General features: G+C 70.2%; 334 protein-coding genes (1 of these 334 running past the window's edge). 171 read left to right on the top strand and 163 right to left on the bottom strand.

Annotated elements, in window-relative coordinates:
* Window positions 1–41: 41 nt before the first annotated feature.
* Window positions 42–197 carry a hypothetical protein gene (locus G6O69_RS24525; RefSeq protein WP_172305939.1) on the top strand — a complete coding sequence of 52 codons (156 nt, stop codon included), beginning with the start codon at window positions 42–44 and terminating at the stop codon, window positions 195–197.
* Window positions 198–266: 69 nt separating this feature from the next.
* Here G6O69_RS24525 and G6O69_RS24520 read toward each other — a convergent pair whose 3' ends face one another.
* The 4 genes from G6O69_RS24520 to G6O69_RS24505 are packed head-to-tail and all read right to left on the bottom strand — an operon-like array spanning window position 267 to window position 5133.
* Window positions 267–2159, bottom strand: a complete 1893-nt coding sequence (locus G6O69_RS24520) for a DUF3604 domain-containing protein (RefSeq protein WP_172305938.1) — start codon at window positions 2157–2159, stop codon at window positions 267–269.
* A gap of 23 nt (window positions 2160–2182) precedes the next feature.
* The gene (locus tag G6O69_RS24515) at window positions 2183–3298 is read right to left on the bottom strand and encodes a HupE/UreJ family protein (RefSeq protein WP_172305937.1); all 1116 of its coding nucleotides are present in this window, start codon (window positions 3296–3298) and stop codon (window positions 2183–2185) included.
* A 59-nt stretch (window positions 3299–3357) separates the two neighbouring features.
* Window positions 3358–4182 carry a peptidylprolyl isomerase gene (locus G6O69_RS24510; protein ID WP_172305936.1) on the bottom strand — a complete coding sequence of 275 codons (825 nt, stop codon included), beginning with the start codon at window positions 4180–4182 and terminating at the stop codon, window positions 3358–3360.
* 57 nt (window positions 4183–4239) lie between these two features.
* On the bottom strand, window positions 4240–5133 hold the full coding sequence (locus G6O69_RS24505) for a fibro-slime domain-containing protein (protein WP_172305935.1): 894 nt from the start codon (window positions 5131–5133) through the stop codon (window positions 4240–4242).
* Window positions 5134–5244: 111 nt separating this feature from the next.
* Here G6O69_RS24505 and G6O69_RS24500 point away from each other — a divergent pair, with 111 nt between their 5' ends.
* Window positions 5245–7380: a hypothetical protein gene (locus G6O69_RS24500; RefSeq protein ID WP_172305934.1), complete on the top strand. Its 2136-nt coding sequence runs from the start codon at window positions 5245–5247 to the stop codon at window positions 7378–7380.
* A gap of 875 nt (window positions 7381–8255) precedes the next feature.
* On the opposite strand, the gene G6O69_RS24495 is transcribed toward G6O69_RS24500, so the two are convergent.
* The 4 genes from G6O69_RS24495 to G6O69_RS24480 form a co-directional block, all read right to left on the bottom strand.
* The gene (locus G6O69_RS24495) at window positions 8256–8708 is read right to left on the bottom strand and encodes an immunity 26/phosphotriesterase HocA family protein (RefSeq protein WP_172305933.1); all 453 of its coding nucleotides are present in this window, start codon (window positions 8706–8708) and stop codon (window positions 8256–8258) included.
* Between the two features lie 312 nt (window positions 8709–9020).
* Window positions 9021–15680, bottom strand: a complete 6660-nt coding sequence (locus G6O69_RS24490) for an RHS repeat-associated core domain-containing protein (RefSeq protein WP_176397060.1) — start codon at window positions 15678–15680, stop codon at window positions 9021–9023.
* A 263-nt stretch (window positions 15681–15943) separates the two neighbouring features.
* A complete protein-coding gene (locus G6O69_RS24485; RefSeq protein ID WP_172305931.1) occupies window positions 15944–17236 on the bottom strand; it encodes a lycopene cyclase family protein in 1293 nt (430 codons plus the stop codon).
* Window positions 17233–17400: a hypothetical protein gene (locus G6O69_RS24480; protein WP_176397059.1), complete on the bottom strand. Its 168-nt coding sequence runs from the start codon at window positions 17398–17400 to the stop codon at window positions 17233–17235. Before G6O69_RS24480 ends, G6O69_RS24485 begins: the two co-directional genes overlap by 4 nt.
* On the opposite strand from G6O69_RS24480, the gene G6O69_RS24475 reads away from it, so the two are divergent.
* The 3 genes from G6O69_RS24475 (at window position 17399) to G6O69_RS24465 (ending at window position 22183) form a co-directional block, all read left to right on the top strand.
* Window positions 17399–19213: a choice-of-anchor I family protein gene (locus G6O69_RS24475; protein WP_172305930.1), complete on the top strand. Its 1815-nt coding sequence runs from the start codon at window positions 17399–17401 to the stop codon at window positions 19211–19213. The two genes, G6O69_RS24480 and G6O69_RS24475, sit on opposite strands and share 2 nt — an antisense overlap.
* A gap of 64 nt (window positions 19214–19277) precedes the next feature.
* Complete coding sequence (locus tag G6O69_RS24470; RefSeq protein WP_172305929.1) at window positions 19278–21020, top strand: hypothetical protein; 1743 nt, start codon at window positions 19278–19280, stop codon at window positions 21018–21020.
* A gap of 113 nt (window positions 21021–21133) precedes the next feature.
* The gene (locus tag G6O69_RS24465; RefSeq protein WP_172305928.1) at window positions 21134–22183 is read left to right on the top strand and encodes a prolipoprotein diacylglyceryl transferase; all 1050 of its coding nucleotides are present in this window, start codon (window positions 21134–21136) and stop codon (window positions 22181–22183) included.
* A gap of 157 nt (window positions 22184–22340) precedes the next feature.
* Here the strand turns inward: G6O69_RS24465 and G6O69_RS24460 are convergent, their stop codons facing one another.
* The 3 genes from G6O69_RS24460 to G6O69_RS24450 all read right to left on the bottom strand — a co-directional run bounded on the left by G6O69_RS24460 (window position 22341) and on the right by G6O69_RS24450 (window position 25122).
* Complete coding sequence (locus G6O69_RS24460) at window positions 22341–22961, bottom strand: hypothetical protein (protein ID WP_255215865.1); 621 nt, start codon at window positions 22959–22961, stop codon at window positions 22341–22343.
* A 117-nt stretch (window positions 22962–23078) separates the two neighbouring features.
* Entirely contained in the window at window positions 23079–24233 is a 1155-nt protein-coding gene (locus G6O69_RS24455; RefSeq protein WP_172305927.1) for a hypothetical protein, read from the bottom strand.
* Window positions 24234–24357: 124 nt separating this feature from the next.
* Complete coding sequence (locus G6O69_RS24450) at window positions 24358–25122, bottom strand: lysophospholipid acyltransferase family protein (RefSeq protein ID WP_172305926.1); 765 nt, start codon at window positions 25120–25122, stop codon at window positions 24358–24360.
* A 164-nt stretch (window positions 25123–25286) separates the two neighbouring features.
* Between G6O69_RS24450 and G6O69_RS24445 the strand changes: the two genes are divergently transcribed.
* Genes G6O69_RS24445 through G6O69_RS24435 form a run of 3 tightly spaced genes read left to right on the top strand, consistent with a single transcriptional unit; the run spans window position 25287 to window position 27497 of the window.
* Window positions 25287–26606, top strand: coding sequence for a cytochrome P450 (locus G6O69_RS24445; protein ID WP_172305925.1), 1320 nt, complete (start codon window positions 25287–25289; stop codon window positions 26604–26606).
* A gap of 2 nt (window positions 26607–26608) precedes the next feature.
* Window positions 26609–27025 carry a hypothetical protein gene (locus G6O69_RS24440; RefSeq protein WP_172305924.1) on the top strand — a complete coding sequence of 139 codons (417 nt, stop codon included), beginning with the start codon at window positions 26609–26611 and terminating at the stop codon, window positions 27023–27025.
* 55 nt (window positions 27026–27080) lie between these two features.
* Window positions 27081–27497: a hypothetical protein gene (locus G6O69_RS24435; RefSeq protein ID WP_172305923.1), complete on the top strand. Its 417-nt coding sequence runs from the start codon at window positions 27081–27083 to the stop codon at window positions 27495–27497.
* Between the two features lie 95 nt (window positions 27498–27592).
* Here G6O69_RS24435 and G6O69_RS24430 read toward each other — a convergent pair whose 3' ends face one another.
* Entirely contained in the window at window positions 27593–29035 is a 1443-nt protein-coding gene (locus G6O69_RS24430; protein ID WP_172305922.1) for an AarF/ABC1/UbiB kinase family protein, read from the bottom strand.
* 106 nt (window positions 29036–29141) lie between these two features.
* Between G6O69_RS24430 and G6O69_RS24425 the strand changes: the two genes are divergently transcribed.
* Window positions 29142–30791 carry a ferritin-like domain-containing protein gene (locus tag G6O69_RS24425; RefSeq protein ID WP_172305921.1) on the top strand — a complete coding sequence of 550 codons (1650 nt, stop codon included), beginning with the start codon at window positions 29142–29144 and terminating at the stop codon, window positions 30789–30791.
* Between the two features lie 55 nt (window positions 30792–30846).
* Here the strand turns inward: G6O69_RS24425 and G6O69_RS24420 are convergent, their stop codons facing one another.
* Entirely contained in the window at window positions 30847–32484 is a 1638-nt protein-coding gene (locus G6O69_RS24420) for an AraC family transcriptional regulator (protein WP_172305920.1), read from the bottom strand.
* 1227 nt (window positions 32485–33711) lie between these two features.
* On the opposite strand from G6O69_RS24420, the gene G6O69_RS24415 reads away from it, so the two are divergent.
* From G6O69_RS24415 to G6O69_RS24380, 8 genes are all read left to right on the top strand, one after another.
* A complete protein-coding gene (locus G6O69_RS24415) occupies window positions 33712–34335 on the top strand; it encodes a hypothetical protein (RefSeq protein ID WP_172305919.1) in 624 nt (207 codons plus the stop codon).
* Between the two features lie 82 nt (window positions 34336–34417).
* Window positions 34418–35035: a hypothetical protein gene (locus tag G6O69_RS24410; RefSeq protein WP_172305918.1), complete on the top strand. Its 618-nt coding sequence runs from the start codon at window positions 34418–34420 to the stop codon at window positions 35033–35035.
* An 80-nt stretch (window positions 35036–35115) separates the two neighbouring features.
* Window positions 35116–38031 (top strand): hypothetical protein, encoded by a 2916-nt coding sequence (locus G6O69_RS24405; RefSeq protein WP_217909903.1) that lies wholly within the window; start codon window positions 35116–35118, stop codon window positions 38029–38031.
* The gene (locus tag G6O69_RS24400; protein WP_217909902.1) at window positions 38028–38678 is read left to right on the top strand and encodes a tail fiber protein; all 651 of its coding nucleotides are present in this window, start codon (window positions 38028–38030) and stop codon (window positions 38676–38678) included. The genes G6O69_RS24405 and G6O69_RS24400 overlap by 4 nt, the downstream gene beginning before the upstream one ends.
* Window positions 38679–38707: 29 nt before the next feature.
* A complete protein-coding gene (locus tag G6O69_RS24395; protein ID WP_172305917.1) occupies window positions 38708–40117 on the top strand; it encodes a hypothetical protein in 1410 nt (469 codons plus the stop codon).
* A gap of 25 nt (window positions 40118–40142) precedes the next feature.
* Window positions 40143–42431, top strand: coding sequence for a glycosyltransferase family 2 protein (locus tag G6O69_RS24390; protein WP_172305916.1), 2289 nt, complete (start codon window positions 40143–40145; stop codon window positions 42429–42431).
* A gap of 140 nt (window positions 42432–42571) precedes the next feature.
* Window positions 42572–43456: a trypsin-like serine protease gene (locus G6O69_RS24385; RefSeq protein ID WP_172305915.1), complete on the top strand. Its 885-nt coding sequence runs from the start codon at window positions 42572–42574 to the stop codon at window positions 43454–43456.
* Entirely contained in the window at window positions 43453–44079 is a 627-nt protein-coding gene (locus G6O69_RS24380; RefSeq protein ID WP_172305914.1) for a glycoside hydrolase domain-containing protein, read from the top strand. The genes G6O69_RS24385 and G6O69_RS24380 overlap by 4 nt, the downstream gene beginning before the upstream one ends.
* 75 nt (window positions 44080–44154) lie before the next feature.
* On the opposite strand, the gene G6O69_RS24375 is transcribed toward G6O69_RS24380, so the two are convergent.
* Both G6O69_RS24375 and G6O69_RS24370 read right to left on the bottom strand, forming a co-directional pair.
* Entirely contained in the window at window positions 44155–45324 is a 1170-nt protein-coding gene (locus G6O69_RS24375; RefSeq protein ID WP_172305913.1) for an ABC transporter permease, read from the bottom strand.
* Window positions 45324–46193: an ABC transporter ATP-binding protein gene (locus G6O69_RS24370; protein WP_172305912.1), complete on the bottom strand. Its 870-nt coding sequence runs from the start codon at window positions 46191–46193 to the stop codon at window positions 45324–45326. Before G6O69_RS24370 ends, G6O69_RS24375 begins: the two co-directional genes overlap by 1 nt.
* Window positions 46194–46291: 98 nt before the next feature.
* On the opposite strand from G6O69_RS24370, the gene G6O69_RS24365 reads away from it, so the two are divergent.
* Window positions 46292–48424, top strand: a complete 2133-nt coding sequence (locus G6O69_RS24365; protein ID WP_172305911.1) for a M13 family metallopeptidase — start codon at window positions 46292–46294, stop codon at window positions 48422–48424.
* A gap of 116 nt (window positions 48425–48540) precedes the next feature.
* On the opposite strand, the gene G6O69_RS24360 is transcribed toward G6O69_RS24365, so the two are convergent.
* From G6O69_RS24360 to G6O69_RS24350, 3 genes are read right to left on the bottom strand one after another with little or no spacing between them, the layout of a single operon-like run.
* Window positions 48541–50037 (bottom strand): efflux transporter outer membrane subunit, encoded by a 1497-nt coding sequence (locus G6O69_RS24360; RefSeq protein ID WP_172305910.1) that lies wholly within the window; start codon window positions 50035–50037, stop codon window positions 48541–48543.
* Window positions 50030–53215: a multidrug efflux RND transporter permease subunit gene (locus G6O69_RS24355; RefSeq protein ID WP_172305909.1), complete on the bottom strand. Its 3186-nt coding sequence runs from the start codon at window positions 53213–53215 to the stop codon at window positions 50030–50032. Before G6O69_RS24355 ends, G6O69_RS24360 begins: the two co-directional genes overlap by 8 nt.
* A gap of 3 nt (window positions 53216–53218) precedes the next feature.
* A complete protein-coding gene (locus G6O69_RS24350; RefSeq protein ID WP_176397058.1) occupies window positions 53219–54559 on the bottom strand; it encodes an efflux RND transporter periplasmic adaptor subunit in 1341 nt (446 codons plus the stop codon).
* A 48-nt stretch (window positions 54560–54607) separates the two neighbouring features.
* On the opposite strand from G6O69_RS24350, the gene G6O69_RS24345 reads away from it, so the two are divergent.
* Complete coding sequence (locus tag G6O69_RS24345) at window positions 54608–55351, top strand: TetR family transcriptional regulator (RefSeq protein WP_176397057.1); 744 nt, start codon at window positions 54608–54610, stop codon at window positions 55349–55351.
* On the opposite strand, the gene G6O69_RS24340 is transcribed toward G6O69_RS24345, so the two are convergent.
* The 6 genes from G6O69_RS24340 to G6O69_RS24315 all read right to left on the bottom strand — a co-directional run bounded on the left by G6O69_RS24340 (window position 55323) and on the right by G6O69_RS24315 (window position 60364).
* Complete coding sequence (locus G6O69_RS24340; protein ID WP_172301966.1) at window positions 55323–55946, bottom strand: IS630 family transposase; 624 nt, start codon at window positions 55944–55946, stop codon at window positions 55323–55325. The genes G6O69_RS24345 and G6O69_RS24340 overlap by 29 nt on opposite strands.
* Window positions 55894–56277 (bottom strand): hypothetical protein, encoded by a 384-nt coding sequence (locus tag G6O69_RS24335; protein ID WP_172301967.1) that lies wholly within the window; start codon window positions 56275–56277, stop codon window positions 55894–55896. Before G6O69_RS24335 ends, G6O69_RS24340 begins: the two co-directional genes overlap by 53 nt.
* Window positions 56278–56487: 210 nt before the next feature.
* Entirely contained in the window at window positions 56488–57066 is a 579-nt protein-coding gene (locus tag G6O69_RS24330) for a hypothetical protein (protein WP_172305906.1), read from the bottom strand.
* A 29-nt stretch (window positions 57067–57095) separates the two neighbouring features.
* Window positions 57096–58223, bottom strand: coding sequence for a GNAT family N-acetyltransferase (locus G6O69_RS24325; protein WP_172305905.1), 1128 nt, complete (start codon window positions 58221–58223; stop codon window positions 57096–57098).
* A complete protein-coding gene (locus G6O69_RS24320; RefSeq protein ID WP_172305904.1) occupies window positions 58220–59473 on the bottom strand; it encodes a glycosyltransferase family 4 protein in 1254 nt (417 codons plus the stop codon). Before G6O69_RS24320 ends, G6O69_RS24325 begins: the two co-directional genes overlap by 4 nt.
* A 21-nt stretch (window positions 59474–59494) precedes the next feature.
* The gene (locus G6O69_RS24315) at window positions 59495–60364 is read right to left on the bottom strand and encodes an XrtA system polysaccharide deacetylase (RefSeq protein ID WP_172305903.1); all 870 of its coding nucleotides are present in this window, start codon (window positions 60362–60364) and stop codon (window positions 59495–59497) included.
* Between the two features lie 58 nt (window positions 60365–60422).
* Between G6O69_RS24315 and G6O69_RS24310 the strand changes: the two genes are divergently transcribed.
* A complete protein-coding gene (locus tag G6O69_RS24310; protein WP_172305902.1) occupies window positions 60423–61577 on the top strand; it encodes an acyl-CoA dehydrogenase family protein in 1155 nt (384 codons plus the stop codon).
* A gap of 27 nt (window positions 61578–61604) precedes the next feature.
* Here G6O69_RS24310 and G6O69_RS24305 read toward each other — a convergent pair whose 3' ends face one another.
* From G6O69_RS24305 to G6O69_RS24275, 7 genes are all read right to left on the bottom strand, one after another.
* Complete coding sequence (locus tag G6O69_RS24305) at window positions 61605–63203, bottom strand: IS1182 family transposase (RefSeq protein WP_172302564.1); 1599 nt, start codon at window positions 63201–63203, stop codon at window positions 61605–61607.
* 241 nt (window positions 63204–63444) lie between these two features.
* Window positions 63445–64701 (bottom strand): cytochrome P450, encoded by a 1257-nt coding sequence (locus G6O69_RS24300; protein WP_172305901.1) that lies wholly within the window; start codon window positions 64699–64701, stop codon window positions 63445–63447.
* A gap of 17 nt (window positions 64702–64718) precedes the next feature.
* On the bottom strand, window positions 64719–65042 hold the full coding sequence (locus G6O69_RS24295; protein ID WP_172305900.1) for a 2Fe-2S iron-sulfur cluster-binding protein: 324 nt from the start codon (window positions 65040–65042) through the stop codon (window positions 64719–64721).
* 166 nt (window positions 65043–65208) lie between these two features.
* A complete protein-coding gene (locus G6O69_RS24290) occupies window positions 65209–66456 on the bottom strand; it encodes an FAD-dependent oxidoreductase (protein ID WP_172305899.1) in 1248 nt (415 codons plus the stop codon).
* Window positions 66453–66935: a MarR family transcriptional regulator gene (locus G6O69_RS24285; RefSeq protein WP_172305898.1), complete on the bottom strand. Its 483-nt coding sequence runs from the start codon at window positions 66933–66935 to the stop codon at window positions 66453–66455. The genes G6O69_RS24290 and G6O69_RS24285 overlap by 4 nt, the downstream gene beginning before the upstream one ends.
* Window positions 66936–67071: 136 nt before the next feature.
* Window positions 67072–68214, bottom strand: coding sequence for a hypothetical protein (locus G6O69_RS24280; protein WP_172305897.1), 1143 nt, complete (start codon window positions 68212–68214; stop codon window positions 67072–67074).
* 229 nt (window positions 68215–68443) lie between these two features.
* Window positions 68444–70501 carry a hypothetical protein gene (locus G6O69_RS24275; protein WP_176397056.1) on the bottom strand — a complete coding sequence of 686 codons (2058 nt, stop codon included), beginning with the start codon at window positions 70499–70501 and terminating at the stop codon, window positions 68444–68446.
* A 214-nt stretch (window positions 70502–70715) separates the two neighbouring features.
* Between G6O69_RS24275 and G6O69_RS24270 the strand changes: the two genes are divergently transcribed.
* The 8 genes from G6O69_RS24270 to G6O69_RS24235 all read left to right on the top strand — a co-directional run bounded on the left by G6O69_RS24270 (window position 70716) and on the right by G6O69_RS24235 (window position 79213).
* Entirely contained in the window at window positions 70716–71267 is a 552-nt protein-coding gene (locus tag G6O69_RS24270) for a hypothetical protein (RefSeq protein ID WP_172305895.1), read from the top strand.
* A gap of 239 nt (window positions 71268–71506) precedes the next feature.
* Entirely contained in the window at window positions 71507–72586 is a 1080-nt protein-coding gene (locus G6O69_RS41675; protein WP_172305894.1) for an MBL fold metallo-hydrolase, read from the top strand.
* Between the two features lie 36 nt (window positions 72587–72622).
* Window positions 72623–73063 carry a YeeE/YedE family protein gene (locus G6O69_RS24260; protein WP_172305893.1) on the top strand — a complete coding sequence of 147 codons (441 nt, stop codon included), beginning with the start codon at window positions 72623–72625 and terminating at the stop codon, window positions 73061–73063.
* Window positions 73060–73533 carry a YeeE/YedE family protein gene (locus tag G6O69_RS24255; protein WP_217909901.1) on the top strand — a complete coding sequence of 158 codons (474 nt, stop codon included), beginning with the start codon at window positions 73060–73062 and terminating at the stop codon, window positions 73531–73533. The genes G6O69_RS24260 and G6O69_RS24255 overlap by 4 nt, the downstream gene beginning before the upstream one ends.
* Window positions 73534–73695: 162 nt before the next feature.
* Window positions 73696–74253 carry a hypothetical protein gene (locus G6O69_RS24250; protein ID WP_172305892.1) on the top strand — a complete coding sequence of 186 codons (558 nt, stop codon included), beginning with the start codon at window positions 73696–73698 and terminating at the stop codon, window positions 74251–74253.
* 125 nt (window positions 74254–74378) lie between these two features.
* On the top strand, window positions 74379–78377 hold the full coding sequence (locus G6O69_RS24245; RefSeq protein WP_172305891.1) for a DEAD/DEAH box helicase: 3999 nt from the start codon (window positions 74379–74381) through the stop codon (window positions 78375–78377).
* An 18-nt stretch (window positions 78378–78395) separates the two neighbouring features.
* Window positions 78396–79001, top strand: a complete 606-nt coding sequence (locus G6O69_RS24240; protein WP_172305890.1) for a cob(I)yrinic acid a,c-diamide adenosyltransferase — start codon at window positions 78396–78398, stop codon at window positions 78999–79001.
* Window positions 78998–79213, top strand: a complete 216-nt coding sequence (locus G6O69_RS24235) for a hypothetical protein (protein ID WP_172305889.1) — start codon at window positions 78998–79000, stop codon at window positions 79211–79213. Before G6O69_RS24240 ends, G6O69_RS24235 begins: the two co-directional genes overlap by 4 nt.
* A gap of 32 nt (window positions 79214–79245) precedes the next feature.
* On the opposite strand, the gene G6O69_RS24230 is transcribed toward G6O69_RS24235, so the two are convergent.
* Complete coding sequence (locus tag G6O69_RS24230; protein ID WP_172305888.1) at window positions 79246–80151, bottom strand: 1,4-dihydroxy-6-naphthoate synthase; 906 nt, start codon at window positions 80149–80151, stop codon at window positions 79246–79248.
* Between the two features lie 252 nt (window positions 80152–80403).
* Window positions 80404–81045 (bottom strand): futalosine hydrolase, encoded by a 642-nt coding sequence (gene mqnB / locus G6O69_RS24225; RefSeq protein WP_172305887.1) that lies wholly within the window; start codon window positions 81043–81045, stop codon window positions 80404–80406.
* Between the two features lie 61 nt (window positions 81046–81106).
* Here mqnB and G6O69_RS42335 point away from each other — a divergent pair, with 61 nt between their 5' ends.
* Both G6O69_RS42335 and G6O69_RS24215 read left to right on the top strand, forming a co-directional pair.
* On the top strand, window positions 81107–82600 hold the full coding sequence (locus G6O69_RS42335; protein WP_172305886.1) for an NAD(P)/FAD-dependent oxidoreductase: 1494 nt from the start codon (window positions 81107–81109) through the stop codon (window positions 82598–82600).
* A 140-nt stretch (window positions 82601–82740) separates the two neighbouring features.
* Window positions 82741–83124, top strand: a complete 384-nt coding sequence (locus tag G6O69_RS24215) for a hypothetical protein (RefSeq protein ID WP_172305885.1) — start codon at window positions 82741–82743, stop codon at window positions 83122–83124.
* A 121-nt stretch (window positions 83125–83245) separates the two neighbouring features.
* On the opposite strand, the gene G6O69_RS24210 is transcribed toward G6O69_RS24215, so the two are convergent.
* A complete protein-coding gene (locus G6O69_RS24210; RefSeq protein WP_172305884.1) occupies window positions 83246–84397 on the bottom strand; it encodes a hypothetical protein in 1152 nt (383 codons plus the stop codon).
* Between G6O69_RS24210 and G6O69_RS24205 the strand changes: the two genes are divergently transcribed.
* The gene (locus G6O69_RS24205; RefSeq protein WP_172305883.1) at window positions 84396–85673 is read left to right on the top strand and encodes a hypothetical protein; all 1278 of its coding nucleotides are present in this window, start codon (window positions 84396–84398) and stop codon (window positions 85671–85673) included. The two genes, G6O69_RS24210 and G6O69_RS24205, sit on opposite strands and share 2 nt — an antisense overlap.
* Window positions 85674–85790: 117 nt before the next feature.
* On the opposite strand, the gene G6O69_RS24200 is transcribed toward G6O69_RS24205, so the two are convergent.
* On the bottom strand, window positions 85791–86468 hold the full coding sequence (locus G6O69_RS24200; protein WP_217909900.1) for a hypothetical protein: 678 nt from the start codon (window positions 86466–86468) through the stop codon (window positions 85791–85793).
* Window positions 86469–87028: 560 nt separating this feature from the next.
* Entirely contained in the window at window positions 87029–87808 is a 780-nt protein-coding gene (locus tag G6O69_RS24195; RefSeq protein WP_172305881.1) for an enoyl-CoA hydratase/isomerase family protein, read from the bottom strand.
* A gap of 209 nt (window positions 87809–88017) precedes the next feature.
* Between G6O69_RS24195 and G6O69_RS24190 the strand changes: the two genes are divergently transcribed.
* Window positions 88018–88908, top strand: a complete 891-nt coding sequence (locus G6O69_RS24190; RefSeq protein WP_172305880.1) for an AraC family transcriptional regulator — start codon at window positions 88018–88020, stop codon at window positions 88906–88908.
* Between the two features lie 157 nt (window positions 88909–89065).
* Here the strand turns inward: G6O69_RS24190 and G6O69_RS24185 are convergent, their stop codons facing one another.
* Window positions 89066–89752 (bottom strand): class I SAM-dependent methyltransferase, encoded by a 687-nt coding sequence (locus G6O69_RS24185; RefSeq protein ID WP_172305879.1) that lies wholly within the window; start codon window positions 89750–89752, stop codon window positions 89066–89068.
* 109 nt (window positions 89753–89861) lie between these two features.
* Here G6O69_RS24185 and G6O69_RS24180 point away from each other — a divergent pair, with 109 nt between their 5' ends.
* Window positions 89862–90704, top strand: coding sequence for an AraC family transcriptional regulator (locus G6O69_RS24180; RefSeq protein WP_172305878.1), 843 nt, complete (start codon window positions 89862–89864; stop codon window positions 90702–90704).
* Here G6O69_RS24180 and G6O69_RS24175 read toward each other — a convergent pair.
* The 4 genes from G6O69_RS24175 to G6O69_RS24160 form a co-directional block, all read right to left on the bottom strand.
* Window positions 90701–91825 (bottom strand): NADPH:quinone oxidoreductase family protein, encoded by a 1125-nt coding sequence (locus tag G6O69_RS24175; protein ID WP_172305877.1) that lies wholly within the window; start codon window positions 91823–91825, stop codon window positions 90701–90703. The genes G6O69_RS24180 and G6O69_RS24175 overlap by 4 nt on opposite strands.
* Window positions 91826–91853: 28 nt before the next feature.
* On the bottom strand, window positions 91854–93602 hold the full coding sequence (locus tag G6O69_RS24170) for an ATP-binding protein (protein ID WP_172305876.1): 1749 nt from the start codon (window positions 93600–93602) through the stop codon (window positions 91854–91856).
* A 5-nt stretch (window positions 93603–93607) separates the two neighbouring features.
* A complete protein-coding gene (locus G6O69_RS24165; RefSeq protein WP_172305875.1) occupies window positions 93608–94225 on the bottom strand; it encodes a hypothetical protein in 618 nt (205 codons plus the stop codon).
* A 107-nt stretch (window positions 94226–94332) separates the two neighbouring features.
* A complete protein-coding gene (locus G6O69_RS24160) occupies window positions 94333–96003 on the bottom strand; it encodes a hypothetical protein (protein ID WP_176397052.1) in 1671 nt (556 codons plus the stop codon).
* Window positions 96004–96123: 120 nt separating this feature from the next.
* On the opposite strand from G6O69_RS24160, the gene G6O69_RS42330 reads away from it, so the two are divergent.
* Window positions 96124–96504, top strand: coding sequence for a response regulator (locus tag G6O69_RS42330; RefSeq protein ID WP_172305873.1), 381 nt, complete (start codon window positions 96124–96126; stop codon window positions 96502–96504).
* An 18-nt stretch (window positions 96505–96522) separates the two neighbouring features.
* Here G6O69_RS42330 and G6O69_RS24150 read toward each other — a convergent pair whose 3' ends face one another.
* Window positions 96523–98205, bottom strand: coding sequence for a right-handed parallel beta-helix repeat-containing protein (locus G6O69_RS24150; protein ID WP_172305872.1), 1683 nt, complete (start codon window positions 98203–98205; stop codon window positions 96523–96525).
* Window positions 98206–98212: 7 nt separating this feature from the next.
* Entirely contained in the window at window positions 98213–98962 is a 750-nt protein-coding gene (locus tag G6O69_RS24145; RefSeq protein WP_172305871.1) for an NTP transferase domain-containing protein, read from the bottom strand.
* A 119-nt stretch (window positions 98963–99081) separates the two neighbouring features.
* On the opposite strand from G6O69_RS24145, the gene G6O69_RS24140 reads away from it, so the two are divergent.
* Entirely contained in the window at window positions 99082–99546 is a 465-nt protein-coding gene (locus tag G6O69_RS24140) for a DUF962 domain-containing protein (protein WP_217909899.1), read from the top strand.
* Here the strand turns inward: G6O69_RS24140 and G6O69_RS24135 are convergent.
* Complete coding sequence (locus G6O69_RS24135; RefSeq protein WP_172305869.1) at window positions 99527–100150, bottom strand: NTP transferase domain-containing protein; 624 nt, start codon at window positions 100148–100150, stop codon at window positions 99527–99529. The genes G6O69_RS24140 and G6O69_RS24135 overlap by 20 nt on opposite strands.
* Window positions 100151–100208: 58 nt before the next feature.
* On the opposite strand from G6O69_RS24135, the gene G6O69_RS24130 reads away from it, so the two are divergent.
* From G6O69_RS24130 to G6O69_RS24120, 3 genes are read left to right on the top strand one after another with little or no spacing between them, the layout of a single operon-like run.
* Complete coding sequence (locus G6O69_RS24130) at window positions 100209–100592, top strand: hypothetical protein (RefSeq protein ID WP_172305868.1); 384 nt, start codon at window positions 100209–100211, stop codon at window positions 100590–100592.
* Window positions 100592–101641 carry a hypothetical protein gene (locus G6O69_RS24125; RefSeq protein ID WP_176397051.1) on the top strand — a complete coding sequence of 350 codons (1050 nt, stop codon included), beginning with the start codon at window positions 100592–100594 and terminating at the stop codon, window positions 101639–101641. Before G6O69_RS24130 ends, G6O69_RS24125 begins: the two co-directional genes overlap by 1 nt.
* Window positions 101642–101680: 39 nt before the next feature.
* Complete coding sequence (locus G6O69_RS24120) at window positions 101681–104944, top strand: serine/threonine-protein kinase (RefSeq protein ID WP_172305866.1); 3264 nt, start codon at window positions 101681–101683, stop codon at window positions 104942–104944.
* Window positions 104945–105012: 68 nt separating this feature from the next.
* Here the strand turns inward: G6O69_RS24120 and G6O69_RS24115 are convergent, their stop codons facing one another.
* Window positions 105013–105636 carry an IS630 family transposase gene (locus tag G6O69_RS24115; protein ID WP_172304574.1) on the bottom strand — a complete coding sequence of 208 codons (624 nt, stop codon included), beginning with the start codon at window positions 105634–105636 and terminating at the stop codon, window positions 105013–105015.
* A complete protein-coding gene (locus G6O69_RS24110; RefSeq protein WP_172304573.1) occupies window positions 105584–105967 on the bottom strand; it encodes a helix-turn-helix domain-containing protein in 384 nt (127 codons plus the stop codon). Before G6O69_RS24110 ends, G6O69_RS24115 begins: the two co-directional genes overlap by 53 nt.
* An 85-nt stretch (window positions 105968–106052) precedes the next feature.
* Between G6O69_RS24110 and G6O69_RS24105 the strand changes: the two genes are divergently transcribed.
* On the top strand, window positions 106053–109178 hold the full coding sequence (locus G6O69_RS24105; protein WP_172305865.1) for a hypothetical protein: 3126 nt from the start codon (window positions 106053–106055) through the stop codon (window positions 109176–109178).
* Complete coding sequence (locus tag G6O69_RS24100; RefSeq protein ID WP_172305864.1) at window positions 109162–111213, top strand: DUF4388 domain-containing protein; 2052 nt, start codon at window positions 109162–109164, stop codon at window positions 111211–111213. The genes G6O69_RS24105 and G6O69_RS24100 overlap by 17 nt, the downstream gene beginning before the upstream one ends.
* 187 nt (window positions 111214–111400) lie before the next feature.
* Here G6O69_RS24100 and G6O69_RS41670 read toward each other — a convergent pair whose 3' ends face one another.
* Window positions 111401–112714 (bottom strand): hypothetical protein, encoded by a 1314-nt coding sequence (locus G6O69_RS41670; RefSeq protein ID WP_172305863.1) that lies wholly within the window; start codon window positions 112712–112714, stop codon window positions 111401–111403.
* 516 nt (window positions 112715–113230) lie between these two features.
* On the opposite strand from G6O69_RS41670, the gene G6O69_RS24090 reads away from it, so the two are divergent.
* Window positions 113231–113554: a hypothetical protein gene (locus G6O69_RS24090; RefSeq protein WP_172305862.1), complete on the top strand. Its 324-nt coding sequence runs from the start codon at window positions 113231–113233 to the stop codon at window positions 113552–113554.
* 109 nt (window positions 113555–113663) lie between these two features.
* Here G6O69_RS24090 and G6O69_RS24085 read toward each other — a convergent pair whose 3' ends face one another.
* Entirely contained in the window at window positions 113664–115973 is a 2310-nt protein-coding gene (locus G6O69_RS24085) for a S46 family peptidase (protein ID WP_172305861.1), read from the bottom strand.
* Between the two features lie 87 nt (window positions 115974–116060).
* Here G6O69_RS24085 and G6O69_RS24080 point away from each other — a divergent pair, with 87 nt between their 5' ends.
* The 4 genes from G6O69_RS24080 to G6O69_RS24065 all read left to right on the top strand — a co-directional run bounded on the left by G6O69_RS24080 (window position 116061) and on the right by G6O69_RS24065 (window position 121117).
* Window positions 116061–117110 carry a diacylglycerol kinase family protein gene (locus G6O69_RS24080; RefSeq protein WP_172305860.1) on the top strand — a complete coding sequence of 350 codons (1050 nt, stop codon included), beginning with the start codon at window positions 116061–116063 and terminating at the stop codon, window positions 117108–117110.
* On the top strand, window positions 117107–118258 hold the full coding sequence (locus G6O69_RS24075; RefSeq protein ID WP_172305859.1) for a DUF3829 domain-containing protein: 1152 nt from the start codon (window positions 117107–117109) through the stop codon (window positions 118256–118258). The genes G6O69_RS24080 and G6O69_RS24075 overlap by 4 nt, the downstream gene beginning before the upstream one ends.
* A 112-nt stretch (window positions 118259–118370) precedes the next feature.
* Window positions 118371–119147, top strand: coding sequence for a sterol desaturase family protein (locus G6O69_RS24070; RefSeq protein ID WP_172305858.1), 777 nt, complete (start codon window positions 118371–118373; stop codon window positions 119145–119147).
* Between the two features lie 230 nt (window positions 119148–119377).
* A complete protein-coding gene (locus G6O69_RS24065) occupies window positions 119378–121117 on the top strand; it encodes a Rieske 2Fe-2S domain-containing protein (protein WP_172305857.1) in 1740 nt (579 codons plus the stop codon).
* A gap of 43 nt (window positions 121118–121160) precedes the next feature.
* Here the strand turns inward: G6O69_RS24065 and G6O69_RS24060 are convergent, their stop codons facing one another.
* Together G6O69_RS24060 and G6O69_RS24055 are read right to left on the bottom strand one after the other, a co-directional pair.
* On the bottom strand, window positions 121161–121919 hold the full coding sequence (locus G6O69_RS24060) for a hypothetical protein (RefSeq protein ID WP_176397050.1): 759 nt from the start codon (window positions 121917–121919) through the stop codon (window positions 121161–121163).
* A 24-nt stretch (window positions 121920–121943) separates the two neighbouring features.
* Window positions 121944–122663: a hypothetical protein gene (locus G6O69_RS24055; protein WP_172305856.1), complete on the bottom strand. Its 720-nt coding sequence runs from the start codon at window positions 122661–122663 to the stop codon at window positions 121944–121946.
* A 181-nt stretch (window positions 122664–122844) separates the two neighbouring features.
* Here G6O69_RS24055 and G6O69_RS24050 point away from each other — a divergent pair, with 181 nt between their 5' ends.
* Window positions 122845–124821 carry a right-handed parallel beta-helix repeat-containing protein gene (locus G6O69_RS24050; protein ID WP_172305855.1) on the top strand — a complete coding sequence of 659 codons (1977 nt, stop codon included), beginning with the start codon at window positions 122845–122847 and terminating at the stop codon, window positions 124819–124821.
* Between the two features lie 17 nt (window positions 124822–124838).
* Here G6O69_RS24050 and G6O69_RS24045 read toward each other — a convergent pair whose 3' ends face one another.
* Window positions 124839–125564, bottom strand: a complete 726-nt coding sequence (locus G6O69_RS24045) for a CPBP family intramembrane glutamic endopeptidase (protein WP_172305854.1) — start codon at window positions 125562–125564, stop codon at window positions 124839–124841.
* 64 nt (window positions 125565–125628) lie between these two features.
* On the opposite strand from G6O69_RS24045, the gene G6O69_RS24040 reads away from it, so the two are divergent.
* Window positions 125629–126228: a TetR/AcrR family transcriptional regulator gene (locus G6O69_RS24040; protein ID WP_217909898.1), complete on the top strand. Its 600-nt coding sequence runs from the start codon at window positions 125629–125631 to the stop codon at window positions 126226–126228.
* Between the two features lie 233 nt (window positions 126229–126461).
* Here G6O69_RS24040 and G6O69_RS24035 read toward each other — a convergent pair whose 3' ends face one another.
* The 6 genes from G6O69_RS24035 to G6O69_RS24010 all read right to left on the bottom strand — a co-directional run bounded on the left by G6O69_RS24035 (window position 126462) and on the right by G6O69_RS24010 (window position 131770).
* Window positions 126462–126953, bottom strand: coding sequence for a hypothetical protein (locus tag G6O69_RS24035; RefSeq protein ID WP_172305852.1), 492 nt, complete (start codon window positions 126951–126953; stop codon window positions 126462–126464).
* A gap of 128 nt (window positions 126954–127081) precedes the next feature.
* Window positions 127082–128059 (bottom strand): pseudouridine synthase, encoded by a 978-nt coding sequence (locus tag G6O69_RS24030; protein ID WP_172305851.1) that lies wholly within the window; start codon window positions 128057–128059, stop codon window positions 127082–127084.
* 91 nt (window positions 128060–128150) lie between these two features.
* Window positions 128151–129125: a hypothetical protein gene (locus G6O69_RS24025; RefSeq protein WP_172305850.1), complete on the bottom strand. Its 975-nt coding sequence runs from the start codon at window positions 129123–129125 to the stop codon at window positions 128151–128153.
* Window positions 129122–129835 (bottom strand): hypothetical protein, encoded by a 714-nt coding sequence (locus G6O69_RS24020; protein ID WP_172305849.1) that lies wholly within the window; start codon window positions 129833–129835, stop codon window positions 129122–129124. Before G6O69_RS24020 ends, G6O69_RS24025 begins: the two co-directional genes overlap by 4 nt.
* Before the next feature lie 94 nt (window positions 129836–129929).
* Window positions 129930–131210 (bottom strand): hypothetical protein, encoded by a 1281-nt coding sequence (locus G6O69_RS24015; protein WP_172305848.1) that lies wholly within the window; start codon window positions 131208–131210, stop codon window positions 129930–129932.
* Window positions 131207–131770 carry a hypothetical protein gene (locus G6O69_RS24010; protein WP_172305847.1) on the bottom strand — a complete coding sequence of 188 codons (564 nt, stop codon included), beginning with the start codon at window positions 131768–131770 and terminating at the stop codon, window positions 131207–131209. The genes G6O69_RS24015 and G6O69_RS24010 overlap by 4 nt, the downstream gene beginning before the upstream one ends.
* A gap of 228 nt (window positions 131771–131998) precedes the next feature.
* On the opposite strand from G6O69_RS24010, the gene G6O69_RS24005 reads away from it, so the two are divergent.
* From G6O69_RS24005 to G6O69_RS23960, 10 genes are all read left to right on the top strand, one after another.
* On the top strand, window positions 131999–132451 hold the full coding sequence (locus G6O69_RS24005; RefSeq protein WP_172305846.1) for a J domain-containing protein: 453 nt from the start codon (window positions 131999–132001) through the stop codon (window positions 132449–132451).
* Between the two features lie 138 nt (window positions 132452–132589).
* Window positions 132590–135229 carry an MMPL family transporter gene (locus tag G6O69_RS24000; RefSeq protein WP_172305845.1) on the top strand — a complete coding sequence of 880 codons (2640 nt, stop codon included), beginning with the start codon at window positions 132590–132592 and terminating at the stop codon, window positions 135227–135229.
* A gap of 186 nt (window positions 135230–135415) precedes the next feature.
* A complete protein-coding gene (locus tag G6O69_RS23995; protein ID WP_172305844.1) occupies window positions 135416–135922 on the top strand; it encodes a hypothetical protein in 507 nt (168 codons plus the stop codon).
* Window positions 135923–136025: 103 nt separating this feature from the next.
* Window positions 136026–137666 (top strand): 1-acyl-sn-glycerol-3-phosphate acyltransferase, encoded by a 1641-nt coding sequence (locus tag G6O69_RS23990; RefSeq protein ID WP_172305843.1) that lies wholly within the window; start codon window positions 136026–136028, stop codon window positions 137664–137666.
* Complete coding sequence (locus G6O69_RS23985) at window positions 137656–138723, top strand: NAD(P)H-dependent glycerol-3-phosphate dehydrogenase (RefSeq protein WP_172305842.1); 1068 nt, start codon at window positions 137656–137658, stop codon at window positions 138721–138723. Before G6O69_RS23990 ends, G6O69_RS23985 begins: the two co-directional genes overlap by 11 nt.
* 110 nt (window positions 138724–138833) lie before the next feature.
* Window positions 138834–141932: a serine/threonine-protein kinase gene (locus G6O69_RS23980; RefSeq protein WP_172305841.1), complete on the top strand. Its 3099-nt coding sequence runs from the start codon at window positions 138834–138836 to the stop codon at window positions 141930–141932.
* A gap of 238 nt (window positions 141933–142170) precedes the next feature.
* Window positions 142171–142554 (top strand): helix-turn-helix domain-containing protein, encoded by a 384-nt coding sequence (locus G6O69_RS23975; protein WP_172304573.1) that lies wholly within the window; start codon window positions 142171–142173, stop codon window positions 142552–142554.
* Window positions 142502–143125, top strand: a complete 624-nt coding sequence (locus tag G6O69_RS23970) for an IS630 family transposase (RefSeq protein ID WP_172304574.1) — start codon at window positions 142502–142504, stop codon at window positions 143123–143125. The genes G6O69_RS23975 and G6O69_RS23970 overlap by 53 nt, the downstream gene beginning before the upstream one ends.
* An 829-nt stretch (window positions 143126–143954) precedes the next feature.
* Complete coding sequence (locus G6O69_RS23965) at window positions 143955–144599, top strand: hypothetical protein (protein ID WP_172305840.1); 645 nt, start codon at window positions 143955–143957, stop codon at window positions 144597–144599.
* Between the two features lie 2 nt (window positions 144600–144601).
* On the top strand, window positions 144602–145504 hold the full coding sequence (locus G6O69_RS23960) for a hypothetical protein (protein WP_172305839.1): 903 nt from the start codon (window positions 144602–144604) through the stop codon (window positions 145502–145504).
* 37 nt (window positions 145505–145541) lie between these two features.
* Here G6O69_RS23960 and G6O69_RS23955 read toward each other — a convergent pair whose 3' ends face one another.
* Genes G6O69_RS23955 through G6O69_RS23945 form a run of 3 tightly spaced genes read right to left on the bottom strand, consistent with a single transcriptional unit; the run spans window position 145542 to window position 149445 of the window.
* On the bottom strand, window positions 145542–147431 hold the full coding sequence (locus tag G6O69_RS23955; RefSeq protein ID WP_172305838.1) for a neutral/alkaline non-lysosomal ceramidase N-terminal domain-containing protein: 1890 nt from the start codon (window positions 147429–147431) through the stop codon (window positions 145542–145544).
* Window positions 147432–147448: 17 nt separating this feature from the next.
* The gene (locus G6O69_RS23950) at window positions 147449–147967 is read right to left on the bottom strand and encodes a methylated-DNA--[protein]-cysteine S-methyltransferase (RefSeq protein WP_172305837.1); all 519 of its coding nucleotides are present in this window, start codon (window positions 147965–147967) and stop codon (window positions 147449–147451) included.
* Window positions 147964–149445, bottom strand: coding sequence for an AlkA N-terminal domain-containing protein (locus G6O69_RS23945; RefSeq protein WP_346017079.1), 1482 nt, complete (start codon window positions 149443–149445; stop codon window positions 147964–147966). The genes G6O69_RS23950 and G6O69_RS23945 overlap by 4 nt, the downstream gene beginning before the upstream one ends.
* Before the next feature lie 232 nt (window positions 149446–149677).
* On the opposite strand from G6O69_RS23945, the gene G6O69_RS23940 reads away from it, so the two are divergent.
* Window positions 149678–151147, top strand: coding sequence for an FAD-binding protein (locus G6O69_RS23940; RefSeq protein ID WP_172305835.1), 1470 nt, complete (start codon window positions 149678–149680; stop codon window positions 151145–151147).
* 92 nt (window positions 151148–151239) lie between these two features.
* Here the strand turns inward: G6O69_RS23940 and G6O69_RS23935 are convergent, their stop codons facing one another.
* Window positions 151240–151434: a YjzC family protein gene (locus G6O69_RS23935; RefSeq protein ID WP_172305834.1), complete on the bottom strand. Its 195-nt coding sequence runs from the start codon at window positions 151432–151434 to the stop codon at window positions 151240–151242.
* Between the two features lie 95 nt (window positions 151435–151529).
* Here G6O69_RS23935 and G6O69_RS23930 point away from each other — a divergent pair, with 95 nt between their 5' ends.
* Entirely contained in the window at window positions 151530–151883 is a 354-nt protein-coding gene (locus G6O69_RS23930) for a hypothetical protein (RefSeq protein ID WP_176397049.1), read from the top strand.
* Here G6O69_RS23930 and G6O69_RS23925 read toward each other — a convergent pair.
* Entirely contained in the window at window positions 151860–152933 is a 1074-nt protein-coding gene (locus tag G6O69_RS23925) for a HEAT repeat domain-containing protein (protein ID WP_172305832.1), read from the bottom strand. The genes G6O69_RS23930 and G6O69_RS23925 overlap by 24 nt on opposite strands.
* Window positions 152930–154090 (bottom strand): AAA family ATPase, encoded by a 1161-nt coding sequence (locus G6O69_RS23920; RefSeq protein WP_172305831.1) that lies wholly within the window; start codon window positions 154088–154090, stop codon window positions 152930–152932. Before G6O69_RS23920 ends, G6O69_RS23925 begins: the two co-directional genes overlap by 4 nt.
* A gap of 112 nt (window positions 154091–154202) precedes the next feature.
* On the opposite strand from G6O69_RS23920, the gene G6O69_RS23915 reads away from it, so the two are divergent.
* A complete protein-coding gene (locus G6O69_RS23915; protein ID WP_172305830.1) occupies window positions 154203–154916 on the top strand; it encodes a PspA/IM30 family protein in 714 nt (237 codons plus the stop codon).
* Window positions 154917–154922: 6 nt separating this feature from the next.
* Window positions 154923–156572 (top strand): hypothetical protein, encoded by a 1650-nt coding sequence (locus tag G6O69_RS23910; protein ID WP_172305829.1) that lies wholly within the window; start codon window positions 154923–154925, stop codon window positions 156570–156572.
* A 55-nt stretch (window positions 156573–156627) separates the two neighbouring features.
* Here G6O69_RS23910 and G6O69_RS23905 read toward each other — a convergent pair whose 3' ends face one another.
* From G6O69_RS23905 to G6O69_RS23875, 7 genes are all read right to left on the bottom strand, one after another.
* Window positions 156628–157149 (bottom strand): hypothetical protein, encoded by a 522-nt coding sequence (locus G6O69_RS23905; protein WP_172305828.1) that lies wholly within the window; start codon window positions 157147–157149, stop codon window positions 156628–156630.
* A gap of 44 nt (window positions 157150–157193) precedes the next feature.
* A complete protein-coding gene (locus tag G6O69_RS23900; protein ID WP_172305827.1) occupies window positions 157194–159176 on the bottom strand; it encodes a methyl-accepting chemotaxis protein in 1983 nt (660 codons plus the stop codon).
* A gap of 231 nt (window positions 159177–159407) precedes the next feature.
* Window positions 159408–160871, bottom strand: a complete 1464-nt coding sequence (locus G6O69_RS23895; protein ID WP_172305826.1) for a coniferyl aldehyde dehydrogenase — start codon at window positions 160869–160871, stop codon at window positions 159408–159410.
* 101 nt (window positions 160872–160972) lie between these two features.
* Window positions 160973–162340 carry a hypothetical protein gene (locus tag G6O69_RS23890; protein ID WP_172305825.1) on the bottom strand — a complete coding sequence of 456 codons (1368 nt, stop codon included), beginning with the start codon at window positions 162338–162340 and terminating at the stop codon, window positions 160973–160975.
* Between the two features lie 15 nt (window positions 162341–162355).
* Window positions 162356–162982, bottom strand: coding sequence for a hypothetical protein (locus tag G6O69_RS23885; protein ID WP_176397048.1), 627 nt, complete (start codon window positions 162980–162982; stop codon window positions 162356–162358).
* 139 nt (window positions 162983–163121) lie between these two features.
* On the bottom strand, window positions 163122–163817 hold the full coding sequence (locus tag G6O69_RS23880; RefSeq protein ID WP_172305823.1) for a sigma-70 family RNA polymerase sigma factor: 696 nt from the start codon (window positions 163815–163817) through the stop codon (window positions 163122–163124).
* Window positions 163818–163821: 4 nt separating this feature from the next.
* A complete protein-coding gene (locus G6O69_RS23875) occupies window positions 163822–164127 on the bottom strand; it encodes a PilZ domain-containing protein (protein ID WP_172305822.1) in 306 nt (101 codons plus the stop codon).
* Between the two features lie 202 nt (window positions 164128–164329).
* Between G6O69_RS23875 and G6O69_RS23870 the strand changes: the two genes are divergently transcribed.
* From G6O69_RS23870 to G6O69_RS23860, 3 genes are all read left to right on the top strand, one after another.
* Window positions 164330–164881, top strand: coding sequence for a hypothetical protein (locus tag G6O69_RS23870; RefSeq protein ID WP_172305821.1), 552 nt, complete (start codon window positions 164330–164332; stop codon window positions 164879–164881).
* Between the two features lie 15 nt (window positions 164882–164896).
* The gene (locus G6O69_RS23865) at window positions 164897–165811 is read left to right on the top strand and encodes a DNA-formamidopyrimidine glycosylase family protein (RefSeq protein ID WP_172305820.1); all 915 of its coding nucleotides are present in this window, start codon (window positions 164897–164899) and stop codon (window positions 165809–165811) included.
* Between the two features lie 100 nt (window positions 165812–165911).
* Complete coding sequence (locus G6O69_RS23860) at window positions 165912–166523, top strand: hypothetical protein (RefSeq protein WP_172305819.1); 612 nt, start codon at window positions 165912–165914, stop codon at window positions 166521–166523.
* Window positions 166524–166527: 4 nt separating this feature from the next.
* Here the strand turns inward: G6O69_RS23860 and G6O69_RS23855 are convergent, their stop codons facing one another.
* Window positions 166528–167475, bottom strand: a complete 948-nt coding sequence (locus G6O69_RS23855; RefSeq protein WP_176397047.1) for a phosphatase domain-containing protein — start codon at window positions 167473–167475, stop codon at window positions 166528–166530.
* Window positions 167476–167597: 122 nt separating this feature from the next.
* Here G6O69_RS23855 and G6O69_RS23850 point away from each other — a divergent pair, with 122 nt between their 5' ends.
* The 4 genes from G6O69_RS23850 to G6O69_RS23835 all read left to right on the top strand — a co-directional run bounded on the left by G6O69_RS23850 (window position 167598) and on the right by G6O69_RS23835 (window position 181583).
* Window positions 167598–169406, top strand: coding sequence for a fatty acyl-AMP ligase (locus G6O69_RS23850; RefSeq protein ID WP_172305817.1), 1809 nt, complete (start codon window positions 167598–167600; stop codon window positions 169404–169406).
* Window positions 169407–169482: 76 nt separating this feature from the next.
* On the top strand, window positions 169483–172386 hold the full coding sequence (locus G6O69_RS23845) for a hypothetical protein (protein ID WP_172305816.1): 2904 nt from the start codon (window positions 169483–169485) through the stop codon (window positions 172384–172386).
* Complete coding sequence (locus G6O69_RS23840) at window positions 172383–175787, top strand: UvrD-helicase domain-containing protein (protein WP_172305815.1); 3405 nt, start codon at window positions 172383–172385, stop codon at window positions 175785–175787. The genes G6O69_RS23845 and G6O69_RS23840 overlap by 4 nt, the downstream gene beginning before the upstream one ends.
* Before the next feature lie 12 nt (window positions 175788–175799).
* A complete protein-coding gene (locus G6O69_RS23835) occupies window positions 175800–181583 on the top strand; it encodes an AAA domain-containing protein (protein WP_172305814.1) in 5784 nt (1927 codons plus the stop codon).
* Window positions 181584–181595: 12 nt separating this feature from the next.
* On the opposite strand, the gene G6O69_RS23830 is transcribed toward G6O69_RS23835, so the two are convergent.
* The gene (locus G6O69_RS23830; protein WP_172308316.1) at window positions 181596–181994 is read right to left on the bottom strand and encodes a cyanoglobin; all 399 of its coding nucleotides are present in this window, start codon (window positions 181992–181994) and stop codon (window positions 181596–181598) included.
* Between the two features lie 318 nt (window positions 181995–182312).
* On the opposite strand from G6O69_RS23830, the gene selD reads away from it, so the two are divergent.
* The 4 genes from selD to G6O69_RS23810 all read left to right on the top strand — a co-directional run bounded on the left by selD (window position 182313) and on the right by G6O69_RS23810 (window position 187919).
* A complete protein-coding gene (gene selD / locus G6O69_RS23825) occupies window positions 182313–183356 on the top strand; it encodes a selenide, water dikinase SelD (protein ID WP_172308315.1) in 1044 nt (347 codons plus the stop codon).
* 52 nt (window positions 183357–183408) lie between these two features.
* The gene (locus G6O69_RS23820) at window positions 183409–183900 is read left to right on the top strand and encodes an acyl-CoA thioesterase (RefSeq protein ID WP_172305813.1); all 492 of its coding nucleotides are present in this window, start codon (window positions 183409–183411) and stop codon (window positions 183898–183900) included.
* A 148-nt stretch (window positions 183901–184048) separates the two neighbouring features.
* A complete protein-coding gene (locus tag G6O69_RS23815; protein ID WP_172305812.1) occupies window positions 184049–187441 on the top strand; it encodes an error-prone DNA polymerase in 3393 nt (1130 codons plus the stop codon).
* Between the two features lie 139 nt (window positions 187442–187580).
* Entirely contained in the window at window positions 187581–187919 is a 339-nt protein-coding gene (locus G6O69_RS23810; protein ID WP_172305811.1) for a hypothetical protein, read from the top strand.
* 64 nt (window positions 187920–187983) lie between these two features.
* Here the strand turns inward: G6O69_RS23810 and G6O69_RS23805 are convergent, their stop codons facing one another.
* A complete protein-coding gene (locus tag G6O69_RS23805; RefSeq protein WP_172305810.1) occupies window positions 187984–188763 on the bottom strand; it encodes a hypothetical protein in 780 nt (259 codons plus the stop codon).
* Between the two features lie 43 nt (window positions 188764–188806).
* Between G6O69_RS23805 and G6O69_RS23800 the strand changes: the two genes are divergently transcribed.
* From G6O69_RS23800 to G6O69_RS23780, 5 genes are all read left to right on the top strand, one after another.
* The gene (locus G6O69_RS23800; protein ID WP_176397046.1) at window positions 188807–189556 is read left to right on the top strand and encodes a histidine phosphatase family protein; all 750 of its coding nucleotides are present in this window, start codon (window positions 188807–188809) and stop codon (window positions 189554–189556) included.
* Entirely contained in the window at window positions 189553–191460 is a 1908-nt protein-coding gene (locus tag G6O69_RS23795) for a DUF885 domain-containing protein (protein WP_172305808.1), read from the top strand. The genes G6O69_RS23800 and G6O69_RS23795 overlap by 4 nt, the downstream gene beginning before the upstream one ends.
* 592 nt (window positions 191461–192052) lie before the next feature.
* Complete coding sequence (locus tag G6O69_RS23790; protein ID WP_172305807.1) at window positions 192053–193291, top strand: hypothetical protein; 1239 nt, start codon at window positions 192053–192055, stop codon at window positions 193289–193291.
* A gap of 17 nt (window positions 193292–193308) precedes the next feature.
* Entirely contained in the window at window positions 193309–194550 is a 1242-nt protein-coding gene (locus G6O69_RS23785; RefSeq protein WP_172305806.1) for a hypothetical protein, read from the top strand.
* Window positions 194551–194562: 12 nt separating this feature from the next.
* Window positions 194563–195861 (top strand): hypothetical protein, encoded by a 1299-nt coding sequence (locus G6O69_RS23780; RefSeq protein ID WP_172305805.1) that lies wholly within the window; start codon window positions 194563–194565, stop codon window positions 195859–195861.
* Between the two features lie 172 nt (window positions 195862–196033).
* On the opposite strand, the gene hypF is transcribed toward G6O69_RS23780, so the two are convergent.
* The 7 genes from hypF to G6O69_RS23745 all read right to left on the bottom strand — a co-directional run bounded on the left by hypF (window position 196034) and on the right by G6O69_RS23745 (window position 205062).
* Window positions 196034–198385: a carbamoyltransferase HypF gene (gene hypF / locus G6O69_RS23775; protein WP_172305804.1), complete on the bottom strand. Its 2352-nt coding sequence runs from the start codon at window positions 198383–198385 to the stop codon at window positions 196034–196036.
* Window positions 198375–199601 (bottom strand): hypothetical protein, encoded by a 1227-nt coding sequence (locus G6O69_RS23770; protein ID WP_172305803.1) that lies wholly within the window; start codon window positions 199599–199601, stop codon window positions 198375–198377. Before G6O69_RS23770 ends, hypF begins: the two co-directional genes overlap by 11 nt.
* Window positions 199598–200512: a NifU family protein gene (locus G6O69_RS40505; protein WP_172305802.1), complete on the bottom strand. Its 915-nt coding sequence runs from the start codon at window positions 200510–200512 to the stop codon at window positions 199598–199600. Before G6O69_RS40505 ends, G6O69_RS23770 begins: the two co-directional genes overlap by 4 nt.
* A gap of 46 nt (window positions 200513–200558) precedes the next feature.
* Complete coding sequence (locus G6O69_RS23760; RefSeq protein WP_172305801.1) at window positions 200559–201605, bottom strand: hypothetical protein; 1047 nt, start codon at window positions 201603–201605, stop codon at window positions 200559–200561.
* 22 nt (window positions 201606–201627) lie between these two features.
* Window positions 201628–202419: a hydrogenase maturation protease gene (locus G6O69_RS23755; protein ID WP_172305800.1), complete on the bottom strand. Its 792-nt coding sequence runs from the start codon at window positions 202417–202419 to the stop codon at window positions 201628–201630.
* A gap of 72 nt (window positions 202420–202491) precedes the next feature.
* On the bottom strand, window positions 202492–204087 hold the full coding sequence (locus G6O69_RS23750) for a nickel-dependent hydrogenase large subunit (RefSeq protein ID WP_172305799.1): 1596 nt from the start codon (window positions 204085–204087) through the stop codon (window positions 202492–202494).
* 12 nt (window positions 204088–204099) lie between these two features.
* The gene (locus tag G6O69_RS23745; RefSeq protein ID WP_172305798.1) at window positions 204100–205062 is read right to left on the bottom strand and encodes a hydrogenase; all 963 of its coding nucleotides are present in this window, start codon (window positions 205060–205062) and stop codon (window positions 204100–204102) included.
* Window positions 205063–205393: 331 nt separating this feature from the next.
* On the opposite strand from G6O69_RS23745, the gene G6O69_RS23740 reads away from it, so the two are divergent.
* From G6O69_RS23740 to hypB, 6 genes are read left to right on the top strand one after another with little or no spacing between them, the layout of a single operon-like run.
* Window positions 205394–207433, top strand: coding sequence for a DUF1641 domain-containing protein (locus G6O69_RS23740; protein ID WP_176397045.1), 2040 nt, complete (start codon window positions 205394–205396; stop codon window positions 207431–207433).
* A gap of 31 nt (window positions 207434–207464) precedes the next feature.
* Window positions 207465–207788: a HypC/HybG/HupF family hydrogenase formation chaperone gene (locus G6O69_RS23735; protein WP_172305796.1), complete on the top strand. Its 324-nt coding sequence runs from the start codon at window positions 207465–207467 to the stop codon at window positions 207786–207788.
* Window positions 207785–208930: a hydrogenase formation protein HypD gene (gene hypD / locus G6O69_RS23730; RefSeq protein ID WP_172305795.1), complete on the top strand. Its 1146-nt coding sequence runs from the start codon at window positions 207785–207787 to the stop codon at window positions 208928–208930. The genes G6O69_RS23735 and hypD overlap by 4 nt, the downstream gene beginning before the upstream one ends.
* The gene (hypE, locus tag G6O69_RS23725; protein ID WP_172305794.1) at window positions 208930–210012 is read left to right on the top strand and encodes a hydrogenase expression/formation protein HypE; all 1083 of its coding nucleotides are present in this window, start codon (window positions 208930–208932) and stop codon (window positions 210010–210012) included. The genes hypD and hypE overlap by 1 nt, the downstream gene beginning before the upstream one ends.
* Entirely contained in the window at window positions 210012–210344 is a 333-nt protein-coding gene (locus G6O69_RS23720; RefSeq protein WP_172305793.1) for a hydrogenase maturation nickel metallochaperone HypA, read from the top strand. Before hypE ends, G6O69_RS23720 begins: the two co-directional genes overlap by 1 nt.
* Window position 210345: 1 nt before the next feature.
* Complete coding sequence (gene hypB, locus G6O69_RS23715) at window positions 210346–211245, top strand: hydrogenase nickel incorporation protein HypB (RefSeq protein WP_172305792.1); 900 nt, start codon at window positions 210346–210348, stop codon at window positions 211243–211245.
* Between the two features lie 7 nt (window positions 211246–211252).
* Here hypB and G6O69_RS23710 read toward each other — a convergent pair whose 3' ends face one another.
* The 5 genes from G6O69_RS23710 to G6O69_RS23690 all read right to left on the bottom strand — a co-directional run bounded on the left by G6O69_RS23710 (window position 211253) and on the right by G6O69_RS23690 (window position 217180).
* Window positions 211253–212050, bottom strand: a complete 798-nt coding sequence (locus G6O69_RS23710; RefSeq protein ID WP_172305791.1) for a hypothetical protein — start codon at window positions 212048–212050, stop codon at window positions 211253–211255.
* A gap of 440 nt (window positions 212051–212490) precedes the next feature.
* Entirely contained in the window at window positions 212491–213039 is a 549-nt protein-coding gene (locus tag G6O69_RS23705; protein ID WP_172305790.1) for a DUF1697 domain-containing protein, read from the bottom strand.
* Window positions 213040–213051: 12 nt separating this feature from the next.
* A complete protein-coding gene (locus G6O69_RS23700; protein ID WP_172305789.1) occupies window positions 213052–214071 on the bottom strand; it encodes an HTTM domain-containing protein in 1020 nt (339 codons plus the stop codon).
* On the bottom strand, window positions 214068–214850 hold the full coding sequence (locus G6O69_RS23695; RefSeq protein WP_172305788.1) for a hypothetical protein: 783 nt from the start codon (window positions 214848–214850) through the stop codon (window positions 214068–214070). Before G6O69_RS23695 ends, G6O69_RS23700 begins: the two co-directional genes overlap by 4 nt.
* On the bottom strand, window positions 214847–217180 hold the full coding sequence (locus G6O69_RS23690; protein ID WP_172305787.1) for a hypothetical protein: 2334 nt from the start codon (window positions 217178–217180) through the stop codon (window positions 214847–214849). The genes G6O69_RS23695 and G6O69_RS23690 overlap by 4 nt, the downstream gene beginning before the upstream one ends.
* A 311-nt stretch (window positions 217181–217491) precedes the next feature.
* Between G6O69_RS23690 and G6O69_RS23685 the strand changes: the two genes are divergently transcribed.
* Complete coding sequence (locus G6O69_RS23685) at window positions 217492–218049, top strand: SRPBCC family protein (protein WP_172305786.1); 558 nt, start codon at window positions 217492–217494, stop codon at window positions 218047–218049.
* On the opposite strand, the gene G6O69_RS23680 is transcribed toward G6O69_RS23685, so the two are convergent.
* Window positions 218046–218198, bottom strand: coding sequence for a hypothetical protein (locus tag G6O69_RS23680; protein ID WP_176396660.1), 153 nt, complete (start codon window positions 218196–218198; stop codon window positions 218046–218048). The genes G6O69_RS23685 and G6O69_RS23680 overlap by 4 nt on opposite strands.
* 63 nt (window positions 218199–218261) lie before the next feature.
* Here G6O69_RS23680 and dacB (G6O69_RS23675) point away from each other — a divergent pair, with 63 nt between their 5' ends.
* Together dacB (G6O69_RS23675) and G6O69_RS23670 are read left to right on the top strand one after the other, a co-directional pair.
* Window positions 218262–219848, top strand: coding sequence for a D-alanyl-D-alanine carboxypeptidase/D-alanyl-D-alanine-endopeptidase (gene dacB / locus G6O69_RS23675; RefSeq protein ID WP_172305785.1), 1587 nt, complete (start codon window positions 218262–218264; stop codon window positions 219846–219848).
* A 320-nt stretch (window positions 219849–220168) separates the two neighbouring features.
* Window positions 220169–220351, top strand: coding sequence for a hypothetical protein (locus G6O69_RS23670; RefSeq protein WP_176397044.1), 183 nt, complete (start codon window positions 220169–220171; stop codon window positions 220349–220351).
* Between the two features lie 92 nt (window positions 220352–220443).
* Here G6O69_RS23670 and G6O69_RS23665 read toward each other — a convergent pair whose 3' ends face one another.
* Window positions 220444–222021: a right-handed parallel beta-helix repeat-containing protein gene (locus G6O69_RS23665; RefSeq protein WP_172305783.1), complete on the bottom strand. Its 1578-nt coding sequence runs from the start codon at window positions 222019–222021 to the stop codon at window positions 220444–220446.
* 167 nt (window positions 222022–222188) lie between these two features.
* On the opposite strand from G6O69_RS23665, the gene G6O69_RS23660 reads away from it, so the two are divergent.
* The 3 genes from G6O69_RS23660 (at window position 222189) to G6O69_RS23650 (ending at window position 227362) form a co-directional block, all read left to right on the top strand.
* Window positions 222189–223247 carry a hypothetical protein gene (locus G6O69_RS23660; protein WP_172305782.1) on the top strand — a complete coding sequence of 353 codons (1059 nt, stop codon included), beginning with the start codon at window positions 222189–222191 and terminating at the stop codon, window positions 223245–223247.
* A gap of 188 nt (window positions 223248–223435) precedes the next feature.
* The gene (gene tssI, locus G6O69_RS23655) at window positions 223436–225670 is read left to right on the top strand and encodes a type VI secretion system tip protein TssI/VgrG (RefSeq protein WP_172305781.1); all 2235 of its coding nucleotides are present in this window, start codon (window positions 223436–223438) and stop codon (window positions 225668–225670) included.
* A gap of 348 nt (window positions 225671–226018) precedes the next feature.
* Complete coding sequence (locus G6O69_RS23650) at window positions 226019–227362, top strand: IS701 family transposase (RefSeq protein ID WP_172305780.1); 1344 nt, start codon at window positions 226019–226021, stop codon at window positions 227360–227362.
* Between the two features lie 84 nt (window positions 227363–227446).
* Here G6O69_RS23650 and G6O69_RS23645 read toward each other — a convergent pair whose 3' ends face one another.
* Together G6O69_RS23645 and G6O69_RS23640 are read right to left on the bottom strand one after the other, a co-directional pair.
* Window positions 227447–229045, bottom strand: coding sequence for an IS1182 family transposase (locus tag G6O69_RS23645; RefSeq protein ID WP_172302564.1), 1599 nt, complete (start codon window positions 229043–229045; stop codon window positions 227447–227449).
* A 102-nt stretch (window positions 229046–229147) separates the two neighbouring features.
* Entirely contained in the window at window positions 229148–233458 is a 4311-nt protein-coding gene (locus G6O69_RS23640) for a VIT domain-containing protein (protein ID WP_172305779.1), read from the bottom strand.
* A 134-nt stretch (window positions 233459–233592) separates the two neighbouring features.
* On the opposite strand from G6O69_RS23640, the gene G6O69_RS23635 reads away from it, so the two are divergent.
* A complete protein-coding gene (locus G6O69_RS23635; protein ID WP_172305778.1) occupies window positions 233593–234555 on the top strand; it encodes a tRNA threonylcarbamoyladenosine dehydratase in 963 nt (320 codons plus the stop codon).
* Here the strand turns inward: G6O69_RS23635 and G6O69_RS23630 are convergent.
* Complete coding sequence (locus G6O69_RS23630) at window positions 234473–235225, bottom strand: TetR/AcrR family transcriptional regulator (protein ID WP_172305777.1); 753 nt, start codon at window positions 235223–235225, stop codon at window positions 234473–234475. The two genes, G6O69_RS23635 and G6O69_RS23630, sit on opposite strands and share 83 nt — an antisense overlap.
* A gap of 47 nt (window positions 235226–235272) precedes the next feature.
* On the opposite strand from G6O69_RS23630, the gene G6O69_RS23625 reads away from it, so the two are divergent.
* Complete coding sequence (locus G6O69_RS23625; protein ID WP_217909897.1) at window positions 235273–235797, top strand: DUF4188 domain-containing protein; 525 nt, start codon at window positions 235273–235275, stop codon at window positions 235795–235797.
* Between the two features lie 23 nt (window positions 235798–235820).
* Here the strand turns inward: G6O69_RS23625 and G6O69_RS23620 are convergent, their stop codons facing one another.
* Window positions 235821–236879: a hypothetical protein gene (locus G6O69_RS23620; RefSeq protein WP_176397043.1), complete on the bottom strand. Its 1059-nt coding sequence runs from the start codon at window positions 236877–236879 to the stop codon at window positions 235821–235823.
* Window positions 236880–236958: 79 nt separating this feature from the next.
* Between G6O69_RS23620 and G6O69_RS23615 the strand changes: the two genes are divergently transcribed.
* Both G6O69_RS23615 and G6O69_RS23610 read left to right on the top strand, forming a co-directional pair.
* The gene (locus G6O69_RS23615) at window positions 236959–237819 is read left to right on the top strand and encodes a hypothetical protein (protein ID WP_172305774.1); all 861 of its coding nucleotides are present in this window, start codon (window positions 236959–236961) and stop codon (window positions 237817–237819) included.
* A gap of 405 nt (window positions 237820–238224) precedes the next feature.
* Entirely contained in the window at window positions 238225–238638 is a 414-nt protein-coding gene (locus G6O69_RS23610; RefSeq protein WP_172305773.1) for an STAS/SEC14 domain-containing protein, read from the top strand.
* A 117-nt stretch (window positions 238639–238755) separates the two neighbouring features.
* Here the strand turns inward: G6O69_RS23610 and G6O69_RS23605 are convergent, their stop codons facing one another.
* Window positions 238756–239175: a VOC family protein gene (locus G6O69_RS23605; RefSeq protein ID WP_172305772.1), complete on the bottom strand. Its 420-nt coding sequence runs from the start codon at window positions 239173–239175 to the stop codon at window positions 238756–238758.
* A 115-nt stretch (window positions 239176–239290) separates the two neighbouring features.
* Between G6O69_RS23605 and G6O69_RS23600 the strand changes: the two genes are divergently transcribed.
* The 3 genes from G6O69_RS23600 (at window position 239291) to G6O69_RS23590 (ending at window position 243662) form a co-directional block, all read left to right on the top strand.
* Window positions 239291–242026, top strand: a complete 2736-nt coding sequence (locus tag G6O69_RS23600; protein WP_172305771.1) for a serine/threonine-protein kinase — start codon at window positions 239291–239293, stop codon at window positions 242024–242026.
* A gap of 87 nt (window positions 242027–242113) precedes the next feature.
* Window positions 242114–242401, top strand: coding sequence for a hypothetical protein (locus tag G6O69_RS23595; protein ID WP_172305770.1), 288 nt, complete (start codon window positions 242114–242116; stop codon window positions 242399–242401).
* Window positions 242402–242873: 472 nt separating this feature from the next.
* On the top strand, window positions 242874–243662 hold the full coding sequence (locus G6O69_RS23590) for a tetratricopeptide repeat protein (protein ID WP_172305769.1): 789 nt from the start codon (window positions 242874–242876) through the stop codon (window positions 243660–243662).
* Window positions 243663–243735: 73 nt separating this feature from the next.
* On the opposite strand, the gene G6O69_RS23585 is transcribed toward G6O69_RS23590, so the two are convergent.
* Together G6O69_RS23585 and G6O69_RS23580 are read right to left on the bottom strand one after the other, a co-directional pair.
* The gene (locus G6O69_RS23585) at window positions 243736–245175 is read right to left on the bottom strand and encodes an ABC transporter permease (protein WP_172305768.1); all 1440 of its coding nucleotides are present in this window, start codon (window positions 245173–245175) and stop codon (window positions 243736–243738) included.
* Window positions 245176–245202: 27 nt separating this feature from the next.
* Window positions 245203–247140, bottom strand: a complete 1938-nt coding sequence (locus G6O69_RS23580; RefSeq protein ID WP_172305767.1) for an ABC transporter permease — start codon at window positions 247138–247140, stop codon at window positions 245203–245205.
* A gap of 341 nt (window positions 247141–247481) precedes the next feature.
* Between G6O69_RS23580 and G6O69_RS23575 the strand changes: the two genes are divergently transcribed.
* The 3 genes from G6O69_RS23575 to G6O69_RS23565 all read left to right on the top strand — a co-directional run bounded on the left by G6O69_RS23575 (window position 247482) and on the right by G6O69_RS23565 (window position 250416).
* A complete protein-coding gene (locus G6O69_RS23575; RefSeq protein ID WP_172305766.1) occupies window positions 247482–248399 on the top strand; it encodes a hypothetical protein in 918 nt (305 codons plus the stop codon).
* A 199-nt stretch (window positions 248400–248598) separates the two neighbouring features.
* Entirely contained in the window at window positions 248599–249645 is a 1047-nt protein-coding gene (locus G6O69_RS39445; protein WP_217909896.1) for a hypothetical protein, read from the top strand.
* A gap of 12 nt (window positions 249646–249657) precedes the next feature.
* Window positions 249658–250416, top strand: a complete 759-nt coding sequence (locus G6O69_RS23565; protein WP_172305765.1) for a hypothetical protein — start codon at window positions 249658–249660, stop codon at window positions 250414–250416.
* A gap of 83 nt (window positions 250417–250499) precedes the next feature.
* Here the strand turns inward: G6O69_RS23565 and G6O69_RS23560 are convergent, their stop codons facing one another.
* A complete protein-coding gene (locus G6O69_RS23560; protein ID WP_172305764.1) occupies window positions 250500–250730 on the bottom strand; it encodes a twin-arginine translocase TatA/TatE family subunit in 231 nt (76 codons plus the stop codon).
* Window positions 250731–250906: 176 nt separating this feature from the next.
* On the opposite strand from G6O69_RS23560, the gene G6O69_RS23555 reads away from it, so the two are divergent.
* The 5 genes from G6O69_RS23555 (at window position 250907) to G6O69_RS23535 (ending at window position 257683) form a co-directional block, all read left to right on the top strand.
* Window positions 250907–252994, top strand: a complete 2088-nt coding sequence (locus G6O69_RS23555; RefSeq protein ID WP_172305763.1) for a transglycosylase SLT domain-containing protein — start codon at window positions 250907–250909, stop codon at window positions 252992–252994.
* A gap of 3 nt (window positions 252995–252997) precedes the next feature.
* Window positions 252998–254284 (top strand): gephyrin-like molybdotransferase Glp, encoded by a 1287-nt coding sequence (glp, locus tag G6O69_RS23550; RefSeq protein ID WP_172305762.1) that lies wholly within the window; start codon window positions 252998–253000, stop codon window positions 254282–254284.
* An 8-nt stretch (window positions 254285–254292) separates the two neighbouring features.
* On the top strand, window positions 254293–255450 hold the full coding sequence (locus G6O69_RS23545) for a pseudouridine synthase (protein WP_172305761.1): 1158 nt from the start codon (window positions 254293–254295) through the stop codon (window positions 255448–255450).
* Between the two features lie 11 nt (window positions 255451–255461).
* The gene (locus G6O69_RS23540) at window positions 255462–256229 is read left to right on the top strand and encodes a protein phosphatase 2C domain-containing protein (protein ID WP_172305760.1); all 768 of its coding nucleotides are present in this window, start codon (window positions 255462–255464) and stop codon (window positions 256227–256229) included.
* Window positions 256230–256294: 65 nt separating this feature from the next.
* The gene (locus tag G6O69_RS23535) at window positions 256295–257683 is read left to right on the top strand and encodes a leucyl aminopeptidase family protein (protein WP_172305759.1); all 1389 of its coding nucleotides are present in this window, start codon (window positions 256295–256297) and stop codon (window positions 257681–257683) included.
* On the opposite strand, the gene G6O69_RS23530 is transcribed toward G6O69_RS23535, so the two are convergent.
* On the bottom strand, window positions 257668–258927 hold the full coding sequence (locus G6O69_RS23530; protein WP_172305758.1) for a hypothetical protein: 1260 nt from the start codon (window positions 258925–258927) through the stop codon (window positions 257668–257670). The two genes, G6O69_RS23535 and G6O69_RS23530, sit on opposite strands and share 16 nt — an antisense overlap.
* Window positions 258928–259034: 107 nt before the next feature.
* On the opposite strand from G6O69_RS23530, the gene G6O69_RS23525 reads away from it, so the two are divergent.
* From G6O69_RS23525 to G6O69_RS23500, 6 genes are all read left to right on the top strand, one after another.
* Window positions 259035–260522 (top strand): DUF4041 domain-containing protein, encoded by a 1488-nt coding sequence (locus tag G6O69_RS23525; protein WP_172305757.1) that lies wholly within the window; start codon window positions 259035–259037, stop codon window positions 260520–260522.
* A 130-nt stretch (window positions 260523–260652) separates the two neighbouring features.
* Window positions 260653–264588, top strand: a complete 3936-nt coding sequence (locus G6O69_RS23520; RefSeq protein ID WP_172305756.1) for a VCBS repeat-containing protein — start codon at window positions 260653–260655, stop codon at window positions 264586–264588.
* Window positions 264589–264771: 183 nt separating this feature from the next.
* Window positions 264772–265626, top strand: coding sequence for a universal stress protein (locus G6O69_RS23515; RefSeq protein ID WP_172305755.1), 855 nt, complete (start codon window positions 264772–264774; stop codon window positions 265624–265626).
* A 9-nt stretch (window positions 265627–265635) separates the two neighbouring features.
* Complete coding sequence (locus G6O69_RS23510) at window positions 265636–268383, top strand: cation-transporting P-type ATPase (RefSeq protein ID WP_172308314.1); 2748 nt, start codon at window positions 265636–265638, stop codon at window positions 268381–268383.
* A 35-nt stretch (window positions 268384–268418) separates the two neighbouring features.
* On the top strand, window positions 268419–269501 hold the full coding sequence (locus G6O69_RS23505; protein ID WP_172305754.1) for a DUF2169 domain-containing protein: 1083 nt from the start codon (window positions 268419–268421) through the stop codon (window positions 269499–269501).
* Window positions 269498–270499: a hypothetical protein gene (locus G6O69_RS23500; RefSeq protein WP_172305753.1), complete on the top strand. Its 1002-nt coding sequence runs from the start codon at window positions 269498–269500 to the stop codon at window positions 270497–270499. Before G6O69_RS23505 ends, G6O69_RS23500 begins: the two co-directional genes overlap by 4 nt.
* 42 nt (window positions 270500–270541) lie before the next feature.
* On the opposite strand, the gene G6O69_RS23495 is transcribed toward G6O69_RS23500, so the two are convergent.
* Complete coding sequence (locus tag G6O69_RS23495) at window positions 270542–271435, bottom strand: hypothetical protein (protein WP_172305752.1); 894 nt, start codon at window positions 271433–271435, stop codon at window positions 270542–270544.
* Entirely contained in the window at window positions 271432–272517 is a 1086-nt protein-coding gene (locus G6O69_RS23490; protein ID WP_172305751.1) for a DUF4150 domain-containing protein, read from the bottom strand. Before G6O69_RS23490 ends, G6O69_RS23495 begins: the two co-directional genes overlap by 4 nt.
* An 82-nt stretch (window positions 272518–272599) precedes the next feature.
* Here G6O69_RS23490 and G6O69_RS23485 point away from each other — a divergent pair, with 82 nt between their 5' ends.
* On the top strand, window positions 272600–273967 hold the full coding sequence (locus G6O69_RS23485; RefSeq protein WP_172305750.1) for a TrpB-like pyridoxal phosphate-dependent enzyme: 1368 nt from the start codon (window positions 272600–272602) through the stop codon (window positions 273965–273967).
* Between the two features lie 34 nt (window positions 273968–274001).
* Here G6O69_RS23485 and G6O69_RS23480 read toward each other — a convergent pair whose 3' ends face one another.
* Window positions 274002–274667 (bottom strand): hypothetical protein, encoded by a 666-nt coding sequence (locus G6O69_RS23480; protein WP_176397042.1) that lies wholly within the window; start codon window positions 274665–274667, stop codon window positions 274002–274004.
* A gap of 115 nt (window positions 274668–274782) precedes the next feature.
* On the opposite strand from G6O69_RS23480, the gene G6O69_RS23475 reads away from it, so the two are divergent.
* Window positions 274783–275802, top strand: a complete 1020-nt coding sequence (locus G6O69_RS23475; RefSeq protein ID WP_172305749.1) for a DUF2804 domain-containing protein — start codon at window positions 274783–274785, stop codon at window positions 275800–275802.
* 16 nt (window positions 275803–275818) lie between these two features.
* Here the strand turns inward: G6O69_RS23475 and G6O69_RS23470 are convergent, their stop codons facing one another.
* Window positions 275819–276391 (bottom strand): tRNA-(ms[2]io[6]A)-hydroxylase, encoded by a 573-nt coding sequence (locus G6O69_RS23470; protein WP_172305748.1) that lies wholly within the window; start codon window positions 276389–276391, stop codon window positions 275819–275821.
* 135 nt (window positions 276392–276526) lie between these two features.
* Here G6O69_RS23470 and G6O69_RS23465 point away from each other — a divergent pair, with 135 nt between their 5' ends.
* Window positions 276527–277696: an LCP family protein gene (locus G6O69_RS23465; RefSeq protein ID WP_172305747.1), complete on the top strand. Its 1170-nt coding sequence runs from the start codon at window positions 276527–276529 to the stop codon at window positions 277694–277696.
* A 61-nt stretch (window positions 277697–277757) separates the two neighbouring features.
* Here G6O69_RS23465 and G6O69_RS23460 read toward each other — a convergent pair whose 3' ends face one another.
* Window positions 277758–279245, bottom strand: coding sequence for a lamin tail domain-containing protein (locus G6O69_RS23460; protein ID WP_172305746.1), 1488 nt, complete (start codon window positions 279243–279245; stop codon window positions 277758–277760).
* A gap of 121 nt (window positions 279246–279366) precedes the next feature.
* On the opposite strand from G6O69_RS23460, the gene G6O69_RS41665 reads away from it, so the two are divergent.
* The 4 genes from G6O69_RS41665 (at window position 279367) to G6O69_RS23440 (ending at window position 283935) form a co-directional block, all read left to right on the top strand.
* Window positions 279367–280734 (top strand): hypothetical protein, encoded by a 1368-nt coding sequence (locus tag G6O69_RS41665; RefSeq protein ID WP_172305745.1) that lies wholly within the window; start codon window positions 279367–279369, stop codon window positions 280732–280734.
* Window positions 280731–282293 carry a DUF4215 domain-containing protein gene (locus G6O69_RS23450; RefSeq protein WP_172305744.1) on the top strand — a complete coding sequence of 521 codons (1563 nt, stop codon included), beginning with the start codon at window positions 280731–280733 and terminating at the stop codon, window positions 282291–282293. Before G6O69_RS41665 ends, G6O69_RS23450 begins: the two co-directional genes overlap by 4 nt.
* A gap of 2 nt (window positions 282294–282295) precedes the next feature.
* Window positions 282296–283414, top strand: coding sequence for an OmpA family protein (locus G6O69_RS23445; protein ID WP_172305743.1), 1119 nt, complete (start codon window positions 282296–282298; stop codon window positions 283412–283414).
* Between the two features lie 89 nt (window positions 283415–283503).
* Window positions 283504–283935 (top strand): TerB family tellurite resistance protein, encoded by a 432-nt coding sequence (locus G6O69_RS23440; RefSeq protein WP_172305742.1) that lies wholly within the window; start codon window positions 283504–283506, stop codon window positions 283933–283935.
* 108 nt (window positions 283936–284043) lie between these two features.
* On the opposite strand, the gene G6O69_RS23435 is transcribed toward G6O69_RS23440, so the two are convergent.
* The 3 genes from G6O69_RS23435 to G6O69_RS42325 all read right to left on the bottom strand — a co-directional run bounded on the left by G6O69_RS23435 (window position 284044) and on the right by G6O69_RS42325 (window position 288573).
* Entirely contained in the window at window positions 284044–285198 is a 1155-nt protein-coding gene (locus G6O69_RS23435; RefSeq protein WP_172305741.1) for a hypothetical protein, read from the bottom strand.
* A gap of 117 nt (window positions 285199–285315) precedes the next feature.
* Window positions 285316–286491: a sialate O-acetylesterase gene (locus G6O69_RS23430; RefSeq protein WP_172305740.1), complete on the bottom strand. Its 1176-nt coding sequence runs from the start codon at window positions 286489–286491 to the stop codon at window positions 285316–285318.
* 255 nt (window positions 286492–286746) lie between these two features.
* On the bottom strand, window positions 286747–288573 hold the full coding sequence (locus G6O69_RS42325) for a lysyl oxidase family protein (RefSeq protein WP_217909895.1): 1827 nt from the start codon (window positions 288571–288573) through the stop codon (window positions 286747–286749).
* A gap of 58 nt (window positions 288574–288631) precedes the next feature.
* Between G6O69_RS42325 and G6O69_RS23420 the strand changes: the two genes are divergently transcribed.
* The 3 genes from G6O69_RS23420 to G6O69_RS23410 all read left to right on the top strand — a co-directional run bounded on the left by G6O69_RS23420 (window position 288632) and on the right by G6O69_RS23410 (window position 290834).
* Entirely contained in the window at window positions 288632–289714 is a 1083-nt protein-coding gene (locus tag G6O69_RS23420) for a hypothetical protein (protein ID WP_172305739.1), read from the top strand.
* A 237-nt stretch (window positions 289715–289951) separates the two neighbouring features.
* Window positions 289952–290509: a DNA-directed RNA polymerase subunit omega gene (gene rpoZ / locus G6O69_RS39435; protein WP_172305738.1), complete on the top strand. Its 558-nt coding sequence runs from the start codon at window positions 289952–289954 to the stop codon at window positions 290507–290509.
* Window positions 290493–290834 (top strand): hypothetical protein, encoded by a 342-nt coding sequence (locus tag G6O69_RS23410; RefSeq protein WP_172305737.1) that lies wholly within the window; start codon window positions 290493–290495, stop codon window positions 290832–290834. The genes rpoZ and G6O69_RS23410 overlap by 17 nt, the downstream gene beginning before the upstream one ends.
* Window positions 290835–290932: 98 nt before the next feature.
* On the opposite strand, the gene G6O69_RS23405 is transcribed toward G6O69_RS23410, so the two are convergent.
* Window positions 290933–291607 (bottom strand): hypothetical protein, encoded by a 675-nt coding sequence (locus G6O69_RS23405; protein WP_172305736.1) that lies wholly within the window; start codon window positions 291605–291607, stop codon window positions 290933–290935.
* Between the two features lie 266 nt (window positions 291608–291873).
* Window positions 291874–293079, bottom strand: coding sequence for a guanine deaminase (locus tag G6O69_RS23400; protein ID WP_172305735.1), 1206 nt, complete (start codon window positions 293077–293079; stop codon window positions 291874–291876).
* Window positions 293080–293232: 153 nt separating this feature from the next.
* On the opposite strand from G6O69_RS23400, the gene G6O69_RS42320 reads away from it, so the two are divergent.
* Both G6O69_RS42320 and G6O69_RS23390 read left to right on the top strand, forming a co-directional pair.
* Window positions 293233–295197 carry a response regulator gene (locus G6O69_RS42320; RefSeq protein WP_172305734.1) on the top strand — a complete coding sequence of 655 codons (1965 nt, stop codon included), beginning with the start codon at window positions 293233–293235 and terminating at the stop codon, window positions 295195–295197.
* Between the two features lie 34 nt (window positions 295198–295231).
* Window positions 295232–295885, top strand: coding sequence for an RNA polymerase sigma factor (locus G6O69_RS23390; protein WP_172305733.1), 654 nt, complete (start codon window positions 295232–295234; stop codon window positions 295883–295885).
* Between the two features lie 75 nt (window positions 295886–295960).
* On the opposite strand, the gene G6O69_RS23385 is transcribed toward G6O69_RS23390, so the two are convergent.
* Entirely contained in the window at window positions 295961–296290 is a 330-nt protein-coding gene (locus tag G6O69_RS23385; protein WP_172305732.1) for a hypothetical protein, read from the bottom strand.
* Between the two features lie 37 nt (window positions 296291–296327).
* Entirely contained in the window at window positions 296328–299267 is a 2940-nt protein-coding gene (locus G6O69_RS23380) for a serine/threonine-protein kinase (RefSeq protein ID WP_172305731.1), read from the bottom strand.
* Between the two features lie 245 nt (window positions 299268–299512).
* Between G6O69_RS23380 and G6O69_RS23375 the strand changes: the two genes are divergently transcribed.
* Both G6O69_RS23375 and G6O69_RS23370 read left to right on the top strand, forming a co-directional pair.
* Window positions 299513–300430: a radical SAM protein gene (locus G6O69_RS23375; RefSeq protein ID WP_172305730.1), complete on the top strand. Its 918-nt coding sequence runs from the start codon at window positions 299513–299515 to the stop codon at window positions 300428–300430.
* A gap of 80 nt (window positions 300431–300510) precedes the next feature.
* Window positions 300511–303102 carry a DUF5916 domain-containing protein gene (locus G6O69_RS23370; RefSeq protein WP_172305729.1) on the top strand — a complete coding sequence of 864 codons (2592 nt, stop codon included), beginning with the start codon at window positions 300511–300513 and terminating at the stop codon, window positions 303100–303102.
* A gap of 13 nt (window positions 303103–303115) precedes the next feature.
* On the opposite strand, the gene cobA is transcribed toward G6O69_RS23370, so the two are convergent.
* A complete protein-coding gene (gene cobA, locus G6O69_RS23365; RefSeq protein ID WP_172305728.1) occupies window positions 303116–304690 on the bottom strand; it encodes a uroporphyrinogen-III C-methyltransferase in 1575 nt (524 codons plus the stop codon).
* A 161-nt stretch (window positions 304691–304851) separates the two neighbouring features.
* Between cobA and mnmG the strand changes: the two genes are divergently transcribed.
* On the top strand, window positions 304852–306666 hold the full coding sequence (gene mnmG, locus G6O69_RS23360; protein WP_346017078.1) for a tRNA uridine-5-carboxymethylaminomethyl(34) synthesis enzyme MnmG: 1815 nt from the start codon (window positions 304852–304854) through the stop codon (window positions 306664–306666).
* A 31-nt stretch (window positions 306667–306697) separates the two neighbouring features.
* Here the strand turns inward: mnmG and G6O69_RS40485 are convergent, their stop codons facing one another.
* Window positions 306698–307228, bottom strand: coding sequence for a PilZ domain-containing protein (locus G6O69_RS40485; protein WP_255215858.1), 531 nt, complete (start codon window positions 307226–307228; stop codon window positions 306698–306700).
* Between the two features lie 177 nt (window positions 307229–307405).
* Between G6O69_RS40485 and G6O69_RS23350 the strand changes: the two genes are divergently transcribed.
* Genes G6O69_RS23350 through G6O69_RS23325 form a run of 6 tightly spaced genes read left to right on the top strand, consistent with a single transcriptional unit; the run spans window position 307406 to window position 316282 of the window.
* Window positions 307406–309301 (top strand): GNAT family N-acetyltransferase, encoded by a 1896-nt coding sequence (locus G6O69_RS23350; RefSeq protein WP_172305726.1) that lies wholly within the window; start codon window positions 307406–307408, stop codon window positions 309299–309301.
* Window positions 309302–309342: 41 nt separating this feature from the next.
* Window positions 309343–309825: a hypothetical protein gene (locus G6O69_RS23345; RefSeq protein WP_172305725.1), complete on the top strand. Its 483-nt coding sequence runs from the start codon at window positions 309343–309345 to the stop codon at window positions 309823–309825.
* Between the two features lie 4 nt (window positions 309826–309829).
* Window positions 309830–310237: an NADH-quinone oxidoreductase subunit K gene (locus G6O69_RS23340; RefSeq protein ID WP_172305724.1), complete on the top strand. Its 408-nt coding sequence runs from the start codon at window positions 309830–309832 to the stop codon at window positions 310235–310237.
* Window positions 310234–312549: a hypothetical protein gene (locus G6O69_RS23335; RefSeq protein WP_172305723.1), complete on the top strand. Its 2316-nt coding sequence runs from the start codon at window positions 310234–310236 to the stop codon at window positions 312547–312549. Before G6O69_RS23340 ends, G6O69_RS23335 begins: the two co-directional genes overlap by 4 nt.
* Window positions 312546–314288, top strand: coding sequence for a proton-conducting transporter membrane subunit (locus G6O69_RS23330; protein ID WP_172305722.1), 1743 nt, complete (start codon window positions 312546–312548; stop codon window positions 314286–314288). The genes G6O69_RS23335 and G6O69_RS23330 overlap by 4 nt, the downstream gene beginning before the upstream one ends.
* Complete coding sequence (locus tag G6O69_RS23325) at window positions 314285–316282, top strand: proton-conducting transporter membrane subunit (RefSeq protein ID WP_172305721.1); 1998 nt, start codon at window positions 314285–314287, stop codon at window positions 316280–316282. Before G6O69_RS23330 ends, G6O69_RS23325 begins: the two co-directional genes overlap by 4 nt.
* A 140-nt stretch (window positions 316283–316422) precedes the next feature.
* On the opposite strand, the gene G6O69_RS23320 is transcribed toward G6O69_RS23325, so the two are convergent.
* The 4 genes from G6O69_RS23320 to G6O69_RS23305 all read right to left on the bottom strand — a co-directional run bounded on the left by G6O69_RS23320 (window position 316423) and on the right by G6O69_RS23305 (window position 320282).
* Window positions 316423–317361 (bottom strand): oxidoreductase, encoded by a 939-nt coding sequence (locus G6O69_RS23320; protein WP_172305720.1) that lies wholly within the window; start codon window positions 317359–317361, stop codon window positions 316423–316425.
* A 137-nt stretch (window positions 317362–317498) separates the two neighbouring features.
* On the bottom strand, window positions 317499–319223 hold the full coding sequence (locus tag G6O69_RS23315) for a DUF2330 domain-containing protein (RefSeq protein ID WP_172305719.1): 1725 nt from the start codon (window positions 319221–319223) through the stop codon (window positions 317499–317501).
* Between the two features lie 131 nt (window positions 319224–319354).
* Entirely contained in the window at window positions 319355–319522 is a 168-nt protein-coding gene (locus G6O69_RS23310) for a hypothetical protein (protein ID WP_172305718.1), read from the bottom strand.
* Between the two features lie 127 nt (window positions 319523–319649).
* Window positions 319650–320282 carry a class I SAM-dependent methyltransferase gene (locus G6O69_RS23305; RefSeq protein WP_172305717.1) on the bottom strand — a complete coding sequence of 211 codons (633 nt, stop codon included), beginning with the start codon at window positions 320280–320282 and terminating at the stop codon, window positions 319650–319652.
* On the opposite strand from G6O69_RS23305, the gene G6O69_RS23300 reads away from it, so the two are divergent.
* The gene (locus G6O69_RS23300; protein ID WP_176397040.1) at window positions 320281–321174 is read left to right on the top strand and encodes a DUF2515 family protein; all 894 of its coding nucleotides are present in this window, start codon (window positions 320281–320283) and stop codon (window positions 321172–321174) included. The two genes, G6O69_RS23305 and G6O69_RS23300, sit on opposite strands and share 2 nt — an antisense overlap.
* A gap of 67 nt (window positions 321175–321241) precedes the next feature.
* Here the strand turns inward: G6O69_RS23300 and G6O69_RS23295 are convergent, their stop codons facing one another.
* Window positions 321242–322243, bottom strand: a complete 1002-nt coding sequence (locus G6O69_RS23295) for a serine/threonine-protein kinase (protein ID WP_172305715.1) — start codon at window positions 322241–322243, stop codon at window positions 321242–321244.
* Window positions 322244–322368: 125 nt separating this feature from the next.
* Between G6O69_RS23295 and G6O69_RS23290 the strand changes: the two genes are divergently transcribed.
* Both G6O69_RS23290 and G6O69_RS23285 read left to right on the top strand, forming a co-directional pair.
* A complete protein-coding gene (locus tag G6O69_RS23290) occupies window positions 322369–322983 on the top strand; it encodes a hypothetical protein (RefSeq protein WP_176397039.1) in 615 nt (204 codons plus the stop codon).
* A complete protein-coding gene (locus G6O69_RS23285) occupies window positions 322980–323681 on the top strand; it encodes a hypothetical protein (RefSeq protein WP_172305713.1) in 702 nt (233 codons plus the stop codon). The genes G6O69_RS23290 and G6O69_RS23285 overlap by 4 nt, the downstream gene beginning before the upstream one ends.
* 81 nt (window positions 323682–323762) lie before the next feature.
* Here the strand turns inward: G6O69_RS23285 and G6O69_RS23280 are convergent, their stop codons facing one another.
* The 4 genes from G6O69_RS23280 to G6O69_RS23265 all read right to left on the bottom strand — a co-directional run bounded on the left by G6O69_RS23280 (window position 323763) and on the right by G6O69_RS23265 (window position 327083).
* Complete coding sequence (locus tag G6O69_RS23280) at window positions 323763–324338, bottom strand: biopolymer transporter ExbD (protein WP_172305712.1); 576 nt, start codon at window positions 324336–324338, stop codon at window positions 323763–323765.
* A gap of 82 nt (window positions 324339–324420) precedes the next feature.
* Entirely contained in the window at window positions 324421–325827 is a 1407-nt protein-coding gene (locus G6O69_RS23275; protein WP_172305711.1) for an ATP-binding protein, read from the bottom strand.
* A complete protein-coding gene (locus G6O69_RS23270; protein ID WP_172305710.1) occupies window positions 325824–326498 on the bottom strand; it encodes a response regulator transcription factor in 675 nt (224 codons plus the stop codon). Before G6O69_RS23270 ends, G6O69_RS23275 begins: the two co-directional genes overlap by 4 nt.
* A gap of 60 nt (window positions 326499–326558) precedes the next feature.
* The gene (locus G6O69_RS23265; protein ID WP_172305709.1) at window positions 326559–327083 is read right to left on the bottom strand and encodes a periplasmic heavy metal sensor; all 525 of its coding nucleotides are present in this window, start codon (window positions 327081–327083) and stop codon (window positions 326559–326561) included.
* A gap of 146 nt (window positions 327084–327229) precedes the next feature.
* Here G6O69_RS23265 and G6O69_RS23260 point away from each other — a divergent pair, with 146 nt between their 5' ends.
* A complete protein-coding gene (locus G6O69_RS23260; RefSeq protein ID WP_172305708.1) occupies window positions 327230–327949 on the top strand; it encodes a GAF domain-containing protein in 720 nt (239 codons plus the stop codon).
* 156 nt (window positions 327950–328105) lie between these two features.
* Window positions 328106–329686: an oligopeptide:H+ symporter gene (locus G6O69_RS23255; RefSeq protein ID WP_172305707.1), complete on the top strand. Its 1581-nt coding sequence runs from the start codon at window positions 328106–328108 to the stop codon at window positions 329684–329686.
* Between the two features lie 30 nt (window positions 329687–329716).
* On the opposite strand, the gene G6O69_RS23250 is transcribed toward G6O69_RS23255, so the two are convergent.
* From G6O69_RS23250 to G6O69_RS23230, 5 genes are all read right to left on the bottom strand, one after another.
* Window positions 329717–330589: a hypothetical protein gene (locus tag G6O69_RS23250; protein ID WP_172305706.1), complete on the bottom strand. Its 873-nt coding sequence runs from the start codon at window positions 330587–330589 to the stop codon at window positions 329717–329719.
* Window positions 330579–331187: an RNA polymerase sigma factor gene (locus tag G6O69_RS23245; RefSeq protein WP_172305705.1), complete on the bottom strand. Its 609-nt coding sequence runs from the start codon at window positions 331185–331187 to the stop codon at window positions 330579–330581. Before G6O69_RS23245 ends, G6O69_RS23250 begins: the two co-directional genes overlap by 11 nt.
* A gap of 130 nt (window positions 331188–331317) precedes the next feature.
* A complete protein-coding gene (locus tag G6O69_RS23240) occupies window positions 331318–331611 on the bottom strand; it encodes a zf-TFIIB domain-containing protein (protein WP_172305704.1) in 294 nt (97 codons plus the stop codon).
* Window positions 331612–331689: 78 nt separating this feature from the next.
* Window positions 331690–333741 (bottom strand): zinc-ribbon domain-containing protein, encoded by a 2052-nt coding sequence (locus tag G6O69_RS23235; protein ID WP_172305703.1) that lies wholly within the window; start codon window positions 333739–333741, stop codon window positions 331690–331692.
* Window positions 333742–334007: 266 nt separating this feature from the next.
* Window positions 334008–334211, bottom strand: coding sequence for a zinc ribbon domain-containing protein (locus G6O69_RS23230; protein ID WP_172305702.1), 204 nt, complete (start codon window positions 334209–334211; stop codon window positions 334008–334010).
* An 87-nt stretch (window positions 334212–334298) separates the two neighbouring features.
* On the opposite strand from G6O69_RS23230, the gene G6O69_RS23225 reads away from it, so the two are divergent.
* The 6 genes from G6O69_RS23225 to G6O69_RS23200 all read left to right on the top strand — a co-directional run bounded on the left by G6O69_RS23225 (window position 334299) and on the right by G6O69_RS23200 (window position 341103).
* Complete coding sequence (locus G6O69_RS23225; RefSeq protein ID WP_172305701.1) at window positions 334299–335027, top strand: response regulator transcription factor; 729 nt, start codon at window positions 334299–334301, stop codon at window positions 335025–335027.
* 84 nt (window positions 335028–335111) lie between these two features.
* The gene (locus tag G6O69_RS23220; RefSeq protein WP_172305700.1) at window positions 335112–337031 is read left to right on the top strand and encodes a HAMP domain-containing sensor histidine kinase; all 1920 of its coding nucleotides are present in this window, start codon (window positions 335112–335114) and stop codon (window positions 337029–337031) included.
* A 7-nt stretch (window positions 337032–337038) separates the two neighbouring features.
* Window positions 337039–337713 carry an orotate phosphoribosyltransferase gene (gene pyrE, locus G6O69_RS23215; protein ID WP_172305699.1) on the top strand — a complete coding sequence of 225 codons (675 nt, stop codon included), beginning with the start codon at window positions 337039–337041 and terminating at the stop codon, window positions 337711–337713.
* Window positions 337710–338243, top strand: a complete 534-nt coding sequence (locus G6O69_RS23210) for a hypothetical protein (protein WP_172305698.1) — start codon at window positions 337710–337712, stop codon at window positions 338241–338243. The genes pyrE and G6O69_RS23210 overlap by 4 nt, the downstream gene beginning before the upstream one ends.
* Before the next feature lie 141 nt (window positions 338244–338384).
* Window positions 338385–339377, top strand: coding sequence for a fibro-slime domain-containing protein (locus G6O69_RS23205; RefSeq protein WP_172305697.1), 993 nt, complete (start codon window positions 338385–338387; stop codon window positions 339375–339377).
* Between the two features lie 76 nt (window positions 339378–339453).
* Complete coding sequence (locus G6O69_RS23200; RefSeq protein ID WP_172305696.1) at window positions 339454–341103, top strand: DEAD/DEAH box helicase; 1650 nt, start codon at window positions 339454–339456, stop codon at window positions 341101–341103.
* An 18-nt stretch (window positions 341104–341121) separates the two neighbouring features.
* On the opposite strand, the gene G6O69_RS23195 is transcribed toward G6O69_RS23200, so the two are convergent.
* The gene (locus G6O69_RS23195) at window positions 341122–341721 is read right to left on the bottom strand and encodes a hypothetical protein (protein ID WP_172305695.1); all 600 of its coding nucleotides are present in this window, start codon (window positions 341719–341721) and stop codon (window positions 341122–341124) included.
* A gap of 8 nt (window positions 341722–341729) precedes the next feature.
* Window positions 341730–342854: a hypothetical protein gene (locus G6O69_RS23190; RefSeq protein ID WP_172305694.1), complete on the bottom strand. Its 1125-nt coding sequence runs from the start codon at window positions 342852–342854 to the stop codon at window positions 341730–341732.
* A 65-nt stretch (window positions 342855–342919) separates the two neighbouring features.
* Here G6O69_RS23190 and G6O69_RS23185 point away from each other — a divergent pair, with 65 nt between their 5' ends.
* The 4 genes from G6O69_RS23185 (at window position 342920) to G6O69_RS23170 (ending at window position 347274) form a co-directional block, all read left to right on the top strand.
* Window positions 342920–344683, top strand: a complete 1764-nt coding sequence (locus tag G6O69_RS23185) for a serine/threonine-protein kinase (protein WP_172305693.1) — start codon at window positions 342920–342922, stop codon at window positions 344681–344683.
* Window positions 344684–344911: 228 nt separating this feature from the next.
* A complete protein-coding gene (locus tag G6O69_RS23180) occupies window positions 344912–345925 on the top strand; it encodes a poly-gamma-glutamate hydrolase family protein (protein ID WP_172305692.1) in 1014 nt (337 codons plus the stop codon).
* A 152-nt stretch (window positions 345926–346077) separates the two neighbouring features.
* Window positions 346078–346602: a periplasmic heavy metal sensor gene (locus G6O69_RS23175; RefSeq protein WP_172305691.1), complete on the top strand. Its 525-nt coding sequence runs from the start codon at window positions 346078–346080 to the stop codon at window positions 346600–346602.
* A 228-nt stretch (window positions 346603–346830) separates the two neighbouring features.
* Complete coding sequence (locus G6O69_RS23170; RefSeq protein WP_172305690.1) at window positions 346831–347274, top strand: hypothetical protein; 444 nt, start codon at window positions 346831–346833, stop codon at window positions 347272–347274.
* Between the two features lie 79 nt (window positions 347275–347353).
* Here the strand turns inward: G6O69_RS23170 and G6O69_RS23165 are convergent, their stop codons facing one another.
* Window positions 347354–349450 (bottom strand): hypothetical protein, encoded by a 2097-nt coding sequence (locus G6O69_RS23165; protein WP_172305689.1) that lies wholly within the window; start codon window positions 349448–349450, stop codon window positions 347354–347356.
* 203 nt (window positions 349451–349653) lie between these two features.
* Between G6O69_RS23165 and G6O69_RS23160 the strand changes: the two genes are divergently transcribed.
* Window positions 349654–349830, top strand: a complete 177-nt coding sequence (locus tag G6O69_RS23160; RefSeq protein WP_172305688.1) for a hypothetical protein — start codon at window positions 349654–349656, stop codon at window positions 349828–349830.
* An 82-nt stretch (window positions 349831–349912) separates the two neighbouring features.
* On the opposite strand, the gene G6O69_RS23155 is transcribed toward G6O69_RS23160, so the two are convergent.
* Window positions 349913–350821, bottom strand: a complete 909-nt coding sequence (locus G6O69_RS23155; protein WP_217909894.1) for a phosphoribosylformylglycinamidine synthase subunit PurQ — start codon at window positions 350819–350821, stop codon at window positions 349913–349915.
* Complete coding sequence (locus G6O69_RS23150) at window positions 350778–353783, bottom strand: AIR synthase-related protein (RefSeq protein ID WP_172305686.1); 3006 nt, start codon at window positions 353781–353783, stop codon at window positions 350778–350780. Before G6O69_RS23150 ends, G6O69_RS23155 begins: the two co-directional genes overlap by 44 nt.
* Window positions 353784–354183: 400 nt before the next feature.
* Here G6O69_RS23150 and G6O69_RS23145 point away from each other — a divergent pair, with 400 nt between their 5' ends.
* The 3 genes from G6O69_RS23145 (at window position 354184) to G6O69_RS23135 (ending at window position 355884) form a co-directional block, all read left to right on the top strand.
* Window positions 354184–354780 (top strand): hypothetical protein, encoded by a 597-nt coding sequence (locus G6O69_RS23145; protein ID WP_172305685.1) that lies wholly within the window; start codon window positions 354184–354186, stop codon window positions 354778–354780.
* A gap of 343 nt (window positions 354781–355123) precedes the next feature.
* Window positions 355124–355306, top strand: a complete 183-nt coding sequence (locus tag G6O69_RS23140; protein ID WP_172305684.1) for a DUF1328 domain-containing protein — start codon at window positions 355124–355126, stop codon at window positions 355304–355306.
* Between the two features lie 71 nt (window positions 355307–355377).
* The gene (locus G6O69_RS23135) at window positions 355378–355884 is read left to right on the top strand and encodes a hypothetical protein (RefSeq protein WP_172305683.1); all 507 of its coding nucleotides are present in this window, start codon (window positions 355378–355380) and stop codon (window positions 355882–355884) included.
* A 135-nt stretch (window positions 355885–356019) separates the two neighbouring features.
* Here the strand turns inward: G6O69_RS23135 and aceA are convergent, their stop codons facing one another.
* Both aceA and aceB read right to left on the bottom strand, forming a co-directional pair.
* A complete protein-coding gene (gene aceA, locus G6O69_RS23130) occupies window positions 356020–357300 on the bottom strand; it encodes an isocitrate lyase (protein ID WP_172305682.1) in 1281 nt (426 codons plus the stop codon).
* A 43-nt stretch (window positions 357301–357343) separates the two neighbouring features.
* The gene (gene aceB / locus G6O69_RS23125) at window positions 357344–358939 is read right to left on the bottom strand and encodes a malate synthase A (RefSeq protein WP_172305681.1); all 1596 of its coding nucleotides are present in this window, start codon (window positions 358937–358939) and stop codon (window positions 357344–357346) included.
* A gap of 131 nt (window positions 358940–359070) precedes the next feature.
* Here aceB and G6O69_RS42315 point away from each other — a divergent pair, with 131 nt between their 5' ends.
* Entirely contained in the window at window positions 359071–360528 is a 1458-nt protein-coding gene (locus tag G6O69_RS42315; RefSeq protein WP_172305680.1) for a helix-turn-helix transcriptional regulator, read from the top strand.
* Window positions 360529–360538: 10 nt separating this feature from the next.
* On the opposite strand, the gene G6O69_RS42310 is transcribed toward G6O69_RS42315, so the two are convergent.
* From G6O69_RS42310 to G6O69_RS23105, 3 genes are all read right to left on the bottom strand, one after another.
* Complete coding sequence (locus G6O69_RS42310) at window positions 360539–362140, bottom strand: M23 family metallopeptidase (protein WP_172305679.1); 1602 nt, start codon at window positions 362138–362140, stop codon at window positions 360539–360541.
* A 113-nt stretch (window positions 362141–362253) separates the two neighbouring features.
* Window positions 362254–366012, bottom strand: a complete 3759-nt coding sequence (locus G6O69_RS23110) for a hypothetical protein (RefSeq protein WP_172305678.1) — start codon at window positions 366010–366012, stop codon at window positions 362254–362256.
* Window positions 366012–366155: a hypothetical protein gene (locus tag G6O69_RS23105; protein ID WP_176397038.1), complete on the bottom strand. Its 144-nt coding sequence runs from the start codon at window positions 366153–366155 to the stop codon at window positions 366012–366014. The genes G6O69_RS23110 and G6O69_RS23105 overlap by 1 nt, the downstream gene beginning before the upstream one ends.
* 309 nt (window positions 366156–366464) lie before the next feature.
* Between G6O69_RS23105 and G6O69_RS23100 the strand changes: the two genes are divergently transcribed.
* Window positions 366465–367397, top strand: a complete 933-nt coding sequence (locus tag G6O69_RS23100) for a hypothetical protein (RefSeq protein WP_172305677.1) — start codon at window positions 366465–366467, stop codon at window positions 367395–367397.
* A 100-nt stretch (window positions 367398–367497) separates the two neighbouring features.
* On the opposite strand, the gene G6O69_RS23095 is transcribed toward G6O69_RS23100, so the two are convergent.
* From G6O69_RS23095 to recN, 11 genes are all read right to left on the bottom strand, one after another.
* Window positions 367498–367950 (bottom strand): hypothetical protein, encoded by a 453-nt coding sequence (locus G6O69_RS23095; protein ID WP_172305676.1) that lies wholly within the window; start codon window positions 367948–367950, stop codon window positions 367498–367500.
* 671 nt (window positions 367951–368621) lie between these two features.
* Complete coding sequence (locus G6O69_RS23090) at window positions 368622–369623, bottom strand: NAD-dependent epimerase/dehydratase family protein (RefSeq protein WP_172305675.1); 1002 nt, start codon at window positions 369621–369623, stop codon at window positions 368622–368624.
* A gap of 20 nt (window positions 369624–369643) precedes the next feature.
* Entirely contained in the window at window positions 369644–371356 is a 1713-nt protein-coding gene (locus tag G6O69_RS23085) for a fatty acid CoA ligase family protein (RefSeq protein WP_346017077.1), read from the bottom strand.
* Window positions 371353–372291 carry an alpha/beta fold hydrolase gene (locus tag G6O69_RS23080; protein WP_217909893.1) on the bottom strand — a complete coding sequence of 313 codons (939 nt, stop codon included), beginning with the start codon at window positions 372289–372291 and terminating at the stop codon, window positions 371353–371355. Before G6O69_RS23080 ends, G6O69_RS23085 begins: the two co-directional genes overlap by 4 nt.
* Window positions 372288–373367 carry a 3-oxoacyl-ACP synthase III gene (locus G6O69_RS23075; RefSeq protein WP_172305674.1) on the bottom strand — a complete coding sequence of 360 codons (1080 nt, stop codon included), beginning with the start codon at window positions 373365–373367 and terminating at the stop codon, window positions 372288–372290. Before G6O69_RS23075 ends, G6O69_RS23080 begins: the two co-directional genes overlap by 4 nt.
* Complete coding sequence (locus tag G6O69_RS23070; protein WP_172305673.1) at window positions 373364–380440, bottom strand: type I polyketide synthase; 7077 nt, start codon at window positions 380438–380440, stop codon at window positions 373364–373366. The genes G6O69_RS23075 and G6O69_RS23070 overlap by 4 nt, the downstream gene beginning before the upstream one ends.
* Window positions 380441–380446: 6 nt before the next feature.
* Window positions 380447–387364 (bottom strand): type I polyketide synthase, encoded by a 6918-nt coding sequence (locus G6O69_RS23065; RefSeq protein WP_217909892.1) that lies wholly within the window; start codon window positions 387362–387364, stop codon window positions 380447–380449.
* A complete protein-coding gene (locus G6O69_RS23060) occupies window positions 387361–389016 on the bottom strand; it encodes a PfaD family polyunsaturated fatty acid/polyketide biosynthesis protein (protein WP_172305672.1) in 1656 nt (551 codons plus the stop codon). The genes G6O69_RS23065 and G6O69_RS23060 overlap by 4 nt, the downstream gene beginning before the upstream one ends.
* A gap of 384 nt (window positions 389017–389400) precedes the next feature.
* Window positions 389401–391212: an ATP-binding protein gene (locus G6O69_RS23055; RefSeq protein ID WP_172305671.1), complete on the bottom strand. Its 1812-nt coding sequence runs from the start codon at window positions 391210–391212 to the stop codon at window positions 389401–389403.
* A complete protein-coding gene (locus G6O69_RS23050) occupies window positions 391209–392321 on the bottom strand; it encodes an ion transporter (RefSeq protein WP_172305670.1) in 1113 nt (370 codons plus the stop codon). The genes G6O69_RS23055 and G6O69_RS23050 overlap by 4 nt, the downstream gene beginning before the upstream one ends.
* Window positions 392322–392400: 79 nt before the next feature.
* Window positions 392401–394443, bottom strand: coding sequence for a DNA repair protein RecN (gene recN, locus G6O69_RS23045; RefSeq protein WP_172305669.1), 2043 nt, complete (start codon window positions 394441–394443; stop codon window positions 392401–392403).
* Window positions 394444–394708: 265 nt separating this feature from the next.
* Between recN and G6O69_RS23040 the strand changes: the two genes are divergently transcribed.
* Both G6O69_RS23040 and G6O69_RS23035 read left to right on the top strand, forming a co-directional pair.
* On the top strand, window positions 394709–395398 hold the full coding sequence (locus G6O69_RS23040; RefSeq protein ID WP_172305668.1) for a hypothetical protein: 690 nt from the start codon (window positions 394709–394711) through the stop codon (window positions 395396–395398).
* Window positions 395399–395401: 3 nt separating this feature from the next.
* Window positions 395402–397006 carry a protein kinase gene (locus G6O69_RS23035; protein ID WP_172305667.1) on the top strand — a complete coding sequence of 535 codons (1605 nt, stop codon included), beginning with the start codon at window positions 395402–395404 and terminating at the stop codon, window positions 397004–397006.
* 3 nt (window positions 397007–397009) lie between these two features.
* On the opposite strand, the gene G6O69_RS23030 is transcribed toward G6O69_RS23035, so the two are convergent.
* Together G6O69_RS23030 and G6O69_RS23025 are read right to left on the bottom strand one after the other, a co-directional pair.
* A complete protein-coding gene (locus tag G6O69_RS23030) occupies window positions 397010–397960 on the bottom strand; it encodes an NAD(+)/NADH kinase (protein WP_172305666.1) in 951 nt (316 codons plus the stop codon).
* A 45-nt stretch (window positions 397961–398005) separates the two neighbouring features.
* On the bottom strand, window positions 398006–399001 hold the full coding sequence (locus G6O69_RS23025) for a response regulator (protein ID WP_172305665.1): 996 nt from the start codon (window positions 398999–399001) through the stop codon (window positions 398006–398008).
* Window positions 399002–399315: 314 nt separating this feature from the next.
* On the opposite strand from G6O69_RS23025, the gene rplM reads away from it, so the two are divergent.
* On the top strand, window positions 399316–399744 hold the full coding sequence (rplM, locus tag G6O69_RS23020; protein WP_172305664.1) for a 50S ribosomal protein L13: 429 nt from the start codon (window positions 399316–399318) through the stop codon (window positions 399742–399744).
* A gap of 10 nt (window positions 399745–399754) precedes the next feature.
* Window positions 399755–400138, top strand: coding sequence for a 30S ribosomal protein S9 (gene rpsI / locus G6O69_RS23015; RefSeq protein ID WP_172305663.1), 384 nt, complete (start codon window positions 399755–399757; stop codon window positions 400136–400138).
* A 326-nt stretch (window positions 400139–400464) separates the two neighbouring features.
* On the opposite strand, the gene G6O69_RS23010 is transcribed toward rpsI, so the two are convergent.
* Both G6O69_RS23010 and G6O69_RS23005 read right to left on the bottom strand, forming a co-directional pair.
* The gene (locus G6O69_RS23010; RefSeq protein ID WP_172305662.1) at window positions 400465–401652 is read right to left on the bottom strand and encodes a cytochrome c peroxidase; all 1188 of its coding nucleotides are present in this window, start codon (window positions 401650–401652) and stop codon (window positions 400465–400467) included.
* A 59-nt stretch (window positions 401653–401711) separates the two neighbouring features.
* The gene (locus tag G6O69_RS23005; protein WP_172305661.1) at window positions 401712–403619 is read right to left on the bottom strand and encodes a PDZ domain-containing protein; all 1908 of its coding nucleotides are present in this window, start codon (window positions 403617–403619) and stop codon (window positions 401712–401714) included.
* 69 nt (window positions 403620–403688) lie between these two features.
* Here G6O69_RS23005 and G6O69_RS23000 point away from each other — a divergent pair, with 69 nt between their 5' ends.
* Both G6O69_RS23000 and G6O69_RS22995 read left to right on the top strand, forming a co-directional pair.
* Window positions 403689–406157 (top strand): serine/threonine-protein kinase, encoded by a 2469-nt coding sequence (locus tag G6O69_RS23000; RefSeq protein ID WP_172305660.1) that lies wholly within the window; start codon window positions 403689–403691, stop codon window positions 406155–406157.
* 75 nt (window positions 406158–406232) lie between these two features.
* On the top strand, window positions 406233–408545 hold the full coding sequence (locus tag G6O69_RS22995; RefSeq protein ID WP_172305659.1) for a hypothetical protein: 2313 nt from the start codon (window positions 406233–406235) through the stop codon (window positions 408543–408545).
* Window positions 408546–408726: 181 nt separating this feature from the next.
* Here G6O69_RS22995 and G6O69_RS22990 read toward each other — a convergent pair whose 3' ends face one another.
* A complete protein-coding gene (locus tag G6O69_RS22990; RefSeq protein ID WP_172305658.1) occupies window positions 408727–409899 on the bottom strand; it encodes a hypothetical protein in 1173 nt (390 codons plus the stop codon).
* A gap of 115 nt (window positions 409900–410014) precedes the next feature.
* On the opposite strand from G6O69_RS22990, the gene G6O69_RS22985 reads away from it, so the two are divergent.
* The 3 genes from G6O69_RS22985 to G6O69_RS22975 all read left to right on the top strand — a co-directional run bounded on the left by G6O69_RS22985 (window position 410015) and on the right by G6O69_RS22975 (window position 413976).
* Window positions 410015–410227 (top strand): hypothetical protein, encoded by a 213-nt coding sequence (locus G6O69_RS22985; RefSeq protein ID WP_172305657.1) that lies wholly within the window; start codon window positions 410015–410017, stop codon window positions 410225–410227.
* Between the two features lie 403 nt (window positions 410228–410630).
* Window positions 410631–411248, top strand: coding sequence for an RNA polymerase sigma factor (locus G6O69_RS22980; protein WP_172305656.1), 618 nt, complete (start codon window positions 410631–410633; stop codon window positions 411246–411248).
* 610 nt (window positions 411249–411858) lie between these two features.
* Window positions 411859–413976 carry a S8/S53 family peptidase gene (locus tag G6O69_RS22975; RefSeq protein WP_172305655.1) on the top strand — a complete coding sequence of 706 codons (2118 nt, stop codon included), beginning with the start codon at window positions 411859–411861 and terminating at the stop codon, window positions 413974–413976.
* A 49-nt stretch (window positions 413977–414025) separates the two neighbouring features.
* On the opposite strand, the gene G6O69_RS22970 is transcribed toward G6O69_RS22975, so the two are convergent.
* The 4 genes from G6O69_RS22970 to serS all read right to left on the bottom strand — a co-directional run bounded on the left by G6O69_RS22970 (window position 414026) and on the right by serS (window position 420065).
* Window positions 414026–417586, bottom strand: a complete 3561-nt coding sequence (locus tag G6O69_RS22970) for a serine/threonine-protein kinase (RefSeq protein ID WP_172305654.1) — start codon at window positions 417584–417586, stop codon at window positions 414026–414028.
* Between the two features lie 119 nt (window positions 417587–417705).
* A complete protein-coding gene (locus G6O69_RS22965; RefSeq protein WP_172305653.1) occupies window positions 417706–417915 on the bottom strand; it encodes a hypothetical protein in 210 nt (69 codons plus the stop codon).
* A 60-nt stretch (window positions 417916–417975) separates the two neighbouring features.
* A complete protein-coding gene (locus G6O69_RS22960) occupies window positions 417976–418665 on the bottom strand; it encodes a glycerophosphodiester phosphodiesterase (protein WP_172305652.1) in 690 nt (229 codons plus the stop codon).
* Complete coding sequence (gene serS, locus G6O69_RS22955; RefSeq protein ID WP_346017076.1) at window positions 418662–420065, bottom strand: serine--tRNA ligase; 1404 nt, start codon at window positions 420063–420065, stop codon at window positions 418662–418664. The genes G6O69_RS22960 and serS overlap by 4 nt, the downstream gene beginning before the upstream one ends.
* A gap of 127 nt (window positions 420066–420192) precedes the next feature.
* Between serS and dacB (G6O69_RS22950) the strand changes: the two genes are divergently transcribed.
* Both dacB (G6O69_RS22950) and G6O69_RS22945 read left to right on the top strand, forming a co-directional pair.
* A complete protein-coding gene (gene dacB / locus G6O69_RS22950) occupies window positions 420193–421830 on the top strand; it encodes a D-alanyl-D-alanine carboxypeptidase/D-alanyl-D-alanine-endopeptidase (protein WP_172305651.1) in 1638 nt (545 codons plus the stop codon).
* Between the two features lie 118 nt (window positions 421831–421948).
* Window positions 421949–422884 carry an exopolyphosphatase gene (locus G6O69_RS22945; RefSeq protein ID WP_172305650.1) on the top strand — a complete coding sequence of 312 codons (936 nt, stop codon included), beginning with the start codon at window positions 421949–421951 and terminating at the stop codon, window positions 422882–422884.
* Here the strand turns inward: G6O69_RS22945 and G6O69_RS22940 are convergent.
* On the bottom strand, window positions 422868–424325 hold the full coding sequence (locus G6O69_RS22940) for an MFS transporter (protein ID WP_172305649.1): 1458 nt from the start codon (window positions 424323–424325) through the stop codon (window positions 422868–422870). The genes G6O69_RS22945 and G6O69_RS22940 overlap by 17 nt on opposite strands.
* 110 nt (window positions 424326–424435) lie before the next feature.
* Here G6O69_RS22940 and G6O69_RS22935 point away from each other — a divergent pair, with 110 nt between their 5' ends.
* Entirely contained in the window at window positions 424436–425962 is a 1527-nt protein-coding gene (locus tag G6O69_RS22935; RefSeq protein WP_172305648.1) for an FAD-dependent monooxygenase, read from the top strand.
* A gap of 88 nt (window positions 425963–426050) precedes the next feature.
* Here the strand turns inward: G6O69_RS22935 and G6O69_RS22930 are convergent, their stop codons facing one another.
* From G6O69_RS22930 to G6O69_RS22920, 3 genes are read right to left on the bottom strand one after another with little or no spacing between them, the layout of a single operon-like run.
* On the bottom strand, window positions 426051–427889 hold the full coding sequence (locus tag G6O69_RS22930; protein WP_172305647.1) for a hypothetical protein: 1839 nt from the start codon (window positions 427887–427889) through the stop codon (window positions 426051–426053).
* 58 nt (window positions 427890–427947) lie between these two features.
* Entirely contained in the window at window positions 427948–428982 is a 1035-nt protein-coding gene (locus G6O69_RS22925) for a hypothetical protein (RefSeq protein ID WP_172305646.1), read from the bottom strand.
* On the bottom strand, window positions 428969–430204 hold the full coding sequence (locus G6O69_RS22920) for a hydroxymethylglutaryl-CoA synthase family protein (RefSeq protein ID WP_172305645.1): 1236 nt from the start codon (window positions 430202–430204) through the stop codon (window positions 428969–428971). The genes G6O69_RS22925 and G6O69_RS22920 overlap by 14 nt, the downstream gene beginning before the upstream one ends.
* Window positions 430205–430551: 347 nt before the next feature.
* Here G6O69_RS22920 and G6O69_RS22915 point away from each other — a divergent pair, with 347 nt between their 5' ends.
* Together G6O69_RS22915 and G6O69_RS22910 are read left to right on the top strand one after the other, a co-directional pair.
* On the top strand, window positions 430552–430797 hold the full coding sequence (locus G6O69_RS22915) for an acyl carrier protein (protein WP_172305644.1): 246 nt from the start codon (window positions 430552–430554) through the stop codon (window positions 430795–430797).
* The gene (locus tag G6O69_RS22910; RefSeq protein WP_172305643.1) at window positions 430794–431549 is read left to right on the top strand and encodes an enoyl-CoA hydratase-related protein; all 756 of its coding nucleotides are present in this window, start codon (window positions 430794–430796) and stop codon (window positions 431547–431549) included. Before G6O69_RS22915 ends, G6O69_RS22910 begins: the two co-directional genes overlap by 4 nt.
* Here G6O69_RS22910 and G6O69_RS22905 read toward each other — a convergent pair.
* Complete coding sequence (locus G6O69_RS22905; protein WP_172305642.1) at window positions 431508–446033, bottom strand: SDR family NAD(P)-dependent oxidoreductase; 14526 nt, start codon at window positions 446031–446033, stop codon at window positions 431508–431510. The two genes, G6O69_RS22910 and G6O69_RS22905, sit on opposite strands and share 42 nt — an antisense overlap.
* Window positions 446034–446288: 255 nt before the next feature.
* Between G6O69_RS22905 and G6O69_RS22900 the strand changes: the two genes are divergently transcribed.
* Complete coding sequence (locus G6O69_RS22900; RefSeq protein WP_172305641.1) at window positions 446289–448046, top strand: AarF/ABC1/UbiB kinase family protein; 1758 nt, start codon at window positions 446289–446291, stop codon at window positions 448044–448046.
* A 30-nt stretch (window positions 448047–448076) separates the two neighbouring features.
* Here the strand turns inward: G6O69_RS22900 and G6O69_RS22895 are convergent, their stop codons facing one another.
* Window positions 448077–448847 carry an alpha/beta fold hydrolase gene (locus G6O69_RS22895; protein WP_255216490.1) on the bottom strand — a complete coding sequence of 257 codons (771 nt, stop codon included), beginning with the start codon at window positions 448845–448847 and terminating at the stop codon, window positions 448077–448079.
* 70 nt (window positions 448848–448917) lie between these two features.
* On the opposite strand from G6O69_RS22895, the gene G6O69_RS22890 reads away from it, so the two are divergent.
* A complete protein-coding gene (locus G6O69_RS22890) occupies window positions 448918–449385 on the top strand; it encodes a hypothetical protein (RefSeq protein ID WP_172305639.1) in 468 nt (155 codons plus the stop codon).
* On the top strand, window positions 449382–450185 hold the full coding sequence (locus tag G6O69_RS22885) for an MBL fold metallo-hydrolase (RefSeq protein WP_172305638.1): 804 nt from the start codon (window positions 449382–449384) through the stop codon (window positions 450183–450185). Before G6O69_RS22890 ends, G6O69_RS22885 begins: the two co-directional genes overlap by 4 nt.
* On the opposite strand, the gene G6O69_RS22880 is transcribed toward G6O69_RS22885, so the two are convergent.
* Genes G6O69_RS22880 through fabD form a run of 3 tightly spaced genes read right to left on the bottom strand, consistent with a single transcriptional unit; the run spans window position 450131 to window position 454613 of the window.
* Window positions 450131–451639, bottom strand: a complete 1509-nt coding sequence (locus tag G6O69_RS22880; protein ID WP_172305637.1) for an FAD-dependent monooxygenase — start codon at window positions 451637–451639, stop codon at window positions 450131–450133. The two genes, G6O69_RS22885 and G6O69_RS22880, sit on opposite strands and share 55 nt — an antisense overlap.
* Window positions 451636–452649: a Pnap_2097 family protein gene (locus G6O69_RS22875; RefSeq protein WP_172305636.1), complete on the bottom strand. Its 1014-nt coding sequence runs from the start codon at window positions 452647–452649 to the stop codon at window positions 451636–451638. Before G6O69_RS22875 ends, G6O69_RS22880 begins: the two co-directional genes overlap by 4 nt.
* Complete coding sequence (gene fabD, locus G6O69_RS22870; protein ID WP_255215857.1) at window positions 452646–454613, bottom strand: ACP S-malonyltransferase; 1968 nt, start codon at window positions 454611–454613, stop codon at window positions 452646–452648. The genes G6O69_RS22875 and fabD overlap by 4 nt, the downstream gene beginning before the upstream one ends.
* 123 nt (window positions 454614–454736) lie before the next feature.
* Between fabD and G6O69_RS22865 the strand changes: the two genes are divergently transcribed.
* Both G6O69_RS22865 and G6O69_RS22860 read left to right on the top strand, forming a co-directional pair.
* Window positions 454737–455561 carry an SDR family NAD(P)-dependent oxidoreductase gene (locus G6O69_RS22865; protein ID WP_172305634.1) on the top strand — a complete coding sequence of 275 codons (825 nt, stop codon included), beginning with the start codon at window positions 454737–454739 and terminating at the stop codon, window positions 455559–455561.
* Window positions 455562–455785: 224 nt separating this feature from the next.
* A protein-coding gene (locus G6O69_RS22860) for an SDR family NAD(P)-dependent oxidoreductase (RefSeq protein WP_172305633.1) crosses the window boundary here: on the top strand, window positions 455786–461373 show its beginning. The gene runs 12913 nt beyond the window's last position; 5588 of the gene's 18501 nt are visible here — the first part of the coding sequence; its start codon is at window positions 455786–455788; its stop codon lies off the right edge, out of view.

Below are 461373 nucleotides of genomic sequence, written 5' to 3'. Positions count from 1 at the left end.
TGCGAACCGCCGAGGACGAGGGAGACAGGAGAGACAAGATCATGTTCATCACCATTGCAGCCGCCATCACCGTCGCATCCGCCACCATCTTGCCTGCAGCCGCAGAAGTGGTCCGGATCGTCGAGGAGCGCAACAACCCCATTCGCCAGCTCGCGGTGCCCACCCGCCGCAGCCAGGTCGAGGGCAAAAAGCGCTAGCGATGCGCTAAATAGCAAGCGAGCCCGCGCTCTCCTCGAGGAGGCGCGGGCTCTTCAATTGGTTGCGGCTCAAAACCACACGGGGCTGGTCCAGGCGCGCTCCTGGATCAGCTCCGGCGCCGTCTCGCAGGCGGTCGGAAGCTCCTCGCCCGCCGCCTCGAGGGCGTTGCAGTCGCGGGTGCTCCAGCGGCAAGACGGGACCTCGACCACGCGGGCGTAATACCAGGCCCGCTCGCTGGGATCGAAGTCGGGGTCGCGCCACACGGCGCAAAGCGAGCTCGATCCGCTGCCGCTGCGCTCGCAGGTCTGGGTGTCCACGCTCGCGTCGCCGACCTCGCCGGCGACATCGAAGACCTCGATGTGCTGCTCGCCCTCGGCGTCGATCCAGCCCTTGATGATCTGCGCGCGCTCGAGGTCGGCGCCGGGCGTGGTCTCGGTGCCAGGATCCTTGAGCGCCGAGACCACGAACACCGGAGCGTCTGCACCGGCCGGGGCCTCGGGCAGGTCGCCGCCCATGGGCACGCCCCCGGCGTAGCCCGCCTCGACCAGGTCCGCCTGCCCGCACATGTCCTCGGGATAGTCCCAGCCGCCAAAGAAGCGCACGGCCATGCGCGGGCCAGAGGTGCCGTAGGTCTCGCGCCGACGCATCGCGTCGAAGATCGCGTTGCGGCTGTTTTCTTCGGCCCACACGGCGATCAGCCCGCCCGGAGAGTTTTGCGGGCCGCCCGGCGCGGCGCCGGTGAGCCTGGCCTGCGGACCGCCTTCGACGCTGCCAAAGTGCCCCGCGAAGCGGTCCTCGGCCACGGCCCCGGGGGTGCCGTTGTGGGTGTCGGTGCTGGCCATCAGCCCGAGCTTGTAGGGGTTCACGCCCAGGCGCGCCTCCTCCTCCAGGCCGGCGAGCAGGATCCCGCGCACGAAGTCGACCCGAGACACGCAGCCGCCGTTGACCATCCCCTGGCTGCCGGTTCCATCGAGGCAGTCTTCAAACTCGCCGGTGCGCAGCTTCTCGAAGTCGCACAGCTCGTCGGGCTCGCCCAAGATCCCCGACAGGCCGTTCATGCACTCGCTGTCGCCCTTGTGTTGGAAGACCTCGATCAGCGGCTCGAGCTCGGCGCGCAGGCCCGCGAGCTCGACCTGGTCGCCCTCGGGATACTCGACCACGAACATGTTGCCGTTGGACCAGTTCGAGTTGTGCGGGATCGCCAGCACGTCACAGCCGCGCAGGCCGTCGATGCAGTCGCGCTTCAGCGCTCGCCACAGCCCCCAGAAGTCGGGCTCCTCGAAGTGCGAGCTCGGCAGCGCCGGGACCGTGGCGTTGCGAAAGATGACGTTGCGGTGGAGGTTGGACAGGGCCTTGGCCCCGGACCACTCGTAGCCGACGAAGCTGGTGAAGCTGCACGCGGCGCTGCGATCGTAGGCTTCTTCGGCGGCCTGCTGGGTCCGCCCCCAGGCGTCGTCGAGGTAGCTCGGGCAGTCGGCGCTGTCACAGATCGTGCTCGGTCGGTTGGGTGATGACGAGCCGAGCAGCAGGCCCCACTGGACCATCACGGCGACGTCGCCCTCGCGCATGCCCACGCACAGCTCGCTGTCGTAGGCCGAGGAGCTGGGATCCACGCAGGCCGCGACCTCGCCGAGGTACTCGCCGTGATCGGTGACCGCGGCGAAGTCGAGGGGGCGATCGATCTGGAGGCTCTGCACGCCGCCCTGATCGTCGGGGATGTCCACGGCCGCCCCGCGGGCGAAGTCGTAGGCGGCGAAGGGATCGACGCGGACCTCGTTGACGTAGGCGTCGAAGGAGTAGCTGGTGTGAACGTGGAGGTCGCCGAAGTAGACGTTGCGCAGCTCGTTGTGGTCGCTGCAGGCCTCGCGCGCGTCGGCGAAGGGATCGGGCTCGGCCTCGGGCCGACACGCCGCGAGGGCGAGCAGGGCCGCGAGGGCGGGGGTGATGGGACGCGCGCGCATGGCCCCAGTGTGCCCAAGCTCGCTCACGACCAAAAGCCGAGCACCCGCTCGAAGGTCCACGCCGAGGCCAGGGCGCCCATGGCCCAGACCAGGGCGATTTTGGCCCCGAGCGCCAATTTCTCGGTCTGGTGGGCCCCAAAGAGCGCATCTGCGAGGCGGCGCAGGCCAAAAAAGCCTGCGATCAGCGCGGCGACCACGGCGAGCTGACCGAGCTCGACGCCGAGGTTGAAGGCCAGCAAGGCCGCGGGCAGCTGCGTGGCGGGCAGGCCGATCTCGGCCAGGGCCCCCGCGAAGCCAAAGCCGTGGAGCAGGCCGAAGCCAAAGGCCACCAGCCAGGGGAAGCGCCACGTCCAGGTCTCGCGCGGACAGGTCTCGCGCGCGGCCTGGGGGTCGCGCGCGGCCTGGGCGAGCTCGCGGGCGAGGAGCAGGATCGACAGGGCGATGACGGCCTCCACGGGCGGGCTCGGCAAGGTCCACAGCCCGAGGGTCGAGGCCGCCAGGGTCATGCTGTGGGCGAGGGTGAAGGCGGTCACCGTCCACAGCAGCGGCGCCCAGCGGCCCCGACCAGCCCCCGCGCGGGATCCCGTCGAAGACGAACGCGCGCCGACGAGGAGCACCAAGCCGAGCACGAAGAGCAGGTGGTCGAAGCCCAGCAAGATGTGTTCGACGCCCACGCCCAGGTAGCGCGCGAAGACCCCCTGAGCGGGGGCCGCGTCCTCGCCAAGCTCGAGGCTCGGCGCGTCGGGGCCGAGCACGGTGGTCAGCGCGGTCCCGTCGGCGAAGCGCAGATCGACGACGACGTCGACCGGGTGGCGCTCGAGGCCCTCGACCCCCAGGGCGCCGACGAGGCCGCGCGCGCCGCAGTCGAGGACGAAGCGCTCGTTCACGGCTCGCGCGTCCTGGTCACCGCGCGCCTCGAGGCCGCAGTGCTCGGGCACCAACGGACGCAGCTCGCCCGCGGCGATCGGGCCGGCGCTCGACAGGCGGGGGGCGACCAGGCGCAGGTCGAAGCGGCCCCCGGCACCGGGGCGCTCGACCACGCGCAAGATCGCGGGGCGAAACTCGTGGGCGCGCGCGTCTTGGCCCAAGCCGAGGGCGACCGCCACGGCGGCGAGCAAGGGCAGCAACAGGGCGAGCAAGGCGCGTGCGCCAGGGCGCCAACGCGTGGACCCGGCGAACCTGGGTGACTCGAAGGCCCTCACGCGTCCTCCGGCAAGACCAGCTCATAGCGCGCGCGCAGCTCGTCCATGCCCGCAGCCACGGCCTGCTCGCGAGCGTCACGCAACAGCCCCCCGCGGGCCTGGGAGCGGACCTCGTCGACCGTCGCCAGCCGCCCGGACAGGCGATCATCGATGTGGACCAGGTGCCAGCCGTAGATCGAGCGCAGCCGATGCCAGCGCCCGTCGTCCTCGAGCGCGAGCAGGGCCTCGCCAAAGCCGGGCCCAAACTGGCGCTCGAGCTCCGCGGTGGACTTGGCCGCGATCACCTGACCGAGCGCGAAGGCCTCGCCCAGCGTGGCCGGATCGGCGCCCTCGGCCAGGGCCTGCTCGTACTCGGCGAGCTTGGCCTCGGGGACCACCCGCGAGGAGCTGCGCACGAACACGTGGGTGAACGCGGCCCGCGGGCCACGCTCGAAGCGCTCGGCGTGCGCGGCGATCCACGCCTCGAGCGCGGCGTCGTCGGGCTCGGGCAGCTCGCTGCGCTCCTCCAGCCAAAAGCGCATCTTCTGGACGAGGCGGCGGCGGACGATCGGGTCGCCGCGGTCGAGGCCCAGAGCTCGCGCCTCGCGATAGAGAATCTCGGTGTCGGCCCAGGCACGCAGCGCCGCGTCACGCTCCTCGTCCGTGGGCGGGTGTCCCAAGCGGCGGGACTCGGCCGCCTCGATCCGCGCGAGGGTCGACTCGCCGACCACCACGCGCTCGCCCTGCCCCGCCTCGGGGTCGACCAGGCGATAGAGGCCGAAGATCGCCAGGCCGAGCAGCCCGAAGTGGATCAGGGGTTCACGAGCCAGCGCGCGCAACACTCGGCGATGATCCGCGCTCTTCGTGCGCAGATCAACGCCCTCGCGCGCGAGCTCGCGTCAGCCGATCTCGGGGATCGTGAAGCAGGCGATCGAGGTGTCGATGCGGAAATTCGACTGGCTCGTGTGCCGCTCGGCGAAGAAGAAGTCGAGGCTGTAGGTCTCGCCGACCTCGATGCCCAAGGTCGCGGCCATCGCGTCCATGTCGATCTGCCCGCTGAGCTCGCCGTGGACCCCGCCCAGATCGATGCCGAGCTTGCCGTTGACGAAGGTGAAGAGGTCGTCGTCGCCGGTGAACTCGAACACCTCGCCGCCCTCGTAGGTGAACGCGCCGTGGAGCTCGAGGGTGAAGTGGTAGTTGTGGGTGTTGAACTCGTTGCCGAAGCCCTGATCGTCGATCGGAAAGAACTCCGAGTTGGCGTAGGTGTAGCTCCCGTCCATGTTGTCGGTCAGCGGGATCTCGATCTCGAAGGCCTGATTGACGCCCTCGACGTCGTGGTACCACTGGTCGAAGTTCTCCTTGCCGGTGGTCGTCGGCGTGTCCGGATCGCCGGCGTAGACGGGCTTGTCGTCGGCCCCGAGATCGACCGCGACGATGCCCGGGTCGACGCCCGAGAAGGTCTCGAAGTCCGGGTGCGAAGCCTGGAAGTCGCGGACCGTGGCGATCAAGGTCGAGCCGCAGTCCTCCTCGCCCGTCTCCGCGCTCCCGCCATCGGCCATGTCGAGGCCGCTACCGATGTCGAGCTTGATCCCTCCGGTGGTCGAGCTCGCCTCGTCCCCGTCTTCACTCTCGTCTTCTTCGCTCGCCGAGTCGCCCTCGTCGACGTCGGCGAGGGAGCTGATGCCTTCATCGGTCTCGGGCTCGTCGCCCGAGCAGGCCGTGGAGAGGGCGAGGCCGAGCGCGAGGGTGAGCGCCGGCACGGCGTGGCGCTTGGATGGCGATTGGGAATCCATGAACACAGTTTGCCAGAGCCCGAGGTGCCCCGCAGACGCTCTACAATTGTGTTTGCGAGCTCACAGCATGTCACGAGGAACCTTCACGAATCGGCCCTGTCTGGGCCCCTCGTGCGCCCGCATCCCCTGCTGCTCACCGCGTCGCTCCTCGCCCTCCCCCTGCTCGCCTGGTCGCAGGCCTGGGGATCCGGAGGACGATCGGGTAACGCGCAGCAGGAGCATTACGAGATCGACATTTACCCGGGGATCGAGCGCACTGATCTTCAGGTCACGCGCAGCTTCTCCAACCCCGGACTGGGCCAGGCCACCCTCGAGATCGATCTCCACCTCCCCTGCGAGGCTTCGCTGTCCGAGCTGCGCGTCCTCGACGGCTCGGGCGCCTGGATCGACGCCCAGATCCTCGAGCCACGCGACGCCGACCTTCGCTGGCAAGGCCACCTCGCGGACGCGGCCGCCCGCGGGCCGGGCGAGTCGCAGACCAACGGCGACACCGCCGTGTTACTCAGCCGCGACAGCAGCTGCGAGGCGACCCTCGAGCTCTACCCGATCCCCCCGCTCCAGACCCGGACCCTGTCCTACCGCCTGAGCTTCGAGCCAGACTACGACGACGGCAGCTACAGCGTCGCGCTCCCGCGCTTTCAGGACATCGGCGAGGCCGCCGAGCTGAAGGTCCACCAGGGCGTCGAGCCTGGCCTGTCCGTGGCCGTGAACGACTTGTCTCTCGGTGCCCGCGCGCAGCTCGAGCTCGACGGCCGCGACCCGACGAGCTTGACCATGGTCGCCAGCGATCCCCTGCGCGGCCTCGCCCGAGCCGCCGACCTCGACCTCGCCAGCCTCGGCGCCGCGTCCTCCTCGCGGCGCCTCGTCGCCGCCAACCTCGACCTCCCGCGGACCCTCGCGACCTTGCCCCCCGTGCGCCGCGTGACGGTGATCGTCGACGCCTCGCGCTCGCTCGAGGGCTACGAGCGCAAGGCGCTGACCACCGCGGCCGCGGCCTACCTCGAGCGCCTCGGCGCGGAGCAGCCCGAGGCCAAGGCCGAGATCCTGCTCGTCGATCGAGAGGTTCGCCCTTTCTACTACGGCTACGTTCCAGCCAGCTGGGCCGCCGACGCCCTCCTCGACCTCGAGTTCGAGGCGCAAAACGGCTCGGAGCTCGGCGCGGCCCTCGACGCCGCCCGAGCGCTGATGGCCGCCGATCGCGTCCAGGGGCCCACGCAAGCCAAGGGCGGCCTGGCCCCCGTCGACTGGGTCTTGCTGCTCTCGGACTTCGAGCTGCGCGCGGACTTCGAACTCGAGGATCAGCGGCGCGCCGCGGATGCCTCCGCGGTGCACATGCACGTCGCCCGGGTCACCGACGACGACGGTGCCCTCGGTTTCTCGCCGGACACCCTCTCCGAAACCTGGACCGCCATGGCCCACGAAAGCGGCGGCATGGGCTGGCGCCTCGATCCCAGCGACGCCGATCCCGAGCTCGTGGGCAGCGAGTGGCTGGCGCCCCGCCGGGTCTGGGGCCTCGAGTTCGTGCGCGAGGACGCCGACGCCCACCGAGAGCGCATCCCCCTGGCCGAGGCCGCCCTCGCGGGTACGCGGACCCACTGGGGGGAGGTGCTCGACGAGGCCCCGCAGAGCACCCGCGCGCTGTTCAGCGGCGCGGTCTGGGGCCAGACACGCAGCTGGGTCACCGCCCCTGATCTCGACTATGGGCTCGGCGTCGCCGCGACCGCGGCCATGGAGCTCGACGACTACGCCCTGAGCACGGAGGAGCGCGAGGCCCTGGCCATCCACGCCCAGGTCGTCTCGCGCTTCACCAGCGCCTTCGCCCTCGCTGCCTTCGCGGGCCCGCCTGCGCCCCCCTCTGGACCGAAGACCGTCACCTCGCGCACGGGGAGGGGCGGATCGGGCGGCTGCAGCATGGGCTTTGGCGCCCGCTGTGGCGGTGTACGCATGCGCCTGCCCACCCTCGAAGAGGGCCTCGCCGCGGCCATCGCCGCCTGCCCCGACGCCCCCGCGGGCGAGCTCCACTTCGAGGTCCACGCGCCCGAGATCCTCGCCGTCGACAGCCTCGACCGCTGCCTCGAGGAGGCGCTGTGGGCCGTCGATCTACGCGACTACGATCCCGTCCAGGACGGCCTCGTGGTCCTGCGCCACGGCGGCGGCGCGGCGGCAGCCCGAGACGGCGCCGCGAGCTTGAGCGCCGAGGTCGTCGCCGCTGAGCGCCGCTCCGAGCTGCTCGCCAAGCTGAAGTGAGCGCTCCGGGAGTTGTCGACGACACGACCAGCTGCGTCGGTGGGGTCTTGCATCGTGGCTCCGGAAGCCGAGGGAGCCCTACTCTTTTTGTGTTTTCATTTTCATAATTTGATCAAGCGTCAGCTTTCCTCATGACAAGTCACCTCCATTTGCATGATCTCGTGTTGCGATATCCTTGCATCTCGATCAGGGGCGCGAGGGATGCGTACGCGCCAGCGCTTGTCAGTCGTCAGTTGGCGAGTTGATCTCGGCGAGCGTGATCGTGGCCGAGAAGACAGTGATCCGCGCGCGCGTCACCGGTGAGATCCGCTATGCCGAGCACTTCGGGACCAACGCGGGTCACGGCCTGCGCGCAGGGTAGGTTAATATGGTGGAGTGTACTGCCGGGTTAGATGCTATGTGGTGAGCGAATTCAGTGTTTTCGCCGGGGGTTGCATGGAACTGAGTCATTGATGACGTCATGTTTTTCACCTATCGTAAGGCGTGAAGTCGGTAGGGGTGTGTCCTGGTCCGTTTAGATCTGCGAGCGCTTCCTGTTCTCGTTTGACTGGACTTCCGTCAACTCGAGTTCTTCCTATGTTGCGCCCTCGGACTTTGCCTTCGAGTGCCGACCCGACTTTTTTTCCGCCAGGAGTTTTTATCAGCTTCTCGGGGCGTTGTCCGCCACCTGCGAGTATTTGGCACCCTTGCTCCTCGAGCTTTTCGGCCTCCGAGCGAATCTTCGCGTTGTGGAGCGCGTTGGGATCCGTCTTGGGCCCGCACTTCTTCCCTTTATATCGTGGCGATCACCATGCGCCTGCCGCGGTGGGACGTTGAACTGGCGCACGATCCCCGCGCCGCGGGCTCGGGTGCTGTCGTGAGGTTAGACAGGGGAGTCATGTCAAGATCCTTGTAAGTTGAAACTCAACAGCTCCGAACCCCATCAGGGATGCGCTTATATGAGAAGCAGCCTCTTCTATATTCACCTCTGACTCCTCGATGCAGTGAAGATTGTCATCGTACCATGAAATCCATGCCCTGCCTGAATCATGATCGATCCTAGACATGGAAGGAAGTGGCCAATCTTTCATCTCAAAATTTTCAAGCGATCCAACTGCGGGCCAATCCCCCTGAAGGATGCCAAGGTCACCGAACCTACATGCAAGGATTGAGTTTTCTGGACGTACAGTCTGTAGGTCAATTTCCTCAACACCTGACACCCGAGGTCCAAAAAAGTATCCGAAGGCACGGCCCTTTTGATCTGCCCGTGTGAGTATACCCCATGCGAAACCATAGTCTTGCAAAGGGACCATGAAAACCATTCCAGGGGAAAGTTTTGCCTTCTTCATATCCTTGTCTTCCTCCCGAAGATAAAAATTATATTTCGTCGGGGGTCGGATACCTGACCCACTCACCTTCTTTCGCTTTTCGCTCTGCGTCCCACCCTGATTTTAGATCTAGTATTGAAAGTAAGCTTGGGTCACGGTCAACTAAATGACCAATTCCAACGACTGCATATTGAGAGGGGTTGTCATCGTGCATCCCTCCGCATAAGAAGCACCAGTCACCATCACCCCTGGATACAAGAAGGACAGGGCTGTCGTGTTGCAGTATGTGTATGCATGCATATGCCTTGGCGTGATAATTGATGCCTTTGTTCGTCATTTTGAGCCGGTCCACTCTTCAGGTGTCTTTGCACCCTTTGATCGGTTGCATGTTCGACATGATATTTCGATATTGTCAGCTCCCGATTCCCCTCCACGAGACCATGGCACGACATGGTCGTATTCCTTTGAGTTCGGAGAGCCTGAGCGTTCTTTTACAGGTTTTCCGCAATAGGTGCAACGTTTGACTCCGTCGGGTCCTGTTGCTGCGCGATCAACTTCGCGCTTCGTTGCCGCACTGGGGCGCCTCGAACGTGAGGGCTTCTTACGCTTGACGGACCCCGCGATCAAGATCTCCCCGCCGTCCTCCGCCAGCTCCCGCACCGCCTTGCGCTGCCCCGCCCGCTGGATCCCCCAGCGCAGCGCGCCGCCCACCATCTCGACGTCTCCCGAGAGGAAAAACATCGCCAGCTCCACCGACACGACCACGTGCGTCGGCGGGTCTTGCATCGTGGCGATCACGCGCGCGCCTGCCTCCTGTGAGACCTCCAGCCGACGCCGCTCTTGCGAGGGGTTCTCCGGCCGGACCATGGCGTCCGTGAAGCCCTGGAGTGGCGGGGCGTTGAGTTGGCGCACGATCCCTGCGCCGCGGGCTCGGGCGCTGTCGTGGAGCTGCTGGATCTGCGCTGCGCTCGGGCCGATGTCGCCGGCTTGCTGATCCGCCCGCGCGCTCGCGCTGCCGCCTCCGCCGATGTCGCCTTGTTGGGCTTGGCCGCTGCCGGCGACGCCCTCGGCGGTGCGCGTGCCGACTACCGGCACGGTCATCTCGAAGCCGAAGTCTTGGGGCTCGCTGTCGCTGCTGCTCTCGGGATCGGTGGACGCGGCCGTGGGCATGAAGCCCGAGGGATCCGTGCGCGCCAGCGGTTGGTTGAGGACGTAGGCGTAGCGGTTCCAGCCGCTGCTGCTCAGCGGATCCACCACGAAGGGATCTGCGGAGGCCATCCGGCCCAGGTGCGGGTCGTACATGCGGCCGCGCATGTGCAGCAGGCCGCTGTCCGACTGGGCTTCGTGGCCGGTGTAGCCGCGGTTGATCGGGCTGAGCGCGGCGAATTCTTCGGGCAGGGTCCAGTCTTCGGGGTCGCGGGCCTTGCCCCATAGGTCGTAGGACTGGCGGTGCTCGAGCACGCCCAGCTCGGAGCTCAGGGCGTCCGTCGAGCCGAGGTGATCCACGTGGATGTAGTGGGTGTCGCGCGAGGCTTCGAGATCGCTGTGGGTGTCGACGACGTCGGCGATCAGCCGCTCGGGGCCGGGGATGTAGTAGTGGTGCTCGGTGGTCTCGGGGGTGCGCTGGCGCTGGTAGAGATCCGTGACGTAGATGGTCTCGCGGGGGCCGTCCTGGGCTTCGGCGTAGCGGTAGACCCGGGTCTGATCGGCGTCGTACTCGAGCTCGGTGAGCAGGTTGTTTTCGAGGAGCTGCGCCGGGGCGTCGAAGGCGGTGTAGGTGATCTTCAGGGTCTCGCCGGGGGCTTCGCGGGCGAGGAGGTTGCCCTTGGGGTCCCAGGTGTGGGTGCGGCCGTCGGCGTAGGTGAGGCGTCCGTTGGCGTCGTAGTCGTAGGCGCCGCGATCGCTGGCGAAGGCGAGGTTGCCGAGGGCGTCGTAGGCGAAGTGGCGGACGTGCTCGCTGCCGGACTTGGTGGTGGTCGTCTGGATCGGGCGGTGGAGGTCGTCGTAGCTGAAGACTTCGGATTGGGCGCCGAGCAGGTCTTGGCGGCGCAGCAAGGTGCCGTCGGGGTTCCAGTCGTAGCGCAGATCCTGGAGGTCTCCGCCGAGCAGGGAGTGGGTCTGGATCTGCTCGACGAAGCCGCGCAGGGGGTCGTAGCTGCGGGTGGTCTGGGCGCCGTTGCCGAGGCGCTCTGTGCTGATCTGGCCGGCTTGGGTGAGGGACTCGAGGGTCCACAGCGGGGCGTCGTCGGAGCCGCGGCGGACTTCGACGAGGTCGCCGCTTTGGGCGTGGAGGTTGCGGATCCAAAACGGCTCGCTGAGCTCGTTTTCGGGGTAGTGGATCTCGGTGAGGCGGTCGTGCTGGTCGTAGGCGAAGCGCAGGGTGAAGGGCTCGCCGGCGATGACCTTGGTGAGGGCGCTGAGGCGGCCGTGGGGGTCGTAGTCGTAGAGGTCTTCGTGGCCGCTGGGGCTTTGGGTGTGGGCGAGGGCGCCGATGAAGGTGGTGTCCCAGGTCCAGGTGGTCTGGCCGTCGGGGTCGTCGCGGGTGATGAGGCGACCGAGGCCGTCGTGGGTGAAGGTGGTGAGCTGGTCGTTGGCGTCGAGGATGGCCGCGAGCTCGCCGTGGCCGTTGTAGGCGTAGCTGCGCGGGCCTTCGCTGGGGTCGTGGCTGTGGGTGAGGCGGCCGAGGTCGTCGTAGGCGAAGGACTTGATGGTGGGTGGGGCTTCGCCGGCGGGGAGGTCGAAGCCTTTGTGGGGCTCGATGCAGTTGGGGCGGACTTGGGTGAGCTGCTCGAAGCTCGAGTAGTCGAAGCACAGGCGCTCTTCGTCGGGGGAGCCGAGGGCGCGGACGCTCTCGACGAGGCGCAGGGCGCCGTCGTAGCGCAGGCGGGAGGCCGTGCCGCCGAGGTCGTGGTGGAGGACTTCGTGGCCGGCGTAGTCCCAGCGCTCTTCGCTGAGGTCTGGGAGGAGGTGGCGGACGAGGCGGTCGTCGTGGTCGTAGAAGTAGCGTTCGTAGCCGTCTGGGAGGGTGCCGACGAGGGTGGGGAGAGATTGGGCGATGTGGTGGCCGGCTTGGTCGTAGCGGCTGTGGGTGACGCGTTCGAGGCCGTCGGCGAAGAGGGCTCGTTCGTGGACGATGCGGCCGAGGCGGTCGAGGGCGAGGCTTCGGTGGCCGTGGCCTTTTGTGGTTTGGCGGAGCTCGAGGACGGGGGCGTCGGGGTCTTGGTCCGAAAGCGCCGCGTAGCTGAAGGTGATGTCGTCGCCGCGGGGGTCGTCGCCGGCGAAGTGGCGCAGGGCGGTGACGTGGCCGAGGCCGTCGTAGTTGGCGACGAGGCGCAGGTTGTTTGGGTCGCGGGTCTCGGTGAGTACGCCAAGGCCGGGGTGCCAGCGGAGCTTCGTCTGGTGGCCGAGGGCGTTGGTGGTGGAGATGGGGAAGACGCCGTGGTCGTCGAACTTTGTGGTGTCCGTGCGGACGATGCCGTTGCCATCGATGGCGGCGCGGGTGACTTCGTTGCCGTGGGCGTCGTAGGCGTAGCCGGTGACGAGGCGCAGCTCGGCGTCGTTTGGTTGGGTCTCGTGGTGGAGCAGCGCGCCGGTCTCGGGGTCGTAGGCGGCGATGGACTCGCGCGTGCGGACGGGGAGGCCCGGCTGCTCGAAGCTCAGGATGGTCTTCGTGGGCAGGCCCAGGAGCCAGGTCTCGGCGTCGTTTTGGTAGCTGGTCTGGGTGCGGTAGGTGAAGGTCTCGCTGCCGGTGGAGGTCGTGCGCGTCCAGTGGGTGGGGTTGCCGAAGTCGTCGAGGTCGAAGACGGTGTGGACCTCGCGGGTGATGCGGTGGTCTTCGTCGAGCTCCGTGAGCGCGCAGAAGTCTTCTTCGCAGGCGTCGAGTTCGTAGCGGCTGGCGAGCGTCTGGGCGGCGTAAGGGAGGTAGCTTCCCGAGTCGATGGTGTGTGTTTTGAAGCTGTGGCTGGTGACGCGGACGACGTGGCGGCCGGTCTCGGGGGCTCGGCGGTCCTCCATGACCTGCCAGGGCATGCCCGCGAAGGGGAAGGCGTGCAGGTCGTCGTCGTAGCTGGGGTCGAAGCGGACGAGTCGGCGGTAGATGGGGAGCGCGTCTCGCCACTCGGTGGTCTCGTGGAAGCGAAAGCCCAGGCTGCGCTGGGCCTCGCGGTCTCGCCGGGCGGTGCCGTAGCGGTGCGTGAAGGTCTGGGGGGCGTCGCTGATGCCCGAGTCGACGCGGTGGGCCTCGACGAGCAGCCGGGGGCAGCGGTCGCAACGGGCGGGGTAGAGGCAGTTCGGACTATCGAGCTCGGCGTCGGCGTAGTCCTCGGGGGCGTCGATGTCGGCGCTCGCGCGGTAGTCGACCTCGATGCGCGCGCCCAGGCCGTTGGTGATGGTCTTCAGCCGGTCGGGGACTTCGCCGGCGTGGGTGCGCAGCTGCCAGCTGCTGCCCAGGAACACGCCGGGGTCGTGCAGGCCGTCGCCGTCGAGGTCGAAGGCGCCCACGCTGTGGACGTTGGATGCGAACTCTTGAACCGGGCTGTGAAAGACCTCGGGGTGCTCGTGCAGGACGCCTTGGCTGTCGAGATTGAAGATCGACCAGTTCCAGGTGTCGTCGTTGGGATCGCTGACGGGGGAGAGCAGATCCAGGCGGCCATCGGCGTCGTAGTCGAGCACGCCCGCGGCCAGGAAGCGGCGAAAGCCGCCCCTGCCCGGCTCGGGGCTGAGCAGCAGCCAGCCGCCGTCGACGAAGCCTGCGCCGGTGTTGCGCCACAGGCGGATCCCGCCTTGCTCCGCCCAGGGTGGATCGAAGACGACGATCGTCTGCATGAGCACGCCGAGGTCTTCGGCCGTGTCGCCGGAGAGCAGCTCATAGCGGAGGATGTCCGAGAGGCCGTCGCCGTCGATGTCGAGGATCTTGTCGAGGCCGAAGCCTTGCATCGAGCGGGGGAAGTCCTCGTCGAGGTAGGCGTCGTTGTAGTGGGCGGTGAGGCTGGGGCGCCAGCGCTGCGCGAGGTCTGGCGGGAGGCCGGTGTCCTCGAGCGAGACGCTCCAGTCGCCGGGGCTCAGGCGCAGGGCGTGGTAGTTGGACCACTTGGATGAAGGGATCCAGGCGCCGAGCTGCACATCCCAGGTGGGGATTACCAGCAGTGAGGCGAGGCCATCGCCGTCGTGGTCGAGGACGAGGAGCTTGTCGTAGACGGAGCAGGGCTCGCCGGTGTCGACGACCTGCTCCGAGATGAACCCTTCAGTGGGGAGGTTGGGAGTGAAGTGCCAGGTGCCAGTGCCGAGCTCGGGCTCGTCGAGGGCGTTTGGGAGCGGGTCGCCAGCGCAAAAGAGCAGGTCTCCGAGGCCATCGCCGGTCTGGTCGTGAGCGGTGAACTGCCAAATTGGGGAGACGCCAGGGTCGAACTCGACTTGCTCGACGCCGCCTTCGGGGCGCGCGAGGGCGAGGTAGAAGGCGCTGCCGGCTGGCGGGGCGCCGCCGAAGTAGTTGATGGAATCGCCGAGGCCGACGGCGTCGTCGCGGCCGTCGCCGTCGATGTCGGCCGCGAAGAGCGGCGGCGTGGCCGGGGCGAGGTCGTCGTAGCTGGGGCCGGCGAGCAGGCCCGAGATGGGGTCTTCGTGGACGAGGTAGTGACCCAAGCCGAGGCATTGCGCGAGGTCGTCGTCGCGGGTGCTGCACGGGGCGACGGCCGTGTCGGCGTTGGGCTGAGAGGTCCAAAGCTCCCAGCCGCGGCCTTCGGGCGCGGGAGTGTTGGACTGGCCGACGGCGAGCAGGAAGTCGCTGCGGCCGTCGCCGTTGGCGTCGAGGATGGTCTGGGCGAGGACGCGGGGAGCGAGGGTGTTGGGCGTGTCGGACCAGATGCTGGCGAGGTAGGGCCAGGCGTATTCGATGGCGAAGTTCGTCTGCTGGGGGACGGTGTCGAAGTCGAGGGAGCCGGCGGTCCACGCGAAGGTGGTGTCTGGCCGGCAGACGCCTTGCGCGTCGCACTGACGGACGGCGTGGAGGAGGCTGCGGCCCGTGATGGAGGGGGTGTCGTAATCGAGTTCGTAGCGGTGAACGAGCTCGCCCTCGGCGAAGGTGCTCAGGGCCGCGAGGCGCTTGGTCTGGCGCTGCGGCGCGCCGAGGCGCCAGCCCTGGGCCGGGTCTGGGCGGTCTTCCCACTCGAGGCGGACGTGGCGGGTGAAGGCGTGGAGCGTGGTGTGGCCGCCGTACTCGAGGCTGGTCAGCCAGCGCTCGACGTCGGCCTCGCCGTCTTCGAGGAGCTCGGTCTCGTTCGTGTAGTTGAGGGCGTAGACGTTGCCGAAGCGGTCGCGGCGCTCGGCCAGAGACCAGCTGGCGAGGCCGCGGGGGTGCAAGGCGACGGCGTCCCGACGGCAGCCGTAGAGGTCGATGGTGCCGTCACTGCGCCGGACCTCGAAGGCGAGGCCGCCGTGGCAAGACTGCTTGCTGCCCTCGGCGTGGGCGATGGCGCGGACAGACGAGAGGTCATCGCGCTTGGGCCGGTAGCGGGCGCCGGGCTGGAGGTGCTCGCCCTCGACGAGGCGCAGGCGCTGCCCATCGAGGCAGAGCGCGTCCTCGTCATCGAGGTGGACACCGCGAAAGTAGCCGTCATCAGCGAGCGTCCGCGGACAGCGGTCGATGGCCGACGCCCCAGAGAGCGCCCAGCCAACGCCGAGCCCACCGTCCCCGCGCTGGCTGTCGTACTCGAGAGACAGCGCCGGCGCGAAGCCGCGAGCAGCCGGCGGAAGCGCGAGCGGAACGCTGTAGCGCGCAGCTCCACGGTCATCGACGACAAAGGTCCCGGGCAGCGTCCCAACAGGCGCGGAAGTGGTGAGCTGGGGCGCGCTCTCAGCCAGGGGCCCCGCGAGGGTCAGGCGTTGGACAAAGCTCCCCGCCAGCGACGTCGCACCAACCCGCGGCGGCAGCACGAGCACCACCACAAGACCGAGGAGCGCGAGCAGCGAGTTTTGACGGGCTCGACTCGACTTCACGTCCTGCACGGTCCAAGCATCGCCGATCTATCTCAGGAGATCAGCGCCAAACTCGACTCCACGAGAAGCGGGCACCAGTCTACGTACGCGGCCGCTTCGGCCTCCATTGCACGCATCATCGCGTCGCCCCTCGAACTCATGTAGCCGTCGATGAAGACGGCTCCTACAGCGGGGCGAAATTGAAGACCCCTCGTCCGCGAGCAAGGAGGCCTCCCCAACACGAACGGAGTCCTGGCAGACAGGCAAGTCGGAGGCGCGCCGCCCTAACCGCGTAGACCCCTGAAGCCCGCGAGCAGCCGCCGGCCCTCGCTGCCCACGAGGGCCGCGCCCAGGCGACGCTGGATCGACCAGGGCGCGGCGCTGAAGTAGCGCAGCATCGTCCCCATGAGCGCGGGCGTGCTCGCGCTGGCGCTCACGAACTCGCGCCAGCGCTCGTCGCCGAGGGCGAAGAACTCGGCGAAGAAACGATCGATCCCCGGGCGATCGAGGCGCGCGAGCACGTCCATGCCGAAGGTGTACAGGCGCCAGGCTCGAACCCGCTCGTCCGGCCAGATCGACCGCCAGATCCGCTGGCTGGGCGCCCCCGGCCCAGCCCACGCGCCGACCTCTTCGGCGATGCGTTCGGCCACCGGGGCGCGGCGGCGCAGGGCGGCGGTCAGCATGTAGCCAGTGGCGGGGTGGACCATGGCTGCGGCGCCACCAAAGGCCAAGGTCAGCTGGTCCCCCCGGGGCAGCGGGCCGCCCATGGGGATCACGCAGCGCTCGACGGCCAACGGGGCGCCGCCGCGCAGCGCCTGATCCACGCCCTGCTGAGCCAGGCGCCGGCGCAGGCGATCTTCCAGAGGCTCGAGCCAGTCCCCGGGCCGACGCCCCTGTGGCGGGCGAGCGACCAGCACGGTCTCCTCGACGAAGAGCCGGTCTTCGGCCACCGGCAGGGCGTAGAGGAAGGTCGGCGGCAGCGCGTCTTCGCCCGCCTCGTGGGCCTCGTCGGTCACGGCCCGCCAATCCATGAAGCCCATGGTCCGTCCGCCCGCGAAGGCCTCGGGCAAGGCGTCGATGGCCCATAGCTCGCCCCAGGCGACCTGGTAGCCAGGCGCTGGACCATCCTCGAGGGCGACGAAGGGCGAGCCGTGTCCGGTGGCGTCGACGACCAGCTTGGCGCGCTCGAGTTCGCCGCTCTCGAGGCGCAGGGCCGCGCCCTCGTCGTCATGCTCGATGGCCGCCAGGCGCCCGGCGAGGATCCGCGCGCCCGCCTCGCGGCAGCGCCCCAGCCACGCGCGCTGGAGGGCGTCGCCGTCGAGCAGCCCGTAGCCGCGATCGAGCAGGCGCGGGCCGGCCTCGAGCTCGACCAGGGCGCGCTCCCAGCGATGCCCAAAGAAGTCCGCGACACCCAGAGACTCGGCGTCGTCGCGCCACAGGCCGTAGTTCGGCACCCAGCTGTGCTCGGGCTCCGGGTCGAGCAGGCCCACGCGTAGCCCGCGAGCGCAGCAAGCCTCGGCCAGGCCCAGACCCGCCGGGCCTGCGCCCACGATCCACAGGTCGAGCCCCTCGCTCACCGCGCGAGCTTGGCGCGAGCTGCCCTCACTGTCCAGCCACAGCGCTGAAGTGACGCAATACCGAAGTTCACCGCCACGCCACGGAGAAGTCGCCAGCCCGCCACGGGGTTCACCGAAACCACCGCCGCCGGCCCAGCAGCCCGGCCCACGGACGAGCTTCCCATGACCCGACTCCCCTCGACGACCCCGACCTTCTTGCTCCCCCTACTCCTCGCCCTGCCCCTCGCGGCCTGCAGCGACGACGGCGTCGCCAGCGACGACGAGGCCGCCACCGAGGAGAGCGGGAGCGAGAGCGGCGACACCGACGACGACATCGGCTCGACGAGCACCGACTCGAGCGCCGAGACCGAGACCGAGTCGAGCACCGAGACCGACGCCGACTCGAGCGAGTCCGAATCCGGCTCCGAGTCCGAGTCCGGCTCCGAGACCGACGCCGAATCCGAGACCGACGCCGAGACCACCGGCGGTCTCGAGCCCGCGCTCAGCGGCCTCGAGCTCATCGGCCGCTACGAGACCGGCGCGTTCGACGAGGGCGCCGCCGAGATCACCGCCTACGACCCCGGCAGCCAGCAGCTCTTCGTGGTCAACGGCGCGTCGGCGAGCGTCGACGTCTACGACCTCTCCGACCCCGCCAACATCGCGCTGCTCGACAGCATCGACGTCACGCCCTACGGCGCCACCGCCAACAGCGTCGACGTCTACGATGGCCTGGTCGCCGCCGCCGTCGAGGCCGAGGATCCCCAGGCCGCCGGCGCGGTCGTGTTCTTCGACGCCGCCGATCTCAGCTACGTCAACGATCTCCAGGTCGGCGCCATGCCGGACATGGTCACCTTCAGCCCCGACGGGACCAAGCTCGCGCTGGCCTGCGAGGGCGAGCCCGACGACGACTACCTCCTCGACCCCGAGGGCACGGTCGCGCTCGTCGACGTCAGCGGGGACGTGGCCGCGCTCGGCGACGCCGACGTCGTCCTCGTCGACTTCTCCGCCTACACCCTCGCCAACCTCGATCCCCAGGTCCGCGTCACCGGCCCGGGCTCGAGCGTGGCCCAGGACCTCGAGCCCGAGTACGTGGCGATCTCCGCCGACTCGAGCACGGCGTGGGTCACCCTACAGGAGAACAACGCCATGGCGATCATCGATCTCGACGCCGCCACGGTGCTCGAGATCGTCGCCCTCGGGCTCAAGAACCACTCTCTCGCCGGTAACGGCCTCGACCCCAGCGACCAGGACGAGGCCGTGGCCATCGCCCCCTGGCCGGTGTTCGGCATGTATCAGCCCGACGCCGTGGCGGCGTTCTCGGTCGACGGCCAGCCCTACCTCGTGACCGCCAACGAGGGCGACGCTCGCGGCTACGACGCCCTCGACGAGGAGGTCCGGGTCAAGAACCTCGACCTCGATCCCCTGGCCTTCCCCGACGCCGCCGCGCTCCAGGAGGACGAGCAACTCGGGCGCCTCCAGGTCAGCTCGCTCAGCGGCGACCTCGACGACGACGGCGACTACGATCAGCTGCATGCCTTTGGCGCGCGCTCGTTTTCGGTGTGGTCCGCCGGCGGGAGCTTGATCTGGGACAGCGGGGATCAGCTCGAACAGATCACCGCCGAGGCGCTCCCCGAGCACTTCAACGCCGACAACGACGACAACGACGCCTTCGACAGCCGCAGCGACGCCAAGGGCCCCGAGCCCGAGGGCGCGACCGTTGCCGAGCTGTGGGGCAAGCCCTACGCCTTCGTGGGCCTCGAGCGCGTCGGCGGTGTGGTCGTCTACGATCTCAGCGTGCCCGCGCAGCCGAGCTTCGTCCTCTACGAGCACTCGACCCGGGACTGGGAGGGCGACCCGGAGGCGGGCAGCGCCGGCGACCTCGGCCCCGAGGGCGTCGAGGTCGTGTCCGCCGAGCACAGCCCGATCGGCGAGCCGCTGCTGATCGTCGCCAACGAGGTCAGCGGATCCATCGCCATCTTCCAGATCCTGGCGGAGTAGCCCCTCGCGCTGCGCCCGCTGCGTGCTTGCGCAGGCGGGCGCGGCGGGCGAGAGTCGAGGGACGATGCACGGCCCCAAGCGCAAGTCCGCCGCAGCGCTCGTGCTGCTCGCGGCGTCGGCCTGCGGACCCAGCCCCCAGCCGTCGCCGACCCGCACGTCTGCGAGCCAGGCCCAGGCCGCGAGCGCCAACACCAACGCCAACACCAACGCCGACGCCAACGCCAACGTTGACGGGAGCCCCGGGCAGCCGGCCGCCTTCGACCCCCTGGCCCACGCCCGCGCGACCATCGGCCGGCTCGACAACCTCGAGGCCCCGATCCCCCCGCAGTGCTACACGAAGACCGAGGGCCGGGCGAACCCCTGCTGGACCTGCCACACGGTCTCGCGCTTCCCCAACAGCATGAACGACTGGGACCTCCAGGGCTCCTACGACTTCTCGGACGAGGGCAGGCAAAACCACTGGACCAACCTGTTCGCCGATCACCGGGCCGAGATCGCCGCGATCACCGACGAGGAGATCCTCGCGTGGATCCGCGAGGACAACTACGAGCCGCTGCGGGCGGCCCTCGCCGCGCTCCCCGAGGCCGACTACCACGGCTACCGCCCGGACCTCGACTTCGCCGCCGGCTTCGACGATCGCGGCTTCGCCCGCGACGGCAGCGGCTGGCGGGCGTTCCGCTACAAGCCCTTCCCCGGGGCCTTCTGGCCGACCAACGGCAGCAGCGACGACGTGCTGATCCGCCTGCCGGCGCGCTACCGCGAGAACGCCGAGGGCCAGCCCTCGCAGGCGATCTACGCCTTCAACCTCGAGATCATCGCGGCCAGCATGGGCGCCAACCCGCTGGTCCTCGACGACGCGATCCGCTGGCAGATCGAGCCCGTCGACGAGGCCGCGGTCGGCCTCGACCTCGACGGTGACGGCGCTCTGAACACCAAGGGGATCACCGAGCTCGCCGGCCTGCCCTCGCACTACGTCGGCGGCGCGAACAAGCACCGGGTCCGCCGCCGCCTCTACCCCGAGGGCACGGAATTTCTGCACTCGGTCCGCTACGTCGACCCCGACGATCCCTCGGGCATCGCCCGGCGCATGAAGGAGCTGCGCTACAGCGCCAAGTTCCGCGAGCTCAGCGACGAACGCATCCGCGCCGCCTACCTGCGCGAGGACGAGGAGAAGTCCGAGGGCGCCCTGCCCCGCTTTGGCGGCAACCCGATCTCCGGCATGCGCAACGCCTTTGGCTGGCAGCTCCAGGGCTTCATCGAGGACGCCGAGGGCCGCCTGCGTGTCCAGACCGAGGAGGAGCACTACACCTGCATGGGCTGCCACTCGAACCTGGGCGTGACCGCGAATCAGAGCTTCGCCTACCCGCGCAAGCTCCCCGGCTCGGCGGGCTGGGGCTACCAGGATCTGCGCGGCATGCCCGACGTCCCGCAGATCGGGCACAGCCGCGGCGAGGTCGAGGTCGTGCTCGAGCGGGCCCTGGCCGGCGACGAGTTTCGGGCCAACACCGAGATGATCGCCCGCTTCTTCGACGAGTCCGGCGCCCTCGACCGCGAGGCCCTCGCCGCCGCCCCCGATCTCGCGGCCATGCTCATGCCCTCGCGCGCCCGCGCCCTGGCCCTCGCCAAGGCCTACCTGGTGGTCGTCCGCGAGCAGAGCTTCGCCCTCGGCCGCGACGTGGTCCTCGCGCCCTCCGGTAACGTCCACGAGCGCGTCGACGATGCCTCCACTGGGCTGTCCGAGGCCGACCTCGTCTACACGGACGGCATGCTCCAGCTCGACTGGGCCGCGGCCTCGAGTGCCCCGTGAGCTCGCGCGCGCATCGCCACCAACCGACGCCCACGCTGCTAGCCTCCCTCTGAGCCCCTCCTGGGCCCGCCGCTGGACGGATCCGGCGCTTTCCGCTACCCCACGCCTGCACCATGTTCCCCGATCCTTTTCACATTGGACCGCTGCGCATCGCCCCCTACGGCATCATGGTCGCCCTCGGCCTGCTCGCCGCCATCGTCCTCGGGGGTCGGGAGAACCAGCGCATCAAGCTCATGGCTCCCGAGCTCTGGGAGAAGGTCGCGCTGTGGACCGTCCTCTGGGGCCTGATCGTCTCGCGCCTCTTCTACGTGTTCACCGAGCTCGACCGCTTCCTCGAGGGGCCGCTGTGGAAGATCTTTGCGATCTGGGAGGGCGGCCTGGTGTTCTACGGCGGCCCGATCGGCGCCGTGCTCTACCTGTGCTGGCACTTCGTCATCCGCCGGCACCCGCCCATGGAGCAGCCGCGCGGCAGCAAGCGCAAGGCCATCGAGATCTCGATGCGCGAGGGCTGGACGCGGATGCTCCGCTTCTTCGACCTCGGCGCGCCCTTACTGGCCCTGGCCCACGCCTTCGGGCGGATCGGCTGCCTGTTCGCGGGCTGCTGCTACGGCGCCGCGCACGAGGGCCCGCTGGCCCTGCACTACCCGGAGAACAGCCCCGCCTACGCCGGCGGCATCGGCCGCTACCCCATCCCGGTGCTCGAGTCGGGCATCGAGTTCACGATCTTCGCCTGGCTGTTCTTCCACGTCCGGCTCAAGAAGCGCTTCCACGGCCAGGTCATGCTCCAGTACGTGATGCTGTACCCGGCGGCGCGCTTCGTGCTCGAGATGTTCCGCGGCGACGCGATCCGCGGCTACGTGTTCCGCCTCGAGACCCCCGGCCTCAACGAGGCCCTCGGCCTCGACCCCAACATCCCGGTGATGATGACCACCAGCCAGTTCATCTCGCTGATCGTCGTCACCCTGTCCGCCGTGCTGATCATCGTCGGCAAGCGCGTCAGGGCCGAGGGCATGGTTCAGGAGACCGTGTGGTGGGAGGACGAGGACGAGGACGACGAGGATGAGGACGGCGAGTACGAGGACGGCGAGTACGAGGACGAGGACGACGACGACGACGACGAGGACGCGCAGGAGGCCGAGGCCGAGCGTCCCAGCCCGAGCTGATCGACCTCGAAGCCCCAACAAAAAGAGCGTCACCGCTTGTCCGGTGACGCTCTTTTTCGTTGGGGCTTTTTCTCTAGGTGGATCGCTTGCTCGGCAAAGATCCGCAGCGCACGCGCTCTCCCATCACGCACATGGTGAGTTCGCGCGAAGCTCAGACTTAGAATTTATAGGCGAAGCCCACACCACCGCGGAAAGAGAAGCCCGCGCCCGTGTTGTCGCCGTCGGTCCACACGTTCCAGCCCACGAACCCGGGCTCGAAGTACACCACCCAGTGCTCCTCGATGTAGAGCCGCACCGCCGGGCCAAAGGTCTGGGCGAACTGGAAGAAGTAGGGCGAGAAGTGGAAGTCGTTGTGGACGACCGGGGAGAAGGTCAGCGCGAGGTTCGACCACGGGTCGATCTCGTAGCCGAGCTCGAAGCCGCCGCGGCCCCAGACCTCGCGGTAGAAGTCGCGATCGTCATAGTGGTAAGCCGCCCCACGCCCGTGAAAGCTCACCGCGGGACCGATGTTCAGGCCCATGTAGAGCCCGCTGAGCTGACCGATCCGCCCCGTATTCGGCAGGTGGAAGCGCCAGTTGAAGGCGGGGATGAAGGCGTCGGGGTTGAAGGCCCCGTTGAGGCTCATGCCGATCTCGTGAACGGTGTTGGTCTGGCCTGGCTGCAAGCTCGCGGGGGGGTTCGCCACGCTCGCCTGGCCGGCCTGGGCCGTCGAAGAGAAGCAAGTCAACGTCGCCGCAAAGGCGAGCGAGAGGAATAGGGGGAGCCTTCGAACTCGCATCGCCGTCTATGTAGCAGCTTCTTTGACCGATGCTCACGGGGAGGCCCGCGGCGAGGCCCTCCCCGGCCCACACAGGGCGAGGCGACGTGCGATTGCGCCCAGCGTCGGGGCTTGGAATTAAAAGCGAAAGCCGCCCGTGACGAACACGCCGCCATCGCGCCGCGGCGCGACCACGAGGCCGGGCTGATGTCGACGCAGCGCTTTCGCGGTGGTCTTGGGCACCCGGTGGGTGTTGAGCAGCAGGCCAAAGGTGATCGTCGAGACCGCGGCGATCGGGGCGACGATCAGCATCATCGCCGAGCCGACGGAGGCATAGACGTCGGCCTTGTTGCAAACCTCCGTGACCTCCGCGTTGGTCACGGCGCCGGAATCGTCGGGGCTGGGCTCGGCCCGGGCCAGCGCACACAAGTCCCCCTTCGAGTTGGGATCGATGTCGTTGCTCGGCTTCTGATCCGTCAGGCTCTCCTCCGCCGCCGTGATCAGCTCCTCATGGACCGAGCCGTTTGCGCGAACCGCCATCCCAAAGCCCAAACCAACGCCGATCGAAGCCAAGAACACCCCACCGCTGACGCCGACGCCCGCCAGCTTCCAGCGCGGGATCGGGCGCTCCATCTTTCCCCAGGCCAGGCGGGTGTCCTGCGTCGCGCTCAGCTCCCCATGAGCCAGCGAATCGTCGCCGGCGGACGCGAAGCCCTGACCATACTCGATGCGCGCCCCGTCCAGCGTGAGCACGAGCTCGCGGGTCAGCGGATCGCCCTCGTTCGAGGTCACGTGGACCAGGTGCGGGCCGAGGTAGAGCGAGACCTCGTCGCCCATGATCGCGTTGCCGTCGACATAGATCCCACACGCGACCTTGCAGTCGACCGCGAGGGTGGCCTGGCCGAGGGCCTCGAGGGCCGCGAGCCTGCGCTCGTAGAAGTCGCCGAGCGTGGGCCCGAAGCGCTCGATGGGCAGCGGCGCGATGCCGATCCCGAAGATTGCGTCGTCCATGACCCGGCCGGCCGCGCCCTCGTCTCCCTGGGTGAGGTAGAGGCGCGCGAGGCTGAGCTGGGCGAAGGCCCGCTGCTCGTGGCCCTTCGTATCGATGGCGAGCTCCATCGGGAAGCGCTCGACCCCCTCGACCGCCTGCTCGAGGCGATCGATGGTCGCGGCGCTGGTGCTGCGCTTGGCTTGCTCCGCGGCCGCCTCGAGCTCATCGACGGCCTCGGCGTAGCCCGCAGGGGGCTCGGCGAAGGCGAGCAGGCTCGAGAGCATCAGCTGGGATATCGACATCGGTCCTCGCGATATCACTCGACACACGCCCGAACCAAGCGTTCATCGAGCTCGACTCGGTGACATCTATGAGGCGTCGACCTACCCACGCGACTCCACCCGGAGCGGCGGACAGGCCCAACACTCAAGGCAGGCCCGCGGCCACCGTCTCGCGCTGCGCCTCGAGCCAGGCGTCGAAGTCTTCATCCGGGCCCGGAGACTCGACCGCCGGGTGGACGCGAATGCCCATGTGTACGTTGGCCTGAAAGGGCAGCCCGCCGTAGGCGAAGAGCTTCGATCCCCCCCACATCGAGACGGGTAGCACCAGACAGGGTCCGGTGGTGTCGAGCAGCGCCTTGACCCCACCGTGCTTCCAGGCCTTTGGTTTGCCGTCCTTGGCCCGGGTGCCCTCGGGGAAGATCGCCACGCTCCAGCGCTCGCGCTTGGCCTGGCGACCGAGGCGCTCGATCTCGGCGATGGCCTCGCGCGGGTGCTTGCGGTCGATGATCGCCGAGCCGCTGGCCTGGAGCAGGTAGGAGACGCTCGGCCAGCCGCGGCCGAGCTCGCGCTTGGCCACGTAGCGCGGCTGGATCGCCCGCAAGGTCGTGCTCAGCACCGGGACATCGGAGAAGCCCTGGTGGTTGGCGAGGACCACGTAGCGCTCGCGGCTGCTGACGTGCTCGAGGCCGTGGACCTCGAGGCTCGCTCCGGTCAGGCGCAGCGACATCCACATGAGGTCCGCGAGCACGTGGCCGGCGTCCATCAGGTCCTCGCGGCTGCCCTTGGCGCCGATCACCCGCAGCGGGACCTCGAAGCCGAGCATGGCCGACGCCAGGCTCACGCTCGCGGGCACCGAACGCACCCAGTCGATCAGCTTCGCGTTGTTCGAGTTCTCGAGTCGACTGGCCACGGTGAGACCAGGGTAACACCGCGCTCGCGCCGACTTCGAGCCAACTTCGAGCCGGTCGAGCCGGCCAACTCTGCGCTACGCGAGCGCGACCCTTGACCCTCACTGCCGCCCTCGTTACGCGCATCAATCGCCGCCGGCTTCTCGTATCATTCGGGTCAATCGTCATGCTCCGCGACGCCGCACAAGCTCCCACCCTCCCCGGCAAGCTGCCGCTGTTTGGACACCTGCCCGCGCTCGCCCGCGACACCCTCGGGGTGCTGCGCAAGGCCCAGCACGAGATCGGGCCGGTGTTTTGGTACAACGCCGGCTTCCGCGACGCGCCCACGCTGATGGTCCTGGGCGAGGAGGGCTTCTCGGTGCTGCGGACCAAGCGGGCCGACTCCTCGCACATGGCCGACTTCGACCTCTTCCTCGGCGGCTCCATGCTGACCCTGGACGGCGCCCCGCACCGCCGCGTGCGTGGCGTGAGCGGCCCGGCCTTCACCCCCGCCGGGCTCGGCCGCGCCCAGGTCGGCGAGATCATCACCCAGACCGTCGAGCGTCGCCTCGACACCTGGCGCCCGCGCGCTCAGATCGACGTCGTGGGCGAGGCCAAGGTCATCGCCCTCGAGGTCATCTTTCGGGTCATGGGCGTCGAGGTCCGCGACCTCCCCGACTGGTCGCGCTGGTACGGCGAGTACACCCTGGGCGCGATCAGGCTGCCCTTCGAATTCCCCGGCTCACCGCGCTGGCGAGGCGGGCGGGCGCGGGCCTGGCTCGAGGAGCGCATCCGCGAGATCGTCAATCAAGCCCGGGCCAAGGACGACCGCGACAGCATCGTGGGCGCCATGGTCCACGGCCACGACGAGGGGGGCATCGGCCTGTCCGAGCGCGAGCTGATCGACAACCTGCTGATCCTCGGCTTCGCCGGCCACGAGACCACGGCCTCGACCATGGCCTGGTCCATGCTCTACCTCGCCCAATACCCCGAGTACTGGGATCGGCTGTGCGAGGAGGCCACGGCCATGGACGAGGTCCCCAACGACTACACCCAGCTGGCCGAGCGCGCGCCCCTGGCCGCCGGCGTGTTCCGGGAGAGCCTGCGCCTGTACCCCCCGGTGTCCACGGACACCCGCCACATCAACGCCGAGCTCGAGCTCGAGCGCAGCGGCTACCGCGTCCCCGCCAACACCATCGTCGGCACCAGCTTGATGCTGCTCTCCCGCGACCCCAACCACTACGAGGACCCCGAGCGCTGGCTCCCCGAGCGCTGGCTCGGCCTCGAGCGCAAACCCACGGTCGTGGAGAACTGCCAATTTGGTGGCGGCGCCCACTTTTGTCTCGGCTATCACATGGCCCTGCTCGAGGGGACGCTCTTCTTGGTCCACGCCGCTCGGCGCCTCGCTGCCTGGGGGCTGCGGCCCAGGCCCCAAGGCCCGATCCCCAAGCCCAAGTTCGTGCCCCTCACCCAACCTCCCCGCAAAGTGAAGCTCGGCCTGGCCTGACGATGGCACCCCTCACCAGGCTCACCTCACCCTGCCTCCTCGCCCTGTTGGTGGCCAGCGTGGCTTGCCACAGGCAGGACACCGCGCCCGCGCAGGCCGCCCCCCCTGAGACCGCGGCCGAGCCCGCCGGAGCACAGACCGGTGACCCTACCCAGACCGAGGACGTCTGGGTGGAGAGCGAGGGCGAGGGCGTCCTGGCGACCAAGGAAGACTGCGTCCGGCTGGGCGAAATTTTCGCCGTGTTGTTCATCGAGGAGGCCGAGCGCGATGAATACCCCCTGGCGCACGAGATCCTCGTGGACGCCGCTGCTGTGGGCAAAGAGGAGCTCATCCAGGCGTGCCAAGCCAATCCTCCGCCCAAGGCGGCCATGGAGTGCGCGTTCTCTGCGCGGAGCATGGTCGAGCTGGAGCGGTGCTGAACCCGAGTGAAATTGGGCCTAGCTTGACCCTCGGTGTCCAGGTACCTTCCGTGACATGCGCGTTTTCACCAAGTCCCTTCCCCTCTGCCTCCTCGCCCTGACGCTGGTCGCTCCGGCCTGCGACAAGCAGGAAGACAAGGCCGAGGACAAGAAGGAAGAGAAGACCGAAGAGAAGGCCGACGCCAAGAAGGAAGGCGTCTCCGTGCAAGCCGGCGGCACCAAGGTCGAGGCTGGCCCCGATGGCGCCAAGGTCGACACCGAGGGCGCCAAGGTCGAGGCCTCGGCGCACGGCGCCATGGTCGAGGCCAAGGACGGCGAGGGCAACGAGGCCAAGGCCGGGCCCGCGGGCACCGAGGCCAAGTCCGCCGACGGCGCGTCGGTGGTCACCGACGAGCACGGGAACGTCAACGTCAAGACCCCCGACGGCACGACCGTCGACGTCAACGCTGGCAACGTGAAGATCGGGCAGTAGCCCAAGCCCATCGCCACAATCACCAAAGTAGACGCGGCCGGCCGAGGGAGACTCGCCGGCCGCGTCTCGTATTTGTTCGCTGCCCGCGGCCGCGCTCAGCCGACACCGAGCGCCTCGCCGGCGCCGACGTGCTCCTCGCCCGCCGCGATCGCGGCCGTGAGCACGGCTCGCCAGTCGGCCTCGGCCTCCAGGCTCGCGAGCAGCGAGTTCATGCCAAAGAGGATCCGGCTGAGCAGCACCAGGCCGCGGCGCTTGGGCTCGCGCCAGCCGATCCGCAGCAGGTTCTTGGCCACGGTCATCTTGATCTCGAAGGTCAGCTCCGACAGCCGCGTGGTGTAGTCGCGGGTGTAGCGGTAGGGCTGGGGGGCGAGGACCGGCTCGAAGCAGTAGAGCACGAAGCGCTCGATGATCTCGCGCAGCGGCTCGGAGCAATCTTCGGGGAACTCGAGGCCTGCGGCGAGCGCTCGCCACAGCGCCGGCCCGCGGTCGCCCGAGAGGATCGCCGTGATCACCCCACGGAAGGCCGCGCGGGCGTCCTCGTCGAAGGTCTGCACGCAGCCGAAGTCGAGGAAGACCACGCGATCCTCCCCGGGGAACAAGAAGTTCCCGGGGTGTGGGTCGGCGTTGAACATGCCGTGCACGAGCAGCGAGCGGAACACGAAGCCGAACAGCACCTCGCCCACGGCGTCGCGGCGCGCCGCGTCGGGCTCGTGCGCGGGCGTGAGCGCGTCGAGGCTCTGGCCATGCATGTAGGCGGTGATCAGCGCCCGCTCCGTGCTCAGCTCGCGGTGGACCGCGGGGATCAGCACGCGCGGGTCCCCGGCCCAGCGCGCCGAGAAGGCGGCCATGTTCTCGGCCTCGATGCGATAGTCGCACTCCTCGGCGATGCGCCCGAGGAAGTCCTCGATCATCACCTTGCCCTCGACGTTGGGCAGCAGCTTGAACATGGTCCGGGCGATGCCGCCGGCGTTGGCGAGGTCGCTGCGCACGGCCTCGGCGATGCCGGGGTATTGGACCTTCACGGCGACCTCGCGGCCGATCCCCCCCTGCCCCGCCCCGTCTGCGGCCGAGGATTCGGCCCAAGTCTCGGCCCAAGATTCGGCCCAAGATTCAGTGAGCGTCGCCCGATAGACCTGGCCGATCGAAGCCGCCGCGATCGGCTCGCGCTCGATGCTCGCGAACACCTCGTCGAGAGGGCGGCCGAGGGCAGCCTCGAGCGTGGGCGCCATCTCCTCCCAGGCCAGCGGCTCGGCGCTGACCTGAAGGCGCGAGAGCAGCTCGGCGTAGACCGCCTGGGCTTGGGGCGGGACGAGCCCGTCCATGAACGAGAGGATCTGCCCGACCTTCATGGGCAGGCCCTTCATCTGCGCCATGGTCTCGAACAGCTGCTCGGCCGTGCGCCGGTGCAGCGTCATCATCGCCTCCTCCTTGCCCGCGCGCAGGCGCTTGCCCGCGAGGCCGACGGCCGTACCACCGAGGCGAGCCGCGAGGCCGCCGAGCTTGGCCAGCCGCCCTGCGCGACCCGTCTTGATGCCCATGGCCGAACTATCCCACCGTCTTCGCCGGAGTCGACCGCCCCAACGGCGTTTGCTGGCGCCCCCAGGTCTCGAGCCCTCGGCCATGGAATTTGTGTAACCTGGAGACATGCGCACGAGTGTCACCGAGCTTCGCGTCCTGCGGATGGCCCTGCTGGCGGCCCTGGGCTTCGATCTAGCAGCCTGCGCCGACGACTCGTCCAGCGACGACGAGGGCAGCAGCGGGAGCGGACCCGAGACCAGCGGAGAGGGCGAGAGCGCCGAGTCGGAGTCCGGATCGACCGGGAGCGACGCCGAGTCCGGCTCCGCCGAGTCCGACTCCGAGTCCAGCTCGACCGACTCCGCCGACACCGAGACCGACTCGACCGACACCGGCGTCGATCCCTACACCTGCGAAGATCCCCAGCCGATCTTGCAAGCTGGCACCGAGCTCCCCAGCGGCTTCGTGACCTGCGCCGACGGCTTCGTCCACCGCGTCGAGGCGGTCGAGTGCGCCGCCCCGCAGCCCGCCGACGACGAGACCTGCGACGGCGTCGTGGATGCCATCTGTCAGACCGGTGACGACTGTACGGCGCAAGGCTACGCCGCCTGCAAGCAGGACATGTGGGGGCAGTGCACCTGCCAGTACGGCTGCGCTAGCGACGATGACTGCGACGCCGGGGAGATCTGCGCGTGCGCGGGCGTGTTCGACGATCAGCCCAGCTGCATCCCGGCGGACTGCACCGCCGACGCCGAGTGTGGCCAGGGTCTTTGCGGGCTGAGCAAGTACGAGGGCTGCTGCGACAACAGCTACCACCTCGCCTGCGCCGCGCCCGACGAGGCCTGCCACACCAACGCGGACTGCGGCGCGGGCTCGTGCCTGGAAGACGTCCCTGAGCCCATCGTCGACTACCAGTGCTCGGAGAGCGAGGGCGCGTGGACCTGCGGCCCGCCCGGGTGGTGCGGCTGCGACTGCGGGCGCCCGCTGATGATCGACGGACAGCCGCGGGTCGCCGGGCCCTCGCGCCGCGCCGACGCCAGCTGGATGGCGGTGGGGATCGAGCCCGAGCTGCGCGAGCTCGACGCGAGCCTCCGCGCCCAGCTGGCCGCGCGCTGGGCCGAGATCGGCCGCTTCGAGCACGCCTCCGTGGCCTCCTTTGCCCGCTTCGCCGCCCAGCTCCAGGCCCTCGGCGCCCCACCGGCGCTGCTGCGCGAGACCGCCGCGGCCATGGCCGACGAGGTCGAGCACGCCAAGCTGGCCTTCGCCCTGGCCGCGGCCTACGCCGGCGCGCCCGTGGGCCCGGGACGCCTCGACCTGCGTGGGGCCGGCGTGAGCGCGCGAGCCCAGCTCGTCGCGGCGCAGATCGTCGACGCGCTGATCGTCGAGGCCTGCGTGGGCGAGACCCTCGCGGCCCTCGAGGCCCTCGAGGCCGCGCGCTGGGCAGAAGATCCGAGCGTTCGCGCGATCCTGACGCGCATCGCCGACGACGAGCTGCGCCACGCTCGACTCGGCTGGCGAGCCCTGGCGTGGCTGCTCGAGCGCGGCGGAGACCAGCTGCGAACCGCCGCCAGCCGGACCTTCACCCTGACCATGGCCAAGATGCGCGCCGAGCCCGAAGCGCCCCCAGCCGAGCGCGCCTCGAGCCTCCTCGCCCACGGCCACCTCGACGCGGCGCTGCGCCAGCAGGTGCGCGCGCGCGGGCTCGCCGAGGTCGTCGCCCCTGCCGCCCGCGCGGCGCTCTCTCCCAGCACGAAGATCCGCGCCGCGTCGCTCGCCTGAGCGCTCGCCCATGAGGCGCTCGAGGATGAGGACTCGAGCGCCGCGAGGATCCCCCCTATTGCGCGATGCTGTTCCGGTACTCTCGCGGGCACATGTTGACGAAGCGTCGAAAGGTCTTCTCGAAGTGGCTGAGATCGCCAAATCCAGTCTCGCTGGCGATGTCCGTAATCCGACGTGGGTGACCGGTGTGCGTGAGTAGCCGCTTGGCCTTCTCGATGCGCAGCCGAGCGAGCAAGGTCTTGAACTTGATGCCCACGGATGACTTGAACAGGTAAGAGAGGTGCGAGTTGCTGAGGTGGGCGCGCTTGCCCAGTATGTTCAGGGTAACCCGCTCCTGGTAGTGCTCGCACATATAGATCAGCGCGCGCTGCAGCCCCTCGTGGAGCCCCTCGAAGCGCGCGTAGTCGCGCTCGGCCATGACCGCGATCCACTCGTCGAGGTCGTTGAAGCTCGGTGGCGCAGACCGCCGGTCCCCGTCCCCCTCCCCGTCTTCGTCTCCGTCTTCGTCCGCCTCCTCGATGAGCAGCTTGCCCGCGTGGCGCTCGACATCGGTGAGGCCGAGCGGGTTGCTCTCGCTCATGACGGCGAGCTGCAAGATCACGCGCTCGAGCTCGAGGACGTTCCCCGGCCAGGTGTAGGCGGTGAGCAGCGTCGAGAGCTCGTCGCTGCAACTTCGGAGAGGGGCGCCCCGCTTCGAGTGCGCCTCGTGGTGCTCATGCAGCACGTGACGGGCGATGTCGACGATGTCGCAGCTGCGACTGCGCAGCGGCGGGATGACGATCTCGAGCACGTCGAGGACCGTGAGCAGCGTGGGCGAGAACTTGCCCTCGCGGTACAGATGGGTGAGGTCCTGGGTGGTAGAGGCGATCAACCGAAGGTTGGCCGTGCCGGAGGTGAGCGGCGAGCCAAACAGCGCAGGCAAGCCAGACATCAGCGCGCGCTGCGTGGCCGGTGTGAGCTCGTCCACCCCGCACAAGAACAGGGTCGCCTGCGCCTCGGCGAGTCGCTCGAGCTTCTCGGCGATGTCCTCGGGACCGAGCGCCGCGCAATTGAGGATCAAGAAGTCCCCCTCGCTAGTGGAGGATCCGCAGTGCAATGCGACAGCGGCGGTCAACACTTCGGTGCCGAACTCGCCGCGGATCACGACCGGCAGCTCGGTCTCGCAGGCCCGCTCGACTTGGTGTTCGACGGCACGCAGCGAGGGGCTGAGCCCGATGAAGGTCTGGGTCACGCCCAGCGTCTCCCGCGACCATCGCCGGACCTCATGACGCTGGATGAGCAGGCCGAGGTCGTCGGCAAAGGCCCGGCAGCGCTCGGCGCTTCGCTTTTTATCGAGCTCCCATCCCCAGCGCACACACAGCTCGCCCATGGGCTGCGCTGCGTAGGTGATCTTCATGCGTGTCTCTCGCGTGTCGCGTTTGAGGTATCGAGCGCCCCCGTCGAGCTCGAGCGTGTCCACGAGCAAGTAGGTCCCGTCTTCGCAACGTTGACAGTGCAAGTCTCCGCGCTCGTCGAGGAGCAGGCTCACAGACTCGGCCTCACACGAGGCGCCGAACTCCCGCAGCACAGAGGCCAAGAGGGACTGGAGGTCGAAGGTCGAGCAGTAGGCCCTACGAGATACGCTCCATCCAGGCGCGCTCGTGCCCCCGCCCCCCCCGGCCATCAACACGTGGCTCTTGCGGTGTATCGACATGGGTCGACCTCGGATCAACCTATCGGAGTCCATTGCGTCAGCTCTCGAAATTTCATCGGGCAAATCCGGGCCACTCGTGGCTGGCATGCCGATGAAGATCTGAATTATAGCGAAACCGCCGGCCCAAACCTGGGGCATGGGGCGCGAGTATGGGCATCTTCGCCATATATGAAGCGGCATCTTTCGCCACGGCACAACCATAGTATCAAACTCATAATCGAGGAAGACGAAATCCACAGCGCTCGAGCCATCCGAGCACGTCCAAACCTCGGACCCGCCGCAGCCCTCGACGCACCCCATCTTCAATTCACAGAATGTCTTGGGCATGGCTCACGCCGCTTCGTCCGGGTTGAAGTCGGGCGATCTCGAGACGAGCGGGCCACCGCGGCACAGATCTAGTGTGCGCGGCAGAGGACTTGAAGGGCCCCAGGCTTGGAGCACCGGCCGCTGACTTCGTTGCTCGTCAGTCATTTGTGCCCGACAAACTCCCTCCTCGCGCCTCGTCAGCAACCGGCGGTCAGGCGCCTGGGACCCTTCAAGTCCTCTGCCGCGCACACTAGATCTGTGATCGGTTTGAAGGCGCGCCGTCAGGTGCGTCTGGGCGGTTCCGTGGCGAGGAGCGAGGCCGAAGCTGTGGTGGACCCACTGCGAGCGCCGAGCGACAACGACCACGGGGCCGCCAAGATGTGCCTGGCGGTGCGAATTCAAACCGGTCGCCGCTCTAGAGCACCGCGCCGCTCCCGTGCATTTTGATGTTGTCCCAGCAGTCAGTGTCACCAGGTTCGAGCGTGGGTGACATGTTTCCCTCACCGAACCATATCCAACCCAACCGATATACACATCTGCACGTGTTTCCCTAAATTTACAAAGACAGATCTCACCGACAATACGACGATTCAATTCACCATCCTAAAAGGCTGGCCCTCCCAGCCCACCCCTACCGCAGATCAATATCAAATATACATAATTAGAGTGCAAGGCATCCAACAACCAACCCGAGGGTCTGCCCCCACCCTGCGCTGGCCTCGCGGACTCGTACACGAGGCGAGCATCTCCAGAAAAATCCACGATCGACAATCAGAGCTTAAACATGACAACGGCTAAACACTCCAGCGATATATCAAGGCAAATCACAGCATTCACCAATCGCGACGTCTTCGCGCGTGTTATCTGGGGTTCATCGCTCGTCACGAGACCCCGGCTCCGCGGACCAAGGCAAGATCACGCATGGAAACTCGACTCAACTTCATCAACAGGTCCGAGGACGGAAACAAGAGCGAGATCGTCATCTTTCAGAAGAACGTCGCTACGAACCTCGAGGAGTTGGACATTGCATGGAAGGTGATTCGCTACTGCGGCCGTGGCTGCAACCACCCCTTCCTCTATCCCCTGGACTTCGAGATCAGCACCAGCGACGACTACGGAAACTACTCTCCCCGGATCCCGGCGAAGGATGGACAGCACTTCACGGTGCTCTCCACCCCCATCGGAGGACGGATGCTGCGACGCGGGCCGGCGGCGAACTCCTCGGTGAGGGACATCGAGGTCACGAACGGCTTGCCGCGAGGGGCGATCAACGTCAACATCTTCCGCGGTGGCAAGATATTGGCGCGCAAGACCGCGGTAGTGCCCGGACAGAAGGCCGTATTTCAATTCCAGCCTACGATCTGGGTCGGTGTGGTCTCGCAGGTGAGGGAGGGGCAGTCGCTGAACTCGGCGGTGATCAGCGACGTGAACACGGAGTTCTCGCTGCTCGGCATCGCGAGCGCGGACATCGTGATGACTGGCGGAGGCTGTGGGACCAGCGCCAAGCGCTACGAATTCGAACTCGAGAACATCGTTCCCTTCTGAGCGAAGGGGGGGAGGCGCCACCCTCGATTTGGCGTGCAGACCGGCAGTGCGGTGCGCTGCGATATCGACAAGGAAAGAGAACGTGGACATTCAGCTCAACTTCATCAATCACTCGAACGACGCCAACAACTCGGAGATCGTCATCTTTCAGAAGAACGTCGCGACGAACTTCGACGAGCTCGCCGTAGCCTGGAAGGTGATCCGCTACTGCGGCCTGGGTGACAACCACCCCTTCACCTATCCCATGACCATGTACGTCTCGGCCAGCGACAGCTATGGGAACTACACTCCGCGGCTGGAGGCAGAGAACGGCCAGCTCTTCAAGATGTCGCTCACCGCCTCCGGCGACACGCTCGGGCAGGCGGGCGCGAGCACGAGCGCGAGCGAGGTGCAGCTCCTCAACGATCTGCCGCGCGGGGCGATCACCGCCAACATCTACAAGGACGGGCGGCTGCTCGCGACCAAGACCTCGATCGCGCCGCAGCAAAAGGCGGTGTTCCAGTTCAAGCCCACGATCTGGATCGGCGTGGTCTCTCAGGTCACCGAGGGCCAGGTGATGAACTCGGCGATCATGTCGGCGGTGAACACCGAGCTCTCGCTGCTCGGCATCGCGAGCGCGGACATCGTGCTCACGGGCGGCGGCCCGGGCCGGCAGTCCAAGCCCTTCGAGTTCAACCTCGAGAACGTCATCATGGCCTGAACGTCGTCGGCGGTGCCCGCCCCCGCGCCGGGGGTGGGCGCCGCCCCCACTTTCCCTCGCCGCGGTGCTCGGAGGTCGTCATGAACGAAATGGTCAAAAGGATCTGGACTGCCCTCGACGGCGCCCTGATCTTCGAAATCACCATCAGCCGCGATCCGAGCGAATCGAGGCCCTCCGTGGTCGAGATCACCTGCACCTCGAGTCCGCTTTGCAAGCCGCAGCTCGTCACGGTCCAGGGCCTACGGCCCACGCCGTTCAACGTGCGCTTCACCTCCGGCTGCTACGCCTCCGGGCATTTTCAGCAAAAGAGCGGCCTGAACATCAACGGCGTCGACAACACGGGGATCTTCGCCGACATGCACTTCGGCATCAACGGCCTCTACGACAGGACCCACTTCGAGGGGATGATGGTCGTATGCCCCAGCCGCCGGGGTCACGAGCCGGTCTGGCCGCCGCCGCCCGACGAGCCCACGGACTCGGAGATCCCCGCGCTGCGTGATCCAACGGAGCCCGGCAGCCCGATCCCGATCGTCTCGAGCGAACCCGGCGAGCTCTTCACCTACGTCTACGTGCGACGCTGGCCGCGAGTCAGCGAGGAAGCGCTCGCGTACGCCTTCATCGAATACCGCGAGAGCAGCCCGCCAGCGAGCGGCTTCTACCAGGACCTGGTCGTGGCCAGCAGCGTGGGTCGGCGTCCCGCCGAGGCCCTCGCGCTCGCCTTCATCGACGGCGCCCCGCCCTACGCCGGCGTGTTCGTCTCGAGCATGGGGGAGCTCAGCGGACCGGTGCGCGACTTCGCTACGCTCGCGGATCGAGTACGACGCTCACCCTCGGGATCGGAGCGCCGGCTCGCGCAGCTCGAGCCGCTCCTCACCGAGCTGTTCGCTCGCTACGACGACGCGCCGGCCTATCTCGAGAGCGCCAGCTACCGCGCCGAGCTCGATCGGATCTGGCAGAGCTACTTCGCGCTGGTCGTGATCCTCGGCTACGACGAGTCGCTGCTCATCGACCTCGTCGAGACGCTGTGGCTGGCCCACCTGATCCAGCGATCCCTGACGACGAACGCCGAGGGCGAGCTGGTCGTCAGCGAGCTGAGCCCCGAACAGCTCGTCGAGCTCGCCAACGCCACGATCATCCTCCCGCGCGAGGTCTTCCCGCTGCCGCCGGCGGAGGGCGGCCAGGCCTCGGCGTCCCGCGCGGGCGAGCGCGGGTGGATCGAGCCCTACGCCATCGGCGACCTGCAGATGGTCCGTCAGCGGCTGCGACGCTATGCCGCCGGCGAGATCGCCCGCGTCGAGAACGTGATGCGAGGCGAGCGACGCGAGAGCTCTCGCCGCCAAACCCACCGCCAGGTCGAGCTCCGCGAGCAGCGAGGTGACGAGGAGCAGGTCGTCGAGAACGAGGATGGCGACGAGCGCTCGAGCCTGCTCGAAGAGACGCTCAGGACCCTGGGCGAGCGCTCGCAAACCAACGAGTACAACGACTTCAATGCCAACTACGGCCCGCCGACGCAGGGCACGTTCAACGGCAGCTGGACGCGGACGGAGACGGCGTTGAAGCCGGAGTTGGAAGATATCACCCGCTTCGCCCGCGAAGTCCTCAACAAGACCGTCAGCCGCATCAGTCGCCGCGTCGGCGTCGTTCGGACGAGCAGCACGATGAGCCAGGTCGAGGAGGTCGCGTCCAGCGTGATCGACAACAGCACCGGCGACACCAACCTGCGCGCCGTCTTTCGCTGGCTCGACAAGGTCTACGAGGCCTACGTCGTCAATTACGGGAACCGGCTGATGATGGAATTCTTCGTCCGCCACCCGGCCACACGAACGATCGCTCAGGAGGCCGCGCTGGCTGGGCGGTGGATGGTCCGCCCGCCGCCGCCGCCGGAGCTCGGCATATTCTCCTTCGAGGACATCGATCGCAGCAACTACGCCAGGCTCTGCGCCCGCTACGGGGTCACCGAGCTCGAGCCGCCGCCGCTCACGGAGAAATTCGTGACGGCGACGCTCAGCGCCGGCCAGCATCAGCTGATCGTCGTGCCTGCCGGCTACCGCACCGTCGAGGCGAGCGTGAGCGTGGTGACGACGCCTCCGGGCCAGGCGCCGCCGCAGGTCATGGTCGGGCTGCAGACCTTCGACGCGAACGGAGCCCAAGCCTCGCTGAAGCCCTACGGCGACGACTCGACGCTCCCCGTCTCCGTCGCCGGCGTCGAGCCCAGCCTCTCGCCGCCTTCGGAGCTCCAGGCCCAAGTCAACGTCGAGGTCCGCTGCGAGCCCTCGGCGCGGACGATGGACGAGTGGCGCATCGCCACCTACGGGGCCGTCATCAAGGCCTATCACGCGCAGGCGGAGCGCTACTTCGACACCGCCGGGGTCGACGAGCGCGTCGCTCCCCGCTCCCCCCTCGCCAACCGCCAGCTCGAGCAGCGCGAACTCAAGGACGCGTGCATGGGCCTCCTGCTCGAGCGCGCCATGGCCCTGACCGGCGTCGGCGCGCCCGGACCCTCGACGCCCTCCTCTGCGCCCCGAGGACCGGACACGAGCTCGCCTCCGGCCTACGTCGTCGACGAGCCGCGCTATCTACAGTTCCTCGATCAGGCCCTCGAGTGGAGCGAGATGGCCTACCACTTCCACGTCAGCCCGCGCCTGGTCCGCGACCCGCATGGGCGGGCGGCCACGACCGCCGAGGATGATCCGCTCTTCACCAGCTTCCTGCAGGCGGAGCAGGCCCGAGTCCTGGTGCCCGTGAGCCCCGATCGGGTCATGGCCTTTCTCTACTTTTTTTCCGCCGGGATGATCTGGGACAGCGGTGATCGAAGGGTCCCCGCCCTCGACGACGAAGTCGCCCTGATCAACGATCTCAAACACAGGGCCCTCGAGGGCGAGGTCGAGCGCCGCGTCGGCCCGAGCTGGGAGATCGTCGTGCCGACCTCCATGCAGATCCTCGACGAGGACGCGGCGGTGCTCCCTCGTCTCGCCGCACCACTGGAGGACCTGTGATCGGCGAGAACCCGTGGCGACTCGGCTTCGTCCCACCGGGCTGGGGCGAGGTGCCCGTTGGCGCGCTGATGGCCTTCGCCGGCACCCTCGGCCCGCCCAACCCGGAGACGGCCAGTCCGCCCTGGCAGGCCAGCAGCCCTCCGGGCGACGAGGCCGGTCACGTGACCGAGAACCTCGAGGCCTGGGGCTGGATGCTCTGCGACGGGCGCGAGCTGAGCACCCAGCAGTACCCGGAGCTCTTCGCCGTGCTCGGCCACATCTACGGCGGCTCGGGAGGCAGCTTCTGCATCCCCGACTACCGCGGCAGCTTCTGGCGGGGGGTCGACGCGGGCGCCAGCGTCGACCCGGACATCGGCGAGCGGACGGCGGCACCCGGCGGGACGCAAGAGGGCGTGGGCTCGCAGCAGCCATGCGCGCTGCAGACTCACGAGCACACCTACATCACGGCGCCCACGACCGCCTCGCCCGCGGGCGACGACACCGTGGCAGCGGTCTCCGGCAGCAACGCGTGGACCGGAACGCCGACCAGCGATCAGAAGTCGCCGCCGGGGGTCGTCCTGGTCAGCGACCACGAGACTCGCCCCTCGAACATCTATGTCAACTACATCATCAAGTTCACCATGGGCCTTCGGTCCGTGGGCTGGTGATCGCTGAGACCAATTTTAGGAGAGATCCAATGCCGTACACCAACGTCCAATTCATCGCCTTCACCATCGACACCGCGCCGCTCGAGAACAAGGACGGCAGCTCGACCTACCTGGGCCTGCAGGACCCCCAACAGGACATCCAGGCGCGCTGCGAGCTGATGGCTCGCGCGATGCAGACCGCCTTGGACAACCTACCGACGAGCTCACCGCCGGAGGCGCCGGGCACCACGCTGAAGGTGTTCTTGGCCCCGGAGTTCTTCTTTCGCGGCTCGACGGGCGCCTACGAGATGGACGACGTCCAGTACGCGATCGCCCAGGTCCAGGCGCTGGCCGCCGACGCGCAGTGGCAAGACTGGGTGTTCGGCTTCGGCTCCATCCTCGGTCACTCCTCGCCGCACCTCGACACGCCGCCCTACGACATCGACCCCAACGCCGACAAGGAGGTCTACAACTTCACGCTGATCCAAGACGGCGGACCCGGCTCGAGCGGGGACCAGGGGGCGCGCGTGGTCATGAAGGAGCTGATGTCGGGCGTCGACTTCATCGCCGACAAGGCCACCGGCGAGGGCATGCTGCTGGCCAACGTCGACCACATGGAGCCCGCCGGCGCCGGCTCGGCCCGGCAGGAGCAGCAGGTCGTCAACTACGACGGCGCCGGGATCTTCGACCTCGCGGGCATCACCTGGGGCGTGGAGATCTGCCTCGATCACTCGGAGGACGTGAGCCGACTGAAGCAGTCGCCACAGGTCTACCCGGGTTCGCCCGAGGTCCAGCTCCAGCTCGTCCCTTCCTGCGGCATGGACATCCAAAAGGACAGCGTGATCACGATGAGCGGGGGCTACGTGTTCAACTGCGACGGACAAAGCGGAGGCAGCTCGGCGCTGGCGAAGGTCGCCGACGTGGACCCGGTCGACCTCGACGACATCAACAGCAGCTCGAGTCACCCCGTCGACGACGCGGACATCGTCCTCGGCGACGTGTCGCCGCCGCAGATCGTGCCGATCGCCGACCTCTACCAAGACGGAGCCGGGGAGGTCGTCATCTATCCCAGCCAGGTGCTGCCGGCGGCGGCCACGGTCGAGGGCTCGCTGCTTCAGCTGCATTGGCCGGCGAGCAAGGACTACCGCTTCGACTTCGATCTGATCTACGACGCCAACGGCGAGTACCAGACCTTGCTGTGCGCGCCGGTGAGCGGGAAGACCAACTTCTACGGCAACAAGTACTTCCTGCCCCTCGACATGGTGACCTGGTCGAAGGACGCGATCGCTCGCAAGAGCAAGACCCCCGACGTCGAGATCGCCGTCAAGCTGGTCGCGGGCACGGGCGGCTACGACTACGGCGTGTGGTGCAAGATCGAGGTCCCGGACTTCAACTTCGAGGGCGTGGCCTTCGAGTTCAACGACAGCGCCACAGACCCCCCGCCCCAGACGATCTGGTAGGCCGACGAGCAACGAGGAACGTCCGATGTCACTTCGCTCCGCCAGGGTCCTCGTCGGCGTGCACGCGAGCTCGGGCTCGTCGGCGGCGAACGAGACGCTGCTGGCGCTGCACGAGGTCACGGCGGCGCCCTTCGAGGCGACTCTGCTGATTGATCTGCCGCCCGACGAGGGGCCGGCCCTCGCTGGCGTGGCTGGGCCGAGGCGACTCGCTATCGCGCCTCCCGGTGGGGCGCCGGCAGCCTTCAACCACCTCGTCACCCAGCCCGCCGAGGTCTACGTCTTCCTCGAGGAAGGCGCGCGACCAACCCCGGGCTGGCTCACCCGGCTGCTGCGCGGGCTCGACGAGGACCCGAGCAACGGCCTCGCGGGGCCGTCCACAAACCGCTGCTGGAACGAGCAGCGCGCAGTCTCGAGCCGCGGTGCAGGAGCGCAAGAGCTCGAGCTCCAGGCCGAGTCTCTAGCCCGGCGCTTCGGCGACGCCACACGCTCGATGGCGCCGCTCCACAGCCTCTCGGACTTTTGCCTGGCGGTGCGCCGGGAGGTCGTCGCGGCGATCGGAGCGGCGGACACGGCCTACGGGCGCGGGCCCTGCTGGGAAATGGACTACGCCGCGCGGGCGGCGAGGGCCGGTTTTCGCAGCGTCTGGGTGCAGGCCGCCTTCGTGCATCGCAGCCCGCCGCCGGCCTCGCGCCTGGCCGCGGAGCGCGGGCTCTTCGACACCAACAAGGGGCTCTATCAGGATCGCTTCTGCGGCAAGCGGGCGACGCCCGCCGGCCGGGAGGCGCCCTACCACGAGCACTGCCGCGGGGAGGACTGCGCCGACTTCGCCCCGCTCGCCTCACTGCGCCTCCGCCTGCCCTTGCCAGCGCCCGCGAAGATCGAGACGGTTCGTGGCGAGCAGCCGCTGGTCAGCTGCGTCATGCCCACCCGCGGTCGGCCCGAGTTCGTCACCCAGTCGCTGGTCTACTTCCGCCGTCAAGACTACCCGCACCGCGAGCTGATCATCGTCCACGAGGATGACGCCGACCTCCCCGCGGGGATCGACGGCCCGAGGGTGCGAACGCTGGCGACCGACGAGCGCAGCATCGGCGGCAAGCGCAACGCCGGGGCCGAGCTCGCGCGCGGCGAGCTGATCGCTCACTGGGACGACGACGACTGGTACGGGGATCAGCGCCTCAGCCGGCAAGCGGCGCCGATCCTCAGCGGCGCGGCGGACATGAGCGGGCTCAACGACATGCTCTTCATGGTCATCCGCGACGCGGAATTTTGGTCTGTGACTCGCGCACTCTTTCGCAACCTCTTCCTCGAGAACGTCGCCGGGGGCACACTGATGTTCCGTCGCGAGCTCTGGGAGCGCGCCGGCCCCTACCCCTCGACCTCGATGCGCGAGGACGCGGAGTTCATGGCCGGGGCGATGAGCGCGGGCGCGCGCCTGTGTCGCCTGGGCGGCCGCGAGCTGTGCGTCTACGTCCGCCACGGGCACAACACCTGGCGCTTTCGTGAAGGCTACTACCTGCAACGCTCGGGCTGGTCGCGGGTGGCCGAGCCCGAGTTCCTGGCCCGTGATCGCGACTTCTACCTCGCCCGCGCGACGCGAGCGAAGGCGCCGAAGCTGCGCTCGGCGGAGCCGCTGGTCAGCTGCATCATGCCGACGGCCGATCGTCGGAGCTTCGTGCCGCGGGCGATCCGTCAATTTCTGGCCCAGAGCCACCGCGAGCGCGAGCTGCTGGTGATCGACGACGGCCGCGACTGCGTCGCCGACCTGATCCCCAAGCACGAGGCGATCCGCTACGAGCGCCTCGATCACCGCCTGACCCTCGGCGAGAAGCGCAACATCGCCTGCGAGCTCGCTCGCGGCGAGCTCATCGCCCACTGGGACGACGACGACTGGATGGCGCCGCAGTGGCTCGAGTCCCAGGTCGCCACGCTGCGCGAGCAGGGCGCGGAGCTCTGCGGCCTCGATCAGCTCTACTTCTACTCCCCGGGGACACGTCAGGCCTGGCGCTACGTCTACCGCGGCCTCGAGCCCTGGGTCTGTGGTGGCACGCTCTGCTACACCCGCGAGCTGTGGCAGCGGATCCGCTTCCCGCGGATCAACGTGGGCGAGGACAACGCCTTCGTGTGGAGCCGGCAGCCAAAGCGACTCGCGGTCAACGGGCGTAGTGACCTCTACGTGGCGATGGTCCACTCGGCCAACACCAGCCCCAAGGTCGTCGACGGCCGGAGCTGGACCAGCGTCCCGACCGCGCAGGTGGAGCGGCTGATGCTCTCGCCGGCGGTGGCCGCGACGCGAGCGCGTCGGGTGGGACCGTGATCCGCGACGAAGCGCGGACGAGGTCACGGGTCCCTTCGGCGAGCTTCGGAGACTACCCTCGATGGATCAGACCTTCGCCCGAGCAATCGACACAATCACTTGCTAAGTCTGTCGACACAATGAGGACATGAGGAGGAAGCATGCGATTCAGCAGCAGCGAGAAGAGTAGTGCGGACGCGGCCTTCACCGCGCTGCCGAGTAGTCAGCGCGAAAACATGCAGCAGAGCTCGGTGAGGCTCACGAACGGGACCTTCACCGGCTCGGGCGTGCTGGTGCTCGACTCCGACGGCGCACCGGGGATCCTGACCGCCAAGCACAATCTGTGGGTCAAGGGCGACATTCCTGAGCCGGGAGAGTGGGACTCGAACCAGGTCGAGCGCCTGAGCGCAGACTTCCTGACCAACCTCGACGTCGGCTATGGGCCTTTCAATGGCGCGAATCCGACTTCGACCCAGCGCCTGAGCGAGAGCAGCGCCGACATCGAGTTTCGCGCTGGCTACGGCAGCTGGGACTACGATCTCATGCTCATCACCTTCAAGACAAGCTCACTGCTTTGCGACTACATCAGGGCGAGCCCGCTCAACCGGATCGCCTATGACAAGAAGGACAGCGCCTTTTACAATCAGGGGAAGGCGGGAACCAAGGTCTACGTGACCGGCTTCGGGAATCAGGAGAATCAGCAGGGTAGTTCGCCCTCGCTCGATCACCCCTTTCAGGTCCGCGACTCCACGGTGAGTTCGCTCGTCGAGGGGGTCGAGCGCAACCCCGCGCCCCCACCGAAGAACTACAACAACGACGTGCTGATCATCGCCGCCTCCAACGTCTCGAGCACCGCCCCCGGAGACTCGGGCGGGCCCGTGTTCACGGTCTACAAAAACCAGGTCAAGCTGCTCGGAGCCACGCTCGGGGCCAATTTTTATACCGACAAGCTCGACCCCGAGGACAACGACAACATCGACAACAACGCCGCGACCTATATCTGGTACAGCGGCCAATCCTTCCTGGCAAGCGAGTATCAATCATGACGACACCAAACCTAATCAACGCTCCAACTCCGGATCTAACCCAGGGCTTCGACCGCTTCGGCCCCGTCTCCGCGCAGATGGCCAAGTCCGCCGTCAGCGAGGGCTACGCCTTCGTGGTCCGCTACGTCAACAACCTGAGCACACAGGAGATCGCCGATATCCTCGGCGCCGGGCTCGCGCTGATGCTGGTCCAGCAGGCGCCCTCGGCCTATGCCTCCTCCAGCGCCGGAAGCAGCGACGGTCAGGAGGCGGCCCGCCTCGCGCAGAGCCTCGCCGTCCCCCCGGGCATGTGCATCTTCGTCGACGTCGAAAACACCGCCAACAACACCAAGGCCGAGGTCACGAGCTATCTGCGAGGTTGGAGTTCGGCGGTCAGCGAGACCGGCTATGTGCCCGGCATCTACGTCGGTACGACGATGTTCACGGCGCAGGAGCTCTACGAAGACTTCGGCTTCGAGCACTATTGGAAGGCCGGCTCGCCAGCGAACACGCCCTTCGTCTACAAGCGCGGCTACCAGCTCTACCAGGTCGGCTCGGGACAGATCGCCGGCTTCGACGTGGACTTCGACCTCGCGCAGACCGACCTGCTAGGTGGCAGGTTGATGTGGCTGACCAGCGGCTGACGCCGCAGCCGACGAGGACGACAACTGGCTCGGCTGATAGGAAATCTCGTCAGGTGCGGGGAAAAATACAGACTCTCAGAGCTCACGGACGATCCGCGAACCCAGGGCCATGCACAGCGCGCCCAGGCCGAGCAGCGCCAGGCAGGGCCCCGCGACCTCCACGAGCCCAGCCCCGCGCCAGACCGCGCCCTCGATCGCCCGCAGCCCCCACGCGACCGGGCTCGCCCAGGCGACCGCCTGCAGCCAGGGGGGCATCATGAAGAGCGGCAGCATGCCCCCGCCGAGCATCGCCATGGCCATGAGGATTGCCCAGGCCATGCCCGCCGCCGAGGCCGTCTTGCGACCGATGGCCGCGAGCAGGGTCATCACGCCGACGAAGCCGAGGCTCGTGCAGCCCAGGGCCATGGTCAGCAGGCCCCAACTCTGCGGTCGCACGCCAAAGCCGAGCACGGCCACGGCCATGAGCACCACCTGCATGGCGGTGATCGCCAGCAGGCAGGCCAGGCCCTTGCCGGCGAGGATCTCGTAGCGGCGCAGGGGGGCCACGGCCAGGCGCTGCAGGGTCCCGCGCAGGCGCTCGTTGACCAGGCTCAGGGCGAAGGTCGCCGCGCAGGCGAGCACGGCCCAGATGATCCCCTGAGGGAAGGTCACCGCGTAGGGGCTGGGCGGGCGCGCGTGGCTCGGGTCGCCCGCAGCGGCGCCCTCGGGCCCCGCCAGGACCTCGCGCGAGAGGGTCAGCGGGGCCGCTCGTCCGCCGCTTCGCCAGGCCGCGAGCTCGACCGCGGACTCGAGCAGCTCGGCCTCGCTGGCCCGGCGCGGATCCACGACCACGCGCACGCCGAGGCCCTCGCTGGTGTCGCTGGTATCGTCGCTGGCCGCATGGACCTGGACGTAGGCCGGCGCCGCGCCCTCGCGGACCGCCTCGCGGGCCTCGGCCAGCGTCCGCGCCTCGAGGCGAACCCGCGGGTGCGCGTCGAGGGCCTCGGCCAGCGCCTCGCTGCGGGCGTCTGCGCGCTCGTCGACGAAGCCCACGACCATCGCGCCCTGGCTCCCCTCCCCCTGGCCCCCCTCCCCCTGGCCCCCGCTCTCGCCGCCCGTCAGCGCGCCAAAGCCCGGGCCGAGGGCGCCAAAGAAGCAGGCCAGGATCAGCGGCCACGCGAAGGTCAAGAACAGCGCCCCGCGGTCCCGCGCGAGCAGGCGCAGATCCTTGACCGCCAGCGCCCAGATCGCCCGCAGTCCAGCCATCAGTCGCGCAGGCTCCTGCCGGTGAGCTCGAGGAAGACGCGCTCGAGATCGGGGCGCTCGACGTAGAAGCTCAGCGGCGCCGGGCGACCCGCGGCCTCGAGCTCGGCGCACAGCGCGGCCAGGCTGGCGGCGGGGGTCGACGTGGCCACGCGCCGCGGGTCGGTCTCGTCGGCGAGCTCGACCACCAAGGTGGGCGCGCCGGCGTGGGCCTCGAGCAGCGCGGGGGTGCGGTCGATAGCCAGCAGCCGCCCGTGATCGAGGACGCCCACGCGATCGCACAGGCGCTGGGCCTCCTCCATGTAGTGCGTGGTGTAGAGCACCGTCACGCCGCGCTCGCGCAAGCTCGCGACCTTGTCGAGCAGCAGGTTGCGCGACTGGGGATCGACGCCCACCGTGGGCTCGTCGAGGAGCAGCAGCTCGGGCTGATGGACCAGGGCCGCGGCCAGGTTCAGGCGCCGCGCCATGCCACCCGAGTAGGTCTTGGCGCGCTCGTCTCGGCGATCCTGGAGGCCCACGAAGTCCAGGGCCCAGTCGACGCGCTCGGCGAGCTCGGCCCCGGCCAGGCCGTAGAGCCCCGCGAAGAAGCGCAGGTTCTCCGCCCCAGTGAGCTGGTCGTAGATCGCCAGGGACTGCGGCGCCAAGCCCACCTTTCGGCGCACGCTCGGCGTCGTCGGCGACCCCCACTCGCCCAGGCGGACCTCGCCGCCGTCGGCCGCGAGCAAGCCCACGGCCAGCGAGCACAGCGTGGTCTTGCCGGCGCCGTTGGGCCCGAGCAGGCCAAAGATCTCACCGCGCTCGAGGGTCAGCGTCACCCCATCCAGGGCGACGCGCTCCCCGTAGCGTTTGCGCAGATCCCGGAGCTCGAGCACGGCGCAGATGATAGTCGAGGACCCGCGCCCTGAAAGCCCAGCGCGCCCGGTCGTGACGGGTTTCACCGCGGGCGCCCAGCTGGCATGGTGGCGCCCACATGGCCCGACCTTCGCTTCGCCTCCTCCCGCTGTGTTCACTCGCTTTGCTGTCGATCGCGGCCTGCAAGCGCGATCGAGACGCTCAGTCCCCTGGCGGCGCGGGCGAAGCTCCCAGCGCCGGCGTCGACGAGCTGGTCTCGTCCATGGACACGAGCGCCGACCCCTGCGTCGACTTCTATCAGTACGCCTGCGGCGGCTGGCTGGCCCAAAACCCCCGCCCCGCCGACAAGTCACGCTACGGGCGCAGCTTCAACACCGTCCAGGACCGCAACGAGGCGATCCTCCGCGAGCTGCTCGAGCAGGCCGCCGAGGACTCCGCCGCGGGAGAGGCCGAGCCGACCACGCAAAAGCTCGGCGACTACTACCGCGCCTGCACCGACATGGCGGCCCGCGACGCCGCCGGCCTCGGCCCCGTCGAGGCGCTGCTCGCCAAGATCGACGGCGTCGCCGACAAGGCCCAGCTGATGACCGTGCTCGGGGAGCTCCACGCCGGCCCCTGGGGTCGCGTGGGCTGGCTGGGCATGGCCGCGGATCCGCCCCTGTTCGGGATCGGCGTCGACGCGGACTACAAGGAGGCCCCCGATCGCTACATGGCGATCGCCACGCAGTCCGGCCTCGGGCTGCCCAGCCGCGACATGTACCTCCCGCCCGAGGGCGAGGCCGGCGAGGGCGGGCGGGCGCTGCTCGCCGCCTATGAGGCCCACATTGCCAAGATGCTCGTCCTCGGCGGCGCCGACGAGGCCGCCGCCGTCCAGCAGGCCAAGGCCGTGCTGGCGATCGAGACCGAGCTGGCGCGCGCGTCCATGACCCCCGTGGCGCTGCGCGACGACGAGGCCAACTATCACAAGGAGGGCTTCGAGGGCCTGAAGACCCGGGCCCAGGGCCTCGACTGGGCGGCCTACTTCGCCGCCGCCGGCCTGCCTCAGACCGCCGAGCTCAACATCCGCACGCCCGAGTTCTTCACGGCCATGGCCGCGCTGGTCCAGGCCAAGCCGCTGCCCGAGCTCCAGGCCTACCTGCGCTGGATGCTGCTCCACGCCGCCGCCCCCGACCTCGACAGCCGCTTCGACGCCCTCAACTTCGAGCTCGTGCAGCTCGTCACCGGCGTCGAGGCTCAAGAGCCGCTCGAGCGCCGCTGCACCGACGGCCTGATGTTCGCATTCCCCGACCTGATCGGCCCGCGCTATGTCGAGCGCGCCTTCCCGGGGGAGAGCAAGGCGATCGCCGACGACATGGTCAACCGGATCAACGCCGCGATGGAGGCCAGCTTCCCCACGCTGGCGTGGATGGACGACACCACCCGGGGCCGCGCCGCCGACAAGATCGCCAAGATGACCCGCAAGATCGGCTACCCCGACAGCTGGCGCGACTACGCCGAGGTCACGATCACCCCGGACGTCCACTACGCCAACGTCCTCGCCGAGAAGTCCGAGGTCGCCCGCCGCGACGCCGCCAAGATCGGCCAGCCCGTCGACCGCAGCGAGTGGCACATGCCCACGCCCCTGGTCAACGCCTACTACAACCCGACAAACAACGAGATCGTGTTCCCGGCCGGCATCCTCCAGCCGCCCTTCTTCGACGCCGACGCGCCCATGGTCATGAACTTCGGCGGCATCGGGGCCGTCGCCGGCCACGAGCTGACCCACGGCTTCGACGACGAGGGCCGCAAGTACGACGCCTCCGGCAAGCTGACCCAGTGGTGGTCGCCGGCGGTCTCCGAGGCCTTCGAGGAGCGCGTGGCCTGCGTGGTCGACCAGTACTCGAGCTATGAGATCGCCCCGCAAAAGCCGCTCAACGGCGAGCTGACCGCGGGCGAGAACATCGCCGACATCGGCGGCGTGAAGGAGGCCTACGTCGCCTACCACCAGTGGGCCGCCGAGCAGGGTGAGGCCGCGGCGACGCCGGTGGCCGAGGGCATGACCAACGACCAGGTGTTCTTCGTGGCCTGGGCGCAAAATTGGTGCATGCAGATCGCCGAGCCCGAGGCCGAGCGCCGGCGGCTGATCGATCCCCACTCCCCCGGCAAGTTCCGCGCCGTCGGGCCGCTGGTCGACCTCCCCGCCTTCGCCGAGGCCTTCACCTGCGAGGTCGGCACGCCGATGAACCCCGCGGATCGCTGCGAGATCTGGTGAGCGCGTCGGCGCCTCGCTGAGCCCGGCCAACAAAAGAGAAGCGGCGCGACCCCGACCGGGGCGTGCCGCTTCTTCGTTGCTCGACTCGCGCTGCTTGGCTCGCGCGCCGGGCAGGCTCAGCGCCGCGGCTTGGACTCGGGCAGCTCCTCGCCGTCGGGCATCGGCGCGGTGCTCTCGACCCCGCCGCCGACGACCTCGAAGAGCGAGACCGCGAGCAGGGCCTTGCTCAGGCGCACGTCCATCAGCGACTGCTCGGCGGCGAAGCGCTCGCGCTCGGCGTCGAGGACCTCGAGGTAGTCGGACACGCCGGCGTCGAAGCGCTGGTTGGCCAGGCTGACCCGGGCGCTCTGGACCTCGAGCAGCGCCTCTTGCGAGACGAGCTCGTCCTCGACCGTCGGCCAGGACACGAGCACGTCGGCGACCTCGCGGAAGGCCGACTGGATCGCCGCCTCGTAGCTGGCCACCGCGGCCTCCTGAGAGATCTTGGCCGCCTGGAGGTCCGCCCGCTTGCCGCCCCAGTTGAACAGCGGCTGGACGATATTCGGCGCGACGAAGCTCCACGCCAGGGTCCCCGGCTGGAACAGGCCGAGCAGCGCCGAGGAGGCCGTGCTCATGCTCCCGCTCAGCGAGATCTGCGGGAAGAAGGCCGCCCGCGCGGCGCCGATGTCCGCGTGCGTGGCGATCAGCCGGTGCTCGGCCGCGCGGATGTCCGGGCGGTTGTTGAGCAGGTCCGAGGGCATGCCCGCGGGCACCGTGGACATCACCATGGCCTCGAGGTCCGGGCCCGAGGGCGCGAGCGGCTCGACGGGCTCGCCGACGAGCATGACCAGGGCGTTGTGGGTCTGGGCCGTGGCGCGCTCGAGCTGAGCCAAGCTGACCTCGGCGGTGACCACCAGGGCCTCGACCTGGCGCAGCTCGAGCTCCGTCGACAACCCGGCGTCGACCTTGGCCGAGACGATCTCGGCGGCCTCGATCCGCGCGTCGAGGGCCTCCTGCGCCAGCTTGCGGCGCTCGGCGTAGACCCGCTCTTGCAGCGCCGTGCCGGCGACGTCGGCGATCAACGCGATCCGTGCCGCCCGCCAGTCCTCGGCCGCGGCCACGGTCTGCTCGATGGCGGCGTTTCGCTGGTAGCGAATCCGACCGAAGAGATCGAGCTGCCAGGACACGGCCGGGCCGATGTCGAAGCGGTTGACCGTATAGGACTCGCCAAAGGGCGAGGTCGAGGCCGGGACGTGGGTGTTGCTGTAGGACGCCTCGAGGGTGAAGCTCGGCCCGAAGGCGCTCCGGGCCAGGCGCAGCTGGACGCGGGCCTGCTCGACGCTCAGCGCCGTCGAACGCAGCTGGCGGTTGTTCTCGAGCGCGCGGTCGATCAGCTCCTGAAGCGTCGGATCCGTGAACACGGCCCGCCAGTCCGGCAGCGCCTCGCCCTCGGCCGCGGCCGTGGGCAGGCTCGAGGGATCCTCGCCCTCGCGACGTTCGAGGCTGGGGAAGCCGTCGGAGACCGGGGCCTCCGGCCGCTCGTAGACCGGCGCCAGGCAGCCCGAGAGCGCCGTGGAGATCAGCAAGGGGGCCAGCGCGGCCGCCCGCTGGGGCACGTGGCGAAGCCTAAGCATTGGGGTCCTCCGGCCGCGCTGCGACGGCGGCTTCATGCTCCTGCTCCTGCGCGGGCACGGTCGGGGCGGATGCGCCCGACACGGCGGCCGCCGGCGCGGGATCGAGATCCCGCGCCGGGAACCACCTCCGAATGACCACGTAGAAGACCGGAACCAAAAACACGGCGAGGAAGCTGCCGACCACCATACCGCCGAACACCGCGGTGCCGATGGCGCGCTGGCTGGCCGAGCCCGCCCCGCTGGCGATGACCAGGGGGACCACGCCCAAGGAGAAGGCCAGCGAGGTCATGACGATCGGGCGAAAGCGCAGGCGCGCCGCCTCGAGCACCGCCGCGACCAGCTTCATGCCCTGCTCTTGCATCTCCTTGGCGAACTCGACGATCAGGATCGCGTTCTTCGCCGAGAGACCGATGACCGCGATCAGCCCGACCTTGAAGTAGACGTCGTCGGGCAGCCCGCGCAGCTGGGTGGCCAACACCGTACCGAGCACGCCGAGGGGGACCACCAGCAGCACCGCCGTGGGGATCGCCCAGCCCTCGTAGAGCGCGGCCAGGCACAGGAAGACCACGAGCAGCGACAGCCCAAAGAGCGCCGGCGCCTGGTTGCTCGAGGTCGCCTCCTGGTAGGACTGACCCGTCCACTCGAAGTCGAAGCCCTTGGGCAGCTCGGCCGCGAGCCGCTCCATCTCGGCCATGCCCTCACCGGTGCTGCGCCCTGGGCGGACGCTGCCGGCGATCTTCATGGCCGGGTAGCCGTTGTAGCGGGTCAGCTGGATCGGGCCGGTGCCCCACTCCACGCGGCTGATCTCGGCCAGCGAGACCAGGTCGCCGGCGTCGTTGCGCACATAGAGCTCGGCCAGATCCTCGGGCTGCATGCGCGCCGCGGCGTCGGCCTGGACGATGACCTGCTGCTGACGACCGGCGCGGGGGAAGTCGTTGACGTAGGACGAGCCCACGGCGATCCCCAGGGTCTGGCCGATCGCGCTGAAGGACACGCCGAGCGCGGCCGCCTTCTCGCGGTCGATGTAGAGCTCGATCTGCGAGGCGTCCTCGAGGCCCTCGGGGCGCACGCCCGCGAGGATCTCCGACTGCGCCGCGGCCCCGAGCAGCTGGTTGCGCGCGGCGAGCAGCGCCTCGTGGCCCTGTCCGCCGCGATCCTCGAGGCGGAAGGAGAAGCCGGTGGCCGTGCCCAGCTCGCGGATCGGCGGCGGGTTGACGGCCAGCGTCCAGGCGTCGCGGATGCTCTGGAAGCGACCGTTGAGCTGGCCGACGATGTCCGTCGCCTCGAGCTCGCGCTCGTCCCAGTCGTCGAGCATGGCGAAGGCCATGGCCGCGTTTTGACCGCGGCCGACGTGGCTGAAGCCCTGGACCGTGAGGAAGTCGCGCACGCCCTCCTGCTCGTCGAGCTTGCCCTCGATGTCCTCGACGACCGCGGCCGTGCGGTTGCTCGAGGCGCCCGCCGGCAGCTGCACGAGGGTCATCACGGTGCCCTGGTCCTCCTCGGGCAGGAAGCTGCCGGGCAGCTTCATGTAGGTCCAGCCCGCGAGGGCCGAGAGCCCGAGGAAGAACACCATCGACAGGCCCGTGCGCCGGACGAAGCGCCCGGTCACGCCCACGTAGCCCGAGGTCGTGTGGTTCACGCCCTTGTCGAACCACTGGAAGATCTTGGCCTTTTGCTTGCCGGGCTCGTGCGGCTTGAGCAAGGTCGCGCACAGCGCTGGGGTCAGCGAGAGCGCGAGCAAGGCGCTAAACAGGATCGAGCTCGCCATCGTGACCGTGAACTGCCGGTAGATGACGCCCACGGCCCCGCCGAACAGGCCCATGGGCAAGAACACGACCACGAGCACCACCGTGATGCCGACGATCGCGCCCTGGATCTGCGACATCGCCTTGCGCGTGGCCTCGCGCGGGCCGAGGTGCTCCTCGGCCATGATCCGCTCGACGTTCTCGACCACGACGATCGCGTCGTCGACGAGGATGCCGATGGCCAGGACCATGCCGAACATGGTCAGCACGTTGATCGAGTAGCCGAAGGCGTAGAGCACCGTCAGCGAGCCGAGCAGCGCGACCGGCACGACGATGGTCGGGATCAGCGTGGCGCGCAGGTTCTGGAGGAACACGAACATTACGATGAACACCAGGATCATCGCCTCGACCAGGGTGTGCAGCACCGACTCGATCGAGATGTCGATGAAGGTCGAGCTGTCGAAGGGCAGCACGACCTCGATGCCCTCGGGGAAGCTCTCGGACAACTCGTCGAGCCGGGTCTTGACCGCCTCGGCCGTGGCCAGGGCGTTGCCCGTGGGCGAGAGCCGGATCGCGATCGCCGCCGAGGGCTTGCCGTTGGTCCGCGCCGCGGTCGAGTAGCTCTGGCCGCCGAGCTCGACCCGGGCGACGTCGCCCAGGTGGACCAGCGAGCCGTCCGCGTTGGCCTGGACGACGATGTTCTCGAAGTCCTCGATCGACTTGAGCTGACCGTCGACCGTGATGTTCGCGTAGATCTGCTGGGTGGGGGTCGACGGCTTGTCGCCGATCGTACCCGCCGAGACCGTGACGTTTTGGGCCTGGATGGCCGCGGCGACGTCGGCCGCCGTGAGGTCGTGGCTGACGAGCTCGCGCGGCTCCAGCCACACGCGCATGGCGTGCTCGGTGCCGAACACCAGGGCCTCACCCACGCCGGGGACGCGGCGCAGCTCGTTGGCGATGTTGCGGTTGATGTAGTCGCCGAGCTCGACGGAGCTGTAATTCTCGGAGACCAGCGAGGCGATCAGCAAAAACGAGCTCGACGAGCGCGTGACCTGGACGCCCTGCTGCTTGACCGCGGAGGGCAACCTGGCCTCGACGCGCTTGATCAGGTTCTGGACGTCGACCGTCGCCATCTGCGGGTCGGTGCCCGGCTGGAAGGAGACGGTGATCTGCGCCTGCCCAGCTTGGCTCTGGGACTCCATGTAGAGCAGGTTCTCGGCGCTGTTGAGCTCCTGCTCGATCACGCTCGTCACCGACTCGTCGATGAGCTCGGCCGTCGCGCCGGGCCACACCGCGCTGATCACCACAGCGGGGGGCGCCACCGAGGGGTACTGCGCGACGGGTAAGTTTTGGAGCGCGAGGATCCCCGCCAGCGCGATGAAGAGCGCGACGACCCAGGCGAAGACCGGACGGTCGGTGAAAAACAGTGACATCGACTAGCGGCCTCCCTTGGCCTCGGTGGACGCCTTTGCGTCTTGCTTGGCGCCAGCGGCTTGCTTGGCCTGCTCGGCCTGCTCGGCATCGCCCTGCTCGGCATCGGCCTGCTCGCCCTGCTCGGCATCGGCCTGCTCGCCCTGCTCGGCCTCGTCGCTCGCCGAGTCCGTCCCCGGCTTGCTGGTGTCGGCCTGCGCGACCTCGGTGGGCGCGGCCTCGCCCTTGGGCTGCCAGGCGACGGTGTTCACGTCGGCGCCGGGACGGATGCTCTGGAAGCCATCGACGACGACCAGCTCTCCGTCCTCCACGCCGCTGTTGACGACCCACTGGTTGCCCATGCTGCGGCTGACCTCGACCGCCCGGCGCTCGGCCTTGCCCGCGTTGACCACGTAGACCGAGGAGCCCGCGGCGTCGCGCTGCACGGCCTGCTGCGGCAAGGTCACCGCCTGCTCGGTGGTCGCCCCGCCGACCCGCGCGCGCACGTACATGCCGGGCAGCAGCTCCTGATCGGGGTTGGGGACCGTGGCCCGCAGCAAGGTGTTGCCGGTCTTGGGCTCCACCGTCACGTCGGTGAACAAGAGCGTGCCGACGTGCGGGTAGGTCCAGCCGTCGCTCTCGAAGATCGTGATCTCGGCCTGCTCGCCCGTGGCGTGCACGGAGCCCTTGGTCTGAGCCTCACGCAGCGAGCGGATCTGCGTCACCGGCACGGTGAGGTTCACGTACACGGGGTCGAGCTGGACGATGGTCGCCAGCGAGGTGTGCTCCGTGGCCGTGACCAGCGCGCCCTCGGTGACCAGGGTCCGACCGATGCGCCCGGAGATCGGCGCGCGGACGGTCGCATAGTCGAGGTCGAGCTTCGCGGTCTTCACCGCCGCCTGCGCGACCTCGAGTGCAGCCTCTGACTGGGCCACCGCAGCGACAGCATCATCATAGGTCTGACCGCTCACCGCCTTGGTGCCCACCAGCGGCTCGAGGCGCGCAGCGGTCAGCTTGGCGATCTCGAGGTTGGCCTCGGCGACGCCGACCTGGGCGCGCGCCTGGGCCAGGGCGGCCTTCATGGGAGCAGGGTCGATGCGAAACAGCACCTCACCCTTCTCGACCATGTCGCCCTCCTCGAACACGCGCTCGAGGATCACGCCGGTCACGCGCGCGCGGACCTCTGCGGTGCGCGAGGCCTCGATGCGTCCGCGAAGCTCGCTTTCGACCGGGACCTCGGTCGAGGACGCGGTGATCACGCCCACCTCGGGGGTGGACGCGGGTGCCGCAGCAGATTCTGGCGTGCTGCACGCAGACAGTGCGAGCAGCGCGGTCAGAGAGAGGAAAGCTCGAAATGATTCATTCATGAATGAATAAATCCGGGTATACTCCACATCTGGCTTGGGGGCCAGCCCATGGCGCGCCGAACACCTGAAGAAACGCAACAGACCCGAGAGAAGCTACTGGACGCAGCCCTCGAAGTGTTTTGGGAGGAAGGCGTCGCACGGCCCAGCCTCACCAAGGTCGCCGAGCGCGCAGGCATGACCCGCGGCGCAATCTACGGTCACTTCAAGAACAAAGCAGACGTCTTCAACGCGATCTGCGACCGGATCTTCTTCCCCACCGACATGCTCGAGCAGCTGCGCGAGGAGGGAGCCGAGGACCCCCTGGGCACGCTCCAGGAGTGGGTGACCACGGTGCTGCGCAGGCGCTTCGCCGACCCCCAGCAGCGCATGTTCATGGACATCATCTTCTTGCGCTGCGAGGCCATCGGCAACGACGACGTCCGCGAGCGTCTGCGCCAAAACGCCCAGCAGCTGCGCCTGCACGAGCGCGAGCTGATGCAGCGGGCCATCGCCAGCGGCCAGCTGCCCGCCGACCTCAACCTCGACCTCGCTACCTTGGCCCTGGGCGCGCTGCTCAGCGGGCTGCTGCGCTCGCTCTCCTTGCTGCCCCCGGCCGTCGACGCGCCCGGCCCGTGGATCGAGCAGCTCGGCAAGGCGGCCACCGACCTGCTGCACTCCGAGGCCCTGCGCAAGCGACCCGGCGAGACGCCCTGCGAGGCGCTCTTCCCCGAGTTCTACGCCCTCGAGCCGAGCGAGCCGAGCGACCCTAGTGTACGGATCAGAATCACGGAAGGCGATATCCACAGTACTTGAGCCAGCCGAGTGCGTCCGAGGCTCGGATCCGACGCAGGGACCTACGCATCGCCTTCTTGAGCTCGCTGACGGTTGTGGGCATCGCTCGGCGTATCCAAGCTTTGACCTTCGCCCAAGCGGCCTCGATCGGGTTGAAGTCGGGACTGTACCGGGGCAAGCGGACGACCTTCGCACCCCTCTCGAGCACCGCAGCCACGACCTCTGCATTCTTGTGCATGTTGATGTTATCCCAGCAAACGATGTCGCCCGGCTCGAGCGTGGGGGCCAGGCGCTGTCGGACGAAGCGCAGAAAGTCAGCGGTCTTGACCCCGCCATCGGTCGTCATCAAGGCGCTGATGCCGTCGACGCGTAAGGCCGCGATCATCGAGACGTGGCGACCGCGGGAATAGGGCTCGTGCGGTCCGTAGAGCGGCTCGCCGCGTGGGGACCAGCCCCGGCGCGGACCAATCCCTGGATGCGTGCCCGATTCGTCCACGAAGACGAGACGTCCGATGTCGAGTCGCCGCTGTCGCAACCGAAACTGGGCGCGCTCCTCGGCGACGTCAGGTCGGTCCCGCTGGGGAGCGTAGGGAGTTTTTTTTGAAGCTGAGGCCAAGTTGGTGAAGCGCCCGGAGGATCGTCGAGCGATGGACCCGGTTCTTGGGAAATCGTCGATTGAAGCGCGCCGAGAGGTGGTAGGAGCCGAGGTAGGGGTCCTTCTCCATCTCGCCACGAATCCACAGGAGGTGGCGCTCCTTCAACTTGGGCGTCCGGCCAGGTGGACTCTTCGGCACCAAGCTCTCGCCTTGGCGCAGCTTCCGCGAGATGCGTTCGACGGTGGTGACCGAGACGGAGAAGCGCTCGGCGATGAGGGGCTGACTTTCTTCGCCAGCTTCGATGGCTTCGGCGATCCGGGTGCGGAGGTCGACGGAGATTGGCGTCGTCACCCGGCCAGTAGATCACCATGGGGACTCGATGTCGATCACCCTTCCGGTCCTCTGGATCGTACACTAGCGAGGCGGGCGACGAAAGCGACGAGCGTGACGCCTCGCAGCTCGAGACCAGCCCGCTCGCCGTCTCCGAGTGAGCGACGCCCAAACGAAGACGAGCAGCACCCGCGCGCTGCTCGTCTTCGCTGACCGCTGACGGCCCGCGGCCTACTTCTTGACGACGTACTTCACGTTCTTGAGCACCAGCCAGTTGATCGTCCGGTGATCGACCAGCCGGTAGCGGTGCTTGCCGGGCGCCTCGAGATCGATGACCTGGCTGCGACCCATCTTGGCCTCGGTCTGGACCAGGTAGCCGATCAACGTGCGGACCTGGCCGCTGACGCCCTTCTTGACCGCCGCCTTGATCCTCTTGGTCAGGACCTTGGGATCCGGGTCGCTGCCGAGTTCGTCGACGGCCCCGAGGATCTCGTCGACCACTTCCTTCTCTTTGGCCTGCTTGTTGAAGTTGACCGTGAAGATCGAGTCGCCCGCGCCCTCGAGCACCTCGCACAGCGCCGTGCGGCTGAGCGTGACGGTGTCGTTGAACTGCCCGGAGGAGTACATGCCCTCCTCGATGATCCGGTTGGTGACCGTGATCCCGAAGCCGCGCTCGTTCTCGAGGGCGATCTTGCCGTCGAGGACCTCCTTGACCTTGTAGTACTGGGTCTCGGACAGATAATCCCCAGCCTTCAGCTTGGAGACATCGGTGCGAATCGGGGACTTCGAGTCACTCTTGGTGCTGGCCATGGAGGCGCCACGGTAGCACTTTGGCGTTGCTAGAGAACATCGACGTCGCCCCAGCCGAGCTGCCAAGCCCCGGGATCATCGAGCTGCGCTTGGCTGATCCCCGCGAGCACCCGGCCGCCAAAGTGGAGTTCCTGTGGAAAGAGGCGCTCGGGCAGGGGCAGGTAGCCGTGCCGCAGCAGCCACGGGCGCGTTGGCGAGGCCGGGCCGGCCATCGCCGACATGAAGTTCGCCCCCTGGATCCGCGCCCGGGTCTCGAGGCCACGCAGCAGCGCCGAGGCGGCCCCAGGCACGTCGAGATCGACGAGCAGGTCCATCACGAAGGCGACCTTGCCCTCGGGGCGCTCGCTCAGGGCGAGCACGGCGTAGCCGACCACCTCGCCGTCGGCGACCACCTGCAGGCGCAGATAGTCGGACTCGGGGCGCTCGTCGTAGCGCCAGCGCAAGAACGCGGCGTCGCGAATCACCCAGATGCGATGCTGGTCACGGCAGCGCTGCCACAGCGCGTCGGCCCAAGCTCCAAAGCTGCCAAAGGGCAGGACGTCGAGGCTCGGGCCGCCGCGCAAGCGGGTGCGCAGGGCCTGGGCGGCGGCGTCGAGGGCCGCGGGGGCCTCGAGCGCCGACCTCGACACCGGGCCGAGGAGCGACTCGAGCACCGGCACCCCGAGCTTGGCCGCCAGCGGAGCGCCCAGATCCAGCGCCTTGATCAACACCGGCGCGGGCATGATCACCGACCACCCCAGGCGACGGGCGAAGCCGCCGACGGAGTTGGCGTTGGGGAAGCCGTAGACGAAGTCGAAGCCGCGCTCGACCATGGCCGCGTAGCAGGCCGAGGCGCTCGACGAGAAGATGCCCTGGCGGCCGTAGTCGGGGTCCGTCATCGTGTCGAGGGAGAGCGCAGCCAGGCGCGGCTGGCCGTGCACCCACAGCCGCCGAGGCGAGACCGCGTACTGACCGACGAGGCGCCCGCCTCCGGCCCAGACCAGCTCGATCACCTGGGGGCCGACTGGGTTTTGGGCGAACTCCCAGCGCCAGTGCGCCGCGGGGTCGCGCTCGGCCATCGGCTTTTTGAACACCCGCTCGAAGAGGGCGACGATCTCGGTCTCGTCGCCGGCCTGGTAGTCGCGGATCGTCCAGCTTCGTTCGCTCGCCTCACTCACGTCGTCCAGGGTCGCCCACGACGGGCGCCGCTGTCGATCGCCTCGGCGTAGACCGCCCAGATCCGCCGCAGATGCGTGGCGAAGCCGAACGCCTCGACGAAGCGGCGGCGCCCCGCCTCCCCCAGCGCGACTCGGCGGTCGGCGTCGGCGATCAGCGGCGCCAGGGCCCTCGCCAGGGCCCCCGCGTCGGCGGCTGGCACCAAGGCCCCCGTGCGGCCGTCGAGCACCGCCTCGGCGATCCCCCCCACGTCGCTGGCGACCACCGGCAGCCCGGCGCGCATGGCCTCGAGGATGCTGATCGGGAAGCCCTCGCGGCGCGTGGGCAGCACGAAGATCTGGGCCTGGGCGAGGCGCTCGGGCACGTCGTCGCGGGCGCCCAGCAGGCGCACCCGCTCCCCCAGCCCGGCCGCCGCCACGGCCGCCTCGACCTCGGACTGCATCGGCCCGTCGCCGATCAGCTCGCAGGTCCAGGCCTGCTCGCGCAGCTCGGCCAGCGCGGCGATCAAGGTGAGCGGATCCTTGGGCTCCTGGAGCCGGGCGACGGCGATGATCTTCGGCGGCGCGCGCTGGGGATCCGCGAGTTGCTGCTCGCCGCCGCGCTCGGGCAGGGCGTTGTGGACCACCCGCAGCTTGTCCGCGGGCACGACCCGGTGCTCGAGGGCGATGGCGCGATCGTAGTTGGATACGGCGATCACCGCGGCAGACAGGGGCGCGAGGCTGCGCTCGGCCAGCCAGGCGACCCGCTGCCACGGCTCGAGGGCGCCCGGGGTGAGCAGCCAGCCGTGGGCGGTGACGACCACCGGCACGCCCATGGCCCGCGCGACCACCCGCCCCACCCAGCCGGCCTTGGTCGAATGTGTACTGACCAGATCCGGCGCGAAGGCACGCAGGGCCGCGCGCAGCTCGGCGAGCACGCGCAGGTCGGCCCTGGGATCGATCTCGCGGATCAGGCTCGGGAGCGGCCAGACCGGCACCCCGACGGCGCGCAGCTGGTCGATGAAGGCCCCCCGCCCGCCCACGAACACCGCGACGACGTGGCCGGCGGCCATCAGCCCACGGGCGAGCTCGAACACGTGGACCTGAGCCCCGCCGATCATGTCGCTGCGGGTGATCACCAGGGCGATCCGCCGCGGCGGATCCAGGCTCGGGTCGCGCTCACGAGCGGCCTCGGAGCCAGCACCAAAACCAGGGTCGAAGCCGCTCACGCCGCGAGCAGGCTGACGACCGGACTCGGCGCTGTCAACGTCCACGGAGCTCTCCACCGCGGGCTCTCAGCCCGCGTGCGCCCAGCTGGGACGCGCGGCCGTCTTTGGCTGGCGCGCGGCACTGTCTGCCCAGGCACCCATGGGTCCCCACTCGAAGGCGCCGAGCAGACGATCGAGGCGCTCGAGGGTCGCGCCAAGGTTGTTGTAGTGGCGAAAGCGCTTGACCGCCGGCAAGGGCATGCGCGGCTGATCCGGGTCGAACTCCCAGGGGTGCGCGTAGAAGATCGCCGGGCGACCGGCGGCGTTGCAGCGCTGGATCAGCGCCTGGCTCAGCGCGTAGGGATAGAGCCGAAAGTAGCCGCCCCCGGTGCAGGGCATGCGCCTGCCCCCGAGCTCGACCACGGACATCGGCAGCTCGAGCAGGCCCTCGTCGAGCCAAAAAGGATCGACGGGCGCGTCGGCGATGCCGTACTCCGGGTGCGCGCCAAAGGGGAAGATCGACGAGTCCCAGGTGATCTGGTGGCGACGCAGCACGGGGATCGCCCACAGGGTCTCGCGCGTGAGCGAGAACGAGGGCGCGCGGTAGCCCACGACCGGGGCCGGGCTGAGCTCGCGCAGGATGGCGAGGGCGCGGCCGAGGTCGGCGTCGAAGCTGGCGGGGTCGAGCTGACCGAGGCGGTTGTGGCCGTAGCCGTGGCAGGCAACCTCGTGACCGGCGTTGGCTAGGGTGCGGATCAAATCCGGGGCCCGCTCGGCCACCCAGCCGAGCACGAAGAAGGTGGCCACGACCCCGCGCCGCTCGAAGAGCTCGAGCAGCTTCTCGGTGCTCCGCTCGACCCTCGACTCGCAGGCATCCCAAGCCGCGCGAGGGATCAGCTCATCGAAATTCGACACGCAAAACCAGTCCTCGAGATCGATGCTCAGGAGGTTGCGCACCCCTCGATGGTAGCCCGAAGCAGCCACCCGGGCCAAAGCGATCGGATAACGTGAATCCATGACCACCAGGCGCCGCGCTCACCCCGGCTGGAGCGAAGACCACGAGATCCTGCGCGCGAGCATCCGCGCCTTCGTCGAGCGCGAGCTCGGCCCCCACGTCGACGCCTGGGAGGAAGCCGGCGAATTCCCCCGCGCGCTCTACCGCAAGGCCGGCGACCACGGCCTGCTCGGCCTGGGCTTCCCCGAGGACTTTGGTGGCACGCCCGCGGACAGCTTCACCAAGCTGATCATCGCCGAGGAGCTGTGCCGACCCGGCGCCGGCGGCCTGGTCGCGGGCCTGATGAGCCACGGCATCGGCCTGCCTCCCCTGCTCGCCCTCGGCTCGCCGCAGCTCCAGGCCAAGGTCGCCCCGGGCGTGCTTCGTGGCGAGCAGGTCTGCGCCCTGGCGATCACCGAGCCGTCCGGGGGCTCCGACGTCGCCAACCTCCAGACCCGGGCCCGGCGCGAGGGCGACCACTACATCGTCGACGGCAGCAAGACCTTCATCACCTCGGGCATGCGCGCCGACTGGATCACCACCGCCGTGCGCACCGGCGAGCCGGGCATGCAGGGCATCTCGCTGCTGGCGATCCCCGGCGACGCCCCCGGCCTGAGCCGGACCAAGCTCGACAAGATGGGCTGGTGGTGCTCGGACACGGCCACGCTCTACTTCGACGCCTGCAAGGTCCCCGCCGAGAACCTGATCGGCCCGGAGAACGCCGGCTTCATGGGCATCATGGTCAACTTCAACGGCGAGCGGATGATGCTCGCGGCCATGGCCCTGAGCCTCTCGCGGGTCTGCTTCGAAGAGGCCCTGGCCTGGGCCCAGCAGCGCCAGACCTTCGGCAAGCCGCTCGTGCGTCACCAGGTCGTGCGCCACAAGCTCGTCGACATGGCCACGGCGATCCGCGCCGTCGAGTGCGTCCTCGACGACCTCGCCTGGCGCATCGACAAAGGCGAGCAGCCGATCGCCGAGGTCTGCATGGCCAAGAACCTCGCTACCCAGTGCGTCGAGCTTTGCGCCAAGGAGGGCGTGCAGATCCTCGGCGGCGCCGGCTTCACGCGCGGGACCAAGTGCGAGCGAATCTACCGCGAGACCAAGGTCCTGAGCATCGGCGGCGGCGCCGAGGAGATCATGAAAGAGCTGGCCGCGCGCCAGCTCGGGCTGCTCTAGAGCGGCGACCAGTTTGAATTCGGTGAGCTACGCCGCATTTGCCAGCTTCGGGCACTCCAGCTCATGCTGGATGACCTGCAGATTGACGAGCACTGCCGCTCGCGTGGAGTCGTACTCATTCTTGCGCATGCCGAGGTAGCGAGCTCGGTTGCCTTGGCGCTGGCCGACATGAGCGAGCGTATGCTCGACGACGACGCGCTGTCGCAGTCGCGCGCGTCCGCGCGGTGCTCGTTGGAGGACCCGTAGTTTCGCTTGCAACGGCTCGTTGGCGGCGATTCGGAGGCCTCGGCCCCGGTCCGAGGTCGTGCACTTGGGCTTGAGCTCGCAGGCGTTGCAGACATCAGCCTCGAAGCGGGCGCTCTCGCCGAGGAGCATGGGTTGGGTCTGTCCCCCTGGGCAGGTCACCGTCTGGCTGGCGAAGTCGAGGCTGAAGTCGGTCTTGGCGAATTTGTCGCCGTTGGACTGCCGCCATGGCTTGCAGATGACCTCGACGCCGCTGGCCACGAGTTCGGGGACGTCCGAGCTCTCGATGTAGCCCCGGTCGAAGTGCAGGCTCGCGAGTTCGAGGCCCAGATGTTCGACTCGGTCGACGAGCGTGGGGAGGCTGTCTTTCTCCGGCTGGTTCGCCGGAGCCACCGTCACAGCGAGGATGAGCTTGGTGTGAAGACTGACGACGACGTGGCGCTTGTATCCGTTGAAGGACTTCGTCTTGGTCTTGCGACCGTGACGCATGTCGGGGTCCTCGACGGACACACGCCGGTCTTTCGCCACGCCCCGCTTGATGCGCTGGCCTCCACGGTCGGGGTCGGGCTCGAGATCCTGTCCACGTAGCTGCTCGAGTAGCGCGAGCTGGTCTTGCAACGGAGGCTTGCTGCTCTCGCTCGACAGGTTCGTCTCGACCCACTGTTCGAGCGTCTCAATCTGTCCGAGCAAACGGTTCAACGCCGCGCTCTTGGCCGCAGGGTTGGACCAGTCGATATCGAGCGCCTTCTTGATGCTCGGCTCCGCGAGCAGCGGGATGCCGAGCTCGTCGACAAGCAGCTCCGCCGGTCGAGCGCGTAGCTCGGCGACGCACAGCACGACCTTCCACGCCGCGTGAGCGAGGAGGTTGAAGGTGTCCTCGACCCGACCCGCACCTCGAAGCGGGCTCGAGTCCACGGCGACGTCGAGCTTCTTGGGCAGCTTCTTGAAGTCGAAGGCGCCAGTTCGCTTGGCGAGCTCCCGAGTGCGCTCGAGCAGCTTGCGGTCCATGTCGTGAGCGATGAGCCGCTCGCGGAAGTTGAACAGCGAGCCCTGGGAAAACGGCGGGTCATCGCAACCAAGGCAGCCGAGGACCAGCTGCCATCGAGCATCACAGGCGGCGAGTTCGACGGCCTCCGAGTCCGACGCGTTGGAGTAGCCCTGAAGCAGTAGGGCCATGGCGAGCAGTGCGGGCGGCATCGGGTTCTTCCCGGCTCCGGTGTCGCGGTACATCTGCTCGAGTTCGGCTTGGAAGTCGTCGTCGAACAGCTCGAGCCGGTGGTCACACAGGAAGCCAAACAGCTTGCGCTTCTTGCCGACGCGCTTGCGGATGCGGGCTTCGCGGGGAGACAGAGTGACGGGAGGGTTCCAGCGGGGGAGCGTCATGCGTGGCCTCGTGCGAGGCCTACGGGATCACGACCGCCAGACGTTGTCGAACCGCGCCGCTAAGCGATCGGAATCTATTAACAATTCAAACTGATCGCCGCTCTAGGAGCCCGTGGTGAAACCCAACGCGGCTCCTGGCGCCAGGATTTTCGTCGAGGGCGCGAAGCCAAAACGCCGCTGTACCGGGCGTACTGCAATTTTTGGCGACAAAGCCCTCGGCGAAAAGACCAAGCGAGGGCTCCTAGAAGCTCTGAGCGTCGGCGTTCCCCCAGCGCAGCTGGAGCTCGCGCACGGTGTTGACCGGCCCGCAAGCGAACACCGGCTTGGTGTCAGGCGCGATCTCGAACTCGGGGATCCGCCGCAGCCACTCCTCGAGGAAGATCTTCAGCTCGGCCTTGGCCAGGTAGGAGCCCGGGCAGCGGTGCGGCCCGTTGCCAAAGGCCGCGTAGTGAGCCGCGGGCCGCTCGCGCTCGAAGTCGACGGCCAGCGGATCCCCGACCTGGCGCTCGTCGAGGCCGTAGAGGTGATTGGGCACCAGGACCTGCTCACCAGCCTTGAAGCACAGGCCGCCAAACTCCATGTCGCGGGTGATCAGCCGCGCGGTGTTGACCAACCCGTGGCGGCGGATCAGCTCCTCGACCGCGTTGGGGATCAGCGCCGGCTCGGCGATCAGCTTGTGGCGGTGCTCGGGGTTGAGAGCCAAGAAGCGGGCGACGAAGCCGAGCATCGAGGCGACCGTGTCCAGGCCGCCGGCGAGCACCACGTTGCTCAGGCCCTCGGCTTCCTCCATCGTGATCGGCCGGCCGTCGATCTCGGCGTGGACGATCTTGCTGAGCAGGTCCTTGCCCGGCGCCTGGGCGCGCTCGCGCAGGTGCCCGCCCAGGTAGGCGATGATCGCCGCGTGGGCCTCGAACTGCGCCTGCATGCTCGTCGGCCGGATCATCTCCTCGGCCAGCTCGAGCAGGCGCGGGCGATCGGCCTCGGGCAGCTCGACGAAGCGCAGGAAGATGACCACGGGCAAGACCTTGGCGAAGTCGCCGACGAACTCGCAGCCGCCCCTGGGCAGGAGCGCGTCGATGATCCCGATCATCGTCTCGCGGATCCCCAGCTCGAGGCCCTTGACCGCGCGCAGCGAGAGCGCCGGCGAGATCAGCGTGCGAAAGGGGGTGTGCTGCGGGGGATCCATGCTGATCAGGTTGCCCATGGGATCAGCGTCCGGCATCTGAACCACCATGCGGCGGTGCGAGAAGCCCTCGTGATCGAGCTGGATCGCCTTGATGTCCTCGGCCCGGGTCACCACCCAGTGGCCGCCGTTGCGCGGCGTCCAGAAGATATCGGGCGCGCTGTCCTGGATCGACTTCCAGGCGCGGTGAAGGTCGTCTTCGATCCCCGGCGGGCGCAGGTAGTCGAAGTCGACGACGCGCTCGCTCGGGACGTGGGCCGGGACCTCGGCGAGGCCCGTGGCGAAGCTCGGGGTTTCGGTGCTTGGCGTGTCCATGGTGCGGCTCCCCTCCCCTAGCCCATCTGCGAGCTTGGTATGCGGACGATGAGGCCGTCCAGCTCGGGGGTGACGGTCAATTGGCAAGACAGGCGGCTGTTGGCCTGGACCTCGAAGGCGCACTCGACCATCGCGGCCTCGTTGGCCTCGGGGCGGGGCAGCTCGTCGGTCCAGGCCGCGTCGACGTAGACGTGACAGGTCGCGCAGTTCGCATACCCGCCGCACTCTGCGACGATCCCGGGCACGAGGTTGTCCATGGCCGCCTGCATCACCGACTGGCCGGCCGTGGCGTCCACGACGTGCTCTTCGCCGCTCGCCTCGATGAATTTGATCTTGGGCATCTGCTCTTCTTTCGTCTCTCGACTAGTGGTTCTATTGTCCAAACTCATGGCCGAGCGATCCTCGGCCATGACACACGCTGCATCATCGACATTCATCGTCGACTGCACTTTGGCTCGACCCTTTCGAGGTCGAGTATGAACATTTTGTTTCAGCGCGAAGTGTCTGTCATATCGCGACTTTTGCCAGCGGAACATCTACCTGCGCCAGGCGATCGGGATCGACCTGGCTGCGCGCGGCGACCAGGCGCCTGGCCTGCATGAAGTCGGCCGGCCGACCGATGACGTCGGCGGCGATCAGCCGATCCTCCGCCAGATAAAACGCCTCGAAGCAGCCCTCGGCGGGGCTGCGGGTGATGCAGCGATCGTAGCCGGCGAGCAGGCCGACGGTCTGGAGCTCGAGGCCGTACTGCTCCGACCAAAACCAGGGGACTGCGGTGGACGCCCGCGGCTCGCCGAGGATCGTGGCCGCGGCGACCTTGGCCTGCTCGATGGCGTTGGGCACCGACTCGAGGCGGATGCGCGCGTCGACGTGGGCGTTTGGCCCGCGGGCGCAGTCACCGATCGCCAGGATGTCGGGGTCGCTGGTCTGGGCGAAGGCGTCGACGAGCACGCCGTCGTCGACGGCCAGGCCCGCGCTCGCGGCCAGCTCGACGTTGGGCTCGAGGCCGACCCCGAGCAGCACGAGGTCGGCGTCGAGCGTCTCGCTGCCCGCCTCGCTACCCAGGCGGACGCCGGTGATCCGCCGCCCCGCGTCGTCGAGCACCAGGGTGCGCAACACGCTGGCCAGGCGCAGCTCGACTCCGTGCGCGCGGTGGACCGCGGCCATGAAGTCCGAGACCTCCGGGCCGGTGACCCGCGCGAGGATCCGCGGGGCAGCCTCGACCACGGTCGCGCGCAGGCCCAGCTGCACGGCGACAGCGGCGATCTCGAGGCCCACGTAGCCGCCGCCGACGAGCACGAGGTGGCGCCCGGGAGCGAAGGCCTCGCGCAGCGCCTTGGCGTCGGCCAGACCGCGCAGCACGAAGAGGTTGTCGAGGCGATCGAGCTCGACCCCCGGGATGTCCAGGCGGCGGGCCCGGCCGCCCGTGGCCAGGGCGAGCTTGTCGTAGCCCAGGCGCTCCCCGCTGCCGAGGACCACGGCCCGGCTTTCGGGATCGATGGCCGCCACCCGCGTGCCCAGGCGCAGCTCGATGTCGAAGCGCGCGTAGGTCTCGGCCGGCTTGAGGTAGAGGGCCTCGCGCTCGAGCTGGCCGAGCAAGAAGCCCTTGGACAGGGGCGGGCGCTGGTAGGGCGGCACCGCCTCCTCGCCGATCATCGTGATGCGCCCGGCGTAGCGGCGCTGGCGGAGGCTGGTCGCGAGCTCCGCCCCGGCCTGGCCCGCGCCCACGATCACGACCCGCTCGTCCGCGCTCATTGCCGCTCGCCCCCGCTGGAGGACTGGGAGCTGGAGAACTTGGCGAGACCGCGGACGACCTGCTCGAGGCGCTCGTCCGAGAGCTCCGTGCACAGCTCGGCCATCACCGCCTCGACGCAGGCCTTGCTCTTGGCGTAGAGGCGCCGGCCCTTGGCGGTGGGCGTGAGCACCTTCTTGCGCCGGTCCTCGCTCGACACGGTGCGCTCGAGCAGGCCCTGGCGCTCGAGCAGGTCGACCTGGCGCATGGCCCCGGACTTGTCCCGCTCCTGGATCGCCGCCAGCTCCGTCAGGGTCAGCGGCTTGTCCGCGTACATGATGATGTCCATGAGCGAGAACTGGTCCGGGGTGAGCTCGATGCCCGCGCGTTCGAAGGCCGCGCGAACATGGTTGGTCAGCGCCGTGACCACGGTGATGATCAGCCGCGGCAGCTCCGCGATCGTCTCTCGCCTGCTCGGCCTGGGCTCGGCTTTCTTCGACATGGTCAATCGTTGACGATGTCAACCATACGCGAAGCCTCCACCCTGTCAACTCGCCGCGAGGACGAGGCGCGCACAAACGCAATCGGCCGCCGGGGGTCACCCGACGGCCGACATCAGCGAGCGCTGGCGAGGGCGATCAGCCGCCGCCGAAGATGTAGGTCTGGAGCTCCGGGCTGACCAGCACCGCGAGACCCAGCGAGACGACCAGGCCGGTGGTCACGTAGATCAGGTCGCGGAGGATCAGCTTGGTCACCTCGCGCCGCGAGCGTCGCTCGATCTTGTGGGCCTTGGTCGCGTTGAGGGCGATCTCGCGTCCGGCCAGCAGGCCGATGAACACCCAGGTGGTGCTCATCGGCACCTCGGACCAGACCTTGAACACGAAGAGGATGACCCCGTAGACCGCGCTGACCGTGGTCGCGTGGCGGACATCCGAGACCGCGGCCTTCTCCTCGACGACCTGCTGGATCTTGTCGCCGCCGAGCTTGAAGAGCAGCGCCAGGCCAAAGAAGAGCACCGCCGCGAACACGGCGAACTCGGCCAGCGAGAGCTGACGCGGCAAGAACACCGCGACGTTGGCCGCGTCCTGGACCAGCCACATGCACCACAGCAGGCTCGTCGATACCCACAGGCCGACGTGCCAGGCGGGGTGCGGGCGGCCGGTGAACTTGCGATCGATGAGCCGGCCGGCGGCGAACCACACCGCGATCGCTAGCACGAAGGCCAGCACGTAGCCGATCAGGCTCTTTTGCAGCACGCTGCCCACCCCCGCCGGCTCCGTGGCGAAGCACGAGAGCAGCAAGAAGGTGGTCGAGACCGGCATGCGTAGCCGGGTCAGGATCAGCAAGAAGAGCGGGCCGGCGACCTGCAAGAACACGAAGCTCGTCGGCGCCGTGGAGAAGCCCTTGGACGCGAGCCGCCCGTAGGTCACGTCGCCGTCGTAGGCGAACCACGAGTAGGCCACGGTCACCAGCATCACGCCGCCGATGAACAGCCACAGCACCCACCACGGTCGATGCTTGTTCGACGCGATGAAGGTGCCGATGGTCTGGATGCTGTCGTTGGCGATGACCGCGTAGCCCGCGAACAAGAAGCCAACCCACATTGCCACCTGCGGGTAGGGGTAGACCGCCCCAGCAACGGCAAAACAGACCGCGAGGATGCCGATGAACCACCGTTCCTCGATGACGAGCTCGGTGAATCGACGGGGAAAACCCGTGAACCCAGACTCTGTCTCGGCTCGCGGATTGACGAGGAGTTCACCTTGTTCGGAGGACGCCATGTCTGCGCGCCACGAGGCTCGACTGCCACCCGAGGTGGGTCAAGGCGGCGAGTCAGTCGTTGCGTTCTCGTAACATGGGCTCTCTCGCGCAGTGAACGTCGCTTCGCGCGGGTCTCTGGCCGCGCGCACGCAAAATTCACGTGCCGCAGAGCACCCCAAAGTGCGGCGTTCGCCACGCGGGCTCGCACCTCTTCACAGAGGCGTCGAGCCGTCGCGCGTGGGCGCCGAGTCAGCCCTGGAGCTTCGCCTCGAGCCGAGAGATCTGCTTCTTCGCGCTCTTGGCGTAGCGGCCCGAAGGCTCGAGCTCGAGGTACTTGCGGTGCCCCTCGAGCGCCCGCGCGTCGTTCTTGTTCTCCTGCTCGACCACGGCGATGACCATCCAGCAGGTGGCCTGCGCGTCGTCATTGTCGACGCACTTGTTGGCCGTGGCCAGCGCCTCCACGAGCTCGCCCTTCTCGAGCTGAACCAGCGACAAGAGCGATAGCGCCCGGGCCTCCGTGGGGACCTTCTCGAGCAGCTCGTCGAGGAGGGCGCGGGCGTCCGTGTGCTTTTGACGGTTCACCAGGCTCTCGGCCTCGGCCAGCTTCTCCTCGAGCTCGGCCGGATCGATGGCCGGAGGCGGCGGCTCTTCCGCGGCAGTGTCCGTCTCGCCCGCTTCGCTCTCCGAGGCCTCCTCGGCCGCCTCGGCCTCGGCAGCTGCGAGATCTCCATCTACCGCGGCGGGATCTCCCGCCTCGCCAGCCTCGGCGACCTCCCCGGCCGCGACCTCTCCCTCGGCGCCATCTTCTTCGCCGCCGCCAAAGATCGCGTCGCGGAAGACGAAGGCGAGCGCCAGGACCAGGACACCGGAGACGGCGACGATCGGGATCCAGGGCAGGCTGCGCTTGCCCCCCGCAGAGACCGGCGCGGCCGGCATCGACGCGTCGTCGAAGTCGTCGTCGTCGTCGTCGTCGAAATCGTCGTCGTCGTCGTCGTCGAAATCGTCGTCGTCGTCGAAATCGTCGTCGTCGTCGTCGAAATCGTCGTCACCGTCGGCCTTCGCCAGCGCGGCTGCCTTCGCTGGCCCAGCAGCGGGCGCGGGTTCGACTGCGGGCGCGGGTTCGACTGCGGGCGCGCGCTCGACTGCGGGCGCGCGCTCGACTGCGGGCGCAGGCTCAGCCGCTGGCGCGGACCAAGCCGGCGCCGCCTCTGGAACCGCGGGGGCCGGCTCGGGGGCCCGCGCCACGGGCGTAGACGCGGGCCGCGGCGTCGGCTGACGCTCGACGGCGGGGGCCCGGTTGGGCGCCACGGCCACCGCCTCGTCGACGAATTCGTCCTCGCCAAGGCCGTCGTCGAAGACCGGGGGCACCGGCGGCCGGTGCCTGGGGCGGATCGGAGCCTCGACCGAGGCCTGCTCCCGCGGCCCCGAAGGCTCGGAGGCCACGGGGTTCCAGGTGGGCGTCGGCGTGGCTGTGGTCGGCTCGGGCTCCGGCTCGGGCTCCGGTGGCGCCCAGATCGGCTGGGTGACCGGGCGAGCGGGCGCCTCGGGCTGGACCGGCTCGGCCTGCTGCGCGGCGCTCGGCTGCCACGACAGCGGCTCGCTGCGCTCGTGGGTCCTCGCGCTCGGGGCCTGGGCGCGCGCTTGCTCGGCCTCGCGGACGTAAGAAGGCGGCGCCCAGCCACGCGGTTCGTTGGGCCGCGACTCGATCTTGCGCTCGGGTGGCGGCTCGGACTGCGCCTGCTGCTGGGCCTCGGGCGACTTCGTCAGCCAAGTCGGCGGCCGCCAGACCGAGTCCCCCGCCGGAGGCTGCGGCTCGGAATTCGGCTCGTCCTCGGGGTTGAGCTCGGGCTCGGAGAGCGCGTTGAGGGGATCAGCGTCGGCGTCGCGGCTCAGCGGAGGCTGCCAGGACGGCCCCGCGGCGCCCTTGGGGCCGCTCTCTTCCCTGCCGCCGGGGCGCCAGCGCGCCGCTCGGGGAGCCGGCTGGCCCAGCTCTCGCCGACCCTCGCGCTCGCTCGCCGCCGGCGTTTCACCGCGTTCACTCGTGGGACGCTGCGCGACCGAACGCGCGGCGGGCTCCGAACTCGGCGCGGCGGGCTCCGTGGCCTGAGCAGGCGCATCCCCCTGCTCCTCTTCACCACCGCTCGCACCGAGCCGTCGCGTCACCTCGCGGGTGATTTGGTCGGCCAAGCTCGCCAGCTGCGGCTCGGACCAGGCCGGGCGCTTGCTCGGGTCGAGCCATTCACCGCAGAACCGACACTTTACGGCGGCCTGTTGGATCCGTTCTCCGCAGAAAGGGCAGGGCTTCACAGCTCGCGCAAGGTATCACACCTCACCACCCCTACGCCCTGCCTGCGAGCTGCCTGTCCGCGTATTCGTCTCGCGCTCTTGTGCCCAGGGGCGGCATCACCGGCCCACGGCACAAACCTTTTGGGGGCGACGAGGACCGCGGTCCTCACGCGGCTTGGACAGGCGCGCAGCCCACTTGGCTCACGTGGGGTGGCCCGCTGATATCCTCGCCCGCGTGCCTATCCAAGCGCGACTTGACCTGACGACTTGCCTCTTTTCGTGCCTCACCGTCGCTCTCCTGGGCGGCTGTGCGGACGATGGCTCACCCGGCGACGACGAGGTCGCCGCGACCGAGACGGACAGCGAGACCACCACCGAGACAGATAGCGAGACCAGCGCCGACGAGGTCGGCAGCGAAGGCGAGACCACCTCCACGGACACCGCGGAGTCCACGGACACGACCGAGACCGAATCTGGCACCGAGACCGAGACGGACACCGAGACGGACACCGGCGAGGCCCTGAGCTGCCGGGACATCCTCGCCTGCGCCTTCGACTGCCTCGAAGATCTCGGCCTCGAGTGCCTTCAGGCCTGCGGCGAGAACTCGGATCCCGCGGAGCTCCAGGCCGCCGGCGATCTCGTGTTCTGCCTGGCCCAGCAGTGCAACGAAGAGGGTCTGTGCTCGCTCGACGATCTCACCGCGCCCGAGTGCGTGGCCTGCCTCGGCGTCGGCTACTTCCTCCCGCAACCTCCCGGATGCGAGGAGGAGGCCCAAGCCTGCGAGTGATCCCCGCCCTCGAGTGCGGCGCGCGTCGCCCTCCGGCCGCCGTTGGCACGGCTGGAACAGGCACGAAACGTCACGCAACACTTGCGCGCGCTTTTCTGGCGCGCGATTGAGCACGACTGGCCATCGAGGCCCCGCATAGCCCTCTGGAGCGCCCCGAGGCGATCTCCAGGGGCTGGCACGCGCCTTGAAAACACCCCTTGTCGTCCGCCGCGAGCGCGACGACGGCAAGGAGTGACGCCATGATCTTCCGCCAGCTCTTCGAGGCCCAGACCTCGACCTTCACCTACCTCTTGGCCGACCCGCAGACGCGGGAGGCCGTGCTCATCGACCCGGTCCGAGAGACCGCCGAGCGCGACCGCAAGCTCCTCGACGAGCTCGGCCTCCAGCTCGTCCACACCCTCGAGACCCACGTCCACGCCGACCACGTGACCGGCGCGAGCTTGCTGCGCGAGCAGTGCAGCAGCCGCAGCGTGGTCTCCCGCCAGAGCGGCGCGCCCTGTGCCGACCGCCTCGTCGGCGAGGGCGACCGCGTCCACTTTGGATCGCGCTGGCTCGAGGTCCGCGAGACCCCCGGACACACCGACGGCTGCCTGAGCTTCGTGCTCGACGATCGCTCCATGGTGTTCACCGGCGACACCTTGCTGATCCGCGGCACCGGCCGCACCGACTTTCAGCAGGGCGACCCGGTCAAGCTCTACGAGTCGATCCACACCAAGCTGTTCAGCCTGCCCGACGACACCCAGGTGTTCCCCGGCCACGACTACCGCGGCTTCACCTCGTCGACGATCGCCGAGGAGAAGGCCCACAACCCCCGCGTCGGCGGCGGGCGCAGCCTCGAGTCCTTCGTCGAGATCATGAACGGGCTCCAGCTCGCCCACCCCAAGCGCATCGCCGAGGCGGTGCCCGCCAACCTCGCCTGCGGCCGCGCCCAGGACAGCCAAGAGGACGGCCAGCGCCCCGCCCCGCCCCTCGAGATCCCCGCCCAGCGCAGCGAGCAGGGCGTGCCCGAGGTCGACACCGAATGGCTCGCCGACCACGGCGAGCTGAGCATGAGCATGAGCATGAGCATCGTCGACGTGCGCGGCGTCGACGAGTGGAGCGAGGGCCACATCGAGGGCGCCAAGCTCGTCCCGCTGCCGACGCTGCTGACCTGCGCCGGCGACTGGCCGCGCGAGCGGCCGATCGTGACCATCTGCCGCGTCGGCAGCCGCTCGGCCGACGCCGCGCTCCAGCTCGAGTCCGCCGGCTTCACCAACGTCGCCTCGCTGCGCGGCGGCGTGCTGGCCTGGGCCAAGCAAGGACGCAAGCTGGTCCGCTGACGACGCTCCGAACTCCAGAGGAAGACAGGACAGGACATGACCCCAACCGAATTTACCCCCATCGCCTCGACCATCGGTGGCGTGATGATCGGCCTCTCGGCCGCCTTCATGCTCATCTTCAAGGGGCGCATCGCCGGCATCAGCGGCATCCTCGGTGGCTTCATCGAAGGTGGCGAGGGCCGGACCTGGCGCGGGCTGTTCTTGCTCGGCATGTTGATCGGCGGCGTGGGCTTGTTGCTCGCGCTGCCCTCGACGATGCCCGGCGCGGCCACGGACTCGCTGCCGATGCTGATCGTCGCGGGCCTGCTCGTCGGCTTCGGCACCCGCCTGGGCGGGGGCTGCACCAGCGGCCACGGCGTCTGCGGGATCTCGCGCTTCTCGACGCGCTCACTCACCGCCACGGCGATCTTCATGACCGCCGCCGGCCTCACCACCTTCGTCGTTCGCCACCTGCTCGGAATTGGAGGTGTGGCATGACCCTGCGCCAGAACATCACCGCGTTCTTGTCCGGCCTGCTCTTCGCCATCGGCTTGGGCCTCGCCGGGATGACCAACCCCAACAAGGTGCTCAACTTCCTCGACGTCAGCGGGAGCTGGGACCCGAGCCTCGCCTTCGTCATGGGCGGCGCGATCCTGGTCTACCTCCCGGTCTACCGCATCACCAAGGGCAAGGACGCGCCGCTGTGGAACGACCGCTTCCACTGGCCGACGAAGACCGACATCGACGCCAGGCTGGTGATCGGTGCGACCATGTTCGGCGTCGGCTGGGGCCTGGTCGGCTTCTGTCCCGGCCCGGCGATCGTGTCCACGGCCACGCTCTCGAGCCCGGTGCTGGTGTTCTTCGCGGCGATGATCGTCGGCATGCTCTCGCAGCGCGTGGTCGTCGGTCGCATCGCGGCCAGCAAGGCCAAACGCGAGGGCAGCAAACCAGCGGACTGCGGTTGCTGAGGGCCCGCGCAAAAGCAACCCAACTCGCGGCTGGCCGCCTCCCCTGCGCAAAGTCCGGGGCAGGCGACCAGCCGCGAGCGCTCCCGCGCGACGCTCCTGCAACATTGGCGAGACCAGCGAGAGTCGTCCGCCTCACCACAAAGACACGCTATGCTCGGGCGGTTGCCAGACACTCGGACGCACCACGACGATGAACTGCTCCGCCTGAGCTCCACGGGCGCGCTGCTCTTCGTTCGTATCCGCCAGCGATTCACCCATCGCGAGGCACTGGCGCTCTACAGCGCGCAGGAGTACCTGCGCGCGACCGTGGGTCGCCACGCGCTCGTCATGCTCGTCGGTGAGACCGACATCGAGCTCAGCGAGCGCACCCGAACGATGATCACCCGGACCGCGGCCGAGTTCTCCAGCTGGATCACTTGCATCGCCCACGTCGTCGAGGTCCGCGGGTTCAAGGGCGCGGCGATCCGCTGCATGATGGCCGGCATGCGCTCGGCCAGGCGGCCGCCCTACCCGGTGCGCGAGTTCTCGACGACCCGCGCGGCCGCCATGTGGATGGCCCCGCTGCTCACCAAAGAGGCCCTGCCCCTGCCCTTCGCGGCCTCCCCCGAGGCGCTGCAAGAGTGGATCAGCTGCGTCCGCGACCCGGGCTGTCCGGCCGAAGATGCCCCGGCGCCCCGGCGCTTCGCGGCCTCCCGGCCGATCGGCGGCGCCGAGGGCTGAATCCCGCGCGGGCGGCCCTCGCCCTTGTCCCCCGCGGCGAATCGTTCGATCCTCACGGCGCTCGTGCTGCGCCAGCGACCACTCGTGGCGACCCCTGCCGCCGCCTCGCCCCGGGAGCCCCGCCGATGATCGCCTGGTGGGCGCCCCCCTTCGGCGAGGGCGAAGACGGCACCGGCGCCGACACGCCCCTCGAGGATCTCACCGAGGACCTCGCCGAGGACATCAGCGAAGGCATCCCCGAGGGGCTGCTCGACGGCATCCCCGACAACCTCGCCGACGCCGAGCACCAGCTCTCCCCTGCCCTGGCCGAGTTCCTCGACGCCGAGGCCGCGCAGATCGTCCTCCCGCTGCTGGCCATCGCCTTCGTGTCCCTGATCGTCGGGCTGATCCGTCGGCAGCTCGCGGCCCCGCCCGACTCGGCGACCCCCGGGCCTCCGGCGGCGGCCGCCGCCTTGTCCTGCGTCGCGCTCTACCTCTTCGGCCGCCTCGTCGACCCGCTGCTCACCTCCCTGCTCACCCGCCCGGCGTGGTTCCCCGCGGACAGCTGGGCCGAGGTCGGATGGTTCGAGTGGAAGCTGCTCGGACGCCCCTGGGCCTGGGGGGCGCTGCCCCTCGAGCACCACCCCAGCCTCGCCCTGCTCGTCCACGCCGTGGTCTGGACCGGCGTGTGGCTGGTGCTGCGCTTCGGCTTCGAGTGGCTGTGGGCCGGCCCCTTGCGCTGGAGCGCGCCGACCCGCGACCTGCCCTGGTACTTTCGCTGGGTCGGCTCATCGACCACGCGGCGCGCCGACCAGCGCTTTCGCCACTGGCTGGGCGCGCTGCTCAGCCTGCTGATCCCCGCCCACGCGCTCACCGGCCTGCACCTGGTCGAGCACCCCGGGAGCCTGCCCGCGCCGGGGATGTGGATCACCGGCGGCCTGCTGATGTGGACCACGGCCTTCCACCTGATGGTCACGGGGAAGGAGCCCGCGCCCGAGGACAAGCGCGAAGAGGAAGAAGAGGAGGAGGACGAGCCGCGCCCGGATCTCCAGCTCTACCCCCTCGCGCGCATGCGCCTGGCCGTCGAGCAGCTGCGCCCCGGGGTCCAGCTCGAGGCCCTCGAGCTCCGCGACGCGGTCGAGGGCGAGCGCGCCGAGTTCCCCGCGCTCATCGCCCCCTTGGTCCGCGAGATCTTCCACGACCTCACCGGCGAGCGCGCGCCCTGGGCCCACCAGGCCGAGCTCCTCGCCCACCTCGGCGGGCTGTGGAGCATGCAGGCCGCCCCCGAGCGCAGCGAGTCCCCCAGCCTCGAAGAAGAGCGCGGCGCCGCGGTCATCAGCCGCGCCGAGACCTCCACCCCCCACGCGCTGATCCTCGCCCCCGAGGGCTCTGGGCGGACCACCACCACCTTGCTGGCGGCGCTCCACGTCTACCTCGATCGCGGCGCGACCTCGCTGGTGATCGTCCGTGAGCGCGCCGCGGCCCGGCGCTGGGCGTCGACCCTCGGCCAGGCCCTGACCGGCTCCTCGGCGCGCTGGAACGTGCTCTCGTGCACCGCCGGCGAGGACCTCGCCCAGGCCCTGGTCGCCGATCGCACCCCGGCGATCGTCATCGCCGATCTCGAGGCCTGCGAGGCCGAGGTGCTCAGCGACCCGCGCACCGACGACTTCCTGTCGCGCCTGGGGCTGATCGTCGCCGACGACGTCGACGGCTTCACTGGCGTGGCCGAGATGCACCTACAGATGTGCATGCGCAGGCTGTGGGCGATCCTCGATCGCCTGCACGCGGCCCCCTACCCCGCTGCCTTGCTGGCGACGGCCAGCGAGAGCGCCGTGGGCATGGACGCCTGGGCCAAGCACGTGCTCGCGGCCCCCCTGCGCGTGTTCGCGGATGACCGCGCCCCGAGCCGCCCGCAGGTGCTCCTGCGCCGCCGCGACCTCGTCGACGGCGGCGGCGCCGACATCCCGCTGGCGACCCTCGCCGAGGCCTGCGAGGCCGCTGGCCTGCCCTGGCACCTGCGCCTGGCCGGCGACGGCGCCCGCGGGGTCAGGCGCGCGCTCTTCGATCTCGGCAACCTGCGCCGCTTCCACCGCGACGACCCCAGCGAGGCCGCGGTCGTGATCGTCGAGGGCACCTACCCCGAGGTCCGCCGCGAGGCCGCCCGCCTGGCCCACGCCGGCGCGGCCCTGGTCGAAGCGGTCGATCGCCCCGGCGACGTCGTCTTGCCCGTGCACGCCCGAGCCCCGGCGGTCCTGGTGCTCGCGCCCCCCGGCGACGAGGAGATGGTCCTCCACGAGGAAGCCGTCGACGCCGAGCACCGCGAGCTCGTCGCCAGCTTGCCCCGGGCCGTGGCCCTGGCCGAGCCCCGCGTGGTCCGCCAGCGCCACTTCGATCGCGCCGTCGGCCGCGAGCAGGACCTCGACGCCCTGCGCGAGCGCTTTGGCCAGCGCTTCGTCGACGAGACCGTGGCCAGCTTGGGCTCGCAGCTGCGCCGCCGCGAGGTCCTGCACATCGATCCGCACAGCGACGAGATCATCTCGCGCACGCAGCTGCGCTCGATCAAGGAGGGCGCCCTCGGTCAGCCGATCGACGCCGGCTGCGTCAGCGATCGCAGCGCGCGGACGCGGATCGTCGACGCGGGGACCTCCGAGGTGCTCTACACCCTCGACAGCGCCGTGGTCCGAGCCGTCTTCCCGCCCGGGGCGATCTTCTTGCATCCGCGCGGCCGCTTCATGGTCAGCGACGCCCCCGACGGCCAGGAGCTGAGCGCGGAGCAGATCGGCGGGCACCAGCGCAGCACCCCCGATCGCGCGCTCAGCCTCCAGGCCGACGCGACAATCGAGTGGTCCGACCGACAGTTCGGCGGCCACAGCCTGCCCGTGGCCCTGGCCAGCGTGCAGCTCAGCGAGCACCTGTTCGGCATGCGCCGCTTCGCCCCGGGGCCCAAGCTCGTCGATCACCGGATCTACGAGCGCCCGCTGACGGTCCGCTACGGCACCGACGCCTGCCTGATCGCGGCGGCGCCGATCAGCCCTGACGCCGCCGCGACCGCGGAGGGCGAAGACCAGGCCGACGACGCGCGCCTCGCCCCCTCGGACGAGGCCCTCATCCCCCTCGCCGCAGCGATCCGCATGATCCTGCCCTGCTACCTGCGCGGCGCCGCCGGCCTCGTCGACGTCGACCTCGTCGAGCACCGCGGCCAGCGCCTGCTCTGCATCTTCGACCGCACCCCGGGCGCCAGCGGCTTCGCCCGCTTCGTCTACGAGCGCGGCCTCAAGGAGCTGCTCGAGCTCGCCTCCATGGTCCTCGAGCGCCTCGTCGGCCCCGAGTTCGCGCGCCTGCGCCACATCCACGACCGCGCCGTGGGCTCGGATCCCGCGCGCTGGTGCGTGGGCGAGGCCCTGCGCTGGCTCGACGCGCTGCTCGTCGCCACGCCCCCGGTCGCCGACGAGCAGCCCGAGGCCCTCGACAGCCCCGAGGGCCCGCGGATCGCCTTCACCCCCGGCGAGGGCCGCGGCGACCTCGGGCGCCTGTGGATCTCCCAGAGCGGGCGCACCGACGACCTCGTGTGGACCCGCCACGCCTGGACCAGCGCGGCGTCCCTGGCCGGCCACCCGCCGGGCCGCGTGTTCATCGACATCGCCCTCGAGCGCCCAGCGATCGCCGCCGCCCGCCGCCGCGCCGCCGGGGCCCTGGGCGAGCGCTTCGCCCTCGGCCGACGCGAGCGCCTCGACCTCGACTCGCGCGAGGCCCACGTCGAGCTGCTGAGCGCAGACCGAGCCGACCTCGATCCGGTCCGCGAGAAGCTCGCGGCGCTGTGCGGACCGGCGCTGATCGAAGCCGTGCTCGCCCTCGTCGCCGCGATCCCGCTGAGCCCTCGCCCGCTGACCCTCGCCGATCGCGGCCCGCTGGCCGTGCTCAGCCGCCGCCGCGCGGACCTCGACGCCAAGATGCTCCTGGCCTGCGCGCTGCTCCCCGAGGCCGCTCAGGCCGAGATCGTCGCGGGCCCCCCGCCCAGCGAAGAGCCGTGGCTGCGCGTCGATCACGGCGGCAGCGAGGGCTTCCACACCTGGGCCCTCGGTGGACCGCGACCGCGCCGCGTCGATCCCGAGCCGGCCCGCCGGGCCACCTTGCTGATCGACTGATATCCTCGCCGCCCAACCATGGTCTACATCTCCAAGGTTTACACCCGCTTCGGAGACGAAGGCGACACCATGCTCGCCAGCGGGGACACCGTTCGCAAGGACTCCGCCCGGGTCCGCGCCTATGGCGAGGTCGACGAGCTCAACGCCACCGTCGGCCTGCTGCGCCTCGAGCTCAGCCGCGATCCCAACGCCTCCGCCAGCGCCGACAGCCAGCGCTTCGCCGCCACCCTCGACACCGAGCTCGCCCGCATCCAGCAGGAGCTCTTCAACCTCGGCGCCGAGCTGGCCACCCCCTCGGCCGCCTCGGGCGGCGCCCGCCTCAAGGTCGAAGCCCACCACATCGAGGCCATCGAGCAGGCCATCGACCGCCACAACGATCCCCTCGAGCCGCTGCGCAGCTTCATCCTCCCGGGCGGCGGCCCGACCGGCGCGTCCGCCCACCTCGCGCGCACCGTCTGCCGCCGAGCCGAGCGCGAGCTCGTGACCCTCGCCGCCGACAGCCCCGTGCGCGGCGAGGCCCTGCGCTACCTCAACCGCCTCAGCGACTACCTCTTCGTCGTCGCCCGGGCCGCGGCCGCGAGCTTCGGCTACGACGAGGTCCTCTGGGATCAGCAAAACACGTGAGCGACCTGAAAAAATTCCGCTACGAGTTCCCGCCCCTCGACGCCCACTTCCTCGAGGCGCCCACACCCCGCGCCGTGGTCGAGTTCATCAAGCGCACCTACCCGCACAACTGGGAGGAGGTCCTGCCGACCCTGGTCGAGATCCAGGACTGGCCGCGCTTTTGGAAGACCCTCGACCACGACGGCCGGCCGCTCCCTCCTGGCCGTCGCTGAACTCGCGGACAACCGCGCTCGACTCGAGCGTCTCAAACCCAGGGCGCGGGCCCAGGCGGCAAGAACCCGCTCTCCCGCCCGCGCCGCAGCAGCGCCTCGATCGCCGCTCGCCCCTCCTCGCCGAGCTCGACGGAGAAGTCGTTGACGTAGAGCCCGATGTGCCGGCGGCAGACGTCTTCGTCGAGCTCCTGGGCGTGCTCGCGGATCCACGGCCACGCGCGATCGGGCTCGGCGAAGGCCAGGCGGACCGAGCGGCGCAGGCCATCCTCGACCGCGGCGAGGGTCTGGGCCCCGAGCGAGCGCAGGCCGGCGATCATCCCCAGGGGGATCGGCAGGCCCGTGCTGCGCTCCCACAGCGCGCCGAGGTCCGCGAGCTCGACCAGGCCGTGCGCCGGGTAGGTGAAGCGGCTCTCGTGGATGATCAGCCCGGCGTCGACCTCTCCGGCCGCGACCGCCGGCATGATGCGATCGAAGCGCATGATCACCGCGTCGAAGCTCGCCCCCGCCGGCGCGTGCTCGGCGAAGGCCACCCGCAAGAGCAGGTGGGCCGTGGTGTGCTCCCCGGGGATCGCGATCTTGCGCCCAGCCAGCTCGGCCAGCGAGCGCGGCACCTTCACGGCCGGAGCATCGGAGGCGCCTGGGGCATCAAAACCCGCCCCACGCACGACCACCAGCGGGCCGCAGCCTCGACCGAGGGCCGCCCCCGCGCCGAGCACCGCGTAGCGATCACCGACCTGAGCCAGCACGCTCGCCGAGAGCTTGGTGATCGCCAGCGCCCGCGCCGGATCCAGGGCCCGCAGGTTGAGCGCCTCGATGTCGGCGATCTCGGGCACGAAGCGCAGCCCCTCGACCGCCACCGCCCCCGACACGAGGCCGTGGAACATGAAGGTGTCGTTGGGACAGCTCGAAAAGCCTGTGGCCAGCTCGCGGACGCGCATGATCGCCGGCCAGCTTAGTGCCCCGCCGGCGCTTCTCAAAGCAGGCGGGGCACTGGCTGGAACGAGGCGCGCGAGCTAGAAGCCCGTGGTGAAACCCAGCGCGGCTCCTCGCGCCGGGGTTTTCGTCGAGGGCGCGAAGCCAAAACGCCGCTGTACCGGGCGTACCGCAAGTTTTGGCGACAACGCCATCGGCGGAAGGACCAAGCGAGGTGTCGTGTTGGGTTTCACCACGGGCTCCTAGAAGCCCGCGAGCTAGGGAAGCACGCCGGCGTCGAGCACGGCGCCGAGACCCTGCGTCAGGCGGCTGACCGCGCCCTCGAGGTTCCACGCGCCCATGTCGCGGTCTCCGGTGTGGTTGCTGACCGCCCGCAGCTGGGCGAAGGGCACCGAAAAGGACTCGCACACGGCGGCCGCGGCCGCGCCCTCCATGCTCTCGACGGCCGCCCCGCTGCGCAGCGCGTAGGCCTGAGAGAGCGCGTCGACGCCAGCGCAAGTGCTGACCGTCGCGCCGCTGACCGCAGGGCAGTCGAGCACGGCGGAGATCTTACCGGTGAGCTCGGCGTCGGCGGCGTAGGGGCCGATGCCACCGAGCTGAAGCGTCTCGATATCGCGGAAGCCCTCGGGGCTGAGTACACCCTCGTCGGCCAGCATCTCGCTGGCGACGGTGCACAGACCCAGAACCGGAACCGGCTCCACGCCCGCGCGCAGGTGGCGGTCGGGGTATGCGCCGCAGACCCCAACGAGCACCACCGCATCGGGCTTGGACTCGACCAGCGCCCGTGTCAGGGCGCGCGTCGCCGCGACCTTGCCGACACCGAGCTCGAGGGTGTCCGCGTGCTTGCCGGCCACGGCGGCACCTTCACGGGCCGTGGCATAGACCAAGAGTGTGGACATGAGGCGCACGCTATCAAAAATGCGCGGGCCTGGCCATTGCATGTGTTGCTAATGTTCGCGCGTGCACGACTACGACGTCTGCGTGATCGGTGGCGGCCCCTCGGGCTTCGCAGCGGCGATGCGCTGCTGGGACTTTCAAAAACGCGTGTGCTTGATCGCCGACGGCCCGCTCGGCGGCGGCGGCATCCATGACGGCGCGCTGTCCAGCAAGACCTTCTGGGAGCTGTCTCGCGACTTCCGCAACGCCACACGTCGAGACCGCGGGTTCACGATCCGCGACGTCGACGTCGAGTTCGATCGCGTGCAGGGGGTCGTCGACGAGGCCTGCCGCGAGAAGGCGGCGCTGCTCAGCGAGCAGCTCGAGGCCCTCGCCCATCCGCGCCCCGGTCAGGCCGGCAGCGTCCAGCTGATCCGCGGGCGCGCGAGCTTCATCGACCCGCACACCATCGAGATCGCCGGACCGGAGGGCGAGCGCAGCCGGCAGATCCGGGCCGACCACGTGATCATCGCGACGGGCTCGCGGCCGCGCGAGCTGCCCGAGATCGCCGTCGACGGCCGCACGATCATCACCTCCGATCACATCGGCGCGCTCGAGTCCTTCCCGCGCTCGCTGGTCATCCTCGGCGCCGGCGTGGTCGGCTGCGAGTTTGCGACGATCTTCGCCAACTTCGGGCGGACCAAGGTCTACGTCATCGACCGCGCCCCGCGGATCTTGCCCTTCGAGGACGCCGACGTCGCCAACTTGTGCGCGACCAACCTCGAGGCCAAGGGCGTGACCATCCACCGCCAGGCCAAGCTCGTGTCCATGCGCCGCGTCGGCGGGGCCGAGGACTGCCAGGTCGAGTACACCATCGAGCACGCCACCGGCGGGCGCGAGACGATCTGCGTCGACAAGGCGCTGATCTCCGTGGGCCGCGTCCCCAACACCGAGGGCCTCGGCCTCGAGCACGCCGGCGTGACCCTCGGCGAGCGCGGCCACATCCTCGAAGAGGACACCCAGACCTCGGTCCCGCACATCTACGCCGCCGGCGACGTGACCTTGGACATTGCCCTGGTCAACGTCGGCGAGATCGAGGGCCGCCACGCCGCCGAGCGGATCTGCGGCGCCAGCCAGCGCCCGCTGAGCTACGAGAACCTGTCGACGATCATGTTCCTCGACCCCGAGGTCGCCGCGATCGGCCTCAACGAGCAGCAGGCCCAGGCCCAGCGCATCCCCTACCGCGTCGCCGTCTACGACTACTCCATGGTCAGCCGGGCGATCGCCATGCGCAACACCGAGGGCTTCGTCAAGCTGCTCGTCAGCGACGACGACGACATGCGCGTGCTCGGGGTCCGGGCCCTCGGCGCCCACGCCTCGACCACCCTCGAGGCCGTGTCCTTGATGATCCAGCACGGCAGCTCGGCCCGCGACCTCGCCGAGCTCTATCACCCGCACCCGGCGATCACCGAGGGGCTGCAGGACTGCGTGCGGATGTTGCTGGGGAGCAGCATCCTCAAGCCGGAGGTGTTTCAGTCGCAGCTGCGTCTGTCGCGGGTGCACTACGGCGAAGAGTGAGGCTGCGAAACCCAGACCAAGGCCGACCCGAGATAGAGGTGGAGGTGGAGGCGAAGCCCAAGCGGCGGCGCTTCCCAGCCAAATACGAGCGCTCCATCCTCGAGCGTGCCGACGCCTAGCGAAAAGACAGGAAAGACAAGATGAACGAAGAACAAGCACGGCGAGTGGTTGGCGACATCAACGCATATCTCCAACAAAAGCTATGGTTTGATTTCGAGGTGATGGAGTACCAAGGCGATACCTTGACCATCATGGGAAGTCTCGACATCAGCGCCCCGCATGACGTCGAAATACGCTTCAAAGGAGTCTTTTTCGTGTCGCTTCCGCTGGAATGGAAGACCGACACGGCGACACCTCCGCTGAGGTTGATGGCGGGAGAGGAGGCCGTTGGACTGAATCAACGGTTCAAAGTAGAGCAAGGTCACCATATTTTCCGATTCACACCAGAGTACTATCCAGAGGATTTCGGTTGCCTGGTCTGCGCTCAGGCGGTCAGCTTCGAGGTCATGACGCCAGTATCGTGAACATGCGCCGTCCAGAGCACCCTTGCGATTCGAGGCAGCTGTGGACCCAGCTCGAGCAGCTGAGTCTGTACTCCTCCAGCCGGAGCGGGCGGTCGCCAAGATCGCGCTGACGAGTTTCTCGTCAGCCCTCATCCGGCTTGGGCGAGACCCGCACCCACACCGGGTGCGGCTCCGCGTACTCCCGGCGCACGTCCACACGGTAGGTCCCCGCGGGTAGCTCGATGTCCGTGATCCCGTACAAGCCCGAGAACAGGAGCGTATCGACCCACTGCTCGTCCGCCTCCTCCTTCGTCAGTGACACCTGATCGATACATCGCTCGATCTCGATCCAGGTCTCGGGCTCATCTCTCTCGAACCTGTACATTCCTGGGCTCTCGAGTTCGATCAGGAAGCTCTGGTACATCGCTGTCTTCGCATACTGATCCCAGTTGATATTGTCCATCCGCTCATAGGGGCCGAGCGTCCCCGGATCCGAGCAGTCGAAGATCGAGTTGAATTCCCAGGTGTCGCCCTCGGGCTCGAGCACCTCGAGATCCGCACACTGCCGGTGGGGCACCCAGAGGTAGGGCGCGGTCTCCATGTACTCGTCGAAGAGTTCGTCGGAGTCTTGGCTGTAAACCGTCTCGATGGCGTCGAGCACCCCTTCTCCGCCGCGAGGTGCGAGCATGTACAGCTCTCGAAAGCGCGCCACGCCTCTGTCTTCGATGAGCCAGCGGACAAAGTGCGCGGCGGCGCCGTAGGACACGTCAACAAACCTCTCGGCCGTGATGTACTCCCGCGGATCGAGCATATAGTCCTGCGCCACGGGCTCGAAGCTCGTCGCCAGACCCTCGTTGAGCGCCGGAGCGCTCGATGAGCGCCAATCACAATTCGAGGAGTGGCCGAGTTCGTGGGCCACCCACCCGGGCCCCGCGATTGCAGTCCCATCCTTTAAATAGCATGCGCTCGCCTTCTCCGGGCAGTAGCCATCGACTTCATTCGTGTAAAACAGCCGGATGTCGTAGGGATCCTCCAGGCCCAGAACAGAGACATTATGTCTGTAGGATGCCTCATACAAATCGACGCTCCCTGCGCATAAAAGCAGACTCTCATCCACATGGATATCGAGATTCTCCGTCGAGTAAACCAGAGGAAGGTCGGGGACATTGGTCACCGGCGCGAAGTCCGAGCACATGGCCGGCCGAGGCTCTGTCTCGTCTGCACAAGCGCCAACCATCATCGCACTCGCCAGCACGATGAAGCTGGCACACCGGATGCAGAAGGGGACGGACATGACCAACAAGGTACACCATCTGCTCCCCGTCACCATCTTCTGTTTCCTGGCTGCCTGCGGCGACGATGGCCCATGCATCCTGGATCAAAACGGCATGTGCGACGGCATCGGCGAAGACGATGAGGTTGGCGACGAAACCGGTGGCGGTGGTTTCGAGGGCTGTGCACCCCACGAAGCCTTTGAATTCGGCACAGAGTTTACCTGCCAAGGTGAAGGCACAGGGTGGCTCATCACCGACATCTACGGCCTCGGTAAAAACAACCCGCTCATCAGCTGTCTGCAATACGAAGACAATGACAACGCCCCCCAATATCCGACCCTGGATGACTGCATACCCGTATCCTTCGACCAGCTCGACCTCGGTATCCCCACACCGACGGCTTGCTGTACGGATGAGACCGAAGAAGACAACATCATCGACACCTGTGAGCTCGACTGCGGCTTCTCCGCCTGCAAGGCTGCGATCGCTAAAATCCGCGAATCCGCAGAGAACCTCGAGCCATCCGACCCCTTATACGAAGAAGCCTACGACACCGCCAGGGCCGACCTCTACGCCTACGCCGACATGCTCGAGGCTCCCATGAATCTCGAATATTGTGCTGAACTGGTCGCCGCGACTCCCGGGGAGATCGTCGCCATCGGCCTGAGCGGCGGCGTGTCGAACCCCGCCAAATTCGGCCACATCAACGACGCCACCCTTCATCTCAGCTGCACCCTCGACCCCGATGAACCCTACGTGTCCAGCCCCTCGGCGGGATACTGCGAGGAGCCCACCAACATCCCGGCCACCATGGCCGAGCAGGAGTCCAGCGGTACGATCGTCGCAGGCGCGGTCAACCTCGACGGTCCCGCCATCCAAACCACGGTGGCCATCCACGACGCCAGCATCTCAGCCCGCGAGACCCTCAACAGCGACATGTCCGTCGACTTCACCCTGACCTCCTTCGAGGCTGATCTCGACGACACCGTCGCCGGCTCCTTCGAGTTCCAAGACGCCCACGTCAGCCTCGTGGGTCTGGCCAGTGGCACGCGCGAGGCCGAGGTCGTGACCTTTGCCCCAGGGACCCTGCGCTTCGCCATCAACGCCGTCGTGCTCATCGATGGCGAGGCGCTCTACGATGGGATCCCAGCGAGCGCCGAATACGGAAACGACGCCACCGCCACCGCAATCCTGACCGCCGATGGCTCCTTCCACTTCGTGGACGCGACCTTCAACGTCGGAGAGTACACCGCCGTGCTCAACACCGAGCCCAGCGTACTGGTGCCAGCGCAATGACCTCGAAGTTCGAAGCGCCACGGTTCAGATGACCGGCCGGCGGCGCTGCTGTCCCGGGCAGCAGCGCCGCCATCCATGCTCGTGGTGAACGCTGGCACGTGGTCGTGACCACCCTCGTCAGCCCTCATCCGGCTTGGGCGAGACCCGCACCCACACCGGGTGCGGCTCCGCGTACTCCCGGCGCACGTCCACACGGTAGGTCCCCGCGGGCAGCTCGATGTCCGTGATCCCCTGCAAGCTCGGGAACAGGAGCGTATCGACCCACTGCTCGTCCGCCTCCTCCTCCGTCAGTGACACCTGATCGATACATCGCTCGATCTGGATCCAGGTCTCGGGTTCATCTCTCTCGAACCTGTACATTCCCGGACTCTCGAATTCGATCAGAAAGCTCTGGTACATCGCCGTATCGGCGAATTGATCCCAGATCTCGTTTCTTTCGTAAGGGCCGAGCGTCCCCGGATCCGAGCAGTCGAAGATCGAGTTGAATTCCCAGGTGTCGCCCTCGGGCTCGAGCACCTCGAGATCCGCACACTGCCGGTGGGGCACCCAGAGGTAGGGCGCGGTCTCCATGTACTCGTCGAAGAGTTCGTCGGGGTCTTGGCTGTAAACCGCCGCGATGGCGTCGAGCACCCCTTCTCCGCCGCGAGGTGCGAGCATGTACAGCTCTCGAAAGCGCGCCACGCCTCTGTCTTCGATGAGCCAGCGGACAAAGTGCGCGGCGCCGCCGTAGGACACGTCAAAGGCACTCTCGGCCGTGATGTACTCCCGCGGATCGAGCATATAGTCCTGCACCACGGGCTCGAAACTCGTCGCCAGCCCCTCGTTGAGCGCCGGAGCGCTCGATGAGCGCCAATCACAATTCGAGGAGTGGCCGAGTTCGTGGGCCACCCACCCGGGCCCCGCGATTACAGTCCCGTCACGCAACCTACAGGCGCTCGCCTTCTCTGAGCAATATTCATCGTCTTCATTCGTGTAAAACAGCCGGATGTCGTAGGGGTCCTCCAGTCCCAGAAAATAGGCACTATACCTATAAGTATCCTCATACAGCTCAACGCTCCCTGCGCATAAAAGCAGACTCTCATCCACATAGATATCGAGATTCTCCGTCGAGTAAACCAGAGGGAGGTCGGGGACATTGGTCACCGGCGCGAAGTCCGAGCACATGGCCGGCCGAGGCTCTGTCTCGTCTGCACAAGCGCCAACCATCATCGCACTCGCCAGCACGATGGTTCTGGGACGGAAAATATGGCGGGAAGCGGGCATCCTCGACAAGATACGCCACCTCGGCCGCCCGAGGCCACCGATGCCCAGCGAGGCACCCGCCGCCACGCTGGGCATCACCAACCTGGAGACACTCAGCCCTTGCGCTTGCCCTCGGCCTCCAGCTGCTTGCCGTAGGCCTCGGTCTTCTTCGCAAAGTCCCCGCTCGCCAGCACCATCCCCTCGGCGAACAAGGTCCCCATCCCCACGACGTTCATGTTCTGCTGAAGATACTGATTGAGCCACTTCTTGGTCATCTTCAGCCCGAGCGGGTCGTAGGACAGCAGCTTCGCCACCAGCTCGTCGACGGCGCCATCGAGCTCGTCGGCGGGGACGGCCTTGTTGATCAGTCCGATGTCGACGGCCTCCTTGGCGGTACACGAGCGATCCGTCATCAAGAACTCGCGCGCGCGGCTGAGGCCGATCCGCGCTGGCCACAGCAGCGCCCCGCCGTCACCGGGCGGGACCCCAAAGCCCGACAGGTGCGGGTCGCTGAAGGTCGAGTCCTCGCTCGCGTAGACAAAGTCGCAAGACAGCGCGATCGAGGCGCCCAGGCTGTGCGCCCCGGGGGCGTAGACCTTGGCGATCGTCGTCTTCTCGCAGTTGATCGCGTCGCGGATGATGTCCTCGGCCTCCTTGAAGATCTTCAGCATGTCCTCGTAGATGCCCAGCTTCTCGACCCACTCGAACTCGTACTGCTCGGGGGCGAGGAAGCTCTTGTTCTTGCCGGTGACGACCACCACGCGCGCGTCGGACTCGTGGGCCTTGCGGAACACTCGCGCGAGGCCAGCGTGGGTGTCTCCGTCCAGGCCACCGATCTCGATGGTGAAGACGTCCTTGGTTTCGATGATGTCGATGAGGCCGAATTCTGACATGTCGTTTTGCTCCTGAGTTTTGCGTCGTGAACGCCAGTGGCACGCGATGAATGCGAATGGATGCACCACGCGCACCCGTGGCATGACAGCAGCCTAGGCGCCGCTGGCCACGCGGTCTTGAACCAAAGCCGCTCAAAAATTGAACGCGGCGGACCTGATCGGGCGCGACCGGTGGTTCACGCGCCCGATGGTGCGATAATTTTCAGTCCATGGACGCCTCGGCACCGCAGCTCGTCAGCGTCGACGAGCTCGTGCGCAGCACGGCCAACTACTCGGCCTGGCTCGAGGGCCCGCCCGCGACCGGCTCGCAGGTGGGCGTCCACGGGTTTCAGTTCGACGCCCACGATCAGCACGACGCCGTCATCCTCGACGTGTTTCACGTCCTGGTCTGCATGCGCGGTGAGGCGGCGGTGTCCCGGATGGTCGGCGACGCCCTCGAGTCGATCCACCTCGGCCCCGGCGAGGTCCTGGTCAACCCCAGCGCGACCTCGCTGCGCTGGCAGTGGTCGGGGGCGGTCGACGTCCTCAACATCACGGTGCACCCCCGCTACCTCGACGACCTCGCCCGCGAGGCCATGGGCTGCCCCGTTCGCCTGCGCGCCGACGTCCCCCACCACCGGCCCGACCCTGCGCTCGCGCGCTTCGGCCTCGATCTTCACCAAGAGCTCGACACGCCCCGCCTCGGCGCCCACCGGGCCGCCCGCGCGATCGGAGAGCGCATCGCCCTGCACCTGCTGCGCAACTACGTGTGCGTCGACAGGCTAATCAACGCGCGCAGCTTCAGCGAGGCGGAGCAGCGCCGCCTGCTCGAGTTCATCGACGGCCGCCTGGGAGAGCCGATCGGCGTGGCGACCCTCGCCAGCTTGGTCGAGATGGGCAAGCACCACTTCTCCCGCACCTTTCGCGCCACCTTTGGCGCTTCCCCCAGCGCCTGGCTGCGAGAGCGTCGGCTCGAGCGCGCACGCTCGCTGCTCATGAAGACCTCGGCCTCGATCGCCTCGATCGCCGCGCAGTCGGGCTTTGCGGATCAGAGCCACCTGACGCGATGGTTCGCCCGCCACTATGGGATCACGCCGGCGGCGCTTCGACGTCGGCGCTAGTGTGCGCGGCAGAGGACTTGAAGGGTCCCAGGCGCCGGACCGCCGGTTGCTGACGAGGCGCGAGGAGGGAGTTTGTCGGGCACAAATAACTGACGAGCAACGAAGTCAGCGGCCGGTGCTCCAAGCCTGGGGCCCTTCAAGTCCTCTGCCGCGCACACTAGTGTGCGCGCCGAGCCAGCCAGCCGTGCATGCACAGGGCCTGAAACACACGCACGGGCTGGCCAAACCCGCTCTCGGCGACCAGCGTTTCGATCTCGCCTGGCGCGAGCACGGCGAAGCTCTCGCCGATCGACTCGACCATGCCCGCGACCGCCTCGTCCGTGGCGCCGGCGTGTCGCCAGGCCCGCTTCCACAGCTGCATCAGCTCCCCATCGAGCGCGTCCGCGGCGAGGTCGGCGAAGATCAAGGGCGCGCCAGGGCGCATGCGCTCCGCGATGCCGCGAAAGAAGGCCCGGCGCGCGCCCTCGTCGACGAGAAAGTGTGAGACCAGCACGGCGGTCGCCACGTCGAAGGGTTCGTCCCGAGGCGGCAGGCTGTCGAGCGTGCCCGCATGGAGCTCACAGCGAGACTCGAGGCCGGCCTCGACGAGCCGCGCCCGACAGCGCGCGAGCATCGGCTCCGAGGTGTCGACGGCGGTGAACTGCCAGCCGGGAAAGATCGGCGCGAGCTCGAGGACCTCTGCCCCGGTGCCCGCGCCGACGCAGAGCACCCTCGCCTGCGCCGGAGCCTCGTCGAGCGCCAGCTGGGTCACCAGGTGGAGGGCGTCACGGAAGGCCGCGAGCGGGCGAAATTGTTCGTCGTAGCGGGCCGCGTGGGCCTCGTCGAAGGGGACGGGTTGCGCCATGCGGCCCAGGCTAGCGCCCTGCGCTGCGTCGCGGCAGAGCGGCGCTTGTGTTTGTATCGGCGGATCTTTCGCCCGGCCCGAGATTTTTGGGCTGCTATCCTCGACGAGGATGCACGCTGCGGGCAGCCCCCTCGAGATCAATCACGGCCACCTCGCGTCGCTCCCCTGGCACCCGCCGCGCAGCCACACCGATCACGTGCTCACCTACGTCGCCGCCGGCTCCCTCGAGATGAACCTCGGCGAGACGGTGGTCGCCGAGCCCGGCTCGATCCTGCTGCTCCCCGCCGGCACGCCGCACGAGCCCCTGGGCGGCGAGGACCTCGAGCTGTGGATGGTCCGCTTTTGCGCGAGCTGCTTCGTCCTCGACGAGGACCAGCCGCTGATGGCCGCCTTTCACCGGGTCCGCCGCGGCGCCCTGCCCATGGTCCTGATCCCCCGCGAGCGGAGGCGACGGGTCCTCGACCTGCTCGCCGACCTGGCGAGCGAGCAGCACGCCGGGCATCCGGAGTCGCGCGAGCTCCTGCGCTGCATGCTGCTGCTCTTGCTCGCCGAGGTCCGCCGGGCGATGCCCGCTGCGCCCCTGCCCGCCCGCGCCTCGAGCTTCGTCCCCGACGCCCTCGCCTTCATCCAACGCAACGGGCTCCAGGACATCTCGCTGCGCGACGTCGCGGCGGCGGTCGGGCGCGCGCCGGCCCACGTCGCGGCGACCATCAAGCGGCAGACCGGCTACACCGTGGGCGCGTGGATCAGCTCGATCCGCCTGGCCGAGGCCACCTCGCGCCTGGTCCACACCGACGACTCCATCGCCGAGATCGCCCAGGCCGTGGGCTGGGCCGACCAGACCCACTTCATCCGTCAGTTTCGCAAGGCCTACGCGACCACGCCGGCGGCCTGGCGACGCGAGCATCGCCTCGAGCACTGCGGGTCTCGTGCCCAGCCGGAACCGCTCTAGTCGCCCCAGGGGTGGAGCACGCAGCCACCCACGTGGCGGCTGGCCCACTTGGCCCGCAGCGCCTCGGCGTAGTCGCGCAGGGCGTAGCGCGGGCCCACGTGCGGGCGCAGCCGGCCCTCGGCCACGCGCTCGCGGATCCACGCCAGGCGCGTGGGTCGGAGCGAGGGGTCGTGCTTGGTGGCGATCACCGCCGGGCAGCCGAGCACGTCGAGGCCCTTCATCTGGATCAGGTTGGTGGGCAGCACGTTGGCGTTGGGCGCCCCGCGCTTGCCCTTGCCCCTGGCCACGAAGGGCGTCGCCGCCCAGCCGACGATGCAAAAGCGCCCGCCAAAGGCCATGGCGCGCAGGCTCGCCGCCGAGATCGGGCCGCCCACGCCGTCGTAGACGAGCTCGGCCCCGCGCCCGCCCGTGAGGGCCTTGACCGCGTCGCGCAGGCCAGCGAGGCCGTCCTCGCCGCCCGTCTCGATCACGTGGTCGGCCCCCTGGGCTTGGACCTCGGCGAGCTTGGCGGGGTCGCGGCCGGTGGCGATCACCGTGGCGCCGACGAGCTTGGCGACGTGAACCGCGGCCAGGCCGGTCGAGCCCGAGGCGCCGTGGATCAGCGCGACCTCGCCGGCGCGCAGGCGGCCGCGGTGGATCAGCACGTGGTAGGCCGTCTCGTAGTTGCCGAGCAAGTTGACGGCCGCGTCGAAGTCGAGGCCCTTCGGCAGGGGCATGGCCGCGGCCTCGGGGATCACCGCGTAGCCGGCGAAGCCACCCCAGCGCTGGTAGGGCCCCGAGGATCGCGGGCCGGTGTGGAAGCCGTCGGCGAGCACCGCGTCGCCCACGGACACGGCCTCGACCTCGGGCCCCGCCCAGCAGACCTCGCCGGCGAACTCGAGCCCCGGGGTGTAGGGCGGCGGCGCCATGTGCTGGTACTGGCCGCTGCTCATGATCAGGTCGACCCAGCCGACGGCGCAGCTGCGCACGCGCAAGATCAGATCCCTGGGCCCGAGCGTGGCCGGGTCCGGCGGCGGCTGGTCCTCGAGGCGCATGTGCTGCTCGAGGGCGTCCATGGGCGTCTCGCCCCACTCGCGCACGACGACGCGCTGACCCTCGGGGAGCTGGGCTGTGGCGATCATGAGCTTGGTTTTATCAGCCCATCGCAGCTCAGGCATCACGCACGAGGGGCAGGCGGACCTCGAAGCGGGCCCCGCCGAGCTCGCTCTCGCCGACGCTGACCTCTCCGCCGTGGTCCAAGACGATCTTCTTGACGATCGCCAGGCCCAGGCCCGTGCCCTGGGAGCGGGTGGTCTCGTAGGGCTCGAAGACCAGCTCGCGGCGCCGCGGCGGGACCCCGGGGCCGTTGTCCTCGACCGCCAGGTAGGCGAGCGCATCTTCGCGGCCGGGGACCAGGCCCGCGCGCACGAGGATCTCCACGGCCTCGACCCCGGCCTCCCGGGCCGAGAGCGCGGCGTTCTCGACCAGGTTGACGAGGACCTGCTTGAGCAGCTGACGATCCCCGCGGATCTCCAGCGCCTCGCTCCCCCGCGCCCCCGCGCCCTCGGGGGCCTCGACCACCAGCCCGGGCTCGGTCCCGCCGTAGGCCCGCTCGAACTCCGCGAGCACGCGCTCGAGGCTGACCTGCTCGAGGGCGACCTCGGGGAGCTTGGCGAACTGGGAGAAGCTGGTGACCATGCGCCGCAGGCTCTCGACCTCGTCCTCGACGATCTCCACGGACTCGTCGAGGAGCTTGGAGAAGCGCGGGTCCTGACCGGGGTCCTTCTCGCGCAGCTGCTGCACGGCCAGCTGGATCGGCGTGAGCGGGTTTTTGATCTCGTGGGCGATGCGCCGGGCCATCTCCTGCCAGGCGCCGACGCGCTGGAGGTAGGCGATCCTTCGCCGGGTGTGCTCGAGCTCGTCGAGCATCGTGTTGAAGGCGGTGGCCAGCAGCCCGAGCTCGTCGTGGCCCAGGCGCGGCGCCCGGGCGGAGAGGTCGCCCGAGGCGACCTGGCGCATGACCTTGGACAGGTCCGAGACCTTGCGCGTGGTCTGGCGGGCGATGATCAGCCCAGCGATGACGGCGGCGATCAACACCAGGCCGCTGGCCAGGCTGATCGCCGTGATCACGGCGCGCTGGATCTCGCTGCGCGCCACGCTGCGGTCCTCTCCCCTGGCGCCTCGGATCTCCACGGTCCCGACGCTGCGGGCGAGCTCGCCGAGGCGTTGGTGTCGCTCGATGACCGCCGGATCCGTGGCCCACGAGACCCGCAACCTCGCGGCCAGCTCGCCCCGCGGCTGCGCTTCGCCCTCTTTTTCTTCCCCCTCGCCCGCTGACGCGCGGACTTCGAGGGGGGTGACGATCGCGACCGCCAACGGCCCGAGCTCGGCCGCGTCGCCGAGCGCCGCGTCGCCGCCCCCGGGACGCAGCGCGATCGCGTCGCCCCCAGGGCGCTCGACCACGACCTCGAGCACGTCCCAGCGCGCGTCGATCCACCGCTGCAAGGCGCGCTCGAGCGCCGCCGCGCTGACCGGCTGCCCCGGCGCGCCGAGCAGGGCCTCGACGTCGTGCGCGAGCAGCTCGGTGCGCGCCTGAAAGACCTCGCGCTGGGCGGCGGCGAGCTCGGCGTAGTAGGGCTGGGCGAGCTCGATGGCCTCGCGCTGGGTCGCTGCCTGCTGCGCGTCGAGGCGGTCGTAGTAGCCGACCGCCAGCGCGACCAGGTAGCCCGAGGCGCTCACGCACAAGATGCCGATGGCGACCAAGGAGATGGTGATCCGCGCCTCGAGGCGCCCCCACCAGGGCGGGCGCTGCTGGAGCGCCCGGGCCAGGTGAAAGCTCGCCGTGCCCCGCGTACGTCCCCCGCGGGCGCCGCCTCGGGGCGCCCGCTCGCGCGCGGACTTTTGCTTGTCGGCGGGCATCGGGATCAGTCCTCGGGCACGTAGAAGAATTGGCTGCGGAACTCGGCGGTCTTCTCGGCCTTGGGCCGCGAGCGCACGAACATCCCGACCCAGCGCGAGAACACCTCGAGGTCACGGTCCTGGCCGCGGGCCCCGTCGGCGCCGGCGCCCGCCTTGGTCTGGATCGGGTTGCGCTGGGCGAACACGCTGGCGAAGTAGGCGTGGTTCTCTCCGCGCTTGAACATGGCCAGGGGGGCCAAGGACACGCGCAGGGCCGTCGCGGCCGCGATCGCGTCGGCCCGCAGGGCGAAGCGGCGCAAGGTCGGCTTGCCGCCGTCGACCTGCGTCTGGACCATGTAGTCGCGGTTCCAGGGGTCCCACTGGACCTTGAGCTCGATGCGCGTGACGGCCAGGGGCGCGCGCGTGCCGTTCTTCTCGAACACGGCGACGTCGTAGACCAGGCGCGTGGCCCAGCCCGAGTCGAGCGACTTCATGGCCTGCCTGTCGCTCTCGCGCAGCAGCTCCGAGAGCACCAGCCCGACCTTGACGACCTGGGCGTTGTAGCTGACGGAGAGCTTGCGCCGCGGCAAGGTCTCGGGCGAGGCGGCGACCAGGGTCAGGCTCAGGCCCGCGGCGGCGAGCATCTGCGCGAAGCGGCGGCGCCCGAGACCCCCACGGCTCGACCCGCCGCTCGGGAGGGCGCGGGCGCGTGCTGGCGCCTCCCTGCTCCCCTTCCTGCTCCCCTCCCTGCTCATAGCGGCGTGCGCTCCAGGACGCTGCCCACCGAGATGTCGAAGGTCCCCAAGCTGGTGTCGAGCTTGAGCCCAAAGTCGGCGTTGAGGCCGAAGGGGGCGACCAGCTGCCCGGCCTCGCGCCGGAGGCTGCGCTCCTCCCGGGTCCCCGTGAGCGTGAAGATGCCCGAAGACAGGTAGAGGTAGCCGCCGTAGACGAACTCGGTCCGCGGGCGGCGAAAGAGCGGGATGCCGTACTCGAGGTCCACACGCCCGCCGAGCTGGGCGAGGTCGATCTCGTCGACGCCGGTGTTGAAGGTGTCGATCGGCCAGCGCGTGGAGTACTGCACGCCCATGGTCCGACCCGGGGTCCAGTCGGCGAGGTCGCCGGGCAAGAAGGCTTCGAAGCGCGGCGCGTCGCCGGCGATCTGTCCGCCCCACAGGCTCGGCGACAGCCAGTGTCCCCAGGGCAGGCGAAAGCTGTAGCCGCCGCCGATCAGCACGCGCAGGTACTCGTAGCTCGAGCCGATCGCCGGCGAGGACAGCTGCACGTCCAGGCGGATGTGCCCGCCCTTACCGAGCAGCGCCGCGCGACCGCGCTGATCCCAGGCGACGCTGAACTCGGCCGAGCTCAGGTAGTGCAGCCCGTCTTCGAGCTGAAGGTCGAGGTCGAGCTGCTCGCCGCTGGGCAGCTGGCGGATCGGCGTGGCCTCGGGCAGGTCGGCGTCGATCGCCTCGAAGCGAAAGTCGATGCCCATGGTCAGGTCGGCGTGAAAGGGGATCGTCACCCCCAAGACCCCGCCGAAGCGGTTGTAGCGGACCGTGTCGAAGTTGCTGGGGCTGGGGTCGTCGTCGTAGCCGGCGACGCGGTAGGGCTCGTTGGCGAGGACCATGTAGGCGCTCGCCGCCACGCCGAGCGGGCTCCCGGCGAGGGCCGGCAGCTCGACGAAGAGCTTGGCCGCCTGCTGACGTTGGCGGTCCTCCACACCGCGCGCTCGCGTCCCAACTACAAAGCCGCCGCCGAGGTGCACCGAGGACCCGGCGAGGTTGCGCTCCATGAGCTCGAAGCCCCCGGCGAAGGGCGTCAGCTTCGAGACCTGGGCGTGGATGTCTGCGATGGCCAAGGCGCCGCGCTCGTGGATATCGACGACCAGCGCGGCCTGATCTTCGCTGCCCGCGATCGGCACCAGGCGCAGGGCGACCTGATCGAAGTAGCCCATCGACGCAAGTCGCGCCGTCGCGCGATCGATGCGAGGGTCCTCGGGCCAAAACACGCGCTCTCCCTCCTCGAGACCCTCGGCCTCGAGTGCCTCGAGGATCTGCTTGGGGGCCACCTGAACGCGGCCGCGGATCTGCAGGGCGACGACCTCGACGGCCCGCTCCTCCGGCAGCGCGAGCTCGCCCAGGTCGCCGGCCTCGGGATCTTCGGACATCGCAGACGCGAGCGCGCCCACATCTTTCGGGGCAGGCACTCGCACCCCCGCGGCGCTGGACGACCGCCCATCCACATCGCCCTCTCGCGCCGCGTCAGCTCGCGGCGAGGAGCCAGACGCGGCCTGCTCGGATTGCGACTGCTCGGGAGCGGGCTCCCTGTCCGCCTGCGACGCGGCCTCTTCGACATCGGGCTCGGGGCCCAGCGACCAAGCCAGCGCCAGCGCCGGGACGAGCGCGGTGATCGTGGGGCCCACCACGGCGCGAGTGTACTCGTGACCAGGTCTCGAAACGAGCCATGGCGAGGCTCGGACCCCGCCGGTCCGACAAATCGCCCGGGAGAATTCGACCGCGGACGCGCAACTCTCTACACTGCGACAGTGAGCGACCGCCGGCCCATCCTCGTGGTCGAGGACAACGACGCGAACTACGCGCTAATTCACCGCCTGCTCGAGTCCACGGGCCTGTGGACCGTCTCCCGAGCCACCGAGGTCGCCCAGGCCCTCACGGAGATCGCCCGCCAGCGGCCGGAGGTCATCCTCCTCGACATCGACCTCCCCGGCGACGCCGACGGCCTGGTCCTCGCCCGCACCATCAAGGGCAGCGAGGAGCTGCGCCGCATCCCCATCGTGGTGGTCAGCGCCAGCGTGATGAAGCAAGAGCACGCCAAGGCGGCCGAGGCGGGCTGTGAGTACTTCGTCGAGAAGCCCTTCGACATCGACAAGCTGCGCCGCGTCGTCGTCGAAGCGGCCTCGGTCTGAGCCCGCCCCAGCCCGGGCTCAGGCTCCCGCGCGGCGCAGGCGAGCCGCGAGCCGCCGCCGCAGGCCGAGCGCCACGCCCAGGCCCAGCCAGCTCAGGGGCTCCCAGGGCGCGCCCTCGCCCGCGCTGCGGCAGCCACAGCCGCCCCCTTCGTCGGCACCGGCGTCCTCGCCACCGCCCCCCGACTCGTCGTCACCGACGTCGTCCCCCTGCTCCGCGCCGCTCCCCTCCGCGCCCGCGTCGGACGAGCCCTCGCCCCCCTCATCACCTTCGTCGCCGCCGCTGTCCTCTCCCTCACCGCCGTCGTCGGGCGGCTCTGGGGGCGGCGGCTCGGTGGTGTACTCGTAGGCGCCCACGTCCGGGGCCTCGAGGTCGCGCTCGACCCCGTCGAGATCCACGCTGCTCCACGCGCTCGCGGGCACCCCCGCGCCCACGGCCAGCGCGTCCTCGAGCAGGTGGTAGTCGCTGGCCTCGGCGTCGGCGAAGCCTAGCTCGGCGACGGCCATGCCCGTGATGTTGCCCTGGCCGTCCCAGTCGACGTCGCCGCCCGGGGCCACGTCACCCTCGGCGGACTCGAGCACGAGGTTGTTCCAGCCCAGGTTGCCGACCAAGTTGGGGCCGAAGATCGCGATGCCCCAGCGCCCCGATCGCAGCACGGTGTTGTGCACGAAGGCGTAGCGCGATCCGTCGAGGGCGGGGTCGGTGTTGGAGTTGGCGTAGATCCCCGTGCCCTCGAAGTCGACGACGATGTTGTCGTGGACCGCGGTGTCCCCCGCCTGGAGGATGAAGATCCCGTTGGTCGGCCCGCGCTCGAGGCGGTTGGCCCAGATCTCACAGCTCGAGCCGCCGCCGATCTGCATGCCCTGCTGCTGATACTCCACGCCGCCCAGGCCGACGTCGTGGATCGTGTTCGCCCACACCGCGCAGTCGACCGGCGAGACCCCGACCTGCATGCCGTCCCAGCCGGTGTTCTCGATCAGGTTGTGGTGGATGTCGACGCCGTGGTGCTCGTGGGGGTAGAGCACCACGGTCTCGCCGTCGCAGGTGTACTCGCGCCCGCCGTAGCCCGTGCTGCCAAAGTAGATGCCTTCGCCGGTCGTCTCGTGGATCCAGTTGTGGTGCAGGCGCGTGTCGTACTGCACGAAGTTGCCGAGGTTGGCCGAGCCGTCGCAGGTCGGCTCGGTCTTGAGGTTGAAGCCCGCGAAGCCGCTGTCGAGGACCTCGAAGTGGTCGAGCTCGTAGTCGCTGCTCAGCCCGGATACGACCACGCCGCTGGCCGAGTAGTCCGGCCCGGTTCGCGTGGCCCGGACGCTGATCCCATACTCGTGCTCCGGATCCCCGGAGCCGGTGATCCGAAAGTAGCGCGAGCCCTCGGCGGTCAGGCCGTAGCCGCGATCGGCGTTGTCGATCTCCACGCGGCCCTCGCAGTTGCGGATCTCGATCCACGCCTCGCTCGAGCCCACGAACTCGTAGAGCCGCAGAAACTCCCGCGCGCCGCCGCGCAGGCACACGCTATCGCCCGGGCCCACGCCCAGCTCGGCGCCGTTGGCCGAGGCCGCGTCGGGCTCGATGACGAAGTCACAGTCGCACTCGCCCTCGGCCGCGGCCGAAGCCGGCGCGAGACCAATGACGAGGCCAGCTGCGAGCGGCGCCGCGACGAAGCTCAGCCAGATATCCGAGCGCGAACCAGGCATGAAAGACATGGAGCCATCATACCCCCTCCCCCGCGCGCTCGAGCTCGAGAAGCTGCTCCGGCGTGTTGACACCCGAGACCTCGATCGCGTCCACCTCGACGCCGATCACCACCCCCGAGCCGGCACGCAAAGCCACCAAGTCGGTGAGGTAGACCTCGCCTGCAGCGTTGGCCGAGCCCAGCTGCGGGAGCTCGCGGCGCAGGTGCTCGGCGCGGACGCAGTAGACGCCAGCGTTGCACTCGCCGATGGCTCGCTCCGCTTCGCTGGCGTCGGCGTGCTCGCGGATCCCCACGACGGCGCCCCCCTCGTCTCGCAAGATTCGGCCGTAACCACCGGGGTCATCCGGGCAAAAGGTGGCCAGGGCGAGGCCGGCCGAGCTCTCGGCGCAGGCCTGCGCGAGGCGGGCGAGGGTCTGCGCCCGCAGCAGGGGCACGTCACCGCTGAGGATGAGCACGACCCCGTCGAAGTCCTCCCCCAGGGTGGGCAGGGCACAGAGCACCGCGTGGCCGGTGCCCCGCTGCTCGTCCTGCACGGCGAAGCCCACGGACCACCCCTCGCGCTCGGGGCAGGCCGCCTCCACGACCTCGCGCACGCGCTCGCGCTGGTGGCCGACGATGACGATCGAGCGCTCGACCCCGAAGCGCCGGGCGGCGCGCAGCGGGTGAATCACCAGCGGCTCCCCGCGGAAGGGGTGCAGGACCTTGGCCAGCTCCGAGCGCATTCGGGTGCCCTTGCCGGCGGCGAGTAGGATGGCGACGCTCCGCATCGCCGCGACCCTACCCGATCGCCCCTCCGAGCACAGCCACGCACCCCAGCAGGCAACGGCGGGCATGAGCAGGCAAGAGCGAGCACAAAAGGGCGCAACCGGGCATAATGGCGCGAGCCATGGCCCAGACGCGCATCCAGAGCTTCTCCGAGTTCTTCGTCTTCTATCTCGGCGAGCACCGCAACGCGACCTGCCGCGCGCTGCACTTCGTGGGCACCGGCGGCTTCCTGACGGTCTTCGCGGCCGCGCTGATCACCGATCCCCTGCGCTTTGGCCCGGCCCTCGCCGGGATGCTCGCCCTCGGGGCGGTGGGCGCAAACATCGAGAACCGACGCAGCGCGGCGCCCTTCTTGCTCGGGATGATCGCCCTGGGCACCTGGGCCCAGCCGATGATCCTCGCCGGGGTCGTGTGGGCCTACGCCTTCGCGTGGATCGGCCACTTCAAGCTCGAGCACAACAAGCCCGCGACCTTCACCTATCCGATGTGGTCGCTGCTCGGAGACTTTCGCATGTGGGGGCTGATGGCCACGGGCAAGCTGTGGACCGGCGATCCCGTCGAGGCCTTCACCGCGCGCGAGTCCTGAGCGCCAGCGCGTCCGAGAGCGCCCGCCACTGCGCCTCGGTGTTGCAAGGCGCGAGCACCAGCGGCTCCGGGAGCGCGTCGACGCCGATGGTCGCGGCCTCGGCGAGCAGGGACTGGAGCCGAGCCTCCCCGGCGGCGAGCAGCGCCCTGCCACGGGCCAAGATCGGCTCCACGCGCACGGCCGCGGCGAGCGGGTGGCGGCGGCCCTCGGCGTCCACGGGGATCAGCGCCGGCGCGTCGGCTCGGGCCGCGAGCGCGGCGAGCATGAAGTCGACGTGGACGCCCGCGAGCGCGGCCGCGTCACAGCTCGAGAGGTAGGCCTGCGCTGCCCCGGCCGCGGCCAGGCGCTCGAGGCCCGCGACGGCGCCGACGAGGGGGCCGGCGTCGACCTGGGGATCGTCGACGCGCAGCAGCTCGATGTCCGCCGACATGGGCAGGCGCTGACCCGGCGCCGCGCTGACGACGATCGGCGCGCAGCGGGGGGCCAGGACCCCGGCGATCCGCGCCAGCAGGGGCTGGCCGTCGAGCGCCAGCCAGGCCTTGTCCCGACCCATGCGACGCGAGCCGCCGCCGGCGAGGATCAGCGCTCCTGGGCCCGCCTTCACCTCCCAAAGCTGCGCGCCTGGGCCCCCGATCGCAAGCCCCTTTGTTACCCTGTGCGGCGTGAAGCTGCGGATCCGAGCCGACTCCCTGCGCCTGCGCCTGACCCAGAGCGAAGTCCGCCAGCTGCGTGCCGAGGGCCGCGTCAGCGAGGTCATCCACTTTGGCCCGGGCCGCGCCCTCGAGTACGCGCTGGTCGCCAGCGAGGCGGCCGAGCACCCCCAGGCCCGCTACGAGGGCGCGCTCGTCGAGGTCAGCCTGCCCCTGGCCCTCGCCCACACCTGGGCCGAAGGTGACGCGGTCAGCATCCGCCACGAGCAGGCGCTGCCCGAGGGCGCCCTGTCCTTGCTGATCGAGAAGGACTTCCAGTGCCTCGCGCCCCGCGAGGGCGAGGACGACGGCGACGCCTTCCCCAACCCTCAGGCGGCCGACGGCGCGACCTGCTGATGCGACCGCGCTGGCAGCTGCGCGAGGCGCCCGTGGTGAAACGCCGCGTCCTCGCCGTCCTCGGGCTGCTCGCGCTCGCCTGGCAAGGCGGCTGCCAGCGCGGCGCAGGGACGCCGGTGGCCGAGCCGCGCCCCGCCGACTCGACCCCCCTCGAGCAGCCCCCGCCCATCGACCACGGCGCGCCCCCGCCCTACGCCGGCACCTGGCGCGGGCCCACGCTGCGCCTGCGCTTCGCGGGGCCCTGGGTCCTCGTCGAGCCGCTCGACGCCACGGACCCGGCGAGCCCCGAGCCTGCCCAGCCCAACCCAGCGTCCGCGCAGCCGACAGTCTCCGCGCAACCAGGCCCGACCCTGCGCGACTCCCCGCCCCTGCTCGAGCTGCGCGCGAGCGTGGAGCGCCACGCCGGTGACGCCTTCGCCCTGCGCACCAGCGTCGCGGGGATCATGCCCAGCGACTTCCTGCGACCCACCGACTGGACGCTGCTGGTCGAGGGCGACGCGCTGGCCATCGCCATGGGCGACGAGCCGCTGCAGACCTACCGACACGAGGACGCCCCGCCGCCCCTCGTCGGGCCGAGCTTGCTCCACGAGCAGCCGCTGCCCGAGACCCTGCCCTTCACCGCGGCCGCGGCCTGCCTCGAGCTCGCCAGCTTGACCTGCGCCGAGATCGAGACCGATGCGCCCCCCGCCGCCGGCTGCCGCGAGGCGCTGTGGAGCGCCTGCGTCGGCCACGTGCTCGACGGGGACGCGACCGCTGGCGCGGCCACTGGTTCGACCACTGGTTCTTCTGGGCGCCTCGTCATCCGCCTGCACCGCGCCTCCTCGCGCTTCTTCGCGGGGCTCGCGGCTGGGGCCCCCGAAGACCGCCTCGAGGCCGCCCAGGGCCTCGAAACGCGCGCCCTCGAGCTGGCGGCGAGCGCCTTGAACGAGCGCCTCGCGGCTGGCGAGCTGCCCCTGGACGATCCCGCGCTGCCCGAGCTGCTCGCTCGGATCCGCCACGGCATCGGAGGCGCAGCGCTCGCCCCACCGCTGCGCGATATCCTCGAGTGAGCCGAGACAGGCACCGGGTTTACCCTTGGGCAGCCCACCATGACGGCGAGTGACCACGACCTCCTGGAGACCGCCCACGACGAGGGCGGCGGCAGGAGCGACGAACAGGCCGATGGGCTGCTGCGGATCGATCGCTACATCGTCCTCGATCGCCTCGGCGCCGGGGGCATGGGCACGGTCTTCCTCGCCCGGGATCCCGACCTCGATCGCAACATCGCGATCAAGCTGCTGCGCGGCGGGGCCTCCGGCCTGTCCCAGGCCAGGATGCTGCGCGAGGCCCAGGCCATGGCGCAGCTCTCCCACCCGAACGTCGCCGCGATCTACGACGTCGGGCGCTTTGGCCAGCAGGTGTTCATGGCCATGGAGTACGTCGCCGGCGGGACCTTGCGCGACTGGCTGGCCGACGGCCCGCGACCCTGGGCCGAGGTCCTGCCGATCTTCATCGCCGCCGGGCGCGGGCTCGCGGCGGCCCACGCCGTCGGGCTGATCCACCGCGACTTCAAGCCCGCCAACGTCCTGCTCAGCCTCGACGACGTCCCCAAGGTCACGGACTTCGGGCTGGTCCGCAGCGAGCGCGCGCGCGGGCTCGCTGCGCGCGAGGCCGACGCGACGACCGAGACCGATCTCGAGGCCGAGCCGCGGCCGGATCCCGACACCCCGGCAGCCGCGAGCGCCCCGAGCCGCGCCCCGACCACCGCCGAGCCGCGGGCCGCGGCCAGCTCGAGCCACGGCTCGCTCTCGGGAGAGATCGTCCTCGGCGCCCAGGCCAGCGTCAGCGCCAGCTCCTCGGGCAGCGCGAGCAGCTCGAGCAACGCCTTCGACCTCCAGCTCACCACCCAGGGCAGCTCCGTGGGCACGCCCGCGTACATGTCCCCCGAGCAGATCCTCGGCGACGACATCGACGCGCGCAGCGATCAGTTCTCGTTTTGCGTCGCCCTGCACGAAGCCCTGTGGGGGGTCAGCCCCTTCGCCGGCGACGACACCAAGTCCCGGCTGCGCAACGTGCTCGAGGACGCCCGCCAGCCCCAGCCCGACGATCGCGACGTCCCCGACTGGCTGGCGGCGATCGTCGAGCGCGGCCTCTCGCCCGAGCCCCGCGCCCGCTGGCCGTCGATGGCCGAGCTGCTCGCCGCCCTCGCCGACGACCCCGCGGCGCGGCGCAAGACCTGGCGGCGTCGGCTGCTGGCCGTGGGCCTGTGCTCGACCACCCTCGCCGCCTTCTTGGCCCACACCCAGCTCCAGGCCGCCCGCTGTGAGCAGGCCGCCGACGCGGCCCACCGGGTCTGGGCGCCCTACGCCGCGGCCATCGAGGACGCCGTGCGTGCGGGCGGGCCAGCCTACGCCGAGGCCAACACCCAGCGGGTCCGCGCGGGCGTCGACGACTGGCTGGGGCGCTGGGCCGAGGCCCGCGGGCAGCTGTGTCGCGCCGACGATCTCGAGCGCAGCGAGCAGGCCCGGCGCGAGCGATGTCTGACCGAGCAGCTCGACGCCTTCTCGGCCCTGCTCGAGGTCATTGGCGAGCGCGCCGAGTCGCCGGGCGTGGCCGCCCACGCGATCGCGGCCGTCGCCGCCTTGCCCGAGCCGGCGCTGTGCGAGGACCCGCGGATCGACCCCCTCGACGGCGAGACCCGCGGCTGCACGCCCGCCCTGGCCGTGGCCGTCCACCGCCTGCGCGCCCTCGAGCTCGCCGGGCTCCACGCCGAGGGCGTCACGGCAGGCGCCGCGCTGCTCGACACGCCGGGCCTAGCTACCTGCTCGAGCGTCGAGGCCCAGGCGCTGCTGACCACCGGGCGCCTCGAGCTCGCCCTCGGCCACGGCGAGGACGCGAACGCCAAGCTACAGCGCGCCCTACAGCTGGCCAACGCCCACGAGGATCTGGCCACGGCCCGCGCCGCCGCCTTGGCCCTGGCCCGCGCCGCCGGCCGCCAGGCTCGCTTCGAAGTCGCGCTGGTCTGGGTCGAGGTCGCCGAGCTCTTTGGCCAGCGCCTCGGCGCGCGCCCGGTCGAGGTCGTCGACGAGCGCCTCACTCGCGTCGAGCTGCTCAACGCCGCCGATCGCGACGACGAGGCCCGGGCCGTGCTCGAGCAGGCCCACGCGCTGATCGAGGAGACCCTGGGCGAGCAACACCCCAGCTTTCTGCGCTACCTCGAGAGCGCCGCCAGCCTCGAGGCCGCCACGCCCGCGAGCGCCCGCGCCCTGCTCGAGCAGGCCCTGGCCATGGCCCGCGCGCTCTATGGGCCCGAGCACCCCGAGACCATCTCCGTGATGCTGCGCCTGATCCCGGTCCAGGACACGAGCGCGGCGCGCCTGGCCATGGCCCGCGAGACCCTGGCCAAGGCCGAGGCCGCCAACGGCTCGGCCCACCCGCAGACCCTCGCGGCCCGGGACACCGTCGCCGTACACCTGCTCTTGTCCGGGGAGTACGACGCCGCCAGCGAGCGCTTCCCGGGGATCATCGCCGACCACGAGCGCCTCGATCCCCCCGCGCCCCTCGCCCACGCCCGCGCCCTCGCCCACTACGGCGTCGCGCTGCGCCGCCAAAGCGAGCTCGAGCGCGCCGAGCAGACCCTGCGCGCGGCCATCGCGTTGATCGACGCCGAGCTCGGACCCGAGCACCCCGAGGGCACCAACACCCTGATCAACCTCGCCAACGTCGTCGAAGAGCGCGGGCGGATCTCCGAGGCCGTGGCCTTGCTGCGCCAAGCTCGCGAGATCCTCGCCCGCCGCCAGCCCAACAGCCAGGGCCTCGCGGTGCTCCTCGACAACCTCGGCAAGCTCGAGCTCGAGCTCGGCGACGCCCCCAGCGCCCTGCGCAACATCGAGCGGGCCGCGACCATCGGTCGGGCGCGACACCAGGCGGGGGATCTGCGGATGATCGACTACCTCACGGATCTCGCCCTCGCCGAGGCCGCCAACGGCCAGCGCGACCGGGCGCGCGCGCGCTTCGAGGCGCTGATGCACACCTGCGAGACCCACGACGACCCCAGCAACGACGAGTGCATCTACACCCGGGGGATCTTCGCGGAATTCCTGCTCGGCGAGCCCGGCCAGACGCCGCGCGAGGACCTCCAGCGCGCCCTGGCCCTCAGCGAGCAGGCCCGGGCCGAGTCCGCGTCCCTCGGCTCGCGCAGCGACGCGGCCTACCTGCGCTTCGTCCACGCCCGCGTCCTGGCGCGGGCCGGCCAGACGAAGCGCGCCGAGGAGATCGCCAGCGCCCTGCTCGAGGAGCTGACCCCGCTGGTCGAACGGCGCCGGGATCGGGCGCTGCGCGACGCGATCGCGGCCTGGCTGCGTCGACGCTGAGCGCCAGCGCCCAGCGCGAGATCGAGCGCGGCGAGGCGCGAAGCCGGCCGCTAGTGTACGGATCAGAATCACGGAAGGCGATATCCGCAGTACTTGAGCCAGCCGAGTGCGTCCGAGGCTCGGATCCGACGCAGGGACCTACGCATCGCCTTCTTGAGCTCGCTGACGGTCGTGGGCATCGCTCGGCGTATCCAAGCTTTGACCTTCGCCCAAGCGGCCTCGATCGGGTTGAAGTCGGGACTGTACCGGGGCAAGCGGACGACCTTCGCACCCGTCTCGAGCACCGCAGCCACGACCTCTGCATTCTTGTGCATGTTGATGTTATCCCAGCAAACGATGTCGCCCGGCTCGAGCGTGGGTGCCAGGCGCTGTCGGACGAAGCGCAGAAAGTCAGCGGTCTTGACCCCGCCATCGGTCGTCATCAAGGCGCTGATGCCGTCGACGCGCAAGGCCGCGATCATCGAGACGTGGCGACCGCGGGAATAGGGCTCGTGCGGTCCGTAGAGCGGCTCGCCGCGTGGGGACCAGCCCCGGCGCGGACCAATCCCTGGATGCGTGCCCGATTCGTCCACGAAGACGAGACGTCCGATGTCGAGTCGCCGCTGTCGCAACCGAAACTGGGCGCGCTCCTCGGCGACGTCAGCTCGGTCCCGCTGGGGAGCGTAGGGAGTTTTTTTTGAAGCTGAGGCCAAGTTGGTGAAGCGCCCGGAGGATCGTCGAGCGATGGACCCGGTTCTTGGGAAATCGTCGATTGAAGCGCGCCGAGAGGTGGTAGGAGCCGAGGTAGGGGTCCTTCTCCATCTCGCCACGAATCCACAGGAGGTGGCGCTCCTTCAACTTGGGCGTCCGGCCAGGTGGACTCTTCGGCACCAAGCTCTCGCCTTGGCGCAGCTTCCGCGAGATGCGTTCGACGGTGGTGACCGAGACGGAGAAGCGCTCGGCGATGAGGGGCTGACTTTCTTCGCCAGCTTCGATGGCTTCGGCGATCCGGGCGCGGAGGTCGACGGAGATTGGCGTCGTCACCCGGCCAGTAGATCACCATCGGGACTCGATGTCGATCCCCCTTCCGATCCTCTGGATCGTACACTAGAGGGTATGCTCCGCGCCGGTGGACGACGCCCTCCAGGCGCTGCTGCGCATCCATGACCTCGAGCCCGCCGAGCGGGCCGCGGCCGTCGCCGAGCTCCCCGCGAGCTGGCGCGAGGCCCTCGAGCGTCTGCTCGCCGGGCCCGACCCCGACGCGGCGCTGCGCTGGGCGAGCTCCCTGTCCGCGAAGCTGTGGGCCCTCGGCGCGCCCAACCCCGCCCTCGTCGATCTCCTCCATCAGGGCAGCTACCCCGCTCGGCTCATGCGCCTGCTCGAGCCCGCCGAGGTCGTGGCCGTGACCGCGCGCGAGCCCGGGCGCGAGCGACCCATCGCCGCCCAGCTCGCCGACGCCATCGCCAAGTACGGCGCCGCCGAGGGCCTCGCCCGGGTGCGGACCCGCGAGTACTTGCGCCTGGCTCGGCGCGAGCTCGAGCACGGCCCGCTCGAGGAGATCGGCGGCGCGCTCTCGGACCTCGCCGGGGCCTGCGTCGACGCGGCCATGGCCGCCGTCGATCCCCAGCTGCGCGCGCGCGTGGTCGTGTTCGGCATGGGCAAGCTCGGCGGCCGCGAGCTCAACTTCCTCAGCGACATCGATCTGATCTTCGTCCACGCCGACGACGCCCTCGACGCCGAGGACGAGGGCGCCGCCCACCGCGAGCGCACCCAGCTCCACGCCCAGCTGCGCCAGGTCCTGCGCCTGCTCGAGGGCAGCGGCCCGTGGCGCCCGCTCTTTCACGTCGACCTGCGCCTGCGCCCCTTCGGGACGCGCGGCCCGCTGTCGATCTCCGCCTCGGCCCTCGAGCGCTACTACGAACGCCACGGCCGCAGCTGGGAGCGCCAGGCCTGGCTGCGCGCGTGGCCGATCGCCGGCGACCTCCAGCTCGGCGAGCAGGTCCTGCGCGGGCTCGCCCCCTTCGTGTGGCCGCGGACCATGGACCCCTCGATGTTCGAGGACATCCGCTCGATGATGAAGCGCGCCCGCGCCGAGGCGCACCGGGGCCTGGGCGCGGCGGCCATCGACATCAAGCACGACGCCGGGGGCATCCGCGAGATCGAGTTCTTCGTCCAGAGCCTCCAGCTGCTCAACGGCGGCCGCCACCCCAGCGTGCGCGCGCGCTCGACCCTCGCCGCCCTCGATCGCCTGGCCGCCTCGGGCTTCATCAGTGACCGCGAGCACGAGGTCCTCGGCGGGGCCTACCGCGTCCTGCGTCGCATCGAGCACCGCCTGCAGCTCGCCGAGGGTCACCAGACCCACCGCCTGCCCCAAGACGACGGAGACCGCGATCTCCTCGCCCGCCGCCTGGCCGTGAGCGCCCCGCCGCGCTGGCTGCTCGCCCCCCGCGACCGCAACCCCGAGCGCAGGCGCGAGCGCGCCGACGGCCAGCGCTTCGACCTCTCCCTCGCCGAGCTGCGCGGGCTCGTCCAGTCGATCACCGGCACGCTCACCGGGGAGTCCGAGCTCGTCGACGAGGGCGAGGCCGAGCGCGAGATCGTCCAGGCCGTGCTCGTCGATCCCGGGGCCTCGTCGGGGGCTCGGCGCAAGGCCCTCGAGCGCATCGGCCTGTGGCCGACGGCCGCCGAAGAGGCCACCGCCGTCCTCGACCACCTGCTCAGCCGACCCGAGAGCCCCCTCGTCGGCTCCGGCCCCGCCCGCGCGGGCGCCCGCGCGCTGCTGCTCGCCTGCCTCGACAGCGCCAACCCCGTCGCGGCCCTGCGTCGACTGGTCGAGTTCACCAGCACCCGCCCGGCCCACCTCGGCCTGTGGCGGCTCATGGCCGAGGCCGAGCACCAGCCGCTGGTCCGCCAGCTCGCCGATCTCTTCGGCGCCAGCGAGCCGCTCTCGCGCGGGGTCATCGGCCTGCCGGGGACCTCGGGCGGCGCCCGCGATGGCGGCCTGAGTCTGCTGCTCGAGGCCACCGCCGCCGTGGGTCTGGCCGACGCCGACGCGCTGCGCGAGCGCTTCGCCAGCTTCGAGCTGCGCGCGGCCCCGGGCGCCCCGCCCCCCAGCCTCGACGAGCGCCTGCTGCTCTTCAAGCACCGCGAGCTCGTGCGCATCGGGCTCTACGATCTCGGCCGCCGCCCCGATCCTCTGGTCATCGGCCGCCACCTCTCGGACCTCGCCGAGCTCATCGTCGCCGAGCTGCTCGCAGATCTCGCGAGCGACGTTCGCCCGAGCGCCGACCAGCCCCAGCCCTTCACCCTCGCCGTGTTCACCCTCGGCAAGTTCGGGATGCAGGCCATGGACTACGGCTCGGATCTCGACCTGGTGTTCGTCTTCGATCCCGCGCCCTCCGTGAGCCCAACCCTCGCCCGCGAGGCTGCACAAAAGGTCAGCCGCCGGCTGATCGCGCGCCTCGAAGATCGGATCCATGGCGCGCGGCTCTACGAGGTCGACACCCGCCTGCGCCCCTCCGGTCGCCAGGGCCTGCTGGTCTCCTCGCTCGACGGCTTCCGCAGCTACCACGCCCGCAGCGTGGAGATCTGGGAGCGCCTCGCGCTGGTCCGCCTACGCGCAGTCGCCGAGGCCCGCTTTGGGGAGCTCGACCCGGCCGATGGGCCCGCGCACGCCAGCGGCCCCGCGCCCATCGGCCCGCTCTCTCGCGCTGTCCTCGACGAGGTCGTCCCCGCCTCCTTGTGGCCCGCCGAAGAGCCGCCAGGGGCGATCGCGGCCGAAACTCGCAGGCTCAAGCGGCGCATCGAAGATGAGCTCGCGCGGGAAACACGCGACACTTGGGACATCAAATCCGGGCGCGGCGGCTGCCTCGAGCTCGAGCTGCTGACCTCCGCCCTGCAACTTCGCCACGCCCGCGACCCGCGTGATCCGAAGTTGCGATCTCGGGACATCCCCACCGCGCTGACAGCCCTCGCGGCCGCCGGCGTGCTCGCGGACAGCGAGGCCCAGGGCCTCGTCGCTGCGTATCGTTTTCAACGCCTCCTCCTCAACCGACTGCGAATGACACGCGGGAGCGGTTGGGGCCTAAACGATCGTCTACCCGTGAATTCTCCCCGCCTGACCGCGCTTGCGCGTAGGATGGGGCTGGCAGATCGAGACGCGCTCATCACCACTCTCGAGCGGCAACGGTCCGTCGTCCGGGCCGCCTTCGATCGCCACCTCGCCGCCGACGACACCCATGCCGGAGCACACTGAAACCACCCTCGGCTTCCCGCTGAAGGGCACCCTGCGTCGCAGCCCCTTCCCCAAGATCGTCCGCCAGATCGCCCGTGTCAAAGGCACGGGCAGCCTCTTCCTCCTCAACGGCAAGACCAAGAAGGTCGTGTTCTTCAACGAGGGCGAGCCGATCTCCGTGCGCTCGAACGTGACCTCCGAGTGCCTCGGACAGATCCTGGCCCGCGAGGGGCTGATCACCCAGGCGCAGTGCGATCAGACCCTCGAGTCGATCCGCCGCACGGGCAAGAAGCAGGGCGAGCTGCTCATCGAGATGGGCATCCTCAGCGAGGGCAACCTGCGCTATGGCCTGCGCGCCCAGCTGCGCCACAAGCTCTACGACATCTTCGCCTGGGACGACGGCCGCTACCAGTTCAAGCCCGACGTCGCGGGTGAGGACTACGGCCTGCGCTTCGAGACGCCGCCCCAGGGGTTGATCGTCAACGCCCTACTCGAGACCACCGACGAGGACCGGGCCCAAAAGGCGCTCGAGCCCTACCTCGACCGCTTCCCCGTCGTCGATCCCAAGCACGAGCTCGGCCTCGAGGTCATGCCCGAAGAGGCTCACTTCCTGGTCTGCCTCGACGGCAGCGAGAGCATCGGCGAGCTGCTCGAGGCCGAGGTCGATCCACCCGTGCCCTCGGCCGCCTTGCTGATCTACGCGTCGATCCAAGCTGGCATCGCCAAGCTGGCCAAGAACCGCCGGCAGCCCCGCAAGCGCCCGGCCAAGCCCGCCGACGGGCGCAGCACCCCCGACGCCGAGCTCCAGCCCGAGGCCGAGGCGCGGCTGTCGATCACCTTCTACGAGGACACGCCGCTCCCCGGCGAGCTGCCCAAGAAGCCCGACTCGAGCCTCGACGACGAGTTCGCCTCGGTCGAGGCCGACGACGACGACAGCGCGGTCCAGCCCGCGCCCCGCGAGGTGTCTTCGGCCCTCGTCGCCGCCGAGAGCGACGAGCCCGACGCGACCTTCGGCGACGATCTCGACGCCCAGGCCGGAGAGGCCGAGGACGACGACAGCAGCGACGAGGCCCAGGCCCTCGTCGCCGATCCGGCCGAGTCCGGGGTCTTTCAGCAGGTCCTCGAGGACGACGACGACGACAAGCCCTTCGTCGCCGAGGACGACGACGACGCCACGGAGCCCGCGACCGGACCCGTCGAGGCCGTCGAGACCGACGAGCCCGAGCCGCCCAGCGCCCTCGAGCTCGCGGCCAGCTCCGACGAGATCGAAGAGATCGAAGAGATCGAGGAGCTCGAGGAGCTCGAAGAGCTCGAGGAGCTCGACGAGGACGCCCCGACCACCGCCTTCGACGACGACGCCCTCCCCGACGACAGCCTCCCCGACGACCTCGCCCTCGACGCCGAGCTCCCCGACGACCTCGACCTCGACGCCGACATCCCCGACGACCTCGCCCTCGACGAGGGCCCGCCCCCCGAGCTCGCCATCGATCCGGCCTCCTCGGCCGCGGGGCTCCAGGCCCTCGCCGAAGACATCCCCGACGACCTCGCCCTCGACGGCGGCGAAGACGGCGATCTCATGGGCCTCGACGAGCTCGACGACATCGACCTGGGCGAAGTCGGTGGCCTGGGCGGCGACGACGACATCGACCACGAGGCCACCTTGGGCGACATCGACGGGCTGCGCGACCGCGAGGCCCTCGCCGCCGGCCAGTTCTCCGCCGGCGAGACCGCCGTCTCCGAGCAGCGCTGGACCGACGCCATCAACCACTTCGAGAGCGCCTACGAGCACGGCATCGACGTCGCCGAGCTCCACGCCCTGCTCGCCTGGTCGCGCTTCCAGTCGGCTGGCGAGAGCCAGGAGATGGGCGCCCACGCCCTCGAGCTGCTCGCCTACGCCGAGGAGATGAACCCTGAGCTGGCGATGATCAGCGGCTACCGCAGCGCGGTGCTGCTGGCCCTGGGCGACCACAGCGGGGCTCAGGACGCGGCTCAGCGGGCGTTGGACATCGATCCCTACGACGAGCTGGCGATCGACGTCATGGACAAGTTGGTTTGAGGCCTCCGCCCCGCTCGAGCCTGCGCAGGCTCGAGCGGGCACTCCCCGCAGCGGGCACGATGCCAGGCCGGCTCGACGTCGACGATGACATTGGCGTGATGTCGAAAACGCGCCAGCTCGGACACTCGTCCAAGAGCCGGCGCGCTCGGCCTCGCCTGCTCGAGGCGAGGCACGGACCCCCTCGCTGCTACATGATCAGCGAGTAATCGATCCCCATCGCGGGCTTCTTGAACACGTCGAAGGTCGCCCCTTCGACGACCCCCTCGACGCACTTGCCCAGCGCGGTCCCGGCGTGCTCGCCCTTGGCCTCGGCGCTCGTCACCTTGCCGGTCGCGCCCTCGATGGACACGTGGACCTTGACCTTGGTCCCCGCCGCCGCGCCGTGCTGCGAGCCGCAGGCCTTGGCCTTGCTCTTGAGCTTGTTGAAGCCGTTGCGCAGATCCGTCGAGCTCAGCTTCTCGGGGATCTTGGGGGCGAGGACCTGCTCCTCGGTCTTGGGCTTGGAGGCGCTCTTCTGGCACTTGGCCAGGTCGGGGTTGAGCAGGCAGTCGACGTCGTCGTCGTCGCTGCCGGAGGACTTGGGCGCGGGCGCGGGCTCGGGGTCCGGCTCGGGCGCGACCGCGGGCTCGGGATCCGGCTCGGGCTCGGGCGCCGCGGCGGCGCTGTTCGAGCCGGCGCTGTTCGAGCCGCCAGCGGACCGCGACTTGCCCTGATCCCAGGTCCCGCCCGAGGACGCGGTGTCCGGCTTGTCGTCGCTCTCGAGCAGGCCGGCCGTTCGAGCCATGGGATCGTCGGCGTCGAACTCCCCAGCCTCGACGGCGGCGCCCTCGGCTGCCGCGGCCTCGGCCGCGAGCATTTCCGGCGTGGGCTCTGCGGCAGGCTCGTCGGCGAGCCCATCGTCGGCCTGGCCACCGCCCGCCCCGACAGCCCCCACGGCCTGGCCCGGATCCGGCTCGGCCTTACCCACGACCGCCACCTCGGGCTTGGCCGACATGCTGGCCACTGCTTGCTCGTCCGTCTTCACCTCGTCGTCGCCGCTCGCAAAGAAGACCGCCGCCGCACCCACCAGCGCCAGGCCAAAGACCACCGCGATGGCGGTCAGCGGGCTGCGTCCCTCATCCGACTCCTCCCTGGGCTTGGCCACCACCGAGGACGTCACATCGCGCGTCTCCCTGACCGCACCATCGCCGCCGAGAGAGTCGAGGTCGCCGTCCTCGAGCGGGGCGCTCGCAACACCCAGCCCGAGGTCTGTCCCAAAACCACCGAAGAGCCCCTCGTCTTCGTCCTTCTTGTCGTCCAGGCCGGCGTCGACGTCGAGGCTCCCCGCGGAGAACACGATCACCCCCGAGTCCTCCGACGACTGCGCGTCCTCGTCCTCGTCCTTCTCGTCACGGATCTTTGCCGCGACCGCCAAGATGTCCTGGAGGCCGGAGTCCTCCCGTTCACCGTCACTGGCAGGAAAGAGGGTGGTCTCTTTTTTCAAGCTGCTGTCTTGGGCCATGAGTTCACTCGCATCGACTCGACTGACGCTCCGAGGTGAGGAGCAGCGATGAGCCGTCGCCGAGAGCCGGCTCACCGTATGGGTGCTCTAATGAGACCCTATCCACCATGGTGTTTGCAATCCAGACACTGGGGTGAAGCAAGGATGCGCCCCAGAGACGCCTCCTGTGGGACGTGCGACTGATCACGACAAATGCGTCAGTCCCAATTCGATCCTCCAATCAGCGCCAATCCCACTGGCCGGGTCCACCAACTCGGGCGCTCTCGGGCGGTCGTCAGGCGCGCGCAAACCCGGTCCAAACCGCTCAATTCCTCATCTGAGCCGCTTTCATCGCCTATGCCACGCCCCGCTGGACAGCGGGGCGAGTTCCCCCTAAACACTGCGACGTTCGATTGTCGCCAAGCGTCCGATCGCTCGCCGTGTCATCGGGCGCAACGCCGAACATCGGCCGACCGCGGCTCGCGCGACTACACCGCCGCCGCCGTGAGGATCGGCCTCACCAAGAGGAGGACTCCCATGAAACGCACCGATCAAGAACGAATTGCCCGCGAGATCGGCCGCCAGGAGAAGAAGAATCGCATCCAGCAAAAGCGTGCCGATGACAAGGAGCCGACCTCCGTCGGCGGCTACGCCAAGCGCCTCGAGGACGCTTTCATGTGGGATGACGAGACCGTCTACAACGTGTCCGACGACGCGATCCTCGAGATCCTGATGGACATGAAGGAAGAGCTCAGCGACAAGGACTGCGAGGCCGCGCTCAAGCGGGCCCTCAAGCGCACCAAGGTCCGCGACCGCGACACCCCCTACGACCAGGCCATGGGCCTGCTCGACGAGGTCTGAGCTCGAGCGACGAGCGGCACCCCGCGCGACGAGAGACGCCCGCCCTCCATCAGGAGGCGCGGGCGTCGCTCGTTTGGGCCGGTCTCCCTCGGGAGCCGGTGAACGCGGCTCACAAAGACGGCTGGACGCCCATCTCCTCGAGCAGGTGATCCGCCTGATCGACGGCGTCCATCATCCACAAGACGGCGCGGATGTCGACGTGAATGGAGCGGGTGATCTCCGGCATGAACACCCAATCCGAGGCCATCGCCTCGTAGTTTCCATCGAAGACCAGGCCGATCAGCTCACCGCGGGCGTTGAGCGTGGGCGAGCCGGAGTTGCCGCCGGTGATGTCGAGGTCCGCCAGGAAGTCGATGGGCAGCTCGCCGAGCTCCGGGTCGACGTAGGGCCCGAAGTTCTTGGCGGCGATGGCCTCGCGCGCGCCCTCGGGCAGGTTGAAGGGCGCCTCACCGGTGTGCTTGGCGAGCATCTCGCTGACCACGGTGAAGGGCGTGTAGGGCTCGTCCCGGCCAGCCGGCTGATAGCCGCGGACGGTGCCGTAGGTGACCCGCAGCGTCGAGTTCGCGTCGGGGGCCAGGGTCTCGCCGCGGCTGGCCGCGAACTCGCGCAAAGCGGCGATGTAGCGCGGGCGAAGCACCGCCATCTCACCGGCGAACTCGGCCTTGCGTGCCTCGAGCGCCTCCTTCATCGGCACCAGCGCCAGGGCGGCGACGATGAAGGGATCCTTGCTCTTCTCGAGCTTCTCGAGCTTGGCGTTGGCGTAGAGCTCGACGACGCGATCGGCCGTGGCGAGCTTGGTCTTGGCGTAGAAGCGATCGAGGGCCTTGTCGATGACGGCGTCGTCGACGGCAGCGTCGGCCTTCACGCCCAGGACCACCCGCAGGGCCTCGGGCTGCTGCGCAGCGGGCAGCTCGGCGGCGCGCTGCAGGTGTAGACGCAAGATCGCGCGATCGATCTCGACGGAGAAGCTGCGCTGCGCCTCCTCGAGCGAGCTGCGGAAGTGCTCGACCTCGGCCTCGCTGGGACCCTTGCCCTCCTTGCGCTGCTTGGCGGCGTCGATCACCACCATGGCGCGACCGAGCAGCCCCGAGGCGCGCATCAGCTCCGCGAAGGCCTCGTCGCGGTCGCGGGTGGCTCGCTGGCTGTGGTTGAGGGCCTCGATGTCGGCGAGCACCGTGCCGTAGGCGGCCTTGCGCTGCTCGTCGGCCTCGATCCACGTCTGCAGGGCGCGCTGCTGCTCGGCCCGCTCCTCGGCGAGGCCGCCCTTGCCCAGGCCGTCGAGCATGCCCTTGGCGTTGGTCAGCCCGTTGCCGAGGCCGCGGACCAGCGGGTTGGCCTTGATCTGCAAGGTCTCGTCGTCGCCCGTGGCGCCCTCGATGGCCGCGAGATACTGCTCGTAGCGGGCGATCTTCCGCGGGAAGTACCACTGCACGGCGTCGGCGACCTCCTCGGCGGTCTTCAGCCGCGAGGTCCGCCCCGGGTAGCCGGCGACCATCACGAAGTCGCCCTCGTCGAGGTCCTCGGTGGCGACCTTCAGCACGTGCTTGGGCTCGTAAGGGACGTTGGTCTCGGCGTAGTCGGCCGGCTTGCCGTCGGCGCCTACGTAGGCACGGAAGAAGGAGTAGTCGCCGGTGTGTCGCGGCCACCGCCAGTTGTCGATCTCCCCGCCGAATACGCCGACGCCGGCGTCGGGCGCGTGGACCAGGCGAATGTCGCGAAGCTGGAGCTGCTCGATCAAGAAGAACTGCGCGCCCTCGAAGAAGGCCGGGACCACGCAGCGGACCCCACCCTCGCCGAGCTCGGCCTCGCGGGCCGCCTCGCACTCGCTCGACAGCTTCTTGCGTCGCGCGTGGAGCTCCTCGTCGCGGGCCGCGGGATCCTCGATGTCCTCGAGGCCGGCGAGCACCGTGTCGGTCACGTCAGTGAAGGAGTTGGTCACGTAGACCCGCTGGCCGGGACCCGCCCAACGCTCCTCCGCCTTGGTCTTGGCCAAAAAGCCGTCGACCAGCAGGTTCTCGCCCTTCTTGCTGTTGCGGGCCAGGGCACGGGTGACGCAGTGGTGGTTGGTGATCAGCAGGCCCTGATCCGACACGAAGCTGGCCGAGCAGCCGCCGAGGCTGACGATCGCCCCGAGGGGGAACTCGGTCGGGGCCGTGAGCACGGCAGGGTCGAGCTCGAGGCCGGCCCACTTCAGGTTCTCGACCTGCTCGGCGGACGCGAGCTGTGCCGGCATCCACATGCCGCCGGGGTTCTCGAAGGGTCCGCGCTCGGCCGTGCTGTCATCGGGTACCGCTGCGGGGTCCTGGGGCTCCACGGGCGCGGCGTCCGGCTTCGCACAGGCCACCGAGACAGCGAGGCCGGTGATCAGCGCCGGCCAGACGAGGGGTAGACGAGACTCGCACAGGTCAGATTTGGGCATCGCGGGGAGAGGTAGCAGATCTCTTCGAGGGGTGTCTATCCCGCCAGGGTCAGGCACCGGGCGGCTCCTGATATCCTCGCCCTTCGCGTGAGCCCCCGAAGGACACTTCTCGTCGCCAACCCCACGGCACGCACCGGCAAGGCAGCCCGGGCGATCGATCGCGCCATGGAGGCCCTCGCCAACGTGGGCCTCGAGCCCGAGTTCTTTGCGACGCAGCCCGAGGGGCGCACCGTCGCCGCGCTCGCCGATCGCATCGAGCGCGAGGACTGCGGCCGCGTCGTCTACCTAGGTGGTGACGGCACCTTCGCGGAGTCCGCCAAGGGCATCATCTTGGCCCGCGAGCGCAGCGGCATCGACATCCCCCTGGGCATGCTGCCCATGGGCACGGCCAACGACCAGGGCCGCTCCTTTGGGATCAGCGCGGGGCCCAAGGCCCTCGAGCAGAACATCCGCACCATCGCCGAGGGCTGCGAGCAGTGGCTCGACGTCGGTCGCATCGAGGCCTTCGACGAGGACGGCGAGTCGCTGACCTCGGACCTGTGGTTCGACAACTGCGGCTTTGGGCTCTCGGCGCGGATCCTCGCCCAGCGCAACCGTGACCGCGAGCGCGTGGCCAGGGTCCCCCTAGTCAAGCAGCTCTACCGCGACAAGCTCGTCTACGCCGGCGCGGCCTTCTCCGAGATCTTCAAGTCCATGGTCGGCGGGCCGCTCGGCGGGCAGTTCTCCTGCGAGGCCAACGTCGACGGCGAGGTCGTCGAGTGGGTCGGGCTCACGGACCTCGTCATCAACGGCACCATCCTCTACGGCGGCGAGTGGATCTTCGTCGAGGACTGCCGCCCCGACGACGGCGAGTTCGAGATCATCCCCTTCCGCAGCCACGCCGACTGGGTCTCGGCCGCGATCAAGGCCCACAAGCGCAACCCCGTGACCGAGGACGACCGCGAGGTCGTCGGCATGCGCGCCCGCGAGTTTCGTCGCGGCCAACGCTTCGAGGTCCGGCTCTTTCACCCGCAGTTCGGCCGCGAGATCCCGGCGCAGATCGACGGCGAGGAGTTCCCGAGCGCCCACCACTACGTGGTCGAGAACCTCTTCCATCACCTGCGCATCGTCGTGCCCGAGGACCCGCACTGGATATGAGCCCGCGCCCGCCTCGGCTGCGCGTCGGCGCCATCGCCATCGCCTTCGCCATCGTCACCGCCACCGGCTGCGCCTGGTTCGAGAGCGACGAGGACGCCGAGGCCGGGCAGGACGAGCGCGACAAGGACACGATCGAGCTCGCCGAGCAGGTCGACTTCAAGCTGCGCTCCTACAGCTCCTGCCGCGACTCCACGGCGGCGATCATCCGCGAGGTCTGGAGCCGCTACGACGACCAGGTCGACGAGCAGGGCCGACCCAGGCGCCGCCGCGAGGGCGTGTACGTGCGCAGCATCGGCAAGAACGCGTTTCGGACCTGCCGCCGAGTCCTCGCCAGCGCCCCGCGCACGCCCCCGGCCATGCCCACGCTCCAGTCCCAGGCCGAGGCCACGCTCGAGGCCGCCGAGGCCTTCGCCTCGCTGACCCGCGAGCTCGAGCGCGCGCTCGAGTCGGAGCAGCGCGCCGAAGACGACTGGTCCAAGCTCGCCGAGCTCGACCCCGATCTCCGCGCCGCCCTGAAGACCTGGCGCGAGGCCGATGAGGCACTCGAGCGCAGCATCGACGCCCGCCACATCGGCAACGACCCCCTGCTCCTCGGCGCCCTCGAGGGCCGGCGCAGCGAGCTCGAGATCGCCGCGCGTGCGCTGATGCTCGAGGCCCGGCCGATCGCCCGCTGCCTGACCCTCGCCAACGCCACCGCGGACGACTGCGCCGAGCCCTTCAAAGAGTTCGACGCGGCCTTCGAGCGCTTCGACGACAACTACGAGGCCAACGAGATCGACGCCGACAAGGTGTTTTGGATGAGCACCTTCGCCGCAGACGCCAGGGGCTTCCACCACCTCGCCTCGGAGCACCAGCGGCGCATCGCCCAGCGCAAGGGCAAGGATCAGGAGATCCAGGACCTGATCGACGCCTACTTCGCGCTGGTCCGCGGGGCCGAGACCCTCGACTTCGACTTCCCCGGGGCTGAGCAGGCGCTATCTCCGCGCCGCCCTCGAGCTAACTTCGTCCTGGCTTCGTCCTGGCTTCGTCCTGGCTTCGTCCTGGCCGCGGTCTGGGCCGACGCAGGCCGCAGGCGGCGATCACGTGTTCAAAAAATTCGTCATCGAGCGCCACGACCAATTCCACCAAGCTGTGGAGTCTCGATGTAAATAGCCAAAAACACTAACAAATTAAGATTGACAGGCGTCACTGACGATCGTCAGTTTAAGCCCGAGCGTCGCCGCGGCTCCCGCCGCCCCCCTCGATCGCTTGGACTTCACGGTGAACGACAGCCTCCTGCTCCTGCTCACGACCATCGCTTTTTCGGCGCTGGTCTCCCTGATCACCTTCTGCGGGATCGGCGGGGCGATCCATTGGTGGTTCTACCTGCGCCGCCGCGACGAGGCCGCGCAGTGGAAGCTCCAGCCCAAGCGCTTCATGCGACCGGAGCTCGTCCGCCACAGCATCAAGCTCGGCACCTTGAACATCATGATCGGGGCCGTCTGCGGCGGGACCTTCACCTGGTACGTGCTGCGTGACGGCTGGACCGCGCTCTACTTCGATCCTCTCGAGCACGGCGCGCTGTGGCTGGTGGTCAGCGCGCTCGTGGCCTTCTTCATGGTCGACGCGGGGCTCTACTACAGCCACCGCCTGATGCACCAAAAGTGGTGCTTTCGCTACATCCACCGCTGGCACCACCGCTACACGGCCCCGGTGATCTTCACGACCACGGCCATGCACCCGGCGGAGTTCATGATCTTCCAGGCCGTGCTGCTGCTCCCGGCCTTCGTGCTGCCGATCCACTGGGCCGTCTATGTCGCGGTGATCCTCTACACCTACCTGATCGGGATGATCGACCACAGCGGGATCGACGTGCGCTGGCCGCTGCCCCTGCACAGCGGCAACCGCTTCCACGACGACCACCACATCTTCTTCCACTGCAACTACGGGCACCACACCCAGCTCTTCGATCGCCTGCACCGCACGGTCCGCCGCAGCGATCGCCGCTACGGCGAGGACGTCTACGGCGGACGCGGTGCGCCCCTCGACGAGGGCTGAGCCCCCTGCCCTCGCCACCCAGCTAGGAGCCCGTGGTGAAACCCAACACGACACCTGGCTTGGTCTTTTCGCCGAGGGCTTTGTCGCCAAAACTTGCAGTACGCCCGGTACAGCAGCGTTTTGGCTTCGCGCCCTCGACGAAAATCCCGGCGCCAGGAGCCGCGCTGGGTTCCACCACGGGCTCCTAGCCCCTGCTCCCCTCGCCCCTTCGCCGACTGGTCCCCAACGCCATGCAAGAACCTCTGAGCGCCCCTCCCCAGGCTCGCTTCCCCTTCCCCACCCTGCCCTCCGGGTGGTTCGTCGTCGCGACCTCCGAAGAGCTCGCGGTCGGCGAGCTGATCGAGCTGCGCTACTTCGGCCGTGACCTCGTCGCCTTCCGCGGTGAGTCCGGGCGGGTGACGGTCCTCGACGCCTACTGCCCGCACCTCGGGGCCCACTTCGCCCACGGCGGCAAGATCGAGGGCGACTGCGTGCGCTGCCCTTTCCACCTGTGGAAGTTCGACGCCCAGGGGACCTGCGTCGAGGTCCCCTACAGCGATCGCATCCCGCCCAAGGCCTCCGTCGAGGCCTGGCCGACCCTCGAGCAGGACGGGCTGGTGTTCGTCTTTCATGGCCAGCCCGGGGAGCAGCCGTGGGCGCTGCCCGAGTTTGGCGACGAGGGCTACACGCCGGCGCGCATGGTCCACTGGCGCGACCTCGCCACCCACCCCCAGGAGATCTTCGAGAACACCGTCGACATCACGCACATCGGGCCGATCCACAACGGTCGCCAGGCCCGGCTGATGCACAAGCCCAAGCGCGAGGGCGTCCACCTCAACGTCAACCTCGAGTTCCACGCCCCCGGGGACATCGTCGGCATGCCCGACCAGCTCAACGACGTCCACCTCGACGTCAACCTCTACGGCCTGGGCGCGGTGATCGTGTTCACCCACGTGCGCAACGTCGACGTCCACGCCCGCCAGCGCCTCTACGTGACCCCCGTGGACGAGAGCCACGTCGACATCCGCGGCATCGTCCAGGTCCGCGAGGGCGAGGACCCCGAGTTCACCAAGGAGCTGGCCGAGGTGTTCTTCCAGGCCTACGTCGACGACTTCGCCAAGGACTTCCCGATCTGGGAGAACAAGCGCTACCTGACCCGGCCGGTGCTCGCCAAGGGCGACGGGCCGATCGGCATCTATCGCCGCTGGTGCACGCAGTTCTACGCCGACCCACAAAGTCACCACGGCCAAGGCGACGACTCGCGACGCAGCGACGCAACACCGCAGCCGGCTACGGCCCCGCGAGCGGCTGCAGCTCCGCCCCCGCCCGAGCCCGCCGAGCAGCTGATCGGCCGCGACTCCCTGCTCCGCCGCGTCGCCGGCTCGATCCAGGCGGCCGTCCCCGGCTCCGCGCGCACGCTCTTGCAAGGCGCCCGCGATCCTGCGCGTGCGCTCGTTGGTGACGTCCGCGAGCGCCTGCCCTGGCTCGCCGCGCCGCTCTCGACCCTCGACGCTCTGCTCGGCCACCCCCCCAGCCACGCGCCTGAAGCGAGCGCCCCAAACGAATTCGACCTCGAGTCCGACGAAGAGTGGCAGCCCACGCCCGCCAGCGCCAGCCCCACACCCAGCCAGCCCGCGCCCACCGCCAATGGCGGCGGCGGCCCCCGGGTGGCCAACGTCGACGAGTACTTCCAGACGCTGCCCCAGCGCTTCGTGCCCAAGGCCGCCAAGGGCGTCGACGCCGTCTTCCAGTGGGAGCTCGGCGGCGCCGAAGGCCGCACCTTCCACGCCCGCGTCCGCGACGGCGCCATCGATCCCTGCGAGGGCCCGCACCCCGAGCCGACCGTGACCTTGGCCATGGACGCCCACGACTACATCCAGGTCGTCAACGGTGAGCTCGACGGCATGCGGGCGTTCACCAGCGGCCGCGGCAAGGTCAAAGGCAGCGTGCGCGTGGCCATGAAGATGCAAAAGATCTTCCCGGGCGCCTGAACCTGGCAGGCACCCGGGGAGAGCCCTGGACCCGTCGATCCGCTCACATCGCAGGGTCGACGGGACAGGGCTCATAGTGCGGGTGGCAGTTGTAGGGCCAGTCCACCCCGTCATCGCCGGAGTCACCGCCCTCCGTCTCGAGCCCGTCTACGCTGGATTCGGCCTCGCCGACCTCCGCCTTGCCAGCGTCTGCGTCGCCGGCCTCTGCGTCGCCGGCCTCTGCGTCGCCGGCCTCTGCGTCGCCGGCCTCCGCGTCCCCGGCCTCCGCGTCCCCTCCCTCTTCATCTTCACCTTCGTCTGCATAAAAGCCACCGTTGACTCCCTCGCACGAGCCGATCCCATTGCCCCAAAACCCGAGCCCCTCGAAGGGCGACTCACAAAGGGCCACGTTGGCCGGCGGCACCTCGCAAGCTGCGTAGCCGGCCTGCTCCCAGTGGTTGGCCCCATCCCAGATGCTCTGACCGTAGTGCTTTGAGACCTGGGGGTACTCGGCGAGCTCCGAAACCGGGCCAAGGATATACGCGAGCACCGCGCTTCGCGGACACGCGGCGCCGCACTGGTCGGCGATCGCGTTGACGTATTGGACGAATTCGACGCGAGTCTGCTTACTGGCCAAGCCCTGCACCGCCTCGGCGCCCATCACCTGCTCGACCTCCTCGACCCAGTCGGCGGCGACGCGAGCCTGGAGCTGGCGAGCACACGCTGCGCTGCGCAGGCGCTGCGTGGACGCCACCTCGGCTTCGGAGGCGCAGGCCGAGACCATCGATACGGTGATCAGGGCACCAAGGACTACATGATTCATTTTCATCATTGCTCGTACCTTTGCTCAGAACACCTGAAATTCAGTCGGGCACATTTCATAGGGCGGATTGCACGGCCATGGATAGGACGGCTCGCTGCCCCCATCGATCACCCCGCTCTCCTCGGTCTCGGTGGGAAGCACGGAGTCGCCGCCGTCTAGCGTGCCTTCGGAGGTCCCCTCCCCCGTCGTGCTCGCGCCGTCGTCTGCGCCGTCGTTTGCGCCGTCGTTTGCGCCGTCGTCTGCGTCGTCATCGCCGTCAGCCACGGGCAGACCACCGTTGACCGACTCGCACGAGTCGATCGCGTAGCCCGCCAGACCCAGGCCCAAGAAGGGCGACTCACACGCAGCGACGACGCTCGGCGGCGTCTCACAGGCGCCGGATCCTTCGTTGATCCAGTGCTGCGCAGCGCTGACGAAGCCCTGCCCGTAGTGCTTGTCGACCGCAGGATAGTTGTCGAGCTCGGAGACGGGACCGAGCAGCTGAGCGAGGATGTTCGAGCGCGTGCAATCGGGGCATTGCGCGGCGACGGCCTGAGCATAATTGATGAACTGAGCCCGCGATTGTTTGGTGTTCAGCTGCTGGATGGCTTGCGATCCGAACTCCGCGCGCACCTCTTCGAGCCACTCGGCGGCGATCCGCGCCTGCTGCTGGCGAAAACACCCCTCGCTGCGAAAGTGAGTCTCCACGCTCGTGCCCGTGTCGCATGCAGTGAGCACGCAGAGGGCACCAAGTACGATTGTCATGACTTGTCCGTATTTCATCGAAACCTCGACCTCGCCTTTGCCAGCCCGAACAGGCGCGATGACACACGAGATGGTTTTTATAACTGGCACAGAGGACCTTCGAGAGGCGCTCCGCGCCCACGCCACGACGCCGGCCCGACTCTGCATGAAGGGTCTGGCTCAGCATGCCATGTAGGCGGGTATGAAGCTCGAGCTCACCACCCTCCCCACCCTGACGATCTCTTTGCTGGCGATCGCGGGCTGCCCCGTCGAAGACGACGATCCCGATCCCGACGAGGCCGCGGCGACAGAGGACAGCGAGACGAGCACGACCTCCGCGTCCACGGACTCCGAGTCCGACTCCGACACCGACTCGACCGACTCCGACTCGACGGGCTCCGAGTCGACCGACTCCGACTCCGACTCGACGGGCTCCGAGTCGACCGACACCGACACGGAGACCGGCTCCGACTCCGAAACCGGCACGGAGACCGAGACCGGCACGGAGACCGATACCGACTCCGAAACCGACTCCGGCGGCCTCGAGTCCGACGCGATCCACGTCGACATCGACGCCCCCGACGGCGGCGACGGCCTCTCCTGGGCGACCGCGCGCAACGACCTCCGCGCGACCGTCGAGGCGCTCGACGACGCGGGCGGCGTGGTCTGGGTCGCCGAGGGGATCTACGAGCCCCCCGACGACGGCGAAGTCCTGCGCGTGGGCCCGGGCGTCCAGCTCTACGGAGGCTTCGCCGCCACCGAGACCAGCCTCGAGCAGCGCGACCTCTCGGCGCACACCACCACCTTGCGCCAGACCGGTACGGCCGCCGTCGTGGTGATCGACGACTTCGACGAGGACACGGCCACGATCAGCCTCGACGGCTTCGAGATCACCGGCGCCTCCGCCTTGCCGGCGAACGAGCGCGGCCACGGCATCGAGTCCTTTGGCGCGGTCTCCAACGTCCCAGCCGACACACAGATCTTCTTGGCCAACCTCGACGTTCATGGGACCAGCAGCGGCCTTTACGTGCTGTCCTACACACGAGTCGAGCTGCGCGACAGCACCATCCACGACAACGTCAGCGAGGACGCTGGCGCGGCGATCTATCAAGAGGACAGCAGGCTGCTGATCCACGACTCGAACATCGTCGCCAACCAGGTCACCGGCGTGGGTCAGTACGGCGTCATTCGCCACCGGATCCCCTGGGGCCTGTCCTACTTCGGCTACACCGAGATGTGGAACAGCGTGGTCGCGGACAACGTCGGAGGCGGTATCTACGGCGGCGCCGTGCACCTGCACGACAGCCTGGTCGAGGGCAACTCGGGCCACACTGGGGTGTCGACCCTGCTGGCCTCGAGCTTCGAAGACACCGACTTCGTCGCAAACCTGAGCAGGGCCATCTCTGGTGTACAGCTCAGCGTCGAGCGCTGCCGCTTCACCGACAATCAAGACGAGGCCTCCGGCGCCGCGATCTACGTCAGCGGCAACGCGACGATCCGCGAGTCCTCGTTCGTGGGCAACTCGGCCCCCAATGGCGGGGCCATCGCTGGCTGGGTCGTCGACTTCGACACATCCGACGTCGACGTCTTCGACAGCACATTCATCGCGAACTCGGCGACCCAAGGCGGAGCGATCTACGGGCACGGCGAGTTCTTGACCGGGATCGCGGATGTCGACGTCGTCAATTGCCAATTCATCACCAATCAGGCCGATAGCGGCGGCGCTCTGTTTGGTGCCGTCACGGCCCAGGCCTCGAGCTTCACCGGCAACACAGCCACCAGCGGCGCCGTGCTCGACGGCTTCTACGCCACCCTCGGCGACTCGCAGCTCGCCATCGCCGGCAGCCTCGGGTCATGCGCCATGTGGCCAGACGAGGTCGGCTCGACCGTCACCCACAGCGTCTCCAGCTCCTGCTTCCCCCTCGGCATGCAGGGCTTCAACGACGGCGGCGGCAACATCGGGCTGCTCGACGACCCCTTCGTGCCCCTCGATCTCGACGACGACGGGCTCGAGTCGCTCTACCTCGACCCGGACTCGCCCTGCGTGGACCTCGGCGGCGCCGTGGACGACTTCGACTGGTCGGTCCTGACCACCCAGGCGTCTCAGTGCACCGACGCGGGGCTGCTCGACGCGGGCGCGCACTTCTTGCCCCTCGAGGACGCCGGGGTCTGCGGCTAGGGTCTGCGGCGAGCGGCTCAGACCAGGCCGAAGCACACCGCCAAGAACCCCGGGCCGTTGATCCCCGCGTGCATGATCACGCCGATCCAGGTGTTGCCGCGCCGCGAGACCACGTAGCTCTGGATGAAGATGAGCGGCGCGCTCGCAAGCATCAGCTGCCAGCCAAAGGCGGCGTGAAAGCCCAGCCATAGCGCGCCGTGGGCGAGCCAGGCCCACTCGGGGTGTGCCCGCTCTTGGCGGGGCAGGATCACCCCCCGCCACAGCAGCTCCTCGCCAAAGATATTGGAGGCGAAGAAGGGCAGCCAGACCAGGAGCATCCAGCGCTGACCCGGGCCCAGCGGATCGAAGGCCAGCGCCTTCGCCGACGGCTCGAGCGGCCCGATCCCGATCAGCGCGCTCAGCAGCGCAGAGCCGCCAAAGAGCAGCGCCGTGCACACGATCATCACCAGCATCCCCGCCCCCGTCCACCGCCAGTCGGTGGCGCTCATCGGCCGCAGGCGCATGCGCTCGCAGATCGCCGCGGTCGTCCACGGCCGAGCTTCCCTGGCGTAGGCGATCGCGGCCATGGCGACGAGCAGCGCGAACACGGGCCCGCCGGCGAGGAACCACGCCAGCGGCATCGCTACCCCCGCCTCGCGCAGCGCCGGCACCCCCAGACGGATCGCCGCCCCCATCGCCAGGGTCGGGCCGGCAAAGAGCAGCGCCGCGGCGCCGAGGCTCAGGGGTCGAAGTTCATCGTCCATGCGCTCCACTGTGCTAGCGTCCGAGGGCCTCCGCGACTCGCGTTCGCGCGCCCCGAAGGTCCCCATGGCAGGAGCGCTCAAAGCCCGCAAGCAGCCCCGCCAGCGTCGATCTCGAGCCCTGGTCGCGGCGATCATCGAAGGCGCTGCTCGCGTTTTCGATCGTGAAGGCTTCGCCGCGACCACCAACCGCATCGCCAGCGAGGCAGGCGTCTCGATCGGCTCGCTCTATCAATACTTCCCCAACAAGGAGTCGCTGCTCCTCGCCCTCGCCGAGCGCCACCTCGAGCAGGGCCAGCGCCAGCTCGAGGCCGCCGTCGCGCGAGCCCGCGAGGCCGAGGAGGTCGAGGCCCTCTTCCGCTGCTTCGTCGAGGCGATCGTCGACGCCCACCGCAGGCACCCGCGCATGCATCAGGTGCTCGAGGAGGTCTCGCCGCGCACGCCCGAGCTCATCGCGCGAGCCCGCGAGCTCAAGCGCATCATGCAGCGCGAGCTCGCGGCCCAGCTACGCCGGCTCCGGCCAGAGCTCGACCAGGTCGAGCGCAAAGCCGCGCTGCTGACCTCGGCGATTCCCGCGGCGATCCACGATGACATCGGCGAGCGGCGCGACGCGGCGATGGTCGACGAGCTCGTCGCCCTCTGCATCCGCTATCTCGGCGAGCCCTGACAGCCCCTCGCCGCTCGTGCCCGACAAACTCCCTCCTCGCGCCTCGTCAGCAACCGTCGGTCCGGCGCCTGGGACCCTTCAAGTCCTATGGCGCGCACACTAGCGACTCGCTCGGGCCGCCAACAAACAATCTCACAGGGAGCTAACACGCATGCACATTTTCAGTCAACAGAAACCTCCCATATATTCACCCATTGATACACATCCAAGTTTCCACAACCTCGGTATTGCAGTCACATCATGTCGTCTTCGACGACCACCACAATCCAGCGCAGCGTCGCGGTCTTGCTCCGGCACCACCGCTCCCCGCAGACGCTGTAACGCACCCGCGCCTCGACGCTGTACTCGCCGGGCTCGGCTGGCGCGCGAAAGCCAGTGCTCAGCCGCGGCTGCAAGGCCAGCGGATCGACGACCGCCGCCCAGCCCAGGCGATCCTCCGCCAACGACAGCCCGCCCCCTTCGAGGCGAACCTCGAGGGGCAGCGCCCGCTCGGGGCGCTCGAGCACGACCAGCGAGAGCTCGCCTCGTCCTCCCGCGCGCACCGGCGCGGCCTCGAGGGCGCGGACCTCGGCGGTGATCGAGCCCTGGCCCGGCCGGTCTTCGGCCTCGCCCTCACCCTCCTCCCCTTCATCGCTGACCGCGGACACAGGCTCGAACGCGACGCCGCGGACAGCCCCGCCCTCGGTGGCGAGCCCGGTCGAGAGCAGCAGCGCGGTCAGGAGCACGGCCCCAGTGTACGACGGCCACAGCGCGCGTGCGCGACGTTCGAGCGCGGCGCTGCTCGAGCATCGCCACGAAGGCGAGCAACACGACGACGCGCCCGCTCAGCCGACCCGTGCGGGGGGGGGCGGGCTCAGCGAGGTCCCTGGCGCAGGGACTCGAGCAGCTCGCGAAAGTCGTCGGGGGCCGGATCCTCGAAGCGCACGAGCCGATCATTCGCGGGGTGGCGAAAGCCCAAGCTGGTCGCGTGAAGCATGGGCCGCGGCGCCGGGGTGCGCTCCCCCCGGTAGTCGCGGATGTACACCGGCTCCCCGATCAGCGGGTGCCCAGCCTCCGCCAGGTGGATGCGAATCTGGTGTTGGCGACCGGTCTCCAGCTGACAGGACACCAAGGTGGCGCCGGCGAAGCGCTCCTCGACGCGGACCTTGGTGACCGCCCGCTTGGCCGCAGCCGGCGGGTTCGCGCCGCGCCAGGAGCCGCGGATACCGTCGCCGCGATCCGGGATCAAAGCGCTCTCGTGGATCCCGGCCTCGGCCTCGCCCTCGACCAGCGCGATGTAGCGACGATAGATCGTGTGCGCCCGAAACTGGGCGGCGAGGGCCTTGCGGACCTTGCGGTTGCGCGCAAAGACCAGCAGGCCGGTGGTGTCCTTGTCGAGGCGCTGGACCACGCCGAGGTGGTCGCTCTTGCCGGCGCGGCCAGACTTTTGCTTGTCGCCCTTGCCGCCAAAGCTGAACCCGTACTCGCGCAGGGCCGCGCGGGTGCGCTCGATCAGCGTGTCGCGCTCGTCGTCGCCGTCCCAGGGGACCGTCAGCAAGTTGGCCGGCTTGCGCACGACCACGACCTCGCTGTCGACGTGGACCAGGTCCTCGCTAGCCATCGGCAGCACCTTGCACCGGCGCCCGCTTGGGTTGACCTCGACCAGCTCGCCGGCGGCGACGCGCTCGGCCGGGTCGAAGCGGACCTCGCCCTCGACCTGGACCCGCCCGGTGCGGACCAGCTGGCGCGCCTTGCTCCACGCTAGACCGTCGAGGAGGCCACGGACGATGGCGGCCAAGGTCGCGCCGTCTTCGTCCTCGTCGACTACACCGCTGCGGGCCTCGCCAGTCATCGGCGCTTCGTACCGCGGGCGCGAGGCCTTGACCAGCAGCTCAGCAGCTCGCGTCGAGGCGGACTCGGCGCAAGTCCACCTCGCTCCCGCGTCAGGGGCAGGCCGGGGTCAGCGAGTCGCAGGTCCCCGTGGTGAAGGGCGGCAGGTAGCCCTCGGGCAGGTCGTCCGCGCTCGTCAGCCCGATCAGGCAGGCGACCGCACCGGCTTCGGTCTCGTCCGCCAGGCAGTCGTCGAAGTAGCTCGTCGGCTGCAAGCTCAGCACCCCGCTGCGACCCAGCCGGCCAAAGTTGTAGCAGCCCCCGCACTCGAACACCCACTCGACGATCACCTTGCCATCGCCGAGGGCGATGACGTTCTCCGCGATCGGCCCCTCGTCTCCCATGTACCCCACGAGGATCGTGTGCCGGGCCGGCGCGCCGTCACGCAGCGAGGCGAGCACGCACTGCGCCGGCTCGAGGCCGTTCTCGAGCGACTCGAGCCCCTCGTCCCAGGCCCAGACTCGATCGCAGGGCTTTTCGAGGTCCGAGCAGTCGAGCAGCGGGAGGCTGCAACCCTCGCTGTAGCTGAAGCAGGTCCCGCCCCCGACGAATTCCTGGCAGTTGTCGCAGCCATAGTCCCAGCGCTGCGCGCACTCGCTCTGCGCACAGATCGGCAGGTCTCCGGGCGCCTCGCAAGAGCAGTCCGCCGAGCCCGTCAGCGTGGGCACCCCCTCGAGCAGCTCGCACTCCTGGCAGCCCGGCGCCGACTCACCGAACTCGCACTCGGGCAGGACCACGCAGGGGCCCCAGGCGAGCGCGCCCTCGATCTCGTCGCAGTAGCTCAGGCCCGCGGCGCCCTCGAGGCTACAGTCCTCGTACATGCCCTCGAGGACACAGCTGCCCGAGGGTCCGTCGGTGTCGGACTCGGACTCGAACTCGGACTCGGACTCGGAGCCGGCGTTGGTGTCGGTCTCTTGCGGGCCGCTCTCGTCCCCGTCCGAGGCCGCCGGGCCACCACATGCGAGGACGAGCGCGGCCGAGAGCAGCACACACGAGGCGCTGGGGAAGTATCGATATTTGCAAGTCATGGGAATAGGGCGGCCTGAAAGTAATCGCCGCAGCAAGAGTGGAACATGTTGACATCACCGCATCCGAATTCGGGGATCGCCTCCATCTCGCATTCGGCGACGAGCTCGTCGTTGATCTCGCATTCACAATGGGTGACATCCCCACCCGCCGTGCAGCTCGCGGCAAAGTCGAAGCCGTAGCCATCACAGTAGGTCTTCCAGTCGCACTCCGTCGCCCCGCCGCCCCCGCTGGGGATGCCGCCCAGGTGATCGCAGTAGCCCTTGCAGATGTCCTCGTGCTTGTAGACGTCCATGCAGCCGAGGGACTCGCAGTAGCCCTCGACGCGATCGCTCGCGCCGGCCTCACAGGCCACGGTCGCGCGGTGCTCCGCCTCGCAGGACGAGCCCGCGTTCTCGGCGAGGTCGTCCATGCAGCGCGTATAGCAAAGGTCGTTGCCCGCCCAGCTCGGGCACTGCGAGGCCATGCCGCTGAGGCACCACTCGAGGCAAAGCTGCTCGTCTCCCAGCTCCCCGCCCGCGTCGGCGCCATCGCCATCCGCATCGCCATCGCTCTCCCCTTCGTCCGCCTCCGCGCCCGTCTCGTCTTCGTCCTCGCCCACTGGCGGATCCGAGCAGGCCGAGAGGCCGAGACAGAGCGAGGCGAGCGAGACGGCCAGCACGAGGCACCACCCATGGCAGTGCTCTCGAGACAGATCAGCGCCCGCGGTCATCACGCATTCATCATAGCGAAGGACCACGGGAAAATGTCTTCGGCACGTGAGGACATCACGCCGAAGACATCATGTGCATCTCGCTCTCGGGCACTCAGCGACGCAGCGCCACGAGGTGCTCTCGACGCTCTCGACCACCGCGCCAATCGGGGCGAGGTGAGGAGGCCGCGGCCAGGAAGCTCAGCTCGGCCTTGGGAGCCAGGCGCTCGAGCTGGCGGTCCGCCTCGACCCGGCGCCCGCCGACCTCGGCGTCGCCGACGAGAAAGATCGCCACCGCGTCGTCGCGCATCAGCGTGTGCAGGGCCTCGAGGGTCTCGAGCATCTGGCGATCCCAGCGCGCGGCCGCCCCCTCGCCCCGTGACAGATCCCGGCGCGCGCCGATCTCCTGGGCGCGGAGCTGTCGCGGCCGGATGCCCAGCCAGGCGTGGCGCCGGGCGTGATGGCGGGCGTAGTCGTAGGTCCCGCCATAGGGCGGCGAGCACAGCACGAGGTCGCAGCGAAACTCCCCCGAGAGGGTCTGCGGCAGGCGGCGGGCGTCGGACTGGATGAAGCGCGGGCGCGAGCCCTTGGCCGGCAGCGCCTGCTCGAGGGCCGCCCAGCGCTCGGCGAGCTCTCGGCCCTTGCGCAGGAAGAACTCGGTGACCAGGCCCTTGCGGATCCGCTTGTTCGACGCGCGCTCGGCCGTCTCGGACCGCTGGCGCGAGAACTTGACGACGATCGCCGAGAACACCATCTCGAGGGCCGCCCGATCGCGCTCGTCTGCCACGGCGCGGATCTCCTCGAGCAAGCCGGCGAGCTCCTTGAGCACGTGGACCTCGTACCAGGACCGCTCCTCGGCAGACAGCGCCGCGCGGACGTCGACGCGCTGGCGGACCCGCCGGGTCGAGGCCGCGGCCACGGCCTCGAGGGTCGACAAAAAGCGCGCGCGGGACTTGGCGTCGCGGCGATCGGTCTTGACCCGAGCCAGGCGCAGGGCGAGGGGATCGAGGTCCCCGCTCATCGACCGCCAGCCGGCGACCATCGCCTCCACGGCCACCGTGCCGCTGCCACAGAAAGGATCGAGGACCTCGGCGCGGCGACCCGGGTGCAGCTGCTCGAGCAAGACCCTGGCCACGGCCGGGTGCATGCGGGCGGGGTAGGCATGAAAGCCGTGGGTCAGGCGATCGAAGCCCTCGCCCGCCCCGCGGCCCTCCTCTCCCTCGTCATCGCTCCCGCCTTCACCACCCCCGTCTTCGTCGTCCTCGTCGTCCCCATCTCGGTCGTCTTCGGACTCCTCCGACTGCGCCCGCATGGCCGCGGCGAGCACGAAGCCAAAGGCCTCGTCTCCCCGGGTCTTCACCGGCCCGTCGACGCTGGATAGCGCTCGCTTGCTCACTGATTGTCCGGCGCGAACTTGGCCACGCATTCATCGAAGAGGTAGTCGGGCTCGGCCTGGATCAGCTTGCGATCCGCCTCGCTCACGTCGTCGGCGCTGACGCCTTTGATCACGCCGGTCATGCAGGCCGCGGCCGCGATGTTGCCGACCTTGGCGCACTTGCCTTTGACCACGCCGAGGTTCTTTTTCTTGTGATCGAAGAACTCGAGCTGCGCGCGGTCGTCGTCGAAGTAGACGGCCTTGATCCAGTCGGAGTAGTTCTCGATCAGCTCGGTGCAGGCCGCGTCGAGATCCTTGGGCAGCGCCTCGGGCTCCTTGACGAAGCGCTCGACCATGCCGCCGTAGGTTTTGTCGTGCTCGGCCTTCTCCCGCGCACGCTTCTCGGCGACCAGGCGTTCGATCCTGGCCTCTTCCTCGGCCTCGGCCTTGGCGTCCGCGTCCGCCTTGGCCTGAGCCTTGGCGGCGGGGTCTTCTGCGCTGGACTTGTCGCAAGCCGCCAGGGCCAGGACGCAAGCCAGCAGGTAGGGGGTCGTCGGTCGGCGCAACCTCTGGACCGTCATGGGCGGGACTGTAACCCAAGCGCAGCACCAACTCGCACTCGGCGTCGGCTCCGCGCTCCGAGATCGCTCGACTCCAACGCACACCGACCTCAGCCAAACATGTGAGCCGCCCTCCAGCGCCTGCGCGCACAGACACAAAAACCCGCGATGAAGCGCGCTCAGTCCGCTCATACGCGAGCTGTGTGCCGAACGCCTCGTCAAGGCGGCCCGAACGTGTAACCTGAAGCCGTGTCCTCCGCGCTTTTCGTCGACTACTACGAGCTCCTCGAGGTCGACCCTCGAGCGAGCAGCCAGGAGATCAAGGCCGCTTATCGCGCATGCATGGTCCGCGACCACGCGGATCAAAACCCCGGCGACCAGCAGGCGCAGGAGCGAATGATCCTGCTGACGCGGGCCAAGCAGGTGCTCCTCGACGAGCACCAGCGCCTGGTCTACGACCGTCAGCGCTCGCGCTGGCACGCGATCTCGGCCTTCGGCACGGCCCCTCCACGATGGACGGGCGGACGCGCGCCAGACACCCCCTTCGAGAGCAGCCCCCACCGCGTCGAGGTCGATCTCCGCGACGTGTCCTTGACCAAGCTGATCGTCGGCGTCGGCGTGGCGGCGATGGTCGGCGGGCTGAGCTTCGCCGCCAGGACCATGGCCGATCGCGCCAGCCGTCGTCGCCGTCGGCGCTGGTGAGCAGGTGCGAGGCCGGCGCGACCTCCCGAGCCGCCCGAAAGCAAAAGCCCAAAAGCAAAAAGAGCGCGCCTTCGAGGTGAGCCAGCGAGCCCTGGCGGGGCCGTCTTTGGCCCCCGAGCCTGCTAGTCTCCGCCGTCCATGGCCGACCCGGCCCCGCCCTCGCCCCCTGGGGCCCTCGCCCGCCTGATCGCGGCGTGGATCAAAGCCCTCACCGCCAGCCGCCGGCGCAGCGCCGCCGCGCTGGTGTTCGCGTTGGCCCTCGGCGCCCTCGCCCTGGTCTATGGCCTGGGCATCGAGGTCGACACGGACCTGCGCGCGCTCCTGCCCGAGTCCGCCCCCAGCGTCGAGGCCCTCGACGCCCTCGAGGGTCGCATGCAAGGCGCCTCGGAGCGCTTCATCGTCGGCGTCGAGGCGCCGACCACCGAGGACGCCGAGCACCTCGCCGAGGGCCTCGCCGCCGAGATCGGATCCTGGCCGGAGACCGAGTCGGTCAGCCTGACCCGCGACTACACGCCCCTGCGCGACCACGCCCTGTACTTCCTCGAACTCGACGAGCTCGAGGAGCTGCGCGACGAGCTCGGCGCCCAGCGCAAGCAGGCCATCGCCAGGACCATGGGCCCCGGGCTGACCGACGACCCCGTCGACATCGAGGCCGTCAGCGTCGGCAATGGTTGGGACGACCAGGGCGCCGGTCTCGACTGGGACGCCGACCCCGAGGACGCCGGCGAGCCCCCAGCCGAAGCCAAGACCGAGGCCGGGCAGCCGGACTTCCAGCGCTTCCTCGATGAGCAGCGCGCTGCGTTGATCGAGCGCAGCGAGCTCGACCCCCGCGAGGTCGCGCTGATCTGGCCAGAGGAGAACGACGCCGGCGAGATCGAGTGGCGCGAGCACGTCGGCCAGGACTACGCCAACGAGGCCGGCACCATCCGCACGATCCAGGCCAGCTTGACCGAGCCGGCGACCGACGTCGGCTTCGCTCAGGACGTGGTCGCCCGGGTCCAGCGGCGCGCCGAGGCCCTGCGCGCCGAGGGCGTCGACGAGCAGGCGCGGGTCGAGGTCATCGGCGCCTACAACGTCTCGCGCGAGGTCGACGCGATCCTCCGCGACGCCCGGCGGGCCACGTGGATCTCCGCGAGCCTGGTCGTCACCGTGCTGCTGATCGGCTTTCGCAAGCTCCGCGCGGTGCTCTTGGTGCTCGTGCCCATGTCCGTGGCCACGGGCCTGACCCTGGCCGCGACCCGGCTGACCTACGGCGAGCTCAACGCCCTGACCGTGTTCTTGTTCGCGGTGCTCTTTGGCATGGGCGTCGACTTCTCGGTCCACCTCTTCGCCCAGCGCCAGCGCCAGGGCGCCGTGGCCGACTGGCCGGCGGTGATCGCCGCCCACTTTCGTCCCCTGGCCTCGACCATGCTGACCACCGCGGGCAGCCTCGCCGTCCTCGCCCTCGCCGAGTTCCAGGCCTTCCGCGAGTTCGGCGTGATCTCGGCCATCGGCGTGGTGCTCTGCTTCGTCGCCGCGATCACCTTGGTCCCGGCCCTCGACCACCTGCTCGGGCCGCTGCGCCGGCTCCAGCCCGGCGAGGCGAGCTCCGATGACGCGCCCGCGGGCGCGCCTGCACCCGCGCCCGCGCCCGCGGCTCCCGACGCCCGCCGCCGCCTCGGCCCCCTCGCGCTGATCCGCGGCGCGCTCCTGACCGCCCTCGTCGGCGTGTCCTTGGTCGGCGCCCCGCAGCTGCGCATGGAGAAGGACACCCGCGCCCTCAAGGCCAAGCGCCCGGCGGACGCCAAGGCCCCGATCGCCTACGGCTCGACCGTGGGCCGCTGCTCCAAGCCGCTGACCCTCGTCGCCGAAGACCCCGCCGAGCTCGAGCTCGTGGTCGATCGCGTGCTCGACGAGCGCGGCGCCCTGCTGCCCGGAGCCATCGACACCGGCGAGCCGCGCGAGCCGTGGATCCGCGAGGTCTACAGCCTCGAGACCATGATGCCCGAGCAGCAGGCGGCCAAGGCCGAGGTCCTCGCCGAGATCGCCGCCCGGACCAACGACTTCCTCGCCGAGCTCCCCGATCTCGACGCCGAGGCCCAGCGCCAGCGCAGCCACCTCGAGGCCCTCGAGCGCCTCGCCAAGGCCGACCCCCTGCGCCTCGACGAGCTCCCCGACTGGGCCCTCGAGCCCTTCCGCGAGTCCGACGGCGAGGTCGACCGCCTCGCCCACGTCTGCATCTACATCGCCAGCTACCACATCGACGAGCTCGTGGCCGTGCGCGCCCGCCTCGACGAGCTGACCGCGGGCACCCAGGTCCGCGCCGCCGACAGCCGGCTGGTCTTCGCCGACCTCATGGTGCTGGTCGAGCGCGACGCCCGACGCCTGCCGATCATCGCCCTCGCGGTGATCCTCGCGTTCATCGCCCTCGACCAGCGCCGCCTCGGCGCGACCTTGGCGTGCTTCGCGACCTTGACCTTGGGTCTGGGAACCGCCGTGGCCTTCATGGGCCTGTGGCCGCTGCACCTGAACTTCTTCAACCTCGTGGTCATGCCGGCGGTCGTCGGCCTCGGCATCGACGCCAGCATCCACCTCTGGCACGCGCGCACCCGCCCCAACCTCGGGGCGACGGGGCGCGCCTCGCTGATCGCGGCGCTGACCACCGTCGCGGGCTTCTCGGGCCTGCTCGCCGCCGAGCACGCGGGCCTGCGCAGCATCGGTGAGGTGGGTGTCGCGGCGATCCTGATCTGCGTGGGCGTGGCCTTCTTGGCGCTCTACCCGATCCGCCGCGGGCGATAGAGCCCAGCCCTCGCCCAGTCAATGTTGATAGTATTGATCCCTTCGCTACCAAACGACCACACTGCGCCCAAACGACCACTTTGGTAATTTTGCGCCCTACCACGGGATAGGGGGTCATTCTCGCGCTTCCATCGCCAAAAATGCTGCTAGACTGTTCACGGTCAGCTGGTCATTGGAGGCCCCCCAATGCGCTTTGAAACATCACCCATCGTTCGCCACGTCGACGGCGAATTCGAGTTCGTCATCGACCTCACCCACTTCCCCCTGGTCGTCACGACATGGTTCTCGGGGCTCAGCGTCCCGCTCTTCGACCGCTACGAGCAGTGGTTCACGAAGTTCATCGCCACCTGCCGCGCCCGAGAGCAGCGCGTGGTCATCCTCGAGGACGCGACCCACATGGGCCGCCCCTCCCCGGCCGTGCGCGCGCGCATCGCGAAGCTCGACCGCCCCGACGACGTGATCATCGATCGCGTGGTCGTCGTGCAGTCGCCTGCCGTGCGCGGCGCGATCACGGCCCTGTCCTGGGTCACCGGCGCCCAGGTGCTGACCGTCAGGGACGTCCCCGCGGGAGTCGCCAAGTGTAAGGAGCTCCTGCAGGCTCACGACATCGACGCCCACTTCGACGTCGAGACTTACCGCGCGCCGGACCGCTCCTCGCCACACAACCTGCGCGCGGCCGTGCTCGACGACTGAGCGTCCAACCGCCCAAGCGCGCCGCGACACCCCGTCACCTGCGGGATCGAGTCGCGCGTGGGCGCGGGTTTGGCCAGGCGCAGCCATCGCATACACTTCGGCGATGCTCAGCGCCGACGAGGTCGCCAAAGTCGTCTCGGAGGTCACGGGCCGGATCATCGACGAGGTCGGTGATCGGGCGCGTCCTTCGACCGGGACCGGGGCTCGCTCCCTGGCCGAGCAGCTCAACGAGACGCTGTGGTGGGAGCAAGACCGCCTCGCCGGAGCGGAGCACGAAGACGACGACATCATCGCGGATCGCGCCTTTTACACGGAGATCCGCCGGGCCCTGCCGCGGGTGTCCGAGGCCGAGCAGCTGCGCCTGCTCGAGCGCGTGGTCCACCGCTACGCCAGCGAGATCTCCGGCAACTTCAACCCCGCCGTCTACAAGCTCGCCGCGCAGGTCGGCCCGCCCATGCTCAGCGCCCTGCTCACGGGGCTCTCGCCCCGGCGCCTGCTCGACCGCGAGTCCGTCACCCGCCTCGACCAGCACCTGCTGATCGAGGGCAAGGTCGCCAGCCTGCGCCGGCTGCACGAGCGCGGGACCTTGATCGTGACCCCGACCCACAGCTCGAACCTCGACTCGCTGGTGCTCGGCTTTGCGATCCTCGAGCTCGGGCTGCCGCCGCTGACCTACGGCGCGGGGCTGAACTTGTTCCTCAACCCGATCATCGGCCGCTTCATGCACAACCTCGGGGCCTACACGGTCGATCGCCGCAAGCTCGACCCGCTCTACAAGCGCACGCTCAAGGAGTACGCCACGGTCTGCCTCGAGTTCGGCCACGACAGCATGTTCTTCCCCGGGGGCGCGCGCAGCCGCTCCGGGGCCGTCGAGCGCGGGCTCAAGAAGGGCCTGCTCGGCTGCTCGCTCGCGGCCTACCGCAACAACCTGCTCCGCAAGCGCGAGCGCGGCGGGGTCTATATCGTGCCCTGCACGATCAGCTATCCGCTCGTGCTCGAGGCCTCCACCTTGGTCGACGACTGGCTCGCCGAGGCCGGCAAGTCGCGCTACATCATCGTCGACGACGAGTTCTCGCGCTGGGAGCGGTGGCTCGAGTTCATGCGCGGGCTCTTCGCCCTCGACCTCAAGATCCACATCCGCTTCGGCCAGGCCCTCGATCCCTTCGGCAACCCGGTCGACGACGAGGGTAACTCCCTCGATCCCCGCGGCCGGGTGATCGACCCGCGCGGCTACCTCGAGGTCGACGGCGAGCTCGTCGAGGATCCCGATCGCGACGCCGAGTACACCCGCTCGCTCGAGACCAGCATCGTCGAGGAGTTCGAGCGCGAGAACGTGATCCACTCGACCCACGTGCTCGCCTTCGCCTGCTTCGAGCTGCTGTGGCGCCGCCGCGGCTCGGACAGCCTCTATCGCTTCTTGCGCACCGTCGGCCCCGAGCACAGCCTGGCCCTGCCCGAGGTCGAAGATCAGCTCGAGCGCTGCCTCGAGACCCTGCGCGAGTGGGCGCGAGACGATCGCGTCCGCCTGTCCGAGGTCATGCTCGACGGCGACGTCCGCGAGGTCGTCCGCGCCGCCCTGCGCAGCTTCGGCACTTACCACGCCCGCCCGGTCGTCCAGCGCCGCGGGGTCCGTCTGCACGTCGGCGACGTCAACTTGCTCTTCTATTATCGCAACCGCCTCGACGGCTACGGGCTGTGCGGCGCAGAGACCTTCGTTGGAGAGGGAGGCAAGCATGCCTACTGAGCCATCCACACCGCACCACCTGCACCTGCCCTCGCCCCGCGTCTCGGTGCTCGGCGCCGGCAACTGGGGCACGACCATCGCCCACCTGATCGGTCAAAACGGCCACCGCGTGCTGCTGTGGGCGCGCTCGACCGAGATCGCCGACGAGATCAATCAGGATCGCCAAAACTCGCGCTACCTCGACGGCCTGCGCCTGTCGAACAAGATCGAGGCGACCACCGACCTCGAGCAGGCCGTGAGCGAGGCCGAGCTGCTGCTCCTGGTCATCCCCTCTCAGGCCTTCCGCTCGGTCTGCCAGCAGATCGGGCCGATGGTCCGGCCGAGCCAGCTCGCCGTGCACGCGACCAAGGGCCTCGAGCTCTCGACCCACATGCGGATGACCGAGATCATCCGCGCCGAGACCTGCCTGCGCCAGATCGGCGTGCTGTCCGGGCCCAACATCGCCCGCGAGCTGGTCGAGGGCAAGCCCGCGGGCACCGTGCTCGCCTCGCGCTTCCCCCGGGTCATCCACGTCGCCCGCGAGGTCCTGCGCAGCGATCAGCTGCGGGTCTACGCCAACGCCGACGTGCTCGGCGTCGAGCTCGGGGGCACGCTCAAGAACATCATCGCCATCGCCGCTGGCATGGCCACGCAGATGGAGCTGGGCGAGAACGCCAAGTCCTTGCTGATCACTCGCGGGCTGTCGGAGATCGCCCGGATCGGCGTGGCCATGGGCGCCGACCCGCTGACCTTCTCGGGCCTCGCGGGGATCGGCGATCTCATGGTCACCTGCGCCAGCCCGCTGAGCCGCAACCACCGCGTGGGCGCGGCCCTGGCCCGGGGCATGAGCCTCGAGGAGGCCATCGACTCGCTCGGCATGGTCGCCGAGGGCGTCAAGGCGGCGAAGATCGCCCACGAGATCGCGACCGCCATGAACCTGCGCGCGCCCTTGATGCACGGTGTCTACCGCGTGCTCCACGAGGGCCTCGATCCCAAGCAGGGCCTGCGCGAGCTCATGGGCGGCGCGGTCCGAGACGACATCGAGCCGCTGCTGGTCCGCGCCGCGGGCGAGAGCTGAGACTCTGAGCCGCGCCCATGTCCACGCCCGCACCTTCCCCATGCGCGAGCCAGCGCCACGAGCACGCCGACGCGCTCGCGCTGCGCTCGATGAAGGAGTGAACGCCCGCGATGGACCGACGTGACACGAGCGAGCTGGAGCTCGACGCGAACGAGCCCGACGCGAACGAGCTGACCGACACGCGAGGAGCCGACGCGCCCCAACCCGACGAGCGAGCGCTCGACGCGGACGAGGTCGACGCGGACGAGCAGACCAACGAGCTCGACGAGCTCACCATCCCAGACGAGATCCCGCGCGCCGACGCCCTCGCCGCCGACTTCTTCGAGCTGCGCCTGTCCATGGACATGGAGGCCAATCGGCTCGAGAACGAGATCGCCAACCAGATCTTCGGCTTCGCCCCGCAGCCCACCCGCCTGGGTCGCTACACCATCCTCGAGCGCCTCGGCGAGGGTGGCATGGGCGTGGTCTACAGCGCCTACGACCCCCAGCTCGACCGCCGCGTCGCGCTCAAGCTCCTGCGTCAGCGCGGACAAAGCGAGCGCGACCGCCAGCGTCTGCGTCGCGAGGCCCTCGCCCTCGCCCGCGTCAATCACCCCAACGTCGTCACCGTCCACGAGGTCACCGAGATCGACGAGCAGCTCGTCGTGGCCATGGAGTTCGTCGTCGGCTCGACCCTCGCGGCGTGGATCGAAGACTCCCCCCGGGGCTGGCGCGAGATCCTCGAGGTCTACCGACAAGCGGCCCGCGGGCTCGTGGCGGCGCACGAGGCAGGCCTGGTCCACCGCGACTTCAAGCCCGCCAACGCCATCTACGGCGAAGACGGGCGCGTCCGCGTCGTCGATTTTGGCCTCGCCCGATCTCAGCGCGAGGTCGTCCTCGACGACCACGGCGAGGATCCGCCCGCGCCCGCCAATCTGCCCGAGTATCCCGAAGGTCTCGTCCCGCGCACCCAGGATCTCGACGTCCCCTTCTCGGCCTCCACCCTCCCCAGGGCCAAGTCAGCGCCCTTGCCCACGCAGCTCACCCGCCCGGGCGCGATCGCCGGTACCCCGGCTTATATGTCTCCCGAGCAGTGCCAGGGCGCGCCCCTCGGCCCGGCCAGCGATCAGTTCAGCTACTGCGTGTCACTCTACGAGGCCCTCTACGGCGCCCGCCCCTTCGCTGGCCGCTCGCTCGGCGAGCTCAGCGAGCAGATGCTCGCCGGGGACCTCCGCGAGCCGCCCCGCAGCGCCCGCGTGCCCAGCTGGATCTTCGCCGTGCTCCGCCGCGGCCTCGCCACGGATCCCGGCGCGCGCTACCCCTCGATGGACGCGCTGCTCGCCGAGCTCGACCGCGACCCCGTCCGCCGCCGCCGCCGCTGGCTCGTGGGCGTGGGCCTCGTGGCCCTCGCGGGGCTCAGCGGCGCCATGCTCAGCACCCTCGGGGATCGAGACGCCGCGGTCTGCGAGGGTGGCGAGGCTCAGATCGCCAGCGTCTGGGATGAGGCGCGCAACGAGGCGCTGAGTCAGCACTTGCTCGGCCTCGACCTCAGCTACGCGCCGACCATGACCCAGACCATCGTCGAGACCCTCGACGACTACGCCGCGCGCTGGGTCGAGATGCATCGCGAGGCCTGCCAGGTCCACTTGCGCGCCGAGCAGTCGGACCAGCTCTACGACAAGCGCCTGGCCTGCCTCGCGCGCAGCAAGGCCGCCCTCGGGGGTGCAGTCGAGGTGCTCACCGACGCCGACGAGACGCTCCTGAGCCGCGCGAACGACGTACTACGGACGCTCCCTCCCCTTCAGCGCTGCGCGGACGTCGAGGCACTCGAGGCCGAACACCCGCCGCCCAGCGATCCCGAGCTCGCCAGGCAGGTCGCCGAGGCCCGCGAGGAGCTCGCGCGCATCCAGGCGCTGGCCGCCGCTGGCAAGTTCGAGGCGGATCCGGAGTCCGAGGCCCTGCTCGAGCGCGCGCGTGCGCTGGGCTTCGAGCCGCTCATCGCCGAGGTGATGCTTCTGCGTGCCAAGACTCTCGTCGGCCTGAGCATCTCCTTCAAGGACGCCTCGATTTTGCTGCGCGAGGCCGCGCACCTCGCCCTGGCCAACGGCGACAACGCCGTCGCAGCCGAGGCGATGATCCAACGCATCTACACGGAGACCCAGCTTGGAGGGCGCTCGTTCTCCGAAGCGGAAGACTACGCGCTCATCCGTGCGTTGCTGCGCAGCACCCCCAACCCCGAGCCCCTGCGCGCGATGCTGGCGAACAACTCCGGCTCCGTGGCCATGTCACAGCAAGACTATGAAAAGGCGCGCCAATACTACGAGCGCGCCCTCGAGAGCATGGAGAACGCCCCCTCGACGACGCAGCTCGACATGCTGCGCATTCGAACCAGCCTCGCGTTCCTCGATCCAGATCCCAAGACACAAGTCGCCGAATTCGAACGAATCACGGCCAGCTATCAGGAGCTGCTCGGGCCCACACACCCCAAGAGCCTCGAAAGCGCGGTGACCTTGGGGCACATCCATGACGATCCCCTCGCCGGAATCGCACTGTTGCGCGAGACCTGTCCTCGGCTGGCTGAGAACGAGGACAAACAAGAGTCTTCCAGCGCAGACTTGTGTTACTACTCACTCGCTACAGTTGAAGAAATCACGGGCGAACCAGATCGCGCGCTGACAGACTTCGTCCGTTCGGTTGAGTTGATGGGTGAGATTGATCCGAGCCCAATTTTTCAGCTCAACTACGCATCGGCCCAGGGATCTGTACTCATGCTCCGTGGAGAGTACAACGACGCCATCGAGTTGCTCGCGAACACGCGCGACTTCGTGTTGGCGTCCGAGGACGCTCCCTCGTGGCTGAAACCTCGAATTGCCGACACGCGCTTGCTGCTTGGACGAACGCTGCTCGCAGCGGGGCAATACACCGCAGCCATCGAAGAGCTCCGAGCATCGCTCGAAGCCTTCAATTCGTTGGCGAAGGCCCCCGATCATGAGTTCATGGCCATGCGCATCGCCCAGACGAAGCGCTATCTGGCGACTGCGCTGATCGAGACCTGTGACGCCTCTGCGGCGATGAACGTCGAGCTCGATGAGCTCGATGAGCTCGATGAGATCGATGAGCTGCTCATTTCCGCGCACACTTGGTTCCGCGGTCATGGTCCAGGTTACGTCGAACAGGCTCGAGCGCTCAACGCGCTTCGACGCGATTTCGACGCCAAGTGCTCACGCTGAGTCACGCTAGCTAGTGTGCGCGCCAGAGGACTTGAAGGGCCCCAGGCTTGGAGCACCGGCCGCTGACTTCGTTGCTCGTCAGTCATTTGTGCCCGACAGACTCCCTCCTCGCGCCTCGTCAGCAACCGGCGGTCCGGCGCCTGAGACCCTTCAAGTCCTCTGGCGCGCACACTAGTGTACGATCCAGAGGATCGGAAGGGGGATCGACATCGAGTCCCGATGGTGATCTACTGGCCGGGTGACGACGCCAATCTCCGTCGACCTCCGCGCCCGGATCGCCGAAGCCATCGAAGCTGGCGAAGAAAGTCAGCCCCTCATCGCCGAGCGCTTCTCCGTCTCGGTCACCACCGTCGAACGCATCTCGCGGAAGCTGCGCCAAGGCGAGAGCTTGGTGCCGAAGAGTCCACCTGGCCGGACGCCCAAGTTGAAGGAGCGCCACCTCCTGTGGATTCGTGGCGAGATGGAGAAGGACCCCTACCTCGGCTCCTACCACCTCTCGGCGCGCTTCAATCGACGATTTCCCAAGAACCGGGTCCATCGCTCGACGATCCTCCGGGCGCTTCACCAACTTGGCCTCAGCTTCAAAAAAAACTCCCTACGCTCCCCAGCGGGACCGAGCTGACGTCGCCGAGGAGCGCGCCCAGTTTCGGTTGCGACAGCGGCGACTCGACATCGGACGTCTCGTCTTCGTGGACGAATCGGGCACGCATCCAGGGATTGGTCCGCGCCGGGGCTGGTCCCCACGCGGCGAGCCGCTCTACGGACCGCACGAGCCCTATTCCCGCGGTCGCCACGTCTCGATGATCGCGGCCTTGCGCGTCGACGGCATCAGCGCCTTGATGACGACCGATGGCGGGGTCAAGACCGCTGACTTTCTGCGCTTCGTCCGACAGCGCCTGGCACCCACGCTCGAGCCGGGCGACATCGTTTGCTGGGATAACATCAACATGCACAAGAATGCAGAGGTCGTGGCTGCGGTGCTCGAGACGGGTGCGAAGGTCGTCCGCTTGCCCCGGTACAGTCCCGACTTCAACCCGATCGAGGCCGCTTGGGCGAAGGTCAAAGCTTGGATACGCCGAGCGATGCCCACGACCGTCAGCGAGCTCAAGAAGGCGATGCGTAGGTCCCTGCGTCGGATCCGAGCCTCGGACGCACTCGGCTGGCTCAAGTACTGCGGATATCGCCTTCCGTGATTCTGATCCGTACACTAGTGCGCTCCTCTGGGGCGCGCACACTAGACGCGACGCGATGCGGCTCGTCAGCCTGCGTATGGACGCGCAGGTTGATGAGCTGCGTCGCGCAAACATGCGCAAGCGACGACAAATTGTCGGCTTAGAAATATTTTTTGTTCTCGAGTGATCTTCGCAGGCTGAACCACCACTATCCATTCGCGGCGCATCTTCGCTACACACTGCGCCGAGAAAACTAAAGAGGTAAAGAAATGGCGACGTCGATGACGACACACAATCGCAATTCAACTCTAATTATCATTGCAGCCACACTATCATGGATCCACCTCGACATTCCCGAGAGCAATCGGAACGTTGAGGGAGGAACACTCTGCCCCGCCTGGGTCTGCGGCCCCCAGCCCCTGTCCGAGAGCATCGACAAAGACCGGCCTAGACGCCCCCGTAGCGCCCTCTGAGGGCTAGCAGCCCAAAAACACAACATCGCCCCCTGAGCACAAAATGTGTTCAGGGGGCGATGTCTTGGTGCGGCCACACATTTACGACATATCGATCGATAAAAGTGTGAAAGGTTGTCTAGTGTGCGCGCCAGAGGACTTGAAGGGTCTCAGGCGCCGGACCGCCGGTTGCTGACGAGGCGCGAGGAGGGAGTTTGTCGGGCACAAATGACTGACGAGCAACGAAGTCAGCGGCCGGTGCTCCAAGCCTGGGGCCCTTCAAGTCCTCTGGCGCGCACACTAGCCTGGCGAGTTCAATCGCCAGCACATGAAACGCGCACACATTTGCGGACGCAAAAAAACACCATCGATGCTCCACAGTTGTGTAAGCTCGATGCATGCTCAGCGTCGCCATTCATCTGTCCTCGTCCATGCTGATCACCCCTCCAACACCTCTCGCGCCGCGGGATGAAGGAGTCTCGGACACGACCTCCCAGCCCGAATTCGTCGCGGACATGCCGGACCCCCTGGATCCCCAGTGGATCCCCTCCGAAGTCCCGCCACCGCCACCACCAACACCGAGAGCACCAACCTCGCCTGCGCACTTCGCTACATCGGAGGCCGACATCGCGTCACCAACCTCGCCTCCCAATGAACGCCCTGCCCACGGCCACCGCCTGCAGATCGCGGGCGCCGTGTTTGGCGGCGTGGGCCTGCTCGGCCTGGGCGTCAGCGCCTACCTCTACCAAGTCTCTCTCGGGACCAAGGACGAGCTCACCTCCGAGCGCTTCGTCGCCGACCCCAATTCCCCCGAGGACGCGGCCCACCTCGCCGAGCTCGAGGCGAGGCTCGCGGACCAGCGCCAGACCCTGGCCATCGTCGCGGGGATCGGCGGATCCTCGCTCGTGATCGGCTGCATCTTGCTGATCACGGGCGGCGTCGCCAGGCGTAGCGCGAGCGCAGCCGCGACTACGACGGGCGTCACGACTCGACTCGCGCCGGGGCCCGGCCAGCTCGGCCTCGCCCTCGAAGGGAGGTTTTGACCATGACCGCGCTGACCGCCTCGCTGCTCTCCTTGCTGCTCTTTCAACCCGCCGACTCGGCCGATGGCCCCTGCCCGCCCGGCGCCAGCGCCAGCGGCTATCCGCCCCCCGACGGCCACGGCTGGACCTGCGTCATCACCGACGAAGGCGGCGCCCAGCTACGCCACGGCTGGAGCGTGGACTACTGGCCCGACGGGACCATGAAGCGCGCCTGCGAGTACGACCACGATCGCCTGCACGGCCGCTGCTCACAGTGGAACGCGGGCGGCGAGCTCACCCAGCGCGGGATGTACGAGGACGACCAGCGCGTCGGCCACTGGTGGTTTTGGAGCTTCGCGGAGGTGTTCAGCGATGCCGATGGCGCCGTCGCGCGGGCCTCGACCGAGGAGATTGCGGCCGAGCTGGGCGCCGACGAGGGCGACGCCCCCGGCCTCGCTCAGCATGTCCTCACCGCCGTATTCGACGACCAGCTCGACATCCGCGCAGCCGCGCAGCTGTGCGCCCCGGGCCTGTGCGTGAGCGCGGCGACCGTCGATGGCCGCCAGGTCCTCGCGGTCCAGATCCATCCGCCCGAGGACAAGGTCGAGCGCAGCGCGTCGGCCCTCGCTCGAGCCTCACGAGCCGCCGCCGCCGCCAAGCAGCTCATCGAGCGCGCCAGGCGAAGGCGCGAGCGCGCCGAGAAGAAGGCCGAGGCCAACTACCAGAGCAAGGTCCACGGCTGGAGCGGCGTGCACCTCCAGTGCGTGGACGGCTCCTACTCTCCCAGCTGTACCTGCGGCAGCGAGCGCCCGGGCTGCTGCTCGCACCACGGGGGCGTCGCCGGCTGCCCCCGCGACTACCCCGAGCTGCCCGAGCCCGACACCAGCCCGCTGGTCCCCAACGACTTCGCGGGCGGCTCGCAGTGATCCCTGCGTCGGCGCCCGAGCGCCCGCGCCTCGCGGCTCACAGCCAGTCGATGAACTCGCTGAGCTGCTCCCCGTGCTCGTAGACCAGGCCCGTCATATGCGGCCCGATCGAGTTGGTCTCCTCGTAGTGGTCGCCCTCGGCCTCGCTGATGTAGGCCGGGAAGCCGAGCACGAAGTCGTACTCCGGGATGATGTAGCCGAGCTCGTCGTTGCCCAGGCCGATCACCCAGGTGTAGGGGCTGGCGATGATGTCCTTGAGGTAGGGGCCCTCGGGCGCCTGGCTGAGGTCCGGCGGGTTGGTGTTGTTGGGGTCGATGAGCTCGACCTCGCTCGTGAACATCTGCGAGCCGTCGTAGCCGCCCACGGCCAGCTCCGGGAGCAGCTCGCCGGGCACGCTGAGCATGCGCAGCGGGCCGAGCTCGATCACCCCCATCTCGCTGCGCACGTACTGCTTGCCGCCCTCGTCCTCGACGACCTCGCGCTCGAGCACGCCGGTGATGAAGAGCAGGCGGAAGCCCTCGTTGACGACCTCGACCAGGAAGGACTGGGTCGCAAACTGGAGCTGCGGATCCTCGATGACCTCGCCGTTTTGGAGCGCGTCGAGGGCGACCTCGCCGACCAGCTGGCCGATGGCGTCGGCCTTCTCGAACTGGCCGGTGCTCCACACGTCGCCGTCGGGGGTCGCGGTGTCGATGCCCAGGGGCGTCATCATCCCGCCCAGGGCCCCGCTGAGGAAGACCGCGCTGCCGCCCAGGCCGGCCTTGCCCTCGGCGCTCGTCCAGGTCGAGCCCTGCTCCACGGTCCGGCGCAGGGCGTGGACGTAGTCGGCGGAGTAGAGCGTGTTCTCGTCGGCCAGGCTCTCGGGGTGGCTGGCGTAGTTGATCAGCGTGGCGATGGTCTCGCCCTCCGTGTCGGCGAGGTGGAGCACGTCGACGGCCTCGTCGATCACGAAGGGGTCGCGCTTGTCGTTGTTGACGTTGCGGATGCCCTTGTCGGCGTCGCCCAGGTTGGCCGTGGACGCGTCGCCGCGGCCCACGGTCATCGTCCCGACCTCGCGCAGGCCCGCGGTGGCCTCGGTCACGGCCGCGGCGATGGTCGTGCGGACCTGGGCGCGGTAGTCCGCGTCGAAGCCGCTGACGCCGATGCTCTCGCCCCACATGCCCATGGTGTCCGGGCCCTCGTGGTCGTGGATCGAGCTGACCAGCAGCCAGTCGATGTCCTGGTCGGCGACGAGCTCGGCCACGGCCTTCACCTCGTCGTAGAAGTAGCCGATCGTGTCGATCGAGACGATCGCCACCCGGGTGTTGCCCTGGTCGAGGACCACGGCGCGGCACCAGATCCCGTCGCCCTCGCCGACCAGGCCGAGCTCGGCCCCGCGCACCCCCGAGGCCGGGCGGTTGTTCTGAAAGCCGGCCAGCCACGCGCGCTGGAACACGCCGTCCCCCTCGCCCTCGTCGGGCCCCTGATAGCCGACGTCGGCGGGGCACAGGCGGTCGCAGCCGCAGTCATCGAAGTCGTCCTCGCCCTCGTCGTAGTCGCCGTTTTGCGCGACGTCGGTCCAGCTCTCGAAGCACTCGGGGACCATGTCGAGCACGGCCACGCCGGCGCGCAGCGGGGCGCCCTCGACCTCGTCGCACGCCCCCGAGGGCCCGCCGGGGCACCAGCTCTCGGGCAGCTCGCCCTCGAAGGGGGGATCCCCGGTCTCGCTGTCTTCGGAGCCGGCGCTGGTCTCCGCGCCGGTCCCCTGCTCCGTGCCCGTATCCGCCCCCGTGCCCGCGCTGGTCTCGACCTCGTCGGCCCCGCTCTCCTCGCTCGGATCCCCGCCGCCAGCGTCGTCGCTACAGCCCGCGATCAGCCAGGGCGAGGCGAGCAGCCCGATCAGGGTGGAGCGGACGAAATTGACGCGCGAGCGGGCAAGCGAAGACATGCCCGCAGTCTCGCACATCAGCCCGCAGGTGGGGAGACGAGGCCGTCGAAGAGCGCACCGGTGAACGACCTGCCCTCGTGCTCGAGCAACCATCGCTTGGCCGCGAGCCCACCAGCGTAGCCAGTCAGAGATCCGTCAGCGCCGATGACCCGGTGGCAGGGCACGACGATCGAGATCGGGTTGCGGCCGTTCGCGGCTCCGATCGCCCGGCTCGCCGTCGGTCGCCCCAAGCTCGCCGCGAGCTCGCCGTAGCTGCGAGTCTCGCCAAAGGGGATGGTCTCGAGGGCCGCCCAGACCTCGCGCTGGAAGCTGGTCCCGGCGGGCGCCAGGGGGAGCTCGAAGCGCCGGCGTCGGCCCGCGAAGTAGGCCTCGAGCTGGTCCGCCGCCGCGGCCAGGCAACCACGGCGGCTACCCGGGGCGCTCGCCAGCGGCTCGAACCCGGGCAGGAGGATCGCCGTGATCGCGGTCTGACTTGCGACGATGCGCAGGTCGCCGAGCGGAGAGGAGATGTCGAGGTGAAGCAGCGCTTGGGTCATGGTTCGATCCCGGTCCACAGGTGCTGAGCCGCGTAGGCGCGAAAGGGTCGCCAGCCCTCGGCCCGGGCCACGATGGCGGCGGGCGAGCTGGCCGCGGGGAAGGCTCGACGCAGGGCGCCGTCGCTGGCAGGGAAGGCGTCGGGGAGATGCAGGACCCGCAGCGCTGCATAGTCGCAGGTCCATGGCCCGACGCCTCGCAGCGCCGCGAGCCGCTCGAGCGAGCCCTCGGCGTCACAGCTCTCGAAGCGCAGCGAGCCCTCCGCCCACGCCTGGGCGAGCGCGCGCAGCAGCGTCGCTCGGGCCCGAGGCATGCCGACGGCCGCGAGCGCGTCGATCGACGTCGCGGCGATCTTCGCCGGCGAGGGGAACACCCGAGACAGCGCGCAGCTGGCCGCGTCGACCTCCCCGCCCGCGAGGCCGACCTCCTCGGCGACGTGGCGATCCCCCAGGCGCTCGACCAGCCGCGCGCCCAGGGTCCGCGCAGCGACCACGGAGATCTGCTGGCCGAGGACCGTGCGCACCAGGCCCTCGAAGACGTCGAAGCTGCCCGCCACGCGCAGCCCCGGACGGCGGGTCACCAGCGCGCGCAGCATGGGGTCTCGCGCCAGGTGCGAGTCGATCACCGTCGGCTCCGCGTCGAGGTCGAAGAGCCGGCGCAGACGCTGCACCAGCGTCGCGAGGATCGGCGCCAGGCTCGGGCTCAGGGCCACGTGCAGGCGCGGCCGCGCGGCGTCGTGTTCGACCCGCAGCTCCCCCACGTGGCCGTCGATGGCGACCAGCCTGCGGTAGCAGCTCGCCTCGACTCGCTCGACCCCTGGGATCGCGCGCGCGCGCAAGAAGGCCAGCAGGCTCGACCAGTCGAAGGGCGGGCGAAGATCGAGGCGCAGGCGCAGCGGCGTGCTCGCGCCCCCGCGCGCCCCGACGAGCTCGCGGCGGATCGCCGAGGGCGGGCGACCGAAGCGCTCGCGGAAGGCCGCGTTGAAGCGCCGCACGCTCGCAAAGCCGCTCGCGAAGGCGACGCTCGTTAGATCGAGATCGCTGTCGTGGAGCAGCTGCTTGGCCGCGGCCAGGCGCCGCGTCGCCGCGAGCTCGAGCGGGCCGACGCCCAGCGCGTCCACCAAGGTCCGACGCAGGTGCCGCGCGCTGACCTCGAGGTCACTGGCCAGATCTTCGACGCTCGCGCCATCGAGGGCGCCCGCGTCGATGCGCGCGAGCGCCTCGGCGACCAGGCGTGGCCGCGCATCGACCGGCGCCCGCCCAGGCGCCAGCTCGGGGCGACAGCGCAGGCACGCTCGAAAGCCCGCCTTCTCGGCAGCCGCTGCGTGGCCATAGAAGCGGCAGCGATCGGCGCGGGGGGTCCGTGCTGGACAGATCGGTCGACAGTAGATGCCAGTCGTCGTGACCGCGACGAAGAACAGCCCGTCGAAGCGAGGATCCCTCGCCCGGAGCGCGGCGTAGCAGCTGTCTGCGTCGAGCACTGGGTGGTCATAGCCCGGCGCCGCGGGCTGGACTAGCCGAAATCGGACCTCACGACGAAATGGTCGCTTCGCCCAGCCCAGCACAGCACAGCACAGCGCGATTGCGCCCCGGCGCCACCCACCAGCACGGTCGAAGAGTATGGCGAGGGAGCACATCGAGCATTGCGCCGCCGCTCCAATTCACGCCACTTTGCGCGTTTCGCCATGAAAAACAATAGAGATACTTCTGGCAATGACAACGCATGGTTCTCGTCGAAATTTTCTGCGCAGCGGCGCCGCCGCCCTCCCCGTGCTCGCCTTCAGCCCCTCGGCCAAGGCCTGGTTGACCTGCCCCGACTCGGCCGAAGACGCCATCGACATCCCCGGCCTCGACGGTGTGATCCTCAGCTCCGCCGAGGACCTCGCCGCCGCGGCCGACGACTGGGGTCACATCGTCAGCAAGACCCCGCTGGCGGTGCTGCTGCCTGCGTCGATCGAGGATGTCCAGGCAGCCGTGGCCTTCTGCAACCAACAGTGCATCAAGGTCGGCCCGATGAGCATGGTCGGCAACAGCCACAGCACCTTGGGCCAGTCCCAGGCCGAGTGCGGCCTGGTCATCGACATCTCCGGGCTCTCGGAGATCCACGAGGTCAGCGACACCGACGTGGTCGTCGACGCCGGCGTGCGCTGGTTCGAGCTCGTCGAGCACACCTTGACCCTGGGCAAGAGCCCGCTGGTGCTCACCGACCACATCGATCTGAGCATCGGCGGCACGCTCTCGGTCGGTGGGATCGGCGGCCAGACCCCGCAGCACGGGCTGCAGACCGACAACGTGCTCGAGCTGTGGGTGGTGACCGCCGACGGCCAGCTGAAGGTCTGCTCGGCCACGCAAAACGAGGCGCTGTTCAACGCCGTGCGCGGCGGCCTCGGGCAGTTTGGGGTGATCGTCAAGGCCCGCATCCCGCTGCGCGACACGGCCCCGCTCGCCCGCCACTACACGGCGACCTACGCCGACGTCGCGACCTTGATCGCCGATCAGATCATGCTCATGAACGAGGGCCGCTTCGACTACGCCGAGGGCTTCGCCACGCCCCAGGCCGACGACAGCTACGTGCTCTCGATCGAGCTCGTCAAGTACTACGACGAGGCCGATCCGCCCGATGACGCGGCGATGCTCGCGGGCCTCGACTACGTCGCCGGCAGCGAGGTCGCCGAGACCATGCCGGTCTACGACTTCTTCAACCGCCTGGCCCCGGTCGTCGCCTACACCCAGTTCACCGGCGAGTGGTACCTCCCCCACCCTCTGGCCGACTTCTTCTTGCCGCTCAGCGAGGCCGCGGATCTGATCGAGGCGACCTTGGCCAACACCCCGGTCGCCGACATCGGCTACGGCCCCGTGCTGATCTACCCCTTCCCCCGGGACAAGATCACCGCGCCCTTCATCCCCATGCCCGACGAGGACACCTGCGTGCTGTTCTCGCTGCTGCGCTGGGCGCCCTCGGCCGACCCCGCCGTGGTCGCGGACCTCCTCGACAAGAACCGCGCCGTCTACGAGGACGTGCGCGACGTCGGCGGCAAGCGCTACTCGATCAGCAGCATCGAGTTCGACCTGCCCGACTGGATCCAGCACTTCGCCCAGCGCTGGCCGAGCTTTCTTCAGCGCAAGCTTCAGTACGACGTGAAGAACACGCTGACGCCGGGCCAGGGCATCTTCCCCTGGTGAGCTGCGGGACTGACACCGAGTGAGGCCGGCGCCCCGAGCTCCCGCGCATCGACGCGGTGAGTTGCGGTGAGTTCGGGGCGCCGGCTCGTTTGTCAGGTCGCGCGCAGCAGCGACCAGTAGGCGGCCTTGTTGCATGAGCGAATCGGCGGGAAGGTCTCACCTCGAGTCAGGGGGATGACACGCTCTTCCTGGGTCGGGCTCGGCGTCGTCGTGCCGTCGACATACTTCTTGAACGCGTACTGCCCACTCGTGGCGCACTGATCTGAGGTTTTGTAGAGGGTACTCATCACCCCATTCGTGCAGCAGAGCCACGAGTGGATCGGCGCCATCGGGTTTCCCTCGCCGCGCGTCCTCACATCGAAGCGGTGATCCACCTTCCCTCGTGGCGCACCCCCGAGAGCGAGGTAGAAGAATGATCCAATACGACCCTTCCATCATCCGTGAGCAGGCCCAGAACCTCTACAATCAGGCCGAGAGGCTCACCACCATGTACGCCATCGGCTTGGGGCTCCTCGGCTTCATCGTCGGTGGCGCGCTGGGAGTCGGCAGCCTTCCCACGCCGCTCCTCCTCATCCCCGCGAGCATTGGCGCGGCCTTGCTCGCGGTGATCGGCGCACGATATGGAACCGCCAAGGGCTTCGCTCTGCGGCTCCAGGCACAGACAGCCCTGTGTCAGGTTCAGATCGAGCTCAACGGCCGACCCCAGCACCCCTCAACACGAGACGCCGCTCGCTGAGTCCTCGGCCGCGAGCTCGGTGAGCAGCGCCCGGGCCTCCGCCGCCGCCTCGCGCACCGAGGGGCGCAGGTGCCCCTCGAGCTTGCGCAGCATCGCCTCCCCCGCCGGCGGGTCGATGCGCGCGAGGGCGTAGGCCGCCCGGACCTTGGTGAAGGCCGAGGCAAAGAGCGCGCGAGCGCTGCGGCGGACGGCCTCGGCCACGGCTGGGGCGTCCTCCGGGTCGATGCGCGGGCCGATCACGGCGAGGGCCTCGAGGGCGCGGTCGCGGGTCGACTGGTCCCCGAGGCCGAGGATCAGACGCGGCGCGGCCTCGGGTCGCCGGGCGCCCGCCAGGGCCAGCGCCGCCTCCCAGCCCAGCGGCCCCTTGGCCAGGGCCTCGTCGCCGAGCACGGCCGAGAGCGCCTCGCAGGCGGCGGGCCCCGGGGGGTCGAACATCGACAGCGCGACGATCAGGTTCTCGCGGACCTCTTCGTGGTCTTCGCGGGCCAGGGCGGCGACGAGCTCGGCCTCCACCTCGCGACCGCCGACCTCGACGAGGGCCGGTCCGGCCTGAAAGCGGACGTCGTCGCGGGGGTCGTCGAGCAGGGCCCGGAGCGCGGCGAGGAGCTCGGCGTACTCGCCGGCGCTCGCGACGTCGACGGCGTCGGCCTCGGTCTGCGCTCGCGCGGCGGCGCCGAGCAGCGAGAGCGCGATGACCCCACACTCGCGCATGAACATCGCGGCGTGGTCGCTGTCCGCGGGCGAGAGCGCCTCGCTGTCGCCCGCCGCGAGGGCCTCCTCGGCGCGCGCCCGGGCCGTGGGCGCGCCGATCTGGGCCAGGCCGACCCGGGCCAGGGCCGCGTTTTGGGGCGCGGCGTCCGTGCAGGCCTGGTCCAGGGCCGCGGCGACCTCGTCGCGCTTGGGGTGGACGATGGACTGCCAGCGCGCCGGCGCCTGCGAGCCCGCGGCCGTGAGCAGAGCCGGCGCGAGCTCGCGGATCGCCACGCTGCGCGCCTCGGGCCGCCGGGCCTCCACGTCGCGCAGGGCCGCCTCCAAGGACAGGCTGCTCATGCCGGCGGGGCAAGCTCGAGCAGCAGCTGCTCGAAGCTCAGGCGGACGTTGGGGTTGCGGATCAAGCTGGCCTGAAAGCGCTGCACGGCCTGCATCTGGGCGACGAGCTCGCCGCCCTCGCGGCGCGCGTCGCTGAGCCGGGGCATCTGCGGCAGGCCCTCGCCGCCACGCAGCAGCTCGCGCAGGTGCAGCATCCACAGCTCGGCCAGGCGCGCGGCCGCGGCCCGCTGGCGCGCCGCGCTCTCCTTGGGCTTGTCGCGCTTCTTCTTGGACTTTTTCCTGGACTTCTTCTTGCGCCCCTTGGGGCCCTTGACCACGACGACCTCGGCCTCGTCTTCGTCCCCGGCCTCGCTGGCGCGCTCGCCCGGCTCGGGCGTGGCGAGCACGGCGGACTTCCAGCTCGACCACAGCGGCGAGCGGTCGCCCGAGAAGATCGCCGCGGGCCCGAGCTCCATGGCCCTCAAGGTCGTGGCCAGCAGCGCGCGGGTGGGCTCGAGGCTGTCGTCCCCGAGGAGCTCGAGGGCCACGCCGGGGCTGCCCTCGGACAGGGAGATCGCCAGCTCCAGGCGCTCGCCGCTCGGCGGCTCGGCGGCGTCGGCGAGGGCCGCCTCGACCACGGTCCGGGTCTGCGCGGCCCCCAGGCGCTCGAGCGGCACCGTCATGCAGCGGCTGAGGATCGTGTCGAGGATGTCGTGCAAGTTGGTGGCCAGGAGCACCCAGTAGACGCCCTCGCGCGGCTCCTCGATGGCCTTGAGCAAGGCGGCGGCCGCGGCCGGGTGCATGCGGTCGGCGGGATCGATGATCACCACGTGGGCCTGGGCCTCGAAGGGGGCGTGCTGGCAGCGGATCGCGGCCTCGCGGGCCGCCGCCGCCGTGATGGTCTGGCTCTTGCCTTCGCCGACGAGCACGCGCACGTCCGTGTGCCGCCCGCCGAGCACGCGCCGGCAGTCGTCACACTCGCCGCAGCCCCGGGCCGGCGCCCGGGTGCAGATCAGCGCGCAGCCCAGGCCGCGTGCCAGGGCCGCCTTGCCCACGCCGCGCGGCCCACTGAGCACCAAGCCGTGATGCAGGCGACCGCGCGCGATGGCCCGCGAGAGCATCTCGACGACGCGCTCGTGGCCGACGACGGCCGGGAAGCTGGCGGAGGAGGGCTCCAAGGTCCCCAACCTTAGCGCATCTCGACGCCAGGCCTGACTCGCCGCCCGCGCTGGCCAAAGATCCGCGGAGCGGTCACACTGAACGCCCGGGCCCGGCGCCCGCAGCGATTCGATGAGCACTGAAGACGGCAAGCCAGGGTTGTTCTCTCGCCTCCGACGCGCGATCTCGTCGAGCGTCGACGAAGCCATGGACTCCATGAGTGATCCAGGCCGCGAGCTCGCGCTGATGCTCGATGACCTCGCAGAGGAGATCAAGAACGCCGAGAAGGATCTCAAGTCCGCGGTGGTCGAGCGCAAGATGATGGAGCGCAAGATCGAGGAGACCAAGAAGAAAGAGGCGGCCTGGCAAGGCCGCGCCGAGCAGGCCATCAAGCTCGGTGACGAGACCCTGGCCCGCGCCGCCCTCGAGCGCAAGGTCGAGGTCGCCAACGAGCGCAGGGAGCTCGAGACCGGCGTCGTCGAGCAGACCAAGCTCGTCGAGGACATGCGCGACCACATCGACATGTCCAAGAAGAAGCTCAAGTCGCTCAACATGCGCCGCGGCACGCTCATGGCCCAGGCCCGCGCGGCCAAGCACGGCGAGAGCTCCGCGGCCGCCGTGGGCATGGCCCAGAGCTCGCGGCTCAACGACATCGAGGACAAGATCGCCCACCTCGAGGCCATGAACGAGGTCCACGCGGAGACCGCGGGCTCGGCCATGGAGGAGATGCGCATCGACGCCGAGCTGCGCAAGCTCGACGCGGGCAGCGAGCTCGACGACGAGCTGGCCGCGCTCAAGGCCAAGCTCTCGAGCCAGCAAAAGGCCCTCGAAGAAGGCAAGGACTAGCGAGGCGTGCGCGCCACGGAGCCCGCCTCGCGCTGGCAGCTGGCAGCGCTGCTCGCGGTCATCGCCTTCATCCTGCTCTCGGCCTTCCCCTACTTCGAGCAGATCCGCAACGCCAACGAGCTCCCGCGCCTGGTCCAGGCCATGAGCCTCGTCGACGAGCACACCTGGGCCGTCGACGGACCGAGCCGGCATGGCCTGGCGCTCGGCCCGGACCTCGCGCGCAGCCCCGTCGACGGGCGCCTCTATCCCAACAAGCCGCCGGGGGCGAGCGTGGTCGGAGCGGCGGCCTACGCCCTCGCCAAGCTCGGCACGCAGCCGCCCAGCCTGCGCGAGCTGACCTGGTGGGCGCGGCTGCTGGCGGGGGTCGTGCCCACGCTGATCATCGCCTTGTTCGCCTGGGGTCGGCTGCGCCCCCGCTTTGGCCCGCTGGTGAGCGCGGCCACGATCTTCCTGGGGATCTTCGCCACCCCGCTCTTCGCCTACGCCCGGCTGTTCTACGGCCACGCCCTGGCCGCGTGCTTGCTCTACATCGGCGTGCTCGCCCTCGAGCGCGGGCTCCACGGGCCCCCGGCCAAGGCCGCGCGGGCCTGCTTTTGGGGCGGCCTCGCGGCGGCCTGCGCCGTCACCGTGGAGTACGGGGCCGCCTTCGCCGGCCTGCCCATCGCCGTCGCCCTGCTGTGGACCGCCGCGAAGCCCAGCGCCGGCACCGGCGCGCCCGCCCGCGCGACCAGGCTGCGCAACGCCGGCCTCGCCCTGGCAGGCGCGCTGATCCCCGTGCTCGCCCTCGCCGGCTACCAGTGGTCGGTGTTCGGCTCGCCCCTGGCCACGGGCTACCACCACGCCGCCGACGCCCACTTCGCGGCCCTCCACGGCCAGGGCCTGCTCGGCCTCGGCGCGCCGCGCTGGGACAATGTCGTGACCCACCTGCTCTCGCCCAAGACCGGGCTGCTGGTCTGGTCACCGCTGTGCCTGCTCGCCTTCGCCGGCCTGGTCCACGGCGCCCGCCGAGCCGACGCCGACGCCGAGGCCTGCCGGCTTCAGCTCGGCGTGTTCGCGCTCGTGCTGCTCATGGGCCTGGGCCTGTCCTTCTCCGGGGGCTGGCGCGTGGGCCCGCGCTACCTGGTGGTCGCGCTGCCCATGCTCTTGCTGGGTCTGGCCGAGTTCATCGCCGCGTTCTCCGATCGCTCGCGCATGGGTGCCCTGCTCATGGGCTTGCTGGCGATCACCGCGAGCTGGTCGCTGATCGCCAACGCCATGGCCGCGACGATCTGGCCGCACATCGACCCCACCAACATCAGCGAGCCCTTCGGCGCCGTGCTGATCCCCCTGTGGCTGCACGGCTTCGCCCCCTACGGGCTGCCCAGCGCCATGAGCCAGGGGCTGACGATCTGCCTGGCCATCCCCGTGCTGGTCGGCGTGGGCGCGCTGTCCTGGGCCGCGGGCACGGAGCAGCCGCGCATGGTCTTGCTGCCGATGTTCCTCGGCTACGCCATCGGCGCCCTCGGCCTATTGCTCGTGCTCCCGCGCACGATCCCCGCCCACCCCGCGACCGAGCACAACCTCGAATACATCGAGCGCGTCTACGAGCCAGGGCCGGCGCGGACCGACAGCGAGCGCTCGAATCCCCGGGGCGAGAGCCTGCGCCTCGAAAATTAGCGAAGCCCGGCGACCCCACGCGGGCCTCCGGGCTTCGATGATCCAAATCTAGCGATTACTTGAACAAGTTGTCGCCCAGGGGATCGTCATTGTCGTCCGGGGCGATTTTGTCCTTGTCGTCGCGCGAGGTGTCCTCGCGCTCGAAGCGGGTCGGGATCAGGATGATCGCAACGGCCAGGGAGCCGTCGGTGGTCCACAGCGTCTCGCGCTTGCGGACCTTCCACTTGCTCGTGTAGGGCGCGATCATGTCCATGCCGTCACGGTTGTAGGCCAAGGTCAGATCCACGACCTTGTCGCCCTCTTCGGCCTTGGTGCTGAGCACGACCACGTGCTTGTGATCCGCGCCCTCGAAGTCGAAGCTCCAGTCCGTGTCCATCGTGCGGATCTCACCGCGGTGCTTGACGGTGGTTCCGTTCTCCATCCGCACCTCGATCTTGACCTTGAAGCCGTAGTCGTAGGTCTTCTCCTCCGCGCCGTCTTCACTCTCTGCGTCCGCAGCCCAGGCAGGCTCGGCGAACATCAAAGGAGAGACCAACAAGAGCGGCAGCGCGACAGAAAGCGAACGAAGCATCGACATGCTCACTGATTTTACGGATCGGCGAACGCGCATCAACCCAAACTTCAGTTTGGATCGCGGATCACGCGATTTGTATCTTCGACGTCAAAGTCGCAGGTCAGCGCCTCGAGCTCATCGGCGCGTTCACGCAGCCCGTCGACAGCCCGCCGCGTCTGTCCCAATGCCACTGCGGTGGACGTGACGCGCTCCAAGACTTTGTGAAAGGCGCTCGCGACTTGCTCCGTGTCATTCCCCTGACGGCTAGTCAGGCCAGAGATCGTACGCGCGGCTAGGGCCGTATCTTCGGCGAGGGCCCGGTTTTCTTCGGTGGTCAACACGCTGCTGGCGCTCGACGCCCGGACCGCGCTCATGTGCTCGCGGACATCGCCGACCGTCTTGGTGATGCGCTCGGCGAGGCGACGCATCTCGGCGGCGACCAGCGCGAAGCCACGCCCGGCCTCGCCGGCGCGGCTCGACTCGAGCGAGCCATTGAGCGCGAGCAGATCGCTGCGATCCGCGATGTCATCGATGCGCTCGAGCAGCTCGCCCACGCTCACCGCGTAGCTGCTGAGCTCATCGATCTTGCGGACCAGCTCGTCGGAGACCGCCAGCGTGCGCTCGGCGTTGTCGAGCACCTCGAGCGCCGCGCCCTCGATGCCCTCCGCGGCCTCGGCCAGCGAGCGCACGTTGGCGAAGACCTCGCGCATGCCCTCGGCTTGCTGCTCCGCCGCCTCCTCCTGGCTCTGCGTGACAGCGTGGATCTCGACCGCCGCCGCGGCCAGGTCCAAGGACGTGCTGCGCACTCGCTGAACCATCGCCCCGAGCTGCCCGAGCATCTCGCGAAAGGCGTCGTGAAGCTCGCCCGGGTGCTCGAGCGCCACGAGCAGATCCCCGCGAGCCACCGCCTTGGCCGCCACGGCCAGCTCCTCGAGCATGTCGAGCATCGCGTTGAAGTCCTCGGCGACGCGGCCGGCCTCGTCATTGCGCAGCGGGATCACCCGCGGCACGGTGCTCAGCTCGCCGCCCGCGACGAAGCGGCGCACGGACTCGCTGAGCGAGGTCATTTGGTTCGAGAGCGTGCGCCCGAGGCCGCGGGCGCCGACCACCGCGGGCAGGCTCGCGCTCGTGGCCAAGAACACGAGCACGGCCAAGAACAGCGCGAGCTCCTCGTCGACCTCGCGCTCGATGCTCAGCCAGCGCTGGCCGTCCTCGTCGAGGGGCGCGGCCGCGACCACGGTCGCGCGTCGGTAGTCGTAGCGCGCCCAAGCCTCGCCGCCTGCCTCGCCGCCCGCCGCATCCGCGTCGAGGATCCGCGCCCCCTCGAGCGAGGCCTCGCCTCGCCCTCGCAGCGTCGAGGCCTCGCGCTCGACGGCACGCAGCGCCTCGGACATGGCCACGTCGCGGATGCTCTGCACGCGGATCATCCCCGCCAGCGCGCCCACACCCGTCAGCGTGCCCAGCAAGTTGAAGCAGGAGGTCAGCATCAGCGTCGTGGCCACGCTCGCCCTGCTGCGCTGGCACTCCACGCCTCCCGAGATCATCGCCCGACCCAGGTCCGCGCGCAGCTCCCCCACGCAGCCCTCGAGCACCAGGCCGAGCATCGTCGCCGAGGCCGTGCTCATGGCGACGATGATCAGCGCCGCCGACATGATCTCCGCGTCCCCGAATTCCAGCGCCCGCGGCACGCCCACCCGTGCCATGGCGATGCCCACGGCCAGCACGGCCGACCACCCGAGCACGAAGACCACCACCACCCGGGTGTGAACACGCTGCAAGGCGCGATCGGCCGCGGGCATCAACGCCCTGGTCTGGGCCAGCTGCCACCGCCTCGCGGGGCGCAGGCAAGCGCCCACCCACAGACCCAGGCCCACCATGCGCAGCGCAGAGAGCGGGACGATCACCCACGGATCGACCACGCCGAGGGCCAGCCAGACCGCGAGCACCGGCACCAGCGCGCTGAGGTCGAAGGCCAGCACCCGCAGGACCGCCCGCCTGACGACGTCCGGACCCCGGTCGATTCCGCGATCATGCTCATCACCGCCAGCCATCACAACACTCACCCATGATGGGCCCGGCCAACGCCCGATCACAAGCGCGAGTTGGGCCTCTGAGCGACACGAAGGCCGCGAGACCTCGGCGAAGGCCCCGCGCCTACACTCTGGGCGAGGTGCCCGAGTCTGTCGGTCACAGCGCGGTTCGGTCTCGCCCTGCCAGCCACCAATGAAAATGGGCGGTCACCTTGCAGCGTGACCACCCATTTCAATCGCAGCCCGCCGCGCTCAGCCGTGCTCGAGCAGCACGCGGATCAGCTTCTTCTTCAGCTCGCCCGTATAGGGCGGCAAGATCAGGTGCATCAAGTTGGGCTGGAGCTGGTGATAGACCGCCTTTTGATGGCTGAAGGTCAAGAAGCCCTCGCGCGCGTGGTAGTGGCCCATGCCGCTGGGCCCCACGCCGCCGAAGGGGATGTCGTCCTGGGCGACGTGGATCAACGTGGCGTTGATCGACAGCGCCCCCGAGACCACGCGCTCGCTGAAGTCACGCACGATCCCGCGATCGTGGGAGAACAGGTAGGCGGCCAGCGGGCGCGGCCGGGCGTTGATCCTCGCGACCGCCTGATCCAGATCGCTGTAGGTCTCGATCGGTAGGATCGGACCAAAGATCTCGTCTTGCATCACGGTCATCGAGTCGTCGACGTCGACGGCCAGGGTCAGTGGGAGCTTGCTGGCCGCGGCGAAGGCCGCGCTGGACTCACCACCGGGGTTGAGCTCGATCAAGGTCGCGCCCTTTTCCTCGGCGTCGCGAAGATGCGCGAGCAGGCGCTCGCGGTGGCGCTCGTTGATGATCGCGGTGTAGTCGGTGTTGTCGGCGAGCTTGGGATAGATCTCCGCCAGGGCCTCGCCCAGCGCCGCGACCAGGGCGTCGCGCTGCGACTCGTGGACCAGCAGATAGTCCGGAGCCACGCAGGTCTGGCCGGCGTTGAGCAGCTTGCCCGAGAGCACCTGCCCGAGGCTGCTCGGGCGCAGCGGGTAGTCCTTGGCGAGGACCAGCGGCGACTTACCGCCGAGCTCGAGGGTCACGGGGACGAGGTTCTCGCTCGCCGCCCGCATGACCAAGCGCCCGACGCCGGTCGAGCCGGTGAACAGCAGGTGATCGAAGGGCAGGCTCGAGAACGACTTGGCGACCTCGGGGCCGCCGTTGAAGACCATGACCTTCTCCGGCGGGAAGGTCTGGGCGATCAGCTCGGCCAGCAAGCTGGAGGTCTTCGGCGTGTACTCCGAGGGCTTGATCATCACCCGGTTGCCGGCCGCCAGCGCCCCGGTCAGCGGGCCAATGGCCAGGAAGAATGGGTAGTTCCACGGCGCGATCACGCCGACCACCCCCAGGGGCTGGAGCTCGATCCGCGCCCGCGATGGCCAGGTGGCCCAGTGCGCGCGGCGACGCACCGGACGCATCCAGCGACGCAGGTGGCGGATGGTGTGGCGCAGACCCATGAGCGATGGCAGCAGCTCCAGGCGCCGCGACTCCTCCGCCGAGCGCCCACCAAAGTCGGCGTCGATGGCCGCGAGCAGCCGGTCCTCGTTATCGAGGATCATCTTCAGCAGGCGACGCAGATCCAGCCGCCGCTCGTTGTAGCTCGGCGGGCCGTGGGCCAGGAAGGCTTCGCGCTGCCGACTCAGCGCGTCGCGGAGGGTGTCTTCTGTGACGGAGGGGCTGGACTCGCGGCGAAGGACTTGCACGGACATGAATCCTCGATGCTCGGGCGGCGATTGTCCCACAAAGCACGGAGGGTCCCGCCGAACATCGTTACTATTAGCAGAATTTCATTTCGCAGGCGGCCCCGGGCTCACGCGTCGGCCTCGCCGCTCGCCGCGGCGGCACCTCGGGTCCCGCGCCCGAGAGCGGCCGTGGCCAGACCAGCGAGCAGCGTGGTGATCCCGCACAGCGCAAAAGTGCCCGCGAAATCCAGGGCGCCGAGCCACGCGGGCGCCCACAAGGGCGCGATCACCCGAGGCAGGTTGAGGGCCGCCATGGCGAGCACGAAGAAGGTCGTCGACAGCCGCGAGCGCGCCGCCAGGGCCAGGGCCAGGGCGTGCACGGCCACGAGCAGCGCCGGCTGGAGCAGGCCCTCGAGGACGGCGAGGGTGGCGATCGTCGGCTGGTGGATCCACAGGCCCTCGGCACCCGCGAAGCCCAACCAGACCAGGCCCAAGGCCGCCCCGGCGAGCGCCCCAGCCCGGGCCGCGCCCAGCCGCGCCACCAGCGGACCCCAGCCCAGCGCGCCGATCACCCCCGCGAGCGCGCCGATCGGCATGAGCACGGAGGCGTAGCGGGCATAGTCCCAGGCGAGGCGGCCAAGGAGCAGCTCGGCCGAGAGCGCGGAGGTCAAATTGGGGCCGAGCATCAGGACGGCGAAGACCGCCAGGGAGGCCGCGAGCCACGGCCACGCGGGCGAGCGCGCCTGCTCGCCCCGCCCGCCCCGCCCGCCCCGCTCGGGCCCTTCCCCTCCCCCTTCCCCTCCCCCTTCCCCGCCCCCTTCCCCGCCCCCGCCCTGCTCGCGGGCCCGGAGCGGACGCCCGGGCATCCACAGCATGGCCAGCGCGCCCAGACCCAGCGCGATCACCCAGGGCGCCGGCGTGCGCAGGCCCGCGCTCATGCCCTGCTCGAGGATCCGCGGCGTCAGCCACAGCCCCGGCAGCGCGCCGAAGCCCAGGGCGTGGCCCAGGCCCATGGCCGTCCCCGCCGCGGCCCGATGCGCGCGCAGGCAGTCGAGAGCCAGGGCGTCGACGAGCACGTCTTGGCCGGCGAGCACGAAGTTGAGCCCGACCCAGGCGAAGGCGACGGTCGCCATGGAGCCGGGCAGCCCGCCCTGACCACCGAGCCAGCCGGCGCCGACGACCCACAGCGCCGCGGCGCTCGCGAGCATGGTCGCGGCGATCGCAGCGCCTCGCGTGCGCAGCGTCCAACTCGGGCCGAGGTCCACGGTGAAGGCGATCGCGAACTTCAGGGCCCAGGGCAGCGCCCCGCTGGCGAGCAGCCCGACCTGCGCGTCCAGGCCGGCGCCGAGCTGGGCCAAGCTGCCGATCATCAGGGCGCCGAGCCCCGCGACGATCCCCTGGACGAGATAGGCGGCGAACACCGCCGCGACGATCCGCCAGATCGGCGCTCGCCCGCCGCTCGCGTGCTCGCCTGCGTCACTGCTCCCCGCCGACACCGCGGCCAGAGTAGCTCACCGCGAGCCGGACCGAGCTCGCAGAGCGCGACGCCGACGGGCACGCTCGATCAGCTGGCCCAGGCTCAGACCCAGACCAAAGAGCGCCAGGCCCAGGCCCAGCTCGCGCCCCCCCCAGGCCGCACGCCCTCGCCTCTTCTCGCGCCCGCCCGCGCTCGCGGCCGCTTGCGAAGGCTGCCCCGCTCCACCCCCGATCGCCGCGTCAGCCTCGGTCTCGGCGCGCAACAACACGTGGACCCCCTGCGCGTCGAGGCCGGGGACCATGGCGAGCGCGAGGGCCTCGCTCTCGCCAGTCAGCGCGTCGAGCTCGGTCTGCGTCGTCCTGGGGAGCCGCGCGACGATCACCACCCGCGGCGCCCCTCCGCCCAGGGCGACCTCGACCCGCGCTCCACTCACGCCGATCAGCTCGAGGCTCTCGACCAGCGAGGTCGCCAGCGCCAGCTCCCGCCGCGCCCGCTCGCCCTCGCGCGTGGGCACCAGGCCGGGATCGCCAAAGAGCGCCTGCTTGTCCAGGCGCGGGCGCTCGCGCGTGGGCTCGCGGGGCGCCGCCTCCCCGCAGCCGAGCAGGCCCACGGCCATTGTCGCGGCCAGCATCAGCGAGGTCCTGCGATCGATCCGGCCCACCCGCGCAGGCTGACCCGGGCTGCCACGGCGGCCAAGAAAAGCGCGAGAACGCCGGGGCAGCGTCGGCCCTCCAGCCAACACCCCCACTCGACCGCCCTCTCCAGCGACCGCCCTCCCCCGCGAGAACGCCGGAGCGCGTTCAGTCCTCGAGCGTGCGCGCGCGCTTGGCCAGGCGCGCCAGCAGCCGCGCGTGTCGCCGCGAGATCGTCGACGCGTTCATGCCCAGCTCTTTGGCGTAGTCCTTCATCGTGTAGCCACGCACGTAGATCGCGTCGATCAGCGCCCGCTCCTCGGCGTCGAGCTCGTCGACCATCGTCCGCAGCCACACCAGGCGATCCGCGTCGACCAGCGCCTGCTCGGGATCCGGCTCGCCGGCGGCCACGTGATCCACCGCCGCGCCGCTGGTCTCGGACATGCACACGGCCAGGGTCGCCCGGCGCACCAGCTCGCGGGCCGCGGCCACGCGCTGCTCGAGGGTCGCCCGCTCCCCCGCGGCCTGGCGCGCGGCCTGATCTTCGGCGGCGTTGCCCAGCAAGGCCTGGGTCGCCTCGAGCCGGACCAGCGCCCGCTTTTGCTTGCGCCGCGCCGGCGTGCGCTTGCGGATCGCGTCGATCATCGCCCCGCGCACTCGGTAGTAGGCGAAGGTCGAGAAGCTCGCCTCCTGGCCAGGGTCGTAGCGCATCGCCGCGCGGACCAGGGCCTCGTTGCCCACGCTCTCGAGCTCGTCGACGCCCAGCGTGCTGCTCCAGCGGGACACGGAGCGCGCGACTCGCTTGACGAGCTCGGCGTGGCGCTCGGCCCGAGCCGCCTGATCCTCGCTCAGCGGCGGGCTCATGGGCTCAGCGACCCTCGCGGACGTGCTTGCGAAGCCCCCACTTTTGCTCGTCGCTCACATCACAAAAGCGCACGCCCATGTCGCTCCTCGACGCGCGCACGACCGTGCCCTGGACGGGGAGCTGGGCGCCCGAGGGGAAGTCGAGGACCAAGGTCAGCCCCGTGCCGACCGCCTCCCAGGCGGGGCCGTCGAAGCGACAGCCGCCCAGGGAGATGTCTCCCAGGGGCCGCCGCAGCATGACCTCTTCTCCGATCACGTCCGCGGTCACGCTCAGCTGCAGTCGGGGATGAACTCGAGCGTCGCTGCCCACGCCGGGATGATACCCAACTCTCCTCCCAGCGCGCCTCACGCGGTGACTCCCTGACCCTCGCGTCCCCAGGCCTTGCCAAAGTGTCATCCACCCCCTCGCCCAGTGCGCCTACAAGGCTCCAGGATCATTGCTTTTTTGCGCTCCGTGTGGTGGATACCTTGCTTGCAGGAGCCAGCGATGGCAGGTGCCTGCCTCCCCCGTGATGCCTGATCTCGCCCAGCCCTTCCACCGAACGCGCGGCCGCGCCCGCGCGCTGGCCATGCTGCTGGCCGTCGGCGTCGCCGCGCCCGTGCTGCCCATGACCGCCTGCAAGTCGCAGCCGTCGATCCCCGGCACGGAGATCCCCGACACCGACGACAACCGGCAGATCATCGGCGTGCTCGAGCGCTACCGGACCTCCTTCGTCAGCCGCGACGCCGCGGCGGTGTTGGCCACGGCCCACCCCACCTACTACGACGAGGGCGGGACCGACGACCCCAGCGACGACACGACCTACGCCGACCTCGGGCCGCTGCTGCGCCGGCGCATGTCCCAGCTCGACTCGATCCGCTTCACGATCGACTACCTCGAGATCCACGTGACCGGTGACCGCGCGATCGCTCGGGTGTGGGTCGACGCCAGCTTCCGCTTCAAGCCGCTGCTCGACAGCTACGGCGAGCCCCGCGACCAGCCGCCCTACGCCCGCGTCCAGGACCACTCGGAGTTCGAGCTGGTCCGCGAGGGCGACAACTGGTTGATCGTCCGCGGGATCTGAGCCCAAGATCCACGGGTGCCCGAGCTGCCCGACGTCACCGTCTACGTCGAGCATGTGCGCGAGCGGATCCTCGGCCGGACCCTCGCGCGCCTGCAGCTGCTCAGCCCCTTCGTGCTGCGCTCGGTCGATCCCCCGGCCCAGGCCTTCGCCGGCCTCGCGGCCACGGGCTGCTCGCGCCTTGGCAAGCGCGTCGTGCTCGAGTTCGAGGATGAGCACTTCGCGGTCATCCACCTGATGATCGCCGGGCGCCTGCACTGGAAGGCCCCCGGCGCCAAGCTCCCGCGCAAGTCCACGCTCCTCGCCTTCCACTTCGACGACGGCCTGCTCAGCCTGACCGAGGCCGGCAGCAAGCGCCGCGCCTCGCTGCACCTGGTGCGCGGGCGCGAGGCCCTGGCCGCGCACGACCCCGGCGGCCTCGACGTGTTCAGCCTCGGCCCCGCGGCCTTCGCCGAGCACATGCGCGCGCGCAACCACACCCTCAAGCGCGCGCTCACCGATCCGCGCATCCTCGACGGCATCGGCAACGCCTACTCCGACGAGATCCTCCACCGCGCCAAGCTCTCCCCGGTCAAGCTGACCTCGCGCCTCGACGACGAAGAACTCGAGCGCCTGCTCCAGGCCTGCCAAGACGGCCTGCGCGAGTGGACCGAGCTGCTGCGCGAGCACTACGCCGGGCGCTTCCCCGAGAAGGTCACCGCTTTTCGGCCCGAGATGGCCGTGCACGGCAAGTACGGCGAGCCCTGCCCGGTCTGCGGCGACCCGGTCCAGCGCATCGTCTACGCCTCGCGCGAGACCAACTACTGCCCGACCTGCCAGACCGGCGGCAAGCTCCTGGCCGACCGCTCGCTCTCGCGGCTGCTCGCCAAGGACTGGCCGCGCAGCCTCGAGGAGCTCGAAGCCTACAAGGCCGAGCGCCGCGTCGAGCGCTGAGCGCCCGCTTGCCCGCGCCCACTTGCCCGCGACAGCACGTCGCGCCTCCACGCCCACCAGCGCACTGGTCAGCGCCGCCCCGCTGCGCTACTCGACCCCCATGCGCCGCGCCCCGCTCGTCCACGCCCTCCTCCCCGCCCTGAGCCTCGGCGTCGCGCTCACCGGCTGCCTCGAGGTCTGCCCCTCGGCCCCGGCCCCCGACCCCTTCGTCCCGGTCGTCGATCAGCTGCCCACCGAGGCGGTGTTCTGCGCCGACGAGACCCGCGTGGACTTCTCTGACTCCGGCGAGGCCCTGCCCGAGGGCACCCTGCCCAACCAGGCCGACCTCAACTTCCAGTTCAACACCGCCGAGGACACCCAAGCCGCGATCATCGAGCACTTCGAGGCCCGCGGCTGGACCCGCGTCGACACCCGCGAGCCCGCGGGCGAGCGCGCCGTGGCCTTCTCCCAGCCCGAGCTGGGCAGCGTCCTCGACTTTCGAGTGATCGACGAGACCCCGGCCCAAAACCCGATCAAGAACAGGCGCGTGCACGCCTTCGTCGAGCTGTCTCAGCCGCCTTGCCTGGAGCTCGTCGGCCAGCGCGGGAGCGCCTGCCTCGACAACACCGTGGTCGCCTGCGTCAACGGCTTGCCGGGCGAGCGCATCGACTGCACCGCCATGGAGCAGACCTGCGTCGCCGACGGCTCGACCGCCAGCTGCGTGGCACAGTGAGCCCTCAGCGCTGATCCGCCGGCGTCCACCAGCCCTGGGGATCCGCCGCCGCCGCCCCGAAGATCACGCGCCCCTCGCCCTCGATCTTGTCCCGCCCGCGCGCGCTGAGCTGGCCGCGCTCGAAGAGCAGCTCGGCCACCGCCCGCGCGCTGGGGTAACCGACCACGCGCGGGTCGTAGTTGCGGATCGTCGCGCCATCGCGGGCGCGGATCAGGTGGATGTAGATGCCCGCGACCCGCTCACCTTCGCCCTCGAGCTGCGCGGCGAGGTCGACGACACCCTGCGCATAGCTGGCCCGCACGCCCATGCCGATCAGCGTGTGCAGCAGCGTCTCCCCGCGCAGGCGCCCGGCGGCGATGTCTGCGAACAGACAGTAGATCTGGGCGTCGCGCTCGGCGTCGTCGCCAAACAGGTGGATCTGCGCCGACGTGGGGAAGGTCTTGGTCAGCAGCAGCAGCGCCCCGAGCTTGAAGGCCGTGTGCTCGCGCAAGCTGTCGAAGTGGCGGCGGCGAAAGACCTCGACCTGATCCTTGTAGCTGATCCCGTCGAACTCGATGCCATCGATCAGCATCTTGCGCTCGATGGCCATGCGGATGAAAGGCGGGCTCGCCGTGATGAAATACAGCGGGCAGTGGTCCCGACCCGAGCTGCCCTCGCGCAGGGCGTGGAGCAAGGCCGTGGTCCCCGGAAGCGCGCGCTTGTCGACGGCGAACTCGAAGGGGATCTTGAGCATGCCCTTGAGCTGGGAAAAGCGCGTGTCGAGCCAGGTCTTGTCGATGTCCCAGATGTAGATCGGCCCGGCGTAGTCTGGGTCCAAGCTCCGCTGGAGCTTGCGGATCATCGGAAAAGGGACGCGCACGGACTCGTACTCCGCGGGCTCGAGCGCATCGTGGGGATCGCGGTCGCTGGCCATGCAAAAGGTGGCGCCGAGGGGGGCGCTCGGCCGGATCATAGCGTAATTTGCTGCGCGCGCGTGCAGCCTTCTACGCGCTTGACGACGCCTCGCCCGCGCGAAACAAGGCCACCGTCGCCAGCCGATGTCCGGCCCCGCTCCCCGCGACCCTACTCCTTACCATGGACTCTGGACCTCACGCCCCGACCACTCTGGTCGATGTGCTCCACGCTCGAGCACAGCGACACGCCGACCGCCCGCTCTACCAACAGCTCGCTAGCGGCGAGATCGTGGGCGAGTTGAGCTACGCCGCCGCCGACCGCCGCGCCCGCGCCCTGGCCATGGAGCTGCGCGAGCATGCCCAACCTGGCGAGCGCGTGCTGCTCCTCTACCCCTTCGGCCTCGAGTACCCCGCCGTGTTCCTGGCCTGCCTCTACGCAGGCTTGTGCGCCGTGCCGGCCTTCCCCCCCGACAAGCAGCGAGCGACCTCCACCATGCCGCGGGTCGGCGCGATCATCCGCGACGCCGACGCCCGGCTGATCCTGACCACGGCCGACCTCGTCGAGACCGTGGAGTTCGCCCGGGCCGAGGCGGTGAACCCCGACGCCCTGGAGATCCTCGCGACCGACGCCCTGGGCCACGACGCAGATCGAGCCGAGACCTGGACCCGCCCCGCGCAGCTGGAGGACGCCCTGGCCTTCCTCCAGTACACCTCGGGCTCCACCGGCACGCCCCGCGGCGTGATGATCGGCCACGACAACCTCTACGCCCACCAGCGCCTGGCCCACGAGAAGTTCAAGCAAGACGAGGGCGCGGTGACGGTCAGCTGGCTGCCCTTCTATCACGACATGGGGCTGATCGGCTCGCTCCTCTACCCGCTCTACCACGGCGGGACCACGGCCTTGATGTCCCCGACCGCGTTCTTGCGCAGCCCCCTGGCCTGGCTCATGGCCGTGTCCAAGCTGCGCGCCCGGGTCAGCACCGGCCCCAACTTCGCCTACGACCTGTGCGTCGACCGGGCCGCGCGGGCCAAGCCCGACGCCCTCGACGGCCTCGACCTCTCGTCTTGGGAGCTGACCGTCTCGGGGGCCGAGCCGCTGCGTCCCCAGACCATCGAGCGCTTTTGTCAGCGCTTCGCCCCGCACGGCTTTCGCCCCGAGACCTTCATGCCCTGCTTTGGCATGGCCGAGGCCACCCTCATGGTCAGCGGCTGGCCGCTCGAGCGCGCCCCCAGCCTGCGCCGCTTCTCCCGAGAGGCCCTGTGGACCGGCCGCGCCGAGCCCCTGCCCGAGGAGGCCGAGGACAGCGAGGGCCGCGACTACGTGTCTTGCGGCACGCCCATGCGCGAGCACGAGGTGGCGATCGTCGATCCCGACACCTGCGCTCGCCTGCCCGACGGCCACGAGGGCGAGATCTGGCTGCGCGGACCCTCCGTGGGCCGCGGCTACTGGGGCGACGCCGAGACCTCCACCCGGCGCTTCGCCGCGCACATCGAGGGCGAGGCCGAGGCCGAGGCCGAAACCAAGGCCGACTCGCCCGGCGTCTGGCCGTGGTTTCGCACCGACGACACCGGCTTCGTGCTCGATGGCGAGCTCTACGGCACCGGCCGCCTCGCGGATCTGATCGTCATCGGCGGGCGCCGCTACCAGCCCCATGACATCGAGCGCAAGCTCGCCCACGGGCCCGACGCGCTGGTCAAGGAGGCCGTGGTGTTCTCGATCCCCGACGCCGAGGGCAAGCCGCAGCTGTGCATCGCCGCGACGGGGCGGCGGACCTCCGGCGACGAGGTCCGCAGGAAGCTGTGCGAGCGCATCGCCGCGCGCGTGCTCGAGCGGGTCGGGATCGAGCCCGATCGGGTCGTGCTCATCCCCCAGCGCAGCGTGAGCAAGACGACCAGCGGGAAGCTTCGCCGCTATCGCTACCGCTCGGCGCTGCGCGATGGGGAGCTCGAGGTGCTGTGGGAGCGGAGCGCGGGCGGCGTGGCGGGTTGAAAGCGCGCCAGTGACACCCATCCTCTGGGTGGGTAGAGTATGGAGGGATCCAAGCTCCCACGCTGCCTCCTACGCCATGTCGATTCAGCCACCCACTCCGCTCGGCTGCGCGCTCGCCAACGCAGTGCGTGGAGTTCGGGACGAAGTTGGACGAAGCGACGCGCCCGTCGTCGTCATCACCCCATACGAGGCCAACGCCACCTTGGCCCGACAGCAACTCGCGCTCGCCGGCAGCTTCATCCGCGTCGACTTCCTCACCCCAGAACGCATGCTGCAAGCTCTGGCGCGCAGATGCCTGTTGGAGCAGAAGCTCCGTCGCCCTCCCAGCGGATGGCTGACCGCCACCATCATCACGCTCCTACACGAGCTCGCACGCGCTGGCCAACTCCAGGCGCAGATAAAAACCCTCTCCCAGCCTGGATGGCTCCCATCCCTGGCACGGGCCGTCGAGACCCTCGAATTGGCCGGCGTCGAAGCGGATCAGCTCCGGCGAACCGAAGCCCCCGGCTACGCAGATCGGCTGGCGGTCCTCGCGGAGCTCCTGCGCGGCGTCGAACACCAACGCGCCGTCGATCGCCTCTACTCGAGCACAGATCTCACCAACATCGCAATGGAGGAGCTCGAGCACGGCAGGAGCCCGTGGAGCGCCGCCGTCATCTTGGGAGATCGGCTGCTCGCGCCGCAAACCTATGACGTGATTCGAGCCTGGAACCGAGACCACCCCCATGTCGAGGTCTGCCCCGAACCCTGGCACAACCTCGAGCCCGCGCCAAGCGGGCTTCGCTCGACGGTACACGCCAGTGAGCCTGTCGTCGTCCAGCTCGCTCGAGGCACGCTCTTGGCCGAGCTCGCCCAGGGTCTGTTCTCAGCCCCCACGCGAGCGCTCGAGCATGACAACAGCGTCACCCTCGCGCGAACACCCGACGACGTCCGCGAGCTCGCAGAAGTGACGAGGGTCGTGCTCGACGCAATACGTGGAGGGGTCCCCCTCGATCGCATCGCGGTCGTCCTCCCGGACGCGGAACACGTCGTGGTCCTGCGCGAACACTTCGAACGCCTCGAAGTCCCCGCGACATGGCTGATCGGGCCGCCCCTCTCGACAACACCAGCCGCACGCTTCTTGCTGTCTTGCCTCGAGCTCGCTGATGGAGGCGACACGGTGCCCGCCTGGTATGATCTCCTGCGACTCCCGGGCTTGCGCCTCGGGCCCGCGCTCTCCCCCACAGTGACCACCGGGCGAGGGCGGTGGCGGCGAATCCTCGCCCGCTGTGGCGCTGTCTGCGACACACAGACCATCATTGGAGCCGTACAAACCTGGGCCGCCGAGCTCCCTGACGACGACACACATGAAAGTGATCCCGATCGAGATGCGGCGACGAACCTCGTTCGAGCGCTCCAAGCTCTCCACGCCACCTTCCTGCTCTTCAGCAAGGCCGCCCCCCTCGGAGCTCACGCCCGTCGATGGATCGAACTCTTGCGGCGTTGGTGGACGCCCTCACCGGACCTCGCACAGCTGACCGGGCTCCTGCGTGGCTGGGGCCCCCCAGGAGTCGGCTGCTCGGTTTCCCCACCCGAGGCCCTCGCTCAACTTCGGCACGACCTACAAACCAGCGCAGCCCTCAAGGGTCGCCTCGCCGACCCGGCCGTTCGTGTGATGACACCGATGAACCTGCTCGGGGGCGCCTTCGAGGTGGTGGTCGTCTCAGGCATGACCGAGGGACGCTTTCCTCGTCGACCCGGCGAAGATCCCATCTTGCCTGACGAGCTGCTCGAGCAGCTCAATGCCAGCTTGCGTATCGACCTGCTCCCGAGCCACAAGCTGCGAGACTATGAGATTAGACGCTTCGGCGCAGTTGTTGGCGCCTGCACCAAACAACTGTGGTTATCGTCACCCGCGACAGATCTGCTCGACGCGCGCCCCCTCCTATCCAGCGTGTTCTTGCTCGAGACGGCCTCGACCCTGCTCGGGCGTCGAGCCACATACGCCGACTTGCGTGGGCTCCAGCTCCGCTCTGGAAGCCGCGCGGAGTCCTGGAGCCCAAACCCCGAGCACGCGATCAGCTCGCTCGAGCACCAGATCGCCAGCACGGTAGCGACCCCTCGCTCCAGCCTCGCGCGCCTCGCCAGCCAGGACTCGACGCGCAGGCTGCTCGGGCTCCAGCGCGCGCTCGATAGCGACATCGCGACGAGCTGGACAGGCAAGCTGTCCCCAGGACTACTGCCCACTCCAGGGCTCGACGGCTCCCCTCTCGACCCACGCAAGATCGCCAAGTTGATCGCCAACCCTGGCGCCTTCCTCGTCGAGGAGGTCCTCGAGATCCGCCGACCAGCCACCTTGCGAGGCCACTTCGACCCTCTACGCCCAGCGTTTCGAGATCAGCTCTTTCTCTCCGCGCTCGAGGACGCGCTCGACGCCCCAGGGCCTACCCACGCGGCCTTCGAGGCCGCGTGGGAGAGCGCAATTGAACGCTGGCGACGTCATCGTGGCGATATCATCAGCGACGAAACGCTAGCCCTGCTGCGCGGCTTGAGACAACAGCGCTTTTCCAAGCTCGAGCGCCTCGGCGTGCTCCCCAACGGAGCCCGCGAAGTCGTCAGAGGCCCCGTCGTCGAGGGCCTGCCGTGGCAAATCGAAGCGCGCGTAGGTTGGCGCCAAGGCCCGCTGCTCACCGGTCTCCTGCTCCAAAAGCCGGCCAAAAAGCAATTTGCGAGCAGCGCACCCGAGCTCGTGCTCGCGGCCATGGTCCAGCCAGGCGTGTCGAATATCTACGCGGTTGATATCGACGCCAACTGGATCGAGGGGGACCTCCCCTTCGAGTCCTCCACACTCGCACGGCGACTCACCCTCGCCACGCGGTGCATCACACAACTCAACTGCTGGCCTTGGGGCCACGAACACGCCCTCCGGCTGTCCAGCGAGCACGACCTCGGCTACCGCAGCGGCGAGTGTGAAGCGCCACCGCCCCGGAAGCCCACATGAGCGCCCTCGACCAAGCGGCCCGCGACGCCGCGATCCAACACCTCGATCAGTCGATCGCGCTCTCGGCCGGCGCGGGCTCGGGCAAGACCGCCGTGCTGACCCGGCGGATCCTGGAGCTGCTCGTCCGAGGCACGCCAGCGAAGCGGATCGCCGCGATCACTTTCACCGAGAAGGCCGCTGGCGAGCTACAGGCTCGCGTCCGCGACGCCTGTGAGGCGCACCTCGCCCGCGCCGGGCATGCTCCCCACGGCCTGCTCGAGAATCTATCGCAAGTAACGATATCAACAATCCATGGATTTTGTCACAAAATACTGACGACGGAGTCCTTCGCCGCCGCCTGGGCCCCTGACACCGAGATCTGCCCCGACGCCCTCTCCACGCAGGAGGTTCGAGAGGCCTATGATCAGTGGGAATTCGACTTTCGCCAGCGCCACCCAGACGCCAGCCTCATCATTTACCGGCTGCTCTCTCCCCATGGGCTGCGAACCGGCGCCGCGCGGATTCTCAGCTATCGCGACCTCGAGCCGACTTGCAGCACCTCCCCCTTCAGCCCCGGCTCCGCCTTCCAACAGCTCAATTCAATCGGCGCGAGCTTATTGGTCTCGAGGATGCTCTGCACCGCCGCAGAGACCGACAAGCTCGTCCTCCAAACCCACGGGCTCCTCTCCATCATACAAGACGCGGCGAACCGCCCACCGACCGAGGCCGTCGTGCGAATACTCGCCAGCAATGAGGGCGCGACTGGAAACCTGAACCTCGGCCGAAAGTCCGACTGGAAGAACGACGGAAAGCGGCTCTTCGTCGCTGCACTTCAACAGTTTCGAGCCTGGCGCGCCACCCAGATCGAGCACCTCCATGGGCTCTTGGTCCGCGACATCGTCCGCCACCTCATCCCAGCCATCGACCATACCAAGGCCCACGCCGCCATCGCAGACTATAATGACCTGCTCTTTCGAGCGGCCCAGCTGCTCCGAGACTGCACCCAGGCCCGCGCCCGGCTCGCGGAGCGCTTCGACGCCGTGCTCATCGATGAGGTCCAGGACACCGATCCAATCCAGGCGGAGGTCGCGGCGCTGCTGACACGCGCCCCCGACGCGACGGGGAGCTGGGACGCTCATCCCCCCCAACGCGGGCGCCTATTCGCAGTTGGAGATCCTCGCCAGTCAATTTACCGGTTTCGGCGGGCAGATGAAATGACCTGGTACCAGCTCCAGCGCCTCCTCACCCGCGACGGCGAAGGTCTGCACCTGACCGAGAATTTCCGATCGGTCCCGGGCATAGTCGAATGGGTCAATTCGACTTTCTCCAGCCTCCCGGGATACCTCCCTCAGCGCGCGCACCGAGAGCCCGCCCCCCTCGATCCCGTCGTGCGCCTCCCGCTTGGACCCAGCACGGACGACATCAGCGAACTGGGCCTCGTGACCCGGTATTTGCTGCGACTCGAACGAGACGGCGAGGTCCTGGACCCCAACAGCAAACAACGCCGCGCCATCCAGTGGTCTGATATCATGATCCTGCTGCCGTCGTGGGCGAAGGCGGACCAGCTGCAAAATACGCTCACCCGCGCGGGCATCCCAGCGGTGGTCGAAGGTGGCAGCGCGTTCTTTCGGCGCGACGAGATCCGACTCTCGCTCGCAGCCTTGAAGTGCCTCGATGAGCCCGGTGACGAGCAGAGCACGGTGTTCGTCCTCCGTGGCCTGTTCGCGTTGACTTGGGACGAACTCGCGCGTCACCGAGCGGCGGGAGGAGCCTGGCGCTTCACCATCCCGAGCCCCACCGATGGGCCCGTCGCCGACGCCTTCATGCTTCTTCGCCGCCTCTCTCGCCAACGCGGGCGTCGTAGCTGGGTCATGTTACTCGACGAGCTCCTCGAGCACAGCCGCGCAGCCTCGGTGTGGGCGTTGCTACGAGATGGAGCGGCCAAGCTCGCCAACCTCGAGAAGCTGCGCGCGCTCATCCGCCAGTTCGAGGCCACGGCCAGCTCCCCCACCCAAGCGCTGCGCATGCTCGACAGCCTGGGCAAAGAGCAAGATCTCTCCCGCGTCGACGCCCTCGATCAGGCGGTCCGCATCACGTCCTATTTCAAGGCAAAGGGCCTCGAAGCCCCTGTGGTCCTGCTTTGCTTCGGCAGCCGCCGGGCTGAGCCGATCGTCGCCGCGATCGATCGTCGCGCAAACAAGGTCGCGATCAAGCTGGGCCATCTAAAGCTGAGTGACTGGAAGCAATACGAGGATGCCGAGCGCAGCGCCAACGAAAACGAGCGTCGCCGATGGATGTACGTCGCCGCAACTCGGGCTCGAGATCAACTGGTCATCGTCGACAGTCCAAAGAGCCCCCTCTTCAGGGAGCACTTCGCCAACGGGCTGGCGAAGGCCACACAGATCGATCCCCAGACGCTGCCATCCCCGGCCTGGCGCGACCAGACCTTCGCCGACCACGACGAGCACGTCGACGCCTGGCTCCACGCGCCACCCCCGCCAGACGGCATCGACCCGACTCGAGACTGGTGGAGCTCCGCGCGCGAAGCCATCCACGCGTCGAAGCGCGCGAGCATGCGCTGGCGCACCGTGCATGAGGTCGCCATGAAGGAGCGCGTGAGCGCCTCGACCTCAGCCATCGGGGCCCTCGGAGGCACGCTGGTCCACGAGGTCATGGAGGCGCTCACCTTCACGGACTCCCTGGAGGACCAGCGCACGCGCGCGGCGGAGCTCACCCCCCTGCTCGCCGCCGAGCTTGGTCTCAGCCCCACGCGTGAGCGACAGTGCCTGGATATCATCTATCGGATGCTCGAACACGAGGTGCTGCAAATGGCACGCTCAGCGACGGAACACTGGGTAGAAGAGTCTTTCGCCTACCGCGACGACGCCCAAGGTCGCGTCATCTCTGGGCGCATCGACCTCGCCTTTCCCAGCGACGCCAGCCGTGAGCACTGGTATATCGTAGATTGGAAGAGTGACCTCCCCCCGCGTGAATCGCCCGGCTGGAGGAACTACCAAAACCAGCTCGATCACTACGCCAGGGCGGTGTTCGAACTGGTCCCCGAGTGCAAGCAAACGACGACTGTGCTCGTCGGCCCGCACCCCCAACTCGCCGCAGCTCCAACACTCTTCGAACAGCTCTCCGAGGCCTACCCCGAGCTCGCCAGGACCATGGAGGACTTACTCGACAAAGGCCTTCCAGCCCCTCGCGTCAACTATGAGGTTGAGGAGATAGATAGTATCGTCGTCGCCCTCGCATGGGAGCGAGAGAAGATTGCGCTATGCATCGACAACTCGCGCATCGACGCCGAGGCGATGCGCCAATACCGCTGGCACGTCATCACCGCTGACCTGGCCTCCCCGACGTGGGAAGTCGAGGCCTGCGACGCCATCGCCGCCTACTTTTCACTGCCCAAGGACTGAATGGAGACCCCCGTGCCGCACAAAAAACAGCTCGAAGGGCTCGACATCGAGCTCGTCCGATTCTCCCACGAACGGGAGCTCGCCAAGGGGCTCCTCGCCGCCCCTGGGTTCGCAACCCACCGTCGCTCGGTGGTCCCCCGCGATGGCGAGAGCATCCGCCGACGGCTGCTCGCCAGATCCCTGCGCCTGTCGACGACCATGGCCCCTCAGGCCTTCGAGCAAGCCGAGACGGCTCGCCGCGTGCTCGGAGACTTCGAGGGCAAGCTCGAGATCTACCAATCCACGGGCCGAGAGAACGCGGCCTTGCACTTCGTTCAGCAGCCAGTCCTCCTCGAGATCCAGGGCCGAATGCTGTCCTTGTTGGATCCCGAAGCTGGCGTCGCGCTCTTTGGCCACGAGCTCGGCCACTACCTCGCCCATGGGCCCTGGACCGAGCTCGGCGCGATCGCGTTCACCGGTCAGGTGCTCGCCGAGCAGGGCCTGCTCTCGAACCGAGACGCCGAATTAGCGAAGCGCCTGGTCCTCGCCCGAGAGATCACAGCGGACCGCTTTGGACTGCTCGCCTCACAAGACCTCGACGCCGCGCTACGCCTGGAGATGATCGCAGTCACGGGCCTGTCTGGGGACGTGCTCACCTGGGACACGCGGGCCTACCTCGCCCAGTCGCGCGAGCTGATGGAGCAGACACTCTCGAGCGGCCAACGGGCGCATGCGACCACGCACCCAGAGCACAGCCTGCGAGCTTGGGCGCTGTGGCTGTTCTCCGAGTCCGATCTCTATCACCAGCTGTGCAAAAAGGGCAGCGGCCACAGGCCTCTCGCGGAGATCGACGCGCTCATCGTGAAGGCGCTGGGAGCCCCCGACCTCGATCTACAGTTTGACGCGCGCGATGAGCCGCCCGCTTTTTTGTGGGAGTGCGCGCTCGCCTGTGCCGTGCTCGTCGCCTCCGCGGACGGTGAGCTCCAGCAAGGGGAGCTCGACGCGATCGAGGACGCCTTTTCCCGGACCGTCCCCGCCTGGGCGGAGCTCCTCGACCCAGAGGTCGCCCTCGACACCTTCCACGAGACGAGCGTCATGATCCGAGCGGCCGGCCCCGCCCTCGCCCGGACCCTCGCGCTGCTGTTAATTCACATCATCGGCGCAGACGGAACCGTTGTTGGGCGTGAGCTCGAGATGCTGCTCGCTATCGGCGAGGCGCTCGGCTTTCTCCCCCAGTTTCGGGCCTGGATCCGCGCCTCGCTGACGGCGATGGCGATCGAGTTCGAGCTCGAGCTCGAGGCCGTCAAGCCGATCTCCTTGCCGCTCCCCGTCCGCTCGCTAGAGGTCGAGGACGCCCTGGACGCCCTTTGCGACTCCGTCGCGCGCCGCGGCCAGATGCTCATCTCTCCCAGGCGACTGCTGCTGCTCGCTGGTAAATCCGAAGCGACCCGCGAGCACCTCGGCGAGCTCGTCGGGCAGCTCGAGGCCCGCGACGTCGTTCTCGACCCAGCCATCGACCCAACCTCCGCCACACAGCTCGACCAGCCAGTTCGTCTCATCACGACGCGAGCCCCTCAGCGAGGCCCCCTCGCGGTCAAGCTCGACACCTCCCGGCGAGCACTCATCGCAGCGGTGACACGACTGCGAGACGAACTGATCTCGGGCGACGGACGTAGCCCATCGATTCGCCTCCGAACCCCTCGGCGCGGCCGCGCCTTCGATCTCACGAGCCTGGATCGAGTCCGTCCAGGGGCGGCAGAGCGGGCCCTCCAGCTCACGCTCGCGGAAAAGATGGCGCCGCTAGTCGACGCCAGCGACGCTGGGCGCCACGACGCGGCGGAGGCCTGCTCCAACGAGCTGCGAGCCCTGCACCGTGCAGCGCTCGACCGAGAGGAGGAGACAGGCGCCAACGACCTCTACCTCGGACACCCCTTCCTCGTCGGCAACGTCGCGCCTCGAGGCTCAACGCAGGGAGGCTACGGCATTCGAGCCCCGCTGATTCTCTACCCTGTGGACCTCATCCGTGATGGACGTGGAAAGCGGGGCTTTTCCCTGTCTGCTCGGGCCGACGAAGACCCTCTCATCAATCAATCGCTCATTCAGCTCTTGTTCAACAAGGCGAAGCTCGCGCTCCCCGACACGCTCAGCCGTGAACTCGACGACCTCGCGGCCGCCCGCGAGCAGGGTATTGAGCAGCTCCTGGCCAAGCTGGCCGAAATCGGTCTGCACATCAACACAGCGGACACTCCCCTCGCTGCGTTCAAAAACCGCGACCAGGATCTCGACGAGTCGCCGCCATTTCTAGCCCTCGAGGAGTGCGCGCTGCTCGGGCTGTTCCCACAGTCGAGCTCGGGCATCTTGCAGGACTACGACACCCTCCTGCGCGACCTCGCTGATCCTCGCCAGAGTCTCGACGAGCTCCTCGCTGCCGGGTCCGCGCTACTGCCCGACCACATTCAGCCAGATCCAGCCAACGGTCACCACCACGACATCGAGCCCGGCTGGCCCGTGGTCCCCGCGGACCCCAGCCAACGCCAGGCCATGGCGACTTGTCGAAAGCAGCTCGTCACGGTTGTCGACGGTCCCCCCGGTACCGGCAAGAGCCAGCTCATCGTGAACCTACTGGCTGACGCGATCCGCCGGGGCGAACGTGTCGCCGTCGTCGCCGAGAAGCGCGCCGCCCTCGATGTGGTTCACCAGCGCCTTCGAGCGCGGGGCCTCGCCGACGGCGTCGCGGTCGTCCATGACACTCACGACGATCGTAAGCCGCTGTACATGTCGCTCGCCCAGCGGATCGAGGCCGACTCCGCCGCCAACGAGCCGAACCCGCGGCTCCCAAGGGCCCACGAAGAGTATCGACGGCTCGAAGACTCACTCACAGGCGAGGCCCAATTGCTCGGACGCGAGTGCCCTCGCTCGGGCCTGCGCATCGGACAGCTGCTGACGCTCTCCGCGACCGGAGCGCGAGCCTTCGAGAGCTCCGCCCTCGCGACCATGAATCTCGACGCGCTGCGCCACCTCCTGGAGGTGCTCGATCGCCTCCACCCTCAGCGCGAGCTCTGGGCGCCCGGCTGCTGGTGGCGCAGTCGAGGACGGCGAGCTTCCTTTGCGGGCCTCACCGACCACGCGCTGCGAGAGCTAGAGGCCTCCGTCGAACACGCGCACGCGCTCGCAACGAGCTACGAAGCCCTCCTCGCCGAGGATCCGGTCAGCGGCGAAGCGCTGGCCAGGGCAGCCCCTGCGATCCGGGCGCTCGCCAGCGCTCGAGACACATACACCTCCCCCGAAGGCGCTCGCCTCCTCCCCGCCCTCACCAAACATGGCGACCCCGGCGTATCCGCGCTCCTGGAGACCTGGTCCCAGCACGCAGCGGCTTTGGCCCGTTGGACGGTACCAACCGAGATGGCGGTCGAAGCGGAGTTTTCTCGACGAGTTTCAGTGCTGAAGAGCTACGCAGGTCGTTTTTCGCGGTTCTTTTCCCTGATCTGGTGGCGCGCCCGCGGCTTTGTACGCGAGCGCCTGGCCCAGCTATGGCCAGACCGGGCCGGCGCCCCATTCGACGCGGCCTTTCTCGGGGAGCTGCTCGAGCGCATCGACGCTTCTCGAGCCTGGGCCGCGATGGAGAACACCTTCACCAAGCTCGAACTCCCCACCCTGGCGCCAACGAACACACACAGCGCAGAGCAGGCCCTCATGCGACTGAGCGCCCTCGCCGAGATCAACGCGATCATATCGAGCGAGACTCCGAGCCTACTCGCCCTCGGTCTCACCATACCTGGCGACGCCAGCGACATCGAGGCGTTCGACGCCCTGCTTGGACGACGGGCGGGGCAATGCGACGCGATGGCGCAGCTGCACGCGCACACGAGCAAAATGGAGCGCGAGCTCTCGTGGGTCCCCTCCGACGACGCCGCGGCCCTGGCCACCCTCGCCACGAACCTGCGCCGCGACGGCCACCGGCTTCGAGAACTCGACGCGTGGTTCGACGAGGCGGCTGCGCTCACCAGCTCCGCGCGCGACCTGTTCGACTCCCTGTACGCCGCAGCTCCAGAGGCCCCTGTCTTCGAGTGGCGGGAGCTGCTGACACGAGCGTGGGCCTGGGCCCACTACGAGCGAGCCTGCGAGGACGAAGCCCGCGTCGCTCAGCTTGGCACAGCGGCCTTCGATCAGGAGATCCTCCAAGCGACACTGAGCCTTCGACGCGTAGCGGCTGAGCTGCGCGACCTCGAAGCCGAGGGCATCGCCTCACAGATCGCCAACGCGGAGCTCCTTCAGATCCCGCGAGCCGCCTATCGCAAGCGGCGAACACCAAAGCAGCAGACACGGGAGGCCATTCTCAAGCAAGCGAAGAAGCGGCGTAATCTCTGGCCCCTGCGCCGCTTCGTACGAGAGTTCGCCAACGACGGGCTGCTCGACGCGTTGCCCTGCTGGCTGCTCTCACCCGAGACAATGGCGGCCCTGTTTCCGCGTGAGCCGCTCTTCGACCTCGTCATCTTCGACGAGGCGTCTCAGTGCACCGTAGAGGCAGGCCTATGTGTTCTGTTGCGGGCCAAGCGAGCGGTCATCGCAGGTGATGAGAAGCAGATGCCTCCAACGTCGCTGTTCAAGACCGCGCTCCCCGCCACCGAGGAGGAAGATCGCAGCGAAGAGGAGCGACGCGCACGGGATCTGCTCTCGGGCGAATCTCTGCTCTCCCTCGCGCGGACACGCTGCCATCACGTCGGCCTGACCTGGCACTACCGCTGCCTCGACGAGTCGCTGATCGCGTTTTCGAACCACGCCATGTATGACGGCGAGCTCCGCACCATCCCCTCGACCCAGGGGAGCGAAGCTCGACCGCTGAGGTGGGTGAGTGTCGACGATGGAAAATATGATAAAGGGATGAACCGACCCGAGGCCGAGCGGGTCGTCGATCTTCTCGCCGAGCTGCTGTCCCGCCAGCCACAGCCGAGCGTTGGCGTCGTGACATTCAATATTCGACAACGTCAAACGATCCTCGACGCGATCGATGAACGCGTCGAGGCTGAGGAGGCCTTCGCGGAGCTCTGGACCACGGCCAGCATGGTCGACGCTCGAGATCAGCGCCCCTTCGTCAAGAACCTCGAGAGCGTCCAGGGTGACGAGCGGGACGTCATCGTCTTCTCCCTCGGGCACGCCCCGGTCGAGCGCCGCGCCAAGGGCCGGGTAGGCGAACGCTACGTGCCCGCGCGCTTTGGCCCGCTGGGTAGGCGAGGCGGTGAGCGCAGGCTCAATGTGGCGGTGTCTCGAGCCAAGTCCGAGCAATATGTCGTCGCCTCCTTCCCCCCCTCCCTCCTGCACGTCGGGAACACACAACATGATGGGCCGCGGCTCTTTCGTGCCTACCTCGAATTCGTCCATGAACTCAGCCACGGGCGGCTAGTCCGCGCCCGGCGCGTGCTCGATGATATTCGAGGTGGGCCGCGCCATGAACACGCTCACGCCAACGAACCCGCCCTCCTCGATGGCTATCTCCCCTTGGCTGCCCAAATTGCCCTCGCCCTCGAAGACGAAGAGCTCCGGGTCGAGCTCAACCTCGGCACGTCGGGCTTCCGGGTTCCTCTCGCCCTTGGACGCCCTGATGAAACCAGGCTGCGGCTAGCCGTCCTGACAGACGACGGCACGGACAACGGCACGACCTTCGAGCGGCACATTCATCGGCCAGCCCTACTCGCGCTGAGGGGCTGGGATGTGATGCGAGTCAACGCCGCGACCTGGGCACTTCGACGAAGTGACGTCATCGCGGAGATCTTCAGGCGCGTTGGTAGCGCCCGCGCTCCAAACTCGTGCGCGATGTAGAAGACTTGACTCCTAGCTCGCCGCGTCCGGGCGGTTGCGCAGGAAGTCCGCGACCTCCGCGAAGCGCTGATCCAAAAACCCGCGCACCGGCCCCCTCACCCCGCGCGTGTCCATGGCCGCCTGCATGCAGCGCAGCCACGCGTCGCGCATCCCCGAGTCGACCGGCACGAACCGATGCCGCATGCGCAGCCGCGGGTGCCCGTGCCGCGCCATGTACTCCTGCGGCCCGCCGAGCCAGCCGACCAGGAACAGGCCAAAGCGCTCTCGCGTGCCCGAGGTGATCCGCCCGCTCTCGTCGGTCTGATGCAGGGCGGCCAGCTCGGGCTCATCGCGCTCCATGGCGTCGTAGAAGACCTCGGCCAGAGCCAGCACCGACTCGCGGCCGCCGAGGAGCTGATAGGGGGACTCGATCGCCACGAGATCGAGCTACTCGAATGCGCGCGTGAATGCCAGCTGGGCGCTGGACTGCGCGCGACGCTCAGGTGGCGTTCGAGTCCAAGGACGGCGCGGGGCTGCTTCGCTCGAGACGCCTCCAAGTGCCCCCTCGCGAGGGTTTTCGAACTCTCCATTCGACCGCCTTGGCGGCTCGTGTCGCGCCCCGGACGCTGGCTCTCCTGTCGCCCCCATCCAGAGAGTAGTAGCCTGAGACAAATGTCGAACGACACGCGCGACGATCGAGACCCCCTGCGCCTGACCGCCTTCGCCAGCGGCGGGGGTTGAGCCGCCAAGCTGCGGCTCTCGGACCTGGTCCAGGTCCTCGACGGGGTGCTCCCACCCGCAGCCGGGAGCGAGACGATCCTCGTCGGACCCGAGCTGTCCGACGACGCGGCCGTCGTGCGTCTGCCCCTCGACCCCGGCGGCGCCGAGAGCCCCAATGATCCCCGCCTGGTCCTGACCACCGACACCATCGCGCCGATCGTCGACGAGCCCGAGGCCTTCGGGGCGATCGCCGCAGCCAACGCGCTCTCCGACGTCTGGGCCATGGGCGGCCGCCCGCTGTGGGCCCTCAACCTGGCCTTCTTCCCCGACCGCAAGCTCCCCCTCGAGATCCTCCAGCGGATCATGCTCGGCGCCCGCGACAAGTGCCGCGAGGCCGGGGTGCAGATCGTCGGCGGCCACACGGTGCGCAACGACGACCTCAAATTCGGACTGGCCGTGACCGGGGCCATGGAGGGCAAGCGCGCCCGCCACTGGGCCAACACCCGCGCGCTCCCTGGCCAGCTGCTCGTGCTCAGCAAGGGCCTGGGCACGGGGATCCTCGGCACGGCGATCAAGCGCGGTGACACCAGCGCGGCCGAGACCGCGGCCGCGACCGCATCGATGACCCGCCTCAACCAGGACGCCGCTCGCTTCGCCCGCGAGCTCGGGGCCACGGCCTGCACCGACGTGACCGGCTTTGGCCTGCTCGGGCACCTGCGCAACCTGCTGCGAGGTAGCCGGCTTCAGGCCGCGCTGCGCCTGCGTCGGCTGCCGGTGCTCCCCGGGGCGATCGAGCACCTCCGCGCGGGTCGTTGGCCGGGGGGGAGCCAGGCCAACCTCGAGGCCGTCGAGCCCAACTTGATCCGGCGCTACGCGAGCACGGACGAGCGCGCCTTCGAGCTGACCCGCCTGGCCGCAGACGCGCAGACCAGCGGGGGGCTGCTGGTCGCGCTGTCGCCCGATAACGCCGAGCGCCTGCTGGAGAACCTGCGGGGGACAGGGCATCAGGCGGCGATCATTGGTGAGCTGCATGGTGCTCGGCCCGATGAAGTTGGGCGTATCGAGCTGGCTTGAAGCGGACAAAACGCCGTTACACGCCCATCCCAGCCATGCTATCCCCCACCCCGTGCTCAGCTACCTGCGCCGCACCATCCCCGCCCTCGTCCGCGCTCGCCTCGGCCGTGACGGGCGCCTGGTCTCCCACGTCGAAGGCCGCGTGGGCCTCGCGCAGCTCGACCTCAACTTGCACATGAACCAGGCCGTCTACCCCCAGCTCGTCGAGCTCGGGCGGGTCGACTGGCTGGTTCGCTCCGGCGCCTGGGCGCACTGGCGGGCGCAGTCGCTCAACGCCGTGGTCGCGGATCAGCGCCTGGTCTATCGCCGCGAGCTCAAGCTCGGCCAGCGCTACGCGATCGACACTCGCTGCGTGGGTATGGACGGCCGGCTGCTGCACATGTCGAGCCTGATCCTCGTGGGCGATCGGGTGCACACCCGCTGCGAGGTGAAGCTGATCTTCATCGGGCCCGGCGGGGTGCTCTCGGCCGAGGAGGCCGCCGACAGCTGCGAGGGCTTCCTCAGCCCGCCCGCGGTGGTCGAAGACTGGCGCCTGGTCCGCTAATCACGGCCAAAGCCTAGAAAACACCGCTCCACGGCCAGGCCGGGGGGCGCGCCGATCGTGAGGCGCCGGCCCCCGGGCAGGCTGGCGATCGTCGCGCCTTCAGGGGATAACTGAACACTCCACCAGTTACCCCTTTCGCCGCCCCCCCGTGTCCACAACCGCCTACGTCCCGCTCGCGGTCAAGAGCAACTTCTCCTTCCTCGAGGGCGCCAGCCACCCGAGCGAGCTGGTCGAGCGCGCGGCGGCCCTGGGTCTGCCGGCCATGGGGCTCTGCGATCGCAACGGGGTCTACGGGGTGGTGCGGGCCCACGTGGCCGCCAAGCAACACGGGCTCGACCTGCTCCTCGGGGCGGAGCTGGAGCTCGGCGAGCTGCCCCAGGCGCTGCGCGAGAGCCGAGCCAGGGGCCGCGGGCCGAGCAAGCCGGCGCGCCTGGATCCTCGGTCCCGGGTGACGGTGCTCGCCGAGGACCGCGACGGGTGGGCGCGCCTTTGTCGGCTGCTGTCCATCGCCCACGGCCGCGGACCCAAGGGCCAGGCCCTGCTGACCCTCGGCGAGCTCGCGGGCGAGATCGGGACCGGGGTCTATGGCGAGGCGGCCAACGCCCCGAACCGCGGCGCCGTCGAGCGCTTTGGCGACGCGCGCCCAGGCGCGGGGCTGATCGCGTTGGTCCGCGATCCCACGCACCTCCCCCTGCTCACCGAGGCCTGGGGCCGCGAGCGGGTCTACGCGATGATCACCCGGCACCGCCGGGCCGAGGAGGCGGCCACGGAGGACGCGATGCGCCTGGCCGCGCGGCGCTGCGACGTGAGCATGGTCGGGGCCACGGACGTGCTCTATCACGACCTCGAGCGCCGCCCGCTGCAAGACGTGCTCGCCTGCGTCCGCGCGGGCAAGACCCTCGGCGAGGCGGGGCTGAGCATCCGCGGCAACGCCGAGCACGGGCTCGAGTCGATCCCGGCCATGCTCGCGCGCTTCTCCGACTGCCCCGAGCTCCTCGCTCGCACCCTCGAGGTCGCCGAGCGCTGCGACTTTTCCCTGGATCAGCTGCGCTACGTCTACCCCGGCGAGCAGCTGCCCGCCGGCGTCAGCGAGGGCGATCACCTGCGCGCGCTGACCCTGGCCGGGGCCCGCCTGCGCTACCCAAAGGGCGTCCCCGACGAGGTCTCCGCCCAGCTCGAGCGCGAGCTCGCGCTGATCAACGAGCTCGACTACGGCGGCTACTTTTTGACGATGAAGGAGATCGTCGAGTACTGCCGCGCCGAGGGGATCCTCTGCCAGGGCCGGGGCAGCGCGGCCAACAGCGCGGTCTGCTACTGCCTGGGGGTCACGGCCATCGACCCGATCCGCATGGATCTGCTCTTCGAGCGCTTCTTGAGCCGCGAGCGCGCCGAGCCCCCGGACATCGACCTCGACATCGAGCACGAGCGCCGCGAGGAGGTGATCCAGTGGGTCTATCGTCGCTGGGGCCGGCGCCACGCGGCCATGGTCGCCAACGTGATCCGCTACCGGGCGCGCTCGGCCCTGCGCGAGGTCGGCAAGGTCCTCGGCATGCCGCAGACGGCCCTGGATCGCGTGGCCAAGCTCGGCGGGCACTGGGGAACCAGCGTCGACGGCGAGCTGCTGCGCAGCGCCGGCCTCGACCCGGAGCTGCCCACCCACCGCCACCTCCTGCGCCTGAGCGCCGAGCTGCTCGACTTCCCCCGCCACCTGTCGATCCACCCCGGCGGCTTCTTGCTCGGCAGCGAGCCCGTCGACTCGCTGGTCCCCATCGAGGCCGCGAGCATGGAGGAGCGCACGGTGATCCAGTGGGACAAGTACGATGTCGAGGACCTCGGCCTGTTCAAGGTCGACCTCCTCGGTCTCGGCGCCCTGACCCACGTGCGCAAGGCCCTGGCGCTGATCCGCGCCCACGACGGGGTCGCGCTGAGCATGGCGACGATCCCCCGCGAGGATCCCCAGACCTTCGCGCAGCTGTCCCGCGGCGACACCGTGGGCGTGTTCCAGGTCGAGAGCCGCGCGCAGATGTCCATGCTCCCGCGCCTGCGCCCGCGCAACTTCTACGACCTCGTGGTCGAGGTCGCGATCGTCCGCCCCGGGCCGATCCAGGGCGACATGGTCCACCCCTACCTGCGCCGGCGCGCGGGCCTCGAGACCGTCGAGTATCCCCATCCCAAGCTCGAGCGCGTGCTCGCCAAGACCTACGGCGTTCCGATCTTCCAGGAGCAGGTGATGAAGCTGGCGATCGCCGTGGCCGACTACAGCCCCGGAGAGGCCGACCAGCTGCGCCGGGACATGGCCGCGTGGCGCTCGAGCGGGCGCATCGACGCCCACGAGCAGCGGCTGATCGCCCGCATGGTCGAAAACGGCATCTCCCGCGAGTTCGCCGAGCGGGTCTTTCAGCAGATCCGCGGCTTTGGTGAGTACGGCTTCCCCGAGAGCCACGCGGCCTCCTTTGCGCTGATCGCCTGGATCACGGCCTGGCTGCGCTGCCACCACCCGCCGGCCTTCACCTGCGCCCTGCTCAACGCGCAGCCCATGGGCTTCTACTCGCCGGGGACCCTGGTCGAGGACGCGCGCCGCCACGGGGTCGAGGTCCGGCCGGTGGACGCGCTGCGCAGCGACTGGGACTGCACCCTCGAGGCTCGCCCAAACCAGAACCGGGACCCGGACCGAGGCCAGAGCCCTCAGGGTCGGCTGAAGCTCGACGCGCCTGGGCGCCAAGGCCAGGACGAGGCCGAGGCCGATCGCGAGCGCCTGGGTCTCGACGATCCCTGCGGACGCTGGGCGCTCCGCATGGGCCTGCGCTGGCTCGAGGGCCTGTCTCAGGTCGACGGCGAGCGCCTCGTCGCCGCCCGCGAGCGCTTCCGGGCGACCCACGGCCGATCCTGGCGCGACCTCGACGAGCTCGTGCGTGACACCGGCCTGGGCAAGCGCCCGCTGACTCTGCTCGCCGAGGCTGGGGCCTTCGAGGCCTTCGACAGGGCGACCCGCCCCCGGGGCGACCGCAGCAGCACCCGCCGCGACGCCGCCTGGGCCGTGCGCGGGGCCCTGGTCCGCGCCGCCGACAGCCTGCCCATGGCCAGCGAGGCCGCCGCCCGCCAGCCCAGCTTTGCCCGCCTCGATCCCCACGAGACCGTGGCCTGGGACTATCGCAGCAGCCTCCACAGCACCCGCGGCCACCCCCTCGAGCAGCTCCGCGAGACGCTCCAGCGCCAGCGGATCCCCGACGCCGAGGGCATCGCCCGGGCCCCCGCCGGCCGCAAGCTCTCCTACGTGGGCCTGGTGATCTGCCGCCAGCGCCCCGGCACGGCCAGCGGCGTCGTCTTCTTCACCCTCGAAGACGAGAGCGGCTTCGTGAACGTCGTTGTCTGGCGCCAGGTCTTCGAACGTCACGCCGTCCTGGCCCGAACCGCCGCCCTGCTCGGGGTGACGGGGACGATCCAACGCGCCGAAGGCGTGACACATCTGGTCGCCGAGCGGCTGTGGGAACCGGACATGGCGTTTTCGTCCGAGGGCACCCGCAGCCGCGATTTCCACTGATTCGAGCCGATTTCGCCCCTCCCGGGCGAGCTCTGCCCTCACCTCGAGGACGGGCTGCGCGCCCTATCAGAGGTGAGTATCCAAATCTATTCGACAAGGTTACAATCTCGTGACACAGTCAGAGGCCCGAGGAGAACACATGACCCGTCTGCTTCAGCGCCACCGCCAACCGCTCGCCGTCGTACTCGCCGCTTGCGGCACACTGGTGAGCCTCTACGTCGAAAAAGAAGACAGCGCGAAAACCGCTGGCGTCACTTATACGCAGCCCGCGGGTGACGCGGAGGCCCTCGAGGGCCTCATCGACGCGAGCGACGCAATCAACATTGGAGCCTGGTGGCTCGACGAGCCGGCGGCCGACGCTCACCTCAGCTTCGACCCCAAGTTCGCGCGTCTGGTCTGGCAGGTGCGCGGTCAAAAGCGCGACCGCGTCACCCTCGACGCGAGCACCGGTGAGGCACTCGCCTTCGACTTCGAGTGAGCGTCACCTTCCGCTGCGCGTCCGTCCACCCGGGGCCCCGAGGTGGGCGGGCGCGCCTTCATTTTCATAGCCGGCAGACGCCGACCTCCTCGTAGCCAGGGATCGTCTCGTCGCTCGCGTAGACGGCCCGACACTGCTCGAGCGGCGTGGGGCAAGGGCCCTCCTCCTCGGCGTCCGTGCCCTCGTCTCCGAGGTCGCAGATCTGGGCGCAACAGCCCAGCGCCCCGCCCTTGGCGCAGTCTTCGTCATCCACCTGCGGCCCCGGGACACACATCAGCCCGGGGTCGCAGCAATTGAGGCAGTCGCAGGGATCCCCGTGGCCGCCGCTCGGGCCCGAGCGATCACGATCGCAGGCCCAGCGCTCGTTCGAGTCGGGGTAGCAGCCCCAGCTGGGCAGGCAGTCTTGGAGCAGCGGATGACAGCGCTCCAGACACAGCGGTAGCAGCCCGCCGTTGGAGATGGTGCAGACCTTGTCGGGGTCGAGGCAGGAGAGCATCGAGCTACAAAAGTCGACGCAGATCCCCGTGTCGCCGCCGGGCTCCAGCGCCCAGCACAGCCCATGCTCGCCGCAGGTGTCGCTCTCCCCCACGCGCGTGCAGAGCTCGTCGGCCTCGCCCTCGCCCGCGAGCGGCACGCAGCGATTGGTCGGGCCGATGACCGGGTCGTCCACGTAACTGCACTTGAAGCCAGGCTCGCACATGTCGTCGCGCCGCGGGTCGCAGCTCGGCGCGGGCAGGTCCGGGAGCAGCGGGGCCTCGCCCTCGTCCACCTCTCCCGTGTCGAAGGTGTCGACCTCGCCATAGGACACCTCGCAGCCAAAGAGCGCCGCAGCAGCCAAGAACACGGCTCCAAGCGCCGCATGGAAAGCTCGCGCCACGCCTGGGAACATGGCCCAGACCGGCCGCGAGTACAACACGGGCTCCCCCGCCCCTTCCGCTCGTGATACCAAGGCCGGCGTGGGTGACGATCAAGGACCACGCCACGGTGATCTCCTGGTCGAGGCCGAAGCCGAGACCGAAACGCGCGAGTACCCGGTCCGTCGGCTCTTGCTGATCCGCCACGGGCACTACGATCGCGTCGACAACCTCGGCGACACGGTCTGGGGCCTGTCTCCGCTCGGCCGGCGTCAGGCCGCGCGCACGGGGCACCGGCTCTCCCGACTGATCCCCCACTTTGGCGGCAAGCTCGACGGCGTCTACTCCAGCCCCTGGCCGCGGGCGATGCAGACCGCCGAGATCGCCGCCCACGAGTTCGGCCTCGAGCGCGTGCGGGTCAAGCCTTACCTGCACGAGAGCGTGCCCCTGGTGCCCCTCGCCGCCGACGGCGTGTCCTCGGCGCACCCAACCCTGCCGCCGACGACCGCGGTCGACCGCAGCGAGGTCACCGAGCAGGTCCGGCGCGTGGTCGCGCGCTTCTTCAAGGCCAGCAAGCGGCCCAGCACCTACGTGCTCTTCATCCACGGCAACCTGATCCGCTACCTGCTCGCCCACAGCCTCGGGCTGCCCTTCGAGTCGTGGATGCACATCGCCATCTATCACGCCTCGATCACCGAGCTGCGGGTCTTCCCTGGCGGGATGACGGCGCTGATCTCCTTCAACGAAACCGGCCACCTGCCCCCCGAGATGATCACCGCATGAGCTGCCTCGCCCGCCCCCTCGCTCGCGCCCTCCCCCTCGCCCTGCTCGCGGCCAGCACCCTCGCCGCCTGCAAGCCCCCGCCACCCAGCGCAGCTCCGGCCGATCCGCCCCCGAGCAGCGACGTGGCCATCGGCCGCGAGCAAGATCCTCAGCAGATGCTCGCCGCCCAGAGCGAGGCCTTCTTGGCCGGCTTCTTCGCGCGCAGCCCCGTGTGGGCCACGATCGCCGGCGAGCACGCCCACGACGGGCGCTGGCCCAACCTCTCCGCCGAGGGCCAGCGCGAGCGCGCCGCCTGGGTCGAGGAGCAGCTCGACAAGCTCGCGGCGATCCCCCGCGAGGCCCTGGATCCCGACGGCCGCCTCGAGCTCGACGTGATCCGTGATCAGCTCGAGTTCGATCGCTTCTCCGCCGAGGTCGAGCGCGGCTGGTCGAGCGATCCCCTGGCCTACAGCCAGCTGATCTCCACGGGCCTCGACGATCTGATCAGCCGCGACTTCGCGCCCATCGACGAGCGCGCCGCCAGCGTGGCCGCGCGCCTCGAGGGGCTGCCCACGCTGATCGAGCAGGCGATCGCCAACCTCTCGGATCCCACGGCGATCCGCCGGCCGCACGCCGAGGTCGGCCTGGCTCAGCTCGAGGGCTTGCGCGTGCTGATCACCGAGGAGGTCCCCGCGCGCGTGGCCGAAGCCGATCCCGCCCTGCGCGAGCGCATCGCCGCGGCCAGCGAGCCGGCGCTGGCCGCCATCGACGCCCTGTGTGCCCACGTCACCGCGGCCCTGCCCAAAGCTCAGGGTCAGTGGCGCCTGGGCCCCGAGGCCTTCGCCACCAAGCTCGCGCTGACCCTCCAGACCGACATCGGCGCCGAGGAGCTGGTCCGCGTGGCCCACGAGGAGCACGAGCGCGTGCGCCGAGAGATGCACGCCCTCGCCCGGGAGCTCTACGCCGGCATGTACGGCGAGCGAGCCCTGGCCCGCGCCCCCGAGGGCGACGCCCTGGTCCGCGAGGTCCTCGACGTCCTCGCCGCCGATCACCCCAGCCCCGAGCAGCTGCGCGACGCGGCCGAGGCCAACCTCGCCCGACTCCAGGCCTTCGTCATCGACCGCGCGCTGGTGCCCATCGACGAGCAAGAGGTCCTCGAGGTGATCTGGACGCCGCCCCACGCTCAGGGCGTGGCGATCGCGGGCCTCGCCGCCCCAGCCCCCCTCGACGCCGACAAGCCGGGGCTGCCCAGCTTCTACCTGGTCCAGCCGCTGCCCGCGGCCTGGGACGCCGCGACGACCGAGTCCTTCCTGCGCGAGTACAACAGCTTCATGCTCGAGATCCTCTCGATCCACGAGGCGATCCCCGGCCACTTCGTGCAGCTCTATTGGGGCAAGCGCGAGCCCTCGAAGGTCCGGCGAGTGTTCGCCAATGGACCCTTCGTCGAGGGCTGGGCCGTGTACACGGAGCGACTGATGGTCGAGGCCGGCTACCCGGGGACTGGGCCCGAGCCGGGGGCGGAGCGGCCGCGCGGGGTGAGCAAGGCGCTGTGGGCGGTGCAGACCGATGACGCGCTGCGGGCCAAGGCGATCGGGCTACACGGGCTGAAGTTCTATCTGCGCACGGTGGCCAACGCGATCTTGGATCACGAGATTCATGCGGGGAGCATGACGCGGGAGGAGGCGCTGGCGCTGATGGTGGAGGGCTCGTTTCAGGAGCGGGGGGAGGCGGAGGCCAAGTGGGTGCGGGCGCAGCTGACCTCGACGCAGCTCTCGACTTATTTCGTGGGAGCGACGGCCTGGTTTCGGCTGCGGGAGCAGGCGGAGGCGCGGGGGGACTTCGAGCTGCTGCGCTTTCATCAGCAGGCGCTCGGGCATGGGGCGCCTCCGGTGCATCGCTTGCCGCAGTTGATGGGGTGGGAATAGGGGCGCACGCTCGTTGGCGGGCGCACGCTCGTTGGCGGGCGCACGCTCGTTCTCCTGCGGAAAGCTCCTCGGCCGACGGGCACGCGCACGGGTCAGGAGGGGACCCCTCACGCTCAGACAGTTCGCTGACTCCGACCGGGGTGCCGGGGGAGGTCTGGGTCGGTTCTCGAGGGTGTTCGCTTCGACGGAGCAGGTCGTACGCGAAACTCGCGTGAGGGGTCCCCTCCTGCCCCTCTTGTGCGCGTCTTTCTAGGAGAGTTTCTCCGCCTCGGGGGTCGTTGGGAGTCTGTGCTCTGGACGGCCGGCTTGGAGCGTGGGCGTCTCTCGGCTCGAGGGAGAACTTCTCCGCCTCGGGGGTGCTCTCGTTCTTTTGAGAGATTCTCTTCGCCTCCGGGGGGTCATGCTCTTCGCTACCTTGGCCGTGGCGCGGAGACACTCCGGCTCGCGCTGTCACTGTGGACCAAAGTGCGAGGAGAGCCTTGGGCCCGCCGTGGCGACTGGGGCGAGTCTTCACGCGGTGTCCTGTGTTGGCACCTTCGGTTGACTCGATCTCGTATTTTCTCTTTGATCTCGTTCTCGACTCCCTTCGCCCATGACCGAGATACCCGAGGCCGAGACCGACGCTGCGTCTGCGCTGATCGACGCGCTCGCCCAAGGCGGTGAGTTCGTCGATCAAGGCGGCTTTCGCCTCGACCATGCTCGGGCCCGGGAGAAGCTCCGCACCTACAACCTGTCCGAGCCGGAGATCTACACCTGCCTGCTCGTCGAGGTCGCCGTGCTCCTCGGCGCCGAGCAGGTCGCGTTCGTGGTCGACGCCGACACGCTCGAGGTCCGCTTCGGTGGCGCCGGCTTCGACACGAGCGAGCTCGAGTATCTGTGCGAGGCGCTCTTCGTCGAGATTCCAGACGAGGCCGATGCGGCCGAGCGACGACGTCGGCGAGCCCTCCAGCTGCTCTCCCTCGCCATCCAGGCCGCGCTCGGATTGGGCGCGCGCGAGCTCGAGCTGCGCTCGCCGCCCGCGAAGCGTGCGCTGGTGATCGACGCAGGTGAGGGCGAGGAGCGCTGGACGATGTGCGAGCGCGATCTCGCCAGCGAGCTCAACTTCGTCTCGATACGCTTTCCATCGCGGCTCTTCGCCGACTTGCCGGGCGTCGAGGCGCTGCGCCAGCGCTGCGCGTGGTCCGAATTCCCGATCCATCTCGACGACGAGCGCATCTCTCGGGGACACGACGCGGTCTTCCTCGACCGAAACAAAAAGCGCGTGGTCTTCCTCGACCCCACGAAGATCCTCGACAAAGACGGGCAGACGATCGGTCGCGGGACACTACTCCGAGCCACCATCTACGCGACCGCCCAGCTCCACGTGCTCTGTAACGGCTGGCGAGTCGAGCAGCTGAGCTTGCCCGACTCCGTCGTTGGCTTCGAAGCCGTCGTCGAGCTCGACCTTCGCCGCGACCTCGCGCAGGCCAAGCTCCTGCGCAATGAGGCCTTCACAGCCATGCTCGAGGCGGTCGAACGCTGCGCAAAGAGCCACGAAAAGCTCGGCCTCGCCACCACGCAGCACGCTCTCGAGAACTACAGCCACGTCGGCTGGAACAAGCGGCGGATTGCCTTCGTCACCACATTTTTGCTCGTCATCGCCACTCCCGGGGTCCTCCTCATGACTATCGCCTTCGCGGCAAAAGACCTCACCATAGCGGTCTTTGGGTTGTTCGTCCTTGGGTTTGGCAGCACCCCCCTCATCTCCATGTGGATCAACACTCAGACCAAGCGCAGCCAACAGCTCGGTCTGACCCGCTTCCACGACGACTCTCTCTTTGGCCAGCCATGACCGAGACTACGGAAGCCATGACCGAGACTACGGAAGCCCCGACCGAGGCTGCGTCTGCGCTGATCGACGCGCTCGCCCAAGGCGGTGAGTTCGTCGATCAAGGCGGCTTTCGCCTCGACCATGCTCGGGCCCGGGAGAAGCTCCGCGCCTACAACCTGTCCGAGCCGGAGATCTACACCTGCCTGCTCGTCGAGGTCGCCGTGCTCCTCGGCGCCGAGCAGGTCGCGTTCGTGGTCGACGCCGACACGCTCGAGGTCCGCTTCGGTGGCGCCGGCTTCGAGACGAGCGAGCTCGAGTATCTGTGCGAGGCGCTCTTCGTCGAGATTCCAGACGAGGCCGATGCGGCCGAGCGACGACGTCGGCGAGCCCTCCAGCTGCTCTCCCTCGCCATCCAGGCCGCGCTCGGGCTTGGGGCTCGCGCGCTCGAGCTGCGCTCGCCGCCCGCGAAGCGTGCGCTGGTGATCGACGCAGGTGAGGGCGAGGAGCGCTGGACCATGAGCGCCGAGGAGGTCGCGAGCGACCGCAACGTGGTCAGCATACGCTTCCCCGCGCAGACGCTGTCCGCCGACTTTCCGGGCGTCGAGGCGCTGCGCCAGCGCTGCGCGTGGTCTCAATTCCCGATCTACCTCGACAACAAACGCGTCTCCAAAGGGCACGACGCAGCCTTTCTCGGCATACGTGGAAAGAGCGTGGCGCTCCTCGACTCCGCGCCGATCCTCGACGAAGACGGACAGACGATCGGTCGCGGAGCGCTGCTCGAAGCCACCGTCTACAAAACCGCCCAGCTCCACGTGCTCTGCAACGGCTGGCGGGTCGAGCAGCTGAGCTTGCCCGACTCGCTCGTCGGCTTCGAGGCCGTCGTCGAGCTCGACCTTCGCCGCGACCTCGCGCAGGCCAAGCTCCTGCGCAACGATGCCTTCGCGGCCATGCGCGAGGCGGTCGAGCGCTGCGCGAAGAAGTACGAAGGGCTCGGTCTCGAGACGACGCAGCACGATCCCGAGAAGTATCGCCACGTCGAAGCGAGCCAGTTCGGGCTCGTCATCGGCATCTCGTTCTTGGTGCTCTGCGCTATCCCTGGCATCTTTTGCATCGTCTTGGCGTTCGCTGGCCGCGACCTCGACATCGGGATCTTTGGGCTGGCCTTCACCCTCTTCGGCGGCGCCCCCCTCTTCGTCGAGAAGCGCAACGCTCGCGCCGAGAAGCGCCAGGATCGCGGTCTGACCCGCGCTCACACCGACCGGCTGTTCGAGCGGCCCTGACCACACCCGACGATGTCCGAGACCACCGAAGCCGAGACCCCCGAGGCCGAGACCCCCGAAGCCGAGACCGACGCTGCGTCTGCGCTGATCGACGCCCTCGCCCAAGGCGGTGAGTTCGTCGACACGGGCAGCTTCCGCCTCGACCACGCCCACGCCCGAAAGAAGCTCCGCGCGCACGGCTTGACCTTGCGCAACATCTACTCGTGTCTGCTCGTCGAGATCGCCGTGCTCGTCGGCGCCGAGCGGATCGTGTTCGAGGTCGAGTCCAACCTGCTCGAGGTCCGCTTCGCGGGCGCGGGCTTCGAGACCAGCGAGCTCGAGTGTCTGAGCGAGGCGCTCTTCGTCGAGCTCCCGGCCGCAACCGATGAGGCCAGCGCCGTCGAGCGACGCCGACGGCGGGCGCTCCAGCTCCTGTCCCTCGTCGTCCAGGCCACGATCGGTCTGGGCGCGACCAGGATCGAGCTGCGCTCACCGCCTGCGACCCGTGCGCTGAAGATCGACGTCGACACGAGCGCGGACAACAAAGAGGACAATGAACGCTGGGCCATGAGCGCCCAAGAGCTCAGCACCACGCTCAACATCGTCCGCATACGTTTCCCCATGCACCTGCGCATCGCCGGCTTGCCGGGCATCCAAGAGCTGCGCCGGCTCTGTGCGTGGTCGAATTTCCCGATCTACCTCGACAACGAGCGCGTCTCTCACGGCCACGACGCGGCCTTCCTCAACGTGGACGAGGAGCAGGTCTCGCTCATCGACCCGGTCCCGATCCTCGACGAGGACGGAGAGACGATCGGGCTAGCGACGATCCTCCAGTTCACCATCTACAAGAAGGCCCAGCTCCACGTGTTGTGCAATGGCTGGTACATCGAGCAGCTCTCCGTCCCCACTTCGCTCACCGGCTTCGAGGCCATCGTCGAGGTCGATCTTCCCCGCGACATCGGGCAGATCAAGTTTCTGCGCAAAGACGCCTTCATGGCCATGTGTGCGGCCGTCGACCGCTGCGCAAAGCAGCTCGAGGACCTCGGCGTCACCGGCAAGCCCTACGACTTCGAGCATGCCCGCGAGTCCAAGAAGAAGAAGGAGGCCAGCCAAGACGCGGTCTCATCTAGGGTGATTCTCGCAGGAATCGCCATCCTCATCACCCTCTACCTGTTCATCGCCGGTAGCCCCCTCGCCGCCCTGATTGGATTTCTCGTCTCGGGATTTTTGGTCGTCGCTACCGTCCTCATGTTCAAAAATCAGCAGACCGAGCAGCGCGAGCGCCACGTGCTGACGCGCGACCAGACCGAGAAGAGCCGGAATCGGCGCTGAGGAGCGCGCACTAGGAGCCCGTGGTGGAACCCAGCGCGGCTCCTCGCGCCGGGATTTTCGTCGAGGGCGCGAAGTCAAAACGCCGCTGTACCGGGCGTACTGCAAGTTTTGGCGACAAAGCCCTCGGCGAAAAGACCAAGCCAGGTGTCGTGTTGGGTTTCACCACGGGCTCCTAGGAGCCCGCGGCCGCGATCGCAGCCTGCCCGAGGGCGATGCAGCCGTCGTTGGGCGGTACGGCCGTGTGCGTGAGGACCTCGAGGCCGAGCCCGCGCAGGCCATCGACGACCAGCGCCAGCAGCAGCGCGTTTTGAAAGCAGCCACCAGACAAGGCGGCGACTCGGAAGGCGTGCTGTCGCTGCGCTCGCATTGCGAGCAAGATCAGCCCGTCGGCCACGGCCACGTGAAAGCGCGCGGCGATCAGCGACGGCTCGATCCCCGCGTGCAGGTCCCCGAGCATCGCCCGCCACAGCCCTAGCGGCTCGAGGTAGGGCAGCCCGTCCCCGCCGAGCTTGGGAGTGGCCATGGGGTAGTGCTCGCCCTCGCGGGCGGCCTCGAGCGTCGCGGGCGTGACGAGGGCCTCGAGGGCCATGGCGGCCTGGCCTTCGAAGCTGATCGCGTCGCGGTGGAGATCCAGGGCCGCGGCGGCGGCGTCGAAGAGCCGACCGCAGCTGCTGGCCGTGGGGCAGCGCGTGCCCGAGCGCAGCATGCTGTCGAGCAGGTCGCGCGGCCTGGCCGCGAGGTCCTGCACCACGGGGAGGTGGGCGAAGTTCATGTCGAGCTCGGCCCAGCCCATCTCGGCCATGAGCTGGGCGTAGAGGTTGCGCCACGGCTCGCGGCTGGCTTTGTCGCCGCCGAGCAGCGCCACGGGCTTGAGGCTGGCGACGCGCTCGAAGCCCTCGTAGCGGGCCAAGAGCAGCTCGCCGCCCCACAGCTCGCCGTCCAGGCCCATGCCGAGGCCGTCGAGGGCGATGCCCAAGACCAGGTCGTCGGCGCCGGCGGGGCGCCAGCCGTTCTCGGCCAGGCAGGCGGCGATGTGGGCGTGGTGGTGCTGGACCTCGATCACCTCGAGACCGCGGGCGGCGGCGAGCTGGCGACCCCACTGGGCGCTGCGATAGCCGTGGTGGCGATCGATGGCGATCCGCTGGGGGCGGTGGGCGTAGAGCTCCGAGAGCGCGGCGAAGCTGTCGAGGTAGGCGGTGAAGGCCGCCTCGCTGTCGAGGTCGCCGAGGTGGGGCGAGAGCAGCACGCGGTCGCCCTGGCTGATCGCGAAGGTCGCCTTGTCCTGGGCGCCGACGGCCAGGATCGCGGGCGCGTCGGGGCTGGCGACGAGGGGCATCCACGAGGGCGCGTAGCCGCGAGCGCGACGCAGCACCCGGGGGGCGCCGGCCATGCGCCGGACCACGGAGTCGTCCACGCGGTGGGCGATCGGCCGGTCGTGGTCCAGGGCCCAGTCGGCGACGCCGGCCAGCCGCGCGTCGACCTCGGCCGGGGTCAAGCACTGCGGCTCGCTGTGCAGGTTGCCGCTGGTGCAGACCACCGGGCGATCCAGGCGGCGCATGATCAGGTGATGCAGGGGCGTGGTCGGCAACATCACGCCCACGCAGGGCTGCTCGGGGGCGACCAGCGCACAGAGCGGGCGTGCGTCGACGACCCGCGGGCGCAGCAGGACAATCGGGCCGGCGGGGCTCGTCAGCAGGGCCTCGTCGCCAGCGTCGAGCTCGGCGTAGCGCCGGGCCACGTCGAGGTCGCGGACCATCAGCGCGAAGGGCTGATCCGGCCGCAGCTTGCGCTCGCGCAGCTTGGCCACGGCGGCGTCGCTGGTCGCGTCGCAGCACAGCTGGTAGCCGCCCAGGCCCTTGATCGCGACGATCTCGGCGCGCGCCAGCAAGGTCGCCACGGCGTCGACCTCGTCCATCATGCTGAAGGCGTCGGCGCTGAAGGCCCGGCCGTCCATGCGCCGCAGCGCAGCCCGGGGGCCGCAGGCGAAGCAGGCCACGGGCTCGGCGTGAAAGCGGCGATCGTCCTCATCTTCGTACTCCGCCCGGCAGGCCGCGCACATCGGGAAGCCGGCCATTGTCGTGTTCTCGCGGTCGTAGGGAATGCGCTCGACGATCGAGTAGCGCGGGCCGCAGTGCGTGCAGGTGGTGAAGGGGTAGCGGTAGCGCCGGGACAGGGGATCGAGGACCTCGCGCAGACAGGCCGCGCAGGCGGCCGCGTCGACGGTGACCACGGCCCGCGGCGCGCCCTCCCCTTCGCTGGCCACGATCATGAAGCCGTCGGCCACGAAGCTCGGGTCTTCGCTACGCTCGAGCGCGTCGATCCGCGCCAGCGGTGGCAGGGCTCGGGTCAGGGCCTCGAGGTAGGCGGAGATCCGCGGACCGTCGGCCATCAGCGCGATCTCGACGCCCGCGGCGTCGTTGCGCACCCAGCCCTGCAAGCCCATGCGCCGGGCGACCCGGGCCGCGGTCGGGCGAAAACCGACGCCCTGCACGGCCCCGCGGATGCGGACGCGCTCACCGGCCATCGCACCGACTTGCGATCCGCCACAAGAGCACGCGGTGGTTGCCGGTGTCGCTGACCACGGCCACGTCGCCGCAGACGTCGAGGCCGTAGGGCCAGCACAGGCTGTCGCGCGTGGGGACGCCCCAGCGGTTGTCGCCCTTGGCACGAAAGTGGGCCTGGCCGGTGAGCTGCGCGGCCTCGGCCTCGCCGCTGCGCCAGCCGAGCAGGCGGCTGTTGGCCGTGTCGCCGATCAGCAAGGTGTCCCCGCTGGCCGCGATCGCGTAGGGCATGTTGAGGGTGTCGGCGCGCGGCCAATAGGACGCCTGGTTGTGGTCGATGTGCGCGGCGTCGACCTGACCAAGGATCCGCTCGGCCGGCGCGTAGCTGCGCTCGGGGATCCCCGACCAGCGCATCACCCGGTTGTTGCCGGCGTCGGTGACCACCAGATCCCCCTGACAGATCGCCAGGTCGTGCGGCCACCGCATGCTGCGGGCGTCCGGGTCTCCGCCGCCGTTGTCGCTGCGCGCCGCCATGTCGGCCTGACCGAGCACCAAGTCCGCGGGCTGGCCGTTCGCCTCGGGCAGCGAGTTCCAGATCAGCACCCGGCGGTTGCCCGTGTCGGCGACGATCAGCCGACCATCATGGACGAGCACGCCAAACGGCCAGTGCATCGTCGCGGCCGAGACCTCGCCGCCGCGGTTGGGCTGCGAGCCGCGAAAGTCGGCCTGGCCGAGCACGAGGTCCGCGGGGGTGTTGTCGCTCGTCGGAACCCTATGCCAGATCAGCACGCGGTGGTTCCAGCCGTCGGCAACCACCAGACCGATCGCGCCAGCCCCCGCATCACCGTAGCGAGCCACGCCGGTAGGCACGTTGAGGGTGTCCGCTCGCGCGTCCCCGTCGTCGCCGCCGTTTCGACCCTCGGTGAAGGCGTCGGGCTGGCCGAGGATCCAGTCCGCAGGCGCGCCCTCCGAGCTCGGGCGGCGCGTCCACCCGAGCAGGCGATGGTGCCCGGTGTCGGCGACGACCAGCGGGCCCTCGGGCGCGAGCAAGGTCGCCCCGCGCGGACCGAAGAGCGAGCTGCGCGTGGGGGCGATCATCGGGACCAGCGGATCCGCCCCGCCGCCCAGCACCACCTCGGGGCCCCCCTCTGCCAGCAAGGCCGGCGCCGGCGGCCCGGGTGGAGCCTGGGGCACCGGCGAGAGCGCGACGCTCTGCGTCTTGCTCGGGGCCTCGCTCATGTCAGCACCTGCACCTGCACGCGCTCGCCCTCGACCCGGGCGGGGTAGCAAACCAGGGCCACGTCCGGCGCCGTCAGGCACTCGCCGCTGTCGAGGCGGTAGCGAAAGCCGTGGTAGGGGCAAGTCAGCACGCCGTCCTCGACGTAGCCGCCCTCGAGGGGCATGCCCAGGTGGGTGCAGGCGTTGGGGAAGGCCTTGATCTCGCCGCGGTGGCGGGTGAGCAGCACGCTCGCCGCGTCGAGCTCCACGGCCACGACCTCGCCCTCGCGCACGGCCTCGGCCGCGCCCGCGTCGATCCACGGCCGCGAGAAGGGGCTGGCTTCGATCACCGCGCCCGAGCCCGAGCCCGAGCCCATGCGCGCGCGGCCTTCGAGGCGCACCAGCTTGGGCGCCTCGGCGACGACCAGGCGGACCTTCGTGATCTCGGGGACCGCGGCCAGCACCGCCGCCTCCACGCCGTCGCGCAAGGTGGCGTCTTGAAAGGCGCAGCCGTCACAGCTCCCGACCAGGCGGACCTTGGCCGTGTCCCCCTCGACGCCGACGAGCTCCACGTCGCCGTCGTGCTGGGCCAGCATCGGCCGCACGCTGGCCAGCGCGGCCTCGACCCGCTCGACCAGCGAGGGCCCTGGGGCCGCGAGCAGGCCGTGGTAGTGCAGCACGTTGAACACCCAGGGGTCGTCCACGGCCTCGCGCAGGCCGGCCATGCCCTCGGGCCTGGCCTTGACCGCGCGGATGATCCGGCGAAAGGCCTCGGCCTGGATCGCCTCCAGGGTGCTGCGCACGGCCGACAATGTCGCGCGCTGGTTCTCGCTCCAGCCCTCGGTGATCGCCTCGAGGCGCTCGAGGTCGGCGACCAGCTGCTCGAGGCTGCGCCCCGAGGCGTCCGCTTTGGGCGAGCTCTCTGCGCTCACGCCCGCGCCCTCCCCTGCCCCGACGCCGCGTTTGTTGCCCGTCGGCTCACGGGACCTCCGCCCCGCCGCCGGTCGCCGCCCCGCGCAGATCCGCGTCGAGCTCCGCGGCCAGGCGCTTGACGATCTGCGCGCGGTCCGGGAGGTAGCAGCGCGCGAAGATGTCGCCCGCCTTGTGCAGCAGCGCGATGGCCTGGCGCAGGCGATCGGGGTTGCCCCGCTCGGGCGCGTCGACGTCGTCGGGCAGGTTCATCAGCGCGTTGGCCTTGTTGGCCAAGGTGTTCGCGAACTCGACAGGCGTGTCGTACTCGGTGCGCACCTCGAGGGCCGCGTCGTAGGCCTCGACGGCGCGCAGCAGGTTCTCCCAAGGATGGCTCGAGCGCATGGCCTGCAGGGCGTTGCCCAGGTTGTTCTGGAGCATCGCGTACTCGCTCGGATCCTCCTCGAGGGTCACGACCTCGAGGGCCTGGCGAAAGGACTGCACGGCCATGGCTTCGCGCAGCCCCTCTTTTTCCGGGGCCAGGCGCAGCGAGAGGTAGGCCGTGGCCAGGTTGTTGTGCAAGGTCGCGAACTCGCGCGGATAGTGCTGGGCGTCGAAGGTCCGCAGCGCTCGCTGGTAGGCCTGGACCGCGTCCTTGAGCGCAGCCATGCCCGCCGGAGCGAGGGCGTGGAGCACGAGGCCGTAGGACATCTCGACCTCGGCGACCTCCTCGGCGTCGCCGGCCTCGTGGAGCACCGGCAGGGCCTCGGCGAAGGCGTCGCGGGCCGCGAGCAGCTCCTCGACGCCGCTGCCGGGCATGCGTCGCAGGGCCGCGCCGCGCCCGGCGAGGATCCGCGCCCGCGCGACGGCGTCGCCCCCTTCACTTCCTTCACCATCCTGACCTGCGACCAGGGCCAGGGCCTCGTCGTAGAGGTAGAGCGCGTCGATCAGCTCCTGGGGATCACGCGGCTGCTTTTGCAGATCCGTGGCCAGCTCGACGAGGGCGTCGGCGCGCTGGATGGCCGGCTGCTCGCTCGCGCGCAGGCGCTCGACCGTGGCGGCCACGTGGGGACTGGGCGCTCGCGCGGCGGGGCTCTTTGGGGGCTGCGTCGTCATGACCAGGCAAGTGATAGCGCGTTCAAGCGACGCGCGGCGGATCGATGACCAGGGCGCCGAGCTCGCTGCTCCACTGCGCGGGACAGCTGTGCTCACCCTCGGCGTCCCATCCATGTGCGCGCAGGAACTCGCTGGCGTCGACAACGCGATCGCCGGCGGCCGTGCGCTGCTTGAGCAGCACCCCGCCGCTCATCGGCTCGACGGGGATCAGGTGCAGGCGATCGTCGCGGACCATGAAGAGCGCGGCCTCCCGCGCCTCGAAGTAGGCGGCGTAGACCTCGGCCGAGATCCGCAGCGAGCCGCGGCGCAGCCCCACGCTCACCGCTGGTCGGCCGGCGTGGCGGCGGGCGGCGTAGTCGGCCGCGTAGGCCAGCGCGCGCTGGTAGAGCTCGTCGGCGGCCGCGGCCACCGGCTCCGAGAGCGACAGCCCGAGCTCGACGCTGGCGGCCTCGACCAGCCAGACCGAGACCTCGGCGGGGAAGTCTTCACGAAAGATCCGCCGCCCGGCCGCTAGCGCGTGCTGCCAGCGAAAGTCGTGCAGCGAGAAGCTGGGGTCGTGGTCCTCCTCGAGGACCTCGCCGGGCACGTCGTAGATCGTCCCCGGCTGCGCGCCGCTGATGCAGGCGTCGAGGATCAGCAGCGCCTCGCTCCCGCGGGCTCGGAACATCACGTCCATGCCGCCGGTGCCCGTGTCGAAGGCGCGCACGCCCGGGACCGGATGACGCTCGAAGCGACGCAGCAGACGCTGCGCGACCACCACGCCCACGCCGTCGTCCGAGCGGTTGAGGTTGCCGCAGCCCAGGATCGTCAGCACGGATCACTACCCCACGATGAGAGACTCGCGGCCCCCGACCGAGTCGCGCTCGGCGGGAGCGTGGCTGCCTGCTCAGGCCGTGCGGAACTTGGCCAGCTGCTCGCCCGTCTTCTTGTCGTAGGCGTGCACGGTGCAGACCAGGCACGAGTCGAAGGAGCGGGCCACGTGACCGACCTCGATGGGGTCGCGCTTGTTGGCGATCGGGATCCCGAGCAGCGCGGCCTCGATCGGCCCCGGCTCGCCCTTGTCGTCGCGCGGGCCGACGTTCCAGGTGGTCGGCGCGATGATCTGATAGTTCTCGATCTTGCCGTCCTCGACCTCGATCCAGTGGGCCAAGGCGCCGCGGGCGGCCTCGGTCGCGCCCCAGCCCACGCCGTCGCGCTGCTTGGGCTTGATGTAAAACGGCTCGTCGAAGCGGATCTCCCGGAGGCAGCGCTCGGCCTGGCGGTAGAGCTTGACCGCCTCGTGCATGCGCGCGATCTGGCGCAGGTGCAGGCTCGCCCCGCCCAGGGCCTTGTACATGCTGAGGATCAAGGGATCCGCGTGCTGCCAGGCGTGGCCGTGGCTGCCGCCGGCGACGAGCTGGCGCGCGAGCGGACCAGCCTCGAGGCGACCATAGTCCACGTCCTTGACCGCCGTGCACCAGGTGTAGTTGCCGGCGAAGTCGGTCTCGTTGTTGGAGATCGGCTGGACGCTGCGATCGAAGGGGTGCACGTCCCCCTTGCCCTCGTTGTACCAGGCGTGGGTCGTGTTCTCGCGGCAGCGGTCCTGGGTCATCACCAGGTGCTTGTCGCTCGCCCCGTCGTAGATGCCGCTCTTCATCAGCACCGCGTCCTGGCGGTCCTCGATGGTCGGCTTTTGGTAGCGGTCCTCGTGCGGGAGGTAGCCCCAGGTGACGTAGCGGCCGAGGCCGCCGCCGTACTTGTCGAGGCCGTAGTCGACCCCCGCGCGATAGTAGAAGCCGAGGTCCGAGTTCTCGTGCTCCGGCTTCTCCTCGAGCCAGGCCATGAAGTCGTCGTGGGTCTGGATCTCTTCGTAGCGCTCCAGCGAGCAGCCCAGCCAGCACGGCTCGAGCCAGTTCTTGCGGAAGTACTCGAGGATCGCCCACGCCCGGGTGACGTCGGTGAGCGTGGGCGAGCACATCACCCCGCCGGGGACCATGTACGAGCTGTGCGGCCACTGCCCGCCGAAGAGCGCGTAGATCTCCACGGGCTTGGCGCTGATCGTCACCCCGAGCTCGTAGGAGCTCCCGGTGAAGGGCGAGAAGCGACGGCAGGCTTCCTCGTAAAACGAGCTGCCCTTGTACTTCTCGTTGACCATGTCGATGGCGTAGAGCGCGTAGAAGTAGCGCGGCTGGCTCTGCAGGGTCTCGACGATCTGACCGAGGTTGCGGGTGATGATCGCGTTGCGCGGGACCTGGGTGCCCCACGCCGTGTCGAGGGCCCAGGCCGCGCAGCTGAGGTGCGAGGCGCCGCAGATGCCACAGGCGCGCGGCGTGACCACGAGCCCGGCCTGCGGGTCCTTGCCCTTCAAGATCAGCTCGAAGCCGCGGAACATCTCCGCCTGCGTCCAGGCGTTGACCACCGTGCCGTCTTCGATCTCGACGCGGACGTCGAGGTCGCCCTCGACGCGGCCAACGGGTGAAATGTCGATGATTTCAGTACCCATCCAAACTCTCCATCAGACCACGAACATGTCGTCCTTGGCCCACTGCGGCGCCGCGGCCTTGCCTGCGGCGACGACGGTCAGATACGAGCGCTTGTCCATGCCGACCGGGACCTCGTTGGGCAGGCCCAGGGTGGTTGGCGTGGCGAAGACCGTGCCCGGCGCCAGATCGTGGTGCGGGAACTCGGGCTCGGTGCAGCCGATGCAGGGCATGCCCGCGCGGGTCTTGGACGACTGGCGGTTCCACAAGATCCGGTTGCAGGGCGAGCGCGTGAACGGCCCGCGGCAGCCGAGGTCGTAGAACAGGCAGCCGGTGCGCTGGCCGAACTCCGTCGCCGACACCTTGTAGGCGAAGTGCATGTTCCGCGTGCAGCCGGTCTGCGTGAAGCTGGTGAAGAATGTGGCCGGCCGGTGTAGCTCATCGAGAGCGAGCTCGCCGCCGCGACCCGTGGCGACCGCCACGAGGATCTGCGTGATCCAGTCGGGGTGCGCCGGGCAGCCGGGCACGTTGATCACGGGCAGGCCCGACTTGCTGCGGAAGTCCGCGCCCAGGAAGCCGCCGGCGTCGCGCTTGTGAAACTGCATGCCGGTCGAGTCGCTGGGGTTGGGCGGCGTAGCGGGGATGCCGCCCCAGGTCGCGCAGTCGCCGATCGCCACCACGTAGGTGGCCGCCTTGCTCAGCGCCTCGACCCACTTGGACATCGCCTTGCCGGCGAAGCGGTTCCACTCGCCCGTGCCGTTGGGCCCCTGGATGACGCTGCCCTCGAACACGAAGATGTCCAGGGAGATCTCACCGCTGAGGCATTTCTCGAGCAGCGCCTTGAGGTCGTCACCGAGCTCGACGCCCAGCGACGGGTGCCACAGCACGTTGATCCCAAAGTCGGTCACCAGGTCGCATGCGCTGGGTTCCTCGGCGTTGAGGAAGCTCATGGTGTTCCCAGAGCACGCGCCACCTTGCAGCCACAATACGTTGGCCATTGTTCCCTAGCTCCTCGCGTTCCCGTTTGCCGTGTCGCCTCGACGGGCGAGCACCGATACCGTTCGCATCGGCGTCAAGATACGCCGCATCCCACCGCGGGCGCCAGCCTCAACGACCCCGACTGATAATAAACCCAATCGAGTAGACACGGTGTCTAACTACCTGCGAGACTCTCCGCCCGATCGTCACGACCATTCGTGCGATAATGGGTGCAACGGCGATTTCACGCCTCCGCCAATTCCATGACCCCGCAAAACGATCGCAGCCGCGCCCCGGCGGGTGTCCAGCCCGGCCGCCGATCCGCTTCTCGCTAGCACCAGGAGGCCCATTTTGGCGTCGACGGACAACCTCGAAGAACGCTTGGATCGCCTCGAAGCCGGCCTCGAACAGGTGCTTGGCTTGCTTCGAATGCAGCAGGGTGCCGCGCCTCGGAGCCCTGGTCTCGCGTCGAATAACAATGTCATTGGGACCAATGGCCAGGGCAAAAAAGACCACGACGAATGTGATGACCATGTCGTCGCCAGTGCCTATGGCGAGGGCGTCCGCGCGCTGTCGACGACCTACGGTGACGCGACCATGCGCGAGTCCGTGGCCGAGCTCGTCATGCGCCTCGGTGAGCCCGAGACCCTGGCCTCGGTCACCCGCGTGATCGGCCTGCTGCCCGAGCTCGAGTACGCGCTCAACGCCGTGGCGGCCGGGCCGACGCTGCTCGACGAGGGCCTCGAGCTGGCGCGCGAGCGCATGCGCGAGGCCGGTGCCAGCGACCACGAGCTCCAGCGCCGCATCGACAGCGCAGCCAACACCTTGCTCGCGCTCAGCGAGCCCAAGACCACGCGCAGCCTCGGCCGCCTGGCGCAGCGCGCCCCCGCCCTCGAGCCCGTGCTCGACGCCGCCGCCCAGGCGAGCGCGGCCTTCTCTCGCGTCGAGGGTGAAGGGGCTTTCACCGCGCGCCTCGTCGACGCCCTCGTCGCCCTCGCCGACGCCGAGACCCTCGACGCCCTCACCCGCATCGCCGGCCTGGCGCCGCAGATCGAGTACGCCGTCAACGCCCTCGCGGCCGGGCCGGTGCTCCTCGAGGAGGGCCTCGAGTTCGCCCGCGAGCGCCTGGCCGAGAGCGGCGTCGACGATCATCAAGCCCGGCGCCGAGTCGACGCCGCCCTGCGCACGGCCATGCGCCTGAGCGAGCGCCCCACCCTCGACGCCCTCGCTCAGCTCGCGCAGCTGACCCCCACCTTGACCCCCGTGGCCAGCGGAGCCGCCCGCGCGTTCGCGGCCCTCGGCGCCGTCGAAGGCGAGGCCGCCCTCGCGGATCGCTTCGCCGAGACCCTGGTGCGCATCGCCGAGCCCGAGGTCCTCGACTCGCTCACCCGCATCGCCAGCCTCACGCCGCAGATCGAGTACGCGGTCAACGCCCTGGCAGCCGGGCCCGCGCTGCTCGAGGAGGGCCTCGAGCTCGTCCGCGGCAAGCTCGCGGGCAGCGGCGTGGGCGACCTCGATCGCCGCATCGCCGTGGCCGGCGAACTGCTCATCGGCCTGAGCGAGCCGGCCAGCCTCGCCGCCCTCGCTCAGCTCGGCGCCGCCTTGCCGGCCTTCGCCCCCGTGGCCAAGGCCGCCGCGGGCGCCATGTCTGCCCTCGCCGCCGTCGAGGGCGAGGCCGCCCTCGAGGCCCGGCTGCGCGAGACGCTGATCACCGTGGCCGAGCCCGAGGTCCTCGACGCGATCACCCGCATCGCCAGCTTGGCGCCCAAGCTCGAGTACGCGACCTACTTCCTCGCCGCCGGCCCCGAGCTGCTCGAGGAGGGCCTCGAGGTCGTCCGCGAGTTCATGGGCGACGCCGGCCACCGCGACATCGCGCGCAACGCCGAGGCCGTGCTCGCCGCCGGCATCGAGCTGACCGAGCCCAAGAAGCTCGAAGCCCTGGTCAGCCTGGCCAACGCCGTCGACCTCGACCGGCTCGCGGCCTTGGCCCAAAACACCGACCTCGACGCGATGCTGTCCACCCTCGAGCAAGCTGGCGCGATCTTGGCCGAGCCGGACAAGCGCGCGGCCATCGTCGGCCTGCTCGAGCTCGCCCCCCAGCTCGAGCGCCCGCTGCGAGCGCTGCCCGTGCAGCCCGCCACGATCCACGTGCTCAGCTCGCTCAACGAGGCTGTCGAGAGCGCCACCGCCAACGTGCATTCCGTCGGCCTCTTCGGCACCGTGGGCGCCCTGCGCGACCCCCAGATCCAGCGCGCCCTCGGCTTCATGCTCGAGGTCGCCAAGCGCCTCGGCCACGCCCTCGAGCAGCCGATCGCGGCGCTGCCCGCCGAGTCTTCGCCTGCCGACGCGAGCGACGGCGCGAGCAAAGGCGAAGATCGGGGTCAAGCTTAGACTCCACACCGAGAACGGGATCGACGACGTCATGTGTTTGGGAATTCCAGGTCAGGTGGTCGCCATCGAGGACGCCGAAAAGAAGCTCGGCGTCGTCGAGATCGGCGGCGTCCGCCGGGTCACGAACCTCGCCTGCGTCGTCGACGACGACCACCCCATCGCCAGCTGCGTGGGCGACTGGGTCCTCGTCCACGTCGGCTTCGCGATGAGCCGGGTCGACGTCGAAGAGGCCCAGCGCACCCTCGCGCTGCTCGAGGAGCTGGGCGAGGTCCAGGCCGAGCTCGAGGCCATGCGCGCCCAGGCCGGGGCCCAGCGCCCGCCCAGCGATCGCTTCCCCGGCCGCTCCGACTCATGAAGTACATCGACGAATTCCGCGACCCCGCCCTCGGCCGCCGGCTCGTCGAGCAGATCTCGGTGCTCGCCGAGGAACTCGCCGCGGGCCGCGGCGACGCCCGCCCGCTCAAGCTCATGGAGGTCTGCGGCGGCCACACCCACGCGATCTTCAAGTTCGGCCTCGACGAGCTGCTGCCGCCGAGCATCGAGCTCGTCCACGGCCCGGGCTGCCCGGTCTGCGTGCTGCCCGTGGGCCGAGTCGACGACGCGATCCACATCGCCAGCCAGCCCGGAGTGATCTTCACGACCTTCGGCGACGCCCTGCGCGTGCCCGGCTCGACGCGCAGCCTGCTCCAGGCCAAGGCCCAGGGCGCCGACGTGCGCACGGTCTACTCCCCCGTCGACGCCCTCGCCATCGCGCGGCAAAACCCCGAGCGCAGCGTCGTGTTCTTTGGCCTCGGCTTCGAGACCACCGCGCCCTCGACCGCCCTGACCATCAAACAGGCCCGGGCCGAGGGCGTCGACAACTTCTATCTATTCAGCAATCACATCACCATCGTCCCCACCCTCGAGGCGATCCTCGCCGCCCCCGACCTCGAGCTCGACGGCTTCGTGGGCCCCGGCCACGTGACCATGGTGATCGGCACCCAGCCCTACCAGTTCATCTGCGAGCGCTACAAAAAGCCCTTCGTGGTCAGCGGCTTCGAGCCCCTCGACGTGCTCCAGTCGATCCTGATGATCCTCCGCCAGCTCGCCGAGGGCCGCTGCGAGGTCGAAAACCAGTACGCGCGGCTGGTCCGCAGCCAGGGCAACGCCGTGGCCCAGGCGGCCATGGCCGAGGTCTTTCGTCCACGCAGCCACTTCGAGTGGCGCGGGCTCGGCTCGATCCCCGGCTCGGGCCTGGCCCTGCGCGAGGACTATGCCAGCTTCGACGCCGAGCAGAAGTTCGCCGTGCCCGCGCTGTCGATCGCGGATCCCAAGGCCTGCCAGTGCGGCGAGGTCCTCAAGGGCAAGCTCAAGCCCTGGGAGTGCAAGGTGTTTGGCACCGCCTGCACGCCGCAGACGCCGATCGGCTCGTGCATGGTCTCGTCCGAGGGCGCCTGCGCGGCCTACTATAACCACGGCCGGCTCACGACCCTGCGCCGCTCCCAGAGCGCCCTTTGATGAAGGACCACGAGCACCCACTCTTCCAACGCATCGAGCGCTGGCGGCGACGCGCCGGGCGGGTCCGCGACGAGGTCGTCGTCGCGGCCCATGGCGGCGGCGGCAAGGCCATGCGCGAGCTGATCGACGACCTGATCGTCGGCGAGCTCGGCGAGGGCGTGCAGGTCGACGAAGATCAGGCCCGCTTCGAGCTCGACCAGCTCGCCGGCCCCGGCGACCGCCTGGCCTTCACCACCGACAGCTACGTGGTCAGCCCGATCAGCTTCCCCGGCGGCGACATCGGGCGCCTGGCCGTCACCGGCACGGTCAACGATCTCGCGGTCAGCGGGGCCAAGCCGCGCTACCTCAGCTGCGCGCTGATCCTCGAGGAGGGCCTGGCGATCGCCGAGCTGCGCCAGATCCTGCGCAGCATGGCGGCCGCCTGCGCCGAGGCCGGGGTCCGCGTCGTCACCGGCGACACCAAGGTCGTGCCCCGCGGCGCCGCCGACAAGCTCTTCATCACCACCGCCGGCGTCGGCATCATCCCCGCCGGCGTCGAGCTCGGCGCCAAGCAGCTGCGCCCCGACGACGTCGTGCTGATCAACGGCTACCTCGGGGATCACGGCGCGGCGATCCTCACCGCCCGCGGCGAGCTGGCCCTCGACGCCGACATCCCCAGCGACTGCGCGCCCCTCAACGGCCTCGTCGACGCCCTGCTCGCCGAGGTCGAGGTCCACGCCATGCGCGACGTGACCCGCGGCGGGCTCTCGGCCTGCCTCAACGAGCTCGCGCTCTCGAGCGAGGTCGGCATGGTCGTCGACGAGCGCGCCTTGCCGGTGCGCCGCGAGGTCCACGGCTTTTGCGAGATCCTCGGCCTGGACCCGGTCCACCTCGCCAACGAGGGCAAGCTGGTCGCGGCCGTCCCCCCCGATCAGGCCGAGCGCGCCCTCGCGATCATGCGCGCCCACCCCCACGGCAGCCACGCCGCCGTGATCGCCCGCTGCCGCGCGGAGCCGCCCGGCGTGGTCACCCTCGACACGGGCTTTGGCGCCGAGCGCATCTTGGACATGCTCGTTGGCGAGCAGCTGCCACGGATCTGCTGATGCACGAGCTCTCGATCACCCGCAACATCGTCGCTACCGTGGCCGAGCGCGCCCGCGGGCGCACGATCACCGGCGTCACCTTGAAGATCGGCGAGCTCGCGGGGATCGAGCTCCAGGCCCTGCGCTTTTGCTTCGACGTCTGCGCCGAGGGCACCTGCCTCGAGGGCGCGACCTTGAACATCGAGTCGATCCCCGGGCGCGGGCGCTGCGTCGCCTGCGACGAGCAGGTGGCCCTGAGCGCGCCCATCGCGATCTGCCCGTGCGAGCGCCGGGCCCGGCTGATCATCGAGGCCGGCGAAGAGCTGCTGATTCACAGCATGGAGGTCAACTGAGATGTGTGGAACCTGTGGATGCTCCGAAGGCAACGTCGTCACGGTCAGCGGCCCCGAGGGCGAGCACACCCACGTGCTGACGGACGGCTCCGTGGTCACGCACAGCCACGACCATGGTCATGCTCATGATCACGGTCACGGTCACGGTCACGACCATCATCATGATCACGATCATCATCATGGTCACGATCATCATCATGGTCACGACCACCATCACGGGCCGAGCAAGGTCGAGATCCTCGAGGCCAAAGTGTTCGCGAAGAACGACCGCCTCGCCGAGCGCAACCGCGGGTGGTTCGCCGGCCGCGAGGTCCTGGCCGTCAACGTGATGAGCTCCCCGGGCTCGGGCAAGACCACCTTGCTCGAGCGGAGCTTGCGGGAGCTGGGCGAGACCAGCGTGGTGATCGAGGGGGATCAGGAGACCGCCCGCGACGCCGAGCGCCTGCGCGCGACCGGGACCCCCGTGGTCCAGGTCAACACCGGGACCGGCTGCCACCTCGAGGCCGACATGGTCTGGATGGGCCTCGAAGCCCTCTCGCCGCCCTCGGGATCCGTGGTCTTCATCGAGAACGTCGGCAACCTGGTCTGCCCCGCGCTCTTCGACCTCGGCGAGCACGCGCGGGTCGTGCTGTTCTCGATCACCGAGGGCGAGGACAAGCCGCTCAAATACCCGCACATGTTCAAGGCCGCCGACTTGGTGCTGATCACCAAGATGGATCTGCTGCCTCACCTCGACTTCGACATGGACGCGGCCAGGGCCTCGGTCGCGGCGGTCGCCCCGAAGGCGCGCTGCATCGAGCTGTCGACCAAGTCCGGCGCGGGCCTCGACGACTGGTACGCGTGGCTGCGCGCGGCCAAGGCTTCCGTGAGCAAGGAGCCGGCTAGCGTGTCTGGCTCCTAATCTGCGATCAGCCCGCCTCGGGATCGATGCAGATACCGATGTTCTCCATCTCCAGGGGCGCGGTGCCCTCGTCGAAGAAGGCCACGCACTGCGTGCCCTCGGTGGCGCACTCGGGCTGGTCGAGGTCGCAAAAGTGCCCACAGCACGCGGAGCCCTCGCAGCCCGGGATGTAGGCCGCGTCCAAGCAGATATTGTCCCGAGCGCAGTCGTTGATGTAGCTGCAGGGCTGGCCGGTGGGGATGCTCTCGCTCAGGGGCACGCACCAAAACGCGTCGCCGGTCCAAAAGCAGCCGCAGGTCTCGGGGCAGTCGTCCTCGAGGGGGGTGCAGACCGGCGTGCACAGCCCGAAGCCATTGAGGTCCTTGAAGAAGTTGCAGTCGTGCTTCGCGGGGCAGACATCTTCCTCGTCCCCCCAGTCACCGTCACCGTCACCACAAAAGGCCAGGCAGGTGCCCCAGCCGTCTTCCATCACGTCCCAGCACGTCGACCCCGACTCACAGGGATCCACGCGCTCGGGATAGGGCACCGTGTCCACGAAGCACGGCTCCCCAGCCGCCACGGGATCCTCGACCTCCTCCACGCACGCCAGCATCCACCCAGAGTCGTAGATCAGCGTGCACATCATCCCCGGACCGCACTCGTCGGAGCCAGGCACCTCGCAGCCGCCCGACCCCATGTCGGGCATGGACACGAAGGTGGCCCCTTCGTCGGTGTCCACCTCCGTGTCCGTGCCCGCCTCCCCTTCCCCCGTGCCGGTCTGGCCGCTCGCCTCATTCCCCTCATCGTCGTTCGCGTCGTCCGACACGTCTTCGACGGGCCCGCTGACGCTCGCAGGCTCTACGCACCCCATGAGGAAGCAACCAACCGGGACCAAAATACGCTTCATACGTCGCCTGACCTGCTCTGGAGAAAATAAAGCATACGAAACTAAACATTCAAGAAGCTAAATCAACCAAAACTATTTTCCCAAGACCTCATGAGGCGCCAATGACGCCGATCCATGGGAGCGTCAATGGGCGACCCAGCCACAGCATGGGCCACGCAGCGCGCTCGCACGGCCGCCGATACGCGAGACCGGAGCGCACTAGTGTGCGCGCCAGAGGACTTGAAGGGTCTCAGGCGCCGGACCGCCGGTTGCTGACGAGGCGCGAGGAGGGAGTTTGTCGGGCACAAATGACTGACGAGCAACGAAGTCAGCGGCCGGTGCTCCAAGCCTGGGGCCCTTCAAGTCCTCTGGCACGCACACTAGAGCGCCGCGGCGAGCTCGAGCAGCTTGGTGGTCGTCCGCCAGTTTCGCATGGTCGAGACCGTCCCCAGCTTGCTGTCGAAGTACGCACAGCTGAGCTTGGTCCGCGCCATCCCCTTGGGACAGTGCATGTAGATCTCGCTGCCCACGACCTCGTAGACGTCCGGCGGCGAGCGATCGGGATCGAGGCTGGCCACGGCCGCGGCGGTGGGCCGCTTGGCCAGGAAAGCCACGTGCAGGCGCGTGGGGTCGGACTCTTTTGAGAAAGGGTTGCTCTCGATCAGCTCGCGCAGCTGGTCGAGGCTGCGCGTGGTCACGGGGGCCTCGAAGCCAAGCTCGTCGGCGATCGCCTCGGCGACGGCGGTCGCCATGCCCTTGGCCGCGGCGGCGCTGGCCCGATAGACCACGTTGCCGCTTTGGATGTAGGTCTTCACGTCCTCGGCGCCCTGGTCCGCGAAGATCCGCGCGAGGGTCTTCATGGGCAGCTTGTGCTTGCCGCCCACGTTGATCCCCCGCAACAACGCCACGTGTACCTTGGATGCAGCCATCTCGGTGATTCTCTATGCGCGCGCGGTCCTTCGGGACAGCCATCCGCGCACGCGCGCGACCGCTGCCCGCAGGTCCTCGCTGGTGAAAAAGCAGGTGTAGGCCGCGACCGTCAGCGGCGAGAAGTACATGACGTAGACCGCCGCCTGAATCCCCAGGTGCATCAGCGCGCCGAAGCCCAGCATCGGCCAGCGGAGATCCGGCAGCCTCCAGCCCGGCTCGCCCGCGCGGCGCCGCGCTCCCCAGGCCGGCAGCCGCCGACCCACGGCCTCGAAGACCCAGTGGTAGACCAAGAAGAGCCAAAACCAGGTCTCCCAGTAGAGCACCACGAAGGTCGCGGGCTTGAACAGCCACGGCTGCAGCCGGGCCGCGAGCGAGCCCCACAGGAAGTGGCGGTTATAGGGGTTGAGGACCGTGTAGTAGATGGCCGTGCCGTCCTCGTGCCAGGTCTCGCCGGTCTTCTCGAGGCCCGAGGCGGTGTAGAGGATGGCGAGCTGAAGCTGAATCACGCGGCGGCACCACACCGGCACCGGGCCGCCCAGGCCGCGCCAGCGCGCGTCCAGAGAGAAGCCGCGGCCCGCGGGCATCAGCGCGACGAGGAAGCCAAGCATCAGCGCGAGCTGATCGGGGAAGGCGAAGAGCAGCGGGTTGCGGCCGTTGAGGCTGATCCAGACCACCATGCCGACGATGCTGCTGACCCGCGTGAACAGGCCCAGCGTCCACATCGCCAGGGCGAGCACGCCCACCGCCCAGATCGCGCGCACCGCCGTGGGGTCGCGGACCGTGAAGAACAGCGACCAGCGGCCCGGGAAGGCGATCTCCGCGAAGCGGCCGTTGATCATCGAGAGGTCCGAGAAGTACTCGCCGACGGCGCCGAGGTGGAGCAGGGCCGACAGACAGAGCACCCCCGCGACCACGGCTCGGACCACGCCGAGGGCGAGCGGATCTTCCTCGCCGCCGTTGAGCCGCCCCAGCGCCGCCCGCAGCCACGGGCCGAAGCCCCACGGGCCGAAGCCATGGTCCTGCCCGCTCACTGCCCGGCCTCCTCTGCTGCCTGCGCAGCCGCCAGGGCCGCGCCCGCGCCCATGGGGTCCGCGGCGATCATCTCGCGGATGATCTTCACCTTGCAGCTGGTGTCACGACCCTTGCGGATCTTGGGCGGGCCGAGCAGCGCGTCGCCCTTCAGGACCTTCTCCGGCGGCCGCACCCGGCGATAGACCCGGCGCAGCTCGACGCGCTCGACGGCGTGGCCGAGCCGAGCCTCGCGCATGCACAGCCCGCGCAGGTACCAGATCCGGTGGCGGTTAACCTTGTCGATCTTGCGGACGATGATGTGCTCCCACAGCTGCCGACGGTTGCGCTCCCAGGCCCACCAGGTCCCCCAGCCCTCCTCGACCAGGCGGCTCTCGGGCAGCACCCGCGCGTTGCCCTGGGCGTCGTAGGCGATGAGCTCCGGGTAGGCGTGGCCGCGGGTGGGGTCGGGGGCGTACATCTGCCAGCGCTGGCTCAGCGAGAGCGTGTGCATGTATCCGCCGAGCTGCTCGCGCTTGGGCTTCATGGACTCGGGCAGCGCGTCGGTGTGGATCGTGGAGAACACCATCACGGCCATGAGCAGCCCGGCGAACATCAGATTGATGACCCGGCGCAGGGCGACCTGTCCGGCCCACCAGCGCGCCGCCGCGACCTGGATCCGCGCCAGGTGCTGCCAGCTGCGCAGCGCCGGCGCGCCATCGCCCGACGCGTCGGCTTTGGCGTCCGCTTCGGCTTCGGCTTCGGCTTCGGTCTCGCTGTGATCTTGCTCTGGCGTGCTCACCGGGCCCCGACGCGGCGCCGGCCGAGCCCCACCAGGAGCAACAGGCCGAACGCCAGGCCGGCATCATATCCCCTGCCGGGGTCCGAGCTGCAAGCGCAGGAGCTGCCGTCATCCTCGACCGCGGGGTCGAGATCGTTGTCGGAGCCGAGGTCGAGCTGCTCGCTGGGCACGCTCGAGAAGTAGATCTCACGGACCACGGCGATGCTGCGCTCGGGGTTGACGAAGCTCAGGTGCAGGACCTCGCCGGGCTCGAGGCCGCGGATCACGATCTGCCGGCGGTCGTCGGACACCCAGGTGGGCTCGTAGATCACGTCCCAGTCGCCGCTGACCAGGGTGACCTCGTCGACGTCCTCGTTGGTGTCCTCGCCCTCGCCCGTCGACCAGCCCTGGCTGGTCAGCTGATAGTCGAAGGTGATCGCCGCGTCGGCGGACATGCTGCTGCGCTTGACCAGCAGCTGCGGGTCGAGGTCCGTGCTCACCGGCTGGCCGGCGGAGTTGCCCTTGGCCGAGATCTGAAAGGTGATCGTCAGGTTGTCCGAGCCGTCCGGGACCACGTGGCGGTACTGCATCGGCCCCGGCCACCACGGCGAGACCGAGTTGCCGGCGTTGGCCAGGTAGAGGTAGGGCGGATCGTCGAGGTCCTCGAGATCGCTGGTGTCGGTGACCCGCGGGCAGTCGACCAACCCGCGGGCCTCGAGCGCGCGCTCGAGCTGGCCGTACTCGTCGGCGGTCCACGCCCCGGCGTCGCGCTCGGCCGCGGCGAGCTCGAGCATCGCCGCCGAGATCTGCTCCATGCTCGCGTCGTTCCCGAGCATCGGCAGGGCGTCGAGCACGATGTAGTCGAACTTCGCGCCCACGCGGCGACGCGCGGCCCACAGCGCCGCCGAGAGCGGCTCGCTGTCGTTGTGCTCCTGGCCGGCCATGTCGCGCGGGCAGATCTGGTCGTTGTCGGAGTTGCGGATCCACCCGCGCCCGAGGGCCGGCCAGTAGAAGCCGACGTACTCGGCCATCTCCGGGCGCTCGGTGATCATCAGCGTGTGGTAGTCGGCGATCGCCTCGTTGATCGCCCGGGCGTCGCGCAAGAACGCGTCCTCGCGGCGGGTGTAGGTGGTCAGGCCGTCGGGGGTCAGCAGGCCCACGATCCCGTGGCCGAGCTCGTGGTAGACCACGTCGCCGTCGAAGCCGAAGTCCACGGCCGCGCCCTGACCAAAGAGCATCGTCGGGCCCTTGGTGATGTCGCACTGCCCCGAGTAGTAGGCGTTGTTGTAGGGCCCAAAGTCGAGCTCGGGGTAGCCGGGCGCGGGCTCGAGCCAGTGGAAGTTGGCGACCATGTTCGACAGCTCGCAGGGGAAGCCCTCGACCCCGCGCGCCTCGAGCTCCGAGAAGAATTTCTCGGCGTGGTAGTACATCGACAGCTCGGCGTAGGGATCCCTGGGGTCGATGTTGTCGGCGAGCACCGTGACGTTGGGCAGCTCGACGAAGAAGTCGCCCTCGGCGTCGGCCGAGACCACCTGCGTGGGGTAGCACTCGTCGTCGCCGCGCCAGGGCGCGTAGGACCCGGTCTCCTCGTCGATGCAGTTGAACATCCGCAGGCGCGTGCCGTTGAGGTAGGTCGCGTCGAAGCTCGCGCCCTCCTCCCAGTGCGTCGGCTCGGGGTCGAGGTTGGTCAGCGTGACGGTGATCGGATCGGGCGTGTGCTGCGGGTTGAACTCGAACACCTCGGCCTGGTTGGCCGCGAACACCAGCTCCTCGGCCTCGAGCACCCGCCCGGTCGCGGCGCTGATCCACACGCGCTGGCGGCTGGGCGTCGGATCCTCGCGGCTGCCCAGGCCCATGGGGGTCTCGATCTCCCAGGCCAGCAGCGGGCGACCGAGGACCAGCAGGTAGACGAGCTCGCCGGGCAGCTCGTCGAGGCCGTCGGCGCTCGAGCGTCGCGTCGCCGCGTCGCGCTGGTCGGCGCGCAGCTGCGGCCACAGCAGCCGGCGCGCGTCGTCGAGGCTCAGCCGGGCCTGGTCCGGGCGCAGCTGCGGCGCGGCCTCGGGGTAGCGCGAGGCCAGCACCCGCGCCTGCCCGAGCCCGTCGACCCGCGCCGTCTCGAAGCCCCCGCGCACGCGCAGGCCGTGCAGCCGCAGCCCGCGACGCTCGATGCTGACCGCGCTCGGCGGCCCGCCCAGGCTCGACGATCGGAGCTCGCCATAGTCCAGGGCGCCCTCGGCGATCCCCGCCTGCTCGCTCGCGCGCGCCAAAGAGGGCGGCTCGGCGGCCTCGGACACGCTCGGCCAGGCGAGCGTCAGGATCCCAAGCGCCAACACCCTCTTGAACGACGACATCGCGCTCAGGGTAGCACCGCGGGGCCTCGCCATCGCTCGCCATCGCGCCCGGTTGCGGCGGCGCCCGGCTCGGCGCTCACCTGCCCCTGGGACAAAAAGCGCGTCTCCCGCCAGGAGCCCGTGGTGAAACCCAGCGCGGCTCCTCGCGCTGGGATTTTCGTCGAGGGCGAGAAGCCAAAACGCCGCTGTACCGGGCGTACTGCAAGTTTTGGCGACAACGCCCTCGGCGAAAAGAGCAAGCGAGGTGTCGTGTTGGGCTTCACCACGGGCTCCTAGACGTCATCCCCTGCCCTCGTGTACTTCGATCACCCATGGTCAAGAAGATCGCCATTGGCCTGCTCGCCGCCGTCGCGCTGGCGATCGTCGTCGTCCTCGGCATCGCCGCGACCAAGCCCGACACCATCCACGTCGAGCGCAGCCGGGTCGTGCAGGCCACGCCGGCCGCCGTCGCGCCCTTCGCCAGCGACTACACCCGCTTCACCACCTGGATCCCCTGGACCGCCCTCGATCCCGACCAGCACGTCGAGTTCTCCGATCCGCCGGCCGGCGTGGGCGCCTGGTACACGTGGAGCGGCGACGAGAACGTCGGCTCGGGGCGCATGGAGCTGCTCTCCTTGTCCGAGTCGCCCACCGAGTTCGAGGCCGTGCACCAGCTCGAGTTCATCGAGCCGTGGCCGAGCGTCGCCCGCAGCACCTTGCGCGCCGAGGCCCTCGACGACGCGCGCATCGAGCTCACCTGGAGCCTCGACCAGGACGCCGACTTTGGCACCAAGGTCATGCTCGTCTTCCTCGACATGGACGCGATGATCGGCGCCGACTTCGAGGCGGGCCTCGACGAGCTCGCCCAGCTCGTCGAGACCAAGAGCTAGGAGCCCGTGGTGAAACCCAACACGACACCTGGCTTGGTCTTTTCGCCGAAGGCTTTGTCGCCAAAACTTGCAGTACGCCCGGTACAGCGGCGTTTTGGCTTCGCGCCCTCGACGAAAATCCCGGCGCCAGGAGCCGCGCTGGGTTCCACCACGGGCTCCTAGCCAGGCGCAAAAACTTGGGCGGACAAAGGTTCAGCGGCTAGGCTCGGCCCGTGGCTCCACGCCTGCTCTCGCCTCGCCGCGCCCCGCTCCTGCTCGGGGCCATCGCCCTGCTCTCGGGCCTCGCCACCTACGCCCTCGATCCCCGCGCCGACGAGGGCACGGCCAAGGCCAGCCCGCCGAGCGCGCCCGCGCTGCGCGAGCCGCCGCCCGCGGACGCCAAGCCCGAGGCGCCCGCGAGCTTCGCGGGGAAGATCGACGCCGTCCTGGCCGAGGCCGGGCTCTTCGCCCTCGAGCCTGCGCCCGAGAGCGCCGGCGCCCGCATCGGCCTGGTCGTCCTCGACCTCGAGCGCGGCGAGACCCTCTACGCCCGCAACCCGGATCTGGCCCTCAACCCGGCGAGCAACGCCAAGCTGCTGACCACCGCCGCGGCCCTGAGCGAGCTCGGCCCCGAGCACCGCTACGCCACCCGGCTGTGGACCGACGCGACCATCGACGACGGCGCGATCCAGGGCCCGCTCTATCTCCAGGGCGGGGGCGACCCTTCGCTGGTCACCGGGGAGCTCTACGAGCTCGCAGGCGAGCTGCGCGGCCTGGGCATCCGCAAGATCCAAGGGCCGATCATCGTCGACGCCGGCCGCTTCGACCGAGACGGCCTGCCCCCGGGCTTCGACCAAAAGACCGAGTTCGCGTCCTACCGCGCCCCGGGCGGGGCGATGTCCGTCAACTACAACACCTTCGAGGTTCACGCGGCCCCCGGCGAGGCCGTGGGCGGCGCCCTGCGCTTCGTGGTCGAGCCGCCCGTGGACGACATCGTGATCGCGAGCGAGGCCCAGACCGTCGCCGGCGGCCGCAACAAGCTGTGGGTCAGCAGCGCCGACAAGCGCGGCAAGACCACGATCACCTTCCACGGTGAGATCGGCGTCGACGCGCCCCGGGGCAGCTACCGCTACCCGGTCAGCGACCCCTCGCGCTACGCCGCCAGCGTCCTCGCCCTCGCCCTCGAGGAGCGCGGCATCAAGCTGCGCAAGACCACCCCGACCACCGGCGAGGTCCCCCAGGACGCCCGCCTGCTAGCGACCTCGCGCTCCGAGACCCTGTCGGAGCTGTGCCGCGCGGTCAACAAGTGGTCGAACAACTTCATGGCCGAGCAGATCCTGCGGACCTTGGCCCCGGGCGAGGGCGCCACGGCCGAGGCCGCCCTCGAGGTCCTGCGCGCCTATAGCCGCGAGATCGGCATGGACCAGCGCGGACTGGTGATCGGCAACGGCTCGGGACTCTACGCCAACAACCTGGTCAGCGCCCACGCCATGACCCAGCTGCTCGCGGCCGTCTACGCCGACTTCCGCATCCGCAGCGACTACCTCGCCTCCTTGGCGATCATGGGCCGCGACGGCACCACCCGCTCGCGCCTGCACGACAGCGCGGCCTCCGGCTGGATCCGGGTCAAGACCGGCACCCTCGACGACGTCTCGGCGCTCTCGGGCTACGCCGGCAGCGAAGGCAGCGCGGCGCCCCTGGCCTTCTCGATCTTGATGAACGGCCTCGAGCGCCGCGACCGTGGCCAGGCCCGCGCGGTCCAGGACGCGGTCGCCGAGCTCGTCGCCGCCGAGGCCGTGGCCCGGCGCGCTCGGGACTAGCCGGAAACTCCTGAAGCTGCGCTGGTGCTCGCACCCGAGCCGCGCGCGCCCTCTTCGCGAGTACTCCAGAATACGTCCTGATCCAAAGGTCATTGTCCGACTGATGGATCAGTGGCGACAGCAGTCGCCCCTCTGGGCCAGAGGCGACGCCAGTGTCCGGCCTTACGCCAGGCATCTCGAGTCGCCAGTGGGGCCCTACCCACATATCCTTGGATAATGAGAATTACGTAAGCTTGGATCATGGTTTGCATTCCATTCAAAACATGCCTGCTCAAAGCGCACAACTGTCAAAGCTCGTCCATGGCTGGCTACTCCCGATGGTGCGCTCCTTGCCTCACCGCATCGCCAGCCGCCGCAAGGCCGAGCGCCGCGAGACTCGTGAGCGCACCAAGCGCCTCCGCACCCTCTCCGACACGGACGAGAGCGGAAAGCCCCTCCTGGCCCGGCGCTCCATGGGCTTTCGAACCCTCACCGACATGCGCCGCTCGGCCATCGAAGGCTGAGCACCGCTCGCAGGCTGTCGGAGAGGTCCCCGCGGACCGCTGACCTCTCCGACAACTTGCCAGCCGCCCGAGTAGCCCGCCCCTTCGGCGGGCTACTGCGCTTCGAAGGCCCCGATGCTCGGCGGGTCCGCCCGCGTGACCCCGGCGAAGTCGAGCGCGGGGGCCTCGGCTGCGGTCACGCCCGCGCCAGCTGCCGGCGAGCTCGCGCCGAGCTGAAAGCTCTCGGCGTCCAACGTGCCCGCGAGCGCCCCCAAAAACGCCGGGTCCGCGACCACCGAGTCCGGACCCACGAAGACCTCCCCAGCGTAGTAGCCGGTCGCGTCCTCGGGATCGATGAACCACAGCAGGTTGTGGCCCAGGCGATCGAAGCTGGTCAGGGCCAGGTCCTCGTTGTCGTTGTCGTCGGAGGCGAACACCGGGCCGTCCGCGTTGACACAGAGGTTGTCCTCGAACACCAGCTGCGCGGTCGCGTCGGCGACGAGCGCGTCCGCGTCGAGGCGGCCGCAAGCCCAGCGCATGTTGTAGAAGGTGTTGTGAACGGCGGCGATGCGCGACAAGGTCGCCGTCGCGCTGCCCCAGTTGTAGGCGAAGACCACGCCCGAGCTGCCGAAGCCCTCGGGGCGATCGAGGCTGCGGTAGACGAGGTTGTTGGCGAACACCACGTCGTGGAGGTGGCCGCCCGACTCCCCCGCGGCGGCCATGCCCGCGCCGTCACAGTCGTAGACCTCGTTGTTGGCGAACACCACTGGGCCCACGTCCGCGTCCCAGGCGTCGGCGTAGAGGCAGCCGCGGTTGATGTCGTGGACGCGGTTGCCGACCACGTAGACCTCGCGCGGCCCCTGGGGCAGGCCGCTCTCGGCCGTGCTCGTCTCGCCCCCGCCCTTGATGTCGATGCCCTCACCGCCCTGGGAGCCGGGGCCGCCGTTGAAGACCTCGTTGCCGACGAGGGCGACGCGCAGCGAGCTGCCCGCCACGCTGATGCACTCCTGGCCGCCGTCGTTGCAGGCCAGCTCGATCGCGTTGTCCTCGGCGGTGATGTCCGAGGACGACCAGATCCCCAGGCCCGAAGACACGCTGTCGTAGGTCTCGCAGCCCTCGATGACCACGTGGTGAGCCAAGCTCGCGGCGATGGCGTTGTCGCTCGAGTGGATGATCCGCAGGCCCGAGATCCGCACGTAGCCCGCGTCGTGCACGTGGACGAGCCCGCGCACCCACTGGCCGACCTCGCCCTCGTCGAGGTCCACGCCCGCGCCGTCGAAGACCACCTCGCCGTCGCCCGCGGCGTAGATCGAGATGTAGCGCTCCGCCTCTCCCGACACGGTGATCGCCACCCGCTCGCTGTAGGTTCCAACATGAATCGCCACGCCGTCGCCAGGCGCGACCGCCTCGAGGGCCCGGGACACGCTCGCCCAGGGGCTCGCCTCGCTGCCGTCGCCAGCAGCGTCGTCCCCCGCAACCGCCACGTGCCAGACCGTCCCGCTCACCTCGTCGGCGCCGGGGTTGAAGTCGGGGACCTCGAAGCCGATCGCCTCACCGCTATTCTCATCGGCCCCCTCGTCCTCCGAGCCCGGGCTGCAGGCCGCCAGACTCCACGTCGCCAGCGACACGACAGCCAGCGCAGGAGCTCGCCGGCGCACACCCTCTCCCTTCATGCTCATGGTCATGGTCATGGCGCGACTCCTACCAGGAAGCGCGCGCGAGCCGGGGCCCAGGGCGTGTCGCAGGGCACACCATGACAGGCGCAAAAAAGCGCCCCCCCCCCGACCCCAAGGGCGGCTTCCCGCAAACCATCTCGATCGCCGAGCGCCGGGGCAGACCCATGTATCCTCGGACGCACATGGCCAACTACGACTGGTATTGGACGCGGGTCAGGTCGCTCGACGAGGTGCTGCCGGGCTTCCGCGCCCGCCTCCTGCAGTTCCACGACGATATCAGCGATGCCTTCTTCGAGCGCGCCGACGCCTGCGCCCCAGGCCTGATCCAGGACGCCCACGAGCACGGCGAGTTCGAGCTCGAGCTCGGCCTCCGCGTCAGCCACATGAAGTCGCGGATCTTCAAGCGTAGCGAGGGCCTCAGCGCGTTGGCGGACGCCATCGCGCTGCTGGAGTTCGCCCATAGACCACAGACGGCGAACAACCCCTTCGCCGTGTGTGCCGTCGATCTGCTCATGTCCTGCTACCACACCGTCGACGAGGCCGGCTACGCCAACGAGCGCGTCGCCGTGGCCGAGGAGGCCCTCGCCAAGCTCGAGCCCAGCGCGCAGTGCTTCACGTGCATCAACCACGCCTACACCTGCGCGCTCGTCGACGCTCGACGCTTCGAGGACGCGCTCGCTGCCGTCGCCCACTATCGCGAGGTCGAGGTCGACAGCCAAACGAACAATGCGGCCAAACTCCTGGCTCCACTCGCCGCGATCGCGCTCACGGCTCTCGGACGCCACGAAGAAGGTCTCGCCGAGCTCGAGGGCATGCGCGCCCGCGGGGTCGAGCTGGGCGAGTACGACCAGGTCCTCGAGGTCCTCCTGCTCGCGCGCCTCGAGCGTGGCGACGAGGCCTGGGCCCTGCTCGAGCGCCTCGACCTCGGCGAGCTTCGTCTCACAACGGCCTGCGAGTACGGGCGCGCGCTGGTCGTGCTCTCGCGTGGGCCCACGGCCCCACGCTGCGACGCACACCTCGATCGACTGTGGACCCTGCACGAGCGCGCCTGTGAGCGCGAGATGTACTACTACGCGACGATCATCCTCCAGACCCACGCCACGGTCGCGCTCGCCCGGGGTCGAGTCGAGCTCGCGGCGCGGGCCATCGACGCCGCCCAGCCCATCCTCGGACGCCTGCGCTCGCCGGCGCGGATGCACGCCAAGTTCGCCGATCTGCGGGTACGCCTCGCAGCAAAATAGCGACCCCGCCGCGAGGGCAGCACCCGACCAAGCCGGGCAGTTTGGGGACCCCAACCGTGGATGGGGGCCCCAAACTGCCCGGCCACGCGTTCGACTGACACCTCGAACAGGTCGAGGCGACACCCGAGGCCCGCGCGCATGCGGTCGCGCTCGCCCCAGCCCTCCCGCCCTCGACAAGGAGCCCACCCGTGTCACCACTCGAGCCCATCACCTCCCAGCCGATCGGCGCGCTCGCGGTCGAACTGCGCTGCGCAGACGGACCAGAGAACGCCTGGCAAGTCCGCAGCGCGCACATCTCCGAGGCCATCGACGAGCCCTATCAGATCGAGCTCGAGCTGAGCTCCTCCGCGGCCATCGACCTCGAGGCCCTGCTCGGGGCCGACGCGGAGCTCGTGCTCCTGCGCGAGGGCCTCGAGACCCGCCACAGCTACGGCGTGATCGCCCGCATCGACGACCTCGGCGGCCACGATCACCGCTTCCACTACGCCCTGCACCTCGTCCCCGCCCTCGCGCTCCTCGATCAGGGCCAAAACTCGCGGATCTTCCAGCACCTGTCGGTCCAGGACATCGTCAAGCAGGTCCTCGACGAGGCCCTGGCGCCCTATGGACGCAGCGTCGACCTCGGCGCGCTCTCCCGCGGCGCCGCGCCGCGCGAGTATTGCGTGCAGTATCGCGAGTCCGACCTCGACTTCGTGGCCCGGCTGCTCGAGGAGGAGGGCATCGCCTACGACTTCGTCCACGAGCACGGCGCGGGCGTCGAGTGCATGACCTTGCGCGACGACAACATGCAATACGCCGAGTTCGAGAGCCTCGACGGCGACGCCGAGGTCCCGCTGATCCTCGACCGCGCCGACCAGGCCTCGCGCGAGTCCGTGGTCGAGCTCGGCCTCGCCCGCGAGCTGACCGTGACGGCGATCCTCCAGCGCGACTTCGACTGGCTCAGCCCCGCGGACCTGCTCTCCGAGCCGAGGCACGAGGCCGACGCCCGCGGCCGCGAGCGGCGAATCTACACCCACATGCGCCGGCGCTACCTCGACGACGACCTGGCCGAGCGGGTCGGCGATCAGCTGGCCGCCGCGCGCAGACACGAGGCCCAGCTCTTCGGCCGCGGCAACGTGACCGGCTTCACCCCCGGCCAGCGCTTCGAGCTGGTCCACGCGCCCCCGGAGCTCGAGGGCAGCTACCTGATCACCCGCCTGAGCCACGTGTTCGTCAGCGAGGGCGACGGCCCGGCGCGCTACCACAACGAGTTTCACTGCATCCCCGCGCAGACCGAGTACCGGCCGCATCGCCACACGCCCAAGCCCCGGGTCCACGGCCCGCAGACCGCGACCGTGGTCGGCGACGACGAGATCCACACCGACGAGCACGGGCGCATCCAGGTCCAGTTCCACTGGCAAGAGACGCCCAGCTACGACGCCGACGCCTCGTGCTGGGTGCGCTGCGCCCAGCCCTGGGCCGGGCTCGGCTGGGGCGTGCAGTTCATCCCCCGCGTGGGCATGGAGGTCGTCGTCGAATTCCTCGAGGGCAACCCCGACTGCCCGCTGGTCACCGGCTGCGTCTACAACGGCGACAACCCGCCGCCCTTCTCCCTGCCCGAGAACAAGTCCCAAAGCGGGTGGCGGACCAACTCGACCCCGGGCGGCGGCGGCTACAACATGCTGCGCTTCGAGGACGCCGCGGGCCGCGAGCAGATCCACATGCACGGGCAAAAGGATCTCGACATCGTGATCGAGAACGACAAGACCTCGCTGGTCAAGCACAACGAGTACATCGAGATCGGCAACAACCGCACCAAGGTGGTCGGCCACGACGAGACCTCGAGCATCGTCAACGACCGCAAGATCACCGTCGGCAACGACCACGACGAGATCATCGGCGCCAACATGACCCTGGGCGTGGGCAAGAACCGCACCGAGATCATCGGCGCCAACCAGACCCTGAGCGTGGCCCAAAATCAGACCGAGACCGTCGGCGCGAGCCGAACCGAGGCCATCACCCAGGCGGCCACGCAGACCGTGGGCGAGGGCAAGACCGTGCTCGTGGGCGAGGCCTACTCGCTGACCGTGGGCGAGGCGATGACGACCACCGTGGGCGGGGAGAGCAGCGAGACCGTGGCCGAGGACAAGACCGTCCAGGCCAAGAACATCCGCGAGAGCGCGGCCGAGGACAAGCAGCTGAGCACCGGCGGGAAGTTTGGCCTCAGCGCGGAGAAGGAGATCGCGGTCGTCGGCAACAAGACGGCGCAGATCACCATCGAAGACGAGCTCGTGGTCGCCTGCGGGGACGCGTCGATCACCTTGAAGAAGGACGGCACGATTGCGATCTCGGGCAAGAAGATCAGCATCGATGGCAGCGGGGACATCAACATCAAGAGCAAGAAGAACGTCAACACCAAGGCCAAGAAGGTCAACCAAAACTGAGCCTGCGCGGAGCCAGGCCCGCGTCTCCTCCCGCGCGCGACCTCGACTGCGACGCAGCGCCCAGGCCCTCCACCTGGAACGCTGCGCTCACACGCCTGCGCCCATACCCGCGCCGGGTGAACACGCCTAGGAGCCCGTGGTGAAACCCAACACGACACCTGGCTTGGTCTTTTAGCCGAGGGCTTTGTCGCCAAAACTTGCAGTACGCCCGGTACAGCAGCGTTTTGGCTCCGCGCCCTCGACGAAAATCCCGGCGCCAGGAGCCGCGCTGGGTTCCACCACGGGCTCCTAGGACTACTTGGTCATATGGGGATCGACAACGATCCCCATCTGTGATCTGCTACGGGGGTGACTCCAGAACAAATCTCCCGGGTGGGGGCCGAACTCGAGGAGTTTCTCGGCTACATCACTCATCAGATGGGTCGCAGCGAGCGGCGCGAGGCCCTCGCCAACTACATGCGTGGGCTTCTCCTCGATGGCGAGCGCAAGAGCATGGTGCCCATCGCTCAGCGCCTCGCAGCCGCGCCCGGTGACAGCGAAGCCATCCGCCAGCGACTCCAGCAGGCGATCTCGATCGCTGATTGGGACGAGTGGGAGCTGTTTCGCCGACTCGCCCTGCGCGTCGAGGACAAGCTCCCGGGCCTCGACGCCTTCGTCATCGACGACACCGGCTTCCCCAAGAAGGGCAAGCACTCCGTCGGGGTGCAGCGTCAGTACTCGGGGACGATGGGCCGCGTCGACAATTGCCAGGTCGCAGCAAGCCTCCACCTCGCCAGCGAGGCGGGCGGCGCTTGCATCGGCATGCGCTTGTTTCTTCCCGAGGTCTGGGCCAACGACCCAAGGCGCCGGACCAAGGCAGGCGTCCCCGAGGAGCTCTCCCATCAAACGAAGCTCGAGCTCGGCCTCGGCATGCTCGACCGCGCCCTCGAGTGGGGGCTCGCGCCTCGACCGGTGCTCGCCGACGCGGCCTACGGCGACTCGACGGAATTCCGCAAGGGACTCGAAGAACGCGGGCTCCACTACGTACTGCGCATCTCCGGCAACGCGGTCGTATGGCCGCCAGGGACGTGCCCGAGCCCTCCTCCGTCCAAAGCTCCCGGCACCAGGGGCCGGCCACGAACAAAGTGGGTCTCCCCCGAAGGAGTCGAGCCCGTCTCGGTCGAAGAGCTGGCGAAGAGCTTGCCTGCTAGGCGCTTCCGTCACGTCGAATGGCGCCACGGGACGCGCGGGCCTCAGCGGCGGCGCTTCGCGGTGCTACGCATCCGAACCGCGCACCGGCATCGGTCAGGGCACCCACCGGGTGAAGTGCAGTGGCTGCTGTGTGAGTGGTCCTACAAGAAGAAGGAGCCAACCGCGTTTTATTTGTCGAACTTGCCCGCGAAGACCACGGTCAAGAGGCTGGTCTACCTGGCCAAGCTTCGCTGGCGGATCGAACGGGACTACCAGGAGATGAAAGGGGAGCTCGGCCTCGACCACTTCGAGGGACGAACATGGCGAGGCTTCCACCACCACGTCGCCCTGGTCGCCGCAGCTCACGCCTTTCTCACGCTCCACCGCGTGATTTTTTCCCCGGAGGACCCGGAGGCGGAAAGCACAGCGAGCCGAGCCCGGGCTGACCATCCAGGCATTCCGAGCGTTGCTACAAGTGGTCTTGCTTCACTTGCTGGGTCACTGTCCCATGTGCGGACGTGACATCGACCCACGGGGGCCACCGATCAGGCCCTCGCGGATGTGATCAAGTCGTACTAGAGCGGCGACCAGTTTGAATTCGGTGAGCTACGCCGCATTTGCCAGCTTCGGGCACTCCAGCTCATGCTGGATGACCTGCAGATTGACGAGCACTGCCGCTCGCGTGGAGTCGTACTCATTCTTGCGCATGCCGAGGTAGCGAGCTCGGTTGCCTTGGCGCTGGCCGACATGAGCGAGCGTATGCTCGACGACGACGCGCTGTCGCAGTCGCGCGCGTCCGCGCGGTGCTCGTTGGAGGACCCGTAGTTTCGCTTGCAACGGCTCGTTGGCGGCGATTCGGAGGCCTCGGCCCCGGTCCGAGGTCGTGCACTTGGGCTTGAGCTCGCAGGCGTTGCAGACATCAGCCTCGAAGCGGGCGCTCTCGCCGAGGAGCATGGGTTGGGTCTGTCCCCCTGGGCAGGTCACCGTCTGGCTGGCGAAGTCGAGGCTGAAGTCGGTCTTGGCGAATTTGTCGCCGTTGGACTGCCGCCATGGCTTGCAGATGACCTCGACGCCGCTGGCCACGAGTTCGGGGACGTCCGAGCTCTCGATGTAGCCCCGGTCGAAGTGCAGGCTCGCGAGTTCGAGGCCCAGATGTTCGACTCGGTCGACGAGCGTGGGGAGGCTGTCTTTCTCCGGCTGGTTCGCCGGAGCCACCGTCACAGCGAGGATGAGCTTGGTGTGAAGACTGACGACGACGTGGCGCTTGTATCCGTTGAAGGACTTCGTCTTGGTCTTGCGACCGTGACGCATGTCGGGGTCCTCGACGGACACACGCCGGTCTTTCGCCACGCCCCGCTTGATGCGCTGGCCTCCACGGTCGGGGTCGGGCTCGAGATCCTGTCCACGTAGCTGCTCGAGTAGCGCGAGCTGGTCTTGCAACGGAGGCTTGCTGCTCTCGCTCGACAGGTTCGTCTCGACCCACTGTTCGAGCGTCTCAATCTGTCCGAGCAAACGGTTCAACGCCGCGCTCTTGGCCGCAGGGTTGGACCAGTCGATATCGAGCGCCTTCTTGATGCTCGGCTCCGCGAGCAGCGGGATGCCGAGCTCGTCGACGAGCAGCTCCGCCGGTCGAGCGCGTAGCTCGGCGACGCACAGCACGACCTTCCACGCCGCGTGAGCGAGGAGGTTGAAGGTGTCCTCGACCCGACCCGCACCTCGAAGCGGGCTCGAGTCCACGGCGACGTCGAGCTTCTTGGGCAGCTTCTTGAAGTCGAAGGCGCCAGTTCGCTTGGCGAGCTCCCGAGTGCGCTCGAGCAGCTTGCGGTCCATGTCGTGAGCGATGAGCCGCTCGCGGAAGTTGAACAGCGAGCCCTGGGAAAACGGCGGGTCATCGCAACCAAGGCAGCCGAGGACCAGCTGCCATCGAGCATCACAGGCGGCGAGTTCGACGGCCTCCGAGTCCGACGCGTTGGAGTAGCCCTGAAGCAGTAGGGCCATGGCGAGCAGTGCGGGCGGCATCGGGTTCTTCCCGGCTCCGGTGTCGCGGTACATCTGCTCGAGTTCGGCTTGGAAGTCGTCGTCGAACAGCTCGAGCCGGTGGTCACACAGGAAGCCAAACAGCTTGCGCTTCTTGCCGACGCGCTTGCGGATGCGGGCTTCGCGGGGAGACAGAGTGACGGGAGGGTTCCAGCGGGGGAGCGTCATGCGTGGCCTCGTGCGAGGCCTACGGGATCACGACCGCCAGACGTTGTCGAACCGCGCCGCTAAGCGATCGGAATCTATTAACAATTCAAACTGATCGCCGCTCTAGGGATCGTCCGTGGGCGCAGCCTCATCCTCCCCCGCGCCATCACCATCACCATCGGTCTCGGCGCGCGCCTCCTGAGCGGCGATGCTCCCGCTTTGGGAGTCGATCGAGAACGCCTCGCCGTCCCAGCGCAGGCTGATCCGCCGCCAGCTCACCGCCCGCGCGGGCACCAGGCCCGCGTGGCGGACGACGAGGGGCGCGTCACCTCCGGGCTGCAGGGCGTAGAGCCCCGTGCCCTTGGCGTCGACGCGATCGCTGGCCAGCTGCGCGGGGGCGCCCGGCTCGGGGACCAAGACCAGGTCCGCGCCGAGCTCGTCCCAGACGAGCAGCTCCCAGGTGCTCGCGCCCTCGAAGAGGTTGAGAGCGCGCAGCTCGGCCTCGAGCTTGGCGCGGGGCAGCTCGAGATCCGAGCGCAGCAAGTCGGCGAGGATCACCGCCGCGTGCACCCTGGCCCAGCGCCGCGGATCGTCGGCCCCGGGCCTGCCCTCGCCGGCGTAGACGCGCTCGAGCAGGCGCAGGGCCTCGTCCGTGCGCCCGGTGCCCGCCGCCGCGCGAGCCAGGCGGATCGCCGCGTCGGCGCTCTCGTCGATGTCCATGAGCCGCTCGTACTGGCGGTAGGCGTCGGCGAACCACCCGTGGCGCAAGAACAGATCCCCGAGCAGGCTGCGGTTGGCGACGCTGTCGGGGGCGTACTCGACGATCTCCGAGTAGAGCCGCCGGGCCTCGTCTTCGCGGCCAGCGTCGACGAGCAATTCGCCGACCACGACCACGAGCTCCGAGGTCAGCAGGCCCTGATCGCGCAGGCTCAACCCGCGAGAGATGGCCTCGTCGCGGCGCCCCTGGGCGACGAGCTCGGCGATCATCCGGCGCTCGCCGTCGGGGTCCCCCGGGGCCGCGAGCAGGGCCTGGTCGATCAGCTGGATCCGCCGCTTTGGGTCGTCGGTGGTCAGCAGCTGGCCGTCGAGGGCGTACCAGTCGACCGTGCTGCCGAACTCGGCGTAGACGACGGCGGCGATCAGCCCGGGATCGACGAGCCGGCGCAGCAGGGCCTGGGACAGGAAGGTCAGCGCGTCCTCGTCGGCCGAGAAGTGGCCGAGGAGCTGGCGGATCTCCTCCTCCGTGCGCGCCCGCGCGGCGAGCAGCTCGAGGAAGGCCTTTTGCTCGCGCCAGCGCTGGATCTCGCAGGTCGCAACAGCGACCTCGTAGGCCCGCAGGCGGGCGTTCATGGTCGACTGACGATCGAGCTGGCGCGCCCACATGTTGCGGCGCGTGCCCAGGCCGCGCGTCGACGCGTCGCTGCACGCCGCCGCGGCCAACGGCTCGACGCCGCTGCTCGAGAAGCGAACCTGGCCGCGATAGCGCCGACGAAGCAGCTCGGCCGAGGTGCCCTCTCGCACCCACTTCGGCACGGTCGTCAGGGCCATGGAGACCTCCCCATCGACGACTCCCCTGGCGTCCTCGACCGCATCGACGTCGAAGCGAAACACCCCCCGGGCCCGGGGCATGATCTTGGACTCTTCGTCGAGCGCGGCGCTCTCGGGCTCGGGCGCCTGCCCCTCCCAGCCCAGACCGGCGTCAGCCTCGACCTTGGTCTCGAGCCGGCCGCGGACCGGCGCGGCCGAGGGCGCCGGGCCGAGGCTCGAGCGCCCGAGCTCGTGGTCGAGCTCGCTCGCACCACCGCCGCCCTCGCGCCGCTCGCGAGCGCTCTCGGCCGCGTCCTCGGCCGCGTCCTCCAAGGAGCAGCCGAGCAAGCTGCCGCCCACGCTCAGCCCCGTCGAGAGCCCTTGCCACCGCTCTTCTCCCCGCTCGGCCTCACCGACCCTCCCCCGCACCCAGCTGGCGTCGGTCAGCCGCGGGAACTCCCGGGCGCGCCGCTCGATCCCCGCGCGGGCGTAGGCGGACTCGCTCTCGAGGGCCAAGAACGAGGTGAAGGGGGTCATCAGCCCATATTGGTAGCCCAGCGCGAGGACCTTGCCGCGCACGGCCTCGGGCCCGCGGTTGTCCATGAGCAAGCTATCGACGTAGGCCCTCGCCCACAGCCGCGGGACCACCTGGGGGATCAGCCCCTCGCGGTTGACCACGTAGCGCTGGCGATCGCCATCGTCCTTGGCGAGCTTGCGCGAGAATTCGTGGCTGAAGGCCTCGCCGGCGAAGCGCCCGCGGATCGTCAGGGTCTCCGGGAGCTCGTCGTGGGTGCGCGCGAGCACGACCAGCTCCTCGCCGCGCGAGAGCTTGCCCCCGGCGCTGCTGAAGACCTGACTCATGCCCTTCCCGAGCTCGACCTCGAGCTCGGTGATCGTCGGGGTCTTGAGGGCGCCCGAGAGCTCGAGGGCGCGGAGCACCGCCTGGGACGGCTCCTCGACCCGCAAGCTGCGGCCGCCGCCGACCTCGGCCAGCTTGCGCAGCAGCGCCTCGTCGACCTCGCGGCCCACGCCCACGGTGAACAGCCGCGCCGAGGCGCCGGCCATGGATCGCTGGAGGCGCTCGGCCAGGGCCTCGCCGCCGAGCTCCCCCGAGGTCGCCAGGGCGTCACCGATGTAGACGATCGCCGGCTGCTCGAGGCCATAGACGCGCTCGAGAGACTCCTCGAAGGTCGCGCCGAGGTCCGTGGCCCCGCCCGCGCCGCGCTCGGCCAGGGCCTCGAGGGCCTCCGAGATCGCCTCGGGCGTGGCCGCGCTCAGGCCGTCCTCGGGGAAGAGCACCTCGGCCCGCAGGTCGGCGCCGACGAGGGCGAAGCGATCGTCCGCGCTGAGGCTGCGCAGCAGGGCCTCGGCGACGGCGAGCTTGGCCTGGTGCTCGCCCGGGTCGCTGCCCGCCGAGGTGTCGACCACGACCACGACCTCGCCGCGCGGGACCTCGGCCTGCGCCAGATCCAGGCGCGCGTCGGGCAGCCAGCGCAGCATCAGGTAGTCGGCCTGATCCCGGCCGGGCTGAAGCAGGTCCACGCGCAGCGCCGGCTCGTCGATCAGCGCCCGATCTTCGCGCTCGCGCAGCTCGAGCTCGAAGTCGGCCCGGGGCACGAAGCCGCTGCGGCGCATGGTCACGCGGCTGCGATCCTTGCCCTCGATCCGCGCCTCGCTGCGCGTCGCTGCGCTGTAGCCCTCGACCAGCTCCCCGCGCAGCTCGACCTCGAGGGCGAAGTCCTCGATGGTCGCGGCCTCGCGCCCGCTCGGCGCGGCCATGGGGTAGCGGTAGCGCAGCTTGCCCTCGCTGCGCGCGATCAGCTGTTGATAACGCAACACGATCCGCCGGGTCCCCGCCGCGGGGATCGGATAGATCCGCGCGCGCACGGTCCGGGCGTCGATCCACTCGAGCAAGGCCGGATCCACCTGACGTTCGATCGCCGCCTCGAAGCGCGCGCTCGCCTGCTTGCGCTCGACGACCTCGGCCTCGATCAGCTCGCCCTCGACCTCGAGGGCGAAGCCGACGATCAGCGCGTCCTCGGGCACGGTGAACCAGTAGTAGCCCTCGACCTCGCTGGCCGCGGGGTTGAAGAAGACCTGCTCGACGGCGGTCTCGGCCAGCTGCTCGTCGAGGACCACGCGCACGTTCTGGCGCTGGATCGACAGCGGCTGGGCCTGGCCGCCGGCCATGTGATCGACGGCGTAGAGGCTGCCGCTGCCGACGATGCCCACGCCCGCGCCCGCGCCCGCGCCCATGCCAGCCGCGTCGCCCATGCCTCCAGTCCAATCGTCCCAGAACTTGACCGGCTCGACGCTCGGCGGCTGATCCCCCACGACCACGGCCCGCTCGCCGGGATCGACCTCCGTGCGCCCGCCCGGAGCCGTGACCACGGCCAGCCCCTGGGCGACGTAGATCTCCACGCGGCCGTCCTCGCCCAGGCTCAAGCTCGCGCCGCCCTCGCTGACCGCGACGCCGACCTCGCCCAGGTGGTGCAGCGCCGCCTCCTGCCCGCGCTCGAGGGCCGGGGCCTCGAGCCAGACGTCGCCGGCTTCGAGGTGCAGGCCGTCGTCGAGGCGCACGCGGGTGCCTCCGCGCATGAACACCCGGGCGCCGTCGCCGAGGCGGATCAGCGCCCGCGCGCCCTCGCCGGTGCGCAGCTCGGCGCCCACGGGCAGCGGCGTGCCAGACAGCAGCGGGCGCTCGTCGCCCTCGCCGTCGACCAGCACGACCTCTCCGGCGGCGAGCTCGAGGCTGGCGCCGAGGGCCCGCGCCGCCTCGGGCACCGCCTGGGTCTTGCAGCCGCCGAGGCTCACGGCGCCCAGGCTCAGGGCGGTCATGAGCACGAAGGTCGCGCCGCCGCGTCGGCGCCTGCGCGTGGAGGATCGAGAAGGGCTGGGTTCGCTCACTGGGCTCCGTCGCTTGCTCGGCGCCAGGTGGATCGGCGCGGCTAGCGGATTCTACGCTGATGTGGGGCTCGCGCGCATCCGCGATATCGCTGACCGCGGCGGCGCGCGTGCCATACTCCGCCGACGAGCGGCCCATGAGCGACGACACCTCTTTGCGTCCCCTGCCCTGGGAGCAGCCCCAAAGGGGCGGTTCAGCGAGCGCCCTGCTGTCCCTGCGCAAGCCCACCAGCGATCTCGACTCCCCCGACTCGGAAGCCGAACCCGACGATGGGCCGGTCGAGACCCCCTATCGGCTCCACCGTCGCTTCGATCGCATGGGTCGCCTCGTCGGCGACGCGGCCATGCGCCGGCTGCTCGACAGCCACGTCATGGTCATCGGCCTCGGCGGCGTGGGCAGCTGGGCGGCCGAGGCCCTCGCCCGCGCCGGCGTCGGGCGCCTGACCCTCGTCGACTTCGACTTGGTGTGTGTGACCAACGCCAACCGCCAGCTCCACGCCATGCGCGGGACCACCGGCAAGGCCAAGGCCACGGTCATGGCCGAGCGCCTCCAGCTGATCCACCCGAGCTGCGCGATCGAGGGCGTGCGTAGCTTCTATGACGCCGAGACCAGCGAGGACCTCCTCGCCCGGGCGCCCGATCTGATCGTCGACGCCATCGACAACCTCACGGCCAAGGCCCACCTGATCGCCCGCTGTCGCGAGCGCGCGCTCCCGCTGATCGTCTCGGGCGGCGCCTCGGGGCGCCTCGATCCCACCCAGGTCCGCGTGGGCGAGCTCGGCCGCGTCACCGGTGACCCCTTCCTCGCCGCCTTGCGCAAGCACCTGCGTCAGCGCCACGACTTCCCGCGCGCGGCCGACTGGGGCGTCCCCGCCGTCTACTCCCTCGAGCCCCCGGCCGCCCCCCTGCCCCTGGCCTACGACGGCGGGGAGGGCTTCCGCTGCGTCTGCCCCCAGGGCGACAACGGCAAGCACACCTGCGACGCCCGCAACTTGATCTACGGGACCGCGGGCTTCGTCACCGGGAGCTTCGGCTTCGCTTGCGCCGCCGAGGCGGTCCGTCGCCTGAGCGCGCCAGCGGACCCCGCCACTGCTCGATGACCGTGCGCGCCAGGGCCTCGACCTGCCCCGGCGTCGAGACCTGCTCCGCGGGGATCCGCCCGTCGAGGATCAGCATCGCCAGGCCGTGAGGCAGCGACCAGGCCGCGAGGGCAGCCACGAGCCCAGCGGCCTCGTCCACGTCCTCGCCGAGCACCGCCTGGGTCGCCTCGACGAGCAGCGCGAAGGCGCCGGCGTCCCCGTCCGCGAGCGCGCTGGCCCCGGCCCCGGCTCCGGCCCCGGCCTCGTCGCCAGCGCCCTGTTCACACCGGACCGCGTCGTCGAGCGCCTCGATGGTCGAGGGCTCGTCGAGCTCCGCCGAGAACATCACCCGAAAGTGCACGGGGTGGTCGACGGCGAAGCGCACATAAGACACGCCGTAGGCGTCGAGGCGCGCCTGAGGGTCGTCCTCGTCGGCGACGGCGGCCATGGCCGCGCGGCCCATCTCGACGAAGATCGTGAAGCCCTGGCGGGCGATCGCCAGCAGCAGCGCCCGCTTGTCGGCGAAGTGTCGGTAGGGCGCGGCGTGTGACACCCCGATCCGGCGCGCGCACTCTCGCAAGCTCAGGCCCTGGAGCCCTCGCTCGGCGATCAGCTCGATCGCCGCCTCGAGCAGCGCCGTGCGCAGCTCGCCGTGGTGGTAGCGCCCCTTGCTCGAGCTTCGTCGGGCCACGAAAAAAATCCTGCCAGATTATGTTGACGGTGACAACATCATCATTCATGTTGTCACCGTCAACATCGAGCCTCGCCGCGCTGAGCGAGGAGGAGAACCCGTTCATGACCGTCTTCAACGATCGTCTCACAGTCGCCCGAGACCAGGGCTTCGTCGTCTTTTTGATCGGCACCCGCGTCAACAAGTGGTGGATGCTCCCGGCGCTCTGGGGCGTGGTCATGAGCATGGGCCGCATGCTCCGCGAGCTCAGCAAGGACCCCGACTCGGGGCTGCTGTCCTTCGAGAGCTACGCCGGGCGGACCACGCTGATGGTGCAGTACTGGCGCTCGCAAGACGACCTGCTGCGCTACGCCCGGGACAAGCAGCGCAGCCACGCCCCGGCCTGGCGACGGTGGATCCGCGAGTGGGGCGAGGGCGCCATGGGCATCTGGCACGAGACCTATATCGTCGAGCCCGGCAGCTACGAGTGCGTCTACCACCACATGCCGGCCTTTGGCCTGGGCAAGGTCGGGCCGCTCGTGCCCGCCGAGGGCGAGCTCAAGACGGCCGCGGGTCGCATGCGCGCCGCCTGAGCGCACCGCTTGTCAGCTCCTGCTCAACGCCACCAGTCGCGGGGCGGAGGCGGGGGCGCGAAGTCCCGGCGCGGCTCGGGCTCCCAGGTCCGCACCGGCTCGGGCTCCCAGGTCCGCACCGGGGCGACGTCGCGGATGATCCCCCGCGCCTGCAGCCCCGAGATCGAGTCGTAGCGGACCACCACCAGCTGATCGGGCTTCTTGCGGTGCGCTCGCTTGAAGCTGACCTCCTCCACCGGCGAGTAGCGGCGCTCGCCGTACTCGGTGCCCAGCTGCGTCACCGAGCGGTCCTTGTCCTCGGCCATCGCCCACTCCCCGCGACCCTCGTCGCTCCCGCCGCTGGCGGCTCCCTTGGCCTTGGCGACCTCGCGCGTCGTCGCCCTGCTCGAGCTCGAGCGCGGGCTCGCCACCGTGGGAGCCGCGTCTTCCCCGGGAAAGGGCTCGCCCTCGACCGGCGCGAGCGGCCGCCGGCGCACGACGGCGCGCGTCCGCTCGGAGAAGGCCGCCACGCCGATCACCCCCACGTTCCCCGGCGTGCCCATGCGCGCGCTGTAGCTGTCGGCCAGGTCCGCGAAGCGAAAGGCCGCCACGTCGTCGAAGGACTGGCGGTAGCCCTCGATGGTCAGGCTGGCAAAGGGATCGATCACGTAGCCGCGCTGCTTGGCGTAGTCGCCAAGCTTCCCGCTGATCACGTCGCGCCCGTCGACGCTGACCACGACCTCGACGCGACCACGGCTGTGGTTTTGCAGATGCAGGCGATAGCGCTGGCCCTCGACCCCGGCGATCCACAGGTCATCGCCGGCGGCGAAGCTCGGCAGGCTCTCGCCCGCGGCGGTCTCGACATGCAGCGATACGAGCGGTTGCTGGGGCTCGATTGGCGGCGGCGGCCGGCGGGCCTCTGCCTCGCCCTCGCGCGCGCCGCTGGTCAACAGCGCAGCCCCGGCGACGCCGACGCCCACCTCCAGCAGGCGGATCAGCGCCCCGCGGCGGCCGAGATCGACGTCGGCGGGGTCGGGGGTGGCCCCCGGAGCAACGAGGGGGGCGGATTCGAGGGCTGCGGGCTTGGACTTGGCGTCGTTCATCATGGCGTCCTGCGCCGCGTTGAACGCGAGCTCTCCGAGACGCCTTACAACCCGAGGCATATCGGCGTACAACGGGCCCGTGGCGCGTTGGAGCGAAGTTCGCGGCTACACCCTCGTCCTCTCCCACCCCCGGGGCCCGGACCGCTACGCGCGCGTGGCCCTCGTCACCAAGCGGACACTCTTTGGCGAGGCCCTCAACGTGCGCGAGGCACGGGCCGAGGACACCAGCCGCAGCGGCCGGGAGCCCGAAGCCCTCGGTCTCGGCCGCATGCTTTCGTGGCGCTGGCTCGGCCAGGGCGAGGCCGAAGAATTGCTGTCTGCTCGCCTGCGCACCCTCGAGACCCTGGGCTACCGCCCGCTGAGCGGCCGCGCGGACGAACTCGGACACCGCGGCGCGTGGGACTGGCTGCGCGATCTCGTCGATCGCCAGCTCGCCCGCAGCCGCGAAGAGCCGCCAACTCGAGACGATGCGCGCGATGCTGGAGCCACCAGCCCACCGCCTGCACAGCGAGGCGCCGAGACCCTGCGTGCATCCATCGAGAGCTTGGGCCTGGAGCCCAACGCCCTGCTCGAAGGCGTGGCCACGATCTTGGAGATCCCCGAGGCGCAGCTGCGCGATCCCTCCCCAGCGACCGCCGCCGCCGTCGAGCCCGAGATCATCGCCATGCTCCTGCCAGTTTGGCTGGAGCACGAAGATCCAAGCTTGCGTCACGTTGGCGCGCGTTGGTTGGCCATTCCTGCCACACCCTACGAGCTCGATCGCGAGCAGCTCGCCAGCTGGGCCGCGTCCGACGGCCGCCTCGCCGAGGCCGTGGCTCCTCGCCTACGCCGAGAAGGCCTGGCGATGCTCGGGCCCGAGAGCTTGCTTCGCTTGGCGCATACGGCCCGGAATCCGGACATTCGAAACCTCGCGCAGATGTGGCGCGACCGACTGACCTGATCCACGGTCCAGGGCTAGCGAGCGCCCGTTCTGCGGCGTTTTGCCCCGACCAATCGTTCGTGGCCATAGGCCGCGAGTTTCATCCCAGTACAGCTGATCCCCCAGCCATCCAGCAGGCCCGCACGAGCGCCACTGCGCTGCTCGTGCATGGCCTTAACAACTCTTCACGCACATGTGTGTGGACTGTCGACGATCTATGCGATAGGGTGGAGAGGTTCGGTGGTTGGCTCCCCCCAACCGATCCACAGTCTGTCAGCTCGGCGTGATTGGTCCGTATACTGCCGCGGACCATCTAGACTTCTTTAGGGTTTTTGCCCCGCCCTAGCCCCGCGTCCCGTCATTCTGGCCAACAGTCTGGCCGGGACGCCGAAATACGGATCTCAATCGCAAGACACGCAGCGTCCCATGCACTTCAGCCAAGTCCCCAGCGCGGTCAACTCCAACCTCGAACCCAGCGCGGGCTCGAGGGGTGAGCTGCTGCGCATCGAGCTTCAGGGCCTCATCGACGCCACCATGCTACGTGAGCGTTTCGAGGCCCTCGAGCAGCGGCTGACGCGCCAACCTCCACCACGTGTCCTCTGTGATCTGCGCGACATGGCCGGCTACGGCTCCGGCACCCCGACCGTCGCCCGCGAGTGCCTCGCCCTGGCCCAACGATCGGGCGTGCGCCGCGTCGCCCTGATCGTGACCTCCTCGGTACTGCGTACGGCCGTCCGGGTCATTGCGAGCGGCCTCGAGCTCGAGCTGCGCAGCTTCCTCGGCGAGACCGAGGCCCTGCGCTGGCTCGAAAGCGGCGAGCCGGCGCCTCGCCTCAACTAGCAGAGGGGTCTCGCAGAGCCCCTCACTGCGGGCGGCGAAGCCCCCCTTCAGTGGCGTGAGTCGAGCTCGATCGCCAACGCGAAACTTCTCTGGCGCGGCTCGAGTCGGCCCGCAGCGTCAGCCCGAGATGCTGGGGATGTGGACGATCTGGAGCTTGTTGCCGGCGGGATCCAGCAGATAGAAGCTGGTCGCCCCGTCGCGGTGCAAGCGGGGTTTGCCGAGCAGCTCGATCGAGAGCGCCTCCGCCCGCGCCGAGAGCCGCTCATACCAGGCATCGACGGCGGCGGCATCGGGGACCATGAAGCCGAGGTGATCGAGGGCCGAGTGCGCCCGCTCGACCGCGTCGACGCGATGCAGCGCGAGGTTGTCGCGACCCGAGGTCAGGTAGGCCGCGCAGTCGTCGGGCTGCCAGTCCACGCGCATGCCCATGCCCTCGAGGTAAAAGCGCAGCGTGTCATCGTATCGCGCGCTCTCCACATGAAGAGCCAGGTGGTGGAGGCCGAGGCAGGGCGGGGTCGAGTGTTCAGAAGCGCTCACACCCCCTTCATAGCAGGCCGCAGGCTCTGGATCTCTGCGCGGGGGGGCAACAAAGCGCCACTGAATGACCTATCGGTCGCGCTTTGCGGCCCTTACTGGCAGGATCCGGGCGACGGTGAGCCCCGACGACGATATTTCCCCAGGTGCAGACGTCGTCCAGACGACCGTCGTCAGCAACCTCGGAGGGACGCGCCGCCGCGAGCCGAGCCCGCGCCTCGCCGTCGTCCGTGGCGATCGTGTCGACCACTTCTCGATCGAGCGCCGCCTCGGCTCGGGTGGAATGGGCACGGTCTACGAGGCCTGGGATGAGCAGCTCCAGCGCCGCGTCGCCCTCAAGTTCCTGCGCAATCTCGACAGCGGCCAGCTGGCCGAGCAGCGCCTGTTCCGGGAGGCCCAAGGTCTCGCCCAGCTCTCGCACCCCAACGTGGTCCCGGTCTACGACCTCGGGCGCCACGAGGGCCGGGTGTGGATCGCCATGGAGTACGTGCCCGGGCAGACCCTGGGCGAGTGGGTCCGACGCAGCTCGCCTCGCCGCGCCGAGATCCTGCGCCACTGGATCGCGGCGGGCCACGGGCTCGCGGCGATCCACGCCGTCGGGTTGATCCACCGCGACATCAAGCCCGACAACGTCCTGCTCGGCGACGACGGCCGCGTGCGGATCATCGACTTTGGCCTGGTCAAGGTCATCGACAGCGAGGAGCTCGAGCGCAGCAGCCCGCTGCTGACCAGCAACGCCTCGGGGACGGCGAGCCTGGTCGAGAACGTGACCAGCCAGGGCAGCTTCCTGGGCACCCCGGCCTACGCTTCCCCGGAGCACTGGGAGCAGCAGCACACCGACACGCTCAGCGACCAGTACTCCTTTTGCGCCGCGCTGTGGGAGGCCCTGTGTGGGCTGCGGCCAGATCGCTGCGCCCGCGACCGCCGGGGCATGGTCCCCCTCCCCGACGGCCAGCGCATGTCCAAGCGCCTGCACCGGGCGCTCTCCCGCGGCCTGTCGCTGGACCCCGCCGCGCGCTTCCCCGACATGAACAGCCTGCTGGCGGCCCTCGAGCCGCCCGCGCGGCGCTGGATCCCCCCGCTGGCGCTCGTGCTCGTGGGCGTCGTGGCGCTCTCGCTCACCCTCCACCAGGACGACGCTTCCCCTGCGGCCGTCGATCCCTGCGCCCAGGCGGCGGCGCCCATCGAGTCGAGCTGGACCGCGGCCCGCCGCGAGCTCTTCGCCGCGCAGCTCGACCCCGAGCTCGCCCTCGGGGCGCAGCGCGTGACCGAAGACTGGGTCGACGCCTGGTCGACGGCCGCCTACCACAGCTGCGAGGCCTTCCACGTCCAACACCGACGCTCGGCGCACAGCCTCGATCGTCAGACCCTGTGCCTCGACCGCGCGCTCCAGGGCTTCGAGGCCTATATGCGCGCGCTCGAGGCTCATGGCGTGGACTCTCCCACGGCCCTGGGCACCTGGCTGTCCGGCCTCGACAACCCCCGGGACTGCCTCGGCGAGATCGCCATGCGCGTCGAGTACGAGCTCCCCGCAGAAGATCTGCGCGAGGAGATCGAGGCGCTCGAGCGCAAGCTCAGCGCGCTGCGGGCCTCGGCCGCCCCCATCGACGCGCGCATCGAGGTCGCCAAGGAGATCCTCGCGCAGGCCCAGGACCTCGGCTGGCGCCCGCTGATCGCCGAGAGCTCGCTCGCCCTGGGCAAGCTCCACGCCAAGGCGCGCGACAGCGACGCGGCCCGGGACCACCTCGGCCGCGCCCTCGACATCGCCCAGGCCGGCGGCGACCTCGAGCTCGCCGCTGACGCGTGGAGCGATATCGGACACATCGCGCGGCTCGCCGATCACGATCTCATCTTGGCCAAGTGGGCCACGGACCGCGAACGCGCGCTCTTCGACGACGTCGAGCCCACGCCCCGGCGCCGCGCCATCTTGCTCTTCGATCGTGCCGCCATCGCCGAGGCCGCCGGCGACATCGCCCAAGCCGAGACCAAGCTGCGCGAGGCCGTCGCCATCTACGAGGCGCTCGGCCCTGGCACGACGACCTGGAAGCACGCCGAGGCCGTCCGCAGCCTCTCGGGAGTGCTGTCCAAGCGCGGCCGCGACGACGAAGCCGTCGCCTTGCTCGAGCGCGCCCGAGACCTCGAGCTGCGCCTCGGCGGCGCCGCCGAAGCGTCGCTCGACACCGTCAGCGAGGCCGAGAAGCTGCTCAGCGAAGGTGTCACCTTGACCCAGGCCGGCGAGCTCCAAAAGGGCATCGCCAAGCTCGAACAGGGCCTGGAGCTCGCGAGCACCGAGCGTGGCCCCCGCAGCGAGCTCGTCGCCAGGCTGCACATGGCCCTCGCCTCGGCCTACGACAACGCCGGCGACCCCGAGGCCTTCCGCCTGCACACGGAGCTCGCCGACACCATCTCCTTGGCCGCCGTCGGCCCCCACCACATCCTGCGCTGCGACATCCTATCCGCCGTCGGGGCCCTGGCCATGCAGGAGGGCCGCTACGCCGCGTCTCGCGAGGCCTTCGCCGACGCCTATGAAGTGGCGCTTCGCCACACCACGCCGGACTCCATGACCGCGGTCCTCGCCGAGCGCAACCTCGCCGTCGCGCTGCATGCCCTGGGTGAGGACGACCACGCCCGGCAGCTCTTCGCCCACGTCATCCCCCGCCTCGAGGAGCTCTTCGGCGACCAGAGCATCGAGCTCTTCTTCCCCCTCGAGGCCATGGGGGAGATTCACCTCAAGCGCGGTGAGAGCGACAAGGCCCAGGCCTCGCTCCTGCGGGCCCGCGCCCTGCTCGAAAAGGACTATCCAGATTCGGAGCTAATAAATGAGATAGATGGTTTGCTCGAAGCCAAAGAGTAGTGAATAGTATATTGGCAGAAGGGACAGCGCGGGGTGAGGAGAAACGCCACACTTCTCCCTGAACAACACCCTACGCAATCACAAACAATGCCATCACCCACCATCACTGTCAGTCAGGACCCCACGGGGGCGCTCGTATCTTCGCCCTCGTCGATCAGCACCACTGGCCCGCTGAGCATCGACAACAGCGCCGCGGTCACGATCTACTTCATCTATACAACCTCGTCTTCGTGGCCCTCTGGCCAGACGGGGACGCCTGTCGCCAGCGGCGCCTCCGCGTCGGCCTCCGTCACCTTCGACGGCAACATGTTGTTCTCCACGGCCTCCGGGGGCCCCTCGCTGACCACCACCACGGTGACACGAACAACCGGCTAACGATATGTGCACCGAGAGGCCCCGGGGGACAATGCCCTCGGGGCCTTTATTACTCAGTGACACTTTTTACCAAAGTTTCCATGCCCTCCAATTACCTACGCCAAACATGGACACAGCACACATGTCCCAACGTAGAAACACCAATGAAATACGCTCACATCATGACTCGTCGTGGCCACCTCAGGGCAGCATTTGAGCGTTGCATCGCGCGCTCGGGGGGGACGCACGATGCCGCCAGGGAGGTCGCCGCGGTGGGCCCGGCGACCGCCCCCGGCTGACGAGAGCGCCGCTGCGGCGGCGTAGTCGGCCGGCGCCGTGGGGCCGTCGAGGACCTCTGCGCGTGCCCCCGCGCGGGCGTCCTCGACGGCCCCCGAGGCCCCACGGGGCCACCAGGCCCCGTCAACGGCCCCCCAGGCCCATCCTGGACGCGGCACGCTCGGGCTCGCTATAACGCTCACGCCCGGAGCCCCTCATGAAGCGCGCCCTCGTCCTCGCCCTCACCTCTGCCCTGCTCCTCCCCGCCGCGGCCTGCAAGCCCAAGGAGAAGGAGGTCGACATCGAAGCGGAGATCGCCCGCAACCTCGAGGAGGCGGCCTCCAACCTGCGCAACAACAAGGTCGACGAGGCCGAGACGCAGTACAATTGGGTGCTGGAGCAAGACACCGACAACGTCGGCGCCAACGTCGGCCTCGGCAAGGTCGCGCTCAGCCGCGAGGACTACGCCGCCGCCACGACCCCGCTGGAGAAGGCCGTGGCCGCCAACGCCGAGGACGCCGAGGCTCAGGTCTCCCTCGGCCGGGCCTACGCCGGGCAAGAAGACTGGGCCAAGGCCGCCGAGCACCTCGGCAAGGCCTGGGAGCTCGACAATGAAAAAGAGCAGTACGCCCTCGAGTACGGCGTCGCGCTGCGCGAGTCGGGCGAGCTCGACAAGTCCGCCGAGGTCCTCGTGGAGGCCGCCGAGCTCAACCCCAAGCTCAAGTACGTCTACCGCGAGCTCGCCCGGACCCAGTACGCCGCCAAGAAGCTCGACGAGGCCCTGCGCACCTTCATGAAGGCGCAGATCGAGTGGAAGGGCGACCAGGACGCCTACGCCGGGGCCGCGATGGTCTACGAGGACATGGGCGAGATCACCAAGGCCGTCGACCAGTGGTCGAACTACATCCAGCAGGACTGCTGCTCGACCTACTCCAAGGAGGTCGCCCAGCCCAAGCTCGCCGAGCTCAAGGAAAAAGAGAACGCCGGCGGCGAAGACGAGGGCTGAGCCCGAAGCCCGAAGCCCGAAGCCCGAGGCGCTGCTTGCTGCCTCGGGCGTCTCTTTTTGGGGGCTCGGGCCGTCAGGCCCTCAGGCCGTCGAGCGGTCGCAGCCCCGCCGCCTGCCAGGCCACCGGGCCGGTCGCCAGGGCGCAGACCAGCACCGCCAGCGCGCAGGGGATCGCCATGTCCCCGACGTCGAACGCGACGGGCAGGCGATCGAACATGTAGATGCCGGGGTCGAGATCCAGATCCAGCGCGGCGATCAGCGCGAGGCCCAGCGCGCCCAGGCCGAGCCCGAACAGCGAGCCCAGGCCGCCGATCAGCACCCCGATACCTTCGAAGGCCGAGAAGAGCTGCGAGCGCCGGGCGCCCATGGCCGCCAAGGTCGCTATCTCCCGGCGCTTGCGACGGACCAGGAGCAAGAGCGCGCCGATCAGCGAGCCCGAAGACACGGCAACGATCAGGCTCAAGATCACGGCCAGCACCACCTTGGTCTGACGGATCGAGTTCAACGCGGCGGAGCGCTCGGCCCAGCTCGCCGCGCGATAGAGCGGCGGGAGCCCTCGCTCGCTGCGCGGGCGCTCGAGGAGCTCGACCAGCGCCCGCGCCACGGACATCGCACCCTCGAGCGAGCGCGCCTCGGCGAGCTCGATCTCGACGCCGCTGGCTCGCATCTCGCCGTAGACCACGGCCTGCGCGGCGCTGAGGTGAACGAGCACGAAGTTGGCGTCGAACTCCACGAAGCCGGTCTCGAGCAGGCCGAGGACCACGAAGTCGCCGTGCCGCGGCGGGCCGGGGGCCGCGTCGACATCACCGCCGATGGCCTCGGGCACGACAAGGCGCACCCGGTCCCCGACCTCCGCCCGCACCCGCCGGGCCAGGCGCGCGCCGAGGACGATCCCCGGCGCCTCGCGGGGCTGGGCCGGGCGCAAGGAGGCGAGGCTGCCCGCGGAGAACAGCCCCTCGATCCCCGACAGCCCGGCGGCGCGGCGGGGATCCATGCCCTTGATGCTGACCACCACAGGGCCCTCTCCCCCCTCTTCCCCTTCCCCCCCGGTCTCGTCGAGGACCACGAGCGCGCCCGCGCCAAAGACGTAGGGCGAGGCGGCGCGGATCCGTGGGTCCGCCTCGAGGGTCTGGGCCACCGCCTCGTACTCGAAGAAGTCGAGGCCGTACTTGGTGATCGTCGCGTGGCCGTTGAGCCGGGTCAGCGAAGCGACCAGGGCCTGCTCGACCCCCGAGCCGACGCCGAGGACCACGAACAAGCTGGCCACACCCAGGCCCAGGCCGACGACCGAGACGACCAGCATCGGGCGCAGGGCACGGGCGAGCAGCGCCACGCCCAGACCGAAGGCCGCGAGCCACAGCGGGCCGAGCACCCAGGCCGCGCGCAGGCCCGAGAGCGCGGCGGCCCCCGTCAGCGCGAGCGCCCCGGCGCAGGCTCGCGCCGCCGCTCGCGTCCAGGCCGGCGCCGCGCCGCGCCGAATCAGGCGCAGGCCGAGCAGCCCGACGAAGCCCATCGTCCCCCGCGCGCCACGAGCGAGCGGCTACTCGTAGCGCAGCCCCTCCACGGGCCGCAGCCGGGCTGCTCGCAGCGAGGGCGGGATCGTGGCGATGAAGCAAAACACCAGCGCCAGCCCCAAGATCCACGCGATCTGGACCGGGTTCACCTCCACCGGGAGCTCCTCGATGAAGTAGACCTCGGGATCCAGGGTGTAGCCGTAGAGCTGGACCAGGGCGCACATGACGAGGCCGAAGATCACGCCGGCGAGGGAGCCCGCCAGGCCGATGGTCATGCCCGTGACCTGAAAGATGCGCGCGACCTGTGGCCCGGTCGAGCCCATGGACATGATGATCGCGACCTCCGGGGTGCGACGGATGACCATGGTCCACAGCGCCGAGAGCACGTTGAAGCTGGCCACGAAGATCACCAGGCTGAGGATCACCGTGATGATGTTCTTTTGCGTGCGGATCGACTCGAACAGGTTCTCGTTGAGCTTCTGCCACTCGAGCACGGAGTACTCCCCGCCCTCGGGGCCGTTGAGCGCGCTGCGGATGCGCGCGCCCACCTCCGGCGCGAGGTTCTGATCCGAGAGGCGCAGGTCCACGCCCGAGACGATGTCCTTGCCGCGGTACTTGAAGCGCTGCAGCTCGCGGATGTCGACGTAGACCAGGCGGCTGTCGTACTCCTGAAAGCCCGCCTGGAACACGCCGGCCACGCGGTAGTAGACGAACTTGGGGGCCTCCGAGTGGTCGAAGGTCGCCCCGGGATCGACCAGGCGCACGAGATCGCCCTCGTCGAGGCTGAGCTCCCGGGCCAGGCCGACGCCGACGAACATCGTGGGCAGCTCGCTCTCGTCGACGTCGACGTCGACCAGCGCGGTGCTGAGGTCCTCGGGCGGATCGACCCAGACCTCGTCGCCCTCGCTGGCCCGCCGGCCGATGCGGAAGGGATCGTCGCCGTGGTCGCTCTCGTTCCACGCCTCGATCGCCTCCTCGTACCAGCCATCGCCGCGCGGATCGGGGGTCTGCGCGATGACCAGGGGCAGCTCGGCGTCCGGGCGATCCGGCACCGGCATGAGCTCGTAGTTGCTGTGCAGCTCGGTCAGCGGGATCTCGCGGCCGCCGGCGCGCACCAGGTGCTGGGGGAGATCGATGACCTGCTCGGCGGTCGTCGGCTCGATGCCCTTGACGAGCACGCTGGCCAGCTTGACGTCGTCGGCCCCGCGATCGCTGGTCGAGGGGGCCAGGGCCATGGCGTAGTAGACGAAGGGGCTCGCGCCCTCGACCCCCGGGAGCGTGCGCAGCCAGCTCTCGAAGCGGCGGTACTCCGACACGCCGAAGGCCCGGGTGACGTTGATGTGCGCGTAGACGCCGAGCACCCGGCGCTCGAACTCGTGCTGGAAGCCCGTGGCCACCGACTGCACGACCAGGAGCGCCGCGACGCCGAGGACCACGCCGATGATCGAGGTGGTCGCAAACACCGAGAAGCGCTGGGCGATCAGCACGAGCAGGCCCAGGAAGGTGGCCGCGGCCGCGTAGAACACCAGGAACACGCGCAGCGGCTGAAGCAGGTCGAGCAGCGCCTTGTCGCTGCGATCGAGGCCCATGTTCAAGGCCACGAGCACCGCGATGCTCAGCGCCGCGCTGATCCAAAACACGTAGAGCCACAGCCGCCCCCGCTTCCAGATCGGCAGCGACGCGACCCCCTTGGCCACGGCCTGCGCCGCGTTGCCCCCGGAAAAAGGCGCGAGCACGGGCTCGGCCATGTCCCGGTCCTTGCCCGCGCGCCGGATGATCCGCAGGCCGACCATGCGCTCGTAGCCAGTGAAACCCATGAGCACCAGGCGCAGGCTGAGCAGCGCAAGCGAGATCGCGCCCACCAGACCCAACCACCGCCCCCAGACGGGTACCTGCGGGATCCCCAGGAGAGGCGTCGTGAGCGCGAGGACGAAGAGCAGCAACAAGAGCGGGTGCTCGCGCACCTCGGCGCCCCTACGTGCCAGTGAACGACCGAGCAGTCCGGGCGTCGAGGCGTTCGCGCGGGTTTGCTCGGATTCGGGCGGGATCGGTCCTGTCGGCACCTTGAGGGATCGCTCCAATCGGCGCTTTTTCCGGCCCAAGGGGGTCCAAGCGCAGGTTCGAGACGCTACTTCGCGGCCCATGGGCGGTCAATCGGGGCAGGCGATCTTCGGGGTGCGCAAAAATCCATTCGAATGATCCGCCGATTTGCCCATCGAGACGGCCACCGAATCCTTGACACCTAATCCAGGCGCGGGCTACGCTCCGCAAGATTCGGGAGCTCTTCATGAGAAGGTTTCTTTGCTTGACCGCTCTGGCAGCGACCTATCTCCTCTCCACGGAGGCCAAAGCGGGCAAGTATGATCTCGACCTCGCCGCCCTCGGAGAGGTTCAAGACGACGGTACTGTCACGCAGCGCAACCAGGACTTCCGCTCGCTGGCGTCCGAGGTTGGGGTGCTCATGGCACCCAAGCCTGTCGACCCCGCGGACTCTCTCGGCCTGTCCGGCTTCGCCATCTCCGCCGACGTCACCATCAACACGCTTGGTGGGGACGAGGCGTACTGGCAGGACACCAGCCGAGGGGCGGATAACGTCGCGCCAACTCTTCAAGTCATGGGGCGCAAGGGCCTGTGGCCGGGCATCGAGCTCGGCGCTGGCGCCACGCACCTCTTCGACAGCCGCATGTGGACGATCTCCGGCTACGGTAAGATCGCGCTGCACGAGGGCTTCCACCACATGCCGATCCCCTCGATCGCCATCCGTGGAATGTTCTCTCGGCTGCTCGGGGCCCGTGACCTCGACATGACCACGGTGTCTGCGGACATCTCGATCTCGCACGTCTTTGGCGTCGGCAAGACCTTCAGCATCACGCCCTACGGCGGCTACCAGGCGCTGATGGTCTTCGCTCGCACCGGCATCCTCGATGCGACGCCCGGCCACGACGAGTACGCCGACGGGCCCCTGGCCTGTGACAACGGCGACGCCGACTGCACCGTGCAGTCCGAGTTCGTGTTCCGCCAGCAAGACGTGATCGTCCGCCACCGGCCCTTCGTGGGCGCGCGCTTCATCTTCAGCGTGCTGCGCATCGGTATCGAGGCGATGTTCGTCCCCGGCGGCGGCTCGACCTCCGACGTCACCCTGATCGGTGGCGGCCTGGAGACGGTCACGGACCAGTCGGGCTTCCAGCAGCAGTACACGATCTCGCTCGGTCTCGACTTCTGAGCCGTCAGACGGCCACCAGTCGAGCCGAGCGTGTTTCACGCGGGCGCCCACTCACGCGGAACCGGCCTCTCATCACCGCCCCGTGTCGACCACGGGCAGCTCGCCCGCCCTTCGCCAGCCTGTTCGCGATGCCAATCACTTCGACCCGCCTTCGCTATGAGCCGATTACTTCGGATCAGGCGTCGAGGTGGGATAGGCTTTGGTTCGCGCCAACTTCACCTCGCGTGAAGATCTCCTACGAGGAAGCCAGGTCGTGATCATCGCCTGCCCCGAGTGCACAAACCCCTTCCAGCTCGAGGATCACCGCATCTCCGCGCTGGTCCAGCTCGAGTGCCCGACTTGTAGCTTCCGCATGATCCTCGACTTCGAGGCGGCGAACGACGCCTCGCTGATCGAAGAGGGCATGCAGATGGCTCAGGGCTTCCGAGACGAGGCCGCCTATCGTGAGGCCATCGCCGGAGGTGCCGTTGGCGTCGAGGCTGCCCAGCCTGCTCCCGAGCCCGAGCCAGAGCCAGAGCCAGAACCAGCCTTCGAGCCGGAGCCAGCCTTCGCGCTCGAGCCCGAGCCTGCCCCCGAGCCAGAGCCGGAGCCCGCCTTCGCCCTGGAGCCGGAGCCCGCTCCCGAGCCGGTCGAGCCTGCCTTCGCCATCGAGCCGGAGCCCGCTCCCGAGCCGGTCGAGCCTGCCTTCGCCATCGAGCCGGAGCCGGCCACCGAGCCCACGCCCGCCTTCGTCGCCGAGCCGGCAGACAAGCCGCCGGTCCGACTCGCGCCGCCCTCCGAGACGCAGCAGACCCGCTCGCGCCCCACCCTCGTCGGCCACACCCCGCCTCCTCCGCCCGAGCCCGAGCTGGAAGAGCCCGGCACGCCGGAGGTCGTCAGCGAAGAGGCCGAGCTCGAGGTCGCTGGTGACGAGTTCGCCATGGATGATGTCGATGTCGAGGTCGAGGTCGACGAGGTCGCGGAGATCGAGCCCGCGCCGGCCGCGATCCAGACGCCGCCCCACACGCCCGAGCTTCCGGCTCAGGTCGAGGAGCCCGCGGCCGCCGCCTCCGCCTCTGGAGCCGACACCTCCAGCGCCGCGGACGCACCCAGCGCCGAGGGCCGCAGCGTCGGCTGGTCGATCTTCATGGCGCTGGTGATCATCTTGCTCCTGGGCGTCGTTGGACTCATGGGCTTCTCGCTACTCGAGACCGGAGATCCCAACCCCCTGCCACTGCTGAAGCAGTGGGGCCTGCCTCTGCCGTAGACTGAGCGGGTGGTGAGCCCGAGCAAGCGTGACCGCGAGGCCGACGACGCCCACGCCGTCGCGCGTCGGCTCGCCGTGCTCCCGGAGCGCGCCATGCGGGTCGCCGCGCTGCGCGAGCAGCTCCTCGCGCGTCCCCCCGACGACGCCGCCTGGCTGCTCGACGCCCTCGCCACCGCGGGCCGAGCCGGCGGGGTCCCCTACGACCTCAGCCTGCTCGCGGCCATCGAGCTCGTCAGCAGCGAGCAGCTCGGCTACGAGCAGCGCCGGGCGATCTTCGAGGCCGCCGAGCGCCACGGTCTCGAGGCCTGCATGGAGCTGCTCTTCTCCGACGTCGGCGCCGAGATCGACGAAGACGCCGCGGCCCCGCGCGCCCTCGTCCCCGGCACCCGCCCGCTCACCCTGGGCGAGCGCAAGAGCCTGGCCCGGTCGTGGAAGCGCGACGTGCTCGAGCGGCTGATCGCAGATCCCCACGTGGACGTGGTCGCGCTCTTGCTGCGCAATCCCAGGGTCACGGAGACCGACGTGCTGCGCATCGCGACCTCGCGGCGAGCCAGCGCCGCGGTGCTCCAGCTGATCATGCGAGCGCGGCGTTGGAGCTGTCAGCGCCGGGTCCAGCGCGCCCTGCTGCGCAACCCAAACATGCCCGAGCCTGCCGCCTTGCGCCTGGTCGGCCTGCTCTCGCGGGCCGAGCTGCGCGAGTTCGGAAACGATCCCGCCTTGCCCGAGCGGATCCGTCACGCGATCCGGCGCCGGCTGATCCAGCCGACCTGAGCCCCGGCCCGAGAAGAGCGAAGAAAATGAAAAGACCGCCGGGTGATCCTCGGCGGTCTCTCTCACTTGCTACGGGGTTGGGATCAGCTCGACTTTTCTTCGACCTTGGCCGTGGGCGTGACCTCGATCTCGCCGCCCTCGTCGAGGTCGTCGTCGCTTTCGTCGTTGATGGACTTCATCTCCTTCTTGAAGCCACGCAGCATCTTGCCGACGCTGGAGCCGAGCTGCGGGAGCTTGGAGGGTCCGAAGATGAGCAGGACCACGAGGATGATGACGACGATCTCCGCCGTGCCGAGGGCAAAACCCAGTAGCATGGCTGTGAAGGTAGTCCCCTTCGGACCGCATTACCAGAGCTTCGAAGACCCCGAGGGACAGCAAAATGCGGCCGTTCTGAAGCAAATGACGCTCCTGGCTGCCAGCGCGCGCACGCGCCGGCGGAGGGTGTTGGTACGCCTCACAACTCTCAGGGCGCGGGGGTATAACGTGGGCCATGGACCCCCTCATGCTGCGTCCTTCGCCGCTCCGGGCGTCTGCGCGCGCAGGTCGTCGAGGCCACGGATCCCCCCTGGCTTGGCTCCAGCCTGCCACGCGCAGCCTCCGCCCAGCGGGGTTGAGCCTGGCCCTGGCTTGGGTGTTGGCGACCCCGGCGACGAGCCACGCGACCCCAACTGACGACCAGGCGCAGTCCGACGCGCCGCAGCTGGGCCTGCGACGCATCGGGCCGGACGGCCGCCCCGAGCGCGCCGTCTGGGTCAACGAGCGCGCACGCATGCGCGTGCGCGGCGATCGACCCGAAGGCGCGTCGATCCACGTCGCCTACGCCACGCCGATCCGCGTCTGGGACGAGGCGCTGCGTGTCGACCTCGCGGCCTTCGAAGACCAGGCCTTCCCCGCCGGCCAGGTCCCGCGCAAGACCATCGTCGACGAGCCGCCCGAGGCGTGGATGCGCAAGCTCGAGCTGCCCGACGTCCCGGTGCGCTGGAACGCCAAGACCATCGAGTACCTCGAGTACTTCAAGAACGATCCCAAGGGTCAGCGGATGATCGCCGCGTGGCTCAACCGCATGGGCCGCTACGAGCGCCGCCTGCGGACGATCCTCGCCGAGGTCGGCGTGCCCGAAGATCTCGTCTACGTCGCGATGATCGAGAGCGGCTTCAACCCGGGCGCGCACTCCTCCGTGGGCGCCGCGGGGATGTGGCAGTTCATGGAGCCCACCGGGCGGGTCTACGGCCTCGACAGCCAGTACTGGGCCGACGATCGCCTCGACTTCGAGAAGGCCAGCTACGCGGCGGCCACCTACCTCGCCGATCTCAAGGCCCGCTTCGGCACCTGGGAGCTCGCCCTGGCCGCCTACAACGCCGGCTACGGCCTGGTCGTGCAGAGCATCCGCGCCAACAACACAAACAATTTCTGGGCGCTCACGGAGCTCGAGAACGGGCTGCCCCGGCAGACCTCCAACTACGTGCCCAAGTTCCTGGCCGCGGCGATCGTCGGCCACAACCGCGAGGCCTTCGGCGTCGCGGGCAAGCCCGATCCAGCCCTCGAGCTCATCGACGTCGAGGTCCCCGGCGGGCTGCGCTTCGAGGAGCTCGCCGAGGCCCTCGAGGTCGACGAGGACCTGCTCACCGAGGTCAACGCCGCCTACCTGCGCGGGCGCACGCCCCCCGAGGGCGGGCCGGCGACGATCCGCATCCCGCGAGACAAGCACGCCCGCTTCTCCGGCCTCGGCGACAGCCTGCGCTTCGACGAGCAGCGCTGGGCCACCTACACCACCAAGCTCGGCGAGGACCTCGAGGACGTCGCCGCGGCCTACGGGATCACCGAAAAGCAGCTGCGCTCGCTCAACGCGATCCACGACAGCGGCGAGATCAAAAGTGGGATCGCCCTGGTCGTCCCGGCGACGCCCGGCGAGGCCGCGACCGGCGACAAGCCCAAGCCCCCGCTGATCGCCGTGCCCTCCGTGGCCGTGCCCGCGGGTCGACAGCTGGTGTTCTTCCGGGTCACCCGGGCGAGCTCGAGCGCGGCCATCGCCGCGGGCTTCGGCGTGGCCTGGGACCAGGTCGTGGCCTGGAACGACCTCGATCCCCACGCCCGCCTCGTCGACGGCCAGTTCCTGCAGATCATCGTCGAGACCGGCTTCGACGCCGCGGCCGCGGGCCTCGAGATCTGGAAGCTCGCCGACGTCCGCCACGTGGTCCGGGGCAGCGCCGCGCACCTCGACGCCCTGCTCGCCGACCGCGAGCTGCTGCGCCGCGGCTACAAGGTCAGCAAGGGCGACACGGTCAAGCGCGTCGCCAAGCGCTTCGGCCTCAGCCAGGGCTCGCTCGCGCGGATCAACGGCATCGATCGCAACCAGCACCTCGAGCCCGGCGAGGTCCTGGTGGTCTACGTCGACCGCGGCAACAAGCAGGGCACGGTCAGCGCCCCCGATCCCCGGCCGACCACGCTGACGGCCGAGCTCGACGTCGCCGAGAGCCTCGCGCCCCAAGACCGCGAGACCGACACGGCCACGCCCCGCGGCCGCGATCCTTCGACCGCCGAGCGCTCGCGGGTCCCCGGCAAGCGCTACGACGACTGACCCATGCAAGACGACCAAGCCCTGAGCATCGACGAGGCCCTCGCGCGGGTGCTCGCCCGCTTCTCCATCACCGACACCCAGCGCGTCGGCGTGGCGGAGGCCATCGGGCGAGTGCTCGCTACCGCCTGCCAGGCGCGCTGGTCTCTGCCCAGCGCCCCGCTGAGCGTCATGGACGGCTACGCCCTGCGCAGCGCCGATCTGATCGCCGCCCGAGATCAGCACGGCGCCGAGGCCCTCGCCCTCGAGCGCCTCGACGAGAGCGCCGCCGGCCACCCCAGCGAGCTCGAGGTCGGCCCGGGCAGCTGCGTGCGGATCTCCACCGGCGCGGTGGTCCCCGCGGGCGCCGACGCGGTCGTGCCCCAGGAGGACGCCGCCATTGTCCCGCCCTCCGCCGGCGTCCCCGAGGGCCGCACCTTCGTCGAGTTCGGCGGCGAGGCCCTGCGCCGCGTCGCGCCCGGGCGCTACATCCGGCCCACGGGCAGCGACGTCCGCGAGGGCGAAGATCTCCTCGCCCCAGGCGAGCCCATCGGCCCCGGCGAGGCCGCGCTCCTCGCCGCCTGCGGCCACGCCGAGGTCGACGTCCGCCGCCGGCCCAAGGTGGCGATCCTCAGCAGCGGCGACGAGCTCGTGCCCATCGGCCAGACCCCCGGGCGCGGGCAGGTGGTCTCGACCAACGCCATGATGCTCGCCGGGCAGATCCGCGAGGCCGGCGGTGAGCCCCTGGATCTCGGGGCCGTGCCCGACGATCCCCACGAGCTGCGCGCGGCCATCGAGGACGCCCGCCGGCGCGCCGACCTGCTGGTCTGTAGCGGAGGGATCTCCGTGGGCGATCACGACCTCGTGCTCCCGGCCCTCCAATCCCTCGGCTTCGAGCTCGAATTTCGCCGCCTGCGCCTGCGCCCGGGACGACCCACCACCTATGGCCGCCTGCCCCCCGACGCCGAGCTCCACGCCCTCCCGGTGCTCGCTCTCCCGGGCAACCCGGCGAGCACCTACGTCAGCTTCGAGCTCCTCGCCCGCCCGCTGATCCGCGCCATGCTCGGCCTGCACCATGGGCGCTGGCACCGGCCGCGTCGCCAGGTCGTGCTCGCCGCGGCGGCCGAGGGCGACGCCCGCCGCGAGCACTATGTCCGCGCGCGCCTCGATGGCACCGGCCGCGCCTGGCCGCTCGACCGCCAGCTCTCGGGGGCGCTGCGCTCCATCGCCGGCTTCGACCTGCTCTTGCGGGTGCCCGCGGGCCGCCGAGAGGTCCCCGCCGGCGAGCAGCTCGAGGCCCTGGAGATCCGCTGAGCCCGACCATGAACGAGATCGACCAAGCAACCAGCCACGCCCGCGCCCACGCGGCCAGCGTCGTCGTCACCGAAGACGACGCGGGCGAGCGCGCCGACGTCGTCCTCGGCCGACGCATCCCCGGCCTTTCGCGCCGCGTCGCCCGAAGCTTGGCCCTCGAAGGCAAGCTGCGCGTCGACGGCCAGCGCCGCCCTCCATCGACCCGCGTCGAGGCTGGCGCCCGCCTCGAGCTCGCCCTCGCGCCTCCGGCAGAGACCGCGCCCGCGCCCGCGCTGCTCGAGACCCTGGCCGCCGTCGTCGACGCCCCCCTCGCCCTCACCGCCGACTTCATCTACGTGCACAAGCCCGCCGGCGTGCACTCCGTCGCGCTCACCCCGGCGCAACCCGGGGTCCTGGCCACGGCCGTGGCCCAGCGCTGGCCCGAGTGCGCCGCGGCCTCCCCCGATCCCCGGGAGGCCGGCGCCGTGCACCGCCTCGATCGCCCGACCTCTGGTGTCCTGGCATTCGCACGCAGCGAGGCCGCCTGGTCCCGGGCCCGCGAGGCCTTCAGCGACGAGCGCGTAGCCAAGCACTACCTCGCCGTCTCCCGCGTGCTCGGAGCGCCCGAGTGGCCGCCTCCCCTGCCCCCCGAGGGCCTCCAAGGCTGGATCGAGCCGGCCCCCGACGAAAGCGAGCAGGCCCTCGCCAGCCCGCTGGCGGCGGCCCTCGGCGAGCTCCTCGCCCGCGGCGCCAGCCAGCCCCTCGATCGCCCCCCGATCCGCGTGCGCGCGCCCCTCGGCCGCGGGCCCTCGGCGCACACCAGCGCCGTGCGCCTCGACGGCCGCCGCGCGCGGACCGTGGTCTGCCCGCTCGCCACCACCGGCCAGCACGAGCTCCTCCGGCTGCGCCTCGAGACTGGACGCCGGCACCAGGCCCGGGTCCACCTCGCCTGGATCGGCCGCCCGATCCTCGGTGATCGCCTCTACGGGCCTGGCACTGTTTTTGCGCATACCCGAGCGGGAGCGGCCAGCGGGCCGGAGATGGGCGAAGCCGCCCATGCCATCGCCCTGCACGCCTTCGCCATCGATCTCTCGGCCGCTTTCCCCGACGAGGCGCCGGTCTTGGCCCCACCCATCTCCAATTTCTGGCCGCCGCCAGAGACGCCGTCGCCCAATCGTTCGTGCTAGGATGCCTCTCCATGCGTGTCCGCTACTTCGGTCATTCCGACGTTGGCAAGAAGCGCGCGCACAACGAGGACGCCTTCCTCGCCGACCCCGAGCTGGGCTTGTTCGTGGTCTGCGATGGCGTGGGAGGCCGCGCTCGGGGTGAGATTGCCAGCCGGGAAGCCGTCGACTTCATTTGGGACTGGATCAAGCGCGAGCAGTCAGAGCTCGACAAGCGCCTCGAAGAGATCCAGGGCAACCGCCAGGCCGAGGCCGCCGCCAAGCTCTGCCAACTCATGCGCGGCGCGATCCAAAACGCCACGTACATGGTGCACTCCCTCGGCCAGTTCAACCCCGACCAGCGGGGCATGAGCACCACGGCCTCGGCCTTCTACCTGTGCGGCAACCTGGGCATCGTCGGCCAGGTCGGCGACTCCCGCGTCTACCTCGCCCGCGATGGCAACATCTCGCAGCTCACCGAAGACCACACCCTGGTCAACTACCAGCTCAAGCACGGCCTGATCTCCCCGGAGGAGGCCAAGCGCTCCAGGGTCCGCAACGTGATCACCCGCGCCGTCGGCCACAAGGACTACGTCGAGGTCGACACCCTGCCCGTCCCGCTCTTCCCCCGCGACCGCATCTTGCTGTGCTCCGACGGTCTGCACGGCTACCTCAACGACGAGGCGCTCCAGCGGATCATGAGCCGCGACGTGCAAGAGGGCGTGCTCGAGGCGATCCGCTTCGCCAACGACCAGGGCGGCTCGGACAACATCACCGCGCTGCTGATCGAGCTGCTCGAGTAGCTCGCCTGCTCCTCCAGCACGCCCCCAGGCGTGCTCGCGCCCTGGCGTGGTGTATGGTGCGAACCATGGACCACTTCACCGGCCGCGCCAACGCCAAGACGGTCTCGATCCTCGCCCTCACCCGCGCCGAGTTCAAGCGCTGGAAGAAGGCCCAGGCCAAGGCCACGCAAAACTGGCTCGACGCCAGCAGCTTCGAAGCCGGCGCGGGCGCGACCATCGAGATCCCCGCCCGCGACGGCAGCGTGGCGCGGATCCTCCTGGGTCTGGGCAGCGGCAGCGACACCCCGCTGTGGTCCTACGCCGCCCTCCCCGGCCGGCTGCCCAAGGGCCGCTACCAGCTCGAGAACGAGCTCGACCCCGAGCAGGCCCACATCGCCTGCCTGGGCTGGGCGCTCGCGACCTACGACTTCGACCGCTACAAGACCAAGGGCCACAAGAAATTCCCCTCCCTGGTCTGGCCCAAGGGCGTCGACCGCAAGGCCGTCGAGCGCGAGCGCAACGCCGTGTTCTTGGCCCGCGACCTGATCAACACCCCCGCCGCCGACCTCGGCCCCGCCGAGCTCGCCGAGCAGGCCTCGACCGTCGCCCTCGAGCACGACGCCAGCGTGACCGTGACCACCGGCGAAGCGCTGATCGCCGAGGGCTACCCGGCGATCTACGCCGTCGGCAAGGGCAGCGTCCGCGAGCCGCGGCTGGTCGACATCCGCTGGGGCGACGAGGCCAACCCCAAGCTGACCCTGGTCGGCAAGGGCGTGGTCTTCGACACCGGCGGCCTCGACCTCAAGAGCGCCGCCGGCATGAAGCTGATGAAAAAAGACATGGGCGGCGCCGCGGCGATCCTCGCCATCGCCCAGATGATCATGGACGCCCAGCTGCCCGTGCGCCTGCGCGTGCTCCTGCCCATCGTCGAGAACGCGATCTCTGGCCACGCCTACCGACCCAGCGACGTGCTCGAGACCCGCAAGGGCATCACCGTCGAGGTCGGCAACACCGACGCCGAGGGCCGGCTGATCCTCTGCGACGCCCTGGCCGAGGCCCAGAGCGAGGACCCCGACCTGCTGATCGACTTCGCCACCCTCACCGGCGCCGCCCGGGTCGCCCTGGGCACCGAGCTGCCGGCGCTCTTCTCCACCGACGACGAGGTCGCCGCGGCGATCCTCGCGGCTGGCGAGGACTGCCACGACCCGATGTGGCGCATGCCCCTGTTCCGGCCCTACCGCCGCCACCTCGACAGCAAGATCGCCGACATCAACAACATCGCCAGCGTCGGCCAAGGTGGGGCGATCACGGCCGCGCTCTTCTTGCAGGAGTTCGTGGGCAAGAAGGTCGCCTGGGTGCACGTGGACACCATGGGCTACAACGTGCACGCGCGGCCGGGGCGGCCCGCGGGGGGCGAGGCCTTTGGCGTGCGGGCGATGTTCGAGATGCTCCGTCGGCGCTACGCCGGATCCTGATCGAGCCTGCTCGAGCCTGCTCGAGCCTGATCGATGGCCGCGGCGAAGGGCGCCGCGGCCACGGCCGCGTCCCAGCCCAGCTTCGGCCAGCGCGCGGCCGTCAGCGCGTGGATCAGCTTGAGCGTCCGAAAGCCGTCGAAGAGCTCCGGCAGCCGCCGCTCGAGCTGGCGCGCGTCGACCCGCGCCGCCAGCCGCTCGCCAGCGTCGAGACAGGCGCGCAGCTCGGTGATCTCCGGGTAAGCCTCGACCAGCGCCGCCAACCCAGCGCTCCCCTCCCCCGCCGCGAAGGTCTCCAGCGCCCGCTGGACCTCGGCGACCACGGCGAAGACCCGCGGATCGTAGACCCGCAGCGCCTCCCCGCGCAGCTGAGCCTCGACCGCGGGCCCGGTGCCAAAGGGCACCCGCGAGGATCGCCGCGCCTGGATCCGCACCGGCGCGCCGCTCAGGCTGCGCACCGAGCCGAGCTTGGCGAGCTTGTCGAGCAGGTAGAAGTCCTCGCCCGCCTCGCGCTTTGGGAACCCGCGCACCGCCGCGTAGGCCTGAGCGCGCACGCTGATCAGGCTGCCGATGGTGTGGTGGGCGAAGGCCGAACCCGCCCAGCGCAGGCCGGCCACGTAGTAGCGCAGGCTCTGCTCGTAGCGAGCCGTGGCCGCGTCGACGGCCGGCTCGCCGCCCGGTACGTGGACGAAGGGCGCGACCGCGGCGACGTCCCCGATATCCAGGGTCTCGGTGCGCTCGAAGTGCTCGGCGGGCAGGCGCGCGTCGGCGTCGGTGTTGTGGATCCAGGCCGAGCGCAGGCGGCCGACGGCCCACAGCGCCAAGAGCAGGTCCGCGCCGATCTTGCGGGCCAGGCCCACGCCCTCGCGCGGCCCAAAGGCCCGCTGGCCGCGGCAGCGATCGACGGCGAGGACCTCGAGCGCTCCCCAGCGATGCAGCGCGAGGATCCCCTCCGGCGAGCGCCAGCGCGGCGCCGTGGTCTCGAGGGCCGCGAGCAGAGCCTCGCCTGCGCGGCGGTCCTCCGGATCGTCCGCGCTGGCGTTGACCACCAGGACGCACAGACAGCGAGCCCTCGCCGCGGGCTCCGCCGCCGCTTCGAGGCAGCGCGGCGACTCGCGGCGCGCCGGGACCACCACGCCCTGCTGCCAATCGAGCGCGACCTCATTGCCTGCTGCGAGCAGCTCGACCAACGCCCGCGCTTCGGGCTCTGCGTGGGCACGCAGGTACTTTTGGATGGCTCGCTGCAAGGCGCTCGATCTCGCTCGTGGCGGACATAGCACGATCCCCTCGCGCTCGATATCGAACAGCACAAAGAGTCCGCGAGACTCGCGCGACACTGTGATAGATTTCGCGAATGTTCCCATACATCGTCGCAGGTATCTCGGCAGCGCTGGCCGTGATCATGGCAATCATCCTCGTCGTCCAGAGCGGCCAGCACGGCAAGGAAAAGTCCGCGGCGCAGCAGGCACAGCATAGAGCCGCCGAGGCCGAGGGTCGCCTCGCCGACCTCGAGCAGCAGCTCGTCCGCTATCGAGCGATCACCGACATCGAGGCGGTCCTCGCCCAGACCCGCGCGACCATCACCAGCGAGCGCCAGCGAGGCGAGCACGAGCTCGCGCAGCGCAGAGCCCAAGCCGAGGCCGACGCGGCCCAGATGCAGGCGCACCTCCAGCAGCTCGGCAACCAGCAAGGTCAGCTCGAGCACCAGCTCGCGTACATGCGCGCCGAGCTGTCCTATCTCGACGAGCGCGCGCTCTTCGAGGCCAACGGCCTCTACGAAAACCACTACGACTTCGACACCGCCGAGCAATACAAGGCGAGGCTCGATCGCCTCGTCGATCAGCAAAAGTCCATGGTCAAGGGCGAGCTCGCGGCGATCTGTCGGACCACCTGGACCGTGGAGGGCAGCGCGGCCAAGGGCGCCAAGATGACCAAGGATCAGCTCAAGCTGATGCTCCGCGCCTTCAACGGCGAGTGCGATGGGGCCCTGGCCAAGGTCAAATACAACAACATCGAGTCACTCGAGAAACGGATCACCCGCGCGTTCGCGGCGATCAACAAGCTCGGCGCCGTCAACCAGTACGAGATCACCGAGCCCTACTTCTCGCTCAAGCTCGAGGAGCTGCGCCTGGTCCACGAGTACAAGGAAAAGCTCCAGGCCGAGCGCGAGGAGCAGCGGATGATCCGCGAGCAGATGCGCGACGAGGAGCGGGCGCAAAAGGAGCTCGAGAAGGCGCAAAAGGACGCCGAAGGCGAGGAGCGCAAGCTCGAGGCGGCCATCGCCAAGGCGCAGCAGCAGGCCGAGGCGAGCGCGGGCAAGCGCCACGATCAGCTCGTCGCCAAGCTCGAGGCGCTCCAGGCCGAGCTCACCCAGGCCCTCGAGCGAAAGCAGCGCGCCATCTCTCGCGCCCAGCTCACGCGCAGCGGCCACGTCTACGTGATCTCGAACATCGGCTCCTTCGGCGAGCACGTCTACAAGATCGGCATGACCCGGCGGCTCGAGCCCCTCGATCGCGTCAAGGAGCTCGGCGACGCCTCCGTGCCCTTCCGCTTCGACGTGCACGCGATGATCTACACCGAGGACGCCCCGGCCCTCGAGGCCAAGCTCCACGCGCGCTTCTCCGAACGCCAGGTCAACCTCGTCAACTCGCGCAAGGAGTTCTTCGCGGTCGAGCTCGGCGAGATCGAGGCCGCGGTCCGCTCGCTCCACGGCGACATCAGCTTCGTCAAGACGGCCGCCGCCGAGGAGTTTCGCAAGTCTCAGGCCATGCGCGTCCGCCAGACTCGCGGCCCGCGGCCGAACCACGCGCCCGGAGAATTCGCCGCGACCGCGCTTCACTGAGCGACTCGCCATCGGCATCGCTCGGTCGACATCGAGTGGCCGACTGTCCTTCGGGACATGCCACGCGTCTGGCCCCCAGCTGGCCTCGCGGCCGTTTCGTCGCCAGCCTCGCCGGTGTTACACCGCCAGCATGTCGTCGCGTCGCTCGGGCTTGGTGGTTGCTGCCCTATGCTGTCCCTTCTGCCTGGCGTGCGCCGCCGAGCCCGACGACGTCGACGAGTTCACCGCGGACGCCCCCGCGGCCCTCGATCCCGACAGTCCAGCCACGGACGAAGCCCTCCGCGAGCTCGAGGCCGCCCGGCCGCCAGAGCAGGCCGCGGCCACGCCGGTCACCGACGACGACACGGACGCCCGGGCGATGCTGATCGGCGACTTCGACGGGGACGGCAGCGCGGACATCTTTCGCGCCGACTGGAACGGCAACGGCCGCCAGTACAACCTCGCCCTGCTCAGCCGCGAGACCAGCTGGGCGCGCTGGGCCGGGCCGCTGGCGATCCTCCTCGGCGGCGACACCCGCCAGCTCTACGTCGGCGACTTCGACGGCGACGGCAGCGATGACATCTTCCGCGCCGACCAGGGCGGCGACGGCAGCCAGTACAACATGTGGTTCTCCCCCGACGGCGCGGGCGGCTGGACGTGGCGCGCCGGCCCCGGGGTGATCCTCGGCGGCGACGACCGCCACCTCTACGTCGGCGACTTCAACGGCGACGGCCGCGACGATCTGCTCTTGGCCCACGACGAGAGCACGGATCAAAACCGCATCTACCTGTCCCAGGGCGACGGCGGCTGGACCACCTGGTCGAGCGGGCTGGGCTACTGGCTCGGCGGCGACGACCGCGAGGTGCTGATCGCCGACTTCGACGGCGACGGCGACGACGACATCCTGCGCGCCGACGGTGGCGGAGACGGCCGCGAGTACAACCGCCTGGCCCTGTCCAAGGGCAACGGCGGCTGGTCCGTGCACTTCAACTCGCCCCCGCGGATCTTGAAGGGCGGCAACCGGGCGCTCTACGTGGGAGACTTCGACGGCGACGGCGCGGCCGATCTCTTCCGCGCCGACTGGAACGGCGACGGCACGCAGTACAACGCGGCCATGCCCTCTCACGGCGACGGCAGCTGGGGCTACTGGGCCGGCATCGCCCTCGACATGGCGCCCGAGAGCCGCGCCCTGCACGTCGGCGACTTCGACGGCGACGGCCGCGACGACATCTTGCTCGCCGACTGGAGCGGCAACGGCCGCGACGACAACCGGGTGATCCGCTCGCTCGGCGGCGGCGCGTGGGGGATCTGGGAGCAGCCCAAGTGGTGGCTGGGCGGGAGCAATCGGGAGATCCACGTCGCCAACTTCGACCTCGACGGCCGCGCCGACATCCTGCGCGCGGACTGGAACGCCGACGGCAAGGCCTACAACCGCGTCGATCACTCGAAGGGCGACGGCTCGTGGACCCACGGCCCCAACCCGGCGATCTGGCTGGGCGGGAGCCAGGGCGTGGGCCTGCCCGAGATCCCGACGATCCTCCGCGCGGTCACCGGCTACGAAGACGGCGAGTACGTGGCCCCGCACGTGCCCCCGGTGCGGACCAGCAACGACGGACGGATCGCCACTTACCTCAAGCCCAACGGAGCCAACCGCAAGTTCGCGCTGATCACCCCGGAGGTCCTCGACGGTCACCTGGTCCACCAAGACCCCGGCGTGTCCGTGTTCTCCGACACCACGCTCACGGCCAACGCCGCCTTCGACGGCGACGCCAACGCCAACGGGCACCACCTGAGCCTGTGCGACGGCAGCTCGCCCCTCGCCGGCCTCGCCGGCCAGGACGATCTCGTCAACCCGCGCGCCTGCGGGCAGGACGACTGCTACGACCTGCACACGATCACCACCGTCGAGCTAGCGAACGATCAAAAGCAGGTCTGGGCCACGCCGATCACCGTGCGCGTCGCCAACCCCAAGACCGCCGCGGCGAGCATCACCTCGATCACCCCGGGCACCCCGGTGGCCGGGCCGATCTGGGACGTGAAGGAGGCCTTCGAGCCGATGTTCACCGCCGACGGGCGGCTGTTCGTGTTCCGCGTCGGCAACAGTAGCATCGACTGGATCGACGGCGAGGGGCAGCAGCGCACCGGCAGCTACGACATGGTCTACGCGGTGATGCCCGCCGACGCCGACCCCTGCGACGTCACCAAGCTCGACGGCCCCTACCCGATCTCCCACGCGCCCTTCCACCCCGGCCTCGGCGAGCGCTACGGCTTCGCCCGCTACCCCTTCCGCGATCCCGAGGGCAACCCGATCACCGATGGCGAGAAGATCCGCGGCACCTACCCGTGGATCGATCGCCACGGCCGCAACCTGTTCTTCCCGGCGATCGGCGCCACGCTCCACTACGTCCAGGACGGGACCACGCGCACGCGCTACACGGCGCGCTGCGTGCCCGGGGTCGAGTGCGAGCTGCCCCCGGCCACGCCCTCGAGCGTCGAGGACGCCGGAAGGACCCGCGGCGTGATCGCCATGGGCCTGTGGACCCGCGGCAAGATGGTCTTCCTCGACGGGGCTTTTGCCAACACCGACTACGGCCTCGGTCAGCAGGCCACGGACCACCGCGAGCTCCAGCTCTACGACCCCTTCTCGGCCGCGGCCGGCGACCAGAGCGGCTGGGTCCGCGTGGGCACCGGGCGCGACAACATCGGCGCCGAGCTGCCCACCCAAGGCGTCGCCAACACCACATTCATCGACTCGCTCGAGAACCTGCTCAACGAGTCGCCCGCGCTCGTCCCCGCGACGCCCCGCGACGTGGTCTGGACGCTCAACAGCGGCCGGGCGAGCGCCGACGTGGCCTTTGACGACTACCTGCACCTCGACGCCGTGATCGTCGCCGAGATGAACGCCTCGGCCACCCACGTCGATCCCAGCTACGCGCGCAACGGCGGGCTGATGCACTACCACGACGGCTTTCACGAGACCGGGAGCTTCGCGGGCACCGGCTTCGAGGAGGAGGTCAGGATCCAAAACGCGGCGACGACCACCGCCCGAGGCGTGCCCGCCTACGGCCTGGCCCACGGCAACGTCCGCGTCGAGCCGGCCGCCGTCGGCGGAGTCGTCGGCAAGGGCCTGTGGCTCGACGGCTACGCCGGGGTCAGCTTCGACTTGCCCGAGGCGATCACCGAGGACGCCTTCGTCTCGGTGTTCGTCGACCGCCGCCCGGACGGCGAGGGCCTGCGCCGGGTGCTGACCTTCCCCGGCGGCTCGGACCTGCTGCTCAGCCGCAACCGCGTGCGCTACCGCAGCGCCGGGGTCAACTACGACGCGACCTTGCCCACGGCGATCCTCGCCGAGGACCACCAGTGGACCCACCTCGCCGTGCAGCTCGCCGGCGACGGCTCGGAGGTCCAGGTGTGGATCGACGGCTTCCTGCGCGCGACCTTGAGCCCCGCTCCGCACACCCCGCTGAGCTCTGGCGAGCTGGTGCTCGGAGCCCTCGGCGGCGGCGGCACTGGCCTGCGCGGCTGGGTCGACGAGCTCGTGCTGATCGTCGACCGCCCCGACCCCGAGACGATCTGCAACCACGCCCACGGCACCTTGGTCGGCTTCCCTGCCAGCGCGACGGGGACCTGGGCCAATATCGCCGCGGCCTACCCGAGCGCGAGCCACGACGCGATCACGGCCCGCCTGAGCCAGGCCGGTGAGATCAGCTACGCCCGCTACGCCTGCTTCCACGACCGCGACCTCGACCACGGCATCCTCGCCGAGGACCCGCCCGCGGGGACCAGCTCCGTGCGCACCGCCCTGCTCTTCCCCGAGAGCCCGCTGGTCTGGAACAGCCCGCGACCCGACAGCTCGAGCAACGAATTTTGTCTCGACTGTCACGGCGTCGGCGAGCCCGAGGTGCTCTCGCTCGACGCGCTCACGCCGATCGCCACGCCCATGCAGCAAGATCCCCGCCGCCAGCCCATGCAACCATTGCGGCTGATTGGCGGGTGGGTTCCCGCAGATCACTTTGGGCCCGGGCTACCGGCCGCCGCGCACAGCAGCACCACCGGGCTGCTCGCGGATCAGTGGCTCTACCCTTGAGCGCAGCATTCGAAGGCTGAGCGTCGCTCACCGCCACATCACAGACCTGGCGGGGCCAGCCGAAGCCAGCCCAGGCGAGTCGAACTGCCGGTACGCGATCGACAGATTCGACGCCGTCAATCAAATCCACGATCCCGAGTTCGGGGTTGGGATACGCGACAGATTGCGTATAGATCCGGGCGCATGACCTCGAGGATCGAACGCATTCACCTCGCGGACGACGGGTCGGAGCACGCGACCTGGATGCTCCACTACGCCCTGCGCATGGCTCGGCAGCTGCCCGAGCCGCAGGTCCAGATCCTGCACGTGCGCGAGGCCGGCGAGGCGGATCCCGAGCCCCGACGCGAGCGCCTCCAGACCCTCGCCGCGCGCCACCAGGTCGAGCTTCGCTACCGCGAGCTCGCCCCGCGCGAGCGCATCTCCGCCTCGCTCGCGGACGCCCTGCGCCCCGGCCTCGAAGACATCGTGCTCGTGGGCTTTCGCGCCCACCGCCGCGGCCGCGGCCTCGCCTTCGGCACGGTCGGCCAGGCCCTGCTCGCGCGCCACGACCACAGCGTGCTCGCCATGCGGATCGTCGAGCCGGGGCTCATGGGTCTGCCCAAGGTCCTCGCCGCCGGACTCTCGGACTCCCCCGAGCTCTGCGCCCGGCTCGCGCCCGCCCTCGGGCTGTTCACCCCCGACCTCCACGAGCTGTGGCTGCTGCGGGTGCTCGAGGTCCAGCGTCGCTTCCTCGGACACCTCAGCTTCGAGCGCCTCTCGACCCTCGAGGGAGAGGCCCTCGCGCAGCTGACCCGCGACGTCGAGCAGCTGCGCGCCAGGCTCCCCGTCGAGCCGCCCCGCGTCGAGCGGCACGTGGCCGTCTCCGATCACTGGCCGAGCCAGCTGGTCATGAGCGCCCACCGCGTGCGCGCCCACCTGCTCTTGCTCGGCGCCAGCGACCACCTGCTCCCGGCTCGCTTCTCGCTCTCGAACCCCCTCGAGGCCGTGCTCCACAACGCCGCCTGCGACGTCGCGGTGTTCCGCAAGGGAGTCGGCTGAACCATGGACATGAACGAGAACCTGGAACCCGGGCGGATCCACAACGTCGAGACCGAGGCCGTGCTCGCCCTGCTGGGCAGCGGCCCCGGCGGCCTGTCGAGCGACGAGGCCCAGCGCCGCCTGCAGCAGGTCGGGCCCAACGTGCTCTCCGAGCCCGATCGCCACGCCTGGCTGCGCGCCCTCGGCCGCCAGCTGACAAACTTCTTCACCCTGCTGCTGATCGCCGCCGCGGCGATCTGCGTGGTCGCCCACCGAGCCGCGCCCGGCGAGGGCATGGACGTGATGGCCTGGGCTCTGGCTGGGGTCGCCGTGCTCAACGCGATCTTCAGCTTCATCCAGGAGTATCGGGCCGAGCGCGCGATGCAGGCCCTGCTGGCCTTCCTGCCCCAGCAGGTCACGGTCATGCGCGACGGCGGCGAGCACCGGATCCCCGCCGACGCCCTCGTCCCCGGCGACGTGATCAGCATCTCCGAGGGCGACCGCATCTCCGCCGACGCCCGGGTGATCTCCGGCGCCGGCCTGTCGCTCAACAACGCCCCGCTGACCGGCGAGTCCCGGGCCCAGACCTGCACCACCAAGCCGAGCCCGGCCGAGCGCCTGCTCGACGCCGACAACGTGGTCTTCGCCGGATGCAGCGTGCTGCGCGGCCGCGGCAAGGCGGTGGTGTTCGCAACCGGGCGGCGGACCGAGTTTGGCCGGATCGCGACCTTGTCCACCGAGGTCGAGCGCGCGCCCTCCCCCCTCGAGCGCGAGACGGCCCACATGGTCCGGGTGCTGACCGCGATCGCCGTGGGCATGGGCGTCAGCTTCTTCATCTACGGGATGGCCACAGGGCGCCCGCTGCTGATCAACTTGGTGTTCATGATGGGCATCATCGTGGCCAACGTGCCCGAGGGCCTGCTCCCGACCTTCACCCTGGCCCTGGCCATGGGCTCGGTCCGCATGGCCAGGCGCAAGGTCCTGGTCAAGGGCCTACCGGCCGTCGAGACGCTCGGCGCCGTCGAGGTCATCTGCACCGACAAGACTGGCACCCTCACCCGCAACTCGCTGCGCCTGACCGAGGTCTACGCGCCGCGCTGGCCTGGGCAACATGACGGGCCCGAGGGATTCGATGGCGCGAGTGGGGCCGGCGCGCTCGAGGTCCTCGAGGGCGAGGCCCTGACCGAGCTGCTCGCCGCCGCCTACCTGGCCAGCGAGACCCAGCGCATCGACGGCGAGCTGCGCGGCGACCCCCTCGACGTCGAGCTCGCGGTCAAACTCGAGGCCCAGGGCAGCGACCCCACCTCCGTCGACGCCGCGCGCGTGCAGCAGCTGCCCTTCGACGTCGACCTGCGCCGCGCCGCCGGCTGCTCGGCCAGCCAGTTCGCGGTCAAGGGCGCGTGGATGAGCCTGCGCCCGATGATCGTCCGCGCCGCCGGTCGAGCCTGCGACGTCGCCACCTTGGCCGAGGTCGACGCCCTCGTCACCTCCCTGACCCGCCGCGGCAAGCGGGTGATCGCCGTCGCCACGCGGGCCCTCGACGCCGACAGCGAGCATCCCAGCGCCGACGACGAGCTGCCCCGCGAGAGCCTCGAGCGCGAGCTCGAGCTGCGCGGCTTCTTGTGCCTCGAAGACCCCCTGCGCGACGAGGTCCCCCCGGCCGTCGCCGCGGCCCGGGGCGCCGGCATCGAGGTCGTGATGATCACCGGCGACCACCCCGAGACCGCCAGCGAGATCGCCCGCCAGGCCGGCCTCGTCCCCGCCGACGCCGACGCGGCCGAGGTCGCGCTGACCGGCCAGGCCCTCGAGCAGATGTCCAACGCGGCCGTCACCGATGCCTACCGCAGCGGCGTCCGCATCTTCGCGCGGACCACCCCGGCCCAGAAGATGAAGATCGTCCAGGTCCTCCAGAGCATGGGCAAGGTCGTGGCCATGACCGGCGACGGGGTCAACGACGCCCCGGCCCTGCGCGCCGCCGACATGGGCATCGCCATGGGCCTCCAGGGCACCGACGTCGCCCGCGAAGCCGCGCAGATCGTGCTCCTCGACGACAACTTCGCCAGCATCGTCGCTGGCATCGAAGAGGGCCGCACGGTGTTTGCGAACATCCGCAAATTCACAAACTACGTGCTCGTCTCCAACGGGCCGGAGATCCTGCCCTACCTGCTCTTCGTGCTCTTCCCCGTGCCCCTGGCGCTGACGGTGATCCAGATCCTCAGCATCGACCTGGGCACCGACATCGTCCCCTCCATGGCCCTCGGCCGCGAACCCCCGGAGCCCGGGGTCATGCAGCAGCCCCCGCGCGGCCACGAGACTCACCTGCTCAACTTCCGGCTCATCGCCCACAGCTACTTCTTCCTCGGCCTGCTCGAGGCCGCCTGGAGCCTGTCTGTGTTCGCCTACGTGATGTACGAGGGCGGCTGGCGCCTGGGCATGGACCTGCCGGCGAACGACGACCCGCTCTACCGCTCGGCGACCGGGGCCGCGCTCGCCACGATCTTGCTCATGCAGATCGGCAACCTGATCGGCCGGCGCTCCGAGACCCGCTCGGGCCTCGACGCCGGGCTGCTGCGCAACCCCCTGCTGGCCGTGGGGATCGTCGTGCAGGTCGTGTTCTCCTGGGCCGTGCTCCACTGGCCGCCGCTGCGCAGCGTGCTCGCCACGGGGCCGGTGGACGCCGAGGTCTATGGCCTGGCGTGGCTGGGCGTCCCGCTGATCTTCGGGGCCGACTGGCTGCGCAAGCAGATCAAAAAGCGCCGCCAGGCCGCGGGCGCGTAGCCCGAGGCCCATCGACGTTGGGTACACTGCTCGCGTTGCAGATCACCGCCAACACCACGGGGATGATCGCCGGGTCGACCGTGGCCGCCGACGCGGACGCGGTCGACCACTGCCTCGTGGTCGTCAAGGGCACCTTCTCGACCTCGCCCGAGGGCGCCCTTCGCCTGACCCGCGAGCAGCGCCCGCTGATCACCTGCGACGAGCACTACGGTGATCCGGCCAGCTCGGCGATCCGCTACGAGAGCGACTTTGCCCTGTTCAAGCCGCGCGTCGACGTCCTCGTCGTCGGCGAAGCCGTCGCCCCCGGCGGCCTCGCGCAGCCGCGGCTGCGCGTCGGCCTCGAGCTCCCCGGCACGACCAAGACCCTCGAGGTCGTCGGCGAGCGCAGCTGGGTCCGCGCCGCGGGGGCGCTCTTCCCCTCGAACCCCGTCCCCTTCACGCGCATGCCCCTGCGTTTCGACCGGGCCGTCGGCGGCCCCGACGAGCGCCGCAACCTGGTCGGCGTCGGCTACCACCCCGAGCGCCCGGCCGCCGAGCTCGAGGGCCTCCCGGTCCCCAACCTCGAGCGCCCCGGGCACCCGCTGTGCTCCCCGCGATCCAGCGACGAGCCCGTCGGCTTCGGCGTCGTCGGACGCAGCTGGGCCCAGCGACTGCGCTACGCCGGGACCTACGACCAACGCTGGCGAGACGAGCGCGCGCCCTACCTCCCCGCCGACTTCGATCCTCGCTACAACCAAAGCGCCCCCGAAGATCAACAGCTGGCCACCCTACGCGGCGGCGAGGAGCTTCGCTGCATCCACATGGCCGCCGAGCCGGTCGTCCGCTACCGCGTCCCCGAGCTTCGCGTCCCGGTCTGCTTTCGCTTCGTCGACGCCGACACCCACCGCGAGGCTCGCCTCGACACACTGATCCTCGAGCCCCACCTGGGCCAGGCGCAGCTGCTGTGGCGCTGCGCGGTGCCCCTGAGGCGACGGCCCTCGGACCTGCGGGAGATCCTGATCGGCGACCAGCCGCCTGCCGGGCCCATGGACAGGCAGGGCGGCAAGCCCAGGTTTCGCCGCCTCGGCGACGCCGTGCGAGCGCTGCGAGAGCGCAAGCGAGGAGCCAGCTGCTCATGAGCACGGTCAGCGTGACCGCCCTCGGCATGGCCTGCCCGCTCGGGCTCTCGGCCCTGGCCGCCTGCGCGGCCATCCGCGGCAACCTCAACCACCGCGAGGAGCTGCCCTACAGCCTCGCCGACGACGATCCTGTGATCGGCGCCGCCTTGCCCCTGATCCCGCCGCATACGCCCAGGCGCGCGCGCTGGATCGCCCTCGCGGCCGCGGCCTTGCGAGACACGCTCAAAGACCAGCTCGCGGCCCTGCCCGGCCTGCCCCTGCTGATCGCCCGCCCCGATCCGCGCTGCACCAGCCAGGAACTGTGCGCGCTCTTGTCCGCCGAGCTCGGCGTCCCCCTCTCCCCCGCGCGCGTCGGCATCGTCATCGGCGGCTCGAGCGTGGGCCTGCGCCTCGTCGCCCGCGCCCGCGAGCTCCTCGCAGAGGGCGGCGCCCAGGCCTGCGTGGTGCTGGCCGCCGACTCGCTGATCGAAGCTTCGACCTTACACACCCTCCACCGCGCGCGCCGGCTCGCCAGCAACCAAAACCCCGACGGCCTCCACCCCGGCGAGGCCGCCGCCTGCCTGCTCATTCAGCCGCACACGCGCCGCGCTTGGGGCCACGTCCTCGGTGTCGGCGCGAGCCAAGAGCCCGCGCGCCTCGACAACGACGCCCCCCTGCGCGCCGAGGGCCTCGCCCAGGCCAGCCTCGCCGCCCTGCGAGAGGCCGGCCTCGCCGCCCACCAGCTCGACTTTCGCGTCAGCGATGGAACGGGCGAGAGCTTCTATTTCAAGGAGCAGTCGCTGCTCCCGGCCAGGATCCTCCGCCAGCGCGTCGAGCAGCTCGAGCTGTGGACGCCCGCGCTCCAGCTATGCCACGTCGGCGCGGCCGCGGGGCTCTGCGACGCCGTGATCGCGCTGGTCGCCTTCGCCAAGCGCTACGCCCCGGGGCCGCGGGCGCTGGTCTGCGCGGGGGCCGACGATGGGGATCGGGCTGCGTTGGTGCTCGAGGCGGCGAGCTGAGCTCCGCGTCCCCAGCAGTCTCGAGCTCTTCTCGAACAGAGATCAGCGCGGCGGCCACTGGCGGGCGCCCTCGGGATCTCCGGGAGGGATCGGGTGACCGAAGAAGTAGCGCTTGCCTGGCTCGAAGGCGTGGCGCTGGGGGCTCGCCAGGAATTCTTCGAAGATCGCGGCGGCCGCCAAGGGCTTCACCCTCTGAGAGAAATTTCCCTTTTCATCTTCATAAAACGAGGAACAGTCAATTCCTGTCATCGCCTCGAATTTTTGTCGCATGTGACTATCAAACAGTTTTGGGCTCTCCGCCAGATCCCGAAGCCCCCTCTCGGCAATCCAAGCAGGGTCGATCGGTCGTCCCCGGAACAAAAAAGCACGATCACCATATCGCCGCTGAAGCTCCGTGCAACGCGCCATCACTAGCTCGAGGTAAGCGTCGGCAGCCTCGTCATCATCGCGCTCCGGCCCGGGAAACGCGTCGTGGACATCACCCCGCTCTTCTTCTAGCAAGCAGCCAAGACGTGGCGGGATATACATGGCGTCCTCGTCGACGAGATAGATTTTACGCCACTCCCTGACCAGGTGTGGGACCACATCCAGGCGCCCCCACGCATACAAAACGATCGACAAGCCCCAGCTGTAGTCAGAAGAGAGCCCTCCACGAGCATAGAGCTCGAGGACTCGCTCATTTATCGCATCCGTCCCCGCGTCTCCGAGAAGAGCCCCATAGACTGCCCGGCGTATCCAGTGATCATCACGATCGAATTTCTCGAGTAGCCCAGGCGTAGCGCCAAAATCTCCATTTTGGGCGGCCTGAATCGCTTCGCCGAGCACCTGCCATGCATCGAAGTCCTCCAACTCGAGGTCTTCCGCTACCATGGGGTAGGCAAAGTAGCACTTTTCATCTCGCCAGATCCGGTTGGGAAGCGTCAGCGTCATTTTCATGCCCTCCCCTTCAAGAGCGCTCGGCGACGCTCGAGTTCCTGGCCTGACCACCGATCGAGCGCCGAATCTACCACCTTGCAGTTCTTGCACTTCAGTGCATGCGCCTCGACGTTTTGGCCAGATGAGGGACACCCACCTGCGGCCCTTGGTGTCGTGTGATCGAGCTGCACAGACTTCCGAACTCGCTCGAGGTCCCAGCCATCGACCTTCAGAAGGTCCTCAATCGTCGAAAATGGACTCCCCATCACGACACGGGCCAACATCTTCTTGTTGCCAGGAACTCCCTTTTCAATACGAATACGAACCTTCGTCTTCTCGGAAAGACCTCCCACAATCGCCTCAGCCTCCTCGGGAGTCGTCACCCGATACACATCACAAGGCGGCGCCGACTTCGGCACAGCCTTCCCCGCGTTCGGGCAGCTCCCCCCTTCGCACGGGCTCCCCGCCAGCGCCTCCCGCCGCGCCTTCGCCACCGCCGACAGCCCGCCGTCCTCCCCCACCTCGTCCAACCGATAGTACTCCCGAAATCCATACGCCTCCCGCTTCACCCCCGGCGCAATCTCGGAGGGCAGCGCCGCCGCGCAGGCCTTCGACCAGCAGCAAGGGCAGCTCGCCGCCTTCCCCCCGGCGTCGTCCAGGGCCTCCAGCGCCATCTCCTCCATCAGCGCGAAAGGAGGCGTCGACCCCGGGTAGCTCCCGTGGTTGCTCGTCATCAGATCCAGGTGCCGCACCACCGGCTGGCCCTCGAAGCTCACGTTCATCGAGTGCCCGCAAAAGTACGCCTTGCCGGTGATCGTGTGTGAGAGCAGCGAGCCGCCCAGGCCCTTCGTCGCCGCCTCGTCTCCCAATGGCGAGCTCGCTAGATGGCTCCCCTTCACCCCCGCCGGCTTCCCCCCAATCTTCACCCGCTTGGTTCCCTGCTTCAGGTCTCGGCCATACGCGCTGTTTGGGTAGGGCACCGGCACCGGGCCCGCCGGCGGCGTCGGCGGGCTGTTGCAGACGTCCGGGAAGGCGCCGAGCAGCTTCCCCGATCCCGCCTCCGCGACGATCGCCATCTGGTTCGCAAACACCTGCTTGCCCATGTTCGCCGAGGCTAGCACGGCATCACCCCCAGTGGCGTACGCGGGACACCTTCGCGCCCGCGCCCGTGGTACCCAAGCAAGCATGGCGCCTCGCAAGATCACCCTCGAAGAGTCCGAGATCCCGACGCACTGGTACAACGTCGCCGCGGACATGCCCAACCCCACGCTGCCGCCGCTGAACCCGGCGACGCGCGAGCCGATCGGGCCGGACGCCCTCTCGCCGCTCTTCCCTGCCGCGCTGATCGAGCAGGAGGTCAGCAGCGAGCGCTTCATCGAGATCCCCGAGCGCGTCCGCGAACTCTACACGATCTGGCGCCCGACCCCGATGTTCCGCGCCCGCGGCCTCGAGCGCGCCCTCGATACGCCCGCGCGCATTTACTACAAGTACGAGGGCCTCAGCCCCGCCGGCTCTCACAAGCCGAACACCGCCGTGGCCCAGGCCTACTACAACGCCGAGCAGGGCGTGAAGCGGATCACCACCGAGACCGGCGCCGGCCAGTGGGGCAGCGCGCTGGCCTTTGCCTGCCAGCTCTTTGGGCTGGCCTGCGAGGTCTACATGGTCCGCATCAGCTACGATCAAAAGCCCTATCGCAAGCTGATGATGAACACCTGGGGCGCCGAGGTCATCCCCTCCCCCAGCGAGCGGACCGCGGCCGGGCGCCAGATCCTCGCCCAGGACCCCGACAGCCCCGGCAGCCTGGGCATCGCCATCTCCGAGGCGGTCGAGCGCGCCGCTGGCGACGAGGACACCAAGTACAACCTCGGCAGCGTGCTCAACCACGTGCTCCTCCACCAGACGGTGATCGGCCAAGAGGCCCTCGCGCAGCTCGAGAAGGCCGGCGAGGACCTCCCGGACGTCGTGATCGCGCCCTTCGGCGGCGGCTCCAATTTCGCCGGCCTGGCCTTCCCCTTCTTGCACCGCAAGCTGGCCGAGGGCGCCAAGCTGCGGGCGATCGCGGCCGAGCCCGCGAGCTGCCCCAAGCTGACCCGCGGCGTGTTTCGCTACGACTTTGGCGACAGCGTCGGGATGACGCCACTGCTGCCCATGTACACCCTGGGGCACACCTTCGTGCCAGCCAAGATCCACGCCGGCGGCCTGCGCTACCACGGCGCCGGCGCCCTGGTCAGCCAGCTGCTGCGCGACGAGATCGTCGAGGCGGTCGCCCTCGATCAGCTCGAGACCTTCGAGGCCGGGGTGCTCTTCGCCCGTAGCGAGGGCATCATCCCGGCGCCCGAGGCCAATCATGGCGTGGCCGTGGCCGTGCGCGAGGCCGTGGCCGCCAAGCAGGCCGGAGAGGCCCGCGTGATCGTGTTCAACCTCTGTGGGCACGGGCACTTCGACATGGCGGCCTACCAGGACTACTTCGCCGGCAAGCTCCACCGCCACGCGCTGAGCCAGGCCGAGATCGACGCGGCGATCGCCAAGATCGACACGCCCGAGGCCGGCTGAGACCGACTCGAGAATCAGCCGCGGCCCCCTCGGCTCACAGCCCAGCCGGCGGGCCAGACAGCGCGTCGACGATCTTCATGGTCATGGTGAGCGGCTCGCCATCGCGCTCGAACTTCAGCTCGAACTCGCCGCCCTCGGCCAGCCCCGAAAAGGCGGTGAGCGCCTGCTCGACACTGCCGAGCTCGTCGCCGCCGAGCGACACCAGCACGTCGCCATTTTGCATGCCGAGCAATGCGGGAAAGCTCCCCCGACGGATCCCCGAGAACTTGAAGCCGTGGACCTCGTCGCTCTCCAAGAAGGGGACGATGCGCGCCTGCCTGACGAGCTCGCTCGACAGCGCGCTGGACTCGTCCGTGAGCTCGGCGATCAGCCCACGGGTCAGCTCGCAGGTCCACTCGCTGGCCTCGCTCACACAGCGCACGCGCGACCCAAAGTCGCCGCTCTCCTCGTTGGCGGGGTCGGCCTCCGCGGGGTCGGCCTCGGCAGGATCGACCAACACCGGCTCCTCCGCTGGCGCGGGCGCGCCCTCGGCAGGATCGACCTGCGCCGGCTCCTCCGCTGGCGCGAGCGCACCCTCGGCCGCCCCCGCGTCACCGCTCGGCGCGGCCTTGGGATCGCGGCTACAGGCGCCGACGAGGGCGAGCAGGGCGACGCCCATCGCCTGGCTCATGCGGGTCGAATTGGCTCGTCCGAGGCTCATCGGCGCAGCTATAGCATGGCGCGACATCGCGCGTCAGCAGGCAGCGCGCCGCTCCCCCTGGGCACATCCACGAACTGCGGCCGCGCCATCTCGGCGGACGGGTTAGCGTGCGTCCGTGCGAGACGAGCCAGCACCCGAGCGCGAGCTGACCGACCCCGTGGCCCTCGTCGACGCCAAAGGCCGCCTCAACCCCGACGCCCTCGGCTTCACTCGCCAGCCGCTGCACGACACGAGCGGCCTGCGTCGAAGCTGGCGGGGGCTCGGCCGCAACAAGCGTTGGGAGTACTGGGCGGTGATGGCCCCCAGCCACGTGGTCGCCCTGACCGTCGCCGACCTCGACTACGCGGCCCTGCACAGCCTGTGGATCCTCGATCGCGCGAGCATGGAGGCGAGGGAGCACACGGCGCTGCGACCCTTTGGGCGGGGCACCGAGCTGCCCGCGAGCCTCGGCCGCGGCCCCGCTCGCGCGCGCAGCCGCGGGCTCGACATCGACATCGACACGCGCGCCGAGGGGACACGGCTGCGCGCCGAGGCAGGGGATCTATCCCTCGCCATCGAGGTCCCGCTCCCCGAGGGCCACGAGCGCCTCGGCGTGGTCGTGCCCTGGAGCCGCACCCGCTTTCAATACACGATCAAGGACGTCGCCCGGCCGGCGCAAGGCTGGCTGCGCGTCCGCGGCAAAGCACACGAGCTGCGCGACGGCCAGACCTGGGCCGTGCTCGACCACGGCCGCGGGCGCTGGCCCTATCGCCTGAATTGGAATTGGGGGGCCGGCAGCGGGCGCGTGGGCGAGCGCGTCATCGGTGTTCAGCTGGGCGGCAAATGGACCGTGGGCACGGGCGCGACCGAGAACGCCCTCGTCGTCGACGGGCGGCTGTCGAAGATCTCGGAGGAGTTCGAGTGGCGCTACGATCTCGACAACCCGCTGCGCCCCTGGCGGGTCTTCGGCGAGCGAGTCGAGCTGCGCTTCGAGCCGTTTTACGATCGCGCCGCGACCATCGACCTCGGGCTCTTCGCCTCGCGCCAACACCAGTGCTTTGGCACCTGGACCGGCGCGGTGATCGACGACGCCGGGGAGCGCGTCCGGGTCGACGGCGTCGAGGGCTGGGCTGAGGACGTCCGCAACCGCTGGTGAGCCGCCCGCGAGCGGCTCAGTGCAGCGCCGGGCGCAGCGCGAGGTCCTGGACCACCCTGCCCTCGAGCGCGAGCAGCTCCGCGACCCGAGCCTCGACCGCCTCCGCCCCGAAGAGCTCCCGGGCCAGGCGCAAGAACAGCCCGACGTGGCGCGCCTCGGAGCGCCATAGATCCTTGTAGAAGTCGGCCAGCTCGCCCGCGGGCAGGCCCTCGGCGACCAGCCCGAAGCGCTCGACACCCCGCGCCTCGACGACGCCCCCGAGCACCAAGCGATCGAGCAGGCGCGCGTCTCGGCCCGTCCGTACCCAGCGCGCCAGCGGCTCGACGTAGGGGTCCTTCTCGTCGGGGCGCAGGCTCAGGCCGCGGGCGGCGATCAGCCGGTAGACCTGGTGAAAGTGCTCGAGCTCCTCGCGGGCGAAGGCGATCATCGGCTCGAGCAGCAGCGGGCGGTCTGGGTAGCGGACGACGAAGGCCATGCCCGTGGCCGAGGCCTTGCGCTCGCAGGCGGCGTGGTCGATCAGAAAGTCGTCGAAGTTGGCGAGGACGGTCTCCAGCCAGGCGGGTGGCGTGGGGGTGGTGAGGGCGAGCACGGCGAACAGCGTAGAGCAGTGGTGGCTGCGAATCCACGCCGAGGCGCGCCCCAGCGACCCAAAGAGCAGACCCGAGCAAAGGCCCGAGGAATAGGCCCGAGGAATAGGCCCGCCGCGCCCAGGCGTCTCCTCCCCGTGCGCGCGCCAAACAAGCGGAGGATCGCGGCCCTGGTCACGCTCTCGGCCCTGGTCGTCGCGCTGGCGAGCGTCGCCTGGGCCTGGGCCAAAGACCGCGGGCAGGTCCGTCACCACGGCGCCCACGCCCTGCGCGAGCTGATCGGGCCGCCGGCGCCGACCCCCGCGCCGCTCGAGCTCGAGCTCGACGAGCGCCCTGCGACTGTCGACATGGACGCGCCGCGGATCCCCTACGCCGGCCCCGAGGCCCCGCCGCCGCCCCCTTCTCCGCGCCGCCCCCCCGATCTCGAGGGCGTGTCCTTCGTGCTGATCATGGGCGCCGACAACCGCCGCCCGGGGGTCACGGGGCGCACCGACACGATGATCGTCGCGGCCTTTCGCCACCGCGACGGCGCCGTCGCGGCCTTCTCCATCCCCCGGGACCTGTGGGTCGAGCTCCCCGATGTGCCGGGGCTGCGCGAGCAAGGTCGGACCCACGCGCGGATCAGCGCCGTGCTCCGCGTGGGCGAGGTCCGCGTGGCCAAGGGCCAGGGCATGGCCTTGCTGCGCCGCACCCTCGACGAGCAGTTCGGCGTGCGCGTCGATCGCTACGCCAGCGTCGATCTCCAGGGCTTCGTCGCCCTCGTCGACGAGCTCGGGGGCGTCGAGGTCGAAGTCGAGTGCCCGCTGATGGACTGCTTTTGGCTCGACGGCGCGGACCAGGCCTGCACGCTGGTCGACATCCCCGCCGGCGCGCAGACCATGGACGGGCCCACCGCCTTGGCCTACGCCCGCTCGCGCCACGGCACCGGCGACCGCGAGCGCATCCGCAGGCAGCAGGCGGTGTTGCTCGGCTTCGCCCGAGCGGCCCGCGTCCGCGGCCTGCGGGGGCTCCCGGCGCTGTGGCGCCGCGTCGAACCGCACCTGCGCACCGACATGAGCCCCGACGACGCGCTCTACTACGCGTCCTTCGCCCTCGAGGGCGGCCTCGAGGGCATCCGCGGGTTCTCGGTGTCCAGCGCCATGACCCAGCGCCACGTCACCGAGGACGGCAAGCACGTCATGCTCCTCGACCGCGCCGCCTTCGATGAAGCTCTGGCCGGCATCTTCGACGCCCCCTTGCCCGCGCTGCGCGAGCGCAAGCGCTGCCCCGCCCGCGACGCGGCGCTGACCTACGCGGACCGGGGCTGAGCAACACAAAAGGCCCCTCTCACGCGAGAGGGGCCCTTCGACCTGGCTCACCCGACTGGGTTCAGGGCAGGTTCGCGTTGCAGTCGACCTCGTTGACCCCCGCGGGGCTGCCGAGGTCGCCGTCGCCGTAGTCCGTGGTCGACCAGCACCAGTTGGCGGCGTCGTCGTTGGCGCTCGCGTCGATCATGCTCGGGTCGAGCTTCCAGGACACGCCGTTGTCGGTGGAGCCCTGGCCCTCGTAGAGCGCGGTCTCATCGAGGATCTCGGTGCTGTTGAGGATCACCGCCCGATCGTCGCCGCTGTTGTTGAAGGACGCGCCCGAGCCGTAGTAGGCGCCCGCCCCGACGCTGTAGCCCCAGCTGGCCTCGGGGCCCTTGCCCAGGATCACGTACTCGCCAGCGCCGAGCAGCAGCGTGCCCTGGACCTCGCCCTGGTTCCCCTCGTCGTAGTTCTCGTCCTGGATCCGCAGACCCATGAGATCGACCTCGGTGTCGGTGTTGTTGTAGATCTCCAGCCACTCGCAGTTGGAGTCGTCGCAGACGGCGGGGTCGTACATGATCTCGGTGATGATCAGGTCACCGGGGATCAGGTCGTCGACGCCAAAGCCGGCCGGGGGACCCTCGACGTAGCCCTCGAAGTCCGTGGCCATGCGCGGGGAGATCTTGAACGCCTCGTTGTTGTAGTTGACCGGGCCCTGGATGGCGGTGAAGGCCGCGCCCACGCCAAAGTTGGGGAACTCGGCCGCGCCGTCGGAGATCAGGCTGTAGAGGTAGTCGTCGATCAGCCCGAACGCGCTGCCGTCGTAGACCTCGAACTCGTCGAAGCCGGGCAGGTCGTTGACGTCGATCGGGTCGTTCTCGATGCGCACGTACACGCACTCCCAGGGCTCGCCCACGTCGACGGTGAGGTCGGCGAGGGTGACGAGATCGGGGGCCGGGGGCTCGATGGCGCCGACCTCGAGGACCTCGCCGGCGCTGGCGTTGATCTCGGTCAGGTCGTTGTACTCCTCGGTGATGCCGCTGATGTCGACGAGGTCGCCGATCTCGAGGCCGGTGATGTCCATGTCGTTGCCGACGTAGACCCACACACCGCTGTACTGACCGCCCGCCTCTTCCTGGGCGAAGAAGCCGTTGCTGCGCTTGCCGGTGACCCACACGCCCTCGACGAGGACGTCGGTGCCGGTCGCCACGGCGCCGTTTTGGATGTCGTAGATCGTGGTCCCGGCGGCCATCGTGTCGGTCTCGCCGGTCTCCCCCGTCTCGCCGGTCTCGCCCGTCTCCCCCGTGTCCGAGGTGTCCGAGGTGTCCGAGGTGTCCGAGGTGTCCGAGGTGTCCGTGGTGTCGGTCGAGTCGGTCGAATCCGTGGTGTCCGTCGAATCCGTGGAGTCCGTCGTCTCCGTCATCCCGACCTCGTCGTCGGAGCTGCTCTCGGAGTCGGTCTCGGAGTCGGTCTCGGTGCCCGAGCCCTCGCTGGTGGAGTCGTCGCTGCAGCCCAGGGCCAGGGCCAGGCTCGCGGACATGCAGATCGCGCTAATGCTTAGGTACTTCATGGCTCGCGCAAGCTACCCCCAATGTGTGGCCCCAGGAAACGGACCATCGGGGTACACTGCGGCTTCGCAGAGGCAACACAGCTCACGTTCTTCTGCTCGGCGGAGAGTCCGCGGCCATCCCATGACCACCCCCCTCAGCAATCGCATGGCCGCGGCCAGAGCCGTCAGCGCTGCCGCTGCGACGGCGTTTTGTTCGCTGTGCTCGCTCACGCTCGGCTGCCGCTCCACCTCCCACCTCGAGGCCGCGGATCAGCCCGCGATCTCGACTACGAGCATCGACGGGGAAGAAGGGGCGGACCAGCCGTGCAAACTTCATGTCACAGACCGACGAGATCCCACCTTGGACGGCGCGGCGCGGACGAGCGAAGCGCGCTGCTGTGACCCCCTCCCGGGCCTCGATCCCGAGCTGATTCGGGCCAGCTGCGGGTTCTCGGCCTATCTGGGCGGCGCGGAGGAGCTGGCCTGTGTGCACCACTTCGCCGACGACGACGGCCGGACCCACAGCTTTCGCGTGACGCCCCTGGGCGAGGTGCCGATCGCCGAGGCCACGGCCCTGCACCGCATGGGCATGGTCGCCCTCGAGCGCGAAGGTGAGGTCGGCTCCGCCGACCTCGTCCTCGCCCCGGTCCCGGGGATCCCGGGAGCCAGCTGGTCGAGGCAGGGCGGGCGCCGCTGGGCCTACGTCGACGGCCCCGCGGGCGCCCTGCGGATCGGCTGGCCCGCGGACAGCTGCCCCGCCCCGGCGATGATCCCCGTGCTCGCGGCCCTGAGCTGGGCGGGCGAGGATGACCCCTCGGACGCGCGCCAGCTCTCCCCTGCCCTCCCTCGCCTCGAGTTCGCCTCCGAGGCAGACGCCCCCATCGAGCCGGCCGGACTGCTCGCGGCGCCGCACCCCGCCAGCCACGAGCCCCCCTTTGCCCTGCCCCGCGACGCCGAGGCCGTGCTCGACGCGCTCATGCGCGCCGCGGCCGAGGACGACCTCGCGGCCTTCCTGGCCGTGGCCTCCCCCGACGCCCGCCTCGGTCTCCCCGATCGACGCAAGGTCGGCGCGCGCGCCCTCCGGGGCGCCGACGGCGGCCGCGAGGCGCTCACGGCCCTACGCCGCAGCGCCGCCCGCATGCCCGCCACCGCGCCCACCTGCCCGCGCTTCGATCGTCGCCTCCGCCCGGCCATCGCCCGCGGCGAGCTGCCCATGTGGTGCATGTGGATCGGGGAGGACGGCCTGGATCTGCTGGTCTTCGCGCTGCGTGCAGGCGTCATCGAAGGCGAGCTCGGCACGCGGGTCGAGTACATCGGCCTGTTCCCCGAGCCTCCGCGCGCGCCCCTCGAGCTCCCCGGCGAGCCCCCGGCGCCCGCGATCTACCCTCGCCCCGAGCTCAGCTGCGGCGACCCGCACGTCGTCGACTACCCGGGGCTGTGCCCCGACTTCGCGCCCGAGGACGAGGGCGAGAGCGAGAGCGAGGAAGAGCCGGCATACTCTGAGCCATGACCCGCGCGAGCACCCTCACCCTGTCGGTGAGCCTCATCCTGCTCACCGCCCCCGCTTGCAGCGACGACGGCACCAGCGACGACGAGATCGGTGACGACGCAGACACCGACACCGACACCGGCGCCGCGGCCTACTGCGGCGACGGCATCGTCCAGGACGGCGAGACCTGCGACGACGGCAACGCCGTCGACACCGACGAATGCACCAACGCCTGCGCCCCCGCGGCCTGCGGCGACGGCATCGTCCAGGACGGCGTCGAGGCCTGCGACGACGGCAACGAGCTCGACACCGACGAATGCACAAACGCCTGCGCGCTCGCGAGCTGCGGCGACGGCATCGTCCAGGACGGCGTCGAGGCCTGCGACGACGGCAACGCGCTCGACACCGACGAATGCACAAACGCCTGCGCGCTCGCGGCCTGCGGCGACGGCTTCGTCCACGAGGGCGTCGAGACCTGCGACGACGGCAACGAGCTCGACACCGACGCCTGCACCAGCGCCTGCGTCGACGCCGTGTGCGGCGACGGCATCGTGTACGAGGGCGTCGAGGAGTGCGACGACGGCAACGAGCTCGAGGGCGACGGCTGCACCCCCAGCTGCGAGCTCGAGACCTGTGGCGACGGCGTGGTCCAGGGCAGCGAGGAGTGCGACGACGGCAACGAGATCGCCACCGACGAGTGCACCAACGCCTGCACGATCGCGGTCTGCGGCGACGCCGTGATCCAGGAGGGCGTCGAAGAGTGCGACGACGGCAACGAGCTCGACACCGACGACTGCCTGAGCACCTGCGTCCCGGCTAGCTGCGGCGACGGCTTCGTCCACGAGGGCGTCGAGGAGTGCGACGACGGCAACGAGCTCGACACCGACGCCTGCCTGAGCACCTGCGTGGCGGCGATCTGCGGCGACGGGCTGGTCCACGAGGGCGTCGAGGAGTGCGACGACGGCAACCTCGAGGCCGACGACGGCTGCTCCCCCGAGTGCATCCTCGACATCCGCCCCAACTTGCTGCTCTGCGGCACCTCCACCCGCGACGTCGCCGACTTCATCCCCGAGGGCGTCGAGATGAGCGTGGTCTCGTCTTGCACTCCCGACGGCGACACCCAGGCGATGCTCGTCAGCCGAAGCGGCGCCAACGCCTTCATCCCCGCCCAGATCAAGACCTGGGTCGAGGGCGGCGGGCGAGTGATCACCGAGAACAGCGCGAGCGACGAGGTCTACAACGCCGTGTTCGCGGCCGCGGTCTCCCAGGGCCTGTTCCTGGGCTCGTGCAACGATCGCGCGCCGACGGTCGTTCAATTCAGCGCCGACGACGAGTTTTGGCTCGCAAACCCCTTCACCGCCATCACCTACGCCGAGTCCGGCTGCGGCCGCGATCTCTCCGACTTCCCCGAGGTCATCCCCCTGGCTGGCTGGACCGACACCTGGGTGTCCATCGCCTACCGTGACGCCGGCGCCGGCCGGGTCTGGCTGACGGAGTTCGACTGGCAAGACGTCGACACCGTCGGCAGCGACTACGACTACACCGAGTCACTGATCGGCTACATGCTGCTCGTGCCCTGACCATGCCCGCTCGCCCTCGGCAGCTGCCTTCGCTGGTCCTCGGCATGGCCCTCGGCCTCGGCCTGGGCTGCGTGAGCGTGCCCAAGGCCGAGCCCGTGTCCTTCGATGTCAACGACGATCGCCTCGGGGATCCGCGGGCCGAGGCCGAGCTCGAGCGCGCCGCCGCGGCCCTGCGCGACGACCCGGATCTCCACCTCCTGGTCATCGGTCACGCCGACGAGGACAACACCGACGAGTACAACCGCGCGCTCTCGCGCCGGCGAGCCCAGCGGGTCGGCGACTACCTGATCGAGCAGCTGCGCGCGAGCGGGGACGCGTCCGCGGCGACCCGCGTCCACCTCGAGGCCCGGGGGGAGTGGGACGCCAGCGACCCCGGAGACGACGAGGCCGCCAAGGCCCGCAACCGCCGGGTCGAGCTGCGCTTTTACTACCCCCGCCAGTGCGAGCCGAGCTTCGACGCCGACTTCCTCGCGTGCGAGTGGGCGCGCCTGCCTCCGCCCGAGCCCGTCGAGCTCGAGGCGCCCCCCCTCCAAGACGCGGCAGACGTGGCAGACACGCCCCCGCCGACCCCCGCCGAGCCCAAGCAGAGGCCCGCCCGCGAGGAGATCGGATTCCGCGGCCCCTATGTCTTCGGTATCGCCGGATACGCCATCGGCTCGGCCGAATATCTGCGCCAGCACGTGCGCTACGGTGCGGGGGCCGGCTACATCTGGGGCTTCAGCTCGGAACTGCGCCTCGCCCTGGGGCTCAGCGTGGACCACCTCATCGACGTCGGCTTCTTGTTCCCCCAGCCGGACAGCTGCGCCCCCGACTGCGACCGTGTCGACCGCAGCCGCCTGCGGGTGGTCCCCGAGCTGCGCGTCGGCGGGTCTCGAGGCGGCTTTTGGGGCTGGCTGCGGCTCTCGGCCGGCCTCGTCCTCCAGCACCGCGAGGGCAGCACCACCGCCCCCGAACGCTGGTCACCGGGAGCCGTCCTCGGCATCGGCCCGGGGGTGGCGATCGCCCTCACGCGCCACCTGTTTTTGCTCTTCGACGCCACCGTGACTTATTCCGTCACCCCCGGCTCCTCTGGGGGGGCCGGCATCTACGACGTCGGGGCCGGGCTCGGCTGGGTATTTTGACGGGCGCGAACGCGCGATCGCGGATCTACGGGTCACAGCCGATGTCCTGGCCAGCGAGCCCCCGAATGGGTTACCCTCCGCGCCGAGCCATGTTCGACTTCCCCATCTCCGAGCTCATCACCCCCGAAGAACAGGTTGCGGTCGCCCGCTGCGTCGCAGTCATGGCGTCGCGGGACGATGACGTCGCCGACAGCGAACGCCACTTCGTCGAGGAGCTGATGGGGCAGATGATGCTCCTGCCCGAGGAACGCGATCGTGTACGCAAGGAGTTCGACGCGCCGAGTGACCTCGTCGAGGTCGCCAAGGGCGTCAAGCACCGAGAGGCGCGCATCTTCTTGTTCTACCAGGCCATCTGCGCGGCCATGGCGGACAACGTGCTCGTCGACGACGAGCGCCAGGCGTTGATGACCCTGGCTGGGGCGTTCGAATTCGACTCGGAGACGGCTGGGCTGTTCATCACTTGGGTGCAGGACAGCTTGGTGCTCCGCGAGCGCGGCCAGCAGCTCCTCATGGAGCTGTAGTAGACCCCCGCGGAGGTTGTGTCGTTTGGGGGCCGTGGCGGACGGCTGGGCGGCCTCCGAGACCGCCCAGACGCACCTGAGAGCGCGCCTCCAAACGGATTGCCGCTCCTAGCCCTGCGGGAAACTGGTGTCGCAGAGGCTCAGTGGACCAGCGAGCCCAGGGTTGATCTGCGCCATGACGTCGGGCCCGACGACCAGCGCCCCGGAGCTCTGGAGCGTGACGGGGTCGATCTCGAAGAGCGCCGCGCTCGAGTCCATCACGTACAAGCGGGCGACGTCGTCGTCGAAGAACGGACCGCCGAGGACGTGCACGCCGTAGGTGCCCGCCATCCCCAGCAGCACTCCGGTGCCATCGAGGTAGTTGAAGTCGTAGAGCCTCCCGCTGTCGAGGCCAAACCCCTGGCTATCGGTCAGCTCACCCATGATGTCGATGCCGGGCGACATGTCGTCGATGTCGGGGACGTCGGCCATGCCCAGGTCGGTGATCACCTCGTACGAGAGGTCGCCGGCCAGGTAGTCCCCGGTGAACCGCAGCAGTCGGTTGCCGATGATGCTCGCCGAGTGGATGCCCGAGTCCATCAGGTACACCTTGCCCTCGCAGTCGACGTGCAGCCCCTCGACGGCCGTGTTGTCGGGGAGCTTTCCCAAGAACTCGAAGTACGCGACGCCGGGGACCGTCGTGGGCAGCGAGTCCCCCTCGGCGTAGAAGACCGAGGTCGAGTCTGCGTCGTAGTATCCCCCGACGCTCCCCGGCCCACGTACGAGCAGCAGACCGCCGCCCTCGAGGATCGCTAGACCGCCACCGAAGAGGGGCAGGACGTCGTCGGCGACGATGTCGTGCTGCACGGGGGTCGTCGCCGTGCCGTCCGCGGGGTCGATCCCGATGTAGAACAGGTAGTCTTGGGTCGAGTACCAAAGCGCCGGGCTCGGGAGCTCGGGCGTGGGGGCTGCGTCGAGGGGGGGGCCCAGGTCGAATTTCACCCCGTCGCTGTCTTCGCTCGTGTCGGTTTCGGTTTCGTCGCTCGGCTCGGCGTCGGCCGTCTCGGCGTCGGCCGTCTCTGCGTCGGTCGTCTCGGCGTCGGCCGTCTCGGCGTTGGCCGTCTCGGCGTTGGCCGAGCCTGTGCCGGTTTGCGAGGCCCCCGAGTCGGCCTCGCTAGAGTCGCCGTCTCCCGCGGCGTCATCCGAGTTCGACTCGCGGGTGCCGCTGGAGTCGTTGGCACAGCCGCCGGCGAACACGGTGGTGAGCATGAAGACTGCGAACATTTGGGATCCTGGCGTGGTCATCGGTTCTTGGCTTTCGTGTACTGCTTCCAGCAGTAGGTCCGGGGCTGCGACCCGCGAGGCCGCCTGTCCCCGAACCGACGGCCTCTTTCGTGTTGGTCAGGGCACCAGCGTGTCTGCGAGCTCCCCGAGCTCCTCGCCCACCATCAGCAGCGCCGCCTCGCTGAAGTGGACATAGTCCCCGTCCTTGTGCCCGTCGACGATGTCGGCGTGCGACGGATACTCGCGCGAGTCCACGATGTGCGCCCCGGTCGTGGCCGACGGTGCGCCCGAGTCCTCGTCGACGGCAAACTGGGACTCCAGCACCAGATCGTTGAACACGTAGCCCGAGACCTCGTCGAGCTCGGTGTCCAGAATCGCCGCGTAGAAGAACCCCAGCTCGGGCTCGTCCAGATCCTCGCGCAGCCGCTCGATGAGCAGGACCAGGTTGGCCTCGTAGGCCAGCGACATCCCCTCTTCGTGCGAGTCCCGCTCGCCTTGCAGCCAAAGCACCCCGCGCACGCGGACGTCGGCCTCGGGATAGGTCTGCTCGAGCTCGGCGAGCGCCGCCTCGGTCGCCTCCATCAGCGCCACGTACTGCGGACCTTGGGTCTGCGGATCGCCGAAGGTCCCCGGGTACCAGTCGACCGCCAGGCTCTTCCCGCCCCGGGCGTGCTTGACCAACGCTATCGTCGTCTCGGGTCGGGCGTCGCCGTAATATCGGCCGAACCCGACCTCGGGACCGAACTGGGAATCCACGCCCGAGCCGAGATCCGTCGGACCGTCGTGCAGCAGCCACTGAGGCTCCTCGGCAACCGTGTCCCACAGCCACACATTGGGCTGCTCGTAGTTCTCGGGGTCGATCACGTCCGCGCGACCGCGCCCCTGCATGTTTGACTGACCGCCGAGCAAGAACACGTCGACGCGCGGGAGGGGGTCGCCGGTCTCCCCCTCGGTGGTATCCGTGCTCTCGCTCTGCGTCTCCTCGGTGCCCTCGCCTTCCCCCTCGGTCGAGGTCGTGCTCTCGCTCTCCGTCTCGCCGGTGCTCTCGCCCTCCGTCTCGCCGGTGCTCTCGCCCTCCGTCTCCCCCGTGCTCCCGCTCTCCGTCTCGCCGGTGTCCCCCGTGTCCTCACTCTCCTCCATCGCAGACGACTCGTCGAAGGGCGCATCCTCGCCGGGACAGCCGACCGCCAGAGCGCCGAACGCGAGCGAGGCCAGCAGCGCGCGTGTGAGCGGGTTCGTGGACTTGGGGCGCGACAGCACGCCTGTCGAGGGGCCGCGGGTGTCGGGTTCCATTCAGCGCAGGATACGATCGATCCGGTGGCCACGGGTGCGATCTCGCCGTTGCCTATTGCTGGCAGCAGCAACGGCAGTATTCGGGCGCTCCACTCTGTGCCGCGACACAGGTCGAGCGTGTCCCCCCTGTGCCAACAAGGGTGAGACAGCAAGCCCCCGAGAATTTAGGGATGTCCTCGAGGCTTGGTGGGTCCAAAATGGGTAGATGTTGAGCGAGGCGGCCGAGATGCAACGTCTCGCGGCTTTTTTGGGGGGTCAGTCGATGATGACCTGCATGTCGAGGACGTTGTTGTCGTAGCGGCGCTCGACGAGCATGGGGTGCGCCTTGTCTGGCGGGGGCAAGTTGACCTCGACGTGCAGGGTGTACTCGCCTGGGTCGACGTCGGTGATGTCGATCCACTGGCAGTCCAGGCCTGCCTGGTAGGTATCGGACCAGCCCACGCTGATGCCCTGGTTGACGCAGGAGAAGTCGGCGTCGTCGGGGGTGAGCTCGGGCCAGGCCCAGCTCTCGAAGTCGAGCAGGCAGTAGGCCTGCTTGTGGCCGGAGGCGACGAGCTCGTCGCCGGCGAGGAGCTCATAGCTGGCGTAGTCGTCGAAGTGGTAGTGCTCGTGGCAGGCGGAGTAGGTGTAGAGGTCGAGGTGGTTGGCGGGGATGCCCATGACCAGGTCGGCGGCGCCGACGTTGGCGGCCTTGGTGTCGAAGCTCAGGATCCGCCGCCAGCCGCTGCCGCCGACGCAAGCTTCGTAGAGGGTGCAGGCGTCGGGGGCGACCCAGATGTTCTGGGTGTAGACGTTGATGTCGTCGCGCAGCTCGAGGTCGGGGGCGGGGCAGCCGAGCTCGCCGCTGAAGGGCTCGCCGGGAGCGGCGGGCGGGGTGTCCCCGATCGCCCGCTCGGCGGCGGCGCAGCGGTAGGTGCCTTGAAAGATCGGACCTTCGGCGCAGCACAGGAGCTCGGATCCGCAGGCGGGATCGGGATCATCGGGATCGCATAGCGCCCCGAGGCCGGGGGCGCAGACATCCATGTCCGGGTAGCCCTCGACGCGGACCTGGTCGATGGCCGCCTCGACAATCTCGGCGTCGGGTGAGCTGAGGTCGCTGGCGGTGATCCGCAGCCGCGTGCCCGGGCGCAGATCCACGCCGCAGGCGGGAAAGGTGACGACCTCCCAGCTGTTGGCGGGCTCGGCCTCGGGGCCGCCGTCGAGGGCCTCGAGCACGTGGACGGCGACGCCCTCGGGAGCGTCCTCGTCCGGGACCAAGAGCGCGACCTCGAGGCGCAGGCCCGTGGGCACGAGGTCCGAGCGATGGAAGAAGCGGGCCAAAGAGACGCTGAGGCTGGTCGCGTCGCCGGGGTCGAAGGGCGGCGAGGTCAGGACCGTGGCGCCGCCGTCGACGTCGGCCTCGCCCAGGATGTCGCCGGGGTTGTGCCCGGTGAACATGCAGCTCTCGCCGACGAAGCAAGCCCCGGGCTGGGCGAGCTCGCTGTCCTCGTTGCCCTGCTCGACGTGGACCTGCTCCGGCGTCCCGCGGACCCACGCGCCCTCGAGCGCGTCCCCGTCCACGCTCCAGCCCAGGTCCTCGCTGAAGTCGTCGAAGAACACCGGCTTGGCGCCGCCCTCCCAGGCCGTGGTGAAGCGCCAGGTCTCGCTGTCGGCGGACTCGTTTTGGGGCTCGCCCTCGATCCACTCGAAGGCCCGTACGCGCCAGGCGTACTCGCGCTCTTGCAGGAAATCGAGCGGGCCGGTGCAGGTCGAGTCGAAGCCGTAGTCGCCGAGCTTGCCGTCGACGAGCTCGACGTCGTCGATCCAGACGCGGTAGCCGATGGTGTGGACGCCCTCGGGATCCTCGACGGCCTCCCAGCACAGCTCGCTGGTGGTCGGCAGATCCGTGGCGCCGTCGGCCGGGCTGAGCAGACGCGGCGCGGCCGGGGCTGCGCCTGGTCCACCCGTGTCTTCGGAGCTCTCCTCGCTCGCGCTATCCGTCCCCGTCGCGGACTCGTCGCTGGCCGGCTCCGCGGGGCAGGCCAGGGCGAACAGCGCCGCGCCCACGAGCGCGAGTCGAATGGCTTGGCCGCGGCCCGTCACGATCCCAGGCTGCCACAAGCAGGCCCTCACCCAAACCACCTTGCTATGCTCGCAGCTCGTGCGCCGCGCAACGATCGCCGCCTCGCTCGCCATCGCCGCTGGCCTGGCGACGGCGACCCTCGCCCCAGGTCGCGCCCTGGCCGGAAACGAGGCCCACGTCCGCACCCCGGTGCTCTGGGAGCCCAGCCCAGCCTGCGGGCTGATCGTGGACCGCAGCGAGACGCCCCTGGTCCACCTTCCATACTCGATCCCCGCCGAGGACACGGCGCTGACCGCCGACGAGCTCGCCGACAGCCGCACCCACCAGTTCTTCGCGCTGTGCCGCCAGCGCCCCCAGACGGCGCTCCTCCCCGAGTGGATCACCGCCAGCGACGTCGCCCGCGCGGAGGCGGCCGGACTCATCGAGGTCGGCAGCGTCCCCACCTCGGAGATCCTCGAGCTCGGCGAGTGGGCGAGCTGTGCCTTGCGGATCACCCCCGACGACGCCCGCCGCCCCATCACCTTCGCGCAGGCCGCCCAGGGCGTGGACTGGGACACGAGCGGCGCCTCGGTCGGCGTTTGGAACGTCGCCGGCTACACCTTCGAGCCGGCCTTCAACCTGTGGTCTCCCCGCGCGGGCTTCGTGAAGATCATCGACGACCCGGAGGACCCCCAGCAGGATTTGCCGGCCCTCGCCCTGAGCGCGCGCGAGCAGCTCGTCACGGCCGGCGTGGCTGCCGAGCTCGACGGCTGCGTGGACGCGCAGACACCGGCGACGCTGCATCTCGAGTGGGCCGCCTTCGCACCGAAGCTGAACTGGCAGCCCATCGACGAGATCCCCGTGACTGCCCGCGGTGCGCTCGAGATCTCCTGGGTCCCTCCCCTCGCCGCCGAGGATCTCGAGATCCTGATCCGCGCGCGCCTGGTCGACGCCGCCGGCCGGGAGACCGTGGCCCACGCCCCAAGCGCGCTCGCCGTACTGTCCTGCACGGGCAACTGTCCCGGCGAAAGTAGCGAAAGCGGCCCAAATTCGGAGGACGAGGCCGGCAGCGAGGACCCCGTGGCACCCGGGGGCTGCGCGCTCTCGACCGGTCCGGGCCGGGGCTCTGGCGCGCTCATATTCTTGGCGAGTCTTTTTCTCTGGCGCCGGAAAGATCCGTAAAGCCGGTGTCCAAGCTGCCAGACCCAACGAGAAAAGCCAGCCATCGCCAGGCAGAGAGAACACTCACTCGAAAGCCGGCGGTGGTCCCGGATACCGCCGGTCGGCGTGGGCGCTTGGGGGAGATCCCACGTCGACCGGCAGGTCCGACCCTTCAGCGAGGCTCGCCAACGGCGGGCCTCGTGTTCGTTTGGCCGCGGTGGACATTCCTCCGTCCGCCACCCATACTCCGCGCTCCCGATGGCACGCGTCACCGTCGAAGATTGTCTGGAGCAGGTCCCCAACCGCTTCGCCCTCACCGTACTCGGATCCCGCCGCGCTCGCGCGCTGAGCGAGGGCAAGGGTTCTGCCCAGGTCGAGAGCGACAACAAGGTCGGCGTGGTCGCGCTGCGCGAGATCGCCAAGTCCCTGGTCCGCTACACCGAGAACGTCGAGGAGACGATCGCCGGCTACATCGAGGAGCAGCGCGCGCAGCTGCTCGCGGCCTCGGGTAACGACGCCACCTTCATCGACGCCGCGTCGTTCAGCAGCAGCGACGACGAGGACGAGGATGAGGACGACGACGTCAAGGAGCTGTCCTCCGATCCCGACAAGCTCCAGGACGACGACGACGACGACGATGACGACGACGACTCGGACGAGGGCGACTCGGACGACAGCGACTCGGACAGCGACGACGACAGTTCGGACGACATGGACGACGACATCAGCGGCGACGACGTCGATCCCTCGGTGCTCGAAGACATCGACGGGGACGACGACGACGACGATGATGATGACGATGACGACGACGACTGAGCGCCTGCTGCTCATACTCGTTCTCGTCTCGGGCGGGCTGGCATGCGCCGATCGGGCGCCGCCAGCCCGTTTTCCACGTCCGCCCCCTCCCGTGCTCGCCGAGCCGCTGCCCGACGACGCGCCCCCACCCGACAAGCAGTCCGGGCCCGAGGACGCGCCGGCTGACGAGCCGCAGCCCGAGCACTCCGAGACGCCGCCCGAGCACGCTCAGCCCGACAGCGCGACCGAGCACGCTCAACCCGACACCCCTGCCGAGCACCGCCAGCCCGACAGCGCCGCCCCAACGCAGGACCGTCCCGAGGGCGCTCGCCTCGACGCTCTCTAGAGCTCAGCTTCGAGCCGAGCAATACGCGAGCTCGCCCGCCCCACGAGCTCGTCGAGTCGACACAGCGATGACCGCGGGCGCGAGATTGAGCCCCCGGATCAAATCGGCGGCTCGCAGTCACACAGCTCTTCACACCCGTCGCCGTCAGCGTCCTTCGCTATGGTCCCGGGCGGGCAGATCACGCAGCTGTCGATGATCCCGTCGCAGTCGTAGTCGCCCGCGATGATCGAGGGATCGTCAAAGTCGGAGCAGTCGGTCCCGTTGGGGTTGCACTGTCCGGTCGACGCGTAGTCGGTCCCGGGACACAGGGTCCACATCGCGCTGGAACACTCCTGGCACCAGTCACTGGACACAGCGGTGCCGCCACCATTGAGGCAGTCCACTGTGCTGCGCCACGCTCGCTCCTCGCTGTACTCGCAGCACGTGTCGGAACATTGGCTGGTGGGCAATTGGGTGCCCATCATGAGGTCACACATCATCCCGCGGAGGACCTTGCGCGAACCATCGAGATCACAGCAGATGAACTCGGTGCGCGAGATGAAGATCTCGGGCTCGAAGCTTTCGACGCCCCAGGGTACGTAGCCCGGGGCATCATCGAGGACCAGGAGCGACTCGCTCACCGAGAGGCCGTCCTCCGGAGGAAGCGAGCGCAGCAGATCATCCGTCGCCAGAGCGCCGTCGGGCTCGACGTCACATCCAACCACACAGGCCAAGGTCAGGAGCCCTGCCCCGATGGAGCGAAGCAGCGAGAATGGGGAATACGATGGTTCCATGGGCCCACTATGGGGGACTTCGCTCAGATCCCACAACTGACCGCAGGTCGGGCGTCGCCGCCTACTCGTTCGTGAGCCCGGCGCACAGCTCCCTCTGAGCCACGAATGTAGGCCCCCGAGGCTCTTGTCTCTAGTGTGCGGTGCATGTCGATTCTCGTGACGTGAGAATGCGAGAACCACAAACCGTGGAGATAGTTTTCATGACACCTACCACGGCTCGTGGCGTGGCGTGGTGTGGTGTGGTGTCACGGTCGTCTCCAACGAGCTCAGAGCTCGCGGCCGCCGACCCAGGTCCGCAGCGGTGCCGGGCGATCACCGTCGAAGAGCAGCGACGCGAGCACGGCCTCTTCTCCCTGGATACGCTCGGGCAGCGCGTGCAGGACCATGTCCGCGACCATGCCCACGCGCAGCGCCCCCACCTGATCGTGGCCCAGCGCCTGCGCGCCGCCGCGGGTGCCCCACCACAGCAGCTGACGCGGATCGAGGCGCTCGTTGGTCCGCAGGCCGTTGTCGTGGGCGTAGGCCATGGCCGTGGGGATCCGCAGGCTGCGTCCGGCGGCCACGTCGCTGCCCAGGGTCAGGGGCACCTCCCGCGAGAGCGCCTCGGCGATCGGCATGGAGCCGCTGCCCAAGAAGGCGTTCGAGTCCGGGCAGTGGGCGACCACGCTGCCCGCCCCAGCCACGCGATCCCACTCGCCCGCGCTGAGGTGGATGCAGTGGGCCAAGACCGTGCGCTCGTGGATCAGACCGACGCGCTCGTAGACCTCCAAGTAGTCCGGCGCGGAGAAGCGATCCCGGGTGAGCTGGCACTCCTCGAGGTTCTCGGAGATGTGCGTGCTGACCCACAGCCCGCGCTCGCTGGCCAGCGCCGCCGCCGCGCGCATCATCTCTTCGGAGCAGCTCAGGGCGAAGCGAGGGATCACCGCGATCTTCAGGCGCGGGTGATCTCGCCAGCGCTCCTCCAGCGCCGCGAGATCCGCCAGCGCCCGCTCCTTGGGCCGCAGGAGCTCGGGCGGCGCGCCCTGGTCCATCAGCACCGGGCCGACGATCGCCCGCAGGCCGCGGCGGTCGAGCTCCTCGAGCAGACACTGGCAGGCCTCGGCGTGTACCGAGCCGTAGATGAGCGCCAGGGTCGTGCCTGCGCGCGCGAGGGCGTCGCAAAACTCCCGCGCGACCGCCGACGCATACTCGACGTCGGCGAAGCGCGCCTCCTCGGGGAAGACGGAGCGCTCCAGCCAGCGCAGCAGCGGGCCCGAGGCCGCGCCCACGATCCGCGCCTGCGGGAAGTGGACGTGACCGTCGACGAAACCCGGCGTGAGCAGGCCTGGGCGCAGATCTTCATCGATGGGCAGGCCGTCATAGGGCCCGACCTCGGTGATCCACTGGTCCTCGACGACGACGACGCCGTCCTCCCAGTAGTCGATTTCGCGCGGACCGACTGGACTCAAAACACGCGCACGGAATACCGGCACCCCCCAAGGCTAGCGCAAGGCGCGATTTGGAGCAGCTTTTGAGGTTTTTCAGGCTGTTGTCGACACGGCGCTTGCACGGACCCCGGCGAGGTGGGCATATCGGATCGTGTGGCGTCCGCGGGGAACAAGCGCGAATCACGCCAGCCCGAGTCTGTGACCCGCCGCTGGACGGCACAGCATGAGGCCATCCCGATCGCCCGGGGACTCTCGCTGCCTGGCCTGTGGGCACGGATCACCCGCTGGAGTCAGTGGTTCGTCACCGAGGAGGTCCGCCAACGCGGACCCACCGCCGTCGCCCGTGCGACGACCTTGGTGCTCACCACTCCCCTGCTGATCCTGATCATCCTCGGCCCGGCGATCACCGGGCTGGTCGGAAGCATGCCCTCGGCCGCCAGCACCCTCGGCCTCGTGCTGATCGCCCTGAGCATCGGCGTCGCCCCCCTGCTGCTGCGCTGGACGGGCTCGCCCGACGCCGCCGGGGCGTGGGTCCTGCTCTTCGCCTGCGTGGGCTGCTTCGTGCCCACCTACTTCCTCGGCGGCCTCGGCTCGATCGTCGCGGTGTGGTTCCTGCTCATCCCGATGATCGCCAGCTTCCTGCTCGGGGCGCGCTGGACCCTGGCCGTGGCCGCGATCTGCGGGGTGTTGCTGAGCAGCTTTTGGCTGCTCGATCTGCTCGGCACGTCACCAGAGAGCAGCGGCGCCGACGGGAGCGGGCTGTTTCGCTGGCTCAACTTGATGCTCGCGCTGCTCTTCATCAGCGTGATGAGCTTCCTGTGGGAGCTGTCCGCCGAGCGCCGCGAGCGTGAGCGCGAGCAGCTCGAGGAGCAGGTCCGCCACGCCCAGAAGCTCGAGACCGTCGGCATGCTCGCCGGCGGCATCGCCCACGACTTCAACAACATCCTCGCGGCGATCCTCGGCAACGCCAGCATCCTCGAAGACGAGCTGGCCGACGCCCGCCAGCGCAAGCGCATCGCGGCGATCGTCAACAGCTCCCGCCGGGCGGCGGGGCTGGTCGAGCAGATGCTCGCCTACGCCGGCCGCGCCCAGACCCGGACCGGCGCGATCGACGTCCGCGCGCTCGTCGGTGACGTCGTCGAGCTCGTCAGCCCTGGCCTCGACAAGAAGACCGAGCTGATCCTCGAGCTCGACCAGGACACCCCGCAGATCGCCGGAGATCCGATCCAGATCCAGCAGGTGGTCATGAACCTGATCACCAACGCCTCCGAGGCCCTCGAGGGCCGCCGCGGGCGGGTCTGGGTGCGCTGTAGCCCCCTCGGGCCCAAACGCGAGCCCAGCGACCACGGCGTGCTCAGCACCATGACCGAGGGTCGCCCGGCGGCGCTGATCGAGGTCCGCGACGAGGGCTGCGGCGTCGATCCGGCCAAGCTCGGCTCGATCTTCGACCCCTTCTACACCACCAAACCCACGGGCCACGGCCTCGGTCTGGCCGCGGTGCTGGGCATCATCCGCAGCCACGGCGGCGACATCGAGGTCGAGAGCACCCGCGGCCACGGGACCAGCTTCCGCGTGCTCCTGCCCTGCCCCGACGCCGAGACCCTCGCCGAGGCCAAGGCCGAGTCCGCCGCCCCCCGCCCGCGGATCCGCCTGCCCACCGCCCACGACCTTCAGCCCCGCATCGAGGACAAGCCGCCCAAGCGCGTCATCGTCCCGCGCGCCGACGGCCCCGGGGTCGTGCTGATCGTCGACGACGAGCTGATGGTCCGCGAGCTCGCCGGCGAGGTCCTCGAGGCCGCCGGGCACCAGGTCATGCTCGCCTCCGACGGCGACGAGGGCCTGCGCATGTTCATGGCCAACCTCCAGCGCGTCGACCTGATCGTCGTCGATCGCTCGATGCCAGGGCTCAACGGCCTCGAGCTGCTCGCCGAGATCCGCAAGTATGGCCCGGAGATCCCGGCGATCCTGTCCACGGGCTACGCCGAGGACGCGGGCTCCAAGCGCCTGCGCGAGCTCGGCGTGGACGCCGTCCTGCACAAACCATGGAGCCCGCGCGATCTGGTCAACCTCGTCGCCGAGCTGACGCCCCCTGCCCCTGCGGCATCAGCGAAGGGGCCCCCGGGCCCCTCTTCGGCCTCTCGCTGGCACCCCGCGCGTGACTAGCTCCTCGCGCACGCGAGCGTGCTAGCGTAGCGGCGTGAGCTGGCGCTTCGAGCAAAAGACCGACCTCGAGCTCTTCGACGCGTGGACTCGGGGCGACGGCCGGGCGGCCTCGGAGCTGTTCGAACGCCACTTCGACGCCATCGACCGCTTCTTCCGCAACAAGGTCATGGAGGGCTACGAGGACCTCGTGCAGGCGACCTTCGAGGCCGCGCTCAAGGGCCGCGAGCGATTCCGCGCCGAGTCCAGCTTCCGCACCTACCTGTTCGGCATCGCCAACAACCTGCTGTTGGCACACTTTCGCGCCCGCAAGCGCGACCGCTCGCGCCTCGAGTTCACGGAGGTCAGCGCCTGCGATCTCGCCCCGGGGCCGAGCACTCTGTTTCGAGCCCAGCGCGAGCAACAGCTGCTGCTCGAGGCCCTGCGGCGGATCCCCGTGGAGTATCAGACCGTGCTCGAGCTCTACTACTGGGAGGAGCTCTCCGGCGGGGCGATCGCCGACATCGTCGAGCTGCCCGAGAACACGGTCCGCAGCCGGATCAGAAAAGGCAAGGAGCTGCTTCAGCGACAGATGCGGATCTTGGCCCGCAACCCCGAGGAGCTCCAGAGCACGCTGGCAGATCTCGAGGCCTGGGTGCGCTCGATCCATACGCGCGTCAAGAAGGACGACGAGTCGCCGGCGACGACCTGATCCAGACACGCAAAAACGAGCTCTCACTCATACCGAGTGGGAGCTCGTCCTTCGCAGTGATCCAGCTTCGATCGCTCAGCCGCCGGTGCCACTCTGGCGCTTGATCTTGAAGCTGCCGGAGCTCGACAGGCTGTCCTCGTCGCGCGTGACGGTGTAGGTGAAGCGATGGCTGGTCTCGGTGCCGGGATCCGGCACGAGGAAGGTCCCCGAGCCGCCGCCGACCCAGGTCACGGAGTCCAGCGACCAACCCGAGGGCGGCTGAATCGACACCGAGATCGCGCTCCCGGAGAAGGCGTCGGTGATCAGGTTGCCTTGAACGTCGCCGTCTTCGAGCTCCAAGGCTCCGGTGGGGTCGATGAGAGTGCTGAGAGCGGGTTGAGCTTCGTCGGTGAAGTTGTAGTTCACGGTTCTTCTCCGGTGGACAGATGACAGAGCGGTCGAGTCAGTCTTGGTGGTCGGTGTCTGCCTGGACGCGGTCCAAGAGGACGCGCGCGCGCAGGCTCTCGCTGGGAGATTCTTGGGGCAGCAGCGCGAGCGCCTCGTCGACGGAGGCCCGCGCGAGCGCGCGCTCGCCCCGAGCGAGGTGGACCTCGGCCAGCCCCAGGTGCAGGTCCGCCAGGTCGTGGCTCGAGACCCCTTCGGCGGCCTGGTAGCTGACGAGGGCGGTCTGATAGCTGCTGAGGGCGGCCTGGAAGTCGCCCTCGTCGGCCAAGATCGCGGCGAGGCGCCCCTCGAGGTAGGCCACGCGCAGCTCGTCGTGCACCGCGGCGCCACGACACAGCGCGATCGCCTCGCGCACGGCCTCCTCGGCGACCTCGTGGCGACCCGCGGCGCTCTCGACAGCCGCGAGGCCGTCCAGGGCCCAGTCGCGCTCACCGTAGCCCTCGGCCTTAGCGAGCGCGGCCTCGGCCAGCTCGCGCGCCTCGTCGAGCTGACCACGCTTCAAGGCGATGGCCGTCAGCCCCAGCTTGGCGTGGATGAGCCCCGGGTAGTCGGCCCCGAAGATCGCCTGGTAGCCAGTGGCCGCCACCCGCAGGTGGCGCTCGGCCGCGTCGAGTTCGTCCTGCTCGAGCTCGAGGGCCCCGAGGTCGAAGGTGGCGTCGAGCAGCTTGGGGCTCGAGTAGCCGAACTCTTCGCCCATGGCCAGCACGCGCTCGAGGTCCGTGCGCGCAGCCTCGACCTCCCCCAGAGCGACCAGCACGGAGGCGCGCGTAGCCAGTGAGTTCGCTAGACCCTGCATCGCCGAGGGCTCGGCACGCTCGGCGAACTCGACGGCGCGATCGAAGGCCTCGCGAGCAGAGTCGAGCTTGCCCAAGTAGCGCAGGCGAAGCCCGAGGGCGCAGTGCAGCTCGGCGCGCAGATGTGGCGAGCCGCCGATGCGGTCCACGGACGCCTCCGCCATGCTGGCGATCAATGGCCAGCTATCCCTCTCGTCGGACTCCGCGACCACGGCCGCGAGCTGAATCCACGCGCTCGCGGCGAGCAGCTCGTCGTCGCCGACTTGGGCCTGGGCCAAGGCCTCTCCGAGGGCGCGCCGCGCTTCGGCGCCGTCGAGCTCTCGCCGGGCCTTGCGACCCTCGAGCAGGTAGAGCTCGGCCAGGACCGGCGCATAGTCCAGCGCATCCGCCCGCGCCTTCGCGTCGGCGATGATGTCCTCGGCCAGGGCCATGCGACCAACGTCGACGGCGGCCTGCCCCCGGGCGATGTCCTGGCGCAGCGCGGCGATCTCCGCGACGGCCTCGGCGTCGCGCGGGACCGGGACGCCGCGCTCGATCAGGTCGACGCGCTCACACAGGCCGACGTCGCCGAGACCCGAGAGCAGCGCCGTGCTGTTGACGACCACGTCGGCGTCGGCGTCGGCCAAGGTCTCGACCACCGCCTCGAGCTCGCGCTCGCGCTGGTCGAGGCAGCTCAGGCGCAGCGAGAAGTCCGCGTCGCCCTGCGAGCCCGCGCTCCAGCGCGCCTCACAGGTGCTCAGCCGGGCGTCGGCGATCGTGCCGATGTAGCCGTCGAGGACGTCCTCGACGTGCTCGAAGGCCGGGCTCGCGTAGGCCAGGCCGGTGCCGGCGAAGCGCGCTTCGATCGTCTCGCGCTGCGAGTCCCAGCTCCCGGCGACGGCCTCGCGGTCGAGGGTGCAGCGCTGCGGCTGCTCGGCGCCGGCGGACAGGGCCAGGCCCAGACCCAGGGCCGCGAACAAGCCGCCCGCCACGAGCACCCGCCGCCAGCGACGGCCGCGGTCGCGGTCGAGCTCGACGAGCATGGCTTGCACCGACGGCCAGCGCTCGCTGGGGTCGACGCTCAGGCCGCGCAGCACGGCGTTGCGCAGCCACAGCGGCGCCCCGCTGGACTTGGGGACCTCGAACTCACCGGCGGTCACGCGCAGCACGTACTCGCTGCGGGTCTCGGCGCGGTAGGGGCGGTGGCCGAAGAGCGCCTCGTAGAGCACCACGCAAAACGAGAACTGATCGCTGGCCGCGGAGGTGGACTGGCCGAGGTGCTGCTCCGGCGCCATGTAAGCCGGCGTGCCCAAGACGGCGCCCGTCATCGTCAACACCGTGGCGAAGGCGCTCGGCCCGGAGACGCCAGAGACCCCGGAGCCGGAGGCCTCGACCGTGAGCTCGTCCCCAGAGTTGTCGGTCGGCTCGCCGCCGTGGTTGTCGAGGGTCGACAGCTGCGGCGCGTCTTTGGTCTCGCACTCCTCGCTGGTCCGCGCGAGGCCGAAGTCGAGGACGCGGACCCGGCCGTCTTCGCCGACCATGATGTTCGCCGGCTTGAAGTCGCGGTGGATCAGCCCGGCCTCGTGGGCCGCCGCCAGGCCGCGCCCGGCCTGGACCATGACCGCGAGGATCTCCTCCCAGCTGCGGCTGCGCGCGGCCAGCCAGCGGTCCAAGGTCCGCCCCTCGATGAACTCCATGGCGACGTAGTCGTGGCCGTGGAACTCGCCGATCTCGTGGACCTGGACGACGTTGGGGTGGGACAGGCGGGCGAGGGCCTGGGCCTCGCGCATCATCCGAGCCCGGCCGCGCTCGTCGCTGCCGATGTCCCCGCGCAGGACCTTGACGGCGATCTTGCGATCGAGCTGCTCGTCGAAGGCCGCGTAGACCACCCCCATCCCGCCCTGGCCGAGCTTGCGCAGGATCGTGAAGCGACCCACGCGAACCGGCTTGACGTCGACGCTGCCGGCGGACGAGGGCTCGGTCATCACCTCGCTCTGCTCGCGGGTCTCGTCGCCGTCGGTCGGCTGGCCGAGGTCGGCGAGCAGGCGGGCCTTGATCATCTGCTTGACCAGGTCGTTGCTGTTGCCCGTACCAAACAGGCGAGACTTCACCGAGCCGTCGTTGGTCGACGCTTCCAGGCCCTGGCTGTGCGCTGCTCCGTCCACTCTCCCCCTGTAGTGTCAGCGATGGACAAATCCGTCATGAAAGTTTGCCTTTTCGATCACGCCCCAGGCGCACTTCCCCAAGATCGGCGCTGCCTGGGCGTAATTTGGCGATCTAGCCACGTCAACGCCGGCCCAGGGGCGCATCGGGTGCAGGGCGCAGTGTCCGCCAGCGCCCCGCGAACGCCCTTCGACACAATGGATCGCCCACGACTGGACCCGACCGCCCGACCAGGGTAGCCAGTCACGTGGTCCGCATCCTCGAAGAGCACCGAGGCGCCTCTGCGCCGGGCTCGACGCCCCGCAACCGTCGCTTCGTGATCGGCCTCGAAGACGGCGCCAGCGTCGAGGCGGTGCTCTACCGCGGCGACTCGCTGTGCGTCTCGTCTCAGGTCGGCTGCGCCGTCGGGTGCCCTTTTTGCGCCTCGGGTGCCCACGGCCTCGATCGCCCGCTGCGCCTCGCCGAGCTCATCGGTCAGGTCGAGATCATCACCGAGGCCCTCGCCCGCGAGGCCGCCGCAGACGAGACCGAGGCGCTCGAGATCTCCCGCGTGACCGTGTCCGGTGTCGGCGAGCCGCTCCACAACCCCGGGCCCATGGCCGAGTTCGTGCGCTGGTGCCACGCCCGGGGCGTCCCGGCGAGCCTGACCTCCTCGGGCGGCCCCCTCCCCCGGCTGCGCGAGTGGCTGGGCCCCGACGCGCCCCCGCACAACGGCGTGACCTTGTCGATCCACGCCGGCCGCGAGCAGACCCGGGCGCAGACCGTGCCGAAGGGCCCGGCCCTCGATCCTCTGTTTGCGACCCTCGCCGAGCTCCTGCCCGCGATGTCACGCTCGCGCCGGCGCAAGCTCGCCCTGGCCTACCTGCTGCTCGCCGGGCGCAACGACGAGGACGCCGAGATCGACGCCTTCTTGGCGCGCGCGCGCCCCCTCGACCTCAAGATCCACCTCTATCGCTACAACCCCGTGCCGACCTCCAGCCAGCCGCCGCTCAGCGAAGCGCGCTACCAGGCGATCTACGACCGCATGCGCGGCGCCGGCCTCGACGTCCGCCGCAGCTCCCAGGCGCGCATCGAGGACAACGGCGGCTGCGGCACCCTGGTCGCTCTGCGCCGCGCCCGAAACCAGCGCGCGACGCAGGACACAGCGCCCTCCGGCCCGAGCTGAGCCATCCTCCGCGAAGCCGCCCTCCCAGGCGCCCGGGTTTCAGCGCAGGGCTGGTGTGCATTAATGTCGGAGGGCTGTCCGTGCCCCGCACCCTCGCCCAGAGCCCGCCCTCGCGTCCACGCCTGCTGCGGACAACCGTGCTGGCCGCGCTCGCGGGCCTCGTGTCTGCGCTCGCGCTCCCCTCGGCCCACGCCGGCGAGTTCGAGGATGAGGACGGGCTCCAGGATGAAGAGCCCAACCCCGCCACGCCCGAGGTCGTCGGCCCCGAGGTCGGCGAGCGTCCCCAGGCCCACGACGCCCCCAACCACGATCGTCGCGGCCTGCGGATCACCGCCACCCGCGTCGACGACAGCGAGGTCCTCGTCGACGGCGTGCTCGACGATCCCGCCTGGCCGCGGGTCCCCCAGCTCCCCGAGCTCGTCCAGCAGGCCCCGATGTTCGGCGCCTCGGCCCGGCACCCCACGCAGATCCGCGCCGCCTACGGCAAGGAGGGGCTCTACTTCGCGTTCGTCTGCCACGAGCCCCACGGAGAGGTCGTCGCGCCCTTCTTTCAGCGCGATCAGATCGTCGCCTCCGACTACGTCCTGGTCGAGATCGACAGCAACGGCGACGACACCAGCGGCTACGTGTTCGGCGTCAGCCCCTCGGGGGCGATCTTCGACGGTCAGCTGTTCCGCGACACCCAAGAGGAGCTGCTGTGGGACGGAGTATTTCAGGCCGAGTCCAAGGCGATCGAAGGTGGCTGGAGCGCGGAGATCTTCGTGCCCTGGTCGACCATGCGCTTCGAGCAGGGCGAGACCAACACCATCGGCCTGAACTTCACCCGGGTGATCAACGACGAGCAGGAGGTCGCGCGGCTGAGCTTCGCGCCCCAGGGTGTGCCCGCGCGGGTGTCCGAGGCCATCGACTGGGCGGGGATCCGCGACATCGACGGCGGCCTCAACCTCGAGCTCCAGCCCTTCGTGTCCGGGCGCTTCGCCCTCCAGCGCCCGAGCGAGAGCCTCGACCAAAGCTGGCGCGCCCTGCCCAACGCCGGCTTCGATCTCAAGTATGGGATCACCGGCGACCTGACCTTGGACCTCGCCGTCAACCCGGACTTCGGCCAGGCCGAGGTCGACGCGGCGGTCCTCAACCTCGGGCCCTTCGAGGTCTACTTCCCCGAGAAGCGGCGCTTCTTCCTCGAGTCCAAGGAGATCTTCGAGACCCGCTTCCCGCTGTTCTACTCGCGACGGATCGGCGCCGCGCCCAACCCCGGCGACGCCGCGCTCGGCAGCCGGGTGATCTACGGTGAGGCCCAGGACGCCGAGCTCGTCGCCCTCGATCCCCTGACCCGGGTGCTCGGCTCGGCGCGGCTTACCGGCCAGATCGCTCCGGGCTGGGTCATGGGCGTGCTGTCTGCGATCACCGGCCCGACCTGGGGCGTCGAGCGCTACGCCGACGGCAGCGAGCAGCGCCTGGTCGTCGATCCGCTCAGCGCGTGGACCGTGGCTCGGCTGCGCCGCCACTTCGATCCCCAGACCTGGGTGGGCGGCATCGTTACCAACGTCGCCCGGGCCGGCGCCGACCCGGAGGCGGTGACCGGGGGCTTCGACTACAACATCAACTTTCGTCGCCGCTGGATCCACGGCGCCCAGGTGATCGCCACCCACGACGGCGAGGACTCGGGCATGGGCGGGAGCGCCAGCGTGGTCCGCTCGGGGCGGCGGACCAATTGGAGCCTCTCGGGCGAGTTTTTGACGCCCCACGCCAACTTCTCGGATCTCGGGTACATGACCCAGACCAACTACCTGCGCGCGGCCACGGCCCTGTCGGTGTTCAACGCCCAGCCCGTGGGGCCGATGCGCGAGCTCTCGGCCACCTTGGACGTCGCGCTCTCGTCGAGCTTCGCCGGGCAGCTGACCGAGAAGTACAGCCTGCTCAGCCTGGCCGCCGAGACCTCGAGCCTGTGGCGGGTCACGGCCTTCGCCGGCGGGCACCTCCCGCAGCTCGATCTCTTCGAGACCCGGGGCAACGTCGCCTACGAGGTCCCGCTGCACTGGTATGCCGGCTTTCGCGTGTACAGCCCCCGCAACAAGCGCTTCGTGGCCAGCTGGGGCGGCAACTATGGCGAGCAAAACCCCCGCGAGCGCAACCCCGGCCCCGACGTCTACCTGGACCTGGCCGTGCGCCCCGTCGACCGCCTACAGATCAGCTTGGGCACGGCCTGGAACGCGAGCTTCGGGCGGCCGCGCTGGGTCGGCGAGCGCGAGGCCGACGAGGTCCCGATCTTCGCCCGCGCGACGATCATGTCGACCAACCTCAACCTGCGCGGGACCTTGGCGATCACCCCGCGGCTGTCGCTGACGACCTACAACCAGCTGCTCTACAGCACCGCGCACCACGACGAGTTCTTCGAGCTGCGCGCCCCCGACGAGCTCGTGCTCACGGACCCGGATCCCTGGTACGGCGCCGTGGACCAGGGCCTGACCAGCCTGACCAGCAACTCGATCCTGCGCTGGGAGTACCTTCCCGGCAGCTTCTTGTTCGTGGCCTACACCCACCGCACGAGCCTCTCGGAGTCCGAGGGCGAGATCCAGTACGTGGCCCTGCGCGGGCTGACCAACCTCGCCGCCGACGCGGCCCAGCACGAGGACGTGCTCTTCGTGAAGCTCGGCTACCTCTTTGGCGCCTGACTTCAGGGCGTCTTCAGGCTGTGGACTTCAGACACTCGACGATCGCCGCGACCACCCCCGCCTCGCTCGGCGTCTTGGACACGGCGTCGACGCGCACGCCCAGGGCCGCGATCGCGTCGGCGGTGACCGGGCCGATGGCCACGACCTTGGCGGCGGCGAGCAGCGCCCGGGCCTCGTCCTCGCCCAAGCCCTCACCGAGGGTCTCGAGGAAGTGCCGAGCGGTGCGCCCGCTGGCGAAGGCGACGGCGTCGAAGCCCTCGCCACCGTCGGCGGCGGCGCGCAGCGATCGCAGCAAGAGCGCGGGCACCTCGGGGCGGATGGTGCGGTAGCCGACGGTCAGCACGAGCTCGCCGCCGGCCGCCGCGATCGCCCGGCCGAGCAGCGCCCGGCCCTCGTCGGCGCGGATCTGCAGCCAGCGCGCGCCCAGCAGCCCACGCGCGTCGAGGGCGTCGATCAGCCCCTCCGCCCGGGCGCGATCGGGGATGATGTCCGGACGCAGGCCGCGAGCCTGGCAGCGCCTCGCGGTGCCCGTGCCGATCGCCGCGACCTGCAGGTGCGCGAGGCTGCGGACGTCGAGCTCGAGGCGGTCGAGGGCCTCGAAGAGCGCGTCGGCGGCGTTGGGGCTCGAGACGATCACCCCGCGCAGGCTCGCCAGGGACTCGCGGCTCAAGGCGCGATCGATGGCCGCGCGCGCCTCCTCGCCGGGGTCGACGAAGTCCAGGCAGGGGAAGGCGACCGCGTCGGCGCCGGCGGCCGCGAGCTCGTGGACCAGACCGCCGGCCTGGCGCGCGGCTCGGGTCACGACCACCCGGCGGCCAAAGAGCGGGCGGCGCTCGATCCACGCGATGTGCTCGCGCAGGCCGACCACATCACCGACGATCATCACGGCGGGCGCACGGATCCCCGCCTCGGCCATGCGCTCGGCGATATCTGCCAAGCTCCCGACGACCGTCTGCTGGATCCCGCGAGTCCCCCAGCGCACGACCGCCGCCGGCGTGCTCGGCTCGCGGCCCGCGGCGATCAGCTTGTCGGCGTTGGTCCGCGCGTTCTTGACGGACATCATCAGCACCAAGGTCCCGGCGCTCTGGGCCAGGTGGTCCCAGGCGACCGCGAGCCCGGCCTTTTCGTAGGCCTCGTAGCCCGAGACGAAGCTGACCGAGGGCGTGTGGTCGCGGTGGGTGATGGGGATCCCCGCGGCCTCGGGGGCGGCGATCGGCGAGGACACGCCGGGCACGAATTCGAAGTCCACGCCGCGCTCGCGCAGATAGCGGGCCTCCTCGGCGCCGCGGCCAAAGACCATCGGGTCCCCGCCCTTGAGCCGGACCACGCGCGCGCCGGCCTGGGCGTGCTCGACCATCAGCGCGTTGACCCGGGCCTGATCCAGGCGCAGGCCCGCGGACTCGTGCGGCCCGCGGGCGCGCTGGAAGACCTTCGCGTCGCCGCGGGCGTGCATCAGCACCGCCGGGTTGACGAGGTAGTCGACGATCAGCACGTCCGCGCGACGGATGCGATCGCGCGCGGCCAAGGTGAGCAGCTCCGGGTCCCAGGGACCGGCGCCGACGAGGGAGACAAAGCCGCCTTCGGGCATGTGCACGCGAGGATAAACCGAGGTCGGTGGGCGAGCGCGAGCGGCTCGACCTCTGGCGCGCGAGCGGCTCGACCGCTGGCGCGCGAGCGGCTCGACCGCCGCTTCGTCGTATCCGTCTCGATGGCGTCCCCCGTCGCCGCGGGGCATATACTCACGCGACCGTGAGCGCCCCCCACGACTCCCGCGCCGACTCCCGCGCCGACGCCCGCCCCCCCCTGGTGGTGGTCGGAGCCGGCCACGCTGGCCTCGAGGCAGCCTTCGCCGCGGCCCGCGTCGGCGCGTCCGTGGTCGTGGTCACCGGCCGCCTCGACACCATCGGCCTCACCCCCTGCAACCCCAGCGTGGGCGGCGTGGCCAAGGGTCACCTCGTCCACGAGATCCACGCCCTCGGCGGGTTCATGGGCCAGGCCGCCGACGCCTGCGCCATCCATGGTCGGGTGCTCAACCTCAGCAAGGGCCCGGCCGTGCACTCCACCCGGCTGCAGGTCGACAAGGCCCGCTACGCCGCCAACGCCCGCGCCGCGCTCCTCGGCCACCCGGGCGTGAAAGTGATCGAGGGCCTGGTCGCGGCGATCCGCGTCGAGGGCTCGGCGGTCCGCGGGGTCGAGCTCGAGGACGGCCAGACCCTCCCCGCCGCCGCCGTGGTCGTGACCACCGGCACCTTCTTGGGCGGGGTGCTGCACACCGGCGCCTCCCAGACCCCCGGCGGACGCGTGGGCGAGGCGCCCGCCAGCGCGCTCTCGCTACAGCTCGCCGCCCTCGGCTTTCGCCTGGTCCGACTCAAGACCGGCACGCCGCCGCGCCTCGATCGCGCGACCATCGACTGGGGCCGCCTCGAGGCCCAGGGCAGCGACGACCCCTTCCCTCGCTTTTGCGCCCCCGACGACCCCGAGGCCCCGCCGCGCTTGCCCGAGGTCCACTGCCACATCACCTACACCAACGAGGCCGTCCACGAGCTGATCCGCGCGCGGCTGCACGACTCGCCGATGTACTCGGGGCAGATCGAGGGGGTGGGCCCGCGCTATTGCCCGTCGATCGAAGACAAGGTCGTGCGCTTCGGCGATCGCCCGCGCCACCAGATCTTCTTGGAGCCCGAGGGCCTCGACCCCGACGCGCTGGTCTACCCCAACGGCATCTCCACCAGCCTGCCCGCGGACGTCCAGGCCGACATGGTCCACGCCATCGACGGCCTCGAGGACACGCGCATCGTCCGGCCCGGCTACGCCGTGGAGTACGACGCCGTCGACGCCCGCGCGCTCACCCACGCCCTCGCCAGCAAGGACATCGAGGGGCTCTACTTCGCCGGGCAGATCAACGGCACCTCCGGCTACGAGGAGGCCGGGATCCAGGGGCTGATCGCCGGGGCCAACGCGGCGCTGTGGCTAGGCGGGCGCCCGCCCCTGCACATCGAGCGCGACCAGGGCTACGCCGGCGTGCTCGTCGACGACCTCGTGACCGTGGGCTGCGACGAGCCCTATCGCATGTTCACGTCGCGGGCCGAGTACCGCATGCAGCTGCGTGAAGACAACGCCGACGCCCGGCTGACCGAGCTTGCCTACGCCGCGGGGCTCGTCGATCAGGCCCGCCGCGATCGCGTACGCCAGCGCCGCGAGCGGGTCGACGCCTGCGCCCACACCCTTCAACGCGAGGGCGACGCCCCCGACATGCCCGCCTGGATCGCCAAGAAGGCCCGGGCCCAGCTCGTCTATGCCGGCTACATCGATCGCCAACGCCGCGAGGTCGCGCGCATCCGCGGCGAGTCGGGAGATCTCCCGATCCCCAGCGACCTCGACTACTTCAGCCTCGAAGGCCTCAACCGCGAGTCGGCCGAGCGCCTCACCGCCGTGCGCCCCAGCTCCACCGCGCAGGCCGCCCGGATCCCCGGGATCACTCCTGGCGCCCTCGCGTGTGTTTGGGCCCACGCGCGTCTGCTACGTCGCGCCGCCAAGACCGCGAACTCTAACGCGAACACCTGAGCGCCCCACCCCTCGCCCCACTTTCAGCGGGTCAGCTGCGCATGCGCTCGATGAGGTCGGCGAGGAGCACCTCGTCGATCTCGCTCATGTCTTTGAAACGGACAGCGATCCCGCGCTGCCGACCTTCGTCTGCGGTGCCGGCGCGAACAACCTCGGCCTCCAGCATCAGGGGGTTGCGATCGGTCCCCCGGTTGAAGGCCACGGTGACAGTAGAACCTTCCGGAAGGGGGCGATTTGTGCGGACAAATGCCCCACTGGTCGAAAGATCAATTGTCCGCGACATCAGCATATAATGATGGTCGGGAGCGTGAAGCTTGAGCTCGATTGCCACGGAGACTCGGGGACGTGCGCGGCGGTCTCGAGAGTTCGTCTCACTCACGGCAGCTTCCACGGCCCCTTTATAGCACCTATATAGCGGCCACCAAAGCCAAAATGCGCGCGTTTTCGGCGTTTTCGGGTCGAAGGTACAGTATGACCCCCACGTCGTGGGGTACGCGCCGAGAGATCCCGGTGGGTCTATCGTGAACCGCGCATCGAACGCTCCTTTTATGTCGCTTTTCATGCATTGAATGCATCGAATTCCACGCAAATCAGCATGTAGCGAACTGCCCCGCCTTGGGTCGGGCTCCGCGCCGACGTCCTCGACTGCGCCTTGACCCGAGGGCTCGGCTGAGCAAAATGCACCGGCCTTGGCGACCCCTCCCACATCGGCTCTGGAGCCTCGACGCTGGAGGTGGGCTTGAAGATCCACTTCATCGGTATCGGCGGCACGGGCATGGGTGCCCTGGCCGGGATGCTCAAGGCGGCCGGCCACGACGTCCGCGGCTCCGACGGGCCGCTCTACCCGCCCATGTCCACCCAGCTCGCGCGCGCCGGGATCCCGGTGTTCGAGGGCTACCGGGCCGAGAACCTGGCCTGGGATCCGCAGTGCGTGGTGGTCGGCAACGTCTGCCGCCGCGACCACGTGGAGGTGGTCGCGGCCGAGCAGCGCGGCATCACCCTCGAGAGCTTCCCGAGCATGCTCGAGAGCAGCCTGCTGTCCGAGCGCCGCTCGCTGGTCGTCGCCGGCACCCACGGCAAGACCACCACCTCGAGCTTGCTGACCCACCTGCTGCGCTCGGCCGGCGCGGACCCGAGCTGGCTGATCGGCGGCGTGCCCCAAAACCTGGGCACCGGCAGCCACCTCGGCGGCGGTGACGGCATCGTCCTCGAGGGCGACGAGTACGACACGGCCTTCTTCGACAAGAAGTCCAAGTTCCTCCACTACCGCCCGGCCAAGGCGATCCTGACCAGCGTCGAGTTCGACCACGCCGACATCTTCGACACCTACGAGCAGGTCCGCGACGCCTTCGTCGAGTTCGTCGCGTTGATCCCCGAGCAGGGGCTTTTGGTCGTCGACGCCGGCAACCCCGGGGCCATGGAGGTCGCGGCCCAAGCTCGCTGCGAGGTCCAGACCTACCGCGTGCTCGGGCGCAACGAGGCCCCGAGCGCCGACGCGGCCACCTGGTGCGTGCGCTCGACCAGCCGCGCCGGCGCCCGGCGGACCAGCTTCGAGATCTACGAGCGCGGCGAGCTCGTCGGGAAGTTCTCGACGCTGCTCAGCGGCAACTACAACCTCGCCAACATCACGGCCGCCTTCGCCGTGGCCCGCTCCGAGGGCTGCACCGTCGAGGCCCTGGGCGACGCGATCCGCATGTTCCGCGGGGTCAAGCGCCGCCAGGAGCTGCTCGGCATGGTCCAGGGCGTGCGCGTGATCCAGGACTTCGCGCACCACCCCACCGCCGTCGCCCTGACGATCGGGGCCCTGCGCCGGCGCTACCCCGAGCAGAACCTGCACGTGTGCTTCGAACCGCGCTCGTCCTCCTCGCGGCGCGACGTGTTCTTCGCCGGCTACAGCCAGGCCTTCGACGGCGCCTCGCGGATCTACGTGGCTCCGGTCCACGCGCCCGAGAAGGTCCCCGACGGCCAGCTCCTCGACGTCGCGGCGCTGGCCGCCAAGCTGCGCGAGCGTGGCCTGGACGCCCAGCACTTCGCCACCATCGAGGCTCTGGCTCAGTCGGTGCTCGAGAAGGCCGCCCCCGGCGACACCGTGGTGCTGCTCTCCTCGGGCGCCTTCGGCGGCCTCGCCGATCGCCTGCTCGAGGGCTTTGGCGACGCCGTCACCTTCGCCCAGCCCGAGGACAGCGCGGCCATCGACGCCCTGCTGACGCGCTTTCGCATGGCCACGCTCACCGACCACGAGCAGGTCGAGAGCCTGATCATTCGGCCCAGCCGCGAGCGGCGTCAAAGCGCCGACAACGCCGGCACCGAGCTGCCCGAGCTGATCGGCTGCGTGAACCTCCAGCTCGTCGGCGACCAGGCGTTCTTGTTCGGCCTCGCGGTCGCCGAGGCCTGCCGCGGCGAGGGCCTGGGCTGGGTCCTGGCCGACAGCATCATGCGCCGCGCCCGGACCTTGGGCGCGCGCGAGGTCTACCTGATCGCCACCGAGACGGCGGAGTTCTTCACCGACAAGCTGGGCTTCTCGCTGGTCGAGATCGACGACATCGATCCTCGCGTCCGCGCCCTGTCCAACTTCGCGGCCGCGAACCGCCCCGGCGCACAATACATGGCGCTGACGCTCTCGACCGAGCCGTGATCGGCAGACATCCAGGGCGAATTCGAGGCATCATTCGCGGCATGACTGGTGGCACGCTCAGCTTCCTGGCGTTCGCGGCCGTCGCCGTGATCGCGGCGGGCTCGGCGATGTTCGCCCGGCGAGCCAGCGCCAGCCTGGCCGGCTTCTGCGTCGCCCTGCTCGCGCTCATCGTCCCCTTCGCCTCGCTCGGCGCCCCCCTGCTCGGCGCCCTCGTCCTCGCCCTCGCCGCCATGATCATGGCCACGCTGCTCGGGCTCTCCCGCCTCGAGGCCGCCGCGCCAGAGCAGCGAGCGCCCCGCTCTTCCCTGTTTTGGCTCGGCGCGGGCGCGGGCCTGCTCGCCTTCACCTGGCTCCTCGGCAGCGTCCTGTCCCGGCAGTTCATCGACACCCCGCCGACGCCCATGGCCGCCAGCGCGCGCCAGGGCCTCACGCTCCCGCTGATCCCCTCGCTCGCCGTCGCGCTGATCGCCCTTTGCGTCGCGCTCTGCGCCACCTTGGCCGCGCGCGCCGAGGGGCGCGAGTAGGCCCATGGACTCGTCCATCGCGTCCATCTACCCGCTCTACCTGGCCGCGAGCCTGTTCCTCGTGGGCCTGTGCGGGGCGGTGCTGCGGCGCTCCATGCTCGCGGTGCTCCTCGGCGTGCAGCTGATGTTCGTGGGCGTGGCGCTGATCTTTGCGACCTACGCCCAGCAGCACGGCGAGGGCGCGGGGATCGGCGTGGCCGCGCTGATCTTGATGGTCGGCGCCCTCGAGGTCGCGCTCGCGGCCGCCGTAATCTTGCGGGCCTATCACGCGGGTGGAGCCCAGGCCGCGGCCGAGCTGCTCGCGGACTGGAGCGCGGGGCCCGAGCGCCTCCGAGACGAGGAGCCAGAGCCGGACCCGGACCCGGAGCCAGAGCCAGACAGCGAGCAGGCGCGAGAGGAGCCACGAAGGTGATCCGCGAGTTTCCGCTGTGGGCCTGCGTGCTGCTGCCGTGGTGCACGGCCCTGCTCCCCCTGGTCTTCGCCCGCCCGCTGATGGCCCTGCTCGGCCCGCGGCGCGCCGCCTTGCTCAGCCAGTACCTGAGCCTGGGCGCCTCGGCCCTCGTCGCGCTCTTTTGCGTCCAGGGCATCGACGCCCTGCTCGCCCCCGAAGATCCCCGTGCCCTCGGCCAAAGCCCCTGGCCCGAGCTCTTCCCGCCGGTCACCGTGGGCGAGCTGCGCCTCGAGCTCGCCCTGGTCGGCGATCGTCTCTCGGTCAGCACCGCCCTGCTCATCGCCGCGGCCATGGTGCTCGCGCGCTTCTTCATGGGCGGACAGGCCGGCCTGCGCGACCTCGGCCTCGACGAGGCCTTTGGCCTGCGCGCGTGGCTTCAGCAAGACGGCCCGCCCCCGCCGGCGCTCGTCGCCCTCGAGGCCGATCCAGCCGTCCGCGACGCGACCCTCGGGGCCCTGCGTCGCCTCGGCCTGCTCGGCCTGCTCGAGGGCGCGGCGATGCTCGTGGTCCTCGCGGGCGACCTCGGCCTGGCGCTGATCGGCTGGGCGGCCCTCGGGGTCGGCTCGGCCGCCGCCGTCGCGCGCCGCCTCGGCGACGAGCGTCGGGCGAGCGCCGCCACCCGGGTCCTGGCCCTTGGCGTCGCCGGCGACCTCGGCCTCGGCGCGGCCGGCATCGCCCTGGTCCTCGCGGGCATCGGCCTCGCGCACACCGGGCTGTGGGCGCCGCTGGTCGGCGATCAGCTCTACGCGATCGGCCTGCTCGGGCTGCCCAACGCCGACCTGATCGCCAGCTTGCTGCTCGCCGCCGTGTTCTTGCGCATGCTCTCCCTCGCCCCGGCCGGCAACTCCCTGGCCGAGGCCGCGCTCGAGGCCGCGCTGATCCCCGTCCCCGCGATCTACCTGCTGCTTCGCTTCCAGCGCGTGCTCGCCTACTCGCCCTCGCTGCTCGCCTACACCCTGATCTTCGGCATGCTCCTGGCCGCCGGAGGTGCCGCCGTCGCGCTCTTGCGCCCTCGGGTCGCCCTCGGTCGCCGGCGCGCTCGGCCGGGCATCGAGCAGGGCCTCGCCGGCACGGCCGCGGCCTGGACCGGGCTCTTCGCCATGGGCGTGGGCGTCGGGGCCTGGCGCGGCGCCGCCTTGCTGCTCCTGGCCTTCACCCTCAGCCGCCTCGGCCTGCGCGCGGCCCTGGTCATCGCCGGGCCCAGCAGCCTCGCGCCCTGGACCGCCCGCGTCGGCCGGCTGTCGTGTTGGATGGTCGCCGGCGTCGCCCCGGCCCTGAGCTTCGCCGCCATCGCGCAGCTCCTCGTCGACGTGCTCACGCGCAAGAGCCTGCTGGCCCCCCAGGTCGGCTGGCTGGCCGCGGCCATCGTGCTCCTGGTCTGCTTCGCCCACGCCGCCGCCATCGCCCGGATCTGGTACGAGGCCCTGCGCCCCGACGAGCGCCGGCCGGTCCAGGAGCCGAGCGAAGACGGCCTCGACTTCGGCCCCCTGGCCCTGTGCGCCCTGGCCATGCTCACCCTCGGCGTCGTCAGCTTCGCCGCCTGGTTTGGCCTGCTCGAGTCGCCCCTCGCCTGGCTCGACAGGGTCCTGCCCCTCGCCGGCGGCCACGAACTCGCGCCCCTCGGCCCGCGCCAGTCCTTCCGCAGCGGCCTCGAGATCAGCCGACCGTGGAAGGCCGGCGGCGCCGCCCTCGTCGCCCTGGTCACCGGCTTCGCGTGGACCTGGGCCCGCGAGCGCTTTCGCGGGGTCGCCCGCGAGGAGCCCCAGCTGGTCACCGCCAGGCGGGCCGCCGAGTTCGTCCTCGCCGGGCCGCGCAAGCTGCTCCGCGCCGCGCTCCTGGTCCTCGCCGGCCTGTCCGAGCTCGCCGCGCAGGGCGTGGGCCACGGGCTGTTCGAGTCCATCCCCCAGATCGCCGCGCGCGTGCTCGGGGATCTGTCCGCCGCCGCGAGCCTGCGCCTGCGTCGCTTCGACGGCGCCGAGCGGGCCGTGGTCGGGCTGCTGCTGGGCGTGGCCGTGGTCCTCGGCTGGGTCTACGCCCGGCCCGACGCCGCCAGCTTGCTGCCCGCCGACGACTACTCCTTTGGCGGCCTGCGCCCCAAGCTGATCCGCGCCGGCGGCTCGAAGTCCGACAGCGAAGAGACGGCGAGCCCCGACGCCACCGCGCCGGGTGCCGATGTTGGCGCGCCTCCCGCTGTGAACCCTGCCGTGGGAGACGCCGTGCTCGGTGATCAGCCCAGCCGCGAGCCCGCGCGCATCGAGGAGGTCCCGCGATGAGCGAGGTGTTCGGCTCCCTGCCCGGCGCGGCCGTGCTCGCGCCGCTGATCACCGCGCTGCTCGTCGGCTCGCTCCCGCGCAGCGAGCCGGCCCTGGCCCGCGGCCTCGGGCTGCTCGGCGCCCTGGTCGAGCTGTGCGTCCTGCTCGCCCTCGTCGCGCGCTTCGACGCCGCCGGGCCGGCCCTCCAGGCCGTGGTCTCGGCCGCCTGGATCCCCAGCTACGGCGTGAGCCTGACCCTCGGCGTCGCCGGCACGAGCCTGCCCCTGCTGCTCTTGCTCGGGCTGATCGTCCCCCTGGCCCTGATGATCGGCCCCCGCTCGCGGCCCGGGGAGCCCCCGCTGGTCGTCGGCGTGCTCGTGCTCCAGGCGGCCTGGGTCACCGTGCTCCTGGCCCGCGACCTCCTGGTCCTCGCGGCGGCCTGGGAGCTCGCCACGGTCACCGCGGCGGTCCTCGTGGGCGAGCGCGGCGACGGCCGTCGCGGCGAGCCCGGGCGCACCGCCGCGGCCAGGCGCTACGCCGCCCACCTGCTCCCCGGCGCCGCGGCGCTGATCGGCGCCGTGGTCATCCTGGGCGTCTATCACGCCCACGCCACCGGCGGTGCCTGGAGCTGGCAGCTCGACGACCTCGCCGCCGTGACGATCCCGGCCAGCGGCCAGATCGTGGGCTTCCTGCTCCTGCTCCTCGCCCTCGCCCCGGCCCTGCCCCTGCTGCCCTTCAACGGCTGGATGGCCCCCGTGGCGACCAGCGGCCCGACCCCCGTGGTCGCGCTGATCTTCGGCGCCGGCATGCCCATGGCCGTGTTCTTGCTCGTCCACGTGGGCATGCCGGCCTTCCCGCTGATCGCCGGCGAGTGGGCCGATCCCCTGGCGGCCCTCGCCGTGGTCGGGGCCATCTACGCCGCGCTCGCCTGCTGGGCCGAGCGCGAGCCCGGCCGGCTCCTCGCCCACGTCGCCCTGCTCCACCTCGCCCTCGCCCTGCTCGGCGCGCTCTCGGGCAGCGCCGGCGCGTGGGGAGGGCTCGGCCCGCTGCTCCTCGCCCACGGCCTCGCCCTCACCGCCCTCACCGCCGTCTTCCACGGCCTGCGCCGGGCGGGGATCCGCAACCTCGGCGACCTCGCCGGCTGGGCCAGCGTCGCCCCGCGCGGCGCCAGCGTGGCCCTGCTCGCCGTGCTCGCCCTCGCGGGCGCCCCGGGTAGCGCCGGCTTCGTGGGCGAGCTCGCCGTGATCGTCGGGGTCCTGCGCGAGGGCGGCGTCGAGCTCCTGCGCCCGGTGGTCTGGGGCGTGCTCGCGGCCCTCGCCGTGTCCCTGGGCACCTTGGGCCTGCTGCGCAGCATGTGGCACGCCGGCCGCGGCGCCCCCCGCCCAGGCCTCGAGCGCCGCCTCCCGGACCTCGGCCTGCGCGAGAGCCTGACCACCGGCGCCGCCCTCTCGCTGCTCCTGGCCCTCGGTCTCGCCCCCGGCTGGCTGCTCTCGCGCGGCGCCCTCGCCAACCAGGAGGCCGTCGACGACCTCCACCTCGGGCGCTGCCTGGCCATCGAGGGCCGCGATCAGACCCGCCCACGCACCCGCGACGAGTTCGAGTCCCTGTGCCTCGACCCCGTGGGCCGCATCGCCCAGTTCTACGGCCTGACCGCCCTCGCGGCCCATGATCACGCAGGTCACGAGGATCACGAGGATCACGAGGATCACGAAGGCCAAGACGCGCCCGAGGACCGAGACGCGCCCGGAGGTGCCCCATGAACGAGGCCCCGACCCTCGGCGCCGAGCTCCTCGCCACGGCCCCGCTGTGGATCCTCGCCCTCTCGGCCGTGGTCCTGCTGATCGTCGACGCCTTCGCCCGGGCCCGCGAGCCCGGCTTCTTGCGCGGCCCGGCGCTGATCGCCGTGGGCGCAGCCTGGCTGACCACGGCCCGCCAGCTCGGCGCCGAAGACCTCGACCTCGGCGCCTTCCTCTTCGACGGCGCCCTGCTCGTCGACCACCTCACCGTCGCCTGTGACCTCACCGCCCTGACCGCCCTCGCCGGCGTGATCGCCATGGCCCGAGAGCACGGCGAGGCGGCCACGGGCTCGCGCCGCGGGGCCGGCTTTGGCGAGCGCGAGGTGCTCTTGCTGCTCGCGGGCGCCGGCGCCCTGCTCTGCATTCACGCCGGTGACCTCGTCGTGCTCTGGCTCGGCGTCGAGCTGCTCGGCGTCGCCGCCGTCGCCACCATGCTCGCCAGCCACGACGCCGCCGCCACGGCCAGCAAGCGCGCCGCCCTGGTCCGCAGCCTGATCCCCCAGGCCCTCGCCAGCGCGATCTTGCTCTTCGGCGTGTCTTTGATCTTCGCCGCCCTGGGCACCACCAAGCTCGACAACCTGGGCGCCGAGGCCACCGCCGCGTTCGCGCGCTGGGCAGGCATCCAGCGCTGGGTCGGCGCCTTCGAGCAGTTTGGCGCCGAGATCGCCGCCCGCGACCCCGCCATGGCCCGCCAAGGACACAGCGAGATCGTCCGCGGCCTCGCCCCCGTCGCCTTCCTCCTCCCCGGCCTCCTGCTCACCTTGGTCGGCCTGCTCGCCAAGCTCGGCGCCCTCCCCTTCGCCCGTCGACGCGAGCGCATCGAGGAGGCCCCCCTGCACGTCACGGCCCTGTGGTCCACCGTCGCCACCGTCGCCCTGATCTGCGCCCTGTTGCGCTTCTACGTCGGCGCCCTGCACAGCCCGCGCCTCGTCAACCAGCCCTACGGCTGGACCGGCGCCCTCCCGACCATCGCCGCGCTCACCGGCGCCTGGGCGGCCACCGCCGCCCTCTTCCAGCGCCGCCTGTCTCGGGTCGTCGCCCTGCTGTGCACCGTCCAGGTCTCCCTGCTGCTCCTCGGCATCGTCGCGACCGCCAGCTTCCACGGCCACATCGGCGCCGGCCGCCGGCGCATCGCCCCGCAATTCGAGATCCTGTGGTCCAGGATCACCGGCGACGACGCCTATGCGGCCGTCCTCACCCTGCTCGTCGCCCACGTCCTCGCGGGCCTCGGCGCCTTCGCGGCCATCGCCGCTGGCCGCGGGCGCAGCGGCCCCGACGTCCGCATGCAGCACTGGGCCGGCATGGCCGCGCGCCGCCCCGCCCTCGCCCTCGCGTTCTCGATCTGCCTGCTCTCCCTCGTCGGCCTCCCTCCCCTCGCCGGCTTCATCGCCAAGGTCGGCCTGCTGCGCAGCCTCGCCGAGCACAGCGCGATGCGCTGGATCATCCCTCTGCTCGTGCTCGAGCTCGCCGCCTGCGCCTGGGTCGTCTTGCGCATCATCGCCGCCATGTACTTCGGCGGCGAGACCGTCAGCGAGCCCGGCAGCCGCCGCGAGCCCGGCCCCTGGCCGACCCGCGTCGCCCTGCTCATGGCCGCCGCGCTGCTCTTCCTGGGCCTCGACGGACAGCGCCTGATCACCTTCACCCGGCTCCCCGCCGCCAGCGGCTCGTTCGAACCCGGCGACGAAGACCGCCTCGAGTGGCTCGAGCAGCGCCGCGAGACCTGGGCGATCGAGGACGCCAGGATCATCACGGAGCCCGACACAGACCCAGACCCAGACGCTGGGGATACGCCCGCCCTGCCCAGCGAGCCGCTCGAGATCACCCCCGGACCGCGGAGCGTCGACGAGCCCGCGGCCGAGCCTGCGCAAGACGCCGAATTCGAGGCGCCCATGAGCCGCTTGCCCGCCGAGGCCTCCTCGAGCTCGAGCCCGGTGAGCCCGAGCCCCGACGCGCCCTGACCAAGCCAGAGGTGCCTGCGGGGGCCCGGAGAGCTCGGCTCAGAGTCTCTGCGCTCAGCGTCGAGGCGGGGGGGCCCGGGCCAAGCCGCCGCAGCCCCTCGAATTCATCGTGCCGCTGGGGTGAGCTCGAAAGCGAGGGCTCAGAGCCCCGAGAACGCCACCCCGGTCAGCTCCCGAGACACCTCCCAAAGCCGCGCCCCAACCTCCCGGTCGTAGGCCCGCGCGCTCGCCTGCACCTTCACTGGATAGCCCGTCACCTCCATGAACCCCCCGGGCCCAAAGAAGTCGCCCCCGAGCACGTCCACCCCCGTCGCCGCGCGCAGCGAAGGCAGGGCCCCCATCGCCGCGTCCTGAGCGATCACCTTGTTGCCCACGTTCATCACCTTCTCCGCCAGCGACGCCGAGCGCATCCGCGGCCCCGCGAGCTGGAGGTTCGTCGACGAGTAGCCGGGGTGCGCCGCCACCGAGATCGTCTCGGCCCCCGCCGCGTCCAGGCGCCGCTGGAGCTCGAAGCAAAACAGCAGGTTGGCCAGCTTGCTCTGGCCGTAGGCCGTCCACTTCTCGTAGCGCCGCGTCCGCTGGAGATCGTCGAAGCGGATCTTGCCCATGCGGTGCGCCAGGCTCGAGACCGTGACCACGCGCGAGCCCGGGGTGGCGAGCAGCGCCCCGATCATCAGGCCCGTGAGCGCGAAGTGCCCGAGGTGGTTGGTGCCGAACTGCATCTCGAAGCCGTCGGCGGTCTCGCGCCGCGGCAGGGCCATCACGCCGGCGTTGTTGATCAGCAGATCCAGGCGCGGATGGGCCGCGAGCAAGTCGGCGGCGAAGCTGCGCACCGACTCGAGGCTCGCGAGATCGAGGGCACGAAACTCGAGCCGCTCGGCGATCGCCTCCCCCAGGTCCTCTTTCAGCTCAGCCATGGCCGCGTCCGCCTTGGCCTGGCTGCGGCAAGCCATCACCACCTTGGCACCGTGGCCGACCAGCGCCCGAGTGGTCTCGAGGCCCAGGCCGCTGTTGGCCCCGGTGACCACCGCGAGCTTGCCCTGAAGGTCTGGGATGTCGTCTGCGGTCCAGCGCGTCACCGCGCCTCGATAGCACGCTCGCGCGCCCCTGCAAACGTGCCCCCCACCAGCGCGCCTCAAAACCCCGGCCGCGAGCGAGCGAGGTCCCGGCGCGCCAGCCCTGCGCAACAGGCCGACGCGCCGGATCGGGGCGCAGCTCAGCCGCGGCGGCGGCGACGGACGAGGCCCAGCAGACCCAGCGCGGCCAGACCCAGCAGCCAGTCGCGCTCGCGCCCCTCGCTGACCGTACACACGCAGCCGGCCGAGTCGAGCTCGGGGATCAGCTTGGCCTGCTGGCTGTTGTGCTCCTCGAGCAGCGTGTCGATCGCCTCGGTGTTGTCGACCAGGCTGATCAGCGGCGCGTTTTGGGCCATGCCCTCCTGGTCCACGTCCTCCACCCAGGGCATCTCGTCGGAGAAGTCCGGCCAGTCGAGGTCGCTCGAGTCGGGGAAGATCACCTCGCGCCCGTCGGGCAAGGTGAGCGTGGCGCTGCCGTTGCAGTGGTTGGCCTGCGACGCGATCCGCACGGCCTGGACGTCGGGCAGGGTCGTGTTGATCCGGAACATCGGATCGTCGTTCATCTCGCCCGGCGAGATCGTGGTGTACATCCGCGTCAGGTAGGGGTTGGCCGTGACCAGCTCGGCGGCGTTCTTGGATGGCGCGACCACCCGCTCGTCGAGCTTGGCCGCGAACGCAGCCGCGTCCCAGGCCGCGAGGTCGATCAGCTCCTCGTAGCACTCCAGGCAGCTGTAGAAGTTGACGGGCACCACCCCCTCGGGCACCGGGATGAATTCGCTGACGATGCCCTCGAGCAGCGGATGCACGAAGGTGCAGACCTCGTCCCAGTCGCTGTCACAAACGGCCAGGCCCTGGTTCTCGAGCAGCTCGATCGCCCCGATCGGCGAGTCCGTCAGCGCCGCGAAGGGCTCCCCGCTCCACTGCGCGCTGTAGATCGTCTCGGTGTCGACCACCTGGCTCGTGCCCGCGTACTCCGTGACGAAGGCGTTGCCGTCGGCCGAGTCGGCGTCGACGGCCAAGGAGACGACCTCCTTGTAGTTGTCGGCGTTGTTGAACCAGTCGATCTTCAGCGGGTTGACGAGCACGTGGCGGTAGTTGATCGGGACCGTGCGCCCGTCCTGGTAGAAGAACACGCGGATGTCCATGTCCTCCGCGGCGGCGATCCGGGTCAGGCGGACCGGCACGCAGGACTCGGTCCCGGGGTAGCGGATCACCACCGGGTGGATCTCGCCGACCGCGGCGTCGTTGCTGAGCTTGAGGGCGACGAACAAGAACTCCTCGGCCAGGTACTCGGCGAGGATCGGCTCGGAGGCGGGGTCTTGCTGGTAGCCGTTGTCCGCCAGCCACTGCATCACGCCCTCGACGGTGCCCCCGTCGAGCACGGCGATCTCGAAGGCGCCGACGGTGTCCGTGAACACCACATCGGGCGCCCCGTTCTCCCCGCCCCCCTCGTCGTCCCCAACGTCGTCTCCGCCGCCCGAGTCGGCGACCTGGATCGTGTCGTCGTCACCACAAAAGTCGCTCGACACGGACAGGCCATAGCTCGGCACCGAGCCGGCCAAGGTCGCGTCGAAGAGCAGCTGCGAGCCGACCTCGAACTCGGGCAGCGCCGACACGGGGATCACCCAGGCGAACTTCTCGGCGGTGGTCTCGGGGTCGTACTGGATCTGGATGTGGGCCTCGACCCTGTCCTCGCCGATGTGAAAGATGATGTTCTCGCCGGTCTGATCCACGGGCATGGCCTGGGGGCCCGTGTCACAGAAGGTCCCGCCGCAGGCCTCGGCCTCCTGACCGAGCAGCATGGGCAAGGAGAAGGCCGTGGCGACGACGAGGAGGTGGGGAGCGAGGTGCTGGAGGCGATCCATGGTCTATCAGCTGGGCCTGGGTCAATGCGGCCCATTCTTTCGTGCCAGACACGCCAACAATCGATCACCCGAAGATCAAAAAGCCCGGTCCGCCGAAGCGAACCGGGCGTGTGACGCGCAATTTGGCGCCTCTAGCCGGCCGCAACCGGCAACGGAATGTCTGCCTCCCGCTCGATGCCCGCGTAGCTCGGCCCCTCGCCAGGGCCGTCGACGAGGCGAGGGGCCGCGACGAGGCAGCCCACCGCCAAGCTAGCGATCAGCGAGAACACGACGACGACGCGGGCTGGAGAGGCAGACACCGACGTGGCTCCTGAACGGTTCACGATCTCAAGGTGCCCAGACCGCGACGTTTCGATCATGGCTTCGCGCTGGATCTTCGATCTTCGAATCCGGCGGCTGAAGCGCTGGTGCATTTTTGCGCCTGCCTCAGTCCGGGCGCTCGGCCACGGTCACGAAGTCCCCCGCCAGCCGACCGCCGAGGGCGTCCGTGCGCACCCCACAAAAGCCCGCTCCCTCCAGCAGCGCCTCGACCCTGGCCGGCGAGTAGTGGGTGAAGGTCTCGGTCAGCAGCGAGAAGCGAGCCATCTTCTCGTCGCCGGTGTAGCCGATCACCAGGCGGCCGCCGGGCGCGAGCAGGCGCATGAGCTCCGCCGCGGCTCGCTCGGGCGCTGGCCAAAAATAGATCGTGTTGATGGTCGAGACGCGCTCACACAGCGCCGCGCGCAGCGGGGCGTCGGCGATGTCGGCCTGCACCAGGGTCAGCCGACCGGCGTGGATCAGATCGCCGAGCTCGCGCTGCCCGTGGACGACGACCTCGGGGGAGAAGTCGAGGCCGTAGAGCTGCGCCTCGGTGACGATGCGCGCGGCCTCCCGCAGCGCCCGGCCGCCGCCAAAGCCAGCGTCGAGGTAGCTGGTATCGCGGCCGAGCTCGAGCCGGGCCAAGCTCGCGATGATCAGCGGCGAATTGCCCTGGTTGAGCATCCGCGTCATCACGACGCGGCCAAAGCGACCGCTGGGACGGTGGAGCTGCCTGGAGACGAAGCGCCCGAGCCACTGCATGGCGAGACGATCGCACGCCTGCGGCCCCGCGTCGACGCGCTACATTGGCGGGCGCATGCCCCTCGAAGCCTGGCTATCCGAGCTCGACGCGCGCAACGTCGATAACGTCGCGCGCACGCAGAGCTACCTCGAGCTCTATACCTACACCCGCGAGCGCGAGCGCGGCCCCGACCTGCCCTGGCTGCTCATGGCCCACATGGTCTCGCGCAACGCCGGCTACATGATGACCGACCTCGCGCGCGCCCTCGAGGACTCGCGCACGCCTCGTGAAGGGCCGATGCGCGAGGCCCTGCTCAACCTGGTCGCCCTGCTCGAGCGCGCCAACTACCTGATCTTCCACGACGCCTGGTTCCACGTGCTCCACCACCTGCTCGGCAGGACCGCCGCCCTGCCCGAGGGGCGGACCCCGGCGTTCATCCGCGCGGCCTGGACCCGCTACACCGCCAGGCTCGCCTGCGAGGGCCCCAGCCCCGGGCTCGAGCGCGACTTGGTCCTCGACCTCGTGCGCAACGAGCAGCGCTACATCGAAGACCGCGTCGTCAACAACCCCCGGTTCCTGCGGGGGCTCCAGACCATCGCAATGATCGAGGCCGCCGAGCGCGAGAAGCCCCTGGTGCTGCCGGTCGGCGACGCTCAGATCCGCGTGGGCAAGTTCTCCGACATCGATCGCCGCGTCGCCACCGGCGAGCGGATCTACGACGAGGTCCTGGCCGACCTCGAGCGCCGCGAGGCGACCTGGGCCTGGGCCGAGGCGCACCCGCACACGGGGGCGCGGGCCGTCTACGGCGGCCGCGGCGAGCTCGAGCTGCGCGCGTGCTGGCCGGTCGAGCGCATGCGCGAGCTCGACGAGGGCGTCCACGCCCCGCCCGAGCCCGACCCCAACTATCCCTGAGCCACGTGAACCATGACCTACGAGCCGTGAGCACCGAGACCGGCTCTCTCGCGACTTGGCGCAGGTCTCAGCTGCGCACGGCCTCGAGCATCGCCTCGAGCATCGCGCGGGCGCTCTCGAAGCGATCGTCGGGGTCCTTGGCCGTCGCCTTGGCGATGACCACGTCGAGACCACAGACCACCGTCGGCGGCAGGTCGTCGGACAAGTAGGTGCTCACGGGCATCGGCTTGCGCGTGCGCTGGGCGGCGAGCAGGGCCTCGAAGGGGCCACCGACGAGATCCGCGAAGGGGTGGCGGTTGCTCAGCGCCTCGTAGAGGCTCATGCCCGCGGCGTAGACGTCGGCGCGGGCGTCGACCCGGCGGCCGCGCTCGCTCTGCTCGGGGGCGATGTAGCGCGGATCCCCGACGAGGTGGCGCTCCGGCGTCGTCGGGGGCTGCGAGCGATCCAGGGCCACGCCGAAGTCCAGCAGCTTGCTGGTCACGAAGCGGGTGTTGGGATCGCGGGTCACGAACATGTTCTCGGGCTTGACGTCGCGGTGCACGACCTTGCACTCGTGGCTGTACTGCAAGGCCGAGAGGATCTGGCGGAACACGTCGATGACCAGGCGCAAGGGGATGGTCGCGCCGCGGGCCTTGGCCCGGGTGATCAGCGTGCCCAGGTCCCGACCCGGCAGGTACTCCATCACGAACCACGAGATGCCCTGGCCGGGCACGCCGACCAGGTCGAAGACGCGGGCGATGGCCGGGTGGCAAAAGCGGGCGCCCCACACGGCCTCGCGGCGGAAGCGGTCGCGCTCGGACTCGGGGACCTCGGGCTTCATGACCTTCACGGCCACGGCCCGCTCGAGCACGGGATCCCAGGCCTTGTAGACCCAGCCCATGCCGCCCTCACCGATGCAGCCCTCGACGCGGTACTGCTTGGTGTGCGCGAGCATGGTCCCGGCGACGAGGCGATCGTCTTCGGGGTCGACCAAGAACGAGGGGGTGACCAGGCGCGAGGCGTGAGCCGACTGCACGCGCGCGGGGCGGGCCGGGGGGCGAAGCAGCGACTCGGGGATCACCGGTTCCATGGCACCCACCCTAAGCAGCGCGATCGATCCGGGCGAAAAATTGGCGAAAAGTGCGGGCTTGTGGGATCGCGGGGTGGGCGAGCCGCAAAGCTCACGGGCGCTGCGTTACAGCTTGGTGGCGGGGCATGCCCGACGCCTTGCGCAGGCGTCAGCCGCCGGTTATCCCGCGGCCCGACGCCATGACGCGCCTCGCCTCCACCCTCGCCAGCGTGGCCGTGGCCGCCGGACTTTCGCAGGCCATGGCCTGCAAAGCGGTCACCACGGTCCACCCCGACATGCCCATCGAGGTCCAGGCCAAGCCGCCGGCGCCGCCGCTGCCCAACCTGCCTCCCCTGCCCCAGCCGCCGCCTCCGCCCCCCCGGGTGGTCCTCGCGGGCGACGTGCTGACCCTCGACGAGGCCCTGAGCTTCGACGAAGCCGGGACGCTCTCCTCCGAGCACGACGACATCCTCGCCGAGGTCGCGGCCTGGCTCGGCGAGCACGGCGAGGTCCTCGAGCTGCGCGTCGAGGCCTGGAGCGTGGGCAAGGGCTCGCGCCGGGCCCAGCAAAAGCGCGGCGACGCCCTCGCCAAGCAGGTTGTCGACGCGCTGGTCGCCAAGGGCGTGGCCAGCGAGCGCCTCGTCGCCAAGGGCGTCGGCAAGTCCGAAGACGAGCAGCGCCACGTGCTCCTGCGCGTGACCAACCCGGCCCCCGCGCCCAACGCCAGCACGAGCGCCGAAGCAGGAGGACAGTCCAAGTGAAGACGCTGCGACTCGGCCCCGCCCTGGCGACCTTCGCCGCCCTCGCTCCCCTGCTGCTCGGCGCCTGCGTCAAGTGGCAGCGCGAGCCCGACTTCTACGCCGACACCCTCACGGATCTGCTCGAGAGTCGCAGCGACGCCGTCGCGGCCTGCTACGACGGCTACCTCGAGGCCGTGGATCCAGCCGCCCAGGGCGCGCTGACGGTCAGCTTCGAGGTCGAGCGCAACACCGGCGCGCTGACCGGGATCACCGTGGACGCCGGCGCCACCGAGGTCCCCGAGGCCCTCGCCGCCTGCGTGACCGAGGAGCTCGCCTCGCTCACCCTCTCGCCCCCGGACGTCAACACGGCCGACGCCCGCTTCACCTGGGTGTTCGCCCTGGGCTCGGCCAAGAAGCCGCCGGCGGATCCCTTCGCCGGGGCCCAGGACGCCCTGCTCGCCTGCTACGGCGAGCACCTCGCCCAGGTCGACCGCGAGGCCAGCGGCGACCTCGTGATCGACTACGCCTTCGACCCCGAGACCGGGGCGCTGCGCGAGTTCGCCGTCGTCGCCGACGCGACCACGGCCCCCCAGGCCGTGGTCGACTGCGCCAAGGACTCGCTCGCGGCCGCCAAGCTCGACCCCGACAAGCTCGACGCGCGCAACACCGCCGGGCGCCGGACCTTCGAGCTGCGCTACACGCCCTACACCGAAGAGTAGGGCGGAGGCAGCGTCGGGCTCGGCTCAGAGTCTGTGATTTTTTCCCGCACGTCGTCAGGTGCGGGAAAGATTCACGGACTCTCAGCCTGCGCCGGCCTCGACGATCGCCTCGTAGAAGTAGCAACCCTGCGGGCGATCGTCGCCCGCCGCGAACTCGGCGAGCTTGCACTCGCCCCCGCGCAGCGCGTCCATGGTGTTGATCAGCACCTGCGCCGGGACGTCGTTCTCGGCGCCGATGCTCACCCGGATCTCGTGGGGGTAGCGCTCGATGAGCTCGGCGGCCATGGCCTCGAGGCCCGCGTAGTCGTAGCGCTCGTAGTCGTCGGCGGCCGCGCTGGGCCGGGCCAGGGGCAAGGTCGGCGCGCTGCTGTCACGCGCGCGGCCGGCATCGGCCCCGACCTGCTGCTCGGCGCTCGCAACCGAGAAGCCGTCGGCGCGGATGAAGACCTTCAGGTTCAGGGGCTCCACCTGGGGTTGCGTGGGCTCGCTCTTCGAGCAGACTGCGCCGCACAATTTCGGCGGCGAGATGCTGATCGAGGCCATGCTCGCGACCTCCATGGCCAGGAGCAGCGCGGGGATCAGCAGGAACATGATGTTCATGACCGGCAGGACGTTGGCCTCGGGGACATCGAGCTTCTCGGGCTTGCGACTTCGCATGGCGGACAGTCACGGCGCCGGCGCAGAAGTTCCCGCCGCCTCGCCATGGATCCACGCGCGGGCCCGGGCGTTCGCGCTGTGCTCAGGCCAGGGGCAGGCAGATGTCCACGCAGGCTCCGCCGCCCTCGCGCTCGTGCGCCGCGGCCCGCCCCCCGTGGGCGAGGGCGATCCGCCAGACCAGCGCCAAGCCCAGACCCAGGGAGCCGCCGCGGCGATCCTCGCCCTGAAAGAAGGTCTCGAACACGCGCTCGCGCTCCTCGGGGGCGAAGCCCGGGCCGCGATCCTCGACGGCGAAGCGCAGCGCCGGAGCGCCGTCGAGCTCGCCGGGGCCCACGCGCAGGACCTCGACCCCGCCGCCGTGCTCCCGGGCGTTGTTGAGCAGGTTGGCGAGGGCCCGGCCGAGCAAGGTCGGGTCGCCCTCGACGCGCGCGCCCTCGTCGAGGGCCTCGTCGATCTCGAGGCGGCTCGCGTCGACCCCCGCGCGCTCGAGGGCCCGCAGCGCGACGGCCACGGGATCGAGGGTGCGCAGCTCGACCCGCTCGAACTCCAGGCGCGAGTGGACCAGGAGCTCGTCGACGAGGTTGTCGAGCTCCAAGACCTCGCGCTCGAGCTCCGAGAGCAGCGCCTCCCCCTGGGCCTGCGCGCCGCCCTCTCGCGCCGTGTCGATGAGCACGCGCAGGTGGCCCAGAGGCGTGCGCAGCTCGTGCGAGACGCCGGCCAGGAGCTCGCGCTGCCCGGCGATCTGCGCCTCGATGCGCTCGGCCATGGTGTTCACGGCGTGGGCGAGGACGGCCAGCTCCCCATGACCGTGACCGTGACCATGACCGTGACCGTCTTCGGGCTCCGCGTCGTGCACGGGGCGGCCAAAGCCGCGCAGGCGCATGCGACGATCGAGCTTGCCCTCGCCCAGGTCCTGCGCGACGGAGACCAGCTCGACCAGCGGCCGCGTGAAGCCCCAGGCGATCGCGCCAGCAGCGGCCCACAGCGCGACGCTCGCGACCCCGGCGGCGAGCAGCGTGGCCGCGGTGCCTGGCGCGAGCACGGACCAGAGCGCGAAGCCCAGGCCCGCGCTGAGCACGATGGCCACGCCAAAAGACACGAAGAGCTTGCGCCTCAAGCTCGCGTGCAGAAACCACGCGAAGAACGGCCCGCGCCGGCGCAGCGCCGCGCCCTGACGCCAGCGGGCGTGGGCGACGTGAGCAGCGTGGGCGTGCGCGTGTCCCCGCCAGCCGTGGCCACGCCCGCGGCGGTGAGCGCCCTCGACCGCGCGCGCGCGCAGCTCGTCGTCATCTCCCTCGTCATGGCGATCGAAGGGCCGACCAGAGCGCCCGCCCAGGCCGTGTCGACCCCCAGGACCAAAGTGCCCCGGAGGAGGCGGACCGAAAGGCCCTCCACCACGCCCAGACGGCCACTGACGGCGCTGCCAGGGGCCACCGCGTCCACGTCCGCGTCCGGGCCCGCGCCCCTGTCCCCTTCCCTCTTCCTTCATTCGTCCCCTCGTCCGAACACGTAGCCGACGCCGCGCACGGTCTTGATCTTGTCCGCGTCCCCGAGCTTCTTGCGCAGCCGCGACACGTGCACGTCGACGGTCCGCTCGCCGACCACCACGTCGTCGCGCCCCGCCTCGTGGAGCAGCGCGCTGCGGGGGACCACGCGCCCTGCCCGGCGGATCAGCGCGACGAGGAGATCGAACTCGAGCCCGGTCAGCGTGATCGCCTCGCCCTCGACGCGGACCTCTCGCGTACCCACATCGACCTCCACGCCGTTGGCCGAGAGCCGCTCGCGCCCGATCTCCGGGTGCAAGCGGCGCAGCACGGCGCGCATGCGGGCGAGGAGCTCGCGCGACGAAAAAGGTTTGGCCACGTAGTCGTCGGCGCCGAGCTCGAGGCCGACCACGCGATCGGCCTCGTCCCCGCGCGCGGTCAGCATCAACACCGGGATCGCGCTGCGCTCACGGATCCGGCGCAGGACCTCGAGGCCGTCCATGCCCGGCATCATCCCGTCGAGGAGGACGACGTCGAAGCCGCCCTCGGCGAGGGTACGCAGGCCGATCCCCCCATCGAGGGCGTGCTGAAGCTCGACGCCGTTCTTCCCGAGATAGCCCGAGAGCAGCTCGAAGAGCCGCGGGTCGTCGTCGATCAACAAGGCACGGATCGCCATGGCGTTACCATTTTACTCGCTCGCCGAGGGCACGGCGGCGTAGCCCGTCATCACGGCGTCTCAGCCGCGATAGGGTCCAAAGCCCGGCCCGCGCCGGCCCAGCCAGCCGACCAGGCGCTCGCGCTGCTCCGGCTCGAGGAGCTCGTGCAGCCGGGAGAGCGCCCTGACCACGCTCTTGCGCGCCCCGGCGAGCAGCTCGTCGTGGCGGGTGAAGAGCTCGGCGAGTCGACCCTCGTCGAGCTGCTCGCCGACGAAGGCCTCGCCCAAGCCCTGCTTGGTCGCCGCGGCCTCGCCCCGGAGGTGACGAAGATCGCGGATCAACACGCGCAGGACGTCGTCGATCGCCTCCTCTTGCTCCGGGCTAGCGCCGATGAGCTCGGCGACGTGGCCTGCCCAGCGGGCGGGTCCTCGGCCGCGCCATGGCTCGCTGGGACCAAACCCAAAGGGTCCGCGACCAAAACCGGGGCCGCCCCCGCGCCAGCCACGGCCCGGTCCAAAACCCCGCCGGCCGTGGTGGTGCCCGTGGCGGCCGCGGCACTGGCGAGAGGGAGAGTCGTATGAATCGTCGTTGAAAAATCCGAACATGATGGGTGAGTTCCTTTGTCTCGGTCCTCAGCATGGGACCCGAGTGTTTCCCTTCGACCCTCGTGTTCATGAAGAAGCGTGAAGGCCGTCGCTGGTGTGTTTTGCGCGCTCTCCCGCGCCAACCACTTTCGGACTAGGCTTCAGCAATGCCTGCCGCGCCCTTGCCCGCCAACGAGGCTCAGCGCCTGGCCGTGCTCCGCGAGTACGAGATCCTCGACAGCGAATTCGACAGCCGCTTCGACGACCTCGCCCAGCTGGCCGCCCACCTCTGCAAGGTCCCGATCGTCGCGATCTCCCTGGTCGACGAGGCCAGGCAGTGGTTCAAGGCAGCGATCGGCCTCGAGGTCCGCGAGACCCCGCGCGAGCAGGCTTTTTGCGCCCACGCGATCCTCGGCGAAGAGGTCTTCGTCGTCCCCGACGCCTGCGAAGATCCGCGCTTCCTCGACAACCCACTCGTCACCGAGAACCCCGGGATCCGCTTCTACGCCGGCGCCCCCTTGCAGGTCCGCGAGGGCTTCCGACTCGGCACCCTGTGCGCCATCGACACCCAGCCCCGCGAACTCGACGCCGAGCAGCTCGACGCCCTGCGCCGCCTGGCCCGCGCGGTCGTGTCGATGATGGAGCTGCGCCGGCTCAACACCGGCCTCGCCGACGCCCTGGCCAACATCCGCACCCTGGGCGAGCTGATCCCGATCTGCTCGCACTGCCGCAAGGTCCGCGACGACCGCAACTACTGGGATCACCTCGAGCGCTTCGTGAGCACGAAGACCGGCAGCCGCTTCACCCACGGCATCTGCCCCGACTGCGTGCGTGAGCAGTTCCCCGAGGTCGCCGACGCCGTGCTCTCCCAGCTCCCCAACGGCTGACCCGACCGGCCAGGCGCCCGGCCCACCTCGGCCCCGTGATCGCGCGAGTTGCGAGGCGGGCCCGAATGCATTGCGCGAGCGCGTGTTCCAGTGCGAATCTGGGCTGCCCAGCCGCCGCGGCCAACCCCGCGGGCGGCCTACAGGAGACAGCCCCAGATGAATGAACCCTCCCCCGAAGTAGCCCAAGCACGCCATCCGCGAGGCCTGGTGGTCTTGTTCCTCGCCGAGATGTGGGAGCGCTTTTGCTACTACGGCATGCGGACACTGCTGACCCTCTATCTGACCGAGAGCCTGCTGATGGGCGACGAGGACGCGTTCACGACCTATGGCGCGTATACGGCGCTGGTCTACGCGGCCCCGGTCCTCGGCGGCAGGCTGGCCGACAAGCTGCTCGGCTACCAACGCGCGGTGATCCTCGGCGGGATCTTGATGGCGGTCGGCGAGTTCACGCTGATCGGCCACAGGTTCGTCGGCGGCGGCCCCGAGCTCGCCACGACCCTGCTCTATCTGGGCATGGGCATCATCATCATCGGCAACGGCTACTTCAAGGCCAACATCTCGTCGATCGTCGGCAAGCTCTACGACGACAAGCCCCACCTCAAGGACTCGGGCTTCACGATCTTCTACATCGGCATCAACATCGGCGCGCTGCTCGCGACCACGGTCTGCGCCTGGGTCGGCGCCACCTATGGCCGCGAGATGGGCTTTGGCCTGGCCGGCGTCGGCATGCTCTTCGGTCTGGTCCAGTTCGTGTTTGGCCGCGCCAAGCTCGAGGGGAAGGGCCTGCCCCCCGACGAGGAGCGCCTCAACAAGCCGGTGTTTGGCCCGCTGAGCCGCTGGCACATCACCGTCTTGGCCTCCGTCGCGGCCGGCCCCGCGCTCTACTTCCTGCTGACCAACGACTCGATCGTCGGCTACCTGCTGCTCGGGGTGGCCATCTACGTCGCCGTCAGCTTGCTCTTGGCCGCGTCCAAGGAGGGCAAGGTCCAGGTTCACCGAACCATCGCCTTGTTCATCTTCATGATCCTCAACGTGATGTGGTGGGCGCTCTTCGAGCAGGCCGGCACCAGCCTCACGCTCTTCGCCGACCGCGCCGTCGACAGGATGGTCTTCGGCTGGGAGATGCCCGCGGAGAACACCCAGTTCTTCAACCCCTTCTTCATCGTGGTGTTCGGCTCCATCTTCTCGACGATGTGGGTGAAGCTCGACGAGGCCAACAAGAACCCCAACATCCCGATCAAGTTCGGCCTCGCCTTCCTCCAGCTCGCGCTGGGCTACTACATGCTGGTGATCGGCTCGCAGTTCGTCGGCGAGACCTTCAAGGTCCCGCTGACCTTTCTCGCCCTGCTCTACCTGCTGCACACCACCGGCGAGCTGTTCTTGTCACCCATCGGCCTGTCCTTGGCCACCAAGCTGGCGCCCAAGGGGATGGCCGGCAGCGTCATGGGCGCGTGGTTCCTGAGCTTCGCCGGGGCCAACTTCGTCGGCGGACAGATCGCCAAGCTGACCGGCGGCGAGGGTGAGGCCGAGGCCGAGACCGAAGCCGCCGGCGAGGCTGCGGGCGAGGTCGCCCAGGGTGTGGCGCAGACCGCCCAGGAGGCGGCAGCGGCCGCCCAACAGGTGCTGGAGACCTACGTCGACGCCTACGCCTCCTTCGCCTACGCCATCGCCGCGGTCGGCATTTTGGTGCTCGTGCTCAACAAGCCGTTCAACAAGCTGATGCACGGGGTCAAGTAAGCCCGGGCGCCAGCTCGCCCCCCGGCCGACTCAGTCGGCCGTCACCGAGACCTCGAGGGCAGCCGCGTCGCGGCCCTCGAGGTCTTCTCCTTCGTCGACCCCAGACGGCGCCGAGCCAGACGCCGAGTCGAGCTCGAGGCGACGCTCGATCTCGACGGAGACCTCGCGGCGTCCGTCCGGATGATCCAGGACCTCGACCGAGACCTCCGCGGCGCCAAAGCCCTGACGCTCGAGATCCGCGAGGACCTGCGCCCGCGCCTGCTCGAGGTCGGCCTCGCGCAAGGACACATGAAAGGCGCGGTGGGCCAGGCGCCTGGCCCAGATCGTCGAGACCTCGCCCTCCAGGGGGATCACCTCGATCTCGGCCCCCGCCAGGGTCTCGGGGAAGGACTCGCGCAGCACCCCCTCGACCTCGTCCACGCCGAGCTGCTGATCCCAGAGGCGCACGCCGACCTCGACGTGCGCCTCGCCCCCGCTCTCCTCATCGGCGATCCTGCGCATGAACACGCTGACCTCGCTGGCCGAGCTGGCCACGCGCAAGCGCTCGGCCATCTCGTCGACCGGCGCGTCGGGCATGTCCGAGTCGAACGCGATCTCCACGGCGATGCCCAGGGGGATCTCGTAGGAGGTCGGGAGCACACAGGCGGCCGCGACCAGCGAGAGCAGCAGGCCCAGGCCCGCGGCGAAGCGATGCGCGGCGATCATCGCCAGCAAGCGCGGGCGTGATCGCCTCGTCTCGCCCACGGGCTCTCGCGGCGCGGGCTCTCGCGGCGCGCCCTCAGCGTAGCGCGCGGCCCAGCTGGCGAGGGCCGCGGCCTCCCCCGCCTCGCTGCGCACGGGGGGCTTCACCCCCGAGGTATGGGCTTCGCGCAGCTGCGCCTCCAGCTCGTGCTCAGTGGGCATGGGACACCTCCGGCTCGTCGTGCGCCTCGGCCTGCATCTGCGTACGGAGCGAGCGCAGCGCTCGCGACAGCCGCTTGCGCACCGTCGCCTCGCTCAGTCCCATGAGCTCGGCGATCTCGCGGTGGCGCAGGCCATCGCCATAGCGCAGGGCCAGCAGCTTGCGGGTCTCCAGGGGACACTGCGCGACCAGACCGCGCACCTGCGCGAGCGCCTCGGCGTCGAGCAGCTGGGCCAGCGGCTCGCCCTCGACGGACACCAGCGCGGGGCTGCGCTCGCACAGACCGTCGGCGACCGTATCCAGGAACTGCGCCCGCCTGCGGCTGCGGTAGTGATCGATGACCGCGTTGCGAGCGATCCTCAGCGCCCACACGCGCACGCTCCCCTTGCCCGCGTCGAAGCGCCCGAGGTGCTCGACGATCCGCCGAAAGACCTCGGCGACGAGCTCCTCGGCGTCCGCCCGCGAGTCGACCCGCCGGGCCACGAAGCGGGCGATCAGCGGGTGGAGCTCACGGTAGAGCCGCGTGAAGGCCTCCCGCTCCCCGTCCACGGCGCGCGCGACGAGCCGGGCGAGAGGATCTCGCGGGGACAGGAGCGCCATGGCCCAAGTCTACGGACGCGCCCCGATTCCGTGACCGGGGCGCGCCAATTTTTTATCGCGCACGCCCTCGTGCACCTCGCACCGGCAGCGCGGCAGGCTCAGTGAGGCGCTGCGACCGCTGTCTCCGCGCTCAGCCGCGGAAGATGTGCACCATCGAGTCGAACCACCCCGGGCGCCCGGCCAGCTGCTCGAGCTCGCCGTCGTCGAGGTAGACCCCGCCACAAGAGAAGCACTTGTCGATCTTCACGCCGCGGAATTCGACCTCGTGGAGCTCGGCGCCGCACTTGGCACAGTGCATCCAGTGGATCTCCTTGAGCTTCGCCTTCTCTTCTTCAGCGAGCTCGGCCTGGCGCTTGCGCACGGCCTCGCGCTTCTTTTGCATCTCCTGGCGCAGGATGTACTCGTCCTCGGTCTCGCTACTCATGACTTGTTCGTCGCTTCGGCTAGGGGTTGGTCGATCAACTCGGGTCGAAACGGATCTGGTCGGCTCGGACGCGTCGGCTCAGCCCTCTGCGCCGGCTTCGGCCGGCGTGGGCGAGGGCACCGGCTCGGGGGCGGGCGTCGGATCCTGCTCCTTCGCAGGCTCGGGCTCCGCCGGGGTCTCGGGCTCCGGCGGAGCCTCGTGCTTGGCCAGGTAGGCCTTGGCCTCGGCGTTGCTGGGGTCGACCTTCAACAGCCGCTCGTAGAGGCTCGTGGCCCGCACGCTCGCGCCAGTCTTGGCCGCGGTCTTGGCCGCGCCGGCGAGAGCCGAGCGATTCTCCGGGGACTGCTTCAGGGCGCGATCGTAAAATTGCGCCGCCCTGCCGTTGTTGCCCTGCGCGGCGTAGCCCTGGGCTAGGCAGACGAGCACATCGATGTCGTTGGGCTTGATGTCGAAGGCCCGCAGCAAGGTCTTGACGCCCTCGCTGGCCTTGCCAGAGGCGACCTGGCTGCAGCCGCGCTCGAGCAGGCGATCGAGGGACGAGCCGCCCCCGCCAGCTTGGCCCTGGCCGCCGTCGTCTCCCGCGGGAGGCGGCGGCGCCTGAGCTGGGTCCGGCTCGCCGGTCTCTTCCGTCCCATCCACCTCACCCATCCCATCGGGGTCCCCGGTCTCGCCCGCCTCCCCCGACTCGCCCGTCTCGTCTTCGCCGGTGGAGTCGGACGCGTCCAAGCCCGCGCGCACGGCCAGCGCGACGATCTGATCGGGCGCGGTCACCAGCATGCGCTCGGCGACGTTGCGCGCCTCGGTCTCGTCTCCAGCGCGGGCCAGCGCCAGCGCCAGCGCCCCCTCGCCCAGACCGCTGCGCTCCCCCAGGCCCAAGAGCCCGGCGACGAGACCCTCGGGCACCGGCGCCTCGAGGTCGCGCCACAGCACCGAGGCCTGGACGATCAGCTGGGTCTCTTCGGCGCCCTCGGGGATCAGCGGCGAGACCTCGGCCTCCGCTCGACCCGCGGCCAGACGAGCCAGCGCGCGGACCTCTTCGAGACGATCGAGATCCGGCGCCCCCTCGAGCGAGTCGACGTAGCGCTCGCCGTCCTCCTGATCCTCCGCGGCGCGCTGGCGATAGTCCTCGCGCCGGGCGGGGTCGAGGGCCGCGGCGATCTGATAGGCCAGCGAGCGGCTGACCAGGAGATCTGCCATCGCTACCTTCATGGCGGCGACGGAATTCGAATCGGCGCCGCCGTCATCGAGGGCGCGCAAGAGATCCGCCTCGGCCTTGGCGAGCCCACCCAGGCCCAGGCTGGCGGTGGCCTGCTCGGCCGCGGCGATCTCCGGGCGCGCCTCGGCTCGAGGCTGCGCGGCCTCGTCGCTCCCGAGCACGCGCGCGCGAATGCTCGGCACGCCAAAGACCACGCCGACGCCAGCGAAGAGCAAGAGACCAACGATCAGACGGGGGCCGATCCCCCGCCGTGGCGCTTGGTCGAGCTCGTCGTCGGACGCAGACGTGACGACGGCCGCGTCCATCGCCGGAGGTTTCGGCTTGGGCGCCGCCGCCGTCTTCGCCACAACAGGCTTGGGCGCTGCCGCGGGCTTCGCCGCCGCCGGCTTCGGCTTGGGCGCCGCCGCCGGCTTCGGCTTGGGCGCCGCCGCGGGCTTCGCCGCGGGGACGGGCGGCTTCTGTGCTGGCGCCGCCGCCGGCCTCACCGCAGCTGCGCTCACCTCGGCAGCCGCCGCCGGCTCGACCGGCTTCGCCTCGACCGCGGCCGCGGGCGCCGCCTTCTTCGCGGCGACTGGCGAGACGGTCTTGGCGACCCGCGAGACGCCAAAGACCTCGAAGGCAGCCCCAAATTCGGGCATATCGCCGATCCGCACCCAATTGCGGCCGGTCCGCGAGACCTGATCGTCGGGGTGTAGGCGCCCCTCGTCGATCCACTCGCGCAAGGCCGCCACGTCCGGCGCCGCGAAGCTCATCCCGTCGGTCGTCCGGACGTGCCAGGGCTTGGCGTTGGCGTCGGGACGCTCGACCGTGAACACGTGACGGCAGACGGAGCAGCGCACCGACAGGCCGTCGTCTCCGAGCTGCCGATCATCGAAGCGAAACTCGGTCCCGCATTTGTCGCAGCGGACGATCACGAGCGTCCTTTCTCCCCGGTTTCCAGGGCCCTGGTATCACGGTGGGATCCTGGCCCTTTGGCGGCTTGGCCGAGCATTCGCCGCCGCACCTTAGCAGGAATTTCGCGGCTCCACAGCCGTTCTGGGCCAGAGCGCGGGGACGGCGAGGCCCGGTGGAAAGCGCGACCCACCGTCGCGCAGACGAGGGCAGTGGCGTGAGCGCGCTCGCGCGCTTCCCCCACAGATCGAGCCTCGGAGCTCGGACTCGGGCCAGGATCAGGCCAGGATCAGGCCAGCAGCGCGTAGATCGAGCCGAGCACGGCGAAAGCCCCGAGCAGGGCGAGGATCCCACCGAAATAGCGCATCGCAGGCGGCGCGCCGGACTTCACGGGCTCGAGACCCGCCTCGGCCTTGCAGTTGGGGCAGGCCATGTGCTCGGCGTCGGCCTCGGCCTCGAAGTGCGTATGGCAGCGGCTACACACGAAGGGCATGACGCCGGCGTACGACGGGCCCTGTTCCCTGTCAAGCGCCCGCTTTACCGAGCCTTCACGCCCTACTGAGACTCGACGTGGCGACCTGTGGCAGAATTCACAGCGGTGCGGATCCTGCTCATCGAAGACGACGAGAAGCTCGCCGGGCGCACGGCCGAGTACCTCCAGTCCCACCAGGCCGAGGTCGAGATTGTCCCCGAGGGAGAAGCCGGGCTCGAGCGCGCGAGCGCGGGGGAGCACGACCTCGTGCTCCTCGACCTGATGCTCCCAGGCCTCGACGGCCTCGAGCTGTGTCGTCGCCTGCGTCAGCGCTCCAAGATCCCGGTGATCATCCTCAGCGCCCGCGGTGAAGAGGTCGACCGCATCGTCGGCCTCGAGGTCGGGGCCGACGACTACATGCCCAAGCCCTTCTCCCCGCGCGAGCTGCTCGCCCGCATCCGCGCGGTGCTCCGGCGGCACTCGGCCGCGGCGGGGATCGACGGCGAGGCCATCGAGGTCGGACCCCTGAAGATCGATCGCACCCGCCGGGTCGCCACGGTCTCCGAGAGCCCCTGCGATCTGACCGCCTACCAGTTCGATCTCCTGTGGCTGCTGGCTTCGCAGACCGAGCGCGTGCTCGCCCGCAAGCAGCTCCACGCCCAGGTCCGAGCCCTGCGCGGCGAGCCGCCCCAGGACTTCGACCCGACCGTCGATCGCTCCATCGACGTCCACCTCAGCAAGATCCGTCAGGCCCTCGACGCCGCCGAGACTGGCTGTGGCCAGTCGCTGATCAAGACGGTGCGCGGCGTCGGCTACGTGCTCTCGGCCCCGAGCTAGCACCTCATCACCAAAGCGATGCTTTGACACAGCGGCCCCCAACCCGGCCGCTGCGGGTCCCCAAACCCGCACCCACGAGCTCCCATGGCGACCACTGAGCCCAGCACCGGCAGCGCACGCGGTCGGCTCTTCGTGCGCATCTACGCGACCTTCATGGTCTCGGTGCTGCTCTTTGGCCTGCTCGCCGCTGGCCTGGCGTCACTGAGCGCGTCCTCGCGAGACAACCAGCGCGCCGAGGCCGTCTTCGATCGCGTGACCGCGGAGGCCGAGCGCATGGTCCCCGCCATGCGGCTCCAGGACGAGGACAGCCTGCGGACGATCCTCGCCGAGATGGACGAGGACTTCGACGCGCTCGTCATCTTGCACCCCTTCGAGCGCAACGCGAACCGCGAGCGACAGGGTGAAGGTGAGACCGAGGATGAAGCCGAAGCCGAAGACGAGGGTCCGGGCGCAGGCGGGGGCGAGGACCCGAGCGAGGACAGGCGCACCCCCGACGTCCGCGACCTCGACCGCGTGCGCGCGCAGCAGGGCCGCGACCCGGACCTCGACCCCGGCGATAGCGATGACTTCCCCTTCCCCGAGGGCGACCGCCCGCCCCCGCCGCCGGACGACCCCTTCGCCCCTCCGCCCGACGACCCCTTCGCCCCCCCGCCCCGCGACGATCAGCGCCCTCCGCCCGGCGACAGCTTCACGCGGCCCAGCACCCAGCCGCGCCTCGGCGACCAACCCGGCCCCACCGGCACCCGCTACGCACCGCCCAACGCCGACAGCCAGACCGACGACCGCCGCGCCCAGCAAGAGCGCGGAGAGGCGCGCGCGCGCTGGCGCAGGATGATGGCCCCGCCGGTCTCCAGCGACCCCAAGGTCAACCCCCAGGAGGTCCCGCCGCCCACACCTCGCGAATACCGTCGCCTCCTCCACGGGCGGCCGGTGCTCCGCACGGGCCCGGGCCCCACCCCGCCGACGATCATCATCCCGCTCTTCGAGCCCGAGGCCGACACCGAGAGCGGGCGCCGGCCCAAGCTGCTCGGGGCCGTGTCGATCACTCCCCACCACGACGTCAGCGGCTGGCTGTTCGCCGCCGGGCTGCTGCTCCTGCTCGCCCTCGCCGGCGGCGCCTACCCCCTGGCGCGCTCGCTCACCTCCCGCCTCGACACCCTCGAGCGCAGCACCCGGGCGCTGGCCCGCGGCGAGCTCTCGCACCGCGCCAAGATCGAGGGCGACCCCCGCGACGAGATCGACAGCCTCGCGCTGTCCTTCAACCAGATGGCCGAGCGCCTCGAGACCCTGGTCTCGGGCCAGCGCACGCTGCTGACCAACGTCTCCCACGAGCTGCGCACGCCGATCGCCCGCATCAAGGTGCTGATCGAGATCCTCGGCGAGCGCATCGAGCAGCTCGAGGGCACCCAGGCCCGCGGCGAGCCCATCGACACCGAGACCCTCGCCCGCCTGTCCCGCGGCCTCGACGAGATGCAGGAGGACCTCGGCGAGGTCGAGGGCCTGATCCGCGACCTGCTGACCTCCGGGCGCCTCGAGCTCGTCGAGGGCGGCGCGCTCCAGCTCGAGCCGATCGAGCTGTGCGAGCTGTGCGAGCAAGTCGCGGGCCGCTTCGACGCGACCGTCGAGTGTCAGGGCGTCGCCGAAGACCACAGCTTCGAAGGCGACCGCATGCTGCTCGAGCGCCTGCTCAAGAACCTGCTCGCCAACGCGCGCCGAGCCTGCCCCGCTGGCGCGCTCACGATCCGCGGCGGCCTCGAGGGCGAGGGCGCCCAGCGACACATGGTCATCGAGGTCGAGGACGAGGGGCCCGGCGTGCCCGAGGACAAGCGCTCGCTGATCTTCGAGCCCTTCGCACGCCTCGACGCGGCGCGGGCCAGGGACAAGGGCGGCGTCGGCCTCGGCCTCTACCTGTGCCGTCAGATCGCCCGCGCCCACGGCGGGACGCTGTCCGCGGAGTCTCGCCGCGACGGCCGCCCTGGAGCGCGCTTCGTGCTTCGGCTATGACTCGGCCGTGCAAGCTCACCAGCAAGCCTTCGTCGATCTCCTGCTGCGCTACGAGGTGATCCGCTTCGGCGAGTTCACCTTGAAGTCCGGGCGCAAGTCGCCCTACTTCGTCAACGCCGGGCAGCTGCGCACGGGCCAGGCCATCGCCGGCCTCGGCCGGGCCTACGCCGCCGAGATCCTGCGCGCCGAGCTGGCCTGCGATCTGATCTTCGGGCCGGCCTACAAGGGCGTGCCCCTGGCCGTCGCCACCGCCATCGGCATGGCGGAGCAGGGCCTCGACGTCCCCTACGGCTTCGACCGCAAGGAGGCCAAGGACCACGGCGAGGGCGGCATGTTCGTGGGCACCAAGCCCGCCGCCGGCATGAAGGTCGTGCTCGTCGACGACGTGATCACCTCGGGCCGCTCGATCCGCGAGGCCGTCGCGCTGCTGCGCGAGGCCGCCCCCGACATCGAGGTCAGCGCGGCGATCGTCGCCGTGGATCGCCAAGAGCGCGGTCGCGGCAGCAAGACCACCCTCGCCGAGCTCCGCGACGAGCTCGGCGTGGACGTGCGCGCCATCGTCAGCATCGGTGAGCTCGTCCCCTACCTCCACGGCCGCGAGTTCGCTGGCGAGGTCGTGCTCGACGACGCCGGGCGTGCGGCCATCGAGGCATACCTCGCCGAGCACGGGGGCGAGGGGTGAGAGGGGCGCTGCCTGCCCTCGCCGCGCTGCTCGTCCTCGCGGCCTGCCCCGGCGAGACCGCGAGCGACCCCCTCGATCCCGAGCTCGTCAGCGAGCTGAGCGGCACCCAGGGGTCGGCCGAGGGCAGCGGCTACGCCGGCAGCTGGCGCATGAGCGCCACGCAGCACGAGTGCGACTGCCCCAGCGTCGAGTTCGACGGCGACCCGATCGACCTGTGCATCCTCGCCGACCTCGGCGCGTTCTCGAACCTCGAGCTCGAGATTGGCCAAGTCGATGGCTACCTCGGCGCCACGCTACCGAGCGACATCGTGCTCACGGGCCCCGTCGAGGCCAACGGAGCGTTCACCCTCGCAGGCGTCCGCAACCTGTCGACCGCCGCCGGGACCCTCCAGGCCATCATCCGCATCGATGGCAGCTTCCCAGACCTCGACAACGCCGAGGGAGACGCCGCCCAGCGCTTCGTTGGAGAGTTTGCGACCGAGGCGGTCGACTGCCGCTGGCAAGGTGAGCTGAGCGCAGAGCGAAGCTGACAACTCGAGCGAGCCGGCGCCCAGGGGCCACGGAGCCACGGAGCCACGCTTGGAGCGCCGGTCGCCAGCTTGCTAGTTGGCAACTTTACTCGCTGAAAAGTTGGTGTGGCAGCCCGCGCATCCGTCGATTAGGCTCCCGGCATGAAGCTGGGATTTGCACTCAATCTAGCCGCCCTCGCTGCCCTTTGTGTCGCCTGCGGGGAGGACCCCACCGAGGCGAGCTCGCAGGAGAGCGACTCCGAAGACACCGTGGCCGAAGGCTCGAGCTCCGACGACGACGTCGGCGAAGAGCAAGGCAGCGGCTCGAGCGAGTCGGCCGACCAGGGCTCGAGCGAGTCTGCCGACGAGAGCACCAGCGAGTCGGCGGACGGGAGCACCAGCGAGTCGGCGGACGACGAGAGCGCCAGCGAGTCGGCGGACGAGAGCACCGACGAGTCCACGGAGGGCGAGAGCGGCTCCGAGACCGAAGGCGAGACCGACACCGACACCGACACCGACACCACCGATACGGGCGTCGATCCTTGCAGCACGATCCTCTACCCCACGGTCCGCGACTTCATGATCGCCCACCCGGACTTCGAGGGCACCACGGGCAACGACCTGGGCATCGTCGAGGACCAGCTCGGCGCCGACAGCAAGCCGGTCTACGCGGGCAACCCCAACACGCCCACGACCTCCGGCGCCGACAACTTCAACCAGTGGTACAACGACGTCGAGGGCGTCAACTTGCCCTTCGAGATCCCCATCGAGCTGCTCGAGGTCTCGCCCGGGGTCTACGAGTACGACAACAGCGCCTTCTTCCCCATCGACGACCAGGGCTGGGGCAACGAGGGCAACACCCACAACTACCACTTCACCTTGGAGCTGCACACGAGCTTCCAGTATCAAGGCGGCGAGGTGTTCACCTTCCGCGGTGACGACGACCTGTGGGTCTTCGTCAACGGCAAGCTCGGCATCAACCTCGGCGGCGTCCACGGGGCGCTCGAGGGCTCCATCGACATGGACGCCATGGCCGGCGATCTCGGCCTCGAGCTCGGCGGTGTCTACGCCATCGACTTCTTCTTCGCCGAGCGCCACACCGTCCAGTCGAACTTCAAGATCACCACGACGATCTCCTGCTTCGAGCCGCAGTGAGCCCCGTGGTAGTAGGACGGCCCCGCCGCGCGCTCGCGCACAGGCGCCCTCTCGCGCGCGTCGGGCCCGTCCTCCCGTGAAGCTCCGCCCCTACCAGCTCGAGGCCGTCGCGGCCGTGATCGCGGCCCGTAAGCGAGGGCTTCGCCGCATGCTCGTCGCCCTGCCCACGGGCGCCGGCAAGACGGTGATCTTCTCCGAGCTGATCCGCCGAGCCCGGCGCGAGGTCCTGGTCCTCGCCCACCGCGACGAGCTGCTCGAGCAGGCCCGCGCCAAGATCGAGGCCGCCCTGCGCCGCACGGGCGACCAGCGCCGCGTGGAGATCGAGCGCGGCCAGACCCGCGCGAGCTCGGCCGCGCGGATCATCGTGGCCTCGATCCGCTCGCTCCACGAGGGCCGCATCGGCCGGGTCCTCGCCGGGCGCGAGCTCGGCTTGGTGATCTACGACGAGTGCCACCACGCCGTGGCCGATGCCAACCGCGCCGTGCTCGAGCGCATCGGCGTGTTCGAGCAGGACTGGCCGGGGACTCTGGTCGGGTTCACCGCCACCACCCGGCGCGCCGACGGCCGCGGCCTCGAGGAGATCTTCGAAGAGATCGTCGCCGAGCGCACCCTCGAGCAGATGATCGCCGACGGCTACCTGCGCCCCCTCGAGGGCCTGCGCGTCCAGACCCAGGTCTGCCTCGACGAGGTCCCCCTGGCCAGCGGCGGGGGAGCGAGCGCGGAGGCGCTCGACTTCGACGAGCAGGCCCTCGAGCAGGTCGTCGACGTCGAGGGCCGCAACCAGCTGGTCGCGCGCAGCGTCCTCGAGCTGTGCCGGGACCGGCGGACGATCGCCTTTTGCGTGGGGGTCCGCCACGCCGAGCACCTCAGCGCCGCCCTCAACCGCATCGGCGTGCGCGCGGCCCTGGTCCACGGCGAGATGCCCAAGGACGCCCGCGCGCGCACCCTGGCTCGCTTTCGCGCCGGCCACTTCCAGGTCCTCACCAACGTCGGCGTGCTGACCGAGGGCTTCGATGATCCAGGGGTCAGCGCCATCGCCATGGTCCGGCCGACCCGCTCCGAGGCGCTCTACCTCCAGTGCGTCGGCCGAGGCATGCGCCTCGATCCCAGCGCCAAAAACTGCCTGGTCCTCGACTTCGTCGACCTCTCCAAGCTCGAGATCGTGACCACCGCGACCCTCGAAGGCCGCGAGGTCAAGCCCTTCCCCGAGCGCGAGAACGAGGGCGAGGGCCAGCCCACGATCCCGATCCCGATCGAAGACGACCGCGACGAGCCGCCGGCGACCCTCGCCGAGATCGTCTCGAGGCTATGCGAATTCGATCCCCTGACCATGGCCCAGCGAGAGGAGGCCGCGGCCATCTCCGCCAACGCCTGGCTGTCGCTGGGCGCCCGCGGGATGATGCTGCACTTCCACGATCACGACGGCGCCCTGCGTCACTTCGAGCTGCGCCCCCGCGGCGCTGGCCGGGCTCGCGGCGGGGTCGAGGTCTGGCTGGGCGAGCGCATGCTCTCGCGCTGCGCGAACATGAGCGCGGCCATCGAGGCCGTCGACCACGAGCTGCCCAACTACGGCGACCCGAGCAGCGCCCGGCCCGAGGCCCCCTGGCGTCGCCATCCGGTCACCCCGGCCCTGGCCTACGCCCTCGCCCAGCTCCGCCCGCCGCGACGAGCCCGAGACGTGGGCGAGGCGATCGCCCACCTCGCCCTCGAGCTCAGGCCGAGCTGAGCCGCCAACGCGGGCCGTTCAGCACTCGTTGGCGCAGCTTTGGCTGACGCAGCCCAGCACCCCCGCGAGCGAGGGCAGCGAGACCAGAGCCCCCGAGCAGCCGAGCGAGCACTCCTCGTCCTCGCCGCCGCCCAGCAGGCAGGTCAGCAGGCACAGGCAGCCCAGGTCGTCGGCGCAGCCCAAGAGCGCCTCGCAGCAGACGAGCTCCAGGCAGGTGCTGCACCCCTGGGTCAGCTGATCGACGTTCCCACAGGTCTGCGAGCCGTCTTCGCTGCCCATGGACTCGCTGCCCGCGTCCTCGCTCCCGCCCGTGTCCTCGGCCCCGGCGTCTTCGCTGTCCCCAACCTCGGTCTCGGTCTCGGTCTGCGCGTCCTCACCGATCTCGTCGAGGCCGTCGTCGGATCCCGTGCTCCCGCCGGACTCGCCCCCTTCGGCGCCGGTGCCCTCAACCATGGGCTCCTCGCCCGCGCCGTCGTCGTCGAAGGTCTCGTCGCCAAAGTCGTCATCGGGCCCGACGGGGTTGGGCTTGAGGCAGCCCGGCCCGACCAGGCCGACCAGGCCGACCGCGCAAACCAGCTCGACTAAAAAAGCCCTGCCGCCGCTTTGACTGTGCTTCATGTCGATCATCACAGTGACCCCCCCAGACCGCCGATGCTCGGCCCTGGGCGCAAAGCCAGCGGGTGCGCCGGCCCTGCCCGCTCGCTTCGCCTGCGCCGCTCGTCCACGGCGAGGGTCACGACGCCAATGACGAGGGCCGTGGCCCCAACCGAGAGCACCCCGACCCCTGGCCACTTCGTATCGTAGAGCTGGGGACAGGTGTCGAAATCTCCCTCGTCCGCGCCCCCGGGGCAGGTGCTGTCGATGGCCAGCAAAGCCGCGCCCGCCCCCGCGCCCATCACCCCCACGCTGACCAGCCCGATCTCCGCCCAGCGCGGCATCACGGGAGCGCGCTCACCTCGTCCACGCTGTCCACCCGCGGCCTCGTCCACCTGCGAGCCGTCCATGGCCGGCGGCGGCGGCGGCGGTGCAGCAATCTCGATACGTTCGCGCGCTCCCGCGCGCGTCAGCTCAATCTTCATGCGCTGCGGATCGAGCTCGGCGACCTCGATCCACACGCGGTGCTCCCCCAGCGGGAGCGAGACCCCGGGGCCACCGGCGAGGTCGGCGTCCACCTCCCGCTCGTCGACGAAGATTCGGCAGCGATCGATACAATCGACCTCTAATCGCGCACGTTCGCTCGCGCGTAGCGCCTGACGCCGCAATTCGAATAGTTCGCTGAGCCGCGGCCCCAGCCGTGCGGCCTCGAAGGCTTCGAGCTCACCGTCGAGTTCGAGGCCTTTGACTACCCGGTCGATAGCCGCACGGGCTACTCCTTCATCGCCCCTGGCGAGGGCCTCCCTGGCCAGGGCGAATTCGGCCATTCGCTGCGTACGGCGACCAGCGGGGTCTCCAGCCAGCAAAACGGCGTACTCCCGCAACTCCAGCAGCGCCCCCTCGAGGCTCGCGCGGGCCTCCGTGGCCCCGCTATTGATCGCAACGGTCCCGCGCTCGAGGTCACCTATCAGATCAATATATCCTTGGTAACCACCGTGGCTATTCTCCACACCTTCGATGCTTTCTTCCCCTCCCTCACCTACCGAGGGATAGGCGCCCTCTTTTTCCGGTTTACCCGCAGAAACGCCCGCCAGAACGGCGAACATGATCGAAAGGCTAAGCCCCATGAACACACCATACACGAGTTCCATGGCCATGCATTGACCAAGCATTTAAATCATGACAGAATGAGTCATCGGATACTTTACCCGACATTGATCCAATGGACACCGCTTCGGTCGAACAGCTCGATTTATCCCCTCGCTTCGGGAGCTACGACCTCATCGAGCGCCTCGGCGCTGGTGGGATGGCAGAGGTCTGGCGTGCGCGGCAAAGCGCCCATGGCGCCAGCAAAACCCTCGCCCTGAAGCTCATCGCACCGCACCTGACGGCCTCCGTTCGACATCGCCGCATGTTCCTCAAGGAGGCGCGGCTGTCGATGATGCTCAGCCATTCGAATATCGTTCAAGTGTTCTCCGTGGGCATGGAGGGCCCGCGTTGCTTCATGGCCATGGAGTGGATCGATGGGCTCAATCTCGCGCATCTGTGTCGATATTGCGCCAAGACCGACTCCCCACTTCCTTTCGAGGTCGTCTCCTTCATCATTGGAGAGCTGCTCTCGGCGCTCTCATACTCCCACGAGCTACACACTGGGAGCGCGAGACAGGCGATTGTCCATCGGGACATCTCACCGCACAACGTCTTGGCCTCGGTCAGCGGTGAGGTCAAGCTGACGGACTTCGGAATCGCGCGCCTGTCCAGCGAGGACAGCACCGGCCTGCACATCCAGGGCAAGCTGCGCTACATGGCGCCGGAGCAGGCCCTCGGTGAGTCGCGCTCCCCCCTCGTCGACCTCTACGCCGTCGGAGGCGTCCTGCAAGAGCTGCTCGACGGACGACGATTTCGCGCAGACGTGCCCCGCGAGAAGCTCTTCGCCGCCGTCGCCTCCGGCAGCGTCCCCCCGCTCACCCGCGCCAACGTCCCCGAGCCGCTGCTCCGGCTGCGCGCCGGCCTGCTCGAGCACGACCCCACCGAGCGGATCGAGAGCGCCCGCGAGGCCCTCGAGATCCTCGGCGCGTGGGCGACTCCGCCGGGCGCTCGCCAGATGCTCGCCGAGATCGTGCGTCATCACAGCGGCATCGACGGCCCGCGCTCTGGGCTGTTCGCCAACGCCACTGCCAGCGCCAACGAGCGCAGCGCTGACTCGGGCTGGCCGCAGACCGGCGCGCGCACCATCTCCGTGCCCACGGGCACCTTGGGCTCCAGCGAGGTCTGCACCCAAGTCGCCGAGTCCAGCCAAAAGCCGGCCCTCGAGCTGGTCGAGTCCGCGGCCCCGCGCAGCATTCGACCGCACATGATGATGGTCGTCGCGCTGTCTGTCCTCGCCCTCGGGGCCGGCATGATCATGTCGGCTCTGCCGCTGTTCTCGACCCAGGGCATCGCGAAGATCGACACGGACTTTCGCGCGCTGAGCAAGCGCGTGGTCGAGCGGCAGATCAACACGGCCTCCGGCTTCACGGGCACACAGCCGCGAGACCCCAGCGGCGACGAGCGCTCGGTCGAAGCGCGAGGCGGCGCCCCCGATCCTGTCGCCGTGGGGCTGCCCCCCTCTCCCTCTCTCCAGCCACCTGAGCAGGCCCAACAGGCCGAGGCCCCCATCCAACGCGCGGAGCCCGCTGCCGCGGCCCAGGCCGCGCATACCCGAGCCAAGCAGACCAAAGCCAAGAACCCCGCCTCAGTGACCTTCGCGGCCCACGAGTTTCACTACCTCGAGGTTCGCGTCAACAAGCGGCGCCTGACCCTCGATCCGCTGGCAAAGGTCTCCCTGCCTCCCGGCCGCCATGATCTATCCATTCGCGAAGGTGGCTCCGAGACCTGGATACCTGCCGGAAAGATCAGCGTGACCTCAGGCGGCGTCTACCAGGCCAACTTCAAGCGCCCCGGCGCCGTCGACATCATTCGCAAAGATAGCGAAGCTGGCCATTGAGTAACCATTCAACACTGTGCTGATGGACTCTTCGTCGGCAGGGTCTGGCAACTGTAGTTGTAGGTCGAGGTAGGACATCGAATAAAGGTGGGTTAAAACACGAGCACACACATTGGCACGACTTTGGCTTTATCAAAAAGCCATGACCACCACCGACACCATTCACACATTTGCCATCTGGGACAATCCAATGCCCAAATGCACAATTGAGCAAGGGGGAAGTTTCCAATGACCGCGAAGTGTTACCCCTCTGCACACCGCTCGCGCAGCGAACTCTCGCGTCGCGCCTTCTTCGGTAGCCTCGAAGCTGCGGCCCTCACCTGCGGCTGCGTCGAGGTCGGGACCCGGGAGCCCCCGGCGAGCTTTCGCAGCGGCTCCCAGACCCAAGTCAGCGTCTACAAGGCGATGCTCGCCCAGGAGGCGCTGATCGCTGATCCCACGCGCTGCTCGCTGTCGGTCGACCTCGGCTGGCTCGCGCAGCCCGGTGATCAGGTCCGCGTGATGCGGAGCGCCGACGAATTTGCCATCTATACCATCGACGCGCTCCACGACAGCCCCTCGGCTTCGCTGCGCATGTCCCTGGCGGGGCGCCAGCGCCTGGGAACCAGTCAGACCTTCGCGGCGATCCTCGACACCCAGGTCACGGCAACGGACTGCACGGACGCCGAGGCCCAGGCCGACAGCGAGTTCGTCGAGCGGGTCAGCGGTGAGATCGGCAATGACTCGCTGATCGTCATCGCGCCGCACGGCGGCGGGATCGAGGCCCACACCGACACGCAGGCGTCCAGCCTCGCCACCATCCGCGGGGTCGGCTACTGGGCCTGCAAGGGCTGGCGCTCCGGCGGCGGGGCCTACGATCGCTGGCACGTGACCAGCACCGACCTGAGCCCCTCCAACTTGCCAGGGCTCGCGCAGATCACTGGCGTCGGCTATCGCCGGGCCGTGGCCTTCCACGGCAAGTCCAGCCCCGGGGTGCTGATCGGCGGTGCGGCGGCGCTCGAGGAGCGGATAGTCGTCGGAGAGGCGGTCGCCCTCGCGCTGTCCGGCACGGGCCTGCCGATCGTCGTCGCCGAAGCCAACGACCCGCTCAACGGAGACTCGCCCCACAACGTCGTCAATTGGCTGACCGCCAGCGGAGTCGATGGGATCCAGCTCGAGCAATGCTCGACCGTACGCTCGAACTACGCCATGGCCGTGGTCTGGGCGGTGAACGCTGCCCTCGACACCCTCGAGAGCAGCTGAGTGGCCCGCGAGCGCCTCTCCAATCATGGCTTCGCCCACGCACGCCCTTTGGCCGCGTGGGCGAAGCCGTTCGCGCGAACAACGCGTTTGTTTACATGTCGATTACAAGGTCTCCACGGCGCACCTGGGCCGCAGCAGGCAACCTCCAAAACATGAGCAAGCAGCTCCCCCGTCGTCGCACCACCCTTCTCGCTAGCTTCGCGGGCGTCGCGCTCGCAGCCACATTGCTGGTCCCCGGCCTCGCCAAGGCCGATCCCGGCAAGGGCGCCGATGCCCAGGCCGAGCGCATCTGCGAGGAGGCCTCCTGCACCAGCACCCAGCGCAAGCAGGTCAAGAACATCTTCGATGACCTGCACGACGACGTGAAGCCCCACCGAAACGCCATCGAGAAGCTCCGCAAACAGATCGCCAACGAGTGGGCCAAGAGCAGCCCCAGCAAGTCCAAGCTCCGCAACTACGCCGACAAGATCGCCAACCATGAGCGCGACATCGGCCGCGAGCGCGTCGAGGCCATGATGAAGCTCCACAACGTGCTCAACGCGAGCCAGCGCAAGAAGGTCGCCGACGACGTCATGCAAGGCCACGGGCACAAGGGCGACAAGCACGGCAACGACTCGCCGAACTCGAACAAGGCCAAGCCCAACGGCAGCACGAACAAGGCCAAGCCCAACAAGTAGTCGCTCCCGACATCGCAGTGTCGACCGAGAGCCGTCCCTTCGGGGGCGGCTCTTTGTTTTTTGTATATTGTTTATTTCACGGCCATCGCTCGCAGGCGCGCTCACAGCTTTACGAAGGGGAGAACAAATATCGATAGTCCGCATCCGCATCCGGTTCACGATGAAGATGTGAGGTCGACGCGGACAACCCAAGCCGACCCCACTCACCCCAAGAAAGGAACCACGACCATGAGCATCGCCAGCCTGATCGGAACCCGCCTCCTCCCCCTCGCCATCGTCGGCACCCTCGCCGGCAGCAGCGTCCAGGCCTCCGCAGCCGCCCCAGCTGACGATGCCGCCCGCCAGCAACGCCAAGACGAGGGCGCCCGGGACAAACGCGGCCAGGGCAAGGCCGTCGGCCAGCGCGAGGGCCAGGCGCCCCAGCCCCAGGCCATGCCCAAGACCGCGGGGCCCAAGACCGCGGGGCCCAAGCCCGCGCCTGCGCCCGCTCCCAAAAAGGTGGAGGGGCCCAAGCCCAAGCCCGAGCCCAAGAAGATGAAGGCGCCCACCCCCGAGCCGCCGGCCAAGAAGGCCAAGAAGGCCAAGAAGGCCAAGAAGAACAAGCAGAACAAGCAGGCCCAGAAGGCCTCCACCCCCCAGGGCCCTGCCCCTGCCCCTGCCCCCCAGCGTTAGCCGAGGGCTGGACGAGCCAGCACAGCCCAAGCGAGAGCCCGCCCCGAAGCACTTCGGGGCGGGCTCTTCGCTTTGACGCTCACTCGGCAGACGGCTCGGGCCGCGGCCGCGAGCTCGGCAGCGCGACGACCCTCGGCACGCTGTAAGGGACCTGGGAGATCCACATGCGCGTGAGGCTGTTGAAGACCAGGTGGCGGCCATCGGCGACGAAGCGCGGCATGTAGTCGCGGACCTGGTTGTTGGTGATCACCCGCGACTCCAGGGGCCCTCCCAGGTGGAAGAGCTCGAGCTCCGCCGGTGCCCGACCATCGTCGAAGCCGAACACGACCCAGCGATCTTCCGCGCCCTTCGGCCCGGCCGGACCCACGCTCATGCCAAAGAGGCTGCGCCTGGTCAGCAGCACCCGCGCGTCGAGGTCCTCCGGCGTCAGGCTCAGCAGCTCGCGCGCTTGCTCGGCGCCGAGCTCTGCGTCTCGCCCGCTCGCCAGCTGGGCATCGATCTCGGCGAAGGCCGAGGGCAACAGACGCAGCACGATGAGCTCGAGCTCGTCTTCGGGGTTGCGGGCCGTGAGCAAGAAGCTCGCGCCTTCGAGGACCTCGACCTCGCGCAGCCGTCGGTCGGCCGCGAAGAAGGCCACGGGCACACGCAGGTAGGCCCCCGGCCTGCGGCGATCCACGAGGTAGAGCGCGTGCTCGGGGCGCCGAGACTGCGAGCGCTCGCGCGCGAGCACGATCATCCGGTGCTCGTCGACGAAGACCAGCTCGCCGATCTCGACCCCCTCGAGGCTCAGCAGGTCGACGCTGTCGACCCCGCCCGGCTCGACCTCGACCAGCGAGACCCCTGCCCGCGTGGGCCCGCGCCCCTGGTTGGGGCCGCGCTCGACCCACAGCCGGATCAGGCGCTGCTCACCGCGACCCACGACCCGAGCGAGCAGCGCTCGGCTGTCCTCGGCGCCCACGCCCAGCTCGGCCGCCACCGGGGCCACGGGCCCGAGGCTCGGGCGCGGGGCGATCACCCCCAAGCTCGCGCCGGGCAGCGAGGGCAGCGGGACCTCCCCCGCCAGCGACCAGTTGCAGCCCGCCCCCGACTGCTTGTGCCAGATCGAGATCTCGGCGTCGCGCGTGGCGATGGCCACGGCCCCGCCGCCGCGCGAGGCCTCGATCTGCGGCATCGCCGACATCTCCAGGGCCCCACCGGCGAGGGCGCGACAGGGCTCGGCCTGCGCAGGCTCGCCCGCGGCCAGCCCCGCCGCCAGGGCCTCCGGGGAGAGATAGTCGATGTGCATGCGCTCGCCCACGTCGAGCTCGAGGGTCTGCGCGTCGTCGCTGTAGACCTCGAGATCGTGGCGAAAGAGCAGCACCCCGCCGTCGGGATCGGGGATCGGGGATCCGGTCTGCCCGGCGTCGACCAGCGCCACCACGCCAGCGTCACCGGCGAGAGACTCGAGGGCCCCGCGCTCGGCCGACTCGAGCACCGCGGGGAAGCCTCGCGGACGCTCGATCATCTCGCGGGCGACGCGGATCTGAGCGTCGAACTGGAGCTCTTCGACGGTCGGGAGCCGCTCGCTGTCGCGCTCGCTGATCCGCGGCTGGGCGTAGAGGGCCTCGAGCGCGCCGTAGCCCGGCAGGCGGAGCATCGCAGGGTCGCCGGGCTCGTCGACGCGCAGCACGTGGGGGAAGGCGAAGTCGCCCACGCTGAGCGAGGCATAGTCCCGCTCGGCGAAGCCCTCGATGTCCCCGGGGGCCGGCTCGATCTCGAGCTTGGCGAGGGCGTCGAGCTGCTCGCTGGGGCGCTCGATGATCACGAAGCCAAAGCCCCGCTCGTCGGCGAGCTCGAGCACCCGCGCGAGGCCCTCGGGCGCCTCGTCTTCGCTCCCTTCCCCCTCGCCCCCTTCCCCCTCGCCCAACACGCGCGCGGCCTCGGCCTCCCAGTCCTCGAGGTCGTCGACGACGACCTCGAAGCCGCCGCGCTCGAGCACGTCGTAGTAATCGACGTCGCTGGTCGCCCCGGTCACGACCATCACCCGCTGACGCTGCTCCGGCGCGCCCCGACCCTCGTCGCGGGTCCCCGCCCAGACCGCGGCCCCCAAGCCACCGGCGATCAGCAGGACCAGCAGGGAGATCCGGGAGCGGAAGCTCCGGTTGAGTACGTCGACCTCCCCACGCTGACCCGCCATCCCGCCCAGTATACGAGTCAGGCGCGGCGCGCACCCCTCGACCCGCTGCCGCGTCGACTCGGCGCCCACGGCACGCTCCGGAGCAGCTCTGGTCCCCTCCCCGCCAGACGCGCCTCCCGAGCGATCGCGGCGCGAGCTCGTGCAGCAAAAAAATTTCCGATGGCGCAATCCCTGGGGGCACCACCGGGTACTGACACGTCCGAATGAACGCCATCACCGCCATCGCCGCCGTCGTCATCGCCACCACCGCCCTGGTCCCCGCCATCGCCGAGCTCGCCCGCATCCGTCGCGAGCGAAGCAACCCCCTCCGACGCCTGCGCGTCGCCACCCGCCGCAACCAGGCTCCGAGCGCGAGCGGCAGCTTCGTCGGATCCCGCTGAGCCCGACCGCGGTGGCGAGGCCCCGCCCCGGCGCGCGCGAGCCCGGGGCCTGTCCGCCCCGCCGCGCGCTCTCAGGCCCCGCTCAGCCCTGGGAGGCCGCGCGCAAGCCGTTCGCGTAGATCCGCAGCCCCAGCCCGTAGCCAGGATCTTCCCCGGCGTCGCGCCTGGCGATCCAGCGCGGGTGGTTCTCCGGGTACAGGAAGGCCTCGGGGTGCGGCATCAGCCCAAACACCCGGCCGCTGCGATCGCAGAGCCCCGCGGCCGCGCCCACGGAGCCGTTGGGGTTCGCCGGCCAGTCCTGCGTGGGTCGGCCCTCGGCATCCGCGTAGCGCACGGGGATCCGGTGCTCGGCCTCGAGCTGGGAGCGCAGCGCCTCGTCGGCGAACACCAGCTTGCCCTCGCCGTGGCGGCTCGGCGCCTCGATCACGGCTCCCTCGCCACCCAGGCCCTCGGTCCACACGCAGGGGCTGTCCTCGTCGACGGCCATGCGCACCCAGGCGTCGCGGTAGCCCAGGCGCTCGTTGCCGATCACCGAGACGCGCTGCGGCGCGAGCTGGTCGCCGGCCTCGTCGGCCGTCGGCCCCGGCAACAGCCCGAGCTTGACCATGGCCTGAAAGCCGTTGCACATCCCGATCGCCATGCCGCCCTCGGCGACGAAGCGCGCCAGCGCCTCGCCCAGGCCAAAGCGCAGCCGGTTGGCGAAGATCCGCCCGCTCGCCACGTGGTCGCCGAAGGAGAACCCGCCGATGAAGGCGATGATCTTCGCGCCCTCGAGGGCGCTGGGATCGGCGAGCAGATCGAAGACGTGGACCAGGCGGACCCGAGCACCCAGCAGCTCGAAGGCCGCGCGGGTCTCGGCCTCGCAGTTGAGGCCGTAGCCCGTGGGGATCAGGACCTCGACCTCGGCGACGGCGTCGCGGTCGAGGCCAAGGTGGCTGGCGTAGCGCTCACAGTCCATGGAGTCCCTCCAAGAAAGGCCGGCGCAGCTCATCGAGGCCGAGGTCCAGCGTTGGACCCGGCCCGTCGGCGGCGGAAGACGAGGTGATGGTCAGCCGCGCGCGCTCGCTGACGCGGCCGAGGGCGACGAGGCCGTGGCCGGCCAGGGCGGCCTCGAGGGCCTCGGCCTGGTCGGCGCCGCAGGTCAGCACGATGCGCCCGGTGCTCTCGGAGAAGAGCATGGCGTTGATGTCCATGCTGCCCTCGGTGGACAGCGCGAGCTCGAGGCCGCGCTCGCTGGCCAGGACCATGTCGGCCACGGCCACGCCCAGGCCGCCGCGACCGCAGACGTGGGCCGAGCGCACCAAGCCGGCGTCGCGTGCCTTGGCGAAGGCCTCGTAGCGCGCCCAGCAGGCGGCGAGGTCCGTGCGCGGGACCGCCTCCACCCCGGGCCCGACCAGCGCCCGCGCGCGCGTGAGCTCGCTGCCCCCGAGCTCCGCGGCCGTCGGCCCGAGCAGGTAGACCCGGTCCCCCGCGGCCCGCGGCTCGAGGCTCAGGCAGCGGCCCACGTCCTCGGTCTGCGCGATCACGCTGACCAGGAGCGTCGGCGGGATCGAGATCTTGACCCCGCCGAGGTAGGCGTCGTTCTTCATCGAGTCCTTGCCCGAGATCAGCGGCACCCCATAGGCCACGCAGGCGGCGTGCAGGCCCTCGCAGCAGCGGACCAGCTGGGCGAGCTTGTGGTGGCCGTCGGGGGTCTTGGCCGAGGCGATGGGATCGGGCCAGCAGAAGTTGTCGAGGGCAGCGAGGCGATCGATGCGCGCGCCTGCGCAGAGCACCCGGCGCACGCCCTCGTCGACGCAGGCCATGGCCATCGCCTCGGTGTCGAAGTCCGAGTACCAGGGGTGCACGCCCTCGCCGAGGATCACCCCCTCGTCGCGGCCGTGGCGGACCCGCATCACCGTCGCCGTCGAGCGCACGTCGCCCTGCACCCCGACGAGCGGCTTGATCACGCTCAGCCCCTTGACCTCGTGGTCGTAGGCGCGGGCGCGCTCGTGGCCCGCGGCCAGGTTGGGGCGCGCGAGCAGCTCGACCAGCAAGGCCGCGGGCTCGAGGGCGGCGAGGACCTCGAAGCCCTCGGCGCCAGCGGCGGCCGAGGACGCGTCGGCGCCGGCGTCCGGCGGAGACCAGCGCGCCTCGAGGGTCGGCAGCGGCACGCCCTCGTGCATGAACGCGAGCTCGAGATCGCAGACCTCGAGCTCGCCATGGACGACGCGAAAGTGCCCGTCGTCGGTGAACTCGCCGAGCACCGAAGCCTCGACCTCGCGGCGCTCGGCAAGGGCCAAGAAGGCGTCGAGCTGCGCCGGCGGGACGGCCACGGTCATCCGCTCCTGGGCCTCGGAGATCAGGATCTCCCAGGGCGCGAGGCCCGGGTACTTCAGCGGCGCCCGCTCGAGATCGATGCGCGCGCCCCCGGTGGCCTCGGCCAGCTCGCCCACGGAGCTCGACAGCCCGCCGGCCCCGTTGTCGGTCATGCCCGAGTAGAGCCCGCGATCCCGGGCCTCCGCGAGGAAGTCCCACATCATCTTTTGGGTGATCGGGTCGCCGATCTGCACGGCCTGGACCGGCGAGTTCTCGTCGAGCTCGACGCTCGAAAAGGTCGCGCCGTGGATCCCGTCCTTGCCGATCCGCCCGCCGACCATGACGATGGCGTCGCCCACGGCGATCTCCTTGCGCTCCGTGGGCCGCCAGCCCTCGCCGCCGGGGCCCGGGACGCGCACGGGCATGGCCGCCGCCGTCCCGCAGTAAACCAGCGGCTTGCCCGCGTAGCGCGAGTCGAAGAGCTCGAAGCCGCGGCTGTAGGGGATCCCCGACTGGTTGCCGCCGTCGACCACGCCGTGGTGCACCCCGTCGCGGATCCGCCGAGGGTGCATCAGCCCGGGCGGAAGCTCGATCTCGGCGCGAGGATCGCCAAAGCAGTAGCCCCAGACGTTGGTCAGCAGATCCGCGCCCAGGCCGGTGCCGAAGCTGTCGCGGTTGACCCCGACGATGCCCGTCATCGCGCCGCCGTAGGGATCGAGGGCCGAGGGCGAGTTGTGGGTCTCGACCTTGTAGACCAGGTGATCGTCGTCGGTGAAGCGGACCACCCCGGCGTTGTCGTGGAAGACCGAGACCAAAAAGTCGTCACCGCGCGCATCCGCGACAGTCTGCGTGGCACCGCGCACGTAGGTCCGAAACAGGCCACGATCGATGGTGCGCTCGCGGCCCTCGGGATCGACGTAGTGAATCGGCGAGGCGAAGATCTTGTGCTTGCAGTGCTCCGACCAGGTCTGGGCCAGGCACTCGAGCTCCGCGTCGCTGGGGTCGCGCCCGCGCTCGCGAAAGTGGGCCGCGATGGCCCGCATCTCGGCGAGACTCAGGGCCAACATCCCCGCCTGCGAGATCCGCTCGAGCTCGGCGTCGTCGGCCTCGCGCATGGCCACGTGGGCGACCTCCACGGGCCGCTCGCTGCCCGCTCGCGGGATCTCGAGGTCGAGCTCGCGGGGGGCCTGCTGCACGCGGCAGCGCTCGATCAGCGGGTTGTAGAGCAGCTCTCGAGCCGCGCGCTCGACCTCGTCTCGCGTCAGGCCCCAAAACACATAGAGCGTCGAGCTGTAGACGTGGCCGCCGAGCGCCCGGCCCAGGCAGTCGCTCGCCGCCCGGGTCACGCTGTGTCCGACGGCATCCGTCACGCCTGGCATGAAGCCCACGCTGACCATCCACGCGGCTTCGCCATCGGGCCCGGGTTGGTCCTCGAGCATGCCCAATGACCCGATCTCCGCGACGGGATCGACCACGGCCGCGAGCACGCGCGCGGCCTCTGGCTCGTCGATGCCGAGGTCGAGGTGAAAGACCTTGCGGGTCCGCAGCGCCGCGGGCCGCAGCCCCAGCCATGTCTCCAGGCGTCGGCGCGTCGCTTCGGCGAGCGGATCGGCGAGCCCTGGTCGGACCTCGATCTCCAGGCGTTGGACGGTCACGGGCGGATTCCTCGCCCGCCGTCGCAGAGCAGTCAATCCCCACTCGGTGCCTTCGATGTGCGCGCTCGTGGCGGTGCGCGGAAGCGATCTCGGCGCGGCGATCCCTCGACTCCCAGCACGCAGGGCAGCCGATCTTCGCCCCGCGGGACTTGACACCCATGCGAGCGCCCTGCACTCTTTCCTGGACAGCTTCGATTTGCTAGGGCTGAGCCACGATCAGTGACGCGAGCGACCGCTCGTGACGATCCGCGCTCCTCACCCTTCCCGTGGTGGGCCTAGCAGCGCAGTTGGATGGCGTCACTGGCAATGTTTGGCCCCTGGGCCGCGCCTGGACGTCCACCGTAGCGAGAGGTTTCTGCTTTGAAAACCTGCCAATCAAGCTCTCCAATCGAGCGTCATCATGACCGCGGTCGCTGACATTCAACCCCTCCAAGAGGACGTCGTCGACGGCCGCAAAGCCGAGGTTGACGAGCAATGGCGCCAGTCCTTGCTCGAGGTGATGCGCCAGGTCGTTCACTCCCTGCCCGACGAGACCTCCCTCGGTGAGCTCGTCCAGGCGACCCGACAAAACCCCCACCTCGCCCCGATGCTCGGCTACATGTCGGTGCAAGAGCTCATCGACATGGCCGTGGCTCGCCCCGCGCAGCTCAAGTCCGAGCCCGCGCCGAGCCGCGCACAACGCGAGCCAGAGATCGAGTTCGACGAAGAGGGCAATCCAATCATGGATCTGCCCGACGCTGGCCCTGCCGTCATTCGACGCCGCGCCGACGTCCCCGACGGCGACCTGCGCATTCTCAGGACCCTCGCCGAAGACGGCCCCATTGGTGAGCCTGCGCTCATCCGCGCGACCAAGCTGACCCAGGAGCAGGTCAAGCTGATCCTTCGCCACCTGCGAACCAGGGGCTGGGTCCACGTCGAGGGCAGCGGGTCCAAGCGCAAGGTCAAGATCACGCGCAACGGCTCCTCGCACCTGCGCAAGATCAACCGCAAGCGCTGAGCCACCCCCGTCGGCTGTCACCGCAGCCACGACAGTTAGACAACAGATAGATGAAACTGGCTGGAGAGCGCGCCTTTGGGTGTCGTTTTCCGGCCATTGTCATTTCTACATTCAGATAGTCGCAGCGACTGTCGACGCTGCGAGCCTCGCTACAAAGTCTTCAGCATGGATTGATTGCGCCATCGCGGCGCGGCTGTGCCAGGTGTGTCGAATCGAGCCAACCGCTCACGTCACATCGGCATCAGCACGCTCTCAGACGCCGTTTCAGGTCGTTTTCGAGGCGAGCACGCGGGTTGGCATCGGACCTGCAGAAGTATCCGAGCGTCACTGAAAGGAGACCATTTTGCTCGGATATGCACTCATTTTCTTCGTCATCGCCATCATCGCTGCCGTCTTCGGTTTCGGCGGCATCGCTGCCAGCGCGGCCGCAGTCGCCAAGATCCTGTTTTGGGTGTTCCTCGCCGTCGCCCTCGTCACCTTGGTGATCGACCTGGCCGGCTCGGCGCGTCGAGCCCTGTCCTCGTGACCCGCGGCTCGTCGCCCACGACGACCATCGAGACCTCCCCACTCCCCCACCCCGACGATTGGACAAGCACCATGAAACTCCAGCTTCTCACTGCACCCCTCCTCGTGATCTTCTTCGCCGCCGGCTGCGAGCAGACCAAGGTCGACGACCAGGCCGCCAAGGAGCTCGACCAGGCCGGAGACAGGGTCGAGGCCAAGGCCGAGGCCCTCGGTGAACGCATCGACCAAGCCGGCGAGCGTGCGGCCGACAGGGCCGACGCCAAGGCCGAGGCGATCGGCGACCGCCTCGACCAGGCGGGCGACAAGGCCGACGCCAAGGCCGACGAGGTCGTCGCCAACGCCGAGGCCCGCCTCGCCTCCCTCGATGATCGCATCGAGACGGCCAAGGCCAACGCCAAGGCCGAGGGCCGCGAGTTCGGCGACGACGCCGAGAAGGAGATCGCCGAGGCCAAGGCCAATGTCCAGGCCAAGACCAAGGCCGCCAAGGAGGCCTCGCGCGAGGAGTCCAAGGAAGCCATCGCCGAGCTCCAGGCCGCGCTCGAGGATCTCGACGATGCCCTCGACCCGGCTCACAGCTGAGCGCATCGACGACTCGAACGCGACGCAAAGACCCCGGCGCGCCACGGCGCGTCGGGGTCTTCGTCGATGCGCTCGGTGGCGAGCGCAGCGAGCTCGGCCAGCAGGGATCAGCCAGCTGGGATCAGCCAGCTGGGATCAGCCAGCCTTGGCGCCGTCGAACTGCGCGGCCTCGGTGCTCTCGTTCATCGCCAGGGTCGACGACTGGCCGCCGCTGATCACCTGGGCGACGCGGTCGAAGTAGCCGGTCCCGACCTCGCGCTGGTGACGGACGGCGGTGTAGCCCTGCTCCTCGGCGGCGAACTCGGCCTCCTGGAGCTCGCTGTAGGCCGTCATCCCGCGATCCTTGTAGCCGAGGGCCAGCTGGAACATCGAGTGGTTGAGGGCGTGGAAGCCCGCCAGGGTCACGAACTGGAACTTGTAGCCCATGGCCCCGAGCTCGCGCTGGAAGCGAGCGATGGTCGCGTCGTCGAGCTTGCGCTTCCAGTTGAAGCTGGGCGAACAGTTGTAGGCCAGCAGCTTGCCGGGGAAGCGCGCGTGGATCGCCTCGGCGAACTTGCGGGCCTCGTCGAGGTCCGGCGTCGAGGTCTCACACCACAGCAGGTCCGCGTAGGGGGCGTAGGCCAGGCCGCGGGCGATGGCCGCCTCGACGCCCGAGCGCACGCGGAAGAAGCCGTCGGGGGTCCGCTCCTTGTCGACGATGAACTCGCGGTCGCGCTCGTCGATGTCCGAGGTCAGCAGCTTGGCGCTGTTGGCATCGGTGCGGGCGATCAGCACGGTCGGCACGTTGGCCACGTCGGCCGCCAGGCGAGCGGCCTTCAAGGTGCGCTCGAACTGGCTGGTCGGCACGAGCACCTTGCCGCCGAGGTGGCCGCACTTCTTCTCCGACGCGAGCTGGTCCTCGAAGTGCACGCCGGCGGCGCCCGCCTCGATCATCCCCTTCATCAGCTCGAAGGCGTTGAGCGGCCCGCCGAAGCCGGCCTCGGCGTCGGCGACGATCGGGACCATCCAGTGGCGCTCGGCCTTGCCGGTCTCCGAGCGCTCGACCTGGTCGGCGCGCAGCAGCGCGGCGTTGATCCGCTTGACCACCGAGGGCACCGAGTTGGCCGGGTAGAGGCTCTGGTCGGGGTACATCTGCCCGGCCAAGTTCGCGTCGGCGGCGACCTGCCAGCCCGAGAGATAGATCGACTCGAGCCCGGCGCGGACCTGCTGCACGGCCTGGTTGCCGGTCAGAGCCCCGAGCGCGTTGACGTAGTCGCGCTCGTTGAGCAGCTTCCACAGGCGCTCGGCGCCGACGCGGGCCAAGGTGTGCTCGACGATCACCGAGGGGCGGAGTCGATCGACGTCAGCGGCGGTGTAGGAGCGGGTGACCCCCTTCCAGCGGTCATCGGTGAAGGTCATGGCGTCTTGCTGGCTCATGTCGGTTTGCCTTTCTATCTGGAGAGATCCGGGGTCAGGTGGTTCAGTCGAGGTGCTCGTAGGCCTCGAGGGTCAAGAAGTCGGCGAGCTCGTCAGCCAAGACGAGCTTGCGGAACAGCTGGGCGGCGAGCGTGAAGCGCCCAGCGTCAAAGCGTTCGCTGCCGAGGGCCTCGCGCAGACCGGCGAGCTCCTCGGTGATCACGGATTCGATCAACGCGGCGTCGACGGTCCGCCCGTCGTCGAGGGCGGCGGCGTGACGACGCCACTGCCACAGCTGGGCGCGGGAGATCTCGGCCGTGGCCGCGTCCTCCATCAGCCAGTTGATCGGCACGCAGCCGCGGCCGCACAGCCAGGCCTCGAGGTACTCGATGCCCACGCGCACGTTGAGGCGCAGGCCGGCCTCGCTGCGCGGGCCCGCGGGCGGCTCGAGCAGCTGGGCCGCGCTGACCTCGACGTCGTCGCGCAGGCGGTCGAGCTGGTTGTCGGCCGTGGTCACGGCCGCGAAGGCCTCGCGCGCCGTGGGGATCAGCCCGGGGTGGGCGACCCAGGTGCCGTCGTGGCCGTCCTGGGCCTCGCGGCGCTTGTCCTCGGCGACCTTGGCCAGGGCGACCTCGTTCTCGGGGCCGGGCCTGGGGATCTGCGCTGCCATCCCGCCCATGGCGTGGGCGCCACGGCGGTGACAGGTGCGGATCGAGAGCAGCGCGTAGGCCCGCATGAAGGGCTGGGTCATGCCCACGGCCCCACGGTCGGGGAACACCCGGCTGGGGTCGGTGCGCAGCGTCTTGATCGCCGAGAAGATGTAGTCCCAGCGCCCGCAGTTGAGCCCCGCCGAGTGCTCGCGCAGCTCGTAGAGGATCTCGTCCATCTCGAAGGCCGCCGGCAAGGTCTCGATCAGCACCGTCGCCCGGACCGTGCCGCGCGGGATGTCGAGCAGCGCTTGGGCGCGGACGAAGACCTCGTTCCACAGCCGCGCCTCGAGGTGGCTCTCGAGCTTGGGCAGGTAGAAGTAAGGGCCGCTGCCCCGGGCGATCAGCTCGCGGGCGTTGTGGAAGAAGTACAGGCCAAAGTCGACGAGGCTGGCCGCCGCCGGGAGGTCGCCAAAGCGCAGGTGGACCTCCTTCATGTGCAGGCCGCGGGGGCGGACCAGCAAGGTCGCGCGCTCCTGCGCCGGGCGCAGCTTGTAGTGCTTGCCCTTGGCCTCGTCGACGAACTCGAGCGTCCCGCGGACCGCGTCGATCAGCGCCGCCTGACCCGAGACCACGTTGGCCCAGGTCGGCGAGGTCGCGTCCTCGCAGTCGGCCATGAACACGTCCGCGCCCGAGTTGAGCGCGTTGATGATCATCTTGGCGTCGATCGGCCCGGTGATCTCGACGGTGCGCTTGCGCAGATCCGCGGGCGCCTCGGCCACGCGCCAGCTCGCCTTGCGGACCTCCTCGGTCGCGGCCAGGAAGTCCGGGCGCTCCCCGGCGTCGTAGCGGGCTTGGACCTCCCGGCGGCGGGCCAGGAGGGCGTCGATCTGCGGCTGGAACTCCGCGCACAGGGCGCCAACAAAGGCGAGGGCTTCGGCGGTGAGCACGCGACCGCTCCCGGGGAGGGGTTCGGCGGCGACCCGAAGTGGCGCAGGAGCTTCCGTCATCATGTTTACAGATGGTAGTGAAGACACCGTTCAGAATCAATAACTCAAGTCTTTTCAAGCAGTTACACATGTAAACGTTTTCAAGTATCGTCCAGTAAAGTTGTAAACCTTGTAAAAGATGGGCATCCTGGGGCGTGGCCTCGCAGAGCCTCAACAACCTCGGAGCCAAGGTTCGCGCCAAGCGGCGCGCCCGCGGCATCGCTCAGGCGGAGCTCGCCCGCAGGCTGGGCATCTCGGCCAGCTACCTCAACTTGATCGAGCACAACCAGCGCCCGCTGACCGCGGAGCTGCTGATCAAGCTGGCGGCGCACTTCGACCTCGAGCTGCGCGACTTCACCGTCGACGACGACCGCCGCCTGGCCGCGGACCTGCTCGAGGCCTTCGCGGATCCAGTGTTCGAGGATCACGCGCTCAACTCCGCGGACGTCCGCGAGCTCGCCGGCAGCTCGCCCGCGATCGCTCGCGCCGTGCTCGCGCTCTACACCCAATACCAGCGCGCCCGCGCCTCGCTCGCCGAGCTCGCCGAGCACAGCTACGCCGAGCAAGAGCAGCTGCGCCCGGCCGGGGTCGCTCCCCTCGCCGGCGAGGTGTTGCCCTCGGAGGAGGTCAACGACTTCCTCCAGCACCACATGAACTACTTTGGTGAGCTCGAGGAGCTGGCCGACAAGCTGTGGGTCGACGCCAAGCTGCGCCGCGGCGGTCGCTTCGCCGCCATGGCCGAGTGGCTCGAGCGCGAGGGCATCGGCGTGCGCCTGAGCGCGGCGGGCGAGGGCCGGATCATCCGCCGCTACGACGCCGACCTGCGCCGCGTGAGCCTGTCCGAGGCCCTGCCCCCGTCCTCGCGCAACTTCCAGCTCGCCGCCCAGATCGCCCTGCTGCGCCACCACGACGTGCTCGTGCGCCTGACCGAGGGCGAGGACGAAGGCCTGAGCTCGCCCTCGGCCCGCACCCTCGCCCGGGTCGTGCTCGCCAACTACTTCGCCGGCGCAGTGCTCATGCCCTACGAGCGCTTTCGGCAGTCGGCGATCTCGCAGCGCTACGACGTCGAGATCCTCGCCAACCGCTTTGGCACGAGCTTCGAGCAGGTCTGCCACCGACTCACCAGCCTGCGCCGGCCGGGCGCCGAGGGCGTCCCCTTTCACATGCTCCGCGTCGACATCGCGGGCAACATCTCCAAGCGCTTCTCGGCCTCGGGGATCCGCTTCGCCCGCTTCTCCGGCGCCTGCCCGCGCTGGAACGTGTTCCACGCCTTCCAGACCCCCGGGATGATCCGCGTGCAGGTCTCGGTGATGCCCGACGGCGAGTCCTTCTTTTGCATGGCGCGGACCGTCGCCCACGGGCGCGGGGGCTACGGCTCGTCACGCACCACCTTGGCCGTGGGCCTGGGCTGCCCGCTCGAGCACGCCAAGGCCCTGGTCTACGCCGACGGCATCGACCTCGACGACCGCGAGACGGCGCTGCCCGTGGGCGTGACCTGCCGGCTCTGCGATCGCAAGGACTGCGAACAGCGGGTCTTGCCCGCCCTCGGCGCGCCGCTGCGAGTCCGCGAGGACCTGCGCGGCGTGTCGATGTACACGACCCCCGAGGGCTGAGCGCCCGCGCCTACTCGCCGGCTTTGCGCATCGCCCGACGCCAGCTGCGGATGTCCTCGCCAAAGCGCTCGAGCTGATCTTCGGGCACGAAGTCCCCGGCCCGCGGCGCGCGGACGCCCAGGGCCATGGGGTCGAGACGCTCGCCGGCGGCGTCGAGGAGCTCGAGGCGCAGGCGGGGCGCCGGCGTCTTCCCGGTCTGGCCGACCAGGCCGATGATCTGGCCCTGCTCGACGCGGTCGCCCGGCTGAAGCTCGCCGATGGTCCGCATCAGGTGGGCGTAGCGGACGCGCTGGCCGACCACCTGCGCGGCAGCGTCCTCGCCCTGGCCCTGGCCCTGCTCGGCGTCATAGGCGTCGAGCTCGATCTCGACGACCAGGCCGTCGTCGCCCTCGAGGCCCACGCGGCGGATCAGTCCCCCGCCCAGCGCGACCACGGGGGCGCCCTGGGGGCGGCGGTAGACGGCGCCCATGCGCCCGTCGACGAACTCGATGGCCGGCGCGAGCGCGGCCCGTCCCTCGGCGGCGACGGGATGCCAGGCGAAGGGCGTGCGCAGCAGCGCGCGAGTCATCGGCCGGCCCTTGCTGTCGAAGAAGGCCTCGTCGACGCCCACGGGCTTGTAGCGGTAGTAGGCCAGGCTCCCGGCGTTGCCGCGGAAGCGCAGGGCCAGGAGCTTGCCGTAGCGGTGGAAGTTGCGCCCGAGGTAGCGCTTCTCGACCAGCACCTGGATCGTATCGCCGGGGCGCGTGTCCGCGGTGAAGTCGAGGTCCTGAGCCAAGGTGTCGCTGATCAGCCGGGCCAGCTCGGGGGTCTGGCCGGCGTCGACGGCCGCCTCCTCCAAGCTCGCGTGCTCGCCGAGCTCGAGGGCGATCACCGCCACGTCGACGCGCAGGGGGTGCTGGATGTTGCGGACGGTGAAGCTCGAGCCGTCGCGGCAGACCTGCACGAGGTGGCCCTCGGCGAGCTCGACCTCGAGGGCCGAGAGCCCGCCGTCGCGGTCACCGGCGACGCGAACGGGCGCGCCGCTGCCGGTCAGCAGCCCGAGGTCCATGGTGTCGCGGATCGCGGCCTCGAGCTCGTCGATGACCGTGGCCGCGACCCCGAGCTCGAGCAGGGCCAGGCGCAGCGTCCGGCCCTCGTTGAGCCGAGACTCGAGGCGCAGCTGGCCGTCGAGGCCGGCGAAGACGTCGACGGGGTCGCCCCCGCAGGCTTCGCTCATGGGGTCGGCGAAGCCGTGGCGGCGGTCTCCGCCGATCACCGCGGCCTTGGCCGAGAACGCGTCGAGGCCGCCCTCGTCGCGCCACAAGAAGATCCACGCGTTGACGAAGGCGAGCACCAAGAGCAGCAGGATCGTCCGGTTGCGCGCCTTGAACTCGGCGACGTCGCGCTTGCCCTTGCCCTTGCCCTTGCCCTTGCCCTTGCCCTTGCCGCGCCCCTTGCCCTTGCTCTTGCCGAGCTCGGGATCGACGCGGCGGTTGCCCTTCGAACGGGCCGCGCCCCGAGGCGCACGCGAGCTGCCGCCGTGCTTGATGCCGCGCTGTCGCCCGCGCTTGGAGCCGGTCTCGGGACCGACGCGTCGGTTGGCGCCGCTTCGGCTTGAACGCTTGCTCGCCACGTCTCATGCGGCTAGCAGGTCAAAGGCACGACCGGCAAGAAAGCTGCGCCGGGGCGTTCGCGATGCTGAACGGATCGAGGGCTGTGGACTGCGCAGGCGTGCCGTGTTCGCGCTCAGCTCGGGCCCGCCGCGCCCCGGCCTCCCGCCGCGCCTGCCGGGGGCTCGAGCAGGCCCAGCTCGCCCGAGCTCAGGGCCTGCGCGACGACGCGCTGAAAGCTCATCTCGTCGCTGTTGCGGACGAACTCCCACAGCGCGTTGATGTAGCCATAGAGCCCGAGCAGCGCCCAGGCCAGCGTCCGCGACCCCGGGTCGGCGAGGGCCGCGACGACCATGGGGTGCGCCACGTGGATCTCGACGCCCACGTCGTCGCCGAAGATCGAGCTGCCTCCGGGCAGCGCGTGCTCGACGATCCGCACCCGCGTGGGTGAAAAGGCCGGCCCGCGCTCGGGCTGGCGGCGATCCGGGCGCAGCCGCTCCAGCCAGTGATCGAGGTTCCAGGCCAGGCCCGCCGCGTCGAGCGGGCGCTCGCTCGGCCACGGCTGGAGCGCCCCAGTCACAGTCGTAGTCACAGTCACAGTCGTAGTCGTATCGTCGCCCCCCGCCTCCTCCCCCCCCGCCGACGCCGGCAAGATCACCCGCGCGGGCTGGAGGTGCGCGTCGAGCCAGGCCAGCGCTGGCGCGGGCGTGTCCTTGGCCAGGATCGCCGGCCAGTCGACGGCCCCGGCCTGCTGGGCGCCCCCAGACTCGAAGTGCCGACGAAAGCGCTGAACCAGGCGCTCGCCCGAGCAGCGCGTCGCGCCGCCGATGTCGAAGAGCGGGAGGCCGAGGATCCGCTCCGCCAGGCTCGTGTGCAGGCTGATGAACAGCCCGCCGTGGTCGCCGATCAGGCTCAGCTGCTCGCCGACGTAGGTCAGCAACACCTCGAGCGCCACGGCATAGCGCTGGCGATCCTCGGCGAGCTCGGGCAAGCGCGCGACTAGGGCCGAGAGCAAGGCCTCGCCCTGCTCGTCGATGCGCTGGACCACGGCGTCGAGGGTCTGCTCGGTCCACGCGCCCGCGTCGATCTCGATGGAGCCGACGAGGCCGTAGAGCCGGGCGAGCTCGTCGAGGGCGCCCACGGCCCCGCGCTCGCGCGCGCTGAGCTGGACGCGGTACTCGTCCAGGCGCCGCGCCGGGACGCCGAGCACCCCGCCGCCCCAGCTCGCCTCGAAGCGATCGCTGACCAAAAAAGCCTCGCAGGCGGTCACCGGGTTGTGCCCGGCCTCGAGGTCGTCGAGGTCGAAGTCGAAGGCGAGGCGCACCCGGCCGAGGGGGACGAGCAGGCGATAGACGAAGCCCGACACCGCCAGCGTGCTCGGCCGGCCGCCTCGCGCGACCCCCTCCCCGCGCACCGCGGCGGCGAGCGTGCCCAGCTCGGCGCCGCCGAGCACGTGGGCGTAGTAGACCAGCAGGCCCTCGGGGGCCTGGAGGCTCGCAATGACCTGGCGCAGGCACCAGGCCTGGCCGTCGAGATCGAGGAAGAGCGGCAGCTCGAGCAGCTCGGCCGCGACGTCCGGGGACTCCTGCGTCCTGGCGATCCGGCAGGCGATCCACTGGAGGTGGCGCAGGGCCTGGCGGCGGTGCTCCTCCTCCTCTCGCCCCGTGGCCGCCGCGAGCACCCGCGCCCACAGCAGCGCGACGAGCTCGGCGGTCAGCGCCTCGCGGCCCGCCGCGTCGAGGGCCGCGAGCCTTTCCAGGGCCGACGCCGGACCCTCGACGAGCACCGGAAAGTCCGGGTACGCGCGCAGGCCCACGGCCATGTCGCGGACCTGGAGGCCCGCGTGCTCGGCGAGCACGTCGCGGGCGTCGACCCGGACGTAGCCCGAGTCGCCGAGCAGGCCCAGCAGCGTGTGCTCGCGATCTTCGTCGAGGTCGAGGATCCGCGCGGTGTCGAGGCCCTCGAGATCGGCCGGGACCGTCGGCACGCGGCCATAGACCAGGCCGCCGGTCTCATCGCTGAGCAGCGCCAGCGCCCTGAGGCTCATGGCCGCGCCCGAGACCGTGGGCAGCAATGGGATCGCAAAGGGATCGAAGCCGGTCACGGCGCGCAGCAGCGAGAAGCTCAGCCCCGCGCTCACCCGCCCGGGCCTGGCCCCGCGCAGACGCGTGACCGTGACCCGCGAGATCACTTGCAGCGCCATCTTGGCCTCGTCGGCCGTGGCCGCGATCGAGCCAACGCCCAGGCCCCTGAGCACGCGGCGGTCCTGCTCGTGGAGCAGGGGGACGCACAGCGCCGCGAAGCGCTCGGCGATCCCCCACAGCAGCGGACGATCCTCGAACTGCCGGCGGATCCGACTCGGCCCGGCCGTGGGCAGCTCGACGCGCAGCACCCGGCCGGGGTGGGCCGAGGCGAAGAGCCGGCGCTCGAGCAGGCGACCCGTGGAGGTCAGCTCGACGAGCAGGCCGCGGCGGGCCGCCCGAGGCTCGGTCGGCGTGTAGAGCCGGGCCTGGATCTGCCCCGACTCGCCCAGCGCCGGCCGCCAGATCCGCGCGCGCTCGTCCTCTTCGATGCTGGTCCCGCTCGCCGCCGCGAGCAGGTCGAGCAGCTTGTCGGCGGTCATCGGGTCGAGCTCGATGACCGGCAGCAGCGAGGCCGGGCCCGGGGGCGGGAGCTCGGCCTGGGCGTAGAAGCGCAGGTCCTCGTCGCAGTCCTCGTCGATGTACCAGAGCAGCAGCTCGCGGCCGCCGAGAACCCGCAGCCTGCCCAGGTGATCCGCCTCGGCGCGCAGCAGCTGGGCGTCGAGGCGATCGGCGATCCCCGCGACGGCCTCGACCTTCGCCTCGGAGAGCGCGGGACTCGCGACGACCGCCCTGGGCTGCTCGCGCAAGCACACCCGCAGCTCGTTGATCCCATAGGCCAGGCCCTCGCCCGTGGTGATCTGCGTGCTGTCGACGGCCCGCGCCCCGACCAGCTCCTCGGCGTAGGGCAGCAGGCGCAGCCACAGCTCGTCGAAGACCTCGTCGCGCACGAAGCCCGAGTGGTCCACGGTCTTGTGCAGGCGATCGAAGCAGACCACGCCGCCGATCCACTTGTTGGGGATCAGCTCGTGCTGATAGCTCTGCACCCAGACCCCGTGGGTGAGCAGGCGAAACACCGCCTGGCCGCCCGAGGGGTTGAGGCCGATGGTCCCGTAGAGGTCGCCCTCGTCGAAGCTGCGCACTTTTTGGTAGCCAAAGAGCCCGGGCACGCGCTGCTTGGACCAGCCAAAGAGCGGCGTGCCGTTGAACATCACGGGCACCGGCGCGGTCAGGCAGCGCTGCTCGATCACGCCGTACTCGAGGCTGCCCTCCGCGTCGCCGCGGTGCCCGGTCTCGCGCCGGACCTTGGCCCGGTCGAGGCCCGTGACGCGCACGAAGGTCCCCGCCATCCGGCCCTCGCCGCGGCCGACGTCGACCTGCTCGGCGCCCTCGCCGATCACCATGCGCGCCGTCCCGGCCGCGCTCCCGTCGCCCGACTCGATGATCACCGACTCGGGCGAGAACAGCAGCACGGCGTTGACACCCAGGGCCAGTGAGCGCACGTGGGCGATGTCGACGCGCTGCTTGGACGCGAACAGAAAGTCGAAGAGCTGGGCGAGCTCGTCCTCGCTGAGCGCCCCGCCGACCCAGGAGATCGTGATGTCCCCGCCGCCGCAGCCGACGTCGACGAACTCGGCCCCGCCGGCGACCGCGGCCTGGATCAGCTCGAGCACGTAGAAGTAGGGGTTGGCGAGGGCGAAGCGGCGCAGCTTCTCGATCGCCCGGCTGCGCGCGAGCTTGAACTGCCGGCGCTCGCTGAACCCACTCTCGCCCGCCATGCGGGCCCTGGCGATGACCTGATCGATGGCTGACATCAGCGAGTCTCGGGCTGCTCGTGCTTGCTCTTTGCGCGGGCCAAGGCGGCGAGGCCGACGCCACGCTCGAAGGCTGCTCCATTGCGCCCGCCCTCGCCAGGCCTCTGGCCGTGAGTGAGTCCGCCGAGATGGGGTTCGAGCATCGCCGACGCACGATGACAGACGGGCGTCGACGCTGTCAACGCAGCCCTCCCCCGCCATTTTGGATTGGCCTGGCCTGGCCTGGCCTGCGCCGAGGCCCGATCCCCGTGACCGTGACCGCGACCGCGGATTTTTCTCCACCTGTACGGCGAAGCGCCCGAGCCCACCACATTCAACTCGGCACATTGAGCCATATTATCAATCGGCGCCGCCAACGCCACATTACCCCAAGCCGACATTCAACAAATCACATGAGAACCAGGGACATTAATTGTTAATATCAAGACACGGAGCCATGATAGAAAGCCATCATGGCACGTAATCTCGACGATCTTCAGTTCACGGAGATGCCGATCTCCGAGCTCGTCGGCCCACTCGAGCTATGTGTAACGCCACAAGAGCCGCTCGAGACCCTCGAGAACTACCTCGTCTACCTCAACGACAGCTCGAAGATCCTCTCGGACGAGGAGTTCACGCTGATCAAGAGGATCACGATCATCTACGTCCAGTACGCCTCGCCGCCCTCGGTCCCCGACAGCGCGGTCGTATCCCTCGGCGGGTACCTGTTCTTCTGGTTCGTGCTCAACACGCGCAAGACGACGCGCGAGCTGCTCTCGACGGCCGAGTGCTTCGTCGATGAGCTCACGACTGGCTCGGGCTCGGGGCCCTACAGCGCGACGATCAAGGAGATCCAGGCGGGCTGGGAGGGCTGGCCCAACCTCAGGCGGTTCATCGACAACTTCGAGTCGATGGTCTGCGCCATGGCCTGGGAGCTCGAGAACTGGTCGCGCCACGATCACCCTTTTGACTACTACGATCAGATCCGCACGCACTCGATCGGCACCCAGGCATGGTTCGACGCCTGGCGAGGCATCCGCGGGCTCGGGACCCCGCTTCACCGCGGCACCGAGATCAGGCGGCTCGAGTACCTGGGCCGCAAGGCGCAGTATCTCGCCAACGATCTGTGCTCCCTGGGCAGGGACCTGCGCAAGGGCGGCTCGAGCTCGATCCTCGTCCACCACCACACCAAGGCCCTCACCTTGAGCGCGGCCATCCGCCAGATAGAGGCGCTCCACGACGCCACCCTCGACGAGATCGTCAGCCTCGTCGAGTCCATCGAGTCCGCCCCCGACATCCCCGAGGCGGAGGTCTGGTACGCAAATTTCGTCGCCAGCTGCACCGCCGGTAACGCCCAAGCCATGGCCCTCGCGCCCGAGTACTACAGGCGACTGCGCGTCGAGTAGCGCGAGTCCACATATTGAGCGCCACCGCCACCTCGCCGTCTAGCGCGAGGTGGCGGTGGCGCTTTGCCGTGTCCGAGCCCTGTTTGGACCGTGTCCGGGTTCAGGCGACCAGTGAATTCAACGACCGCGCGCCCGAGCGCTCGAGCAGCTCGTCGATGATCTCGGTCACCGTCCCGATGTCGCCATCCCCGCCGAGCGCGATGTAGCGGATCGCCTCGTCGAGGTTCTTCCAGGAGAAAGACTTGACGCTCAGGCCGAACCAGCTCAACGCCGTCAAGATCCCCCTGGTCATCGTGCTGTCCAGCACCGCACAGAGCATCTTGCCCTCGATCACCGCCGAGAGCCCCTTCCTCTGCACACTATTGAAGGAGACACCTTCGTAAGACACCCCCATCACCCGTTTGATCTGGGGGAGACTGACGTCTTCACAGAACTTGTTCCAGATTTCATCCTTGACCGCTCCAGAACGAGTCAGGCAGATCACCATGTCTTCCGTGACGACCCAGGTGTGCACCTGGTTGGGATCGGCCTCGTACCTCGGGTAATTGCTCATAGACAGACTGTCCTTTTCTCTCTGTGGAGCTCACGAAGGCGAACCTGACCCAAACGTCCGATTCGTGCGACGAGCCTAGAGCCTTCGCGGGCCTACTCCCCAGTGGTCACTCTAGCCGTGCCCACTCTACCACTGTGACCAACCATACAGGAAAGTGTTTTTCGCGTTCATACAATACATTTATTCGACACACGGAGACATGAATTCAAATCACTGTCTTCGATAGACCACAACATCGCCGCAACGCCAACCCCGCCGCAACGCCTCCAAACGCAGAAGAACGCCCCACTGGGGCACGCCCACAGGAGCATCGGCCTGCGATATCTTTTCGTCGCACGGGTATCATTTTGCGTCACGTTCAATTGTGGAATTAAGCCTCATCAATGATGAACAATGCACATCTTTGCCTATCACCACCACTTCGCCACAGTGTTTCGAGCCCAACATGATCCGAAGTGCAGGCGTGATCGAGAGCGAGGCTATCTTCCCCAGCCGCGCACATCGAGGCGTTTCGGCCCGCCAACGTGCGTCGTTTCATGCATCTCGTTTCGCCAATTTGAAGCTCGACGACGAGGACACACCAGGCGTTGCCGCTCGGCCCGCCGGCCACGGGTCGCGCTGCTGACCGCAGGTGACCTCCAATCGAGGCCCCCCCGACCGAGGCGCTCGACTCAGCCCCAGTCGCCCGACTCGGCCAGTCGCGCCAGCCCGTCCTCGAGGCTCACCTGCGGCACATAGCCGAGCTCCCGGCGCGCCGCCGAGATGTCGAACCAGTGCGAGGTCGTCAGCTCGCGGACGATCCACCGGCTCATCCGCGGCTCGCCTGGCGCCCCGCGAAGCCCGTGGACCACCTCGAACACCCAGCCCGCCGCCATGGCCACTGCCCGCGGCGCCGAGCCACGCACGGGCTGCATGCCCGTGGCCTCGAGCACCGCGTCGATGAACGGCCAGATCTCGACGGGCTCGCCCGAAGAGATGAAGTAGGCCTTGCCGCCCACCAGCTCGGGGCGCTCGGCGAGGGCGCGGGCCGCTGCCAGGTGCGCCGCGACGGCGTCGTCGATGAAGGTAATGTCCATCTTCTTGGCCGGACCGGGGGTGACGATGCGCTTGAGCTTGGCGGCGCGGGCACGCAGGCGCGGCAGCAAGCTGGTGTCCCCCGGGCCCCAGACGATGTGCGGGCGCAGGCTCAGCGTGCGCAGCTCGGGGGCGTTGGCGGCGAGCACCATGCGCTCGGCCTCGGCCTTGGTCTGGGGGTAGAAGGCGTCATAGTGGTCGGGGTAGGGCTGCGACTCGTCGACGCCCTCGAGATCCTCGTGGCTGAAGACCACGCTCGGCGTCGAGGTGAACACGAGCCGGCCCGCGCCTTCGCTGCGGCAGGCGTCGAGGACGTTTTGGGTGCCCAGGACGTTGGTGCGCTGAAAGTCTTCGTAGGCGCCGGCGGCCCCGACCTTGGCGGCGACGTGAAAGACGAGCCCGCAGCCGGCCACGGCTCGGCGCACGGCCTCGGCGTCGGCGACGTCGCCCCTGAATGTCTCGACGCCGGCCGCGGCGAGCTCGGGGTAGTCACTGCGGGTCAGGCTTCGGACCGCGCAGCCCTCTCGCAAGAGCGCGGACACGATCCCACGGCCGACGAAGCCGCCGCCACCGGTGACCAGCGCCCTCGTTCCTGTCATCGTTCCTGTCCTCGTTCCTGTCATCGCCCCGCCTCCTTGGCCGCCCACACCGCCAGCTTCTCGCGGAAGATCTTCGAGTTGTGGCGGACGTCGACGGGGAAGCTCCCGCGATGATGCATGAAGCGCTCGATGCTCCGGGTGAGCTCGTGGGCGGCCGCGGCTGCGCGCAGCTTGGGCTCGACCGCGGCCCACTCGGCGCCCGGCATGAGCTCGACGCAGATCACCGGCACGGCCTGCCCTGGCGGGCCCAGCGGCACCAGGGCCGCGCGCCGGACCTCGTCGAGGGCGTTGAAGACCGCCTCGCAGGGGACGGTGAACAGCGGGCCGTCCGCCGTCTCGACGCGGTGAGCCTTGCGCCCGCACATCCACAGTCGCCCGCGCGCGTCGATGTAGCCGACGTCGCCCATGCGGTGACGGATCCGGTCGCCGTCGGGGATCTTGGCCAGGGCCGTGGATGCCTCGCGGGCGTAGTAGGCGGGCGTCACCACCGGGCCCGCGACCACGATCTCGCCGATCTCGCCCGTGCCTGCGGGCAGCGGCTGGACCTCGGACCAGCTGGCGATCGCCTCGTCCGTGATCGGGATGATCGCCACCTCCATACCGGGGACCGGCTCGCCCACGCAGACCCCACGGCCGGCCTCGGTGTCGTGGCGGGTCTCGGCGAGGATCATGTCGCTGCCGATCACCGCCACGGGCAGGGACTCGGTCGCGCCATAGGGCGTGAACACCTGGGCGCCCTCGGTCAGCCACGGCGCGAAGCGAGCCAGCGAGGGGATCGAGGCCGGGGCCCCCGCCGAGATCGCCCGGCGCAAGCTGGGCAGCGCGATCTCGTGGGCCTCGCAGTGCCGACCGAGCTTATCGATCAGCGCGGGCGAGGCGAACATGTTGGTGCATTCGTAGTCGCTCAGGGCCTGAAGCAGGTTGCGCGGATCAGCCTGGGCCGGCCGCGAGGCGTCCATGACCGGGACGATCGCGGCCATGCCCAGCGCGGGACCGAAGAGGGCGAAGAGCGGGAAGGTCGAGAGGTCGCGCTCGCCGGGCTCGATGCCGAAGCAAAGCTGGAGCAGGCGGACCTGGTTGGCGAACACGCGGTGGGGCGTGATCACGCCCTTGGGCACGCCGGTGCTCCCCGAGGTGAACAAGATCGCGGCCATCTCCTCGGGCTCGGGCTCGATCGCCGCGAAGGGCTCCGCGGGAGACTGGGCCTCGAGGCGAGCGAGGGTCTGGCCGCAGCCGGGCAGCCACGGGCCGACCATGATCTTGGTGCGGATGGTCTTGCGGGCCCAGCCCAGGGCGATGCGGGCGGCGTGGGCCTTGGGCACGCCGATGAAGGCCTCCGGCTCGGCCTCGGCCAGGCAGGTGCCGAGGTTGGCGATGCCCATGCCGGGGTCGACGAGCACCGGGACCGCGCCGACCTTGAGCAGCGCGAAGGTCAGCGCGAAGAAGGCCGGGCTGGGCGCGACCATCAGCACGGTGCGCACGCCTCGGGTGATGCCGGCGCGGACCAGGCCGTGGGCGATGGCGTTGCTGCGCGCCTCGAGCTGGGCCGCGCTGAGCTCGTCGTAGACGCTGCGCCCGCCGGAGGCCTGGCGGGCGACGGCGACCGCCAGCGCGTCGGGCTGTTCGGCCGCGCGCAGGGGTAGCCACGCGGCGACGTTGAGGATCTCCGGCGTGTCTAGCCGTGCCGCCCGCGTGTCCGCGCGCGCCGGCTCGGCGCCCACCTCGGTGCTCACGCCCGACTCTCCGCAGGCGCTGGCTCGGCCGAATCGTCCCGGCCCGCCCCCTCAACCGCACCCGCTCGGATGAACAGGGCGATCTCCGGCACGAGTTCCTCGCGGGCGTCCTCGAGGATGTAGTGGCCGCAGTCGGGGAAGCGGTGGACCTCGGCCGCGGGGAAGTGGCGCTCCCACTCGGCCAGGAAGTGGTGGTCGAACACGAAGTCGCGCATGCCCCAGCCGATGAACATCGGCTTGTCCGCCAGCCGGCTCAGGCCCGCCTGGGTCGCCTCGATGATCGCGTAGGCCGGGTCCTCGGGGCGCAGCGGGATGTCGGTGACGAAGCGGTGCACCGCCACGCGGTCGGACCAGCTGCGATAGGGCTCGATGTAGCCAGCCGCGACCTCCGGGGGCAGCGGGCGCCGGGTGACGCAAAAGCGGTTGGCCCCGCGCACGAAGGCGTTGGCGCCGCGGACCAGGGCCGCGCCGAGGCCGGGGATCCGCGCCAGGCTCAGCGCCGCCGGGAAGCTCTTGCCCGCGGGCAGGTGGAAGGCCGCGGTGTTGAGCACCACCATCCGCACCACGCGATCGGGGTGGTCCACGGCCCAGCCAAAGCCCACGCCCCCGCCCCAGTCGTGCACGACCAAGGTGATGTCGCGCAGCTCCAGGTGATCGATCAGCGCCCCGAGGTCGGCGATCCGCGAGCGCAAGGTGTAGTCGTAGTCCTCGGCCGAGGGCTTGTCGGAGCGGCCGCAGCCCATGTGATCCGGGGCGATCACGCGGTGCGTGTCTCGCAGCGCGAGGATCAGGTTGCGCCAGTAAAAGGACCACGTCGGGTTGCCGTGGACCATGAGCACGACGGGGCCATCGCGCGGCCCCTCGTCGACGTAGTGGTAGCGCAGCCCGCCGCGATCGAGGGTCTCGGTGTGGAAGGGGTAGAGGGTCTCGTTCACCAGGTCACTCCCAGCATCATGCAGTTGAGGCCGCTGCCGATCCCGAGCAAGCCCACGCGCTGGCCCGGCAGCAAGAACTCGCGCTCGTCGGCGAGCGCGGCGGCCAGCGGCAAGGCCACGGTCCCGGTGTTGCCCAGGTGCTCGTAGGCCACGAAGTCGGTCTGTGGCGAGCGCTCGAGGGCGCGCAGCATCGTGCTGCGGTGCGTTGCGCCGATCTGGTGACAGATCGTGCGATCGACGTCCTCGCTAGCCCAGCCGGTGGTCGCCAAGAAGTCCGCCCAGGTGTCCACGCCCAGCTTCACGCCGTGCTCGAGCACGCCCGAGGGATCGGTCGAGGCGAAGGCGCGCAGGGCCGGGTCGTCCGCCGGGGCCTGGGCGTTGGGGTGCGGCTCCACGCCCCAGCGGCACAGCCGATGGTGCGCCGGCGCGGCCCGGGTGGCCACGCCCTCGAGGCGGTGGCCGCCGGCGTAGCGCCCGCTGGTCACGAGCACCGCGACGGCCCCCGAGCCCCCGGTGAAGGTGGCCACGGAGCCCACGAAGCGGTCCATGCTCGGGTCGGCGTTGAGCCGGGCGATGCTCGCCTCGTTGATCTCGCGCGCGGTCTCGGCCGCGACCACGAGCCCGGCTTGGATCTGGCCCAAGGCGATGCGATTGGCGACCTCGATCACCCCGCTGAGCACGCCCAGGCAGGCGTTGCTGACGTCGAAGACCGCCGCCCGCGGGTCGATGGCGTGGCCGCGCTCGGCCAGGCCGGCGGCGACGTGGCAGGCCGTGGCCGGCTCGAAGTGCTCGCGGTACACGGCCCCGTAGACGAGCATGCCGATGTCCGCGGCCGGCACGGCGTGGGCCGCCAGGCAGCGCGTGGCCGCCGTGATCGCGCCCTCGATCACCGGGTAGCCCGGCTCCCACCAGCGCCGCTCGACGATCCCGGTCATGCGCTCGAGCTGCCCGGGGGCGACGCGCAGCTTGGCGTAGGTCGGGGCGAGCTCGTCCTCGAGCTCCTCCGTGGACACGATCACCGGCGCCAGCGCGTAGCCGAAGCCGTGGAGGTGGACGTCTTGGTAGCGGTAGCTCACTGGGCCTCCAGGGCGAAGCGCTTCATCGCGTAGATCGGCCGGCCGTCGACGATCAGCAGGCCCTCGGCCTCGACGATCCGCCGGGCCTCGTCGACGGCGCAGATGTGGACCTGCACGCGGACCTCGTCGGCGCTGGGGATGACCTGGCCGCGATACTCCCAGGCGTGCTCGTGACCCACCGGCATGGTCGAGAAGCGGGCGTCCGGGCCGAGCTCGAAGCGGTCGATGGCGTAGACCTTGAGCAGCTGCAAGAAGGCCTCGAGGCCCAGCGAGCCCGGCCACACCGGGTCCTCGTGGAAGTGGGCCTGGAAGAACCACAGGCTCGGATCGACGGTGATCGAGCCGTCGAGGAAGCCCAGACCGTGGGCGCCGGCGTCGTCGATCCACAGATCCACGCGCTCGATCATCCGCCACTTGGGCGTGGGCAGGGGCGCGCGATCGGGGATCACCATGGGCGCGCGGCTGCGGCTGCGCTCGCCGGCCGTGAGCACGTGGGGGCTGACCTCGCGCAGGCCCTTTTGATCGCCGAGGGCCTGGGCCGTGAAGAAGCCGAAGTAGGTCGTGCCGACGTAGATCGGATCCCCGTCCGGGCCCCCCTTGGTGCCGTAGACCCCAAAGTCGAAGTGCTGGATGACCATGCCCCCCGAGCGCGAGACCCGGGTCATGGTGCTGCGCATGATCAGCTTGTCGTCGTCGGCGCGGATCGGACGGTGCAGCGTGGCCGCGCCGCCGAGGTTGCGGAACTTGAGGTCGATCTCGGCCGTCAGCGCCGAGCCGGCGTAGGCCGCCAGCCAGCCGCAGGCCTGCAGGCCGATCTCGAGCAGGACCGCGAAGGCCATGTCCTGCTGGCGGTTGGCCGCCAAGGTCCACGCCCAGGTCTCGCGCTCGACCTCGGCCACGCAGCTGCAGCCGGCTTCGCACACGAAGGGCCGGCCGTGGACCTCGGGCACGCGGTCCATGAACTGAAAGGGCGCGCCGGGGAGCCTGGCGATCTTGCGCGCGCCCCCGTCGAAGATCGCGTAGGGGGCCCCAAAGGCGGCGCTCGGCTTACCGTAGGCGTAGGCCTCGAGGCTGGCCTTGTCGTAGACCCGCGCCGGCGCAGCCGCGGCCGTGGGCGCGGGCTGCTCGCGCGCGGCCCAGCGCCGGCGCAGCGTGTCCACGTCGACCCCGCGCAGCTGGCAGGACATGTCCTCGATGTCGACGATGCGCTTGCCGTCGGCGAGCATGCTCGCGTCGCAGATCACCCACGGCTCGGGGTCGGCCCCGAATTCCCGCATCGTGATCACGTAGGTCACCACCTTGGTGTGACCGAGCACCTGCCCGCGGCACTCGAGCCGGCTGCGCACGCCGAGCCGCGGCTCGAAGGACGCCCCCTCGGCGTCCTCGCCGACCCAGCCGAGCGCGAGCAGGAACACGCGCAGGGTGTGCAGGCAGCACTCGTACATCAGCGTGCCGGGCATCACCGGGTCGTCGACGAAGTGGCAGGTGATGAACCAGTCCTCGGGGTGGATGTCGGCCTCGCCCTCGACCACGCCGAGGCCAAAGGCGCCGCCGCTGGGATCCATGCGGGTGATCCGGTGGACCAGGTTCATGGGCGCGCCCGGCAAGGTCCGCGGGCGCGCGATGGGCAGACCCGCGAAGCCCTCGCCAAAGGCCGCGACCAGGTCGCCGGCGCGCAGGGCCTCGAGCTGGGCGGCGTCGAGGCTGCGCGGCATCGCGGGGGTGAAGCTCGGACGATCGGCCAGGGCGCTGCTCGACCGCGGCGCCTGGATCACGGCGTCGACCACCCCCTTGCCCGCCGCGAGCTCGGCCGCGCTGAAGAAGCCCGCGCAGCCGTCCCGCATGGTCATCAGCGGCGCCCCCTCGACGCTCGCGTCGAAGCCGAAGCGGAACAGCCAGGTCTCGCCCTGACGAAAGAAGCGCTCGATGCGAATGTCGTAGTGAATGGTCGCGCCCACGCTGGGCAGCCGGCCGTGGAAGGTGACGGTGGCGTCGAGCAGGCGGTAGACGGCGCGGCCCTTGGTGTGGTCGTCGATACCCAGGAAGGCCGACAGGAAGAGGTCGGCCTGGCCGGCCTCGACGGCGACGCAGGTGGGGATCCGTCCCGCGTCCAGGTACCACAGGCCCGGGCGCACGTCGTGCTCGGTGACGACGCGGCCGTGGCTCATGGCGTGGGGCTCGCCCTCGATCTCGAGGATGCGGTCGACGAGCATCAGCGGCTCGGCGGGCAGGCGCACCCGGGTGGGGTGGCTGTCGACGTGGGCGAAGCTGGGACCGAGGACCTCGCCGATCTCGCCGATCGCGAAGCGCAGGCAGGCCGCGCGGTCGAGGGCGCGCGGGGGCTCGGGGTTGGTCCACGCTGCCGGCTGCGCCGTCTCGGGCTGCGCCGTCTCGGGCTGCGCCATCTCGGGCTTCGCCGTCTCGGGCTGCGCCGGGCCGGGTCGCGCCTGCGTCGGTGCAGCGCCGCGCGCCGCGAGCATGGCGGTGGCCGCCTGCATGAAGGCGCTGTGGCTGGCCAGGTACGCCGCGTGGGCGTCGGCGGCCGCCGACAGCGGCGCGAGCCAGGCCGGCGCGACATGAGGAGTGCGTTGAGTCGACATCGAAGAGGCGGGCGCGGTGGCCTGATTGAAAACGTCGCGGCCGTCGACCGAGCGCGAATGAGCGGAGGAGCGAGCGTCGCCCTGACGCGGGCTCGCGGCCTGCGGGGTCATCCCCTGCTGCCCCCTCGCGGCGACTTGGCCAGCAACGACACCGTGAGAGGTCGCTGCGAGCACGGGAGATGGCCCCGCGCAGAGGGAGCTCGCTTTGGCGGCCCCCTGCCCTGCTCCCGCGCGGAGCCTGGCCTCGGCCTCGGCCTGCGCGTCCGGCAGCGCGCCGAGGGGCGCGCGACCGACCTCGAGGTGCACCGCCGGCTTGTCGCTCGCCGTCGCCGAGGCGAGCGGGCGCGCGAAGGGATCGGGCTCATGGAGCGCGCGCAGATCCAGGGGCACGCGGTGGGTCGCCAGCCAGCCGAGCAGGCGGATCAGCGCGGCCCGACCGTTGTTGGTCGGCGAGGACAGCGAGCGCGCGAAGAAAGCCTGCGCCTCGTCGCCTCCATCTCGGCGCAGACAAGCGTCGATCATCCGGGTGCACGAGGCCCCGGGACCGAGCTCGACGAAGAGGCGCACGCCATCCTCCCAGGCCCGGCGGATCACGGCTGGATAGTCGAGACCCTCGACCGCCTGCGCGGTCACGGAGTCGGCGGCGGACACCGAGCTCAGGGCGTAGCTGCGACCCCAGGCGCCGCTATAAAAGCGCACGCCCTCGGGGGCCTCGGTCGGGAGCAGGTGCAGCTCGCGGTAGGCCGCCTCGACCTCGCGGACGACCTCGCAGTGCACGGTGGTCACGCCTCGCAGCGGGTGGAAGTCCGCGCCGAGGGCCGCGACGACCCTGTCCACGGCCGCCGCCTCGCCCCCGATCACGCAGGCCTGCGGGGTGTTGACGATCAAGCGATAGGCCCGCGACTCGCCGGCCTCCGCGGCGTCCTTGGCCAGCGCAGCGTCGACGCTCGCGGCGTCGGCCTGGACCACGCCCAGGCGCCAGTCCACTGCCTCGCCCTCGGGCAGGCCAAAGTGCCGCGCCGCCGCGAGGGCCGGGCCGGCGAGCTCGGTGGCGAAGAGCGGGCTCTCGGCCACGCGGCCGAGCATGGCCTCTCGCTCTCGCCACGCGCCGAGGGCGAACAGGCCCGCGGTCTCGCCCAGGGAGTAGCCGATCACCGCCTGGGGCTCGACGCCGAAGCGACGCACGAGGTCCGAGCCCAAGGTCCCGAGGGTGACCTGAGCCAAGATCAGCCCGCGGGCGTCCTCGTCCATGGTCCGGGCGTCGCTGCTCCAGCACAGCGTGGCCTGCAGCTGGCTGCGCAGGTGGCCGTAGCGCGCGTCCTGGGCCGCCGCGAGCTCGGGGAAGTCGAGCAGCATGCGTCGGCCCATGCCCACGAACTGGCTGCCCGATCCGGGGAACACGAAGGCGAGCTCGCCCGCGCGCCCCAGCGGGCGCTCGCTGAACATCACCCTGCCCGAGCCGCGCGGACGCAGGCTTCCGCCCGCGAGCAGCTCCTTGGCGAGCTCGCGGCATAGCGCGGCCAGCTTGGCGGGGCTGCGGGCGACGATCGACAGGGCCAGGGCCGCGCCCGCCAGGCGATCCCCGCGCTCCGCGAACCATCCCCGGGCGAGGTCGTGGATCGGGCGCGCGTGGCTGTCGTCGGCGACCGCGGCGAGGCGGCGCAGGCCGGCCGCGAGCGCGGCTCGGTCCTCGCCGGGGATCACGAACAAGCCCTCGTGGATCGGCGGCACCCACGGCCGGACGTGCGGCGGGTGCTCGCACAGGATCGCGTGGGCGACGTGACCCATGGACGAGAGCGCAGCCACGGCCGCGCTGCGCGGGCCAGCCAGGCGATCGTGGATCCACCGCTGAGCCCCCGCGGGCGCGCGCAGGTCGGCTGCGCGGGCCGGTGCGTCGAGGACGTGGTGGTGCAGGCGCAGCGCCGTCGCTACAACGCTGAGCAGACCCGCCGCGGCGCCGGCGTGGCCCAGGCGCGTGGCCGCGCTCAGGTGCAGGGTCTTCCCCTCCACCCCCCTGTCGTCGTGGGCGGCCAACTCCGCGTGCACCTTGCGCTCGCCCTGAAGCTGCGCCGCGGCGAAGCGACCGTCTGCGCTGGACGCATGCTCGCCGATCGGGCTCCTAGCCCCGCCCGCGTCGGCGCAGGCTCGCGCGAAGCTCTGGGCGATGGCCATCGCGGTGGGCTCGGGACGCAGCGCGCCGCTCGAGCTCGCCGCGCCGAAACCCTGCACCCTCGCGTAGATCCGCTCGCCCCGCGCGAGGGCGTCGTCGAGGCGCATGAGCACCAGCGCGAGCGCGCCCTCGCTGGGCGTGCCGAGCTCCCCGGCTGCGCGCGCGCCGATCCACGCGCGCACGTCCGCACCCAGGCCGACCGCGCCGACCAACGCGAGGTCGAGCTCGCCGGCTTGCAGCGAGCGCGCGGCGACCTGCAGGGCCGACAGCCCCGAGCTCTCTTCGCTGCTCAGCGTGAAGCTCGGGCCACCAAAGCGAAGCTCCCGCGCGACCCGGCTCGCGCCGACGCTGGCCAGGCCGCCCATGGTGCGATCGGCCGAGAGCGCCGGGCCCAGGGCGTCGCACAGCGCGTCGACCCAGGCGTCGAAGTCGGGGCCGGCGGACGCTCGACCCAGGGCCTCGGCCCACGCGGGCGCCCGCGCGCGCACGACCCAGCGCAGGTGGTAATCGGTGGTCCCAAAATCGAGCTCGACCCCCGCGAACACGCCACAGCGAGCGCCCTCGGGCGCGGGCGCGTCAGCCTTGGGACGCAGGTCCGCCATGGCCTGGGCCGCGACCTCGAGCAGCAAGAGCTGCTGCGGGAGCAGCTCGACCAGCTCCGCGGGGGGGATCCGAAACTCGCCAAGGGGGATGTCGAGGGCGTCGATGAACCAGCCCGGCGGGGCGTCGGGCCCGAGCTCGCCAAAGCGACGCTTGCGGCCGAGCGTCGCCTCGGCTTCGCCCTCGCCTTCACCAAACAGGCGCTCGCGCAGGGCGGCCACGGACGTCCAGGGGCCCACGTGCGCGCCCAGGCCGACGATCGCGAGCGCCGGCTGGTCACGCGCGCGCGCGCTGGCGGCGACCGGCTCGGGCTGCGCCCGCCGACGCTCGCCGATCGGGTGCTGGACCTGCACCTGCGCGCGACCGCGACCAGCATCGGGCGTGCCCTCGGGGTGCTCGAGCAGCACGTGGGCGTTGGTCCCCCCAAAGCCGAAGCCCGAGATCGCGGCCCGCCTCGCGCGTCCGGTCTGCGGCCACGCGAGCGCCTGCGTGGGCAGCTCGAGGCCCGCGCCCGCGCGAGCGAGGCGCTCGCTGGGCTGGCGGAGGTTGGCGATCGGCGGAATCTGGCCGCGACCCATGGCCTGCACGGCGCGGATCGTGGCGACCGCCCCCGCGGCCGTGAGCAGGTGACCGACGTTGGCCTTGGACGCGCCGAGGTAGGCCGGATCCAGCGACCTGCCCGAGCGAAGCTGGCGGAGGCTCTCGAATTCGACGGCGTCCCCCACCGGCGTGCCCGTGGCGTGGCACTCGACGAGCTCCACGTCCCCCGGGGTCCAGCCCGCCTGGCGGTAGGCCGCGTGCATGGCTCGCAGCTGGCCCTCGCTGCTCGGCGCGAGCAGCCGACCGTCGACGTCGTTCGAAAGGCCCACGCCGCGGATCAGCGCGAGCACCTCGTGGCCGTGCTTCAGGGCGTCGTCGAGGCGCTCCACGGCCAGGACCGCGGCGCCCTCCCCCACCACCAGGCCGTCGCCGGCGGCGTCGAAGGGCGCGCAGCGACCCGAGGGGCTCAGCGCGCCGAGCTGCGAGAAGCCCATCTGGGTGTAGAGCGCGCTCGGCCGCGAGACCCCGCCGGTGAGCACCAGGTCGGCCTCGCCGCGGCGCAGCTTGTCGACGGCGATGTGGATCGCGAAGAGCGAGGAGGCACAGGCGGCGTCCAGGGTGAAGGCGTCGCCGCCGAGGCCCAGGCTGCGCGCGAGGATCCCCGCCGGCAAACCGGCGACCCAGCGGCTCCACGTCGAAGGCGGCGGCTCGGGCGTGGGACGAAGGCCCAGCCGGGCCTCGAGGCGCCGGCCGACAACCCACTGCGACAGGGCGTTGGCGCCCTCGGTGGGCAGCACGATGTTGCCGAGGACCACGGCCGTGCGCGCTCGCGGGCGAACCTTCAGCCCGGACCAGGCCTGGGCCGCGGCGGCCAGCAGCACCTGCACCGAGGGGTCCAGGGCCGCCCGCTCGTGGGGCAGGAGATCGAAGCCGGGCAGCGGCACCTGCCAGGCCGCGTCGTCCACGAGCCCGGCTCGCGCCGAGCGGACGCGATCCGCAGCCGGACCGCCAGCGCGCACGGCCTGCGCCGGCGGCAGCACCCAGCGCGACGCGGGCACCTCCACCGTCGCGTCCTCGCCTGCGGCGACGAGCGCCCCAAAGGCGTCCACGCTGGGCGCCTTGGGGAGCACCGCTCCCATGGACACGATCGCGACCGCCGTCATCGCCGGCTACTCCACGCGGTTGCGGGTGAAGGCCTGGGCCAGGCGCGGATCCAAGGTGAACTCCGCCCCGGTCAGCCGAGCCAGGGGCGCGCCGCTTTGGTCGTACCAGTCGAGCTGCGCGATCACCCGGGCCCCCGACTGCTCGGCGATGCGCACCCCGAGCTTGGCGCCCTCGGCCGGGAAGGGTCGGAACTGGCGATAGGCCCCGAGCTTGCTCGGCAGCGAGGGGCTGCCGGCCTGGGTCGCGCTCCACACGATCACCGCCTGGAGCCCGCAGTCGATGGCCAGCGGCTCGGTGATCCAGCGCCCGCGCACCGGCGCGCGCATCCACTCCTTGGGCCGCGGCGCCCCCCTCAAGGTCGCGTCGATGCCCGGCGCCGCGAGGCCGTCGATGCTCGTGATGCCCTGGAGGGCCTGGCCGTGGAAGAGGCGCGTGGCGTAGACGTGATCCACGGGCTCGGCGTAGGCCGGCAGCTCGCCGGGCGTGGGCCCGCCGGCCTCGATCGCCGACAAGCTGGCCGATGTCGATGACGCCGATGCCGACGCCGTCGCTGCCGCGTCCGAGGGCTCGAGCACCACCGTGGTCCGGGCGTGGATCACCGGCCGCGCGTCGTCGCCTGAGCACAGGGTCATCGGCACCCGAAACTGCGTCCCGAGCTTCTCGACTGGCGCGGCCTCGATGCGCAGCGCGACCTTGTCGGCCCGGCCGAGCTTGACCCCGCGGTAGACCTCGAGATCCTCGAGGCCCGCGAAGCTCAGCCCGGGGTGCCTGGCCGTGGCCGCGTGGGCGAACCACTCGAGCATCATCGCCGCGGGGAGCACCGCCTTGCCGCCGATGGCGTGGCTGGCCAAGAAGGGGTGATCTTCGATGCCCACGGTCCGCCGAAACACGGTCTCGCCGGTCCCGGGCAGCGCCCCGGCAGCTCGTTCGACCTGCTCGGCCTGATCCGCCTGTTCGGGCTCGAGCATGATCGCCCCCGGCAGCGCCGAGCCCTCGCCGAGGACCACGACCTCCACGGGCCCCGGCTGGGCCAGGAGATCGAGCATCGTCTGGGCCCCCGCGCGCATGCCGATGGTCCGCACCCCCTCGGCCGCGAACATCTCGACCAGCGCAGGCGTGACCATCCCGCCGGCCCACGGCCCCCAGCCGAGGGCGCGCACGCGGGCTTGAGGGTGGGCGCTGGCAAAGGCCTGGGCCAGCTTGTCGAGCACCTCGTTGGCCATGGCGTAGTCGGCCTGACCCACGCGGCCAAAGCGAGCGGTGGAGCTGCTGAACATCACCACCCCGCGCAGGGCCTCGCCCTCGAGGGCCGCGAGCAAATGCTCGGCCCCGAGGACCTTGGTGTCGTAGACCCGATCGAGGTCGGCCTCGCTCTTGTCGACGATCGCCTTGTCCGCGAGCACGCCCGCGCCGTGGACGAGCAGGCGGATCTCACCGTGCTCGGCCGTCACCGCGGCGACGAGCTCGCGCACCGCTGCCGCGTCGCGGACGTCACAGGCGCGGTAGTCGACCTGGGCGCCAGCCGCTCGGATCGCCGCCAGCGTCTCGCGGATCTCCGCCGCCGCCTTCGCGGCGTGGACCGCCTCGCGCAGCGCCGAAGGTGCGCGCGGCGGGTTGGGGCCGGCGAGGATCGCCGCCTGGATCGCCGCAACATCGGTCTTGCCGCGCAGGTGCTCCGGGCAGGGTCCCGGCGGCTGCGAGCGTCCGACCAGCACCAGGGTGCAGCCGGCTTGCTCGGCCAGCGCGCGGGCGACCCAGGCCGTGACGCCCCGGGCCCCGCCGGTCACGAGCGCGACCTCTCCGGCGCCGAGCGGCGGCGCAGGTGCGGGCGTCGGCGCGGGCAGGCGCGCGAGGCCGACGGTGTGCGCGGATCCTTCGCGGATCCCGATCTCGACGCAGGGCGAGCCGAGCTCGGCCAGCGCGATGTTCAGCGCCCCCAGCTCGGCGAGGTCGACGAGGTGCACGCAGCAGTCCGCCCACTCGCGCGCCGCCGTCTTGGCCAGGCCAGCCAGCGCGCCGTGCAGCGGCCGCGCCGTGCCCTCCAGACCAAAGCCGCCGCCCATGCGGGTCACGAACACGAGCAGCGCCGCCGCGTCGCCCTGCCCCGGGCCGTCGCCGCGCAGGGAGCCCCGCGCGTCGCGGACCCGCGCGAAGCAGCGCTTGATCCACCCGTGGTCGGCGTCCTCGGGCGCGACGATCACCAGGCCCGCCGCGCCGGCGGGCAGCGGCGCGTCGATGCCCAGCGCCTGGGCCTCTCGGCCGATGCTGCGCAGCGCCTCGATGACCGCGGCGACGGCCGCGGCCTCCTCGCCCAGCACCCACGAGGTGCCCGCCCGCAGCGATCGCCGCGGGCCCGCGGGCAAGGGCGCGCCGGGCAGCACGGCGTAGCGATCGAGGACATCGCAGCCTTCGAGCCGCGCCCCTTGGCTCGCCTGCGCAGGCTCGCTCATCGGGTGTGTCGCGCCCTCGGGCGTCGCCGCCAAAGACCCGCCGAGGGCCGTCACGACGTCGGCCAGGGTCTGCAAGCTGCCCAGCTGATCCGCCCCGATCGCCGGCAGCTCGGGGCGCCGCTCTTGCAGCGCGGACAGGATCTCGACTCGCTTGATCGAGTCGATCCCCAGGTCCGCGTCCAGCCCCATGGAGGACTCCAGCATCTGCGCCGGGTAGCCGGTCTTCTCCGCCACCACGCTCAGCAAGAGCGCGAGCAGGTCTTCCCCTGCGCTCGCAGGCGACTCGCTCGCAGCCGCGCCCGCCGTGGGCCCAGCCGTCGAGCCGCCGAGCTGCGCGATGACGTCGGCCAGGGTCTGCAAGCTGCCAAGCTGCTCCGCGCCGATCACCGGCAAGTCCGGGCGCCGCTCCTGCAGCGCGGACAAAATCTCGACTCGCTTGATCGAGTCGATCCCCAAGTCCGCGTCCAACCCCATGGAAGGCTCCAGCATCTGCGCCGGGTAGCCGGTCTTCTCCGCGACCACGGCCAGCACGGCCTCGGTGATGTCGCTCGCAACCGGCTGCTGACTGGGCGCAGGCGCAGCACCGGCAGCGCCACCGAGGTGGGCGATGACGTCCGCCAGGGTCTGCAAGCTGCCCAGCTGATCCGCGCCGATCACCGGCAGCTCGGGCCGCCGCTCCTGCAGCGCAGACAGGATCTCGACCCGCTTGATCGAGTCGATCCCCAGGTCCGCGTCCAGTCCCATCGCGGGCTCCAGCATCTGCACCGGGTAGCCGGTCTTCTCCGCCACCACGGCCAGCACGGCCGCGGCGATGTCGCTCGCAACCGGCTGCTGGCTGGGCGCCGGCGCAACGTCGACGCCTCCACCGAGCTGCGCGATGACGTCCGCCAGGGTCTGCAAGCTACCCAGCTGATCCGCGCCGATCACCGGCAGCTCGGGCCGCCGCTCCTGCAGCGCAGACAAGATCTCGACCCGCTTGATCGAGTCGATCCCCAGGTCCGCGTCCAGTCCCATCGCGGGCTCCAGCATCTGCACCGGGTAGCCGGTCTTTTCGGCCACCACAGCCAACACGTCGGCGGCGATGTCGGTGGTTGGCTTGGCCGCTGGCGCTAGTTGCTGCACCGGCACTGGCACCGGTGCAGGCTCGAAGGGCTGTGCCATGGGCATCGCAGGCGCCACCGGCTGCGCCGGTGGCATGGGCGAGGGCATCGTCGGGGCCGCCATCGTCACGGCCGGCTGCACGCTCACCTGCGCCGGCACGCTCACCTGCGCCGGCACGCTCCCTTGCATCAGCGCGCCCAGAGCCTCCATCGCGCGGGTCTGCCCCTCCAGGAACTGCTGGTGCAGCCGCGCCGTCTGGGCCTGGAGCGCGAGGAGAGCGGCCAAGGGATCATCGGAGGACAAAGACAAGGCAGGTTGCTCGGGGGCTTGGCCAGCGGCGCTGGGCGTCGGCGTGAAGGCGCCGGCCGAGGACGACGCGAACGCACCTGATGAAGAGGACGAGAAGGATGAGGACGCGCCAGCCAGAGGCGACGCGAAGCCACCAGCTGTGGGCGTGGGCACAGCCGCGCTCGGTCCTCGCGAGGGCTCCTGGATCGAGGCCGGCTGCGCGGGCTGAACCCGCGGGCGCTCGACCGGCTTGGGCTTGAGGTTGGCCCCGCAGATCGGCATGCGCAGCGTGGGCTTGGCGTCGCTCGCCTCGGCCGGGAGCTCGGGATCCCAGGCCGCCAGCGTCACCTGCTGCCCCCACGCAGCCAAAGCCGCCAGCGCGCGCGCGAGGGCGACGAGCCCCGAGCGCGCCCCCCCAGCATCGACGGCGCAGGTCAGCGCTCGCTCCCCGGCGATCGCCTCGACGAGGGCGCTCAACCGGCGCCCGGGCCCGATCTCCACGAAGGTGTCGACGCCCGCGTCGAGCATCGCCTCCACGCAGGCCACGAATTCGACGGGCGCCGCGATCTGAGCAGCCAGGCTCGCCCGGGTCTCGGCGGGGTCGCTCCCGTAGGGTCGCGCCGACGCGTTGGCGTAGACCTCGAAGGCCGGCGCGGCGAAGTCCACGGTCGCCAGAGCCGCGGCGAAGGGCGCCTCGGCGTCGGCGACCAGAGGGCTGTGAAAGGCCGCGGCCACGGCCAGCCGACGCACGCGGATCCCCGCGCCCTCGAGCCGAGCCGCGGCCGCCTCGATATCGGCCGTGGGACCCGAGCAGACCATCTGCCGCGGGCCGTTGCGGTTGGCGATGGTCAGCCCGGACAGGCCGGCCGCGCGCAGCTGGGCCGCGACCTCCTCGAAGGTCGCGAACACGGCCAGCATCGCGCCGCGATCGCCCTCGCCCGCGGCCATGAGCTCGCCGCGCTCGCGCGAGACTCGGCCGAGGGCGTCGAGGGGCAGCGCCCCGGCGGCACACAGCGCGCTCAGCTCCCCGTAGCTGTGGCCCAAGGCGGCGTCGAGGCGCACGCCAAAGTCGTCGCGCAAGACCGCGAGCGCGCCCATGCTGACCGCGCCCAGGGCCGGCTGCGCGACCTCGGTGGCCGTGAGCGCCTCGGCCTGCGTGACCGCCTCGGCTTCGCTGCGCGCCTGCGGCGGGTAGAGGGCCGCGCCCACCTCGGGCAGCTCGGCCAGGACCCGCTCCACCCCCTGGCGCATGGCTGGGAAAAAGCAGCTGAGATCACCGAGCATGCCCACGGCCTGGGCGCCCTGGCCGGGGAACAAGGCGGCGAGCCGGCCCTTCGCGGGGCCCTCGCCAAAGCCAGCTCCCTGCGGGGTCACGAAGCGCGAGCGGGGATCCTCGGCCACGGCCCGGGCGACTTGCTCGAGCAGGCTCGGCAGATCGTCGTCGCGGGAGATCGGGATCACCACGCGGCAGGCCGCCGTCGCTTCGAACTCGGCGCGGCTGCGGTGGGCGAAGCGACGCAGCGCCGCCCATTCATTTGCGGTCGCGGTCGTGCTCGCGGTCTGGGTCTTGGTCGCAAAGGGCAGCGCGCGCAAGCTCGCGGCCAGCTCCCCCCGCGTCGCGGCCGTGAGCGCGAGCAGCTGCACGTCGCCCACCCAAGCCGGCGACGCGGCGCCGCGCGGGCTCTCCTCGAGCACGCAGTGGAAGTTGCTGCCGCCGAAGCCGAACGCGCTGACGGCCGCCCGGCGCAGGACCCCGGGCGACGCCAGCCACGGACGCTTGTGCGTGCCCAGGTAGAAGGCCGGCGCCTCCGCCAGGGCCGCGTTGGAGCGATCGACCTTGAGCGTGGGCGGGAGCACCCGGTGGTGGAGCGCGAGCGCGGCCTTGATCAATCCAGCGACCCCGGCCGCGGCCTTGGTGTGGCCGATCATCGACTTGACCGAGCCGAGGGCACACCACGGCGCGCCCTCGAGCTCGCCGTAGACCGCGGCCAGCCCGCGCAGCTCCGTGGCGTCGCCGACCTTGGTCCCCGTGCCGTGGCCCTCGAGCAGACCGATGTCCCGCGGGCGCACGCCGGCCTCGGCGTAGGCCCGACGCACCGCCCGCGCCTGACCGCCGGCGTCGGGGGCGTAGATCGCCTGGCCCTTGCCGTCGCTCGAGCTGCCCATGCCGCGGATCACCGCGTAGATGCGATCCCCGTCGCGCTCGGCGTCGGCGAGGCGCTTGAGCACGACCACCCCCACGCCCTCGCCGAGCATGGTCCCGTCGGCGTCGTCGGAGAAGGGCCGCGCGTCCCCGCTGGGCGAGAGCGCCGGGGTCTTGGAGAAGCAGGCGTACATGAACACGTCGTTGAACGCGTCCACGCCCCCCGAGAGCATCAGGTCGGCGCGCCCGGTCTGGAGCTCGAGCATCGCCAGGTGCAGGGCCGAGAGCGACGAGGCGCAGGCGGCATCGACCACGCAGTTGGTCCCGTGCAGATCCAGGCGGTTGGCGATCCGCCCGGCGGTGACGTTGCCCAACAGCCCGGGGAAGGAGTTCTCCTGCCAGGGCACGTAGCCGTCGGCGATGCGCTGGATGACGTCCTCGGCCACGGCCGCGTCGACCCCCGCCTCGCGCAGGGCCGCGCGCCACTGCGGGTGCGCCAGGCGAGCGCCCAGGGGGATCACCAGCTCGAGGGCGCCCGTCACTCCCAGGACCACGCCCGCGCGCTCGCGGTCGAAGTCGCGGCCCCCGGGGCCCAGGCCAGCGTCCTCGAGGGCGCGCGCGGCCACGTGCAGCGCGAGCAGCTGAGTGGTGTCCGTGGCCTCGAGGTCGCGCGGGGCAACGCCAAAGCGCAGCGGCTCGAACTCGACGGGGGCCAGGAAGCCGCCGCGCCGGGCGTAGACCATGTCGGGCGCCTTGGGGTCGGGATCGTAGTGATCCTCGGCCCGCCAGTGCGTGGCCGGGACCTCGGTGATCGCGTCGACGCCCTCGCGCAGGTTGGCCCAGTAGCGCGTCGGCGAGTCGGCCCCGGGGAACAGACAGTCGAGGCCGACGATGGCGATGGGGACGGCGCGCGCGCGGACAGTGGGGTCGGTCTCGGTCACAGGCAGAGCTCCTCGAGCTGGGCGACGGGCCGGGGGCGGAGGTCGAGGGCCTCGGCGCCGACGTGCACGCCTTGCGCACACAGGGCCGACAGCCGGGTGAGCACGGCGGCGCCGTGCAGCAGGCTCAGCGAGATCGGCACGACGCGGCGGGCCGCGGGCCGCTCGAATTCACTGCCCGCGGTCCAGGCGTTGAAGCCCCCGATCGCCGGGCCACACCACACCTGGTAATCGGCCTCGCGCTCGACCACGCCGCGGTTGGCCCAGCGCGAGGCCAGGCCCAGGTAGGCGCGAAAGCACAGCGCCATCTGGTGCTTGGGGTCGCGCTGCGCCCGGGCGAGCTGCTCGGGGTCGCGGGCCCGCCAAAAGTTCGCGGTGTCCTCCCAGACCTGGGCCAGCGGCTTGCGAAACACGACCTTCTCGAGGGTCTCGCGCTCGCCCGCGGGCAGGGCCTCGAGGCTCGGGTAGGCGCGGTAGAGCGCCCACAGCTTGCGCGCGCGCATGGGGAACATCGTGCCCCGGCGCAGCACCTGGAGCTCGACGCCCATCTCGAACATGTCGGCGGCGGGGGCCATGGTCACGTCGGCCTCGCCGGCCTCGGCCAGGCGCGCGCGCACGGTGTCGCTGGTCCCCGACTCGACGCAGGCCTGGTTGATGGTCCCCGTGACCAGGTAGGCCGCGCCCATGGCGAAGGCGGCCGCGGCCGCCCAGGGCGTGCCGATGCCCCCCGCGGCGCCCACCCGGATCTTCGCTGCCGCCTCGCAGCGCGCCGCCGCGGCGTCGCGCAGGGCGATCATCGAGGGCACCAAGGTCAGCGCCGGGCGCTTGTCGGTGTGCCCGCCCGAGTCGGCCTCGGCGGTGAGGTCGGTGGCCACGGGCAGCGCCGCCGCGAGATCGGCCTGGGCAGGGCTCAGGGCGCCGGCCTCGACCAGCGCGCGCAGCCACTTCTCGGCGGGCGCGGCCAGGAACTTGCTGGCGACCTCGGCCCGCGAGACCTTGGCGATCACCCGGTTGGGCGCGTGCGGGCGGCCCTGCGCGTCGCGGCCGATGCCGGCGTAGCGGTAGCGCAGCAGCGGCAGCGTGAGATCGAGGTAGGCCGAGGCGGACACGGTCCGCACGCCGTGGCGCAGGTAGAGATCGACCACCGCCTGCTCGAGGCGCGGCTCGTAGGGGCTGTGGATCAGGTTGCTGCCCCAGGGGCGATCGAGCAGCCGCGTCGACAGGCCGGCGATCGCGTCCTCGACCTCGCCCAGGCCCAGGCCCGCGGCCCCGAAGATCGCCAGCATGCCGGCGCGCGCAAAGGCCTCGACCATGGCCACCGAGGTGATGCCCCCGGCCATGGCCCCGCCGACGAGGTTGAAGCGCGCGCCGTGCTCACGGGCGAAGCGCGGATCCCCGAGGTGCTCGAGGGGGGTCGCGGGCACCAACCCACGCAGGCCCAACTCACCCGGCTCACCCGACTCACCCGACTCACCCGCGCCCAAGCTCGCCTCGCCCTCGGCCGTGACAAAGAGCGCGCCGTCACGCTCGACCACGAAGAGCGGCAGGTGCACGCGGCCGAGCAAGCCCGCGATCGCGCGGGGATCAGCGACGAGGGCGCTGGGGTCACCGCGCCAAGAACCGAGGGGACCGCGTGAGTGGGCTGTCACCGACATCGAGGCGCTTCGGTCCTACGGCATTGGCGAGCGCGAAACAACGCGAGGCGCCCGCTTTTCCACCGGTCCAAAACCTCCCTGAGCACGACCCTGCGCACGCTCTCGGCGAGGCTCACCGTCGCCGAGCTCGCCGAGATCAGCGATTCACGCGGCCCTCGACCGCGGCCACGGGCGAGGCCGCCACGGGCACCAGCGGCCATCGCCAGCGCACTTCACACCACGCGCCACGAAGCGCCCTGGGCTGCGATCCATGTCACCACGCCGCGCGAGAGATCCTGCGTTTTTGCGGTCGCGCCCCGGGACTTGTCTCGCCAGGCGGATCTACCCGCCAGCTCGGCCCTCGCTGGCATCTTCTGCCGGCCTCTTCTGCCCGGGTCTCGGGTCTCAGGCTTCGAGCGCCCGGGCGGCCTGCATCAGCGCCGTGTCGAGCTCGAGCTCGCGATCGGCGTGGAGCAGCAAGCACTTGGCCAGGCAGTAGGCGGCCAGCGCCGGCTCGCGCCGATGTAGCTGCGCGAGCGCGTAGAAGTGCGGGTGCTCGCAGTTGATCGCCGCCTCGGTCTCGCCGCGGAAGATCGTCGGTCCGAGCACCCGCGCGGGCGGGGCCATCAGCGGCGCGATCTCGTGGGCGACCACGAAGAGCGGCTGGCGATCCCCCGCGGCCCCGTGCAGCCGCGCGCCGACCAGCTTGCGGTAGCTGCTGCGTTGCTCGCGGCCACGCAGGGCGTCGAAGGCCCTGGACAGCACGCTCGAGCCTCCGCCCAGGCCCGCGCGCACCACCTCCTGGGTGAGCGCGACGAGGGGGTGCTCCTGCGCGAGCGGCTCGACCCGGACCAGGACCGCTGCCGGCCGCGCGAGCAGCTGCGCCGCGCGGTGGCGAGACGCCTCCTTTTTACCGCGGACGGCGGCCTGGAGCCGCGCCAGGCCGCCGGCCAGGCCGTCGACGATCACCCGCGCCACCGGATCGAAGGTCATCGCGGTCGAGAGCTTGGCCAGCGCCTCGCGCCCCGGCACGAGGATCACCGGCGTGCCCTGGGCCGCGAGCGCCTCGCTCAGCGGCGAGCTCTGATCGTCGACGAACACCCGCTCGTCGTCCTCGGCCCGCGCGCACAGCTCGGCCAGGCTCAGCGCGCGCCCGTCGAGGCTCACCAAGATCGGCTGCTCGCGCATGGCCGCGACCGCCTCGCGGCCCTCGCTGGCCAGGAAGCCCATGAGCTCGAAGTAGCGCTGGCGCTCGGCCAGGGCCCAGCGCCGCCCGCCCGAGCCCGCGTGCACGAGCGCGACGATCGCCTCGCCCAAGGCGGCGCGCAGCGGACCCTCGGCCGCCGCCCTGACCCGGTCCATGACCCGATCGTAGTTGTGGTCGCGCATCACCGTCTCGCGCGAGAGGGTGTGCTCGAGGTAGCGAGACTTGACCCGAAAGGCCACGTGGCGCAGCGCCGCCGGGACCAGATCGGTGTCGCCGCTGACCACGGCCAGGGCCAAGCCGCGGTTGTAAAACCCCCACATCGGCGCGCGCGAGTAGGCCAAGACGATCTCCGCGCCCTCGTCCACGTCCTGGCTCAGGCACTCGCCCTCGACGGTGAAGGGCTTGTTGACCTGGACCAGCGCGCCGTCGACGGAGGCCCGGTCCTCGAAGGTGATCTCGACCTCGCTGTGCCGACACCAGTGATCGATGGTCTCGAGGCTGGCGGTGACCAGCTCGGAGTAGCGGGCGCGGTCGCCCTCGAGGAACAAGGTGATCTGCGTGCCCTCGACCGGGCCGTCGATCCGCGACTTGAAGAAGCTGCGGTCGTGGTCGAAGAGCACCTCCCAATATTCGCCGTCGCGCCCGGTCTGGACCAGCACCGCCCGCGGCCCCAGGGCAAACACCGAGACGAAGCCGATGCCGAACTTGCCGATCTTGGTGAGGTCGTCCTCCTTGCTCGACGAGAACAGCGTGGTCAGCTGCTCGTCGATGATCGCCTCGTTCATGCCCTCGCCGCCGTCGTCGACGTGGATCTCGATCACCCCCGCGGCGCCCTCTTCCTCGCTGGGGACGAAGTCGAGCCAGATGTCGACGGCCGCGCTGCCGGCGTCGATGCTGTTCTGGACGAGCTCCCGATAGAAGTCGAGGGCCGACGAGAACTGGGTGACGAGGTTGTCGACGGCCGAGGACACGAAGTCGCCGGCGCTGACCTGCCTGGGAGCTTCGCTCATGATCGCGTCTCCTGTGGTGCCTGCGCCTCGCCTGGCGGGGCCTCGGCCTGCTCGGCATTCGCTCGCTCGGCGTCGACCGCCTCGGGCTCGTCCGCTGCGTCCGCTGCGTCCGCTGCGTGTCGGGGCCCGGCTGGATCCCGCGCATCGACAGACTGCACCTGCTCCTCGGCCTCCCCCGCCTGCTCGTCGACATCGACGTGCCCCGTCACCGCGCTCGCGGCCTCGACCGTCGAGGCCCGGCCGTCGACGCTCGCCGCCGCCCCGTGCACCACCAGGCGCGCGGGCACCGGGCCGGCGCAGGTGTTGGGCGCCGCGGCCGGGAGCGCGACCACCGGCTCGTGGCCGCCGCGCTCGCCCTCGCGGCGGATGTACTCCGAGAGCGCGACCTCGGCGGTCACGATGCCCGTGGGCACGGCGATGATCCCATAGCCGAGCAGCATCAGGACCGAGGCGATGAACTGGCCGCCGATGGTCACCGGCGAGATGTCGCCGTAGCCGACGGTGGTCAAGGTGACGATCGCCCAGTAGATCGCCCGGGGGATCGAGGTGAAGCCCTCGTTGACCTCGTGCTCGAGGAAGTAGAGCAGCGCGCCCTGGATCACCACGATGATCATCACCGTGCCCAGGAAGACCGAGATCTTGTAGCGCGAGGCGAGCAGGCCGCGATAGAGCCCCGCCCCCTCCTCGGTCATCGTCCCGACCTGGAACACGCGGAACACCCGGAGCAGGCGGAGCGCCCGCAGGATCTGGAGCGCCGGCGTGGCCGCGAAGAAGAGCGCCAGGTAGGTCGGCAGGACCGAGACCAGATCCACGATGCCCATGAAGGACAGGGCGTAGTCCTTGGCCCGGCGCACGCAGATCAGCCGCAGGGCGTACTCGACCGTGAAGATCACGGTCATCACCCATTCGATGATCTTCAGCACCCGGCCGTAGCGCGCGACCATGGCCTCGACGGTCTCGAGGCTGATCGCGACGACGCTGAGGAGGATCGCCACCAGCAAGACGGTGTCGAACCACCACCCGGCCCGGGTCTCCGTCCCGAACACGACCTCGTAGACCTTGGCCCGCCACCCGCCAGCCGGGGGACTCTCGGGGTCGAAGACGCTCACCGCGCGCAGTGTAGACGCATTCGCCCTCACCTGACGAGGGCGCGGGCGCGCGACACGACCCGCTGGCGACTCGAGACACTCAGCTCGCGGCTCGAGCTCCGCTCGCCCGGCGCTTCTTCTTGCTCGTCGTGGCCCCGCCCCCGGCCTTGTCCTCGCGAGACTTCTTCTTGCTCGACCCCGTCTTGCTCGACCCGGACTTGCTCGACCCGGACTTGCTCGACGCCTTCTTGCCCGACCCAGACTTGCCCGACCCAGACTTGCCCGACCCAGACTTGCCCGACCCAGACTTGCCCGACCCGGACTTGCCCGACCCGGATTTGGGCGCCTCGCCCTTCGCCGCCGACTTGCCAGCGGCCTTCCCCCCCGACTTGCCGGCCCTGCGGGTCGGCGCGCGCCGAGCCGCCTCGAGCAGCGCCTTGGCGTGCTCCCGGGCGCTCTGCGTGACCCGCTTGCCGCCGAGCATGCGCGCGAGCTCCTCGACGCGCTCCTCTTCTCCCAGGCGAACCACTCGCGTCACCGTCCGCCCGTCGACGACCTGCTTTTGCACGCGAAAGTGCGCGTCCGCGAAGGCGGCGATCTGCGGCAGGTGGGTGATGCAAAGCACCTGGTGCCCCGAGGCCGCCCAGCGCAGGCGCTGACCGATGGCCTCGGCCACCGCCCCGCCGACGCCCGCGTCGACCTCGTCGAAGACGTAGGTCGCGACGCGCTGGTCTCCGGCCAGGACGCTCTTCACGGCCAGCAGCACCCGCGACAGCTCACCGCCGGACGCGACCTTGGCCAGGGAGGCGAGCGGCTCGCCGGGGTTGGCCGAGAAGCGCAGCTCGGCCCGATCTCGACCTCGCGGCCCGAGCTCGACGCCCTCGTCTGCACGCTCGCCACCGTCTTCACCGTCGCCGGGCTTGCCCGGCTCCCCGCCCAGGGGCGAGAGCTCGACGGCCAGGCGCGCCGCGGGGATGTGCAGGGCGGCGAGCTCGGCCTCGATCGCCCGGGCCAGGCCCTCGCCCGCGGCCGCGCGGCGCTCGTGGAGGGTGTCGGCCAGGGCCTCGCACTCGCGCCGACGCCCGCGCTCGTCGAGCTCGAGGGCCGCGAGGCGATCCTCGGCGCCTTCGAGGCCGTCGAGCTCCTCGCGCATGGCCGCGAGGCGCTCGATCAGCTCGTCGACGTCGCAGCCGTGCTTGCGACGCAGGCGCCCGAGCTCGTGGGCGCGCTCCTCGACCTGCTCGAGCTCCCCAGGGCCGAACTCGATGTCGTCGGCCAGGCGACCCGCCGCCGCCGCCGCCTCGTCACAGGCGATCTGCGCGGCCTCGAGCTGCTCGGCGAGCTCGCGCAGCGAGTCCAGACCTTCGGGCAGGCGCCGGGCCCGGTCGGCGAGCACCGCCAGCTGCGAGCTGATCGCGTCGTCGCGTTCGTAGAGCCGCTCGCGGGCGTCGGCGGCGAAGTGGATCAGCTTGTGGGCCGCGCGGAGCAGACCCAGGCGGCGCTCGAGGGCATCGTGCTCGCCGGGCTCCGGCGCCACACGCTCGAGCTCCTCGATCTGAAAGCGCAGATAGTCGGCCCGCTGCAGGCGCTCGGCCTCGCGGTCGCGGATGTCGGCGATGTGCTCGCACAGCTCGCGCCAGCTGCGGTAGCGCGCGGCGTACTGCTCGACGAGCTCGCCGAGCTCCGCGTAGTCGTCGAGCAGCTCGAGGTGATGACCAACGTGGGTCAGCGAGTGGTGCTCGTGCTGACTACAGATCTCGATCAGCTCACCGCCGAGCTCGGCGAGCACAGCCAGCGTGGTCAGGTTGGACTGGGCCGCGGCGCGCCCCCGCCCCGAACGCTTCACGCGGCGCTCGAGGACCAGCGCGCCCTCGTCGAGCTCCAGGCCGTGCTCCTCCAACAAGGGCGCGAGGCGCTCGCCGACCCGATCCCGAACCGCGAACTGGGCCTCGACCCGCGCCGCTTCCTCACCCTCGCGCACGAGTTCGGCTCGACCTCGGACTCCGCGCAAGAGCGAGAGCGCGTCGACGATGATCGACTTGCCGGCACCTGTCTCACCTGTAAGGACGTTCATCCCTCCCTCGAACTCGAGGGCGACGTCGTCGAGGAGCGCGAGGCCGCGGATCCGCAGATAGTCGAGCACGGTCGCTGCCTAACACGATCAGCGCCCTGAAACAGGTCAGCGCGGACCCCGACCTCCAGCCTGGATAAGGGCGCTCTCGCCCCGCTCGAACATCCAGTGTGACTGAATTTTTTCGATGAGGTTGTTGCCATTCCATGCCACCACGGCTAGAAGGTCTCTCAGGGTTTTTTCCCTAATCGCTCTTACAACGCTCTTTGCGACCATGGGCTACGAAAACAGCGCGTTTGGCACATACAGCTCGCGCCTTGGCGGGTCCCGGGAGCGTGTGCTCGAGCGAGCGGAGATCGCACCCCTCCTCCAGCCCGGGGTCGATCCCGCTCGGCTGCACGCCTTCTCGCTCCAGTGGTCGGCGCTCTCGCTCAAGCTGCTCGAGGAGTCGGAGCGCTTCTTGCTCGAGGGCAGCTACCGCTGCCAGGCGGTCAGGGAGTACCAGCTCGGCCGCGACATGCTGACCTTGGCGCGCGGCTCGATCCCTCGTTACCGCCGCCTCGCCGACCACGCGCGCGACCTCGTCGAGCAGTGGAACGAGCGGCGCAGCGTCCAGATTGGACACACCCAGCTGCTCACGCAGCAGACCCCGCCCTCGCTGCTGCGCCTGCTCCAGCGCCGCCGGAGCCTGCTCGAGAGCGACGCGCCGTGGACCTTCCTGGCCGCGATCCACGAGGTCGACGCGCTGCTGACCCTGCTCGGGCCGCTCTTGCTCCAGCGCGCCGAGGAGGCCCAGCTCCAACCCGGCGTTCGGCTCTACACCGACGTCGTCGCGATGAGCGAAGCGCGGACGGCCGAGATCCTCGACAGCTTTTTGCGTGCCTCACCCCACCGAGTCGACACATTGCTCGCCGCCGGTGAGGACGTGCTGAACAACTACGCCGACTTCCTGGCCGAATGCGCCATCGCGGCCCTCAACCTGGCGACCGCGCGGTCCCACCACGGCTCCTCGGCGGGGTACAAATGAGCCATGCTGGAGGGCAAACACGAGGCTCAGACCCTCGAGGCGCTGATCCACTCGGTCATCCCCCCGCACGCGCGCAGGCTCGAGCCCCAAGGTGAGCTCGCCCGCGGCGGCATGGCGACCATCGAGGTCGCCGTCGACCGGGCGCTCCAACGCCGCGTAGCGATCAAGCTGCTCCACCCCGACCAGCGCGAGTCGATGCTGGCCGTGCGCTCCTTCCTGCGCGAGGCCCAGATCACCGGGCAGCTCGACCACCCCAACATCGTCCCCGTGCACGAGCTCAGCGTCGACGAGCGCGGGCGCCTGTACTTCACCATGAAGCTCGTCGAGGGCCGCACCCTCCACGACCTCCTCGATGCCCGCCGCGCGACCCATGAGCGCAGCGACCTCAGCGGGCGCAAGATCGCCAGCGCCCTCGATCACGAGGACCTGCTCCAGCTCCTCGACGCCTTCAACAAGGTCCTCGACGCGACCGCCTTCGCCCACAGCCGCGGCGTCGTCCACCTCGATCTCAAGCCCGACAACGTGCTCGTCGGCGACTACGGTCAGGTCTATCTGATGGACTGGGGCATCGCCAAGGTCATGTCCAAGCCCGCGGGCGGCGATCCCCTCGGACCCAGCCGCTGGGTCGAAGATCCCCTGCCCCTGCCCCTGCGCGAGGACGTGATCATGGGGACGCCGGCCTACATGAGCCCCGAGCAAGCGCGCGGCGATCACCGGGCCATCGACACCCGCACCGACGTCTTCGCCCTCGGCGCGATGCTCTTCGAGATCCTCACCGGTCACCCGCCCTACTACGGGCGCAACGCCATCGAGGTCCTGCTTCAGGCCGAGGAGGCCGAGGCCGCCCTGCCCGCCGACGTGCCCATCGCCCGCGAGCTGCGGCGGATCGTCGCCCGGGCCATGACCAAGGACGTCGGCGCGCGCTACGAGAGCGTCGAGGCCCTCCAGCTCGACCTGCGCCGCTTCATGCGTGGCGGCGGCAACTTCCCCCGCCAGCGCTTCGCGGCCGGGGAGTGGATCATCCGCGAGGACGAGGTCGGCGACGCCGCCTACATCCTGGTCGCCGGGCAGTGCGAGGTCTTCAAGCTGATCGACGGGCGCTGGGAGTCGCTGCGCACCCTCGGCCCCGGCGACGTGTTCGGCGAGACGGCGATCCTCGCCTCGACCCCGCGCACCGCGAGCGTGGTCGCGCTGACCGAGGTCCACACCATGGTCGTCACCCGCGAGGTCCTCGAGCGCGAGGTCGAGGGCATGAAGCCGTGGATGGGCGCGTTCATCCGCGCCCTCGCCCGGCGCTTCTCCGAGGCCGAGGAGAAGCGCCAGCTCGCCGCGGCCGCCCTCGCCGACAGGCCGCCCGCGCCCGAGATCGCCAACTTCGCGATGATGGTCCTCGACAGCTGGGGCAGGTGGGACCGCGATCTCGGCGCGACCATGAGCCTTCGCCGGCTGTGCGGGGCCATCAAGACCAACTTTGCGATGACCCAAGACGCCGTGCTCGCGGCCCTCGACGACTACCCGCAATTCACCATCGACCGCGAGCGCGACGTGATCGGCCTACGCGACAAGCGAGCGCTGCGCGAGGCCCTGACCGGCCAGCTGCGCTGGTAGCCCCTACTTTTTGGTGGAGTTCGCGTTGTCCTGGCCGAGCCCGGCCCCGGACCACCCGAGCTTGGCGCTGAGCACCTGGAACACGCTGGCCTGCGCGGGGACGAGGCGAAGAGGCTGCTCGCAGGTCCGCAGCTCGATGCGATCGCCCCGCTCGAGCTCGATCTTCCACTGCCCGTCGACGGTCAGGTAAGCGTCTGCCTCGCCGCCCGTGGGCCCGACCCAGGTGACGTCGACGCCGTCGTGGGCCGAGACCACCACCGGGCGCAGCGTCAGGCTGTGCGGGCAGATCGGCGTGATCGTGAAGGTCTCGGTGCCGGGGGCGACGATCGGGCCGCCGGCCGCGAGGTTGTAGGCCGTCGAGCCCAGCGGCGTGGTGACGATCAGCCCGTCGGCCTTGTAGGTGGCGAGGTCGTGGCCGCCGACCCGCGTCGCGAGGCGCAGCAGCCGGGGGATCTGCCCGTGCTTGATGTAGACGTCGTTGACCGCCGTCTCCTGACCAAAGCGCTCGCCTCGGCGCAGGACCTCGACCTGCATGCGCTGGCGCGGCTCCCAGCTCAGCCGGCCGGCGAGCGCGTCGGCCAGGGCCTCGACGATCTGCTCGCGGCCGTAGGCCGACAAGAAGCCGAGGTCGCCGAGGTTGATCCCGAGCACCGGGACGTCGAGGTCGGCGACCCAGCGGCTCGCCCGGAGCAAGGTCCCGTCGCCGCCGAGGGCCACGGCGAGATCGAAGTCCGCGGGCAGGGCCTCGAGATCGACGGGCACGACCTCGTCGGGGAGCTCGAGCCAGGGGTTGTCGCGCTGCTCGTGGACGTGGGTCGGCACCGCGACCCCGACCCCGCGCTCGACCAGCCACGCCGCCGCCTCACTCGTGGACGGGAACGCGGCGGGGCCATCCTCGCGCGGATAGAGCAGGATTCGCCGCGCCGGCGCGATGGAGTGCAGGGGGAGCAGCACGAGACGACCTTGATGCGCGAGCCGAGCGCCCGGGGGCTCCCGAGCTCAGCTCGCCTCGGGGGCGTAGAGGTAGCCCTGATGCTGGAACAGGCAGATCTTGCCGCCGCCCTCGCTGCGCGCCCGCTCGAGCGCCGCGCCGACGAGGTCGATCAGATCCTGGACCGAGTGCGTGTCCTTGTTGGGGAAGAAGGACACGCCCACGCTCACCGTGCAGCGCAAGTTGGGCTCGGCGTCGAGGACCAGCTTGCTGGTGTCCAAGGAGATCCGCTCGGCGACCGCGAGCGCCCCCGGGAAGTGGGTGTTGGGCAGCAGCAAGATGTAGCCGCGCTCGTCGAGGCGGAACACCAAGTCGATCTTGCGCACGCTGATCTCGATGACGTCGCGCAGCGATCGCACCAGCCCGGCCACGGCCTCGGAGGAGTGGCGCTTGAGCAGGGTCTCGAAGTTGTCGAGCTCGACGCGCAGGCAAGCCAGGGGATCGCTGTAGCGCTCGGCGCGATCGAACTCTTCTTCGGCCCGACGGGTGAAGGCCTCGTTGAGCACCCGCGAGCCCTTGGACTCTCCGTCGCCGCGCGAGCGAGCGCTGGCCGCCGGGGCCACGGGGACCTCTTCGGGCGGCTCCTCGTCGCCGCCCTCGGCCGCCGCCCGCTCGGCGATGACCTTGCGCGTGCGCAGCAGCGCCTCGACCCGGGCGCGCAGCTCTTCGGCGTCGTAGGGCTTGCCCAGGTAGTCGTCGGCGCCGCTTCGCAGCCCCTCGACCCGGGCGTTCACCGAGTTGCGGGTGCTGACCATGATCACCGGCAGGTAGTTGCCCTGCGCCTTGGCCTTGAGGATCCGACAGGTCTCCAGCCCGGTGAGACGGGGCATCACGACGTCGAGGAGGACGAGGTCGGGACGCTCGCGCGCGAACACTTCGAGCGCCTGCTGGCCGTCGACAGCTTCGGCCACGGCATATCCGGCCTCCTCGAGCGCCGAGCGCGCAGCCGCACGTTCGACCGAGGAATCGTCTGCGACGAGTATCTTCGCGCGTGGCGTACTCATTGACTCCCGCGATTATGGACCTTCGAGGGCCTCCCGCACAGCCTTACATTTCATCCCGATCGCCAAAGCCATCCAGTGTCGTCGCGGTCACGCTCCGATCTCCCCACCTGGAGCCGTGCACTTCGCGTGGATCCACACATGGACCGCCGAATTCGAGTCCGCGACCAGCGCAAGGCCCCGAGAACGCCGCTGGAAGTCTCCAGACTTCCCATGGTAAACGTTCCCGCCTCGGTCAGCTCTCGTCCGTGACCCCGCAAATGGGGTCACGAGACTGCTTGACACCCTAAAACCCCTCCTCTAAATCTCTCCGTCCCATGGGTACCCCCTACCCCAATCCGGCCGACATCGAGCGCGCGTGGCTGATCATCGATCTCGAGGGTCAGACCGTCGGTCGCGCCGCGTCGAAGATCGCTAGCTTGCTCCGCGGCAAGCACAAGCCTACCTTCACGCCGCACCTCGACGCCGGCGACTTCGTGGTCTGCATCAACGCCGACAAGGTCCGCTTCACCGGCAACAAGCTGGATCAGCAGACCTACAACAAGTTCACTGGCTTCCTCGGCCACATGAAGACCCGCACCGCGCGGGAGATGCTGGCCAAGAAGCCCGAGGTGATCATCAGCAGCGCCGTCAAGCGCATGCTCCCCAAGGGTCCCCTCGGCCGCAAGACCTTCAAGAAGCTGAAGGTCTACGCCGGCGCCGAACACCCCCACGGCGCGCAGAACCCCCAGCCCTACCAGCTCTGAGCGAACCGTCATGAAGTACTACGCGACCGGCCGGCGCAAGACCGCCATCGCCCGCGTCTGGCTGATGCCCGGCGAAGGCAAGATCACCATCAACCGCCGCGACGCCGAGGACTACCTCACGCGCGCGACCAACATGAAGTTTGTCGAGCAGCCCCTGCACGCGACGGGTACCCGCGAGCAGTACGACATCTGGGCCACCGCCAAGGGCGGCGGGCTCTCCGGTCAGGCTGGCGCCGTCCGCCTCGGCATCGCTCGCGCCCTGCTTCGGGTCAACGGCGAGTTCCGTGGTGAGCTCAAGGCCGAGGGTCACCTGACCCGCGACCCCCGCAAGAAAGAGCGCAAGAAGTACGGCCGCCGTGGCGCTCGCGCGCGCTTCCAGTTCAGCAAGCGCTAGTCGCCCCGCCGCTTCGGCAAAAAAAGCCCTCGCCACCGCGAGGGCTTTTTCGTTTTCGAAGCGTCGCTCGCTGCCGCGCCCCACCCGCTCGCGCTCGGACGATCCTGGCACCCGAGCCAGGGCTGCTCCAGACGCGCCTCGGCGAGCCCAGCTCTCCGCCCGAGCTGCTGCGCTGGCGCTCGGCGGGCGCGCTCGGGCTCGGGCTCTCTCCAGCGACGCACTCGGATGCGCGCAGCGCCTGCGCGCACGAAAAAGAGCGAGGCCCCTCGGCCTCGCTCTCCTCGCTTCGACCCGCGCCTGCTCGCGTGCAGGCGCCTGGGCCTCGCTCAGGCCCCCTCGGGGATCCCTTCCACCTTCTGGTCGCCGATCACCTCGAGCTCCCCTGGGCAGTCCAGCGCCTCGAGGAAGGCGACGAGATCCGCGATCTCCTCGTCGCTGAGCTTGGTGTCGCGCAGGTTCGGGTCGAGGGTCGGAGCCTTGGCGTTGCCGCCCGCGGCCATGTAGCGCACGGCCTCCTCGAGGGTCGCGGTCCGGCCGTCGTGGAAGTAGGGCGCGGTCTGGGCGACGTTGCGCAGCGTGGGCGTGCGGAACTTGTAGTTCTCGGCCTCGCTCCCGGCCGGCTTGCCGTGGCCGACGTCGGCGCCCTCGATCAGCTTGCCGGCGTCGTCGTAGGCCAGACCGACGTCGTGGAAGATCCCGTCGCTGAAGCTCTCACCGTTGTGGCAGACGCTACAGGCGGCCTTGCCGCGGAAGAGATCCCAGCCGCGCTTGGCCGACTCGCTGAGCTCGCCCTCGTCGTAGGGGGTGCCGCCGCACAGCAAGGTGCGCTCGTAGGCCGAGAGCGCCTTGGCCACGTGGTCGGGCTCGACCTCGGCGCCCTCCTCGAGGCCGAAGACCTCGGTGAACTGCTCGGCGTACTCGGGCAGCGCGCCGATCTCCTTGGCCTTGGCGGCGAGGGCATCGGCGCCCACGCCCATGTTGCCGCCCTTGATCGCGCCGAGGGCCTGGGCCTCGAGATCCGCCGCGCGCCCGTCCCAGTACAGCCCCTTTTGGTGGTAGCCGACGTTCCAGATCGTCGGCGTGTTGCGAGTCAGGGGCTTGTCGCCGGCGCCCAGGGCCAGCTTGCGGCCGTCGGCGTTGCCGAGCTCGTTTTGGTGGCAGGAGTAGCAGCTGCGCGAGCCGTCGCCGGACAGGCGCTTGTCCATGAAGAGCTGGTGGCCCAGGGCGACCTTCTCGGCGCTCATCGGGTTGTCCTCGGGGATCGGCGGGGGTTCGCTGAGGCCCTTGGGGAGCTCCCAGGCCCACTCGCCCGGCTTGCCGGCTTCTGCACCTGCGTCCTCGCCCTTGTCGGCCTCGCCGCCCTTGTCCGCCTTGTCGCCCTCGTCCGCCTTGTCGCCCTCGGCCTTCTTGTCTGCCCCGACCTTGCCCTGATCCCCGCCCTTGCATGCGGGGGCCATGGTCAAGATGGAGGCGATCGAGAGCACGAACAGCGATGTCGAGCGAGCGCGAGTCATGGTGGCTCGACCATACCCGCTCCCCCCGCCAGCGGCCAGCCACCGACCCATCGGCGCGCCTAGTCCAAGCCCAACCAGGCACGGCGCAGTCGCAGCTGCTCGGCGCTCACCACGTCGAGATCGACGATCTCGAAGCGCGGCTCACCACCCTTCACCGGTACGATCTCGAGCTCGAGGGTCCGACCGCCGCGCTCGACGCTGAAGCGCGCCGGCTCGCCGATCTCCAGCCCGTCGAGCACCCGCCAGTAGCTCGAGCTGTCCACCGCGTGGCCGTTGATCGCCGTGATCACGTCGCCCCTCCCCAGCCCGCCGCGGTCGCCCGCGCCCTCGCGCTCGACGCTGGTCACCACCATGGTCTCGCCCCGGCGCCCGACCTTCGCGTCGATCCACGGCCCGGGGCTCGCCACGCTGCGCTCGAGCCGATAGCCGGCGTGGGCGAGGTAGCGATCGTAGTCGACCTCGACGGTGCCGCGGACGTAGTCGCGGAAGATCGCCCGGATCGCGTCTTCGCCACGGCCGCCGCCGAGCTCGTCGACGACGGCCTGCTCGAGCTCCTCGGGGCTCAGACCCAGGCCGGTGTCGCGCCAGCGCTGCCACAGCGTACGAAAGAGGGTGTCGGTGCTCGCCTGACCGCCGCTTTGGGCGCGCAGCTCGAGGTCCAGGATCAGCCCCAGGGCCGCGCCCTTGTCGTAATAGGAGAAGTAGGCGTTGTCGTAGTCGTCGGGCTTGGCCCAGGTCTCCCAGGAGCTCTGCTCGACGGAGAGCTGCGTGTGGCCGGGGCGGCTCTCGACGCCGGCGATCCGCTTGGCGAGGTCGACCCGCGCCTGAGCCTCGTCGATCAGCCCGGCGCGGCGGTTGATCAGGATCGTGTAGTAGCTGGTGAAGCCCTCGGAGAACCACAGCATCGTGGTGTGGACCTCGCGGTCGTAGTCGAAGGGGCCGAGCACCGCGGGGCGGATGCGCTTGACGTTCCACAGGTGGAAGAACTCGTGGGCCGTCACCGCCCAAAAGCGCTCCAGGCCGCCGCCGCTGAACTTCCATGGGTCGTGGCCGATGACCGTGGAGTTGCGGTGCTCGAGGCCGCCGTGGCCGTCCGGGCGCAGGTGATAGATGAAGGTGTAGTCGCGAAAGGGGATCGCCGTGTCCGGCGGGCCGAACACCGCCACCGCCGCCTCGCAGATCTTCTGGATCTGCTCGCGCAGCGCGTCGGCGTCGTAGCTGCCCTCGCCGGCCATGACCACGCGGACCGGCCGACCGTAGAGATCGAAGCGCAACACGTCGACCTCGCCGGCGTGGACCGGGGCGTCGATCAGCGCGTCGAAGTCCTCGGCCCAAAACCGGCGCCCGCGCTCGCTGCCGCGGGCCTCGGGGTGGGCCGCCAGCCCGGTGATCACCTGGGCGGCCTTGCCCCCGGGCGGCGACTCGACGCGCAGATCGATGGGCACGTCCTCGTGGCCGCGGAGGCTCATGAACAGGTAGGCCGCGTTGAAGAAGCCCGCCGCGTCGTCGAGGTGGCAGCTGTCGATCTCCACGGACTCGCCGCAGTAGACCTGGTAGGACAGCTCGAAGTCCTCACCGCCATGCTCGACCTCCCAGTCGTTCTCATCGAGCTTGGAGACCGGCAAGACCCGCTCGGCGATCGCCCGGCCCCGCCCATCCAGGGGGTGAGCGATCACCCCACGTACGTTGCGGTGGGCGTCGGTCAGCGCGTAGGCCCCGGGGTTCCACTTGGGCAGTGAGAGCACCGCCCGCTCCCCCGGCAGATCGGTGAAGCGCAAGGAGAGCGCGAACTCGTGGCGATGGGGCGCCGCCATGTCCACGCGGTAGTCGAAGCTCGGGCGCTCGCGGGCCACCTCGGCAGCAGGCGCCGCATTCGCGTCCGCCCGCGCGAGGGCCAGGGTGCACGCCGCGATCGAGATCGAGGACAACAAAGAGATCGGAGAGACCGGGGAGCTCGCGCCCTGCATGGCCGCAGGATAGCCCCTGCGCCCTCGTGCCTACATCGAGCAGCAAACGCGGGGTATACCTTGAGACGAATGGTCTCCGGCGGAAGGGATTCCAACGACGGTCAGAGCTCCGGCCTGCGCCCGGGCGAGCGCTTTGCCGGTCGTTACCAGATCGAGGCCCTCGTCGGTCGCGGGGGCATGGGCTCCGTCTACCGGGCCCACGATCTCGAGGTGGGTGAGCGCGTCGCCCTCAAGACCCTCGACATCGCCGACAACCCCGACGCCCTCGAGCGCTTTCGCAGGGAGGTCCGCCTGGCCAGGCGGGTCACCCATCGCAACGCCGCGCGGACCTACGACCTCGGCGAGCACCGCGGGCTGCGCTACCTGACCATGGAGTTCGTCGAGGGCGCGAGCTTGCGCCAGTGGCTGCGCCAGCGCCCGAGCCTGGGCGCGCGCCTCGAGATCGCCGAGCAGCTGTGCCAGGGGCTGGCGGCGGCCCACGCCGCCGAGGTCGTCCACCGCGACCTCAAGCCCAGCAACATCCTGGTCGAGGCCCGCGGCCGCGCGGTGATCACCGACTTCGGCATCGCCCGGACCAACACCGAGCGGACCATCGGCCAGACCGGCAACCTGCTCGGGACCCCGGCCTATATGGCCCCCGAGCAGGTCGAGGGCAGGCAGAGCACCGCGCGCAGCGACCTCTACGCCTTTGGGCTGATCCTCTACGAGATGCTCACGGGCGCCCTGCCCTTCACGGCCGACAACCCCTTCGCCCTGGCCATGGCCCGCCTGACCCGCGACGTCGATCTCGAGCACCCGGCGATCCTCGCCCCGCTCGCACCCGTGCTCGCGGTCTGCCTCGCCCGTGACCCCGACGCGCGCGCGTCCTCGGCCGACGAGGTCGCGCGGGCTCTGGCCAGCGCCCGACAAGCCCTCGCGGAGTTGGGCGCGCTCGCGAGCGTGCTCGAGCGCGGCGACGAGGGCGACAGCGAACTCGGCGAAGGCGAGCCCGACGAGGGCGACAGCGAATTCGGCGACACCCAGGCGACCCGCGCCGCCCTCGGCTCGACATCGCTGAGCGTCCACCAAAGCGGGCCGCAGACGGAGCTCGCGACCGCCTTTGGCACCCCCGCCCCGGCCACGACCACGGCCCAGCGCGCGCCCAAGGCCCTCGCCGTGCTCCCCTTCCGCTACCGCGGCCCCAGCGAGCACGACTACTTCGCCGACGCGATGCTCGAGGAGCTCACGGACCTGCTGTCCATGACCCGCGGCCTCGAGGTCCGCGGCTCGGGCACGACCGGGCGCTACGCCGATCCAGCCGGGGCCCGGGATCCCCAGACCATCGGCGAGGAGATCGGCGTCGACGTGATCGTCGACGGCACGATCCAAGTCGGCGGCCCGCGCCTGCGCATCGCCGCCCGCCTGCTCGACGTGAGCAGCGGCTTTCAGCTGTGGAGCGAGCGCTTCGACGGCCAGCTCACCGACGTCTTCGAGCTCCAAGACCGCATGTGCAAGCGCATCGCCGAGGCCCTGCGCGTGGAGCTGGAGGTCATCTCTCACCAGGGCCTGCGCGATCCCGAGGCCCTCGAGCACTACATGCGCGCGCGCCAGGCGAAGCTGCGCTGGCGCATGCATGGACCCGACGGGGCCGTGGCCAGCTACCGCGCCGTGCTCGAGCGCGTGCCCGACTTCGCCCCGGCGATCGCGGGCCTGGCCTTCAGCCTGATCCGCGCCGGCTTCCTGCCCAGCCACGAGCCGATCGACTGGGAGCGAGAGACCGCCGAGGCGATCGAGCGCGCCCTGAAGGAGGCCCCCCACCTGGCCGAGACCCAGGTCGCCGCCGCGTCGTGGAGCATCCAAAACGCGGACTTCCGCGACGCAGCCCTCAAGCTCCGCGAGGCCCTGCGCATCGCCCCGACCTGCGCCATCGCCCACGAGTACCTCGGCCGCCTGCAGATCGAGGGCCCCAAGCCCGAGCGCGGCCGCGCCCACCTCGAGCTCGCCTACGAGCTCGACCCGGCCCTCGACTGGTGCCTGGGCGACCTCGCCCGCTACAGGGCCCTGCGCGGCGACCTCGACGGCTACGACGCCCTGATGGCGCGGCTGTTCACGACCACCGAGCGCCAGCTCGCCCCGGGCATGCTCCACGAGATGCGCGTCGGGGCCTGGTACCGCGACCGCGGCCGCATCGAGCGGGCCCTCGACGCCCTCGATCCAAACTCCGACGACCGCATGACCCAGATGATCCGCGGCTACGCCCCGCCGCTGCTGCGCCCCTACGACCCCCAGGCCCTGGCCGCCGAGCACGAGCTGCTCCAGCAGGCCTCGGCCAACAGCCGCCTGCGCAGCTACCTGGCCCAGCTCGCCGCCGAGCAGACCGCCTTTCACCGCGACGCCGAGGCCACCTTGGGGCACCTGCGCCGGGCGGCCGACATGGTCCTGAGCGACATCGACTGGCTCGACCACTGCCCGCTCCTCGATCCCCTGCGAGACGATCCTCGCTTCCGGGCGATCCGCGCCACCGTCTACGGGCGCTGCAAGCTGATCTGGGCGAGCTGAGCTGAACGAGTACGCGCGCCGGCGCGCTGGCGGTCTATGGCAAAGCGGCTTGGGCGAAGGTAGATTCGGCGCCCCGTGGCCGACGAGTCGACGATCCGCGCCGAGAGCCCGCGCCGACCGCCGGTCGACCGGGCGCAGCGCCTGGTCCTCCTCGGCCTGCTCGCCCTGGCCGCGCTCGTGCTCTTCCCCGGCCTCGGCGCGACGGGGCTGTGGAGCGAGGGCGAGCTCCCGATCCTCGACCGCAGCCTGGCCGCGCTCGGCGAGCCGCGCTCGGACCTCGTGCGCAGCCCCTGGCTCCCCGACGCCCTGCGCACCTGGGCCTTCTCGCTGTGGTCGACGGACGCGGGCCTGCGCCTGCCGGGCGCCCTCGCGGGCGTCGGCCTCGTCGCGCTGACCGGGCTCTGCGCCCGGGCCATGGGCTGGTCGGCGCGCTGGGTGGCCGTATCCGGCTGCGCCGCCCTGGCGCTCCCGCTGCTGCTGGTCGGCGCGCGCACGGTGCTCGGCGCGGCCACCGGCGAGCTGTGGATGAGCGCGGGCGTGCTCGCTGCGCTCGCGGCCGTCGACCGCTCGCCGGCCGCGGCCACCCGCAAGCCAGGCGTGCGCCTGGGCCTGGGCCTGCTCGCCCTCGCCTGCCTGCTCGCGTCCACGGCCTCCTTGGGCATCGTCCTCGGCGGCGCCCTGCCGCTGCTGCTGATCGCCCTCGCCGATCTACCTCGCGCCGGCTCGTCCCAGGCCTTCGAGCTCCCCCGCGCCGCGGTCATCGCCGCCTGGACCGGGGCCGCGGTCTGCGGCTTCGCGGGCCTGTGGCTGATCACCAAGCAGGGCGAGGGCTACATCCCGCTGCTCGGCGCGGCCAAGGATCTCGGCTTGGCCGAGGACCCGACCCGGCGCCCCTTCTCGGCCACCCTCGAAGAGTACGGCTACCAGGTCTTCCCGCTCACGGGGCTGATCGCGGCCGGCCTGCTCAGCCCCGGCCGCGGGCGCTGGGCCGCGCTGTGGCTGGGCGCGGCGCTGATCCTCACCAGCGCGTGGTCGCAGGTCTATGGCCCCACGCCGGCGCCCGTGGTCGTCCCCTCGGCGCTGCTGGCCACGGCCGCCGTCGAGCGCATCCTCGACCCCGACGAGCCCATCGCCGCCCGGCGCCTGCTCCTGGCCTGCGCCCTGCTCGGCGCGCTGATCCTCGGCAAGGACGCCGGGCGCACCCCCGAGCAGGTCGCCTCGCCCCTGCTCGTCCTCAACCCGCTCGAGTTCCCCGGGGCCTGGCTCGAGCTCGACGTCCGCCTGCCCAGCCTGGCCAAGCGCTTCGCCGCGCTGCTGCTCCTCGCCCACCTCGTCGCGCCCCCGAGCCAGGACCAGCTGCGCTGGCGCGAGAGCCGGGACACGCCGTGGTGGCTGCGGCGCTGGCAGGGGATCGAGGCCGCCCTCGACCGCCTGCTCACCAGCCCGCGCAACGCCTCGGGCCTCGACCGAGCGCGCCGCGGCCTGCCCCTGGCCATGGTCGTGGTCGCGCTCCTCGCCCACGCCAACGCCTATGGCCGCGTGCTGCTCCGCGAGCTCGGCGAGCAGCTCTCGCTCGCCGCCCCGCTCCAGCGCTGGCTCGAGGGCATCCACGACGGCTCGATCCCGCACCCCGAGCTCGGCCTCTACCGCATCGACGACCCCGGCCTGACCCGCTACGGCCCCGGGCCCAAGCGCGAGGTCTTCCTCTCGACCCACACCGACCTCGACAGGTGGCACTTCGACGACCGGCCGCGGACCACCTTGATCCGCCGCCGCGACCTGCCGGCGACCTTCAGCAAGTCGCGCAAGCAGGACGAGCCCTTCCATGTGCTCGACGACAGCAGCCACCGCTACGCGCTGATCGCCAACTTCCTGCCCCCCGGGCGCGAGGACCAAAACCCCTTCCTCGACATCGCGCTGACCCCCGAGCAGGCCCCGAGCCTGGCCAACGAGACCCTCGTCGCCTGGGAGCCCTACGTCGAGCTGATCGCCTGGGAGATCGACGGCCCGGTCCACCGCGGGAGCCACTTCACCTTGCACATGCTCTTTCGCGTCGAGCGCCCGCTGCCCGCCGGGGCCCAGCTCTACGCGCGCCTGCAAAAGGGCAAGGTCAGCCGCGTGGGCGCCGTGCCCCACGAGCTCACCGACGGCGTCCTCCCGCCCAAGTTCTGGCGCGCCGGCGACATCATCCACAACCGCCTCGAGCTCGAGGTCCCCTGGCTCGAGATCATGCCCGGCGAGCACGACCTGATCGTCGGCCTGCGCCGCACCGAGAAGGCCAACATCCAGATCTCCACGCCCGCGGAGGACGTCGGCGAGCACGGCGTCGAGCTCAAGGGCAGCAAGCACGAATTCGCGATCATCGGCCAGGTCGAGGTCGCCTGGTGAGTCGCTCTAGAGCGGCGATCGGTTTGAAGGCGCGCCGTCAGGTGCGTCTGGGCGGCTCCGTGGCGAGGAGCGAGGCCGAAGCTGTGGTGGACCCACTGCGAGCGCCGAGCGACAACGACCACGGGGCCTCCCAGATGTGCCTGGCGGTGCGAATTCAAACCGGTCGCCGCTCTAGAGCGGCTCAAAACGTTGGGCAGGGATCGGGGTCGCAGGCGGGGCCGTCGATGCCGCCGCAAGCGTCGATCAGCGACGGCCCGCTCTGATCGGCGAGCCCGAGCACCTCTGACCAATTCAGCAGCTCGTTGTTGGCGATCTCCAGCGTGCTCAGGTCGCTCAGCCCGGCCAGGCCGTCGAGGCTGGTGAGGCTCGCCGCCCACCAGATGCGCAGCGTATCGATGGTGGTCACGGCCTGCGCCCCATCGAGGCTGACGAGCGCGGAGACCTGCCCGCTACAGTGATCGAAGCCGATCTCGAGCTCGCCGATGCGCGCGACGTTGTCGATGCCCGCGAGGTCGACGAGGTTCATGTTGTCGATCAGCCGCAGCGAGTCGAGCTCCGCGAAGCTCTCGAGGCCGCCGAGGTCCTCGAGCGTGGCGTTGCGGGCGATCTCGACGCCCACCAGCTGCTCGGCGCAGCAGGCCGAGAGCCCGGCGAGGCCGCCGAGCGCGTCGTTGTCGGCGACCACGAGCTCGAGCGGGCCGCCGGCGGCGATCAGCTTGGGCAGGCCGACCAGGCTCGGCAAGACGTCGTTGCCGGAGACCTCGACCCGGCTGGGGCTGAGCCCGTCGGGGAGCCCAGCGAGCTCGACGAGCGCGTCGTTGTTGGAGATCGTGATCTCGTCGATCCAGACCAGCCCGCCGAGGCCGTGGAGGTCGGTGAGCTGGTGGTTGCGGCGTATGTGCAGCCAGCTGACGTGCTCGAGCTGCTCGAGGCCGCTCAGCGAGCTCAGCTCGAGGTTGCCGACGATGGTCAGCGAGCCGCCCACGTGGCGCAGGTTGGAGAGCAGCTCGAGGTCGCTCAGCGTCGTCGTTGGGCCGACGGTGAGGTCGCCGAGCACCTCCTGCACGCAGGCGACGCTCGCGCGATCGCTGGTCTCGATCACCTCGAGGTGATCGACCACGGCCTTGCAGTCCAGCGAGCCTCCGGACTCGCCGCTGCCCTCGTCCTCCGTCGACTCGGCCTCGCTGCCCCCCGACTCGGCCTCGTCGGCGGTCTCCCCGAAGCCCACGCCCTCGTCGTAGGTCGGCGCGGTCCGGCCCTCACACCCGATCCCAAAGAGCGCCAGCGCGCTCGAGTAAGCTACGCGCAGGCACCAGCTATCCGGCGAGCCGAGCACGGTGAGCAAGGCTAGCATGAAGCGATGCGGAGGCCGCAGAAGACAATATGTCGGATGCAGACCGACACGTAGACGCGCCCGAATGCCGTCTACGGCCGCATCTGGCACCCAACCCCACCCACTTCACGCGCTCGTGACCCGGGCCCTCGCCCTCGCCCGCCGGGCCCGGCGGCGCCACCACTGGCGAGCACCCTCGACCAGCATCGACCCGCTGCGCACGCTCGACGACCCGAGCCCGAGGCCCGCGTCCCAAAGCCCGAGTCGAGACCACGACGAAGACCAGCGCCGCGCCGACCCAGCGCCCGCGGAGCTCGACGCCGGACCTCGCCTGCGCACGCGCGCCTGATCGGCGGCGCCGCCTGATCGGCGGCGCCGCCCCCTCGCCGATCACGCAGTACACCACCGAGCCGCGCTCCCGCCTCGCGCAGCCTGTGCCCCACGGTGACGCGGCCTCACTCTATGTGTCGACGAGGCGTCAGTCACCCCCCTCCCGCGCCCTTGGAGACACTCGCGCGAAGGACACGCTCTGCTCGGGATCGCCAGCCCAAGCACCCCTACGAGCCAAGCACGAGCCAAGCACGAGCCAAGCACACGCGCCCTTCGGCCAGCTCTCGGAGCGCTCGACGCCACGCCCATAGGCGACAATGTCGATTACGAATGCGCCGGATTGTGTACGGTCGAGGCCGCCCAGATCAGCGCGGGCGCCCCGACTCTTCCCTCGCGCCCGCCAGCCGCTACACTTTTGCGGCATGCCCACTGACGCCGAACTGCTCGATGCCTGGCGAGACGGCGATCGCCGTGCGGGCAAGCTGCTGTTCGCGCGCTACTTCACCGCCGTAAACCGCTTCTTTCGCAACAAGGTCGGCTCCGAGTCCCAGGACCTCGTCCAAAAGACCTTCCTGGCCTGCGTCGAGGGCGTGGATCGCTACCGCGGCGAGGGCAGCTTCCGCAGCTGGCTGTTCGCGGTCGCCTACAAGCAGCTGTGCAAGCACTACCGGGCCAAGGCCAAAGAGCAGGCCCACCTCGACCTCCAGCGCGTGTCGGCCTACGAGTTCGACGGCACCCCCAGCCGCATGCTCGCCCGCAAGCGAGAGGAGCGGCTGCTGCTCGAGGCCCTGCGCCGCATCCCCGTCGACTTCCAGGTCGCCCTCGAGCTGCGCTATTGGGAGCAGATGACCGACGTCGAGATCGCCGCGACCCTCGACCTCCCCCTGGGCACCTTCAAGAGCCGGATCCGCCGGGCGCGTCAGCTCGTCACCGAGCAGGTCACCTTTCTCGCGGCCTCGCCCGAGGAGCTCCAGAGCACGATCAGCAGCCTCGAAGACTGGGCCGAGCAGCTGCGCGACATCACCACCGCGGACTCCTGAGCGGCGCGACCGCGACCCTGCTCCCGCCTGATCCCGCCCGCCTGATCCCGCCCGCCTGATCCCCCCGTCTGCGCCCGCGCCCCACGACGCGGTGACGCGGCACCAGGCGGCCGCCGAGTCACGACCTCCGGCCACGCGCGAGCCGGCGCAACCTCGCCCGGTCGCCCTCGCCAGGCGACGCGATCGCCCAACCATCGGCCCTGTTCCTGGGCGTCGGCCTCCACCGACCTCTCGGCCAAGACCCGCAGCGCCCACGGGCCTCTCGCTGCGCCACGGCCGGGGCGCCAGCGTCACCGCACGCAGCGCTGATCGACGCTCTCGACTGCGCCCAACTTTGCCCTGAAAAGCGCCGCCATTCACCGCCAGGACGCAGATTGGCCTGCGCCAGGGCGAACGCCAACGGCCACCTCCGCGACCACTTTGCCAGCACTTGGGACTGGTCGATTCGCGGGGAGAAGGTGTCAATATGGGGTGATCCTTCAATCAAAAGAAGCGAAAGAGCGAGCGTCCTTTTTGCCAATTTAGTCTTAATCCAAACAAGCCATTTGGGTACGGCGCACATGAACACACGAGTCAGTTGTTCTCGTGTGGTCCCCCCAGAGGAAAAATCATGCGCACGATCGAACGACTGTTGGCCTGCACCCTCCTCACGAGTGGCTGCGCCGTCGACGAGGCAGGCCTCCTGGACGGCTCGGAGGGCCTCTACGCCCCCTACGAGCTCGACGCCGGCCTCGACCCCACCCCGGAGCCAGGCGAGACCGCCGGCTCCCCCGCGAGCGTCTCCACCGGCACGAACGCCGAGTCACAGGCAATGGCCATTATCACCGCCCTCGCGGACTGCCCCGGATCCAATCGACTGATTGGGATCCTCGAAAACGACACTATCGAATGTGACCTCGACGGGACCATCCCCAAGTATTGGTCCGCCACTCCCCTGTTCTCGTCTGGCTCCCCTGCGCTCGAGGCCCTCTCCCCCAGCCTCCCCGCCGAGCTCGCCCGCTACTGCGTCTACGACTACGTCGGCCCCGAGGACGAGCTCGAGTCCGATGGCTACGCCGCGCTCTTCGAGGCGGTCGCGTCGAGCTCCCAGATGCCGCTCAATTCCCTCGGCGCCGACTGCCGCGGGCAGTTTGGCCAGAGCAACCTCTACGACGCCAGCGTCGGCGCCGAGCTCGAGCAGGCCTTCATGGCCAACATCGGCTGGGCCGAGGGCGAAGACATCGATCTCGCCTCCCCCACGCGCGCGCGCGTGGAGGTCGCCGTGCTCGACACGGTCTCCCCCGAGGTCGCGAGCGACCCCGAGCTCCAGCCGAACAACGCCCACGGCCTGCACATGGCGGCGCTGATCCGCGCGATCGACTGCCCCGCGCAGCGCAGCGAGTGCCTCGACGACGTCCGCAGCGTCCTCGCGCTCCCGCGCGCGGACTGGGACGCCGCGGCCGACTGGACCCGCGGCGGAAAGCTGGGCACCCACGCCGACCTCGCCATGGCGGTGTTCGAGGCGGCCGCGAGCTGGCGACAGCGCCGCGAGACCGACCCCAAGGGCACGCCCCCGCGCCTGGTCATCAACCTGAGCCTGGGCTGGAACCTGCTCGGCGACGCGAGCACGGATCTCACCCGGGGACCCGCGGCCTCGACGCTGGCGGCCATGCGCTACGCCTCGTGCAGCGGGGCGCTGATGCTGGCCGCGGCCGGCAACACCCCCGACGAACTGTGCCCCGAGCTCCACGCCGGCCCCCTGGCGCCGGCCAGCTTCGAGGAGCTCCCGGCCCCGAGCCTCAGCGAGTGCGCGGCGATGGGCTTTTTGTCCGACGATCCCTACCCGATCTTCGCCGACGCCGACGCCGATACCGGCGCCTACGTGCCGCTGACCCACGCCGTCGGGGCGCGCGACGAATTCGACCAGTCGCTGCTCAACTCGCGCCCCGAGTCGACCCCCCGCCTCGTCGCCCTCGGCACCAACGCGGTGCTCGACGCCAACGGCGCCGGCGACTCGCTCTCGGGGACCTCGGTCTCGACCGCGGTCGCCTCGGCGACGGCCGCCTTGCTGTGGTCCTACCAGCCCAAGCTGCGCCCCGACGAGGTCATGCAGCTGATCTACGCCAGCGGGTGGAACACCGGCGCGCTCGCGGACTTCGACCTGCTCGGCGAGAGCCCCGAGGTCCACCGGCTCTCGGTCTGCGCGGCCCTCGACGCGGCCTGCGAGGCCGGCAGCGCGAGCTGCCCGACGCTCGCCTGCGCCGCCGAGCCCCCCGCCGTCGACGGCAACCTCAGCGGCCTGATGACGGCGGTCAACGCCGTGCTCACCTCGCCCCAGACCAACATCGACGGCTACGAGCTCGACGAGGACGGCAAGGCCCCGGTCTGTGAGGAGAGCGCCCCGCTCAACAACCTCGCGACCACCCAGCCCGACATCCCGATCTGCTCGCGCTGCAACCTGACGATCAAGGCGGGCAGCACCGTCCGCGACGATCAGCTGTCGATGACCATCGTCTCGTCCTACGCCGGCTCCCTGGCCAGCGTCCGGCTGATCACCGCCGACGTGCTCGGCCAGCCCGAGTACCGCGACCTCGACTCGCTGGTCGTCGCCAGCCTCAACGCCCAGCCCGATCCGGTCGACGTCACCACGGTCACCCTCGAGGCCAGCGACGCCGTCTCGGCCTCGCTCCAGTTCACGCTGCTCAACGGGGCGGTCTACTCGAACGTGATCCCCATCCTCGAGGAGTAGCCCTCCATCTACGGTCAATCTGTCGGGACGTGCCAGCAGCCCGCGGGCCTCAGCGCCCGTGGGCTGCCTCGCACTTGGCGTAGCCGAGCTCGGCTTCGCGCGGCTCCTCGCCGAGCTCGCGCACGCGCTGATCGACCTTGAGGCAGGAGATCGTCGCGTCGCGCAGGGCCTGGGCCAGCTCGCTCGGGTCGCTGCGCAGGAGATCGAGGCGCCACAGGCGAGCGACGCCGTCGCCCGAGCCCGAGATCATCCGCCGGCCCTCGCGGTCGACGGCGAAGCTGGTGACCGCGTCCTGGTGCGCCGACAAGACGATCGCCGACGCCTCGCCGTCCAGGGTCCACACGCGGATGCTGTTGTCCTCGGAGATCGTGACCACGCGACCGTCGGCCAAAAACCGCGCTCCCCACAGCCCCTCGCTGTGCCCCGAGAGCGTGGCGAGCAGCGCCCCGTCGGCCACGCTCCAGACCCGCGCGTCGCCGTCGTAGGACGCGCTGACCACCCGCTCGCCCGCGGCGTCGAAGGCCACGGACCACACCGGCTTGCGGTGGCCACGGAGCGCGAGGGCGTGGGCCGCGTCCGCGTCGGGCCACAGGCGCACGCTCCCGTCCTCCGAGGCCGTGGCCAGGGTCTGCCCGTCGGGGCTGCGCGCGAGGCTGAGGATCCGCCCGGCGTGGCCGCCGAAGACCGCGACCAGCACGCCGCTGTCGGGATCCCACAGGCGCAGAGCCCCGTCCTCCGAGGCCGTGATGATCCGACCGAGCCCCCCCGACTCGCGAGGCGACTCCCAGTCGATGGCGTTGACGTGGCCGCCGTGGCCGTCGAGGGTCAGCAAGAGCTCGCCGCTGGAGACGTCCCAGACCCGCGCCTGCTCGTCGAAGGAGGCCGAGGCCAGGCGCCTGCCCGAGGCGTCGAAGGCCAGGTCCCAGACCCGGTCGCCGTGGCCCTCCAAGACCCGCGCCTCGCCGCCGCCCGTCGGCCACAAGAGCACGGCCCCCGACTCCGCGCCGGCGGCGATCAGCGAGTCGTCGGGGCTGAAGGCCAGCGAGTAGACCGAGCCCTGGCCCCCGCGCAGCGCCGCGAGCTCGCGGCCGCTGTCGACGGACCACAGCCGCACGCTGCCGTCGTGCGAGGCCGTCGCGACCCGCTGCTCGGCGGCGTCGAAGGCGATCTCGGCGACCTGAGCGCGGTGGCCGTCGAGGCGCTGCTGGAGGCGCGGGCGCTCGAGGTCCCACAGGCGCAGCTGGCCGTCGTAGGCGCCCGTGGCCAGCCAGCGCCCGGAGGGGTCGACCTCGACCCGAAGCACCGCCTGCGCGTGGCCGCGAAACACCTCGGGTGAGGCCGCGCCGTCGCTCGGCCACAGCCGCGCGTTGGCGTCGAAGGAGCCGCCGGCGACGGCCTCCCCCTCCCCGGCGAAGGACAGCGTCCAGACCTCGGGGCCGTCGGCCGCCAGCACCTTCGCAGGGGCGGCGTCGAAGAGCCCGTAGACCCGGACCTCGCCGTCGATCGAGGCGCTGGCGACCCGATCCCCGTAGAGGTCGAGGGCCGCGATCGCGTCGGCGTGGCGCGTCAGGATCGCCGCGCCCCCCCGGCCGAGCGACCAGCGGCGGACGGTGCCGTCGTCCGAGGCGCTGACGACCTCGTCCTCGCCGGCGAAGCGGGCGTGGAAGACGGCGCGCTCGTGGCCCTCGAAGCTGGCCAGGCGCGCGCCGTCGCGGACCCGCCAGACCATGACGCTGTGATCCCGCGACGCGCTGACCAGGCGCTCGCCCTTGGCGTCGAATTCGAGGTCGTGGACGTGGGCGCCGTGGCCCGCGAGCTCGCGGACCTCTCCGGTCGAGATCCGAGTGAGCTTGATGACCCCGTCTTTGGAGCCCGTCGCCAACATCCGTCCGCTCGGATCGAGAGCCACGGCGAAGAGCTCGTCGCCGTGCTCGGCGACGACCCGCGCGGGCTGACGATCGAAAGCGTCCCACAGCCGCGCCTGGCGATCCTTGGCGACCGAGGCCACCAGCTGGCCGTCGGCGCTGACCGCCATGCCGGTGATCTCCCGGGCGTGGGAGATGATCACCTCGCCCACGCCCTCGCGCACCGACCAGCGCCGGACCTCGCCGTCGTGCGAAGCCGTGTACACCGTCTGGGCGTCGGGCGTGAACGCGATGTCGATGATCACGTCGCGGTGGCCGTCGAGCACGGCGTAGCTCAGCGGCCGCCCGAGGATCTCGTTGGCCGCCGACACCCAGCGCTCCCCCGCCCGGGCCTCGCCCTCGACCTCGCGCAGGAGCATCGCCGCGATCGTCGGATCCTCGCGGTCGATCACGCCCTCGCGCGGGCGGTAGCGGCGATAGCCGCTCATCCGCGTGGCGTCCCGGGCCCGACGGGCGTCCCGGGTCGCCTGGCGAAGGCCACGCTCGCGCTCGAGGTCGAGCAGCTGCTCCATGAAGTCGTTCCAGTAGCGCTGGCGCGCGGAGGATCGCAGCCGCGCGCCGGCGAGCACGCCCGAGGCGATCAGCCCGGCGAGCGCCAGGGCCACGACCCCGCCGACCCGCAGGCGTCGACGACGGATGACCACGGGGTCCCGAGCGAGGGCGTCGAGCAGCGCGCGCATCGACGGCCAGCGCTGATCGGGGTCCGCCGAGAGCCCGCGCAGGACCACCGCGCGCAGCCACGCCGGGACCTCCGGGCCGCCCTCCCCGGGCTCGTCGACGGCCCCGGACATGATCTTCTGCGAGAGCGCCACGAAGTTCGGCGCGGCGAAGGGCCGGCGGCCGTAGAGCCCCTCCCACAGCGCGACGCAGAAGCTGAATTGATCGCTGCGCGTGTCGCCTCGGCCGCCGCCGAATTGCTCGGGCGCCATATAGGCCGGCGTACCCAGCAGCGAGCCGGTCTTGGTCAGCTGGACGTCGAGGCTGATCGCCGAGATCGTCTCGTCCGAGACGTCGGGGGCGAGCGTCGCAACCTCCTCGGCGGCGGCGTCCATGGCGTGGGCGAGGCCAAAGTCGGCCACGCGCACGCGCCCGTCGTCGCCAAAGAGCACGTTGTCGGGCTTGAAGTCGCGGTGGACCAGACCGGCGCCGTGGGCCGCGGCCAGACCCTCGCCCGCTTGCACGAAGGCCGCCACGACCTCCCGCCAGCCCCGGGGCTCCGCGGCCAGCCACGCCCGCAAGTTCGTGCCGCTGACGAACTCCATGGCCACGAAGATCTGCTCTTGGTAGCGCCCGACCTCGTGGACGGTGACCACGTTCGGGTGCGAGAGCCTGGCCATGGCCATGGCCTCGCGCTGGAGCCGGACGCTGGCCTCGTCGTCGTCGTCGGAGCGCCGCAGAAGCTTGAGCGCGACCCGGCGATCGAGCTGCTCGTCCCTGGCGACGTAGACGATGCCCATGCCCCCGGCGCCGAGGGTGCCGATGATCGTGTAGCGCCCGACACAAACCGGCGCCTCGGGCTCACCGAAGAGCGCCGTCTCGAGCTCGGCCCGCTGGCGGCGCGTCTCGATGCCCCAGCTGCCCTCGCTGGTGGTCAGCGGCGGCCGCGGCCACTCGTCGAAGCCGATGGAGTCACCGGACTTCGGCTCGCCTTCGTCGTAGTCGTCTCCCATTCGATGACGAGGCACGAGCATAGCAGCCCGAGCTGCGAGGCCGACTCGGGCCCATGAAACGCCATTTTACCGGTAAAAAAATGGCCGACCCCGCGCCTGCGGAGATCGGCCGTTGACTCGGGCAAAAAGGGCGCTCAGCCAGGCAGCTGTCCACCAGGGCCGTTGCCCATGGCGACGGCCTTCATGTGCTTGCTACGCACGATCAGGTAGACCGGCAGGCCAATGATGAGCAGCAAGAAGGTGAGCACGGCGTAGAGCACACCGTTGTCCACGCCCTTCTCCTGTGAATCCTTGTACACCCAGCCAGCGGCCGCGGCCGCAATGATGATTCCGACGAATTGCATGTTTCCCTGTGCCTCCTGCGCCGACTTGTACCAGCTCCAACGGACACGCGTCGAGCGCGTTTAGGCAAGACGACTATCGACCACGAAATCTGTAATCACACGCACGACCCCCAAGTGGCTCAAACGCTCCTCGTGGTCGCGGTCAAAAGCCCCCCAAAAGCCGACCTGCATGCCCCGCGCGACGTAGCGAGCCACCGTGGGCCGTGAGACCAAGCTGGCGTGCAGGTGGACCCCAGCGCATCCAAAACGCTGTCCACCGTCGGCGTGCAGCCACATTGGGCTGCGCACGTCCAGGTTCAAGACCAGCTCGTGAGTACAGCCGCGGGCAGACGCGGCGGCGAGCAATTCGTGATCGAAGCTGCTGAGGATGATCCGCTCGCGGCCAGAGGTCAGTGCCAAGGTCGCGTCGACCAGGGCCTCGCCCCCGCCCTCCTTGAGCTCGATGACCAGCCAGCGATCTTTTGGCCACTCGGCGAGCAGCGCCTCGAGGGTCGGCAGCGGATCGCCAAACACCCGGACCTCGGCGAGCTCGGCCTGGCTGAGGCCAGCGATCGAGCGCGGGTCGCCGGTCAGCCGCTCGAGGCGACGGTCGTGAAACAAGACCACGGTCCCGTCGGCGAGCAGGCGCGCGTCGACCTCGGCCCCGTCCAGGCCGACGGCCAGGCACTCCCGCAAGCCGCGGAGGGTGTTCTCGTGGCGCGGGTCCCCGCGGTGACCGAGGATGGTCAGCTCGGGGCGCTTGGCGCTCACGCGCGGCCCCCGATGCGGTCGAAGCCGCACAGCGGACGCAGGACCTCCGGGACGATCACGCTGCCGTCGGCCTGTTGGTAGTTCTCGAGGATCGCCACGAGGCCGCGCGAGGTCGCGATGGCCGTGCCGTTGAGCATGTGGACCATGCGCGGCTTGATCTTCTTGGCCTTCTTGGCGTCCGCGCCGGCATCGGCCTCCGCCTCGGGGCGGTAGCGAATCCGCAGGCGCCGGGCCTGGTAGTCCGTGCAATTGCTGGTACTCGTGACCTCGCCCCAGGCCCCGCGCCCGGGCATCCACGCCTCGATGTCGAACTTGCGGAAGGCCGGTCCCCCGAGGTCGCCGCTGGCGATGTCGAGCACCCGGTAGGGGATCTCGAGGCCCTGGAAGATCTCCTCCTCGATGGCCAGCATGCGCGCGTGCATGGCCTCGGAGATCCCGAGCTCGCCCTCGGTGAAGGCGAAGAGCTCGACCTTGGTGAACTGGTGCACGCGGTAGAGGCCGCGCGACTCTTGCCCAGCCGAGCCGGCCTCGGTGCGGAAGCAGTGCGAGAGCCCGGCGAGCAGCAGAGGCAGGCGCTCGCGCTCGAGGATCTCGTCGGCGAGCATGCCCCCCAAGGTGATCTCGGCCGTCCCGACCAGGCACAGGTCGGAGTTCTCGACGCTGTAGACCTGGGTCGACTCGCCGCGCGGGTTGAAGCCGAGGCCGTCGAGGATCTCGGCGCGCGCGAGGTCGGGGGTGGTGTGCAGGCGGAAGCCGTGCTTTTTGGCCACGCCCAGGGCGTAGCGCTGGAGCGCCATGTCGAGGAGCACGGCCTCGTTGACGAGGTAGTAGAACTTCTGCCCGGCGACCTTGGCCCCGGCCGCGAAGTCGACGAGGTCGAGGGCCTCGGCGAGCTCGAGGTGGTCCTTGGCCGCGAAGCCCTCGGCCTCGAAGTCGCGCCGCCGCCCCCAGGTCCGCAGCTCGCGGTGATCGTCGTCGGTGTTGCCGCGGGGCACGTCGGGGTGGGTGAGGTTGGGGATCCGCCGCCACGCCTGATCGCGGCGCTCCTGGACCGCCGCGACCTGCTCGGCGAGCTGCTTCTCGCGCTCGCGCAGCGCTCGGCCGGCCTCGATCAGCGGCTTGCGGGCCTCGCCTTGCTCGGCCTTGGGCAGCTTGCCCACCGCCTTCATCGCGGCGGCGTTCTCGTTTTGCTCGCGGCGCGCGTCGTCGCCGGCGGCGATCAGCTCGCGCAGCTCCTGATCGAGGGCGCGCAGGCGGTCGACCGTGGCCTGAGCCCAGTCTTCGCCCTCGAGCTCAGCGTCGTCGAACACGCGGACGTTGCGGTCGCGCAGATTGGCGACGACGCGCTCGGGGTCGTCACGCAGGAGCTTGATGTCGAGCATGATCGCGTCAAAGCCCACGGCCCGCTCGCTGTCAACGGGGGCTGAACGGGTGGACCGGGAGATCCCTCGCCTCGGCCGGTTTCGCGGCCGGTTTTTTGGGTGGGGTGCCGAGATGTGCGACAGGTGAACACACAGGAGGTTCGCCTTGCTCCGCCGCTGTTCTGCGCTGATCGCCGTGTTCTTGCTCTCCGGGCTGCTGACCCGAACGGGGCTCGCCACCGCCGACGCGGCCCCCCGAGCCCCAAAGACCCTCCTGCCTGCGTCCGCCTCCGCCCTGCCCCCCGCCAGCGGCCCGCTCGCGGCGCTGCTCGAGCACGCGGAGCCGACCGCGAGCGCCGACACCCCGGACTGGACGGATCGCATCGACGCCCGCCTGGTCGCGCTCGCGGCCGAGCCCAGGCGCAGCTCCGAGGACGCCCCCAGCCGACGCCTGCGCGAGGCCGTGGACGCGGCCCTCGGCGAGCTCGATCCCCGCACCCGCGCGGCCGTCGAGATCCGCGAGCTCGGCAGCGCTCAGGTGCTCGCCGCCCACGAGCCCGGCCGCGCCCTCAACCCGGCCAGCAACCAGAAGCTGGTCTCGGCCATCGCCGCCGCCGAGCTCCTCGGCCCCGACTACCGCTTTCAGACCAGCGTGCTGCGCCGCGGCGACGCGCTGATCTTGCGTGGCGAGGGCGACCCGGACCTCCACGTCGCCGACCTCCACGCCCTCGTCGACGAGCTGCTCGCCGAGCCCGGGGCCCTCGAGGGTGTCCGCCGCGTGCTCGTCGACGACCACGCCTTCTCGGATCGCCGCCTCGGCCCGGGCTTCTCGGCCGAGGGCTGCGGCGACAGCTACATCGCCCCCAGCGGTGCGCTCGCCCTGGACTACGCGACCCTCGAGATCACCCTCCGGCCGGGGCGCTACCGCGGCCCCGTCGAGGTCGAGGTCTCGCCGACCCCCGCCGGCCTCGGCGAGGGCGAACGAGCCGAGGGGATCGTCGAGCTCGTCAACACCGCCCGGACCGAGAGCGGGCGCCCGCGGGTGTGCACCGAGGCCGGCGAAGGTGGGCGCACCCGCGTGCGCGTCGAGGGGGCGCTCCCGGCCGGGCACGCGCCCATGACCCTGCGCCGCCGCGTCGCCGACCCCGGCCTGCTCGCCGGCGGCGTCTTTGCCCAGCTCCTCGCCGAGCGCAGCGAGGGCCCCGCCCTGCCCGTCGCGCGGGCCGCCCTGCCCGCGCAGCCCGGCGAGGACACCCGCCTGCTCGCGACCCACGAGTCCGCCCCGCTGATCGCCGCGCTCGCCTCCGCCCTGCGCTACTCCAACAACTTCACCGCCGAGCAGGTCCTGCGGACCTTGGCCTGGCGCGCCAGCGGCCGGCCGGGGAGCTGGGCCGAGGGCGCCCGGGTGCTCGAGCGCTTCGCCGCGGCCGTCAGCGTCCACGCCGGCGACCAGCGGATGATCAACGGCTCGGGCCTGTCCCGCGAGGGCCGGCTGACGCCCCGCTTCGTGCTCGACGTGCTCGCGCTGTGCCGGCGCCCGGGGAGCCCCGCGGCCCTGCTCCTGGCCAGCTTCGCCGAGGCCGGCGGCGAGGGGACCTTGCGCAACCGCAACCCCGTCGCGGGCCCGCGCCTGCTGGCCAAGACCGGGACCTACGCCGGCGCCAGCAGCCTCTCGGGTCTGGTCTACGACTCGACTGGCGCCCGCGCCCTGAGCTTCTCGGTGCTGCTCAACGGCGGCGATCTCGAGCGTAACCGCGCCGCGCAAGATCGCATCGTCGCGGCCATGCTCCGCGCCCTCGACTGAGCGCCAGGTGACAGCGAGCTGTCGCGTGGCCGCGCCCTCCCCTGCGCCCCACCGAGGTGGGGCCTCCGGCTCGCTCGCGCGCGCCCACGCGACAGCTCGCGCGTGATAGCCTGGGCGCGTGGCGAGTAAATTTCGGCTGATCACCCGCAGTGACTTCGACGGCCTGGTCTGCGCCGTGCTCCTCAAGGAGCTCGACCTCATCGACCCCAAGGAGATCCTCTTCGTCCACCCCAAGGACATGCAGGACGGCAAGATCGAGGTCACCTCCCGCGACATCAGCACCAACTTGCCCTACGTCGAGGGCATCCACCTGTGCTTCGACCACCACGCCAGCGAGGTCGAGCGCGCCGGGGGCGAGCGCGACAACCACATCATCGATCCCAAGGCGATGAGCGCCGCGCGGGTGGTCTACGACTACTTCGGCGGGCGCAGCGAGATGCCGCGGGTCTCCCAGGACATGATGGAGGCCGTCGACAAGTGCGACGCCGCCCAGCTCAGCCGCGAGGACATCCTCGATCCCCAGGGCTGGATCCTGCTCAACTACATCATGGACGCGCGCACCGGCCTGGGCCGCTTTCGCAACTTTCGGATCAGCAACTACAACCTGATGATGGAGCTGATCGACTACTGCCGCGATCACGCGGTCGACGAGATCCTCGCGCTCCCCGACGTCAAGGAGCGCGTCGACCTCTACCGCGAGCACGCGCCCCGCCAGCGCGAGCAGCTCGAGCGCTGCACCAGCGTGCACCAAAAGCTCGCCGTCCTCGATCTCCGCGAAGAGGACACGATCTGGTCGGGCAACCGCTTCATGATCTACGCGCTCTTCCCCCAGACCAACATCTCGATGCACGTGATGTGGGGGCGCCAGCAGCAAAACACGGTGTTCGCGATCGGGAAGTCGATCCTCGACCGCTCGTCCAAGACCCACGTCGGCAAGCTCTGCCTCGAGTACGGCGGCGGAGGTCACGACGCCGCCGGGACGTGTCAGGTCGACAATGATCAGGCCGAGCGCGTGCGCGATGAATTGGTCGCGCGGATCACCGCGGACGGCTGAGCTCGCCCGCCTCCCCATCGCCCGCGTCCGCATCACTCGCCCCGCCATCCCCCGCCCCGCCCTCGTCCACGCCCCCGTGGCGCAGCCCGAGGAGCCCGAGGATCAGCCCGGCCGAGTTGAGCGCCGCGAGGACCACGAAGCTGACCACCTGAATGCCCACGAAGCGCTCGGGCGCGGCGGCGATCGCCTCCCCGCCGTAGCGCAGCGAGATCAGCAGGCCGGTCACCAGCATGCCCGAGATCATCCCCAGGCCGCGGGCCTTGGCAGACAGCGCCGAGGCCGAGCTCAGCTCGTGGCGCTCGACGCTGTTCATGATCACCGTCATGTTCGGCGAGGAGAACAGCCCAAAACCCAGACCCTGACAGACCAGGATCCCGGCGACCTCGCCCAGGCTCGCGTCCATGTCCAGGAGGCAGCCCTGGAACGAGGCGAGCGTGACCAGAGCCACGCCAAGGCAAGTCAGGACGCGCGGTCGCACGCGGTCCGCGAGCGTACCCGCGACGGGCGCGACCACGGCCATGAGCACCGCGCTGATCGCCAGCATCAGGCCCGAGGTCTGCGCGCCCCGGCCCTGGCAGGTCTGCAGGAAGATGCTGAGCATGAACACGCTGCAAAAGGCGCTCATGTAGAGCAGCAGCTGGATGATCAGCGCGTCACGCATGACGTGGCGGCGCGCGAGGGCGTGGACGTCGAGCAGCGGGTTGCTCAGGCGACGCTGGAGCAGCACGAAGACCACCGCCACGATGACACCCGCCGCCAGCAAGGCGCAGCCCAGCGCCGGCCTCGCCATGCTCGCCGTGCCGAACACCAAGGCGAGCACCGCCGCCAGCACCAAGGCCGCGCTCGGCAGGTGAATGGCGCCCGGCTGTGGCCGCCGCCAGCGCGAGGGTAGGCCGAGCTCGACGACCGCGTACATCACCAGCAGCAGCGCGCCGCCGAACGAGAACACCGCCCGCCAGGCCCAGGCGTCGACGAGCACGCCCGCGACGACCGGCCCGAGGCTGAGGCCGACATAGATCGCGCCGATCGACGCGCCGTAGGCACGCCCGCGGCGCTCGGCCGGGACCAGATCCGCGAGCAAGGCCGCCCCAGTCGCGGACAGCAGCGCCGAGCAGATGCCCTGAAACAGGCGCAGGCACAAGATCGGCAGGGCGTCCGAGAGCACTCCGATCAGCCCCGAGCTCAGGCCAAAGGCCAGCAGCCCGAGCTTGTAGAGCCGGGCGCGGTTGGTGGCGTCGGCCAGCCGGCCCAGGGGCAGCAAGAAGGCCACGCTACCGGCCAAGAAGAGCGTCTCGACCAGGCCCAGGGCCGTCGCGCCCAGGCCCAGCTCCTCGCCCATGGAGGGCACGGCCACGGCCACACCCGAGAACATGAAAGACGGTGAGACCTGCGAGGCGACGATCATCGCCACCATCAGCCGCTCTTTTTGCCTCTCCTTCATCTACGGACTTCAGAGTAGTTCAGAGCAAACGTTGTACTTCGAAGGCTGGTCGGGTGCGAGCGCGCGATCTATGCAGGGCGTCTCCAGCGCGATGCGGCTACCCTCCCACCATGGCCCACGACATCGACGTCCTCATCGCCGGCGCAGGTCCCACCGGGCTCGCAGCCGCACTCGCGCTCACTCGACACGGTGTGCGCGTCCGCGTCGTCGAGCAAAACGCGGCGCCCTCGCGCCACTCCAAGGCCCTGGTGATCCAGGCGCGGACCATGGAAGTTTTTCACGCGCTGGGCGTCGCCGAGGACGTCCTCGCCAAGACCCAGCCCATGCGCGGCGTGCAGCCCGTGCTCGAGGGCAAGCAGCTGCCCTTCGTCACCTTCGACGGGCTCGAGGGGCCCTACACGAGGCCGCTGATGCTGCGCCAGAGCCAGACCGAGCAGCTGCTGGCCGCGCGACTCGAGACCCTCGGGGTGTGCGTGGAGTGGGGCGTCGGTCTGCGCGACTTCGAGGCCGACGAGGGGGGCGTGCGCGTGACCCTCAGCAACGGCGAGAGCCTCGGTGCCGCCTACCTGATCGGCTGCGACGGCGCCCACAGCCTCGTCCGCAAGCAGCTCGGCGTCGACTTCGAGGGCTCGACCTACGACAACGACTTCATCCAGGTCGACGCCAAGATGCGCTGGCCGCTGGCCGAGGACACCGGCTACGCCTTCATCCGTGAGGAGGGCGCGCTCGTCTGCCTGCCCCTGGGCGAGGGCATCTTCCGCACGATCTACATTCGCCAAGAGCGCCCCGAGGACGCCCCCGAGGAGCCCGAGCTGCGCGAGTTTCAGGCCGTCTTCGACGAGCTCATGCCCGGCGAGGTCGAGTTTGGCGAGGTCGAGTGGATCATCCGCTTTCGCCTCCACGAGCGCCTCGCGTCCCGCTTCCGCGTGGGCCGGGTCTTCCTCGCCGGCGACGCCGCGCACATCCACACCCCGGCCGGCGGCCAGGGCATGAACACCGGCATCCAGGACGCCTTCAACCTCGGCTGGAAGCTGGGCCTGGCCGTGCGCGGCGCGGCCGGGGAGCGCCTGCTCGAGAGCTACCACGACGAGCGCCACCCGATCGCCGCCGACGTGCTGCGCTTCACCGACCTCACCTTCAAGACGGCCCTGGGCAGCAACGCCCTGGTCCGCAAGCTCCGCCCGCTGATCCTGCCCTTCGTGCTCGGCAACCGCTACATGCGCGGCAACGCGGCGCGGACCGTCTCCCAGCTCGACGTCAACGTCCGCCGCAGCCCGATCGTCGACGATCGCCGCTTCTTCGCCACCGGCCTGCACGCCGGCGACCGAGCCCCCGACGCCAGCTTCGCCCACGACGGCGCCAGCTCGCGCGTCTTCGACCTGCTGCGCGACGACCCGCGCCACCTGGTCTTCGCCCACTACGCCCAGGGCCACCGCCTCGCGGCCCTCGAGCGCGGCCTCGACCCGAGCATCGCCCGGGTGATCGTCGCCAACGAGGGCGAGGAGCTCGAGGCCCGCTACCACCTCGGGGACGGGCCGGCGATCTGGGTGGTGCGACCCGACGGCTACATCGGCTATCGCCAGTCCGGCGACGAGCCCGAGCCCGTGCTCGAGTGGTTCCAGCGCACGCTCGGCTGAGCGCCGCCCCCCCTGTGGGTCCGCGGACCCAAACGAAGGGCCGGCTCGGGGATCCCCCGGGCCGGCCCATTTCAGTCGCGCGCGCGCCTCAGTCCGTGCGCAAGATCGCCCCGAGGTCGACATAGTCCTCGAGATCGAGCAGCTCGATGTAGCCCTCGGTGTGCTGCCACAGCATCTCCGCGACGAAGCTGTTGCCCGCGGCGCTCACCGTCCCCGGGAGCCCCTCCTGATCTTGCTTGATCTGCTTGTAGATCAGCTTCTTGGCCTCGAGCGACTTGATCGTCCCCTCGACCGCGACGGAGATCAGATCCGACTTGATGGTCGGCTCGTAGAGCGAGGGGACCTCCCCGAGGCCGTCGATGTCGTACATGCGCGGGACGGCGTCGAGGACGTTGTGGATGCGATCCGTGTTCTTCAGGCTCTCGTCGGCGTAGCTCGCGAAAGCCGGGTTGCCGGCGGTGAACCCGGCGATCGGGTAGCACGAGATGTCCACCCTCGAGCTCAGCGGCATCTCGATGCTCTTGGCCACCGACTCGTCGCGCGCCGCGTCTTGCAAGAGCAGCGCGAAGGTCGAGGCCAGCGTCCCCCCGAGGCTGTGCCCGGTCACCCGCAGCGCCATGGACTCGCCGGCCGACTTGGCCGCGCGCTCGATCCCGGCCAGGAACTCCAGCGCCGTCTGACCCGCCCCGGGGCAGCCCCCCGGCGGGACCATCTCGAGCAAGTGATCGATGCCGGTCTTGATGCCCTCGGAGATCTTGGGCTTGCGGCCCTTGGCGAAGGAGTGCCCGTAGGCCCAGGGGACCTGCTTCGAGAAGCCCTGGACCTCGACGAAGATGTTCTCGAGGGCCAAGGGGTTGGTCCCGCGGATGACGAGCGCGGCCTCTTGCGGGCGGTCCTCGCTCTGAACGATGAAGAAGAGGTGGCGATCGGCGAACAGGCCCTCGGAGATCGCCGGGCCCCAGACGAAGCGCCAGCGCCCGAGCACCTCCTCGTACTCGTCGAGGAACTGCGAGATGATCCCCGCGACCCGGGCGGGGTCGTCCTTGGCCGTCAGCAGCCCGCCGTAGGCCAGCATCGACAGCGCCGTCATCTGCTGGCGCACGTTCCACGGCTCGTGGCTCACGGCGACCGGGCTCATGTCGATCTCGAAGCTCGCCTCCGGCTTCAGCCCGACGATCTCGACCTGGTCCCCGACCGCGGCCTCGATCTCGGCGATCACCTCTTCGAGGCTGTCGTAGTCGACCTCCAGGCGATCGTAGATCTCCTGCCGCGCGTGGTAGAGGAAGACCTTGACCGGGTCGAGCAGGCGGATCGCGCGGATCAGCTCGTCGGTGTTGTCGAGCAGGCACGCGGCCACGAGGATCGGCGCCGGGCTGTGATCGTCGAGCGCGTCGATGTCGGCCCACTTGACCCGGTCGTTGAGCGCCCCGCCCAGATGGATCAGCCGCCGGCCCTCGATCTCGATGATGTAGGCCCGCCCGGGGTCGGTCGGCCGCGCCCGCAGGCTGGTCGCCAAAAAGCGCGGGCGATCGAAGGGCCGCTTGAGGAAGAGCCGCCCGCCGAGGTCGCTGAAGCGGTTGGGCACGGCTCGATAGCCGAGCAGGCGAAAGTCCTTCCCGCGCGCGGCCTCGCCGTGCTCGAGCGCCACGAAGCGATCGTTGTCGAGATCGAGCGCCTTGGCTGCCGCCCGGCATGTCTTCATGCTCCCGACCATGGTCGCGGGGCAGGCCTCGAGCACGTCGAGGGCGTCGAGGTAGAGGTCGAAGTCCCCGGCCGTGACCGCGACGATGTCACAGGCCCGCGTGTCCTCCTCCTGGTCCCAGTCGCCCTTGTTGTAGCGAGAAAAGGAGGGATCGAAGAACAGCGTGGTCCCGTTGATCTCGTACTCGACAAAAGAGTGCTTGTGGTAGGTCAGCTGAATCTTCATCTCTCTTCGCTCCCGCGGGCCGCGCTCGCGCCCCGCCGCTCGTGCATCTCGATCTCGGCTAGGTCACTGGGATCGAGGTCGCCAGGCGCCCCTCCCAGACCTCGGCGATCATGTAGTCATCGAGGTAGACCACCGGGCAAGACAGCGCATCCCCGACGCGCTCGGGGTCGCTCGACTCCGCGATGGTCTTGACGACCATCCCGTTGGCGATGGTGTAGCGCCCGCTGTAGCGCAGGCTGAAGTCCTCGTCCGCGCGGGTCTTGCCCGTCCCCTCCAGCGTCCACGCGCCCTCGGCCGTGAAGGTCTGGACGAAGTCGTACTTCTCCGTGGCCGTGGTGTCCTCGCCCTTCCAGCGCCCGACGATGCCCTCGCGCAGGCGCTCGTCGCCGGGGCCCTCGACCCGGGCCATCTCGTTCCAGTTCCCCGACTTGGCCGCGATGATCGCGTAGTCGCCCTCGACGTGGATGATCTGGTTGGAGACCTTGAGGTTCTGATCTTCGGCCCGGGTCGCGTCGAGCATCACGTAGAGCAGCTTGCCCGCGGAGATCCGCCACCCGCCGAGGTCCTGGATCGGCTGGGGCTCGCCCTCGACCAGGCGGTAGCCGGAGGCGTTGTACTCGCCCTCCACGGTGAACTGGGTGACGAATTTCCAGACGTCCCCGACGACCGTGGTCTCGACGTACCAAAACCCGGAGAAGATGTCGCGAATCTCATCGTCCGAGACCGGGTCTTCGCTGGTCATCTCGAGCGTCGCCCCGCTCGCGTCGCGCAGGCTCAGCGCCCCGAGGGTGGCCGACTCGACCTCGAAGACCTCGGGGACCCCGAGGCGCTCGGCCTCGCTACAGTCGGTGAGCACGATGGTGAGCTGGGAGCCGCTGACCGCCCACGCGCCCTTCTCGAAGTAGGGCAGGGTCTTGTCCGCGCGCTCGAGGCTGCCCGTCGAGAGCAGCGAGAAGTCCGGGCGGAGGTGAATGTAGCGAGTCAGCGTTCCATCATCCCGGGTCGACTCGATCCGCCACCCGCCCACGGCGACCTTGCGTAATTGCCGGGCGTGCTTGGCCTGCTCTTCCGCCCCCACATCAGCTCCAGACATACTCACGATGATACGTGTCGATGTTCGTGAGCGTCAAGAGACCCCGCCCCTCGAAGAAGGCTTCATAGAGGTCCTTGTATGACTCGATGTCTACACGCTTGTCCGAAATACCAAACTTCCACTCGGCGTTGAGGTCGAGGAGTTCGTCATATCGACTCGGGCTCAGCTGCACGCGGCGGTCGAGCTCGCTGGCGAAGCCCAGGGCCTCGATCTGGTCCGGAGCGTCGCCCGGGACCAGGCCGCTGAAGAACTCCGAGGAGCACCCCGAGCCATATGAGAACATCCCGACACGCGCGCTCTCGGGCAGTCCGCGGTGGCTCAGCAGGCCATAGAGGGCCAAAAAGACCGTGCCTGCGTAGATATTTCCCACCCGGACACAAAAGCGCAACGATGGCGCGAGGCGGCGCTCGAAGTCGGCCTCGATCTCGTCCGCCGGCGCGCGGTGGAGGACCCGCATCATTCGCCGGTGCGCCCCCTTGACCATGCCTGCAAAGGGCGTGTGGAAGGCGAAGTAATCGAAGGTCGTGCGAAAATCGACGTCCGAGACCTGCTCGGCGTACTGGCGGAAGCTGTGCTCCAGGCAGTCCAAAAAGGACAGCAGCGAGAGGTCCGGATCCCCGGTCTCGAGCTCCGCCTGGGGCCGGCACACGTCCATGATCTCGTAGCTGTAGCGCCCGCTGGCGCCCGGATCGATGCGCAGGAGCCGAGGCCGATCGCTGATCAGCATGGCCACGGCGCCGGCGGCCTGGGTCGGCTCGGCGTAGGTGTTGCGCGCCGTCGCCCGGGCGATGTCGGTGCAGATCACCAGGACCTTCGCGCCTGGAGAGAAGCCCGACTGGACCATCGCCGCGGCGATCTGTAGCGCCGCCACGCCCCCGTAACAGGCCTGCTTGACCTCGATCAGCCGACAATTGCGATTGAGGTCGAGGAGATCATGGACATAAGTACTCAGCGACTTCCCGAAGTCCACGGGGGACTCGCTCACCGTGATCACCATCTCGATGCGCCCGCGCTCGGCCTCGTCGAGGGCGTCGATCAGCGGCTTGGCGGCGTTGACTGCATAGGAGACCGCGTCCTCGCAGGGCAGCGCCATGGACTTCTCGAACATCGCCAGGTTGTCGAAGCGGCTGAGGTCTAGACCCCTGGCGACGAAGAGATCGCGGACGCGAATGCAGGTGGGACCCGCGTAGGCGTGAATGGACTCGATTCCGACGGCATGCATGATTTGAAACTCACGATGAACGACGGGAGATTGTCGCGCCATCCAACAGCCCGAGCATCGGGCACGGCGGCCTGGCGATCAAGCCATACCGCGAGCCTTGCCGGGCGTTGGGAACCCATTGACAGTTCGCGGGTGCAGCGCCCACACATGTCACAGCGACGACCCACCCTCGACTCGGCCTCGACTCGGCCTCGACCCGGTGTTGGTAACAGACTCCGGCCCACCAGCCGCCTGTCGACATGTCGACAGTCGAGGACTCTGCCGATACCCGAACTATCTTCACATCTCACCCCGTGACGAGGTGACGATGAGGCGCACGGCTGTGATATTCTCGAGCAGGAAAAACGATGACCCGAGACACAGTCTTCGATATCGTCAAGAGCAACATCACCGCGGTCCTCCCCGAGGTCGGCAACGACCAGATCCAGGGCCACATGCAGCTCAGGGATCTGGGCGCAGACTCGATTGATCGCGCGGACATCTCGACGTCGGCGATGGAGGAGCTCAACCTCGAGCTCCCGCTCGTCGAGCTTGGAAAACCCAACACCATCGGTGAGCTCGTCGACTTGCTCTACGAGCACGCCAGCAAATGAGCGCCCAGACCATCGCGCTGCGGGAGCTTCGCGGGCGCCGGATCATCACCTTCGACCGCCCGGACGCGGGCAACAGCTTCACCGCCGCGCAGCTCGAGGCCATCGCCGAGGCCCTCGATGACGCCGAGCGCGATCAGACCTGCAAGATGGTGATCTTCGAGGGCCGCGGCGGCTACTTCTGCCGCGGCCTCGACTTTCGCGACGGGCTGTCACAGTCGTCCACGCGCGGCTCGGTCCGCTACCTCGATCTGCTCGAGCGCCTGCGCGCCCTCCCGCTCATGGTCGTCGCCCACGTCGACGGTCAGGTCCTCGCCGGCGGCCTCGGCTTCGTCGCCGCCAGCGACTACGCCATCGCCAGCCCGCGCTCGACCTTTGGCCTGCCCGAGGCGACCTGGGGCCTGGTCCCCGCCTGCGTCGGCCTCGCCCTCGAGCGACGGATCGGCCGCCAGTGGACCTTGCGCCTGAGCCTGACCACCCAGACCCTCGACGCGGCCACGGCCCTGGGCTGCGCCCTCGTCGACGAGGTCGACGAGGCCCCCGAGCAGGCCCTGCGCAGGCTGTGGCTGAAGATCGCCCGGATCGAGCGCGGGACCATCGGCCGGATCAAGCGCTACTTCGACGAGCTGCCGGCGGCCCCGGCAGCGCGCCGGGCCGCCGCCTTGGCCGAGTCCGATCGCCAGATGAGCGACCCCAGCGTCCGCGCCGGCATCTCAGCTTGGGTGGAGCACGGTCGCTTTCCCTGGGAGCGCTGAGCCCCCAGCTCGTGCCGCGCGCGCCTCGTCCCCCGCCCGCAGCTCGGACTGCAGGCGGTTGAGCAGCTTGACGTAGGCCCACAGATCGACCTCGAAGGCGTGGCGAGAGGAGTCCACGAAGCGATCGAGCTCGAGCTCCGCGTCGACCTCGTGGGCGCGCGCGCGTAGAGCTCGGACCGCCGCGCTGCCTCGCGCGAGCCCGTCGAGGTAGCTGGCCATGAACCGGCCCACGGCGTTGGCGACGTTGCCGAGGCCGCCGGCCGCGTTGAGGAAGCCGACGAAGGCCAGGTTGTCGCGCTCGCGATGGAGCATGCGCAGCTGGAGGTCGGGGCGCGGGCCCACGAAGGGCACGCTGCCCGGCGCGAGGAAGGGGAACTCGAGCTCGTAGCCGCAGGCGTAGACGATCAGATCGACGCGCTCCTCGCTGCCGTCCGAGAAGCGCACGCGCTCCCCCGCGAGCTCGACCACGTCTCGCTTGGGGATGATGTCCCCGTGACCCACGTGGTAGAGCAGGCGCGAGTTCATGATCGGGTGGGCCTCGTCGAGGGCGTGCTTCGGCCGCGGCAGCCCGTAGTCGGCCGGGTCGTAGCCCGCGAGCTTGAACACGCGCTCGACGTGGGCCCACAGCGCCTTGCGCTCGGGGAACTGGCGCGGGAGCTTCATCAGCCACTCCTGCGTCGGCAGCCCGTCGATGAACTTGGGCATGTAGTGATAGGCGCGGCGCGTGCTGTGCAGGACCCGCTCCGCGCAGCTCGTCGCGTCGACGGCGATGTCGCAGCCCGAGTTTCCGCCGCCGACGATCAGCGCCCGCTTGCCGCGGAAGATCCCCGCATCGCGGTAGCTCGCGGAGTGCAGGACCTCGCCGGCGAAGCTGCCCGGGTAGCTGGGCCACAGCGGCTTGCGCTGCATCCCCGTCGCCACGATCAGGTTGGCGTAGCGCCGCTCCTCGCCGTCGGTGGTCCGCACCCGCCAGCCCTCGCCCTTCCCCTCCCCCTCGGGCGTGGCCGCCTCGACCCCCGCGCCGAAGCGCGCGTTGGCGTAGAGCCCAAAGCGCCGGGCGACGTCGCGCAGGTAGGCCAGGAACTGGCGGTGGTTGGGGTACGCGGGGTAGTCCGCGGGCATCGGGACGTCGCTGAACTGCGTGTTGAGCTTCGAGGAGATCAGGTGGGTCTGCTCGTAGACCCGCCCCGCCCCCGAGCCGAAGTTCCACACCCCGCCGAAGTCCTGCTCGCGCTCGAGGATCTCGAAGTCGAGGCCGCGCTCGGCCAGGTTCTTGCCCAGCGCGATGCCCCAGGGGCCGCCACCGATGATCGCCGTCTTGCCCGGCTTCGCGGCCGCGCGCCCCTCACTCACGATCGCGGGGCCGCGGGCCGGCGCGCGCCCGATCGCACGCGCGACGGCCAGCGCTGCGCTGCCCCCCGCGAGCGCTCGGGTCGCCTGCGCGACGTCGATGCTGCCCCGCTTGAGCGCGGCGATGATGCTGACGACGTCCGCTTTGTCGGCGGGAGCCGGGCCCGCTCCGGTGGGTTGCTCCGCTGCGCGCTGCTCCGCCTCGGCGCGCGGCTCCACCTCGGCGCGTCCGGGCGCAGCGCGTTCGGACGCGACTCGTCCCGCCGCAGGCCGCTCGGGCAACCAGTGGCGATCGCGGCGAAAAGGATAGGTCGGGAGCGGGATCCGCCGGCCGCGACCGCGCCACCACGGCGCCAGCTCGGGCTCGTCCTCGGCCCGCACCCAGCGCTGCGCCGCGAGCTCGAGCTCGCCTGCCTCGAGCGCCGCGAGCACGCTCGCCGACGAGGGCCGCGGCTGCCCGTCCGCGTCGTCGAGGGCGCTAGCGAAGGCGATCGAAGCGCCCGCGAGGCCCCGCCCGCCCTCGCGCTCGAGGCCGTCGACGAGCGCCCGCAGGCCATCGAGCACGGCCGCGCGCCCGTCCGCGACGAAGGCCGCCCGGACCTCGAGGCGCTCACGACCAACTTGCAAGGTGTGGGCGAGCGCCGCGAGCTCGAGCGGCGCACCGGCTCCGGCGTCGGCCTCGAGCTTGGCCAGCAGGCCCGCGGCGACCCGCCCCAGCCGCTCGCCGGACTTGGCCGAGAGCACGATCAGCTGGGCGCCCGCGCCCGCGCCCACCTCGAGCTCGGCGCTCGCGCGCCACTCCTCGACGATCACGTGGGCGTTCGCCCCCCCGGCGCCAAAGGAGCTGATGCCCGCGCGGCGAGGGCCGCCGCGGCGCGGCGCGGGCCATGGCCCACGCTCGCGCTGGAGCCTGAAGGAGCTGCGCTCGAAGTCGATGTTCGGGTTGATCTGCTCGGCGTGGAGCGAGGGCACGAGGGTGCGATGCTCGAGCTGGAGGATCACCTTGGCGAGCGCGGCGACGCCCGCCGCCGACTCGGCGTGGCCGATGTTCGACTTGATCGAGCCGAGCGCCCGGGGCTCGCCGTCCGCGAGCGCACCAAAGGCCATGTCGAGGCCGCGGACCTCGATCGGATCCCCGAGCGAGGTCCCGGTCCCGTGGGCCTCGATGTAGCCGATCGTCGAGCCTGCCACGCCGCTGCGCGCGAGCGCCTCGCGGATGACCTCGGCCTGCGCCTTGGGGTTGGGCACGGTGTAGCCGTAGGTCCGGCCGCCGTGGTTGAGCGCCGAGCCGCGGATCACCGCGCGGATCGGGTCGCCGTCGGCGAGGGCCTGGGCGAGCGGCTTGAGCAGCACCGCCCCGACGCCCTCGCTGGGCACGTAGCCGCTGCCCCCGGCGCCAAAGCTGCGGCAGCGCCCGTCCTCGGCCAAGAAGCGCTCCTGCTCGAGGTAGCGGTACTTCGCCGGGTGCAGCGAGAGGTTGACCCCGCCGGCGAGGGCGAGGGCGCACTGGCCCGAGCGCAGGCTGTCACAGGCGAAGTGCAGCGCGCTGAGCGAAGACGAACACATCGAGTCGATGGCCAGGCTCGGCCCCGAGGCGTCGAGGAAGAAGGACACCCGGTTGGCGATCGACGCGTAGGAGGACTCGACCCGCGGCTGCCCGGGGTCCTCGGCGCCGTAGAGCTGGTAGTCGCCCCACATCACGCCCACGAACACCCCGAGCTTGCCCGCGTGGCGCTCACGCAGCGCCCGGCGGGTGTAGCCGGCGTCCTCGAGGGTCGACCACGCGGCCTCGAGGAAGCAGCGCTCCTGGGGATCCATGCGCGCGGCCTCGCGCGGCGAGATGTTGAAGAAGAGCGCGTCGAAGCTGTCGGCGTCGTCGATGAAGCCGCCCGCCTCGCGAGCCGCGGGCTCGCCCGAGGTCGACCAGCGCGAGGGCGGGATCGGGCGCACGCTGTCCTTGCCCGCGCACAGGTTGCGCCACAGCGCGCGGTAGTCGGGGGCGTCGGGAAAGCGCGCCGCGAGGCCGATCACCGCGATCGCCTCGACCCCCTGCACGGCGACCTCACCGGCCGCGCTGCCCACCTGGCGAGCGCGAGCCGTGGGCGCCTCGCCCTGCTCGCGCCCGGGGCCGCCAAGCACCCCGACGCCTCGGCGCGAAGCCGCGGTCTCGGCCTCGAGCTCGGTCTCGGGACGAGCACCGAGCAGGTTCGCCAGCGCCTCGGGGGCGTGCGCGACGAAGTAGTCCGCGAGCTCCCCGAGGGTCTTGTGCTCGAAGAACAAGGTCTTTGGCAGCGGGCCAAAGTCGCGCTCGAGCTCCGCGGTCAGCTTGGCGACGATGATCGAGTCGAGGCCGAGGCGATCGAGGGACTCGTCGGCGTGGATCCGCGAGCGAGGGACCTTGAGCGCGCTGGCGAGGAAGCCCGCGAAGTGGCCGCGGACCTCGTCGAGGCTGGGCGCGCCCGTGGGCGCCGGGCTGCTCGTTCGGCTCACCGGCGCCTCGGCGGCGAGGGCCTCGGAGCCCGCGGCGAAGAAGGCCGCGAGCCTGGTGCGCGCGCCATGGGCCACGAAGTAGACCGGCTCGGGCGCCGCGATCACCCGCGCGAGCGCGTCGAGGCCGAGCGCCGCGGGCATCGGCTCGAGGCCGACGCGCGCGAGCCTGGCCGCGGCCGCCTCGCTCAGCGCGAAGCCGCCGTCGGCCCACTGCCCCCAGGCGATCGCCCGGGTCTGGCCGCGGCGCTGCCCCGTCGCGCGCAGCCGCTCACGACGGGCAGCGAAGGTGTGCAGACCACGGTTGGCCAGGGCGTAGCTGGCCTGGCCCGCGTTGCCAAAGCAGCCCGCGAGCGACGAGAACACCGCGAAGAGCTCGAGCTCGGCCTCGGCCAGGGCCTCGTCGAGGTAGACCGCGCCGAGCAGCTTGGCCGCCGCCGCCTGAGAGAAGGCGTGGGGGCTCTGGGCCGCCAGCGCTCCGTCGGCGAGGACCCCGGCGAGGTGGACGATCCCCGTGGGCGCGAGGCCCCGCGCCCGCGCCCGCGCGACCAGGGCCTCGACCTCGGCGCGCTCGCGCAGATCGGCGCGCTCATCGTGCACGCGCCCCGCGTCGTCGCGCGGCGCCCCCTCGCTACCGCTGCGACCGATGACCACGACCTGGGTGCCCGGCACCGCGAGCACGTCGGCGACGAGCGCCCGCCCGATGCCGCCTGCGCCTCCGGTGATCCAGTAGACCCCGCCCGCTCGCCAAGGTCGCGGCGCGGACACGGGCAAGGCCTGCTCCCGCGCGGCCAGGGCTCGCAGGCGGCCGCGGTCGAGGCTGAGCTCCGGCGGGAGCGCTCCGCCTGCGCTGGCGATCGCGAGGATCGCCCGGGCCCGCGCCGAGGCGGTGTCTCCCGCCTCGACCCGCAAGATCGTCAGCGCCAGACCAGGCAGCTCGTCGGCCAGGGAGCGCAGCGCCGCGGGGAGGGCCGCGCCGATCAGCGTGTCCACCTCGACGATCACCACGGCCCGCTGGCGCCGCTCGAGGCCGCGTGCGCTGAGCTTGGCGGCGAGCGCTGGCAGCGTGCGCGCGAGCTCGGCGAGCGCCTCGCTGACGGCCTCCCTCGCTCCATCCTCTCCACCCCCACCGCAGTAGCTCAGCAAGAGCAGCTCGGCGTCGGCGAGGCCCGAGATCGACGCGCTCAGCTCGACGCGAGAGCCGAACCCCCGCTCCCTGGTGAGCCCGCGCAGGGCCTCACCGAGCGGGGCGAGGGCCCGCGCCTGCGCGCCGAGCTCGAGCGCGCAGATCGAGGCGGGCGCCCCGGCCTGCCCGACCACTTCGGGCAGCTCGGGTAGCTCGCGCCACCACGGCGCGAGCGTGAGCAGCTCGCCCTCGCTGGCCACGGCGCGGCGCGAGCCGTCGAGCCCGAGGCCCTCGGCGATCACACACACCCGCCCGGCCTCGTCGGCGAGGCGCACGTCGTAGCCCCCCGCCCGCGCGCGGACGTGGGCGATGCAGCGCTCGGGCAGCGGCGCGAGCCAGCGCAGGCTGTCCAACGAGCGCGGCGCGAGCCGCCGCGTCGCGCCAGCGCCCTCGTCGAGCAAGGTCACGATCACCTGCCAGGCGCCATCGAGCACGCTCGGGTCGGCGATCCCCAGCCGGGACGCGGCCTCTCCCGGGCGCGCGGCCGCCGGCCGGACGAGGTAGGCCAGGGCCTCGCCCTCGCCGACCTCCGCGGCCTCCACCGACTCGTAGGCCGGCCCGTGGACCAGGCCGATGGCCCGCAGCCGCCGACGACACTCGGCCCCGCTCACGCGCGCGCGACAGCGAGCCCGCAGGACGTCGAGCTCGATCCGAGGCCGCGGCCCCGGCTGCGCCTCGCCGAGCACCACCCGGGCAGTGAGCGCTGGCGCCCCACCCTCCCCGCTCGCGCTCAGCGAGCAACGCATCTCGGACCCGGGGCCAGAGCCCGCCACGGACCTGGCCACGGAGGTCGACGAGGGCTCGAGCTCGACGCGGAGCTCTCCCCCAGCCGCGACCTCGATCGCCCGCTCCCAACGCAGCCCTCGCAGCGCTCGCACGGCGCCGGCTCCCCCCGCCGCCGCGCGGATCAGCTCGATCCCGAGGGCGGCGGGGACGATCGCCCGGCCGTGCACCACGTGGTCGCGCAGCCAGGGATCGCTGGGCGCCAGGGGATAGCCGGCGCGCTGCGGGCTCGCCTCCTCCGGCCAGTGGCGCGGGCCGGCGAAGGGATAGCTCGGCAAGGACAGCCGACGAAAGCCGGCGGCCGCTGGCAGCTGGGCCCACGGGAGCGCCACCCCGGCGACGAAGGCCGCGGCGAGGCGCTCCAGCTCCCGGCGCGTGCCGGGCTCGCCTCCTCGCACGCGGGCAAAGATCTTTTGCAGCGGCTCGTCGGCGGGCGCGCCCTCCTTGCTGAGGACCTCGCCCTTCCAGCCCCCGATACTGGCCCCATCGCCCGCCGCAGGTCGCCAGCTCGACGAGCGCAGCGCGGCGGGCAGCGCCTCCACGGCGTCGATGACCACCGCCGCCCGGTGCTCGAGGTGCGCGCGGCCAGCCAACAAGGTCCCGCACAGATCCGCGGGGTGCAGGTCATCGCCCCGGTGGGCTTCGACCCACGCGGCCAGGTCCACGAGCCGACGCTCGAGGGCCTCCGGCGTCGCCGCCGAGAGCACCACCAACCACGCCCCCGCCCGCGGCCGCGCGGTCTCGAGGGGCGCCGGCGCCTCCTCGATCACGAGGTGCGCGTTGGTCCCGCTGAAGCCGAAGGAGCTGACCGCCCCGCGCAGCGGCCCATCCTCGTCGATCCAGGCCCGCGCCGCGGAGTCGAAGCAAAACCGGCCGTCCTCCATGACCAGGCGCGGGTTGAGGCGATCGTGGCCGACCAGCGGCGGCAGCCGCCGGTGACGCAGCGCGAGCAGCAGCTTGTGCACCCCCGCGACCCCGGCCGCCGTCACGGCGTGGCCGATGTTGGCCTTGACCGAGCCCAGCGAGCACAGCCGCGCGTCCGCTCCCGATCCCCGCGGACCAAACACCCGCGTGAGCGCCTCGAATTCGATGGGGTCGCCCAGCGGCGTCCCCGTGCCGTGGCACTCGACATAGCTCAGGCTCTCGGGCTCGACGCCGGCCCGCGCGTAGAGCTCGCGCATGAGCCGGGCCTGCGAGTCGGCGCTCGGCGCCGTGATCCCGTTGGTCCGCCCGTCTTGGTTGACCGCCGAGCCGAGGATCACCCCGTGGATCGGCAGGCGCTCGGCGAGGGCCCGCTCGAGGGACGCGAGCACGACCACCCCGACCCCCTCGCCCGGCACGAAGCCGTCGGCCTCGGCATCGAAGGGCCGCATCCTCCCCGTCGGCGAGAGCATCCCCGCCTGGCTGCACAGCACGAAGAAGCGCGGCGTGGTGTTGATGAACACACCGCCGGCCAGGGCGAGCTCGCACTCGCCGGCGGCGATCGACTGACAGGCGTAGTGCGTCGCGACCAGCGAGGACGAGCAGGCCGTCGAGATCGCCAGGCTCGGCCCGCGCAAGTTGAGGTGGTAGGCGATCCGGGCCGCGCAGATCGAGGCCTCGTTGCCCATGAATTCGTAGCCCTCGGTGGCCACCCCCGCGGCGCGCAGGCGCTCGCTGTAGTCCCCGCTCCCGCCGCCCAGGAACACCCCGCAGGCCTCCCCCGCGAGCTGCTCGGGGCGCAGCCCAGCGTCCTCGATCGCCCGGTAGGCCTGCTCGAGGAACAGTCGCTGCTGGGGATCCATGCGCTCGGCCTCGCGGCCCGAGATGTTGAAGAAGAGCGAGTCGAAGCGATCGATGCCGTCGAGGAAGCCGCCCCACTTGCCGTAGGTCGTCCCCGCCTTGCTGCGATCGCTATCGAAGCACGCCCCAGGCGACCAGCGCGACTCGTCGACCTCGCGCAGGTCGCAGCGCCCAGCCTCGAGGTTGCGCCAAAAGGCGTCCAGGTCGGCCGCCCCGGGGTAGCGCCCGGCCATGCCGACGATCGCCACCGGGCCCGCGCCCGCCCGCGGCGAGGCTGCGCGTGCAGCCCCGACCGTCCGGGCCGTTGCGGGCGCACGCGGGCGCGCGCGCGTGACCACGACCTTGCCGATGTTGTGCGCCCCCGCCAGGTAGGCGTAGGCCTGGGCGATGTCCGCGAAGGGGAAGCGCCGGGCGATGGTCGCCTCGATCTGCCCGCCGGCGACCGCCTCGACCATGCGCGCGAGGCTGCGCTGCGCCCGGCTCGGGTCGCGCAGCCACGATCGGCGCAGGTCGATGCTGATGAAGCTCTGGTTGTCGAAGAGCCCGGAGAGATCGACCGCCCGGGCGCTGCGCAGGCCGGTCATCGCGATCTCGACGTAGCGCCCTCCGGCGCGCAGGCAGCCGAGGCCCTTTTGCAGCGCGTCGCCGGCGAGGGTGTTGAGCACGACGTCCACCCCCTCGCCCGCGCTCGCGGCCATCACCGCCTCGGCGAAGTCGCGCTCGCGGTAGTTGATCACGTGCTCGACCCCGAGGCCGCGCAGGTGCTCACACTTGCGCGCGCTCCCGGCCGTGGCGAAGATCTCCGCGCCCCGAGCCTGGGCGAGCTGGATCGCCAGCAGGCCCACGCCGCCCGCGGCGGTCTGGATCAGCACCCGCTCGCCGGCGCTCAGCTGCGCCCGACGCAGGGCCTCGTCGGCGGTCGCGAACACCACCGGCAGCGCGCAGGCCTGGGCGAAGCACAGCGAGCGCGGCTTGGCGACGACGAACTCGGCCGGGGTCGTGACGCTCGACGCGTGCCCGCCCAGCTCGGCGCCGGTGACCGCGATCACGGCGTCGCCGATCGCCAGCCCGCGCACCCCCTCGCCGAGCTCGGCGACCACGCCCGCGACCTCGAAGCCCGGCGTGAAGGGATACTCGGGCATGCTCGGGTAGAGGCCGCGGACGCAGAGCAGGTCCCCAAAGTTCAAGCTCGCGGCGTGGACCTCGATGCGCACCTCGTTGGGCCCGGGCCGGCGAGGCGCGAGGGGGGCGAGGGCGACGTCCTCCAGCTGCTCGGCGCGGCGCAAGACGAGGCCCGCGCGGTCGAGATCCAGATCGATCGCCTGCGCCTGCTCGCGCGCCGGCGCCTGCTCGATCGCTGGCGCCTGCTCGCGCGCCGGCGCAGACCGGGGATCGGGCTTCGGCTCGGGTTCGGGCTCGAGCTTCGGCGCGGGCGCCCCTCCCCCAGCTGCTGCAAAGGCGGCGTCGACCGCCTCCGCGTGCGCCTCGACGAGGTGACTGGCGAGTTCGCGGATCGTCGGACGATCGAAGAGCACCGTCGTGCGCAGCGTGATCCCGAGCTCGTCGCCGATCGCGTTGATCAGCTCGACCGCGAGGAGCGAGTCCACGCCGCTCTCGCTGAAGCTGCGATCCACGTCGATCCCCGCCGCGCTCAGGCCCGTGACCTTGGCCAGCTGGGCGGTGATCCGCCCGCGCAGCCACGCGCCTCGCTCCACGCCGTCCTCGCTCGACGGCCGCGCCGCTGGACGCCGCGCGCGCAGCCCGACGACGACCTCGCGCTCGCCTGCCCCTATCTCCTCCCTGACCTCGACCTCTGCCGCGACCTCGACCTGGGCCCTGACGGTGTAAGCCCCCGAGGACTCGGCGACGACCACACACTGGCGCGGATGGGCCGGCGCCCCCTCGGGGGCCGTCAGCGCGACCGCCCGAAAGCCGAGCTCACCCAGCAGCTCGCACCAGCCCTGCGGCTCGAGCAAGGGAGCGTGGGCCAGGCGACGGTGGCCATCCTCCGCCAGCCACCAGCCCTCGAGCAGCCCAAAGCTGAGGGTCGTGAACACTTGCAGCGCGCAGGCTTCGGACAGGATCAGGCAGCCGTGGCGCGCCACGGCCCGGGCGATGTTGTCGAGGGTCCGCTCGAGGTCTCGCGTCGCGTGGACCACGTTGGCGGCGATCACCAGGTCGTAGCTGCCGCAGCCGGGCAGGGCCTCCATCTGCGCCTCGGACTCGAGGTCGAGCTGCGCGAAGCGGACGAAGTCGTGGGACCCAAAGCGCTGCTTGGCCGCGCGCACGAAGGCCGGCGAGACGTCGCTGAACACGTACTCGAGCGCGAGCCCCTCACCGACCTGGGCGAGGCGCTCGAGCACGCGCGCGCTCGTCCCCCCGGTGCCCGCGCCGACCTCGAGGATGCGCAGCGTCGTCGCCCCGGCCGCCCGCCTGTGAGCGACGAAGCGCTCGACGCTCGACGCGACCAGCTCGTTGTAGAAGTCGGCGATCGGCGTGTTGGCGTAGACCCCCGCGACGTGCTCGCGCAGCTTGGGCGAGAACATCAGCTCGACGGCCTCGAGCTCCCCCGCGAGCACCTGCGGGAGGCCCTCGACGCAGGCGCGCAGGAGCTCGGCGTGGCTGGTCAGCGCGGGGTTTTGGGCGATCAGGGCGTCGATCTCGAGCGCCTCCCCCCCCGCGACCGCCTCCGTGTCGGCCAGCGCGTCCAGGGCTCGCAGCAGCGGGGTGAAGCGCCGGTCCACGGCCGCGCGGGGCCGCAGCGAGAAGCGCCGCGCCTGCGCCTGCGCGAGCGCCCAGCGCTCGAGCGCGTCGAAGCCCTGGGCCGCCTGCGCGAAGTCATCGGCCTCACGCTCGAAGCGCGCCTTCGCGAGCGCGGGCAGCTCGCGGCTCAGCTCGCCCCAGGCCGGCGCGCTGCCACGCTGGGCCCGCGCGCTGCGTCCGAGCACCACACCAAAGCTGGCCAGGGCCTCGTCCGCGGCCGCGAGCACGGCGAGCTGCGGGCACGCGCTGGCCAGGGCCCCCGCGAGCGCCGAGATCCCCGCGCGCACGTCGATCCCACGGATCCCCGCGGCGCGCATGTGCGCGGCGTACTTGGGCCCGGCGACGCTCCCGACCTCGCTCCAGTACCCCCAGTTGATCACCTGCACGTGCACGCGGCCGCCCGCCCGCGCGCGGACCCCCTCGAGGTAGGCCTCCTGCGCCGCGCACCCGGCCGCATAGTTGGCCTGGCCGGCGTTCCCCCGCAGCGAGACCACCGACGAGTAGGCCAGCAGAAGCTCGAGGGGATCCTCGGCGAGGGCCTCGACGAGGTTGCGCGTGCCCGCGAGCTTGGGCGCGAGCGCGGCTGCAAAGCCCGCGCGATCCATCGTCGCCACGCGCTGATCTCGGAGCACGAGGGCCGAGTGGATCGCCCCGTGGATCGCCCCGAAGCGCGCCCGCGCCTGGTCGAGCGCCCGGGCCAGCCCCTGGGCGTCGCACAGGTCCGCGGCGAGGTAGGTCCACTGGCCGCCCGCGGCCTCGATCCGATCAAAGGCCGCGCGCATGCCCGCGTCGAGCGGCCGGCGACCGACGAGGCTGAGCTTGGCGCCGAGCTCGGTCGCCAGCCAGACCGCGGTCTCGAGGCCGATGCCCCGGGCTCCGCCGACGATCAAGAAGTGCCCGCCGGCGCGCAGCCCCGGCTGGGCCGCCTCGATCGGCAGCACCCGGGGGACGAGCACGCGCGCGAGCAGCCGCCCGCCGCGGAGGCCCAGGACCCGCGCCTCTCGCCCGAGCTCGGCGTCGCCCATCCACGCTCGCAGCGCGGCGAGCTCCGCCTCGCTGGGCGCCCCGCTGGACGCCCCCGGAAGATCGAGCGCGCGCAGGCGGAGCTTGGGGTGCTCGCGCTCGAGGCTGCGCAGCAGCGCGTGCACCCCCGCGGCGTCGGGATCCGAGCCGCGGCGGCGCTCCGCGGGGGTCGGCGCGCAGCCGCCCCAGGTGATCGCCAGCAGGCTCGCGCCGCGATCGAAGCGGCCCGCGGCGGCCAGGGCCGAGACCAGCTCGAAGGCCCGCTCGAGCCGCTCGCCCGGGACGCTCGCGCCTGCCTTGGGGAGCACCAGCAGGAGCTCGTCGAGCGCCTCGGGCAGCGCCTCCTCGAGCGCGGATGCGGTCGTCGCGGTCTCGGCCGCGATCCCCAGGGCGTCGAGCCAGGCTCGCTCACCGAGGTCCTCGTGCGCGCCCGGGATGATCAGGGCGCGAGGCGGCGCGCTGGTGGTCGCCTGGCCCTCGTGCTCGATCGCCAGCGCCCGCCACGAGGGGCGATAGCCCACGGCCGGCGCGTCGTGGGCCACGGCGCTCACCCGTAGCCCGCGCAGGCGCAGCCGAGGCTCGACCTCGCCCTCGGCGTAGAGCGCCATGTCGAGGGCGCCGTCGCTGCGTCGCCGCGCGAGCGCCCGCCCGCGCCGCGGCAGCGCCCGCGACCACACCACGGCCTCGAGGCTCGCGGGGACGGGCACGCCCTCGCCAACGTCGACCAGCGCCGCGGCCAGCTGAAGCATGCCGTCGAGCAGGCTCGGCTCGAGGCCGGTGACCACCTCGGCCGTCGACTCGAGCTCGGCGAGCGCCTCCCCCTCGGCCACCGACAGGCGCTGGACCGCGCGCAGGCGCGGGCCGTACTCGAGCCCGCGCGCCGACAGCTCGGCGTAGTAGGTCTCGCCCTCGATCGTCCGCTGCGGCACCCCGGCCAGCGCCCCGCCCAGCTCGTCCGCTTCGCCCGCGCAGCCGGGCGGCCCCTCGACCCAGCGCGCGCGCGCGTAGGCCTGCTCGCCCTCGGCGAAGAGCGAGAGCTCCCCGTCCTCGCTCATGCGCACACGCAGCTCTCGCGGCGCCTCGCCAAAGGCCAGCGGTCGCAGCCAGCGAAGCTCGCCGAGCCAGCCGGGCCCGCCGAGGCTGGCCGCCGCCGCGCGGAGGAGCTCGAGGGTGACCACCCCGGGGAGCCAGCGCGTGCCCCCGACCTCGTGACCGGCGATCAGCGGATCCCCAGGGCGCACCACCGTGCTCAGCTCGCGCAGCGCCTCCCCCTGCGGACCGACGACCGCCCAGGCCTCGCCGCCGAAGCCCAGCCCATGCCGGCGCGCGACCGGCCCCGTGAGCGCGTCGGCGTCGATCCCTGGGAGCCAGTGGCGCGGGCCCGCGAAGGGGTAGGTCGGCAGCCGAGTCGCCCGCGCCGCCTCGCCAGGACTGGCCGCGCCCCAGTCGACGCTCCCTGCCTCGAGCCAGCGCTGCGCGAGGGCGACGAGCTCCTCGCGCGCGTCGGTCGCGACCGTCCGTCCGCTGGGGTCCTCGGCCCGGGCGAGCAGATCGAGCCCCTCGAGCAAGGACGCGCGCGTCGAGGCGAGGACGACGGCCCTGGCCGCGAGGCTGTCGCGGCCACGCTGGAGCGTGAACGCGACGTCGTCCAGGCGCAGCTCCCCCTCGCCCACGACCGCCACGGCCGCGCGCAGGCGGGCGACCATGCGCGAGAGCGCCGCGCCCTCCCGCGCCGAGATCGGGAACGCCAGCGGCGAGGGCTCGGGCGCCTCGCGGACCTCCCTGGGCCCCTCCTCGAGCACCGCGTGGGTGTTGCTGCCGCCGAAGCCAAAGCTGCTGACCCCCGCGCGCCGGGGGATCGGCTCGCCCTGCGCGTCGACCGGGCGCCAGTCGCGAAGCGAGTCGACGAGATAGAAGCCGCCCTTGTCGAGCTTGACCCGGGGGTTGACGCGCTCGAGGCTGGCCAGCGGCGCGAGCTGGCCGTGGCGAAAGCTGAGCAGCACCTTGATCAGCCCTGCCATGCCCGCCGCCCCCTCGAGGTGACCGATGTTGGGCTTGGCCGATCCCACGGCCACGTGGGGCCCCGCCGGCCGCTGTGAGCCGAGCGCGTCGTAGGCCCGCGAGAACCCGCGATGCAGCCCGTGGATCTCGATCGGGTCGCCCAGCGGCGTGCCCGTCCCGTGCGCCTCGATGTACGTGATGGTCTCGGGCCCGACCCCAGCGCGCACGATCGCGTCGGTGATCACCTGGGCCTGCGCGAAGGCGTTGGGCGAGGTCAAGGTCCGCGCCCGCCCGCCGTGTCCGCTGGCCATGGCGCGGAGCAGGCCGTGGGCCACCCTGCCCTCGGCCTGGGCCGCCCCGAGGCGCTGGAGCACGACCACCCCGACCCCCTCGCCGCGCACGTAGCCGTCGGCCTCCGCGTCGAAGGCTCGCAGCTCACCCCTGGGCGAGAGCATCCCGAGCTTGCTCAGGGGGATCATCCGCTCGGGCGCGCACAGCAGGTTCACCCCGCCGACCACACACACCGAGCAGCTCCCGTCGAGGAGCGCCGAGAGGCCCACGTGCAGCGCCGACAGCCCGCTCGCGCAGGCCGTGTCCACGGACACGCTGGGGCCACGGAAGTTGAAGAAGTTCGACACCCGGTTGGCCAGGATCGCGTTGGCCGTGCCCGTGATCGCGTGGCCCTCGACCTGCTCGCCGTAGCGATCGTAGAGCTCCTTGTAGTCGTAGCTCGACGACCCGACGAACACGCCCACGCGCTCGCCGTCGAGGCTCGACGGCCGGATCCCCGCGTCCTCGAGCGCCGCCCAGGTCAGCTCGAGCAGCAGGCGCTGCTGCGGATCCATGAGCGCCGCCTCGCGCGGCGTGAGCTTGAAGAACTCGTTGTCGAAGCGCGCGATGTCGTCGAGGAAGCCCGCCTCGGCGGTCACGGCCTTGTTCTTGGCGCTCGGGTCCTCGGCGTAGAAGCGCTCCCAATGCCAGCGCGCGCGCGGCACCCGGGTGATCCCCCGGCGGCCGCCAGCGAGCAGCGACCAGAAGCTCGCGTAGTCCCGAGCCCCGGGTAGGCGGCAGGCCATCCCAACGACGGCGGGCAGCTCGCGAACGTCCACCCCGCCCATATCACACGACCCCTCGGCGCCCTCCGGCCCCTGGCTCAGTTGTTCATCACGCACAGCCTCGACAAATTATCGTCCCCGACCTCCGAATACCAGCGCTGGCGCGAGAGAGTCTCGCGCGAACCAAATATTTAACTCGGGTTCCGAGCGATACAAAATGTATCACTCGAGATACTATCGATATGTACAGTCGGGGCCAGCCCACAGACGCCGGTCTGTGCTGGCACCTCGTGGGTCAATTCGAGTAGAGTGGCCGCCTACGTCGTGCTCGATCCAAAGCTCATCCCGACCCCCCTGGTGGTCAAAAAGCAAAGCTTCGAGCGCAAGCCCCCCGCCCGGGCCTCCCTGCTGCGGCCGCTGATCTTGGCGTGGATCTCCGCCGGGCTGGTCGCCCGGCTGGTGAGCGCCGGCTTCGCCCCAGCCAGCGAGCGCAGCAGCAAGCGCGGCGCCATCGTGCGCGAGTACTTCGAGCACCTCGGTGGCATGTGGCTCAAGCTCGGTCAGCTCCTGGCGATGCGCGTCGACGTGTTCTCCAAGGAGTTTTGTAACGAGCTCACCGAGCTCCAGGACCGGGTCTCGGCCTTCGACACCGCGACCGCCCGCAAGATCATCGAGGCGCAGATAGGCGCCCCAATCACCGCCGCCTTCGCCAACTTCAAGGATGAGCCGATCGGCGCCGCATCCCTCGCCCAGGTCCACAAGGCGCAATTTCACGATGGTACTTTGGTGGCCATCAAAGTCCTTCGGCCGAACGCCGACCGGCTGTTCCAAATTGACTTCGCCTGGCTGCGCGCGTGGTTTTCCCTGCTCGATCGCCTGGATCTCGGGCGCTCCTTCAATTGGCTCGAGATGCTCCAGGAGGTCCACACCCTCATCGAGGAGGAACTCGACTATTCCCACGAGCTCGCGGCCATCGAGCAGATGCGGGTGACCCTCGCCGCCCACGGCATCTATGTACCCAAACCCTTCCCCGAGTACAGCGGGCGCCGGGTGCTGGTCATGGAGTTCATCCCCGGCGTGACCATCGCCGAATACATCCGCATGCAGCGAGTCGACCCCGCCCGCGCCGAGGCCTGGCTCGACGAGAACGACATCGATCGCCGCGAGGTCGCCAGGGTCCTGTGCAGCTCGCTGCTGCGCCAGATGTTCGAGGACAACGTCTGCCACGGCGACCTCCACCCGGGCAACATCATGCTGCTCCGCGACAGCCGCGTGGCGCTGCTCGACTTTGGCACCGTCGGCTCCTTCGACGCCGAATTCACCTCGGTCTATCGGCTCTATCTCACCGCCATCGCCATGGGAAATATTGGTGAGGCCGCGGACCTGATGCTGTGGATCTCCAAGCCGCTCCCCCCAGACATCGAGATTAATCGTGTCCGGCGAGAGATCATGACCAGCCTGCGGAACTGGCGAGCGCGCACGCGTCAAACCAGCATCGGCGTCGAGAAGCGGTCCTTGTCGAGCTCCTCCGAGGAGATCGGCCAGATCATGATCAAGTACGGCTTCGAGTCCAACTGGAGCATCCTCAAGCTCGGCCGGACCTACAGCACCCTCGACATGACACTCAACGCCATCTACCCCGAGGTCAACTATCCCGACCTCCTCGAGGGCTACTACCGCGGCTTCATCCGCAGGCGGATCAAATCCTCTATTAAGGATCTGGCGACCCTGCCCCTGCGGATCATGGACTATGCGCCGCTCTTCCTCCCGCAGCTACGCGCGAGCTCCTTCGAGTACAGCAGGCCCAAGCCCAGCTCGGCCCAGGTCTTCGTGCAGTGGCTGCTCCGCCACGCCCGCCTGCTCCTGACGTCCGCGGCCATCTTCATGCTGGCCGTCTACTACGCCCAGCACCGCCCAGCGACGTGGTCGCGGCTGTTCTCCCCCGAGGGCGCCGTGTCGGGGCTGGTCGAGCGCGTCCCGAGCACGAGCCCAGCGCTGTGCCTGATCCTCGGGCTGGTCGCCCTCTACCTCGCCTGGTCGGCGCACCGAGCCATCCGCAAGCGCTGACTTGGTGTCAGATCCTCACCTGAATGATATTCACAGTGTGATCCTGCGGACAATTGTCCGCAGCAGGGCCGGCTGCTCGTCATGCAGATAAAAGTGTCCCCCGGGGAAGCTCTGGACCGAGAACTCCCCCCGCGTCTGCTCTCCCCAGGCGCGCAGCTCCTCGGGCGTCACGCAGCGATCCTCTCGCCCTCCAAATGCGTGCACCGGACAGCTCAGGCGCGGCCCAGGCCGGTAGGAATAGGCGTTGAGCAGCTGAAAGTCCGCGCGCAATGTCGGCACGAAGAATTTCAACAATTCTTCATCACGCATGAGCTGGTCGGGAATGCCGCCAAAGCGTGACTGAATCATGTGAACGAAGCTCGCGTCGTCGAGCCCCTCCGTGACAGGGTTGACGACCGCCTGGGGCGCGCGGCGGCCCGAAACGAAGAGCTGCACCGGAGGTGGCGCGCCGAGTTCCTGGAGCCGCCTGCACACCTCGAAGGCCAGCAAACTTCCCATGCTGTGGCCGAATACCGCGTAGGGACGCGCGAGGCGGGGCTGCATCGCCCGCGCGATCTCATCGACGAGCTCGTCGAGGTTTTGGGTCAGCGCCTCGTGCTTGCGACCGTCACGGCCGGGTAACTGAATTGGCACGACGTCGAGGTGGTGACGCAGCTCGCGAACCCAAGACACGAACATGGTTCCCCCCTTCCCGGCGTAGGGGAAACAGAACAGTTGAAGCGACGCGATCGCCGGCTTCCATGGCCGCAAGAACCACGGAGATTCAGCCACCGACTGGCGCACGTCTTCGGCATGAAACATCACACCCTCACTCATCGAGATTGACCATCAGCCTCGGGTAGTCTAGCGTGGTTCGCGGCGGAGGAGAACAATGGCAGAAGCACACGTCGAAGCGAGCACGAACCCGATCCTCGTGCACGAAACCCAGCCCGATCGAGATATCACGGACAAGCGCAAGTCTCACGACGACGGCAAGAAAGCTCGCAAGGGCGGGCGCAAGGCCAAGGCCAAGGCCAAGGCCGACAAGGACAAGCGCGAGAGCGATCGCAAGCGCAGGCACAGCACCGACAAGCACGGCCGCGGCGGCGTGCTCTCGGCCATCCACGAGGCCAGCATGACCCTCGTCGGCGCCCAGGCGGACGTCCTCTCGGAGATCCTGTCGAGCTATCGCGAGCGCTACGAAGAGTCCGTCGAAGACAACGACAACCACTGGATCTTCGACATGGGCAAGAACGTGACCAACGCGCTGTGGGACGGCTTCGAGCACGCCTCGGAGATTCCACGCCAGGTCCGTGACGCCTACCGCGACGAGCGCGACTACGACCCCGACGAGGCGTGAGCACGGCCGAACTCCGCTATCATCGGTACTCTTTCTTCGAGTACCGTACTCTCGGCACGTCACTCTTCATGGACCCAGCGTTCTCCCGCTACCGCAGGGGCGCGTGGGTCGGTAGCGGAGTCGTCGATCGCTGCGACATCGTGGCGGTGACCTCTGGCGACTTCGATCACTATTGTGACGCCATTGACGTCCTCCTCGGCCACGATCCCCAGCTCGTGGCGAGTGTCGACATTTGTCGCGCGATCTGGGAGCACATCGAGCGCAAATACGGCACTCGGCACCTGAACAAACACCACTTCATCGGGCTCGAGGACCAGGAGTCGGCCAATAACGGCCGGCTTCGGCTCACGGGCTATCGCGTCGAGCCGTGGCGCCTTCAGCAGCTGTGGCTCGACTTCCTGCGTCGGCCCGAGGACATCACTCGCCTGGGGGCGACCCTGCGCAGGACCCCCCAGCACGCGGACGGCCTGGCCTTCGTGATCGAGATGGCCGGGCGGCGAATTGCCCACCTCGGCTGCGCGCTACACCCCAAGACCAATTGGTCGGACATTCGCACGATCGCCTCGGGTGGCGTCGACCTCGTGGTCTGCTCGGCCAACGCCGACTATGTCGAGGAGCTCGTCCGCGGGGTGTCGATCCTCGCGCCCAGCCAGCTCGTGCTCTACAAGGGGCGCATGGCGATCGAGGGGCGCATCGGCGTCCAGCGGGCCTCGCTCGGTGAATTCGAGGAGGCCGTGCGCGACCGCTACCCCGGCGTCGAGGTCACGGTGCTCTCGCCCGGCTCCGCGCGCCCGCTTTGAGCCTCGAGCGAGGGCGGGCGACGAAAATAGAGCTGACGCGCGAGCCGAAACATCATCTGTGGCCGCAGCAGCGCCCACGGTGAACCCGTGAAGTGGGCGATGCGCAGGACCGCCTGCATCGCCTTGGGGTCGCCGCTGATCCGGTGCATCTTCGCGTTGCCCGAGGCCACGAAGTAGCGGCCGATCCGGCTGCGCATCAGCTTGCCGTAGACCCCGAGGGCCTCGACCCCGCTCGCCTCGGGCCAGCTCGCGTCGAGGCCTCCGACCGTCAGGAAGGGGATCCGCACGAGGCGGTGGAGGCGGCGGTGATAGGCCCGAGACAGGCGCGAGAGGTCGCCCCTGCGCGCGCGCTGGCGGTCGATCTCCTCGCCCAGGGTGAGGGCGCCCAGCGTGGCCAAGGTGATGCCCTGGCCGTAGATCGGGTTGAAGGCAGCGACAGCGTCGCCGACCGCGACCAGGCCGCTGGGCAGCCGCGCCCGCTGCCAGCCGCGCAGCTGCGTCCGGGATGTCCGGCTGATGGTCACCGGGGTCAGCGGCGTGGCCGAGGACAGCAGCTGGTGAAGCTCGGGGTGGCCCAGGCTCGCGGCGAAGGGCACGAAGGCCTCGTCGTCGTCGGTCGGTCGGTCCTCGCCGACGGAGGCGAGCATCGCCAGCCAGCGCCCGCCCTCGATGGGCACGACCGCGGCGCTGCGCGACCAGTGCGGGGCCTGGGGGATCGTGCTGGCCATGGCCCAGCCCCGCGTCTCGTCGGGCTCGCGCGCGTACTGTCGGCAGGCGTAGCCCAGGTTCGAGGACACCGCGCGCAGGGCCGGCGGCTCGTAGCCGAGCTGCTCGAGCCACTTCGTGGACATGGCCCGCCGGCCGGTCGCGTCGACCACGAGCTCGCCCTCGAGGCGCTCGCCACCACCGTCTTCGCCCCCGGCGTCGGCGAGCTGGACCCCGCGCACGCGATCGTCCTCGACGATCAGCTGCTCGACTGCGGCCCCATCGCGCAGCTCGATGCGCGGGTCGTCACGGATGTAGCCGACCAGCAGCCAGTCGATCAGCGGCCGGCTGCAGCCGTAGATCTCGAGCTCGGAGTCGAACTGCTGGAGCCGGCCGTGCTGCGAGCGGATGAAGGTGTCGCGGGCGTAGTCGAACTTCACCGCCCCCGCGGCGCGCATGTCCGCGGCCAGGCGCGGGAAGAGCTGCTCGAGGCGCTCTCGGCCCCCGGCGAGCACGAAGTGAATGTGGTGCGACTGGGGGACCCCCCGGCGGGGCTGGGGCGAGTCCGGGTAGCGATCGCGCTCGAGCACCGTGACGCGTTCGAAGCGCTCGGCGAGCACGCGCGCGGTCACCAGGCCGGCCACGCTGCCGCCCACGACGATCGCGTGGCCGCGCCTGAGCGCGGGCTCGAGCTTGGTATCGGGCTCGGGTTTGGTATCGGGCTCGGGTTTGGGCTCGGGCTCGGTCATGGCGCTCCCTCCTGTCCGCCGACGCCGGCCGCGGCCAGCCGCTCGTAGATCCGCTCGGCCTGGCCGTGGATCCGCTTGACCGTGAAGAGGTCGGCGATCGGGCTGTCGTCGGCGCGGGTCAGCGTCGACCACAGCCGGACCACGCCCCCGCCCCCATACCCACTGGTGTTGCGATCGGCGTCCAGCGCCACGCTCAGGCTGCGCAGGCGATAGTGGACGAGATCGCCCGAGTCGACGTTGCCGTAGTAGAACACGTCGCGGGCGACGGGCGTGCTGACCAGCGCCCAGTCGGCGTCGACGCCCAGGCTGGTCATGAAGCGGCGCTCGCAGATGTCGCTGATCCGCGGGTAGGACGCGAAGTAGAGCAGCCCGACCCCGTTGAGGTCGGTGTAGGGGCAGACCGCGTAGTCGAGGCGCGCGAGCTCCCCCGGCGCCGGGAAGCTGTAGCCCAGGAGCGTCACCCCGGGCGCCGCGCTGGGCTGTGAGGGCTCGAAGGCGGCGACCTTGAGCTTGCGGTAGCCAGCGCTGAAGGGCGGCGTGACGCGGTACTCCAGCGCCCGAGAGCGGGCGATGGCCTCGGGCGTCGCGCGGCTGAGGCTCTTGTTGTTGCTCGACCGGCTGACGAAGACCGTGGCCATGTCCACCCGCGCCACGGCCTGCTCACGCGGCCCGCGAAGGGTCTGCGAGGAGAAGAAGCGCTTGTCCCGAAAGCGGCTCAGCGCGCCCTCGAGGGTGACGTGGTCGTTCTCGGCGAAGGCGAGCAGGCCGCTGCTCTCGAAGCGCACGCGCAAGAAGGTGGAGTAGAGGCGCTCGCCCTCGCCGTCGACCACCGCGCTCGAGACCACCCCGAGGTCCTCGCAGAGCATCCGCCAGTGCTGCGCGCCGCACTCCTTGAACAGCCAGCGCTCCGAGAGCCCGCCGATCAGCAGCTGCGGCATGCCCAGGCTGTAGCTGGCCCAGGGCGCCGGGGCCTCCTCGGCGCCCTCCCGCAGGTCGATGGCCCCCCTCACGCCGACACCCGCTGCTGGCTGTGCTGGGCGTCGCCCTCGAGCTGGCGCAGCAGCTGCTCGAGCGAGGCCGGGCCGCGGGCGAAGCGGTTGAGCGCCGCGAGCGAGCAGCCGCGGTCGTCGAGGTGGTGGCGCACGAAGCCCGCCAAGGTCCCAGAGGGGCCCAGGTCGACGAGCAGGCCGCCGCGCCGGCGCACGGCCTCGATGGCGTCCAGGAAGTGCACGGGGGCCCTCACGGCCTCCCACAGCAGCGCTGCGTCGACGCGCTCGAGCCAAGCCCGGCGCGAGGGCGAGTACATGGGCAGCGCGAGGGGGCGCAGGCTCACGGCCCGGGCCCGCGCCAAGAAGGGCGCCTCCACGGCGTCGAGGGCCGGGCCATGCAGCGCGTGGAGCATGGGCAGGGGCTGGGTGATGCGCTCGCGCTCGCGCGCCGCCGCGGCCGCCGCCTCGATCGCGGCCGGCGGACCCGAGACGATGAAGTGGCGAGAGAAGTCGATCCCCGCCAGCGTGCAGCCCTCGAAGCACTCGGGCTCGCGCGCGAACACGGCGGGCTCGTCGAAGACCGCGAGCATCGCCCCCGGGGCGACGCGCTCCTCGATCAAGGTGGCGAGCTCGAGGCTGAGCTCGAGGGCGTCGCGCCAGCTCAAGGCCCCGGCCGCGACGGCGGCGAGCCACTCGCCCAGGCCGTAGCCCAGCGTGGCGTCCGGGGCCACCCCGCGCTCACGCATCACCGCGCTCAGCCCCACTCCCAGGCTGACCAGCGCGGGGGTGGAGAAGCGCAGGCGCTCGAAAGGATCGAAGGGCCGATAGTCCTCGAACATCACCCGGCCCAAGGGCCGGGGAAGCTTCGCGTCGGCGACCTCGAAGCAGGCGTCGACCGCCGCGCGGTAGCCCGGGTGCTCGCGATAGAGGGCCTCGCCCATGCGGTAGTACTGGGAGCCGTGCCCCGTGTAGGCGAACACGCGCCCGCCCGCGGGGAGCTCTCGCGCGCGCTTGGGCTGAAAGTTGCGAAGTGAAGGTGGAGATTGGAGCGCGGGCTCGCTGACAGGCTCGGTTTCCCGATTTGGTTCCGACTCCGACTGCGCCGTCCAAATCGAAATATCCACATCCATGGGTCGTTCGCGGATCTGTGCCATCATGCGAGTCAACGCATTTCCTGGCCCGATCTCTTCGATCTCTGCACCTGGATACCCGAGCAGCTTGGACGCGCTCTCGTACCAGCGGACCGGCCAGGAGATCTGCGCCGCGAGGACCTCGCGAATGTCCTCAGGGTCCTCTGGATAGGGGCTGGCCGTCAAATTCGCGATCACCGGGAAGCGCGGCGGACGGGGGCTGACCTCGCGCAAGGTCCGGGCGAAGGCCTGACGCGCGGGCTCCATCGCCGGCGTGTGAAAAGCGGCACTGACCTTGAGGCGAATGTATCGAACACCAGGGTCCCCTTCGAAGAGGACCGCCGCGTCCTCGATGGCCTGCGTGGGCCCAGCGACGACGGTCTGCTCGCTCGTGTTGAGGTTCGCGACATGAAGATCATCGCGCTTCGCGTCCCGCAGCCGCGCCTCGATGGCCTCGGCCGACATCCCCAGTACCGCCGCCATCGCGCCCCCACCGGCCTCCGCCATCAGCCGGCCGCGGGTACGCACGAGCGTGAGCGCGGTTCGGAAGTCGAACACCCCAGCGGCCATCAAAGCTGCATATTCGCCCAGACTGTGGCCTGCGACGGCGATCGGGTCGCTCGCGTTGCGTTCACGCCAGCGCAGCCACGCGAGCGCCGTCACCACGAAGACTGCTGGCTGTGTGAACTGTGTATCGTTGAGAACACGCTTGGGGTCCTCCAAGCACAGCTCTCGCACGTCATACCCGAGAATCTCGTTCGCCTCGGCGACGAGCGAGGGGTAGGCCTCGAACAGCTCCCTCCCCATACCTTTGAATTGAGATCCCTGACCAGGGAAGATGGCAATTCGCACCATGGCATCCACACCCCAAGAATATGACACTTTTCCTCGCCGCCTCTCCGACGACGTCGCGACGATAGCGATCAACGCGCTGGATCGCAACAGAGGACTCGTGTAACATGTCCGCCGGCTGCGGGGATGATGATGTTGCGTGGGAGGGTAGCCCTGGTCACGGGCGCGAGCCGAGGTTTGGGCAAGGGCATCGCCACCGAGCTCGCGGCGGCAGGTGCAACCGTGATCGTGACGGCTCGTACCGTCGATCCACGCGGTGATCGCCCGGGCTCACTGCGAGCGACGATCGCTACGATTCGGAACACTGGGGGGCTGTGCGAAGGCTTCGCTGTCGACCACGCCGACGACGCCCAGGTCCGGGCCCTGCTCGAGTCCATCGATCGGCGCTACGGCCGGCTCGACCTGCTCGTGAACAATGTCTACGCGAACCCGGCCCTCGATCCGGCTCTCGGGCCGGAGGTCCTCAAACGCAAGTTCTGGCGCACCCCTGTGGGGATCTGGGACACAATGCAGCGCGTCGGGTTGCGCTCCCACTATGTGGCGAGCTACTACGCCGCGCCAATCATGATCCGTCGACCAGGCGGGTTGATTGTCAACATTTCATCCTGGGGCGCGCAGCGAGACCTCTTCACCCTCCCCTACGGGGTGACCAAGGCAGGGGTCGATCGCCTCGCCCAGGGTCTCGCGGCCGAGCTTCGCGACTACGACGTCAGCGCGGTGTCACTCTACCCTGGCATTGTCGAGACAGAGCTCGCCCACTTCGCGGACGAAATGAGGCAGTCGGGGCTCGTGGAGACACCTGCACTGACAGGCCGAGCAGTCGTCGCCCTCGCTCGCGACGAAGAGCGAATGCGATTCAGCGGCGAGACCCTCGTCGTCGCAGAACTCGCGCGAGCCTATGGGTTCCGCGATCTCGACGAGCGCCTCCCCGCGTCGCTCGGGCAAGCCTGAGCACAATTAAACATATGAGAAAAACCCAGCCCGCCCGGAAAATCGGGTGAGGTTGGTGGACACCTCGATCTAACGATCAGTGAACATTAAATACAGCGCTCCGGCCCGACCGCATGGCACCGAGCGCGAACGCAGCCGCATCGACTGCAAAGTTCGAATTTAACATTTACATTAACCCGAGCCTCCCCGGCTCGGGGCTCACGCCCCACGCCCAAGGACTACTCGTGATCGAGAACAATGAACTGAGCGCGCTGCTCGAGCGCGTCACCGCGGGTGATATCGGCGACGACGAGGCGATCGCGGCCGTCGAGGCGCTCCTCGACGGCTCGCCATCTCCCTCCCCCTCCCCCTCGAGCGCCACCGCCTCGCCTCCGATCCCGGCTTCGGGTGGGCGCCAGGCCCTCGTGGACGAGCTCATCGGCCTCGCGGCGGGGCTCCTCGAGATCGAGCGCGAGGCCCTGCACCTGCGCCGGCCGATCTCCGACTATGGCTTCACCTCGGTGATGGCGGCCGACTTCGCGGCGCGCCTCCAGCAGCGCTTTGGGCTCGAGCTTCCCCCCACGATCTTCTTCGAACACCACGACCTCGGCTCCCTCCTCGACATGCTCATCGAGCGGATCGCCGAGTCGCCCGCGGGCACCCCTGCGGGCAGTCCTGCGGGCAGTCCCGCGGGCAAGGGTGCCGCCGTCGACGAGACTATAGAGGATCGCCCCGAGCCCCAGGTCTTCGACAGGGTCGTGCTCCGTTCACTCGTTGACGAGCAGGACGAGCAGGACGAGCAGCGTGCTCGACCCACGCCCGCGATCCGGCCCAGCCCTTCGCCCAGCCTCGCCCTCGACGAGCCCGCCGCGATCATCGGGATCGCCGGCCGCATGCCCGGCGCCGAGGATGACCTCGACGCCTTTTGGCGCCTGATGCTCTCGGGGCAGCGCGCCACCGGCCGCGTCCCGCAGGCGCGGCGCGAGGCGGGGACCTTCGCGATCCTCGACGGCGACCCGCGTGGCGCCAGCGGTGGGTTCTTGGCGGACGTCGCCCGCTTCGACGCCGCTTTCTTCGGGATCTCGCCTCGCGAGGCGCGGCTCATGGATCCCCAGCAGCGCCTCTTCCTCGAGGTCGCCTGGCACGCCTTCGAGGACGCCTGCCTGCCCCCCAGGCAGCTGGTCGGCTCGCGCACCGGCGTGTTCGTGGGCGTCGCTACCCACGACTACAACGACCTCATCGTCGCCGCGCGGACCCCCGGCGATCCCCTGCTGGCCACGGGCCTCGCCCGCGCGCTGCTGCCCAACCGCGTGTCCTGGCTGCTCGGCCTGCGCGGGCCCAGCGAACCCGTCGACAACGCCTGCGCGAGCGCGCTGGTGGCCGTCTCCCGGGCCGTCGACGCCCTGCGCTCGGGGGCCTGCGAGCTCGCCCTCGTCGGGGGCGTGAACCTCGTGCTCCACGATCGCGTGCAGGCCTCCTTTGCCCGGGCGGGCATGGTCAGCCAGCGAGGTCGCTGCGCGTCTTTTTCCGCCGAGGCCGACGGCTTCGTGCGTGGCGAGGGCGTCGGCGCGATGATCCTCAAGCCGCTGACCGCGGCCCTCGCCGACGGCGATCGCATCCACGCGCTGATCCGCGGCGCGGCCACGGGGCACAGCGGACGCAGCCCAAGCCTCACCGCGCCCCAGCTCGAGGCGTGGACCGAGGTCATCGCCTCGGCCCAGGCCCGCGCCGGCGTCTCGGCCAGCGAGATCGACTATGTCGAGGCCTACGGCATCGGCTCGCCGGGCGGAGACGCCGTCGAGATCGCGGCCCTGCGCGCGGCGGGGCTCGGCGCCTCGGCCACGCAGCCCTGCACGATCGGCTCGGTCAAGAGCAACCTCGGGAGCCTCGAGACGGCCTCGGGCATGGCCGCGCTGCTCAAGGTCGTGCTCGCCCTGCGCGGCGATCGGCTGCCGCCCACGGCGGGCCACGATCGCCCAAACCCCGCGCTCGAGCTCGGGCCTGGCCTGCGCCTGCTGACCCAGCCGCAGCCGTGGCCGCGCGGTGATCGTCCGCGCCGCGCGGGCGTCAGCGCGTTCAGCTATGGCGGCGCGAACGCCCACGTGATCGTCGAGGAGCCCCCTGCCCCGGCGCCGGGCGCCTCGCTCCCCGACGCCCCGCGCCCCCTCGTGATCTCCTCGCGCAGCGGCGAGGGCCTGCGCGCCCAGGTCGAGGCGATGATCGTCTTCCTCGAGCGCGCCGAGGCTCAGGCTCGCGCCTACCTCGAGCAGGGCGTGGCCCCGCGCCCGCCCGCCCAGGCAGAGATCGCCTACACCGCGCAGCTCGGCCGCGACGCCTGGCCGCATCGCCTGGCCGTCGTCGGGCGCAGCCGCGGCGAGTGGCTCGAGGGTCTGCGCGCCTGGGCCCGCGCCGGCGCGGCGCCGGCCGGCGTCTACCTCGGCCAGGTCCACGAAGCCCAGGGCGCCGGCGCCCGCGAGCGGACCTCTGGGGCGCCTGAGGTCGACTGCGCGGGGCTGTCCGCCGACGCCCTCGCCCGGCGCTGGGTCGCTGGCGACGCGCTCGACTGGCGCAGCGCGTGGTCAGGCTGCGCGCCGCAGTGGACCTCGATCCCCGGCTACGCCTTTGGCGGGCGCCAGCATTGGTTCGACCGTCGCGGCGGCCGTCGGATCGCGGCCAGCGAGGGCCAGGCCGCGCCCGCGCAGCTCGGCCGTCGCCTGGCTCGCGGCGACGAGCGCCTGGCGATCCACAGCTTCGCCGGCGCGTCGATGCTCTCGGCCTCGACGGCCCTGTGCGTCCTGCTCGAGATCGCCGCCGAGCTCGAGCCTGGGCGACCGCTGCGAGTCGCGGCCAGCTTCCTGCGCCCGGCCCTCGTCGGCGAGGGGCCCGTCGAGCTGCGCGCGGAGCTCAGCCAGCGAGGAGACGAGCGCACGCTCGAGCTGCGGACGAGCCCCGATGTGTCCGAGTCCGAGTCCGAGCCCGAGTCCGGACCCGCGCCGATCAGCGCACGGCTTTTCCCGACCCCCCACGCAGACCCACCAGCGGCCCTCCCCCTGAGCTTCCTGCGCGAGCGAGCGCAGCGCAGCCAAGCCGGCGCGGCGCTCCACGCCGAGGTCGCGGCCATCGTCGAGTTCGAGCCCGCGCGCGCGGCCCTGAGCAGGGTGTGGATCGCAGACGCCTGGGCCCTCGCCAGCCTCGAGGGCGCGGCCGACTGGCGCTCGCCCGTCCCCGCGCTCGAGGCCGCCTTCACGCTGCTCGCCGCGCTGCGCCCCGAGGGCGCCCAGGCGGGGATGATCCGCGGCGTCGAGGCGCTCGACTGGCTGCCTGGAGCGCAGCCCCAAGCCGCGGCCTTCGTGCTCGCCGAGCGCAGCGGGCAGCGCTACGCCCTGACCATCGTCGACGCACACGGCGAGGCGCTCGCGACCCTCGGCGGGGTCGAGGTCGCCTGGCCTGGGCTGCCCCAGTCCACCAGCCAGTCCACCAGCGGGGCCCCGACTCTCCAGACCCCGCCCCCCGAGCTCTCCGGCCCGCAGCTCGGCGCCGCCGTCGAGGCCCTCGAGCGCCGCTGCGTGGCGCTGATCCGCGGGGCCTTCGTCGCCGAGGGCGTCGACCTCGACGGCGTCCAGATCCGCGACCAGATCGACGACCAGGCCGAGGCCCTGCGCCGCGAGTTTGGGGTCGCGGCCCGCTACGCCCCGCTCTTCGCCCGCCTGACCACGGACCTGCGCGCCGGGGCGTCCACGCCCGCGCACGGCCAGCTCGACGCCGAGGTCAAAGCCGCGATCGCCCCTCACCTGCGTCTGGCCGAGCGGACCTGCGCGCGCCTCTTCGAGGTCCTGCGCGGCGTCGTCGATCCCCTCGAGGTCCTCTTCCCCAGCGCCTCGCTCGAGGCCGTGGCCGCGGTCTACGGCGCCAACGCCCTGTCCGCCCCCTTCCACGCGGCCGCGGCCGCGATCGCCTGTGACTTCGTCGCCGCCAGCGAGGCCCCCGGGCAGCTGCGCCTGCTCGAGGTCGGCGCGGGCACGGGCGGCAGCACCGGCCCGATCCTCCGCGCCCTCGAGCCCTGGGCCGAGCGCCTGCGCTACGCCTGCACCGACGTCTCCGCCGGGCTCACCCGCGAGGCCGAGCGCCGCTTCGGGCCGCGCCACCCCAACCTCGACTTCGGCCGCCTCGACATCGAGCGCGCGCCCTCGGGCCAGGGCTACGCCCTCGGCGCCTACGACCTGGTGTTCGCCTCGAACGTGCTCCACGCGACCCACGACCTCGCGCGGACCCTCGACCACGTCGCCGCCTTGCTGCGCCCCGGCGGGCGCCTCGTGCTCCTCGAGGCCACCCAGCTCCACGCCTTCCTCGACGTGACCTTTGGCCTGCTCGACGGCTGGTGGTGCTTCGAAGACGGCGAGCGCCGCCTGCCCGGCGGGCCGCTGGTCTCCCCCGAGGGCTGGCGGGCGCTGCTGCGCGACGCGGGCTTCTCTGCGGTCGAGCGCGTGCGCGTCCTCGACGAGGGCGCCAGCGGCTTCCAGACCCTGCTGGTCGCAACCCGCGGCCGCGCGCCCGCCCGCGAGCACGCCGAAGTCCCCAAGCGCTGGGAGCGAGCCGCCGCCCCCGAGCGCGCGGACACCCGCGAGCTCGACGAGGCCCTCGTCGCCCGCGTGATCCTCGAGCTCTCCGCGCTCATGTCCGAGGCCCTCGAGCTCGAGGCCGAGGCCCTCGATCCCCAGCGCCCCTTCTTCGACTACGGCCTCGACTCCTTCCTGGGCGCGGGCCTGGTCGACCGCGCTCGCGCCCAGCTCGGCGTCCCGCTGCACATCACCAGCTTGTTCAACCACCCGAACCTCGCCGCGCTCGGCCGCCACATCGCGGGCCTCGGCGGCTCGGCCCTGGCCGCGCGCCTCGGCCTGGGCAACTCCGACGCGCAGGTCGACTCCGCCCACGCGGCCCCCTCCCACTCGGCCCCCTCCCACTCGGCCCCCTCCCACTCGGCCCCCTCCCACTCGGCCCCCTCCCACTTGACCCGCGCCACCCAGGCCGCCGCCGCCCCCCTCGTCGCGCCCACCGACGTCGCCGTGATCGGCATGGCCGGCCAGCTCCCCGACGCCCCGGACCTCGAGCGCTTCTGGGACAACCTCGCCGAGGGCCGCTGCTCGATCCGCCCGGTCCCCGCCGAGCGCTGGTCCGCGGGCGATCACTACGACCCCGACCCCACCAACCTCGACGCCTCCTACTGCGTCGAGGGCGGCTTCCTCGACGGCGTCGCGGACTTCGACGCCGAGCTCTTCGGCATGACCGGGCGCGAGGCGGCGCTGACCGATCCCCAGCACCGGCTCTTCCTCGAGCAGGCGTGGACCGCCCTCGAGCACGCCGGCTACGCCGAGCCCACGCTCTCGCAGCTGCGCTGCAGCGTCTACGTGGGCGCCGGGCCCGGGGACTACCTGACCGAGATGCTGCGCGTCGGGGCCGAGAAGGGCGCGCAGTGCTTTTGGGGCAACACCGCCTCGGTGATCGCCTCGCGCGTGTCCTTCACCCTCGATCTCAAGGGCGCGAGCCTGGCCGTGGACACGGCCTGCTCGTCCTCGCTCGTGGCCATCCACCTCGCCTGCCAGAGCCTGTGGAGCGGCGAGTCCGACCTCGTCGTCGCCGGCGGCGTGTTCATCCAGGTCGCCCCCACCTTCCACGTGCTCGCGAGCAACGGGCGCATGCTCTCGCCCCAGGGCCGCTGCCGGACCTTCGACGCGGGCGCGGACGGCTTCGTCCCCGGCGAGGCGGTCGGCGCCCTGGTGCTCAAGCTCCTCGCCGCGGCGCTGCGCGACGGCGACACGATCCACGGCGTCATCAA

The organism is Pseudenhygromyxa sp. WMMC2535, assembly GCF_011083025.2.
The sequence above is the reverse complement of the archived record's forward strand: the minus strand, read 5'-3'. Positions and strand labels throughout refer to the sequence as shown.

Bases quoted from the DNA above. Each gene is read 5' to 3' on its own strand.
- G6O69_RS24525 (WP_172305939.1), top strand. From the start codon at position 42: ATGTTCATCACCATTGCAGCCGCCATCACCGTCGCATCCGCCACCATC.
- G6O69_RS24520 (WP_172305938.1), bottom strand. From the start codon at position 2,159: ATGCGCGCGCGTCCCATCACCCCCGCCCTCGCGGCCCTGCTCGCCCTC.
- G6O69_RS24505 (WP_172305935.1), bottom strand. From the start codon at position 5,133: ATGGATTCCCAATCGCCATCCAAGCGCCACGCCGTGCCGGCGCTCACC.
- G6O69_RS24495 (WP_172305933.1), bottom strand. From the start codon at position 8,708: ATGAAGAAGGCAAAACTTTCCCCTGGAATGGTTTTCATGGTCCCTTTG.
- G6O69_RS24475 (WP_172305930.1), top strand. From the start codon at position 17,399: ATGACCCGACTCCCCTCGACGACCCCGACCTTCTTGCTCCCCCTACTC.
- G6O69_RS24480 (WP_176397059.1), bottom strand. From the start codon at position 17,400: ATGGGAAGCTCGTCCGTGGGCCGGGCTGCTGGGCCGGCGGCGGTGGTT.
- G6O69_RS24470 (WP_172305929.1), top strand. From the start codon at position 19,278: ATGCACGGCCCCAAGCGCAAGTCCGCCGCAGCGCTCGTGCTGCTCGCG.
- G6O69_RS24465 (WP_172305928.1), top strand. From the start codon at position 21,134: ATGTTCCCCGATCCTTTTCACATTGGACCGCTGCGCATCGCCCCCTAC.
- G6O69_RS24460 (WP_255215865.1), bottom strand. From the start codon at position 22,961: ATGCGAGTTCGAAGGCTCCCCCTATTCCTCTCGCTCGCCTTTGCGGCG.
- G6O69_RS24455 (WP_172305927.1), bottom strand. From the start codon at position 24,233: ATGTCGATATCCCAGCTGATGCTCTCGAGCCTGCTCGCCTTCGCCGAG.
- G6O69_RS24445 (WP_172305925.1), top strand. From the start codon at position 25,287: ATGCTCCGCGACGCCGCACAAGCTCCCACCCTCCCCGGCAAGCTGCCG.
- G6O69_RS24440 (WP_172305924.1), top strand. From the start codon at position 26,609: ATGGCACCCCTCACCAGGCTCACCTCACCCTGCCTCCTCGCCCTGTTG.
- G6O69_RS24435 (WP_172305923.1), top strand. From the start codon at position 27,081: ATGCGCGTTTTCACCAAGTCCCTTCCCCTCTGCCTCCTCGCCCTGACG.
- G6O69_RS24430 (WP_172305922.1), bottom strand. From the start codon at position 29,035: ATGGGCATCAAGACGGGTCGCGCAGGGCGGCTGGCCAAGCTCGGCGGC.
- G6O69_RS24425 (WP_172305921.1), top strand. From the start codon at position 29,142: ATGCGCACGAGTGTCACCGAGCTTCGCGTCCTGCGGATGGCCCTGCTG.
- G6O69_RS24420 (WP_172305920.1), bottom strand. From the start codon at position 32,484: ATGTCGATACACCGCAAGAGCCACGTGTTGATGGCCGGGGGGGGCGGG.
- G6O69_RS24415 (WP_172305919.1), top strand. From the start codon at position 33,712: ATGGAAACTCGACTCAACTTCATCAACAGGTCCGAGGACGGAAACAAG.
- G6O69_RS24405 (WP_217909903.1), top strand. From the start codon at position 35,116: ATGAACGAAATGGTCAAAAGGATCTGGACTGCCCTCGACGGCGCCCTG.
- G6O69_RS24395 (WP_172305917.1), top strand. From the start codon at position 38,708: ATGCCGTACACCAACGTCCAATTCATCGCCTTCACCATCGACACCGCG.
- G6O69_RS24390 (WP_172305916.1), top strand. From the start codon at position 40,143: ATGTCACTTCGCTCCGCCAGGGTCCTCGTCGGCGTGCACGCGAGCTCG.
- G6O69_RS24385 (WP_172305915.1), top strand. From the start codon at position 42,572: ATGCGATTCAGCAGCAGCGAGAAGAGTAGTGCGGACGCGGCCTTCACC.
- G6O69_RS24380 (WP_172305914.1), top strand. From the start codon at position 43,453: ATGACGACACCAAACCTAATCAACGCTCCAACTCCGGATCTAACCCAG.
- G6O69_RS24375 (WP_172305913.1), bottom strand. From the start codon at position 45,324: ATGGCTGGACTGCGGGCGATCTGGGCGCTGGCGGTCAAGGATCTGCGC.
- G6O69_RS24365 (WP_172305911.1), top strand. From the start codon at position 46,292: ATGGCCCGACCTTCGCTTCGCCTCCTCCCGCTGTGTTCACTCGCTTTG.
- G6O69_RS24360 (WP_172305910.1), bottom strand. From the start codon at position 50,037: ATGCTTAGGCTTCGCCACGTGCCCCAGCGGGCGGCCGCGCTGGCCCCC.
- G6O69_RS24355 (WP_172305909.1), bottom strand. From the start codon at position 53,215: ATGTCACTGTTTTTCACCGACCGTCCGGTCTTCGCCTGGGTCGTCGCG.
- G6O69_RS24350 (WP_176397058.1), bottom strand. From the start codon at position 54,559: ATGAATGAATCATTTCGAGCTTTCCTCTCTCTGACCGCGCTGCTCGCA.
- G6O69_RS24345 (WP_176397057.1), top strand. From the start codon at position 54,608: ATGGCGCGCCGAACACCTGAAGAAACGCAACAGACCCGAGAGAAGCTA.
- G6O69_RS24330 (WP_172305906.1), bottom strand. From the start codon at position 57,066: ATGGCCAGCACCAAGAGTGACTCGAAGTCCCCGATTCGCACCGATGTC.
- G6O69_RS24310 (WP_172305902.1), top strand. From the start codon at position 60,423: ATGACCACCAGGCGCCGCGCTCACCCCGGCTGGAGCGAAGACCACGAG.
- G6O69_RS24305 (WP_172302564.1), bottom strand. From the start codon at position 63,203: ATGACGCTCCCCCGCTGGAACCCTCCCGTCACTCTGTCTCCCCGCGAA.
- G6O69_RS24300 (WP_172305901.1), bottom strand. From the start codon at position 64,701: ATGGACACGCCAAGCACCGAAACCCCGAGCTTCGCCACGGGCCTCGCC.
- G6O69_RS24295 (WP_172305900.1), bottom strand. From the start codon at position 65,042: ATGCCCAAGATCAAATTCATCGAGGCGAGCGGCGAAGAGCACGTCGTG.
- G6O69_RS24290 (WP_172305899.1), bottom strand. From the start codon at position 66,456: ATGAGCGCGGACGAGCGGGTCGTGATCGTGGGCGCGGGCCAGGCCGGG.
- G6O69_RS24285 (WP_172305898.1), bottom strand. From the start codon at position 66,935: ATGTCGAAGAAAGCCGAGCCCAGGCCGAGCAGGCGAGAGACGATCGCG.
- G6O69_RS24280 (WP_172305897.1), bottom strand. From the start codon at position 68,214: ATGGCGTCCTCCGAACAAGGTGAACTCCTCGTCAATCCGCGAGCCGAG.
- G6O69_RS41675 (WP_172305894.1), top strand. From the start codon at position 71,507: ATGATCTTCCGCCAGCTCTTCGAGGCCCAGACCTCGACCTTCACCTAC.
- G6O69_RS24260 (WP_172305893.1), top strand. From the start codon at position 72,623: ATGACCCCAACCGAATTTACCCCCATCGCCTCGACCATCGGTGGCGTG.
- G6O69_RS24255 (WP_217909901.1), top strand. From the start codon at position 73,060: ATGACCCTGCGCCAGAACATCACCGCGTTCTTGTCCGGCCTGCTCTTC.
- G6O69_RS24245 (WP_172305891.1), top strand. From the start codon at position 74,379: ATGATCGCCTGGTGGGCGCCCCCCTTCGGCGAGGGCGAAGACGGCACC.
- G6O69_RS24240 (WP_172305890.1), top strand. From the start codon at position 78,396: ATGGTCTACATCTCCAAGGTTTACACCCGCTTCGGAGACGAAGGCGAC.
- G6O69_RS24230 (WP_172305888.1), bottom strand. From the start codon at position 80,151: ATGCGCGTCCGCGAGCTGGCCACAGGCTTTTCGAGCTGTCCCAACGAC.
- mqnB (WP_172305887.1), bottom strand. From the start codon at position 81,045: ATGTCCACACTCTTGGTCTATGCCACGGCCCGTGAAGGTGCCGCCGTG.
- G6O69_RS24215 (WP_172305885.1), top strand. From the start codon at position 82,741: ATGAACGAAGAACAAGCACGGCGAGTGGTTGGCGACATCAACGCATAT.
- G6O69_RS24205 (WP_172305883.1), top strand. From the start codon at position 84,396: ATGACCAACAAGGTACACCATCTGCTCCCCGTCACCATCTTCTGTTTC.
- G6O69_RS24210 (WP_172305884.1), bottom strand. From the start codon at position 84,397: ATGTCCGTCCCCTTCTGCATCCGGTGTGCCAGCTTCATCGTGCTGGCG.
- G6O69_RS24195 (WP_172305881.1), bottom strand. From the start codon at position 87,808: ATGTCAGAATTCGGCCTCATCGACATCATCGAAACCAAGGACGTCTTC.
- G6O69_RS24190 (WP_172305880.1), top strand. From the start codon at position 88,018: ATGGACGCCTCGGCACCGCAGCTCGTCAGCGTCGACGAGCTCGTGCGC.
- G6O69_RS24185 (WP_172305879.1), bottom strand. From the start codon at position 89,752: ATGGCGCAACCCGTCCCCTTCGACGAGGCCCACGCGGCCCGCTACGAC.
- G6O69_RS24180 (WP_172305878.1), top strand. From the start codon at position 89,862: ATGCACGCTGCGGGCAGCCCCCTCGAGATCAATCACGGCCACCTCGCG.
- G6O69_RS24175 (WP_172305877.1), bottom strand. From the start codon at position 91,825: ATGATCGCCACAGCCCAGCTCCCCGAGGGTCAGCGCGTCGTCGTGCGC.
- G6O69_RS24170 (WP_172305876.1), bottom strand. From the start codon at position 93,602: ATGCCCGCCGACAAGCAAAAGTCCGCGCGCGAGCGGGCGCCCCGAGGC.
- G6O69_RS24165 (WP_172305875.1), bottom strand. From the start codon at position 94,225: ATGCTCGCCGCCGCGGGCCTGAGCCTGACCCTGGTCGCCGCCTCGCCC.
- G6O69_RS24150 (WP_172305872.1), bottom strand. From the start codon at position 98,205: ATGTCTTTCATGCCTGGTTCGCGCTCGGATATCTGGCTGAGCTTCGTC.
- G6O69_RS24145 (WP_172305871.1), bottom strand. From the start codon at position 98,962: ATGCGGAGCGTCGCCATCCTACTCGCCGCCGGCAAGGGCACCCGAATG.
- G6O69_RS24140 (WP_217909899.1), top strand. From the start codon at position 99,082: ATGGCCCAGACGCGCATCCAGAGCTTCTCCGAGTTCTTCGTCTTCTAT.
- G6O69_RS24125 (WP_176397051.1), top strand. From the start codon at position 100,592: ATGCGACCGCGCTGGCAGCTGCGCGAGGCGCCCGTGGTGAAACGCCGC.
- G6O69_RS24120 (WP_172305866.1), top strand. From the start codon at position 101,681: ATGACGGCGAGTGACCACGACCTCCTGGAGACCGCCCACGACGAGGGC.
- G6O69_RS24100 (WP_172305864.1), top strand. From the start codon at position 109,162: ATGCCGGAGCACACTGAAACCACCCTCGGCTTCCCGCTGAAGGGCACC.
- G6O69_RS41670 (WP_172305863.1), bottom strand. From the start codon at position 112,714: ATGGCCCAAGACAGCAGCTTGAAAAAAGAGACCACCCTCTTTCCTGCC.
- G6O69_RS24090 (WP_172305862.1), top strand. From the start codon at position 113,231: ATGAAACGCACCGATCAAGAACGAATTGCCCGCGAGATCGGCCGCCAG.
- G6O69_RS24085 (WP_172305861.1), bottom strand. From the start codon at position 115,973: ATGCCCAAATCTGACCTGTGCGAGTCTCGTCTACCCCTCGTCTGGCCG.
- G6O69_RS24075 (WP_172305859.1), top strand. From the start codon at position 117,107: ATGAGCCCGCGCCCGCCTCGGCTGCGCGTCGGCGCCATCGCCATCGCC.
- G6O69_RS24065 (WP_172305857.1), top strand. From the start codon at position 119,378: ATGCAAGAACCTCTGAGCGCCCCTCCCCAGGCTCGCTTCCCCTTCCCC.
- G6O69_RS24060 (WP_176397050.1), bottom strand. From the start codon at position 121,919: ATGAATCATGTAGTCCTTGGTGCCCTGATCACCGTATCGATGGTCTCG.
- G6O69_RS24055 (WP_172305856.1), bottom strand. From the start codon at position 122,663: ATGACAATCGTACTTGGTGCCCTCTGCGTGCTCACTGCATGCGACACG.
- G6O69_RS24050 (WP_172305855.1), top strand. From the start codon at position 122,845: ATGAAGCTCGAGCTCACCACCCTCCCCACCCTGACGATCTCTTTGCTG.
- G6O69_RS24045 (WP_172305854.1), bottom strand. From the start codon at position 125,564: ATGGACGATGAACTTCGACCCCTGAGCCTCGGCGCCGCGGCGCTGCTC.
- G6O69_RS24040 (WP_217909898.1), top strand. From the start codon at position 125,629: ATGGCAGGAGCGCTCAAAGCCCGCAAGCAGCCCCGCCAGCGTCGATCT.
- G6O69_RS24030 (WP_172305851.1), bottom strand. From the start codon at position 128,059: ATGACTGGCGAGGCCCGCAGCGGTGTAGTCGACGAGGACGAAGACGGC.
- G6O69_RS24025 (WP_172305850.1), bottom strand. From the start codon at position 129,125: ATGACTTGCAAATATCGATACTTCCCCAGCGCCTCGTGTGTGCTGCTC.
- G6O69_RS24020 (WP_172305849.1), bottom strand. From the start codon at position 129,835: ATGACCGCGGGCGCTGATCTGTCTCGAGAGCACTGCCATGGGTGGTGC.
- G6O69_RS24010 (WP_172305847.1), bottom strand. From the start codon at position 131,770: ATGACGGTCCAGAGGTTGCGCCGACCGACGACCCCCTACCTGCTGGCT.
- G6O69_RS24000 (WP_172305845.1), top strand. From the start codon at position 132,590: ATGGCCGACCCGGCCCCGCCCTCGCCCCCTGGGGCCCTCGCCCGCCTG.
- G6O69_RS23995 (WP_172305844.1), top strand. From the start codon at position 135,416: ATGCGCTTTGAAACATCACCCATCGTTCGCCACGTCGACGGCGAATTC.
- G6O69_RS23990 (WP_172305843.1), top strand. From the start codon at position 136,026: ATGCTCAGCGCCGACGAGGTCGCCAAAGTCGTCTCGGAGGTCACGGGC.
- G6O69_RS23985 (WP_172305842.1), top strand. From the start codon at position 137,656: ATGCCTACTGAGCCATCCACACCGCACCACCTGCACCTGCCCTCGCCC.
- G6O69_RS23980 (WP_172305841.1), top strand. From the start codon at position 138,834: ATGGACCGACGTGACACGAGCGAGCTGGAGCTCGACGCGAACGAGCCC.
- G6O69_RS23965 (WP_172305840.1), top strand. From the start codon at position 143,955: ATGCTCAGCGTCGCCATTCATCTGTCCTCGTCCATGCTGATCACCCCT.
- G6O69_RS23960 (WP_172305839.1), top strand. From the start codon at position 144,602: ATGACCGCGCTGACCGCCTCGCTGCTCTCCTTGCTGCTCTTTCAACCC.
- G6O69_RS23955 (WP_172305838.1), bottom strand. From the start codon at position 147,431: ATGTCTTCGCTTGCCCGCTCGCGCGTCAATTTCGTCCGCTCCACCCTG.
- G6O69_RS23950 (WP_172305837.1), bottom strand. From the start codon at position 147,967: ATGACCCAAGCGCTGCTTCACCTCGACATCTCCTCTCCGCTCGGCGAC.
- G6O69_RS23940 (WP_172305835.1), top strand. From the start codon at position 149,678: ATGACAACGCATGGTTCTCGTCGAAATTTTCTGCGCAGCGGCGCCGCC.
- G6O69_RS23935 (WP_172305834.1), bottom strand. From the start codon at position 151,434: ATGAGTACCCTCTACAAAACCTCAGATCAGTGCGCCACGAGTGGGCAG.
- G6O69_RS23925 (WP_172305832.1), bottom strand. From the start codon at position 152,933: ATGAGCAGCCTGTCCTTGGAGGCGGCCCTGCGCGACGTGGAGGCCCGG.
- G6O69_RS23915 (WP_172305830.1), top strand. From the start codon at position 154,203: ATGAGCACTGAAGACGGCAAGCCAGGGTTGTTCTCTCGCCTCCGACGC.
- G6O69_RS23905 (WP_172305828.1), bottom strand. From the start codon at position 157,149: ATGTCGATGCTTCGTTCGCTTTCTGTCGCGCTGCCGCTCTTGTTGGTC.
- G6O69_RS23900 (WP_172305827.1), bottom strand. From the start codon at position 159,176: ATGGCTGGCGGTGATGAGCATGATCGCGGAATCGACCGGGGTCCGGAC.
- G6O69_RS23895 (WP_172305826.1), bottom strand. From the start codon at position 160,871: ATGTCCGTGCAAGTCCTTCGCCGCGAGTCCAGCCCCTCCGTCACAGAA.
- G6O69_RS23880 (WP_172305823.1), bottom strand. From the start codon at position 163,817: ATGAGCCCGCCGCTGAGCGAGGATCAGGCGGCTCGGGCCGAGCGCCAC.
- G6O69_RS23870 (WP_172305821.1), top strand. From the start codon at position 164,330: ATGCCTGATCTCGCCCAGCCCTTCCACCGAACGCGCGGCCGCGCCCGC.
- G6O69_RS23860 (WP_172305819.1), top strand. From the start codon at position 165,912: ATGCGCCGCGCCCCGCTCGTCCACGCCCTCCTCCCCGCCCTGAGCCTC.
- G6O69_RS23855 (WP_176397047.1), bottom strand. From the start codon at position 167,475: ATGATCCGGCCGAGCGCCCCCCTCGGCGCCACCTTTTGCATGGCCAGC.
- G6O69_RS23850 (WP_172305817.1), top strand. From the start codon at position 167,598: ATGGACTCTGGACCTCACGCCCCGACCACTCTGGTCGATGTGCTCCAC.
- G6O69_RS23845 (WP_172305816.1), top strand. From the start codon at position 169,483: ATGTCGATTCAGCCACCCACTCCGCTCGGCTGCGCGCTCGCCAACGCA.
- G6O69_RS23840 (WP_172305815.1), top strand. From the start codon at position 172,383: ATGAGCGCCCTCGACCAAGCGGCCCGCGACGCCGCGATCCAACACCTC.
- G6O69_RS23810 (WP_172305811.1), top strand. From the start codon at position 187,581: ATGACCCGTCTGCTTCAGCGCCACCGCCAACCGCTCGCCGTCGTACTC.
- G6O69_RS23800 (WP_176397046.1), top strand. From the start codon at position 188,807: ATGGCCCAGACCGGCCGCGAGTACAACACGGGCTCCCCCGCCCCTTCC.
- G6O69_RS23795 (WP_172305808.1), top strand. From the start codon at position 189,553: ATGAGCTGCCTCGCCCGCCCCCTCGCTCGCGCCCTCCCCCTCGCCCTG.
- G6O69_RS23790 (WP_172305807.1), top strand. From the start codon at position 192,053: ATGACCGAGATACCCGAGGCCGAGACCGACGCTGCGTCTGCGCTGATC.
- G6O69_RS23785 (WP_172305806.1), top strand. From the start codon at position 193,309: ATGACCGAGACTACGGAAGCCCCGACCGAGGCTGCGTCTGCGCTGATC.
- G6O69_RS23780 (WP_172305805.1), top strand. From the start codon at position 194,563: ATGTCCGAGACCACCGAAGCCGAGACCCCCGAGGCCGAGACCCCCGAA.
- hypF (WP_172305804.1), bottom strand. From the start codon at position 198,385: ATGGCCGGTGAGCGCGTCCGCATCCGCGGGGCCGTGCAGGGCGTCGGT.
- G6O69_RS23770 (WP_172305803.1), bottom strand. From the start codon at position 199,601: ATGAGCGAGGCCCCGAGCAAGACGCAGAGCGTCGCGCTCTCGCCGGTG.
- G6O69_RS23760 (WP_172305801.1), bottom strand. From the start codon at position 201,605: ATGACGACGCAGCCCCCAAAGAGCCCCGCCGCGCGAGCGCCCAGTCCC.
- G6O69_RS23750 (WP_172305799.1), bottom strand. From the start codon at position 204,087: ATGGGTACTGAAATCATCGACATTTCACCCGTTGGCCGCGTCGAGGGC.
- G6O69_RS23745 (WP_172305798.1), bottom strand. From the start codon at position 205,062: ATGGCCAACGTATTGTGGCTGCAAGGTGGCGCGTGCTCTGGGAACACC.
- G6O69_RS23735 (WP_172305796.1), top strand. From the start codon at position 207,465: ATGTGTTTGGGAATTCCAGGTCAGGTGGTCGCCATCGAGGACGCCGAA.
- hypD (WP_172305795.1), top strand. From the start codon at position 207,785: ATGAAGTACATCGACGAATTCCGCGACCCCGCCCTCGGCCGCCGGCTC.
- hypE (WP_172305794.1), top strand. From the start codon at position 208,930: ATGAAGGACCACGAGCACCCACTCTTCCAACGCATCGAGCGCTGGCGG.
- G6O69_RS23720 (WP_172305793.1), top strand. From the start codon at position 210,012: ATGCACGAGCTCTCGATCACCCGCAACATCGTCGCTACCGTGGCCGAG.
- hypB (WP_172305792.1), top strand. From the start codon at position 210,346: ATGTGTGGAACCTGTGGATGCTCCGAAGGCAACGTCGTCACGGTCAGC.
- G6O69_RS23705 (WP_172305790.1), bottom strand. From the start codon at position 213,039: ATGGCTGCATCCAAGGTACACGTGGCGTTGTTGCGGGGGATCAACGTG.
- G6O69_RS23690 (WP_172305787.1), bottom strand. From the start codon at position 217,180: ATGTCGTCGTTCAAGAGGGTGTTGGCGCTTGGGATCCTGACGCTCGCC.
- G6O69_RS23685 (WP_172305786.1), top strand. From the start codon at position 217,492: ATGGTCAAGAAGATCGCCATTGGCCTGCTCGCCGCCGTCGCGCTGGCG.
- G6O69_RS23665 (WP_172305783.1), bottom strand. From the start codon at position 222,021: ATGACCATGACCATGAGCATGAAGGGAGAGGGTGTGCGCCGGCGAGCT.
- G6O69_RS23660 (WP_172305782.1), top strand. From the start codon at position 222,189: ATGGCCAACTACGACTGGTATTGGACGCGGGTCAGGTCGCTCGACGAG.
- G6O69_RS23645 (WP_172302564.1), bottom strand. From the start codon at position 229,045: ATGACGCTCCCCCGCTGGAACCCTCCCGTCACTCTGTCTCCCCGCGAA.
- G6O69_RS23635 (WP_172305778.1), top strand. From the start codon at position 233,593: ATGAGCGACGACACCTCTTTGCGTCCCCTGCCCTGGGAGCAGCCCCAA.
- G6O69_RS23625 (WP_217909897.1), top strand. From the start codon at position 235,273: ATGTTGTCACCGTCAACATCGAGCCTCGCCGCGCTGAGCGAGGAGGAG.
- G6O69_RS23620 (WP_176397043.1), bottom strand. From the start codon at position 236,879: ATGAACGACGCCAAGTCCAAGCCCGCAGCCCTCGAATCCGCCCCCCTC.
- G6O69_RS23610 (WP_172305773.1), top strand. From the start codon at position 238,225: ATGCACTTCAGCCAAGTCCCCAGCGCGGTCAACTCCAACCTCGAACCC.
- G6O69_RS23595 (WP_172305770.1), top strand. From the start codon at position 242,114: ATGCCATCACCCACCATCACTGTCAGTCAGGACCCCACGGGGGCGCTC.
- G6O69_RS23590 (WP_172305769.1), top strand. From the start codon at position 242,874: ATGAAGCGCGCCCTCGTCCTCGCCCTCACCTCTGCCCTGCTCCTCCCC.
- G6O69_RS23585 (WP_172305768.1), bottom strand. From the start codon at position 245,175: ATGGGCTTCGTCGGGCTGCTCGGCCTGCGCCTGATTCGGCGCGGCGCG.
- G6O69_RS23560 (WP_172305764.1), bottom strand. From the start codon at position 250,730: ATGCTACTGGGTTTTGCCCTCGGCACGGCGGAGATCGTCGTCATCATC.
- G6O69_RS23555 (WP_172305763.1), top strand. From the start codon at position 250,907: ATGGACCCCCTCATGCTGCGTCCTTCGCCGCTCCGGGCGTCTGCGCGC.
- glp (WP_172305762.1), top strand. From the start codon at position 252,998: ATGCAAGACGACCAAGCCCTGAGCATCGACGAGGCCCTCGCGCGGGTG.
- G6O69_RS23545 (WP_172305761.1), top strand. From the start codon at position 254,293: ATGAACGAGATCGACCAAGCAACCAGCCACGCCCGCGCCCACGCGGCC.
- G6O69_RS23540 (WP_172305760.1), top strand. From the start codon at position 255,462: ATGCGTGTCCGCTACTTCGGTCATTCCGACGTTGGCAAGAAGCGCGCG.
- G6O69_RS23535 (WP_172305759.1), top strand. From the start codon at position 256,295: ATGGACCACTTCACCGGCCGCGCCAACGCCAAGACGGTCTCGATCCTC.
- G6O69_RS23525 (WP_172305757.1), top strand. From the start codon at position 259,035: ATGTTCCCATACATCGTCGCAGGTATCTCGGCAGCGCTGGCCGTGATC.
- G6O69_RS23520 (WP_172305756.1), top strand. From the start codon at position 260,653: ATGTCGTCGCGTCGCTCGGGCTTGGTGGTTGCTGCCCTATGCTGTCCC.
- G6O69_RS23515 (WP_172305755.1), top strand. From the start codon at position 264,772: ATGACCTCGAGGATCGAACGCATTCACCTCGCGGACGACGGGTCGGAG.
- G6O69_RS23510 (WP_172308314.1), top strand. From the start codon at position 265,636: ATGAACGAGAACCTGGAACCCGGGCGGATCCACAACGTCGAGACCGAG.
- G6O69_RS23500 (WP_172305753.1), top strand. From the start codon at position 269,498: ATGAGCACGGTCAGCGTGACCGCCCTCGGCATGGCCTGCCCGCTCGGG.
- G6O69_RS23495 (WP_172305752.1), bottom strand. From the start codon at position 271,435: ATGAAAATGACGCTGACGCTTCCCAACCGGATCTGGCGAGATGAAAAG.
- G6O69_RS23490 (WP_172305751.1), bottom strand. From the start codon at position 272,517: ATGGGCAAGCAGGTGTTTGCGAACCAGATGGCGATCGTCGCGGAGGCG.
- G6O69_RS23485 (WP_172305750.1), top strand. From the start codon at position 272,600: ATGGCGCCTCGCAAGATCACCCTCGAAGAGTCCGAGATCCCGACGCAC.
- G6O69_RS23480 (WP_176397042.1), bottom strand. From the start codon at position 274,667: ATGAGCCTCGGACGAGCCAATTCGACCCGCATGAGCCAGGCGATGGGC.
- G6O69_RS23460 (WP_172305746.1), bottom strand. From the start codon at position 279,245: ATGAAGTACCTAAGCATTAGCGCGATCTGCATGTCCGCGAGCCTGGCC.
- G6O69_RS41665 (WP_172305745.1), top strand. From the start codon at position 279,367: ATGACCACCCCCCTCAGCAATCGCATGGCCGCGGCCAGAGCCGTCAGC.
- G6O69_RS23450 (WP_172305744.1), top strand. From the start codon at position 280,731: ATGACCCGCGCGAGCACCCTCACCCTGTCGGTGAGCCTCATCCTGCTC.
- G6O69_RS23445 (WP_172305743.1), top strand. From the start codon at position 282,296: ATGCCCGCTCGCCCTCGGCAGCTGCCTTCGCTGGTCCTCGGCATGGCC.
- G6O69_RS23440 (WP_172305742.1), top strand. From the start codon at position 283,504: ATGTTCGACTTCCCCATCTCCGAGCTCATCACCCCCGAAGAACAGGTT.
- G6O69_RS23435 (WP_172305741.1), bottom strand. From the start codon at position 285,198: ATGTTCGCAGTCTTCATGCTCACCACCGTGTTCGCCGGCGGCTGTGCC.
- G6O69_RS23430 (WP_172305740.1), bottom strand. From the start codon at position 286,491: ATGGAACCCGACACCCGCGGCCCCTCGACAGGCGTGCTGTCGCGCCCC.
- rpoZ (WP_172305738.1), top strand. From the start codon at position 289,952: ATGGCACGCGTCACCGTCGAAGATTGTCTGGAGCAGGTCCCCAACCGC.
- G6O69_RS23410 (WP_172305737.1), top strand. From the start codon at position 290,493: ATGACGACGACGACTGAGCGCCTGCTGCTCATACTCGTTCTCGTCTCG.
- G6O69_RS23405 (WP_172305736.1), bottom strand. From the start codon at position 291,607: ATGGAACCATCGTATTCCCCATTCTCGCTGCTTCGCTCCATCGGGGCA.
- cobA (WP_172305728.1), bottom strand. From the start codon at position 304,690: ATGCCCGAAGGCGGCTTTGTCTCCCTCGTCGGCGCCGGTCCCTGGGAC.
- G6O69_RS40485 (WP_255215858.1), bottom strand. From the start codon at position 307,228: ATGAAAAGCGACATAAAAGGAGCGTTCGATGCGCGGTTCACGATAGAC.
- G6O69_RS23345 (WP_172305725.1), top strand. From the start codon at position 309,343: ATGACTGGTGGCACGCTCAGCTTCCTGGCGTTCGCGGCCGTCGCCGTG.
- G6O69_RS23340 (WP_172305724.1), top strand. From the start codon at position 309,830: ATGGACTCGTCCATCGCGTCCATCTACCCGCTCTACCTGGCCGCGAGC.
- G6O69_RS23330 (WP_172305722.1), top strand. From the start codon at position 312,546: ATGAGCGAGGTGTTCGGCTCCCTGCCCGGCGCGGCCGTGCTCGCGCCG.
- G6O69_RS23325 (WP_172305721.1), top strand. From the start codon at position 314,285: ATGAACGAGGCCCCGACCCTCGGCGCCGAGCTCCTCGCCACGGCCCCG.
- G6O69_RS23315 (WP_172305719.1), bottom strand. From the start codon at position 319,223: ATGGATCGCCTCCAGCACCTCGCTCCCCACCTCCTCGTCGTCGCCACG.
- G6O69_RS23300 (WP_176397040.1), top strand. From the start codon at position 320,281: ATGGCGAGACGATCGCACGCCTGCGGCCCCGCGTCGACGCGCTACATT.
- G6O69_RS23305 (WP_172305717.1), bottom strand. From the start codon at position 320,282: ATGCAGTGGCTCGGGCGCTTCGTCTCCAGGCAGCTCCACCGTCCCAGC.
- G6O69_RS23295 (WP_172305715.1), bottom strand. From the start codon at position 322,243: ATGGAACCGGTGATCCCCGAGTCGCTGCTTCGCCCCCCGGCCCGCCCC.
- G6O69_RS23290 (WP_176397039.1), top strand. From the start codon at position 322,369: ATGCCCGACGCCTTGCGCAGGCGTCAGCCGCCGGTTATCCCGCGGCCC.
- G6O69_RS23280 (WP_172305712.1), bottom strand. From the start codon at position 324,338: ATGCGAAGTCGCAAGCCCGAGAAGCTCGATGTCCCCGAGGCCAACGTC.
- G6O69_RS23275 (WP_172305711.1), bottom strand. From the start codon at position 325,827: ATGAAGGAAGAGGGAAGGGGACAGGGGCGCGGGCCCGGACGCGGACGT.
- G6O69_RS23270 (WP_172305710.1), bottom strand. From the start codon at position 326,498: ATGGCGATCCGTGCCTTGTTGATCGACGACGACCCGCGGCTCTTCGAG.
- G6O69_RS23265 (WP_172305709.1), bottom strand. From the start codon at position 327,083: ATGTTCGGATTTTTCAACGACGATTCATACGACTCTCCCTCTCGCCAG.
- G6O69_RS23260 (WP_172305708.1), top strand. From the start codon at position 327,230: ATGCCTGCCGCGCCCTTGCCCGCCAACGAGGCTCAGCGCCTGGCCGTG.
- G6O69_RS23255 (WP_172305707.1), top strand. From the start codon at position 328,106: ATGAATGAACCCTCCCCCGAAGTAGCCCAAGCACGCCATCCGCGAGGC.
- G6O69_RS23250 (WP_172305706.1), bottom strand. From the start codon at position 330,589: ATGCCCACTGAGCACGAGCTGGAGGCGCAGCTGCGCGAAGCCCATACC.
- G6O69_RS23245 (WP_172305705.1), bottom strand. From the start codon at position 331,187: ATGGCGCTCCTGTCCCCGCGAGATCCTCTCGCCCGGCTCGTCGCGCGC.
- G6O69_RS23240 (WP_172305704.1), bottom strand. From the start codon at position 331,611: ATGAGTAGCGAGACCGAGGACGAGTACATCCTGCGCCAGGAGATGCAA.
- G6O69_RS23230 (WP_172305702.1), bottom strand. From the start codon at position 334,211: ATGCCCTTCGTGTGTAGCCGCTGCCATACGCACTTCGAGGCCGAGGCC.
- G6O69_RS23220 (WP_172305700.1), top strand. From the start codon at position 335,112: ATGGCGACCACTGAGCCCAGCACCGGCAGCGCACGCGGTCGGCTCTTC.
- G6O69_RS23205 (WP_172305697.1), top strand. From the start codon at position 338,385: ATGAAGCTGGGATTTGCACTCAATCTAGCCGCCCTCGCTGCCCTTTGT.
- G6O69_RS23195 (WP_172305695.1), bottom strand. From the start codon at position 341,721: ATGAAGCACAGTCAAAGCGGCGGCAGGGCTTTTTTAGTCGAGCTGGTT.
- G6O69_RS23190 (WP_172305694.1), bottom strand. From the start codon at position 342,854: ATGGCCATGGAACTCGTGTATGGTGTGTTCATGGGGCTTAGCCTTTCG.
- G6O69_RS23185 (WP_172305693.1), top strand. From the start codon at position 342,920: ATGGACACCGCTTCGGTCGAACAGCTCGATTTATCCCCTCGCTTCGGG.
- G6O69_RS23180 (WP_172305692.1), top strand. From the start codon at position 344,912: ATGACCGCGAAGTGTTACCCCTCTGCACACCGCTCGCGCAGCGAACTC.
- G6O69_RS23175 (WP_172305691.1), top strand. From the start codon at position 346,078: ATGAGCAAGCAGCTCCCCCGTCGTCGCACCACCCTTCTCGCTAGCTTC.
- G6O69_RS23170 (WP_172305690.1), top strand. From the start codon at position 346,831: ATGAGCATCGCCAGCCTGATCGGAACCCGCCTCCTCCCCCTCGCCATC.
- G6O69_RS23165 (WP_172305689.1), bottom strand. From the start codon at position 349,450: ATGGCGGGTCAGCGTGGGGAGGTCGACGTACTCAACCGGAGCTTCCGC.
- G6O69_RS23160 (WP_172305688.1), top strand. From the start codon at position 349,654: ATGAACGCCATCACCGCCATCGCCGCCGTCGTCATCGCCACCACCGCC.
- G6O69_RS23155 (WP_217909894.1), bottom strand. From the start codon at position 350,821: ATGAGCTGCGCCGGCCTTTCTTGGAGGGACTCCATGGACTGTGAGCGC.
- G6O69_RS23145 (WP_172305685.1), top strand. From the start codon at position 354,184: ATGACCGCGGTCGCTGACATTCAACCCCTCCAAGAGGACGTCGTCGAC.
- G6O69_RS23135 (WP_172305683.1), top strand. From the start codon at position 355,378: ATGAAACTCCAGCTTCTCACTGCACCCCTCCTCGTGATCTTCTTCGCC.
- aceA (WP_172305682.1), bottom strand. From the start codon at position 357,300: ATGAGCCAGCAAGACGCCATGACCTTCACCGATGACCGCTGGAAGGGG.
- aceB (WP_172305681.1), bottom strand. From the start codon at position 358,939: ATGATGACGGAAGCTCCTGCGCCACTTCGGGTCGCCGCCGAACCCCTC.
- G6O69_RS23110 (WP_172305678.1), bottom strand. From the start codon at position 366,012: ATGTCAGCCATCGATCAGGTCATCGCCAGGGCCCGCATGGCGGGCGAG.
- G6O69_RS23105 (WP_176397038.1), bottom strand. From the start codon at position 366,155: ATGCTCGAACCCCATCTCGGCGGACTCACTCACGGCCAGAGGCCTGGC.
- G6O69_RS23100 (WP_172305677.1), top strand. From the start codon at position 366,465: ATGGCACGTAATCTCGACGATCTTCAGTTCACGGAGATGCCGATCTCC.
- G6O69_RS23095 (WP_172305676.1), bottom strand. From the start codon at position 367,950: ATGAGCAATTACCCGAGGTACGAGGCCGATCCCAACCAGGTGCACACC.
- G6O69_RS23090 (WP_172305675.1), bottom strand. From the start codon at position 369,623: ATGACAGGAACGAGGGCGCTGGTCACCGGTGGCGGCGGCTTCGTCGGC.
- G6O69_RS23070 (WP_172305673.1), bottom strand. From the start codon at position 380,440: ATGACGGCGGTCGCGATCGTGTCCATGGGAGCGGTGCTCCCCAAGGCG.
- G6O69_RS23060 (WP_172305672.1), bottom strand. From the start codon at position 389,016: ATGTCGGTGACAGCCCACTCACGCGGTCCCCTCGGTTCTTGGCGCGGT.
- G6O69_RS23055 (WP_172305671.1), bottom strand. From the start codon at position 391,212: ATGAGCGAAGCTCCCAGGCAGGTCAGCGCCGGCGACTTCGTGTCCTCG.
- G6O69_RS23035 (WP_172305667.1), top strand. From the start codon at position 395,402: ATGCTGGAGGGCAAACACGAGGCTCAGACCCTCGAGGCGCTGATCCAC.
- G6O69_RS23025 (WP_172305665.1), bottom strand. From the start codon at position 399,001: ATGAGTACGCCACGCGCGAAGATACTCGTCGCAGACGATTCCTCGGTC.
- rplM (WP_172305664.1), top strand. From the start codon at position 399,316: ATGGGTACCCCCTACCCCAATCCGGCCGACATCGAGCGCGCGTGGCTG.
- rpsI (WP_172305663.1), top strand. From the start codon at position 399,755: ATGAAGTACTACGCGACCGGCCGGCGCAAGACCGCCATCGCCCGCGTC.
- G6O69_RS23010 (WP_172305662.1), bottom strand. From the start codon at position 401,652: ATGACTCGCGCTCGCTCGACATCGCTGTTCGTGCTCTCGATCGCCTCC.
- G6O69_RS23005 (WP_172305661.1), bottom strand. From the start codon at position 403,619: ATGCAGGGCGCGAGCTCCCCGGTCTCTCCGATCTCTTTGTTGTCCTCG.
- G6O69_RS23000 (WP_172305660.1), top strand. From the start codon at position 403,689: ATGGTCTCCGGCGGAAGGGATTCCAACGACGGTCAGAGCTCCGGCCTG.
- G6O69_RS22990 (WP_172305658.1), bottom strand. From the start codon at position 409,899: ATGCTAGCCTTGCTCACCGTGCTCGGCTCGCCGGATAGCTGGTGCCTG.
- G6O69_RS22980 (WP_172305656.1), top strand. From the start codon at position 410,631: ATGCCCACTGACGCCGAACTGCTCGATGCCTGGCGAGACGGCGATCGC.
- G6O69_RS22975 (WP_172305655.1), top strand. From the start codon at position 411,859: ATGCGCACGATCGAACGACTGTTGGCCTGCACCCTCCTCACGAGTGGC.
- G6O69_RS22965 (WP_172305653.1), bottom strand. From the start codon at position 417,915: ATGCAATTCGTCGGAATCATCATTGCGGCCGCGGCCGCTGGCTGGGTG.
- G6O69_RS22940 (WP_172305649.1), bottom strand. From the start codon at position 424,325: ATGAAGGAGAGGCAAAAAGAGCGGCTGATGGTGGCGATGATCGTCGCC.
- G6O69_RS22935 (WP_172305648.1), top strand. From the start codon at position 424,436: ATGGCCCACGACATCGACGTCCTCATCGCCGGCGCAGGTCCCACCGGG.
- G6O69_RS22930 (WP_172305647.1), bottom strand. From the start codon at position 427,889: ATGAAGATTCAGCTGACCTACCACAAGCACTCTTTTGTCGAGTACGAG.
- G6O69_RS22925 (WP_172305646.1), bottom strand. From the start codon at position 428,982: ATGTCTGGAGCTGATGTGGGGGCGGAAGAGCAGGCCAAGCACGCCCGG.
- G6O69_RS22920 (WP_172305645.1), bottom strand. From the start codon at position 430,204: ATGCATGCCGTCGGAATCGAGTCCATTCACGCCTACGCGGGTCCCACC.
- G6O69_RS22915 (WP_172305644.1), top strand. From the start codon at position 430,552: ATGACCCGAGACACAGTCTTCGATATCGTCAAGAGCAACATCACCGCG.
- G6O69_RS22910 (WP_172305643.1), top strand. From the start codon at position 430,794: ATGAGCGCCCAGACCATCGCGCTGCGGGAGCTTCGCGGGCGCCGGATC.
- G6O69_RS22895 (WP_255216490.1), bottom strand. From the start codon at position 448,847: ATGTTTCATGCCGAAGACGTGCGCCAGTCGGTGGCTGAATCTCCGTGG.
- G6O69_RS22890 (WP_172305639.1), top strand. From the start codon at position 448,918: ATGGCAGAAGCACACGTCGAAGCGAGCACGAACCCGATCCTCGTGCAC.
- G6O69_RS22880 (WP_172305637.1), bottom strand. From the start codon at position 451,639: ATGACCGAGCCCGAGCCCAAACCCGAGCCCGATACCAAACCCGAGCCC.
- fabD (WP_255215857.1), bottom strand. From the start codon at position 454,613: ATGGTGCGAATTGCCATCTTCCCTGGTCAGGGATCTCAATTCAAAGGT.
- G6O69_RS22865 (WP_172305634.1), top strand. From the start codon at position 454,737: ATGATGATGTTGCGTGGGAGGGTAGCCCTGGTCACGGGCGCGAGCCGA.